Here is a 461,373-nt window from a genome sequence, read left to right as displayed (position 1 = left end):
GAAGCATCCGGACGATGGAGTTTCCACTGAAACTCTCCCGGAAATCCGAGCTGATGCGGAAAGGGCGCTCGCACTCCAAGTGCCATAAAGTTTTGATCGCTGATGGCTGGGAACCATCTTTCGAGATCCGCTTCGGATCGATGATGATCGTGAACGTAAGCAATCAGCGGGTAAGCATATCCCTCGGTGTAGTTCTCGGGGAAATATGTCGAGAATTTGAGATCGACCGCCAGGCTGGCGATTCTGGCAGCATTGAATCGGCGATGAACGGAAAGCTGGCCACCGGACTGGCCGCTAGGGCTTTGAAGTCCGTTCCCGAGCGACTCCATTTCTCTGGGTTGTTCGAAGGACCGATACCACATTTTTGATAACCTCCGTGGATCCCGAAATCGTTCGGGAATGATGTGCGTCGTTGGGAACCGGCCGTCTGGCAATCGGTCGCGACACAATTTCCTGAAACGGAAAATGCCGTCCCGGGCATGCGGTGGCCTTCAAGTCACCATGTTTCAAGATCTGATCGTTTTGAATTCCAAACTGCGTTCTGAGTTCTGAAATCAGTCGGCTGACTGCATCGACTTGTGCAGATGTGGGGCCAGCCTCTTCAAAATTTCCGACGAGGCACACTCCAATTCCAAAGTCGTTGTACTGCCGGATTCCAGCGTGTGCTCCGCTGATCTGTTCTTTCCAGCGAAAGGTCGGCTGAACCTCCCCGTCGCCCATTCCCTGCCCGTTTCCAATCACAAAATGGTAACCGATTCCCTTCCACGGATTCCCTGAGGAATCGACTCGTCGCTGATGCGCTTCGTGGATCGATTGGACACTTCCCGACTGTGTCGCTGTGTGATGCAGGATCACAAACTTCCAGGCTTTCAATTCCGTCGCTTGGTTCACTTCAAGGTTGAGAATCGTCTCTTCTGCAACAGGTTCTGGCTGACGATCTTCGACTTCATGTTTCGTCTGATCGATTGCCTTTTCCAGCTGAATGTCAGTGCTTGGACGGGGCGGATCTGCGCAACCCAACACCGCAACAAAGTGCAGAAGCACGGTCACCGCAAGGATCGGGAACAAACGTTGAACTCTCGAAAAGTGAATCATGCCTGGGATGTTTGTACGTAGCCTTCGGGAGCGATGTCAACTTGGATCCCTCAGCCATCGCGATCGATTCTTAACAATCGGCAGCGATTGCCCTACGTGTCACGATCTGACACGCCCGGGGTGCAAGACTTACAAACCTAAATCGAGAATGCGACAATGAATGGAGAAACTTTCACTTCACAGCATCAAAAAACACAATGAACCAGTCTTACTGAACGCACCAATGATTCGTTCGCCCAGAATGAAAGAACGAGAACTATTGCTGCTCGCAGGCAATCACATTTTTGACGATTCGATCGATCACGCAGAAGATCACAGCTATGATCTTCATTGCTCCGAAATGCGAATTGCCACAGACTGACCTGCGACCTGAATGCTCAGCCTGTCCGACCGATTCGTTTGTGCGAATCGATGCCTGCCTGACACAAAAGTGCTCCAACTGCCTGACCATTCATGACCGAAGACGCTGCCCTTGTCGTTGTCCACTGGACCGCCCGACTGATGGTCGTCTGCTACCTGCTTCGCGTCATGATTGATTTGCGGTCCGGGTCACTTGCGCCCGATCACAACAGCCAGTCACGCGCCCGAGTTTTGTGGACAATCGGGTGCGTGCTCTTCCTGACTCACCTCAGCTTCGCTTTCGCGTTCATTCATCACTTCGATCATGCTCATGCTTATCAGCACACAGCAGAGCGGACCGCGAAAGTCATTGGAGTTGAGTGGGGCGGCGGCATTTACGTGAACCACGCGTTCGCGATCTTCTGGATCTACGATGTCCTCCGCTGGTGGACTCGCGGGGTCGAATCAGCCCGCATTCCTCGATCCTATTTCTGGACCGTGCACGGAGTCTTTGCGTTCATGATCCTGAACGCCACCGTCGTCTTCGGACCACATTATTGGATCTGGATCAGCCTGCCCGTCGCAGCTCTTCTGACAGCTGCTTACGTATTCAGAAAACGATAGTGCCCATCGCATCGCACGCTGGCGCACACTTTGAATTGCAGCACGTCAGGCAAGTTAGCCTTTCTGATCAGCAGACCAGAAGCGGCTAAGCTTATGGCAATTCCCGGATGCGGAAGTTGCGAAACTCAATCGGAGCCCCCTCCGATTCGAGGCACAAGTAGCCTTCGCTGGGAATGCAGTTGTTACCGCCGGAGACTTCTTCTCCGTTCACCCACAAACGGACTTCTCCATTGATTGCCCGAACGTAGTAGTGATTCCACTCATCCACGCCTTTGCTCAGATTCTTGCTGGGGAAGCTGCGAGCCCCATTTGGGCTGAGAGGTGGAAACGGATTCATCTTCGACGTGCCGACTGGGAACACGTCTCCATTGGAAGAAAACCAGTCCGGTTCTTTTCCGGTCCGTTCTTGATACTTGACCGCGTATCCGTGGTCGAGAATTTGAACTTCGATCCCGCCCGGCGGAAGCTTGTTCTTCGGCAAGTCAGTGACAGCTGCTTCCGGGACCCAGACAAAGGTTCCTGAGTTTCCGCCAAATTCTCGATGGCACCATTCGAGGACGTACTCGAAGTTCTTGTACTGCTTCTTCGTTCGCAGAACTCCAATTGGAGTGCCCGTGCAGAAAATCTTGCCGTCTCGAAAACTCCATGTCTCCGGATCGCAATTCACGGGAGCGAAATCATCTTCGCCCAGTTCCACCCATCCGTCGCCGGTTCCGTCGATGAAAGCCTTGGGATGCTGAACGTCACTCTCCTGAGCCAATGCGCTCGTCGCGACAAAAATGATCCCAAAAATCATGGCTAATCGCATCGCGGTTCCCGTCGTTGAACTTGAAAGACTGATCGTGAATACCCGGGGATTGCAAACTTCGACTATCGACTGATGGGAACACCAATCATGGTCCCGTTGTAGACCATTTTGTCGTCGACAAACCCCTGGAATTCAAACTCGGCGAGCCGCTTCGGGCGAACTTTGAGAATCCTCGCGCAGATGATCAAACGACAATCGGGATAAACGGGACGCCGAAATCGCACGTCGTTCATTCCACCGAAACCAAGATAGTCCCCCGCTCCGAGAAGATCGTATTTTCGGGCATAAAACCCAGCGAGCTGGGCAGCTGCCTCGCACAGCATAACGCCGGGCATCAACGGGAAACCGGGCATGTGCCCTTTGATCCAGAATTCGTCGTTTGAGACTTCTTTGAAACCGACCAGGCCGTGCTGTTCGCGATCGATGTGAACAATTCCGGTCAACTGCTCCATCTCATGACGTTGAGGATTGACCTTACGGACTTCATTGAGGTCCAGAAGTGGCTTGTCGTAGTTAAATTGCGTGTAATCGAATAATGGCTGTGCCGGCATCTCTGTCTAATCCGTGATGAAACTGTGTTCGACTGTTGAATCCTTGAAGTGTCCCAAAAACTAGTGAATCGTCGCTTTTCTGTTCAAAACATTCATCGATTCAAACAACGTTTTTCGGCAACTACTGACTTACCTCCCGACGATCTGTCGGATTTGACGTACCTCCGTGAGGAGCCGATCCGGTTTCATATCGGGATGACGCACCTCCTCGGCGGTCACTTGACACGTCTGATCGGCCACCAGCAACGCGGTGCGAAAACCAGACTTCTTCGCAATCGCCAGATCGTCCTTCAAACGATGGCTGACATGCAAGACCTGTTCCGGAAGGATTCCATGCTTCTTGAAGACTTCTTTGGGGCGTTTGTAGAGAGTCAGTGAGGGTTTCCGCAACTTTTCCTGATAGGACAGAAAGAAAAATTCCGGAGAGAACATCTCCGCGACCGACGAAAACCGCCCCTGCAGCGACAGCTCATGCTTGAGTTGCGCCAGCGAAAACGCTTGTGCATCGGCCAGCAGACCCTGAAAAACGCCCTCTTTCGTCAACTCGGCCAGAATGGGCTGCGCGTCTGGAGCTGCTTGAACTCCTTGCAAACTTGCATGAAAAAAATACGCAATCTTCAGCGCGAACTCTTCCTGGTCGCCATATTTTCCAGCATCCCAGGTGTAATCTTTCTGCTTGAGCCGATCGAGGATCTTGGACCAGATCTTCACCGAGTCCGTTTCCGTAAAATCTCCCTTGTGTTTGGAAGAGACCATCTCGAGGTCTTCCCGGAATCGATCATAGAGAATCAGCATCCCTTCCCACGGCTGCCCCTGCCGCCGGGTCATGCTGTTCCACATATTGAATTCTTTGATGACCTTCTCCAGAGCAATCTGCATCCGGATTTCCTGCGGATGATGATGCAGCAGCTTGCCGTGGTCGATCTCCAGCAGCGTGCCGTAGAGTGACCAAGTGACGAGTTTCACCTCGGGAAGTGGTTTCAAATACGGAGTTGCCTTCATCGGCTTGGCATCAGCCGGCTTCGGCCAGATCAAATCCGAACGACCGTGCAACTCATCGATATAAGCACTGAGCGAAATTCCCATTGGTGTCGATCGTCTTCCACATGTGTCAGCTGAAGATGTCGTGAAGTCCGGTGCTGAGAACAGTTATTCGATTGCGAGAACTGCGAAGTGATCCGCAGCGACACTCTGCCTGAAGGGAACTTGCCGGACCTCGGTGAACAGGCCCGAATTGCTCGCAGGATTCAACTGTTCTTTTTCAGTTTGCAGCTGCTAAACTACCGAAATTGTCGAGTCTTGTCACCTATTTCAGGCTTGAGCGACCATCTGACTGCGGTCCGAGGAAGCCAACCCTGTGCGATTGAAAAGAGTCGACACACTTCAGCTCCGGACGGGAGGAATCGCGTGAGTCAAAAGTCCTCAGGACAACCGTCGAACCCAGTCAGCCGTCGAAATTTTCTCGCCGTCGGAGGTGTCAGTCTCGCCACAGCTTCGTTACGAGACTCCTTCGCCGGAAAGCGATCGCAGCCACATGCTGTCATCCAGATCGTTCAGAACGGCGGAGCCAGCCATCTCGACACGCTCGACCCCAAACCTGATGCTCCGCGAGAAATTCGCGGCCCCAGTCGAGCCATTGCCACAGAAATCCCCGGAGTTCACTTTGCAGAGTCGTTCCCGGAGCTGGCCCGTCGAGCGAAAGACCTGGTCGTGCTGCGATCGTTGTATCACGACCTAGCCCCGATTCATGAGACGGGTCTCCAACTGCTTCTAACGGGAGATCACACTCGTCAGGGACAATACCCTCTCGAACTTGGAATCGCACTCAGTCAAGTATTGCGTCCCAATGGAACGGTCCCTCTGGCCGTTCGCGTTTCTCAGTCAGATCTCGCTTCGAAGACAACATCAACATCGGATAGCAACACAGATCAAACCGAAGAGACCTCTCCCAATGATGCTCCTACCAAGTTGCGATTGCCAACTCTGAAGGACATCCGACAGCGAGGGTTTGTTCTCGAGGAAAGTTCATCTCAAGACTCTGCCCGAACAAAACGTGCTTACGGAGAGACGCACTTCGGGGAGTTGTTATGGACGGCTGCCCGGCTTGTCGAAGCAGGCGTGAGATTCGTCGAAGTTCACACGTTCGAAGACCTGAAGGGGCAACTCACCTGGGATGCTCATGGATGCCGAAAGACATCGCCAGCAACAGTCTTCACCTATCGTGATGAACTCGGCCCCCGATTTGATCGAGCGGTTGGCGGTCTGATCGATGACCTTAAAAACACCGGTTTGTGGAATCAGACACTCGTTGTCAGTGCGGGCGAGATGGGGCGGACACCGCAGATCAACGAGACATCTGGCAGAGACCATTGGCCTCATGTCTTTTCCGGATTCCTCGCTGGAGGTGGATTGAAGGGAGGACAAGTGATCGGAGCGAGTGACTCAACTGGAGAATCCATCAGCAACGATCCCATCCCTCTCGATCATCTTCCGGGTTTGATCTGCAATTACTTCGGAGTCGATGAAAATGAATCGATCGAACTCCCCGGATATCGCGTCTGGTCTCCACCACGCATGGAAAGTTCTCTGACAGCTTCGTGCTGAAGCTTCTTCATAAACCCTCCGATCTCGTCGTGAGGAAATCTGCGCCCCGTTCTCCCCAAACCGCCACTGTGAAAAGCTCCAAATAAAAAAGGGGCAGGAATCCAAGTGGACCCCTGCCCCTCAACGGAGGGTGATCGCGTTAATTCACCTTATTCAACGACAGGCAGCAAGTTTGGATTGCTGGCTGATCGCTCAAGCTCATTCGACCCAGACGCTGCTGGTGGAGTCGGAGCAATTTCGTTGGCATCGTTCACTTCCACGCTATCGATGACAGTCCCATTTTGAGGACAGTACTCGCCTGCGTATCCGTACTGATTTCCGTGGGCGTAGCCACGTGGATTTCCGTACTGATGCCACTCAGCTGGTTGCATCGCAGGAGGAATCATCCCTGGACGTGGAGTCCAGAACGGAACTCGCTGGTAGTAGTACCCCAACTGAGTCGTGTCTGTCGGCATGTAAACCGCAGGACGGTGTCCGTGGTAGCCGCTTGCGACTCCACCATTCCAGCAAGCTGGGTAGTTGTGCTGGTATGACACTGGCATCGCCGAGTAAGGCTGCTTCGTTGGTGGACGGAAGCCATGGCTTGGCGAGTGAGTGCAGGCGTTGCTGCATGGATCGAGCCAGCAAAGGATGTTTCGCACAGTCTGGCTGCAACGTCCTTGGCAAGGTCCGCATCCATAACCACAAAGTCCGCCTCCGCAGAGGCCACCAAATGGGCACAGTCCACAGACGCCATATCCACAAGCGTTTCCGCACATTCCGTTCGGGCACGCGCCGTTGCCACACATCCCGCCGCATTTTCCATTGCAGCCAGCTCCGTTGCCGCACTGGCCATAACAACCAGCGCTGTTGCAACCAGCTCCATTGCCGAGCATCCCTGCTCCGCAAGCGCCGGTGCCGGACAGATCGCAACCTGCACCGGGGCAACAGGCGTTGCCGTTCATGTCACACCCAAGGACATCGCAGCTGCTCTGCATGATCTGTCCGTGAGCCATATCCGTAATCCGGACAACTCCGGTATCGTCAAAGTCCTGTGCGGAGACTCCTCCAAAGGACATCGACAGCACTCCTGCGACGGCGAGGAGGCAGTGTCGCCATATTTGTTTTTGAGTCATCGTCATGATCCTGTTCGAAGATTCAGAGTTCAGTGATCGCTCTTATTCAGCGAACTGAAACTCCTGGAGAGAGAGGTTGTGCAACCCGTGTCAGACGGCTCGATGGAACTCCCCAACCGTAGTTGTAGGTGTTTTCCACGACAGGCGCGAGTGGAACGGAAACCGGTCCACCGTATCCAGGAGCGGCGTAGACATTTCCATCTCGTGGGTCGAAATGGTACGGGTTGACGGGATAGACCATCTTGTAGCAACCGATCGGAGCAACTCCCGATCCGTCACCACCGCTTGGGCAGAAGTAGCCGAACTTGCATCGCAAGAACGCGCACTTCTCTCTCAAATCTTCACGACAAGACTCTTTCAACACAGCACAGGCCTGGTGGTGTCGCATGCAGCACAACTGCATATTCCACGACAACCAGCTGCAAGGACTTTCCGGGCTGCATGTCGGGCAGTTGTAGGCTCCCATGGGAACACCGTGCTGGCACCGACGAGCGTGTCCGACGAGTTCGATTTCCTGCGCGGAATCGTACTCGGCAGACTGACCTCGAAGCACCTGCTCAGATTGTGCTGCGTCGGTAATCCGAACAACACCTGGCGTGTTTGTCTGTGAAATGCGAACCACACCCTCAGCGTCATCGGCAGAAACGGGCAAGGTCGCAAGGACGAGGCTGGCGGCGAATAACCGCAGACTCCAATTGCGAACGTGAGTCAACATGATTCGTTTTCCTGGGTCAAGGGTTAGTCCAATTCACCAGCTGGAGGCATTCCCAATGGAGCCCTGTTGCCGGAATTTGGCACTTTTCATTAAGTGAGAACGACTCGGAACTGCGGATCGCGTGCAGTGGAAAGCTCAGCACGGTGCGGGCCGTGCGAGCAGTCCGGCTGCTGCGGTTACCAGCGTGGTCCGCAGTTGATCAAGCTCAGATCGTTACGTGGGACTTTGAATCCAGAGAACAGCGGGAAGTGTGATCGATACTTCACAGTCACTTCTGTTCCCTGAAGTTTGACTTCTTCGTGCTGTCGCATTCCGAATGGAGTCCAGATCCATCCCCCTTTGACCTTGTAGTAGTAAGGTGGATAGACCGCACGATAGGTGTGTGGATAGAGCATCTCGTGAGGCGCCAGTGCCTGGTTCGTCACGATTGTTCCGCCATTCCAGTACGGTGTGTGCTGGACAGGACTTGGATACAACGGTGCATTCAGCTGTGGATAGGTCTGTCCCGGTGCCGGGCCGCCTGACTGAACATCTTGTGCCAGCGCGCTGTTAAACGCAGCTGCTGCGAGCAGAATCGCAGTCGTCTTGAACGTCATTGAGAACATTTCACCCTCCATGTGTTCTCACCGAAACGAACTGAGCACTCCGTGTGCTGAGATTTCGGTTTGTTGAAAAATTCCGGCCGCTCTGACTGGCCAACCGCGAGGATTGAATAGAGAGTGGCTCAATCTCAACTTCGGCAAGCAACGATCGTGTCAATGAGTCATTTCGTGTACGTTCCACCGAAACGTCCGTGTTTTCCGAATATGAGGCTCTCAAACGACTTAAAGACGACGCACAACCCTCACGAACCACTCAACTCGCAGTCTCTGCGCAACCGTTAAAGTCACCCCAGTTGCCGCAAAGGGTTCTCCAATGGACGCTCAAAACCGCCTCAAGCTCGGCATCCTCGGATGCGGTCGCATTGTTACTCGGCGAATTCTGCCGGCCCTCTCAGAGTGTCGACAACACTGGTCGGTGGTCGTCGCAAGTCAACGCCCCGGAGTGGCTGACGAAGTTGCTTCAAAAGTCGAAGGTGTCACTTCAAGTGACTCCTACGAAGCGATTCTCGCTGACGACTCCATCGATGCGGTCTACATCCCGGCAACAGGAGATGAGCACCGGCAGCTCACAGTTGCTGCCGCACAAGCTGGGAAGCATGTCCTGTGCGAGAAACCACTCGCTCCCAGCATCGAAGAGGCGAAAGAAATGGCACAGGCCTGTAGAGATCACAAAGTGATCTTGCAGGAAGCATTCATGTGGCGACTTCATCCGCGAGCGCTGCGAATACGCAAACTCATTGAAAGCAAAGAGATCGGCAATCTGAGACTGATTACCGTCAACTTCTCCTTCAACATCGATCGGAGTGACTGGAGACTAAATCCCGACCGTGGCGGAGGAGCGATGTGGGATCTGGGTTGTTACGGAGTCAACGCCAGCCGCTTCTTCACCGGCTCCGAGCCAACCGACATCAATGCAGCTGCTCACTGGTGGCCGACTGGTGTCGACATGACCATGCGAATCGGATTGACTTTTCCTGGAGAAGTCCAGGCGCAGATCGATTGCAGCTTCGAAGCCCCGTTCCGGTGCCGCCTCGAACTCGTCGGAGACGACGGACGAATTCTCGTCGAGCCCGCTTTTCAGCCCGGTGAACAACCAACGTTTGAGTTGTGGAGATCAGCAGAGCGAGACAGCCCGGTTGAAGTCGTTTCCTGCCCAAATGACGACCAATACGCCTGCCAGCTCAAACACTTTCACCGCTCGATCGAGAACGGAGAACTTCTCGCCCCGGCCGAAGATGGACTGAAGAACATGCGCGTTATGGACTCGATTCTAAAAGTCGCACGTGAGTCCCGGTAAATAGACCGCTCAGCGAGAATGGTTCATTGCCACAAAGAAACAGCCCGCGTGCAGATGCCTGCACACGGGCTGATCGATTTCGTCGAGCAGTTCTACAGAACCGCCTAAGCAGCACGTCGCTGCTGTTGAGCTTCTTCAACTGTTTGTGGCTGTCGAGTGCGGCTCAACTGGTATTTGTCTTCGCCGCGGAGGACGGAGACTCCCCAGTTCTTCAACGAGTATTTTCCACCGTTGTAGACTGAGCGGTACTTTTCTTTATCTGTGTAAACCGGGACATTGGACGGGATCACCCGCATGTTGAACGCCAGGCGATGGCGATCGGTGGTGTTCGGACCGGAACCGTGAATACAGCGTTCGGTGAAGATGATGAACTGTCCCGACTTCACTGGAAGCTTCACGATGCGATCTGAAGGGTAATCGTGTTCCAACGTGAAATTGGCTTCGTAAAAGCCGTCCTGTCCGCCGAATTTGATCGTTCGGACTTTCTCATGTGAGCCCTTCAAGAACTCAATGCATCCGTTTTCATAAGTGGAGTCATCGACGGCCACCCAAACGGTCAATTGAAACATTTCATTGAGGTTTGGTGGGAAAATGGCTGGGTCGAGATAGTCTTCAACCATGAACGTGCTGGCCTGATGCCACTGAATTGCAGGCGCTTTCGGTCCCTTGTAGAAGAACTGCGATCGCCACACGAGCAAGTCTTCACCGAGAATCTGAGCCACTCGCTCTGTAATCGCTGGTGACTTCATGTAGCTCCAGACGCGAGGCATATGGAAATGCGGATCGCGTGGAGTCACGAAGTTGTATGTTGGAGAGACGGCTTTTTCTTCTCGAAGCATTTCTTCACGGAAATCTGCCATTTCTTCGCGGGTAAACGCGTCGAATGGACCAATGAATCCGTTCTCGTAGAAGGATTTCAGTTGATCTTCGCTCAGCTGAAATTCGGGAGCGACTTTCGCCTTCGGGGTCACCTTCTCCGGCACTTTGAACTCGCATGGTTCATCAATGTAAGCGCGAGTCAAACCGGACTTCAGCAACATTGAGAATTGCGAATAGTGCCAGTTGTTAATAATGGAACGAAGCGCACGTGGGAGAAAGAACGTTGGGAGTCCGGCCGCTTTGTATCCCATGACACCAGCTAAGCTTGGGATTGCCAGTGCTCGTTGCCAAAGAGGTCGAATTTTGGGCTTCAGATTCATCCTTGAATTCCTGCCGAAGAGGCTGCGGCAAAATGTGCCGCCTTCAATCACCGTCGAACATGAATTCCCCGAAAATTGGGAAATTGAGCAGGTGACTCCGTGATACTATCGGAAAAACCGGAATTCTTCCGAGACCAGTTTCCCGAATTTCTTCCGGCTGGAATCAAAATCTGGGGAAATCCGTTCGCCGCCTGAACGTCTCAACACTTTGGACTTCAACGGCAATTGAAACGCCACAACGGATGAGCGCCGCTTCAGAAAACTTTTGTTACGCTCAATAACGGAATCGCTCAAGAAACCTTTTGGAGGAGCACTACGGTGCAGAGCAATTATTCGTTGGCGACGTACGCATCCATTTTATGCTTGGCAATTCTCTGTTGCATCGGCGAGGTCCAGGCACAAACACCTGTGCCAGAGAAGTCTGCTTCTGCGAGTAAACTTGCCATTGTCTGGACGAGTTCCGATCCGGAAGTCGCTCATAGAATGGTCTTGATGTATGCACAAGCTGCTAAGAAAGCGAAATGGTTTGACGAAGTTCGACTGATCGTCTGGGGCCCAAGCTCCAGACTGCTCGCAGCTGACAAAGACCTGCAAAGCAAAATACAAGAACTGCAGAAAGATGGGGTGATCCTTCAAGCGTGTGTCGTTTGCGCCGACTCATACGGAGTCGCAGACCGACTGCGGGAATTGGGCCTCGAAGTCAAAGGGATGGGAAAACCACTGACCGACTTCATCAAAGATCCCGAGACGCACGTGCTCACGTTTTAATCGCTGACATTCATTACGAAACGAAAACGTCTCCGACATCATCATTGTTGTATTCCACAAGATGGATGTCGGAGACTGCTCGCAATGAATCGTCGTGCTTCCAGAATCTACTACTTCAGTTGCAGAACCGCTGTGACTGGGAAGTGATCTGAGGGAGTTACTCCGTCTCGATTGGTGCGATCGATTTCCGCTGACAGAACCGAGAACTGTTTCGAGCATCCGATCCAGTCAATTCTTCTTGTTCCACGATCCTTAAGTGTGAAACCTCCGGAAGTGCCGGCGTTCTCATCTGAGTCCGAGTGGAAACTCCGATACGTATCGGTCAACGGAATCGGAGTCTCTCCTTCGAAGAGGTTGTTGTAGACATCGCTGCCTTCAGGAGCATTGAAGTCGCCGGTAATGATCGCTGGATCTTTGCCAGCGAGTTGCGAGACCATTCTGCGCAACAGCGATGCGGATTCGCGACGGGCTTCGCTTCCTCGATGATCGAAGTGAGTGTTGAAGAACCAGATGGTTCGTCCGTCTTGTGCTCGATCACTCAATTTCACCCACGTTGCCATGCGGGGCAAACTGGTGTCCCACGCTTTCGAACCCGGTTCGTTCGGTGTCTCGCTGTACCAGAAGTGACCGCTGTCGAGAATTTCAAATCGTGATTTGCGAATGTAGACAGCCATCATTTCACCTGCCTCCTGACCATCATCACGCCCAACTCCGATGACATGATATTCGGAAAGGTGTTCGTGCAGGTAGTCTTTCTGGAACTTAAGCGTCTCTTGCGTTCCAAGCAGATCTGGAGCGAAAGCCTCGATCGTCTCGACGACGAACTCTTTTCGGTTGTCCCAAACGTGATCCCCGTCATTGGCGGTCCCGTACCGAATGTTGAAACTCATCACTCTCACAGCAGTCGAATCTTCGGCCTGAAGTGAGAAGGTGGTCAGGATGAGAAAACACATTGCGCCAATGGTTATTCGGGTCATATTTTGGTCGAGCTCATGGAGTTGAGTGAGAAGTCGGAACACTCTCCGGGAACATCATTCTTACGAATGAAGCTTGTCTGATGATATTAACAGTTTCAGAAGAACATGCAAAAACCCATCAATGGACGTTTGAGTCTCTGATCTTGACATGGGTATCATCGAGTCGTCGCGCGGGTTTGTCTTTAATCGCAGTAAGGATGGTACTCATGGTTCGTACACTTCTCTCACTGGCTGTGCTGCTGCATTTCGTTGCAGCCACTTCCTCAGCGGCTGATCTCTACGGCCTGTCGGAAGGAACTCCTGACATTCAGTCCGCCGGACCAATGACCTTTGGGCCGAGCGGAATCCTTTTCATCGGTGATCCCAAAGGGGCAGCTGTCTTCGCCATTCAAACTGGTGACAGCCATGGTGATCCAACCGGAGTCGAACACGACCTCGATGGAGTGAAAGACGCGATCGCATCTGCAGTTGGTGCTTCCGCCGATGCAGTCACAGTGAATGACCTGGCGGTCAATCCTGAAACCGGAAATGCGTTTCTTCTGGCGACCGTCGAAGGCAAAGGACCCGTCCTGATCAGTGTCAGCAACAGCAAAGTGAAAGTTGTCTCTCTCGACAAAGTTCACTTCGCTAAAAAAGAACTGACAGACGCTCCTGAAGATGCAGTTGTGGGCGACGGCCGACGACAACGAAACCTGCGGGACGACAGCATCACAGACATTGCTTTTGTCGATGGAGAAATCATTGTCTCCGGGCTTCGAAAAAGTGACTCGCCTTCTGGCGTCCGCACAATGGTTTTCCCATTCAACAAAGCGGACAAAGGCGCCAGCCTCGAAATCTATCACGCAGCACACGGACGATCAGAGGACACTTCAGCCATCCGAACTTTCGTGCCATTCGTGATTGATGGAGAACCAAACCTGCTGGCTGGTTTCGTTTGCACACCGCTCGTCAAATTCCCAATCTCAGCAGTCGACTCTTCTGATCGCATTCAAGGAACAACCGTCGCTGAGCTCGGAAATCGAAACCGTCCTCTCGACATGATCGTCTACACCAAAGATGGCGAACAGTACCTGCTGCTCACTAACAGCGCTCGCGGAGTGATGAAGATCAGCACCAATGACATTGAACGATCAGAAGGTCTGACCGAACGAGTCGAAGGTGGCGGAACTGCCGGACAAACTTACGAAACTGTTTCCAGCTGGCAGAACGTTGTCGAACTCGACAAACTCAATTCAACACACGCTGTCGTTCTCATCGATGATGGCGGACAACTCAACTTGAAAACTGTCGAGCTTCCTTAATCAGGATTGACATCAATTCTCAACAGTATTTCGTTCGCAGAATCTTCCAACAGCCTGCCTGGATTTCCCGGCAGGCTGTTGGCATTTTCACTTGTGACACAAAAAGTTTGGAATAGTCAGAGTCGAAAAAGCGTTCGGGCGATACAATCACTCTCTTCGGCATTTGGGATGGCGCATTCCCGAGAGGGAAGCATGCGAGATTCTGGATGCTTTCAATTTCTCTTCCAGACAGTCTGGCACTCAACAATGAGATTCCAGTAGGCTGAGAGGAAGCGCTCGATTTTCGGGCGATTTGTATTTTCGGATCATTGAGTCGCGGGAAACTGATCTTCAGACAAGTTCATTTCTCAGCGGAACACCAAGCTAGGCAGGGAGGGGTTTGTGTCGCTGGCACAACTTCTTGAGAATAAGTTTCGCGGAGACATCCGCTTTCGTGGACAGGCTTACGTTCAGGCGGAGCGCGTTTCGATCGTCCGAGTCACTCCCGACGATTTACACGGCGCTGTTCGAGATGGTGTGGAATACCAGACACATCTCAGCCGACAAGGTGATGAACTTCGCATGTTCTGCTCCTGTGTCGGTGACGCTCAGTCCAAAGAACCGGCATGCAAACATCTTTGGGCGACCATTCTCGCCGTCGACGAGGGTGACTACCTGACCGGCGTTCCCCGTGCCGGATCAATCCCGCCATTCGCTGCTGAAGTTCTGTATCAGCCGAGCCATCTGCTCGACGAGTGGGACGAAGATATCGACGTCAACGAAATCTTCCGGCCTACGAAATCGACGACGCAAACCACCACACAGACAGCGACGAAACCTGCTCCGCGCCAAGTTCGCGAGTGGGAGTCGAAGCTGCAGACGTTGCGTTCGGAAATGCCGACTCAGTCGCGCGGCCCGGCCTCTGCGGATTCCAAAGAGAGAGAGATCTTCTTCGAGATCGATGTCGAAGAAAGCCTGAAATCAAAACAGCTCATCATTCAAACTTCGCAGCGACAACGACGCAGCAACGGTCAGTGGGGAAAACTGAAACCACTGAAGTTGCGCCCCGGTCGTCTGGAAGACATCGAACACGCAGACGATCGGAAGATCCTCGCGTTTCTCGCTGGGGGAACGCCAGAACGTACCGGATGGATGGCACAACAGGCGGAATTTCAGACTTCCGTCTTCCGCTACCGCGTTCCGTTCGAACTGTGCGAACTGATTCTTCCATTGATGGCGAAATCAAATCGCCTGCGGTATCTCGACGAGTCGGAAAAAGAACGGCCGCCGCTCAACTGGGAAAGCGTAAATCCCTGGAAGCTTTGCCTGGTTCTCAACCAGAGCGAAGAAGACGACACCTGGAGGCTGGAAGGGGAAGTCCGTCGAGACGACGAACGACTCAAACTCGACGATTGCGAACTCCTGCTGCCGGGAGGTCTGGTCGCCACTCAAGAGATGATCTATCGCCTCGAAGACTTCGGGGCATTCGACTGGGTGCCGATGTTGACCGCCGATCAGAAGATGGTCGCGCAAGACGGTGAACAACAGGATCTGGTCGACTGGATTCTCGATATGCCGACGCTTCCGCAACTCGACTTGCCTGAAGAGTTGCAACTCGAAGAGGTCCGGCCGACTCCAAATCCGCGTCTGATCTTCAAATCTCCAAAACAGCGGAGTTGGAAGCACGAACGCATCCACGGAACGATCGAGTTCGATTACTTGGGAACAAAGGTCTCTGCATCTAACCTGCAATGGGCCATCGTTCAGCGCGACGAAGGTCGCTGCCTGCTTCGCGATCAACAACGCGAATCGAGTTGCTGGTCGAAGTTGAACGAACTCGGATTCCGCCGACTCGTTGAACATCGACAAAGTGCACATGACGTCGATATCCCCGTGAGCGAACTCGGACGCGCTGTGCGCGAACTTGTCGCCGACGGTTGGGAAGTTCAAGCGGACGGGAAAGAAGTCCGACAGCCGGGAGCGGTGAAGTTCAACGTTCGCTCAGGCATCGATTGGTTCGAACTGACAGCAGACGTCGACTTCGAAGGAAAAAAAGCGAACTTCCCAGAGCTTCTGGCAGCCCTGACTCGCGGCGACCAAACGATTCGCCTCGACGACGGTTCGCTCGGAATTCTGCCGGAGGAATGGCTTCAGCAATACGGCATTCTGGCGGGACTCGGCACAACTGACGAGGAAGGTCTGCGTTTCTCGACAACACAAATCGGACTCGTCGACGCACTGCTTTCAGCTCAGGAATTTGTCGACTTCGATGAGCGCTATCTGGAACTTCGATCCAAACTCTCGACATTTGAAGGCGTTCGCGAACGCCGTGAACCGGAGGACTTCCGCGGAGAACTTCGAACGTACCAGCGAGAAGGATTGGGATGGCTTTCCTTCCTTCAGGAGTACGGATTCGGGGGATGTCTTGCGGACGACATGGGTCTCGGAAAGACGGTTCAGATGCTGGCCCTCATGCAGGATCGCATTACCAAACGCGAAGAGAAAATTCCGTCGATCGTCGTCGTTCCAAAGTCACTGATGTTCAACTGGGTTCAGGAGCTGCAAAAATTCGCTCCCGATCTGACCTTCGTTGAATACACCGGTCCCCTGCGGTCGGCACACCTGCCGGACATTCCAAAGACCGACGTTGTCTTGACGACCTATGGAACATTGCGTCGCGACATCATGGAGCTGAAGGACATTCAGTTCGATTACGCGGTTCTCGATGAAGCTCAAACAATCAAGAACGCATCTTCGCAGGCAGCGAAAGCCTCGCGACTGATTCGTGCCCAGAACCGCGTCGCATTGAGTGGTACGCCGATCGAAAACCACCTCGGCGATTTGTGGTCGATCTTCGAGTTCCTCAATCCGGGGATGCTCGGACGAAGTGCCATCTTCAAAACTCACGCAGTCGATTCAGCGAATCCGAAATCGCGCCAGTTGATTTCGCAAGGTGTTCGCCCGTTTGTTCTGCGACGAACCAAAGGCGAAGTGGCGAAGGAACTGCCCAACAAGTTCGAAGAAACGATTTACTGCCGAATGGGGCAACGCCAACGCGAACTGTACTCCGAACTCCGCGACCACTACCGAGACTCATTGCTTGGCCTGGTCAAGAAACAGGGTATGGGCAAATCTCGCATGCATGTCCTTGAGGCATTATTGCGACTGCGTCAGGCTGCCTGTCACCCTGCCCTGCTGGATCGCGGAGCTGAAGAAGACGCTTACGCGAAACTCGACGCGCTTTGCCCTCAACTCGAAGAACTGATCGAGGAAGGTCACAAGTCGCTCGTCTTCTCACAGTTCACGAGCATGTTGTCGATCGTGAAAAAGCACCTCGACAAACGCGGCGTCAAGTACGCGTATCTCGACGGACAGACCCGCAAGCGAAAGGATGTTGTCGATCAGTTTCAGAACGATCCAGACACTTCGGTGTTCCTGATTTCGCTCAAAGCTGGGGGACTCGGTTTGAACCTGACAGCTGCGGAATACGTGTTCCTTCTCGACCCATGGTGGAACCCTGCAGTTGAAGCTCAGGCGATCGACCGTGCACACCGTGTTGGACAGAAGAATCAAGTTTTCGCGTATCGACTGATCTGTCGAGACACCGTCGAAGAGAAGATTCTCGACCTGCAACAGAAGAAACGCGAACTCGCGGATGCCATCCTCGAAGCGGACAATGCTCCGTTGAAAGACCTGACAACCGAAGACCTCGAACTGTTGCTCTCCTAATCGACGAATCGGCCAAGCAGCCGTTGCGAGTCCTGGAGATCATTGCTTCGCGCGGACATAATCGATCCTCGGCTCTGACAAAACGACGGTTGGCCGACGCCGACTTCGTGGTTTTGAACGTGTTGAGAAACACAAAAAGGAATCGTTGTGGCGACAACGATTCCTATTCTCATGACCTCTTCATCTGAATGACGGAACTCGAATCACTTCTGAGTTCCAGCAGTCGCAGCTGCCAGCTTCTCTTTGTAGTAAGCATTGTCAGGCTGCGATTTGACAAGTTGCTGAAAATACTTCTGAGCTTGTTCGTAGTCCCCTTCTTCGAGGTAAGTCTCCGCCAGCCCGACCGTACCGGCATTCACTCCGTCGATGCCTTCGACCATCTCCTTCCAGAGCTCAATTGCTTTCTCGTTGTTCCCTTCAGCTTTGTAGCATCTCGCGAGTCCATTCATCGCGCCGAAAGCATCTTCAGTTGAGTCGACACACTTCTGAAAGTACGGCTTGGCTTCCTCAAAATCTCCGAGATTGAGCAGTGCGAAACCTAATCCGTTCAGTGCACTCAGATCATCCGGTGACTCTTTCAGAACTTCCTTGAACTGGTCTCTCGCTGCGCTCGCATCTCCCGAATTCAAAAGACGCCACGCTCCAGCGACGCTCGCGTTCGTTGCACTAGGTGGTTCGATCAGTTGTCGCAAAGCATCATCCAGTTCCTTCTTCTCCGAAGCTGTCAGCATCTTTTGCACGAGTTCGTTCTTGGGATCTGTATTGGCAATTTTTCGAGACCACTTCTCGGCCTCCTTGAAGTTGCCTGCGAGGAGTTCCAATCTTGCAAGCCCATACCAGGCTGCGGGAGCCTGAGGGGCCGCCTTCAACAGAAACTCTCTCGCTTCATCGTACTTGCGTTGTGCCAACAGAGCTTGCCCCATTCCGTTCAATGCTCCCGGGAGCTTCGGTTCCAGCTTGAGACATCGTTCGAAGGCTTCCACTGCCGAAGCATTCTTCCCCTGATTGACACGCGCCCAGCCGAGCCCATTCCAGGCATTCACAGAAGTCGCATCGTGCTTGATCGCGTCGCCGAACTTTTGCTCAGCCTCTGCGAACTGTTGTTTGTTCCACAACTGCCAACCTTCCTCCGTGAGATTGGAAGCGCCTCGTGCCTCGCCCTGATTTGGCACAAAGACCATCGCCATCAACCCGACGACGCCTAGCACACCGAGAGTCGTGAGAATGAGCGAACGGCGACTGCGACGCTGATCTTCTTCTTTGAGTGAATGCAAGAGGAGGTCGTCACACTCCAGACTTTGATTCAATTGACGATCTTCATTGACGATTGGATTTTTCATTGGACCGCTCAGCTTGAGAAACAGGTTCGTGCCCAGACGACGGCGACTGGATCAGACAGAACTCAAATACTTTTGATCAACTTGCCGGCGTTCAAAGCTTCTCGATTCTCCTGTCGAGTTGCTGTTGAATTCTCATCGGTGTCCACCATGGCATCGAGAAGATCCCCACGCGTCGGAGACGTTTTTCCAATTTCGTCTCTGAGCGTTTCGATGATCTTGTTCAGCCGAGAACGGACAGTCGGGTAGGAAACCCCGGTCAGTTGAGCAATCTCTTTGAGGTTGCCTCCGGCGAGGACAAACATTTCGATGAAACGTTGATGCTCGGTCGGAAGACTGGAGAGCCGGGATTCTGGAAACTCAGCCCGAATAGAAACATCACAACACGAACATGACATTTCAGTCACATTCAATTTTTGTGAACAGTAAGGGCATTCATTCGTAATAAAATTCAATTTTCCACTCCCAAAACTCCACAATGTCAACAATGACACGAACCGAATGCAGAGTCAACTGGAACTCAAACATTTTCTCAAAACAATGCAACAAATTCTTTCACATATTGAAACCTCAGGCCACATCCAATTACATAAAATGTAGTTTCACAGATGGTGCAATTCCAGCAATTTCCCGCTCAATGATCACCGTCGCCGCTAGAAACCGTGAAAAAGCGAACACATGAAGCGTGAGAGCTGGACCAAGTTTGATTCTTTAAGAGCTCCCGATACACCCCATCTCCTCAACCGTCTACACTTCTGTGCGTTGTGAATTATCGCGGTGCTTTCCAATCGCGAGCAGACTGCAGGTCATCAACAACGCCCGAAATCAAAATTCCCCAATTCCGAATCGGAGACTTTCATTCAGTACTTGGTCGTCAATGTGTATGGGCTTCTCGTTCTTGCAATCCTCGTTGCGAGCGGAGCGAGTTGGGCGAACTTGTTTCGTCGCTTCAAACAGCAGAGACCGCTTCTCCCAGCGAGATTTCGATCGCTCGATGCAAGCGTTCCACCGTTTGCCATTGCGGTCGTCTTCGCATATTTGTCATTGAACCTCGCGATCATTTTCAGCTCACCCGAAGCGAGAGAGTTCGATGCAGAAGTCACTCTCAAGCAGGTGCAAGCATCGATCGTGGAAGGGTTGATAGCCACGTTCCTCGTCGGCGGAATTCTGGTGTCACTCTCTCCGCGAAAGACAAATCTCATCCGTCTCGGTTTCCGCCTCGATCACCTTACCAATCAATTGACTGTTGGCCTGCGGGGGTTCATCGTCGCCATTCTGCCTGTGTTCACGCTGCTGATGCTGACGCTTCCACTTCGAAGCACTGAAACTCTACATCCCTTCCTGCGACTTCTCGATGAGCGAGGATTCGGATCGGAGTTTCTGATCGTGGCCTTCGCTGCAGTTGTGATTGCACCGATCAAGGAGGAACTGATCTTCCGAGTTTCTCTGCAATCCTGGCTCGTCAACCGCTTTGGAGCAAAGGTGGGGATCGCTGTGACCGCGTTGGTATTCGCGATGGTGCACGGTCTCCCGGACGCACTTCCGCTTCTTCCGCTGGCGATCATTCTCGGAATTGTTTACCACTATCGCCGCAGCTACGTGGCTGTCGTGATTACTCACGCCCTTTTTAATGCTTTGAATCTGTCAGCTGTCTGGATTCAAAAGTACGCAGAGAATCTTCTCGGGATCGTTGACTGACATGAGCCTGCTGCCTGCCTCCTTTTTGTTCCGCTATTCAATCCCGGTGAAGCGTGTTGACCGACTTCCGCGTGCGAAAGCTCCGATTCTGAAACTCCCCAAGAGCTGCGACATTCCATTTCCATCTGAGATGGACAACGTGCCGCAATTCGCGACGCTTGCATTGGCCTGGAATTCAGAAGGCCTCGCGCTAGCTGTGACGGTTTCGGGAAAAACAGACTGGCCGAATTGCTCGCCCGATGCTCCGCACTCCTCCGATCGAATTCAGATCTGGTTTGACACTCGCGACACTCAGAACATTCACCGAGCCTCTCGCTATTGCCATCGATTTGTCCTTCTTCCGATTGGAGAAGGAGATGATGGAATGGAGCCCGTCCTGAAACAGGTTCCGGTTCCTCGAGCGAGCGAAGATGCTCCGGAAATCGACAACGATTCGGTTCTTATCGAGAGTGAAGCTGACCAGTCCGGCTATCGCGTCGCAGTCTGGTTTCCGACGGAGTCGCTGCAGGGATTTGACCCAGAGACTTATTCACGACTTGGATTCTATCTCACAGTTCACGATGAAGAACTCGGACAGCAAGTCTTCACGCTCGGCGACGACTTCCCTTACGAGAGCGACCCCAGCATGTGGGTCAGCCTTGAACTCGATTCCGGCACAGACTGAACGAAAAATCCCGTCACACGAATGATCGGTGACGGGATTGATTCATTCTCACTGCGTTCGCCATTCAAGCAAATACTTCGTTCTCGTGCGTGATTATGGAGTCGCAATCACTTCAACGGATGTAGTTGTCCCATCGGCAGAGACGTTGACTGGAATCGTCCACTTCTTCTCACCAGCCTTACAGACACCACCAATTCCATCACGGCAATATTGATAGCTGACAGACAACTCGAGCGTTCCCTGCCCCTCCTGTCCGGTCATCGGAACCGAGACGGTTGCGGAGATCTCGTCTGCAGACGCTTGCTGTCGTTTCCCGATGGCCGACGAGTCGATCACGGATGGTGTCGACTTCGCTCCCACTTGATAAATCACCGGAGCAAGCTTGTTGAGCTTGTAACCGATGGGGAGATCAAACTGGACGGTAACGTTGAGCGGCGCACCCGGTTTGACGGTGACTGCGGGCTGTTCTTCACCGGGGCCAGCCACGAGTTCAACCACCTGTTGAGTCTGAGGCGGCTGCGGAGGATTCAATCCTTCGATTTTGAGAGCTTTTGCGCTCCCCGTTTGCCAGTTCACTTTCAAAATGCGGTGATTGTTAGTGTCCGCGACATACAATGCTTCAGAAGTCGCAGCGACTCCTGCCGGTTCGTTCAACTGCAATGGATCGAGACTATTTCCACGCTCGCCGTTTCCGAGCCAGGATTCCGCAGTCCGCGAGGAGATGCCGATTTTCTTGATGCGGTCGTTATAAGTATCCGCCACGTAGAGCATCCCATCATGGTGAACTAGGCCGATCGGATGTTGAAGCCGAACACTGTCCCCGACGCCGTCGATGTCTCCAAACTCAAACAGTGCTCCACGAATATCGTGCGGGCCGACCAACGTTGTCACTTTGCCGTCTCGCACTTCACGAACTGCGGAGCCTTCACTGTCAACAAAGTAGAGAGCTTCACCATCGCTGGTGATGGCAGATGGCTGTGCTAACGCGCTCGCATCGAGAGGACCGTCGATGACATCTTCCCGACCGGTTCCCGCGAAGACCTCGATTGTGTCACTTCCCAGCGTATGCTTCCACAATTGATGAGGTCCCGCCATCGCGATGTACAAGACGCCATCCTGATGTTCCAAAGCCCAAGGGCTGTTCAACGGCAACTCGCTGATTGATCCCGAATTGGCGCGTCGACGTGCCTGAACTCCGGTCCCTGCGAGTGTCGAAACCTGTTTCTTATCCAGATCGACAGTCCGAATGAGATGGTTCTCAGTGTCGGCCACGTAGAGCGTGTTCCCGATCAGAACAGTCCCTTGCGGATGGTCGAACGATGCCGACTTGTAGTCTCCGTCATCAGCCCCGATCTGACCACTGCCGATCACGTCGATCAGATCGCCATCGAGAGTCGTCACGACAATTCGATTGTGATTGCTGTCGGAGATAAACAAACGGTTTCCAGCTTCATCTGCATGAATCTTGCCGGGATAATTCAGCTGTCGAGCAGGCTCCTGCTGACGCTCGAGAAGAAACTTGATGGGAGTTTCGTCGAGTGTCCCTTTGCTTCGATGATAATTGACCATCTGGCCGATGACTTGATCGAAGAGTTCCCGATTGCCTTCGCCTGACTGCCTTCCGACGAAGTTCCCTTCTGGATCGATCAGCATGAGGGTCGGCCAGCTGCTGAAGCCGTATTTCCTGGCAATCGTCATATTTCCATCGTTGACGACCGGGTGTTCGATCTCGTAGCGAATGATCGCTTCGCGGATGTTTTCCGATTCTTTTTCATTGTCAAACTTCGCAGCATGAACACCAATCACGACCAACTCGTTGGGATACTTCTGTTCGAGGTACTTCAGATCCGGAAGCACATGGATGCAGTTGATGCAGCAGTAGGTCCAGAAGTCGAGAAGCACGACTTTGCCTCGCAAGTCGCGAATGGAAATCGGACCGGATGTGTTCAGCCATTCGAGTCCGCCGTCGAGGCTGGGAGCTGGAACTCGTCCGGGATAAGGATTCTCGGTCGGAGCATTCTGCTCGGAATCCTGAGCTGAGCAACGTTCAGGAGCAACCAGTCCTGCTCCGAACAACAGCGCCATCAGCACGCCTGAAATCAATCCAAACCGCATTCCATCCCTCCGTTGCCGCATCGCGGGAACTTTCATCGTCGAATCCTTGTAACACTCCGAGCTGACAGACCGTTGATCGCCAGCTTCGTACGTGGATGAATTGATCAATGATGGTAGGCGAGAAGTCGGCAAGTGGCTACCCTCATTTCAACTCGTTGCCCTTTCCTCGGCACTCGTCTGGGCTGCCTATTGTTGTGAATGCCTCGTTTGCTCATGCGATATGGCGAAGAGCATTCCGAAACTTCCCTCTACGCGACGACATTTGTTCCGACAGATTCCAGTCTGCCATGCAGAAATGAACTTGGCGAACTCCGAAAATCGAACGGGCTTCCATCATTGGGCTCATCGAGTCACGATCATCAGTCTGATGGTTGTGCATACCGGTCTCGTGGCCTGGGCATCCTGGAGATATTCGCCAACACAAGATGAAATCGGGCACCTGGCAGCAGGTTTGGGAGTTTGGAAGTTTCAGGATTTCAGCCTGTACCGAGTCAATCCTCCTCTCGTGCGGACAATCGCAGCAGCTCCGTTGTTGTTCGTCGATCACGAGGAAGACTGGTCCGAGTATCATCCGGGAGCGACCATTCGACAGGAATTCGACCTCGGGCAGCGACTCTTTGTCGCGAACGGAACGAATTCGCTGTGGATGTTGAGCCTCGCCCGGTGGTCTTGTCTTCCGCTCACGCTGATCGGACTCCTCATTTGCTGGCAATGGGGACGAGAGATCGCAGGCGAGCCTGCTGGACTTGTCGCAGCCAGTTTCTGGTGCTTCTCGCCGAACATCATCGGCCATGGAGCATTGATCACATCGGATATCGCGGGTGCTTCTTGTGGGTTGCTGGCCGCATGGCAGTTCAGTCGATGGCTCGAACGTCCCAGTTGGCGGCATGCATTCCTGGCGGGACTTTCACTTGGTCTGGCACTACTCAGCAAACTTAGCTGGGTCGTATTCTTCCCAATCTGGCCCATGCTCTGGGTTTCGAGCAGGGTTCTCACACAGAGCCCCCGTGACCTTAAGAAAGAAGTACTGCAGTTCATTCTCATCATGGGAACAGGCATCAACCTGTTAAACCTCGGATACCTCTTTGATGGGACCGGAACTCCGATCGGTGAGTTGGGATTCTATTCAACACCTCTGGTGGGCCAGAAACTTCTGCCGGGGGAGAACCTTCCCCAGAACCGTTTTCGAGCAACTATTTTCGAAAACATTCCCTCACCCTTTCCGAGAGAATTTCTCCTCGGACTTGATGCGCAGAAGAGCGATTTCGAATGGGGCGCGACGAACTACTTCCTTGGAGAAACGAAAGTCGCGGACGGTTGGCTTCTCTACTACGTCACAGGTCTCTTCCTGAAAGTTCCGCTCGTTTTGTGGGTGCTGTTTGCATGGAATTTACGGTCAGGGCTCAACGACTCTGCACTTCGAAAGAAACAAGCCCGTTTGCTTCCGTTAATCGTCCCTGCCGTGGCGATTCTCACTCTCGCGTCGCTCCAGCCGAATCTCAACAGCCATATTCGATATGTCTATCCCGTGCTGCCGTGTTTGTTCCTCGTGGCAGCACTCGGAACTGCAAAGTGGTTCCGTTTCACTCTGTTCTGTCTGGCACTCTTCTCGATCAGCAGCCTGTCGGTTTATCCGTACAGCCTGAGTTACTTCAACTACTCAATCGGAGGCCCGTCGCACGGACACAAGTACCTCATCGATTCCAACCTCGACTGGGGGCAGGACATGATCGCTGTACGCGAATGGATTGCAGAAAACCCTGATTCACAACCTGTTCGGATCAAATGGCGTGGATTTCTTCCGTTGGAAGTTCTGGGAATCGACGCGGAACTCGCGAAGACAGGTGAGGACCGATCCGGAACTCTCATTCTGAGCTTGCATGAATTGCAGCGACTCGATTCTGGATTTCAGAAATTTCAACGCGAACGCCCTATTGGCCGTGTCGGCTACAGCTTCAATATCTACCATGTGAATTCAAACAACCGCTCCCGGAATTCAACAGCTGAAAGCAAGATCAACGAAAACTGATTTTGTCGAGGATGAACCACTTTGACCGACAGCCAATCCCCCCTCACTCACTTCGATGAAGCTGGTCAGGCCCGCATGGTGGACGTTGGTCAGAAACCGGAAACCGACCGCATGGCACGGGCGGAAGCGTTCGTGGAAATGAACCCTTCCACGCTGCAGTTGATCTGTGATCGCAAGATCGCGAAGGGTGATGTCTTCGAAATCGCTCGGCTGGCTGGGATCATGGCGACGAAACGAACGCCGGAACTCATCCCGCTCTGTCACGCTCTCGGCCTCGACTCCGCTCAGGTTCATTTCGAAGTCCTGGAACCAAATCGCATTCGAATCGAGACTGCCGTTTCCGTTCATGCACGGACCGGAGTCGAAATGGAAGCCCTCACAGCTGCCTCAATCGCAGGGCTCACGATCTACGACATGTGTAAATCCGTCGATCGGGGAATGACCATTACGAATCTTCGTCTTCTCGAAAAACAGGGCGGAAAAAGCGGGCATTTTCTGCGTGAAGAAAAATCGTCAACTGCGGTCACTCAAGAAGACACAACGAAGCAATCCTGAACGAAAGTGGCCTCATGCCGCACCTTGATCGTCCACAACAGCTCCTGCAGAAAACGCAAAACCTGATCGGCGATGCGTTGGAAGCTGTGGAAGCGACATACGCCGCAGAACTGGCATCTCGAAACTCTTACATTCGAGATATCTATCAACACACCAACCGGTTCCGAGGTAAACGTCTCCGACCGGTCTTGTGCCTGCTCGCTGCGAAAGCCTGTGGAAACATTACTCGCGAGCACGAAATCCTCGCAGCTGTGATTGAAATGATTCATACAGCGACACTCGTCCACGACGATGTTCTTGATAGTGCCGATGTCAGACGACACGTCGCGACCGTCAATGTTCGATGGAACAATCAAACGAGTGTGCTCTATGGGGATTTTCTCTTCACCCACGCGTTTCATCTCGCTTCTCAAACTGGCAGCGCCGAAGCGTGTCGCTTGATTGGTCACGCGACGAATCGGGTGTGCGAGGGCGAACTGACACAGATTCGCAATCGAGGCAACCTGTCGCTGACCGAAGAAGAGTATCTCGACATCATCGATGGCAAAACGGCTGAATTGTGTGCCGTCGCTTGCCATTTGGGAGCGAAGTTCGCAGGCGCCGAAGAATCAGAGATCGGCCGGCTCGAGCGATACGGCCGTAAGCTCGGACAAGCTTTTCAAATCGCCGACGACGTCCTCGATCTAACCGGAGCAGAGAATGCCGTTGGGAAAACACTCGGCACCGATCTCATGCAACGGAAGCTGACTCTTCCGATCATTCGCCTGCTCAACCGCGAAGGCGACAGTCATCGAACTCGCATGATCGAACTTCTTGAAGCAGGGAACGAAAAAGCATGTCTCGAGATTGCTCAACTCAGCCGACAGGCTGGCATGATCGACGAGTCCTTGCAGTTCGCACATCAACTCGCTGAAGAAGCTCGCGCTGAAATCTCGGGAATCCCGGATTCGCCAGCACGTGAACTGCTGCTGCAATTACCCGAGTTGTCCATCAATCGCGCCTGCTAGAGCGCTGATTTAAGTTTGCAGCAGATTCAAGTCGCCCATTGGAAGTCATGTCGTTTCAGGGCGTCATCGGTAGGAATTCCCTCTGATGACCATTCTCGAAGTGAGTAGTAAGCCTGAATCTGTTCTGCGAGGGCCTCTCGCTTCAAGATAGCTCCCTCGCTCGGAGTTCCTTGAACAGGCAAATTGAAAAAACGGTCCGGTAGTGTGTCTTCCGCGGCCGTCCATCCTTGACGAATATTGAACAGCTTTTTCGCTGTCACAATTCCCTGTGCACGTTCTTTCAAGTCATCTGCTTTGAGGTTTGCTCCTGTCACCAGTTCGAGCATGGTCGCCATGGAACTCATACGATCTTCAAAGACTCCCCGCAGGAATTTGCAGAGAATCAGCGAGTCCATGATCGAAGCTTCGTCTTCTGTTTCGATAGCCATTTGTGCTGCCCGAATTCCGGGATTGAGTCGATCGACGCCCGGCGAAAAGTCAGCCTGGTAAGCTCCTGACTTATTATGATCGGCTCCGCGTGCTCCTACCGCAAAGCCGAGTGCCATTGTCTGCAGTGACCGGGGATCGTAGCCAGGAAACTCAAGCCCTTTCACGTGGATCGCGAACTCCTCCGAACCCTGACCGATTTTCCGCGAGGCAGACCGGACCCCTTGCGACAACAAGTCGCCAAGTCCTGCATCACGCGAAGCAATCGACTGCAGAAGTTCCAGAAGTTTCTCGCCATCTCCAAAGCTGAGTCCGCCTGCTTCGATCAGCCCACGTTCCGAACACTCCATGGCGAAAGCAATACAAACTCCGGCACTCACAGTGTCGATCCCAGCTTCATCGCAAAATGATGATGCAGCCAGAATGACTTCCGGATCATTGATTCCGCACATCGGCCCGAGCGCGTAGAGGTTTTCGTATTCCATCCGGACAGGAGAACTTCCATCCTTCTGAGGAGCGAAAATGTGTTCGCAGCCGATCGTGCAAGCTGCGCAACTTGAACGCGTCCGAGTCTTCGAGAGTGATTCCGGAGCGATTGCTTGAACACCAGAAAACGAAGACTCCTGAAAATTCCGCGTCGGCAAAGTTCCCAACCGGTTGAAAGTCAGGAGATTGCTGACTGTTCCCAATTCGCGATACTTTGCGGTCGCTTCACCGAATGATCGTTTCGACAGATTCTTGCTGTAGGCAATCAGCTCTTCCGTCGCAGCGAACTCGGTCAGTCGATCCCCTGAAACTGCAATCGCCTTCAGTCGTTTCGATCCCATGACTGCGCCGAGTCCGCCCCGCCCCGCATGACGTCCTTCATTGGAGATCGTTGCGTAGTGAACACCATTCTCCCCAGCTGGACCAATGGCAGCGATTCGGAAAGAAGATCCCATTTGACGACGAAATCGATCACTTGCCTGCTGACTCGACAGTCCCCACAGGTCCTGGGCATCTTGAAGGATGACCTCATCATTGTGAATAACGAGTCCTGTCGGGCTTGAACAGGCACCAACAAGACAGATTGCGTCAAAGCCGGTCCGCTTGCCGGAGATGGCGAAGTGGGAAGACGAAAGTGAATCATTGATCCGCTCAGTCAGCGGACTCTTGGCGACGATAGAGAACTTCGCCGAAGTTGTGAGCGGACTCCCAACCAGAGGACTGAACACGAAGATCAAGGGAGCCTCAGGCCCCAATGCATCATAACAGCCTGAAGTCTCTTCCAGCAGGAGTGCGGTCCCTAGCCCAGCTCCTCCGATGAATCGATTCAGTCGCTCGGGATCGATTTCCACCGCTCGCGATTGTCGCGATGACAGGTCGATCCGCAGGTAGCGACCGTGGTAACCGAACTTCATGGTTGCTCAATCGGCAATGGATTCTTCAATCGAGACCCGTCGACCTCGAACTTTCAACCGACCTTCAGAAAACAACTGAACCGCTTGCGGATAGATTCTTCGCTCCGCCGCGACCACTCGTTCTGCCAGGCTGTCGCCATCATCATCGTCCAGAACGGGAACAGCTTCCTGCAAAATAATCGGGCCGTGATCGTATTCATTATCGCAAAAATGAACCGTACATCCCGAAACTTTGCAGCCTCGCGCGATCACTGCTTCGTGGACATGATGCCCATACATACCTTGCCCGCAAAACGCAGGAATTAAGCTGGGATGAACATTCATGACTCGTCCGGAATAATCATCCGGGATGATCAACCGACTCAGGAAACCAGCCAGGACCACCAGATCGGCCTGATGTGCTCGAACAAGTTCGAAGACGGATTCACTGAACTCTTCCGGTCCTGAAAACTGACGGGGAGAGATGACGCAGGCTTTGAGCCCAAGTTCCTCCGCTCGCTCGACTCCGAGGCATGATCGACTCCCAACGACAGCAGCGATGCGTGCATTGAGAGTTCCATCCTGAATACTCTGTTGGAGATTGACCATCGTTGTCCCTCCACCTGAAAGCAGGACAACCAATTTGATGGGAGGACGTGATTCCGAAGAAGATGACATGAAAACCTTGACGATCAATACGATCGAAGTGAATTGAATTTGAATGTTGATTTGGATGACCGACTACGATCTCCACCGGGACACATCCGAGACGGTGAGATGGTTTCGCCGAAGTTTCATCATATCAGCTTCGAGATTACCGGTAATTGGATCCAGGGCTTTGACATCGATCATTCTCCACCGACCTTCTTCTGTTTGCCAGCGTGCTTCAAGGTAGGTGGGCTTGCGAATAGAGCCCTGTTCAGATGTGATCAGCGCATTCACTCGAAACCTTGAAATCGCCCGTGTCTCTTCACTCTTCAGGTCAATCTGAATGTCGGTAACACGCATGTCTTTGAGCGTCGCGAAATTCATTGCCAAATCAGCAAGCGATTGAAGATCTAACGAACGCTGTGAGATTCGTGAATGCACACCGTCGAAGTCTTTGGCAGCGAACGAATGTGCGATTTCCAGAATCGCGTCATGAACTCTCTCCCGCTCAGTCACGATTGCCTGGTCAGCAAACCAAGCAACCCCCATCATGCCGAGAGAACAGAAACAGAGGACGAGATATCGAGCCTGCAGTCGCCGATACCAACCGAACCCCGCAATCATCGCCAAGATTGCGAACAGGAGCATGGGTTGCCAGGCATTCTCTGTGAACCACATCTCCTCGCCCTCCTCAATGGATGTTATGACATCTAGTGGAACTCAATTCGAACTGTGGGAGTGTCTCAAATGTGGAGACATTCGCCGCATGCAAAGACGCTGCGAAGTCTTACGAAAACATTGACTCATCTCTTGAGAAACTCCCTCACGATTTCTGCGAAACGTTGATCACCGCCAGTTGAGTGGCTGCGTGACTTAACAATTCGATGATGCTTACGACTTCGTCACAAGCTCACGTACGAGACCGCGAGCTGCCTTGTAGGCGTGCCGGACGGCAAATAGCCGTGTCTCGATTTGTTCCTGATTGTAGTATTTTCCCGGTTCACTCGGTGGCAATCCGGCCAGATTGAGCGTCAGTGGCAGCAGATCCATGAACTCTTTGTACCGCCTCTGTTGTTCGTTCTGCTCAGTCATCTATTACTCTCCCGAGTTTTCCGGATTTCTGCGACCCCAGTCTGTGATTCCGGATTCTCTACAAAGACATACGAAACAAAAACTACTTCTGTTGGACAGCATATTCGTTGCACGAAGTCGAGTCTACAAACGAACGACAGCCGCTCCGAAGACCCAATGTCTTTCGAAACGGCTGTCATGTATCGTTCGACTTTAACGAGGTTGTGATGAGCCTGAGTTTGAAGACTCACCATAGGCAGGCCCCTGAGAACGCTTCAGTCGTTCACAGCATGGCCTGTTGAGTGATTGATCAGACCTGCGAAGGCTTAGAATTCGCCGACGATCTCTCCACCGGAACGGGTGGCGAGTGCCTGAAAAACTCCCTCATCGATGTTTTCACTGATGAATTGAACGTGGCCATCCCCCAAAACAAATTGGGCTCCTCCAGCATGAAAGCTTCCGAAATCTTCTGGATGCTCAGCTTCGTTGGGTGGATGCTCTGCATGACCAAGAATGCGGGCTGAGGCTTCTTCAACTTCCGGAGCAGCTCCGGACCAAGTGCCGTAAAAGCTTTCGCCGGTAGCGTCGTCAACGAATGTGGTCCGCTCCCCAACGACCAGCGTTGAACTCGATCCATCCGTAAAGTCTCGAAATCGAATTGCACTGTTGTGGAAGAAGGCTCCGTCGCTGACGCACTGACCTTGAGATGTCACTGGTGCGGTTCCAGGTGTGTTTTCGCATCCGTGGAGTTCTGTTGTTCCAAAGACGCCGACATAGTTCGCTGTCGACATTTCCAAAGAGGTTCCATCACGATCTTCGAGTTGGAAGGTGCTCGGTTTGGGATCACTTGGACATTGGAAGACGGTCAGAATTTGCTTCAGCTGCTCCCGGTTGGGACTACGATCCAGCGCGAGTGCAAAGTCGAATTGATTGTAAAGCGGACCTTGATCCATTTGAGGAAGCAGCATCGCCCCCCAGCCAAACCCGCTTTCCCCTTCCGGATTTGGACGTCGGTCTTCAACGCCGATCCAGCCTGAAGGAAAGGTTCCGAAAGCGTCATGATAGTTGTGAAGAGCCAAACCGATCTGCTTCATGTTGTTTTTGCAAGAAGAGCGGCGGGCAGCCTCTCTTGCTTGTTGAACAGCAGGCAACAAGAGAGCGATGAGAATCGCAATGATGGCAATGACGACGAGCAATTCAATTAATGTAAAACCGCGACGGGCGCGCATGGATCATCTCCCTGAAGAAGCTTGAGCAATAGAAGTACTCAGCCATTTTCCGTTTTCGCTCTCACAAAGAGCGTCTGCTTCACAGGTCGTTTCGATCAATCTGAAAACGTCAAACGATACTCGATGTCGAAGTTGCGCACTCAGCCACCTGATTGGAGACTGTGTGGGCGCAGGAAGCATTACGTGAAATGAAATGGACCTGAGATCCCGAGACCCTCAACATCCGAGAGCCATTGGGAAGAAAGAAAACTTGAGACTCAAGCCAAGCAAGGAGGTCCGCGAGCAAAACGCGAGTGGTGAATTGGGCAATCGTAGTCGCTGTCGAACGCGACTAGACGCTCGGCGACGACGGGAGAACTGACGAGTTCGCCAACCAGTGCAACATGCACCAGCGATTTCGAGAGATCATCACAGAGTTCACACTCTTCAGAATGATCTGATCCGTCTTCAGAACTTTTGCCTTCGCCCGCTGGAGAGTGTCCGAGACAATCATCGATCGCCTGACTTTCAGGCTCCTCACCGTGGGAGTGAGAATGCTTGTGACCAACGTGGACGTGCGTCGAGGAATGGAAGTGGCACAACGCCAAATCCTCAGACGCTGTATGCCCTGAAAATGCGGCAAGATGATGGAATGGGGAGTGACTCCATTGCACAGCAAGCAACATTGCAAATGCTGCAATTGCCGAATATTTCTGAAGTTGTGACGCTACGCGTGTCACGCAATACACTCCAACAAGCCACTTTCGAAGGATTTGAGAGCGAGCGGCTCTCTCTTTACTGACTCAATCTGCATTCCGGAGACTGTTTGCTTCACAATCGATTTGTGATGAACCTACAGCGTCAATACGAGCGATTCGCCGCAAACCGGTCACTTAAATGCTTTGATAACTACGGTCGATCCTTCAAGAAACGCACAATCAATATAACACTCAACTGAGAATTCTCTAGTTCTGCTTCACAATTTTCCGCGTCCGATTTTGGAACGCCACACACCAGTTTCATGGTGTCTTTACAGAGAACGGCCAGATTGACGTCCGTTTGAGCACAAATCGCACTCCCAATCGACCTGCAACAGTGTTGCAGTAACCTTCAACATGTCGTTGTAAACGGCTTGGAAGAGACCAATTCAGACAGGTAGGAAAGACACGCACTTGCCGCAACTGAAGAACTTCGGGAACGAGAGAAGTCCAGAACCGACTCGCTTGAACGCTTCGGAACTGGCCGCTTGCGTGTCAGAGACTACGCCTCGGTCTTTTTGGACGCCGCATTCTTGCGGAAAATCTCATATCGCACGATTCCGAGCTTGGCGAGCCAGTACTGCAACAGCACCCAAAGTGTTGTGCAGCCGTACTTTACGCAGCGAGTAAAGTTGATACTCGATGCCTCATCGAAGTAACGAACGGGAACAGGAATATCACCCAGCTTGAAATCGAAGAAGACGGACTGCGCCAGAAACTGGCTGTCGAACGCAAAGTCGTCCGTGTTCTTTTCCCACGGAATCGTCTCCAGGACTTCGCGGCGATATGCCCGGAATCCACTATGAAAGTCTCCGAGGTTTTGGCCCAACGACACATTCTCGACGAGTGTCAGACATCGGTTAGCGACATATTTCCAGGCTGGCATCCCGCCTTCGAGGGCTTCTCGTCGGGTGCGAATTCGTGATCCGAGGAGCACATCGCAAATCCCGAGTCGCAAGATTTCCGCAGCTGCGGGGATGACGCGGGCATCGTACTGATAGTCCGGATGGATCATCACAACAACGTCAGCCCCGACTTCCAGTGCCCGTTGATAGCACGACTTCTGATTGCCCCCGTAACCGGTGTTGTTCTCGTGAGCGATCACTGTAAGACCGAGCGACTTTGCGAGTTCAACCGTCCCGTCGGAGCTGCAGTCGTCGACAAGAATGATCTCATCGACCCAGTCTTCCGGGATGTCATCGACCGTTCGCTGCAGTGTTTTTTCGGCGTTGTAGGCAGGCATGACGACGACGACTCGTCCCACCAGTTCTCGCTTCGGAGCCTTCTCCGATTGGATCGTCATGTTGCTCACAGCGTTTCGTCGCTCACAGAATTGAAGGGATCTTAGGACTAAAACTGGTGACCGCGCTGAGGCCCGTTTTCGGTCAACGTGAGAATCTCTGGCCCTTCTTCAGTCATCAAGATGTGATGTTCGAATTGTGCCGAAAGCGTGCCGTCTTCGGTCAGAACTGTCCAACCATCCTCCAGAGGAGGACGTGTGGCAGCTTCGCCGAGATTCAACATCGGCTCAATGGTGAACGAGACTCCGGGAGTGAGAACATCAAGGCGACTCTTGCGGAACGGAACGTGAGGAACACCCGGCTCCTGATGAAATTTTCGGCCGATCCCGTGCCCCTGATAATTCTCAACGACTCCGAAACCCTGTTCCTGCCCAAATTTTGAAATCGCGAGCCCAATCTCAATCACTGTGCTGTATGGGTGAATCGCATCAATTCCGATCCACAATGCGTCGAAGGCCCCCTGCATGATTCGTCGGGCGTCATCACTGACCTCACCGATCATGAAAGTTTCGGAGGAATCGCCGTACCAGCCGTTAACGACGGTGGAGCAGTCGACGTTGACAATATCGCCTTCGATTAACTGTCGATCTTCCGGAATACCGTGGCAGACAACTTCGTTAATACTCGTACAGATTGATTTCGAGTAGCCGTTGTAACCGAGGCAAGCTGGAATGTGACCATGATCGCGAGTGTATTCCTCAGCGAGGCGGTCCAACTCGTTCGTGGTGACACCGGGCTGCACATGCGGTCGCAAGAAATCCATCAGTTGAGCGTTAAATCGACCGGCAGCGCGAAGGCCATTCCGCTCTGCCTCTGTATTGTATTGAGGGAGCTTGTTGCGTCTTCGCAATGGAATCATCCGTCTCATTAGTTATTCTCCAAGAATAGCCATTGTGATCGGGTGTCGTTCAACCTTCAAGACCCACTCCACACTTCCCCCGACAAAACAAGACGGAATTTTCGAACACTCACTCTGGAAGCTTGGAACCGTGGTCGGTCGAAAAAAGAAACGCACTCGCTCGAAATCCTCATTAGGCAATTATCAGCGAAACTGGATCTGGGGACGTCATGCGGTGATGGAATCACTGCGTGCAAACCAATGGCTTCCGGAGGAGCTGCACCTCGCGCCGGAAATCCTCGACTCCAGCATTCTCAACGAAGTGATTCGCAGAGCGAAATCTTCCGGCATCGACTTCCAAGAGGCAACTGCTGAGTCGCTCACTCAGCTTTGCCACGCGAGAGACCACCAGGGACTTGTGGCCCGGATGCCGGAGTTCCCGTATTGCTCACTCGATATTCTCGACGCTCCATCCAATGACAAACAGCGCTTTGCACTTGTCCTGGATCGGATTCAGGACCCCTTCAATTTCGGCTCGATTCTCCGATCCGCAGACCTTTTCGGAGTTTCGACAGTTCTGATCGGTGAGCGTGAGCAGGTGGGGGTGACGTCTCACGTCGCGCGCAGCTCAGCCGGAGCAGTGAATTTTCTCAATATCTGCCGTGTCCCGAATCTTTGCGAAGCGAGTCAACGACTGCTCGCAACGGACTACCAGCTCATCGCAGCGACCGAAAAAAGCTCAACTCCACCGTCTCAAATTGACTTTCGAAGCAACACCGCCATCGTCATCGGAAACGAAGGAACGGGAATCGATCCAGATCTTCTGAATCTGGCGACACAGACCTGTGCGATTCCGCAGTCAGGGCACATCGACTCACTAAATGCTGCGGTCGCTGCCGGGATTTTGTGCTATGAAGTGGCCCGTCAGCGGACGCACGCTGATCCTTGAAACCGACGGGAATTGAGGAAACCTCGACAGAGTGACGACGATTTGCCAAAGTCAACGACGTCACAGGTGCGATTCTTAGGAGTAAGGCGAGTTTAGTTTGATGGAACAATCAACCCCGCCCAGCGTAACGCCGACTTCGCAACAGGATCGCCCAATGGCAATCGCCCTGGGAAATACGACAACCGCTCCTCCTTCGCAGCTGTATCTTGGAATCGATCCGGGCCTCAACAAAACCGGCTACGCATTGATTCGTAGAACAGCCTCGCGACCTCGACTCGTCGAAGGAGGCGTGATCCGATCCACACGCACGAAAAACCTCGCTGAGCGTGTCTTTGAAATCGGGCAGGGTCTGCGAGAAGTCCTCGCTGAGTTCAAACCCGAAGCAGTCGCCATCGAACAGGTCTTCTCTTCGCCTCGCAATCCAAAATCGGCACTTCTGATGTCGCACGCTCGCGGCGCCATTCTGTACGCGGTCTGTGAAGCCTCCATCGGGATCATGCATTACACTCCCCGCCAGATTAAGAAGCTTCTGACTGGAACCGGAACCGCCTCGAAGGAGCAGGTTCAGGAAGCGATTCAACGAGAACTTGGCCTCAAGAAAATTCTCGAGCCGAACGACGTCGCTGATGCCAGTGCGGTCGCTTTGTGTCACTACTACAGCGCCCGCGTCGATCTCTCCCGCGATGAACAGTGCTGTCCCGTTCTTTAAGATTCTGAAACGATCTCGGGAACGCTCGCTCTCGATTGATAAGTTTCTTTCGTGAGAGCACACTGCTTCAGGAAATCGTCTGCGAAGCTTCCGGGAGTGAAAGAACTGCCCCGACGAAGAAGCCAATCGCCCCAACCAGCGTGAACAACGTCGCCAGTGTTGCAGCGGTTTCATTCACAGGACCGGGAGTGATGAATGCGCAGAGGGCGGACGCCATGAAAAACAGACATCCTAACAGGTTCACGAAGACGACCCACCAGGACAGGTCATTCGTATTCCACGACCAATAAGCGTGAGACACTTCCGCGAATGCAAGATATCCTGATGCGAGAAAGAACACGGAGCCAACATAATTCGGCACCCAGACAAATAAGTCCTGCTGGAACCAGCTCAGCGAAGGAAGCATCGCGTCGAATGTGTTCGCGTTGAAAAGGACCGTTCCCAGAAATTGAAGCAGGCAACTGAGCCAACCGATGTTCGCTGGCTTCCATCCCAGGAAAATCGTCGGCCGCGCGTTTTTACCGTCACCCACCTGTGAGGGTTGAGCATGATTCGTTTGATAAAGCTGCAAGTACGCCGCCAGCGTGAACGGGATTGAACCGGCGAAGTAAACCGCATTCACTTGCGTTGCTGTCAAACCGAATGTTTGCTTTTCGTTCGGGAGCAAGCTCAGCACACTGGCTGCGATAAACAGGCTGGCCCCGACGGCGAAGATCATTCCGATCCACCAGTTCAAAGTGGCTGGTGCCCAGAATTGTCTGCCACGCAGAATTCTGGCTTCGTCTTCGAGCATCTCCGGCAGGGTGAGATTCTTACGAGCGTGTCTCGAACTCCAGACGTACGCGGTCGAATCTTCGAACCTGTAGACCGTTCGCGTCACGAACGGCCATGGACCGATGGATTCAGTGCTGCGAACTTTCCTGAAGCGTTCTTCCCTCGAATCCATGTTGGAATGTCTTGAAGCTTGTGGTCGTTCGGAAGGCTCTATCTGCTCGTCACGCAGTGCAGAGATGCACAACTCAGTTCTCGCGTCGCGTGAAGGCTTCTGACAGATCTAGTGATGAAATCCCGAGGCATCTTTGGCTGTCATGGAATTCTGCACCGGGTGCTTTTCGAAGTATTCAATACCACGTTTGATGTCAGCCACGAGAAGTGTTCCGAGATCGCGGCTCACTCCGTGTCTCACGAGAATTCGCTGGATCGGCAAATCGTCGAGATGAGCGGGAAGCGAGTAGGCTGGTACTTGCCAGCCGCGCGTTCTCAGCCTGTCGGCCAGATCATAGAGAGAAAAACCGGGATCGGTGCCCTCTTTCATCTTCCAGCACAGGGCTGGGATTCCGGAATCCATCTGCCCGTTGTAGATCACATCGAACAGCCCGATCTCATTGATCTGCTCGGCGATGTATTGAGCCGTTTCGTAACAGGCCACGTGAATCTTTCGGTAGCCTTCTTTTCCGAGACGAAGGAAGTTGTAGTACTGACAGACAACCTGCCCGCCCGGACGAGAGAAGTTGAGGCCGATGTCCCGCATGTTTCCGCCGAGGTAGTTGACCCAGAAAATGAGATCTTCGGGAAGATCTTCGGGATCCCGCCACACAATCCAGCCAACGCCAAGCGGAGAGAGCCCGAACTTGTGCCCCGACGTATTGATCGACTTCACACGGGGAATCCGGAAATCCCACTCGAGATCCGGAGCGCAAAACGGCGCCAGAAAACCTCCACTCGCTCCATCGACATGCATGCGAATGTCGAGTCCTGACTCTGCCTGCAATCGATCGAGAGCAGCGGCCACCTCTTTGACCGGTTCATACTGGCAGGTAAAAGTCACACCTAAAGTCGGAACGACACCAATGGTATTTTCGTCACAGCGTTTCAGAACTTCGTCCGGTGTCATCAACATCCGGTCTTGATCCATCGGGATTTCGCGAAGTTCGATATCCCAGTACCGGGCGAACTTGTGCCAGCAGACTTGAACAGGTCCGGTGACGAGATTCGGCTTATCAATTGGCTTGCCGGCCGCTTTGCGTTGAGCTTCCCAATGACGTTTCATCGCCATTCCGCCGAGCATCGCTGCTTCACTGGAACCGGTTGTCGAACAACCAATCGTGTTGGCTCCAGCGGGTGAGTTCCAAAGATCCGCGAGCATGTGCACACAGCGCGCTTCGATCTCGGCCGTTTGCGGATACTCATCCTTGTCGACCATGTTTTTGTCCATGCACAGATCCATCAGTTCATGAACTTCAGGCTCTGCCCAGGTCTGACAGAATGTCGCCAGGTTCTGTCGGGAGTTTCCGTCGAGCATTAATTCATCGCGGACAACCGAGAATGCGCAGCGAGGGTCCTGTTCCTGTTGCGGAAACTGATACTTGGGCATGCTGACGGTCAGATCAATCGACGCGTACACATCATCGTCGAGATTCTCTCGAACCGTATCCTTCTCGTGGAGCGACATAGTCTTCCTTTCAACTGGGAAAGCGTCATCGACAATGGCGAGCTTTGGGCTCAAACGCGAGGGCGACGTTATTGATTCCGGCCTCGCTGCAGGTTAACGACTCGTGCAAGTATCGAACAGAAGTGGCTGTTTGTGGTCAAAAAGAGTTCAGACGAAATTCACCGAAAGATGATCATCCACGACAGGTATTCAATCCGCTGCCTCCGCATGAATCAGAACGATCCGGATGATCGTGAAGCGGTCTAAGCAACCATTAATGAATTTCCTTCCTATAAACGAAAACAGCCTCGGAGATGCTCCGAGGCTGTGATGCGTTGTCCGGGATAGAAACTTTATGGAAGCTTCTTCACGCGGATGTTCTTGAAGTGAACAGTGCTGCCGGGATCGTGTCCCTGAAGAGCGAAGGTTCCTTTGCCAATCAGTCGATCGAAACCTTGTTGAGCCTTCTGCCCATCCGGTTCGGTGTAGTCAGTGACAACTTTTCCATCGACCAGAATCTTGACGTTCTTGCCATTCACGATGATGTGCTGAGTCCACCATGTGTTGTCCGGAATGTGTTGTTCGTTGACATCATCCACAGCGTAGAGGCTTCCGGTTTTGCGTGGATCTTTGTGATAGGTGTTGTTGACCTGAGTTTCGAACCCGGCTTTTGGCCAGCCTTCATCCTGGTAAGCGGTGTGGAAGTAGATGCCACCGTTGCTGTTCGGTTCCGCCATCACATCGACTTTGAGTTCGAAGTTCTCGAACGGTGCCAGATCGCCTGTGTAGAAAACGTGGCTGCGAGGTCCGTTGCAGATAATTGCTCCGTCGGCGATTTTCCAGGTCTCTGGTGACTCGTTGATCGTCCAGTCGTCGAATGTTTCTCCATCCCAGATCTGCACGAAGCCTTCTTCTTCATCGTCGAGATAAGCGACAGCACGGCGGACTTCTGCAAGGCAGAGTTCGATGTCTGAGAGTGGGTTTTCAGGATTCTCTTCGTACTCGAGTGACAGGTTGCGGTCGAAGTCAATGTTTCGCAGTGCTCTGAGTACACCCACGACATTCAATTCCCCTTCACCGAGAATGGTGAAGATCTTGCCTTCCTGTTCGAGGTGTTTCTTTCGGTTCGGTGGGAGTGACTCAAGAAGCGTTGCTTTTTCTTCATCTGAGTAGATCGTTCGAACATCTTTCAGATGGACGCCGTAGACTCGTTTGCCGAGTTTCTGGATGACCTCAACTGGATCTTCATTACTTCGAAGATAGTGTCCGGTATCAACGCACGCTCCGATCAACGGGCTTCGTCCATCGACCCATTTCAAGACGTCGTCAACCTTGTCGTAGTCGGCTCCCGGACCATGATTGTGAATCGCGATTGGGATCTGGTATTCCTCGACTAGTCGATCGAGCAGTGCGAAGGTCGCTTCGTCTTTCTTTGGATTGGCACTGATCGAGAGCAGTCCCATCGCTTTGGCGTAATCAAAGACTTCGCGAGCTTTGGTTTCGTTGCTGTCGAAGCCAACCACTCCGTATGCGTCAAGAGTAATTCCCGATCCCGCGAGCAGTTTCTTCTGATCTTCAATGTGAGAAGGGAGCGTCGACATCGGAAGATGCTTGGAATAGGCTTCCCAATAGGTCAGTCCGAGTTCTTCGGAATGCTTGAGAGCTTCTTCAACGGGATACCCTCGCAGGGAATAACTCTGGATTCCCATTTTGAATCCCCCATAGGGATCATCAGACGCTGACGTGACAGCGGGGCAGACGAGCAGGCAACAAGCTGCGAAGCTCAGCATCTGCGGCAGAAAAGAACTTGTGAAAGATGGTTGGCGCATGTTGTCGGTTTCTCCGAGGCAGGAATACGTAGTGTGGCTCTCCAGTATGATGAGCAAATTCACAAGTATTCAAGTGTTGAAGCATTGATGTTGCCGCCAAAGCCGACATTATCCGCAAAACCGTCAAGGTTTGCCCCGTTCCTGTCGATGATGAGAGTGGAGCACTCTGCTCTATTCCATCAGATTTCAGCGAAATGGAGCAGTGATGAGCCCACGGATGCAGCAACGACTTTGTTTCTGGTCAGCGGGCAGCCTGTTTGTGGTTGGAATCGCATTGGTCACCAGCCCAACGACTCCGACACAATCGCCAACGTCTGCTTCCAGCATTTCGACTGATCAACAGAAGACTTCGAATCGACAATCTGACGATTCACCGACAATCGTCAAATCTGCCAGTGGGCAGCGAGAAGAAAAACAGACCGAATACGTCGCAGTGCGGACTCGAGCTGCGACATCGATCGATACATCCACCGAATTGACGACGGCAGAAGTCTCGCAAGCACAGCATCGAGAAGTAGCTTCGCTCGCCGAGAACGTTGTTGAGCAGACCTCATTCAAAAAAACAGAAGAACAAGCTTCGAAACTTGTACAGCTTGTCGGTGTCATTGCCCCGGTTGAAGATGAGTCAAAGTAGAGTGTGAGTTCATTCAATGTATGAGACGTACTGGAAGCTCACCTCCCGACCATTCGACGACCTCCCTGATCCGAGGTTTTACTTCCCGGCGCACTCGCACCAAACCGCTCTCTTGAAGCTGCGTTATCTGATCGAGCAGCGAAAAGGAATCGGGCTGATTGTGGGAGAACATGGGACCGGAAAGTCTTTCCTCCCGTACGTTCTCGAGCACGACGAAAAGTCTTCTCAGAATCTCCGTTTCATTCGACTGGTGATTCCACAGCTTGATCCGGAAGATTTGCTTCGATATTTCGCAGTTCGCTTGGGAATCGGTGGCGATCCCGATCAAACGCTCGATGGAATTCTAGTCGACCTCGAATCGAAACTCGTGGAAGTCGCCGACTCCGGTCAACATGTGGTGTTCTTGGTTGACGACGCTCATCTGCTCGGTGACGAACAGCTCAACGTCATTCGACTGCTGCTCAATCTGCGTGAGAATCCGCGAGTTGACTTTACGATTTTGCTACTGGGGAGAACAGAACTTCTCTCTCATGTGTCGCATCATCACGGCCTCGATCAACGCATCGCGGTTCGTTCCGGACTTTCCCCGCTGAAAGCCACTGAAGTACGGGAATACATTCAGCATCGAATTCGTGTCGCAGGCGGAGTTGACGACCAGTTTCACGAGAACGCTCATCAGACAGCCTGGGAACTGAGCGGAGGAATTCCTCGCAAGATCAATCAGATTTGCGACCTCGCCCTTCTCGTCGGTTTCGCCGATCAACTCGACACTCTCGGCCCGCTTGATCTCCAAACGGCCAACGAAGAGATCGAAACAGTCATCGCCTGACTGTATTCTCCTGTCGAAATTCTCCGAACGCACCACGACTGCAAAACGGCTTAGACAAGTTCGCGAATCACGTCGCCGGAAGGAACGAGGTGCGTCGGGCGTCCCGAATGGTCGATGATCGTATCATCTGTGCTGAGTCCGACAGCGTCGTAGACGGTTGCACAGAAATCTTCCACGCTAATCGGCCGATCGGTCGGGAACTCTGCCTTGCTGTTGGTCGCTCCGACAATCTGCCCGTGGCGATACCCTCCACCAGCAAACAGGATACTCTGCGCCTGTGGCCAGTGATCTCGTCCTGCGTCGCCATTGATGCGCGGTGTTCTTCCGAATTCTCCAGCTGAGATCACAGTCACATCGTCGAGCATTCCACGATCGTGCAGATCCTGAATCAACGTACCGACTGCCTGATCATGTCTGGGGAGTTTGAAACGAAGGTTGGCTTCAATTCGACCGTGATCATCCCAGTAACCTGTGTTCAGGGAAACGAAACGGACACCAGCCTCGACAAGTCGTCGCGCCAACAAAGCCTGTTCACCCCAACCCGGGCCGTAAGCATCTCGAAGTGACTGCGGTTCTTGTGACAGATCGAAAGCTGCTCGCGTCTTGCCAGTGAGTAGAATATCGAGAGCTTGCCCATCGATTTCATCGATCCCGGCGAAGACTCCCGAATGATCCATTTGATAGCGGAGTTGATCGAGTTGCCGCTGCAGCGAAACGCGATTCATCAGCCGACTCTCGCTCAGTGAATCGACGAGTTCGAAACTCTTGGCATCTCCAGTCGGCAGTCGGCCAGCTTCATTCCCGTAGCTGAATTCGCCGGTTCGAAACGGATTGTGTTGAACTCCTAACCAGGCTCCGCCATGGAACCCGAATCCTCCATCGTTAATGTTGACCGACGAAAGACTTCCCGGCTGCGTGGGGCCAAGAAGATGAGATGCCACTGCACCCATTGAAGGTTGTCGCGGCACACGGTCTGAACCATTCGCTCCCAGACGTCCGGTCAACATCCAGTGAGCGGCTGCCCAGTGGTCTCCATTGTTGTGTGAGAAGCTGCGAACAACCGTGCACTTATCCATCACCTTGGCATGGCATGGCATCAGTTCGCAGACGGGCAATCCGGGAAGCGTCGATTCGATCGAGCGAAATGGCCCTCGATATTCCGAGGGAGCATGAGGCTTCATGTCGAAGGTATCGAGCTGCGATGGCCCCCCATGCTGCCAGATCAAAATGACCGCTTTGTTCGACTTTGGATGACCGTTCGCTTCCGCCCGAAGCTGTTGACTGAGGCTCAAGCCAAACGGAGCGAGCGCTCCCACTTGGAGGAAACGTCGTCGCGATTGACGACCACACAATCGGCCTTTTTCTGTTCCAACAATTCGCAGCATCTTAGGAAGTCCGTCAATGATGTTATGTCGTGTGTTGTCGTTCAGGTGGCAGTCATCAAACTTCATCAATTCTTCAGATTATAGTTTGCAACGACTCATGGCGAGTCCAAAGTCATCCAACTTGGTTCAGGATTCCGGTCGACGAGTCACGATCATCGAACCTGTGAAACCCACTCCAGATCCGGATGAATCAATCGATCGCGTTCTGTCGCTGGCGAAATGAGTCCGGTTCGTTCTATCCTCTCGTCTCAACGAAACAGGGAGAGACAAGATGCGTTTGGCGTTGTGCATAATTCTCTGGATGGGAATCCAAACTGTGGCTGCGGACGATGTTTCGACTGCGCAGCCGCAAGGGCTCAGGAGTCATTCTCCGTCAACATTCCTTTTGAGAAATGCCCACGTCGTCGTTCGACCTGGAGTGGAACTCGAAAACGCGGACATCCTCGTTGTCGATCGGAAAATCTCGGTCGTCGGTGCAGGCCTAGTCGCTCCAGCAGAAGCTCAGGTTGTCGATTGCTCCGACAAAACAATTTATGCCGGATTTGTCGACGCTTACGTCGAGCAAAGTGTTTCGACCGAACCGATCGAGAGTGGAGCCCCTTATTGGAACGAAGCGATTCGGCCTCAATTGCGAGTCGCGCGACAGCTAGACGTGAATTCGCTGAACCAGTCGACTCGACGAAAACAAGGATTCACCTCGGTCCTGGCTGCACCGGATGGAGGCATTCTGAAAGGGTCCGGCTCCGTCATTCTGCTCACGGGGAAACCTGCGAGTGAAGCAATTCTGCGACCCGATGCGACGCAACACATCAAACTGACTGTCCAGCGTGGGAGAGGACGATCACCCAACTCCCCAATGGGGGCTGTCGCTCTCGCACGTCAGGCATTTTACGACGCCAAGTGGTACGACTCCGCCTGGTCCGTCGCGAAGGAAGATCCCACGCTGGAGCGACCCGAACAGAACGACGCGCTCGACGCACTCAATCTCGATCTTGCCGATGATCGACTCTTCATCGCAGACACGACGAACGAACTGATGTTTTTGCGAGCCGATCGTTTTGCGAGAGAATTTGGATTGGAGTTAGCTGTCCTTGGCAGCGGAAATGAATACCGCCGACTTAATGAAATCGCAGGAACCGGGCGGGCTGTCATTCTTCCCGTTGACTATCCCAAGCCGCCGAACGTCGGAACCATCGAAACAGCGATGAATGCATCTCTCGAAGATTTGATGCACTGGGACCTGGCTCCAGAGAATCCGGCACGCCTCGAAAAATCGGGCGTTACTTTCGCCTTCACAACGAATGGACTCGATTCGCCGTCCAAATTTCTTGAAGGACTTCGAACCGCAGTAAATCGTGGTCTTACCCGAGACAGAGCACTCTCTGCATTGACGGTCATCCCCGCAGAGTTGTTCGGCGTGGACGACCAGGTTGGAACGATCGAACAAGGGAAGTTGGCGAATCTCGTCATCACCGACGGCGACCTTTTCGAAAAGAAATCGAAAGTGGTCGAGACCTGGGTTGCCGGTCAAAGATTCGAATTCGATCGACCGTCAGATCGTGAAGTGACTGGAGAATGGACTCTCAGCATTGTCGATCCATCAGATGCAGAGTCTGTCGAGCAATGGAAACTATCGATTAGCGAACGTAAAGAAAAGCTCAGTGGAGAATTGTCGCGACCTGAAGAGATGGAAGAAGTTCCCGACGATCAAGTGAGCGATTCCAACGCTGACGCCCCTCCCGAAGACGAGACCGAAGAAATCTCTGACGACGATCCGAATGCGGCCTCAGAAGAGAAAGACTCGTCTCAGGAAGAAAGCGACGAAGACAAGAAAATATTCAAACTGACGAAGCTCATTCTGAATGGAACTCGCCTGAGTGGAACGTTCCTGAGCTACGACAAGCCGACGCCGGGAGTTGTCCGCTGGACAATGGTCATCGACAAGGATGGAAACACCGGCTCCGGACATATCCTCTATCCCGATGCCACGAAGAAGACTTTCACAGGAGAAAGATCGCCCTCAGAAGAGAACTCTTCAGACACCTCAGAGAGTGAAGACGACGAGTCAGAAGAATCCGACGATGAGGAAGAAGACCTGTCTTCGTCGTTCGCGGTGAACTATCCGCTCGGAGCCTATGGCGTCGATGAAGTCGTTTCCACTTCGGAGAAGGTTGCCCTCGTCGGTGCGACGATCTGGACATCCGGTCCGGAAGGGATCATTCAAAACGGCACCCTTCTCATTGACGGAGGAAAAATCGTTGCGGTCGGAGCCTATGTTCCCATCGACCGAAACACTCGAACCGTCGATGCAACCGGCATGCACATCACTCCCGGGCTGATTGATTGTCATTCCCACATGGCGACTGACGGCGGAGTGAATGAAAGTGGACAGGCCATTACCGCTGAAGTCCGGATCGGCGACTTCATTGATTGCGATGACATCAACATCTACCGCCAGTTGGCTGGTGGAGTGACCACGTCCAACATTCTTCACGGCTCTGCCAATCCCATCGGCGGACAGAATCAAGTCATCAAACTGCGCTGGGGAATGAACGACGAACAGCTGAAGTTTCGTGAAGCTCCGGCAGGCATTAAGTTCGCCCTCGGAGAGAACGTCAAACAAAGCAACTGGGGCGACGATCACACTTCTCGCTACCCGCAAACACGAATGGGTGTCGAGCAAATTTTCATCGACGAATTTCGCGCAGCCCAGGAATACGCTCAACGACAGGAACAATACCGTCGCGACCGAGAAGGAATTCCTCCGCGTCGTGATCTTGAACTCGATGCCATCGCTGAAATTCTCGCCGGTGATCGATGGATTCACTGTCACAGCTATCGCCAGGATGAGATTCTGGCTTTCATTCGTGTTCTCGATGAATTCGATATCACGATCGGAACGTTTCAGCACATTCTCGAAGGCTATAAAGTCGCAGATGCCATGGCTGAACATGGAGCGATGGGCTCTGCGTTCTCCGACTGGTGGGCTTATAAGTTTGAAGTGTACGACGCGATCCCTTACGCCGGTGCTCTGATGCACGAAGCTGGCGTTGTCGTCTCGTTCAACTCCGACGATCGAGAACTCGCCCGGCACCTGAACACTGAGGCAGCCAAAGCCATTAAATACGGAGGACTCAGTCCGGAAGAAGCTCTGAAGTTCGTCACGCTGAACCCCGCCAAACAGCTTCGGATCGACGAGTATGTGGGATCACTGGAAGCCGGAAAACATGCGGACTTCGTTGTCTGGTTCGGCTCGCCACTCTCGACGACGTCTCGCTGTGAGCAGACATGGATCGATGGCCGTCAGTACTTCGACTACACGCAAAGTCAGGTCGTTGCTGCACGAAACGACTCTATGCGGAACTCATTGATTCAGAAGATCCTGAAGACAGGGCAAGACATGAAAGACCCGGACGCGGAACCGGATGACCCGGAACAACTCTGGCCACGTGACGACATGTTCTGTGGAGTTCACGGTTTTCAGGACTAGTTCGCAATCCATGCCCTGATCGCATTCATCGCTCAAATATGTGTCATGTTATGAAACTAAATTCAGTGATCCGATCCCGAACTTTATTCTGTGCTAGTGTTCTGGCAGCTCTCATTGTTTCCTTAACACTGAAGGCATCGGATGAAATTCCGGGAGGCCCTCAGCGAGGACCGATTGCACTCATCGGAGCCGATGTTTACCCAGTGAGTCAGCCTCCAATTCCCAACGGAGTGGTGCTCTTCGAGAAGGGGAAAATCACAGCCATCGGCCCCGCCCGAGAGATTGCGATTCCCGCCAACACACAGAGAGTTTCTCTCGCAGGTAAGCGAATCTATCCCAGCTTAATCGAATCACATTCGATTCTCGGACTTGTTGAAATTCCAGCGGTCCGGGCCAGTCGAGACCAGCGTGAGACCGGCTCCATCAACCCCAACGTGCGGGCTGTCGCAGCTGTGAATCCCGACAGCGAATTGATTCCAGTCGCGCGAGCAAATGGAGTCCTTCTCGCGTTGTCTGCTCCGGAAGGTGGTCTGGTTTCCGGTCAAGCTTCGATGCTGCAGTTGGATGGCTGGACGAGTGAAGACCTCGCGTTGGAACCATCCATTGGAATGATCGTGAACTGGCCAAGTGTCAAAAACGATCTCAAAGACGGCTCCAACGACAAGGACCGTGTTGACGAACTTCGAGACCTGCTCGATGAAGCTCGAGCCTATCGCGCTGGTCGAGTTGGGGATCAAAGCCAACAGCAGACTGATCTCAAGCTGGAAGCACTTCGCCCGGTGATCGATCGGCAAATTCCGATTCTGGTCTGGGCGGATTCCGTTTCCGTCATCCAATCTGCCGTTGCGTTTGCCGTCGAACAGAATATCAGAATCGTCATCCTTGGCGGCTACGATGCTCCAGCGTGTGCTGATCTCCTGAAGAAGCACGAAGTTCCAGTTGTTGTCTCCGCCGTGTACCGACTCCCTCGTCGAAGGAACGATGCATTCGACTCTGCCTATACGTTACCTGCGAGGCTACACGCAGCGGGGGTTTCGTTTGCTATCTCAGGCAGTGCGTCATCGCGAAGCTCGTCGAATACCAGAAACCTTCCGTATCACGCGGGCGTCGCTGTGGCTTACGGACTTCCCGAAGATGAAGCCTTGAAAGCGATTACGTTGTCCCCTGCAGAGATTTATGGAATCGAAGATCGCGTCGGATCCCTCGACGTCGGAAAAGATGCGACACTCATTGTGACAGACGGCGACCCGCTCGAAACGCCGACGAGTGTCACACATGCGTGGATTCAAGGACGTTCCGTGGAGCTCACAAGCCGTCACACCCGGCTCTACGAAAAGTATCAGCAAAAGTATCGACAGCTGGGAAGCCAGTAGAATCCGGGATTTACGGGTCATCGCTTTACGATGATTCGACTGGCGCGTACTATCCGCCGTCTTTAACAACTCTCTGTGTGTAAGGACGGTGGACGGATGTCTGTCTTGCTGCAACTTGTCAAAGGCGAGAAAAGCTACGGCGACCAGATGCTTCTGGATCAGGCGGATGTCACGCTGTATGAAAACGTCAAAGTTGGTTTCGTCGGCCGAAACGGTGCCGGAAAATCGACGCTTCTCCGAGTTCTTCTCGGTGAAGAAGATCTGGACAGCGGAGAAGTCATTCGCAGCCCGGATCTAAGAATCGGCTACTTACGTCAGCACGATCCGTTTCAGCCCGGCGAATCTGCGATGGATTTCCTTCTGCGCGATTCCGGACAACCCGACTGGAAATGCGGCGCCGTCGCTGGTCAGTTTGAACTCAAGGGAGCCTACCTTGAAGGTCCGATTTCGGCACTTTCCGGAGGATGGCAGACCCGCGTCAAGCTGGCAGCCCTCCTCCTTCACGAACCGAATTTGCTTGTCCTCGATGAACCGACGAACTTCCTCGACCTTCGAACACAAATTCTTCTCGAACACTTCTTGCGTGGGTTCAATCAGGCTTGTTTGATCGTTTCTCACGATCGATCATTCCTCAGCCAAACATGTTCAGAAACCCTCGAACTCTCTCGGGGCAAACTGACGATGTACCCCGGACAAATTGAATCGTTCCTGGAGTACCGACAAGAACGCAAAGAACACGACGAACGAATCAACGCGGCGGTCGAAGCGAAGCAGAAACAGCTCCAGCGATTTATCGACAAGAACCGCGCCCGTGCGAGCACTGCTGCTCAAGCGAAATCGAAAAGTAAGCAACTCGAACGCCTCCAACTCGTTGACATCGCTGCCGAGGAAGCAGTCGCGCACATTCGCGTCCCGACGGTCGAACCTCGAAAAGGTCCAGCAGTTCGTTGCGAAGGTATGGCCATTGGTTATCCGAAAAATACCGTCGCCAAGGACATCACCCTGGAGATTGAACACGGCGATCGCGCTGCAATCGTCGGGGATAACGGACAAGGAAAAACCACGCTTCTGCGAACTCTCGTCGAGTCACTGAAACCGGTCGAGGGGGATGTCCGCTGGGGTTATGGATGTGAGATCGGAACTTACGCGCAGCACGTCTACACATCCCTTCCGCCCGAGCAAACTGTCCTTGAGTACCTCGATTACGTCGCCAAACCCGGCACGACCACGCAAGAACTTCTCGCGGGTGCTGGAGCGATGCTCTTTCGCGGAGGACACACCAAGAAGAAGGTATCAGTCCTGTCGGGGGGAGAGCGAGCACGTCTCTGTCTCGCCGGCCTGCTTCTCGGGACTTACAACATTCTCGTTCTCGACGAACCGGGCAACCACCTGGATGTTGAGACTATTGAATCACTTCTCGACGCACTCGAGGACTACGAAGGAACTGTGATTTTCACCAGCCACGATCGGCACTTCATGAAGCGTCTCGCGACGTCTGTCATCGAAGTCCGCGACGGGCATGTGCGGAATTACGGAGGCGACTACGACTCTTATCTTTACTCGGTCAACAAAGAGATCGACGACGGAGAACGTGAGCGAAATTCAAAAGCAAAGTCGTCGCCGGGAGTTGAACTAGCTCCGGAATCGACACGGACGCAAGCCGACTGGAAAGAAGAGAAGAAGCTTCAACGCGAAATCTCAAAGCTCGAAAAATCAATCGCTCGTCTCGATGACCGAAAACGTGAGCTCAATGACAAACTCGCGAAAACTCCCGACGCGACGGAAGCAATGAAAGTTCACGAAGAACTGACCGAAGTTCAGTCTCAATTGACGGAAGCAGAGGACCGCTGGCTGGAACTTCAAAGCGGAGAATAGAGCAAGTTGCTCTTTCCTGTGCACGCGCTTGTGCTGCTTCACAAGATAAAAGGCTGTGCTTGCTCGTGCGAGTTCGTTCACACCAAAGCAAAAAATGCTCTAATTCGGGAAGTTCAATCTCGGCTATTACGCGCCGGGACCAGCTTTCAAGATCGGGATGAGCTTTTCGAACTCGGAGCGCAGCTGATGATTGAGAGTCTGCGCCCGATTTGAATCTTCATTCTTCGCACACTCTTCAAGTGACAAGAGCGTTTCAGCGGGAGCGAGGGCTCCAATGCTCAAAAGAGTCCCCTTGAGTGTATGAGCGTTCTTGCTGAGTCGGTCGAACTCTTCATTTTCAATGCTGGTTCGAATCCCCTCGAGAAGCGGAGGGTATTCCGCGAGGAATGCGTCCAGCACGGTTTCCAGAAGTTCAAGATCCCCAGCGACATTCTCTAATGCCACCGACCAGTCGTAGTTCTTCCATGGATCTTCGACTGGCGATCCCGCATCAGGGGTCGATGTCGACGACGAACCATTCGACGAGTTCATGATGGAACTCAATTTCTCGCGAAGCTCACCCACTCGGACAGGCTTCGAAAGGTAGTCATCCATTCCGGCGGCCAGACACTTCTCGCGGTCTCCCGACATTGCATGTGCGGTCATGGCAATGATTGGAAGATGTTTATCTTCGGCTTCCAGAGCACGAATCTGTTGCGTCGCTTGTAGACCATCCAGATCCGGCATCTGAATGTCCATCAGAATCACATCGAACTCAGCCTTTTGCCACTTGTCAATGGCCTCGATTCCGGTTTCGGCAACGGTCACTTCGCAGTTCAGCTTGTTGAGAATTCCGACCGCCAATTTCTGATTGACGAGATTGTCCTCTGCCAGCAAAACGCGACAGCCCTTGAATTGATCGACATCTAACGATGCTTCCTCAACCTCATTCATCCCGGCAGATGGCTGTACACCGAGCGCTCGTACAATCTCTTCGAAAACCTCGGACTGCTTGACCGGCTTCATCATCTTGGCGCTGATGTTGAGTTCCCGTCGGCGTTCCGTATCGCCAGGTCTTCCACCCGATGTAAGCATCAACAGCGGCAGAGTCTGAAATTGCACTTCTTTACGGACCCACTCTGCGAAATCAAATCCCGATGCTTCAGGCATGTTGACATCCAGAAGAACCGCCTGGATCGGTCGGGATGTTTCAGCAGCTTGCCGAAGCGCTTCAAATGCGGCTTTCGCGGAGTGGACAGCTTCCGGTTGGACTCCCCAGTTCGAAAGCATCTGAGTCAGGATTCGACGATTCGTCGCGTTGTCGTCGACAATCAGAATGCGAGCCCCTTCAATCTCTGAGACATCTGGCTGTACGTTCGAATCTTCCGCATGATCGATCTCCAGCTGCGCGGAGAACGTGAAGGTACTTCCGCTCCCGGCTTCACTCTGAACCGAAATCTCTCCATTCATCAGCTGTACAAGCCGCGACGAAATCGCCAGCCCGAGACCGGTTCCGCCGTATGTTCGTGTCGTCGATGAATCCGCCTGTTGAAACTCATCGAAGACGAGAGCCTGCTTGTCTTCAGGAATTCCAATCCCCGTATCACGGACAGAAATCTGAAGAGTGATGAGGTCCTGCGTCGACTCCACTGCTTCGATCGTCAGGACAACTTCGCCTTCCGAAGTGAATTTGATCGCATTCCCGACGAGGTTCACGATGACCTGTCTCAATCGACCGACATCCCCAATCAGAGCCATCGGGATCTTGGGGTCAATCGAGTAAGCCAATTCGATGCCCTTCGCGTGTGCCCGCAGAGCGAGTGAGCGCAGCGTGTTTCCAATGCTTTGGTGAAGGTCGAAAGACCTGCGGTCCAGTTCCAGGTGACCCGCTTCGATTTTGGAAAAGTCGAGGATGTCGTTGAGAAGGCTCAGTAAAGACTCCCCGGATTCCTGGACGATCTTCAAATACTCCCGCTGCGATCGATCAAGACTGGTATCGAGCAGCAACTCCGTCATCCCAATGATCGCGTTCATCGGAGTTCGAATCTCATGACTCATGTTGGCAAGAAAGTCACTCTTGGCTTTGCTTGCCAAATCGGCCGAATCGCGAGCTTGTTGTAATTCGTCCTGCGTCTTCTTGAGTTCTGTGATATCTCTGGAAATCCCGAATGTTCCGACGACTTCACCAGCGCTGTCTCGAAGAGGCATTTTGGTCGTTGAGACCCATGTGTCCTCCCGATCCGGCCATGTCTCCTTTTCAATTCGCGCCACCATCGGAACCCCCGTGGCCATGATCTTTGCTTCATCCGCAAGAGCCTGACGGGCATGTTCTTCAGTAAATATGTCTGCGTCGGTGAGACCGATGGCTGCATCCGCCGATTCAATTCCAAACTTGCGTGCTTGGGCAGAACTCATCCGGATAAAGCGACTCGCTTTGTCTTTGAAGTAAATGGCATCGGGAATATTGTCCATCAGGGACGACATGAGCGAGCGTTCATGATCGAGCGCCTCTTCGGTTCGATTGAGCCGGGAGACATCCCAGAAAACAATCTGCACGCCGACGACCTTTTGGTCCGGAGTGCGAAGCGGAGTTTTAATTCGCTCAATCCAATAGCGTTCTCCGTCTGCATTGAGGTGTTTCTCAACTGCCCAAGAGCGTTCCCCCGTCGACATCACCTGTTGGTCATCAGCACTGAACTCGCGAGCGAGATCTTCCGGGAAGAGGTCAAAGTCCGTTTTCCCCTGCATCTCTTCGAGCGTGAAGTTATGCAGCTTGAGATAGGCCGGATTCCCATAAACTCTGCGGCCCGATCGATCTTTGATGAGAATGTGGAACGGCAAGCTGTCGAGCAGAGTCCGGTAAGCGTCCCAGTTTTGAACATTCGATCCTTGAGACGGGACGCTCTCAGGACTCCATATCCATTGCAGTGATGACTTGGGATCTGAAGAGGAACTCTCATCCGACATAATCAGCAGGGCCTGCAAGAGCGTGTTTCAGGTTGTTTCGACGAACTCGCGCGATCTCATCGAGTGATCCCCCGAGCTTATGAGTTCAGGCGTCTGCACGAAATAGAGCATCCAGCTCCAGACTTTCCCAGCACCTGACTACCGTGTCACTTCGCTGCTTAATCTTACCAGACAAGGGATGACTCTGAGTACACGAATTCTCTGGATTCAATGATCTCACTCCAATGTTGATGGCAACCGAACGTTCTCAATAACACGAGTGCTGATGGTCGTGATCGCTTTTCAGAGAGATGAACCCTCGACCCGATTCATCTTCAACGTAGAATGATTGGACTGAATCGAAATCAGAGCACGATTTGCCTTGATGCAATCGTGACAACATTGAAACTTTTCGTGAATTGAGACGTTGAGAAAGGAATCAGCGGATGGCTGGTCGTGGAAGCGGCGGAAATGTGGTCGCAGCTTTGTGTAGTTTCTTCATCCCCGGGTTGGGACAACTCCTCCAGGGACGTCCGTTTGTCGGACTGATCCATCTGGTGATCGACATCTTATTGTGGATCTTCTGGTTGGGATGGCTGATGCACATTTACTCTGCGTATTCAGCAGCAGTCTTCGACCCCGATCGACTGGACTAGAGCAAGTTGCTCTTTCCTGTGCACTCGCTTGCACTGTTTCACAAGTGAAAAGGCTGTGCTTGCTCGTGCGAGGGAGTGCACACAAAATCCGAAAATGCTTACGGACACGTTTCAGCTTCGAATCTCTGAGCGAGAGAAGACTCTCATTCCGAATCAAATTCCGCTCGCGACAACTCGCTTTACGGTTGCGATGGGAGATCTTCCTCGCGTTCGACTGCAAATTCGGTTTGCAGAATAGACACTCTTTTCGGGATCGATCCCGCTGCCCAGACTGGAGCGACGCGGATCGTCCAATGAGTCTCTTGAGGAAGAATCGTTGCTTCGATGACTCGTCCACAATAGATCGGCACAGAGGAAAGCGAAGCGGCAAGGTCGGTGTAAACGAGGTCTCCGACAGCAACCGGCTCCGTTCCTTTCACTTCAAGAATGCGACAGTCTTCCCCGGTTCCTTCGAGAATCCCGGACGTGCCGACCACCAGTCCAAGCTCCGATTCACGAACGAGGCGAACAGCCATTCGAAACTGTGGATCGAAGATCGGTTGGACAATCGTCGTCCAGCGGCCAACCTGATGTGTTCGCCCCAAAAGCGCGCGACCGGTGGTTACCAACCGGTCGAGCCGGATATCGGCATTCTCACCTTGATCGATCAGCAATCCGGTTTGCTCAAGCACGAGCTCCTCACTCGAAATTCCGTGACGGCTGCCAGCTGAAACCAGGAGCGAGACCGTCATCGAAGATTCTTCGCCCGTCACTCCTAAAACGTTGGCGTCGATCGCACGTGTCGTCAAAAGTGAAGATGTCTGTGAGGGCGGAGTTACTTCCGGGACCTGTCGAAGACGTTCGTTCTCGCGTCGAAGTTGTGCGATTTGAGTTTGCAGATCTCGTTTCTCGGCTTTGAATCGCTCAGCTTCGACCGCGTCTTGAGGGCTCTCTTCACTCGGTGAAAGCGGTCTTCGAAACAGCGACGAGACAGATTTCTCGGCTTGTTGAATTCCCTGCAATGTCAAACCAGCAGCGTCGCCGAGCGATGTGCGCAGTTGACCTTTCCAGTGATCTGGTCCGATGTACAGAAGGCAAGCGAAGACGACCCAGCCGGCGAAACATAGTATTGGACGTTTCCACGAAGCGGGCATTGGTACTTCAGGCGCTTAAGTATTGGAGCGGGGAAACAAGTAACGACACGATCAATTCCAGCGAACTGACTTTGCTCAAAACCCTGCTCCTTCGGTTTGGAATTTCTTCCTCCAGTAGTGCAGATGCTCGAGACAGATCGCAGTTCCTCGTGCGACTGTTGTCAGTGGTTCATCATCGACTCGGACAGGAATGCCCAGATGTTCCTGAAAGAATTGCCCGGCATTTCGAAGCAATGCACCGCCGCCGGTCAGCACCAGTCCCGTGTCAGCGAGATCTCCGATCAACTCCGGATCGCATCCTTCAATCGTCAGCTTGATGCTTCCGACGATCTTCCACAAACACTCAACGAGTGCTTCCCGGATCTCTTCACTCGTGATGGTCGCCTTCCGCGGAATTCCGCTGATTCCATCAAGCCCACGAACTTCCGTATTCAATTCCGAAGCAAGCGGCGCTGCGCTGCCGATTTCGATTTTGATTTGCTCAGCGGTTCCAATTCCGATTCTCAACGAGTATCGCTGCCGAATGTAGTCACGAATCGCTTCGTTCATTTCATCGCCCGCCACGCGTGTCGACTGGCTGGCGACGATTTCACCGAGGCTGAGGATAGCGGTTTCAGTCGTTCCGCCTCCGATGTCGCAGATCATGTTGGCAAGCGGTTCAGAGATCGGTAACCCTGCACCGATGCTGGCAGCTTTGGCTTCTTCAATCAGATAGATTCGACCCGCCCCGGCTCGCTCGGCTGAATTGAAGACGGCTCGTTTCTCGACGGGTGAAATTTCCGACGGAACGGCGATGACCACTCGCGGGCGGAGTCCACCCTTCGGAGGAGCTGCCTTGCGAATAAAGTAGTTGAGCATCTGCTCGCAGAGGTGGAAGTCGGTGATGACTCCATGTTTGATCGGTCGCACTGCTTCGATCGATCCGGGAGTCCGACCAACCATCTGTTTCGCGAGTTTCCCGATCGCTGCACCGCGACCCAGAATCTGGCGAGAGTCTTTCGACCGAGCGACAATCGTTGGCTCATTCAATACGACACCCTGCCCCCGTAAGGTGATCAATGTGTTCACCGTACCGAGGTCAATTCCGAGATCGGGGCAAAGCCAGTCGCGCAGCCGATTTAGCATCCCTGCAGAGTGTCCATCCATGGTTTCGAGAGGAAGGACAAGTTGTATCGTGATTCCCGGCACGGCGGCAAGACGGAAACGACAACAAGAGTGACCACTTGTCCACTTCTCGAAACTGAACCATCTCTTAGACGATCGGGCTGTGATTCGCATAAACGATCACAGCATCGATCGGTAGAAATGGATGCAGCAAAACCATCTGAATGGCTTAGAACTCACCGAGCACGTTTCCGTCGGAACGTTGTCCAAGCCAGCGGAAGGTGTTGTAGTCGACATTTTCACTGAGGAAATGGACCGATCCATCCGCCAGCAGAAACTGAATTCCCCCAACGTGATTCGAGGAAAAGTTGACGATGTGATTGGTCGAATTGGGAGTGTGGTGCATCTGCATTCCGCCCATGCCTCCGCCCCCCATCCCACCGCCCATACCGCCTCCCATTCCTCCACCCATGCTCATCATTTGTCCGACATGACCAAGCACCAGCGAAGCAGAACCTTCATCTGCCATCATCATCATTCCAGAGGAACGCATCGCACCGGGGATCGCGGCATACCAGGTTGAATTGGCAGCAACTGAAGGAACAGTCCGGTCGAACTGATGAGTGGAAGCACGTTCGCCGACCAGCATCGTATTGGAGAGTCCGTCGGTCACGTCGCGAAAACGAGTGCTGCTGTTGCGATAGAAAACTCCAGCCGGATCAGGTCGTCCCGGATTCATCGTGACACTTCCGTATCCGTAAACTCCCACGAAATTCGACTTGGCCAGTTGGACACCTCCCGCGGTCCCATCGACCGTAAATTGCAACGGGCCAGGATCGGAAGGACAGGTGAATGTAGAAATGGGAGTGGCTGCACTGACGAGATTGGCTGTGTCATCAGCGTTCAGTTCGAAGTCGATCTGTTCATAGAGCGGAGTCATCTCAAGCTGGGGAAGGATCATCGTTCCCCACGCGAAGTTCGGGCCGTTCTCGGCCGAGGCAGGATCGCCAGCTTGAACATCTCGAGTGATGTAACCCGGCGGCAGAACACCCGCGATGTCATGGTAATTGTGCAGAGCCAGTCCGAGCTGTCTCAGATTGTTTTTGCACTGAGTTCGACGGGCAGCCTCACGCGCCTGTTGAACAGCTGGAAGTAGCAGAGCGATCAGGATTGCGATGATGGCAATCACGACGAGAAGTTCGATGAGTGTAAAAGCGCATCGGCGCTGTCTGCGAGAAAACATCTTTCCCTCCGAAAGTAGAGCACCTGACCAGCAACACTGGATCAGGGAAGTGAAATTGAGTTCGAAATAGAGCGTTCGCACTCAACACTTCGGAGGAGGGGGATCGATCGGATCGACGCGATGCACGAGTTGTTCGTCGATCATGTCAACGAAACTTTGGACCGGTCGATTCAGCCAGCCTGATGGCGAATCGGATAGGAGGCGAGGTTCACAATTGAGAATGAAGAGAACCGAGACCGGACTTCCGCATCGGCAACTACGTACCGAAACGGGATAACTCGATTCGGTAGCCTTCTCACTCTTTCCCGAACAGCACTTGGGTGCGGAATCAGTCTTGGAGCAGCAACACTGTGCATTCGACTGCCCGCCTGAGCAACACTGCCGCGCACCCTGACGACTCTTCGGACCGCAAGTGCACGTCTTCTGCTGAGTGGAGAAACCGACGCTCGTTAAGCCGATCCACACCGTCAGCGCAAATAACGCCAATCGATCAAATGATGTCCTTCGCCGTGGGCAGTACATTTCCAAATTCTAAAGCATCACAATCGAGCATGCACCCGCTCAGGGAATGCCTAACAGATCTTCCTTCGTTTTCTCTCACGCAGTGTTGCATGGAATGAAGCGTTTTAAAGCTGCGCACTCGGTTCCGATTTCGTTTCGCGAATCCGCGTCCTCAGAAGCGTTTGGAGGCCAAAGATCGACTCGAAGAACTGGCGATTCCTGCGCAGAGAAATTTGCTCAACGGACAAATCATCGATCACCGGAACAGAAATCACAAGTCGGTTTCGGTTTCGAGTACAGGTGATTTCTTTAACCCGTTGAGTTCTAGACGCATCGAGCGCAATGGCAATTCGCAAGATGGCTGCCAGTTTCGAGACAGCCACTCGACGATAGCGATCAAGCGCCGCGTAAGTCTGGTGGCTGGGCTTGGGGAGTGCCCGGCGATGGTATCGAGCGACCAAAGCCACCAGATTCAAATCATCGGAAGTTAAACCGAAGAGGCTGCTGTTCATGATCAAATACATCGAGTGTTTGTGAACGCTCGACTCACTGATGAACGTTCCAATCTCGTGAAGCAGGGCTGCGACATAAAGGAATGTCTCAAACCGCTCATCCAGTTCGTGCTCGGCTTGCAACTGACGAAACAGCTGTCGACAGAGGTCCGCAACACACGCAGCATGATCTTTATCAACGTGATATTTCTCAGCCAGCTTCCACGCAGAGCGAATGATCTGCGACTGAAACTCCGGGCTCCAGTTTCCGCCGTCGGCGAGATCTCGAATGAGGCCATCTCGCAGATTCACGTTCGAAATCAAAACGGTCTCGACGCCCAGCAACTCAGCGAGAGTCTGATTGATCAGCAACGCTGGTGCGATTGTTTCCGCTTCTGGAAACGAAAGCTGGTATCGGGAGACGAGTGTCTCTTCCCTTTTCGTGAAGAGGAAATCCGTAAACTCAGATAAGTCCGATCGAGAGATCTTCGTGAGTTGGTCATCGCTGACCGGCTCTTTCGAAACCTGACTCGCGGCAAATCGGATATCTCCACCCATCGCCACCATAATGGCCGGGACATCGGGTTGGATCAGTTCGGTGAGGGGTTCGAGGTGGCTGCGGATTTCTGTGAGCATCACGCGCCGCATGCGTTCTCTTGGAACATTGTAAGCTGCGAGTGTCTGTTGCATTCGCAGCGACCCGAGACGGAACGCCTGCGAGTGGGAGACGTTGCCCTGATTCAGGAGCAGCAGTTCCGTGCTTCCTCCTCCTACTTCCACAACAAAGGCTTGCGACTCGAAGAGGTCTGGTGTCGCTCGCAGCAGTGGTTGAACTCCGCGATAGGTGACGCGATGAAGCTCGGCAGCATCGAGCGTCTCGACGAACAATCCCGTCGCGACGAAAATTCTATCGACGAACGTCATTCGATTCAGAGCTTCGCGGACGGCGCTGGTCGCAATCACTCGAATATCTTCAGGGCGGACAATCGAGTACTCATCGAGTTTGCGTCGATAGTCCTTGAGAGTTGCAACGCACTCCTCCATTGTCGAGCGGGCAATTTCCCCGGTCGTGAAGGTATCTTTCCCGAGCGCAACTCCTTGCGAGAGCGATTCCAGCAGACGGACTTCGCCTTCTCCGCTGATCTCTGCAATCGCCATGCGAATCGACGTTGTTCCGACATCAATCACAGCGACCGTTCGGATCCGCCCAGTTGTCGTCCGGTGAATTGTGCTCACGTGCTGCCTCCTGACAATTTCGCTCCCGAGCAGTTCGAAGCATGCTCGAATTCTGCAACTTCAGGCACATCATAGAAAATGGGAGGCCAGATCGCCCCTGAATTTCTGACAAGATTTTGCAGTCCCCACAATTGGAGTGCAAAGAGTCTTGGAAGCTGGCAGCTCGCGGACGCACGCAAACGTTAAGAGTATGTTCACGTCAACGAAATGAACCGATCACGACGACCTAAAACCGGTTAAGCCGGTAGGGGGCAGTGTCAACGTGAGTCGGTGCTCGAGTGACCAGCTCGGCCATCAGTTTTCCTGTTGCTGGAGCCATTGAAACTCCCAGCATGCTGTGGCCTGATGCGACCCAGGTGTTGTCGAACTTCGGAACCTGACCGATCATCGGAACACCATCGGCACTCATCGGTCGCCAACCGTACCACTGCTCCTGAACAGGTTCTGCGGTCGGCGTGTGCAAATACTCTTTCGCCCCCTCGAGCAGTAGATTGAGCCGAGACGGAGGAAGAGAAGTATCGTAGCCGGCGAACTGCATCGTTGAACCAATCCGATAAGCATTCGTCAATGGAGTAATCGCGACTCGATGCTCCTCAAAAATCATCGGATAACGCGGGCAATTTTCCGGGCGAGGCATCGTCAGCGAATACCCCTTGCCCGGTTGTATTGGGAGCGACAGCCCCAGCTGCTTCATGAGTTGGGGAGTCCATGCTCCCAGCGCAACGATGAGTTGATCGACTTTAATTTTTCCGGACGTTGTTTCAATTTCTGTAATCGCTGAACGTGTTCGATTCAGATTCAGGACTTCGGTCTGTTCTCGAATCTCGACGCCCTGTCGGTCCAGACAGGCACGCCAGGCAGCCATCAATTGACTCGGATGAATGTGTGCGTCGCATTCATAAAGCCATCCTCCTCCGAGCCCCGGCTTCAAAGCCGGTTCCAACTCGTTGAGATCTTCTCCAGGAAACGCTTTCGCACTAAGTCCGAATTCTTCCGTAAGCAGTTTGTCCACTTCTCGGTAGTGCTCAAAACTCTTCGCAGAGTGATGAACGAAAAGAAGCCCATCGGAATGCCAATCGCAATTGTTGAGGACTCCGGTCTCAATCAGGCTCGCATAGAGTTCGCGTGATGAATCGAGCAGTGCTTGCCGCGCCCGTCCTGCGGAAAGCATGTGTTGTCGATTGCAATTTGATGCGAACTTCAAGAGCCATCGCCAAAGGGCTGGGTCCCATCGTGGTGAAATCGAAAATGCTGAATTTCGTTGGAAGAATGTCTTCAGCGTGGATTGAATCGCTCCGGGCTGACACAGGGGAAGAATGTGGCTGGGCGAAATGAATCCGCAATTACCGTGGGAACAGGCTCCCCCGAAAGTCCCCTTTTCGAGAATCGTGACCTTCGCTCCGGTTTGACTCAGGTAATAAGCACAAGCTGCTCCAACAACGCCACCGCCGAGAATTGTGATGGATGGTGCCTGAGAGTTCATAGAGTTGTTCGCTGTCGAGAGAGTCGTGTCAGTCACGGCCGGATTCCAAAACGAAACGGATCATTGGCATTCAGGATGAGGGTCGATTCCGCATTCACAAACGCCGTACCTGTGATCGTTGGAATCACGCCCCCTTCCACCGGCTGAACGCTGCCAGCGAAGACGCTTCCGATGATGCTTTCCTGCCGAAACAAATCCCCAGGCTTCAACTTTCCATCCTCATACAGACAGGCGAGTTTGGCACTCGTTCCGGTCCCACATGGGGAACGGTCATAAGCTTTGCCGGGACACAACACGAAATTCCGAGAGTCGTTCGACGGGTCCAGCGGGGGACCGAACAGTTCGATATGATCGATTTCTGCCCCGTTCGCTCCACAAATCCCCTGGGCAGCGAGGGCTTTGCGAATCTTCCAGGTGACGGACGTCAGTTCCTCAACGTTGGCGAGTTTCAAATCGAAACTGTGATCGTTGATCAGAAAGAACCAGTTTCCGCCCCAGGCGATATCTCCCGTGAATGAACCGAGACTCGGAACATCGACCGAAACATCTTTCGCAAATCTGTACGAAAGCACGTTTGAAAATCGAACTTCATGGTCATTCAGAAGTTCAAATTCAACGACTCCTACCGGTGTCTCCAGAAGATGCTTCCCGGGCTCAATTCGCTTGAGGGCTCGCAGCGTGACTGCAACGCCAATCGTCCCGTGTCCACACATTCCGAGCGGGCCGACATTGTTAAAGAAGATGACTCCGGCAACTGCTTCAGGCGACTGCGGAGGCAAGAGCAACGCCCCGACCATCACGTCTGAGCCGCGGGGTTCATTGACCACTGCGGAACGAAATTCGTCGAATTGAGTTCGCAAGCGTTCTCGCTGATCGATCAGTGAACCGCTGCCGAGATTTGGTCCGCCGGAAATGACGACTCTTGTCGGTTCCCCTCCAGTATTCGAATCAATGACCCCGATTCTCTGGACCACATCAGAATGTTCAGAAAGCGACATGAAGAATGTTTATCCGCTGATGTCTTACAAAACGTCAGAACGTCCTCGAATTGGGCGACGTCAACCGCAGCCAATCACAAGCGACGATGCTCTCGAACACATGGAATCGTGTGCTGTGAAATTGTGACAAACTCAATCGAAGTTGTCTTCTGACGGAGACACGTCCAAATCAGATTGTCGCTCAATCTCTGTTTTGAAAATCCCTCGATGTGAGCGAACTCACCGCTCACGAGAAGAAACAACACAAAGAGCCAGCTATGTCAGCATGAAATGGGCTGGCAGGTCTTCATCAATTCTTCCTCCATCGCTGCATTTCAAACGCCTCAAATCGAAGATCGCATCACTGCTCCTTCAGAATGGGCAAATTGGGTCAAGAATCCGGCTGTTAACAAATTGAGGGATTGTGACTCTTGTAGGAATCAGTCAACTCGATCCGGTGAGATCGCCGATAGTCGAAAAGCAGGTTTCCTCACCGGGACCTTCCTCTTCGCGATTTTGAGTCTCGACGATGGCGAGTTCATTGACCTCGCTCGATCAAAATTCTCGGGAGCCAATCCGGTGAACCGACTTGAGGGAGTAATGTGCGATGCTGATGATGCATCAAAAATCCAGCCGAAAATGGGGACTCGCCACCGCAGTTCTGGCCAGCCTCGCCATTGGTTGCGTTCAATCTCGAACCGACGTTTCGTATCTCGGTGATCCCAACGTCAGTTACTACCGCGATCACGCCACCGAAATTGACTATCCCGCTGTGGATTCGCCCATTTCTCCGGAAGTTGTCGACACACAGGTCCCAGTCACGGTGCGTTCGAAAGAGCACCTTGATATTCGTGAAATTTCGCTCGGAGAAGCGGTTCAAACTGCTTTGATGAACAGCGAAATCATTCGCCCGGCAGGAACATTTCTATCGACAGCGAACGGGATTTATACCAATCCCGATCGAATTCCTTCGGTTTACGATCCTGCCATTCAGGAGAGTGGAGTTCTCTTCGGTGGACGTGGTGTCGAAGCTGCTCTTTCCGCTTTTGATGCGCAGTTCCAAACCTCGATGATCTGGGGTCGAAACGAACAAGCCACAAACAATGCCTTCTCCGGAGGTGGAATTGCCGGTGGGGGGATTCAGGTTGCTGAAACCGGAACCTTCGCATCATCGCTCTCGAAAACCTTCGGTAACGGGGGCAGTTTGAGCGTGAACCACAACGTTAACTACCTCGGAACCAACGCGCCGTCAGTCTTTCAGTCGGTCTACTCCGGGAACGTGCAGTTGCAGTATCAGTTGCCGTTGTTAGCTGGTGCAGGAACTGAGTTTACACGCATCGCTGGTCCCATTGGCCAGTCATTCGGCGGAATTTCCGGGGTTTCCCAGGGGGTCTTGATTGCCCGAATCAACAACGACGTCACGATCGCCGACTTCCAGTTGGCGGTGAGAAACCTCGTCAAAGATGTTGAAGACGCCTACTGGGACTTGTACCTCGCGTACCAGCAGTTCCATGTCGCAACTCAGACACGTGAATCGACTTACAAGCTGCGTCAGTTGTTCGCCACGCAGTACGAGATCGGACAAGAAGGTGTCTATCTGTCAGACGTCTATCAAGCTTCGGATCAGTTCTACGGAACCGAAGTTTCTGCAACGAATGCACAAGCGGCGATTTACTCACAAGAAATTCGACTTCGTCGTTTGCTCGGATTGCCGGTCAGCGATGGAACCGTCCTGCGTCCAAGCGATGCCCCTGTGACTGCTGAAATCATTCCAGACTGGTATCAGGCATTGACCGAAGCACTGACGCACCGAACAGAATTGCGTCGTCAGAAGTGGAACATCAAGAGCCTGCAATTGCAGCTCACCGCTGCGGAAAGCCTCGTTCGACCACGTCTCGATTTCGTAAGCGGTTATCAGATTAACGGGTTCGGAGATGAACTCCTCGGCTACAACCAGCCGGAGTTTGGAAACTTTTACGATACCATCGGAAATGGGAATCTCACGGGATGGAATCTCGGCTTCCAGATGCGATGGGATATCGGTTTGAGGTCTCAGCGTGCCCAGGTCCAGAACTATGAACTGCGACTCGCCAAAGCTGAAAAAGTCCTGATGGAACAAGAGGAAGAAATCAGCCTCGAGCTGGGAATTTCTTTCCAGGAATTGAGCCGGACCTACCAGGCTGCCAGTGCCAACTACAACCGAGTTGATGCCGTGCAGCGGGAAATTCTGAACCGTCGCGAGCGACTGAATTTGATCGAAGATCCCGACGTTGTCCTGCGATCTGTCATTCGTGGGGCCGAAGCGGAGATTGCCTACCATCAGAGCGTGGTGGACTACAACAAAGCCATCACCGACTTCGAGTTGCGAAAAGGTACGCTTCTCATCAACAGCGGAGTCATGTTGGCTGAAGGGGGATGGCAACCAGAGGCGTACGAAGATGCCCGGTATCACAGCAATGCCCGGCTGCACGCCAAGCCCGCGAAACTGCCGGTCGAAGCACCACCATCGTTCTCTGTCGATGCACCATTCGGGGGAGTTTATCTCTCGCGACCCGCATCTGAATCGGGTCATCAGCTAATGCCGACGGAATCGGATCTCGAATCACTTCCACCGATCGACGACGACGCGTTTCCAATGGACAATGGAGCAGCAGGATCACCTCCTGAACTCGCCCCACCAGCACCTGCAGGAGACGCTCCCGTCCCATCTGCTCCTCCAGCCGCTGCACCGCAACCGCCGGCTGCACAACAGCAACCAGCAGTGCCCATGGATCGCCCACAAGAGGCTCCAGAACCATTAAAAAAGCCTGACTACGACCCGCCTGCCAAGCCAGACGGACAGGGAAGCACGACGTCGACAACAGAGGTCTTTGGTGAGTCCTTTGTGTGGAAGACAAACGAATAGAGATTGCTCACGGGAACTCAACATTCGCCGTCTCGTTCACTGACGGTTCGTCACCGCACGGATCTCTCAGCGATGTGAGCAGCGACTGCTGTCCCCCTTGAGTAAACACGTTCATCAAACGACAGAACGGCCCACTTTTGGTGGGCCGTTCTTGTTTCGTTTTGAAGCCGCTTGATCAGGAAATCGGCTGGGCGAAGAGCACTCAATGCTCACCATACATCGCCGTTTCAAGGTCCTGAGAAAGCGACGAATTACGGTGCTTCGTTGTTCTCGGAAGCTGCTTCTTCTGAGCCTCCAGCAGCGAGTTTGATGGTCTCGATGAAGACCGCCGTTTCATCTCGCTCTTCCATACCGGGAGGAGCTAGGTAGCTGAACGCTCTGGTCGGAATCGGCTTGTCGAGCTGAATGTTGCTGAAATCGAGAGTCAAAATCGGCCGAAATGCCTTTCGGTCTTGGGCGAGTTGCTTCAGATACTGAATTCGAACAGGAAAGCTGTCTTCGGTTCGAAAGGTGACGAGGACCCGATCGGGCAGGAACTGAACCACCTGGGTCATCATTGCCCCCAAATTGGCTTGCAGGGTGTCCTGTTCTGCGGTGTTCCAATGGCCCTGAATGATGGCCACCGGGGTCCCTTTTTCATCTTCGTAACGAATTTCATCGAAGATGAAAGTCCTCTCCAGCGACGCCAGCATCGCAGGGAGTCCCCCAATGCCAATTTCCGCCGCACGCATCGCTGCGGTTGCCTGTGGCTCGCTCAGATCGAGATATTGCTGCGTCTCTTTGAGAATCTTCTGGATGTCGCGCCGACTGAGTTCAATCTGGGGCGTCTCTCCCCCGGCAGCTGGCTGCTTCTTGCTGATTTCCCGTCGTGTATGCAGGATTTGGCCATCGCAAACTTCGAGGAATTGCCCCTGCATATCCCCCAGTTCCACAAAATACTCAACTCGAGTTCGGAACCCCGTTCCGGCCAGATACTTCCCGGACGAGACGAACCGGTAATTCCCTAAAGTCGCACGCTGAGACAGGTCTGCCTGAATCGATTCGCGTTTGAACAGCTCAGATCGAGCCTGACGCAAGAGCCCGAGAGCCTCATCATTCTGGACTGTAACAGATTCCTCTTCAACGGGTTGCGCCGTTTCCTGCGACTCGTCTGCAGGGGGAGTTTCTGCCTGTGGCCAGGCCAGGGCGATGGAAATCGGACCCGTCAACGCAACGAGGACGAGGAGTGTCAAACTGAATCGATTTTGCATGTTGGCACGAAAATGACGAATTTTCCAAAGGTTCAGGTCTCAACGATCCGAAGAAAGAAGTGAGTATGAGCCTGTTCTGTCGCAACGTGATCGCGACACACGGCCGGACAATACACGCAGTCGACACACGGTGTCACTGTCACAAACCAGTTTAACTGTCATTGACACTGTTGGTCGACCGCAATCTGGAGCGATTCAACGAGACCAGAACGGAAGAGGTCAAACGATGCGACTCTATTTTCTGGCTTTGGGAACACTGCTAATCGTGTGCGTAGGATGTGCACATGATGGACAACAGCTTCTCGAAACTAACAAAAATCGGTACTACGCACCTCCTGCAGCGGCGCTGCAGCATCCTGGTCCTATGGTCGGAGGCCCCGGCCCTGGTGTGATGCAGGTTGGACACCAAGTTCCTGGCCCAGCGATGGGTGCAATGGGAGCAGCTCCGGGTGGAGCACCTTTCGTTTGTCCTCCAGGGGCAGGCGGAGCAATCCTGACAACCTCACAAGTGCGATTCCTCGGTCCAGAGGGAATGCACGTTGGCTGGCAGATCGGTGGCGGATTCGCCGAAAACCAGCTGATGGCTCCAGGACGCTACAACTTCCGACAGGCTGCAACCTATCGTCTGAAGTTCAGCAACATCCCTGGTCGTGAAGGTCTGGTTGTCTATCCTTCGCTTCACATCTACCCAACTCATCCCACAACAGCAGCCTACCTCGAGCACAACGCTCTGCCGCTGCGAGTCAACGATGAGGACCTCGATCAGGTCGAAACCAACAACTTCGTGACTAAGGTCATCTACCTCCCAGATGCGAAGTATCAGGAACTTGCCATCGCTGGTGTTGAGGAACTCGTTTCCACACGACTGGCACCAGGACTTGATCCTGTGACGGAAGCTGATCGTCGCGGAACAATCATGGCTGTCCTCCGAATGGGTAACATGGACCTCGAAATGCCTGGTCAGTCAGGACAGCTCGGCGAAGTTCGTGGAGCCAACGGAGAAATCGTTCAGACTCAGTATGCTGACGGCGAAAAAGGCCAGCACATCGCTCCTGTTCCTGTCGGAAGCCACGAAGGTATCGGACGCGGTGGAGTTCCTTCAGACATGATGGTTGGAACCTCAGGTGGTCCTGGACAACCTGCTTACGATCCAATCTCTGGTGTCAACGGAGTTCCTCAGTACGGAATGCCATACGTTGGTACTCCAATCGGACTTCCTGGTCCTCCACACATCCCACTCGGTCGTCCAGCTGGTCTGCAGTCCATCACACTGCGTAACACCACCGACTACCAAGTTTCGGGTCCTGTTGAAGACATGTTGATCGACGTTCGACATGAGCCAGGAATTCGTATGCCAGAACCTGTGAAGTACATTCAGTACACAGAAAAGCATCCTGGATACGAAGCAAGCGATCTTTCGGTCCCAGCCTGGGCTCAGCAGTAATCTTGACGATACGACCGGGAGTTTCGACTCCCGGTCCTTTTGTTTCTCAACCGCATACTGAATTTGGTGTGCGGTCACTGTCTATCTGAGTTCGGTCGAGCGAGTTCTGATTGCCGACCGCAATGTTGCAAGTCGAAAGCGAATGATCATGCTTCCGAAACAAACACTCTCAGCCATGATTGCCATCATCGGCGTGCTGTTTTGCTCGTGGGCAGGTGCTGAAGACCGGCATTTTCTCTTGAACACTCAGACGATGCCGACTGGTGAGGCTGCTCGCTGGAGCCTGATGACCAACCCTCAGAAGTACGGCTACTTTCAACCGGTTGAGATCTCGCTTCCATCTGCCGGTCACGTCAGCTTCTATCAGGGTTCTCCACAGAGTCCTGTCTTAACTCAAGCTCCTTCGCAAGCTGGGATGATGGTCGGACACACCTACCGTGTTCGAATCAGCGGCATGCCCGAGTACCCAGGCGTTGAGTTGTTCCCAACCATCGAATTGCTGGATCGACTGCACCCGCCCGAAGGCGAAGCGGAGAACTTCCCGATTCCGGTCGAACTGACTCGCGAAGAAATCGAGATCGTCCTGCAAGAGAGAATGGTCACGAAAGTGGTATATCTCGAACAGCCCGAGTTTGCCGTCCCATTCGATCAAGGGGCGCAGATTCACGTTGAAGATCTTCCAGTCAAAACGAATCTCCTTCAGGCAGCCGATGAACGCGGTCGCCCAATGGCCATCGTTCGCATCGGGGGACGAATTCCGGATCCAATGTCACGGAACGACGAGTTTTACAGTCGCTCACCCATCAAAATTTCTCCCGCCCGATAGAGCACGTTTCGAACTGGCCCCAGAAATCAAGACAGCCTGACGAAAAATTCGCTCGCCCACCTATCCGGTTGAGTCACTTCACTTTCAACTGAAAAGCAGGAATCGCCGACGATGACTATTTTCCGTCGACTCCATCAGCAATCCCATCACGATCTGTTTCGTGCTGCAGCTCCTGTCCTTCTGGGCGGAGCGTTGTTGTTCGCATCTTCCTGCGGGTCTGCTCGCCCTTTTGGTCGATCGGCTTTTAATCAGCAACCAGCATCACAAATGCAAGCTGGCCAAGGCGTTCAACACGCTTACACCGATAGCGTGGACCCGTCCGGAAAAATGATTACGCAACTCGATCATCAGGCTCGCGAGTCGGCAGCACCGACCGTTCAGGAACAACTTGCGAGAGGCGAAGATCCATTCCTGTCGAGCCCGACTGCTTCAACGAATCATGTCGACCCGGCCTTTCAACCTGCCAGTGCAGCGATGCCAGCCGGAACTGCTTCTGCGATGAACGCTGGTCCTTACGGATCAGACAAAATCCTGCAGACATCAGCGGAAGTGATTGAGCGCGCACAACGAGCTCAACTTCAGGCAGCTGCTCGATATGCTCCAGAGCCACGCGTGCCCATTCATTCTCCTCCGATCCAACAGGTTTCCGGAGTCGAGTGTCCCACCGGAACGTGTCCCCCAACAAGTGTTGCTGGCGGACTCTGTGCTTGTGGCCCGATCGGACCGGAAATCATCGGTGACGAATACGTCTGCGATGGTGGAGACCGAGACACCAAAGTTTATCACTATCGATCCGATCGCTACGGGCTGAACACTGAAGACACCGTCGGGGAATGGGTCGACGAAATGGGCGAACTGCAAGTTAAGCCCTCAACCCGAACCTGCGTCTATGCACCACGTTTCGGATCGGTCCGCTCAGCCACGCTTCCACAAGTTGGAATCGACGTCGACGGTGTTGCCGGTCACCACGATCGAGTCAGCCTCGCTGGCATGGACACCAAGCAGATTCTCGACGAGAAATCTCATACGGACGAAGCCTTGGCCATGCTGGTGCGATCACGTGCAAGCGGACTGGAACACAAAGCGGCCGACGATTCGCTGCATCAGAACATCGCTCCACAGCATCACGTCAAACTTCTCAATGTCTATCAGGACATCGTCTTCTTGAAGGAAGGCTTGTTCGACAAGATCGACCGTGCAGCCTTGGGTGAAAGCATCGCAGCTGCTCAAGACTGGACCGGCGATCAGGGAGTCGTCATTTACGCTCACGATCAAGCCGGTCAGGAAGTTCAATCTCGCGTCTTTGCTCAGGACTACACAGGAGTCGAAGACAAGAGCCAGCCAGGCGATCTGGCGATCGTGAAAGCGGTCGACAAAACCACTGCCAAACCGGGTGAGGAATTGACCTTCACCATTCGATTCGACAACACAGGCGACCGACCTTTGAGCCTGGTTCGAATCGTCGACAACCTTTCACCTCGTCTTGAGTTCATTGAGGACTCGGTCGACTCGAACCTCGATGGAAGCGTCGATACTGAAGACAACGGTCAGGGCAGCCAAATCCTGACATTCAAATTCGACAATCCTCTTGAAGGTCACACCGGAGGCTGGGTCTCCTTCAAATGTCGAGTTCGATAGAACAAGTTACTCTTCCCAGTGCGAACCAAATTTGAAAACGTCCTCGTTCGCCACTGATTGATTTGACCACGGTTCTGCGAAGTTGAATCGCTTTCAACTTTGCAGAACCGTTTCCGTTTCGTTGGTCAACTCTCTGGCATGTTCATCACCGCTGGATGAACGATTCTCCTGCGATCACCGATGCTCTCCACGCTGATTCCCGAGGAATCGACGCGCATGCTTGTCGCCAACATCATGAAGCGTCAGAATGAAGAGAACCCGATCAGACTGAGCCGGGTCATAGAGAGAAACGAGATATTCTAGGGGAAGACTTGGTGGTTCGCGTTGGCGTCATTGGAGGGACAGGTTACACAGCACTCGAAGTAATGAGATTGCTTCAACGGCATCCGCATGTAGAAGTGACCGTTGTCACGAGCCGCTCTGAGACAGGTCCAGTCAGTTCCTCGCATCCATCGCTGACAGGTCAGGTCAACGTTGACTTTACCAATCCTGATCCGGAAGAGATCGCCGAAAAAACAGACATCTGCTTCTGCTGTCTTCCCCACAAAGCGAGCATGGATTGCATCCCTTCCCTGCTGGCTGCTGATGTGCGTGTGGTCGATCTTTCGGCCGACTATCGCCTGAGTGATCCGAGTGTGTACGAGAAGTGGTATGGACACGTTCACACCGATCCGACTCGCCTTGGAACCACTGTTTACGGTTTGCCAGAACTCTACAGAGATCAGATCCGCGGCCAGAAACTTGTCGCCAATCCCGGTTGCTATACAAGCACCTCCATTCTGGCACTCGCTCCGTTCTTGAAGGCTGATCTGATTGACCCGCGATCGATCATCATCGATGCCAAGAGCGGAGTTTCCGGTGCGGGTCGCTCTCCCAAAGTCGCGACGTTATACGCGGAATGCAATGAAAGCTTCTCCGCCTATTCCGTGGGAAATCATCGACACACTCCAGAGATCGAACAGGTCTTGTCGAATACGTCCGGGAAGTCGGTCGAAGTCCTCTTCACTCCGCATCTCGTCCCGATGGACCGCGGAATCTTCGCCACGATCTATGCGACTCCAGCACGAGACACGACTGAGAGTGAACTCAAAGAAGTTCTCCGTGAATTTTATTCCAATGAGAGGTTTGTGCGCGTGGTCGATCACCTGCCGCGAACGAAAGAAGTGGCTTACACGAATTTTTGCGATGTCACCGTGCGTTTGGTCCGTGGTCGAGTGATGATCCTAGCAGTGCTCGATAACATGATCAAAGGTGCTGCTGGCGTTGCGGTGCAGAATTTCAACTTGATTTCCGGCTTCGAAGAAGAGACTGCGTTGTTATAACCAGCGATTCATGAGTGCATGGGAAACTTGATGCCCTTCGGTGGTTGTCTCAACAGAGTTCTCGAATCGATGAAAGACTCCGTAACAAACTGACCCGCGAGATTTCCGGATCAGTTCCAAGTTCACTTCAAGAAGGCTTAAGGGGTGAGAGAGTATGAATGATTCATCTGAGAGCGCCTTCGAGCAAGAACGGGAAGCTGTTGAAAAGCTGCGGGCAAGCCGTCAGCAGATTCGCGATGAACTGGCGAAGGTGATCGTGGGCCAGGATGAAGTCATCGAACAAGTTTTGTTGACGCTCTTCGCTGGCGGGCACTGCTTGATCACAGGGGCTCCGGGCCTCGCCAAAACGCTGCTCGTCAAATCGATCGCTCAAATCTTCCATCTCGATTTTCGCCGCATCCAGTTCACCCCCGACCTCATGCCGGCCGACATCACCGGCACGGATATCCTGGAAGAGACTTCACACGGACGTCGAGAAATGACCTTCGTGAAAGGGCCTGTTTTCGCAAACGTGATCCTCGCGGACGAAATCAATCGAACACCTCCCAAAACACAAGCTGCGTTGCTTGAGGCGATGCAGGAGCATCAGGTGACGGCAGCGGGCCAAGTCTATCCGCTGGAGCAACCCTTCTTTGTGCTCGCGACGCAAAACCCGATCGAGATGGAAGGGACTTATCCCCTGCCGGAAGCTCAGCTCGATCGGTTCATGCTCAACGTCGTGATCAATTACCTTCCCGCGGAAGATGAAGTCACGGTCGTCGAACGAACAACGGCGGGCCGACCAGCGAAGATTGAACCACTCTTCACAGGCGAAGATGTGCTGGCGTTTCACAACGTCGTTCGCACAGTTCCAGTCGCGCGAGAACTGATTGATTACGCTGTACGAATTACGGCAGCATCCCGTCCCGGTCAGCCGGGGACACCGGAGTTCTCAAACAAATACGTGAGTTGGGGCGCTGGAACCCGGGCATCCCAGTATTTGATTCTCGCTGCCAAAGCACGCGCTCTCCTCAACGGAAAAGCACACGTCGGGGTGGAAGACATCAAAGCGATTGCGAAACCAGTACTTCGGCACCGCATTCTCTTGAACTACAAAGCAGAGGCCGAAAACCATTCGGTCGAGAACGTCATCGAAAAAATCCTCGACTCGATTTCGCCACCTGTCTCGTAAAGCAAGTTGAGATGGTCTCCGCAGACCGACTCACGAAGAGACGACGGAGACACTTCAACTGATGCAGGTTTGATCACCCTGCCCTATTGAGCGATGTGGAACTGATAGGCTGTCAGTTTACCTTCGAGCATTTCGGGAATGATGATCACGTTCTGCTCTGCGATCACAGCTAGATCCGCAACTCCCTGCGGATACTCCTTCACGAGAGTGACTGCTCCATCCGCTTTCACGTGAAACAGCTTTCCAATTCGCCAGTCCGTCACGAAATATCCACCGTGACCGTCAGACTCAATCCCGTCGAGATGCCCTGTTGGGTCTGTCGTAATGACGGTGATTTCTTTGGAGTTGCGGTCGATCCTCTTCAATCGACCGAGGATTTCGGTCGAGAAATCCTCCGTATTAAATCCTGATCCCCAGCCTCCGATCATCAGATGATCGCCTTCGACGAGAACGCCGTTGGGGTGTTCCAGTTCTGGGCCTTCCAGAAAGACAGACGCTTTGTTGTCTTTGATTTGATAGATGCGGCTGGCGACCATGTCTGACACGTAAATTGTACCATCATCGCTGGTGCAGAGATCATTGAGAAACTTCGCTTCGGGAATCAGATACTCTTTGACGATTTCCCCAGCTTCAATATCGATAGCCACCACACGATCAATGTCACTCACATACAGCGTGTTCCCGTGGCTTCGAATCCCTTTCGGGGCGTTCAATCCGGTCACCCATTTGTGCGAGACAATCTTTCCATCTGTTGTCAGCTTGGTGATCCAGCCATCGCCATCTTTCGCCATTCCACCTCCGCCACCAATTTGCGACAGAAAGAGGAACCCTGAATCCCGGTGGAGGTAGATGCTTTCTGGGTGATCGAGTTGATCGCCATCGATGCTCCAGGTCTCTTTCAGCTGGATTTCTCCTGACATGCCCATGGCTGGTGCCAGCAGTATTCCGAGAACGATTCCACAAAGGGGGTGGAGATTTCGCAGCATTATCAAACCTGGTCTTTTAGGAAAGCATGTAATCAAGGCGGGAACGCGAGGATGTTTCACCAGTAAACGCAATTCTCTTCACGAATGCAATTCAGTCGCGTGAAAATCGCGTGCGACGCTTCCACAGCGAGTCTTCCGCAATGCAGACCGGGTAGTTGGCGAATTTTGACCTTAACTGGGCGAGTTGGGACGCTTTGCGTGATCGCCAGACCTGTCAGATCAACTCCTTGAAAAAACATTGATTGCACGACCATCCCATGCAACAATCTTGATGCATCCTCTGCACCCTCAACATGCTGTTGGCATCTCAGCGACTCGAATGCGCACCCCCGATTTCGCATTCAAGGTCGCCTGACTCGCTGCCAGCATAATCTTCATCGAGGCCTTCGATCGTGAAACGCTATCCCCTTCAGATTGTCATTCCACTGGGACTGTTGGCCATCGCTGCTTTTCTTTGGAGCGGTATAGACACTCGAGCAGCTGTTGAGGGCCCTGAGCTGACGCCGTTCGAGTTTGAACGCGAAGGAGCAGACAGCCCTGAGCGGGCAGCGAAGAGCCACTTTTACGGATGTGCCAACGAATCTCCCAAACACTTCGTTCAGCACCTGCTACTGGGAGTTTGCGACGGTCCGATCGACACACTTCAGAAATTCGCTGAGTGTCTCCACGAGACGCAATTTCATCACGAAGATCAATCGTATTCCGTCTACGACCTGCCCAAAAGAATGAACGGAAAACATCCGGTGAGAGTCATCGCGAGCGAAGCGTTCGATCCCGAAGACAAACGAGTACTCGGCCTGAAGTCACAAATGATGAGCACCTACTACGCAGAGAAATTCATGTGCTTCGACGTCGCAGGCACCTCTTATGACGGAGTGGAATACCAGTCGCGCGTGGTTGTCGCCTTCGTCAATGGTCGCTGGTATTCGATGCCAAGATGCCGCAGCTCAAAGAGCTTCTACGAAATCGCAGACTCCATGGAACTGACTCCGCTAGACGCTGACCCGGCGATCTGAATCGACCTTATTCTTCGATGTACTCAAACACGAATTTCGCAATCCTTCTTCGGGCCTGGTGAAACTGTGGTGATTTCTGAGCCTCCACAACGGCCGCCATATTGGCTCTGGCAAACGAAACGAATCTTTCCACATCTGCTCTTCGCTGGATGTATTAGCCTTGCATGCATCTGGGTTGGGTTGCTCTTGGGCGCTCTTGCGATTTTCTTGAACGGTTGTTGGCCGATGGCATTTCCGAGTGCGGTGTTCTTTGCAGGCAGCTATGCAACTGCCTGTGCTGCTCTTCAGCCAAAACATCGAGAAGCCCGTTTCGCTCCATACTACTATCAACGAAATAAACCGACGTTCGCCATCTTTGTCTTGATGATTAGCATTATCACCTGTCAGCTGACTCTGGCGATGAACGTTTTCGCAACGTTCTTCAAAAACGGCCCCGGATCATTTAAGTACAACGTGACGCTCGGGATAGCGATTCTGTCAACAGCCTTCATGCAGTTCTACGGGAAGCACGTCATCCGAAATCATTTTGGCCCAACAGGTGGGCGAAGGTTGGAACTCAGCGGTTGGCAAGTTTTTTTACGTTGTCATTTTTGTTCTCTGCTTTTCGAGTTACTTGACGTGGCTCACCGTCTGACGACAGAAATCTCGAATGTCCCTCCGGGCTGAGGGATGTTTGCAACTCCCGTTCACTTAGACCAAAGAACGATTCTGTCGTCCCACCTCGAGACGTTCATCAACTCAAGGATTTGATGAACGAGTTACTCGATCAATCCATACGACGAATTCAATTCGTGAGAGTCTTCCCCCCCTTGAGTTTGACGATCGTCCTACCCCCAGAGTAACCTCAAAGTTGATTGATGCGAAGCGATGAAGTTGGGCCCACGTTTGGGGAGATAGGATGAACTTGAGTGACGAAGAAAAGGTCGCGTACCTCGCCAATTTAGTCGCAGTCTCGCGCGTGGATGGCAGTGTTTCTCCGAATGAAACTCATGCAATAGAACTTGCGCAGAAACACATCGGAGCAAAGAAAACGGCTTTGCGCAAAGCCGATACTTTGGCACAAAGCGAGGGGTTTGCACCAACACTCGTTGGTTCGTTTTCCGTACGTATTGCGAACTTAGAGGACATGATTTCCGTGTCTCTAGCAGACGGAGTGTTTGAGCAAACCGAGAAGTCTGTTGTACTGGAGTTCGCGAAGAAGATTGGCATTACGAACGAACAACTTCAGCTCATTTTGGCTGAAGTTCGATCCTCTTTAAAATCCGAGAGTGCCTCACGCGCCTGCCCGAATTGCTCCGCTTCCGTTTCGCGGGACGCCAAATTCTGCCCAGAGTGTGGGAGTTCCCTTGAATTGACGGACAGTGCGGCAGCTGTCGCGGTTGAATACAGCATTCCGAGGACTGGCATTGCTGTTGAATTCTCCGAATCCACCGCTGCAGGATTTGCGGACGCCGTCAAGAAAGCCAAACTTGCTCCTGAGAATGCAGAATGTGTCAAAGGAAAGAAGACTTGGTACATGGCAGCATGGCCCAAAGAACAGATCTCCGAAGCTGCCAAACTAGCCAAAGACCTGAAAGGTATGAGGAATCGCAAGGTTTGGGTTGACTCTCTGGAATCACGTTGGGACGACGTCTTCGGGTTCATATGGTGCAGTGAGAATCGCGATACCGCTTACCGCCCCTTCGAGTACTGCTTTGGTGTCGACGAGAAACGGTTAAACACTTGGGGTTGCAAGAATGCTCGCATGGACTGGACGAAATGGAGCGAATGGTTTTCGTACGGCAGCTTCAAGAAAGGAGGCCTCCTCAAGACCGAGCATGAATTCGTTTTCGACAAAAAGCGGATTCGCCACGAACTTGAAACCAATCTCTTCAGGTACCGGTTCTGCCCACACTTGAACTTCAAGTTGATTGAAGCAGTGCTGGAAATTCTCCCGGACCAAGTAAAAGTAAACCCCAATGGCGATTGGACGTTCAAGCGAGAATACGAAGAATTGCCCGGATCGATAAAAATCAAGGAAAAGGTCGTCGAAAATGGCTTTTCGTACACTGATGAATACTACTCTTCGGGTGTTGAACCCAGAACTCCCGACATCGGCTTGGCGATTCTGAAGAAAGCCTTTGCAGTTGTCGGTGGAGACCCTTCAGGCCTGAAAGGTCTATTGACATACCGCAGCGATTGAAGAGCCGGCCAATTTGGTTGACCAGTTGCGCTGTCTCTCGGCATCGTACGGAATGGAGGAACAAGTGAAAGCAGCAGGTTCGGGGTGCGGATTTCGACAGTTTCTCTCAATCTGTCGGCAAAAAATGCCGATAAGAAAAATAGCGAAATACTAGATTGTGGGTCGGATTCCAGATGCCAGCCACACATCTTGGGGATCGCTCAAAAGGGGTTCGAAAACAGCCCCAAGCAACCGTTGTTTCAACGGCTGACTCCGGGTAGACTCCGACCGCCGTTGCGATGGATGCGACGCTTTAATTCGAGATGTCTTTCAGGAAAGGGACTCAAGGATGAGTCAGTTTGCCATCTTCTCTGGTCCAGCTCTGTGTGATCAGCCTGAGATTTACTCGTTCTCCGAATTCGCTGGCCGACTCAAGTCGTCGACGCAACAGCGAGCTGAAGATCGTGCTCGCCTCGAATTCCGAAATCGAACATGCCCGCATTGCGATCGGACGACCGTCGATCCGATCGAGCTTCGTGATGGTCAATTCGGCCGAAATGGAGCGATGATTCCCGGAACCGGAACGCTTGTCGGCTTTGGATGCCACGCTTGCGGACACGAGTGGCCGGTATAATTCAAACTGTCTGTCAGTCGCACCCAATCAGCCTGCGCACGCACTCTTGAAAGTCATTCAGAGTGTGAGCTGAGGGTCCGTTCTTTTCGAAGACTGTCTGCCTGTCGCACAAGTGACTTCACAATTTGCAGTCTACGTGCCGACCGCTTCAAAGTCCGAGAGGCTTAGCTTCGCAAACGCACGGAAAAGATGCGTCACGAAGGGTTCTCAGATTCCGTCTCGGGCTCGGATGCTGTTTCGGATTTCGTACAGATGTGAATCGTCATACCTGATCGTGTCAGTGACCAGTCGATTTCCCATTCTGAGGGCATCTCGAAGTCAGCACGTCGCGGAACACGAAAGACGAGCGTCGCGTCAGGCGTCGTCACATTTTCGCGTGCAAGACGCCGCATTGAATTGAACAGCGGCGACCCTGCCTTGATGTAAGGAACCATCGCATAGGGAGGGTCAAAGAAGACCGTTTCCCAAGGCGTGAACTCTTCAGCTTGCGTTCCTTTGGGAATAAAAGAGCATCGCAGCACATCTGCCGGCCAGACGAGAACTTCGTCTTCACACTCGAGCAGCTCGATATTCGCCCGCAGCAATTCAATGGCTTTGCGGTCTTTCTCGATAAACGTCACGCGCTCCGCGCCACGTGAAAGAACTTCGAGGCCAATCGTTCCGGTTCCTGCGAAGATATCTGCAACACGCTTCCCTTGAATGCGCTTTTGAATTTGCTCGAGCAGTGATTCTTTGACGCGATCGGTAATCGGACGAGTTGTCAGGCCTGGGTTTGTGAAGAGTTTTCTTCTCCGGAACTTTCCGGCAATGATCCGCATGTGGGTCAGGTCTCTTGAGGAGGTTGGTCGAGCAAGCTCTCGTTGTGCCGACGAATAATATCCTGCGCTTCTTCAGCGACGGTTTTGAACTCTCGCCGCTTGGCCTTCAGTTGCGAGATGGGCGCAGCTTCTTCAGGAGGCGACTCTGGCTCTTTGATTGCCGAGGGAGGGGGAGAATCAAAGACAGCAGTATCCGATTCGGTTGCCCCGTCGAGCTGGTTTTCGGTGAGCCAAGAGGCAATATCGTCATCTGAAAGAGAGTCTGCAAGCTGGGCAGGTGATTGAATCGTAATTTTCACTTCCGGGCTCGGAGTCTCAGCAGTTGGATCTCCGATGAACTGAAACATCATCGGGCCTACGGAGAGCGTTCCTCCGGCGAGCAAAACCATTTCCCCGTCGACCGGTCGCCCGTTGACGAATGTTCCGTTTCGGCTTTTCAGGTCGCGAACAAGTAGGCTGTTTTCCTGAGCGACCAAGATGCAGTGGTGACGGCTCACGTCAGACGAACCAATCCGAATCTTGGAGTCTTCGCCTCGCCCGATGATCGTTTCCCGATCCGTCAGTCGGATTTTTCGACCTTTGTGTTTGCCGGACTGAATTTCGAGCAGAAGGTTCTGAGGCATTCTTTCGACTCTCTCAAAGCTTGCCACTCATTGCATCGCAGTTGAGTGAATGGACGGCTCTCGAAACTGATCTGACGCCTTATCAAAGTCTAATCACTGTAACGCCCTGCTTACGACTCCGATCGGACTGGCTGACATGGTTTAACTTCTGTTGCATCGTGCGAATTCGACGTGCCCGCTTGAAGTACGATCTCAATAGAAACACGCTTCAGTCATGAATCGGTACGACGACGGGTTGACCGCAGCGCGGACAGTTCAAGGTTCGTCCTCGATGTGCTGTTTTCACCTTCAGATGCTTGCCGCATTCCCCGCATTCGAACCGCACTTTGTCAGAGTCTGAATTGGCCGTTCCGAAGTGGCGTCTCCGCCAATGCTCTTCTGCAGCAGCGGCGATATTCTGGATCAATACTTCGGGTTCAAATGGCTTGGTAATGTACGCATCGACGCCGATTCGGGACGCCAGCGATCGGGCATCATCCATGTCGATCGCAGTGAGCATAATCAGCGGGATGTGTGGGTTCTGTTGCCGTAAGCGTTCACAGACTTCAAACCCTGAGACTTCGTTTGGCAAGATCGCGTCGGTGATCACCAGATCAGGGATATGCATGGAAAATGCGGCGTGCGCCTGGCCAGCATCCTTGGCAATTTCGACGGTGTATTTGTGCTTATTCAGAAGTGTCTTCAAAAAGTCAGCTTCATCTCGATCGTCTTCAACGACGAGAATACGATTGACGATCACTTCTGCTGGAGTCATTCCTCGGCTCATGAGACCTTCCGAACCTGAACGTGGACGAGTGCCACATGGCATGCTCCATGATGGAGACTTTCGAACGATTCCGGGGGGAAGATGCTTGAGCAATCCTGCTCAAGCCTGCTTTCATAATAGTTCGTTGATCGGTTCAATGGCAATGTCGGAAATGAAACGACTAGCAAGCTTTACAGCAAGTTGCCACACCGAAGCAATCACGTGGCCGGCGAAACGCAACTCTTGCAACACCCGCGCACACAATTCACAAGGCACATTGACGCCGCCGCTGGCAATTCAAGCAGGCTGTCGCCTACTCGCGGGCTTTGTCTGAAATGTCCTTGCGACACCAGGCTCCCTGCCAACGAATACACTTCACAGCTTCATAAGCTTTTCGTTTTGCTTCCGAGAGCGATTCGCCAAGCGAAGTGATTCCCAGCACTCGCCCACCGGAATTGACAACTTGCCCGTCGGTGATTGTTGTTCCGGCGTGAAAGACCTTTGTGTCCGGAAGTTCGGCAGCTTCCCCCAGTCCTCTGATCGGATGCCCTGACTGATAAGATTCCGGATACCCTTCGGATGCCATCACAACGCAAACCGCCGACCGGGAATCCCATTCGAGCTCGGGAAGATCCCGCAGCTTCCCCTGCGAGGCAGCGAGAAGAATTTCGTAGAGGTCAGACTTGAGACGCATCAGAACGGGCTGTGCTTCTGGATCTCCGAGACGCACGTTGTACTCGAGAACTTTCGGGCCTTGAGCAGTCAGCATGAGACCAGCGTACAAAACGCCCTGAAAATCGGTTCCATTCTTCCGCATTGCATGGACGGTCGGAATCAGAATTCGCTCGATCACTTCATCGATGAGTTCCGGAGTCGCGAACGGAGCTGGGGTGTAAGCTCCCATCCCGCCGGTATTCGGTCCCGTGTCTCCATCGTGAGCGGCTTTGTGATCCTGAGCTGGCTCGAGCGTCACAATCGTCTTTCCGTCGACGAGTGCCAGGATGCTCACTTCCTGACCAACCAACCGTTCTTCGATGACGATCTTCCGACCAGCATCCCCGTACGCCTTTTGCGTCATGATGTGATGGATGGCTTCGATCGCTTCCGCTTTGGTCGAGCAGACTGAAACACCCTTCCCAGCTGCGAGGCCATCTGCTTTCACCACGAGAGGTGTTTCTTCTCGTTCCTGTACGAACTGAACAGCGTCTGTGGGGTCGGTGAAAACCCAGTGGTCAGCTGTCGGCACATTCGCCCGACGCATAATTTCCTTGCAGAAGGACTTACTGCCTTCCAAAGCTGCGGCAGCTTTTGTGGGCCCGAAGACTGTCAGACCTCGACTTTGGAACGTGTCGACAATCCCAGCCACCAATGGAGCTTCCGGGCCGACGACCGTCAGAGTGACGTCATTTTCTTCAGCGAATGCGGCCAATCTTTCGCTGTCGGTAGCACTGATATCGACATTGATCGCGTCTTCTGCCGTCCCTGCGTTTCCGGGAGCACAGAAGACTTTGTCAACGTGTGGAGATTGCTTGAGCTTCCACGCGATGACGTGTTCTCTTCCACCCTGTCCAATCACAAGTACGTTTGCCATGTTACAACCTTAGCGCAGCGACGCAGGCACTTTGAAATTTTGAAACATCGATCAAAGGCGTCGCGACAAGAGGACGAATGATGAATCCAGAATACCGGTCTGCAACCTTCACCGATCGTGACCTCGGCCGATCGTTCCAGTTCTGAAGACAGCCGCAAGACCGAAGCAGATTTCCGTTGCGGCACGGAACAATTATAGTGCGGCTTCCATTCATTCGCGAGTCGTCCACCCCCGAAGAAATCACATTCAGATGATCAACCGTCAGCGTGAGTTTGCGTCACTGGCAGGAAAAACTGCTTTGGTGACAGGAGCCTCTTCCGGTATCGGAAGAGCAATTGCGGAAGAGTTCGCCGCAGCTGGGGCACGAGTCGTCGTCCATTACTCCTCTTCTCGCGAGAGCGCACAGAAAGTTGTCGAGCAAATTAAAGACACCGGAGGCGAGGCTGACTGCGTACAGGCCAACTTCCTGACGGATTCTTTCCCGCAGTTCTGCGAGGAAGTTTGGGAGACATCGGGCCCAATTGATATCTGGGTCAACAACGCGGGAGTTGACCTTCTCACTGGAGAAGGAGCGACTTTGAATTATCAAGAAAAGCTTGATCGACTGCTTCGCGTCGACGTCGCTGGGAGTGTGCAGCTGAGCAAGTTGGTCGGCCAGAAAATGAAAGAACGCGGCAGCGGGACAATTCTGAATATCGGTTGGGACCAAGCTGACCGCGGGATGGAAGGCGACAGCGCAGAGCTTTTTTCGACCGCCAAAAATGCAATTATGGGATTCACCCGTTCACTGGCGGTCTCATTGGCACCGCAGGTTCGCGTAAATTGTATTGCTCCGGGTTGGATTCGGACTGCCTGGGGCGATCAGGCCAGCGATGACTGGCAAGAACGTGTTATGCGAGAAACCCCGCTGAAACGCTGGGGTTTGCCTGAAGATCTTGCGAATCTGGCGAGATTTTTGGTCAGCGAGGAAGCAAATTATCTCACCGGACAGGTCATCAATGCGAATGGTGGTGCAATTCGATGACGGATGCCTTGACGATCTGAGCCAGCAGTGCCTAAACTGCTTGGCCACATCGGTTTTCTCTGGAATTTCCAGAGGGACGAACGCGGGTGTAGCTCAGTGGTAGAGCACCACGTTGCCAACGTGGTTGTCGAGGGTTCAAATCCCTTCACCCGCTCTTTTGCCTTCTCAGGTTGTCTGTTCATGTGATGGGAAGTGTCTCGTCAAACGCTCTGTGAGGCGTTCGGCCAAGTCTGGCTTTCAGGGAATTACGTTGGCCATGGCAGGTGAGAAGTTGATTATCATTCCCCTGGTTCGGTCGTGCCCTTGCTGAAAAGCCTCGCAGAATTGAATCGCGAGTGCTGATCTTCAGGCAAGAGAGTGGCACAGGTTGCTTTTCGAAAGAGCCTTACGAGAAACACGTTAGAGGAAATGGTTGTGTCTGAAGAAGTCGAACAAAACGTGGATGAAACCGAGACCGCCGGGGATGTGGGTCTTGCTGAATCGCCGAAAATGGACCTGACCGTCTCGATTGATGATGTCGGACCTTGCAAAAAGCACGTTCGCGTCTCAGTCCCCCGAGCTTCGATTGACGAAGCGTTCAATGATGTTGTGGACGAATACTCTGAAAAAGCCGAAGTTCCAGGTTTTCGCGTTGGCAATGTTCCTTCAAGCCTCGTGGCCCGCCGCTTCAAGACCGAAATTGCTGATCAGGTCAAACAGCGCGTGCTGATGGCAAGCCTCGAGCAGTTGGGCGAAGAGTCCGACCTCGACCCAATCAACGAGCCAAACCTCGATCTCGAAAGCATCGTCATCCCTGAAGAAGGTGACTTCGAGTACGAATTCGACGTCGAAGTGCGTCCAGAATTTGAACTTCCGACCTACAAAGGTCTGAAGATTGATCGTCCGACTCGGGAAACGACCGACGAAGAAGTCAACGCGTATCTCGACCAGTTCCTCGACCAATACGGAAAATTGGTTCCTGTTGACGCACCGGCTGAAGATGGCGATTTCGTCACTGTCGACATCTCTGTTGAACACGACGGAAAACCTCTGGCACACATTGAAGACGTCTCCATCCGAGTTCGCCCAAAACTGCGATTCCAGGACGCAGAACTCGATGGCTTCAACGAAATCATTACCGGAGTTTCTGCCGGGGAGAGTCGCGAGGCTGATCTGACCGTCTCCATGGAGGCTGATTCCATTGGAATGCGGGGCGAGACAGTCCACGCGAAGTTTGACGTCCTCGACGTTAAGCGAATGGAAACACCAACTCTCGACGAAGAATTCCTCGAGCGAATCGGCGTTGAGTCAGAAGAAGACCTGCGAAACCAGATTCACGGAATGCTGGACCGACAGGTCAAATACGAACAACGCCAGGCGATTCGACGTCAGGTTCTTGAGAAAATCACTGAGTCTGCCGACTGGGAACTCCCCGAAGATCTCGTCACCAAACAGGTCGACAACGCCCTGAAGCGAGAGATTCTCGAAATGCAGCAAGCAGGATTCACCTCACGTGAAATCCTCGCTCGCGAGAACGATCTTCGTCAACGCTCGTTGAGCATGACACGCCAGAACCTCAAAGAACACTTCGTTCTGGACCGTATTGCTGAGATCGAAAACATCGACGTGACCGAAGAAGATCTCGAAGTCGAAATTCTTTCAATGGCGATGCAACGGGGCGAAAACCCTCGTCGAATTCGCGCGAAAATGATCAAGAACGGTTCAATCGAGAACCTTCAAGCTCAGATCCGCGAGCGAAAAGCTGTCGATATCGTCTTCGACAGTGCCGAGTTCAACGACGTTCCTCTTCCACCGACTGTATCGAACGAAGTGGAAGCATTGAACCGTTCAATCTGCCGCACAGCGAGCCAGGCGGACGCAACTCAGGAAGACGACGATTCGGAAGACGAATAGTTCTTCTGGCTTTCACGCCAAAAACTGACATCACACAAAAGGCACGGAAACAAACTTCCGTGCCTTTTTGCTTTCCGGGGAGTTGTCCGCTATTGTCTGAGTGCATTGCGTCCTCAGCCAATCTTAAAGCTGTGACACTTGCACTTGCCCACTCGGAATTCTCGCTGCCTAAATCGCAGTTTTCGGGAGCGAGTCGACGAAAACCCATCCAAAATCTGCTCGTAATTGTGACAGCGCTGTGTCAAATATTCTCGATCGCATCGTTGAACAGAAACTTCAGGACATTGCAGCTGCTAAGCGAGCGATTCCCCATTCTCAACTGCAAGCATTAATTCCGAGCGCTCCACCTGTTTGCGGGTTTGTCGAGTCGCTCCGCAGCCATCATCCGATGGGACTGATCGCCGAAGTGAAACGGGCTTCTCCTTCAGCGGGGCTGATTCGAGAGGACTTTGATCCGGTCCAAATCGCAACTGAATATGCTGCCAACGGGGCTGCCTGCCTGAGCGTCCTCACCGATGAAAATTTCTTTCAAGGCTCGCTGGAATATCTGATCGCGGTCCGCAAAAGCGTCGACATTCCGGTCCTTCGAAAGGACTTCATTCTCGATGTCTATCAGATTGATGAAGCGCGCGTTGCTGGGGCGGATGCAATTTTGCTGATTGCAGAATGCCTCGACGACGAAACACTCAGAAAGCTTTATCAGCACACACATTCGCTTGGAATGCAAGCTCTGGTCGAGATCTACGAACCGGACAACGTCGAGCGTGTGCTCGCACTTTCTCCTCCGCTGATCGGCGTGAATAACCGGAACCTGCAAACGTTCGAAACGCGGCTGGAGCACTGCACAGACCTTAGGAAAGTCATTCCGGAGGAGATTTTGCTTGTCGGTGAGAGCGGAATTCACTCGCATGACGATGTTCTCATGCTTCAAGACTCTGGAGTTCACGCGATTCTTGTCGGAGAGTCGCTGATGCGGCAGCAGGACGTCGGGCAAGCAGTTCGAAATCTACTCGGAACAGAAAACTAACCAACCTATTCAGGAGGGGCTCTATGTCACTGGACCAGACGACTGTCGAACATGTTTTAGTCGTCCCGACGTTGTTGTTTCATGAAATTGGACACTTCCAGGGATACACGACGAACATTGAGCCCTACCTGGAAACATTGCTTGACCCAAGCTACGTGAGCTATCGCCCTCGACACGAAGTTGAGGAAGACCCAAGCTACAAGCAACTCATTCCCTATTGTGTTTTTCGACACGAAGGCAAGGTCTTCTATTATCGCCGAGGGAAGGAATCGGGGGAGGGTCGCCTGCACTCAAAACGCTCGATCGGGATCGGCGGTCACATTTCTTCCGATGACGCAACATCGGGGTCGAATGTGTATCAGGTCGCGATGAAGCGGGAAATTGAGGAGGAAGTCTTTCTCGAGTCAGGGTTTAGCGAATCCTGCGTGGCACTCATCAACGATGATCAAACCGATGTCGGTCGTGTGCATCTTGGGATTGTTCACGTTTTTGACCTGGAAGCGGCCAAAGTTCGCCCTCGCGAAACGTCGATCATAGAAACAGGGTTTGAAGATCCGATGCAACTCGTCCAGAGTCGCGACGATTTTGAGACTTGGTCACAAATTTGCCTGGAGTTCCTCAACACTGGTCAAAAGTGAACAGCCCGTTCACAGTCCCGGTTGAATTTCAGGAAACTATTGTTGATGCATCAGACATAACAAAGGAGTGTGTGTCGATGAAACTTATGCGGAGTTTGATCGTCGCTGGAGCGTTAACTGGCGTCGGAGTGTCGATTCTGCCCCCTCAGTCTTGTGTCGCACAAGACCAGGCCGCGATGCAGCTGAGCGAAGAACAGCTCGGCGAGTCGCTCGCAGCTTTGGGAATTGAGGCAGAGAAAAAACAACAACGCTACGATTTTGCTTTTCGGGCGGTCATGTCGGAGGAAGAGTGGGAACTCTCCATGTCCGCTGTACTGAGCCAGAACGGTGAAGACCTGTGGGTCATGGCTTGGTTGGATGAGCTGCCAAAGACTTCAGCCGAAGTCCCCAAAACTGCGCTGTTGCGCCTACTTGCCCAAAACGACCAGCTTGGAAACGGAAAGTTCTTCGCGTACGTTCCAACGGCTCGACGGTTCGTCCTGCAGCGAACAGTACCCAACGAGGACCTGACATCCGCGAAACTTCGCGTCATTCTTCAGGATCTCGGCTCGACCGTTGTCGAAAACTATCCGATCTGGGCAGTTGCCAACTGGAATCCGACGGGAACTCCCGCAGCTCCCACTGGAGCCCCAGCTCAATCGGCCTCACAATCAGGTGGACAACAATTTCAGCAGCCAGTTCAACGTTGATGTTTGATTCCGGGGGGAGTCAAGCTGAGCCTAAAAGACTCAGTTGAAGAACCCAACGTTGAATGACCGGGGGCGATACCCTGGCTGTAGCCGTAAGCTCATCGATCGAAATTTCGAAGGAACTTGTCCTCAAACGGACTGTGAATCAACGGGGATCTCATTCCTCTTCCTGGTTCCCCGTTTCGGACTGGTTCTCGAGATTTCACGGTCGATGGGATTACGGCTTGAGTCGTTCATGGAAATCAATTCCAGACTGGTTCTGGTCCGGTGAAATGTTTATGCTGACAACCCGTGTATGGGAGACCGTCTGCGTAGATCGCTGTCGGTCTTGCCCGAAACAGAGTGATTTATCGCACTGCCCGTATCAAAAGCGGTTCGCAGTGAGAACGTCTCCCTCCAGATATCTGGCCAAAAACCGCACGGATAATGGAGTGGACTGTTTGAATTGAGCCAGCAAATTGTTCTCGGAGTGAGAACTCAATCCTGAGGTGACCTGCGTGGCGACCATAGCAGAAAAGGATTATGCGAAACCCACGCCGGGGAATGACAAGACATTGTTTACTCGACGTACGAGTTCGCTTCTCGGTGTTCAAATTGTCGCCTGTGGCTCCTACTTGCCCGATCAAGTTGTGACAAACGAACAGCTTGATGAACGCTATGGGTGTGACCCGAACTGGATTGTCCAGCGAACGGGCATTCGTGAACGCCGCCATTGTCCCGATGGAATGGCGACCAGCGACATGTGCATTGAAGCCTCACGACAGGCGATTCGCACTTCTGGAATCGACCCTCAACAAATTGACCTGCTGGTCTGTGGAACATTCACACCAGACTATCATTGCCCGTCGACGGCTTGCCTGGTTCAGGATCAGTTGGGCTTGGACTGCCCTGCTTTCGACACAGCTGCTGCCTGTGCTGGCTTTATGTATGCACTTGTCACGGCAGCACAATTCGTCGCGACCGGAAACGCTCGATACGCACTCGCTGTCGGTGGCGACCTGAACAGCCGAATCGTGAACCCCAAAGACCAGCGGACGTTCCCACTCTTTGGTGATGGGGCAGGCGCTGTCCTGATCACGAGAGGAACTCCACATCAGGGATTGGTCTGCTATCAGCTCGGATCCGATGGAAGCGGCGGTCCGCTACTGGATCGACCAGCTGGTGGAACAAAGGTTCCGATGACTCCTGAAGGACTCGTCGCTGGCGAACACTTCCTTCGAATGGACGGTCGCAGCGTCTTCAAATGGGCAGTTCGCATGCTGGTCGATACGATTGAACTCGTGCTCAGCAAGAGCGGCATGACGGTCCACGACATCTCTCAATTCGTCTTACATCAGGCGAACATCCGAATCATCAACGCAGCAGCTGAACAGCTCGGCATTCCGCAGGAAAAGTTGTTCGTCAACTTGGATCGATACGGCAACACCTCTGGTGGATCGATTCCAATTGCTCTTGATGAAGCTGTCCGCTCTGGACGAATTCAGTCAGGCGATGCAGTCTTGATGTGCGGCTTCGGTGGTGGACTGACCTGGGGAACCGGAGTCTTTCGCTGGTAATGGCCCTGAACGCCATTCAACTCCGCGCAACAGTTTTGCGTGACAGGACTCTCTTCGAGAAAACTCTTTGAAAAGAATGCCGAGCAACGATCTTGCCCAGACAAGAATCGTCGGCATCAACTGTAATACGACTCGACTGCCAGACCTGTCCGCGTTCTCACACGCTCGGCAATTGTATCGACTTCTTCATCAAGCAGCGGTGCAACAAAGCTTTCTGCAGGCTGGCGGGCGACCGTGTAGACCTGAATGAGGCTGAGCTGTCCACCGGATTCGAGAACGTTCTCGAGTCGATCGATGTAAGCCTCGATTTCTTCTGATGTCGGTGGCTCACCATGCACTCGCATGAAGAGACTTTGGATCACAAGCGGACGGACTCGAGAAGCTTCCAGGATGTTGTCAAGCACCTGCTGAAAACGGATCTTCGTGCGATCGACAAGCTGAAAGTACTCGCTTGTTCCAGCGTCGAGCTTCGCCCAGATTTCACCCTGGTTCTCATCCAGCAGCTTCAGACCACGCTGAACGACCGGGCGATGAAACATGCTGGCGTTAGTGATCAGCACCATTTTGACAGCATCGAGCCCAAGAGACGCTTTCAGCTGAGCAGCTCGTTCGATGATTTCATCGAAGTTGCGATAGGTTGTTGGCTCTCCGTCGCCAGAGAAAGCGATATCGTTGAGTCGTTGGAACTCAGCTGGAACATCTGCGAATCGCGGGTCGGTGAAGATTTCGCCCGACGAAACAAACTCCAGCATCCCTGCGAGTTCATCGAAGAGTTGTTCGAACTCAACGAACTGAGTAACCGACTCTGATCGTCGATCGACCTGACAGTAGATGCAATCGAAGTTGCATACTTTGTCAGGGTTCAGATTCACTCCGATTGAGATCCCCTTGCTGCGTCGAGACAGGACCGGATAGACGAACCGGTTCTGTTCGTATTGTCGCGGATGCGATCGGTGCTGTCGAACAGATCGGGGATTCGCCATGGTAATCAAGCTGACTCGCAGAAGGAAAAAATGGACCGGACACTGCTGCATCCGGCCATTCGATTATAGGTTCAGCGGTCACCAAGACGAGGTCTATTATTCGCTCGCTAGGAGATTCCCTACAGACCCAGCCATGGCAACGGAGCTTTGGCCGGTGGGAGATTGACCAGTTGAACTCCGGTCACGTCGGGGTGCGACTGGACTTCCTGAAGCGCTTCTTCAGAGGGAGCATTGTCAAGATTCAGAACAGCGACCGCTTCTCCACCGGGTTCATTCTTCTCACGGCCAAGTGCCATGTGAGAGATATTCACCTGATGCTTGCCGAAGGTTGTGCCAATCGCTCCGATCAAACCTGGAACGTCTTTATGGCGATAAATCAGCATCAACCCGTCGAGATATGCGTCGAGCTGATAGTCGTTCAACTTCACCAGACGCAGGAAATCGTTTCCGAATGTTGTGCCGCCTGCGGTGATTTCTCGTTGGTCCGTACGAACGGTCGCGGCGATCATCGTGGCGAATGCGCCTGTTTCCGAAGTCGAGGTTTGCGAAATGGCGATTCCGCGGTCCTTGGCTGTCACATCGGAGTTCACAATGCTGACAGTATCATCCAGTGCAGCTGAGAGCAGTCCGGATGTGAATGCACTCGTGATCAGTTTGACGGGCTGCGAGGTGACTTCGCCGCGATACTGAAGTTCAGCCCCTTTGATTCCTTCCGATCCTGCCAGCTGAGCCAGCATTAAGCCCAATCGATAAGCGAGATCGAGATAAGCTTTGGCAGCTTCGAGTTCTTTCCCGGAGATTGGGACCATGTTCACGGCGGAGCGGATTTCGTTTCGCGTCAGGAAGTTGCAGACAATTTCGGCTGCTTCAACCGCGACCTGTTCCTGTGCTTCTTCTGTCGACGCTCCGAGGTGCGGAGTACACAGCACGTTGGGATAGCTCGCGAGCTTGTCGTTCGCGCCTGCTTTCTCAGTCACGTAGACATCGAGGGCAGCTCCGCCCACTTGACCAGATTCGAGGCCTTCGAGAAGGGCTTCTTCGTCGATAATTCCGCCACGAGCACAGTTGACCAACCGCACTCCTTTTTTCATTTTCTTCAGACGTTCGGAGTTGATCAGCCCACGAGTCTCGTCCGTGAGAGGCGTGTGCACTGTGACCAGATCACATTTCACGAGCAATTCGTCGATGTCTCGGTAGAGTTCGATTTTCTGCTCGGCAGCGCGATCTTCACTCAGGAATGGATCGTAGCCGAGCACGTTCATTTCCAGCCCGTTGCAACGTCTGGCGACGGCCAGCCCAATTCGGCCGAGTCCGATCACGCCGACAGTCTTGCCAGCCAGCTGAGTCCCAGTGAAGAGTTTTCGGTCCCAGCGACCTTCCCTCATCGATTGCGAGGCAGGACCGATATTGCGGCACAGCCCCATCATCATCGCAATCGTCTGTTCCGCTGTGCTGAGCGTGTTCCCATCGGGAGTATTTGAAACGACAATCCCCTGGCGTGTGGCAGCGACCAGATCGACATTATCGACCCCAACACCTGCACGGGCAACGACTTTCAGCCGTTTCTGGCCACTGAGAACGTCTTCGGTCAGTTTCGTTCCACTTCGGATCACGACTCCATCAGCTGTCGCGAGTGCCTCTTTCAGTGCGCTGGGGTCCTTGTGAATCTCTGGCTCATAAACCAGATCGATCTCCGGATGATCTTCAAGGAGTTTCAGACCAATTGGGGATAGGTTGTCGCTGACAAGGACGCGATACATGGGAATTCCTCGAATCCATTCCGGACCGGGTTTGAAAAGAACGAGCTGTGAGACCTGCTGTTTCAGGCGTCATAGTTGGGACGACTGCGCAGAGGGTGTAGCATAGAGGACAAGGGACACGCGCCAAGGGTTCAACGATCAGATGGCTGTTGTTCCAAACCTTTGGAAACTCATTCAAAGAATTCTGCCGCCTTAGCGAACTGCGTGTTCACGAGTCTGTACACTGTGAAATTCGAATCACTCATCCGGACTGATCGGTTTTCGAGTGAGTTTTCGCCCAACCATCCGCCTGTATGAGAGGAATGAACATTGAGTCCCGACGAACTTCGACAGCTTCAAGCTCCATGGAAGGAGAAATTTCGATTGAGTTCCGACGCAGCCCAAGCGACACTTTCAGCGAAGGGTGTTGTCGATGTTGAACACGTCGCTTGTCGAATTCATGAGAGCGAACCTCATACGCGAACGGCAGGTCTTCACCCGATGGCAGGCGGAGACGGAACCGCTGCCTGTGCGGCTGAGATGCTGTTGGAAGCCCTCGTCGGTTGTGCAGGTGTGACCTTCGCAGCTGTCAGTACCGCGATGGGTCTGACAATTGAAGACGCGCAACTGTTCGTCGAAGGAGATGTCGACTTTCGCGGCACGCTGGGAATCGATCGGTCCGTGCCGGTTGGATTCACTGACGTCAGAATTCAATTCGTTATCAAATCCGACGCTCCCGATGAGACGCTTGCGAAAGCGGTCGAGTTGGCCGAGCGGTATTGCGTTGTGGCACAAACGCTGAAGTCGGTTCAGTCGAGCTGGAAAAGAAGCTGACGGATGATTCGGGCGGGGACGTTTTATTTCAAAGTCTTGGCGGGGAGTGGAGTGCGTGTCGGAATCTCAAGAAGAGCCGTTGTCGATCTACTGTCCCGCCTGCAACGAATCGTTTGTTCGTGTGCAGGCAGACACGCTGTGCCCGCAATGTGGAATGCCGATTTCCGCAGGCGACAATTCTTATCTTAAGACGATGCTCTGGAAGTCCGCCGAAGAATGGATGAGCCGATCGGAGGCGCTGCAAGACGCCAAGGATCGACGGATCGAAGCGCTCATCGGAAAGACTCTTGAAAAGTACTTCTTGCAGTCGCTGCTTGGCCGAGGCGGAATGGGATGGGTCTTTCTCGGAAGACATTTGCAACTCAATCGATCGTGCGCTGTCAAAGTCCTCTCACCGGATCTTGTCTCCCGAGATCCCGATTACCTCGATCGATTCTGCACCGAGGGTCAGGCGGCCGCTTCGATCGTGCACCCGAATGTCGTCACTGTGCATGCGATCGGTCAGACAGACGATCTCAACTTTCTTGAAATGGAATACGTCCCGGGGAAATCGCTGCAGACAGAAATCCGAAACGGTCCACTTCTCATTCCTCGTGCGACGTTTCTGGCACTCGGAATTGCGAACGGATTGGCGGCAGCTCACCGTTTGGGAATTGTTCATCGCGATTTGAAACCGGACAACGTTCTCCTGACGCATCACGGAATTCCGAAGATCAGCGACTTCGGGCTGGCGAAGCGTCTGCACGGGAACTCCTATTTCGAGATGCCGGGAACGTTGGCAGGGACGCCGCACTTCATGGCTCCCGAACTCTTCAGTGGAGTCGAAGCTTCGCCTGCGAGTGATGTCTACGCGTTGGGTGTCTGCTTCTATTACATGCTCGCTGGAAAGTTGCCGTTCCCTCGACGGAAAATGCAGGATCTCGTCTCCGCAGCGACGACCGAGACAGCCCCCAACATTCGTGAACACCGCCCGGAACTTCCACTCGAGCTGTGCGAGTGCCTCGGACTAATGATGGAGAAAAGCCCGCAGAATCGTCCTCGAGACGGGATTGAAGCTTCGCAGCTTCTTCAAGCGGTCCTTGGTCAAACTCGAGATCTTGAATCATTGATGCACGAAGCATTCGATCATACGCGTCATGTCAGCTGGGTGCGTCGCGGTGAACAGTATCAGATTGATGTCTCGCTCCCTGACGAGCGAAAGCAAACCGTCTTCGTCACTCACAGCAACCATCGGTATCACGAGCGACTCTTGCAGATTTACAGCGTCTGCTGCCCGGCGGAACCTCACTACTTCTCAGCTGCTCTGAGATTGAATTCTCGAATCTCACACGGAGCACTGGCCCTGCGAGATGTTGATGATCAAGAGTACTTCGTGATCACCTGCTCCTATCCGCGATCGACCGTCGACGGAGAAGAGATCCAAAAGAGCGTTCTCGAAATCGCCTCGCATGCTGACGCTGTCGAACTTCTGCTGACAGGCAAAGACGTCAACTGACAGGTGACGAGCTGACCGCAATTCAGCGAAGAATCGATGATTTCGAAAACAGTCGTTTTCCAGTATGAAGTGCAGCTGTTTCGAGTCGATCTCTTTTCTTACGGCAAAGCTTCACGACTCTTTTCAACGTGCTTCGACGGACTCCTGATTTTCGAAACGCAGACTTCGTGGGCTGCGTCGTCATCATCTCGATGAAGAGTGCCAAATCATGGTCGTCACCCAGCTTGGAAGCAATGTTCTTTGCAGGGCGAAGCCGTGCAGCGATGACATCTTCGCCGAACTTCGACAGCAGCTGACACTGGTGCCAATGGTATTTGACGAGCTTTCTCCACTCGTGGAAATCTTGGATGGCCCGCGACTTCGATGCCTTCCGCATCGCCTTTCGACTTTGACGGTATGTCTTCTCAAAACCGTCGATCAAATTCTTACCAGTGTTTTCAGGTTTCCAATTGGAAGTGCGGTCGATGGCTGTTTGAATCTGATCGAGAAGCGAAGTTTGAAGTTCGGTTGTATCGACGTCGGAGTGCTGCTGACTGCAAACCGAACGAATCGCGGCAACCTCCTTGTCCGAAACTTTGGTAGCGAGTTTTTTCTCGACCCAGGTGAGCGTTTCCGTAAGCGAATCTGCATCACGAATTGCAGAGATTCTTCGGGCTTGATCGCGAAAGATTCTGTTCTCGATTTGACAGGTATTCGGCATCATCGGACGAGCAAGGCGGAGAAGCGCCCGAAGTCTTTTGAAGCATCGTCGAAGCAAGTGAATTGATCGTGCTTGATCGGAATCAAGCTCTGCAACCAGACGTTTCGCTTCGGTCAGTTGTTCCACAGCTACGCGACGCACTTCATCACACTCTGGCCGGTCGGGTTCAATCTGGAATGCCACGTTCATTCCCCAAACTCGAAAGCCTACCCCCGACGGATTCTCAGCATCCAGTTGTTTCGTGACGAAGAATCGTCACTCAAACGAAATTGCCGAACAACCCATTGTAGACTCATGAACAAGCGACTGACAATTCGCAGGGCAGTCACTCGGAATAGGTCTTTCTTTCAACGTCGCTTGATGCACACATCCAAGAAGTATCGAGCCGCTCAGTTCGCAGGAGTTTCTTCGTCGGCAGGACGGATTCCCAGCTGCCGTTCGATTTCTTCAAGGGGAACTCCTTTGGTTTCGGGAACCATGGTGAGGACCCAAATCAGTTGAAGAACCATCATGAACATGAAGAAGAGGAAGACGGAACCCGGAGCGAAATGTGTCACCATTCGCGGGAAGAACATCGTCAGCATGGCTGCGCAGATCCAGTGAGTGAAGCTTCCCAGTGACTGCCCTGCTCCGCGAAACTGGTTCGGGAAGATTTCGGAAATGAAGACCCAGATCACGGCACCTTGCCCGACAGCATGGGCTGCGATGAAGGCAAAGATGCAAGCTGGGACGATCGAAACGTTGCCTGAATAGAAGGCCCAGGAACACAGCCCGAGAGAAAGGATGTACCCGATCGAACCGATCAGCAGGAGTGTTCTGCGGCCCAGTCGATCGATCAGCCACAGCCCCACAAACGTGAAGATCAGATTGGTGATTCCGATCCCGATCGACTGCAGCAGTGCAGCTTGTTCACCGAGTCCGGTCAGCTCGAAAATTCGTGGAGCGAAGTAAAGGATCGCATTGATCCCTGAAAGCTGATTGAAGAAGGCAATCAGAATCGCCAGCGTGATCGGCTTTTTGAGTCGTGCTGTCCAGAAGGGTTCTTTTGCTGACGTCTTGTGTGATGCATTTTGAATGGTGTGAATCTGCCGCGACAGCTCGTCGTCGGTGACTTCTGGTTCAATGAGTTGAAGAGTGCGCCGGCCTGCTTCGAGATCGTCCTTGTGTCCGATCAACCAACGAGGACTTTCCGGAATCGTTAGACACATCAGCGTGTAGATCAGAGCGGGAAAAGCTTCGATCCCCAGCATCCATCGCCACGCATTTTCTCCTACGCCAGCGAGAAGATGATTCGACAGGAAGGCGATCAGAATTCCGAAGACAATGTTGAACTGAAACATGCCTGCCAGACGCCCGCGTAAATTCGGCGGACTGATTTCTGAGATGTATAATGGAGCCGCAACAGTTGAGATGCCGACTCCTAAGCCTCCCAGAAAACGTGCGATCATGAAGGAGTTGACGTTCTCCGCCAGTCCAGACCAGACAGCGGAGATGAAATAGAGAACTCCAATCCACAACAGAGTCGGTTTGCGTCCGAGAGTATCGGTCGGCCAGGCACCCACGAGTGAACCGACGACGGTGCCCCACAGGGCCATACTCATCGCCAGACCGTGCATTTGGTCACTGAGTCCCCATAACTCCTGAATGGTTTTCTCGGCTCCTGAGATGACGACTGTGTCAAATCCAAACAGAAAGCCTGCAAGTGCAGAGGTGAGTGACCAGATGAAAATACGTTGATTCATGAGAAGCATTCAGTTGCGGGAGTCATCGAGCGAGTGACTTCGAGAAGTGAGTTTCGCGAATTCCGATGTGCGAAACGAGTGAACGTTTTCAGGATTCACTGATTCAGGATTCACTGAGACCTTTGAGGAACGCGGACTCAGGCAAGTCTTTTCCTGAGATCGCTTTGAACTGCGCTTCGAGAAGTTGTGTGTAAATCCCGGCAGTGTTGATTGTGTGAGCGCCGCGCTCTCTGGCTTCGGCCATGAACTCAGTTTCAAAGGGAAGATCACTGACGTCGAGCATGGTCATGTCCGCTTTGATGACCGATGGATTGATCTGCCCGTGCTGAGACCCCATCGAGATGTTCGGGTCAGCGATGATGATCACGTCGGCCAACGTCTCGTAGAGATTCTGATAGGGGACGAAGCGACAGGAATTCTTCTGAGCTGTCTGCTGGGCGAGTTTGTCCTTCGGACCGCACACGCTCACCATCCCTTCCCGACGCGTGAGCGCGTAGACAATCGAGTCAGCAATTCCTCCGTTGCCGATGACGAGCAGATTCATTTTCGACAGCGACTTGCCGGTCTCTGAAATCACTGATTCGAGTGCTTTCAGCCCGCTTCTCCAAAGTGTGTTGTAACCGTGCCAACCGTTATCGCGTTTGAGGAGCAGGTTGAGGTAACCGCTCTCGGAGTCGTGTGCGTCCACATGATCGGCGAGATCGAGAATGGCCGAGCCGTGTTGATTCCCGACGATGATGGCTCGAATTTTCAGAATGTCGAGCATCCGCTTCAGATCACTAACGTCTTCAAGCTCGATCGGCAAACACCGCACATTCATGTCAAGTTCTTTGAAAGCTGCATTGAGAACGCGAGTGGTCAAAGTCTGGGACTCGCCAAATCCTGACACAGCGATGAAGCGAGTTTTCGAATCGATGTCGGAAGCATGGTAGGTGTCGTTCAACTCAAATACGGTGGCCTGACCATCGTGTGCTTCCATTCCCTTTTCGAGCGCTGCGTAGATCCACGGAGAACCGTAGCGGAGTCCGAGAAGCGAGAACGTTAATTCCGGTCGCCCCAATCCCATCCCCACGACTGGCAATCTTCTCTTTTGACTGACAGCAACAAGCAACGGCCACGCAGCTCCGAGCGTTGGCGTTGGCCATGTGAATTTGACGATGTCGGCACGAGCGTTGGCTGCGTCGTCGAAGATTCTGTCGATATCCGTCTCCGGTCGATCAAGACGTGTGAAGCTGATCACCCGTTGAGTCGATCCAAAGCGGGGCACATCGTTCGCGATATCGAGATCCAACTCAATGTAAGCAGGACCTGCTGCAATCGCACGACGCAGCAGCAGCAGCCGGTCTTCTTCCGTCCCTTCCCATTGACCTCCATCCTGTTTCCGTCGGCAGGAGACAACAATGGGCTTGTCGACAGCACTGATGAGATCTTCAATGTCGGGGTCTTTGCTGAAGTGATCGAGGCACAACTCGATAATGTCACCGTGCCGCGCGGCGTTCAGAAGATCAGCTTTGGCCAACGTTCGTGATGAAGGGGTGACGGTGATACAGATCACTTCAATGTCCTCAATAAATGGCACTCACGGAGCGAGCAGGGATGCGGTCAGCCTGAACCATTTTCATCGCTTTTCCGCACTCGAATGAACGTGAACCTGCCAATGAATGCAGAGCTTGCTTGTGCGAGTCGCTGCGTTTCTGGAAGGATGATGCTCTCGAGTGTCAGAAGTCATTGAACAGATTAGCGTAACGATTCACCGTTGTCCCATCTGAACATTTCAGGAATCGCTCGATCAGTAAAAACGATCGATGTTCTCAAGCAGTGGCGACTTCTTCAACGACTGTCTCAGATTCCATGAGCTTCCGAGACTTCCAAATTCTGAAAGCGAGCAGAAGTCCACCCACGGTCCCGGAGAGATAACTCGCTGAGTGAGCCCAAAGGTCGGCGATGAACCGGTTGTGGCTCTCAGCTGGCACTCTTCGGGCAATCGATCCGACGAGATAGACCGAACCGGATTTTGCAAAGAAATAGCCCATCAAACCTGCACATGCTGCAGTCAAACCACACACAACCATCAGGACGGCAATCAGGCGAACCAGTTCGCGGGCTGTCCGCTTCGGCCGTTGACCAACTCTTGAAGCGATTACCAAGACCACTCCCAGCCCGGCACCGACCCACCATGTCGCGATGACTCCCCAGCCCAATCCAAGCAGCGTCGGATCGTCTGTTCCGAAAATATCGGGATGGCCGATCGTAAAATACTCAACACAAATGCGGGCTGTGATTTGATCGTGAACGATGCCGTAGATCACACTCGCGAGAATGGCAAGTAGTACGATCTTCAGTGACTCCATGGCCGCACACCTCAGTTCAAGAGTGATGAGAGTCGCTATCCGTTTACTCCGAGAGGCCTCCCTCGCGAAGCGTTTCGATCACAAGCGTTTCGTCGACATCATCGATCAGTTCGACGTGTCCAATTCGGGTCGGAAGAATGAATCGCAAGCGCCCGCCGACGGTCTTTTTGTCGAGACGCATTCTGTCGATGACGTCCGTTAAACTGATCGACTCGGGAGAAGAGAGATTCGTCGGCAAGTGAAGTGATTCGAGGAGATGGACCTGCTTTTCGGTCTCTGGTTGTTCGATGCGTCCGCATTTCTCAGCGAGACGACTTGCGTAGACCATCCCGATCGAAACCGCTTCGCCGTGAAGCAGTTCCCCATAGCCAGCGAGAGCTTCGAAAGCGTGGGCGAAGGTGTGACCGTAGTTGAGAATCGCCCGTAAGCCGGTTGTCTCGAATTCGTCTTCTTCCACAACTTTGGCTTTCAGCTCACAGCTTCGAGCGATGGCCATTCTAAGAACATTCGAAGCACGTTCATTCAGCGAGTGAATATTCTGTTCAAGGAAAGAAAAGAACTCTTCATCGAGAATGACGCCATACTTGACCACTTCCGCCAATCCGGATCGATACTCGCGATCCGGAAGAGTGCTGAGTGTTTCCGTATCGATCACCACTCCGCACGGCTGATGGAAAGCTCCGATAAGATTCTTCGCTTTCGGATGATTGATCCCGACCTTCCCACCAACGGCACTGTCGACCGTGGCCAAGAGCGTGGTCGGAACCTGAATGAACGGAATTCCGCGAGCGTAAGTCGCTGCGATGAATCCGCCAGCATCTCCAACAACTCCCCCACCGACGGAGATCACAACAGTCCGGCGGTCTGCCTGAAAATCGACGAGTGCGTCCCAAGCTTCGACGATCGTCGAAATCTTCTTGGAACTCTCACCAGCGGCGAACTCAAAGACTCGAGACTTCCAACCGGAAGCATCGAATGAACTCTGAACACGTTTGGCCCAGTCAACCACGTTCGAGTCTGTCACAATTAGAACGGTTCGCGTTCCCTTGGTTGAGGAATCGAGGTGAAGCCAGCTTGAAACCAGTTCCTCAACCTGCGGCAGAATTCCATTTCCGATGACAATATCGTAGCTGCGGTCTCCCAAGCGAACGTGGACATTTTGGGACTCATTCTGTTCACTGCCTGCGGACACCGTGTATTCCTCTTCAGCCTGGGGGGTATTTGATTTGCGAAAGACCACGCAACACGCTGATTGTGTAGCGTTGAGCGCAAGAAAAAAAGGCTGCAATGTTTGGGAGCGCTCCACAACATCACAGCCTTTGGATCAACCAGTTCTGATGGTAGCCGCTGGCAAATCGAATTTCCAGTGAGAAACTACCAGCCGCAGCAGCCGCCTGAATATCCGAAGCTGCCGCACGTCCCACAATCGGAATAACTCGCTCGTTTGAACGGGCAGAATGGACCGAGAAGTCCACATCCGTGACCGTATCCGCAGCCGTTACGATAGCCACATCCCTTGTGGTGCTTGCCAAATGTTCCGGGACAGTAAGAGGTGCAGTGCGATGAGCATGTTGGAGCAGGAGTGCAGGTATCGCAAGGTCCGCTGGAAATCGGAGCGGTATTGCATCCACCAGCGTATGGAGCGAATGCGTAATTGACAGGATTGTAGTTGTAGGAATAAGGAGCGTAGTCGACGGAAGAGTACGACTGATAAGTCGAGTAGCAGCCGCCTCCGTTGAATCCGTATGCGGAGAAAAACCCGCCGCCTGCATAAGCCTCGCTGGCAGACATCGACATTGCTGACATGCAGAGGGCCGTGCATGCCAGTCCGAACAAGAATCGTGACATTAGGATTTCCTTAGGAAGTTTGTGATCATGACGTCAAAAGCCGCTCCATGGTAAAATGGGCTTTCTGGGCGAGCAACAAAAAGTATAAAAATTTGCGAGGATCAATCATAATTTTCGATCCAAAGCGACTCAGAACTCGTTTGAACAGAATCTTCGGAGCGTCTCATAAGCTCCAGTTGACTTATTGGACTGTTCAGGCGACAACGGTAAAAAACATCGTTCCTGTCAGACATTTCATGGGTGGAATTGAGAAGCCAATGAATATCGGAACCGGATGCTGGTACTGAATGCTGACACTGGGACTTACGAACGATGTTTCCTCAGGTTGACGATGCCATTTTCGTACCCAACTCTGGCTGTGAGTTCTCTCAGTCAGTTCTCACTCTCTTGCGAAGAATTGATCACATGTTGCGAACACTGAGATGCATTCCCGTCTTCGTCCTCAGCCTCTCATTAACTGCGGCTGCTCAGGACGCTCCACTCACTTCCACTTCGAAAGATGTGGACATCGTCGTCCGACTGAATGAACCGGACAAAACGGTTGAAAGCGTGGTCGCGCTCGTCGACGCTGTTCAGCCAGGATTGGGAGAGATGGCGCGGGCTGCTGTTGTTGAGAATCTCGGCCGAGCGATTTCGAACCGGACCCTCACCGGTGTCGACATGACCAGAAGCTGGTACATGACAGTTCACTCCCAAGGACGAGCTGAGCCGCTGGTCGTCTTCGCGATTCCGGCAATTGAAACAGGCGATCTGGTTGGAGCACTGGGTGACAATGTGCAATCCAGAGTTGAAGGCGATTGGGTCTTCTACACCGACAAAGGCGATTTGCCCGAAGCAGCGACTGGAGACGACTCGGTCCACGCAGCGATGGCTGAACCGATTGCAAAAGTTCTCGCTCAAGGTGAGCTGGGAATCTTCGTCAACGCCGACCATCTGACTCAGGTCTACTCTGAGGAAATTGAAACTGGCTACGAAGAAGTTCTCGAACAACTCAACAACTTGCGTTTTGCGATTCCACAGAACTCTGGAGTCAATATTGGTCCAGTCATTGAGATGTACGGAACGATGGTGGAAACCTTCTTCCAGGCTGTGAGAGATGCAGATGCATTTTCTGTTGCAGTGTCGTTGGATCAAAAAGGAATCCGAATCGAAGAACTCGCCGAGTTCAAAAGCGGAACAGACTCAGCCAAGTTCCTCGAAAACCTCCCGACTTCTCCGATCGCTGAACTTTCAAAGCTTCCCAAAGGTGCAGCTGCTTATTACGGGCTGAACAATGGGGTCAAAGAATTGACTCGCTGGGGAGTTGGCCTGAGTGCTGGAATGTCCGACGACGAAGAATCACGCGAGAAAATCGAAGCAGTCATCGATCAGCTCGATAGCGTGGAAATGGGTTCGATGGCAGCCAGCGTGACGATCGGCGACTCCGCCAACGGAATGATTCAGGCAGCCGGTATTGCTCACGCTGATCCAATGGACAAATTCAAGACGTACATGCGAGAGAGCATTGTCGCCATGAACGACATTGAATTTCCAGGAGTGACACAAACATCGACGATCGATGAAGATGGCGAGACATTCGGCGACCACAAAGCGGACGTCATCTCGATCGAACAGGAATACGATCCATCCCAACCGGGTGTCGAAATGCAGGAACAACTTCAGAAGGTCATGTTTGGACCGGATGGAATTCAGTCTCGCGTCGTTTATCTCGATGATGCTTACCTGACCATCATGGGAGGCGGCAAAGATGGAGCGGAACAGTTCTTAAAGAACTATCAGGCTGGCCGGGAAAACGGTCTTGCTGAGAGCCGCGAGAACTTGATGGAAGAGGTCAACGCGATTCTCTTCGTCGATGTCGCGAGCGGAGTCGCGGGGATCATGAAGGCAGTTTCTACAGTCGAAGGTTTGCCACCGATGCCCTTCGATGCCCAAATGATCGACAACCTCTACCTGACTCAGTCCTACATCGGAACTGCCCTGGCAGCGGAAGGACGTTCTGCTCGATGTCGAACAGATTTGCCAGTCGCTCAGATGCAGAACATTGCCAAGCTCGTCATGTTGTTCGCACCATTGGCAGCTGGCCAGCAGTTCTAAAAGTCTTAACGACTTCACGAGTCATCTCGCTCAGGCGACAAAAGGTTCAAACCTGACTGACTCGTGAACTGAGTATCAATCGACCGGGGCAGCTATCACTCGATGGCTGTCCCGGTTTTGCATTTAGTGAGACACTTACACCGACGGAACATTCACTTTGAATTTCATCGCTGACGTTGCCGAAATAGTCTCAGGGTGTGAGTTCACTCATCGGTCTGTTATGGTTCGAGTTCGTCGAACCCCAGCCGTGAAAGTTTTCCTGTCTCCGTGAGCATCCTGATGAGTGGATCTCAGAACTGAATTCGCATGGCGTGTGAGCAGGAGAATCGCGGCGCGTCTCCATGAAGGAAAAGACCAATGGCGAAGAAAGCTGCTTCTGCAAAGAAGGCTCCGACTCTGACCGACATTTATGATCAGGTCTCACGTAAGGCAGACACTGCCAAGCTGCAGATCAATGCCGCAGAGACCAAACGTGTCCTCGCATGCTTTTTCGATGTCCTCGAAGACTATCCCGCAGCTGAAGCAATGGACCTCGTCGCCAAAGGACTCAAAGCAGCACAAAAACGTCGCCGCTAAAGCGAGTAGTCATTTCCTGTGCAAATCAAATCTCAAACTGCTCTAAGTGCAACCATGCAACGAGAATCGACGTAGCCTCTCGCGTTTCAGACGAGACGTCGCTGCGAGATTCACTCCAAGGTTTGTTCACGACGAAAAGTGTTTGTGAAACAAGCTCAGCAACAAATTAAAGAGCGGACAAAGAATCCCCTTTGTCCGCTCTTTTCAAGTTCGCTCTGAGGCTCTTCGCTTCGATGAAGATATCAGGCTTGCGGCGATGGTTTTCCGCGTCGAGCCACACCTGATTCGACGGCCACTTTCGAAACCTGTTCAGCGACAGCGGTCGAGACCCGGCGATCGAAGACACTCGGGATGATGTAGTCTGGGTGAAGATCCGATTCGGAAATGACGCTCGCAATGGCGTCAGCAGCTGCGATCTTGATCTCTTCGTTGATGTTGCGAGCACGGACATCCAGCAGCCCGCGGAAGAGCCCCGGAAAACAGAGCACGTTGTTAATCTGGTTCGGATAATCCGAGCGGCCTGTCGCCATGACTTTGACGTTTGCGGAAGTATGCTCTGGCAAGATCTCGGGATCAGGGTTGGCGAGCGCAAAGACAATCGCATCGTCGGCCATCGCTTCAACATCTGATTTCTGAAGTGCCCCTGCAACAGAAACTCCGACAAAGAGATCCGCTCCACGAATGACTTCGGAAAGCGACCCCGATCGATTCTGCGGATTCGTATGTTCCGCGAGCCAGACTTTGAGCGGATTCACATATTCGGTCCGCCCGCGTGAGATCGCGCCCTGGCTGTCACAGACAACCATGTTGGCGACTCCGACTGAAGTCAGCAGCTTGGCAATCGCGACACCAGCCGCTCCAGCTCCATTGATGACGACTTCAATCTCATCCATCGACTTGTTGACGACTTTCAGAGCGTTCTTCAGTGCAGCGAGGACAACGACAGCGGTCCCGTGCTGATCATCATGAAAGACAGGGATATCGATTTCTTCCTGGAGGCGTTCTTCAATTTCCACACATCGCGGGGATGAGATGTCTTCGAGATTCACCCCGCCGAATGACGGAGCCAGATACTTTACGGTGCGGATGATTTCCTCAACATCCTGTGTTTGCAGGCAGATGGGAAATGCGTCGACTCCTCCAAACTCCTTGAACAGAAGCGCCTTCCCCTCCATAACAGGCATTGCAGCGAGCGGGCCAATGTTTCCTAATCCGAGCACTGCTGACCCATCACTGACGACAGCGACGGTATTCCGACGAATCGTCAGGTTGAAGGACGCTTCCGGGTCCGACTCAATCGCTTTACAAACACGAGCGACGCCGGGAGTGTAGGCCATCGACAAGTCGTCACGAGTTTTGACAGGAACCTTGGAAACAACCTCGATCTTTCCGCCGAGGTGCATCAGAAAAGTCCGGTCCGAAACGTTCGAGACTTCGACCCCATCCAGCGAGTCCACTTTTTCAACGATGCTTTCCCCGTGCTCGACATCGGTTGCCTGCACGGTGATGTCGCGAGTCAGTGTGCCGTCGAGGCTGTTCACAATATCGACAGCACCGATCGAACCTCCAGCGTCTCCAATCGCAGATGTAATTTTCCCCAGTGCACCTGGAACATCAAAGTAACGAAGACGGATGGTGATGCTGTAAGCGGGGCTGTAGTGACTCATGACGTTCCTCGACCGAGCGGAATCTTAAGTGCCGGTCTGATCTGATTCGAAAGTGACCGGCGGGTTGTCGCGAATGACGGAAATGGCGAGCGGCGAGACAGTCTACGAATTCGCCGGGTCCATCGCGACCGAATTCCACAACAATCGAAAGTTTTGAGCCTACGGACTCTTGGAAGACTTAGCGTCTCGCAGAACACGAGACGGCGCTCCATGAACGCGTCGATTGAAGATCTCCGGGTCGAAAGGATCGATCGACGTTGATCTTTTCTTTGCTGAAGTCTGCTCGACCTCAGATTGCTGGCTCATTTCGGACGACTGAAGAGGTTGCGGCAGCAGACGCGGCTCTTTGTCGGAAACGACAGCTTCGTGGCTGGCTTGTTGAGCTTGCGGACCAAAATGCAGATATCGCGGTTGATTCGCTACCGGGTCAGCCTTGGCAGCGAGTCTCTTCCTGTCGATCTCTCCTGACAGGGCAACTTCGAGCACCCACTGCTGAATGCTCACAAACTGACTGTTCGAGGTGCTGGAATAAACTGGCGGATGTCCTGTGCCAACGTGAGTTGGAGCAATCAGCAACGGACTCGCCTGAGGATTGTCGAAGTTGATCTGATCGATGACAGCGAGCAAGTTCGCGTGATTCTGGAGTCGGTTTCCGGCTGTTCCTCGCGAACGAATGGCCGTCAGCTTAAACCCGGTCGGAGAAACCTCTCCGTGACAGTGAGCGTTTCCGCACTTGTTGAGCAGGAGCGGCTGAATTTTGCGGATGAATTCCTGATGAGACTCTTTGAGCAGGCCAGCTGTCGAACGTTCATCGAGTTCGATGAAACCATCGCCGGTTTGAATAATTTTCGGTTTCGCTGCCTTCCTCGATCTGTCAGCCAGTTGCTGATCAACGTTGGAGAGCATCTCTCGCGAGTCTTCTCGCAACGGGTCCAGAATTCTCGCACGGGCTACTTCGGACTGAGCTTCCTCGAGGAGTCCGTGCAGCAGGCACCAACGAGCGAGAATCATGTGGTCCTCGACCGTCGGATTCGGCACGCGCTCCCGCTTCACTCGATAGGCATCTTCCATCGAAGCTGCCACGACATCAATTTGAGGTGTCGTGATCACGTGAAAGGCACCGTTCATCTGAACGCCATAGCCCCCCGGAACTTCTCCGATCACACCGGAGAGAACCTGCCCGTTGTTCAGGACAATCACGCCTGTAGGGAATTGTTGAGCGGACGATGTGGAAGCAATTGCGAGGATCACGACCGCAAAAGCGATACTTTTCACAATACTTGTTACAAGGGCTTTCGGAATGTGAGCAGCCATCACGGAATCCTTCTCGAGATGCTGGTGCGCGAAAACCGAGAGTCTCGATGAGTGTCTGATTCGGGTCAAGATCTCTTGTCGCTGGCTCAATTCCTGCCGACATCCGTAGTGAGAGTCCGAACGGGCTCACTCGTAGGGTTCCCTGACTTTGCCGAACAATCGTTCTAACTGGTCACGAACTTTCAGCCCCGGGTGCAATTTCTCAGGAAGTTGCTAGAGTGATTGGACTTGCGTTACACAGTGTGATGCAGTGGACTCCTCGTTGCCTTCCCAGATCTCGTCCGGAATTCCTAGATTTCATCGATCGAGAAGCGAAACAACTCCGAATTCGGACCTTTGTTTTGCCTCGGACTCACGGGAACGGTGCCGAATGAGTTCAGTAAGAATTCAACGTCAGTCATTCCAATTTGACTCCTCCCGTGCAGGAATTGCCGGAGCCCATCGATGCCGAAGATCCGTTGCCGTAGTTGCGAAAAAGTTCTCAACATCCCGGAAAAGGCACTAGGCAAGACAATCGCCTGTCCAAAGTGTCAGACAAAAATCAAAGTCCCTGCCGGAAAGCCGGGAGGCGCATCTCGCCCCAAACGGGCTCCCAAGAAAGCAGCCTCGAAGCCCTCTGCGGATGACCCATTCGGCTTCGGCGACATCGACGACTACGCTCTCGAAGACCAAGAGAATCAGATTTGTCCTTACTGCGCCGCGGAAATGGATGAAGACGATCCGGTCTGTCGTGCCTGCGGAATGAACGTCGAAACCGGTCAAATGGACCGGAAAGAACAGAAGAAACGAGCTCGAAAAGGGCCCGACCCGAACTTGTTCTTCAAAGCCGTCTGGTCCGAGTCGGGAAGCTTTCTCAAGAAGGAATGGGGACTGGCGATTCGCACCGGGGGAGCCTGGACGCTGTTTGGCGTACTGACCATGCTCTGCGGATACATGGGCTTCATCTACATCCAGGAACAAATGCCTCCCAAGGTCTTCTGGATTTCGATGACGATCCTGTCTGTCCTCGGTTTGCCCGGGTGGTTCTGGATTCTGGGATTGCGAATCATCGGGGACACTCGACTCCGAAGCAAATTTCAGGCAGATCGAATTCACTTCGACCTGTTTGCGTCAATCGCATCCGGAATTCGTGCGCTCGTGTGGCCGGGAATCGTCATGGGGCCGGTGACTCCTCTTCTGATCCTCTCTGGAATCGCCTTGTTCGCCACAAATCCAGGCAATCCGGTGTTTGCGGGAATCGCGATCCTGTTGATTGGAGTCATTCCGCTTGTGCTTTTGCCGCTGGCGATGATCCACATGACAGCCAAGTACAAGTACAAAGGTTGGATTCTGTGGGAACTGCTGAAAGACTTCGGCAAGGCATTCCCCGGCGTGATTTACTTTCACATTGTGGCGTTCATTGCTGCGATCCCAGCCATTCTCGTCGCTGCGGGAATCTTCTTTCTGATCAAGGACGTGAACCCGTTTAACAGTACGGTCGTCAACAACATCACCGGGAATATCACTGAGTGGATTATCAACACCATCGGAATGAACGCTGATTCCGATTCGATGATCTACACGCTGATTCGTGTCATCCTCAACATCTGTGCTGCGTTCCTGCTGATCGCTCCCATTGGCTACATCGCCGCGTTTCCTGCGGTCTTTATTATGCGAGCCATCGGATGCCTGGGATACTACTATTCCTCGCTCATCGACACGGTAGAGCGAATGAAGACTGGCACTCCTGCGACGTTCTGGGTGCGATACCTGTCTCACACCATCGACAATATGCTTTACCCGTTGGCATCGTTTATCGTGACCGCAGACAAGCGAGCGATGCTGATCGGTCAGGTTCTCAACGGTGCGACAATTCTGATCATGCTCTTCAACAAAGCGATGCTGCCGATCATGGGTATCGTCTGGTTCTTGTATATGAACTGGATGTACTGGACGATTCAGGAAGGTTCGGAGCTGAAGAGTACGATGGGCAAAGACGCCTTCGGTTTGATGGTTGTCACAGAAGACAACAAGAAGATGGACTTTAAGCAAGCGACCAAGAAATGGGCGCTGCGACTCTGCTTCCAGATTCTGGGAGGAATCCCGTTCCTGCTAACTGCCTTCCAGTCCCAAAAGCGTGCTCCACACGATTTGATGACCAAGTCCAAAGTTGTCTGGAAAGGTGACCGTTAATCCGACGTCACTTTCGATACAAACTCGACAGCAGTTTTTGAGACTCTTCGTCCAGCTTCGCAACCAGCTCGTCAAATTGAGCGAAGTGTTGTTCCGACTTGTCGGGTTCGCCGTTCATTCGTGACGAGACAGCACAAACTGCGTGTGTACACGCGCGATCAAATTCAGGAACGTCTTCAATTTCGCCCAACAATTGCAAGCAGTTTGCTGCTGACTTTTGAGCTTGGACTGAATCGTCAGCAACGATCGCAGCAGTTGATAATAGAACCTGCGCACGCAGATTGTTTAGCGGCTTTCCGATCTGCTTCCAATGCCATGCGGCAGTCGATGCAGCCATCAGCATTTCCTGCAATTCGTCCTCGGTTCGGGACTCCGCTTCAACGAGATCCCATGCCCGATTGTTACATTCGATGGCGAACCAGCGGTGCGCCTCGGCCACATCAAAATCCGGTCTCTCCATTAATCGCTCCTATCAACACATTCGCCGAATCGGTCCTCGCCATCACGCTGTGCGTTGCCTACTCAAAAAATAAGCTGCTCGACGTTTTCACGTCGAGCAGCTGACATCGTACGAAAAGAGTGACGGTGAGTGCAGAGATTCAAACAGCACCCGGAAACTCGTCTTAATATTCCGAGGACTTGATGATCCCTGGCAGTGGAACTGGGTATTTGCCATTCGCACCAGCGACAAGTGGAGCAGGTCCATCGACTGTAAGGCTGTCGATGTTCGGTGCAAACTCGTGCTCGCAGTTCAACATGTCGTCGAACGTGACAATCTGGCCGGTGTGTGCGGCCATACGTCCCATCGAAGTGACAACACTCGCTTCGACTCCGCGCTGAACTTCGTTGTACGGCTCATCGTTTCGAATCGCTGAAATCAGGTGATCCCACTCGAGCTGGTAAGGAGTAATCTCGTCGCGACCGAATGCCCAGACCTGATTGTCCTTGTCCATCTTCTGACCTTTGAAGATGCGTGAACGGGCTGGGAAGTGTGAGGAGGTCGAGATAATGGCCGAGCCCTTGCTGCCCTGGGCATAGCTGGCGAATTCCTGATGGCAACCGACCATGTTGCGGCCTTCCATGAAGAATTTGCTGCCGTCAGCGAAGGTGTACTCGACGGAATAGGTGTCGAAGTTCTGGTCGACAAATTTCCCTCGATAGTTGCGGCCACCGGACGCTTGAGCTTCGACAGGCCAGGCGTTCTTCATCCAGCATGTTTCATCGATGTTGTGAATCAGGAAGTCGCTGAAAGCTCCTCCGCTGGCCCACAGGAACCCGTGGAAGTTCTTGATCTGGTACATGACTTCGCTGAGTGCACCATCGTTCGGTGCAGCAAACGCTGAACCGGTTGGACCGACCATTCGATAGGCACGCATCAGAATCAAGTCGCCGATCTCACCGTTCTGAATTCGATCGAACAACTCACCCCGAGCTTCACAGTGGCGGCACATCAATCCGACGCCAACTTTGAGGTTCTTCTCTTTGGCTTTCTCGTTCAGAGCGAGCATCTTCCGGGAGCTCGGTCCGTCGACGGTGACCGGCTTCTCCATGAAGACGTTCAGGCCCTTTTCAATTGCATATGTGTAGTGGACCCAGCGGAAGCCTGGCGGAGTCGTCAGGATGACAATGTCTCCCGGACGCAACTGGTCCATAGCTGCTTTGTAAGCTTCGAATCCGATGTGGCGACGCTCTTCCGGCACATCGACTTTGTCGCCGTGCTTTCCGGACAGTGCGTTGTAGCTTGTCGATTGACGACCTTCGAAAACGTCTGCCATTGCGACGAGTTTGACGTTTCCATTTTGAACAGAGAGTGCATTGTCTGCAGCACCTGTTCCTCGTCCGCCGCACCCCACCAGAGCAACCTGGATGGTGTCATCTTCGGCAGCGTAAGCTTTGGGCAGGACCATACTTGCGACTGCAGTGGCAGCAGCGGCTTTGGTCGATGTCTTCAACAGTTCGCGGCGGGAAAGTGGAGACGCAGAGCGATCGGTCATTTTCATAAAACTCCGAAAAGGAATCGGTGAAAGTTGATTGGTGGGAGAGGCACTTTCGCATATTCTGCGACGATGTGCAAAGCAATCTCCTTGGGGGACAGCGAATCCTCAGGGGTTCGTGTTCGTCCTGACCGGGAGCCTTGAGTGAGTCAGGAGGGAAGTCGTTGAGCGGTTGGCAGTTCTGGATTGATGTCGGAGGAACGTTCACCGATTGCGTCGCCCGATCTCCTAAGGGTGTGCTGCGAACTCACAAGACTCTCAGCTCGGGAGTCGTCAAAGGCCAAATCGAGACGATTGATGGCAATCGTTTCAGCGATCGGTCTCGATGTTCCGAACCACCCAATTTCTGGTCGGGATGGCAGTTCTCTCTGCTCAATGCGCGCGGCGAGCAAGTCTTTCAATCGACAATCGAATCGTTCTCTACCGACGACGGGACGTTCACTCTGGCGGACCAAATCCCGGAAGCAACGTCTTCAAGGGCTCGCTACGAGTTGAGCTGCGGGCTCGAAGCTCCTGTGATCTGCATTCGCCAGATTCTCGAATTACCCCTCAACAGAAATCTTCCGCCCATCACCCTTCGCATGGGAACGACACGCGGGACGAACGCACTTCTCGAACGCAAGGGCGCGAAAACCTCGCTGCTGGTCACCAAGGGATTCGGAGACCTGTTGTTGATCGGGAATCAGGATCGTCCCGATTTGTTCGCTTTGAACATTGAGAAGCCGTCTCCTCTCTTTCGCGATGTCATCGAAATTAATGAACGGATGAATGCGGAAGGAGAAGTTCTCAAACCACTCGATCTTGATGCAACTCGAAAGCAGCTGGAACAGCTCCAGCAAACCGGCAGCGAGTCCATCGCGATCGCTCTACTGCACTCGTATCGAAATCCAATCCACGAACAGCAACTCGGCACGCTGGCTAGGGAATTGGGTTTTACAGAGGTCAGCCTCTCTCACGCTGTCTCACCGACAATCAAAATTGTGCCGCGAGCGGAAACGACCGTCCTCGATGCTTACCTGAATCCGGTTCTTCGATCGTACGTCGAACGCATTCGAAGTTCGCTCGCTCCCGGTACGGATATGAAGTTGATGACCTCGCAAGGAGGACTTGTCGACGGTCTCAAATTCACAGGAAAAGACAGCTTGCTCTCCGGACCTGCGGGCGGAGTGGTTGCCTTCTCTCGGATCAGTTCCGATGCAGGTTTTGTGCGATCCATCGGATTTGACATGGGAGGGACCAGCACCGATGTGAGTCGGTTTGGGGGAACCTTCGAAATGGAGACTGAGACAGTCAAAGCTGGCGTGCGAATCGCTTCTCCAACGCTCGCCATCGAAACTGTGGCTGCCGGGGGAGGAAGCATTTGTCACTTCGATGGTCTTCAATTACGAGTGGGACCAGACAGCGCCGGTGCGGACCCTGGACCAGCGTGCTATGGTCGTGGCGGCCCATTGACGATCACTGACATGAACGTGATTCTCGGTCGTGTGAGACCGGAAGAATTCCCGTTTCCTCTCGATCGCAACTCTGTTGAATCACAGCTTGAAACACTCTGCGATCAGATCGAGAGTTCCCTTGGAACGAAATATACGCCGAACGAGTTGGCTCAGGGATTCGTTGACATCGCGAACGAAACAATGGCCCGCGCGATTCGCAAAGTTTCAGTGCAACGCGGCTTTCATCCGAGCGCACACTTGATGGTCAGCTTCGGCGGTGCCGGTGGTTTGCACGCGTGTGCGATTTCGAAATCACTTGGAATTCAGTCGATTTTGATTCACCCATACTGCGGAATCTTGAGCGCTTACGGCATGGGTCTGGCGGATATTCGAAAACGTGGAAGACGTTCGATATTAGCACGTCTCACACCTGAATTACTGCCTTCGCTCACCGTTCAGTTCGACGATCTTGTTACGGAGTTAAGAAACGAAATTCAGGACGAAGGTATCGCAGAGAACGCAATTCTCACCCCGGAAAAGTGGTTCCATGTTCGGTACGCAGGCGGAGAGTCAACACTCGCTGTCCGCGATTCGGAGAAGCAATCAATTCGAGACGCATATCAGGAACTACATCAACGCACCTATGGTTATGTCCATGAAGATCGAGACCTCGAAGTCGTCGCGATCGAGGTCGAAGTTGTCGGAGAAACAAGCCATATTCCAACTTCGCAGAGAAGCGAACAAGCGTCCGCTTCTGGAGAGAAGACAGAGATAACACAAGTCTGGCACCAGGGAGAAACCCTCGATGTTCCGGTCTATCATCGTGAACATTTCTCAACTGCTGACGAGTTTGACGGGCCGGCAATTCTTTGTGATCTCGGCGCAACGACCTGGGTTGAACCCGGGTTTCGTGGACGAATGCTCAAAGATGGATCGTGCCTCATCTCAGCAAACGAGCAAGTCGAGTCGAGCGCACAGACAGCGACGACTACAGAATCTGCTCCGGACCCAATTCGCCTTGAAGTTTTCAATCATCAGTTTGCCTCGATCGCTGAGCAGATGGGAGCGACGCTTCAAAAGACATCTATCTCGACAAACGTAAAAGAACGGCTCGACTTTAGCTGCGCGATCTTCGACGCCAACGGACAGCTAGTCGTCAACGCTCCCCACATTCCGGTTCACCTGGGAGCGATGGGAGAAACAGTTCGTGCGGTCATGAAGAAATTCCCCGACCTTGCGCGGGGCGATGTCATCGTCACGAACGATCCTTATTCCGGCGGGTCACATCTTCCTGACGTGACGGTGATTACTCCCGTCCATGATCAAACGTCGGGTCAATTATTGTTCTTCACTGCCAGCCGAGCACATCATGCGGAAATTGGCGGAATGACTCCCGGCAGTATGCCACCTTTCTCGAAATCGTTGAGCGAAGAAGGAGTCTTAATCCGACCGTTCAAGCTGGTTGAAGGTGGTGTCTCACATGAAGCAGAGTTGCGTACGAAGCTCACGTCTGGGGAATTTCCCTCGAGAAACCCGGAAGACAACCTCGCTGATCTTCAGGCACAGGTCGCTGCCAATCGCACTGGTGAAAAACTGCTGCTGGAGATGATTCACGAAGCTGGGCAGGATGTTGTGCTGACGTACATGCAACACATTCAGGATCTCGCAGCAAAGAAAATGCGACGCGCTCTGCACCAGTTGGCAGACGGAGATTACGACTTTGCCGATCACCTCGATAACGGAGCGAAGATTGCCGTTAAGATCACGATTGCTGGAGAGACAGCCACGATCGACTTTACGGGGACCGATCCAGTTCTCGATTCGAACTTAAATGCAAATCGTGCGATCGTCACCGCCGCGTGCATGTATGTCTTTCGTTGTCTGATCGATGAATCGATCCCGCTCAACGAAGGCGTTTTGATGCCACTGTCGATCATCCTGCCGGAGTCTCTTCTGAATCCGCCCAGCTATTCTGATCCGAGACAATGCGCGGCGATTGTGGGCGGAAACGTGGAAACGTCTCAGCGGGTTGTTGATGTCTTGCTGGGAGCATTGAAAAAAGCTGCAGCCAGTCAGGGGACGATGAACAACCTGACATTCGGCGATGAAACATTCGGATACTACGAAACGATCTGCGGCGGCGTTGGAGCCACATCGACTGGAAACGGCGCCGATGCTGTTCATTCTCACATGACGAACACTCGATTGACAGATGTGGAAGTCATCGAACATCGATACCCCGTGAGAGTGGAACAGTTTTCGATTCGAAGAGGGTCAGGGGGTTCCGGAGAGTTCTCCGGCGGCGCCGGAATCTCGAGAACACTCGTCTTCGAAAAACCTCTGAAGGTCTCGCTTCTGACTCAGCGACGCGGGGATTATCTCCCCTTCGGTTTGAGCGGAGGTTCTGATGGTCAAGCAGGAGAGAACCTGTTGACGCGTGCGTCTGGTGAGACGGTCAAGCTCGATGGGTGTGTTCATCTTCAAGTTGAAGCGGGCGACAAATTGACGATCCTGACACCCGGAGGTGGCGGTTGGGGCAAAAGAAAACACACTCACTCAAAGGGAAGTCCATCGCCTGATGAGTGAGTGTGTGGAAGAGTCGTCGTCGCGGTGAATGACTCGAACATGTTCATCTTTGATCAGATGCGATTCGCGAAGACCATCGCGAACGATGCTCAATCGATCACCTGTTGCCACTCGAACATTTTCTGTTTGGGTCGGCACTCGCTCGCACGAGCAGACTCAGCCTTCTACCTGATAGAAAAGTTCAAGCGAGTGCACCAGAAAGACCAACTTGCTCTAGCGAATGTAGAGGCCGAAGCTCGGAGTTCGGACACCAAAACTCGGACCGTATCCGTAGCCGCGATTCGAACGTCCGCGGTAGTAGTCGTGGTGATGATGGTGGTGGTGTCGATCGCGGTCGAAGCCACCGTATCCGTAGTAGCGATCGTTGTTGCGGTAGCCGGGATTGCGATAATAGCCGCCTCCGCCGTAATACCCTCCGTAGCCGTAGCTCGGGCCGTAACAGATCCCGCCTGCTTCGGCGGTTTCGGAGAGGAAGAGGCAAGACAAGCCAGCCACAGCAGCAATTGCGAGAAGTTTCGTTTTCATTTTAACGCTCCATTGTCGAAGTTGCGGACGGGAAGCCAAATTGATTGCAGATGCTCAAAGCACCGTGCCTCTGCCGAAGCGTTCGCCTGATCTTCGTCCTTCTCAATTGATGCTGCATTTGCACTTGAGCATCACTGGATTCGAGAAGGAAAAGTGTTGAGGAAAACGCTGCTCGGCAGTTTTGGCCGGTTCAGGAGAATTCAAAACGCAACTCGCGAACCGAGACCGGAATTCCAGCGCACATTTTCGACAAGCTGTTACCAGCAATAGACTTTTGGCCCGAGAGCGCGAACATAGAGCGCGTCGCAACGTGTGTCATTATCGCGACTTGCGTCGTCATACCGACAACGAAGTGGGGAGGTTGTGGGCTCACTCAGACGCTGGAGTTGGAAAAGCCCTGTCGAATTCTCAAGCCGAGCGATCGCCGAGAAAGGCGTCGATGAGCACAGCATCGGTCGTGAGTTCGATGTGTGTTGTGGAACGTTCTGCAGGGAGCAGAATTGTGTCAGCTTTGATCATCGAATGAACGTCTTCACTCAAGATGCGAGCTGTCCCCGAGAGAAGCGTGAGAACGTGGGCTCGATCATCACATGGGACTTCGGTCGTTGAAGGACCGGACAAGCGGTGAACAGCAAAGTACTCGTTGTCGATCAGAACTTCCTGAAACGGTCCCGACTCACGTGGAGTCGTGACAAGCGGACGCACAGGACCGAGAGAATAGTCGATCGAATCCAGTGCTTGCGGGATATGCAGCTCACGAGGTTTTCCGTCCGACCCCATGCGGTTCCAGTCATGAAGACGATAGGTGACGTCGCACGACTGCTGCACCTCAGCGATCAGAACTCCCTCACCCAGGCTGTGAACTGTTCCCGGCGGGAGGAACAGATAATCCCCCGGGTGAACATCAAACGTATGTAGGCAATCCGGAATCGTCTGGTTCGCGACCGCCTCTTCCAGCTGCCGTCGGTCGACTCCATCTTTCAGCCCTGCACAGACCTGACTTCCAGCGACGGCGTCGAGCACGATCCAGAGTTCCGCTTTGCTCTCACCGCTGGCGTGTTTCGCGGTCGCCTGTTGATGCCCCGGATGTACTTGAACTGAGAGTGGATGATTCGCGTCGAGAAACTTGACCAGAATGGGAAAACGGTCTCGATTGGCGTGTTTCCCGAGAACCTGCTGGCGGTGAGTGACCATCATCTGATGGAATGATTCCCCGTCGAACTCGCCACCCTTGATCCGGCTTTCGAATTCCGGAAGGTCGGAAATTTCCCAACTCTCGGCGTAGTCGTCGCCCGGGCCGATTGGTTTTCCGAACTCAGACCCCAGTCGACGCCCACCCCAGACCGCGCGTTTGAAAATCGGATGAAATCGGAGAGGCTGCATTCGGTCAAGCAGTTGGTGGATAGGGAAGGTGGATTCGAAGAGTCACTGACTCTTCAAAAAGAGTTGCTTAGCATCAGCGTGACAATTCTTCTGTAAGGCGAGACATTCCACAACCCGGAGTGCAGTGCAAATGCACGAATCCTCAAGAGACTTGAGTCAACCTTGAGGACGTTGATGCGAAACTCGTTTTGAGTGCGGAGGAGGGTAGCGATTGTCAGGGGGGTGAGTCTATCGAGTGACGCAAATATCGGGCACCGTCCTGACTCAAACGAGAACCAAAATGCTGTTCGGCAGAGCGATTTTCATGTGGTTTGAAGGACGTTACAATCCGAGCAAGAGGCTGTTCCGTTTGTCTCCATCTCTCGGGCAAATGCCCTGCCTTATCTACTCGAACGGACAGCTTGCCCCAGATTTGCACAGTTTGCTCGTGTGATTTCGCGAGAATTATTACCAGAAGCCTCCAACGGAACATTGATCCATGCTGACTCAAGAAGGATGCCTGACCCGCCGGAACCGACTGTGGGAAAGAATCCCCTCCGAAATTGACTGGCTGCTGGTCGCTGATCCCCGACATGTTCAGTACCTCGCCAATTTCTGGGTGCAGCCTCTCAGCTTTTCCGGAGGAGAACGGGGCCTCCTGCTCCTCGAACGCAGCGGCAAAACGACTGTGATCGGCGACAACTTCGCCATTCGGTCGGCCGTTCACGAACCGTATGTCGACCGGGAAGTCGTGTTTCCCTGGTACGACCACAAACATTCCGTCATCAATCGAGACCACGCGTTGCTGCAAGCCCTCAAGGAAGCATCAGCCGATCTCGGTTCTCGAACCGGACTCGTCGAAGCAGAGTGGCTTCCATTGGGAGCCACACAAGCCCTCAAATCCGAGACGTTCCTCTCATCTGCCGATCAGGAAGCTGGGGATTCCGACCTGATTGACCTCGGCACCATCTTGCGTGATCTTCGACGCACAAAGGAGCCCGATGAAATTGCTCTGATGGAAGAGTGCATGCGAGCTGGCGAAGCTGGTCAGGCTAGGCTCTTCGAGGTCGTTCGCGAAGGAGTAACGGAACTCGAAATTTATCGCGAAGTTCAATACGCAGCGATTGGAGCCGCCAATCGGCCCGGTCTGGTATACGGTGACTTCCGCGCGAACTTTGCATCCGAGCCGAAAACCGGAGGTCTTCCGAAAGGTCCCGGACGAACACTGGAGCAAGGGGATTTGTTCGTCCTCGATTACTCAGTGGTCCTCGACGGATATCGAAGCGACTTCACGAATACCGTTTCTGTCGGTGAGCCGAGTGCTGAAGTTGTCGAACTGCATAACATCTGTCTCGCGGGAATGGCTGGCGGTGAAAAAGCTCTGAAAGCAGGAGCAAAAGCGAGCGACGTCCATGCTGCCGTGTTCGCTCCGTATGTTGAAGCTGGTCGGCAAGACTGCTTCACTCACCATGCAGGTCATGGCCTCGGACTCGCACATCCCGAAGCGCCTATTCTTGTTCCCGACTCGACTGACACGTTGCGGGCGGGAGATGTCGTTACGCTCGAACCTGGAGCTTACGTCAAGGGGATCGGTGGAATGCGTATCGAGCACAATTACCTGATCACCGAAGATGGTTATCGTCGGCTGAGCAATCACGACATCCGACTGACCTAACGATGATTCCCGGACCGTATGACTGGATCGACGAGGAACTGACGCGACTCGACCAGAAAACGTTGCGCCGACGTGCTCGCGAAGTGGTCCCGATCTCAGGCGGACAATGCGAAATCGACGGGAAGCGGCTATGGAACTTTTCGGGAAACGATTATCTCGGACTCGCCTCGCATCCGACTGTCATCGCAGCAGCCCGGTCAGCTCTCGAGAGCGGAGTTGGCGCAAGGGCGAGCGCGCTCGTTTCCGGACGAACAAACTGGCATGCTGCGCTGGAGCGAAAACTCGCTGCCTTCAAGAAGACAGAAGCAGCGATCCTGTTTCCGACCGGATTCGCCGCCAATTTCGGAACGATCGCGTCGTGCGTGGGGAGTGCCGATGTTGTGTTCTGTGATCGGCTGAATCATGCCAGCCTGATCGATGGAGCACGGCACTCAAAAGCCAAGCTGCGAATCTATCCGCACCGGGATTTCGATTTTCTTCACGACGAGTTGAAGAAGTCAGCGAGCTATCGGCGGAAGATGATTGTCACCGACTCGTACTTCAGCATGGATGGTGATGTTGCTCCGCTCAAAGAGTTGGGAGAGCTCGCGGAATCGTTCAATGCGATGCTGCTTGTCGATGAAGCACATGCCACCGGTGTCTTCGGACCAACGGGTGGAGGACTTCTCGAGGAGGCTCAACACAACCCCGATCGAGTCATCTGTGTGGGAACGCTCAGCAAAGCACTCGGAAGCCAGGGGGGATTTGTGGTCGGAAGCAAGTCGTTGTGTGATTGGCTTTGGAACAGTGCCCGTACTGGCATGTTCTCCACGGGACTTTCCATTCCCAATTGCGCCGGGGCCTTTGCTGCGATTGACGTGATCGTTTCAGAACCTGAACGCAGAGAGTGGTTACTTAGAACGTCAACGCATGTTCGCGAACAGCTACGAAACATGAACTGGGATGTCCCGAAAGATGTCGTCGGCCCCATCATCCCGGTCATGATCGGGTCAGCGGACCAGACCCTCAAGCTGTCTCGTTCGCTTCAGGACGAGGGTATTCTCGTCGCAGGAATTCGACCTCCGACTGTTCCCAGACAGAGCGCTCGCTTACGAATTTCGATCAGCTTCGATCATGGCGAAGAGGGAATCGAAGCTCTCTTGGCTGCGTTCCAGCGAGTTCGAGAAACGCAGAAAGCAATTTAGTGGTGAACTGCTTCTTCAGGTGATGAATCTTGCTCGTCGTTGAAGCAGCAAATCGAATTACAGCAGCCGGATAACTGAACGGAACCGCAGAGAAACGCGATGACGGTCAAGCTGGTGACGTAGACCATCTTTCCGACCATGTTACTCACTTCCAACCCGTACAGTCGATGTACGCCGCCATCGGGAATAGAGACCATGGACCAGACGAGCATGGCGATCAAACCAATCAGAACGACGCCAATCATCCCGCCTTTCATCAGCACGGGATACAGCCGTCGCCAGTTCACAGCACACAGCCAGAATGCGATCCATGCCAGCAAAGGCACCCAGGGGGCGACAAAAATGACGAGCGCCACCAGAAGATTGGCGACAGCGACGACAACAGCCCAAAGTGAATAAAGGAGTTCCATGGATCGAATTCTCTACCGGATGAAATCACGCGATTTGCCCAAGAGTTACGAATTTCGATGCCGATTTCAAGGCTTCGGTCTTCAGTCCCAGCCGAATTCCAAGACTCCCAAATTCAGGAGAGAACTGCTTCTCATCTGACAGAATTGATGAATTGATCGAATTTTCTCCAATTACCGTTTCGAACACCAACAGAAGTTCGATTTCCGAAGCGTTTCGATCCCGATGAGAACTGCCTACCCAGCATGAAAAAGTGAATCGAAAGTGGCCGATCAGTTGTTTCGATATTCAGGGGCTTGGTTGTGATCTGTACGGTGTCTAGGATAAAACCTAATCTGAAGAGAGGCTCGATGCCCGGGTCACAAGACAAGGATTGAAAATGTCGGAAGACAATACTGTCGCCATCGAAAAACTGAGTTCAGCGTATCGATCGATTCGGGAACAGATGGCGAAGGTCATCGTCGGTCAGGATGAAGTCATCGACCAATTGTTGATTGCATTGTTCAGCCGAGGGCATTGTCTGCTGGAAGGTGTTCCCGGTCTGGCCAAAACGTTGATGATCAACACTCTCGCTCAGTGCTTGTCTCTAAGCTTCAGTCGTATTCAGTTCACTCCCGACCTGATGCCTGCCGACATCACGGGAACCGACGTCCTCTCAACGAACAAGGAAACGGGCGAGCGACAGTTTCAGTTCATTCAGGGTCCGATCTTTCACAACGTCGTGTTGGCGGACGAAATCAACCGAACCCCACCGAAGACACAAGCGGCGCTGCTGGAAGCGATGCAGGAACGACAGGTGACCGTCGGCCAGATTCGGCATCAACTCGTCGCTCCGTTCTTTGTACTCGCGACGCAGAATCCCATCGAGCAGGAAGGGACTTATCAACTCCCGGAAGCTCAACAGGACCGCTTCATGTTCAAGGTGTTCGTCGACTATCCCAGTTTCGACGAAGAAAAACTGATCGCCAAAGCGACGACCGGAAACAAAAAGAGCTCGCTCGATCAGGTTCTCAGCCAGGAAGAAATCCTAGAGCTGCAGGAAGTTGTCCGGGAAGTTCCGATCACAGATCACCTTGTCGACTATGCTCTGGCACTTGTCCGACAGACTCGAATTGGGCAGGAGGGCGTGCCTGACTTCGTGAACGAATGGATCAGCTGGGGAGCCGGTCCGCGTGCGGTTCAGTATCTCATCCTCGGAGCCAAAGCGAGAGCACTCCTGAACGGAAGAAGTCACGTTTCAGCCGAAGATATCCAAGCCCTGGCAGCCCCTGTGCTGCGTCATCGCATCGTGACCAACTTCTCCGCCGAGAGTGAAGGGATCACGACCGATACCGTGATCAAACGACTTGTCGAGGAAACTCCTTCACGCGAAGGAGAACTCACCAGCGATCCGCGACTGAGCAAAATCTTCGCTTCACCCGCGTCCGCGTGAGGAAACAAACTCTCCCGAAAAACAATTTCGAGGATGATGCGGTCTGTCCCCAAAGATTGATGAGTGAACGAGAGGTTCGGTCTTGGCAAAAAGTTTTGATGATCAACTGCCCCCGGAAGCCATCTCTCGAATTTCGCGACTCGAAATTCAAGCTCGCCAAGTCGTTGAAGGTTTTTTGAGTGGCCAGCATCGAAGCCCCTATTTCGGTCAGTCGATCGAGTTTGTCCAGCATCGCGAATACGTCCCCGGTGATGACATTCGCCGCGTCGACTGGAAAGTCTGGTCCAAAACAGACAAGTACTACATCAAGCAGTACGAAGAAGAGACGAACTTGCGGACGTCCATCCTTGTCGACGCCAGCGAGTCAATGCAGTTTGGCTCTGGCGACACTACCAAGTTCGACTATGCGTCCACCGTCGCTGCGGCACTGACTTATCTGTTGCTGCGACAACAGGACGCTGTCAGCCTCTCAGTCTTCGACGAAGACATCCGAACGCGTACTCCGTCTCGCAGTCAGCAAACTCACTTGGGGGCGATCCTCTCCGTCTTGGCTGTGCAAAATCCATCGCAGAAGACGGATATGTCTCGGATTTTACGTTCGGTCGCTGACGAGAAATCGCAACGCGGAATGGTTGTTGTGATTTCAGATTTGTTTGTTCCTCCCGATGATCTGTTCAAGGGGCTGCGCATGCTCCGAAAACGTGGGCATGATGTCTTGCTGTTTCACATTCTGGACGACCAGGAACTCGATTTCGACTTTGCTGGAACTACACGCTTTGAAGGTCTCGAAGAGACCGGATCTCTGACATGCGATCCAAAATCTCTTCGCGAAGGCTACCAGAGTGCATTGCAGGCGTTTCTTGAGGAGTTGAGGACTCGCTGCGCCCGGAACGTGATCGACTATCAAACGATTCGAACGAGCGAGCCGATCGATGCTGTGCTTCGGCACTACATGAACCATCGTGTCGGTCTACGCGGATCGTTGAGGCAGTAGAGGACTTTCTCAAACTCCAAGTCGCGAAGAGCCCGTAAAAGATCGCATAAATCTTTTCGTCTGGGTCCACATGTAGAGGCCTCGTGCGTTAAAGTGGGCTCGTCATTCTTTCCACGCTTGCCCATCTCTTTTCGTTCTCTCCAGTTCGCTGGAGAAACAAATCAATGGTCGAGCGATCGCTGATTGTCTGAGGAGGCGGTATGTCTCGCTGTTCTGTGTTGCTAAGTGTTTTCATGTTTTTCGTCCTCACCTCTGTGCTGCCAGCGGCAAGTGTTCTGGTTGAAGCAGAAAGCTTCGACGAACCGGGTGGATGGAAACTCGATACACAGTTCATTCGGGAAATGGGATCTCCCTACCTGCTCGCTCACGGCTTGGGAAGACCGGTCAGCGACGCGAAAACCACGATCACTGTTCCTGAATCGGGAACGTACTACGTTCATGTCAGAACGAAAGATTGGGTCGCTCGATGGAACGCGGAGGGCTCTCCCGGACGGTTTCAGGTTCTAATCAACGGAGAAACACTCGACGAGGACTTCGGATCAGCCGGCGCAGAGTGGCACTGGCAATCGGGCGGAGCAGTGGAACTGGAGAAGGGCGAAGTGACTCTCGCTCTTCGTGACCTGACCGGTTTTGACGGTCGCTGTGACGCGATCTATCTGTCGACCAAAGACAACGACACACCTCCGAATTCGGGGACAATTCTGTCCGAATGGCGACGCAAACAACTCAATCTGCCGAACGAACCAATTGTCGAATCGGGCTATGATCTCGTTGTGATCGGCGGCGGCTATTCAGGAATGGGAGCAGCCATCGCCGCAGCCCGTTCCGGGTGTCGTGTCGCTTTGATTCAAGATCGTCCGGTGTTGGGTGGAAATGGATCGAGCGAAGTCCGCGTCTGGGCCATGGGGAACATTCGTCGCGGCAAGTATCCTCGAATCGGCGAGATCGTCGAAGAGTTCGCCGACAAAGCGACCAAGTCTCCGGGCACCTTCGAAGAATTCGAAGATGCTAAGAAAGAAGCCATTGTTCGAGCAGAGTCGAACATCGACTTGTTCCTGAATCATCATGCTTATCAGGTCGAAACCAACGGTGATCATCTGACCGCTGTCTATGCCTTCGACACTCGAACGAGTGCTGATCGTCGATTCGAAGGGACTCTGTTCTGCGACGCCACAGGCCACGGCACAATCGGATTTTTGGCAGGTGCTGACTGGGATATGGAAAATGCTGGCCGGATGGGCATGAGTAACATGTGGGCCTGGGCGGAAGCTGATGAGAAGGTCAACTTTCCGGAAACACCGTGGGCACTCGACCTGACGATGAAGGACTTCCCCTACCCTCGAGATCACCACGGTCAATGGTTCTGGGAAAGTGGTTTTGACAAAGATGCACTGGGCGATGCCGAAGCAATTCGCGACTGGAACTTGCGGGCTGTCTACGGTGCCTTCAATGCGATGAAGAATCGCGACGGAGCCAGCAAGCACGAAACTGCTTACCTGACATGGATGGCGTACATCGGTGGTCCTCGTGAGTCGCGGCGACTCATGGGCGATGTCGTTCTCACAGCGGACGATATCACCGCCAAGAAAGACTTCCCCGACGGATGTGTTCCGAGTACCTGGTCGATTGACTTGCACTACCCCAAGCAGCAATACGCTCAGAAGTATCCCGAGAACCCATTCATCTCCGTTGCGGAACACGATCGTTCTGTCGACCGGAATTACGGTTACCCCGTCCCGTATCGCTGTTTCTACTCACGGAATATCGACAATCTATTTATGGCGGGACGGTGTATCAGCGTCACTCATGAGGCACTTGGGACAGTCCGTGTGATGAAGACTTGCGGCATGATGGGCGAAGTGGTCGGCAAAGCGGCTTCGATCTGTGTTCTCAGAGACTGCTTTCCTCGCGACGTTTACGAGCGTTACTGGTCAGATCTTGACGTGCTGTTGAAACTCCCCGGAAAAGCCTACCGGCAGGATGTTAAAAGTGAATTCACCATTCCCGATGATGCCCTTCCCCTGGCCGGACCATTGGGACCTCCGTCAGGAATCGATCCAGCCGAGCTGGAAGGCATCGTCATTGATGATCGAGACGCACTCAAGACTGGCAAGTGGACAGAAGGAACCGGCCTGAAGCCGTACATTGCTTACGGGTATGTCTACTCGACTGATCCCAAAGCCTCGCTGACGTATCGAGCGACCGCGCCGAAATCGGGCGAGTATGAAGTTCGGATTGCCTACCAGCCTCACGAAAATCGAGGCGATGAAGTCCCTGTGACCATTCACTCAACGCAATCGACGCAGTCCGTCAACGTCAACATGCAGAAGCCAGCACCACTCGACAAGGGTTTCATTTCGATTGGAAAAGTTCGGCTGAAAATGGGCGAAGAAGTCTCAATCGTTTTTCGTACCACCGGAGCGGGAGGGAATGTCCACGGGGATGCGGTTCAATTGATCCCTGCCGAATGATGCTTTTCCGCGCTCGTTGAAGTTCCCGAAGTCGTTACTATTCCGAGTATTCGAACAATCGAAACCGCTCCCGCATCCTCACCGGATCTCTTGGAAGGTTTTTCTTAGAACTTCCTTACAATTTGCGAAATTCGCTCAAGAAACGGCTTTCGGCTGATCTTGCCATGATCGGACGAATTGCTTTATAAGCTTGAGGCCTCACAGTCATACACTTCATCAAGACGAGCTGACACAGCTCCGTCCGCGGTGTTCTACCGCAAGATTTTGACTCCCAACTCTCGCCTCTCCGTTTGCCCCTCGACACGAGCGACAACCATGTTGCGTTTCCTGATCATGTGCTCCGTTCTTTCTCTGGCACACTCCCAGAGCACCCTCGCAGCACAAAAATTCCCATACGACGCGACCGTCGTGAGCGATAAGGTCGAAGTTCGGTGCGGGCCCGGAACAAACTTCTATCCAACTGGTCATGTCAATCAACAAGATCCGGTGACCGTCTACAGACACGATCACGGAGGCTGGTTCATGATTGCTCCTCCCAAAGGGAGTTTCAGCTGGATTGATGCTTCGCTTGTCGAGCAGGATCGTCCGGATCATGGAGTTGTCCGCGTGGAGCCAGTCGATGGGCGTGTCGCCCGGGCGATGGTCCGAATCGGAAGCTCTCTCGGCGATGATCATTCGTACTACGGACGAGAATTGTCGAACGGTGACGAAGTGACCATTCTCGGTGAAAAAACTCTGGCAACCCAGAGAGGCTCGGTCCGGATGTACAAAATCCTGCCGCCTCATCAGGAGTTCCGCTGGATCAAGGGAGAATATGTCGTCCCCGCTGATCAGCGAGCACAAAAAGAACTCGCGCACGATCCCTATCAGATTCCCGTTGAACATCGAGTTGCAGTCATCGAGAAACGAGTCGAAGAAGAAGAAATCGCTCAGAAAATAGCTGAACGAGAGCGTGAGTATCGGAAAGCCTTGTACGACAAACTCGACGAAATCGATCGACGTTATGCGGAGATGATGGAACTTGATCCGGGACGGTGGAATCTCGACGTGATCGAACGCGACTACCGTCAACTGGCTGAAAGAACAGACGAAACCGTTGCTGCTCTGGTCGACAAACGTCTGGCTGTCATCCAAAGGCGTCGCGGAATTCTGGCTCAGTACCAGAACTTTGTCCGTGTTTCGGCAGAGACTTCACGACGAGACGAACAACTCGCTGCTGTTCAACTTGGATACGAACAACCTGGTCAGGGAATGACGTCGAACCTGTCACACCAGCGCGGCGTTCAGGCTGCCGCTCGCGAACCCGACAGTGTTCATCCAAGACTGAATGGTGCAGGTATTGTGCAGCCCTTGAACGGCACGGTTGGCGGACCATCTTATGCGTTGGTTGCTCCGAACGGAAAACTACTCGCCTACCTCGAACTTGGCCCGACCGTACAAATTCAGCAGTGGGTTGGAAAGCCTTCCGGGATTGTAGGTCAAAGACAATTCGACCCTCAGTACGGCACCGATGTGATCAAAGTGCAGCGAGTTGTACCCGTCCGATTGACGCAGTAAAGAACTTCGCAACACCTCAGCACATCAAGCCTTGCAAACTTCACCCTTCCGAAGCAAGAAGGCTTTCGAGTCCGCGGTTGATCTCACCTCGACTGAGAACGAAGTCGCAACCCACTGAGCTTGCAGCAGCAAGACGGTCCGTCTGAACATGCGGACCGAAGGCCACAATCTTTGCTGATGTCGCATTCCGCAGGGCTGTCAAATCGATACCTGCGAGTTCAAGATCGACAACGACCCAGCGCATCTGGTCCGACTCCAGTTCTTTCATCGCGCTGACTTGTCCCAGACACGTTCGCGGAACACATCCCGCCCGCTGCGCAGCCCCATTCAGCTGACTGGAGAACATCAGATCATTGCACAGAATCAGTGTGTCGGGAGCGGGTTTCTCAGACATAACAACTCTTGGAATTTGTAACTCAACATATCCGCGATCCTCACCGGACCGCATTATTCTGCGTGCGGACAACTCCGCGATCGAACGGTTATCGCTCTTGACGAGTCAATCCGACCGGCAAGCGACGCGCCGGTTATGGACGCGTCGCTTCTGCTTCACAACCACATCAACAGTTCGCGAAACATTATTCGCGGTCGATGGAAACCGACTCTGCGTAGTCGAGTTCTCCTGTCCGACCGTCGTAGTATTGGAAGATGACTTGCGGATGCGGATAGGCCACCCATCTTTCATCCCCCAACTTTTGAGGCATGTTGAAGACGTTGTTGATCTGAACAACACAGAATTTCGGATAGAGGCGTTCCAAGCGATCGAGATCTGGAAGAACGTAGCTGCTCCACCGGATATCGCATTCACGCGGACCAAACTTGAATTTTCCGGTCGCGGGACGGTCACTCTCATCGAGTTCCGGAACGTGATTCACGCTGTTGTGCGGGCCGCAGCAGAATTCCCAAATGTCGTCCGTGATCTTAATCGCGAAGCTGTTGTGTAGGTCACCTGTCATGACGAACACTTTCTTCCCGAGCTTCTCCCATTCGCTGATCAGCAGTTCTCGCTCTTCGAAGAATCCGGTCCAGGCTTCCTCTTTATTCTCAGCATCAACTTCAAAGCCCCCTGCCCCGGAGTGAGGGATCATAAATGGGACTGTGGACACGACGAAGAAAAAGTCTGCATCGCTCTCTTTCATCGACTTCAGCAGCCACTCGCGTTGCGGCTTGCCCAGCATCGAAACACCCGGTTTGTCTCGTTCTCGAACGTCGTGCATATCTCGATCGCCTCGCGTATCGAGAATAAAAAATTCGCAGTTCGAGACTTTGAGTTTTCCAAAGCTTCGACGTCCAATTGAATAGCTGATGTCATCGTCATCAACCTTAGCGGGCATGTGCAGCTTGAGTGTGTGTTCATCGACAACTTCAATGATGTCGTAGACATACGAGTTCTGATGCCCCTCGTCATTGTCGTACTGCAGATCATTCACCCCCGCTTCCGGTGTTCCCCAGTGAACGTGCAACGTCAACATCTCATCGACAGGGATCTTTGTGAAGTCTGCTTCTGGATCGACGAGCAGGTCGCTGCCGGCTTTCATGCTGGCTTTTCCGTAGTGGATGGGATGTTTGAATTCCATAGGGTTCGCCCAGCCTAGATAGTCGAACCAAGCTTGCGTCCCGATATCTCGAAACACGGTCCGACGATGCCGTTTGCCCGCTTCAGCAGAACCCCAGATATCATTCACTAGTTCGTGGTCATCGAAGGTGAACATGCTCGGCACGTGACGATGCCACTTCGCGAGATCGACTCCGCGATCAAGATAAAGCTTGTAGTTTTCCCAGACGCCAACAATGGTCGGCATAATGTCAACGTTGAGTGGATATTCATCAACGCCTTGAGTGAGACGCCATGCTTCCGGCGGATACTCGCGAAGTTCTTCGTAAAGCCAATCCCCATTCATGATGTGGAAGTGAACCTTCTCCGCCCAGTCTGCGTTTAAGTGTTCATAAGTTGTTGCCCGATGTCCTGAACCGTGAAGTGGATTCTGGTTGGCACACGAACCGATTTGAAACCGAAAGTTAAAGAGACCTTCAGGATTATATTTCTCGTTGTAAGTGTCCTCAGCTTGAGGCAGCGTCAAAAACGAGCCGGGCCATCCATGCGGACGACCGTTCACCCAGATCTGATAGTAGTAGCGCGTGTTCGACTTCAAGTCTTCCAACTGAGCAACACCGGTATTGTCGTGGCCGATCAATGTCTCAGCTGGGGCGCTGATTTGATCGAGCTGATCGGGTTCAACACCGTAGTGGACTTCGAACTGCCCCGGGTCGGATGTCCGCCCCCAGACTGTCATCGTCGTTGCTCCAGGCTGGCCAAGCATGGGGCCATGGGTCAATCGAATCGGATCACGTTCGGCAATCGCCAATGAACTCATCAAACCGACACCGATGACAACAACTGCAAAGAAAGCAGTCGAACGCATTGTGTTGTGGCAAGAGTTGGTCAAACGCATACTCATTCCTCGTCCAAGGGTATCTATCATGTCTTCGTTTGTAGTTGTCATGAGCTGACTTGTAAATTCACTGAAGCGATGCAGCCGCTTCATCAAAGAACTGGACCCAACATCGCGATGGTATTGTTCCAGAGCCGACGCTTCACTGACCAGTTCGCAACGGCTTCACGCGTCACTTCGTGGGAATGGGCGAGATAACTCGATTGACGTTCACGCATCACAGCAGTCATTTCCGAGTCATGGATCAGGATATTGTTCTCGTAGTTCAGCTCGAAGCTCCGACGATCCATATTCGCAGAACCGATCAGCGTCACGATCCCATCCAGTGTCAACGACTTGGTGTGCAGCAACCCGCCTTCATACTCAAAGATCTTGACACCTGCTTCGAGAAGTTCTGCGTAGTAGCTGTGACTCGCTGCTTCCACGATCCAGGAATCATTTCGGGCTGGGAAAATGATCGTCGTATCGACGCCCCGTCGCGCGGTCGAACACAACGCCGTTTGCATTGCTTCATCGGGAACATAATACGGCGTGGTCATCACGAGTTCCCGCTCCGCGGCATACATCAGAGCTTCGAAGACCTCTGGCATCGCTGAATGCCGGACTGTCGGCCCGGTTCCGATCACTTGTGCTTCAAACCCTGGCTGCGTTTCCGGAAGTGGAGCACCGAGGATTTCGGAAAGATCTTCGTCAACCTGTTCCATCCAATCGCAGGCAAAAAGGTACTGATTCTGCCGAACAATCGGCCCCTCGAACCTCATGACTGAATCAACCCAGGGTGCGAATTTGGCCTTAACTCGAAACTCTGGATCAGCGCAGTTTTGGCTGCCGCAGTAGGTAATCGCATTATCAATGACGACGATCTTCCGGTGATTTCTCAGATCGATCCGGCCTCGAAGCGGACGAAGCAGAGGATTGCCAATGGGAAGTGCAGTCGCCAGTTGAACACCTGCGTCGCGCATTTCTTTCCAGTAACGGGAGTCGATCAAAGACCGCGAACCGAGTCCGTCAGCCATCGCGCGGCAAACCACTCCTCGACCGGCAGCCTGCTTTAGGGCGTTGATGACCTTCACTCCGTTTCCGTCTGTCAACCAGATATAGAAAGCGATGTGCACATGTTCCTTGGCAGCATGAATATCTTCGACGAGGGAATCGATCGTCGCGTTGGAATCTGCCAGCAATCGGGCCCGGTTTCCGGTGACAGGTTCGAACCCGTTCACCGAATTTCCAACTCTGAAGAGTTGATTGACGCGCGGTGGGACTTCATCGTCGGGCTTAGGCGACGTGGCTCCCGGGATGTCACTGAGCGGAGGAAGCTCCGTCAGAATTTTTCGAGCTCGCTTCACACGCTCATGTCCGATGTTGGTTTCTCCGAACAGTAAGTAAGCGAGAATTCCAACAAACGGAAGAACCATAATCACCACAATCCATGCCACTCGAGAAGCGGGCTCTCGATGCGGCCGCAGCAGTGCTCTTCCCACGAAAAAGATATGGAGCAAAAAGACGAGAAGCGTCCAGAGAGCTGTGAGAAGAGCTGAAAATGTCATTGCGGTATATCAAACGTTGTGACAACACGAACGGAAAAACGAACTCGCAGGACTGAAAGCCTCTGCGAGTGAGGCGAGATGATAGGTCATGAACGAAGGTCCTGACGAGCCTGAGGCAGAAACCTGCACATGAATCATTCGCACTTTGTTGTTCGGCTCAACGAATGAACGGAAAGTTCCACCGCTCCCAAGAGTCAGACTTTCTGATCACCAACTCGTCGACCGTAGATTCCCGCCATTGGATTTGCCGACAAGCCATGCAGCACAATGCTCAGCACGACCGTCCAAGCTGCCGTTGAAACAACGACTTCCCCGCCAGGAATCGCCGCATCAGCAACCATGACTGCAAAGACGATGCTGGCTAAACCTCGAGGCCCAAACCATCCGAGAAACAAACGAGTGTCGAATCTGAGATGCAGGCCGAGCACGCTTAGAAAGACCGGGAGAATTCGAACAACGGTGAGGCTCCCCAAGGCGTAGGCTAAGACCTGCCAGGTCAGCCCGTCGAACGGATACTCGAACAACAACGTTCCGAACAGAAACCATGTAATCAACGCCAGTGCATTTCCGGTCCCTTCGGCAGCTTCAAGCAGTGCCTGTTTGTGCGATTGCGTCAGCGCTCCGAATGTCATTCCCCCGATGAAGCTCGCGATGAATCCACTTCCTCCCAGCCACTGCGCGGATGCGAAACAGAGCAGCGCCAGTGCGACGACGGGAATCTCCATCCACGATCCTCCCGTCCAGCCTCGTTTCTGACTGAGTTGAACAGCACGACTCCCAATGAAACCGAGTCCCAGGCCGACCGCTCCGCCGATTCCGATGGCTTTCAACGAAAAGAGAACTCCGTCGCCCAAAACGCCCCAGCGACCGGTTTCCCCTTCCGCCATCGACAGGAACAACAACATCACCGGAACGCAAATTCCATCGTTCAGACCACTCTCGACGTTCAGGCTCTCGCGGACAGCTTCCGGAACCTTCGGGTTGGAGACCACCGCCTGGCCAAGAGCTGCATCGGTCGGAGCGAGCATCGTGGCGAGCAGTGCCAATGAGAAGAATCCGGAATTCGGAAAGAGAAGCACTGCCAACCCGAATCCAAACAAGATCGTTAACGGAAGTCCGATGAGCAACAGACGCGCAGGAATGAATTCATACCTCCGCAGAACACTCAAATTCGAAGTAGCAGAATCCGTGAACAAGACGACCGCCAACGTGACTTCCGCCAGCCATCGCATCCCCTGACTACCAAAGTTGAATTTGACGAATCCCAAACCAGCTGGTCCGAGAAACAGCCCCAATGCGACATACACCAGAGCCCCGTTCACGGGTGTTCGCTCTAATCGAGTCGCGACCAGGCTGTAAGCAAACGCAAACGCCGCCGATACCATCAACACCTGGTATTCGTTCATGATTAAGACTGTCTCTTCGAGGCGACCAGCCTACCGCATCGACGATCAAACATCTAAGACGGCAGTCGACGACAACTGACTGGATAATTTCCACCTCAGCAAGATATCGCGACAGCGACACGATACCAAACGACGCGAGTTGCTTTCCGCATCGGATTCGTTGTTCGACTCGCTGAAAGTCATCTCATGTGGGCAGGCGACAAAAAAGTCCCCGCAGAAAGCAACTTCCTGCGGGGACTCGATCATCGAACTTGATCGGTGATTGATTTTCCAACTTCTAGACTTCCCAGTAGTGGGGAGCCTCGAAGTGTGCGTGGGTCGAGGTTTCCCACTGGGAATCGGCCATGTTTGGCCAATTGTCCTTGTCGAAACCTCGTGATTCTTCAAACGCTTCTTTCGAAGCATTGAGTCGCATGCACTCATCTTGCGTGTCGAGTTCCATCGCTGTCATCGGAATCGCGAACAACTTGTTCCCGAAGCCCAGGAATCCGCCTGACGACATCACAACGTATGCCACCCGCCCCGTCGAGCAGTCAATCATGATTTCGTGCACAGTACCAAGAGTTTCATCTTGTCGATTCTTGATACTGTCCCCAATCAACGATGATGCAGACATCGGTTGGCGTGCGAGAGTGGTAGCCATTGCTTTCTCCTTCATACGTAGAAGAGTTTCTTGACCGGAAGAAGGTCCATTTCTTCCACTCTCAGACTAAGCTGCACATCCTGTGCCAGCCTACTTCGATCACAGCAGGAAGATAAAAGCCGTCACTTCAAACTTGATTCGCCCTTGCTAATCTCCAATGACTTCTCAGCACTCAAGATGCGCTTAGAGAAACCAAACGGCACCGATCACCGCCCGCATCGAAGGGATAATTAGAGTGTTTAGCGATGTTCGATGATTTGAGATTACAATGAAGCGATATCGCTGTTCTGCATTCCGGAGCCATAATACTTACGATATTTGGCTTTGCGTTCCAGATCCCGAATAATGACATCTGTGAAGTCCACCCCAGTCAATTCCTGGCTGCTTCCGAGCCCGCCTGGGCTAAACACGTTAATCTCCATCAGTTTATCGTCGACGATATCCAGCCCGCATAAGAACATTCCATCTCGCACCAGCTTTGGGCGTACCATCTCCACGAGTTCCAGCATCTTGTCGGTGACCTCACACTCGACGCCCTTCCCGCCTGAGTGCATATTGCTTCTTGCGTCGCCGGTGTCGTTGCATCTGCGAAAAGCGGCATATTTTCCGTCCTTCTTGAGCGGTCGCCCATTCAGTACGAATAATCGAACATCACCATCGACAGCACCAGGAAGGTATTCTTGAGCGATACAATATCCATCTCGGATCACTGCTTCGATCATCTGGTTCAGATTTGCTTTCTCATCTTCTCCGATAAGAAAGACGCTTTGCCCGCCGGAGCCCTGGAGTGGCTTGATCACAACCTTATCATTTTGATTCGATATAAACTCTTTGATGTCGTGTATATCGCGGCTAATACATGTTTTAGGACGTACTTGTTCCGGGAAATGCTGAAAATATGTCTTATTCAGTGCATTCGCTAAACCGTAGGGATCGTTTAGAACAATCACTCCTCGCATCGCTGCGAGTTGACCGAAGAGAATTCCGCTCGTCTGAGCCCACGAGCGATCGATCGCATCATCGGATGGGTCATTTCTCAACAAGAGCACATCAATTTGATCGAGGCTGATTCGCCTCGACTCCGTCGCGTCGCTTTGAACCTCCGCCAGATACTGGTGAAGAGATTCATACGATCCTCCGTTCGCAGATCGAACGTGGGCGTGAATTGACCCATCCGGCGAGTAAATGAAATCGCCAACGCCGAGGTAAAAGCTCTGGTGTCCCATATTGACGGCGCGCATCGCGAGACGAGTTGTCGTATAAACTGGCTCTTCCGTCATTACGTCGTTGACCACGAAACCGATCTTCATGACTTCATCTCCACAAGTTGGATCACATTCTTCTTCCGACAGGCTTCGAGCCGCGATCTGATGTGATCGCTATCCAAGAACCGCGGAAGTATACGAGGAGCAACGATCACTTTGCGGCGCCGCATTTCCTGAACGAAGGGAACATGCTGTAACCCGATTTTTCCGACATACAGTGGTTCGATATCGTGACCTGCCGCCAGATACTCCATGAGTCGAGACAGCCCACGCAGGTAGATTAAATCCTTGGTGAATCCGCCTCCGCGATAGACACGAAGCGTGAGTGAGAAGGCACGCGATGACGAGAACCCAAACTCCTCACACAACAAGTGATATGTCTCGACAAAGGTCAAACCTTCGACGAGCGAATGAACGGCGATCACCCGACCCGCGAGAGTCCGCCAACGGTTACGAGTCATCCCGCCCACCAGAGACTCTGCAAGAACCGCCAGCCCCTCCTGCAACTCTTCATATCCTGCGAGACCTGCGTAAAGCTGCCTGAATGGCTGACCACGCCCATTGAAATATGTCAGCAAATGAGTCCCGATCTCGTGATGCATGAGAGCTTCAATTCGATCTTCGTTAAGGGAACATGTTGGAGAGACCAGTAGGCGGTCGCGGGACACCATCACGCCCGACGCGATCGATTCGGATGGCTCGACTGTTCCGTTGAAGTCGCACAGTCGCCGGTGGTAATAGTCGATTTCTTCTCGCGCTCGTTCCATGAGTTTGAGCGCCCCGACTGACTGAGTGTCGTTGGGATTAGGCGGTGTTTCTGGGACTCGATTAAGTATCTCGATCGCAAGCTCCAGCAGGTTCTCGTCCACTGACCCATATAGCTGCAAGCTGTTATAGATAAAACTGGGTGTCTCGATATCTCTGAGTGCCGTTAATTTACGGTCGAGTTCTTCTTGTTTCTCCCAACACAAATGTGCGAGCGTGGGATCTTCAATTCTTTCGATTTCGATTCCGAAGAGTTGCCGCTTCAGCAGATTCGGGTGATACGGAAGCGGGCGGTAGTTGAATATTGGAGAAGTTTCATAACCTGACTTCTGAAACGCCTGTTCAGCTTCGGAAGCATTGGTAGGAGTCACCTGAAGCAGAAAATCAAACGACTCAGAAATGTCTGACAATTGCTGATCGACGAGTCGTGCTGCTCTGACGAGAGTCGACGGTCCAAATTCGTGGAAAGCTGCGGAGTCAACGGCATCTCCGCCGTTGCTTCGACTTCCCGTGAATTCCGCAATCGTTCGCCTGAATGCAATCGTCAGTTGCCGCCTCAAAGCTTGCAACACCATTGGAAACAAAACCTGACTGCTGGAATCACGATAAATGGGATTCACTGAGAGCCCGATCGCACAACATCCAGATGGGTGCGAGTCAATAGTATCTAATTCGAGCGGTCGACTCCCCAGAGGTTGAATCGATGTGTCACGACGCACAGAGACTTCGGCCGATTGACGCCTGATCGAAATCTTCTCCAGTGCAGAGCGCATCGTTTCGATTGTGGACGGAATTGATGCCTCATCAGTCGAATGAATTTCAAACAAGATTCGATCATCGATCGACTGTGAACCTCGCTGTTTCTCCCAGACTTCAATGAGCAGGAAGGTCCCGAAGTGCTCTCGCATCGCTGCCACGATCCGTTTGATTAACAACATCAAACCGGTGTGATGCTCTGGTTTCCCGGAAGCAAAGAGATAGGAAGCCTCAGTCGTGATGAGTTCGCGTGCGCCATCACTCGGCTGTTCGGGTGGATGACGGTAGAGGCAGAGAAACGGAAGCTGCCGATCGATTCTCAGTCGTCCCCCTTCCGGCAGGTTCCTACGGACTCGCTGATTAAGAGCCAGCCGTTCACAGACGACGTCGGCGATCTTAACGTAAAGATCAGTGATATCTTCTGCGGAGTTCTCCACAATCGGTTGATCACTTTGTGATGGTTGGTCAATCACATCTCCTCCAATGCTCTGCGCACTCCGGGGAGGGTCGATCTCAATGCTCGATAGATGCTTTCAACTTCACGCGGATTTTCTTCACCCGTCCATTCATCCATGAAGACTTTCTTAAACTCAATGGCGATCGAACAGACCTGTTTCGGAAATTGGGTGTGAATCCACTCTCCGAAATATCCTCCTTGGAATTTGACGTTCTCTCGAACATCTAAATGTCGACCGTGGAAATCGAATTTTTTTAAATCGCCCACAAAGCGATCGACGACCGGAGACCAATACCTCCGGTCCATTGTTCCCGTGCCAACATTGACTTCTGGATTCGATCGTAAATCTGCTGGTGGGGAGAAAGGTCCACCTCGACGATGGTTGTATGTATGCAGGTCGTACACAACGACTTTGCCGAATTCATGCACTAGCTCATTAAGAAGCTGATGGACGTCGGTGTAAAACTGATCGTATTCACGAAGAGATTCCTGAATCATGTGCTCGTCGGGAGGTGTCCGCCAGATGTTCATCCCCCAAGCCTCCGCTGGAGTCACATAAACTGCTTTTGTACGCGGTCGATTCAGGTCGACTTCAAAACGCGACCGGAGCCCGACAATCTGCGTTTTCGCAACTTGAGACCACTCTCCGGTCATTGGATCTTCTTCACGCAACTGGGCTTGCTCATCGATTGCAAGATGGTGTGCGACGTCTTCGCGGGTGTCGTGCCCGTTATGAATCGCAGCTGCGACAATCGGACTTGTCCCACGATGAAACATGCAATGTGTGGAAATCGCCATTTTGATCACCTCGACATGTCAACTTGCCGAACCATCTCAAAAGCTCAATACGGCGATTGGGATTTGGCAATTTCCGTGCCCACACAAATTCGTGATAATTATCGCGGTCTCCGGAGGGGAAGAAGCTGGCCACGCTCTCAAAACGATCAACCTGAAAGTTGCCGAACCAGTTTGTTGACCGCTGTGATGAGATGTGAAGATTGGTGCCCGAAAATTAGATGTAAAGATCCTTGCCGTCAGAGTTTCCGATCGAAACAATTCTCTTCAGATCGATTTTGAATTAAACCGTGATACAGGTCATATGCTGCGAGCATGCTTCGCATTGCTCCGCGGCATACGGAGAAAGTTAGCCTGGGATCGCAATACGTTCCGCGCATCACTTTTAGTAAGGCAGTGGATTGGCCAACGAACACAAACGAAAGATCGTCTTATTCCCTCCCATCGACGAGGAACGTCTGCGTGTGCTTCAAGCTGCGGCTGGGGACGTGCCTGTCATCAATTGCGAATCAGTTGAAGAGACCCACTCAGAGATTGCAGATGCAACTGGTTTCTATGGAAAGATCACTCCTTCGCTCTTAGAAGCTTCGAAACAGCTTGATTGGGTTCAGGCACCGACAGCGAGTCTTGAGCACTACGTCTTCCCTGAACTCATTGAGCATCCGTGCCAACTGAGCAACATGCGGGGAATCTTCGGAGACGTCATCGCCGACCACGTGATGGGACTGGTCCTGATGGCTGCCCGCAATCTGCACACTTACGTGAGGCAGCAGGCAAACGGAGAATGGTTGCCAGTGGGAGGTCAATCGACCCATACCACACTCTTTGATGGTCCAGGACAGGAAACTGAGATCGACCACGCTCACACGCATCTTTCCGATTGCACGCTGGGAGTGGTGGGCGTTGGTGGGATTGGATCGGAGATTTGCAGACGAGCCAAAGCCTTCGGACTCAATGTTCTTGGCGTTGATCCGATCTGTCGATCTGTCGATGAGATTGGCCTTGAGGTCTGGCCGACGGAACGCCTCGGCGAGCTTCTCGCTGAGAGTGATTTCGTCGTCATCGCTGCTCCTCACACCCCTGCGACCGAAGGCCTGTTCGGCCCGGAACAATTCAAACGGATGAAATCGAGCGCGTGGCTCATCAATGTGGGTCGTGGAGTCATTGTCCAATTAGAGGCCCTGACGAATGCTCTTGAAGAGGGGCAAATCGCAGGAGCAGCCCTCGACGTGCTGGAACAGGAACCGCTTCCGAAGAATCATCCATTGTGGAGTATGCCGAATGTGATCATCACTCCGCACATCGCAGCTGCATCTCCCAGAGTCCCGGAACGCCATCTCGAACAGCTCACTGAGAACGTTCGAAGACACTGCGCCGGAGAACCGCCGCTGACTCTCGTTGACAAATCCTCCTGGTTCTAGAGCAAGTTGCTCTTTCCTGCGCACTCGCTTGCGCTGTTCCACAAGTCAGAAGGCTGTGCTTGCTCGTGCGAGATCGTGCATTCCAAATCAAAAACTGCTCTGACCGAAGTTTTTTGCGGTAACGGGCCGTTTTTCATTTTTCGTTCGGAATGCTTTCGACCACTGGCTCAGGGTCAATCAATGAACTATGATATGTTTGAAGAAGCTTGGTAGTTTGGGACACCAAACACCAACAATACCCGCCAGTCAATGACTGCTACCCACCTGATTCATACCACACCACCCCGATGAGGTTCGCTCGGCAACGGTCCATTTCAAGCCACTGCGTCCTCACTCAAACAATCTGACCACACCGGAAACGACGGCTCACCGCCGATCAGATCCGAATTCAACAATGAGGTTGGAGAATGAAACCCTGTTCTTCGATGACTTTGGCTTTCAGCGCAGTTTTTTTCTTTGCCAACGCTGTCATTGCATTCGATGGGACGTCCGCAGCTCTGCCTGTCGAGGAGATCACTCGACTTGAGGTCGGACCGCAGACGGGACAGGAATTACGGATCACCGGTCAGGACGCGCGTGTTCAACTTCTAATCACAGGACACATTAAAGACGGTTCGACGAAAGACTTCACACGCGCTGTCGAGTTCACAGTTGCTCCCGAGGGAGTTCTGTCGATTGACGAAACTGGACTGATGACCCCTCAGGGCGATGGCAGTGCAACCGTCACCGCCTCGCTGGGAAGTCAGACAACTTCAGCCACAGTTCATGTCTCGGACTTTGCCGGAACAAAGCCGATTAACTTCAAGAATCAGATCGTCCCCATCTTTACCAAACTCGGTTGCAATGGTGGCGGATGTCACGGAAAAGCTAGCGGGCAAAACGGCTTCAAGCTGTCGCTTCTCGGCTTCTATCCCCGAGACGATTACGAGTTCCTCGTGAAAGAGAGTCGCGGTCGACGCGTCTTTCCTCCCGCTCCAGAACGAAGCCTTCTTCTGACCAAACCGATCGGAGAATCTCCTCACGGTGGCGGAAAACGAATGGAGAAGGATTCGTATGAGTACCGCGTTTTGCGACGCTGGATCGAACAGGGAATGCCCTACGGTGAAGAAACAGATCCGGTCGTCGCTGGCATTGAGTGTTTTCCTCCCGGTCGTGTCCTCAAAAACAACGATCAACAGCAGGTCACCGTCTACGCGACGTACAGCGACGGAACTCAAGAAGATGTCACGCGGATGGCGTTGTTCGAACCGAATGATGCTGAACTCGCTGAGTCATCTGAAACTGGGCTCGTCTCCACTCTCGACCTCTCTGGAGAAGTCGCCATCATGGCCCGCTATCAGGGCCAAGTGGCAACCTTTCGTGCAACGATTCCATTAGGTGCCACGGTTTCCGAAACGCCACCGGTCCGAAATTTCATTGACGAAGCAGTCTTCAACAAGCTGCAAGTTCTCGGCGTTCCACCATCACCACTGGCCGATGACTCCACCTTCCTGAGACGGGTTTACCTGGACATCACCGGCACTCTTCCGACCGAAGAAGAGGTCGTCAGCTTCCTTGCAGACAGTTCGCCAAATAAGCGATCCGACGTGATCGATCGTCTGATTGACAGTCCAGAGTATGCCGACTTCTTCGCGAACAAGTGGAACATGATCCTGCGAAACAAGAAGCGACAGGATGAGGACCAGACGGGAACCTACACATTCCACCAATGGATCTGGAATCAACTCTACGACAACACTCCGTACGACGTCATGGTGTCCCGCATCATCACAGCCTCAGGAGATCCTCAGTGGAACCCAGCGGTCACATGGTATCGCGAGGTTTCCGATTCGAGCCAGCAAGTTGAGGACGTCGCTCAACTCTTCCTCGGAATTCGAATTCAATGTGCGAAGTGTCACCATCATCCATTCGAGAAGTGGAGCGAGAACGACTATTACGGTATGGCCGCGTTCTTCAGCCGCGTCGGAAAAAAAGGTCTCGGTGCTGAACGGCTGACGCGCTCTCGTGACCGTCGTGTCTTCCACAACGAAGGAGTCGCTCAGGCACAAAACCCGCGCAGCAAAGAAGTTCTCAAACCGACTCCGCTCGGAAGCACTCCATTGGAGATCTCACCCGATCGTGACCCGCGAATTCAACTGGCCGACTGGATGGCTGAAGTTAACAATCCGTTCTTCGCCAAGTCGCTTGTCAACCGGTATTGGAAGCACTTCTTCAGTCGCGGGATCGTCGAACCGGAAGACGACATGCGAGAAACGAATCCTCCATCCAACCCGGAACTACTCGATGCACTCGCGCGACACTTCATCGCCAGCGGATTCGATCTCAAAGAACTCGTCCGGACGATCTGCAACTCGTCTGCCTACCAGCTCTCCGCGTTTCCGAACGAGTACAACCTGAAAGACAAGCAGAACTTCTCTCGCTATTACCCGAAACGTCTCACTGCCGAATCGCTCTACGATGCGTTTCATCAGGTGACAAATACGAACGAGAACTTCTCCGGCATGCCAGCAGGAACCCGTTCGGTTCAGCTGCCAGATTCTTCGGTGGGTCCATACTTCCTGAAGGTCTTCGGTCAACCGCAAGGCGACACAGCTTGCGAGTGTGAACGATCGCAGGAAGCGAATCTCGCTCAGAGCTTACACCTGCTCAACAGCAGCGAAGTCCAAAACAAAATCGGCAGCGACGCTGGCCGGGCTGTCCAACTTGCATCCCAAACCGATCGCCCGCACGAAGAACGGATTCGGGAACTGTATCGCTGGGTCTATGCTCGCGAACCAGATGCATCCGAAAAAGACATTGCACTCAATCACATTGCTCAACATCCAGACAACGAACGAGTTGCCTACGAAGATATTCTCTGGGCATTGATTAACACCAAAGAATTTCTATTCAACCACTAGTGTTGCGACATGAGGCAATGAGCCGACGACAGACTCCGGACCGACAGATTCATCTCGAAGTCCGGACCAGTTTGCTCGTGCGAAGTCATGATGAATCCTCGACCTGCCCTGCACAGTTGATCCCACCGCCGAACTGAGTTGATACGTCCCACCGAGACTGCACCATGAGTTTGTTATTCGCCGACCGGTTTCTCGTTCGAAGAGTTGTGTTTCGTTTTCTCGGCCTACTCATCGTTTTCAGTTCACAGCTGCAAATCGCGTCCGCCCAACTTCCTCAAACGCGATTGGATTCGCTCTCCCCGAGTGGTGGAACAATCGGACAAGAGTTTGAAGTCCGCATTGCTTCTGGAACTGATCTCGAAGAGATTGCGGCGCTGACATTCTCTGACAGTCGAATTCAAGCTCGTCAGAAAATGACCGGCGAAGCGGGCAACGAGTCGCCTGTTCTGAACACGTTCATCGTCACGATTCCGGGTGATGTTCCTGCAGAGACTGTTGAAGCAAGGGTTGGCGGGCTGTGGGGATTTAGCAATCCAAGACGATTTGCCATCGACGTCGACCCGACTGTCATGGAAGCAGAAGGGAACAACGAACCGGAAACTGCCGTAACGATCCCGATGAACAGTGTTGTCGACGGACGACTCGACGCTGCGAGCGATGTCGATTGGATTCGCTTTCGAGGATCTGCCCTGCAGCGAGTGATTTTATCTTGCGCAGCTGCCAGCATCGATTCGCTAATGGAACCGGTCTTGTCTGTCTACGACGCGACCGGACGACATCGTCTAAAATGGAAACAGGCAGCAGGCACAGGAGACTGCACGCTAGTCTTCGATGTCCCTGCCGATGGGGAATATCTGGTCCGCCTCCACGACATCACGTTCCGCAACGGCCCGAATTACTACTACCGGCTTCACATCCATGACGGACCTCAAATCGAGTTCGTACTCCCTCCGTATCTGACAGCTGGATCAACATCTCCGGTTCAACTCTTTGGATACAACCTGACAGGGAGCCAGTCGACCGAACAGATGGTCGACGGTGCACGCCTGGAGTCAGTAGCAGTTGATGTCTCTGCTCCAAAGCAGGCCCATCACCTGAGTGTTGACAATCGAATCTCCCCGCTTGCATCCGGGACCGATGGATTCACTTATCGATTCACGAGCAACGATCGAGTTTCCAATCCAGTCTCGATCGGACTCACACCACTTCCGGCGACTTTAGAAACGGAACCCAATCCGGAAGGCACCGCAGCCCAACACGTCAACGCTCCCGTCGTCATTGGTGGTCAATTCAGTGCCCCGGGAGACAGCGACGCCTTCCGATTCTCCGCCAAAGCTGGAGATGTTTGGTACATCGAAGCCATTTCGGAACGTCTCCAGACACTGGGAGATCCGCTGCTCATCGTCAATCGAATCACTTCCAATCCGGACGGTACGGAATCGGTTCAACGCATCACAGCACAAGATGACACCGGAACGAATCTGTTAGCGAACACCTTCGAGACCCAATCAGATGATCCTGTCTTTCGACTCGAAGTTAGTGAAGACGGTCTCTACGAAGCTGTGGTGAGAGATCGATATTGGGAAACGCGAGGCAACCCGAGGCTGCGGTACGCTCTCTCGATTCGAAAGCAATACCCGGATTTGAGAGTGATCGCCGTCCCAGATGCCCCCACTGCGGGACAAACTTGGCCTGTCAGCCTCCGCAAGGGTGACCAATTCCCCGTGTCACTTCTGTTGTTTCGAAGCGATGGTTTCAATGACCCTGTCGAGGTGTTCGCAACCAACCTTCCCGAAGGACTGAGCTGTCGTGATGTGACGATCGGCCAAGGTCAAACGTCGGGAACGATTGTGATCGAAGCCAATGAAAATGCAGCTTCCGGATTGCATCCGCTGACGCTCTCTTATCGCACGACGATCAATGACCCGAATCAGTGGAAGGTCCTCGAAGCGGCCCGAAATATCCATCAAGAGTCAGCCAAACTTGTCGCTGAAGCACAATCCAAGTTCGACGGATTGAATTCTCAGTTGAACACAATTAACCAACAACTCACTGAAGCAGAAGCTGCCAACGCTGGACAAGCGTCGGCAGAGAGTCCATCTGAGCAAATCGCCAAACTCCGCTCAGAAGTAGCAAGCCTGACCCAGCAGCAGACCACAGCTGCTCAAGAGCTGGAAGCAGCCAAGACGACTCTGGCATCTCATGCACAAAAAGTCACGGAAGCAGAAGCGGCGTTTCATACTGCCCGACGAGACATCGAAGCACCAGTGCGAGTGGGGACAATCGTCTGGAGCAGTGCAGCCAACGTCCCCGCGATCAGTCGACTGACAAGTGCACTGAATGTCTCCGTAATGGAAGAGCCAGCACCGTTCCAATTAACGACGGACGTGCATCGAGTCACTGTCAATCAAAGCCGACAAGTGCTCCTTCCGATCCATCTCGCAAAGCGAATGTCGTTTGATGAAAAAGTGACTCTTGAAGCGCAAGGGATACCAAAGAGTGCAAACATCGACTTTCCAAACGCGGAGATCCCCAAAGGTGGAGATGCGGCGACGATACGTCTCTTCGTCAAAGAGAACACTCCGCCGGGACACTACGTCGCGTGGCTGAAGTCACAAGGCCAGGTCTCCTATCGACGCAATCCTCAGAAAGCAGATCGACTGAAACAAGCGTTCGAACAAGCGACTGCCGCGGCACAAGCTGCGAAACAACGCGAGACTGAAGCGACCACTGCAAAAAATCAGGCAGTCGCAGCTCTCGAAGCTGCAAAAAAGTCCGTCGCGGACTTAACGAGTTCGCAGCAGTCGATCGCTGCCGCACTTCAAGAGCAAACAGCGACACATCATCAGAAGGCAGTTTCAACGAATCAAGCTCAACTGGCAGCTGCCGAAGATGAAGTGGAACTTCGAAAAGCTCAAGGGGAACTCTTGAAGCTTGAAGCTGAGATTCAGGAACAGGCACCGGAATCGCAACAGAGAATGAATGAGTTGAAAGAGAAAGTTGCCGCTGCCGATGCCAAGTTCCGAGCGTCTCTGGCAGCCTCCGAAAAAGCCACTGAAGAGTTCCGTCAACTCACCGAACAATTGAATCAAACACGTGCACAATCGAAGGCCAATGACGATTCGCTTCAGAAAGCGACAGCAGAACTCCAAGCTGCTGAAACAACACTTCAAACTGCTGATAAAAATCTGAGCGAAGCAACTGCTGTTGCGGCATCGAGCGAGAAGATTCGACAGGACGCCGAAAAACAATCTGCTGAAGCGGACAAGGCGTCTCAGCCAGCCAACATCAACTTTACGCCGCCTTCGACACCGATCGTGATCGAAGTTCTCACTGGCCCGGTGAAGCTCAGTGCGACAGCGAACAACGGAGGCAAGTTGAAGCCGGGAGAATCGATTGAGATCCCAGTCACAGTGACTCGCAGGAACAACTTCGCTGGACCGTTAACACTGTCACTCTTCCCGACAGCGGATCAGTCCCCGCTCGCATGTGAGCCTGTTGAGGTTCCTGCTGATCAGACAGCAGCGACTTTGACTGTCCGTGCCACTGAAGCGGCAAGTGCAGGTAAAGTCAGCAACGTCGTTGTGCGAGCGACAATGGAGTATTCAGGAAAAGCTGAAGTCGACGAACCTGTTGAGATCGAAATTGTGAACTAACTCATTTGCTCCTCCCCAGATTGCCCAACCTTTTGAAGTCCTTCCGAACTGAGATTCTGACAATGCGTGCGATGCTCATCGTTTGGCTGTTACTTGCTCCTGCATTTTCGATTGTTGCAGAAGAGGGAATCACTCCGGTCGAGCCTGATCTGAATCGTGAAATCGATTTCTACCGCGACATTTATCCGATTCTCGAAAACAAATGCCTGGCGTGTCATAGTTCTGCGGTGGCAGAAAACGATCTCATTCTCGAAAATGCTGAAGCAATCCTGAAAGGAGGCATCAGTGGTGAAGCTGTCATTGCTGGAGAACCTGACGAGAGTTATCTCTATCGCGTGGCTGCTCGTGTTGACGAACCTGTCATGCCACCATTGCCGAATAAGGCTCAAGCGAAAGCGCTGACGCCGCAGGAACTGGGTCTGCTCCGCAAGTGGATCGAAGAAGGAGCCCGAGCGGGGGAACGGCACGTTGAGACCACACTTGCGTGGCAACCGATCCCCGAGACTTTCAAAGCGGTTTACAGCCTCGCTCTCGATCCGAACCGTCAGTTCATTTTCGCAGGGCGTGGTAATCGAATTTTTGTCTACGACATCCTCACCGGTCAGCAAGTCGGCCGATTTAGCGATCCTGCACTTCAGTCCATTCAATCGGTAGATGGCCCACTCTATGGGCCCGGTGTTGCGCATCGTGACTTCGTTCATTCGTTGGCGATCAACGCCGATGGTAGCCGTCTGGCTTCGGGTGGATTTCGCGTCGTAAAAATCTGGGACCGGGAAGCCCCGCAGGAACTTTGGAGCCACAAGTTCGACCCCGGCGTTTCTCAGGCCGCCAATGACTGCAATGGGTCTCGTTCCGCTTTCCTCTTAGCAGACGGAGCGATTTCGATCTGGGATCTGGCCAATAACGCGACTATCGGAACCATCCCTCAGCAAGGAGAGCGACTGACATCCATCGCATTCGGAGCAGACTCTCAAACGTTAATCGGGGGAGGTGAATCCGGAACGATCGTCTTCATCAATCTCTCTGATCTGACAATCGCCCCAGGTCTCAAGACGGAATCAGCGATTCTGAGAGTCGGGTATTCTCCGGCGAAGCAGCAAGTGATCACTGCTCATGCCGACAACGTGATCCGAGTCTGGACATCGGAAGTCGCCGGTCAGGGACTGCCTGAAGGAGAACTAATTCCTGCGCCGGTTCATGCACTTCAGGGACACACTTCCCCAGTTCATCATCTGGAACTCGACTCCGACGGCAAGACGCTGTTGACCGGAGCCGAAGACGGAAATGTACGGCTTTGGGATTTGGAAACCGGTCAGCAAATCTCCTCGCAAAGCGTGGACGCTCCACTCACTGATATCGCCATCGCCTCGAACGGACAACTCTTCGCAGCCAGCGGAACCAATGGAATCACGCGAGTCTGGAATCGCGGTGGCGAAAAACTCTCCGACATCAGCGGCAACCAGGAGCTGACAACGAAGCAGACGAAAACAACAGAAGATCAAGCAGTTGCCAAAGCTCAGCTCGACATTGCAGAAAAAGCATTGGCAGATACACAGAAGGATCTTGCGGACCGGGAACAATCACTCAAGCAGGCACAAGAAGAGAAAGAGAAGGCCGACAAAGACCTCGCCGAAAAGCAGGCAGCTCTTGACGCCGCTCAGAAGACAGCCGATGAAGCCAATCAAAAACTCGCCGAGAAACCAGAAGATGAAGCTTTGAAGAAACAGGTCGAGGAGACCGGCAAAGCATTGAAGACTGCACAGGACAATCAACAAGCTTCGAAAGATGCTGTCGACTCTGCGGTGCGAGCAATTGAGCTTTCAGAACAGTCTGTGCAACTTGGAAAGAATCAGGTCGCCGGGCGCCAAGAACAAAAAGAGCAAGCTGCCTCCAAGCTTCAACAAGCAGATACTTCACTTTCAGAAGCTCAGGCAGCTGTCGCCGCCTTTCAGTCTTCGCCGCAATCGATTGTGTTCGATGAGGATGGGCACCGCATCATCACTGGCGGCGTCGCTCAGCCAACTCAAATCTGGAATGCTTCAACGGGCCAGGGATTGGGATTCGTTCCGATTCCGTTGAATGACCTCGTCTCGACTCAATGGACTGCTTCAAGATCGTTGCAGACAGTCTCATCCGACGGATCTGTCCGAACGTGGGACGTCACTCCCCGGTGGAAGTTGAGTCGGGTCTTGGGAGTCGAAGGCGACTCCCCCTTAAATGTGTCGCAGTCAGCGTTTCAGGATCGTGTGATGGCTTTAGCCTTTCATCCTGATGGAGAAACCTTAGCGACTGGGGGCGGAGAGCCGTCTCGCAGCGGAGAGCTGCAATTCTGGAACACGACAACGGGAGAGAAGATCCGCACGCTCGAAGATGCTCACAGCGATGCTGTTACCGATCTGGAATTCTCTCGGTCGGGGGAGAAACTCGTTTCCGGCGCAACGGACAAATTTGTCAAAGTGTTCCGTGTGGGTGATGGATCGCTCGTCCGTTCTTACGAAGGACACACCGACCATGTGCTGGGCGTGGCATTCAAAGCAGATGAAAGCCGTCTGGCCAGCAGCGGGGCTGATCTCGCGATCAAGATCTGGAATGCTGAAACTGGTGAGCAAGTGCGAACAATTTCAAACTATGCGAAACAGGTGACGTCGATCCAATTCGTCGGGATCTCCGATAACCTGATCAGCTGTAGCGGCGACCAAAGTGCCAAATTCCACACTGCTGAGAATGGACGCAATTTTCGCACGTTCGGCGGTGCTCAAGACTACCTGTATACCGTCCTCTCGACTGACGATGAATCATTGGTCATCGCTGCCGGAGAAGATGGAATCGTTCGAGTTTGGAACGGAAAAGACGGGGCCTTGCTGCAATCGTTTTCTCCCCCTGCTCCATCGTCTGAAACTGTTCAGAAGTAAAAGCCCCAGTCATTTCCCCAGACCAGTTCAATGAGAATTCATTCGGTCGAAGCTTGTCAGCCGATTACAGAGAATTCGCCACCCGACTGGCGAACATCGTTCGGCCAGATTCTCGTAGCTGTGACTGCCGAAGATGGAACGAAAGGATATGGAGTCGGCGGAGGAGGACTTTCGGGACTCCATATTGTCAACGCGCTCTTTCGAGAGCAGTTGATCGGCCGGGAAGTGGAACCGATCGAATCAACGTGGAAGCTGTTGCACAAGTCTCTATTGACGGTGGGGCAGTCTGGCATCGGCATGATGGCTTTAAGCGCAGTCGACCTGGCGTTGTGGGACTTGCGAGGGCATTTGAATCGTCAGCCGGTTGCTCGATTGCTCTCTCCACAATGCGATCTCGATGCACCGCTCCCAACTTACCAGACAGTTTGGGGAGAAGCCCCCGAAGAGGTTCGTCGAGCTTCAGCTGGTGTCAAATTGCATCTCGGAACGAATGGCAAGAGAGATGAGCCTCTTCGCGACTGGCTCCCCAGATGGATCGAATCAACGCGCACAGCGAGAGAGATCATCGGCCCGGATCGGGACTTAATGGTTGATGCGTGGATGAGTTGGGATGTCGAGACCGCACTCGCTTTCGCGAATGAAGTGTCCGACTTGAATCTTGCGTGGCTTGAAGAACCTCTCCCGCTGGATGATCACGAAGGTTACGCCAGGCTTCGCGATGAGTGCCCCATCACAATTAGCGGTGGAGAACATCTCTATTCCCTCGCAGAATTTGAAGCTTCTTTGCAGAGGGGTGACTATCAGCTTCTTCAACCGGATGTCTGCTGGATGGGTGGTCTCACTCCACTTCTGCAATTGGTTGAAATCGCTGATGATCGACGGGTTCAAATCGTTCCGCATCGGGGATGCGAAGTCTGGGCGCTGCACGCGATCGCCGCTCTTCCTATCAATCGGCTTGCAGAATCGGGCCGTCCGTGGATGCAATGGGTGGTCGGCCAACCTGAAATCGAGCAGGGAACAATCCGAATCACCGAATCGCCCGGCTTCGGAGTTCATTGTGATCCCAACGCTCTAAACGTTCGCGAGGTCGTGAGAAGCGATCAATCAGGATGTCTTGGCAAGTGAACAGGCAAACTCCAGGCGGACGGTCACCTTTCCGTCGACGGAAACTTTGCCTTGCAGGAAGTAGGCATTCGAGAGTTGCTCGGTCAGCGTCACTTCAATATCCAACGTCTGACCGGGGTGGACCATCTTCCGAAACTGAACATTGTTGAGGCGGGTCACAACGGGCACGTCTTCTGTCTCTCCGTCCATGAATTGGGCGATCAACACAGCCCCAGCCTGAAAAGCTGCTTCGCACTGAAGCACTCCCGGGAGAACCGGAAACGAAGGATAGTGTCCCCGAAAAACGTCGAGATCCTCATCGACGACTTTCTGAGCATGAATCCTGGACTCATCCATCTCGACGACTTTGTCGAGCCATAAGAACGGATCACGATGAGGAATCAGCTTCTGAATTCCATCGCGGTCAAGGCTTCGGGAGTCTGAATCGGTCATTGCCGAAGTACTTTCTGTCACACAGCCAAAATGCGTTCTAAGATCTGCCGGCATCGAGTGGCGAAGCCTTTCCTCGCAGGCAGCAGAGTCGTCGCGAACACGTCGACTCCGTCTCTCGATATCGTTTCGGATCGTAGACGAGGCGTCACGAATGAACAACTCGCGATCGACACCAACATGCTGCGGACGAGCTTGTTCCAGTTGGTCCCACGAGTGCGACGGTTGGTTTTCGCAGTCTGCTTCTCAGTCGTTCAATCAGTCGTTCAATCAGTCGTTGATTCGAAGAGGCCAATCGATCAAACCGTCGCGGATGCCGTCTTTGTGGGAGCAAACGCACTGAAGACACGAATTGCACCACTTGGGAATGACTGATACTATCGCGAGCAATTGACGCTATGGAATTGGTGACCATCGACGTTACGTGTCAGCACGGCGTTGTTACGGTAGATCAACAATTTTATGTTCGTTGAAATGACCATATAAGAATTGACAGCTTGACTTGTTCAGGGTGTCTGTCACAGATCCGCACTGAACTTTCTCAATTCAGGAGAACTGAGAAACACCTCGACGGATCGGAACAGGACCCCGGACGATCGTTACTGAGAATCCGAGCGAGGCTGGGAATGAACTGTACAGCGTACGATTGGCTTGGAGCCCACATCATTGATGATGGTCAGACATCCGGCACCCGCTTCGCGGTCTGGGCACCGAACGCTCAGGAAGTCTGCGTCCTCAGTGATCGAAACGGATGGAAACACGGCGCTTTCTATTTGAATTCGAGCGACTCGGGCATCTGGAGCGGATTCGTTCCGGGCATGGAATCGGGAGAAGCCTACAAGTACAGCCTGCGCCTGCAATCCGGGCAGATTATTGAGAAGTCCGATCCATACGCGTTCTATGCAGAAATCCCTCCCAAGACAGCTTCCATCATCTACGACCTCGATACATATCAGTGGAGCGATGAGTCATGGATGAACGAACGCCGCCAGAAGAACTGGTTCTCCGCCCCAATCAATGTCTATGAAGTCCACTTGGGCTCATGGAAGCGACCCGGCGATGATCGAAAGTACTTCAGCTACCGAGAACTCGCTGACCGATTGATTGAATATGCGTCCGACATGGGCTTCACGCATCTGCAGTTGATGCCCATCACAGAGTTCCCGTTTGATGGATCATGGGGCTATCAGTCAACCGGCTATTTCGCACCAACAAGTCGGTATGGAACGCCGATTGACTTCATGTCATTCGTGAACCGTTGCCATCAAGCTGGCATCGGAGTGTTGATCGACTGGGTTCCGGGCCACTTCCCGACCGATGGTCACGGATTAGGCCAGTTTGATGGAACTTCGCTGTACGAACACCAGGACTCCCGACTCGGATTCCATCCGGACTGGAACACCTACATTTTCAACTATGGGCGCACTGAAGTCCGTGACTTCCTGCTCTCGAGTGCTCGTTTCTGGTGTGAGAAATACCACGTCGACGGACTTCGAGTCGACGCAGTCGCATCGATGTTGTATCTCGACTATTCCCGAGAAGACGGGGAGTGGATTCCGAACAAATACGGCGGACGCGAAAACCTGGAAGCCATCCAGTTCCTCAAAGACTTTAACACCTCGCTCCACGGAGAATTCCCCGGTATTCTTACAATCGCCGAAGAATCAACCGCATGGCCAGCAGTGAGTCGCCCGGTGTACGACGGAGGGCTGGGATTCAGCCTGAAGTGGGACATGGGCTGGATGAACGACACGCTCAAGTACATGCAGCTCGACCCCATTCACCGGCGGCATCATCAGAACCAACTTTCATTCCGGTCCCTGTATGGGTTTACCGAGAACTTCATGCTGCCGCTGTCGCATGATGAAGTTGTGCATGGAAAGCGGTCTCTCATTTCTCAAATGCCGGGCGATCAATGGCAGCAGTTCGCGAACTTGCGGCTTCTTCTTGGCTATCAGGGAACGACTCCGGGCAAGAAATTGCTGTTCATGGGCGGCGAGTTTGGTCAGTGGACTGAGTGGAACCACGACACTCAACTCGACTGGGCACTTCTGGAATTCGACACGCACGGCGGCGTCAAGCGGTTCGTTCACGACTTAAATCATCTCGTGATCAAGCATCCCGCATTGCATGAACTGGATCATCAACCTGAAGGATTCTCCTGGATTCAGGCAGATGACGCAGCGAATAGCGTTTTCGTGTTCGCCCGATATTCGTCAGAAGGTCAAGAAGCTCTGATCGTCGTCATGAATATGACCCCTGTTCCGCGCGAGGGTTATCGCGTGGGAGTACCACGTTCCGGGTTCTACAAGGAACTGCTCAACAGCGACGCCAAACTTTATGGCGGGACGGATGTCGGCAACGGAGGAGGCGTTGAGTCTGAGGCAGTCTCGATGCACGGAATGGCAGACAGTATTCAACTCACCCTGCCACCTCTCGGAATGCTGATTATGCGTGCTGAACCGACTCGAAAAGAGGCTGCGAAGCCGAAAAAGGCATAACCTCAGACAGGACCTCGGCCCCTGACTGAAGATCCGATTTCCAAAATCGCTGGCGACTGGTCCGTCGACAGCGATCGAACCGGCTTACGATCTTCGCCTCTGACGATCGCTGACCTCAAGTAGCGAACACATCGGACTTGACCTCTGCGGCGGGATCGCATTATCCCATAAACTGTCTGGGAAGAAGTCACCGTTTTCTCGATGAGACTGAATTGGAGAGAGAAGATGAGAACACGTATCGACATTCTTTTCATCCTGGTTTGCATGGCGTTCACAACGACCTCGATGTCCTCCCTCTTCGGTCAGGATGCGCTCACTGTTCCGCAGCAAAAACCGGGGACAACGCAGAACGCTCAGCCTCCAGCGAATTTGTCTTCGCCGGAAGTTCTTGTTCGAGACCGTCAAAAGAACGCAATCGGCGTCGCACCTGACTTCTACGGAACTGACGGGCTGACACCGGACGAAGCCATCAACGTCGCAGTTTATGAGAACTGCAATCGCAGCGTCGTCAACATCTCAACACTCGGTCTCCGCTCGGATCGCTTCTTCATGAGATCGACGGAAGAAGGAAATGGTTCCGGGGCTGTGATCGACGCAAAGGGACATATTCTGACTAACTTTCACGTCATCGAGCGTGCCCAGCATGTCAACGTCACCCTGTACAACGAGGAAACTTACCCCGCCACACTCGTCGGCGCTGACCCCGTCAACGACATCGCCGTCATCAAAATCGAAGCTCCTGCTGAGGAACTGTTTCCAGTTTCGATGGGAGACTCAAGCACTTTGAGAGTGGGAATGCGAGTCTTTGCTCTCGGAAACCCCTTCGGTCTTGAACGGACAATGAGCCAGGGCATGATTTCCAGCTTGAATCGAACACTCGAAGTGCAGCGCAACTGGATTATCAAGTCGATCATTCAGATTGATGCTGCCATCAACCCAGGCAACTCAGGCGGTCCGCTCATCGACACTCACGGTCGACTCGTCGGAATGAACACCGCCATCGCAAGTCGTGTCGAACAAAGCGCAGGAATTGGATTCGCCATTCCGGTCAATTTGATTCGCCGGGTGGTCCCTGAATTGATCAAGCACGGCCGCGTGATTCGAGGTGAGATTGGAATCACTCACGTGACCGTCACCGATCAAGGTTTACGTGTCTCACGCCTCACAGAAGGTGGCCCCGCAGAGAAAGCAGGAGTCCGAGGTCCAGCGGTTTCTCGCAGAGGACCTGTGATTCTGGTCGATCGATCCGCAGCTGATGTCATTATCGCAGTGAATCAGCAACCAGTCGCCACCGCTGCCGAGTTTCTCGGATTGATCGAGAGCAAGAAGCCGGGTGATGTCGTGACGCTAACGATCCTCCGCAACAAATCGATTCACGAAATCGCAGTGACACTCGGAGGAGATGTCCGCAACACAGACGGCTTTGGGATCTAACCCATGATCTGGATGCCTACACAACGTCGAAATCGAGCTCTTCCTGATTCTCCGGGTCGCCGTTGTAGTTGACGGTGATTTCTTCGCCCTGCTTGATGTTTTTGATCGCCGAAAAGACTTTCGTCTGCCGTCCTTCGTCGTCATACCGAGCGTTCGGCTTGTAGCTGTGGTTGTACATCGAACCGTACCCGAGCGCGATGCCGACTTTCTTCTCAGTCAGGGTGAATGCGTAATCCGCAAGCTCGGAGTCTGCGATTTCGTCCCATGTGACGATCAGAACGGGAACTCGCTCGATGATCTCGCCCTTTTTGATCGATTTCTTGGCGAAAACTCCGCGTCCCCGCTTCGGCGATTTCTTGATCTCGATCAGTTCAGAATGTTCAAAACGTGCCGCCATGGTGGTGTTCTTCTCCTCGAACGGTTCAACTCGCGACGTATCATCATGAAAAACGTCCCTAAATCAAGGAAGTGGGTAGTCGGCAGTCCAACTCCCCGGCAAAATGCCAGAACATCTGTTCTCATTTCCAAACTGAGTTCGAAACCTCTGAATCGTCGATGACCGCAATTTCAGGCGATTCGAAGTCTGTTTCCGGACAGCGCTCAACACGTGCGAACAGTACAAACTCCTTTTGATACCAGTCGAATTTGATATGTCGCCAGGGACACCTCCTACCTTTCAGCAGATTGACGCTCTCAAGAAGCGGGTCATTGAAATCCGGGACAAGGCTCAATCGCTTTTTGATTCAGGAGCACAAGGTCTGCAGATTGCGGGCTTCCTCAGCGAGTCGTTCGATGACTTTCTCGTGAATCTCGCGGATAACAAACTCAAAGAATTCCCTGAAGAGATTCAGCGAAAGCTTCTCCAGGATGGAGCCATCGTCGCGATTGGGGGAACGGGCCGCGGAGACATGGCCCCGTACTCCGACATCGATTTGCTCTTCCTGCACGAGCGAGGAACAGATCCCGCGTTCTTCGAATTCGTCGCTCAGTACGTGCAGAGTTGCTGGGACGCCAAGATTCAAATCGGGAATTCCACACGCGACATAACGACCTGTCTCGCATTTGCCCGACAAGATCCCCAGATCGCTACCCCACTTGTCGAAGCCCGTTGGTTGTGGGGAAACGAACGGCTCATCGAAAAGCTGCAAACTCAGTTCAAACAGCGAGTCTTGTTCTCGCGTCGCAAGAAGTTCATCGACGATTGCATCGCTGCCCGGGAAGTCGGTTGGTCGGAATACGGACCGCCCGCCCAGGAACTGGAGCCGGACATCAAGACGTCTTCCGGTGGCTTACGTGATCTTCATCTGATTCGATGGATCGGGTTCGCCCGTTATGGCGTCAAAGACATCGACTCTCTTCGACTCAAAGGGGCCATCACCAAGTCCGATGCCAGACGATTGAAAGCCGCCTGGGAATTTCTCACCCGACTGCGAATCGACCTTCATCTCTCCGCTGGCAAGGAACACGATCGACTCACCAGAGATGAACAACTTCGCATCGCTGACGAGCGGAACTACGACTCTCAGAACGGTCAACGACCGGTCGAGATTTTCATGCAGGAATACTTCCACCACAGCTCAGAGCTAGCAGCGATCACTCGACGGTTTGTGGCAATGGAACGTCCTCGTTCAATTGCCGAGAGAACGCGAGATATCGTCGTCGGCCATCGTGCAGAAGGGATGTTTTTCGTCAGCTCCGATCGAATCGAAGTCGCCGACCGGCACATGAAATCCGTCTGTGGAAGCCTGGAGTCGATGCTCCACCTCTACAAAGCGGCCGCACTTTATAATGTGCTCCCCTCTCCCAAAGTTGCAGAAGCAATTAAAAAGAATCTTCCAGAGTCGCCCGCAGAACTCTCACCTCGGGCTGCGAAAACGATGGTCGAGATCTTTCAATGTACGTCCGCACTGGGGCCCATCCTGCGGAGCATGTTTCAAACGCGACTGCTCGATGTCGTCATCCCGCAAGTCACACATATCCGCAATCTCCTGCAGTTCAATCAGTATCATCACTTCACCGTTGATGAACACACACTACGCGCCATCGAAAACGCAACTCGCTTCGAGCGCAACGACGGCCCTGCCGGAATTGCTTATCAGGAAATCCGTCATAAAGAAGTGCTGCATCTCGCAGTTCTTCTTCACGACATCGGAAAAGGGATGAACACCGATCACAGCGTGATCGGTGCAGAAATTGCGATCGACGTCGGCAAGCGGCTTCACATGCCCGACTATCAAATCGAACAGATGTCTTTGCTCGTGCGGCAACATCTCGTGATGGCTGACCTCGCATTCCGCCGCGACATTACAGACCAACAGTTAATCTTAAATTTCAGCCGGGAGATTGGATCTCCCGATGTCCTAAAGATGCTCTATACATTAACAATCGCTGACGTCTCAGCAGTCGGTCCGGGGACGTGGAACACGTGGAAAGAGAATCTCCTCACAGAACTTTATGATCGTTGCCTCGTGATCTTAAGTGGCAAACGGTACTCGTACCACGAGCAACAGCGAATCGCAGCAGTTAAAGAATCAGTGCGAACCATTCTTCAGGACCGCAAAGTCAGCTCCGATGCAGCTGGTCGCATCAGCCAACTGCTCACCGGATTCTCGGCTTATTACCTTACCTGCACCCCCGCTCAGCAAATCGCGGATGACCTTCAGGTGATTGTCAGTCTGGATGACGAACGAGTCGAGGTGATCGCCAGTTGGGACGCGGCCACGGGCTCGATGGAATATCGAGTGATGACCGCGAACGACACGATTCAAGCGGACTGCTTCCACAAGATGACGGGAGTCCTCACTGCGAAACGTCTCGCAATCATCTCCGCAGACATTAACACAACAACAAACGGTGTCGTGGTCGACAGCTTCCGCGTGATCGATTCCGACTTCGACGGAGAACCACCTCGAAGCCGGGTCGCTGAGGTTGCTCAACTATTGCGTAAAGTCCTCTGGAAAGAGATTACCGTGGAAGAACTCTTCCGCATGAACCGTCGATTCGGAGCCTCTCCCCCATCGGAACCTGCCTCCGGACTGACCGACCGAGTCAACATCGACAACGACTCTTCCGACTCCCGAACGATTATTGACGTCTTCGCAGCAGACCGCCCTGGGCTGTTATACACCTTAACTCGGGCGCTCTATCAAATGGATGTTTCTATTAACATGGCGAAGATCTCGACCCACTTCGATCAGATTGTGGATGTCTTCTACGTTCAGGAACAAAACCGGACGCGCCTGCGAGGAGAAGAGAGGCTTCGCCAAGTGCGGGAAGGCCTCATGGAAGCAGTCCACAACTTTCGGCAGCAGGACTATCGACAGTTCGAAAAACCTTCGAAGTAGTTGAATGCATCCCCACTCCATGCGCATCGCACTTCTTTTCGAATACTCCACGATCAACGGCGGCGAAAACTCTATCCTGGCTGTCGTTGATGAAGTTCAGCGAGCAGATACAGAGTTCGTCGCGATTCTCATTCAGCCCGGTCCGCTGGAGCAGCAGCTTCGAGACCGGGACATCCCCGTCCATCGAATTGACGAGGCAGCTGATTCACGAACGAAACTCACCAATGATGGGCTACTGAGTCACATTCGTGATGTCATTCGTCATGAGAAAGTTGACCTGATCCATGCCAACAGCATGATGATGAGTCGCCGCCTCGGTCAGATTGCGAGCGAACTCCCGGTCCCGACAGCTGGTCACATTCGCGACATCATGAATGTCTCTCAAGCAACGATTCGCGATCTCTCACTCAACCAGTCTCTCATTGCGGTTTCAAGTGCTGTTCGTGAGCACTGGCGAACAAAAGGGATTCCAGAACAGCAAATTCGAACAATCTATAACGGAATCAACTTCGACCAGTTTGAGCACGAAGAATCTTCGAATAGATTTCGACAACGATACCATCTCCCGGAAGATGTCTTTCTCGTCGCTGTGATCGGTCAGATCTGCCTTCGAAAAGGACAGGACGAAGCAGTCGAAGCCTTTTCACGAATTGGCCGTCGATACCCGAACGTACACTTCCTGCTCGTCGGTAAACGTCACTCGCAGAAACGTGAAACGATCGACTTCGATGAGCGTCTCGATCAGATCGTCAAAGAAGCTGGCTTGTCCGATCGATTCCACCGACTCGGATTCTGTGACGAGATCCCGCAACTACTCAATGAAATTGACCTGCTGGTTCACCCTGCCCGGCAAGAACCACTCGGACGTGTCCTGCTTGAGGCAGCAGCGAGTGGAGTTCCCATCGTTGCAACTCGTGTGGGAGGGACAGAAGAAATCCTGACACACAATCAGTCAGCGCTTCTCGTCGATCCTGGAAACGTCGATCAACTCACAGAAGCGTTGGCTCAACTTTACGAAGACTCCGAACTTCGAATCCAACTCCAGTCAGCCGCTCAGCAGTCAGTCCGAGAACGGTTCGATATCACGCTTCGTGCTGCTGAAACTGTTCAATTCTGGAAGGACGTCCTCCACCATTCGCGAGAGTTCAATTGACCAAGGGAAAGCAGCTAAAGATCCTGGCACTGAACCCATTTCATGGTGGGAGTCATCGTGCTTTTCTTGACGGTTGGAGAGAGCGAAGCCGCCATCAATTTACAGTTCTGACGCTTCCTCCGACTCATTGGAAATGGAGAATGCGGCACGCTGCTGCTTCGTTTGCATTCGAAGTCAATGCTCTCCAAGACCGAGACTGGGACATCGTCTTTGCCACAGACATGTGCAACTTGTCCGAATTTAAAGGTTTGGTTCGCAAAGACGTCGCTGAGCTTCCTTCAGTCATTTATTTCCATGAAAACCAGTTCTCGTACCCATCGCGAGGGGATGCGGATTCCATTCAGCGCGACTTGCATTTCGCGATGACGAATCTCGTCTCTGTTCTCTCTGCAGATGCCGTCTGGTTCAACTCAGACTTCCACCGGCAAACTTTGTTCTCCGAGATCGATTCATTTCTCAAGAGTGCTCCGCGACTGGCACCTGCTGACGATGCAAGATGGCAGCAGTCACTGAACTCTTGCCAAGTCGCTTCGGAAGTTCACTCGCCGGGAATTGATCCAATCGCATTGCAAACAGCCAACGAGGGGCCGATTCGGATTCTCTGGGCTGCGCGCTGGGAACATGACAAGAACCCGCAGCAGTTTTTCGAAGCGATCGATCTGCTGAAAGCCGTCGGTGTCGAATTTCGCTTGAGCGTTGTCGGAGAGTCTTTTCGCGAAGTTCCGCAGTGCTTTGAAGAGGCAGCGAAGCGGTTTTCAGATCACATCGATCACTGGGGATATGCCAAATCCGCCGAAGAGTATCGAGGAATTCTGGCGTCTGCTGATCTTATCGTCTCCACAGCGATTCATGAGTTCTTTGGAATCGCAGTCGTCGAAGCGATGTCGGCGGGTTGCTTGCCGGTCTTTCCCGATCGATTGTCGTACCCGGAACTGGTCAATCGAGACACAACGTATTTGTACGACGGAACCACCCAGGCGCTGGCTGATACAATCAAAGCTTGGTCTGAATTGCAAACATCAGACCCAGGCCAGTTTCGTTCACGACAGGCTGAAGCGAGTGAACTTGCCTCCCGGTTCGCTTGGCATATTCGAGCAGAGGAAATGGACGATCGCCTTGAGCAAATTGTCGACGGTTAGACCTCAGGGACGAACGACGACTTTCGATCCGACAGTCAAAAGGTTGAACAGGTCTTGGATGTGTTGATCATGCACGCGAATCGATCCGTTCGATTCTGCTTTCCCGATCGACTCGTGATTGATCGTTCCGTGAAAGCCGATACCGTTGAGTGAGTCTTGTTCATCGTTGAAAGCAATCCAGAATTTTCCATCAGAGCTTGAGGAAACGTTGCTGGAAGCACTTCTGTTCTGTCCTTGGTAGACCGGCTCGACCACTTTGTCAGTGACACGATAGCTGCCAGTTGGAGTCAATCCATCGCGTCCGATTCCGACGGGCATTCGGACAACGAAGTAGCCTTGTGCGTGGACTGTCAGTTCGTAGTCACTCAAATCTACGACAACTTCAAATGGTCCCTGATTGACTTTGAGCTTTTGTCCGGCGCGGATTCGGTCCGGAGAGATCTGATTGATCCGGGACAGATACTCAGGCGGAACTTGATACTGCCTCGCGATTGCTTCGAGGCTGTCTCCAAAGGTAACTTCATACGGTTCGATGTAATGCGGCTGCTTATGAAAATAAACTCGTCGCGAAAGGACCGTCAATCGGTCAGAAATCTGCGGGCGAGAACTCGGCTCTTTCCAGTACCAAATGGAAAGCTGTCGAAGTGCCTCAACTTCTCGTCCCTCAGCGACCATGATATCGATCGATTCGAGATCGAGCGGAACTGCTTTCAGCTGAGGTTGAGCGGGCTGCAATTCGTGGACTTCTTCGACTTCACTCGCTTCTTCAATTCCGTTTTCACGAATGCGATCGGGCGATTCCGCGACTTGGTGTTGTTGAAGAAAAGTCGCTCTGTGCCCTTCTGTAAGAGAAGCAGTGACGACTGCTGCCACCTGCTGAATTCCAGATTCGTTGGAATCATCCTCAACAACTTGATCGAACGAGAGCGTAACAACTTCAGGAGCTTCTGATCGCAGATCGGTCGTCGATTGATTTTCGTCCAACTGATGACGCGTCGGCGCGGAAGAACCCTGCTCCTCAGTTTGTGCAGGAGCTTCCGGAACGGAGAGATCGACCGCTTGTGTTTCTCTCTCCGCTTGCTCAGGTGCTGCAGCAACGCGAATGTTTGAGTTCGACGCAGGTGCGCGGTCAATCTTGCTGCCGGGGATCGGAGGCATCGGCTCGTCAGGAATATTGATGACTTGACGAGCGACTGCGGCTTCTTCAGTTCGGTCGGTCAGCATCCCGGATTGCCAGGCGGCAACTCCGCAGACACAGATGAGAATCAGGAACCAGAACTGAAAGGTCTGAAGCGGATGTTTTTGTTGTTGATACTCATACATTTCGCAGTCGTCCTTGACGAAGTGCCGTCATCCCGAAAACAACCTCCCAGAACACCAGTTTGCCATCGGGTTTTGATTGAGCCCCGGAAACGTGCAAACCAACTCAATGCAGCTTCAGGACAAGTTCTCGAGCATCGTTCGCTATTGTTTGAACCAGCAGAAGCGGTCCACGGTCTTCCGAGTTTGGGTGTCCTGAAAGCAGATTAAAACGGAGAGGTGGCCACAGCTTCACGTTCCGTGACAGTATTCACTGAATCCACTGGTTCGGCCGGAATACTGAAGTAAGCATCATCCCGACTGATCGCCGGCTGCCGGTTGAGTTTCCACAATTGATGCGGTGCCAACCACTTCATCATCGTGCAACCGTTGACCATCAAAGATGTTGCTGCCAGTAGTAAAAATAAGCGTCGCATGGGAGTCCTTCCCAAGAGATTGACGGTTAACGACTCCTGTTCAGTCGGTGAGAGAATCAGTTCGAGAATCTAATTGAGCAGTGAATCTCTGCCAACATGGAATCAAATGGGGATGACCGGTCCGCGAATCAACCGGCAGAAAACGACACTTTGAAAGAGGAGAATTGTGAAGTTGGGCAAAGCAAGCTGCGAGAATGTCCCGATTCGAACTCGTCGCCATCGCTTTAGTCACCCTTCGGTTGCTCGTAGTTCGCAGACATATTTCGAATGTGCGACTGAATCAATTCGACCAACTCTGGCGGGTCGAGAACTTTCGCTTTGTCGCCGTACCCCAGAATCCACCATGAGATTTCGTGAATTCCATCCACGGTGACATGAAAGTCAATTGTGCCGTCGTCGTTCCAGATGACGGTTTGAGTCGAGTGCCAGGCCACTTCAGCCACGTTTCTCGCGACGAGGGGAGCAAACCGGACGGTTACCTGTTTTCGGTTGCCCCGTTCGCGAACCATATTCCAGGCTTTGCCGAAATACTGTTCGAGGTTGAACCGCTTTGGAACGACGAATTTATCGTCGGTCAATGTCGACTCGCGAACTCGTCCCAAGTGAAAAGTTCTCACCGCCCGGTGAATCGAAGAGCGCCCAATGAGGTACCACGATCGACGTTTGAAGAAGATGCGATACGGACTGATGAGCGTGCTGATTTCCTTCTGGTCGTAGAGGCTGTCGTATCGAATACGGAGCTTCCGCTTGTCGGCAATCGCTTCCAATGCACGATCGTAGTGGCTGCGAGAATCATCGAGCGTCGACTTCGGCTCAGTCCCCATTTTCACCCCGGTAGAGAGCTCTCCGACGTAACTACTGAGATGGTTCGGCAAGTTGCTTCGCAGCTTCAACGATGCCTCACCGGCCTTGTCGAAGAACGGGATTCCTCGCTTTGAGTTTCCTAATTCTTGAGACAACAAGACCAACGACAATGTCTCTTCAAGCGTGAGATCGGTCGGCGGAAGATAGGGACTCTCTGAGATCCAGTAGCCCCTCTGACTCGCTTCGTAGTGAATCGAAATCCCCGAATCCTGCAGAGTCTTGATGTCGCGAAAAATCGTTCGCCGACTCACCTTCAGAAAATCAGCCAACTCTTTCGTATTATGAATGCGCCCTGACTGCAAACGTTCGAGAAGTTGCAGCAACCGTCGAATCTTACTGATGACTGACATGTGGAGTTTTCATTCTTCAGCCAAGTCCCGCAGCGGTCCTCTCTTTGGCGAAGTCGTTTATCGCACATGCGATCAGTGAATTCAACGTCCCCTTCTCTTCGTTGATCAACGAATCGAGATCTACCAGACAATGTCGACGGTGCGACTGGCTGGCCCTGCTGGAAACCACGGACGTCGGTAGCTGTAGTAGGGATATCGATAGTGATAACCGCCTGAGACTGATGGACCGACAATCGGATGCAGATGTTGTGTCGACCACAGAGGATTCCACGCTTCTGCTTTGGAATCTCCAAATTCGCTAGCTGGGGGATTCTCAATCGGTTCAGGATTCGGGTCGAAAACGGGAGGTTCCGGAACTCGTGGCTCCACAGCAGGGACCACCTGTTCCTGAGCCTCAGCGATACAGCGAGTGCTTTCGTCCGCGCAGAATCCAGCCAGAATGATGAAAGCCAATGTCAAACGATGTCGCACAGATCCGACCTCTTACGGGATAAACAAAGCACTCCTTGAGCCTACAAACTGCCGCGAAACCATGTTGAACGATTCCGCGGAATTGGGTCCAAACTCTGACAGTCTCAAGTCGAACAAATGAGTCGAAACGGTTGTAACGGCCACGTCAATTTTCTGGCTTTTAACTTCCTCTTTTGACTCAGTTCCTCCAATCGCAAGCCGATGAGTAGGAAAGTGGATTGTCATTCACACTTCCAAGACGCCAACGCGGCCCACACTTCGCGTCGAATTCTGACAGGATTCTGTCGATGAAATCCTTCAATCCTCCCTCTCTTTTCCTCTTCCTGGTGATCGTTCTGCCATCAACGGCACGAGCGCAAGTCAGTCAGACTGCGCATGCTGATGCCGTCATTCAGCAAGCTGAAGCGACGATGCACGGTTCCTACTCTGTCGTCAACAACGAGCCGCTGTATTTCTATGACGATCAAGAACCCTGGAAGCACGGCTACATCAAGGTGATGCCGTACTACGGAGGATTTCATTCCTTCCGACCGTACAACTATCACCACATCTTCAGCCAATCGAGCACTGCTCAGCGATTCCAAATGTCGCCGGTAATGCCGTATTCACAGCAGTTCTGGCACTACTACGAGGCGATGACGGACCTCTCGCAAGGGAATCACGAGCCGGTCTTCCCGAGCATCCCTCCGAATGAGTCGACTCAGCTTCCACCACCGCGGGAAGAGATCACGCCCCCGGAACCTGAGCTCGAGTTCGAACTCGAGCAGTCTTATTCACCTGATCCTGTTCAGACAATTGAAGCGATTCAGCACGTTGAACCCTATCCGTTCAGCCACTCCAATCAGCAGGCACACCAGATACAGTTTCGGACGTTGCCGGAACACCGAACACAACCGAAGGCCATCTCACGGAACATCTCTGATCCGGATTCGCTGGCGAGTTGGCCCGAAGATATCGGCAGAACATTCAGGAAGCTGAATCGCAGCGACATCCGTCAAAAGTGATCCTGAACGCTCTTCGTAAACGAACGGGATCACTTCGAAGATGTGACAGAACTTTCTGCCAGTTCGATTAGCAGAACTCTTGAGTGGTCGGCTTGATCACGAGATCCGGAACGTGAGCACGAGGAGGAAGTGCTGCCACTGCCACGATCAATGAGGCGATGTCGCTTGGCTGCAGGATGCGTGCTCGATGCTCCGCACTGACCGGATTCGGTCGGGCGTCAAGAATTGGTGTTTCAACTTCGCCCGGATAGACGTTCGTCACGCGAATCCCGTTCTCTCGCTCTTCGAGGCCAACGCAAGTCCCGAGTGCTGTCATCGCAAACTTGGAAGCACTGTAGGCGACGCCACCGAGAAGGCTGGCACGCAGACCGGCGATTGACGAGACGTTGATAATCAAGCCATCCTTTCGTTCACGCATCTGCGGAAGAACGGCTCGCATGATGTTGTATGCCCCTGTGGCGTTGACCTTCATCAACTTGTCCCAGTCATCGGGACTGAGCACTTCCATCTTGCGGTTCGCAATGTTGATTCCAGCACAGTTGAGAAGGATATCGACCTGTCCCAGCTGTTCATTCGCCCAATTCAACAAGCTGTCGACGTCTTCGCGACTGGAGACATCCGCAGCATGACACAGAATTTCCACACCGTCCGGGGCCGAGTCAGCAACCTCTTTCAGCTTTTCGACACGGCGACCAGAAATCGCGACGCGATACCCCGCTTGGGCAAACTGATGAGCGCAGCCCGCTCCAATGCCTGTTCCACCACCAGTAATCAATACAGTTTTTCCAGACATCGTCTTTGGGACTCCTTGTTGATTCTTGTCTCTGCGTCCAAACTGTATCGAGTCACGTTCTCAGATTCAAAGTTCCAAAGCATTGACCACTCCTGTGCCCCCACGTGATTTTTCAATCGATGTCATCCGTCGCCTCAAATCCGAAGGGTTTACTGCCTATTGGGCGGGAGGATGCGTTCGTGATCTGCTCCGAAATATCGAACCGAACGACTTTGACGTTGCGACAGATGCCCCACCGGAAGCGGTAAGAAACCTCTTTGGTCCGAAGAGAACTCTCGCTGTCGGAGAGTCTTTCGGAGTCATGATCGTTCGGGGTCCAAAATCGGCCGGTCAAATTGAAGTCGCAACGTTTCGACGAGAAGGCGAATACCTTGATGGCCGCCGACCAGAATCAGTTGAGTTCTGCACAGCTGAGGAAGACGCCCATCGCCGCGACTTCACCATCAATGGCATGTTCTACGATCCGATTGAAAAGCAGGTGCTGGACTACGTCGGCGGACAGGCTGACTTGAAACAGAAAGTCGTCCGGGCAATCGGTGATCCGCACGATCGGATGTCCGAAGACAAGCTCCGCATGCTGAGAGGTGTTCGATTCGCGGCCACTTTAGGATTTCTGCTCGATCCGGTGACTGCGGACGCCATCACACAAATGGCTTCACAAATCATCGTGGTCAGCCCGGAACGAATCGCTCAGGAGCTTCGAAAGATGCTCATCGATCGGCATCGGGCTACAGCGATGAAATTGTGCGAGTCTTTGAATCTCCTGCAAGTCATTCTTCCCGAGGTGGTCCACTTCTCCATCGAAAGCCAGCTTGAGAATTGGACCGAACTCCTCGACATTCTCAGCCAATTGGACGAACCACTTTTCGAAACCGCTTTCTCAGTCGTGTTGCGTGACGTCGCCGATGACACCGTTCCGAACTCACATCATCGTGCTGTCGAAGAGGTCACTGAGATCTGCAAACGTCTTAAGCTCTCGAATCGCGAGACCACTCGAACATGTTGGCTCATCGAACATCGCCACACACTCGCGAGCGTCACTCAGATGGATCTCGCGAAACTCAAACGGCTTGCGCAATCCCCGTTCTTTGCGGACTGGCTCAAAATTGCTCAGGCGGAGGTCAGCGTCACCCGTAAGCACCTAGACGAATGGAATCAGCTGGAGGGATTTCTCGATCAGACGTCGGCGGAAGAAATTAATCCTCCGGAACTCATCGATGGGCAAGACCTGATTCAAGTGGGACTTTCACCCGGTCCGAAATTTCGAGAACTTCTGACCGCAGTGCGAGATGCGCAACTCAACAATCAGATTTCCACGACCGAAGAAGCGATCGATCTTGTGAAGAGACTGCGTTCGACGGACTCATAGCAGGGAGAAGCTGTCAGAGTTCAGGCGTTTTGGGAAGCTCGTTCTCCAGGCGCTTGCTCGATCGAAGTTAGTTCACCTTCATCGAGCCAGACGATCAGGCATTCGCTACAGCTGTCGATGGCCACGTTTCCCGGTCCATAGTAGACATGACACTCCATGAAGCGATCGCAGACCGGACAGGGACGTTGACGCGTCAGTTCCTCCGGGTCGACCGGCTGGGCTGGTGCATCAGGCGAAGAGTAGTGACAGCGACGGCTCCACACGGTTGAGGCAAAGTGGTCCTGATCGAACAAGATCCCATTGCATTGCCGACAGTATTCGACAATCTCTTCGTCGAGGAAACCACACTGCAGCGGAATTTGACAGCTCGGGCAAAGACACTCGCTGACCTCGCTCGCTGGCGAAACTCCATCCGCTGTAATCGAAGCCACTGTCGCGGAGCAGGTCTGTTCGCACTCGAAGCACTGAGATGAAACACTTTCTTCATCTCTGGTCATCGTTGCCCCGCAGGAGTCGCAAATCATCGGATCCGCCTTCATTCTCGAATGAAATTCAGTGAGCAACTCTAGACCCGATTCGCTGAAACCAAGGATTCAAACCGCGAAAACCCATAAGTTTTCGCAACTTCTTAGGCCATTCTCATGGTTTCACCGAGCTCACATTTTGGTCGTGAATTGCGCTCGCTCACTGAGTGACGGACCTGAAGATTCCGAGGACACATCCAGCACTGCGTCTGAAACAAACATCACAGCCGGTCAGCCTAGATACGCCCGACGGGCGATTCGTCGAAGATCTGAACGCAATTCGTTCACACTCATTCAGGAATCTTGACAAAAATGACACAGCCAGAAGATGGCATAAGCCCGGACCCGGAACGGCCCTCGGACGTATCTCACTGATTCAAAGCAAGTTACAGCACGAACCGAACTTTCCAAATGTGCCGCCTGCGACACTGGCACCGATTGTGCTGATTATGACGATCGTGGGACAACGAGACCCATTTCCAGGATAGAAGAAAGAGGGTGTGTTCCCGAGCCTGCTGATCCCAGGTCAACACCCTCTTTCTTTCTTTCTATCCCCTGGAAGCTCCATTCAGGGCGAGTGCATCCAATCGCTTCCGCACTCTCTGCTTCTCAAAACCCAATCATCTCGCCGCGAGAGAATCGCGATTGCCCTGTTTCCATATCTCGGGGTACTCTCCGACCTTAGATGTTCTTTCAGGTCGAAATCGCTTCGAGACGACTTGAATTGCCATTCGCGATCAACCACGCATTCGAGAAGGGAATCTCGTGCCTGCCGACTCAAGGACTTTACGGACCTGGCCAATGTTTGCGCTGATCCTGATCGGGCTCGGTGTCTTGATTGAGTGCGTCGTCACAATTTCTCAGATGACTGGCCCTTCTGGACTGATCGCAACAATTCCTTTACTCATCGTCAGTGTTGGTCTGATTGGCGTCGCTCGAAATCGCGGATCGCTCTCCCCGTTTCACTTAATGGCTGGCACACTCTGCATCCTGTCTTGCCTCTTGTGGTTGCCCTCCAACCTTGAAGCTGCTGAATTGGGCTTGCTCGGTGGCGGACTCTGCCTGACACTCTTCCTCGTCGCCACAATTCTCTACTTCACTGAAGTTTCGATTCCTGTCCCTTCCTACCTCCGAACAGCTCCGCCAGCTGTGAGTCCCAAACTGGTAGAACTTAAAACGATTCCATCTGAGATTCTGGCCATCGAAGATCATCGAGAAGAACAGAACGACACAGCCAACGTGACCCAAAGCTGGACGAGATCGCAGGTTGAAGACCAGTACGATCAGCTTGATGGCCTGTTCACCGTTGAATTCGGTGCGGGAGACCGTATCGTTCACTTTCACATTCCCGTCTTCCCTCCCTTTCATGCCATTCCAGAGGGATGGGCCGAAGCTGACAGCGACAGCTACAAAGTGAGCCTGACTCAACTCTTCTCTTACGGAACACGGGTCACAGTCCGCCGATCTGGAGACGCCACCGAAGCTGACACCGTCGAGGTGAATGTCGTTCTATCGTGCCCTCTCCCAAATCGCTCCGCTGCCTGACAGGCACTATTTCGACAGGGGTCGAGTCCTTGCTGATCCCCGAAAACCGCTCTAAGATCAATTGAAGGCTCCGATGTCAGGAACCTTCCCGAACAGGTTTCACAACACCGAAACATCCAGCACTTTTTGTCTGTGATTCGCGTGCACTGTTCGAAATGGTTTTCGTCCGATTTCTATCCATCGAATCGCGAAGACCTGAGCCAGAATTGATTTACAGAATGAGTTTTCTGCCGCTATGCGCGATGTCATCGAAGCACTTCTTTCCGCGCACCGCTCACAGCGTCCCGTTGTCTTCACCGCGTTGATCGAAACTCGCGGGTCGACTCCGCAGAAGGCTGGTGCGACGATGCTGATCTATGAAGATGGCCAGCAAGTCGGAACTCTTGGCGGCGGTTGTGTGGAAGCGGAGGTCAAGAGGCGGGCATTGGAGTGTCTCGCGACATCTCAGCGACAGCTCGAAACATTCCAGTTGGATCACGACTACGGCTGGGATGATGGCCTCATCTGCGGCGGGAGAATGATTACGCTGATCGACCCTGTCAGCAGCCACTCTTATGTTTCGTACTACGAAGCTCTCCTCAAGCAAATTGAGAGCGGCGAAGGGCTGACGCAAGTCGTTCGAATTGAAGAAAACGGTGCGAACATTCCCCCGGGATCACGCTATTTGTTCAACCACAACAACAACCTGATCGCTCAAACCGACGATCACGACTTCCCCGATTTCAACAGCGGATTGATTCCCGAGCTTCATTCGCTCCCGCGACCAAAGATGTCTCAGGGGTGGGCGTATCTGCCGACACTTCCAAAGTTTGAGTTGTTTATCTTCGGAGCAGGCCACGTCGGGAAAAAGGTCTGTGAATTCGCCAGCCAGACGGGATTTGAAGTCACCGTCGTCGATGACCGCGAAGTTCACTGCAATCGCGAGAATCTCCCGTACGCCAAACAGTGCCTGGTTGGCGACTTCGATGAAGTCATTGACTCCATGAATTTGGGCCCGCGGTCGTTCTGCATCATTGTGACTCGCGGACACAATCATGACGAAGAAGCTCTATTCCATCTCATTCAAAAGCGCCCCTGCTATCTGGGCATGATCGGCTCAAAGAGGAAAATTCGCCTGATCTTCGATGATCTCATCGCGCAGGGAATCGAACCTGGCGAGTTGGAACGCGTACACGCTCCCATCGGACTGAAGATCGGTTCGCAAACCGTTCCGGAAATTGCAATCAGCATTGTCGCTGAACTGATTTCCTTCCGCAGCGAGATGGCATTAAAGGTCGAATCTGGCAAGTAGAGCGATGTCGATTTGCACTTCCATCGTCTGACATATTGCCTTCAGACAATCCACTCTCTTACCCGGCGAGTTGACCGAGGCGCATAAAAAAGGCGGTTCATCAAATGAACCGCCTTCAGCGTTCTCGTTAATCTTGGTTCAGTGTTGTTATGGTCGCACTGTTCCGTTCACGATGATCGATCCATTGGTTGATCCCTGCGGAACCTGGAAATCAACATAGAACGGGAAGAGCGTTCCGATTGGAATGTCGTTGTTCTGGTTTCCGAAGAGGTTGATCACACCTCGCACGTCCCGGAAGAGAATTCCGTATTCCGTCACGTTGTCGAAGTCGGATGTCAGGAAGATCGAGTTCGAGTTGATCGTCACGTTCGACGGAGCGAAGATTCTCTCGACAACAACACCTGATGAGTCGAAGCCGGTCATGTTGATCAGGTTTCGGGAGAGAACAAAGTTGTTGTTCGTTCCCTGGAAGGTCAGGTTGATTGCTTCCGAGTTGTTGCCAGTCATCTGGAATCCGGAACCACCCACAATGTTGTTGTTCTCATCAAGCACCACGTTGTCGGTCACGACCAGGCTCGCCTGATCAGTGAAGGTCATTTGCAGACCACGGTCGCCGACTCCGGAGGATGAAACCGAGCTACGTGTGAAGGTAACATCGGCCAGACCGTCGATGTCGAACTGAACAGCTCGCTGTGGTCCAGCATTGGTTGCCATCACGATCGTGTTTCGATCCATGGTCGCGAAGACGTCTCCATCCCAGTCAAGTCGAATACCTGCCGCAAGGGTTCGGTTCGGAGCAAGCATGTCTGTTGGAGGTGTCAGTCCAGGAATTCCGTTATCAAGCAAGTTGAAGATCAATGGAGCACCGTTACCAGCACCAAGTGTCTGGATTCGAACCATGTCTGCTCCGATGATTGGAGCTCCTGAAGCATCCATGATCGTGTTACCGTTGATGTTGACGTTGTAGGTGATCAGGTCATCGTCATCATCGACAACGGCATCTCCATCCACATCAACTTCTCGAACAGCTGCATTGAAGAGGATCTGCTCTGTTCCGTTTCCGTTTCCGTTGCTTGACAGGAACGAGTTGAGCAGGCTGAAGTTGGTCACGTTCTGCAGCAGTGCTGCTTGAGAAGCTGAGTTGGTGATCGTGACGTTGTTCAAGATCATCGATGGGTCAAAGCCCACGCGTTCGAGATTGATTTCTTCTGCCTCGACACCAACCGCGTTGGCATCCAGGTCAATGTTCTGCAGGAAGACATTGTTCGTGTTGTCGAAGTGAGCACCTGCGATCGACATTCCCTGAATCAGTCCACCTGATCCGGCAGCTGTTCCAATCCCCGTGACAACGAAGCTACCCGGGCTGTTGGAGACAAAGATACCGTAGTCGGAGTTCGTTGCACTGACTTCCTGGAATGTCAGGTCATGGCGAGTGTTGTCGAAGACTTCAATCGCTGTGGCGTCGGTCGCATCCAGTGTTCCGGTCGCGACGGCCACGTTCTCGTTGCGTTGAATGCTGACAGCGGTCGCATCAAAGCTCTCAACATTCAACGAGTTGAAAGTAATGTTTGTCGTCAGGTCTTCGTCGAGATTGACGTTGTCTGCCACGAGGACACCGAACGATCCGGCTCCCTGCTGGTTCACAACTGTCAGGTTTCCGAAGGCAACGACACCCAGGTTGTCTGTAATGTTGACAGCATTGTCGGTCACGTTCAGACCGTTTCCAACTTGTGTCAGACCGAAGAAGCGAGCCAAACCAGCGTAGTCTGAGATGTTGACACCCGTTCCGCCACGGTTTGCAATCTGCGTATCCTGGAAGCTGACGCTGAACAAAGTCTTCTGAACATTGTCGATGTCGATCGACGTTCCCTGGATGTTGTTGATCGTCGCAAATCCGTTCACGAAGAACTGACCAACAGTCGTTCCTTCGTCGAGGAGGTCGGTGATCGAAATACCATCACCAGCTCCGCCGTTGATTGTCAGGTTTCCGAAGACAACGTTTCCGAGACTCGAGTTCATGTCGATCGCTGCAGCAGTCGCCACATTGGTGCCCTGACCGATCGAAACAGGACCCTGGAAGATCACAGATCCAGCGGTCGTTGTATTTGGGTCGAGCGGATCGACTCCTTCCTGAATATCGTTGATCAAGATACCTTCTTGAGTACGGTTGGTGATCGTTGTGCTTCCCTGGAACGAAACTGTTCCTGTTGCTTGAAGCTCATCGACGACAATCGCTGCCCCGTTCGGGTTATCAATCGTGAGAGCACCCAGAGTTGAGACTGCTCCACCATGATTGAAGATTCGGAACGCACCATCAGGTGAGTTGGTATTTGAGAGCGAGACTGTGTTAAAGGTCACGTTCGCTGTCGAAGGTGTGGCACCTGTCGAAGAGACCTCCACTCCGAGACCACCATTCGAAGAGATGGTCGTATTGCGGAGGTTCACGCTTCCAGCTGCATCCTGAACCAGGACTGAGTAGCCGAGCGAGTTAGTGATTGAGTTCGTCCCGTTGAAGAGAATTGCTGCATTCCCTCCGGTGACAGCCAATCCATCTCCAGCTGTGTTGCTGATGGAAATATTCTGGAAGGTGAAGGTTCCTGTCGAATCGTTGATTTCGATTCCGCCTGCCATCGCTCCGGTTGAAGTATCGATGATCACTTCGTTAACCGTCGAGCCATTCACACCGTCCGCGAGGATTGCAGGTCCATCGCTGAAGTTCTGAATTGTGAAACCAGCGAAGCGACTGTTGTCAGCCAGTGTGACGACAGGACCGGAAACGTTCTGAATGATTGGTCGTGCAATTGGTCCTTCTGTCACTGTCGGAAGTGGAATCATTCCGACTGGTCCCTGCACTGGGATGTTGAGTGGAACACCTTCTCCGAGAACGAGGAGTCCCTCTCTCATGACAACTGTTGCATTCGAGTTTCCGTCGACGTCGCCATCGAACACACTGTTCCCCTGGACGAAGACAATGTCTGCCATTCGTGGATCGTCGATTGCGTCCTGAATGTACTGGTAAGGCATGTCCAGCGACCCGTTTCCGGTCGGTGGTGGGAAGTTGTCCGGCGGTGGGTTCGGATTGTTCCGGACCTGAAGCACGACGTAGGGGTCACCCGTTTCGGGGTTGATCGCGACTTGTGGTGCATTCAAGACACTGGTGCTCAAAGCAGAGACCGTTCGTTCGCGTCGGACCCAGCTTGCAAGCCGATTGAACTGGCTCTTGCCAATGTGACGGCGAGAATCGAGACCGTTCCAGTAGTTCAGGTCGATTCCCCACACAACGTTCGTGTTGAACTTGTTGTCGTGAGTCACTTTCAGAAACGTGTGTGAAAGATTCTCAACGATGTCGGCATCGAGACGAATCTTCCAACCGTTGATGGAGATGTCGCCATCGTTTTCTGACGGCTTGTAGTGGTACCAGCCGGCCGATGCTTCCATGTTGAACTGTTCGAAGAACTCACCTTGAATCGGTGTTGTGAAGGTCAAGTCGAGACCTTCCAGAGCTGTTGCTGCGAACGTGCGAGTTTGAAACTCAATTCGATCTTCAACGAATTGAGCAGACCCGTTTGCGTATCGCTCGGCGGTAACCTGTTCGGTATTGCCGAAGGGGATGTAGTAGTTCGCTCGAACGTCAAAGAACTCGCCCAGGATTTCCCCGGCGATTGTGAACTGTTCGAAGGTCACACCACGTGAGTCGTCACGGTCGTAGTAGAATGTCGCTCCACCGATGGTGTTGATCTGTGGGAAGAAGTGACGTGCACCCAAACCGGCGCTTCCACCCATCTTCCCGTTGTTCATCACGAACAGTCGACCGTCCCCGAAGACAACGCCGCTGTCGGTGAAGATGTAAGGTGACAAGTCGAAGTAAGTCAGAGATCCGTTTCGACCAACTGTGTCGCCAGCTTCGTGGCCGACGCGACCCTTAGTCCCGAAGCCACCCGCTCCCTGCCCACCGGAAGAAGAAGACTGAGAATGAAGTGAGCCAGAATAGTCGGGGATCGAATATCCATCCGAAGGCATCGTGTAATTGACATCACCTGGTGGAATCTGATGTTCCGCCAAAGCAGTCAGAGGCGCCACCGTCGCGGCCAGTGCTCCGAATGCAAGTGTCGCGGTCTTCAACGCTGGTCTCATGACCCTGGTTGACGTTTGACGAAGACCGGTGAGTTTGTCGCTGAGTCTGCGAAGCAATGACATCGCTTTTCCCCGAGTTCCATCTTGAGGTGCGAAAGTGACTGAGTGTTGATCGGTCTGCCCCTTTTCTGAGGCAGGGAGATCGACATCTTCGACAATCCGGTCGGGACCGAGATGCGATTGAGGTTCGATATGCGAAGACGTCGTCCTGACGTCATCCTTAAGATCGATTCGAGGCATGGATTGTGGAAGGTCTTGAGGAAGGGAGCCCGCAGAAAGTGCGGACGATTGGCGGACCGAGAGGAGGACGGAGGCGCCAACGAAAATATGAAGTGAGAGTTGAGCGCGGGAAATTACTGCATGTCACACGGGCAGGAAAGATCATCTTTCCGTTGTGGAGCTGCCGGATTCACTCAACTTTCGGATCTGGAAGAAATCTTCAACTCGGACAGAAAAACCCTAAACCACTGATTTCATGTCACTTATGTGCTGCGGAGTAGTCCCGCAGCAACCTCCAATCAAGCGAAAGTTGTACATTCTCCATTCCGCAACAAACCCGGCGTAAACTGCCGGATCAACTCCCGGAGTCGATTCCCAAACCCCTGGACCGATCATTCGTCCCGTGTTGGCGTAAGCCCCGACGATTCCCTTCTGCAGATCGGATGGAAGCGACGCCACAATCTGCCCCACTTCATCAACCGGAACACAATTCAGCAGGCAACCAAGCGGATTCCACTGAAGGACTCGCGGCAACGCTTCGCTGAGAGGTTCTCCTGAAAGCAGTTCTCCTGAACCATTGCAGACAAAACTGACGAAGAACGGACATCCCGATTGCTCTGCACGGCGAGCAATGATCTCCGCTTCCCGAATCGTCAGCTGAGTTTCAACTAGAAGCACATCGACGCCCGCTTCGCAGAGGTGTTCAATCATCTCAGCATGATGACGATCGAGTTCATCCAGCACCGGAGTCTCTTCCGGCGAATAGCAGTCTCCCAGCGGAGCAATCGAACCCGCCACGTAAACCCGCCCCTGACTTGCTCCTCGCGCGAGATCGACAGCTTCACAAGTCAATTCTCGACCCATTCCGTTCCATGGAGTCGCTTCCAGGTTTTGTGAATGTGTGCGGAAGGTGTTGGCAGTCAGAATCTCTGCCCCAGCCTTAACGTAATCGCGATGAATCTCAGCGAGTAAATCCGGAGCATTTCGAATCGCAGCTGCGGACCAGCCAGGAGCGACCAACTCAAACCCTCTCCGTTCCAACTCTGTTCCCGTGGCCCCATCGAGCAGAATTGGTGCTCCATTCTTGTATCGTTCGAGGAACGGCTGCATTTTCTGACCTGCTCTTCTGAGCCACTTCATCTCCGAAACGATGAGGCACGCCTCACGTTTCGAATTCTCCACAACGATGACGATGGGCAACGCGATACACAAACAACTGCTGTATCAACACTTACGGCTCTGAACGAAAACGCTGCACCGGGACTCCGCAGTGAACGTTGCATCTACGAAACACTCGCTGCCTCGTCGCATTGTTTCAACACTGAAGTGTTTCAGTTTCTTTTCAAACACGTAACTCACTTCACAATAGAGAGTTGCAGCCACATCACAACACTCTTTACGAGGCCATGACAAGATCCGTTGACCTCTTTCGGCACGGGCTCTGCTTTTGACAAGTTTCATCAAACAACAAACGCGACTCCTGTTTCCTCCACCGAAGGGTCTTCACCATGAACACAATTTTCACCGCACTCCTCAATGACGAAGCTGGTTTTATTGTCTCCGCTGAACTCGTCCTCGTAGCGACGATTTGCGTGCTGGGCATGATCGTTGGGCTCAACGAAGTCTCGCTCAACATCAACAATGAACTGGAAGATGTTGGCTCCGCATTCGGATGCATTCAGCAAAGCTACTGCACTTCAGGACTTCGCGGCCACAACGCACACGTCAGCCCCAGTTCTTTCATCGATCGACCAGACTTCTGCATCGGTGAAAACGACATCAAGTAAAGCGGGACGGCTGATCTGAATGACTCCCCGATCAAGAATGCCTCAAGAGCTTTGCACCACTCTCAGTTGCATTGATCGGATTCAAGGAGTCGCGGTGAGGAAATGGATTGCTGACTTGCCGTAGATGCCTCGATTGGAACATCGAGGCATCTTTTTTTGTGTTCCCACTTCCTTCATTTTTTACCGAGACCTCAGGTCTCGTCTCAAGATACTTGTCTCAACCCAGCTTAGAGATTCTTCTCCGACTCGCTTTCTTGAACGAGTTCAATCAGCTCATTGAGGTAATTCCGCTCATCCTGAGCTGCCTGTTCCGGATCGCGGATCGTTTCCCAGTAGTCTGCGGACATTCCCTTGAATGGATTGACGTACTCAAACGTCAATGTCCCGTCGAAGCCACCTTCGATCGCCGAACGAAGAACGCTCTCCCAACAGACATCTCCATCCGCAAGAGCAGTCCACTCGTAGCTGAAGTCACCCCGGGGCATATAGGCAAATTGCGGATCGTGATGCCGCTTGACGTTCTTCAGATGTAGAAAATCGACCGAACCGGAAAGCTCCGCCAATTCATCGAGTTCGTTCAGCCCCTGGAAGTAAGCATTCACCGGGTCGTAAGCAATTCCTACTCGACAGACATCCCTGACACCGTTTTGAATTTCGAGAAGTTCGTCAGAGCAAGACGTCGTTGAGTTTTCATTATTCTCGATGAGAATTCCGACATCGAGGTCGCCTGCCAGCTTCCCGACATCGCGCAGCCCGGTCATCGTTCGCTCGAACGCTTCTTCTTCAGAAAACAGTTCGCCGTCGTAGCTTTCGCGAGTGTTATTGATCGCCCGTACAAACGAGATGTTCAGATCGGACGCGAGTTGGATGTAATCCCGAAACGTTTTCCGATTCGCATCGCCCAACTCTCCGCGAAGATTCACAGGATTGGCGACATACAAGCAAAGGATCGGAATGTCGAACTCTTCACACGCAGATCGTATGTCAGCCCGAGCAGATTGATGCACGTGACACGGGCCAAGCATGTCGTACCCAAAGGCCGCGGAATTTCGAATCGGGTCTCCGGGGATTCCGAGAGTCATTCCCCGAGCATCGACGGCGTGCCAGCCAAATCGACGAGCCCAATCCAGAACCTGGAAAATCCCACGAGGATGCTTCCAACCAATCGCACCGTACAGAGCTGTCTGCATCAGCCGCTCCCTTCTGAGATCGAACATTCTCAACGGAATCTGCTGTACAGATTACCATCCCGAATGTTCCATCGCCACGAAGGAAGTCACCGGCAATTTGCAGACAACTCGACGTCAAACATCAAACCGTGCAGACAGCACTGGTATACGGATTGTCCCAGTTGCAGGCGTTCGTCACTTTTTCGATTTGAGCACGGTTCAGATAAGACTTGTACCGCTGCCGTCCTCCGTAAGTGTTCGCAACACCTGTCTGGTTCATGAGATTGTTATTCTGGACAGTCCCCGTTGGATGCGGCAGTCCGAGAAAATGGCCAATCTCATGAGCGTAGACCAACTCGTAGATCCGCTGATCGATTGTGTTGTCCATCACAATCGCCTTCCCATTCTGGGCTGCCCACCCACTTCCCCCATATTTGTTGATGAAGAATGTGGTGACATGCGCATCGCCATCGGCAAGAGTCTTAAACTGACTCGCCATTTGGCCTCCCCCTGTGAACGTTGTGGCAATCTCGGACATCGCAGATGTCGAACGCAACGGAGGTCCCGTCATCGTGAAGTCAAGATTGCCCTGCCAAGAATAAATCGCACGCAAGACCGTCAACATCTTTTCTGCCTTCGAAACAGTAAATACCGTTTTGTAGTCGTCAGTGACTCCGGGTGCGTCGTTGTTGACGTTATAGAATGCCAGTCGAAGCGTTGATTTGGCCGTGACGTGAAACCGAATTGTCGTCGACCCAACTGTGACGTCTGTCGTTCCCGTTCCCGTCGGTTCGACCACCACCGGGTAACGCCCCCCAACGCTACGAGACGAAGGAGTGATCTTCAGAATATTGCGGGTCATGCTGAAATCCGACTTCTCCGCCCGGCGATTCAAGAACAAGCTCGTGGAGCGTTTCTGCGGATACGGAATGTAGACCCAGGTGACCTGACCGGAAGCATTCAGTTCCAACCCCCGTCGACCAGTGCCATTTCGTCGTGGATACCAGAGAAATTCGTTCGCCATGACTCCCGCTCCTGCTCATGAGATTGTCAAAGAAGTTGATTCCGTCGAAAAACGGATCAACCTGTCCGAGAAACGCTTCGCGTCTCTTCAGTCAAAGTGCCCATGGCTATTCTCGTGAGCCAATCCGGAAAGTTGCTTGCTATCTCTGTTTTTTCAGAAACTGGTCGAGTGACCATCACGAAACATTTGGCGTAGGCAATCACGCTGCCCGATCGAAATCGCTTACGTGCAAAGAGAATGCATTGAAGTCAGAGCGGAAGTCAGCAGCTCTAATACAGCTATCAGATGACCCGCGTCAGCCCATAAAAAAAGCGAAGCGACCAAAACCTTGGCCGCTTCGTGATCATCTCAGAATTGAGTCGTCGAACTTATGGAGCTCGTCGTCGTTCCGGAGTGTTCGGAACTTCTTCAATCATTTCGTTGATCATTCCCTCCCGCTTGACGAGAGTGAATGCATCGTACAAATCGCCAATCGCGGTGCGTGCTTCAAAGCGAAGCTTGTCCCCATCAATATGGATGATCTGATAGAGCTGTGTATCTTCAGCAACACGTTCCATGAACGGGTGCGGCTGAATGTTGTACATCTTTGGTCCACTGACTGAAACAACATAGACGGTTCCAGTTGTCGGATCGACGTTGTTCACTCCCGTCGGCACGTTAACAGTTCCCACCGTCGGAACTTCTTCGTTCTCCGGCTCAGGCTCAGCTTCCGCACCTGCGAGAGGTGTGTGAAGTCCTGTTCGGCCGTAAGTGTGATCGTGTCCCTGCAGGACGAGATCAACTTTGAATTCATCGAAGATCGGTTTCCAGATGTTTCGCAGCTCAGTGTTGTCGCGTCCTTTTCCGGTCGAGTACATCGGATGGTGAAAAGTACACACAACCCATGGACACTCGTTCTGTTCGAGGACTTTACGCAACCAGACAGCCTGATCTTCCTGCTGTAGATTGCTGTTCATCCCGATAATTCGAACTCCCTGGTACACGAGCGTGTAACAGGATTCTTCCAATCCGACAGGACCATTCGTTGGGAATGCAAAGGTCGGTCGCCAATGGTGTGACAATCGACGAGTTCCGTCAGCCTGTTTGACCTGCTCATGATTCCCCGGGACAGCCACGCTGGGAACCATTGCATTGAGAAATGCCCCAGCTCCGAACCACTCTCCCCATTCTCCATCCGACTCGGCAGAGTTAATGAGATCGCCAGCATGCAGGAAGAAGGCTGCATCCGGAGCATCGCCGTATGCTTCCCGAATCACACGTGACCACATCGATCGCACGTTATTCTGTGCGTCACCGAAATAGATGAACGAAAACGGTTCCGCTGCGTCGCTGGCAGTTGTGAAGTGAAACCATTCACTCCAGTTTCCTCCATCGCCTACGCGATACGCGTACTTGGTGGAGGATTCAAGATCTGCAAATTCAACGGTGTGATAGTGAGCAGTGCTCAAATCGGTCAGCAACGCCTGAGCTGTTGCCTCGACCTGAACGGCCTTCTCAGGAAATCCAGGGCCGCTGTCAGCGACCGCAATTTCCGCCAATCCTTGACGAACTTCAGTCGAAGTCCGCCATGTCACAGCTTGTGTCGTCGCTGGATCACCCGTCCAGGTCAGAACAATTCGATCAGGCACGACGGTCGGCTCGTAAACGCGTTCAGGACGCGCAACGGGTGGACCATGCACATGACCATCTTCCGGACCATGACCCCAGGCACTCATCGGCGCCAGACAAACAGCCACGGCCAGAGAACTTTGAAAGAACGCTTGAAACTTCAACATATACTTATTCATCCGTATTACTAATACACGACAATACGTGAACAGCAAAATCATCAACAGTAACAATCAACTCGCAGACGTATTAAGATTTAGGACAGCCACGACTCTAGTTAGTTCTAACTCTCTGATTACTAACCAGCTACACATCCGTCCGATTACTCGTCTTCTTCGTCATCTCGCTCTTCCGCAGCTTGTTCGTCTTGCATCATCTTCTGGCGGCGGTTTGCTTCTGGGAGCTCGAAGGTGAATTCGTTGTCCTCTCCACCTTTCACTTCCACTTTCCGCACTTCAACTGAATCGCCAACGACGCAATCACATGACTCGCCCATGAGCCAAACGCGGACGCTATGCTCGCCGATCACTCCACCGTCGGTCTGATCGTAAGTCCCGAGAACGAACTCGCCATTTTCGTTTGTGATCGCGAATCCCTGCTTTCCAACGACTGCCGACTCCCCTTTTCGGAGCGGGTTGAATGCGACGTATGCTCTCGCCAGGGGTTCCCCTTTGCACATCACCTTTCCGGTGACAGGAGCGGTCGTAAACTCTTCCAGCCCACCACCACAACCGACCAGACAGCATGCGGCAATCATCGCAACAAAACACTCTCGCATCTTCTTCGTTCCTGTTTTCGCAGTGTTCGACCCGACCGATGAAGTCTCAAGAAAAACCTGATGCCGGATACTCAACTGGCGATCAGTTGATTCCGGAAGACATCAAAGACTCGATCAGTTCGTTCGTGATCTAAGTTTAAAGTTTAAAACCCAAAACTTGCATACCGGCGAACTCCCATATCCGATGACGTTGAATAGTTCTGGAAGAACACCGACATGCAAGGCAATTTGACCAAAATTAGAATTCGCCGATTGGCTGTCCATCGCTTCGGTCATGCAAGTTTCCGTAAGTTTCTTGATCGATGTTCTCACTCAGGAAGTGAACCGATCCGTCTCCGAATGTAAACATTGCTCCGCCAACGTGCCAGCTGAAGGCACAGTCGTCGTTGATCGCATAGAACATACGGTTGATGTTGACGCGGCAGTTAATTGGTGAGTTGGTTCGTCCGTTGATTCGAGCACTTTCGTCCGATGCGGAAGTTCCGATCCAGATTGGCCAGTCTTGGAGATGGTCTGCGGTCCCTGTGTTGACTCGGTCTCCATCGCGAGTGTAAGCCGATTCACCAATCATCACGGTGTTGCTGAGGCCGTCAGTACAGTCGCGGAATCGACGTCCCCCACCCTCTGCCATCTTGTGAAGCATGCCGAAATCACCGCGGTAAGATCCACCGCAGGCTTTGTAGGAAATTGTTCCGTAGCCAATAAGTTTATTGTTTGGCAATGCCGCAACAGTGGCTCCTGGAATCGCCCATGAATCTGGGTATTGAGTTGGCATCGCAGAACTTGGGCAGAGGTAACCTGGAATCACTGTTTCGCCGCCTGGAACGCGAGCATCGTCACCCAGTCCAACTTGTGTTGGATACATTTGCTCGATTCGGTTTGGATGATCTTTTCGGATGATTCCCGGCTGTCCTTGTGGATTGACCAGTTGGTAAAGAGGCCCCTGATCGATGTACGGGAGAATGTAAACGGACCATGCGAATCCGTCGTCGTCCAGGCCAGCATCATCATCAACATCGCCATAGAGAGCAGCTGGAAGAACGCCAGCCACATCGTAGTAGTTGTGCAGCGCCAGTCCGATTTGCTTCAGGTTGTTTCGACATTGTGTTCGACGTGCAGCCTCTCTGGCCTGCTGAACGGCTGGAAGCAGCAGTGCGATGAGGATCGCAATGATAGCGATCACGACCAACAGCTCGATGAGGGTAAACCCTGCACGTTTTACAAACCTATTCATTCCCAAAATCCTCCACGTGATTACTGTAAGACAGTCCGGCCGACCCGAGAGCAGTCGACTTCGGTTACGACGGCCGAAGTACAACAATTGCGGCTGCTCAGTGAAAGGTTCTGGAAGTGAGATTCAGAGGAGAATTTCGCGCGGAAGCCCGAACGTGAACAACGGAAGACGAGTTGCGTGAAGATCGACAGCAAATCTCTTCACACAATTAAAGTGGCAAATATATCGATTCGCTTACATGAATTTAATAACCACAAACGGTTAAGAACTACAGTGGAAACGCTCGCTGCAATCTCACCAATTCTTAACACAAACCAATGCTTTTCTCCGTAAGATTCAACTGTTGAATTTTGTGGTCGGAGCTGCGCATGCGACAACCCGTTCTGAGCCATAGCTTCCCTTCTTTCACTGCAAGAGCGTCTTTCGTCCTGTCGGCAGAAGACCTGAGTCAACTGACTGAGACGAACACGCGATTGCGAACAAACACGTTGATTCCTTTTCCATGACCGAGGCATTTCACAACCCGCCAAATCTGCCGTCTGAGGAAAAACAGACGAGTAAGATCCCCTTCAGCGAATATTTGTTTGAAGGCGTTTCCATCGACTGGCTGATCGTCTACCGCATCAGTTTCGGGCTTGTGATGGCCTGGTTCTCCTCAAAAAGCATTGAGGAGATCAACTACTACTACGTCGACCCATTGTTTCACTTCACATATGACGGGTTCGAATGGATTGCTCCGTGGGATTTCCAGACAACCATCGGAGAAACAACCGTCCACGGGATGCATTTAGTCTTCGCAGCCATGGTCGTCTGCGGAGTTCTGATCGCGATCGGATTCTGGTATCGCATCGCTGCAACAGCTTTTGCGGTCCTGTTCACGTACATCTTCCTGTGCGACAAGTGTTACTACCAGAATCACTATTACCTGGTCACCATTCTGAGCTGGATGATGCCGTTTCTGCCGGCCAATCGTGCGTTCTCAATCGACGCTTTGCTTCATCCAGAGATTCGCTCGTTCGCTGTGCCCCGCTGGACTCTGTGGATGTTGCGTTTTGAGATTGGTGTCCCCTATTTCTTCGGAGGGATCGCGAAAATCAACGCGGATTGGTTGCGTGGTCAGCCGATGCGATTGAATTTCGACTCCGCTCTGGAAACCGGTATGCTCAGTCAGTTCCTCGACAGCGAAACCGTCGTGCAAATGTTCGTCTGGGGTGGACTGCTGTTCGATCTGTTGATTGTCCCAGCCTTGCTCTGGAAACCGACTCGCCTTCTGGCGTTTCTCCTGTGCCTGGGTTTTCACCTGACTAATGCATTCACGTGGACTATTGGAATCTTCCCTTGGCTGATGATCCTCGCAACGACAGTCTACTTTGAACCCGACTGGCCAACGCGCGTGGTCTCCCGTCTGACGGGGATTCGACATCGCCCCTCGACCGATCTGGTGACTTTTTCGATGTCTAGGTTTTCAAAGCAGTTGACGACAGCTTGTCTCATCGCCTTCGTCGCATTTCAGTCGCTGATGCCGTTTCGACACTTTCTCTTTCAGCGAGATCCGAACTGGGATGAATACGGTCATCACTTCTCGTGGCATATGTTGCTGCGTGCCAAACAGCAGGCGCTCGCAGTCTACGCCACCGATCCAGCGACCGGCCGAACCGGGATGATTGACTTGAAGGACTTCGTCACCATTCGCCAGCTGGCTGTCGTTTCACGTGACCCGCGCTTGATCCACCAATTGTGTCATCACATTCAGGACGAACTCGCAGCCATCGGTTACCGCGATCTGGAAATTCGAACGATCGCACTCGTCTCGCTCAACGGTCGAAAACCACAGCTGATGATTGATCCCAACGTCGATCTGGCCGCTGTTCCGTTGAGTTGGAAGTATCCCAGCTGGGTCGTCCCGCTCAAAGAGCCCTTTCGACATGATGCCTGGGAAGTCCCGGTCAATCGCTGGCTGAATGTCGTGGAGTTTTCTCCCCCACTTCCGGACGCAGTCGCTGAAGTCGCGCTGAAACAAAATTCACCGCCGAAGAATCCGGTCGACGGTCAACCTCAAGCTTCGGACGATACTTAGGCCGCTTTCCCGGTCACTCAGACTTTTCGCTCTCAGCCTTTTGGATAGCTCGATCAATTCGGGCGAGTGAAGATTCGCGACCGAGTAGTTCCAACGCTTCGAACATTCCCAAGCCAGATGCCTTTCCGGTAGTCGCGACGCGAAGGGAATGAATAATGTCGCCAAACCCGAGGTTGTTCGCTTCCATCCATGATTTGAATTCACTCTCCAGCGCTACTGCGGTGAAGTCTTTGGAGTCCGCGAGAACAGATCGATAGTCACGGAGAATCTCAACGGCCCTCTCAGGTTTGACGAGTCTCTTCGCGAATGCCTTTTCGTCGTACGTCAGATCTTCATCAGCAACGAGGAATTCATCGAAGGCGAGAATGTCGCTGGCAAGTTTCAATCGGTCCCCAGAAGCTTCAATCAAACGGCAAATCTGGGCGCGCTGCTCTGAGGAGATTTCTTCTCCAACGAATCCTGCACGCTGCAGGAACGGAAGGCACATGTCGTACTTCTCGTCTGTCGAGAGTTGCTCCATCCAGTATTCCTGGTACGACAACAACTTATCTGGATCGAGACCGGCCGAAGCTTTGACAATTCTGTCCAGCGAGAAGTTTTCGATCACAAACTCGCGAGACATATTCTCCGTCTTGTCATCGAGTGACCATCCGAGTCGTGACAACCCGTTGATAATCGCTTCCGGGAGAAAACCAGCTTCCCGATAGTAAGCGACCATGACGGGATTGAGTGTCACCGAGCTTCCCAGGTTTAACTTCGGAAAGACGGCATCCGCGATATCGAAAAGCTTCTTAAACTGAGGATTCTTTTTATACTTTTCGAGTTTCTTATCTCGCTTGCTAAGCTTCTCTTTTGTTCCCGGCGCAGCCACAAATGGAATGTGTGCGAACTCCGGAACGTCGTAGCCCAGAGCCTGATAGATGAGCACTTGAACGGCCGTATTCGTAAGGTGTTCTTCGGCTCGAATCACATGTGTGATCTCCATCGCAGCATCGTCGACAACTGTTGCGAAGTTATAGAGCGGAGTTTGATCTCCTCTCATAATAACCGGATCGGGAATCAGTCCGCAGTCCCACTCGACGTGTCCGCGAATGTGATCATCGACTGAGACCTTTTGACTTCGGTCAACAAGCAAGCGAATGACCGATGGTCGTCCCTCTTCCAGGTACTGCTGCTTTTCACCGTCGCTCAACTCCAACGACCGACGAACGTTGAGGAACTGACGCTTTTCTTGTTCGGCCGTTTCACGATCCTGCTGGACGAGTTCGGGCGGATCGAAGTCATGATACGCGTGACCGGATGCCAGGAGTTTCTCAACTGCTGCGATGTAGAATTCGGATCTCTCAGACTGAAAGTAAGGTCCATATTCTCCACCGATTTCAGGACCTTCATCCCAATCAAGACCGAGCCACTTGAATGCTTCGAGGATGGGGCTCAGTGCATCGTCGACATTGCGAGCCTGATCGGTATCGTCAATTCGGAGGATGAACTTGCCGCCGGTGTGCCGAGCCCACAGCCAGTTGAAGAGTGCAGTCCGCATTCCGCCAATGTGCATATACCCCGTCGGCGAGGGAGCAAATCGAGTTCGAACTGTCGACATGAATCAATACCAATCAATCTAAACGGTTGTCTTAGAGCAAGTTGCTCTTTCTTGTGCACTCGCTTGCGATGTTTCACAAGTTAAATGGCCGTGCGAGTTCGTGCACACCAAATCAAAAAATGCTTTAACAATACCCAGGAGTTAAAAAGTGCATTAGTTGCGATGGCTTTGTTTCATCGCGGGCTATGGCACTCAACTCAGGAGTTCGCCGGTCTTTCTTGCGCGACTTCCTCGATACTCATTCAACGTAACTGTCTACTCTCTTGATGAGTGCGTCGCGCTAATGATTGTCGATAAAACTCACAAGAAGCTGAAACGTCTCTTTGTCGGCGTCGTTCGCAGTTTTATCGACGATTACCTGAAGTCGTTCGATCTGCTTGCGAACCTCTTCGGCTTTGAGCAGTTGCAGGCGAGTCGCCAGGATCGAGGCTTCGAGAATCGCATGACGCGCCCGGTTGTAGCCCCAGAATTCTCGAAGAGTTCCGGTGTGTTTCAGCTGCGTTCGAATTTCGCTGCGTGCTTGAGAGTCATCAATTGAGACGACTTCGAACTCGTACCAGCGACAGGCGGAAGCCACAACCTGCCCATCAACGGACTGTGCTGGAATCAGATGGGGCATTTCGGACAACGTTCCAATGGCAGCACGGGCGATGATCCCAACATCATCAGTGACATGAAAAACGCCACATCGAGTGGACTGCAGATTTTGGAATGTCGCGGAAGACTGAAAAGGGCGAAACAGAAAAGACGTCAACTCATCATTCACGATGGGACCCATCGGGGCGATGTTCGTACTCCCGTCTGGATTTGTCGTGGTACACAGACCTTCAATGATCATTTGACTTCAACCTGATTCGGCCCAATCCCGCCATGTTCTCTGGATGCCGAGACATCCTACTTTGCAATGCTCCACCGCTGGTATGCTTCGATCAACTCATCCAGATCTCCATCGAGAATCTCGAACGGATTGCTCAACTTCAGATCCATTCGATCATCTTTCACGAATTGCTGAGGCTGCAACACGTAGTGACGGATCGTCTGGCCACCGAAGCCGATCTTCGACTTCTCTCCACGCCGCGCAGCTGTCGCTGCGCTCTGTTTGTCCTGTTCAATCTGGAACAGCTTCGCCTGAAGCATTTTTCGAGCAGCAGCACGGTTTTTGTGTTGGCTCCGTTCACTTTGACACTGGACGACAACGTTCGTGGACAGGTGAGTCAATCGCACCGCTGAATCGGTCTTATTGACGTGCTGTCCCCCCGCTCCGCCTGAACGATAGGTATCTTCGCGAACATCTTTGTCCCAGTCGACTTCAATCACTTCGGTCTCACCGAGATCGGGGATCACGTCGACAGCCGCGAACGAAGTATGCCGGCGACCTGCTGAGTCGAACGGGCTGATCCGCACCAACCGATGGTTTCCGGTCTCTCCCTTGAGATACCCGAACGCATAATCCCCTTTGACGTGCATCGTGACATTTCGAAGTCCAGCTTCTTCGCCCTCGGACTGGTCGACGATTTCAACGTCGTAGTCGTTGACTTCAAACCAGCGAAGATACATGCGCATCAGCATCTCGCAGAAGTCCGCTGCGTCTGTTCCCCCTTCGCCAGCCTGAATGGTCATGTATGCGTTCCCGGCGTCTTCCGGGTTCTTCATACTGGCCTGCAGCTCCATCGACTCAAGATCTTTCGAGAGCTTGTCGACCGTCTGCCGTAACTCGTCGAGCGAGCTATCCCCCTCTTCCATCTCGGCAAACTCCATGAGAACCTCAATGTCACCAGCTCCGGTGACGAGTTTCTGCATGGGCTTAATGACAGCATTGAGGCGCTGGAGTTCTTTGATCAACTCCTGGGCTTTCTCCTGATCATCCCAGAAAGTTGGCCCCGCCATAAGCTGGTCGATTTCTTCGACTCGTTCGACTTTCTGATCGTAGTCAAAGAGAGTCCTTAAGTTGAACGATGCGCTCCATCAGGGTCGTTGCGGAGTCTCGAAGTTCGCTGTCCATGGCCATTATGTCTTGCAGGATTGTGCGGAAAGTCGTCTGAAAACGGAATCCACGATTCTAGGCGGGCCTGTGAATGGAATCCAGCTAAGCCCAGACGAAGTTTGCGAATCAGCACTTCGGTGATCTCTAAATCGCTGTACTGGATCATTCGAACGGACGAATGTTGTCGATCGTGTCAATCATGTGCGAACTGAGTATCTCAACCGTCTTCTCAGCCATTCCTGCGTCGCTGTAATAGCTTCGTACGTTTTCCCAGCCGGGTTCGGCGTGTTTGAGTCGCTCGTCGTTGTCAGCGAGTTGAAGAAGCCCAGCTGCGAGCGCCTGCGGATCTCGCGGGGCGACGAGTATTCCCCCTTGTGTACGTTTTACGATTTCAGGAAACGACCCGTGTTCCGGCTGAACGACAGGTGTGCCGTTGGCGAGTGCTTCCAACACGTACAGCCCTTTCGGTTCCAGAAAGTCCGTCGGAACAGAAAGCACATCAACCGACTTCAGAAACGCAATCTTCTCTGCCGCAGTTTGAGGACTTCCGATGTATTGAATTCCATTGATATGCTCATTTGCGAGGGCCATCGACTCGGAGAAATAGGCTCGTTCGCCGGGGCCGAGATATCCTCCGACTTTCAATTCTGCGTCCGGAACGTTCTTTCGCAACTCAACGAAGGCGCTCACAGCATTGTGAAGCCCCTTCTCTCGACAAATCCTCGCAAAGTAGCCAACGGTATAACGAGGATTGTTCCGCTGTTCCGGTCGACCATCGTGTCCGGTCAGATTGATCCCCAACGGCAAGACGCTGAACTTCTCGGATGGCAGATTGAGATACTTCGAAATGTAGTCGCGGTAGAATTCGCTGTGAACGAGAAATCCGGTGAAGTCTTTCGCTCGTTCAGAGATGAGGTCAATCACTGGTTGACGATAGTCATCTGTGAGACCATCCAGAAAAACATCATCCCCTTGCAGAACGCAAAAAATCGGGCCTACGAAACGCTCTTTCAGAACACGAACTGCCCCCACGAGAAGTGCGTTGCTGAAGATGACGACATCCGGTTTGAGCTGGTCGCAGATAAAACTGTCCAACTCTTCGATCGCAGCCCGATGAGGACCTTCCTCGCCGCGAAGCATGGATATCGTCAGCTCACCAAGTTCGCTGGCTTGATTACTGACGGACCATTTCGTCGCCATTTTGATGAGGCCGGGATGATCGAGCCACCGGGTCAGGAATCGCGGCATCCTCCTCCAGAACGAATATTTGTCGTTCAGGTAGACGTTAACACCCCCAAAAAAGACACGACCGAGACTTTCGTTATCTTCGTCAAGGCGCAGCGGGGTGTAAGTGGGGATCAGTGAGACCTCGTGACCCTGCTGGATCAGCGCATGCGCCCAAGTGTTGTCATGCATGCATGATCCGCAAAACATTCCCGCCCCACCAGCTGTCACAATTGCGATATGCATTACGATTTCACACGTTTCTCAAACAATCCTGTGACAAACAGGGGCGACCATGGAGTACAGTACGGAAACATCCTTCGCCGGTTTGGCACCGGCAGAACACTCCCAACGGTCAGCTGGAAGCCTTGAAATGAAACGTATTGTGGTCACCGGAGGTTGCGGTTTTATTGGTTCGAATTTTATTCGACTCATGCTCGAATCGTACCCAAATCTGTCCATCATCAACATCGACAAATTGACCTATGCCGGGAATCCCGCCAATCTCTCCGACCTCGAAGGTCTCGATCGGTACGAGTTTCGCCACGGCGATATCTGTGACCGCGAGTTCGTCGACTCTGTCCTGTCTTCCGGCGACATCGATGCTGTTCTGAACTTCGCCGCCGAAAGCCATGTCGATCGATCCATTCTGGATTCCACACCTTTCGTCACCACAAACGTTAACGGAACACTGACGCTGCTGGACAGTTGCCGACAACATGAAATCGGTCGCTACCTTCAGGTGTCCACTGACGAAGTCTATGGATCTCTCGGAGCGGAAGGCTTCTTCACCGAAGAGACACCACTCGCACCGAACAGCCCTTACTCCGCGTCGAAAACATCCGCCGACCTGCTCGTTCGAGCTTACTTCCATACATTCGGATTTCCCGCGATCACGACACGCTGTTCGAACAACTACGGCCCCTACCAGTTTCCCGAGAAACTGATTCCGCTGTTCATTTCGAACGCTCGCAAAGATCAACAGCTTCCAGTTTACGGAACAGGTGAGAACGTCCGTGACTGGATTCATGTTCTCGATCACTGTCGCGGAATCGATGCAGCACTGCAGAAAGGTCGAGTCGGCGAGGTTTACAACTTCGGCGGGCGGACCGAAATGACCAACATCGCCCTCACCAAGTTGTTGCTTGAACTGCTGGGCAAATCGGAATCGCTAATCAAATACGTCACCGATCGTCCAGGACACGATCAGCGCTACGCGATTGACTGTAAGAAGGCAGAAGAGGAACTCGGCTGGGCTCCCGAAGTGAGCTTCGAGCAAGGGCTGCAAGAGACAATCGACTGGTACCTCGCCAATGAAGACTGGGTCGACAACATCCGCTCCGGTGAATATCTGAAATATTACACCGAGCAATACGGCGGACGACTCGCCTGATCGCCTCCACGACCTCCCATTGTTGACCGCCTGTGAGACACTTGCAGTATTGATCTCTCGCGAGCAGAATATCGCTACAGAGTTTTCGATGGCAGGTCTTTCTGTCCAGGTTTCAACTGGTCATGCCGATCGTTTCCTTCACCCCACATCTCAAACGACATCTCAAGTGTCCCCCGGAAAATGTCACGGGAGAGACTTTAGGGGAAGCGTTTCATCAGATTTTCGAGCACAACCCGCAGCTGCGCGGATATGTGCTCGATGATCAGGGTGCACTTCGCCAACACGTTGTCGTCTTCATTGATGACGCGGCTGTGCGCGATCGGCAACGTCTTTCTGATCCAGTCAAATCAGACAGCGAGATCTTTGTGATGCAAGCACTCTCCGGCGGATAGTTCGTTTACGGATATCAAGCGGAGTTGCAGCTGTTTTCCCGGAACGCACCACGAGGGCAGGTCATGAGCGACCGTTTATTTGCTGGAACTCGCAAGGGTTTGTTTCATATTGAACGTGGTGATCGGGAATGGTCCATCAAGAAAGTCGACTTTCTTGGCGACCCTGTCACGATGCTTCTCGACGATCCGCGTGATGGAACGCTGTACGCATCGCTGACGCTCGGTCACTTCGGTGTGAAGCTGCACCGCTCGCAGGACAACGGAGCGACATGGACCGAAGTCGCTGTTCCCGTCTATCCCGAAGGGGCGGTTTACGCAGCGAGCCAGGATGAAGAGACCGGGGAAACGAAAACGAAGCCAGCATCGCTCGACGAAATCTGGGCCCTCGAGCCGGGTGGACCCAATCAACCTGGATGGCTCTGGGCAGGCACCATTCCTGGAGGGCTGTTTCTGTCGAAAGATCATGGAGACACGTGGGAACTCGTCGAGTCACTTTGGAATCGTGAAGAGCGAATGGGCTGGTTTGGTGGAGGCAAGGATCGTCCTGGAATCCATTCCATTTGCGTCGATCCGCGTGACAGCCAGCACGTCACGATTGGAATTTCCTGCGGAGGAGTTTGGGAAACTTACGACGCTGGCGAAACCTGGGATCTCATTGGAGAAGGGCTTCGAGCGGAGTACATGCCTCCGAATCTGCAGAACAGCTTGAACATTCAGGATGCCCATCGACTCAGCCAGTGTTTGTCTGATCCCGACAAAATGTGGATTCAGCATCACAACGGAATCTTCCGGTCAGACAATGGAGCAAAAAACTGGTCCGAGATGGAGAATGTCCCGCCCTCCTCATTCGGTTTCGCCGTCTGTGTGCATCCACAAGATGGAAACACAGCCTGGTTTGTTCCGGGAGTGAAAGACGAGTGTCGAGTTCCTGTCGACAGCCAACTGGTGGTCACCCGGACTCGAGACTTTGGAGAAACATTCGAAGTCCTTCGTGAAGGACTTCCACAGAATCACTGTTACGACATCGTTTTCAGGCACGGTCTCGATATCGATTCCTCCGGCAATCGACTCGTCATGGGATCGTCAACCGGTGGGCTGTGGGTGACCGAAGATGGTGGCGATTCGTGGTCAACGGTCTCGAACACACTTCCGCAGATCTATTGCGTTCAGTTCGCACGACAACAATCAGAATCATGACCAGTCATCGCGAATATTGAGGTACCCCAGGTACGCACCACTGATCGTCATGACGATGCCCCCGATCACAGCGAGTCCAAAGATGACCGCCGTGGAGATCGAAATCTCGCCCTCTTGAGAAACGGTGACGACCCCGCTGATCGCTCCAACGATGACGACGGTTGCGCAAATCACCATGATGGCTGGCACAAGATTCGGATTTTTCTTTTGCCCAGCGACAACTTCCGATTCGGTATCGGAATTTTCTTCAGACATCATTCTTCCTCGCTGACTTGCAGCTTTGTTCGACGCTTGGTTTCTCGGTTCACATCAACGAACTGGGTACTTAATTCTTGTCGTCAGTTGCGCAACCCGTCAATCCCGCCGATTTGATAACCCTTAATGAGCGTAGCATCAGGGTTCGTTGACATCCGAAGGTGCCGCTTCTTCCGGAAGCTTTAAGACTTCTGCGAGCACAACACCTTGCCGTCGAATAGAAGCCAGAACTTCCGTTCCTTCCGGCGGGGGGAGTAGCGAAGCCCAAGGATCAGCTCGGCGATGAATCGTGAGCACGTATGGCGAAAGGGACTCGCGAGCATCATCATAGGCTGATAATTGAATGTCCGGCCTGTGCTTCATCCAGGAACCGCATCGCATGAATTCGAGTTGAAGCGGGTGCAGCACAGGTGCCATTTCAAGAGTCGCATTCTCCGGAATCTTCTCCGAAGCTTCCGCGAGCAGTCCCGGAGTCACGCTGTCGCCCCAATACGTCGCTTCGAATCCCCATACTTCCGCCTTCCAAAGCCCTGCAGTCAAGACGTTGTAATAACTGAGCTGGCAAGGATGCAGAGTCACCATTCCGACAATCGGTCCCGCCAAACCGACGAAAAGGACTGGCAGTACGACACGCTTCCCGTAGCGTCGGTAAATCGACGTCAGCGAACGATTCGCTCCCAAACCGATGAAGAGTGCAAAGGTCGGGAACGAGACCAGAAACAGTCGAACTCCGTCGTAGACAGTCACCCCTGGCAGACTCAATGCCAGCAGGGGCAGAAGCCAGGCCCCGAAGAAGAGCATTCCTCGCGGGTCGAAAATTGCATGCGATGAGTTTTCATCACCGGTGCGATTCGTCATCCCGATCCAACCGGCTGCAAGAAATGCAACTGGCATCGTGACCAGAAACATCACTGCTGGATAATGCCACGGGACTTCACGATCAGCAAACTTTTCGCCCCAGTAGAAGCAGTTCAAGCTCGCGCGTTCCGTCGCGCTCGCGAAGTACTCCTTCAAGTTTTCCGCAGGATCGATCCATAACCATGGCCAGCCAGCGTAGAAAACAAACGCGGCTGTCAGAAACAGAACGAGCATCGGCAGGATCGACCGGAGCTTCCAATTCCAGAGTGCCCACACGATCACGACGGGAGGCAGAAAGATTGCCTGGATTTTCGTCAGAAAGACCAAGCCCAGAAAGAAACCGGGAATGACTCCTGATCTCGCCCGAGGAGTCGTCTGACGTCCCCATCGATCTGCAAGCACCAGAAGAAACAACACCCAGGTCAGATTCGTACAAGATTCGAGAGAAGCCAAATGTGCATGACCAAAAACGCGAGGCATGCACAGCACAGAAATTCCGACGAAAGCACCAACGTCGCGACCAAACCAGCTCGCCGAGTATCGAATCAGGAAAAAGACCAGCAGCCCAAATTCAATCGCTGATGCAATCCGCGTGTAGCTGACGACATATCCGCACGGACCGGCAATTGGCCAAATCTTCTGACACAGCTCGTGCGAGAATCCGAGGGCAATCCGCCCCAACGGAGGATGATCGGGATTGTACGACGGGTCCGCGTAAATCTCTCTCAGCTTGTCGAGGCTGAAGTTGGACCAGTCAATGTTCTGATATCCCCGAGCGAGAGTGACTCCGACTTCGATGTTGAAGCCTTCATCGAATGTCAAACCGGGGCCACTGGCAGGGAACGGAAGTTCCTGAGCCGGGTCGATCGTTCCAATCACAAACAGTGTGGCAAACAGCCCAGCCCACCACGAAAACCATTGAGAACGAAAAAACGAAGCGACCTTTCCAAGAAAAGTCGCTTCGTCAATGTTGGTCGAGCCGCTCATAACGAGTCCGGGATTCCCTTCACTTCATGTGCGCGTATCTCACAACTTTAGAAGTAACAACGTTGAGCGAAAGACTGAATCAGATCTTCGCCTGACACGAACGTGAACTCTCAACACGCTAGCAGAACTCCCCAATGCTCTGCGATGGTGGACCCACGAATTCAGAGAACTCGTCTCTTGAACAGGGCCTGATCGTCCGCAGTTCTTCGCGTCTCAAAGCTGTTACGTCGTCTGGTCGTTGTCAACGGAACATGTGTCATCCATGACTACGGGTCAGCGATATGCTCGACACATCGCAAGAACCGCCTCGTTTACAAGGCAGTTAGCTTAAGCAAGCGTCTTGCGACGGCTGACCAAAGTACGGATGCGTTCAGCGAGCAGAGCTGCGTCGAACGGCTTGCGGAAGGTCTCGTTGAAGATCGTCCGATCGAATCCGCTGGCGGTGTCGTCATCACTGAGCAGTGCAATCAGCACAGTATCAGTGTAGTCACCGTTCTTTCGCAGATTCTGAGCGATCATCAAGGCTTCATTCCGCCCCATCGCAAAGTCAATCACGACGCAGTCGGGATGCAACGATTCGGCTTGAATGCCGGCTTCGAATCCACTTGCTGCGAGTTCAACTTTAAAGTCTTCGATCGGAAGGACTCCTTCCAATCCGCCACGCATTGTGCTGTCGACGCCAACGAGCAAAAGCTTGCCCATTGCTTCGTCTTCCAGTTCACCGAGTGGCATTCCGTGTTCTTTCAGGAACCGAATCAAGTGCTCGCGGGGAATCCGGCGATCCTGGGAACCGGGAATCCGGTATCCTCGGAGTCGGCCTGAGTCGAACCACTTACTTACTGTACGTGGTGCGACCTTGCAGATTTTGGCGACTTGACCGGTAGTGAAGATCGTCCTCATTGCGGGCTCTCCAATCACAATCTGTCTGGGTCCGAACAGCGGATGCTGTTCCAGATCTTCACCCCTCGTTCGACACGCGGCCGGCTCTCCTAGCCCGTGGGTCCATGGCATAAACCAGCGTCGTTTTCGGGGTCGTCTCAGGTTATTGTCATGCAAATCACTTCAAAGCTGTGCCCGTAGCAGACGATGCCACGAACCCCTTGCAGCTCTGGTGATCTACCAGTGGAGAGGAAGTCCAAAAGGTGAAAGCGCAATGCTTCCGCCTAACGACTCACAAGTGAAGAAATCCCCCATTGAGCCCCAGTCGCGTGATGATCAGAAAAGAGCGTTGTGAACATCTTGTTCACGCAACTCTCGAGATCACACTGAACTGTGAACTCCCCCCTATAAGTGATCAGTTGATTTCGGCTGATATGCGTCGTGCAATCGTTCGGAAAGGCGCTCCCGAACCGAAACTACTTAACCACCTGATGTACATTGTCGGCGTGGACGGGTCATCAACTTCAGTCGGATTCAACACTACGGTTCAGACGGACGGTGGAATTGCATTCTGCGTTACAAACCGTCCTTCCGATTGCTCCAGTTGGGGGAAATATGACACCGAAACAATTCGCACGACCGGCTCAATTTCTACAAAGCGGTCAATTCAATGTTTTTCAGTGACAACACGCCCGCATAACCCCACCTCACCGACTACTGAACACATGCTCCGGGCCTCGCTGTCAGGACTCAGTTTTTCTGGTCCCCCTTCAGATTTACCAGTGTCACACGTTTGACAATCTCGCCCACCTAAACTACCTAATCGAGAAAATTCGCGTGACCGGCAATGTTTGCCACTCGAAAGGATTCGATTTCATCACGCTTCACTGCCGGGAGTGAGTGTTCGGGACCGGGCAGTGAGTCATGTGATTTCCCCCGAGACTACCTTTTGAGACGGAGCAATTTCTGATGACACGAAACATTCTAAGCTTGATGGCTGTTGCAGCGTTCGTCGTCGCTGCTTCAGCGGATTCCGCATCCGCTCAGTGCGCCACCGGTGCCTGTGGAACCGCAACTGCATCTTACAGCAGCGCTTCATGCGGTCGTGTTCGTACTCGCACCTGCCGCGTTTCACGTCGTGCAGCTCGCACTCAGTGCGCACCACAGCGAGTTCGTCGCACCAAAAGCTGTGAAACTCCTTGCAGCACTCCATGCGCAACTTCCTACAGCAGCCCATGTGGAACAGCTCCTTGCGGAACAAGCCCATGCGGTACTGCTCCTTGTGGAACTTCCTACGGAAGCCCATGTGGATCAAGCCCATGCACAGTTCCAGCAGCACCAGCGACTCCTGCCGGTGGATCAGACGTCCCAGTTGCACCAGCTGATGGCGACGCTCCTGCACCACCCCCAGAATCTGTCTAATTTCTGACAGTTCGGTTACGAGCGAAATCCTCGCCTGTCGTTGACAGGCGGGGATTTCTGCTTTTCGGGATCGGCAATTTTGGAAGATTCCGACCGGCGACGATTGAACTCGTCTTGACCAGTTTGCGTCAGTCAAGACAATGCATGCTGAATTGACAGATCATCGCCGGAATGATGGATGTCAATTTCCCAGAGGTCTGAAGATCTCTGGATGAACTGGACTGGCATTGCAAAGGAGTGCATTCGCCATGCTGAGGCTCCGTCTGTGGAATTCGTTGACACGCCCCCTGTCATGCTTGCTGACAGGCTGCTTTCTCTTCCTATTCGCTGGTCCCCTTCATGCAGATGATGGCTACCAGATCGGGCTGATCGATATGGCCCACGTCTTCAAAGAATACAAAAAGTTCGTCTATCTGACCGAACGCCTGCAGGAAGAAGTTCGCCGCAGCGATGAACTTCTGGCTCCCAAGATCGAAAACATCCAGGCGATCCAGGCCAAGATGAAAGAACTTGCTCCGACAAGTGCGGAGTACGAAACGCTTGAGAGTGAATTCTTGACCGCTCAGGCGGATCTCAAGAAAGCTCAACTGCAAAAACAGCGTGAGCTGATGAAGAAGGAAACGGAAGTCTACAAGGGCATCTACCTTGAAGTCGCCGACGCTGTTGAACGCTACTCAAAGTACTACAAGTACACACTCATCATCCGATTTAACCGTTCTGTGGTCGACGCCGCAGAAAATCCTCAAGAAGTGATCGAGGGCATGAACCGCCAGGTCCTCTATCATCAGAATCGAGATGACCTGACCGATCCGGTCCTCAACTATCTGAATGATCGTTGGGAAAAGCAGCAGAACGCCAGCGCACCAGCGAGTCAGACCACTCGCTAAGTGCTGCTCCGAAACTGTCGTTGAATCGATGGATGTTTGAAAACTCTCCGGTTGACAGTTGCCGGGATCACAAAATGAGTTCTGACATCGGGTGCCTCTGACTCTCAGTCGCCGATCAGCGATTTCGGAAGAAAGCCCAAATCATGTCAGAAACAGTTTGAGATCCGCTTTTGCATGCTCCTGTCCGGTCCAAGGATCAATTCGTGCTTGCCACTCCCCCTCGACGACAACGAACGATCGCACGCACTGCGAAGGTTTCCGGATATGGTTTATTCGGAGGGATCGACGTTTCGCTGGAATTTTGTCCAGCTGACCCGGATGTTGGAATCGTTTTCGAACGAACAGACCTCACCTCAGCAGCGACGATTCCCGCTCTGATTGAGTTTGTCGTTCCTCAATCCCGATGCACAATGATTCAGTCCCCCGGCGGATCTGTGCAAGTGATTGAGCACGTCATGGCAGCCCTGGCGGGGCTGCAAATCGACAATTGCCTCGTTCGCATCGACGCACCCGAACCCCCTGCGTGTGACGGATCGAGTCAGGCATTTGTCGAAGCACTTCTGTCTGCGGACATCGTCGAACAGGACGTCTCGCGTGCCTGCGTCGAGCTGACCGAGACGCTCGTGGTTGTCGAAGACGACTTTGTCGGAATCGGCGCTCAACCGCCTCGCCAGCGTGAATACGAAATCGGTTTCCTGCTGGACTACGGTGACGGTCCGATTTCACAGCAGTCAGACAGTTTTGTGCTGACTCCGGAGGTCTTCATTCAGGAGATCGCCAGTTGCCGCACGTTTGTTCTGGAATCGGAAGTTCGCGAACTCCAGAAACAAGGCATCGGCAAACGATCAACTCCGCAAAATGTGCTCGTTTTCGGAGAGGACGGCATCGTTGAGAATTCGCTGCGATTCGAGAACGAGTGCGCCCGCCACAAAATTCTCGACTGCATTGGCGATTTTGCTCTGTTGGGATGCGATCTCGCCGGTCGGTTTGTGGCAACCCGCTCAGGTCATCGACTGAACCACGCGATGATTCGAGCCATTCGAAAACAGGCTCTCGCGCTCAACCCTCAACAATCGACTTTCCCACACCCCCAGAATCGACCCGCTCCTTTCACCCCAATGAACGCTGCCGGATGACGATCGCTCACCCACAAACAGGACGTTGACAATGTCTACACAGATCTCTCATCTCGCTCATGTCGACCCGAAAGCACAAATCGGGCAGGACGTTCAGATCGGTCCATTCTGCTTCGTGGGACCGGATGTTTCGATTGGTGATCGAACCGTTCTCGAGAGTCACGTCACGTTGACCGGAAAAACCACGGTCGGGAGTGACAACCGCTTCTGGCAAAACTGCGTCATCGGCGCTGAACCGCAAGATTACAGCTATCGCGGGAATGCCCCGACTGAAGTCGTCATCGGAAATCACAATCAGCTGCGCGAAGGCGTTACTGTGAATCGCGGTGCAGAGAAAGAAGATGGCGTTACCCGCATCGGCAACCACAACCTGTTGATGTCGAACTCTCACGTTGCGCACAACTGTCGAATTTATGATCACGCGATGCTCGTGAATGGAGTGCTCCTCGGCGGACACGTTCATGTTCACGACCGGGCAATTGTCTCAGGCAATTCGGTTGTTCATCACTTCGCGACGATTGGAACACTCGCCTTCGTCAGCGGAGGCTGTCGAGTTCCGACCGATGTTCCTCCGTTCATGCTGGCAGCAGGAAGTGACAACCCAGAGATTAAGACTGTCAATCTGATCGGCATGAAACGAGCCGGAATCCCGGATGAGTCCATCCGCGTCATTCGACATGCTCAGCGAATGCTCTACCGGGAGCACAAATCACTCAAAGTTGTCCGCGAACACTTCGAAACGGAATTACAGGGCATCTTCCCGATTGAATTGATCACGCTGCTGTCAGCGATTGAACAACAACGTGCTGGCCGCATGGGTCGTGCCCGCGAAGCTGCCCGAACAACACCTCTCGTTGAATCCAAGGAAACTGCGGCGAAGAAATCCGCTTGAGCCGTGTGCCGGGCCACTTTCGAGTCATCGCTCAATAAGACAGCGGCCTCACACTGCCCGTCCGACCCGCCGGAACGAACAGAACAAGCCAACGTACTGAGAAGAGCAAGTTGCTCTCGATTGACAAACACACAACACTCACGAAGTTAGCGAAGACATGAATGGGACACTGAAACTTGCCGTGATTGGAGTCGGCGCACTCGGTCGACATCACGCACGAATCCTTTCCGAAATGGAAGGGGTCGAGCTAATCGCCGTTGCCGACCCGAATGAGAAACAAGGACGGTCTGTCGCAGAATCGTGTGGTTGCAATTGGACCAACGACTACCGCACTCTCATTAAATCCGTCGATGCAGTTTCGGTCGTCGTTCCAACCTTTCTTCACAAACAGGTCGGCGGAGATTTTCTCTCCAAGGATGTTCCCGTCCTCATGGAGAAGCCGCTGGCTGGCAATGTTGAAGATGGAGAAGCACTCGTCCGCCTTGCTGATGAGCACTCGATTCCTCTTCAAGTGGGCCACATCGAACGCTTCAATCCCGCCTTCCAGGAAATCGCAGACTGGACCGGGGAACCAAAATACATTCGAACAGAACGCGTCAGCCCATACGCATTTCGCTCGATGGATATCGGAGTCGTGCACGACCTGATGATTCACGACATCGAACTTTGCCTGTCACTGACACAGGAAATGCCAACCCGCGTCGAAGCCTTCGGAGCTTCACTCGTGGGAGGTCGGGAAGATGCTGTACAGGCGCGGCTTTACTTCCCGAATGGATGTATCGCCGACCTGACGGTCAACCGCGTTTCGCCGACTCCATCACGAAACATTCAGTGCTGGTCCGAGACCGGATGCGCCACCGCAGATTTGACAACCCGCATCGTCAAGAAGTTCTCACCAACGCCGATGATGCAATCGGGTCAGTTCCCATTCGACCTCGCCCAATCTGGCGAACGAACGATCGACGAATTGAAAACACAGGTCTTCGGAACGTTCATCGAGCCTCAAGAAGTCCAAGCTTCAAACGATGATGCGCTGACGGCGGAACTGACTTCGTTCATCGACGCTGTTCGCCATCGTCATCGTCCGATTGTGAATGGCCGCGATGCCTTGGCAGCCTTGCGTGTCGCAGAAACTGTTCTGGAATGCGTCGAATCGCACTGCTGGGACGGAACGAAAGAAGGCAGAGTCGGTCCTTCAGCACTTCTCAAGTTCTACTCCGCCGATTCAGCCGACGGATCTGACAGCGCTGCAGCCTAAGTCTTGAGAACGAGAGTGAAGGTTACTGAGTGCTTACCGAATTAATTCCCTCCTTCGGGAAGCGCGAAGACGACAAAGGCATCCCCTGCCCTCGTTCCCAGTTTGCCTGCTCCGCCAGCTGCGATGACGACGTATTGTCGACCATTGACTTCGTAAGTTGATGGAGTCGCATACCCCCCAGCTGGGAGTTGATGTTCCCAGAGCACTTTGCCTGTCGACTTGTCGAAAGCTCGAAACTTCTCGTCCTTTGTTCCCCCAATGAAGACGAGACCGCCATCTGTGACAATCGTTCCGCCGAAGGTTTCCGTTCCAGTTTGAGGGATGCCTCTTTCTGTCAGTTCTGCGTATTCCCCGAGCGGAACCTGCCAGACGAACTCGCCTTGATTCAGATCGATCGCCGTCAACACCCCCCAAGGCGGCTTGATCGCGGGATAGCCTTCCTGGTCGCGAATCTGAATGTAGCCGCGATGACCATACTTGTATTTCGCTCCCGGTGGAGATTCGACGAGCGTCATCACGTTGGGAACGTTGTTTGAGTTGACATAGAGAACGCCCGTTTCCGGATCGAAGCTGGCTCCCGACCAGTTCGCTCCTCCGTGAAATCCGGGAATGACAACGGTCCCCTGTAAACTCGGCGGACTGAAAGCAGGTCCGGTTTTGATCTTCTTAAGTTCCTTCAGCACATATTCTCGATTCGCTTCGCCGATGTCGGTCACGTTGGACTCATCAAAGTGCTGAACCGAAAACGGCGGCGGCTTCACCGGAATCGGTTGTGTCGGCCAAGCCTGCTCACCGGGAACATCAGACTGCGGAACCGGTCGATCTTCGATTTCAAACAACGGTTCTCCGGACTCCCGATTGAAGAGGTAAACAAATCCCGTCTTCGTTACCTGTGCGACTGCCGGAATTTGTTTTCCATCGTGAGTGACTGTGACGAGATTTGGATAGACGGGGAGATCATGATCCCACAGATCGTGACGCAACGTTTGAAAGTGCCACTTCAGTTCTCCACTGAAAGCATCGAGCGCGATCGTTGAGTTCGCGTACAAGTTTTCTCCGTGGCGATCTCCTCCGTAGAAGTCGAAAGCAGCTGAGCCCAAGCCTGCGAAGACGAGATTCCTCTCGGTGTCCACGCTCAATCCGCCCCAGGCGTTCGCCCCTCCTCGGTACTTCCACGAATCCCCTTCCCAAGTCTCGTGTCCTTTTTCTCCGGGACGCGGAACGGTATGAAATCTCCACAGCTGACGACCGGTTCGAACGTCGAATGCTCGAATGTCCCCCGGCGCAGCGATGCTCGGCCCTTCTCCATTCGAGACACCGAGAAAAACGATGTCTCCACAAACAGCCGGTGCCGAAGTCGGACCGTAGGCCATTTTAGAAAGGTCCTCTTCAAAGTCTTCTCGAAGATCTTTGATTCCGTTCTCTCCAAACCCGGGATCGAGTTTTCCCGTTTTGGAATCGATTGAGAATAACCTTCCGTCAGACGTGCCATGTAGGATTCGTCGCTCTCCACCAGGCTTCTGGTCACTCCACCAGGCCAAACCTCGATTCACTCCACCCGACGCAAGCGGGCCAGCAGGAGCATGACTTTCGAATGGATCGAACTCCCAAAGTTGCTCGCCTGTTTCTGCATTCAATGCAACGACTCTCAGGTAACCCGTCGAGAGATACATCACTCCATCGATGATGAGTGGAGTGCATTCGATCGTCTTCTTTCGCTCGCGATCAAGTTCTCCCGTGTGGTAGACCCATGCCACTTCAAGCTGGTCAACGTTCTCGCGATTGATCTGCGAAAGAGTCGAGTACCTCTGACAACCGCGGTCACCACCGACCGTTTCCCAGTTCGCGCCCGATGGTAGATCTCCGAAAAGATCCACTGGCCTCGCTGCAAGCATCGCCACGACTGACATCACTATCAAGATAGAGCGCATGTCTGATTCACCCGATCGGTATTGAAATGATTCCTGCATCCACTGACAGAAAGGGGCCTCTCCGAGTTTCTGACCAGTTCTGTCAGTCTGAACATCATCGAGTGTCACAGCCTGTCACATCAATTCAGCCAGCAGCACGTTCGCTGAAAAACCGGAAATCGATAAGCTCTCACATCAACCGAAACGCGAAGTCTCAATTTGAAATCAGAGACTTCCTCTTACCACTCAACGATCTCTCTGCAGCCCGTTGATCGAAAGATCTCACCGAGCGATCACGCTGAGTCGATGGCGTCAGTTTGCATGGTCGGAATAGTTGTGTGATGATAAGGCGCACGATGCTTCATTGACGTCTGACACCTTTGACAGAAAGCGCCTCATGAGAATTCTTCTAAAGAGCCTGTTCGTGGCTGTCCTGCTCTGTGCAGCCTCTCGAACTTCAGAGTCAGCCGATCAATGGAATGTGCTCTTCATCGCAGCGGATGATCTCAATTGCAGCCTCGGGTGTTACGGAAACCAGGACGTCTCATCGCCACATCTCGACCGTCTCGCTTCGAGCGGAACACTCTTCGAGAACGCTTATTGCCAGCAAGCAGTGTGCAATCCTTCGCGAGCCTCGTTGATGTCCGGACTTCGACCTGACACCATTTCCGTCTACGATCTTCGCACGGACTTCCGCACCGCCCAGCCTGATGCTGTGACCATCCCACAACGATTCAAAAACAATGGGTACTTCACGCGCTGCATCGGGAAAATGTTTCACAACATGGGAGACCTTGACGATGAACCATCCTGGTCGGTCCCTTCGATGCTGAATGCAGGACGACATTCTGACACTTACGCAATCATCCCCGAAGGGAAGAAACCGGGATCAAAGCTGGGAGCTCACGAAAGCGAAGACCTTCCGGATGAAACTTATCGCGACGGAAAAATCGCTGACCTAGCCTGTCAACAACTGAGAGAGTTTTCCGATGAGCCATTCTTTCTGGCTGTCGGTTTCTGGCGTCCGCATCTTCCGTTTCTTGCACCGAAGAAATATTGGGATCGGTACCAGCGAGACAGCCTCACTCTCCCCGATCGTTTCGCTCCACCCAGTAATGTTCCCGAGATTGCGCTTCACGATTCACGAGAACTCAAAGGCTACGGTCCTGATCCTCAGAACATGTCCGCCGAAGAACGCCGTTTACTTTGGCACGGTTATTACGCAAGCATCAGCTATCTTGATGATCAAGTCGGCAAGCTGTTGAAGACACTCGAAGAAACTGGGCTGCGAGATAAGACGATCGTCGTCTTCTGGTCCGATCACGGATTCCATTTGGGGCAACACAGCTTGTGGTGTAAGACGTCGTGCTTTGAGTTGGACGCTCGAGTTCCGCTGTTGATCTCCGCCCCGGGTTTTCCTGAAGACAATCGCACGAGCTCTGTAGTCGAACTGATTGACCTCAGCCCGACTCTCGCTGAGCTGTGTGGGCTTCCGGATGTTGACATCGAAGGCGAAAGCCTTGTTCCTATGATGAAAGATCCTTCAACATCGGTGAAGAAGGTCGCGATCACGCAACATCCTCGTCCGGCTTACTTTAAAGCAGTTCCCGAACAGATGGGTTACTCTGTCACCGATGGAAGATTCCGCTACACCGAATGGCGTGACTGGAGAACCGGAAACGTCACAGCGACTGAACTCTATGACCACGAAAAAGACCCGAATGAGATGGAGAATCTCATCGGGTCCAATCAATATTCAGAAGCCGTTGAACAGCTCAGAAATGAACTTGTTCAGGTCGCCCCGAACGAACCTCACGAGTGACGCTCTTCCGGCTTAAATTTTTGAAACGAACAGGTCGAGATAGATCACGAATATCATCAGACCCAGGACGAATGCCATTCCAAAGTAAGTGGCGGTTGCAACAACCATCTCGCTGGGCTTTTTCCGTGTGACAGCTTCCCAAATGAGAAAGACCATGTGACCGCCATCGAGCACTGGAATCGGCAGGAAGTTGATCACAGCCAGGTTCACACTGATCAGTCCGAGAAAACGCAGGAAGTCCCCAATCCCCAAATCCGCGAACCCATAGGCCAGCTTGGCGATATTGATCGGACCGCTTAACCCCTTAGGAGAGATATCCCCGGTCAACAACCCGCGGAGGGTCAGGTAAATGTCTTCGATAGAGGTAATGGTGTAACGTCCTGCCATTGCGAATGCGTTTTGAACGCTGTCTGCCTTGAGAGTAATCAAATTCTGGTTCAAACGAAGTCCGCGTGTCGTCGGAAGATACCAGTCTTCGACGACCTTCGGAGTCACTTCAACAACCCGGTGTTCGTTCGAATCTTCGGGCGAACTGACCGTGAGTTCCACGATTCGCGAGCGAGTGTATTCTTGAATCGTCCAGAACGCGTAAGCCCAGTTCTTGTCTTGGATCGGAATCTCGAACCGCGTGTCCGTTCGGGCATCCTGCTCCGTTCCGGGAGCTCTAATGAGAGTCACTTTGTGAATGGTATCGCGTGGTTTGATTCCCTGACCAGCTGCGGGACCATCTTCATCGACTGAGAAAACATTCGGAACGAGATGAAAAGCGACACCAATGCTCGGAACAGAAAGGGGAGCCCCTTCTGATAATGGTGGTTCTGCCCACGGAGCCCGGTCGCTTGGAGTCAGAGTCAACACGAGTTCCTGAGGCGCCCCTCCGGAAACTTCGCGGGAAATGGTCACTTCCACCTCTTCGCCGGCATGCTCGGAGAAGTATTCTGTGAGTCGAACAGGATCGATATCGTGGCCGACGTCCAGACCGTCGACTTTGGCGATGAGATCGCCCTTCTTCAGACCGGCTTCAGCAGCAGCGGAGCCAAGCTGAATGGCTTCGATTTTTCCCATCCCCATGCGAAGTCCCAAACCGAGAAACTGTTCAGCTGGCAAGTTGACCTGGACTTCTTTAGTGTCGCCACCTTCACTCTTGCGTTTGACTGTCAGCCCCAACGCCTCGTCTGCTTTCTCATTGAGAATCTTGTCGAGCTCGCTGAACTCTTTGATCACGACTCCGTCAACGGCTGAGATAATGTCCCCCGGCTCAAACTCTGCTCGAGAAGCAGCGGTTCCCGGGAAGACATAGGGAATCGCTTTCGGATCAGGAACGGGAAGAACCTCGAGGCTGCGAGCCTGACCAATTCCGATTTGACGGACGATTCCGTTCGCTGATGGTTCAAGCTCGATGTCGAACGTTTCTCCATCCGAGTGAAAACCTTCCAAGCGAATCGGTCCACGAGAAAGAGCAGTTCCGCGCAACAGGTCTTCAAAGTTAGACACCTGTCGTCCGTTGATCGCAGTAATTGTGTCCCCGGAACGAATTCCGTGTTGCCATCCCGGCATTCCAACTTGCACGTGCCCAATCACACGATCAGTTGTTTCAACGCCGCTGTTAAATGCGATTGCGAAGAACAGAAACCCGGTGATGATGTTCATGATCACCCCGGCGGAAATAATTGCCATCCGCTGCGGGACTGTCTTTGACGTATAGGATCGGGGATCAGCACTGATCTGATCGTCAGTCATTTGCCCCGGGTCCATGTCATCCTGTCCGAGCATTTTGACGTAGCCCCCGAAAGGAGCCCAGCCCAGCCAGTATTCGGTCTCACCCCACTTTTTGGCGAGGATTGGCTGACCGAATCCGATACTGAAGCGTTCCACGTAAACTCCGCACCACTTCGCAACGAGGAAGTGGCCGAGCTCGTGGAAGAAGATCACCAGACCAAGTCCGGCGGCAGCGATAAAGATGTTTAGCAGTGCCGAGACGCTAAAGAGTGCGAGTGTGGCGGCGACGACGGTATCCAATTCAAAGCCTCCTGGCGCGCCCAATGATCGAGTTCGAGCAACTCATCCAACTCCGGCTGGCTGTCGAAATCGTGGGCATTCAGAATCTCGCGACAGAGTCGCGGGATGTCGGTAAAAGTCAGTGTTTCAGAAAGAAAACGTTCGACAGCCACTTCGTTGGCAGCATTCAAAACTGCTCCGGAAGTTCCGCCGCGCTCAGCAACCTCAAATCCTAACGATAACGCCGGGAATCGTTCGAGATCAGGGGGTTGAAAATCAAGTGAAAATGTTTCCGATAAATCCAGTTTCGGACTGGCACCAGCCACTCGTGCGGGCCAGGTAATGGCATATTGTATCGGCAATTTCATATCTGGGGGAGATAATTGTGCGATGACCGAGCCATCCACAAACTCTACCATCGAGTGGACGACCGACTGAGGATGTACGACAACGTCAATCTGTTCAGAAGGCAGGCCGAATAACCACCGTGCTTCAATCACTTCCAGAGCTTTGTTCATCATCGTCGCAGAATCGACAGTGATTTTCCGACCCATTTCCCAGGTTGGATGACTCAGAGCATCGGCACAAGTGACCTGCGCCAGTTGCTCTCGAGACCACGTGCGGAATGGTCCTCCACTGGCCGTGAGAATGATTCGCGACACCTCTTCCGCCCGGCCGGACTGAAGTGACTGAAAGATCGCAGAGTGTTCGCTGTCGACGGGAATCAGCGTCGCGCCGGTTTCGGCAGCTTTGTCGGTCACCAGTTTCCCAGCGACAACCAGTGTTTCTTTATTGGCCAGCCCGATCGTTTTTCCCGCCTCGATCGCAGCCCAAGTTCCACGCAGCCCCGCTGCTCCCACAATGCCGGTGATGACGACCTCAGCATCCGAGTGAGCAATGGCGTTTGCGAGGCAATCTTCCCCGAATTCGACGTTCACTTGAGGGGGAAAAGCGTTGCCGGGGATCGAATTTCGGTCAATTCCGGTCAGCACGACCGTGCGCGGCAGGAATTCTGCAGCTTGCTCTGCCACCAGTTGCCACTGAGTGTGAGCGGACAGTAATTCCACCGACATTTCATCCCGATGGGCGCGCACTACATCGAGACAACTGGTTCCAATCGAACCGGTTGCCCCCAATACGGCGATCCGCTTGATATGATCTGACACTGGATAATTCTCTTAAGTTTTAGCGATTGTAGAGGTTCCGGCTTCATGACCGCAAGACCGGAGTCGCTGGGGTTTCCGCGACCTCACAGCCTGAGCGAACGGAATTCGCAGCACTATCGTTTCTCAACAGAAGGGATTGATCGCGAACAATTTGCAGAGGCCACTTGTCCCGGTCTATGATGTTCGCTCTCGTCGCGAAAATGCGACCACTCTAATATTCCATCCTTCAAAAGCTAAGTAGCTGCAAGTCGAGGTTGATCCGTGTTTCAAAATGTTGCCATTGTGGGCGCCACCGGTGCCGTCGGTCAGATCATGAGGCAATTGCTGGAAGAACGGAAATTTCCTGCAGCGACGTTTCGCTTCATCGCTTCGGCGCGTTCGGCGGGTCAGCAGATCACATTTCGTGGCCAAAAGTACACCATCGAAGAACTGACCAAAGACTGCTTTGCCGGATCAGATCTGGTGATCGCTTCGACTCCGGACGACATTGCCGCTGAGTATTTGCCTGCCGCCGTCGAAGCAGGCTGCCGCGTCATCGACGAATCCGGATACTGGCGCATGAAAGACGGAGTCGCGCTCGTCATTCCGGAAGTGAACCCGCAAGCTGCTCTCGACGCCACCGGCATCATCGCCAGCCCGAACTGCTCAACGACCCAGATGGTCGTGGCTTTGAAACCACTTCACGATGCTGCAGTCGTCAAACGGGTGATCGTCAGCACTTATCAGGCAACCAGTGGAGCAGGAGTTCAGGGAACAAGCGATCTGTTCGACGGGTCCAAGTCGTACCTCTCCGGGGATGACTACTCGTATAAAGCCTTCGCACATCCCATCGCCTTCAACTGCATCCCTCAAATCGGAAGCGAGAAGGCAGACGGGTATACCAGTGAAGAGCTGAAGATGGTCTATGAGACCCGCAAAATCCTCGGGGATGAATCAATCCAAGTGAACCCCACATGCGTCCGCGTGCCAGTTGCCAACTGTCACAGCGAGTCGATCACAGTCGAAACAGAAGAGCCGCTCACTCCCGGTGAAGCACGCGAACTGTTCGAATCGTTTCCAGGAATTCAGGTCGTCGACAACCTGCAGAGCGGACAATACCCACTGCCCAGCACTTGCGATGGCTCAGACGACGTCTTCATCGGACGAATCCGTAAGGACATCTCGCATCCGAATGGAATCAGTTTCTGGTGCGTCAGCGACAACTTGCGAAAAGGGGCCGCGACGAATGCTGTTCAGATCGCGGAACTGTTGGCAAAGCATCTGTAAACGCGATCACTCAGCCCCGGACGGCTCACCGATGGTGACATGCCTCTCCCAAGAGGAATCGGTCTCCGGAAAATCGCTCCGAAAGTGCACACCACGGCTTTCGGTGCGAGCCCGGGCTGACTCGATCATCAGTCGGCCGACCAACAGCATGTTCTGCAGTTCCCAACCTTCGACGGTTTGAAACTCTCGCAGCGAGACGTAGCGGTCCCAAAACTCGACCTGCTCCGCAGCTGCTTTCAGTCCTTCTTCATCGCGGCGAATTCCAACATTTCGCCACATGATCGAGCCGAGAGAGTTGCGTAAGTCGGTGAGGTTGAGCAAATCCTGTTCTTCGATCACCTTTGGCCCCGGTGACGAAACTGGAGGAGCCGAAAAGCTGTCCGGGATTTTCAGGGCTGCTTCCGAGGCCCCTCGACCAGCGTGAATTCCGTAGTACAGACCTTCCAGCAAGCTGTTGGAGGCAAGTCGATTGGCCCCATGAAGTCCGCTGGATGTTGCTTCACCGGCAGCCCACAATCCGGGCAGCGTGGTGGCCCCGGTTAAGTCGACCGTCAATCCGCCGATCATGTAATGGGCTCCCGGTCGGACGGGGATTCGGTCGTGTGTCAGATCGAGACCGAACTCGCGGCACATCTCCAGAATGTTCGGGAAACGTTCGTTGATCTTTTCTTTCGGAAGGTGTGTCAAATCGAGGTAAACGCACGGATGCCGAGTCAGTTCCATCTGATCTGTAATTGCCCGGCTGACGACATCACGCGGAGCGAGTTCCATACGCTCGTCGTAATTCCCCATAAACCGATCACCATTCACATCGACCAGATATCCCCCTTCCCCTCGAGCCGCTTCGGTGATCAAGTGACGTGAACTTCCGGCGATGTAAAGCACCGTGGGATGAAATTGCATCATCTCCATATCTCGCAGCTCCGCCCCCGCCCGGTAGGCGATTGCGTGTCCGTCAGCCGTCGCGATATCCGGGTTGGTCGTTTCCCGATACAAACGCCCTGCTCCACCCGTCGCAAGAATCGTTTGCTTCGCCCAGACGAAGGTCTTTCCGTGATGAGGATTCCAGACCAGCGCCCCGCGACAACTCCCCTCGTGAGTCAATAGGTCGATCGAGAAGGTCTTCTCCCAGATCTCCGTCCATCCCGCACCGCGAACGGTATCAATGAGAGCCCGCATCACCTCTTTGCCAGTGGCGTCACCCAGAGCATGAGCGACTCGCGGATGACTGTGGCCCCCTTCAGTCGTGAGCGCGATTGAACCATCTTTCCGATCGAATTGCGCTCCGAACGAGACAAGCTCTCGAATGCGCTCAGGAGCTTCTTCGACAATTTCCCGCACGACTTCGGGATCGCATAAACCCGCCCCTGCTTTAATCGTGTCCTCGACGTGATTGCTCAATTCGTCTGAAGGGTCCAGAACTCCAGCAATCCCTCCCTGAGCCCAAGAACTGTTCGATGCAGACACCACATCTTTGGTCACCATCACCACGCGCAAACGCGGATCAATTTCCAGCGCAGCACGAACTCCGGCAATGCCTGTTCCGATGACCAGGACGTCGACGAACATATGCGGGATCCGTTTCGGGTCGAACCGCACGAGATACCGTTGACGCGGAGTATAGCTCAAGTCAGGCATGTCTATTTCTATGAATCAATTGAGAGATTGATCATGCAACGTTAACGACTCCGCAACCTCCTCACCAATCAATGTTGTCGGAGTCAGCTCACAATCCCGTTCGTTCCGATCCCCACATCTCGCGAACTCCTCGCTTGGGAACACCACGACCATCGGCATCGCGACGCAATTATGTCTATGTTTTTCCCAACTCCTGTGAGCGTTTGGTCGCTGCCTCGACGGCATTCATCAGTGTCCCTCGCAAACATCCTTGTTCGAGTTGATGCAGCCCCGAAATTGTCGTTCCACCGGGACTGGTCACCGCATCTTTCAACTGACCCGGATGCTGACCACTTTCCAGGACCATTTTCGCAGCCCCCAGCAATGTTTGTGCTGCCAGTTGCGTCGCGGTCGCACGCGGTAAACCAGCGAGAACTCCTCCGTCGCTGAGTGCCTCGATGATTTCAAAAACATAGGCAGGCCCGCTGCCTGACAATCCGGTCACCGCATCGAGCAAGTGCTCAGCGACCGGCAGTGCAATTCCAACCGTAGAAAGCAGTTCTTCCACAAGCTTTAAGTCTTCTTTGGTGGCCGTAGAACCGGCGGCATATCCCGAAGCACCTTCCCCAACGAGACAGGGCGTGTTCGGCATCACTCGAATGTGTCGACTCTTTGGCAGCGTCGCTTCAAAACGCTCCAGCCGCGCTCCGGCAATGATGGAAACGAAGAGATGTTCCGACGTGGACGAATCGGCAAGCTCTTCCAAAAGCCCTGACAGAACCTGAGGTTTCACCGCCAACAGAACGACCTCCGAGGACTCAAGCACCTCACGATTACTGTCGGTCGTCGGGATTTCCGTCTGTTCCGTGAACGACTTCCGGGCAGCTTCGTAAGGGTCACTGGCGAGCATCGTCTCAGGCTGAGCCAACCCGGAACGAATCCATCCGGCCGCAAGCGCCGTCGCCATCTTCCCCGCACCAATTAATCCGATTCGCTTCTGATTCATCAACTTTTCCGTCCAGGAATCTCGATCGTCGCTTCAACTTCTACTTTGCAAACGTCGCAACCTCTCAGAATAGCAAGAGTGACAGACTCGCGCCCAGATGCTGAGGAAGCGGAACACATCTGAACAAGTTGATGTAACGAGCCTAAGAATGTTATACTCTTGGTAGCTGTGGGCAGTTCTTAGAAAGCAGTGAAGGAGTTTCCCCATGGGGCACTGTTGGTTTCTTATCTTCACTTTGGTCGCATCGCCTTCATCTCCCGGTTCTCCTCTTGAGGTGGAACATTTTCATTTTGACGGAGACATCAAACTCTCAGCTGTTTCTACCGACACATTCGAGATGAGAGTGTTTCGCGTGGACAAAGATTCCTCGATCCCTCACTCAGTCGGGATCTACTCCTACCAACCCGGCGGAACAGACAAGTGGGCGAGCACGGATTACGTCAGGTGGGAATGTGCCGCGAGACTTATACCGCTTCCCCACGGAACAACAGAAGTTTTCGGCGACATCTATCTCGTGAACGATGGCCTGATGATCTTCATCCGCCGCATCGATTGGAAACAGATGGACTAAGAACTCTTGTTCCCCACGATCAACTTTTGCTGGCAACTCGGTTGATGAAACGACTTTTCCACGGAAGGAGCCGCAGATGAACCGAACCATCCCTCGTCGACCGATTCCGATCCTCACTCACAACCGGTTCGGAATTTCGATGGTTGAAGTTCTCGTTTCGATCGCGATTGTCGGAATTCTATTCGCCATTTCGGTTCAGGCGGTTCAATCCGCTCGGGCTGTGGCCCGGAAGTCGCAGTGCGCAAACAATCTTCGCCAGATCGGAATCGCACTGACGGGTGCTGCTGAACAGGATGGATTGTTTCCGACAGATCGTTACTGTTTTGTGAAGCTGATGCCCTTCCTCGACATGCAGGAGGCCTATGACGCTCATCGCAACATGACACTCAGGCCTCCGCTTAATGTGCCCTGGATGGAGTGCCCAGAAGAAGGAAATCACGCTCCAGGAATTGCACAGCCCAGCTACATGGTCAATGACGGAAGTCGATTTCGGCGAAAGCCACCGGGACATTCCTCGGACAATCAACAAAACGGGTTTCGCTCTGCAAATCGAGAAGGGACCCGTCCGAGTGAATTCAGCGACGGACTTTCGAACACCGCTGCATTCTCCGAACGTATCCACACCCCCCAGGTCCTTTACGTCGCCGATTCTCCGGTCGCTCCGCAGCATTACCTGTGGTACACCGAGCAGCGATTCCTCGAACCCGGAACAGAATCCCAGGCCATTGAGCAGTGTCGATCACATCGGACATCTCCGGATCCGGTCTCGGATTCTTTGCACAAAGTGGGCCTTGAACTGAATGACCCGGGCTATGACCATTTCCTCCCCCCGAATCAAATCGGCTGCTACAACGGCCCGAACGATTTCGAATTCCAGGCCTGGCACTCTCTGATTCCCCCGACAAGCCATCATGCAGGCGGAGTCAATGTGCTGTTCGCTGACGGGGCGGTCCACTTTATTCACTCGGGAATCTCCACTGACCCGTGGCACGCAATGGGAAGCAGGGATGCCAATGACCTCGTCACGTTCTAAATCGCTCTTTTTGATTGCCCCTCTGTTGTGTGCGGCTGGCTTCTTTTTTCACGGCTGCGAGCAACCGGAAGTTGAAGACCCGACCGAAAATCCGGTTGTGGACGTTCGGACAATATGGCGACGGGACACCGGAGAGACCATTTCTGACCATATCACGATCGCGAATGATGAAGAGTTCGTACTCATCATCGAACTGCATCCTAAACCGGATCGTCCGCACGAGTACGAGGGACAGACAATTACGAACCCCCGATCATGGCCGGTCAGCATTATCGCTCATCAAATAGAAGGTCCGAAGAAACGTGGCGATTTGATTCTCGGCACCATTCCGCTCGACTACCCGGATGAGGAAGGGATCGTCGTTCACTCAATCGGACGATATGCCCCGCGCTCGGAATCGATGAAATTGCATGTTGAGGATGTCGACAAGGATTTTGACGAGGACGTTATCCCACACTGGTTAGTGTTTCATTCCGCTCACGGAATCCCCGGAGAATACGAATACCAAATTCTGGCTTTCCCTGCTTACCAGCAAGTCACAGCGACAGCGTGGGATCCTAAACAGCCCGTTCTCGTGAAACGACTGTTTGTCACGATCACTCCGTCCGAAAACGAGGATTCGGAGGATTCAGATCCACCAAAAAACCAACACCTCCCATCACACTTAAAACCGATTCGGAATAACTGACGTCGGTGCCGCAGATCGGGCGAGAACGCTGGAAAACCGAGACTTCTTGGGAAATCCAGCGCCTCGGTCGACTTGACCATCGCCCGCGCGGGAGTTACAGTTCGCGATTCCTCGGTGGGTCAGGGGTGTTTTGCGCGTCAGTCGATTGAGATTCTGATGCCGACAAGCTCACTGAAAACGACATCATTATTCCCCAAACGACTGCACGATTTCAGATTGTGAATTGATCTATGCCTACGATTAACCAGCTCGTTCGAAAACCTCGCAGAAAGCAGACGTCCAAGTCGAAGACTCCACTGCTTGAGGGATGCCCGCAAAAGCGTGGTGTCTGTCTGCAAGTGCGAACCATGACTCCTAAGAAGCCGAACTCGGCTCTGCGGAAGATTGCCCGTGTTCGCCTGTCGAACGGAAAAGAGCTGACCGCCTACATTCCCGGCGAAGGTCACAATCTGCAGGAACACTCCATCGTGCTCGTCCGTGGCGGTCGTGTTCGCGACTTGCCGGGGGTTCGATACAAAGTCATTCGCGGTGTGCTCGATACCCTGGGTGTCGACGGACGTCGCCAGGCACGCAGCCGCTACGGGGCAAAGCGTCCTAAATAGTGCTCATAAGCTGTTCACAGCTTGAAAACATGATGATTCATCACGCGTGCCGGCAGGCTGAAGTGCGTGATTCCAAAGATATTCCAATATTGTTTTTGATTCAGTTAACAGGTCGAAACGTCCATGGCCAAACGGTTTACAGCCAGTAAAACACAGCTGATCGGAGATCCGAGATACGGTTCGAAGCTCGTCTCCAAGTTCGTCAACTGCCTGATGCATGACGGGAAAAAGAGCATTGCCCTCGGTGTGTTCTACGATGCCATGGACGAAATCAGCAAACGTCTGCCGGAAGAAGAGCCTGTCGAGGTCTTCAATCAGGCAGTTGAAAACGTCAAGCCACACATCGAAGTCCGGTCCAAGCGCGTCGGGGGAGCCACCTATCAGGTTCCAACTCCCGTGAGTGCGAAGCGCCAGCAGACTCTGTCGATCCGGTGGATTCTTGAAGCTGCTCGTGGACGCAAGGGCCGCCCAATCGCTCAATCGCTGGCAGACGAATTCGTCTCTGCATTCAAGCGAGAAGGCGTTTCGATCACCAAGCGTGAAAACGTTCACCGTATGGCAGAAGCGAACAAAGCGTTCTCTCACTTCGCCTGGTAAACGCTGTAGAATCACTTCGCCTGCCATTCATGTCATTTGAATGAGCAGGCTTTTTTTATGCTTGGGGAAACTTCTCACTTCATTCAAACCAGATACTTGATCAGCTATGCCAGGCCCCATTGAAAAACTTCGAAACATCGGGATCGTGGCGCACATTGATGCCGGAAAGACGACCACGACAGAGCGCATTCTGTATTACGCAGGTGCCACTCACCGTATGGGGAACGTCGACGACGGAAACACCGAGACCGACTTCGATCCGGAAGAAGCCAAACGCGGAATTACGATCTATTCCGCAGCTGTGACCTGTCGCTGGAAAGATTGCACGATCAATCTGATCGACACTCCCGGTCACGTCGACTTTACAGCCGAGGTGCAGCGAAGCCTTCGCGTCCTCGATGGAGCTGTCGTTGTTTTCAGTGCAGTCGAAGGTGTCGAAGCACAGAGTGAAACGGTCTGGCGACAAGCTGACGAGTACAAAGTCCCGCGTCTTTGCTTCATCAATAAGATGGATCGCATCGGGGCAAACTTCGAGAACGTTCTGGGCCAAATTCGGAAACGCCTCGGCGGCAATCCGCTTCCGCTCTATCTCCCGATCGGTTCTGAGCACGACTTCCTCGGCATCGTCGATCTGATCGGCCGCAAAGCTCTTTACTTCGACTCGGAGTCTCAAGGAAAGAATATCACCGAAGGTGAGATTCCCGACGATCTTAAGGACCAGGCAGCAGAGTTTCGACAGAAGCTGGTCGAAACCATCGCCGAACGCGACGAATCTGCGATGGAAACCTACTTCGAAGAAGGGGACCTCCCGGAAGAAACGATTCACAAACTGTTGCGAGAAGCGACTCTTGCTGGTGAAATTCAGCCAACGTTTACCGGGTCTGCTCTCGATTTCGTCGGCGTTCAGCCAATTCTGGACGGAGTCAATCGCTATCTCCCCAGTCCGCTCGACGTTCCCCCTGTTCGCGGGATCAATCCAAAGCCCAAGAAAAACGAGTCGACGGAAATCACCCGTGGACCTTCAAACGATGAGCCGCTGGCCGCGTTGATCTTTAAGATCGTCGCTGACAAGCACGCGGACTTGTGCTTCGTCCGGGTATATTCGGGTGTCTTGAAATCCGGAACACGTTTGCTGAATCCTCGCACCGGAAAGAAGGAATTCTGCAGCCAGATCTGGCACATTCAGGCGGATCAGCGAGAGAAAATCGAGATCGATCTCGTCGAAGCGGGGGACATCTGCGGAGTCATCGGCCCCAAAGACATCGTGACCGGCGACACATTGTGTCCGACGACCGACCCGATTCTGTTGGAGTCGATCCACTTTCCGGAAACGGTCATCTCGATGGCGGTCGAGCCAGACACGAGTGCTGACAAGAAGAAGCTGGAAGACGCACTGGTTCGGCTGGGTCGTCAAGATCCAACGTTCAAAGCCCAAATCAGCGAAGACACCGGGCAGACGATCATCAGCGGGATGGGCGAGCTTCACCTTGAAGTCCTGAAGGAGCGAATGCATCGAGATTTCAATCTCAATGTCCGCGTTCACAAGCCGCGCGTCTCCTATCGGGAAACGGTCAAACATCCAGCTGAAGCGCATGAAGAATTCAACCGCAGCAATCAGGGTGAATCGCACTTTGCGAGCGTAACGGTCAGCGTGGAGCCATTTGAAGGCGAGAGCCCGATCCTTGTCACGTCACGTGTTCCGGTCGGATCGATTCCAGCAGAGTACGAAAAGATCGCTCGGGAAGCGGTGTTCGAATCGGCTCAATCGGGTGGAGTGCTCGGCTATCCATTGATGAAAGTTCGTTTCGTCATTCTCTCCGTCGGTTACCGCGAAGGTGAAACGAACGAAGAGGCACTTCGATCCGCAGCAGCCCATGCTGTCCAGTCGGCTCTCAGTAAAGCGGAAATCGCATTGCTCGAGCCGATCATGAAACTTGAGGTTGTGACTCCTTCGGACTTTGTCGGCAACATTCAGGCAGACCTGAATCAACGTCATGCGAAGATCTTCGGCAGCGAAATTCGCGGTCATCTCACTGCCCTGCAAGCTGAAGTTCCGCTGGCGAACATGTTCGGCTACTCGTCTCATGTGCGAAGCCTTTCGCAGGGCCGCGCTTCATTCTCGATGGAGCCGATGAAATATGATCTGGCCCCGCAGTCTGTCTTGAACGAAATGCTTGGCTGATCAAGTCGCGAGCGTTCACGATCGGGTTAATCAGAACCCGTCGGAGCTACAGGAAAGAGTGATGTTCCAGTTTCACCTCGATCACACCGACACAAGCTCTGCCGCACGGTGTGGTCGCTGGGAAACTCCTCACGGAGTGGTCGAAACCCCGGCTTTTATGCCCGTGGGAACGCGTGGAAGCGTCAAAGGCGTCTGGCCGCACCAGTTGGCTGAAACTGGTGCGCAGATGATTCTAGCGAACACCTATCATCTCACTCTTCGACCCGGCGAGAAAGTTGTGCAGGAACTTGGAGGCCTTCACGAGTTCATGGGCTGGAAAGGCCCCATCCTGACCGACAGCGGCGGCTTTCAGGTTTTCAGCCTCGGTGCTCTGCGGCAACTCGACGATGATCGTGTCGTGTTCAAGTCTCACATCGATGGCAGTATTCTGGACCTTACGCCAGCCCGAGCGATGCAGATTCAGGAGGATCTCGGGGCGGATTGCATCATGTGCCTCGACGAATGTCCGCCCCACGATGCCCCGGTTTCGAAACTCGAAGAAGCGGTGGCCAGAACGACGCGATGGGCCCAAATTTGTCGCGAAACCCACAAACGAGCCGATCAGGCTTTGTTCGGAATTGTTCAGGGCGGAATTCACCCTCAACTTCGGGAACGGTCCGCCGAAGGCCTACTGAAACTCGATTTTCCCGGCTACGCCGTGGGTGGGTTGTCCGTGGGGGAGTCGCCTGACGAGATGTATCAGACTCTCGATTTCACGACGCCCATGCTTCCGGAAGAGAAGCCACGCTACCTGATGGGAGTCGGCCGCCCCATCGATGTTATCGAAGGCGTTTTACGCGGCATTGATCTGTTTGACTGCGTCATGCCCACGCGAAATGCCCGCAATGCGACTGCGTTCACGAGTCGCGGAACGGTCAAAATGCGAAACTTGAAGCATCAAACCGATCGCGAGCCGCTCGACAGTGAATGCGACTGTGCGACGTGCCAGCAGTTCAGCCGCGGATTCCTTCGCCATTTGTTCACCGTCGGCGAAATGCTCGGCCCGATGCTCCTCTCAGTCCACAATCTGAGGTTCTACCAGAAGGTTGTCACGGAGTTACGGTCCGCAATTAAGTCAAACTCAGCCCAAGAGTTTCGACGTGAACATCTTGCTCGGATGGGGGACGGTCCCTAAACTACCCGCTTCTCCCGACCGGATTGGCGTGTGCGCTGACCAGTCGGAGAGCAAAAAACGGGGACGACAACGGGAGGATTTCCTCCTCTTTCAACTTTAGCGTATTGCAACCATGTCGACACTGACCATTCCATTTTTGATCCTGGCAGCAGATGCAGCTGACCAACCAGAAGTCAGTCCGATGTGGCAAATGTTGTTGTTGTTCGGACCTCCTCTGCTGCTTCTTTTTTTCATGCAAACCATTTTTGGGAAAAGTGAAGCAAAAGAAAAAGCTCGTCGCGACGAAATGGTTACTGCACTGAAGAAGAATGACCAGATCGTCACGATTGGCGGCATCCTGGGAACTGTTGTTTCGGTTGCCGAAGACAAACAGAGTGTCACGATCAAAGTCGATGACAATACACGTTTGAAATTCCAGGCCAGTGCGATCCGAGAAGTGGTTTCTCGAGACAGCAAGGATTCGGAGAAGTCGTGATCGAACTGGGATCACCTCAAATCGTTCAACTGGCATGACAGCCAGCTAAATACCGGGACGGAGCAAAACGGGATGAGTCCGTTGAATCTAGACTTGTTGCTATTCGCTCAGACGAGCATCACCACCGCTGAGGGCACTGCTGAGGCCGCTGAAGCTGCTGAGGTTAGTTCGGCAATGGGTTGGGGTGTTTTTCTCATCGTTGTCGCTGCCTTGGTGATCCCGTTCGTGGTTGGAAGCCTGTTGGCAACCGCCTTGAACCTCAAATCACTCTCGACACGCATCAGCCTTGTATTGCTGGCCATCACGTTGGCGGTGAGCCCGTTCATCATCACAAAAGCTGAAGGCAAGCCCTTCAAAGATGCGATTGATCTCGGGATCGACCTGGCCGGTGGAACCAACATGGTTTTCATGGTCGATAGAAAAGCTGCCGAAGCTGAGGGCAAGGTCATCGACGATGAGTTGATGAACAAGATGGTCGAAAAGGTCAAACAGCGTGTGAATCCGACCGGAACCGAAGAAGTGACCGTGCGGCGAGTCGGTTCTGACCGCATTGAAGTCATCGTTCCAGGTGCCGATCAAGAAAAAGTCGAGCAAGTTAAACGCGACATTATTACTCTCGGAGATCTTGAGTTTGCGTTGCTCGCGAATTCGGTGAATCACCAGGACATCATCGCCCTCGGGGACAACGTTGGCGAAGGCGAAAGGGTGTTTCGTGATGGCAAACTCATTGCCATGTGGCGCCGCCCTGCACTGGACGCCGACGGCGTTCAGAAAGTCACAGGCGGAGATCGTGTTCGAAGCCGGATCTTGACCGCCGAAGATGGGACTCCGCTCACCGATTCCGCTGGCCAACCGCTTCGCGAGTTTCTCGTTGTGGTTGATCCCGATCCTGCGAAACGAATCACTGGTCGTTATCTGGTGAGCGTTCGTGAGGAAATTACCGAAAAAGGTCTGGCGGTCGGATTTACGTTCAATCCACAAGGTGGTTATCTGTTTGGACAAGTGACTGCTCGAAATCGTCCTCAGGAAGGCGAAGGCTTCTACAGTCATCTTGCCGTTTTGCTGGACGGTCAAATCCACTCCGCTCCGACGATCAATGCTGTGATCACAACAACTGGTGTGATCGAAGGTCGCTTCACCGAGGAAGAAGTGGAAAATCTTCTCGGCGTGCTAAATGCTGGTGCTCTGGAAGTTCCACTGGTTTCCGAACCTGTGACGGAATTTACGATCAGTGCTCTGCTCGGTGAAGAAGTCCAGAAGAAGGGCTTCCTGGCGATTGGAATTGCTCTCGCTGCCGTCTTCATCTTTACGTTGGTGTACTACCTGAAATCGGGATTTGTGGCTGATGTCTGTTTGGCCATCAACATCCTGCTCGTTCTCGGAGCGATGTCGCTGATCGATGCAACCTTCACACTTCCCGGACTGGCTGGGCTTGTGTTGACGATCGGTATGGCGGTCGATGCCAACGTTCTGATCTTCGAGAGAATGCGGGAAGAACAAGCGCGTGGCTCAAGCATTCGCATGTCGATCAAGAACGGCTTCGAAAAAGCCTTCTCGACGATTTTCGATGCCAACATTACTACCTTGCTGACAGCGGTTGTGCTGTATTACATCGGAACCGATCAGATCAAAGGTTTCGCGGTGACTCTGTTCATCGGAATTCTGACCAGTATGTTCAGTGCGCTCTATATCGGCCGCCTGATCTTCGAAATTGCGGAACAGAAACGATGGCTCACTGATCTGAAAATGATGAGCCTGATCAACGCGGAAGGCATCAACTTCCTCGGCAAGAAACAGATTGCAGCAGCCGCTTCGGTACTGGTCATTCTCGTTGGTTTGACCGCCGTCGGAATGCGTGGTTCGGACAATCTGGATATTGATTTCCGCGGGGGATCGATGGTCACCTTCGGTTTCGAAGGCGAAGCTCCGGAGACTGAAGAAGTCCGTGAACTTCTGGCTCCACAATTCGAAGATGGGATCACGCTGGAGCAACTCTCCGTCACTGAAGGTGGAGAATCACGCAAGCTGTTCCGACTTCGAACTGTTGTTGATGAAACCGCCGTCGTGAGTCAGAAAATCAAAGAAGCTTTCGCAGATTCTGCGTTCCGTCTGGTTCAGCAATCGGTTCGCTATGAAGATCCAGTCGAAATTGTGGTCGAGGAAGGCTCAGAAGATGAACTGATGGCTGGCGGTTACGAAACGACTGTCGTCCTCTCAGAGAGTATGACACCGGCCGCACTCGCAGAAGAAGCCTTCGATTCACTGTCAAGCATCAAAGAACTGGCTGGAGTGGACGTCGAAGAGACTGTCGTCGCACGGTCATTGAACCCGGATGAGCCGAAGTCGAATGAAATCCGGCTGATGTTCGGTCCGTCTGTACCAGTTGAAGACGTCAATTCAGCGTTGAGCAACATGAAAGAAGACCTTGAGAAAGATCCGCACTTCGAGGAAGTGAACTCATTTGCTCAGTCTGTGACAGGCGACGCCAAATGGGCTGCCATCACAGCGATGGTCATCAGCCTGTTGATGATTGTGGCTTACCTGTGGATTCGCTTCCAACGTGTCACGTTCGGAGTGGCTGCCTGTGCCGCACTGATTCACGACGTCCTTGTGGTGCTGGGACTCGTAGCAATTGGGGCTTACCTGAGCGGAACGCCTCTGCGGTCGATCCTGATGCTTGAAGACTTCAAGATCAACCTTCCGATCATCGCAGCATTCCTGACCATCGTTGGTTACTCGCTGAACGACACAATCGTCGTGTTTGACCGAATTCGTGAGGTTCGAGGACGAAATCCTGCACTGACCGAATCGATGGTCAATGCGAGCCTCAATCAAACACTTTCGCGAACGATTCTGACCTCGCTGACGACGCTGATCGTCGTTCTCATCCTGTATGTGATGGGTGGGGAAGGAATTCATGGGTTCGCGTACTGTTTGATCCTTGGAATTCTTGTCGGTACTTACAGCTCCATCTACGTGGCGAGCCCGGTTCTCGTCTGGTTGATGAACCGACAGCAGAAGAAAGTTGCTTCCACCTAATCGCAGGAAGTAATGACTCAAGTTGAACTTTTGAAGCGGAGTTGCGTGGTGACACGCCTCTCCGCTTTCTGTTGCTGGGGCCTCAATTGACTGCCGGTCGACTGAGAAAACCAACGACAACCCTGGAAATCGATCCGGTGTGTGCATAGAAATGTGCTCATTGCAGCGGGCTTGATGTCTGCAGTCACCAGCGCTCGAACATTTGGAAATGGTTTTCTCAATCACCTGCACCCGCAGCGATCTCGGACGAACCGAGTGAGAGAGACTTCGAAAATGTTTGAGTCAGGCGTGCTTCGTCTCAAGAACAAGAAATCGTGTCTTCTGACTCTCCACAACATCCCAACCCGGAACTAATTGCACTGGCGATTCAGCAACCGTGGGCCGAGTTGATTCTTCGCGGAATCAAGACTGTCGAAATTCGATCGGTCTCGCCGGGGAGTCAGTCGCTGGTATACCTGTACAGTTCCCGGAAACTATCACGAATCGCGTCAGCACGGACCGCGATTGAAAAATACGACCTGGACCGGAAGACGCTCCCGACGGGAGTGATTGTCGGAACAGCCACAATCAACGGATGCACATCGAGCACTGCAGGTGATGCAGATGCCGCGTGCGTTTCCCCACTTGAACTTGAAGGTCAATACAGCTGGCACCTGGAAGATCCACAGCGGATCGTTCCCTGCCTGACTCCGAAGTACTTCCCTTACGGGATGTGGTTTTATCCATTTCGGAGACGTTCATCGGGCCCCAGCAGAAAGAAAACCACTGATGACTCAACAGCTTGATCTCGTCGCAATCACCGCTTTCGGACTCGAGGCCGTTGTCGCACGTGAACTGCGAGACCTCGGATACGACGAAACGACTGTTGAAGACGGTCGAGTTCGATTCAAAGGCGACGCAGCTGCGATCTGTCGCACCAATCTCTGGCTGCGGTGTGCGGAGCGAGTGCAGGTCGTCGTTGGCGAGTTTGACGCTGTCGACTTTGATCAGCTGTTCGATCGAACAAAAGAACTTCCGTGGGAAGAGTGGTTGCCGGTCGACGCGATCTTTCCAGTCGGTGCTCGAAGTGTGCGATCGGTCATCAATAGCCCGCGCAACGTTCAGCGCATGGTCAAACGTTCGATCGTCGAACGACTCAAAACGGTCTACAACCGACATCGGTTCGCGGAAGATGGAGTCGAATATCCCGTCGAAGTTTCCATTCTTCGCGACAAGGTGCTGATGACGATCGACGCAACCGGAGACGGGTTGCACAAACGCGGATACCGGCAGCTTGTCGGTCCTGCCCCCTTGCGGGAAACTGTCGCTGCGGCGCTGTTGAAACTCAGCTATTGGAATCGGAACCGATTGCTCGTCGACCCATTTTGTGGCTCCGGAACCATCGCCATTGAAGCTGCCTTGCTCGGGAGAAATATGGCCCCGGGACGTGACCGAAGTTTCGTCTCTGAAAACTGGAATCAAATCGACCTGAAGCACTGGAAGGATGCCCGTCAGGAAACCCGAGACCTCATCGAACCGCCGCTTCCCATCCGAATCGTCGCACGTGATCGTGATCGCAAGATGATTTCCATTGCCAAGCGGAACGCGAATGAAGCGGGGATCTTTTCGGAGATCTTCTTCGAAGCCAAAGACTTTATCTCCTTCCCGACCGATCGCGATTACGGCTGCACCGTGGCGAATCCTCCCTATGGAGAACGCCTCGGAGAAAAGAGCGAGGTCCGTCAGCTTCATCATGACATGGGAGAACTTTTGATCCCGCTTGATGACTGGTCGCACTACATCTTCACGAGTGCTGATAACTTCGAACGTGAGTTTGGCAAACGGGCAGATCGTCGGCGCAAGATTTTCAGTGGTCGAATCCCCTGCACTTACTATCAGTATCCTGGACCTCGTCCACCGCAAGAGGCGAATGAGACCGAGTCGGAAAACGCCGAGACAAATGTCGACACCGAGGACGACTACTCTGCACCGGGTGAGTTTTAGCTCGCAAGTGATCAGCCGGTTGCATCAAATCAATACTTGCTCGCATTCGGCAGTCCGTTGATTCTCTTCCGCTGGCAAACTTAGGTGCCGACGCAAGACGAACAGAGCGGTTCTGTACGCACTTTCTCGCCGTTTGCTGCGATCAGCCGTCTTACGAGGTCGACATCTTCTCATTAAGAAGCGGAATCTCTACGGAAACCATCCTTGCCATTTCTGATGGGATGCTCACAATTTAGTGAGCGGCGAATCGATGCCGCCTCACTCTGGATCGAGCATGCCCCCGAAACATCCTCTTCGTCGAATATCCATCCCAGGAATCCTGCTCATGGTTCTGGGACTCACGCTTGTCGTCTTCGAGATGTGGTCGGGCCGGGTTTACAACCAACTCGGATCAGCAGGACGTGTCGCTGCTATTTTGAGTGGAACAGCCTTTTCGGTCTGGGGACTGAAAGAGGTAATCGCCGGTATGTTTCCCAGCTGGACGAAATCGAGTGACAGTTTTCTGCTGCCTGTCGAAGGCTGGGCCTATCTGATCATCATGTGCGTGCTGTTTGTCGGTGCTCTGATCGGACGCAGCAATTTGCTGCTGATGGTTTTCGCTTCCATGGCGGGACCATTCATCATGAATGGATGGTTTACCTTCACCATGCTGCGACGCCTGAATGGCGGGCGAGTTCTGCCTGAACGCGTCATGGCTGGGGAGACCTACACAACGACAATCATTCTCGAAAACCGAAAGTCATGGCTGGCTGTCTGGCTAATGCGAGTTCTGGACTCGGTCACCAAGGGGAACAGCTATATCAAACCGGAAGTGATGTTCGTGCGAATTCCTCCCCGGGAATCGCGGCAAGGGCATTATCAACTTCGACTGCATGAGCGGGGCCGGTATCGATTTGGGCCAATGACGGTGACAACGCGATTTCCTCTCGGGTTGGTCCAACGGGGAACCGGGCTCGATGTGAACGACGAGTTGCTGGTGTACCCACGCGTCGGCACATTGACGCCGAAATGGAGAAAACTCCTTCAATACTCTTTCGAGCTGGTCACGGATGTCCAAACTCAGTCGGGATTGTTCCATGACGAGATGAGCCGTATTCGCGAATACCGTGCAGGCGATGACCCTCGCATGATTCACTGGAAGACTTCCGCACGCACCAACGAGCTGATGGTTCGTGAATACGAAGAGAGCCGCGATCGGGATTTGTTGTTGATTGTCGACTGTTGGCAACCCGCAACACCGACTCTGACCTCGCCTGATGAATTTGAACGTGGCCTCTGTTTTGCGACCACTGTCTGCATGGAGCATCTTCGAGGCAGCCGTGAATCTTCGTTGAGTGTCCGGCTGGTTGGAAAGAATTCCGTGAATTGGCAAGGCGACAAAGGCGAGTCACACCTGGATCAACTGCTCGATGCATTTGCCGAGGTGACGAGTTCGAGTCAGATCACTCTGGATTCCGTTCTCGAAGGTCTCGACGATCAGCAATCTCGACAATTTCGAGTTGTTTTGTTGTCTGCTCGGGCCGAAGAATTTCGCGACAAGCTGACTCACTCGACAGACTCTCGTTACCCCGAAATGCAAGTGCTCGGAATGTCGGCTGACGAGTTAAGTCCTTTGTTTTACCAGGCGAAGTGAAGCAAGCATGCGACAAATCCTTTACATCAGCCTGACTGTGATGATCTCCTTATCGGGGATTGTTTTCGCTGTTGCTGAAGGGTCGCCTCTGGCAGGTGTGACCCTGTTGATTGCGCTGGCCACACTCTTGTTCGTGGACATCGAAGATAAGTTTTCCGTCCCGGTTTCAATCGCCAATACATTGGGATTGATCGCATTCTTCGTGGCAGGTATCGAGTTTTTCGGCGGACAGATCGAGTCGAGGCTTCTCGCTGGAGGCCACCTGATCGTGTACCTCACCTGGGTCAATCTGATTCAGAAGAAGAGCAATCGGCAAATTTGGTGGCTCTGCGCGCTGAGCATCCTGCAGATTGCCACAGCTTCGGTCCTAACGACATCAATGTGGTTCGGAGGAGCGCTCGTTCTGTACTCCTTCGTCGCGACCTGGACGTTGTCAGTCTTCCTGCTTTACCGATCGACAAAAGAAACCGATGACACTCAAAAGAGCGGGCCGCTTGAACAAGGATCGAATTTTGTTGTGGGAGACGCCTGGAAGGGGGTTTCGCGCGATGTCGACCACCGACTGGTCAATTTCCGATTTGTGATGGTCACAGGAGTCGTGACCTGTCTGTCTCTGGGAATCGGTCTGATGTTCTTTCTGTTCACACCTCGAGTGTGGATCGGAAATTACACTCTGTTCGGGGATGAAGCTGTCGCAGGACGTTCACTGACCGGTTTCACTGATGAAGTTCGCTTGGGAGACATGAGCGAAATCATGGAGAACAGTGCTCCGGTCATGCAGGTCACACTTCACCATCGACAGCAAGAACGTCCATTCACGCTGAAAGAAGCAGAAGCATATTTCGGCCCCGATCCATTGTTTCGAGGGACCGTAATGGAAGAGTACGATAATGGGCGCTGGAAGCAGGTCCGCTACCCCGGCCCTGAAACTCCGCGGTCACAGATTAGAAATACGACGATCGAACAGAAGTATCGAATGTCGCCATTGAATTCAACGACCTTGTTTAGCTTCGGCGATGCTGTGGGCGTTGCTGGAAGAGGGACATTCGTTGAAGCTTACTCAGACGAGTTGAAACGAAATCCGGACATCCGCTCAAGTCAGCGGAATTTTGAATACAGCGTGTACGCAAACCTTGGTCCGCCAGACGCAACGAAATCACAGCTGCGCGAGAGCTGGCCTCCGTACTACAAAATGTTCTTTGCTCCCAGCGTCTACTTCTCCGGTTCGTCATTCGGGCAACAACAAGGTGGTTATGTCGGTCGGCAGTTGCGGGTCCCTGACGACCTGCAGAGAGTGACTGACCTGGCACAATCAGTCGTGGGTGATGAAGAGGACGACTACTTGAAGGTCCAGCGTCTTCTGCGCTACTTTGATAGCCCGGAGTTCGAGTACTCTCTCGACCTCAGTGTGACAGATGCTTCGATCGATCCGCTTGAAGATTTCGTGTTCAATAGAAAGTCCGGACACTGCGAATACTATGCTTCTGCGATGGCCATCATGCTCCGAGGAGTCGGAGTTCCTTCTCGCTTGATCAGTGGCTTCAAAGGGGGGAGTTTTGACGCCGATGGTCTAACTTTTCGAGTTCAACAGCTGCACGCTCACTCCTGGGTGGAGGCCTTCATCGATGGGTCCTGGTTGACCGTCGATCCCACGCCGGCAGCGAGAGAAGTTGCCGTCCAGAAATTGGAGGGCTCGTTCCTTGGACTCTCTGAATTGTGGTCCAACATTCGTCAGATGTGGAGCACCGGTGTGAGAATGTCCAAATCACAGCAGCAAGAACTCATCTATTCTCCGCTGAAATCGATCGCGATCGAAAGCTGGAATAACGTGAAAGAATTCGCGGAGAGCGACAAGACCGCAACGCTTCGGAGTTTCGTGGCATTTCTGCGTTCACCGCGACAGTGGTTCAGCGTGACCGGCGGTATCGTGGCATTTGTCCTCATGGTTCTGTTGAGCGCGATCGTCTGGTGCATCAAGAAATTGATCCAGCTAGTTCGCTCCATCAACGATGCGCGCTCGATGAAGCGCCGACACCGTTCCCAGGTCCAGTTCTTCGACCGGTTTGTTCAAATCCTTTCAAAGATGGGTATTCATCAGTCGGCGAGCCAGACCGCACGTGAATTCGTTAAGAGTTCGATGGTTGAACTGAAACAACCTCTCAGTGATGCTGGCCTCTCGGAATGGCCCGACGAACTCGTCGAGCTTTTCTATCAGGTTCGTTTCGGCGGAAGCACGATGTCACCGCAACAGTCGCAGCAAATCGATCGTGAACTGAAAAAGCTTCAGGACTGTGTTGATCAGCGAGAGAATGCCAAATCGTGAATTTGAACGACCGCTTTGACTTTCTACGTTTCACTGGCATATTCATGCTCTCGCTGCTGGTGATCACGCTCGGGATCGCACACTTCGCGGAAATTCCGCTGATGAGTCGCATCCACTGGTCGGTCAGTGACTTTCTCATCGGAGTCATCGCAGCGATTTCGATGTTCGCCGTGTTTGGCCAACTTGGCTCTTTGAGAGAAGAGGCCGGCAATCGACTCGGGCAGTCGCTCGCGAGTTGCCGCTGGTTCGATCTGGCGATTCTGGCTGTCGTAGTCGGCATCGTTGAAGAACTGTTATTCCGTGGATTGATCGAACAGTCTCTGCAATCGCTGGGACCTTGGACGGCATTGTTGATCACGAATGTTGTCTTTGGAGTATTGCACGCTGTCTCTCCGTTGTACGCAGTTGTGGCAGGCGTGTTGGGTGCGATCCTCAGCGGCCTCGCCTGGGGGATCGGTGACTTCAATCTGTTGCGGCCGATCGTTGCTCATTCTCTTTATGACTTCATTGGATTTATGATTATCGCGGGCGACTACAAACGTTCCGCGGAATCGACTTAAGACTCATTCTGCGCAAGCTTCCCACTTCAATAGTTTTCCCATGACAACTCACGTCCAGCCAGAACCACTTGTGACTCGCCCTCCATTGAAGATCGGTGAGATTGAACTTGCGCATCCGTTTGTTCAGGCAGCTCTCAGTGGTTACAGCGACTGGGCGATGCGGCGCGTGGCGAAAGATTTCGGAGCTTCCTACACACTTGCTGAAGTGATGATCGACCGGTTCGCGAACGACGCTCGTCTGAACGCGCGGACCCGGCATCACTTCTACATTTCTGACGATGACCATCCTGTCGGCGCGCAGCTGATGGGCGCTGATCCGATCGACTTCGCGCAGGCGGCGAGAAAGCTCTCTGCACTCGGTTACGATGTCATTGACATCAATTTCGGATGCCCGGTAAAGTCCGCCATCGGTGGATGTCGCGGTGGCTTTCATCTTGGTCAGCCGGATCAGGCGATTGAAATTCTTCAACGTGTCCGGGAAAATGTTCCTCCGTCGATCCCTGTCACCCTCAAGATGCGAAGAGGAATTGATGACTCGCCGGAGAGTCGCGAGCGATTCTTTGCCATCCTTGCAGCGGCCTATGACAACGGGTTGGCTTCCGTCACCGTTCATGGCCGGACAGTCGAGCAAAAATATCGTGGGCCCAGTTCCTGGGAATTCTTGAAGCAGGTCAAAGAGTTCGCCGGGGACCGAGCGGTCCTCGGAAGCGGGGACTTATTCTCAGCGGAAGACTGCGTCGCCATGATTCGTGAAACAGGCGTCGATGGAGTCACAATCGCTCGGGGTGCGATCGGAAACCCTTGGATCTTCCAGCAATCGATCGAACTCTGGAAGCATGGAACTCCGCCTGAACCTCCCAGCGTCTTTGAACAACGTGAGGTCCTGCAGCAGCATTTGAGCTATGCGATGGAGCTGATTCCCGGTTCTGCATTCGGAATCATTAAGAAGTTCGGATTCAAATACGCGCGCCTGCATCCTTTAGAGATCGAGATTCGCAAAGCGTTTCAGAAGATGCGAACGGAAACGGACTGGAACCACATTCTCGATCGGTTTTATCGCTCGGACGGGGCGGGCAAGTTTCCGAGCGTTGACGAAACACAGGGATGAAACTCAGGTCCTCGCGAATTGTTCCCCTCCTCTGACCTGAGACGCTATTTGTCCAGTGGTTGGAGCTGAGAATAGGCATTCGCACATCCAAGAATAGAGCACTTTCACAGCGTTTCAGCTCGAAGTTGATCGTACTTTTGCAGGCTTCTGTGTGAATTTTCTGTGCAACTGGCCCGGCGTTTCTTGGTGTGTAGCGACAAACTGATGTGAAAATCGCGGTGTTCTTGATTCAACACCGCGAAGCTCTAGACTTCTGTTTGAACAGCGACCGAATGCAGAGCTTTGATGCGGAGAAAATTCCGCGATTGCGCCTGCCCGTCGATCACTCTTCGACTTCTAAACAGCTCCAACGCCTCAGGACTTCTCCGTTCATGACAGACCCATCCCAGAATCCCATGGACAATGATGAGAAATCATCCGGGCCGATGAACAATGAAGAGATTTCCTCGGAGCCAACGAACAGCGACGAAAGTTCTTCCGGAGCGACTGCAGACTCACAGGTTCAGCTCCCGAACGAGTTGCCACCTGTTGAGCCCCCCTCGGCCGGGATGATCATTCAGCTGTTTCTCATTCCAGCTGTGATCGTTGCCGTGATCGTCGGGGTGTACACCATTTTCGGAACGCTCGCTTCGCAAGAACTCGACTGGCGTCAGCTCGTGATGGACGTCAAGAGCGAGAATCCGCATGTTCGCTGGCGGGGTGCATTGGGCCTCGCTCAAATGCTCGATGCGGATAAGCAGCGTGGCGAAGAGAGCCAAAACCTGGACGCAAATCCGGAGATCGCCGAAGCACTCGCTGAACTCTATTCCAAACTCTCCAGCCCCAGCTCTCCAACCGACGAAGAGGAGAAACAGATTGAGTTTCTGTCCAAAGCTCTCGGTCGGATGAATGTTCAGGACGTCATCCTCCCCGTTTTCCGAGAAGGGGTTTCCAGTGACCGCGACGTCATCGTTCGAAAGCACTCGCTGATCGGGATCGCGATGCTGGCAGGTTCCGTTCAGGAATCCGGAGCAAAGATGAATGACCCGGAACTAGTTGCGGAGCTTGTCGAGATCTCTCGTGAACCGGAGCGGCTCCTCCGCCATCAGGCTGCCTACGCTCTCGGCCTGTTGGACTCACCCGCTGCCGAAGAACGCTTGCACGAACTGCTTCAAGATCCTGACCAGATGACTCGCGTCAATTCGGCCATCGCGCTGGCGAGAACTCGCTCAACCGACGGACTCTTCATCTTTTCCGAACTAATTGATGAAGGAGCGAACTGGAAAATGGACCCCGGTTCGGTCAAGACTCTCGATCAGGAATCGGAATACTTCGAGCGGATGCTAATGCTTCTCAACGGTGTCAAAGCTGTCGGACTGCTGGCTCCAGAGCTGAGTGCAGACGAACGCACCCAGTTACTGGAGTCACTCGACCAACTCTCGAAGAGCTCGCAAGATGCCGTTTTGAATTCAGCGATTCTCGAAGTTCGTGCTCAGCTGAAGAACAACTGAGCACGACAGCTTCACACTTTCCAAGCGATGAATCACATCAAGCGGCAGCTGAGTTGCCTGTCGATCGGTTCATGACAGCTTCGCGGGCAAAGCGATGCCATTGGAGACGCGAAAGAGGTTTACGGCCGATGGTGAACTCCAGCACGGAGAGCGAGTGGATTCCGCTGAACAGGAATGCGAACGACAGATAGTCGAGCATTCCTGTTTTGATTTGACGCTGTTTGAGCGTTCCAGGAAACCCTTCCAATCGCCGCGTCCAGAGGCATTGGCATCGATCAACATCCTTGATCGGAATGACCAACTTTCCGCCGGGTTTCAGGCAAGACAGAAGATTCGCGAGTGCGATCGTTGATTCCGGTGTAACATCGGGAGTGAGAAACGCAGAGTTGTTGCGAATCAACACGCGATGCATCGACAGCGTTGAGTATCGGATGGAAGCTGCTGGAGATCCGACTGCCACGATCTCAGAATCAGTTTCGTCGGCTCGATCAGCGATCCCGTTGATCGTTCCTCCTCGACGGCTAAGCTGGACGACCCAGTCATCACTGCCGTCGCTGACGTCGAGGATCGGCTTGCGCGAGAAGCCACCGAGCTTGCGAACCAGCATATTGAACTGTTTGGCGTTCAGATCACCGCACCCGTCCAAATCGAGCTTGGACATGGATCATCCTCCGTGATGACTCGACAAAACGTATCACGTGTTCACTTGAACACAGTTGTTCCGGCAATTCTCGACGAAACGAGCCATGCCTCTCAGCGTGGTTGCACACTGCAGCGAGGCACGTTGGCGATTCGTGAATTTGTCTTGACCGTGAACTCTTGCTAAACGAATCGAATGCGAGTCCCTCTTTCCTCGCGTTATTCCTCGGAAATCCGGGCAATTCGTCCTGTACAGCAAGCATGTCCGAACGATCAAACAACTCTGAACAACTAGGCAACTTAGAGCGTCTTGTGCGATTCCGAACCATTTTCAGGATCTCTCCGCAGTCGCATGAACTCTCTCTTGCCAAGAAAAGAGCGTCTGCCAGTGCAGATTCATGGAATCTCGTTCGAACTTTGCTGATGCTTGCCCATCGTGCTGGCTGGATTCCGTATTCTGGATGGTTCAGGCCATCTGAATCGATCCCGCCCAGCGATCGATTCTGCAAACAGACAGCCTAGAAATCTTTGGTTCGACTCTCCGTACGCCATTGACGGGAGTGAGTCGCCGGGAAAAAATAAGAATTCACTCCTATATGAATCTCACCGCGATGGTCGACAGGACCTCAAGATGCGTTTGGAAAATGTGACGGTCTTCTGCTTCTTTGCGAGCTACTTGTGCGCACTTGTGCTCGAATTGACGCAGTTCCTGCGACAGAGCGTCACGATGAAGTGGTCCTCGCTCGGGTTGACGTTCGCAGGATTGATCGCACAGACGATTTACCTCGTCGAGCGCAGTCGCCAGACCGATCTTCCTCCGTTGCTCGGTTCTTCCCATGACTGGCTGCTTGTTTCCGCCTGGCTGGCGGTCGTCTGGTTTCTCGGAATGAAGGTCTGGGACAGCCGATTGTCGATCGGAATCTTCGTCCTTCCGCTAGTTCTGGTACTCGTGGGAACCTCTCAATTTGCCAGCAGCGAGCCCAATCCGCGGGTTGGGATTTCTTACTGGGGCAGCCTGCTGCATGCGGCATTGTGGGTTTTCGGAATCCTCGGTGTGATCCTCGCGATGATTGTCAGCGTGATGTATCTTCTCCAGCATCGTCGACTTAAGCACAAACGAGCAGAATTGCCAGCGTTGCATTTGCTCAGCCTGGAACGACTCAACCGAATCAACTGGTGGTTGATCGTCTGTTCCGTACCACTGCTCACTCTGGGAATGATCACAGGGTTGTGGATGTCTTATCTGGCGCAATCCTCGAGTGATCCGGTGAGTCTGGCCAACTCGACGTTTGTTGCCTTTTCGTTGATCTGGCTAGGGATGGCTGTTCTGTTTGGATGGCTGGTCGTTTCGAGAAAAGCGACCGGTCGACTGGTCGCATGGCGGACGATGCTGGCTTGCACGTTTTTGCTGGTCACGCTGCTGGCGATCAAATTCCTCAGTGTCGATGGAATTCACGCTCGAGAATTGATCTGAGGAACTACATCGAAGAGATATGAACGTCCAGGTCGTTTACTGTAATCATCAGAATGCCAACCTCGCGTTGCGAGAACGCCTTGCGTTTTCGTCAGACGAACTGCTTGTTCGCGCATATGATGAGCTGCGAGCCCGGTTCCCAAAGTCGGAGCACGTTGTCATTTCCACCTGCAATCGAGTGGAACTGTACACAGCCCAGGAAGATCCGGCCGATACTCCGACTCACGATGACCTCGCTCGTTTCTTTTCGGATTTTCATCAAGTCCCGGTCATCGAGTTCTTCGACGATCTCCTCGAATGTCAGGGACCGGAGGCGGTCAGACATCTGTTTGAAGTCGCTTCCAGCATCGACAGCATGGTTCTCGGCGAAAGCCAAATCGTCAATCAGATCAAAGCTGCCTATCAGCTGGCGATGGACAGTTCTGCTAATGGACCGCTGACGAACTCTTTATTCCAGCGGGCGATGGCGGTCTCAGCGCGTGTCCGAACAGATACAAGGCTCTCTGAAGGCCGGGTCTCAATTGCCAGTGTTGCTGTCGGTGATTTCGGGAAAAGCATCTTCGATCGCTTCGACGACAAGACTGTTCTGATCCTCGGGGCAGGTGAGATGGCCTCCGAAACGTTGATGTACCTTCGTGATGAAGGGGTTCGGCAGATCAACGTTTGCAATCGACGACTCGAACGTGCCGAAGCCCTCGCCAGAGAGTTTTCCGGGCAGGCACATCCTTGGGAATCACGATTGGAACTTCTCGGGCAGGCAGATGTTGTCGTCAGTACAACTGGAGCCGAACGCCCCATCTTGACGGCGGAAGACTTCAAACCGATTCGCAAGAAAACCGGACCGAAGCCGGTCTTCATTCTCGATCTCGGAGCGCCGCGAGACGTCGATTCGAACGTCAGTCATATCGATGACGGAATTTTCCTCTACAACATCGACGACCTCGAAGCGACCTGCACTGCGAATCGCAAAATGCGGGCTGCCGAGATCGCCAAAGCTCGCGAAATCATTGAGGAAGAGACCGCAAGCTTTATGCATGATATCTATCATAAAGCGACCGGTCCCATCGTGAAGCGGCTCCGCGAGCACTGGCATGAAATCAGTCGCCAGGAGCTCGAACTACTGTTCCGTAAGCTCCCCGAACTCGACGATCGACAACGCGAAGCATTCGAAAAAACGATTCATCGCGTCGTCAACAAACTTCTGCATCCGCCTTTGGAAACCCTTCGCGATGAAGCCCGCAACGGTCCGCCGGTGGGAATGCTGAACACGTTGAAACGGCTCTTCCATCTCCGTGACTGAAGAGCAGAATCGTTCAGAGTCGCCACCTCTTTCGAACCTCTACGTTGACGGCTGAGTGACATGCGGCTCGCGAGGGAGACTTCTGGCAATTCCGGAATATGTGGATTAATAGCCCCCAGTTCGTCAGGAAAATCTACCGCAGCGGAGAATTCCTTGACTCCGGCATCCCCCTCCGTAAACTTAAATCTGGTGGGGATTTCCTATCCTCACAGAAGATTTGAGAAGACTTCGATTCCGGAAGTCTCCGAGCAATCGAAGCATTTTCGAAACAACAATTCGCAGCAGTTCAACGTTCTCAACACCCACGTTCCTGAGAATGCTTGCAATTCAGCCGACTGTGCCGGTCAGACATCAATTCGCCAATGTATCGATTATCTGACGACAACAATATCTGCTGAAGTCTGCGGGCAATTGATTCGAGTAAACTGAGAAGAGTCCTCGTTGTCAGTTCAGTGACCAGAAGACAAGTCTCGTCGTAGATTTGCAGATCACCTCGATTGAGGCGATTGGTTTGGTCAAAGTCCTTCGAATACGTCCCTGTGCGGCAACAACTATGGCACTTCATAACGATCGTGATGAAGTTGCAACTGATGGCGTTGAGTAAACCAAGAACAACCGATCAGATTGGTGACCGAGCGCAAAGTCACACACTCATGACTGTGTCCATTTGCCGGGATTGTCATCGTCACTCGATTCCTGAGGTCACTCATTCCGATTTGAACTCAAGAATTCGCAGATTGCAGGACTAACGAAGCCAAGACGTTTAAGCGAGTGCACACGGAAGAGCAACTTGCTCTAGTATTTCGATACGATTTCAGATCCAAACGGTCCAGAGGGGACTTTGATGGCAAGTACAAAACCGACGGCAGTGCACTTCTCGCTTGTCTTCTTTGTGATGACAACGCTTATTCTGTTTCTGGTCTGGTATCTGACCTTCAAAGAACAGAAGACGCTCGCACAAAAACTCGAAGAGACTCAAAGTCGAGCCCAGAGCGTTGAACAGGCCAACTCCGGACTTCTCTCGGATATCGACACGCTCCGAAATCTGCTGGGTGTCAACCTCGAGCAAGTTGGCAGCGCCGGTGCTGGAGACGCCAACACGCTTTACGGGTCGATGGCCAAGTCGTTGAATGATCTCGGAATGGAACAGGTTCAGCCGAACCCGCAGACTCCGAATGTTCTCGCGACGCTGCAGTCCATGCGGTCTGCTTTGAACGCAGCTCAGACCACCAACAACGAATATCAAACGGGACTGGCTGACACGGAAAGCCGACTCCGACAGGAACAAGAAGCAGCCCGTAACCGAGCTGCGGAACTGCAAAACTCTCAGGAAACTTCAGAGCAGAAGCTCCAGAAGAACATCACCGACCAGAACGAATTGCTCGCTGAAAAGAACCGCGAAATTCAGCAGACTCGTAATGACCTCAATGCTGAGCGGGTGGCCAAAGAACAAGTCAGTGATGAACTGGACCGTGTTCGACGGGAACTGGGCGAAGAAATCAGCCTCCTGGAGAAAGCCAACGACTTCCTTCGCGATCGCCTGAACGATCTCGAGAACCTCAGCTTCGATAAGCCAGACGGAAAAATCGTTCGAATCGAAAACTCGACCCGACGTGTCTGGATCAATCTGGGAAGCCGCGACAACCTTCGCACTCAGGTCACTTTCAGTGTTTACATTCGCGACAATCGTGGAGTGGGCCGAGGACGACAGGACATCAAGGCAAAAATCGAAGTCAGCGAAGTTCAGGGACCGCACCTGGCTGAATGTCGCATCATCGACGAAGACTTCGACCGACCAATTCAGGAAGGCGACCCGATCTACTCTCCGCTCTTCTCACCAGGCGTGAAAGAATACTTCTCCTTCGTCGGCATCGTCGACATGAACGGAGATGGCGAGAGCGATCGCGACTTGCTGCATGACATCATCGAAAACGCCGGTGGCGGAATCGAAATCGAAGTCGACGACCTTGGAAACCGAAATCCTCCAGGTCGCAAGATGACCGTGAAATCGAAGTTCCTCGTGGTTGGCGAAATCCCTGATCCGGCCGAACTCGCCGGATTCGACGAACGACGCGATGACATTCAGAAGATCATGGACGAACTGACCGCCCTTGAGAAGGAAGCTCGTCAGCAGGGAATTCGAAAGATCACCTTCGGAGACTTCCTGAACTTCATCGGCTACGAGAATCAGCAACGACTCTTCGTCCGTGGAGAGAACCGACCGTTCCAACTCAAATACGGTGCACGAAGCTCTTCGACCAACGAAGAGTTGGGTTCAGACCGAGCATCTGACGGATCGACTTCCGGTCGGTTCCGCCAGCAAGACAGTGGATCAACTGGTTCATCTCGCTTCCGTAACTGATTCGATTCGACGGAAGACGACTCACGACACTACAATTCAGAGCCTTCCTGATTTTCAGGGAGGCTCTGTTTGTTTCTGATGGGATGCACGCGTTATGACGAATGCGGAGATCGCTCGTGTCTTCGATGAAATCGGAGACCTCCTCGAAATTCAGGGCGCTAACTCCTTCCGTGTTCGCGCTTACAGAAACGCATCGCGAACGCTTGAAGGGCTTTCCGATCCCATTTCCGATCTGGCCAGCGAAGGCGCCTCTGCCTTGACGGAACTTCCGGGGATCGGAAAAGACATCGCTGCCAAGATCGTCGTTCTGCTGGAAACCGGTTCGATCCCACAGCTTGAGGAGCTTCGCAATGAGGTCCCTCCGGGAGTGGTCCAGATGCTCAGGATCCCCGGCATCGGCCCTAAGAAGGTCGGTGCGATCTTCTCTGAACTGAATGTGACGACACTCGCAGATCTGAAAGCCGCTGCCGAGTCAGGCCAGATTGCGGAGATGAAAGGCTTTGGGAAGAAGACCGCCCAAACGATTCTGGAAGGTCTCGAACAGATCGCTGCAGCGGGAAATCGTTTCTATCTGGCTGAAGTGAAACCGGCTGCCGAAGAAATTGTCGCCGATCTGAAGAGTTTGAAGTCGGTCTCTCAAGCTGAGCTTGCAGGAAGTGCGAGACGTCGCAAAGAGACGTGCGGTGATCTCGACCTGCTCGTCACTTCGACCGATTCGAAAGCTGTCATGGACCGGCTCGCGAGTCATGATCAGGTCGAGAAGGTCCTCGCACGCGGTGATACAAAACAACGAGTGCGTTTGAAAATTGGAATCGAGCTCGATCTTCGCGTCGTCCCTGAAGATTCATACGGGGCTGCGATGCAGTACTTCACCGGTTCCAAAGAACACAACATCGTGATTCGTCAGCGTGCTCAAAAGCGAGGGCTGAAACTCAATGAGTACGGGCTGTACCGCGATGAAGAACTGGTCGCGAGCCGGACAGAACCCGACATCTATGAAGCTGTCGATCTCCCATGGATTCCTCCCGAGCTGCGAGAGAATCGAGGAGAAATCGAAGCGGCTGAGGAGGGAACGGTTCCGGATTTGATCGAAGTCAAACAGATCAAATCAGATCTGCACATGCACACAACAGCGACTGACGGAACTGCCAGCATCCGAGAGATGGCCGAGGCAGCGAAAGCACGTGGTCTGAAATACATCGCGATCACGGACCATTCCAAACGAGTGACAATGGCCAACGGCCTCGACAGTGATCGATTGCGAAAGCACTGGGAAGAAATTCGGTCGGTCGCGGAGAGCATCAGCGGGATTGAAGTGCTTTGTGGAATTGAGTGCGACATCCTTGAAGATGCTGAGCTCGACCTACCCGACGATGTGCTCAGCGAGGCAGATTGGGTGATTGCCGTTCTGCACTACGGTCTGAAGCAACCACGCGAACAGATCATGAAACGATTGCTGAATGCTGTTCGCAACCCGAATGTGTGCGCGATCGGGCACCCCAGTGGCAGAATTATCGGTCGCCGTCAGGGAGCTGATATCAATTACACCGACCTCTTCAAAGCTGCCGCTGATGAAGGTGTGATGATGGAAATCAATGCTCACCCATCGCGCCTCGACCTCAATGAAATTCAAGCAGCCTCCGCGAAAGATTTTGGAATCCCGATTGTCATCAACACCGATGCACACTCAACATCGGGATTCGATGTGCTCGAGTACGGAATTTATCAGGCACGTCGAGCAGGCCTTGAGAAGAAAGATGTCGCCAACACACTTCCGCTTTCGAAATTTCGACGACTTCTGCGAACGTCGTCTTAGTGCAGCAAGTCAATTGTCGGAAGGCACGAGTTCAAGCACGTCCAGAGTACATGTTCATTTGATGAAGTGGCTGGAGTTGATCCCATGAAACTGACTTTTCTCGGCGCTGCTGGAGAAGTGACTGGTAGCCAACACCTGATCGAGACGACTCACCGCCGAATACTTCTCGATTGCGGTTTCTTTCAAGGTCCGCGAGCAGAGTCTCGACGGAAGAACGAGACTTTTCATTGTCAGCCGAAAGATCTCGACGCTGTCATTCTGTCTCACGCTCACATCGACCACTGCGGAAATCTTCCGCAGCTGTATCGCAAAGGATTCCGAGGTCCAGTCTTCTGCACAGATGCCACTGCCGATATCGCTGAAATCATGCTGATGGATTCGGCCAAGATTCAGCGTGAAGACGCAAAGTATCTGACGCGCAAGCTCAAGAAGAATCATCCTCCCGTTGAACCTCTCTATACTGAGGAAGATGTCAGAGAACTGATCCGTAACTTCGAACCCTGTCTCTTTTCGAAGTGGTATGACCTGACAGATGACGGCGAAGTCCAGCTTCGCTTTCATCCAGCTGGACACGTGCTCGGATCTGCGATTACCGAACTGCTCGTCAAAGACGGAACGGAGCATCGAAAGGTTGTTTTCACAGGCGATCTCGGAAGACGAGACATGCCACTGCTCAAAGACCCTGTCCCTGTGGAAGGGGCAGACGTGCTGATCTGTGAGTCGACATACGGGAACCGCATTCACCCCCCTGCTCAGGATATTAAATCGGAACTGAAACGCATTATTGGGGAAGCTCACCTTCAAGGTGGGCGAGTGATCATTCCAGCTTTCAGCTTCGGTCGAACTCAGCAGATCGTTTACTACCTCAACGAGCTGACCAACAGTAAAGAGTTGGACTGCCTGCCGATGTTTCTGGACAGCCCACTGGCATCGCGCCTCACCCAAGTCTTTCGCCGCTACGATCACACCCTCGACGCAGATGTGCAGGAAACTCTGCGCTTCGACGATGACCCATTCGGTTTCGAATGTCTGACAGAGATTGAGAGCCAGAAACAGAGTATCGAACTCAATGATCGTCGCGGCTGTTTTGTCGTCATCTCCGCGAGTGGAATGTGCGAGAATGGTCGCGTTGTCCATCACTTGAAGCAGGCGCTTCCCCATCCTCAGAATCACGTCATCCTGATGGGCTACCAAGCCCCGCACACGACCGGTCGCCACATCGCTGAACGCCGAAAGTTCGTCCGCATTTTCGATCGCGATGTGGCCCTGAACGCCAAAGTCGAACAACTGGAAGGCCTGTCCGCCCACGCGGATGTTGTCGACTTCAAATGGTGGTTCGAAGAGTCAACGAAGCGCGGTCACTTTGGCAAAGTCTTTCTCGTTCATGGAGAAGCTGACTCTGCCAAAGCACTCGCGCAGACAATACGAGATTACTGCGACGAAGACCCCATCATTCCCCAATTTGGGGAGTCGTTCGACATTCCGTAATCGGGACTGAAACGGATCTTCTTCGTGAACAGTCGAAGTTGATTAAGTGCTCGCCCGTGGAAGATCGACAATTTCAAGTCCTTCGGACGAGTCGCCCACTTCTTGCTGCAACTCGAACAATCGAGTCTTGAGTTCTTGCAGCACGTCGCTGTAGATGGGTTCAGCGACAACGTTTCGCATCTCATGCGGATCTTCGCGGAGGTTATAGAGTTCCCAATGAGGTTCCGTCACCGACTTCGAAGCTCCGGGAGCATCGAGCGGTTGACCGTAGAAGTAAATCAACTTGTAATTCGCTGTTCGAATCCCGAAGTGTGCGGGGTTGTCATGGTGAGCCATATGCATCCAGTAGCGGTAATACGTTGCATCCGGCCAGTCGGCGGGGGCAGCTTGCCCTTCGAGTTGTGACTTAAAACTTCTTCCCTGCATAAACTCAGGTTTTTGCACCCCAGCGAAATCAAGAATGGTTGGAGCAAAATCGACATTGTTGATGATCGATTCCACTCGCGTTCCAGCAGGAACAGACTCCGGATACCGCACGAGAAAAGGCATTCGCAATGACTCTTCATACATCCATCGCTTATCGATGTAATCATGCTCGCCGAGCATAAACCCCTGATCTGCCGAATAGATCACAACTGTATTCTCAAGCTCGCCAGTTTCTTCCAGGTGCGATAACAATCGGGCAACATTGTCATCGACTCCGCGAACACATCGCAGGAATTTCTTGAGGTATCGTTGATACGCTTCTCGCTTGTAATCGTCTCCGGTGAGATTTGAATCGACGAACATATGATGACCCATATTGCGTCGGGTGTTCCTCAATCCGACCGAAGTCCCGTATTGTTCGAGCCCTAACGGACCATGCTTTTCACGCTCCCAAAGACTCTCAGGCTCGGGGATCTCAACATCTGAATAGAGCCAGTCGTAACGCTCTGCGTTCTCGAAATTGTCGTGAGGAGCTTTGAAGTGATGCATGAGAAAGAAGGGACGATCCTTCTGCTTGCGTGTCTTGAGCCACTTCAAGGAGATATCAGTAATCGCATCAGACGAGTGCTTGCTGTCGTATCCCGAAACCTGATACGTATTGTTCGGCCAAGGTTTGGGACCATCCACTCGAAACACCGGATTAAAATAAGACCCCTGACCCGGTAAGACTGTGTAGAAATCGAAAGCTGCCGGTTCTGCCTTTAAGTGCCATTTTCCGACCATCGCTGTTTCGTAGCCAGCTTCTCCCATGAGCCGAGCCAGATGCTGTTGGGGTTCGGCGATTGTTCCACTCAACGTCGTCACTCCATTCACGTGGGAATATTGCCCCGTCATGATTGTGGCGCGACTTGGAGTGCAGATCGAATTCGTGCAGAAGACGTTGGTCGCAATCGCCCCTTCTTTCGCCAGTCGATCGATCGTCGGAGTCGGATCGAGTTCTGCTAAACGACCTCCGTAAGCTCCAATTGCGTGAGCTGCGTGGTCGTCAGACATGATATACAGAATGTTGGGCTGATCGGCCGATCGAGCCTCGCTTCCCATTCCGCTGAAACTGAAAAGAGTAAGAACGATCGTCAGAGACAATCCCAACCAACGACGCAATCTGTTCGACAACACAGCGTTCACAAGTCGTCCTTCCTGAGTCACAATCACTGTTTCAAAAAATACAGTTTCAGCTACGTTTGAATTGCTGCTACGAAACTTCAGCAGCTACGCGATCAGCTCGGGAATGACCTCAGCCCCGAACTGGCTCAACTGTTTGAATCTTCCTGCGTGGAAGTATGTCAACTTATTGTCGTCGAGGCCAAGCAAGTGGAGAAGTGTGACGTGCAGGTCGCGAATCGGATGCACGCATTCGACAGCTTCGGCTCCGATTTCATCGGTCGCTCCCACGATCGCCCCTTTCTTCACACCCCCACCAGCGAGCATCATGGTCATGGCGTCAATGTTATGACCTCGTCCCAGAGAATAGACTCCCCCGCGACGATTGTTGTCCGGCGTACGGCCGAATTCTCCCGTCCAGATCACGAGAGTCTCATCGAGCATTCCGCGTCGTTTGAGGTCTTTGATGAGGGCAGCAACCGGTTTATCAACACTGCGGATTCTGGAAGAGTGTCCGCGTTCCAGATAGTCGTGGCTGTCCCAGCCTCCGGAGAAGATTTGGACAAAGCGCACACCGTTTTCAACCAGACGACGCGCCATCAGACATTGTCGACCGAATTTTTCCGTTTCTGGGTCGTCCAGCCCGTACATCTGCTGAATGTGTTCCGGCTCTTTCTCCAGTTGAATCACATCCGGAACCGCAGTCTGCATTCGAAATGCGAGTTCATAGCTTTCCATGCGTGCTGAAAGGGCATCATGCTGAGGATGTCTCGCAGCGTGTCTCTCATTGAGTCGAGCGAGTTCATCCAATGCTCGACGTTGATGGTCTCGACTCTTGAACGACGGGGACTGCAAGTCGAGGATCGGAGAACCTTCTGGACGCAGCCGTGTCCCCTGAAAATGTGCCGGGAGGAAGCCATTGCTCCAGTTGCCTGGACCTCCCTGAGGAAGAGCCAACTCCGTCATGACAACGTAGCCGGGAAGATTTTGATTCTCAGTTCCCAAGCCGTATGTCGCCCAGGCTCCGAGCGCTGGATCTGCCCCCAGGCGGCTCCCTGTGTTCATGTGGTAAAGAGCTTCAGGATGATTAAGCGACTCCGCCTGACATCCTCGATAGTTGCACAACTCATCAGCTACTTCGGGATCAGCCAGATGAACCCATTGGTCACACATGTCCAATCCGGACTCTCCGACCTTGCGAGTTCCGAACGGACTGCGAACGTAGAATCGAAATCCGTTCTCAAGACCGGCCGTCATTTTGGACTCTGTCTTGTGAAGCTCATTCAGCTTGGGTTTGGGGTCGAAAGTGTCGGCCTGACTTGGTCCACCTTCCATGAAAAGCATGATGCATGCTTTGGCCTTCGCTGGGTGCATCGGCGGCTTATTCGCCAGCGGGCCAGGGGCAGCGTCAGCTTGGACGCCTTCCTTCGCAAGAAGGTCGCTCAAAGCCACGGAACCTAAACTTGCGCCCAGTCCGTACAGAAATTCGCGGCGTGATGACAACGTTGACACTGGTCGAGAGCAGAGAGGTTTTCGCATTCTGACAGCTCCGTGATAAGAGTTCGAATTCAGTCGGAACCGAAGTCGATTTGTGATGAACTTTTCTATCTCTAAGATTCCCGATTGATCCGGGACGATTAATAGACGAAGAGAAACTCGTTGCTGTTCAACAGCAACAGGCACATATCGGCAAGAGCTCGAACGTTGACGTCAACATCCGCTGCCTTCGGATCGGATTGATACCTTTCGAAAACCGGCAGGACTTCCTGATATTCGAATGGCTGGCCTGAGAACTCTTCGACAAGCGAACGAGTGATTTCGGTCGGATATTCGGCAGGTTGAGGCTCTACCTGCTGGTGGTAATCCTGCATCGCGGAAACGTAGCCGACCATCTGTTCAACGTCTTCCGAAGTCGCTTTGCGGCCATAGCACAGCTCAAATGCTTGGCGAACTTGACCTTCGATGGAATCATTTTCGCGATGCAGCCGGAGAGCTAACGCAATGGAACGATCAATCATCATGTCGCTATTGAGCAAGGTGAACGCTTGCGGGGTCACCGCTGCGGAGTCCCGGGCTTCGCACGAATCGTTTGGATTCGGTTGATTGAACAACTCGAGGAATGGATCGGCCTGCCCGCGAACGCGATACGCATAAATCGTTCGACGGTTTCGCATCGCTGGAGTGCGTGATGGTTGATAAGCAGGGGCCAGCGAGAACTGAATCATTCGCGGTTGAAGCGCGACTTCCATATTCATTTCCGGCATGACCGGCAGTCCACCGACTTCCGGATTCAGCTCACCTGTGATCGCCAGCATGCTGTCTCGAATTTCTTCTGCGGTTAGCCGTCGCGAATTCGCGTAAGCGTACAGATCATTGTTCGGATCATTCGTTTCGAGCTCTTCGACCTGCGGATGAAAACTGGCCTGTCGATAAGTTTCCGAACTCATGAGCAACCGGTGCATTTCCTTGAAGCTCCAACCTCGCAGGACGAACTCACTGGCCAGCCAGTCGAGCAATTCAGGATGGGTCGGTCGCCCCCCTTTCGCACCGAAGTTGTTTGGATTGGCAGCAATCGGCTTCGCGAAATGATGCTGCCAGATTCGGTTTACGATCGATCGCACAGCGAGCGCGTTGTCCGGGTGAACAATCCATTTCGCCAATCCCAGTCGTCGACCTTCCAATTGACTGTCGAGAAGAAACGGGTCCATCGACGAAGCTGTGTTCGCTTCAAGTCCAACAGCACTCAAAACACCGGGTGCGACTTCATCACCAGGAGCACTCAGCCCCCCACCCAGAAGGATTGTTGAAGTGGGAACTAATCCCGGGTCGACTTTGTTTTTCAAACGCAGCTTTCGAGCGAACCGGTTTCCCACATCTTCATCTGATGCGTTGAATACGCTTTGAACCATTGGCTCGTAGCGTTCGAGCCTTCGTGTCCAAATCCATTCATCCTGTTCGCGAACTTTCAGTTGACCTTCATCGACGTGATCGAGCCCAACATGGCGCGGTGGTTTCTCTTCGTCTGGAAGTTCTTTTCGTTCTTCCGGTGTCAGGTACTTCAATCCGCGTTCGTCGAACCAGGCTTTGGCGGCGGCTTCCTGCTTCGCGAGGATTCGATCCTTTTCCGCAGTCGCAAACTTGAGCATCTTCTCGACGTGCAGTTTTCCTTCCTCAAAACCGTTGCGGGTTTCGGTGTCGAGGAAAGGAACCGGCCGTTCTGCCATCTGAGTCCCGGCGAACGCAGCGTACATTCGGTAATAGTCACGCGTCGGCAGCGGGTCAAACTTGTGATCGTGACACTTAAAGCACCGCATGGTTGTGGACAGAAACGACTGCCCAACCGAATTCACGAGATCATCGAGATAGATCTGACGCGCTTCCGGTTGCAGAACCATCGCATTGTCCCAAGGCCCCATTCGCAAGAACCCGGTTGCGACAAGCCATTCGCTCTCTTCCTGCGTGTAGTCCCCGTTCAAACGGACTTGATGGAGTCCTTTTTCGTCCACTCCCGTTCTTTCGCGAACTGAAGCATCAGCGAGTTCGTCTCCAGCTAGCTGCTCGACGACAAACTGATTGTAAGGCTTATCGTTGTTGAAAGAGCGAATGACGTAATCTCGATAACGCCATGCGTTCGAGCGTTCGTAGTCGTTTGCGTACCCACCGGTGTCCGCATATCGAACGACGTCCAACCAGTGTTGTCCCCAACGTTCTCCATAGTGAGGACTCTCCAGCAACCGGTCGATCAAATTGCTCCAAGCCTGTTCAGAGTCTTCTCTCCACTCTTGCTTGAATTGTGCGGTTTCCTGAGGCGTCGGCGCCAATCCGATCAAGTCGAGTGTTGCGCGGCGAATGAGGGTTTCTGGATCTGCTTGATCTGCGGAAGCAAATCCGGCGTCCTTCAGCTTACGTTGAATGAAGTAGTCGACAGGATGCTGGTCTTCCGGAACAGTGACTTCAGCCAGCGGTCGGAAGGCCCACAAATCGTCTGGAGCGTAGCGGCGAGTCGTCCATTCATCGGAGAGTCCGCCACTGGTGCTGACGATCACACCATCTTCGTTCTCGATGACCTTTGCTTCTTCATCACGAATGCGTCGCTGCTCTTCAAGTGATGGCCACGGTGCCCCAAAGCGAATCCATTCTTCGACCTGTTCAATTTGCTTGTCGGTGAGACGATCGTTCTCTTTGGGAGGCATTTCGAGCAGTTCCCATTTGATCGCACTCACGAGGGAACTTTCTTCGGGATGGCCGACGACAATCGACGGTTCTCCGGATTCGCCGCCGCGCAACAGCCCCTCGAGAGTCCGTACATCCAGTTCGCCTTTGATGTTTTCTGGATCATCGCCGTGACAACCAAAGCACTTGGCTTTCAGCGTCGGCAGGACTTTCAGCGTGAACAGCCGCGCTGCCTCTTCATGCTTTTCAGCGGGAACATCTGCGGACAGAATTCCCGTGAGAAGAAGGAGACTTGCGACGGCCAGTGTCATTCGATTCCAAAAGTTACGGACGACCATTTTCGTAAAGGTCCTTTACTTCCAAAGCAGACAAGGCTGCTGAGAACATGACAAATTCGTCCATGCTTCCGTTGAGATTTCGGACAGCAAAATGCGGATCTTCGCGAGTGGGCAGTCCCCAGTTGCAAAGTGAAGCGTTTCCGATTTGGACCGCCTCGACGACGTATTCTTCGGGAATGCGTTCCTGGCTGAGCACTTCGCCGTTGAGATAATGTGTGACCTGCATCGCATCGACGTCATAGACGGTGGTCAACATCAGCCACTGCCCGCTCATAGAGGTATTCCAGAACGGGGGCGAATAGTAGATGTGCTTGTCCCGCTCCCCGCGCGAGCGATCGAATTCGTCTCGCTTCTTGACGGAAAAGAACAACCGACCGTCATCCATGATCTGCCAGTGCGGCTCGTTCAATTCATGACCGTCCGTCAAAAACAGAGAGTTGTACCAGCGATCAAGGCTGTTAATACGAATCCATGTCGACAGCGTCATCGACCGCAGTTCGCCTGAAATATTCAAACGCACACGGCTTCCCGTTGGACTGAAATCAAGTGCAGCCCCTTCGGTTCCCCAACGATCCTGAGCGGGCGAAGCAGCCACGACGGCGCCTTCCCCAGCTTGCATCGAACCTCCGTTGGCTTGGTTGGCGATCCGACGACGAGCACTCCGCGGAGTATCCATCGCATACCAGGCAACGACCCGTTCGTCCTCTTGCAGGTTCTGACGGTACGATGCCCACCGGGCACGCTTCGAGACCTTCTCTGCGTTCAATGACTCATAGAATTCAGCGGCTCCGATGAATTGTGATCGGTTCGCCGGGATGGCTTGTTCGTCGCCATCGTCAACCAGTCGCAGTGCTTCACCCTCCTGCAATTTCCGAACGACGTTCGTCTTCGGTCTCCATTCAATCTCCCCGTCCAGCACATGGACTTCGGATGAATCTGCGCCAGCATGGATTGCGAATTCCGTCCCTAAATCGACGACTTCGCCTCCCGATGTCCGAACTCGAAAGCCCTGTGCCGGTTCTGGAACCTGTGCTCGCACTTGACCTTCAGCAACAGTCATCTCCATGGGAGACTCAATTGAGAACCGAGCTTTCCCCTCAACGATGACCATGACGCCGCTGAACAACTCCAATTGAACAACGCCCTGCTCTAGCTGGATTTCACCCAGCGGAACGAGGCTGCCGTCGTGGAGCGATTGCCCTGCCCCCCACACGGCATCCGATTGTGCCATCACAACCGCGAAGCCAGTTGCCTGGTCTTCTTTGTCTGCGACTCGAGGCGACGTTCCGTTCTCGTTCTCAACAAGCTTGCCGCCTGCATCATCGAACAACGAACTGCCGATCAGCCAGACGGTTAAACCGAAGAGCAAAGCACACACGATGGCCATCGCTGCAAATGCTTTACGCCAGGCGGAATCCGGTCGTCTTGCAGAACTTCGTTTCGTGATCGCTGCGTCATCACCCTGCACTTCAGCTGCAGTTTCCTCGAGAAGCATCGTCAGTGCGGTGCGGTCGTAATATTCCTTTCGGGCTTGGGGATCGACACTCAACTCTGCCTCGAGGCGCAGAAAGTCAGCTTCTGAGATGTCACCATCCAGTAAAGCATCGATCAGCTTCATCAGTTCCTGTTCGGTCATGATGAGATTCCCCGCGTCTCAAGTCTCTGTTGAATACACTTCGACAGACTGTTTCTCAGCCGATGTAACGCGACTTTCAGACCGCTCAAACTTCGTCCCATTCGTTCCGCGTAAATCGCGAGTGACTCCCCACTCGCGTAACGATGAAGGATCAACTCTCGATCTCTTTCTCGAAGTGATTGCATACATTCACGAAGCGCTTCGCTTTGCAGTTCCAGTTCACCTGTTCCCACTGAGATTTCATCGCTGATGAGCTCTTCCAACTCAGAGCTGAAGACAAATCGCGCGTCGCGAGCTTGCTGCTTGCGATAACTCAGAACTTCAAATCGCGCAATCGAAAATGCCCAAGCTTTGAAGTTTGTGCCAGACTCAAACTCGTCTCGCAGTTGCCAGATTTTTGCGTTGGCTTGCTGTGCAACATCCCGAGCAGAGGGATCACCCGGCAAAAGAGACCTCACGTACAATAAAAGCGGGAGTTGAATCTCGGTCAGTAGCGAGACAATTTCGGCTTCATTGCTGTCGTGATGCGGTGCTTCCATATCTACAAATGTCGCACCGACGAAGTTGGTTAGCAACGATTCATCAAAATTTGTGCAAATGATCGCAGGTCGCGATCGGAGCGTTGCTCGCACATCCCGAAGCTGGTGAGAGAACTCGACGCATCCATGTATCGCGGCAACAAGAAAACCGCTTCAACATCCTTCTGGAAAACACTTCACAGATCAGTGTTCGAACTTCATGCCCGACAATGCCCGTTTCACATCTTTGGCTGCTGGCCGTGAATCGGGATCGGTTGCGAGCATCTCCGCGAGGAGTGTCGAAGCGGGTCCTTCAACATTACTCAGAACCTGTTCCCGAACGCGGCCCGACCGGATGGAATCGAGGATCTCGAGCAAAGGCAGCTTCGGAATCGCAGGGCGAGTTGAGATCAATTCGAAAAGAATCAAACCGAACGAGTAGATGTCTGATGCTGTCGTTCCGCGTTCGCCGAGAGTTTGTTCGGGAGACATATACCTCGGCGTCCCGCTCAATGCACCGACCGGCCGTTTTTCCTTTTCATCGACGGCCACACCAATCACCGTCGCATCGACATCATCGCCGACGCTCGACTCGTTTCGCGGGTCCGTCTGGGGAAGTCCGTCTCGTGAATGTCGTGCGAGACCGAAATCGAGAAGCGTCGCCCGTCCCCCGCTTGCAACGATCACGTTGGCTGGCTTTAGGTCACCATGAACAATTCCGTGAGCATGTGCCTCTGCCAACCCAGAAGCAATGTCGACGGCGATCCGTGAACGCTCTTTGCTTGCCAGCGATGACAAGTCAATCTCTGAAAGACTGACTCCTTCCACATATTCCATGACGATCATCGGCAGCCCGCCAATCGTTTCCACTGCAAAAACAGTGCAGACATTCGGGTGATTCAAACTCGCAGCTGCTCTTGCTTCAGCGATAACCTGCTCTCGTGCCGATGAAGCTGTCGCTCGGATGACTTTGAGTGCCACCCTGCGTTTGAGAGTCAGATCGTCCGCGAGAAAAACGTTCCCGAATCCGCCTGCTCCAAGTTGAGAAACCAGACGATACTGCCCGAGAACTCTTCCCGGTTTCAATTCATTGACGATGTCAATCGTCCCATCCGCAGCTGCCCAGCTCTCCGGACAAAGGCCTCCCGACTGGACCGCATCGAGCACTCGCAACACTTCATCGCTGTTGCGACCCACACTCGTATTATGCGCCACAAAGTATTGGACGACACCATCTGGATCGATGATTAACAAACCCCGCGCAGCACACTGCTTATCTTCCAGCCAGACACCGCACGCCCGAGCAAATTCTCCGGACTGATCGGAGGCGAGCGGAAACCGGAGCGGGCCAATTCCACCTTCGGCAATTGGAGTTTGAAACCAGCGACGATGATCGTCCAGCGTGTCGACACTGATCCCGAGAATCTGACAGTTCCTCAGCCGGAACTCTTCGAAGTGAGCACTGAACGCGGTCAACTCTGTTGGGCACACGAACGAAAAGTCACGCGGGTAGAACAATAAGATCAGCCACTCACCTGCGTATGAATCCGGCGTTCTCCATTCAGCTTCCTCAGCGCCAAATTGCACTGCCTGGAGTCGGAACGTCGGCGCAGGTTGACCAATCAAAGTGGGTGGCATTGAGGCTCATTTCGAAAGGAGTTTCTCGTACTTCTTCACGCGACAGGCTACCCCGACTTGCATGACAATCCAACCCTGTCAACCCTTGAGTTGCATTTCCTCAACACTCCGATCTAAAATGCACAATCAGAAGATGCGTTACAAACCCTCCAGTTTGAACTCACCACCTGTTGGGCTTGTAGGTGTCTCAGTGCCAGGGAAGAGAACTTTCCAGGGAAGAGTTAGCGGGTAACAATGGAGAAGCATCATGAGAACTTGCTTGAGGATATTATGCGCGGCCGCAATAGCCGCAAGTTTAGGAACGGGCCGAGCGGAAGCTGACCTGACGATCACACCTTTGACACCGGCTTTTGCAACCGGACCAGAAACGTCACAGGCTCAAATCAATGTGATCTTGGATGGCTTGATCGGGAATTCGACAGAGCTCTACAAGTCCGATGAAGAAACAGGAACCGTTTCTGGACCGTTCGCTTCCAGCTACACCACCACCTACAGCAATCCAGTCGGAGACCCTGGAAACGCGCTCATCGAGTATGTTTCCGGTCCGAAATTGACGACAGCAAACTACTTGCTCGTCAAAGATGGCAACCAAGATCCAGCGTGGTATCTGTTTGCGATCAACTGGGATGGAATGATGGACATCAGCATTGAAGATTTCTGGCCGGGCAATGGAGCAATTTCCCATGTCGCCCTGTATCAGGGAGACCCTTTCAATACTGTTCCAGAGCCAACAACTTTCGCCCTGTGGGGAGTTGCTGGGATTGCGGGACTGGTTGCTCGACGACGTCGAAAGACCAACGCGTAGAAGAGATTGACCGTCGAACAGGAGTTTCTCTGTCGCTCATTCAAACTGCGGTGAGTCAGTCTGCGAGACGCTGAAAATTCCTTCGAAAAGCTCAACTCTGTGGCCACCGAACGTGTGGTCGCAGAGTTTTTTATTTGATCACCGCTCCTGACAGCAGTTGCTGGAAGTATCCAAGTATTATTACCCCAACAACGAGCTTCCCTTCGGTCACGCTGATCGTAGCGTCAATCTTGGAAAACCTAGCGAGTACTTCTCAACCCCCTCGAGAATCGTTCATCACTCAGTCGAAAACCAATGATCTCTACTTTCGATTTGGAATCGAAATAACGATTCTCACTCAGATTCAACGAAAAAACCCCGACAGATTACTGCCGGGGTTCGTCTCTATCTCGGGTTCAATTATGTTCGACTCAAGTAGGTTGCACTCTCTTTTTCCGAACGCTCATGGAAGAGACTTGAACCGCATTAAATAGCCCGATTTGAGTTCTAGCTTGACCGTCGACGACGGGCCAAACGAGCCATTCCAATCGATCCGAGTCCCAACAACGCGAACGATGATGGCTCAGGAACCGTTGTCAGGAATGGATCTCCAGGGCCTTTCAACTTGCTTGATCCGCCGCGATCGCCGTCGAGTGGACCAACGCTGGACAAACGAACGCCGAAGTAGCTCGGAGTAGTCACAAAGCTGAGGTCCAGGCTTTGGCTTGAGTGAGACAGAACGAACGATGTTGAACGAATGTCGTCACCGCCCATTCCGGACGAACCAATTTTGACTCCAGCGTCAAAATTGTAGTTTATGCCGCCGTTCAGATTCACTCCGTTTCCGAGATCACGAGTACTTCCTGAGAAGTCGAATCCCGTGACGTCCGATCCGGTCACTGACAAACCGCTGAGCAAGCTGCTGTCATTCACGTCGAAGAAGAAACCCTGCAAGTCTCCGATGTTCCCTGTTCCAGGGGCAGGAATCGAAGTAATCGTGAACTTCAGAGATCCTCCGATGTCCTCGACTTTGATTGTTACTTCAGCTGGATCGCTTCCAAAATTAGCTGGTCCCCCGAGGAGGAAATCCGCTTTAGCGTTGCTGGCCCCGAGCCCTGCAACCACCAAGGCGGCGCAAAACGCTCCCAAAAACCGTCCCATTTAACTCTCCCGATGTCAATTGATTGCTGATCCGAATGATCCGCAGGATCGGCGCAACCCGCACCGCCCATCGAATCGATTTTGATCGTACCGGCCGTTAAAGACCGGAAGCAAGAACAATCAAGTCGATTTCCAAAATATTCTTCAGAACACGGAAAACCCGCATTTTAACGCATCAGCCATGATGCATTCGTACCACAGTCTCCACTCATTGCGTCTTGCCCCGAACGCCCGGACGTAGCAGTCCATCAACTGCGGTGGATTGTCAACACCACACTTTTCTCAGCTTCACAGAACGGTCACCGAGGGCACATCAACCGTCTGAAATCGGTGTTCACGATGTTTCACCGGGAAAACACTGGCGCCGAAATCTCTTATCAAATTGTCAAGAGATTTTGTTTGACAAATATCTAGCTGGATCTTTAACGTTGAAAACGTGGAGTAATCACGACGAACCCACCCAACCGGCCAGATTTCAGAAACTCACGGAGGAGGACTGCCTATTGTCAGAAACAACCTGATTTTTTAAGACCAAAGTCCGACATCTATGAATAAGCAGCGCACCCTGGCCCTTCTCACTGCGTGCCTCCTGACTCTCTCCGCAGACTCTGCCATCGCAGATTTCATCCTTCCGATCCCGCCCACACCCACTTATGTGCTGGATGCCACAACCACGACGAATGTCGTCGGCTTCGTGAATCAGTTTGTTGACTTCAGCGACACAAATCCGTCAACGCGGGATGCTCGACGATTTAAGAAATCAGCTCGACGCTCCGTCTTGCAGCTGATGCGTTCTTTCCGACGTAGCGATTGGTACGGCCCTCTCGTCGACGAGTTGCTGGCACTTTTGGACAGCAACAATCTGGATCAAGACGCACAATCGCTCCTCGCGAAGCTTATTCCTCCGAGCTTGCCGAGCAACATTGGTACGCCCATTGGCAGCAGTGGTCAAAATGGCCCCGTCGGCGGACTTGTGCTAGGCAGTGGCCAGTCTGACTCATCGATCGTTGTTGGAGGTTCGACTGCGAACGCAACAAGCGCTCCGGAACCGGGATCGATGGTCCTCTGGGCGACAGCCACTCTGACCGGGCTGACAGTTCTGCGGCGTCGATCGAATCCGAAATCCATCTGAGATTCCTCATTTCCTCACCATCAGGCTGAGCTGCGTTCGAAAATTCGACGGAATTTCGGAATTCGTTGTCTCAAATCGAACTCGTCTGTAGATATGTACGAGTAGAGGGGGCAATGTGTGATCTCTGTCGAGCTGCACCAAGAAATGTCATGCTCACACATTGCTCCTTCAGTTGTTTCTATGGCTATCTGCGGCGCGCTCAGCAGTCGCCCTCTTTGCCAATCATGCCAAGACTCTCTTCGAATAGGTCGACTGACGTTGTAGGTGAAGTCAGACATTTCATGGTGACGACAACCCCCGCGCGCGACCTCGAATCTCAACCAACCTCTTGTATCAACAAACGTTGAAGCGTAAATTAGAGAAAGCGAGTTCATAGAGAATTGACCCGAGGAGCGCCCCAGACGTTAAGGCAGGCGGGTATCGAAATGTTCTGGTGCAACGAACGGAATGCGAAACGCAGGACGACGCCATGAGTGGCAATCGCAATCCTCACACTCCTTCAGAGACTGAAGTAGTGAATGGGCCGTCCTCTTCCGAAAATTCAGTAACGGAACCTCGAAGCACTGACGCTGAGACGGACCAACGTGTGCAGACGTTGCTGTCGTACTCGCCGGAAGCCATCGTCATTCTCGACGCCGAAACGGGCCGCTTCATCGAAGTCAATCCGATGGCGGTCGAACTCTTTGGTTACGAACGCAATGCCTTGCTCGAATTCGGCCCCTTCGACCTGAGCCCTCCGTTTCAACCCACCGGACGCTCCGAAGTCATTGGAGCGAGGCAGATTCAACTGGCTGTCCAAGGCGAGACCCCCATCTTCGAATGGTGGCACTGCAACGCCAACGGCGAACGCATTCCGTGCGAGGTTCGACTCGTCAGAATGCCCTGGGACGGTCGCGACGTTTTACGAGCTTCCATCCTCGACATGCGTGAGCGGAAGATCCTTCAGGTCTCTGAATACGCTCGTCGAAAATTGCTGGACAACATCACGCAAGGCACTCCTCTGCCGGACGCTTTGAGTTCCCTGATTCGTTCAGTTGAAAACCTACTTCCGGGAATGAAGTGCGCGATCTTTGAGAAAGCCGTCGGAACAAATCGCCTCGAACTCCTCGCTGCTCCGAACTTATCAGAACTGAATGTGAAAGAATTTGAAGAGACAGACTACGGTCAACAGCTGCTGCAACCTGTCGACTCCAACCCGCATACATTCCGTGTCGTCGCTGAAGACATTGGGGCTCATCCAGCTTGGAACGCTTTGGCCGGCTGGGCCAATCGAACGGGAATGAAGTCGTGTTGGTCACAACCTGTGATGTCGTTCTCCGGTGATGTCGTCGGCGTTTTCTCAATGTTTTACGATCAACAAAGCCACCCGGCTCCAGTCGAGCTTGAAGTCCTTGAGATCGCCGCGCAACTCGCTGCGATTGCGATCGATCACGACCGATCACAGAAGCTGCAGAAGGAAGTCTATCGAACTCTTCGTCAGCGCGTCGCAGAAGAAACCGAGCATCTCAGTCAGGCCAACGACAAGCTTCGAAAAACCCGGGAAGACCTTCGACTCGCCGCCGTCGCGTTCGACACGCATGACAGCATCGTCATCACTGATCGCTCAGGGATTATTCTCCGTGTCAACGACAGCTTCACCGCTCTCACCGGATATTCACATGAAGAAGTCGTCGGCCAGACGCCTCGCATGTTGCGATCAGGACGCCACGAAGACGAGTTCTATCAGGAGATGTGGAAAGCCATTTCCGAAGTCGGCTACTGGGAAGGCAGAATCTGGAATCGACGCAAAGATGGAACCGAATATCTACAGCGACTCACAATCACAAGCTTGAAAGATGACACAGGCAAAGTCACACACTACGTCGGTGATGGTCAGGATATTACCGACGAGGTCAAAGCAAGTGCCGATCGCGCAGAAATCGATGCTGCCCGAACGGTTCAACAGTCACTCTTTCCGGCAGAGTCGCCAGCTGTGCAATCGTTCGATATTGCTGGGCGTGTTTTTCCAGCAGAGAGAGTGAGCGGAGACTTCTTCGACTTTATTCCCATCGACGAAGAAACCCTGGGCGTCGTCGTTGCCGATGTCAGCGGACACGGTCTCGGTCCCAGTCTGGTGATGGCTCAAACACAAGCTTATCTGCGAGCACTCGTCGAACCCAACTTCACTCCCGGATCTGTTCTCACGCACGCCAATCAACTTTATATCGCCAACAATTCCGGGCACTTCGTCACCATCCTTCTCGGCAGACTCCATTATCGAAAACATACGTTTCGTCACGCAGGAGCGGGTCACCGAGGATTTTTGCTGCGCGCCAATGGCGAAATCGAAACGCTAGCTTCAACCGGTCTTCCGCTTGGAATCGCTCCTGACTCGAAAATTGACAGTGCCGAAGAGAAACAGCTCTTCCCAGGAGATCTCATTCTCCTCCCCACTGATGGAATCGAAGAATCCTACACCCCGGCGAATGGCGAGTTATTCGGACACGAACGATTGATCGAACTCGCACAGAAACATCGCCATCGCCCCGCTGAGGAAATTGTCACGGAGATTCACCGCGCAGTGAGAGAGTTCGTCTCACACTCTCCGCAATGCGATGACATTACTCTCGTCGTGATCAAGGCCAGGAACTTCTCTCACTGATCAGAGTTTGATGAGGCCGGCTCGGCAACCGTGGAATCACGCCTCAGATCAATCACGACATGATCGTCGCATAGAGGGCCATTCCCATGGTGACCACAAAGAAAATCAACATGATCATCAAGAGTGTATAAAACAGGCCGTACATCGAGTTGAGTGACGAGAGACCGTCCATCAAGTGCGGGATATCGCGATCTTCCGTTGTCGCGATCTGCGAGAACGACGCCGCCGCTGATCGAGTCCAGCTACCAATACAGAGGTAGATCACTCCCCCCAATGCAGCATTCGCGACAAAACCCCACAGGCGATTTTGTGGCGGAATCTCAGCTTTGTCGAGTTCGGCTTTGACTTCGGCAGGAATGTTCTCGAGGTATGACTCCGGAATTTCATTCCGGTAAATCGCCATCATCAACAGAACAGCTCCGATCAGGTTGAAGACTCCGATGACAACGAAGAACCAACCGACCCATCCCATCTTGTGAGCAAGGCTTGAGAAAGTCGCATTCTGTTCCTGAGTGAATTCGTAACCAGCCATAAGATCTCGCGCCCTTCATGATTCCGACACACACGTGTCCTGAATGAGTCACCGAACTACCCCGCAGTCCATTGAGTCTACCAACGCCATTGCACGATCGCGAAAAATTTCTGTGAATTCCGCCTGAAATGAAACGTCGATTCTATGCCTGTCGATTCCACCCCCGTCAGCCAAACTGGTTGAAGTCTCCAGGTGAACCTTTCATGATTCTCGAACCCAAATCGACGTATTCTTCTTTGAGATTTCCACTTCGCAAATCTGACAGCGATTTCGAGTTTTGTTCTTAACCCATCGAAATGTTAATTCTTGGCCACAAGTTAAACATCAAATAGAGGCTATACAAACTCGAGTATTTAAGGACCGTTACAATGGCGATCTTCATCTGCAAAACCTGCGGCACCTCATTCGAAGAGAGTCCCAGCCCACCGAAGTCGTGTCCCATCTGCAGCGATGACCGTCAATTCGTTCCACGAACTGGACAGGAATGGACGACTCGTGAATCGCTTCAAAGTCGACACGCGAATCTCTGGAAGCAGCATGAGCCTCAACTTTTCGAAATCCGCACGACACCAAAGTTCGGAATTGGTCAAAGAGCTTTTCTGCTGGCTTTGCCTGATGGAAATTACTTGTGGGATTGCATTGCTCTTCTCGACGATGCGACACGCCACTTGATTCATGCGATGGGTGGCTTGAAAGGAATCGCAATCTCTCACCCGCACTACTACACCACGATGCAGGACTGGGCAGAGGAGTTTGACGCACCGGTTTATCTTCACGCCGATGATCGCGAATGGGTAATGCGTCCTCATCAGAAACTTCAGTTTTGGGATGGCGAAACTCTTCAGATCTGCGACGACATACAACTCATCCGGCTGGGAGGTCACTTTCCCGGCGGCACAGTTCTACACTGGAGTTCAACACACGACGGACAGCCCGTCTTAATGAGTGGCGACATCGTACAGGTTGCCTCTGACACGACACGCGTTTCGTTCCTCTACAGCTATCCCAACATGATTCCACTCTCAGCTCACACGGTTCAACGCATCGGTCAGAAACTCGCTACGCATTCGTTCGATCGAATCTACGGAGCTTTTGAAGACCGAGAGGTTCTCGCGAATGCTGGAGAAGTCGTCGCAAGATCCGTCAGAACTTATTTGGATCACCTACGTGACGAAGATGTCGACCGCTGAAATTCTTTCAAATCGTCCGGGACGTCGAACAGAAACCACATTGACACCTCGCGACATTCCGATATATTGACGAGTGTCCTATGAAAAAGAAATCCAAACAAACCCAGACATCCCCAAATGGAAGCGTGCAAGCCTTTCAGGAAGCGGCTGAGTGCTTAAAAACACTTGCGCATCCGGTTCGCTTGCGAATGGTGCAGCTATTGCTTCACGGACGGTACACCGTTGGTGAACTGGCTGCCGATTGTGAAGTTCCTGACAACGTTGCTTCAGAACACTTGAGGCTGATGCAGCGCTGCGGATTTTTCACCAGCGAACGGGAAGGTCGAAAAGTGTTCTATCAGATCGCAGAGCCGCATCTGGAAGACCTGATGAACTGTGTTGAAAGCCGCTTTCTGCATTCGTAGTCCCCAGACTCTTTTTTGGACAATTACATCGTCACGTCACGACATAACGAGGTACACAATGGCTAGCCTGCAAGAAATCTCTCCTTCCCAACTGGAACAGCAACGCAGCAACGGGTCAGTCGATTTGATCGATGTTCGAACTCCGGTCGAATTCCGTGAAGTTCACGCGTCCGGTGCTCGGAACATTCCACTCGACTCCCTGAACCCGCAGGCGTTTCTCGAATCGCGGAGCAATCCCGAGGATCCAGTTTACGTGATCTGCAAATCGGGAAATCGCGGGAAGAAAGCTTGCCAGAAGTTCAACGACATGGGGTTTGCGAACGCGGTCAACGTGGCCGGAGGGACCGACGCTTGGGCATCAGCCGGGCTGCCCACGGTACGTGGAAAGAAAAGCATCTCCCTGGAGCGACAAGTGCGAATCACAGCTGGCTCGATTGCTCTGATCGGCGCGTTGCTGGCTCTGTTTGTTCACCCCTGGTTTGCCGCGATCCCAGCTTTTATCGGTGCCGGCTTGACCTTCTCCGGTCTGACAGACACCTGCGGGATGGGCATGGTGCTCGCACGAATGCCGTGGAATCAAACATCATCCGAGTCCAACTCCTGCTCGATCTGACCGCCACGAGCGAATTCGCCGCGCTGACATTTCTATCACAACAGGTTCTCTAACTTCGATCAGAATCGAAGAACGCGGAGCGATTGCAAGGTTGAGTGCCTGTCACCTACTTTGTCAGTGCAACGTGAACCGCGTCGATCGAAACCCTGTTGATGAGTGAATTCTCATAGTGGCGTCCATGAACTACCAAGAACTGATTGTCCTGATCCCCTGTCACAGCCTCGAAGACTTTCCGACAGAACTGGGAGAAGAAGCCGCTGCGAGCCTCTTGAATGGCTTTTCGATTCTGTGGCACCCTCAACTTCTGGCTGTCTCAGGAACGATTCCGAAATGGCAACGCTCTGACGATACACTTCCGATTGGCCCCGATCGACTGATCGTTGTTCCGACGCCGTGCGACGAATGGGTTCCGTCAACCTGGGTCGAGCGAGCGCGACGTGAAGGAGCTGTGGTCATCAGCGGTGAGTCTGATCGTGAAACGATGCTGCATCAGGCACTTTCTCCGCTTGAACTCGAACAAGCCGTCGACAGCGATCTCGTGGCGGACTTTCTGGCTCTGGGAACAATCCATCTGCAGATCGAACTATTGACCCGCCACATGCGGAACTTCAGCCATATCGAGGAAGTCCACCTGAAGAAGGAAGCGCTTGCTGCCGCACAAGCTGCGGTCGCTCACGACATGGAAGCAACTCGAAAACATCTCAAGCACTGCTTCGAGATGCTGCTGGAATGTCGGGAACGGTTCTATCCCGTTGATTGTTTTCTGATCGACCTCTGCCTGGTCAACCCGGACTTCGCTGGCACAGAACTTCAAGAGCTGACAGAGCAATCCGTTCCGGTCAACCTGCTGGCTTCCGGCTCCGAATGGAGAACGATCGCCGAAAAGAACAGCGATCTGATCGAAAGTCTGAAAGAAGGTGCGAGAAAAGATCGCATTGAGCTCCTCGGCGGTGAACTGGACGAACTCCCCGCACCGTTGATGTCTTTGGACGCGACGCTTTGGCAATTCGAATCAGGGCGAGCTGTCTTTCAAGAACTCTTCGGAACGATGCCCAAAACCTGGGCACGGAAGCGATTCGGCATCGGCAGCCACCTGCCGCAAATTCTGGACAGATACGGATATACCGGAGCGTTGCATGTCGTCATCGACGACGGAATCTATCCGGACGAAGAGCAAACCAAACTTCGCTGGGAAGGCTGTGATGGAACCGCCATTGACGCGTTCAGCCGAATTCCGCTGGCTGCCGACAGTGCGAGCAGCTTTCTTCGCTTCGCGGTTCGCATGTCCGAATCGATGGACTACGACCACACAGCAGCTGTGGCATTGGCTCGCTGGCCCAAGCTCCGCAGTCCCTGGATGAATGATCTGCGGCGAGCACAATCCTACGCACCGGTTCTCGGAAAATTCACCACGTTTGCAGATTTCTTCTCTACTTCCGATTCTCCCGGTCGACTCTCCGATTTCCGAGCCAGCGGATATTTCACACTCGATCTCATCCAATCTGTCGCCCGCGAACAGGCGGACCCGATCAGTCGCTGGACACAATATTGGACGCGTTGGCGAAAGTTCGAAAACCTCGACTGGTGCCAACAAATCGCGCAGCTGTTCACCAAGGGGCTCAACAGTCTGCCTTCCGAGAGCGCACTCGAAGCACCGATTGAGGCCGCTCATCCGGAGGCAACACCTGAAGCAATTCAAACTGCCAATGATGCGTTAGTCGCAGCGAAGCTAAAAGTTTCCGAAGAGATGAAACGTCTCTTCACTTCTCAAGGCCAAACAGGCGCCGGGCTGCTGATCGTCAATCCGACATCGTTCGCGAGAAAGTCACTCATTCGCTGGGTGAACGGTGTGCCTGGCGAGAGCGAATCCATCCTCGAGAAGCAGATTCAAAACGAATCTGCTTCAGCCACGGTCAAGCTGCCTCCTTGCGGATTCGTATGGCTCTCCTCAAGCGAAGCCCGGACTCTCACGCAGCCCGGAAAAACTCCCATGGCTGAAGGCCTCATTCTGAGGAATGAGCAGTTCGAAGTTCATCTGAGTGATGTCACCGGGGGAGTAGCGGCGGTTCGCACGTACCGGCGAAGCCCCAACCGGTTGAGTCAGCAGATTGCCTATCGATTTCCTCACGAGCGATCGGTCGTCACCGGAGAGGGAGAGGATCGCGAGATCACCAAGACCTACTATTCGAACATGGTCCTCAGAGATTCGAAGGTCATCTCCGCTGGCCCATTGATCGGTGAGATCGAAACGAGCGGAGAACTGCTCGACCCACAGACACAGGAAGCCATTGCTTCGTTCACACAACGAACACGCGTTGTCCGCGGTCGCCCGAACGTGGACATTCGATTCAAGCTCAACCTCCACAAAGTCCCTGACGGAGACCCGTGGACCAACTACCTTGCCTGCCGGTTTGCGTGGATGCACTCTTCTGCATCTTTGACTTCGTCGATGCAGCAAGGGGCGCATGCTGCGGATAAGCTTCGCATTGAAGCTCCTCACTATCTCGAAATCGCTGACGATGACTACCGCACTACAATTCTGACTCCGGGACTTCCGTTTCATCGAATGACCGGCGATCGCATGCTCGACACGCTGCTTGTCACTCAAGGAGAAACGTGTCGAGATTTTGAGTTCAGCATTGCCATCGACCAAAAATTTCCGATGCGCTCACACCTCGATGCGTTTCAGGAGCCCATCGTCATCCCCGTCGATTCCGCACCTCCGCAAGGTGAACAGCAAGGGTGGCTCTTCCATATCGGTGCTCCGAATGTGTTGCTGACAAGAATTTTGCCCCATCGCAATGACGAGGCGACCAACAGCTTCATCATCCGACTTCTCGAAACGGAAGGCCGACCGAAATCGTTTCCGCTCCGATGTTTTCAAACGCCTGCCTCAGCTAAACAGGTCGACTTCCTTGGCAAGAGCATTCATACACTCAAAGTGCATGACGACGAAGTTCACGTCGAAATCGCTCCCTACGAGATTTGCGATATCGAACTGACTTTCGCATAGAACTCTTTAGAGCAAGTTGCTCTTTCCTGTGCACTCGCTTGCGCTGTTTCATACAGTTAAAAGGCTGTGATTGCTCGTGCGAGATCGTGCGCACTAAATCCGAAAATTCTCTAAGAAAAAGTTCGAACAAGACCGTTCGAAAAAGCATCGCGACAGATTATCGAAGCGGAGCCACTGAAGAGGTCTGCCTCTACGCCTCACTCCGGAATCGATCGATGTAGTTCCGATACGCTTCGACCAGTTGACGCGAAACCGGTCCAATTTGGCCATCACCGATCAAATGATCATCGACCTGTGTGACTGGCAAAATTTCCATCGTGGTTGCCGTCAGGAACAATTCATCAATCTCATTCAGTTGCGAATGAGGAATCGTTTCCTCGTGCATCTCAAGCTTGCACTCCTCGCATAGTTGTTGAATCAATCGTCTTGTGATTCCGGGAAGAATGTTCTCTCCGAGCGGAGCGGTCAGCACGACCGAGTCTTTCACGCCGAACAGACTTGAGCGGGAACCTTCGACCAGTTTCCCGGAAGCGTCAACCAAGAGTGATTCAGCACATCCGCGTTGGTACGCAAAATCCGATGCGATGCAATTCGCAAGCAGGTTGACGGACTTGATGTCGCATCGCTTCCATCGTTGATCCGGGAAGACAACAACTGACGCTCCGGAGTTTCGAAACTTCGCATATGAATCGTGATGGGCTGCAACGTAGATCAGTACGTTGGGAGACGCTGGTGGATCCGGAAACCGGTGCGTTCTTGGAGCGACTCCACGCGTCACTTGAATGTAAACCGAAGCTTCGACGTATCCGCTCGCTGCGATCGTTTCCAGAATCCAACGTTCGATGGAATCGAGATCGGCCGTCAGAGACATCTTTTCCAGGTTGCGCTGGATGCGATTAAGATGATCGTGAAAGAGAAACGGCTTCCCGGCATAGACTCGAATGACTTCATAAATCGCATCCCCGAACAGGAATCCGCGATCGAGTACGGAGACCCGGACTTCAGACAATGGGAGCCTCTCCCCGTTCCAGCAGGCGAGAGGCTCCTGTTCAAACATCTTTGCAATCTCAGAGGGGTGAATCATTCTGGAGTGGTCTTTGGAGTGTAGTCGTGATTCCGCTTGCGAATCACTTCGGCGGAAATGATCTCGTCTTCCTGCTGCAAAGCTCTCGCCACATCAAGACCTTCGACAACTCGTCCAAACACCGTGTGAACGCTCGTTGGAGCAATTTCCTGGTCGAGATGAGGAGTCGGAAGGTGCGTGATGAAGAACTGCGACCCGCCGGTGTCTCTGCCAGCATGCGCCATGCTGAGAGTTCCAGCGAAGTGACGTCGGGCGTCCGGACGATAGGCTTCACACTTAATCGTGTAGCCAGGACCTCCTGTGCCGGGTTGACCGGGATCTCCGTCCTTGCTGTGAGGACATCCCCCTTGAGCCATAAATCCGGCCAGCACGCGGTGGAATTTCAAGCCGTTGTAGAATCCCGATTCGACGAGATTGACGAAGTTGGCCACGGTGTTTGGAGCTTCATTTTCAAACAGTTCAAGAACGATATCTCCCTTGGGAGTGGTGAACTTCACCCGTGGCAAAGCTTCTTCTCCTTGGGCAGCAGCTTCTGCTTCACGAATCTTCTGTTCAGCCTTCCAGTAGTCGATATAAGACTGCGTGTTGTCGAGATACCGTCCGCCCAAATCCGGGATCAGGTCGCCTCGTTCTTCAGCCAACGTCAGAACACGATTTGCATCTTCAAACTGATGTTCTGCAAACTGCGAAATCCCGAGAATGTTGATGGCGAGTTTGTTCGAAGGTTCCCCTTTCAGAAGTGCATTGGCCATGACGATCGCGCTGGGATAATCATTGCGAGCGAAGGCATAACGCATCATCTCGGCAGCGATCTCGCGAGCTTCAGCATCATCGGGATGGCTTTCGATGTACGCGGGAACGAGTTTCATCAACGGCGGAATCACTTCGTTCTGCATACGCTGAACGATCGTTGCGTATTCAATCGTCAAGGCTTGTCGGTCTTCGGGAGATGCTTCCCGAACCGTGTTTTGAATCTCCTTCAATCGGTCGAAGGATTCATTTCGAACTTTCACCAGATCCTCCCAACTCTTTTGAGGGGCGGCTTCCTGGGCAACTAGAGGCTGTGTCAGACACAACATCGAAAGGAGAGTCAAATTGATTGTCATTGACTGCAGCATGCGGATCATCGCTTTCACATCTTGGTGAGAAATTGAGTTCGGTCAGGGTAAAAGTCTACGCGAACTGTCCAACGACCTAAAGGGGCGCTTTGCGACAATTCCTGGCGTGTGAAGCGGAATTCCCGAAGAACTTTGAACCCTCAATAATCCCTGCACGTTGAGTTTTATGGAAGGAACCTGAAAACCTGCGAATTGAGTCGCCTCTCGACGCGCCCATTGAGAGAAATCCAATCCAGAACAACACTTAGAACATTGATCGGAAAGGTCATCACGCACGAGTATTACGCTCAGAGGGCTGCAACATCTTGCACAGGAGTCCGCTATGAAATCGCCATCCTTGAAGAAATATGCCCAAAGCTGGAAAGCTAGTTCCGCTGCTGGTATCGGACTGGCGGCTGTAGGACTCATTGCGGCCGTGATCGTCCTTTACCAAATCGTTCCGATGATTTCCGTTGGAGAAGTCCCGAACGCCTCATTCCTGACGCTCGCCATCGAATCGACGATTTCGATCGTTTTGATTGGAGCAGGATTCGCGCTGATGGTTGCATCCGCCGATCCTTTTGAGGAGTTCGATTTCCCTTCTCCCTCATCGCAGCCGCATCCGTCTTCAACGTTTGCCTACAAAGATTCGCACGATCGAACATGAAGCACGACGAATCAAGTAAGTTCAAGCACGTGCCTGAACATGAGCAAGATCTTCAACACCTACACAAAAGAAAAAAGCCTGACTGATTACTCAGTCAGGCTTTTGCTTTGGGCCATCACACACTCGACGAAACGTCGTCGAAGATAATGTTACTCGCTAGCGTTCACTTCCGGTTCGGTTGAGTAGAGTTGAACGTCATACTTGTTCCACAGCATCGCGCTGACGTCTTCTGCGTACTCACTCAGCAACTGCCGTCCAAGTGCCATGTAGCTGAATTGAAATCCCTGATCGAGGAACTCTTTTCGCATGGCGTCCATTTTCTGAGCAGTTGATTCGTTGCTGCCTTCGACCTGGACGATGTAAATCGCGCTGTCGTCGTCATTAGGAACAACTCCTACCTCTGAAGGACTGAGCTCATCGAAGACCAATTCAAAGAATCGTTCGCCTGCATCGGGAGCAGTCGCAACGACTGAACGTCGAGGCTGCGCCTGTTGCTGCATTCCGGTCGAAGGAGCAAAACCCTGAGTCATCCAGGTAAATTCGCCAGTGTTTTTGACTGTCAGGAAGAGGTTGTCTCCGTCCTTGGTTACTCGCTCATCGCTCAAAGCTTCAACCATCGGTTTGTCCGATTTTCGAACGATCTCTGCGAGTTCCTCTGCACGTTCTTTGGCCAGTGGCAACGCCTTGGTCTTTTTCCAGGCGTCGACAACTTGGGCTTTCAGGTTTGGCTCGTCGTTCAACGATTCTGGCGGATAGGCTGCTTTCTCATTGAGCTTCCAGAAAACGTACTCGCTGCCGGTGAACAGATTTCTCGCTTGCTGAGGTCGCAGTCGATCGGAAGGAGATGTACTGAACAGCACAACTGGGACTTCCTGAAATCTAAAGGCTGGCACGAACCCGGAACCAATTGGATAGTCTTCTGACTCCCGCAATTCCTGAGCAGACATCAGAGGTGTCTCGATGTATTCAAGATCATTCTTGGCTGCGTACTCTTTGATTTGCTTCGTTGCATCTTCAAGAGAAATGAAACCCTCTTCGATCACCTCTCCGAAAGCGACATTTCGTCCCAAGTCTGCGACAAACTGTTGGGCAGCTGTCATGCGTTTTTGGATTTCAGCAAGCGTTCGCTCACGAAGAATGGTGTCGCGAATTTCGAGTTTCAGCTGTTCGGTCAACTCGCGAGTGTCTGATTCAGGAGCTGGTGGAACAGGATCTCCTTCAGCGGGTGTCTCATCAGTAGCAGCTTCTTCGGACTTCATCTCAGCTTTGTCGTCAGCAGGGCTTTCGTCCGACTTCGCTGGTTCTTCCGATGGAACTGTCAGTGGTGCTGGATCACCAGACGTCTCAACCGGTTGATCGTCTGTTTTTTCGGGAGCTGGATTTGATTCAGCCGCTGGGCTCTCTTCAGCTGGGCTGGGCTCTGTTGTTTCTGCAGCAGATGGCTCATCGCTATTGGGAGCAGCTTCACCGTCCGGAGCCTGCTCAGTCGAACCCTCTTCCTGAAACGCAACGAACTGCAGGTCATCGAGAGTGTTCAACAACGCTTCTGGTTGACCGTCTGCCTCTTCTGAACTTTCAGAATCAGAAGCTTCTCCTTCGGGAGTCTCTGATTCTGAAGTTTCTGTTTCCTGAGGAGTTTCCGCTTCCGGAGATGCTTCCGGTGCTGGTTTTTCCTCGGGGGATTCTGTTTCAGCCGGAGCTTCGGTTTCTGTTGCTGATTCTGAAGTTTCTTCCGGTTGAGCAGCTTCTTCTTCGGATTCCATTGCTGGAGATTCGTTTCCGTTTTCCTGAGGAATCAGAATAGGAGCTTCGTTCAACAATGGATCTCGAAGGAGTCCTTCGTTGCCGATTCCGATCGGTGACTCTTCTTCATCCTCGGGAACTGCCCGCATGTACTCTTCTTCGTAGCGGGCTTGAATCTCTTCGTCCGTCACTTCGCCAACTGTCGCTTCGATTTGGTCGTGAATCGCTTCGAGGTAAGCGACTCGAACTCGTCGAGGCTGGAAGAAACCGGGTCGACCTTCGCTGAGTCGACCATCTGGAGTCATGCCGGGGAAGTTGTTGTGATACTCAAGAAAGAAGCTTTCGATTTCCGATTCAGTCGGGTCAGCGATTTGCTTTTGAAACTCACTGACAGGAATCGATGCAACCTGAGCAGACTTCTCAAGGTTGAGCTTCTGATAGAACTCCCAGAAGTTCTGAGGTGTCAGTTGATTCTGCTGATACAGCAGGACAAGAGCCTGGCGGCCACGAATTTCTTTCTTCAAGACGTCGAGAAGTTCCTGCTCGGTCACTCCGAGATCCTGACGAATCTCCGTGAAGATGGCTGCAGTCATTTTGTTGTCGGTCATTTGATTGATGTACTCGGTCACCACTTGATCGGTGACATCAATGTGCATCGAATCGGCTTCCATCCGAAGAGCTTCGCCGAGAACAACCTCTCGCTCGGTGGTGTTTGCTCCGCCAAAGGAGAACTGCATCATGCGTTGCTGAAACTCGAATTCCTCCATGTCCGGATTCGTTCGAACCAAAGCCATCTGCACGAACTGGTTCGCCAGATTGCGTTCACGCATCAAGTCCAGCAGTTCACGACGAGTGAGATCGCTGCCGTTCATGACGACCGCGTTCGATTCTCTTCCGGACCAGATCATGAACACTGCGATCAGTGCTCCGAGAATCACTCCGGTCACTCCCCAGTCCGAAGACTTTCCGCGGCTGAGTCCCAGAAGCCATCCGATACCGCCGGCAATGGCGGCAAGAAAGACAACAATCAGCGGCGTTGGAATTTCTCGCGGGTCACTGATGGCACCCAGCAAGACAAAAGAAATCATCGCCAAACCTGTGGTCACGACCATCAGGATTCGTTGATTTCGACGAAAAATGGAAAAGGGAGAACTCATCCGTGTACCTTCTCAAAAGGTCTCAGTTCGTAGCAAATGTCTGAGATTTTCAAACACTCATTTGGGCCTGGATTCACTATGAATTCCGTCTTCCCGACCCCGTACTCTCTTGACAATCCCTCAAATGATTCCCTAATGACTTGACGCGGAGAACCATTGAGAGGAATCCCGTGGAAGATCTCAAATGCCAAGATTCAACACGGTCACTCCATCTCTGGACATCCGTGCCTGTGAGTTGAAAGGACTGTTACAAACCGCACATTTTAGCTGGGAGCTTGGCTGTGACAAGCCCAGTCCATCCTTCCGATTTTTACCAAAGTCAATCGTATACTTACACTTTCGTCAGTCATACCGTGACGGGTGAGAACAGTCACCTGGGCTCCGGGATGGAACTTTCAACGGGTCATATTCGAACAGCAAACTCAACTCAAAGTGGCATTTGAAAATCCGGAGCGTGAGTTCACTCACAGCGACCGCGATCATGCAACTGGGCCCACACCAAACTGAACACACTTCACAAACCGGAACGCGAATGGTCGCTTCAAAAAAGAAGAAAAAAGGACTCGTTATTGTCGAATCCCCGGCAAAGGCTCGAAAGATTGCCGGATTTCTGGGATCCGATTACGAAGTCAGAGCCAGCATGGGGCATGTCCGCGATCTGCCAGAAAAAGCAGCTGACATCCCGGAAGCTTTCAAAAAGGAAGCCTGGACCCGACTCGGAGTGAATGTCGAAGACAAATTCGCTCCGCTTTATGTCGTCTCTCCTGCCAAGAAAAAGGTGGTCAAAGAGCTCAAGTCGCTGTTGAAAGACTCTGAAGAGTTAATCATCGCGACGGACGAAGACCGCGAAGGGGAAAGTATCGGCTGGCATCTGGTCGATATTCTGCAACCGAAGGTCCCGGTCAAACGAATGACCTTCTCTGAGATCACCAAAAAGGCGATTCTCGAAGCTCTCCAGTCAACCCGCGAGATCGACATGAATCTCGTCGAAGCCCAGGAAACACGCCGGGTACTCGACAGACTCTATGGGTACACGCTCTCACCACTCCTCTGGACGAAAGTCCGTCGCGGCCTTTCCGCCGGCCGTGTCCAAAGCGTCGCGGTTCGAATCCTCGTTCAACGCGAACTCGAACGTCGTGCGTTCCGCAGCGGAACTTACTGGGACCTCAAAGCCTTTCTCGATACCGATCAGAAAGAGCCGATCGAAGCGATGCTCTGGTCGGTCGGCGGACAGAGAATCGCCACTGGAAAAGACTTCGACGAGCATACTGGACGCATCAAAGATGGGTCCAAAGTCCTGTTGATGGAAGAGCAAGCAACTCGCGATCTCCACTCGCGACTGCTCAACGAAAAGTGGTCCGTCAGCAACGTCGAACATCGAACGCAGACACGCAAGCCCCCTGCTCCGTTCACCACGAGTACTCTCCAACAGGAAGCGAACCGAAAGCTCGGACTCTCTGCCCGAGAAACAATGCAGGTCGCCCAACGTCTTTACGAAGACGGAAACATCACTTACATGCGTACCGATAGCGTGACACTCTCGCAAGAGGCAGTCACCGCGACTCGAAATCGCATTGGAGACAATTACGGGCAGAATTACCTCAGCCCGGATGTTCGCCAGTACTCCAACAAAACAAAGAATGCCCAGGAGGCACACGAAGCCATTCGTCCTGCCGGAACGGAAATGAAGACGGCCGACGAACTCAATCTGTCAGGAAGAGAATCAAAACTCTACGACATGATCTGGAAACGAACGATCGCCACACAGATGGCCGAAGCTCAATTGAGATTCGATACCGTTACGATTCAGGCAGGCGACGCAGAGTTTCGGGCAACAGGTCGAAAGGTCCTCTTTCCTGGTTACTTCCGAGCATATGTTGAAGGCTCTGATGACCCGGAAGCAGCACTCGAAGATCAGGATGCGACACTTCCGGATCTAAAGGAAGGCGCTGGCCTGACATGCTCTGAGATTGAACCTCTCTCGCACGAAACCAAACCGCCAGCGAGATTCACTGAAGCTTCGATTGTTCGAAAGCTCGAAGAAGAAGGAGTTGGTCGACCGAGTACCTATGCAAGTATCATCGGAACGATTCAGGACCGTGGTTATGTCCGCAAGGTCGGCAATCAGCTTGTCCCGACATTCACAGCTCTGGCAGTGAATCAACTGCTCGAAAACTACTTCCCGAAGATTGTCGATCTTCAGTTCACAGCTCAGATGGAGCAGGATCTCGACGACATTTCGAATGGGGAAGCGGACAAAATTCCGTATCTCGAACGGTTCTACTCCGGCGATGACGGGTTGAATCAGCAAGTCGAATCGAAGAAGGAACAGATTGATCCCCGCGAAGTCTGCACTCTGAAACTCGATTCGCTTTCTTCCGCAGTTCGAGTCGGAAGATACGGTCCGTTTCTGGAAGGTGACGACGACGGAGGCGAACCGGTCAATGCATCGCTTCCCGACGATATCGCTCCCGCCGACCTCGATGACGAAACCGCTCGCAAGCTGATCGAGTTGAAAAAACAGGGTCCACAATCGATCGGAATGCACCCCGAAGAGGGGCTCCCGATGTTCGTGCTCTCCGGCCCATTCGGTCCTTACCTGCAACTTGGTGAAGTCGTTGAAGACGGACCGAAACCGAAGCGTGTCTCGATTCCTAAGAACATCGATCCGACTTCCATCGAAATCGACAAAGCGATCGACTTACTGTCACTCCCGCGACGGCTCGGACACCATCCAGAAGACAATCGTGTGGTGAACGCGGGAATCGGTCGTTTCGGACCGTATGTCCAGCACGCTGGGAAATATAAATCGCTTGGTAAAGAAGACGACGTTCTGACGATCGAACTCGATCGCGCTGTCGAACTCTTGAAACTCGCAAAAACTCGCTCTGCTCCAACTCCGATCCGGGAGCTTGGAACACACCCCGAAAGCGAAGAGGCGGTAGCGATCTTCGAAGGCCGCTACGGCCCGTACGTAAAACTCGGAAAGATCAACGCGACAATCCCGAAAGACAAAGACCCGCAATCGATCACGCTGGCTGAAGCTGTCGATCTCATTAACGACAAAGCAGCCAAGACGGGCAAGAAAGTCGGAAAGAAAAAGGCCACCAAAAAGAAGGCTGCTAAGAAAAAGAAAGCCACCAAGAAGAAAGCCGCTAAAAAGAAGACTGCCAAGAAGAAGGGAACTAAGAAGAAAGCTGCCGAGGATCAATCAGCAAACGACGAATGATCACTGCGACAAACGTCGCAGCGTCGGAGTACGTGCCACTTCAAAAGTCTCGATCTGCGAAACGGGTCTATTCGCCTTTCCGGACTCCGGGTATAATCCGACCGATCTCACGCTGAGTGCACTTCAATCGAATTTTGACGAATGACAGAATCACTGCGAGGAAAATTCCTGGTCTCCGGGCCTCGACTGCGCGACGAGAATTTTTTCAAATCCGTCGTGTTGATCGTGGAGCATGGGGAAGAAGGAGCGATGGGCCTCGTGATCAATCACCCGTCTTCGGTCACAGTCGCTCACGCTCTGCAGGAACATCTTGATCTTCCCGAAACGCAGGACCTCGTTTACGTCGGGGGACCTGTTGAACCGGCTGCTTTATTCGTCGTTCATAACTCGCCCTCGCTGGATCCCGCTGAATCTCCAGTGATTCCTGACGTTTTCATGGGCAGCAGTGCAGAGGTCTTCGAACGAATTCTGACTGCCAGTCTGGAACCCGACCATGAGCTCGTCTACCGAGTTTACGGAGGTTGCTCCGGATGGGGACCGGGCCAACTCGAGGGCGAACTCGAACGTGGCGACTGGCTGACAATCGATGCTGACTCAAATTTTGTCTACACTGAAGATCCCTATTCCGTTTGGGATCAGTTGATTGCCAAGACATTCCACTTCAACCGGCTTCATTCCACGCAGTGTGATCACCCGGATTGGAATTAGAGCAGCTCTCGAACAGGTTTTCGTGAGTTTGCTGAAGTGTCTGGCAAGTTGCTCTTCCCAATGCTTGGGACTTTCGCGCGATCACCTGTGTCAACACTGACACTCCCCAGTTGATTCCCACCTACTTAAAGTATTTTCTGTTTTGTATGCACGATCTCGCACGAGCAAGCACAGCCTTTTAACTTATGAAACAGTGCAAGCGAGTGCACAGGAAAGAGCAACTTGCTCTAGACAGCCTCTTATGTTCGAATTCAACAAGCTGCCTGCGATGATTCGATCGATCGGATCTAGTCAGTTCTATCTCACTCTTCTCTGCGTCTCGACGCTCTCAGCAGTTCCGTCCAGTTCTTCTGCAGCTGTGCGGAATCTGGCTTTGGGGCAGCCAGCGAAAGCCAAGTCGACACAAACTTCGCACGATCCAGGACACGCCGTTGATGGGAATCTTAAGTCGCGCTGGTGTGCCAACGGATCACAAGAGAGTGAGTGGTGGGAAGTTCAACTCGCTGAAACTGCCAGCATCAATGCCGTCCGCATCCTTTGGGAGCAGGAGGGCACAGCGTATCGATATCTCATCGAGTCATCTTTGAATGGGAACGACTGGAAGACCGTTGTTGATCGGTCGGAGAACACGACCGAGACCGGAATCACAACGCATCAGTTCGACCCGGTCAAAGCGAATCGCATTCGAGTCACCTTTCTTGGTTCAAACTCCGGCGGATGGGGAAGCATCAGCGAATTCGCAGCTTACTCCGGAGATCCTCCTCCCGAGTTCGAACTTGTCGAGTCATCGACCAATGTCACGGTTGCTGATGTCAATGCCCCTGACGGATTCAACGTGCGTCTGTTCGGTGTTCCACCAGAGATCAATTATCCCGTCTGCCTGACAGCGGACTATTCCGGAGATGTTTTCATCGGAGTCGATGAGCAAGGGTCACTCGGCAAAGAAGCGGGACGCGGAAAAGTCCTTCGCGGTCGAGACACCAACGGCGACGGAACAGCCGACGAAGTCCAGTTGTTTGCCAAGATGGATCACCCTCGCGGCCTCTTCTACGACGACAATTCTCTGTGGGTCTTACATCCTCCATTCTTGACCGTGTTTCACGATCGCGATGGAGATGGAACAGCCGACGAGCAGCAAACACTGATCGAAGGAATCAGCACAGACTTCGTCAACAAGCGCGGAGCGGATCACACGACCAACGGCATCCGCATGGGGATTGATGGCTGGCTCTACATCGCCGTTGGTGATTTCGGATTCACACATGCAGTCGGTGCGGACGGAACGGAGTTGTCTCGTCGAGGCGGAGGTATCGTTCGCGTCCGCCCGGATGGTTCCGAGATGGAAATCTACTGCTGGGGATTGAGAAACATTCTCGATGTCTCCATCGACCCATTCATGAATATCTTCACTCGCGACAACACTAACGACGGCGGAGAATGGAACGTTCGGCTTTCACACATTCTGCAGTCTGCGGAGTTCGGTTATCCCTCGCTGTTCATGAACTACACCGATGAAATCATGCCGCCTCTCGCGGATTACGGCGGAGGCTCTGGCTGTGGAACGTTCTTTCTGCACGATGCTCAATGGCCTGAAAACTACAACAACACTCTTTACACATGCGACTGGGGACGCAGCGAAGTCTTCCTGCATAATCTTCCTGAAAGCGGCCCGACATACCTCCCGCATCAGCAATCGTTCTTGCGGATTCCCCGCCCTACGGACATCGACATTGATGCCGCTGGCAGGATGTATGTGAGCAGTTGGAAGAACGGAAACTTCGCCTACGACGGCCCCGATGTCGGTTTCGTCGCTCAGATCGTTCCGGATGGACTCACACCTGCCGCGCTTCCCGACCTGAAAAAACTCGACGATACGGTGCTTGTCTCACAGCTTCGAGCTGGGAACATGAAGCAGCGGCTCTACGCTCAACGTGAAATCCTCCGGCGTGATGAGCATGCGAATCTCGATTCGCTTCTGACGACACTCATGAATGATCCAGATGGACAGGACTTCGCACGCGTCGCGGCACTTTACACACTCAAACAGCTTCGCGGAGTGGAGAGTCACCCTGAACTGCTCGAAGCGTTGACCGATCCTCTGCTTCGCGAACATGCTCTGCGTGCTCTCACGGATCGCCGCACTGAGTTCGATGGCGTGACGAGCGCAGCCATCATTCCGTATCTGAGCGATCCTTCTCCTCGCGTCGTTGCGCAGGCGATCATCAGCCTTGGACGTCTCGGTGATTCTTCGATCGCAGAGAATCTGATTCCCTTGACTGTTCGACAGTCTGACACGCCTCGTGCCACAGCTCACAACGTCGCCGATGCCGATGCTGTCATTCCGCATCTCGCCATCCGCGCGTTGGTGAACCTGCAAGCTGGCGAAGCGTGTCTGCAAGCGCTCGACACTCCCTACCGCGACGGAGCGATTCAGGCTTTGCGATGGATGCACGATCCAGTCGTCGTGACTAATCTTATCGAAAGACTTCAACAAGCTTCTGACGCACAGTCAGCAAGCGATCTCCTCTCGGTTCTTGTTCGGCTCTATCATCGCGAAGGAGACTACAAAGAAGGTTGGTGGGGAACTCGTCCCGATCGAACCGGACCGTATTACGATCGGCAACCCTGGGAAGAAACTGCACGAATCGAAGAGGCCATCGTCTCGCACTATCAGTCTGCGGATGAAATCGGAAAAGAACGTCTGCTCGGAGAGATGATCCGGCATCGAGTTCACCCTAGCCAACTTCCGAAATCACTCTTCGAAGATCACAAGCAGACCGAATCGAACCAGCCAATCGCCATCCCGACAGTTGATCCCGACAATCCCAACCAAATCGCCAACATGACCTTTGAGGAGGTGCTTGAACGAACCCTCAATGCGGAAGGGAACGTCAAACGGGGACGACGCGTTTTCCTTCAGCAATCCTGCATCGCCTGTCACACGTATACTGAAGGGCAAGACCCGAAAGGGCCGCACTTGGCGGACATTGGAAAGCGGTATACCCGCGAGCAACTGATCGAATCGATCCTGAAACCGAGTGCAAAAATCGCTCAGGGATTCGACACCTATTCATTCATCACGACAGAAGGCAAGATTTACTCGGGCTTCATCGTGGGACGCAGCGCTGAAGAAGTGAAGCTGCGACAGGCGAATGGTCTTTCTCAAACGATTCTTCAAAACGAAATCGAAGAACAGGTTCAGCGAACCGAATCGATGATGCCGCAAGGGATCGTCAACAATCTCACCCCGGAAGAACTCGCTCACCTGCTCGCGTTCTTAGAGCAACTCAAGTAGGCACTCGGCAGACGTTCCAACTCTCGCTGAGCGACTACTGGTTGCTCGGCGGGAGGATGTGTCCCATTTTGTCTCTCTTGGCCTGCATGTATCGCTCACGATGGACATGCGGCGGAGCCACCAACGGGACCTGTTCAACAACGCGCAGATCGACCCAGTTCTCGAACGCTTCGGTCTTCTTGGGATTGTTCGTCAGGATTCGAACCTGCTTCAGCCCGAGGTCTTTGAGAATTTGAAGCCCGACCATGTAGTCTCGCAGGTCCGCTTTGAATCCCAATCGATGATTGGCTTCAACCGTATCAAAACCCTCATCCTGCAGCTGATAAGCTTTCAGTTTCGCGGTCAGACCGATGCCGCGACCTTCTTGAGGGAGGTAGACAACAGCTCCGCAACCTTCTGCGACAATCATCTGCATCGCAATGTGCAATTGATCTCCGCAATCGCAGCGCAGCGACCCCAGAATGTCACCTGTGAAACAGGACGAATGCATGCGTACGAGAGGAGCTTCAACGGAATTCAAATCCCCCCAGACGATGGCAATCGGTTCCTGATCTTCGTGATCGACTTTGTATGCGATGAACTTCGGAGTTCCGTAATCTTCTGTTGGAATCTCAACTTCTGCTTCGCGGTGAATCAGGTTCTCGCGGATTCTTCGGTGCTGGATGATTTCGGCGATCGAAATAATTGGAATGTCATGTTCCTTCGAAAACTCCTCGAGTTCTTCGATTCCAGCCATCCCAAAACCGCGCTGGCTACAAATCTCGATGATGCAGCCGACGGGATGCAAACCCGCCATTTTTAGAAGATCGATGGATGCTTCCGTGTGACCAGCCCTTCTGAGAACGCCCCCCTCGCGAGCGAGAAGTGGATTCACATGCCCCGGTTTGACGAAGTCGTTCTTTTGCGAATTCGGATCTGCGAGTGCATTCAACGTTAGTGATCGACTTTCAGCACTGACACCTGTGCCAGAGTCCTTATGGTCGACAAGCATCAGGAATGGGGTCTGATGCGAAGACGTATTCGATTCAGCATCAACGATCGGATTGAGCTGAAGCCTCTCAGCAACATCGTGGGTCAGCGGAGCACAAAGCACACCCGCAGCCCGTCGCATCATGAAGTCGACCTTTTCAGGCGTCATGAACTGGGCTGCACACAGCAAGTCTCCTTCGTTCTCGCGATCTTTTGCATCGAGAACAATGACCATTTTCCCTTCTTGCAAACGTTGCAGGATGAGATCCAGGTTGCGTCGACTGGTGCTCTCGGGAGTTGTCATTGGAATGCTTTGCCTTAAGTTTGCATACGTCGCGAATGAGTCGACGGTGCCAGAGATGACCTGTTGATCAAACACTCACGATCACCGTCTCGGAATGTGCTCTAGTTTTGTGGAGGTCTTGTCAGTCGATCTCGCAGGTAAGCTGCGCGAACTACGTTCCGCTGCGTCGATTCGAGTTCTTCGCCCCGAATCTTCTGCAGGTGTGCTGGCTGAATGTGCATGAACAGCTCGTTGACGGTCGAGATTTCGACGTCATCAACTAAACCGAGATTGATTCCCATACGAACACTGGAAAGTTTTTCCATGGTCTCTTCGGAGGAAATCTGCCGAGCGCTGCTCAAGACACCCAAAGCTCGGGACACCTGATCGTGCAGCCGTTGACGATCTTCCTTGATAAGTGCCTGACGTGCTCGTCGTTCGTAATCCAGAATGTCCGGAATCACACGTTTGACGTTCTGGATAATTTGCTCTTCGGTGCGTCCAAGCGTGACTTGATTCGAGATTTGATAGAAATCTCCCATCGCCTGACTCCCTTCGCCGTAGAGTCCGCGCACTGCGAGATTCATTTTGTGCATGGCCTGAAAGACCTTCTGAATCTCCTTGGTCAACACCAAGGCGGGAAGGTGCAACATGACGCTGACGCGCATGCCTGTGCCCGCATTTGTGGGGCAGGACGTGAGGTACCCGAATTCATCGCTGAACGCGAAAGAGACTCTTTCTTCTAACTCGTCATCGATTTTGTTGATCTGCGTCCACGCCGATTCCAATGCGTAGCCACTTCGAAAGACCTGCATTCTCAGATGATCTTCTTCATTGATCATCAAACTCACCGTTTCGAGTGCTCCGATGCAGGCGCTCCGAGCCCCTGAGCTCTCAGCGTGTTCGCGGCTGATGAGTTGTCGTTCAACCAAGAATTTTCGATCGAGGTCATCGATTTGATCGACATCGATCACCTTCAAATCGGAAGCCGTTGAGAGTTCGCGGATGTTCTCTTTCAGCAGAGCTTCGGTCTCGCGACGAGTTGATTCGTCGGCCCGCGGGGGAAAAGTGAAATCCGCGACGTTCCGGGCCAAACGGATTCGGCTGGAAATCACAATATCCGATTCCGGACCGGTTCCGCGCAACCACTCACCGCTGGTCGCCTTGAGATCATCGAATTCCACCTGAGAAACTCCCTCCACTCTCGATTGTGCCTGGTACCGTCGACGAATTCGTGAGAAGTGATCCGAAAACCCGAACATCGGATTAACATCCGAGACCCAAACCGAGTCAAAAACGGGTTTGGGACACGTTCTATTCTCCCGTGTCGCTCGGTTTCTGGCAACGGTCGGAACTCAGAGTTTCTTGATTTACCCGAGCAGTTCGCAGCACTTTTGCGTTTTTGAGGCAGTCTTTTCGAACTCGCAGCTGTCGAAACCGCTGTCCAATCATGTACGACGAGCCCACATCCCGGAAGGCTGATGAAATGCTTTACTGCTGCATCCCTTTGGTCAATTCCATGAAGGCGGTCTCGAGATTGACTTCCTCTTCCCGGAACTGACGGAGCTTGAAACCTGCCTGAATCAGCTCCGACGGCAGATCACTGTAATCATCGCTGCCTGCGTTGAGTGTCACGAAGATCGTCTCACCGGTAATTGAGACCCCTTTCACAAGGTCGTGCTGTTCCAGCAACTTCGCTGCCGGTTCCGGGTCACCGATCACTCGAATTTCGAGCAGAGTCGCTTCACGCGCCTTTTTCATGACGTCAGCGACATAGTCATCGACGAGCATGTTTCCCTTTTCGATGATCCCAACTCGAGTACAGACATCGGCCAGCTCAGGAAGGATGTGGCTGGAAACGATAACGGTTTTCTTCATCTCCCCGAGTCGACGCAGGAGCTTTCGAATCTCGATACGAGCACGCGGGTCCAATCCACTCGCAGGCTCATCCAGCAAGAGAACCTGAGGATCGTGCAGCAGTGTCCGCGCCAGCCCGATTCGCTGGGTCTGCCCTCGCGACAATTGGGAGACCATTGCATCTCGCTTGAACGACATGTCGACCAGTTCGAGTTTTTCCTCGCAGACCTTTCGTCGCCCCGGACCATTGATGCGATAAGTCGAAGCGAAGAATTCCAGATACTCGATGACTGTCATGTCGTCATAGACACCGAAGAAGTCGGGCATGTAGCCGACGAGCCGGCGGATTTCATCCGGGTTGGTGTAGATCGACTTTCCGCAGACGTAACACTCACCATAGTCGGGATTGAGCAGCGTCGCGATCATTCGCATCGTGGTGGTCTTCCCCGATCCGTTGGGACCGATGAACCCGAAGACATCGCCTTCCTTGAGTGAAATCGTGATCTCGTTCGCAGCGACAAGATCTCCATACCGCTTCGTGAGTTTGATGGTTTCAATCACAACACTGATTCCAGAACATATTGAAAAATGAGGCCAAGGAGATGGCGGTCGATTTGTATTCAGTAATCGCTGATCACTAAGGAACTTTCAGCAAGTTTGGATCAGGCGGAGCGTTCAGAGCAGCAGCATCGACTTGAACGGGAAGGATGATCCGGACGATCGTGGCTCGGTCTTCGTATTCGGGGGCTTCGCCATTAATGTTGTAGTTCGTGGCCCCTCGCTCCATGCGGCCAAACAGGACCGCCTTGCCCAATTCGATTTGTTGAGACAGATCCAGTTCTTCCAGCGACTGGTTGGAGAGCGTCGAGTACTCACGCCCTCCAGTGACGGTGTAGAATGTCAGGATTCTCATGATGTCGTAAGCGTCTCTGGAAAACGGATCGTACCGTTCTCGATCAACCTGTCCGTCCACTTTCGTCGAGACTTTTCCCTGACGGGTTGAGGTCCGAATTCTGAGCAAGACACCACGCAAAATATTGGTTCGTGCCAGATCCAACTGAAATGTTTCCCCCGGTTTCAGGGGCTGAAGTCCTTCCCCAGAAGTCGTGCGAGGAGAGTATGCGAAATTGTCGTAAGCCAGAAACCAGTCCTGAATCTCCCCCGGCAGCTCATGCGAGATGCTTCCCTGGAGTCGTCCGTTCCCTCGATCGTACAGGTCTGAGGAAACGAGCGTTTTCATGTCGACGCCTGCTTCCCATTCACTTGCGACGGAACCAGTCGACCAGACTCGAATCGGTAAATCGAAGACTTCGTCTCCCAAGTCCGAAACACTGTAAGCTGGCTTTTGACTATCCAGACCACCGGAGCGATACATGCCGCGATAGCCCGATTCTGGTCGTTCGACCCAGCTTGTCAGAGTGAAATCGACATTGTCATCAGAGAGTGCCTCGCCGAAGTCCACGATCGCATGTGTGTCGTATCGACTCGACGTCGGGCTGTAGAGATTGAACCAGCTTCTCCCGCGAACAGTTCCAATCGTTGCGTCGACATCCACCACTTCCATCTGGCGGGCGGACATTGGATGTGAATTCGTCGCATTGGCTGAACTTAATGTCGTGTAGACAATCAGTCCCAGCCACAGAGGAAATGTGATCCATGTTAGATTCGGACGTCGAATGACGTGATGGACGAGGTAATAGTCAATGGGTCCGACGAGGATCGCCAACAGTGCCATCCAGCCCATTGAGACCCAATATGAGTGTCTTGGAATCTCGTCGGTCGAGTCGATTGCCTGGATGATCTGTGTTTGAAAATCTGCAACTCCCGTTGGACTCAAACCGCTGTCGTCTCGCTGCTGCAGAAATTCTGGATCGTTCCAGAGAGGATCACGCCCTGCAAGAATCATCGCCAGCTCTGCTCGTGAACCCCATTCAGAAAGAGGCTCCTGATCGAGGCGTAAAGCGAAGATCGTCACTAAACCGAGTCCAACTCCCGATCGAATGATCATTGGCTGATTCAATCCTGAAGCGACGACAAGCCCATTCTCAGCATGCAGGTCTGCACCGGTCAAACTTCCGATCATTCGCAACCGACCGCTTCCCGGAATGATCGCGTTCAACGGACCCAGGTTCCGAATCTCCGCAGTCCCGTGCGGCTGATTGGGAAGCCAGCTGGCGAGCGAACTGTTGTTCAGCAACTCAGCATCTGCTCCGACTGCCAAAACGAGGCGACCACCCCGCTCAACCCACTTCTGCATCGCTGCGGAAGCTTCTTCGGAAACGGGTGTGTCTGCATTAATAACGATGACATCGACCGAGTCGAGCGACCGTCCGGTCCCCCGCCAGTCGCCGAAGTCTTCCAACGAGACGAGTTGAATCGCTTTCGCGTTCACAGCTGAAGCACGGCGAAATGCAGCTTCGAATGCTGGCTGTTCACCAGCGATCATCCACAGTTGTGCATTCTGCTCGAGTGAATACAAACTCCCTGCTCCGTCTGCACGCAGAAGCTTTGAGGCGACCACTCGTCCTTCAGACAGAATTTCAATCAACACAGAGGCATCATTTCGCCCATTGCGAAACAGTGCTTCCACGTGCTGGAGAGAATCCGAACTCCCCGAGAGTGGCGGTAACGATGTGTAGACAGCATGACCATCGGGATCGACTGTGCGAATTCGCGGCGTTAGTTCTCCGCTTGAAGATACGCCTTCTTCACTGGAGTTTGACACATTGGAAACCTGAACGTCGAATCGCAGAGGTGCCCATCGACCGATCTTGAACCAGCCGTCGACTCCGCCTGAAGCATTGAGAATCTCGACTTCGGCACTCGCACTGTTTGCGAAGAGAAGGACAAACAGGCTCAAACAACCCCAAAACGCACTCGACCGAAATCGCGCGTAGTCGACGGATTTTCGGTGGACGAATTGTTGATTGTTTTGAAAGAACTGAGAGATTGTCATGTAAATTGATTGATCGAAAGAAGCCATCACAGCGTTTACCAACGAACTGCGGCAAATTTGCGTAGTATAGGGCATCAACGCCTCCGGAATAGGGCGTCGTGACCGGTCAAGTGTACAGATTCGGTGAGTCTCCGTATCGTATTACGGTAACGAGAATGAAAAATTAAGAACGTTCGGAGCCTTCCGGATTCAGTTTTCGAGAATTTCAACGATTTCCCATCCGTCACAGTTGATCAGGGTCACTGAATCACATGTGGAAATACTTCACAGCACGCGCCTTCTGGATTTTGCTCTTTGCAACATTTGTACAGGTGGCAGCCACACCGCTTCATGCTGAGTTGCAAGTCGAGGGAAAACCGAAGTGGGGCCTGGACGGGCGAGTCACGCCGCAGCACTTCAACCTCTTGACGGTCCGCGTTTTCAACAACTCTGAAGAACCCTGGCAGGGTGCCGTCTCGCTGACTCCGATTCTGGGCTTTCAGCCTGTCGATGTTCCGGTCCTGCAACCCGACCTCTACATCGAGCCTTATGGGAACCGCGATCTGCAGTTCGTGATTTACCTGCAATCTGCCTCTGACACCCGATTGGAATGGGGACCGCTCATCAGAGGACGGGTTCTGGCTGAGGACTCTTATAAGATCGACGAGCCGGATGATTCTCCCGGTTCTGTGGCTGTCGAATTGATCCGTCCTGAAGGTCGTTCGAAGTTTCAATCTGTGCCTGCGTTCGCGGAAGACCTCTTTCCGACCAATCCGATTGTCCTGAACAAGCTGACGCGTGTTTATCTCGACCACACACCGAGATGGCAGGAGCCGCAGATTCAGGCGTTTCGAGACTGGCTATTCGCTGGGGGAACGGTCTCTTTGATCGCGGACAATGTCGGTGAATATCCCGAGTTCCCCGCTTCCCTGAGTGAACTCAACGAGCCGTCCGATCAATTTGGCGTGGGGTCCGGTGTCGTCGAACGGCACAGTTCGACTTATCAGCCGGCTCCAATCACGCGTCCTGAGGAGCAGCAGTTTGAGAACTATCTCAACCTCGACCCGAATCGGACCATCTTTTCGCGACTTCGCGCGATCACCACTCCTGAACACAACTGGCCATTGATCTACACCATGGCGACGGTTTATCTCCTGCTGTTATTCCCAGGATGCTGGCTGATTGGCCGCAAGCAGGGAGACTATCGAATGACGTATGGAGTCATTCTGGCAACGGTGACTCTCTTCAGCTTTGGCTTTCACTCCGTAGGAAAACGGGGCTACGGAGAAGAAACATCAATCCACTCGGTCGTCCTGGCGCAAGCAGGGCCACCAGGCCGATGGATCGTGAAACAATGGAGCAACCTTTTCGTCACCAGCGGTTCCCAGTATCTGATCGTGCATCCGAAGCTGAATGTCGCTTACTCGTCCGGTCAATCAGATGAACGAATCCCTGGTCAGGTGCTCAACCCACCGAACGGATTGATGATGACGGAAGTTCCGGCGTTCTCGAACCGAACGATCATCGACGGAGGAGTAGCCCAGACTGTCGGACTGCCGATTCAGGTCGACCAATTGCAGGTCGAAAATGAAGACCTGAAAGTGATCCGTTTGCTCCCGGCAAGCGGGCAACAATGGCCAGAGGATCTCGTCGGCTATGCGATCTATCGGAATGACCTCATCCAACTCTCAGTCTCGGAGGGGGTTCTTGCTCCAACTGGATCGACTGGCGACGTTTTACAGCTTCGCCCTCTGCAATCCTTTATCAACGAAGCTTCGGTCAACGCTTACAACGCCTATCAATACCGCAACCAAGAGGAAAATCCTCCGTCAAAATTACTCGACATGAACGAGTGGACGCTGATCGCTGAGGACCTCGGAGTCGAGAACCTCGATGAGTTGGTCAATGGGACGATCTTCGCCCCAGACAAAGTCCACGTTTATTTGAGAACTTCACTCTCAGACGACTTCTTTGCGGGGGAGCAGATTTCTCCGCAGCAAAACGGATTCGTGATTTACAGCCATCTGCTTCACATTCCTCCACGATCTCAGTAGAGCAAGGAACACTGCGAGTCCACTGCACGCCAACTCCAACAACGTCTTCCGACAGAAGAATTCGCGTTCGCCGAGGCGACTTCAGACTTATCAGACAAACTCGTGGAAAGATCCACCCCTCAACTGAGACCAAGAAAAGAGAGTCAAATGGATCCTGTTATTGAAATCGAAAACGTCAGCCATCTTTTCAAACAACATCGAGCCCTCGATGGCATCTCTTTTCAGGTTTCTCCTGAGTCTCTTCATGGTTTCGTGGGCCCGAACGGCGCAGGAAAAACGACCACTCTCAAGCTGATTTGCACTCTGCTCAAGCCGCAAGTCGGAAAGATTCGCGTCTTCGGACACGACGTCAGGAATAACGTCAAAGCCATTCGCCGGCGAATCGGTTACATGCCCGATCACTTCAGCATGTATCGCCAGATGACCGTTTTTGAGTACCTCGATTTCTTCGCTGCTGCTTATGGATTCACGCTGAAAGAACGAAACCGAATCGTCGCAGATGTCCTCGCTTTGACAGACATGGATGTCCGCAAGGATGACTTTATTCAAGGACTTTCGCGCGGGATGCAACAGCGAGTCAGCCTGGCCCGTGTGCTCGTCAACGACCCCGACCTTCTCTTGCTCGACGAGCCCGCTTCCGGACTCGACCCACGAGCGAGAATTGAGTTGATGGAAATCCTCCGCGAATTGCGACGCATGGGGAAGACGATTTTCATCTCAAGCCACATTCTGAGCGAATTGGCTGAGCTATGTGACAGCGTCACGATCATCGATCGCGGCAAAACCAAATACAGTGGCCCGATGGAAGCACTGCTGGATCAGCAAACCGAGACTCCCACTTACCGCATCCGTGTCGATCTCTCAGCGGAGGAAACAGAAACACAACTCTCCGCCCTGCCGGGAGTTCTCTCAGTCGAAGGGATTGAAGGCCGCAGCGATGTCCGTGTCAAAATTGATCCGACAATCACCGATGGAAATCAGTTGCTAAGTGCGATTATTGCGAACGGAATGATCGTCATGCAGTTCGGTCGAGACCAGAGACACTTGAACGAAGCCTTCATGGATTTGACCGAACGAGGCGTCCGCAGCTAAATCGTGTTCATGATTTCTCCGCCAGCTAGAGCATCTTCTAGTTTTGTTGCACTCACTCGCACGAGCAAACGCGGCCTTTCCCCTGAGGAAACAGTTCAAGCGAGTGCACAGGAAAGAGCAACTTGCTCTAGCGATGAAGAGACTTTCCGACGAACGGTCACCTTTCACTTCCCGAGTCAGCGAAGAACTCTATGAACCGCATTCTCGCCCTGGTGAAACGTGCATTGCAAACTGATGCACGTCAGCTGCGCGGCCACGTGATTCGTTTTCTCTTGGGAGCCTTCATCCTGTGGATGCTCTTCGTCTTCCAGGCCACGGCGGGCCTTTCAACAGCTCCTGGACTGGACCTCTTTCGGTCGGTGATGATCTGTAATTATCTGGCGATCACGGTCGCCGGAACCGCTTTCTTCGCATCTGCCATCACCGAAGAGAAGGAAGAACGCACCCTAAGCCTGCTGCGGATGGCAGGAGTCGGCAGCACTTCGCTCATTCTGGGGAAATGGATTCCACGGCTGATCTGTGCTGCCCTGCTGCTGAGTGTTCAGATACCCTTTAACTTCTTGTCAGTCACGCTGGGCGGAGTGCTGTGGCAACAGGTGGTTGCCTGCTATCTGACCTTGTTCGCCCATTTGTATCTCGTCGGGAATCTTGGATTGCTGACTTCGGTGCTGATGTCATCCACCGCGAGTGCCTGCGGGCTGGCATTTGGAATTCTGGTGGCTCTATTCATCCTGCCGCTCATTCTCAGCTCGCTCGCTTTTGCAATTCCGAACCTTCCTCTGTCTGGAGTGGCGACATTCGTCTCCGATGCTATTCGGTCAGGGTCAGCCCAAACTCAGATTTCCGAAATTCTGGCGACCGGTGCTAATCCTGTCATGTGGAACTTTCAAGTCATCAGCAATTTGGTCGTCGGGACGGTTCTCCTCATCACGTCTTGGCTGTTTTTCGATGTTTTGACCCAGAACGAAAAGGAACCCGGTTCGATCGGGTTGTTCGATCGACTTCGACGTCGACAGGGCATGACTCGACGCCGTCGTATCGGAAGCTTCCCCATCATCTGGAAAGACTTCCAATTCATCGGTGGGGGAACCACTTTCATCATCTTGAAGTTTGGAATTTATATGGGTCTGGCCGTCGCTGCCACTTTTCTCTTTATGAGACGGAGCAGTGATTTCGCCGAGATGCTGGGTGGAATGCTGTTTGGCTATTCGATCTTCTTTTTGTTCGTCGAACTGGCCATCGTCTCAGCACGTGTATTCCGCTACGAGCTTCAAGAGAAGACCTGGTCGACGCTCGTCATGCTTCCCCGATCGATCCGAGAAATCGCTTATGAGAAAGTGCTGGGAGGACTGACCACAACCCTTCCGCTGTTGGCTTGCATGCTGCTGGGAATCATTTTGCTTGGCGAAGAATTTTGGGAGGGCCTCGGCAGCCTTCTTCAAGAATTTGAAGCCCTCCTGATCATCAGCTACTTTCTCCTTCAGTACCTGCTGGGACTCCACTTATCGATCTATTGCTCGATCGTCGCCAAATGGGGGGTGTGGCCTGTCGCAATTTCGATGGCTGCCTTCATCATGATCGCATCGAATATGGTCGTCATCAGCTTCTTTGCCTTGGGCGGAGTATCTAATGGATGGGAGGCACTTGTCATGGTTGGATGTATGATCACCGGTGGAATCACTCTGATCATGCACCATATGATTGGCGATCGACTTCAAGCCAAAGCTGCTGAGTCCTGAGAATCTTGATGTGATCTGAACAGTTCACTGGCACCATTTGCTCTTGTTGTGTCCATGCGACACAATAGCCGTGGACGCGATGCTCTCATTTCCAACTTCGATACACTGGTCCCCTACACGTGGCTGTTGAATCTCCTTACACAGATAACGACCTGAACGCACTCGGACTGAGCCGCGAGAAAATTCCCCGTCATATCGCCATGATTATGGACGGAAATGGTCGTTGGGCACAGCAACGCGGACTTCCTCGAATTGAAGGTCACCGTAGGGGTGTGCAAAGTGTGCGGACCGTCGTCGAGGAGTGCGCTCGCCTGAATGTTGAGCAGTTGACTCTCTATTGCTTCAGCAGCGAGAACTGGAAGAGACCACGGCTGGAACTCGAACTTCTCATGAGTCTTCTCCAACGTTACGTCGTTGCTGAGCGAGAGGAGATCATGCGGCAGGACATCCGGTTCTCAACGATCGGAAGAACGGATCGCATCAGTTCCCGAATTCTTTCGGAAGTCAATCAGACGATCGAAATGAGCGCACACAATCCGGGAATGAGGCTGTGCCTGGCCCTCGATTATGGGGCTCGAGATGAACTGGTGATGGCTGTCCGAAGTATTTGCGAACGTGCTCTCAAAGGGGAACTTCTCCCGGAGGAGATCACCGAAGAAACGGTCGCCAAACACCTTTACACCGCGGATATGGGAGATCCCGACCTGTTGATTCGAACAGCCGGCGAAATGCGTGTCAGCAACTTTCTCCTCTGGCAAATCAGTTACGCCGAATTGTGGGTTACCGAAACTCTCTGGCCGGACTTCCGCTCAGAAGAACTCTTCTCAGCATTAAAAGGTTTTGCATCGCGCGACCGTCGGTTTGGGGGACTCAATAAACCCTCTTCCCCCGCTGGGACATAACATCGCTCAAATCCGCACCGCACTTCGGCGAGCAACACGAGTCTGAAGAACATCCGTTAAGCACGATGGAACAAAAAAGAAGCGACCTCCCAGATGAGAGGTCGCTTCTCAGCGTTTTATAGATCTCGAATACTAGCTGAACTCACCCAACGGTGAATTCCAAGCTCCTAGTATCGATAGTGATCTGGCTTGAATGGACCTTCGACAGGAACGCCGAGGTAGTCTGCCTGATCTTCGGTGAGTTTGGTCAACTTGACACCGATTTGCTCGAGGTGCAAACGAGCGACCTCTTCGTCGAGTTCTTTTGGCAGCACGTACAATTTCTTTTCGTACTGATCTGCTTTGGTCCAAAGTTCGATCTGTCCCAGCACCTGGTTCGTGAAGCTGTTGGACATCACGAATGATGGGTGACCGGTGGCACAACCGAGGTTCACAAGTCGTCCTTCAGCCAGAACGAGCAATGCTTTGCCATCTGGGTAAACGTACTTGTGGACAGGTCCGCCGACATCCGAATCTTCTTTGATCGTGATCTTTTCGATCTTTGAACTGTTGTTCAAGTAGGCGATCTGAATTTCGGAATCGAAGTGGCCGATGTTGCAAACGATGGCGTTGTGCTTCATCGCATCAAGGTGCTCACTGCGGATGACATCTTTACATCCGGTCGTGGTCACGAAGATATCGCCGAACTTGGCTGCCTCTTCCATTGTGGTGACTTGATACCCTTCCATGGCTGCCTGAAGAGCACAGATCGGATCGATTTCTGTGACAATGACGCGAGCACCCAGCCCGTCCATTGCATCGGCACAACCTTTTCCGACGTCACCGTAACCACAGACGACGACAGCCTTTCCGGCCACCATCACGTCAGTCGCTCGTTTGATTCCGTCGGCAAGAGATTCGCGACATCCGTAGAGGTTGTCGAATTTGCTTTTGGTCACGGAGTCATTCACGTTGATCGCAGGTACGCCGAGGCGACCTTCTTTGATCAGCTTGCGAAGTTCCTTGATACCAGTTGTTGTTTCTTCGGTCAGGCCGTTGATGCCTTCAAGAAGTTCTGGATATTTGTTGTGAACCAGAGCGGTGAGATCTCCACCGTCGTCCAGAATCATGTTCAGTGGCTGACCATCTGGCCAGTACAGTGTTTGCTCAATGCACCACCAGAATTCTTCTTCGGTTTCGCCTTTCCAGGCGAACGTTGGAATTCCCGCAGCGGCCATGGCAGCAGCAGCGTGATCTTGCGTTGAGAAGATGTTGCAGCTGGACCAGCGAACTTCTGCTCCCAACTCAACCAGTGTTTCCATGAGAACAGCTGTCTGGATGGTCATGTGGAGACATCCAGCGATGCGAGCTCCCTTGAGCGGCTTGCTGTCGCCATACTTCTCGCGGAGAGCCATCAAGCCCGGCATTTCAACTTCGGCGATTTCGATTTCTTTTCGCCCAAGGGCCGCAAGGTCCATACTTTTGACTTTGTACGGAAGGGTCTGGGTCGTCGACATTCAGTAATCTCCTCAAGATTTCCGTCATGATGAGCGCGCACGGCGCCCCTGTTTTCGAAAAAGGAATAGAAAGACACTACTCCAGTTGAGTGCCTCAGTATAGGCAAAACCGCAATTCGGACCGAAATTATCACTGATGGCATCAAAAACTTGGGGAATCTTCTGAAAATACCTTGCGAACGCATTTGGGCTGATTGAAGTGTCTCGCGGATCGGCCACTTGAGACCCAAGTTCGTTGACGATGCTTCCAATGTGGACAACTCGCGCGGCCGGTGAAAGCGATGAGTGACCGGCACAGAAGCACTGCTGTGGAAATGAGAAAACCCCCGACCACGAAGTGTGGATCGGGGGTTTTGGCGTCTCGCGTCATTCAGCACAATTGCTGGACGCACCACAGGATGAGCAATCTATCGATCTGAACGACCGACGATGAGACTACAGGTTCGTTGCATGGCTGCTCGGAGCAGCGACAAAGGTTTCCATCGTCTCCACACTCGTGAAGAGATAAAGACGTCCTTTGTACCAGACTGCATGGTTGAGGCTGCCTTCTTCTTCTTCTCCGGTCAGAGCGTAGTGAATCACATCCGATCCCCGCAAAGCTGGAGCGTACTTGGCTGGGCTCGCCAGGAAGCTTTCCAGTGCATGTGGAGATGAGAACGAGTACTCACGGTTATTGAAGATGGCAGAATACCGGTCGTCCGTATCGAGCAGTTCTCGAGTATCGCGAAGTGCGACGGGACAGAACCCTTTCAGCCCGGCGAGATGTTCACGTTCCTTGATCAGGTCCGCTTTCTCTTTCTTCGGATCTTGTGTCTCCGGTCCGGGAGTCGGCTGCAGCTTGGGAGTGATCGTCGGTTTGACGGAAGGGGTCAAAGTCGGAGCTGGGACTTCCGATTGGGCGACCACTTCTGCCTCGCGGTCCATCTGCTCTGGCTTCGCATCGGCTGTAAAGAGAGGTGGCAATTCGAGCTGTGGTGGAACTTCCGCCTCGGGTTCTGCACTATCATCCAACCGGACAAATCCCGGCTCTTCCTTCAACTTCGTGGAGTCATCTTCATCAGCTGGTGCGGGAAGCGGAAGGTCGACAAACAGCCCTTCTTCCAAAGACAAACCTGTGTACGGTTCTTCCATTGCCTCTTCAGCTTCTTCTGATTCCGCGACCTGCGGATCTGTTTCGGCCCAATCGAATTCGTTCGATTCAGCGGCGTCTGATGAAGGCTCTTGTGACGATTGAGGAGCAGGTGCAGGAACTTCATCTTCAAAGAAGAAGCCCGAGGAATTGCCAGCGACTTCTGCTGTGTCCAGATTCATCTCTGGCTCAGGGAAAGCATCCTGTTCCGGTTCGGGAACGAGAACTTCTTGCTCCTGTTCGACTGCTGTCACTTCCGCGTCTCCGGGGAAGAAGAGATCGGCATTCAGTTCAGGCATTGGAACGTCTGCGACAGCTTCATTTTGGGACGGCGATGCAGCTTCGGAAAGTTCTTCCGCTGGGAATGCTGCGGGCGAATCCTGCTCTGGAGCAGGCAGGTCAATTTCCGGTGCCGCAGGCTGAACCTGAACGGTCATCTCAGCTTCAACTTTTTGTTCATCAGCGAGCAAAGCTTCCAAGTCCAGGACCGGGAGTGAAGAATCGTCACGCACAATCGGCTGTTCAAACTCAGAAGCTTTCGGAGCTTGCTCGATCACCTCTTCGAAGGCGCGGCTTCGAGAATCAACCGGCGTCTGGGCCACTTTCTCTTCAGTAGTCTTCTTCTCATTCGTCTGTGAAGAGCGAGCTGTGATCGTCAGCTCATCGGAGAACTCCTCACCTGGCAACGGAGGAATAAATCCTGATGGACGCGAAACACTCGCTGTGGTCGACGGCGATGGCTTGACTGGAGTCATTGGCGCCGATTGTCGCGGAAAACTTAACGGTTGTCCTGTCGTGCCAGGATTGGATTCAGCAAGCGGGGCCATGCTCGGCGGAGCACTCGTCGCAGGCTGAGCCAATGGGCGCGGTGGAGTCGAACGATATTGAGCTGGCGAGTCCGAAGCTTTCGGATATCGCATGCCCGGGTCCTTTGGCGGACCTGAAGAGACTGGACCGCTCCCTTTGAAGCGACTCACAAGTCGATCGAAGAAGCTGCGTTTCTTCGGAGTTTCGCGAGTTCCAGCAGTTTGCGCGATTGGCTGCGCGTTGTTGGTCACCAACGGTCGAGGCGCCTGAACGGGAATCGGCTGAACGCGATTCTCTCCCGATGTCTGTTGAACTTGCTGCGGCGAACCATACAAAGATTGCAAACGCTGGTTCACAGCTGTGGAGTTCGAAGCGGAAGATTCAGCGCTGGACTGGTAAGCGCTGGGTCGTCCCGGAGTTGCTGAATCGACTGCAAAGGTCCTCAACGTTGGGGCCAGCAGTGCCGCTCCTGTCGCAGAAGCTAGAAGAAGTGCTCGGGTCTCGAGAGCAAGTTTGCGATAGCGACTCATAACGTCCTCGAATTCAGACTCGTGCTGTCGATGCAAGAATGACGGCGATCTGAAGATTGCCGTTCGCTGGCTCGTTCCCGATAATCGCTACGAGAACGAGCAAGGTCATTTGACGACCGACATGTAGAATGATCACATTCGCTACAACCGGTCGTTGAAAAAACTATCGACTTCTCGTTGAGAGGGATTTCATCGACGTTACGACAATTCCAAGCGTTTCGACGCGAACAATGACGTGAAGTCCTACACGCCTCACGACACATAAACTTTCCCAAAACCCCGCAGAGTGACATGGCCGAACGAATTCTCACCAAGGGCGATCCCAATATGCCCACGATTATCATTCAGCAGCGAGGACGAAGATGGCTGGTGATCATTCTTCTTCTCGCACTCGGTTTTTCCGTGTTGATGAATCTGGGTTTCATGGCATCTTTTGCCGAATTCGCTGTCGATGCGGATCAGCCCACGGAGAAATTTCACTCAGGGACTCGCTTGGCTGACAGCAAAATCGCTCGGATTCAGGTTGGCTTCACGATCATGCCTCCCTACACCGAACGCATTAAAAAGACGATCGACCACGTGCGTGAAGACGACAGCGTCAAAGGCGTACTGCTCGTCATCGACAGCCCCGGTGGACTCGTCTCCGACAGCCACGAGATTTACCACAAGCTCAAGCTGCTCGCAGAGAAGAAGCCGATCTACGTTCAAATGAAAGGCATCGCAGCTTCCGGAGGCTATTACATCGCGATGGGCGGCGGCCCGGAAGCTCCGATCTATGCCGAACCGACAACCTGGACTGGTTCGATTGGGGTCATCATTCCTCGATACAACGCGACGGAGCTTGCGGAGAAGGTCGGCGTGAAATCGGAATCGCTGGTGACCGGCCCGTTCAAAGACTCACTCAACCCATTCAAAGATTTGGATGATCAGGAACGCGCGGTCTGGGATGCCATCATCGAAGATTCATTCAATCGCTTCCTGACGGTCATCGACGAGAACCGCAGCAATCTCGATATGGAAGCGATCCGCGAACTCGCCACCGGACAGGTTTACACAGCGGATCAGGCTGTCGAAAACGGTCTCGTGGACGAGATCTCGTTCGAGAGCGACACAATCGATCTGCTCGCCGAGAAACTTGGATTGAGCTCTTATCAAGTGGTCAACTACAGCCACCCCATGTCTCTCTCAGAAACGCTGCTCGGAGCGACAACCTCTCTGCCGAAAGTTGAATTCGATCCGGTTTCGTCACTCATCGATCTGGCAACGCCTCGAGCTTTCTATCTCTTCGGGCTTCCTCACGAAATGAATGTTTCAAGACCTCAACTGAAGCCTTAGGCAATCCAGGCTGTCTCATTCGATTCGAGGAAAAGATTAGTCTTTCAGGGAAGTTATGTTTGGTGTTTTGAACCTCAACAAGCCGAGCGACTGGACGTCGCGGGATGTTGTGAACCGAGTCAGCCGCTTGGCAGGGCGACGTGTAAAGTGCGGTCATGCTGGCACTTTAGATCCTTTGGCAACTGGCGTTCTAGTCGTTTGCCTGGGACCAGCTACAAGGTTGATGCCGCTCATTCACCAACATCACAAGACGTATCGAGGACGGTTCCTCTTGGGTGTTCGGAGTAACACCGACGACATTGAAGGAGAACTCGAATACCTCGACGGAAAGCCGGTTCCGAACAGGAAAGAAATCGAAGCCATTCTTCCCGAATTCACTGGAACGATCGAACAAATTCCGCCGGTGTACTCCGCCATCAAAGTGAATGGAGAGCGAGCTTACAAAGCCGCCCGGCGCGGTGAGGATGTCGAAATCCCGGCCCGAACAGTCACGATTGAAAAACTTGAATTGACCGACTTGGACGAGAAGTCCTTTGAACTGACGCTCGAATGCGGAACGGGGACATACGTTCGATCACTCGGTCGTGACATCGCTCAACGGTTGGGAACCGAAGCAGCAATGAGCAGCCTCGAACGAACCAGCGTGGGTCCCTTTCACGTCGATCAGGCCATCGACGTGGAACACCTGAATCGTGAAGTTTTCGAGTCGGCCGTTATTCCTCCTCTGACTGCACTCCCCCACTTGCCGCGACTCGTCGTCGACCAGCAAACACTTCAAAGATTAGTCTTCGGTCAAAAGATCCGTGTCACGGATTTGGAGATCGAAGAATCCCTTCTTCAGGGAATCTCTGAATCTGATCCGATTGCGGTGGTCGACGAAGAACAGCAGCTCGCTGGAATTGCTGAAATTCGTGAGGAGTTACTCCGCCCCAAGATGATGTTTTCCGCGAATTGATCTGACTCTGACAACTCTTCCTTTGACTGGATTGGCTATGGCCCCAGAAGACGACCGAGAGACTCTCGCTGCTGTTCAGTTAAATCTCATTTCCGGGTTGGGCCCGCGATTACAGTCGCTTCTGTTTCAACGATTCGGTTCAGCCGAATCCATTTTCGATGCTCCTGGATCAGAGCTGTTGAACGTGGCAGGCATTGGGCCGAAAGTCTCCGCCGAGATCACAAAACACTGCAATCTCGATCAGGCACGTGACGAAGTGGCGAAAGCCCAGAAGCACGGAATCCGCATCGTTCCGCGTTCCTCAGCGGAGTACCCACCATCACTAAAGGAAACGAGTGATCCTCCGCCGGTGCTTTCGATCCGTCAGAATTTGCTTCCCGAAGACCGGCTGGCTGTCGCGATCGTTGGCTCTCGAAGTTGCACCCATTACGGACGAACACAAGCACACCGCTTCGCCGGAGCTCTGGCGCGAGCTGGGATCGTGGTGGTGAGTGGATTGGCGCGGGGGATCGACGCTGCTGCGCATGCTGGTGCATTGGAAGCTGGCGGACGCACAATTGCCGTCTGTGCAACTGGCCTTCTGAAAACCTATCCTCCTGAGCATGTCGATCTTGCCAACCGAATTGTTGATCAGGGCGCACTTGTTTCTGAGTCTCCGCTCGAACGTGGTCCACAGCGGGGGTTGTTTCCGCAGCGGAATCGCATCATCGCGGGGATGTCGCTGGGCGTAATTATCATCGAAGCCAGCGAGAAAAGCGGGTCACTTCATACAGCCCGACATGCGATGGAACAGAACCGCGAGGTGTTCGCGGTTCCGGGACGAATCGATACGCCTGCGAGCCTGGGATGTCATAACTTGATCCGTGACGGAGCAACGCTGGTCCGTCACTTCGATGACGTTCTGGAATCGCTCGCTCCACTGAGCTCGCCCCTGAAAACCGACGACGACAAGACGATTCACACGCCTCGCGAATTAAATCTGAATGAACAGGAACGGGCGATCTTGAATCTTGTCGACACTGTCGCCACGCCCATTGATCAGGTTCTCTCGGAATCACAGATGCCGACCTCGCGTGTTTTGTCGACGATCACAGTCCTCGAAATGAAACGCCTCGTTCGCCGGTTGCCGGGAAGTTTTCTGGAGAGGACGACGGGTTGAACGACTTTGCTGCTTGACGAACAGAGAGTCCCGCGCGATGCTTCCCTCATTGACGCTACAGTTACTGAAACAAGGATTTCTGCGATCTCGTCTCGATCGTCAACTTGTTCTTCATTCGATCTTAATCCGATGCTTTGCTGTCGAAACTTCGCAAAGATTTTGATCGATTTCTGACATCAGCATCGTTTCTTTATTTAGCAGATTCCATCACTTTCAACCCTAAATTGAGCTGACTCATGAATGAGCAGACTGACATTCCCGAAGTTCCTAACACTGACAATGCGACAGCTCCTGCACGCTCCGGACTGGCTCGCTGGGCTGACCGTTTACTGATCGGCATGCTGGTCGTTTTTGGACTCATGCAGATTGCGATGTGGACGCTTTGGGAACCTGCTTTCGGAGACGCGATCAAGAATCTGATCACATTCGCGCAAGCGGTGCTGTCGACGATCTGCATCGTGGGTTGGTGGTTTCTCTTCGCACCTGTCTCGCGAACATCGATGTTGCTGATCGGAGTGCCAGTTGTGGCTCTCATTGCAGGTTGGATCGCCTCGATTCGTTCCATCGATTTTGACGGGGACATGAAACCTCGCTTCAATCATGTCTGGGACGAATCAGCTGAAGAGCGACTGACGAGTCACCTCACGAATGCCGAATCTGCCGATACTTCAGGACTTGTGATTCCTGAACTCAGTGAAACAGATATGGCCGAATACCGCGGAGTCAACCGGGATGGTGTGGTCATCGGTCCGGAGCTGAGAACCGACTGGACGGAAAATCCTCCTGAAGAACTCTGGAGACACCCCTGTGGTGGCGGCTATTCCTCGTTCTCAATCCTCGGTCAACAACTCATCACAATGGAACAGCGTGGACTGGATGAAGCTGTTGTCTGCTACGACACAGAAACCGGCCGCGAGTTCTGGGTCCATCAATATCCCGCAAACTTTGTCGAAGCCATGGGTGGACCGGGCCCGCGTTCCACTCCGACAATTCATGACGGCGCTGTCTACGCGTTCGGCGGATTCGGAGATCTGTACAAGCTCGATCTGAAGACCGGAGCCCCCATTTGGCATGTTCATACGCTTCAACAGTTTCAAGTCCCTAACACAGTCTGGGCGATGACGTCATCTCCACTCATTTTTGAAAACAACGTGATCGTCAACATTGGTGGAGTTTCCAATGCAGACGGTGTGATGCCTGAAGGAGGAGGCCTCGTCGCTTACGACATCGAGACAGGCAAACTCGCATGGTACGGGAAAGCACTCCCAACCCCGAATACTGAAATCGAGGAATTCGGAACCGGAGCAGCGCCGATCGAAGGTGTTGAGGGAATCTCAAAACCAGGTTATTCCTCGCCGATGCTTGCGGAACTGGCCGGTGAAACAGTGCTGCTGAACTTCGACGGAACCGCCTTCCGCGGCCACAATCCTCACAACGGCGAACAGTACTGGTCATTCCCATTTGTCGCGGGCGATCACATCAACGTCGCACAACCACTTGTCCTCGAAGACGATCACGTCATGATTTCGGCCGGATATGGAATGGGCTCGGTCATGCTGCACATCGAGAAGTCTGGAGATGCCTGGAAAGCAACTGAAGTCTGGGACAAGCCCTCCTTGCGAATGCGATGCAAATTCAGCAGTCCAATTTTTACCGATGGTTACATCTACGGGTTGGACGAGGGAATCATGGCCTGCATCGACCCGGAAAAGGGAGACCGACAATGGAAGGGAGGCCGAACTGGTTTACGAGGAAAGTACGGCCACGGACAAATTCTGCTCTCGAACGGTTTGCTCGTGATCCTGACGGAAAAAGGACAGCTCGTTTTAGTCGATCCCAATCCTGAAGAGCTGACTGTCCTTGGCGAACTGCAAGTTCTTTCCGAAAACATCAAGACCTGGAATCCGCTCGCGATGGCCCGGGGAAAAGTCTTCGTCCGTAATGCAACCGAAGTCGCCTGTTACGACATCAGCTTAGCGAACTCCACCCCACCGGAGACCGACCCATCTGAGATCGCAACAGCAACTGACGCGGATGCAACTGATGACGCATCGTCAGCCCCGGACGAAGTTACTGAGCAAGAATAGCTCGCTCTCACTTCGAAGAACGCGATCGCATCACACTTCTGATAGAGGGTGCACTTGCGCAGTGGATTATCTTCTCAATTGTGCGTGAAGAGACTGGAATCGGTCTTCCCATTGGTGAAAAACGACTACGAACCAGTGAGCGAATTTCTCCTGTGATGGGATCGCATCTCGATTCTTGGTACAAATGATGGTGAGGCGTGTTGCGATTTTGACAGCTTGATGGAAGACAAGCCGATGCAGAATGTTCTCACACTGGTTCTGGCAGGAGGAAAAGGATCCCGACTCGAACCGTTGACTCTGGATCGCTCCAAACCATCGGTCCCATTCGGTGGGATGTACCGTATCATCGACTTCGTCTTGTCGAACTGTATCAACAGCGGGCTTCGTCGCATCCTCGTACTGACGCAATACAAGGGGGCTAGTCTCGACCGGCACATCAATATGGGCTGGCATTTCCTGTGTCGAGAACTGAATGAGTTCATCGACGTCCTGCCGCCGCAACAGCGTGTCGGCGAGCACTGGTATCGCGGTACTGCCGACGCTGTTTATCAGAACATTTATACGATCGAGCAGGCCGCTCCCAATTACATTCTGATCCTTTCCGGAGACCATATCTACCGGATGGATTACTCCAGCTTTCTATACGATCTGATTGAAGCTGACGCCGATTGTTCGATCGCATGTCTTCCGGTCGGTCTTGAAGAGGGTCGTTCTTTTGGCGTCATGGGAATTGACGAGAATCGCTGGGTTCGCCGATTCGAGGAGAAACCAGATAATCCGTTTCCAATGCCTGGGCATCCTGAGAGCTGTTTGGCTTCGATGGGAATCTATGCGTTCAAAGCATCATTTCTCTTCGACGAACTTTGTCGCGATGCTGCCATTCCGAAGAGTTCTCATGACTTCGGAAAAGACCTGATTCCACACATGATTCAAAGCAGTCAGGTGCGGGCTTACCCAGTTCAGAATGAAGACGGAGACGGTCCGATCTACTGGAGAGATGTGGGGACGCTGGAGTCATACTATCAAGCCAGCATGGATCTCGTTTCGGTCGAACCACAGCTCAATCTCTATGATCCGATGTGGCCGATCCGCGGATATCACCCGCCTGTGCCGCCGCCCAAGTTTGTCTTTGCCGATCATGACGCATCGCCGAAACGAGTCGGTCACGCTATGGACAGTCTGGTCGGTCCCGGCAGCATTATCTCTGGAGGGGAAGTCACACACTCAGTGATTTCTCAGTCGGTGCGAATCAACAGCTACGCCACCGTCGTCAACTCCATCCTCTTCGAGGGAGTTCAAGTGGGACGGTCTGCTCGAATCTCGAATGCCATCATCGATAAGAATGTCAGCATCCCGAACGACATGACGATCGGAATTGATCCGGAACAGGACCGCAGGAATGGTCTGACAACGACCGAATGCGGAATCACTGTCGTACCGAAGGGGCATCAGTTTCGATAGCGACCAAACACTTTGACCATCAATTGACATCTATGGTCTCTTCGGTCCGCGCGATCCTCGGCCTTTTCCCCGTGATGGGCCTCCGGACCGTGGTCTCTTCTTCGCCGGAGCTTTATTCGTCCGCGAGTTTTCGCTCGTCCCAAACTCGCTCGATGCGCTCGCACGTCCGCGAGACTTTGCCTTTCCGCTCGCTCCCGATCGCCCCGGAGCAGCTTTCTTGCCGGGACGTTTCTTCGTTTGTCGCGGGCTTTGAGTCTGTGCTCGCGTGACGATTTCAATCAACTTCCCGAGTTCGTCTTTCCGCAGTTCACGAAACTGACCGAGGGGAACGCGACCGATACGAATCGGACCGAATCCGATCCGTTCCAGCTTCATTACCTTGTGCCCAGTGCGGGCCAGCAACCGCCGAACCTCGCGGTTCTGCCCTTCGGTCATCGTGATTTCGACCCAGGAGCTGCGACCCTGCTTCTTGATCGGTTTGATGTTGTGGACTTTGAACTTTCCTTCGGTGAAGAACAGCCCTTCCTTGAGTTGCTCAAAAACTTCTCGTTTGGGATGACCCGCCACCTGAGCCCGGTAGATTCGGTGAATGTGATAGCGCGGATGTGCCAGTTTTTGAGCGAGGTCTCCGTCATTCGTCACGATCAACAAACCGGTGGTGTTCTCGTCCAAACGCCCGACACTGAACAGCCGTGGACCATCGGGTGGAAAGAGTTCGAAGACCGTTGGACGTCCCTGCGGATCACTCGCTGTACACAAGAACCCCGGAGGCTTGTTGAGGAGATAGTACTTCTTGCGCTCGAGCTTCAGCTTTTCGCCGTCCAGTGTGACTGTCTGCATCGACGGACGGACGTTCGCTCCGAGCTTCGTGACCGTCTTGCCATCGACCTCCACTCGTCCAGCGGAGATCAGCTCTTCACATTCGCGACGAGATCCCAAGCCGCATTGGGCAAGGTATCGTTGAAGTCGCATTCCGGGCACAACTGGATTGTCATCTGCGGGTTGAGACATGGTGGATAGACCGAGGTCATCGGAAGAAGGTGATTGCGCGAGCTGGGAGATTGTTCGAGAAACACCTCTCGATACGATCTGGCAATTCAATCACAAAACGAACGCGAATCTCTGATTATAACGTCCGTTTGCTCTTTTCGTGAGGGACACAGCAGACAGATTGTCTCGATTCTCGCAGCAGAACGTGCTTAAACGTCTGCTCGACAACGGAAGCAGATTAGAAAATCGTCGAACGATCGACCTCACGGACATCGCTGTATTAGCCACCTGACAGCTCATCAAGTGCGATGAGAATTCGGAATGAGTTACCCAACGTATCGCGAATCGTGAACATGCTGCGGTGACAGCGGAAGATGATGCGAAGGAATCGCATCGGTCTCGTGTTCTTCGTGAGAGTCGAAATCGGTAGATGTGGGAACTTTGCGAAGGCGACGCTCTAAGAGGATTCCCAACGGCCCGACGAGCATACACGGCAGCAGGACCATATCTCCGATGAAAGCTGCCCCGATCAGAGTCGCCATCAGCCATCCGAATCGACTGATCAACAGCAATTCCGCTGGGAACAGTACCAACAAGCCGATGCCGACAGCTGCGCTTGTTTGCCACATCGCTGGTCCGCAATGCGACAGCGCGTTGATGACTGATTCCTGACGCGTTTTGCCGCGCTCAAGACCATCCTTGAACCATGTCAACAGGTGCAGCGTCCCATCCACAGCGATCCCCATTGCGACGGAAGCGGTCACCATCGTTCCAATATCGATGCGTTGCCCGAACCAGGAGACGAGGCCGAACACAGCGACCACTGGGAGAAGGTTGGGGATCATCGAGATCATGCCAGCCAGCGGATCTTTGAGAACCCAGACCATCACTGCCGCGATCATGCCGAAGGCCAGAAGTGAGCTCCAGATCAGGCTTTCGAGAACTGCGTTTTGAGTACGGAGGAACAACGGAACCGTTCCAGTCACGACGTGATCGATGTTCGGTTCGGATTGGATCACTTTCTCGACGCGGTCGCTCAGCTCCTGCGTCAATGCGGTGTAGTCCACATCAGTCAGAACGGCAGCTTGGGCGTTGATCCGCCAGAGCTCGTCGCCGTTCTCCTGCGGAATTCGATTCATCGTTATGAAATTGGAAGCTTGATCCATCTCGCCCGACTTCACTCGTCGTTCTGTTTCATTGGAACGGCGATTGAAGAAGATCTTTTCTCGCACACTCGCATCGTCGGCTGGTTTTTGTCGAACAGGCTGAAAACTCGCCAGCGACAAAGTTCCGCTGACTTCAGGATGTTCGTTCAGAGAAGATTCAACCTTGCGAACCAGTTCCAAACGTTCCAGAAAACCAAAGTCGTCCTGACCTTCAGCATTGAATCGAACAAGCACCTCGATCGGACTGATCCCAGCCAGTGTGTCTTCCAGCAACTGATAATCCTGGACGACTTGCGAGCTTTCCGGGAAGTACTTGATGACTTTGGTTTCGACATCAAAGTGTCGGAGACCAACCGTGCAGACTGCTGCGACGAGAAGCGTCACCGTTCCAATTGGAAGCCACTGACGACAAACCAGATTTCCGAACCAGATCCACCGGGCAGGATTCACTTCGCACGGCTCGACCCGCTTAAGTGGAACCATTTGCAACAGCGCAGGCAGCCCATAGAGCACCATACAGACTGAGATCATGCAACCGATGGAGGCGTACAAGCCAAAGTTCCGGACCGGAACAAGATCGCTGTTCATTAACGAAATGAGGCCTAGCGATGTCGTGAACGCTGCCATGAGGCAGGGTTGCGATGCCATACGGGTCGCTTCGGCGACGGCCGTCTTCGGGTTCTCCCAGACAGCGTGCTTCCAGTAATTGGCAACATGAATGGCCCCCGAAAGTGCGAGCACCATTAGAAGCGTGGGCATCACAATCAGGACCATGTTCATGGAACCACCAGTCAGCGGAACCATCGACATTCCCAACAGTGCGGCGTAGTAGGCAACGAAGATGACCAGAGCACCAAGTCGCAGACTCTTCAATGAAATCAACGCGAAAACAATTCCGACGAATCCGGAAAGGAGAATCACCGATTTTTTGAGTGGGTTCGTCGCTGCCGGATTCCAGGCGGCCTGAATCACTCCATTATTCAACTCGGTCCCGGCCACGACACGTCCGCTGACAATCAAATCCGTCTCAGGAACGAATGATTCAAGAGCAGCTTGTCGAATGGCTGAGATTGCCGAGTTCTTTTCGGCCTTACCTGCATCGGACAAAGCAACGACCACAGCGACTGGGGAACCGACCGCTCGATAACAGTCCTCGACCAGCGGAACTCCGGTGGAAGATGTGGCTGTCTTCACCCAGTCCGAAATGGCGCTACGCAACTCGTGTTGGCTGGCCATCCCGTCCCAGGTGACCTGGAAGTCATGGCTGCCAAGATCGGTGAGTTCCAGATCAGTTTGGGTGTGCATCGCGTATACATCGGAGAGGCGATGGAATTCCGCTTCTTCAGTTTCACTCGGTTCCCAGGTCGCGATCAGGTCGTGAATTTGAAGATCAACGTTGAAGATCGACTTCGCACCGCCGACGATAACGTCCTGAGTGCGACTCAGATCTTCTCGACCTGCTTCGGTCAGACGAACCTTCAGCCGTCCGAGTCCAACAAGCGTTCCCTGGAGGCGGTCGACTGCGGTCTTCTGGTCGATTCCGAATTCGACCATGCGTTCTACAAGGTCACCAGCGTGGACCACGGACTTCACGTATGGAAGTCCACCACGCATTTGGCCGTCAGCGTCTTGTTTGCCGGTCAGTTTCCCAACGAGAATCGGAAGTCGCGGATCGTTAACAACGCTTCCTTCCCACGTCAGAATGACGGTTTCATCCTCGGGGAAATGTTCACGACACCAGAGATAATCAGCGGCACTCGGATCTTTCTCCGGGAGCCAGCTTTCGACATCATTATCGAGACGGACGTGTCGAAGCGATGACACAGCCAATGGTGCGACGAATAAAATGAGCGCCAGAATCCACAGTGCCAGCCCGTGCCCCCATGGGTCACGCTTCTGAAAGAAACCTTTTGGTTCTTTTGCGGAGTCGATTCGGACGTGACGCACCACAGTCCTCCAAGATCACCCCGAGACGAATCACAAACGATGAGCGCATTCGACCGGGCGGTTGAGGGAATACACTTTCAGTTGATCGTCCGATAACCACTCCAAACTTGCTGAAGGTCGGTCGAGGAACGGCAAACTGCAAGACGGCTGTCGCGAATGATCCGGACCTGACGGTCCGAGAAGATGGGAGACCTTTTCCAATTGCGGGCTTGTGGCAAACAATCCGGGAGAGACTCAAACCGTAACTATCGCTACGATTACAGCCTTGAGGGAAAAGGATCAATTTGAAGAATTTCCCCGCCCGTCGATCAACAGATTCGATCGTGCTTCTGGAGAGCGGTCTCAGAATCCGCTGTGGTTAGAAATACGTCAGATTCGGGTTGAGAGCATTTTCTGATTCTGAGTGCACAGGATAGAGCAACTTGCTCTAAAAGTATTCGACGGCGTTCTTGAAGATCTGAAGCCCTGCTCCATCTCCTCGCAGATTCTTGCGCGTCCATTGCGGATGTTGCGTCGCGAACAAGAACCGTTCGGGATGCGGCATCAAGCCCAAGACTCTCCCCGATGGATCTCCCAGCCCGGCGATATTCGAAAACGAACCGTTCGGATTTTCCGGGTAAGGAAGCACGTTGTTCGCTGAACTCTCTGAGGAATCTGCTCCAGAGGCAGTGGTATAACGCAACGCGACCTGTCCGTTTTCTTCCCAAGTCTGGAGGACGGACTCGTCAGAAACTCTCAATCTTCCCTCAGCGTGTGCGATCGGTGACTCAAGTTGATCGATCCCTTTGAGAAATACATTTCGGCTTGAGCAGCTTTTTAGATTCACCCACAAGTCCGTATATCGACCGCTCTCGTTCCAGGTGAGAGTCGCTTCCGGTTCGGAATTCGAATCCTTCGATTGCTGATCGGCGCCGCCGGGAAGAATTCCTGACTTCATCAAGACCTGAAACCCGTTGCAGATTCCCAGCGTCAGAGTATCTGACTGAAGAAATTCCTGAATGGTATCTGCCAACCGTGTTTTGAGTTGCGTCCCAAAGACAACGCCGGCTCCGACATCGTCACCGTAGCTGAATCCTCCCGGAATACAGAGAATCTGGTACTGCTTGAGGACTTCCGGATTTTCGAGGACACGAAACAGGTGCACACGTTCGGCTTCCCCTCCCGCCAATTCGAAAGCGTGGGCTGTTTCGTGATCGCAATTCGTACCTGGGGCACGGAGCACACAAACTCGTGGACTGGCCATGAATCTCAAGTTCCTGTCGGTGGGTCTCTTTCGCAGAATTCGTTCTCGAACGCCAAGTTTAGAATTGCGAGGGTTCTCGTGCGAGAATGAGAGCAGTAATTCCCTGAATCTTCGGAGAGTGCAAGTTTCGAGAAGGTCATCTCCCCCGCGGACGACCGGTTCAGAAGCAACTCATCACAAGTCACTGTTGTGTCTGCAGAAGCAAGTGCGAGATGCTCTTAAGATCTCGTCTTGTTGGCTTCTGAATTCTCTGATAGTTTCCAATTAATGCTTTCGATCGAGTCCATGAGGAGACGGATCGATGGCGGAAATACTCGAACCCCAGCGACAATGCTTGGGGATTCATGATCCCGCAGAGACGGGAAACAAAGCGTGACGCTGCAGGGAGGCGAAATGGTGGGGGAAGTGCGACGCATTCTTCAAGCGAGCCACTTTCGACTGGACGAGAGTCTTCACGGCGATTTTTCCAGAGTTTCAGACCAACACAAATCGGCAATTGCTGATGCCCGATTTGCCGCCGCTGAGAAAGTCTTTCGCACCGCGATCGATCGCCATGTCGACCTGTTGATCCTGAGTGGCGAACTCGGGTCGATGAACGTCAATCCGAGAATCGGTTGGTTCCTGATTGAACAGATCTCTCAGCTCCGCGAGCACGACATTCAACTCGCGCTCCTCAATCCCGTTTCGCTCGATGAATGCTGGACGACAATCTTCGCGCAAACGGGAATCGACCTCGCCGCAACGATGAGTTGTCTGGCTGCCAACAATCCCACGCTTCGAGTTAAACTCATCGAATCCGGTCACGGAGCCGCTTCGATCAAGTATCGCCGACGAGGACATGACCAATCGCTGGTCGTTCCGACTCGCGAGATTCAAGCAAGTTCCGCAGCAGACAAAGGTCCCTTCGAAGCGAAGCTGATCGATCTCGATCACTTCAGTTCGGAGCATGTGCGTCCCACTTCCGTCGAATCGGTTCGATTTCAATCAATTCAACTTTCGGTTCCTGATTCGCTTTCGCAACTCGGAAGTGTGGACTGGATTGCTTCTGAAGTGATTCGGCAAACGACCGTTGATTCGATCGAGACGATTCCGACCGTCGTCGATATCGAACTCGCCTCACTGCCGAGCTCACTGACAACCGTCTCCAGAACTCGGCTGATGAATGACATTCAACAGCAACTGAAGACGCGTGTTCCTGCAATTGCTCTCTCCAGTCTTGTTGTGGACTGGCATTCGACGTGCCTTTCAGAAACAGCAGCTGACGCACTCGAATTCGCGAAGCGTGAACTCTCAAGAATTGAACTGGCAGACGTGAACGGCTCGTTTGAAACCGGCCCTCAAGCAGTCTGTGAAAACCAGTTCCAACGAATCAAGCAGCGAGTCGCACACTGTCTGCCTGCTGTGCTTGAGTCTTCCACTGTTCCGTCGCTCGACAATTTTTTGGTCTGAACGCTTTTCACTCTTCAGATTTCAAACAGCTTTCCTGGAGTAGACTGATGAATTTTCGACGGATTTCGATCGACCATTTTGGTGCTTTCGACAATTTCCAAATCGAACACCTCTCAGACGGTTTGAACGTCCTGCACGGCTCCAACGGGTCCGGAAAGTCGACCGTTCTGGAATTCCTGCGCGGCGTCTTGTGCGGCTTCGATCGCTCTCGCCGACAACACTTCCTGCCAGCCAGCGGGGGGCATTCTGCAGGGGGAGGAATTCTGTGTGCGCTTCCTGAATTTAATTTTGCGATCACGCGCCGATCCCGCCCTGGACATCGAGACACTTTGGCGATCACCACCAAATCAACAGACGAGTCGATCCCGAGTCACGTCCGATCACAGATCGCAAAGCTCGACGAAGATCTGATTCGGACAATCTTCTTCGTCAGTGGACACGAAGCTCACTCTATCCCTGAAATGGTCCGAGTCGCAAAAAGAGACGGCATTTCTCTCGTGCATCGATCGACCAATCCGGCGTGGCTTGCTGAACGCATCGAAACCGTTGATCTCTTCCGAAACGCGGCAGCTGATCCGGTCCCGGGTCAGGCAGAACTCGAACGATTGACGCGACGCAAAAAGGCATTGCGGGACCAGATTGATTCGCTCGCTCAATCTCAACGCGGCCGCGATCTCGACTGGTCTCAGAAACTCGATCAACTGCAGACGCGAATTCGCACGTTGAGTGACCGTTCACAGTGGACACTTACTGAACTGGAAGCTTGTCAGGCTGATCTCTCAGAACTGCAACTGCGACTCTGGAATACAAAGAAGCAGCTCGCCAAGCCGCGACAACCACAGGCGACTCCTCAGTCACCAAAAGTGCAGCAGATGCAGGCTTTTGATTCGAAGGCAATTGACTCTCTTGATCGAGAGATCACGAATGCGCAACGTGTTCTGAAAGACTTGGCACGTTCCCGTTACGAGCTCAGCGTTCTCGTTGCAGATTTGACAGGTTCGCATTCTGATCAAGCGGCGATCGCTGCCAACTTTGAACAACAACGCAGCGGAATCGCCCGCATCGAAGAAGAAGTTCACCAACTCATCGATCAGCTGGGATCAATCAATCAGCCCACCGAAATTCCAGCAAGTCAGAGACACTCTTCCACACAGGAATTTCAACGGTCTCTGACGACAATTCAGGATCAACTGGCCCTCATCTGCAGAAGCCTCGGCCAACAACAGAACATCACTCAGCGCTCGACGATTCTCACACAGCGGAAGGGTGTCGATCGCTGCGAGCGGCAACTCGTCCGTCAGATTCAACGCTTGCAGAAAGAACGCGAACTTCTCGTCAGTCAATTGTCGAATGATTTCGGCGAACGCAAACAGCTGTTAACCGAAAACGAAGCCCAACGATGCGAATGCGTTCACCACGGAATTGAGAAACCGAAAGCTGTCCGTGCTGAAAGCACTCCTCTCCCACAGCCAGCATCACGCGAAGACGTTCTGGAACAGCGTCAGCAGACTCTCAAGCTGGAAGCAAAACTGATTGCTCGAAAACGCAAACTCCAAACCAGCTGGTGGCGTCTCGTCGAAGAGCTTTGCAGCTGCCGTCAAGAACTCGCCGAACATCGGGCGTTGGTTCACGATCATGCGAATGACCGCCGGATTCAAATTCTCAAGCAAGAGTACAACGAGCTTGAGCAGCAGCATTCTGACGCACTCGAACAGAGTCAATCGCTGATCGTCCTTCAGTCAGTCCTGCAACGGACTCAAGAATATCTTGATCAGGAAGTCAGCTGCCCGGTGATTACGGAAGCCTCCGAACTTCTCAATAAGATGACCGATGGCCGACATACCGGGTTTCAGTACTGTGAAAAGACCGATCAGCTCAACGTCTTGAACGAGTCGGGAACACTGCTGCCGCTGACAGCCCTGAGTCGCGGGACGAACGAGCAAGCATCGCTCAGCTTCCGACTTGCTCTCTGGAATGAATACTCTCGAAGAGGCGTCGAGTTGCCGCTTGTATTCGACGAGTGCCTTTCGGACAGCGATGACGATCGCGTTCTCGCTTGCGTCGATGCGTTGATCGAATCATGCGGTGAGAATCGGCAGATCCTCTTCTTCACCTGTCAGGATCGATTGTCGGAGCTCTTCGAACAACGTGGAACTTCCGTCCGAACTCTTCCCGGTTCGAATCGGATTCCTCAAGTCACCCGAATTCGTCAACAACCGCTCGCTCCTCTTCCATCAGAAAACCGGATTCCAGTCGCTTCCCACCAGGAAGACTCTCAGATCATTCATTCCCTTCACGCACGCGAACCATTCTGGTTGGCCCCTGATCAATCGATTGGTGTGCTACCATCATTGAGTGAGCAGATGGTGCGACGACTGGGGGCACTTGGCGTCCGCACAATTGGTGATCTGATCGGGCTCGACCCCGAGATCACAGAAATGCCGCTGGACAGCCTCCAGATTTCGGCAGCAACTCTTCGCAACTGGCAAGCGGAGGCTCGACTTCTGTGCTGTGTTCCGAACTTGACGGGAAGAGATGCTCAAACGCTCGTCGCGATTGGAGTCCTCAGCCCCAGCGAACTTTCTCAAGCTGACGCGGGAGATCTAGTTCGCCGCATGGAACGAGCTCATTCCGGTTCGGGAGAATATGGTCCTCTGGAATGGTTGAGTTCCGAGCTGGTTCGGCCGAATCAAAAGCTGTGTCATTCGTGGATTCAGTTCGCTCGAAGTTCCCGCACTATGCGACAGGCTCGCGGAGAGTCAAATCAAGAACTTCGCACGGATCGTTCGCACCCGCTACCCTCATCTCACTTTTCGCATCGAACAGTCGAATCCGAAACGGAATTCCCTGCACCGCTCAAGGGCAGTATCAGCTGGGAGCCGGATCGCTTCGCTCTCGATTCGCTGGCCACTGCAGAAACGAGCCGTTCCCGCTCGAACTATCGATTCCTGTTGAGCCCTGACAGCTTGGTCAGCGAAACTCCCGGAATCGGTCAACGGGCTGCGGAGCGCCTCAACCGCATCGGTCTGACCACCGTCTTCGATTTACTCCATCGTGATCCCCGAGAAATCAGCCGACGGCTCAGCCGACCGCGATACACTGTGAGTGTCGTTGAGCGATGGCAGCATCTCGCGACTCTGCTGTGCAGAATCCCGGAACTCCGGGCGGCTCATGCAGAAATCCTCGTGGCCTGTGGCGTCACGCAGGTTGAAGCACTCCTGCGACTCACGCCTCAGCAACTCCTCGAAACGATTCGACAACATGCGAATTCGCCTTCGTGGCAGCGTTCCCCGAAAGTCGGACCTCTGCCCAGCCTCGAAGATGTCACGCAATGGATCGCCCTGGCCCGTCACTCTCGCGAACTCCGAGCAGCTTAACGAATTGCAACTCGGTCAGCCCGATTCCTCGTGACGCAGGTGATTCAAGAACGCTTGTTCAAGAATCCTCAAATGCGCCCTATTCGTACGGCTTCAGATTGGTGACAATGAGAAGGTGATTCGATTCCTTCTCAATTTCAGTCTGTGGTTAATATCAGCAATGGTGATGAAGAGGACGATGGTTGTCGGGTTGCTCGCAACCTGCCTGACGATTTTGCTTCCCTCAACAGGCAACAGTCAGGACGCAACAGAAGAAAAGAATCCGATTGGGGAGTGGTTCCGGAATCTTGATCGCGAAGTCCGTGAGGGGGCGGAAGCAATCGAGCAAGACAAGCTCGGTCGCGACCAACTTGATTCACGGACACCGCAGAATCAAGATCTTGCCAGACGTCTCGATCAAGCTCGTATCGCAATCGAAAAGCAGAACTGGCACGATGCCATCGAGATCCTCCAGTTCCTGATTGACTCGCCGGACGACTCCTTCTTTTTCGATTCCCGTCGCGAGCTGCGGTCCCTCAAAGGAGAAGTCCAACGGATTCTGGAGAGTGTTCCACCTGAAGCACTGCGGAACTACGAGAATCGATTTCAACCGGCTGCTCGCAGACAACTCGACTCAGCACTTCGCCAACAAGACGTCGACATCCTGCACTCCACCGGGTTGAAATACTCTGCAACGGACACTGGACAAGAATCGCTGAGGCAACTTGCGTACCGATGGAGAGACGAGGGCCAACTCGATTCAGCAGCTGATCTGCTCGCTCGTGTCGCGCGTCAGGAATCAAACCCCCAAGCTTCCGCACGCCTGGCGAAACAGGCAGCCTTGATTGCATCCGAGGCGGACAATCCTTCGCTGGTCGAAGCACTCACGAAAGAGTTCGGCATCCCGCAAGATCAAACGGACTTGCGATCCAGCTTCCCCTCTCACGATCGTGCTCAACGCACAGCAACATCCGAGACACCTCTTCTCACGGACCGTGATTTCTCTCCCAAGAACCTCGTTCCCGCGTGGAGCCAACCGGCAATCGAACGATTCGCGATTCGTGACGCGGTCAGCCACATCTTTTCAGATCTTCAACAGAATGGCCGCACACTGATTCCGGTCTCGTCCACTGCGTTCGCAGCTGGAAAGATTGTGCTTCGAACCTTGCGCAGCCTGGAAGTTCGAGAAGCATCGACCGGTCAGCTTGTGTGGGAAGATCGCAATGTCGACGACCTCGAATCGATCGTCGTCAACGACATGAGCGACTCACTGAGAACGCTTCAGATGAGTGGAAGAGCTTCAGAAGTCAGTCCGCTCACGAGTCTGCTTCTTCGCGATCAGGTCTCTCGCAGCGTGAGCACCGATGGCGAGTTCGTCTATGTCATCGAGAACAATTCAGTGCTCACCGAGTCCGGTAGAAGCAATTCCTATCTCTGGCAGCGTCGAGTTGCTTCCGAAGGAAAACAGGATTCGGGCTGGGGCTCAAACCGTCTCATGGTCTACGACATCGACACCGGCCGACCGGCCTGGAAAGTGGGCGGAGCAGTCGTGGAAGCTCCTTTCTCACCTCCACTCGCGGGGACGTTCTTCTTCGGCGCTCCAACCGTCGATGGATCAGAATTGTACATCATTGGAGAACGCGAGGATCAGGTCACGTTGTTCGTGCTCGATCGATTCAATGGCGAGATGCTGTGGTCTCAGGCAATCGCAATCCCATCCAGCCCGATTACCAGCGACATCATTCGCCGCTACTGGAGTTGTACGCCGACAGTTTCCGGTCCTCTTGTCTTCTGTCCGACGACGTGCGGATGGCTCGTGGCTGTCGATCGCACGACGCGCAGACTCGCTTGGGCGACTCGTTACAGCGACCGAAAACAAGGCGGCAGGCGTTTTCGTGGAGGAAATGCCTTCCAGGCGATTCAAGATCTGAACCGTCGTTGGGATCGTTCGCAGGTCATTCCCTACGAGAACTATGTCATCAGCACGCCGATCGAGTTGCCTGATGAGTTCGGAAATTCGACCAACTTCTCGTTCTGTTTGGATCGAGAAACCGGAGCGCTGATCTGGCAACAGGAGAAAGATGATTGCTTATATCTGGCCGGAATTCATAACGATCTGGCAATTTACGTTGGAAACAATTTTGTCGTTGCACGAAACGTGAACGAACGCGGGCGGATCGCGTGGAAGAAACCGCTCTCGTCCGATGAGCTCTCAGTCTGTGGTCGCGGAGTCATTCTTAACGACCAACTCCTCCTGCCACTTGAGAACAACCAAATCGCGGTTGTCGATCTTGAGACTGGCGAGCACTGGAAAACGTTTCAACTGGCCGTCGAAGGAGCCAGCTTCGGAAACATGCAGGTCTCCCGAAATTATTTAGTCTCCGTATCCAGCTTCGACAGCATGGCAATCGCCCTCGATGGAAGCATCGGATCGCAACAGGAGCAGTCCGAAGAGTTCGTGAAAACACTTCGGAATATCAATCAGCTCATCTCAGAAGGAATGGACCAGGAAGCCTTTGAGCTTTGTCGGTCCGTCCGGGAAACGCTCAAGAACGATCCCAATATCGAGTTTTCAATTGACCCCGTCGACGAACTCTATTGGAACCTGATCGACAAGAGCATTCTCAATCACGAAGGCGACCTGCAATCGTTGAGCGATCTCGCTCCCGAAGGTGTGGATCGTGTCAAAATCCGACAACGCCTGGTGAATGCAGCTATTGATTCTGGAGAAGCTGTCACTGCGGTCGGGATTTGCATGGAGCTTCTCAAGACTTCGTCACTGAAGGAATATCTTGAAGAAAACAATCGCACCGTTCGAATCGATTCCTGGATCGCTGGCAAGCTGGACCAGATCCTCAAGGAATGCACTTCAAACGAACGACTGCAAATTGAACGAACGATTTCTCTGAAAGCCGTTGAGCTCAGGAATCATCTCAATATCGATCGCCTCGCGCGAGCCCTGTCAGCCACGCCGACAGGAACGCAGCTTCAATTTGAACTCGCGATTCAGGATCGTTCCGAAGATCGGTTCTCTAATGCCCTGCTCCGGTTCGAAAGAGTTCTCGACTCGAACGATGATGACTTAAAAGTCCCAGCTTTAGTCGAGATGGCCAGCATCTTTCGACAGAAGAAACTTCTGGCTGACGAACGCAACATCTGGAACGAGATCTTAAAGGCACCTCCAACGGTGATTCGCGGAGGAATTGACAGCCACGAAGCTGCGAAGACCGCTCTCAATGAACTCGAGAAACTGGCATCGGAATCGCCAGCGATTGACGATCACTGGGGTGACTCTTGGGCCGCTTTGAGAGCTGGCACGCTCGGACGCGATGACCACGTTCTCGCCATTCCGCAGCAAGGGGAGTCTTCTCCCGTCGTGACGACAAAGAACTACTTGTACCATCCTCAACACCAGCGGATCCGCATCGAAGATGGCAAGAGCGGCCAGCTGTATTGGACATTCCCAGTACGCAGCATTCCGTATCTGTCTCGCAGCTCTGGTGTCGGAATACTACATGCTGGCTCGATGTCTTACTTCGTGCATCGTGGGGTTCTCCACGCTGTTCAAGTTCTCGACCGTGAAGTTCCTTGGTCTTACTCTCCGGATATCTCCGGTGCAGCAGCTGCGAGGTTGCGACGACCTTCCCGTCACGACTCCTACTCGATGGTCAATCCGATAGCGTTTCGGAACCATCTGAACCTGACATCGCAAAGCTCGTTGACCGGATTTCTGCTCGCTGCCAACAGCTCGGCAGTTCTAGTCCTCGACGAAGAAATGCATGCTCTCGATCCGCTCACCGGAGAACTTCTGTGGACCGAACGAGATGTCGACACTCGAAGAACCGGAAGGCCACATGGTCCTGATTTTCTGCTGACCAGTCACCGTCGCGACACCCAGCACATTCGCGGAATTGACGGAGCTCAAGTCGAAGAAATCACCGATCGGAACTTCGCCCTGAACTGCCTGAAGGTGAACGCAAACTCCATTGTGACACTCACACAACCTTCGGATGAAAAGAAGGGAGCCTGGGTTCTCGCAGCAACTCGAACAGACGATGACGAGACCCTCTGGAGCATCGACATCGAAGACTCAGCAACGATGACGGATGTCGACTTTCAGACGGTCGCTGTTTTGACGTCAGTCGGTGAACTCTCTTCGATCGATCTGAAAACTGGCGAACGACGTCAGCTGGGAAGTCTTCCTGGGGAGTTGATGAGGGTGAACAAACGGATCTACTGCTTCGCTGATGCCCTGCGAATTTTTGTGAAAGTTGCGCACGGCGACGCGAGTTCCGGATACGTCAATCTGCCTTCATTCCGCACGCCAGGAACCTTGTTCGCATTTGATCGAGGCGGAGAGTTACTCTGGTCCAGAACAACTGAGAGCTTGAATCCGCCGGAGCCAGAGGTTGAGCCAGAACCGGAAGACGCACCTGCTGAGAAGAAGAATCGCAAGAACAGAAAAGAACGCAACTGGACGATGAACCTCGTGACTCGCGAGGTGGAGAACTCGCCCCTGATTCTGTTCGTGAGTGATCAACCGGAGCCGAAGCTCGACAGTTCGTTCCGCAAACTTCGTCTCGTTGGCCTCGATAAACGTACTGGAGAAACGGTCGTTGAATGGGAACGCCTCTCTAATTCCGGGGGTTTCTCTTACATACACTTCGACCGTTATAAACGACTGATCGATTTGTGGACTTACAATGAACGATTAAAAATTAAACCGACGAAACAAGTCGCAACATCTCAAGAACGTGCTCAATGAAACGCTATCGATGTCGATGGTTTTATCCAGGAGACAGCCCCCCACTCTCGGATATTTCATTTTCGGTCTCCGGCCAGCGAATTGAAGATATCGCGGCTGGGGACGCCGAAGCGAGCGATCTGGGAAACGTCGCTGTGATCCCCGGATTGATTAACGCTCACACACATCTCGAATTCTCGTCTCGATCCACCCCCTTAGAGCCTCTCCGTTCTTTTTGCGATTGGATTCGCGGAGTCATCCGCTGGAAGATCAGCCAGCCTGATCAAAATCATCCAGTTATTTCTCAGGGTCTTGCCGAATCAGTGAGATCGGGATCGACCGTCGTGGGAGAAATTGCGACCCGCGACTGGAGAACCGAACGTGATTGGTCGGAGATTGACTCTCCGCAGCATGTTGTGATGTTCCGTGAATTTCTCGGTCTCGATCTTTCATCAATCTCTGCCAGCCTCGACATCGCTGAGAAGTTTCTGTCCGCTGAGTCCCCTCCGCATATTCGGGCAGCGATCAGTCCGCACGCTCCTTACTCGACTCATCCGGAGTTGATCGCCCGCCTCGCGCAACTGGCTGAGTCTCACAACGTTCCACTGGCATTTCATCTGGCCGAAAGCCCCGAGGAAATTGAATTACTCCGAAATGGGACTGGTCCGTTTAAGAAGATGCTCAGCGACTTAAACATCGATTCCGGAAACATCTTCGCGTCGCGAAAGACTCCAATCGACTACCTAAAACTGGTTGATGTCTCATCACCCGTGCTGGTGATTCACGGAAACTATTTATCCGACGAAGAGTTCGAATTTCTTTCAAAGCGAGAGAATTTCTCGGTCGTCTATTGCCCGCGAACACATGCTTCAATGCAAACTGGCCAGCACCCCTGGCAGCAGATGATTGAACGTGGAATCAAAGTAGCAATTGGAACGGACAGTCGAGCATCTAATCCTGACCTCTCCGTTTTCAAAGAATTGGCGTTCATACATTCTAAGAATCCGAATACCGCTTCCTCGAGCCTTTTACGACTCGCAACAGTGAACGCAGCTCAGGCGCTCGGACAGCACGATTCTGGAAGACTCACAGCTGGGGGGATTGCGTCCCTGTGTGTCGTCCCGCTGTCAGAAGCATCGGGATCAGACCCGGAGCGGCACTTGTTCGATGATCCAAATTCAGAACTCGGCGTCATGCAGCACGGCGAATGGATTGTTCCAGTCAATCGTTAAATCGAGTCATGGCGATCGAACGAGTTCGCCACGGACATAAACATCGCCGTCGAGGGCCTGAACTTCCGGATTTCGAAGTCGACGGGCTTGTTCCATTGTGTCGAATCCGTTCCCCAGAACCGGTGAAATGGCTCCTTCGCCGCCGATGATTCTTGGAGCAATGAAGCAGTGCACTTCGTCAACGCAATCTTGATCAATCAGCGAACCAAGCAGCGTTCCTCCCGATTCGATGAGAACGTTAGTCATCTGCCGTCGTCCAAGCTCGCGCAAGACCGCAAAGACATCAATTCGATCGGTGTTTGAATCAATCGCGACGATTTCGACTTCGACACCGAGCTGTCGAACTTGCTCAATTCGCTCTGTCTCAGCTTGATCGGTACAGAAGACGAGAACCGGAGCCTGGTCGACGGTGCGAATCAACTGCGATTCCAGCGGAAGGCGAAGCTGTCTATCGAGAATGATGCGAGTCGGGACTCTCGGTCCTTGAGGACGTGCTGTCAGCAGCGGATCATCCACCAGAACTGTTCCGATGCCGGTGAGGACTCCGTCCATCCGACCACGCAGTTGATGGACAATACTGCGGGACTGCTCATTGGAAATCCATTTCGAAGCTTTCGTCCGGGAGGCGATGCGACCATCGAGAGTCATGGCCCATTTGGCATGAATGTAGGGAAGCTTCTCACACTGAAGTTTCTTAAACGGTCCAATGAGTTGGCGTGCTTCAGGTTCGCATACGCCGACGTCGACAGTGATTCCGGCATCCCGAAGCCGTTCGATGCCCTGTCCGCAAACATGTTCGGCCGGATCCATTGTGCCGATAACAACTCTCGACAGTCCCGCTGCAATCAAGGCATCAGCACAAGGCGGAGTTTTCCCGTAATGTGAACAGGGTTCGAGTGTCACATAAATCGTGGCTCCACGAACTTTCGAAGTGGCACTTGTCAGTGCAACTACTTCTGCATGCGGTCCGCCAAATCGCTGATGATGCCCCTCGCCGATCAGATTCCCGTGCGAGTCGACGATCACAGCTCCGACCGGAGGATTCGGCTCAACGTAGCCCAGACCGCGCCGAGCGAGAGACAAGGCATGCGTCATCGCTTCGGAATCTGTTCGAAACCGTTGAGGAGATTGCGATGGACCGTCATCTTCAGTGCCGTGCATCTTCCCGACTCATACGCGTGGGCCATTCGACCACTCCCTCGGGACTAAAGAGGGAGTGATAGGATCATCTCGATATCATCACACCATCACTATCAACGCACCATTCGCGCAACTTCGACGAGGTCACCCGAACTGTTCATCGAGACGACAAAAACATTGAACGATCGAAGACTCTTCGCAGAATCCCTAATCAGGAAGCCAGAGTTTTTTCTCGCCGCTGACGGTTTCTTCTGTTTGGGCTGTCCATTTGGTTCCGCCTTCGGCAGAAGCACCGGGCATCACGATTGCGTTTTCCCAAGGAGCGTCGATCTCGAGTGCTCGGACGAATTCTTCCAGACGTTCGCGAACGATCGGAAGTTTTGCTCCGTAGTGGTTCCACAATTCCAGAAGGAGTTCTTTCAGCTTTGGATCGTCGAGATCTTTCGCGCGGAATTGAAGCTCCTGCATCTTCCACATCAGCAGCGATTCAAACGGAGCGTTCGTACTCTTGGAATACTCAAAGCCGCGCTGAATCCATTCCAGTGCCTCACCTTCTCGCAGTGACCGGCTGCAGACTTCAGCGAGAGTTCTGAAGGCTTGTTGTGCTTCAGTATCTTTCTCAGCAACGAGCTGCGGACGATTGTTCAAGAACTCAGTCAGAATTCGATAACCGTGACCGCAGTGCTTGATGACAAGTGCTCGCTGCATGACGAGATCAAAGAGTTCGTCTGACATTCCGTCGAGAGCAACTCTTTGGAGCTGTGAAACCGTGAGCGTGTTCAGGTCGAGATTGTCCTGCGGAGGAATGGATGCTGCGCGCTGAACGTTGAGTTTTTCCGCGAGCTGTTCCTGATCGAGAATGATATCCCGGCGATCGAGGAAGGCGTCGAAGACGCAGATGGCTGCAGCCAGTGGAACCTTCAGCGATTCATCATTCGCAGCTTCGGCAGGACTTTTGCCTTGCAGTGCGGTCTGAGAGGAATTCATCCAGGTTTCATGGATGCTTCGATCCGTAAACTCTTTCCGCAACTGCTGCCGAATTCGTGAAGGAGTTTTTGGCGGGAAGAAAGCGGACTCGGTTAGAGCAAGTTCGTCCTTTGCGTACCAGGCGACGACATCAGAGTCTTCGCCCTCTTCTGGTTCTGGTTCAACGGGCTTGATCAACTCTCCGGCCGCTTTCTCCAAAGTCTCCTGAGCCTTCTCAAGTCGCTCCCCTTCAACAGCTGTGAGGTGAACGACGGCAGGTGAGGAAGCATCGACCTTGTCGACCAATACGAGTCGAGAGATCGATCGAGGAACTGTCTCCACGGTCATCGATTCGAGTGCGTCGTTTGTGGGAAGTTCTCGATCCAGAATATCGTATGAAGCTGCGATCCCGTTATTTTGATCGACCATTGGCACACGGCAGAGTCGATCTTCGTTGTCGAGTCGCGTCAACAACTGCGAAAGTGATTCTGTCTCGTAGCTTCGCATTCGAGAGACGACTGCGTTCTCTTTCTGGCGACGATCCAGAAGCTGCGCAACTGTTTCGAGGTCGACTGCTCGGTCATAGTTGTCGTACAAACTTGCAGCGCGATGCAGAGCAGTTGCGCCTGCTGCTTCGTCCCCGTCCCAGGCACGCATCAATCCGATGGTGTGCCAAAGTTCGGCGGATTCCGGATCCTGCTCCGTCAATGTCTGCAACAGATCAGCCGCTTCGGAAAAGCATCCGTGAACATACAGACGCTGGGCTTTTTTGAATTGCGGTTTGAGTTCTTCCGGAGGATTATAGGTCGGAAGCGGATGCCCTCCTCGAAGCGGATACGGAACACTGGTATCGGCATCGAGTTCCAGCATTGCCATCAGCGTTCGCTGACGTTCTTCGTCATTGCCAAGTCGCAGAACGATCGCCATGTGCTGGCGGGCAGCCATATCCTGTCCGGACTCGAGGAAAAACGAAACCAGCTTTCCGGCCAGAATCGCGACGAGTTGCGGCTCCGCGTTCATGCTCTTCAGGAAGGCTCGATGAATCACCTTCTTGCTGCGCTCCACCGGCTCAATCTGAGAGACAGCGATGGCGAGCAAAGCATTCGCGAGAGGATGTTCGGGGTTTTTGCGCAAGAATGGCAACAAGCTGTCGCGCGCAACCTCGAATTCATCATCATTGAAAAGTGCCATGGCGCGCTGAGTGACGAGCCAGCCATTTTCTGGATGATCTTTCAGCAATTTGTCGATCAACTGCAGCGCCATGTGTGGCTGGTTGTTTTCTTGCAACCGCTCGATCTTGCTCATTTCTGGCAAAATGGCCTGACAGCAGAACTTCACCTTTTTGCCACTACCGCAAGGACACGGTGCATATGGATCCATGATGAACGCTACTCCTGAAACAGTATGCAGCCCGACCCACTTTTCAGTGAGATGGGTTTATTGAATTTATGATCCGGTTCCGCATCAATCGAAGGTCGCTGTTTGGATTCCCGGTAGAAACCCGTTTGTGAAAGGCGACCTCGGTGGCGGTATTCACTATTCTTCGCAATGTGAAACTTTAGTCGAACCGAGTGATGTTTCACAGGGTGATTGCCTGTTTGACGTCTCAAACCCCTCCCCATTCCCCGCTCCCGAATGGGACACACGGAGTATTTTCCATGCCACTGAACTGGAATTGTCGCTTTTCCGCCGGCCGCTCATTTGGTCTGGCTGTTCTCGTCCTCCTGACGATCGGAGCAACTCCACTTTTCGCACAAAGAAACGGAAAACCGACCGGTCCGAGCATCACATGGGTTAATGCAATTCCAGAGAGTGGACTTCCGGAGGGTGTCACGCACCACACTTTTCACTTCGAAAAAAATGGCAAGGACGTCGGATACTGCATTTATCTCCCGTCCGAATACCACAAGGATTCTTCGAAACGATTCCCTGTCATTTACAATCTGCACGGGAACGGAGGCAACGAGTTTCACAGCTTCGAAGATGTCACCGTGCTCAACGAGGGAATTGAGTCAGGAAAGTGGCCGCCGATGATTATGGTGTTTCCGAATGGAGGCCGAAGCACGTTCTACAAAGACTCATTCGATGGTGAATTCCCGATCGAATCGATGTTCATCGAAGGTCTGATTCCGCACATCGACGAGAATTATCGCACGATTCCGTCTCGAGAGGGACGCTGTATCGAGGGCTTCTCGATGGGCGGTCGGGGGTCAACCCGCCTCGCGATGAAGTACCCGGAGATGTTTTGCTCGTTGTTTTGCCAAGCTGGTAACGTTCCTCGAACGGCTGAGAACTTTGATCCGGACACTCCCGACACCTACCCAAACAACTATCTCGGCCCAGACATCCAAAACTACCGAGACAACGATGCATTTCTGCTCGCCGAGAAGAACCTCAAACAGATCCGGGGAAAGCTTCGCATTCAAATCGCCTGCGGAACCAAAGATGGCGGGCACCTTCCCACTATTCGAGACTTTCACCAGCATCTGGTGGACTTGGGGGTCGATCACACCTACATCGAATTGGAAGACCTCGCCCACAATCGCAAGAAGATGATCGAAACGATGAGCGACATCTGGTTTGACTACCACGTCGAGTCGTTGCGCATCGCTCAGGAAAAGAACTCCCGTCGTTAAGGCGAGATGCAGTTCGTTGAATCAGTCCACAAACCTGAGACTGGGTCGTGTTAGAGCACGATCCCTTCGTCAGCAATCGTTGTGTCAGGAACGGCAATTCCAAGATTGCGGGCTCGCCAGGTCCTCCACTGTTCGATCGCTGAGAGACGGTCTTCTGTACTCCCGAAACGTACGGAACTCCCGATATACAAAAATCCGGTGCGCGGACGCAGATCGTGGAGTCCGTAACTCTCGGGGTTCTGATTCGTCAGATGCAGAAGCGCAGCGAGTGCGATGTCACGCACCTGAACTTCAGGACCTCCCCGATATCGCCCCCGAAGCTTCATTTCGTCATCGAGAAGTTGTTCCAATTCCTCGATGACGACCGGCCCTCCGTAACGCCCGAGGTAAGAAATGGCGTCTTCGAGGTGAGTGGGTGAGAAGCTGACTTTGTGTCGCTGGCTGATCAACTCTCGCGCAGCGTCCAGACCTTCGGCCATTTCAAATGACGCTGCCAAACTCAGTCGTTGGCTGCTCGATGAACTGACAGAACAGAGAATCCACTGCCCCACCAGCGATCGCAGCACGGTGCCGGTCTTCTGGTCGCGTGTTGCCCTGCGAAATTGCGAGTCGTTCAGAAAACTGTTGATCACCGTTGTCGCGGGTCCACTGGGGGTGTTTTCCGGATGACAGGCGAGAAAGAGTAAAGCCGTCATCGTGGCCAGCGAAGTCTTTGCCTGAAAAGGTCCTTGCGGAAATGATAGAATCTCCCCGCATCGTTGTTCGAATCTGGATTGCCATCCCGGTCGGTTCAGCGAGAGCATGATGGCTGTTTCACTCTGTAGAAGCTGAACGTACAGAGCCCTTGCTTCCGGTGATTCGCCAACCAGTTCGAAGAACGTCTCCCAACCGGGAGTGAGTTGCTGTGGGAAAAGCCACGGGTTGTCACGGATTTTGTCGCGGTAACGAACGAAAATCGATCGCTCCAGTAGCTGCATGACTCGCAGAGATCTTGTGCGAACTTCAGGGTCGTCGGAATTGATCCCCTGATTGATGGCCCCTAAAGAGTCGAATCCGCTTTCGAGAAGTTTTCTTTCAGCATCAGAGCGAACTTGAAACGAACGGCTTCCAAGTTGTCGAACCAGAGACGCTGTGCTCTCTGAAGCCGACTCTTTGACGGGTTGCTGGGCGCAAAATGATTTATCGCAAGCGAACAGCGCTATCAGCAGACCAGCAATACACGTCCTCGCAACAGACACTCTCGCGGTTCCTGAGTTGAATTGCTCCGCTCATCAATGGGAGCCTCCAACATGATATCATTGGCATCAACCCCATGACTGACAAGACCAATTCGTCGAACCGCTTACTCAGCCGCGAAGGAACCATTCAGATTGGAATTCGAATCCAAATGAGTTGATGGTTTTCCAGAATTCAAGAGCCAATACAGAAGACCGCCCGAGACGACAGCACAAACCACGAGAAAGACCGGTTGAAAACTGACCGACTCAATCGTCCCGGACTCGCCGACTCGGAACACAAACTGTGCGGGCCCCTCTGTGAGGGCCTCAGGAGTCAACCGAGCTGCCAATACCTGGACGCCATTGAACACAAAGTGGAAGACAACTCCCGGCCACAAGCTTTGACTGCGGACCGCCAACAGTCCCAACACCAGACCGAGCAGAGCTGCATTGAATTGCTGCTTCGGGATCATATGGATCACGCCGAACAACATCGCTGAAATAATGATCGGCAGCCATTCGCGTTTCGATCGCTGAAGTCCACTCAGAATAAAACCACGAAATGCGAGCTCTTCGCAAACTGCGGGAGCCAATGCAAACGTCGCCAGCGTTAACCACAGCGGAACAGTATCTGTTGCCATCGCTTGCATCATCTGCTCTGCCCCGGGGGGAAGCGGTGGGAAGAAGGGATCGAGAGCGGACATCAACTCCAGCGTGAGCGGTTGAAGACTGAGTGGCAGCAGACAGGCCGCCAACAGGTACTTCCAGTTCGGAAGATGCAGCTTCAATGTTTTCCAAAGATTAGTCGTCAGCAATAAGCCCATCAAAACTGGCGGTACACCGACCGTGGCGATCAGGTAAATCAACTGCACCTGCACCATTCGAACCGGTCCGCTTAACGCAGAGGGTGAGCTTTGCATCGACGTCAGGAACAGGAACTGAAGCATCGCGATCAAGACAAAACAAACCGTCGCTTCCGAGAAGCTGGGAGTCTCTTCCTTGTCTCGAAGCAAGTGCCGAAACCACAGCCCGAGATCGAATCGCTCCGCCTCTCGGAACAGAATTCCTTCACTTTGAAACTGATCGATCGCCCACCACAACGCAATTCCACTGTAAGTAATACTGGTGATCAGCACCGGCAGAACATAGGTCACCACCGAAGATGACGTGGCGCCCTCAAGCAAGAGCGACTTCAGTAACAGTGCGGGACCAACAACGGGCAACACGCTGTAATACGGGGTCAATTCGATCGACGGGTTGAGACAGAACATTGTCAGCCCCATCGTCACCATCAACAGGGGCGTCAGATAGTACTGGCCTTCCTTGCTGCTCTTCGCGAACATCGCAAGCGAAAGACTGAGTGCACTGAACAGAGCTGACAGGGGAATCGCCAGAAGCACGACCCACAGCAACGAAAGCAGCGGCGGAAACGACAGATCACCCAACGGAGACGCTGCCCCTTGGCTGACCGCTGTCAGCATATGTTTTCCCGTGAATCCCATGCTCGCCAGATTGAGCAATGCTGTCGAGATGCTGAAGAGCATCACAGTCAGAAATTTCCCGAAGACAATCTCAGCGCGAGTCGCTGGGGAAATCAGCAGCGTTTCCATGGTGCCGCGTTCTTTTTCGCCAGCCCCTAGATCGATCGCTGGATAGAACGCACCCGTCACTGACATAATGACCAGCAGCGCGGGGAAAATCTTACTCCAGACATTCGCAGCGATTTCGTCTGCTTCGGCCAAATCGATATCTGTGATCGGAATCGCATCGGTGAACGCAACCGGGAGCTTCGCTTGACTCAATCGGTCTGTAAGAACTTCATCTTCCCATGCGGCCAGAGCTTTATTCGCTCGATTAAACGCGATCTCGGAGCGTTCGTTAGCGCTGTTATGAATGACAAAAGGGCGCGGCAAATCATTCAGCATCTCTTCCGACACCGCGCCGTCAGCAATGGAGCTCGTCAGGTCTGCATAAGCCTGCTTGAACCCGGCAGGAAACAGGATCACGACTTCGGCGGGTGAATCCGCCAGAAGGGCGATCGCTTCTTTGCGAAGAGCTTGTTGCTCTTTGATCAACTCGGCAAGTTCCGGGTCCGAACGTTCGTACGTTTCGTCGAGTGCGAAATCGCGTTCGAGGACCGCCAGTCGCTGAAGTTTTCGCTCGTTTTCTGAAAGTGAATCCAGGAACTGCGTGAACTCCTGTCTGAGTTCTTCATCGATCTCATGCTCTTCGAGATTTCCGGTGGCATCGGAGATCACGCGGAGCTTGTTCGCACTCGCTGGTTCTTTGAATAAGTCCGATCGAAACTTCGTTCCGTCGATCAGTTTGGGTGATGGAATTTCATCAACGCCGAGCACGACCACGCTGCGAGTCTGTTCCTCGAAGGTGACAGTCATCTGCACCATGCCGATTCCGAGAGCGGGGTACAGCAACAACGGAAGAACCGCCACCATGAATAAGGTTCGGCGATCACGCAACTGGTCGCGCACCTCACGGAGGAAGATCAGCTTGATATTTTTCCAACTCATAGTGCTCTCAGTGAGTCTCTTTCGCAGTCAGACGTCCGTGACAATCAAATCGCGTTCATCAGGGGGTCCCGGGAACCGATCAGATGGAAGAACACTTCTTCGATGTCGGGTTGAACGTACTTCTGAATCAGTTCATCAACTGTTCCAACATCGAGGATTTCCCCTTTGTGGATAATCGCAACTCGGTCGCACAGCTTCTCGACTTCTCGCATGATGTGCGTCGAGAAAATGATGCACTTCCCAGCATCGCGCAAAGAATCGACCGCTTCCAGCACCGCTCGAGCCACAAGCACATCCAGCCCGGATGTTGGCTCATCGAAGATGAGAACCGGCGGGTCGTGCACAATCGTCCGGGCGATCGAAACTTTCTGTTTCATTCCCGTCGACATCTTCGAGCCCAGCAGATCGCGAATCTCGTTCATCTGCAATTGATCAAAGATCTCATGCAGACGGTTTTGCAGCTGTTCTTCTTCAATCCCATACAAGCGACCGTAATACTCGACCATTTCCCAGGCGGTCATTCGGTCGTAAATGCCAGTGTTCCCGGACATGAAGCCAATGTTGGCCCGAACCGATTCAGGCGACCGCGCGACATCAAATCCTGCAACGAGCGCCAGCCCGGATGTCGGCTTCAGAACCGTGCTCAGAATTCTCAAACACGTCGTTTTGCCTGCCCCGTTCGGGCCCAAAAGCCCAAAGATTTCACCCGGTTTCACCTCGAAAGAGACTTTGTTCAGTGCTGCGACTGGTCCCCTCTTGAGATCAAAAAACTCTTTCGTGAGATCCTGGACTCGAATCATAAGACGGGAACATCTTTAGCAAATGAATGTGATGAAACGTCGACGACGCGCCGGAACCGACTGACGGATACTATCTCATACACTTCGAAAAGAACATTCGCGAAATTCGATTCCTCACCCGTGTTGGTTTACAACAATCGCCCAGCAACACCGACGCGATTCCCACAAATACGTCACAGGCCAGCACATACAATCATTCGTCGCAACCAGCAAAACCCGAAGAATCGCCCGACCCCCTCAATCCCTCCCGACAGAAGAATTCACAAGGAAAGCAGACATGGGCAGGCACTTGCCGTTTGACACTTCTGAAAAACACGATTCATCAGCGTGCCTGAATCGTGACTTTTGAAAAACCACGACGCTGCTTGTCGACCCACTCTGAGGGTCACTCTTAGTCTTCGAGCAGAACCTTGGCCCAGGCCTTTTTCCCTGCGCGAACGATCATTCCATTCGTCACGGTGATCCAGTCGCTGCGGTCGGCGACGGCAGTCTTTTCTCCATCGACGAGTGTATAGACAGCCCCACCCTGAATTCGCTGGTTTGCCTGACTTGTCGACGGAACGAGCCCCAATTCTTTCAGCAACTGGGCAGCTTGAAGGCAACCCTCTTCATTCAACTGTTGGCGAGAAATTGCCTTCTCCGGAATGTCTGTTGGCAGACCTCCTTCACCAATTTCTTTTTGCCATCGATTCGCTGCTTGAACTCCAGAATCTTCGTCCCAGTACTGAGCGATAACTGATTGGGCCAGTCGAACCTTCGCGTCCTTCGGATGCCCCGCGAGAATTTTTTTCACTTCGGCGAGGTCGATGTCTGTGAGCAATTCGAAGTACATCTCCATGACATCATCAGGCACCTGCATGAACTTCTTCATCATCTCGTAAGGCTCTTCGGAAATCCCGATGTAATTCCCGAGGCTCTTGCCCATCCGGCGCGTTCCGTCAGTCCCGACGAGAATTGGGGACATGACTCCAATCTGTTGTTGAAGTTCCTGATCCTTCTGCAAATCACGAGCAAGCATGAAGCTGTAAAGTTGTTCGGTTCCACCAAGTTCGATATCCGCGCGAATCATGACCGAGTCCCAGGCTTGCATGATTGGATACAGACACTCGTGCAGGAAAATCGGAACCTCTGCTTTCATTCTCTTCGCGAAATCATCTCGGCTGAGCAGCTGGGCGACGGTAACCTTGCCACACAGATTGAGAATGTCGACGAGTCCCATTTTCCCGAACCAGTCGCCGTTCCGGTGAACCTCCGCCTTCTCGAGATCGATCACCTTTCCGACCTGCTCCAGATAGTATTGAGCATTGGCTTCCACGTCGGATTCAGAAAGTCGCTTCGAGCGGGCTTCGTCTCGGCCGCTCGGATCACCCACCATCGCTGTTGCATTTCCGATGATGATCACTGCTTGATGGCCGAGTTCCTGAAACTGGCGCATCTTTCGGAGCGGAACCGTATGTCCGAGGTGAACATCCGCTGCTGTGGGATCAATTCCGTACTTCACGCGTAGTGGAGTTTGCGTTTCAAGGCTTTTCTTCAACTTCGATTCCAGTTCCTCTTCGGGAACGATTTTCTCGACTCCACGTCGAATCACTTTGAGTTGTTCGGAAACGGATGGGAAGGACATGAATGGACTCGGACTCGATCAAAAAGTGCAATGGGAAGCAATCCCGGTAGTCGAATTGCCACGCGACACCAGCGTCGGTCCGTAAATTAGCGAAGCTGCCACAAACAATCAGCAGCAATCTCAGCCCCATTTGAAGAAAATGCGACGCGAACTCAACGGTTCGTGTCGCACGGATTTCGGTCGATCTTACCAGCACTGAGCGTTCGGAAAGGTGCCCGGCACGTCCCAGTGAGCGACTGCATCGTCATTTGAAACCAATTCAGACCAGCGAATATCCCAGTCGACGAAGTGACTTCGCTCGGCAAAAAAACAGAGCAAGCCGTGAAAAATCGCTTATTCCTTGTCGGCAATGCGTTTTGCGTCGCCACTCATGAACGTAATCCATTCCCCGTTGTCCCCCTTCATGGACGAAGTGACGACAACATGATCGGGAGAGAGAAACTCATAGGAGTCTCGAAACGTCGAAGTCTCTCCGGGAATCATCATGTTGGGGCCATCTGCTTCGAGAGTGATCTTATTCCCAGCTTCATTGACCGTGCCTTCATACACCCAGAAAGTGCTGGTGACCGAATCAACCCACGTCCCGACATATTTCTTCTTGGCCGGATCGTATCCGATGGTCTGAACACCTTTCATCGTTGAACCCAGCATTTCATTGTTCATCTTGTTGATGAGCCAGAATCCGCCGAGCATCTGACACTCCATTTTTCCGCTGCACTCCAAATCGGGTTGGTCGGGCCCCATTTTGGCTTTCGAAGTGAGTGCCCAGTTCCCTACGAACTTCTCGAGCCATTCGTGTTCCGGCCCAGGAGTCGGAAAGTCGGGAGTCTCTTGCCCGACAGCCACGACACACATCAGCATCGAAAAAATCAGGGAAAACGATTTCGTAAACATGAGTTCTCTCGCTATTGAGGATCAAGCTGTTCGGGGCAACGAAGAGGGGCGTACATAAACTTGCTTTAGAAATATCTCTGAAATGTGATCGCAATTCTACTCAGACGACTCCTGCCGACGGGCCAGTTCTTCGACCAACTTCTCTTCTTGCTCACGAAGTTCAGGTGTGAATTCCTCGCCGAAGTCATCAGCTTCAAAGACGCGTCGAAGTTCCAACTCCCCTTCTTGAAACGGACTCTTTCGCGCCCACTCAATCGCTGCTTCCATGGAGTCGACTTCCCACATCCAGAATCCCGCGATGAGTTCTTTCGTCTCAGCGAAAGGACCATCGGTGATCACTCGGTTCTCTCCATTGAATGAGATGCGAACTCCCTTGGACGTTGGATGTAAACCTTCTCCGGCCAACATCACGCCGGCATCCACCAGTTCCTGATTGAATTGTCCCATCTCCGTGAGTTCCTGCGTAGTCGGCATCACGCCAGCTTCCGACTTCTGTGTGGCTTTCACGATCACCATGACTTTCATTCTACAAACTCCTTAATCCGTTCCCAAAAACAGAATGACGATTTTCGATTCTCACTCCGGACCGACGACAACAGCACGACTGGCTATGTCACTCAGCATCGCTTTCGTACGCACTCTTCAAAGCCGCAAAGTCCAACTTAATCATTGTCATCATTACATTCATGACTCGTGTGGCCCGCTCCGTATCGGGATCTCCGAGGTATTCACCCATGGGAGCGGGGACGACTTGCCAGGCCACGCCATAACGATCCGTGAGCCACCCGCAAGCCATTTCTTTCCCACCGTCCAGGAACTTTTCCCAGTAGTGATCAATCTCATCCTGCGAATCACAGCGAATCGCCAATGAGATCGAATTCGTGTACTCCCACTTCTGCCCGACATTCAAAGCAACGAAAGTGAGGTCCGCCAATCGAAACTCAACCGTCATTACGGAACCGTTCATCGGATTCTTGAGCACTCGGAGGATCTCCGAATCCGGAAAGACCGAAACGTAGAAGTTCGCTGCTTCTTCAGCTTCGCTTTCGAAGGAGAGAAATGGAGTAATCTTTTGTTCAAACTGCATCGTAAACGATCCTTATGAATGACAGATGACTTAAAACACAACTCGCTGCTAATTCTGGTTCTACTCTTCATTCACGAAGCAGATTCCAGAGCTGAAAGAGCGATGTTTCACCGTACCACTCTTTCCAATTTCGTTTATACACCTGTGCGTTCCGGGAGAGGAAACAGCGGTCGAATCTCAACCGTTCCTTTCGCCGCAGGTGGCAGTCGACTGGCGATCGCGATCGCTTCGTCGAGATGCTCAACATCGATGAGATAGTATCCCCCCAATTGCTCCGTAGTCTCCGCAAATGGCCCATCAGTAATTTGCCGTTGGCCACTTCGGAGCCGGACACTGGTTGCTGCTTTGACTGAATACAACGGAGAGGAGTCAATCAACTTCCCCTCCGCCGCCAATTCGTCGCAGATCTCCATCGACTTCAACATGCAGTCGGTCCGTTCGTCTTCGGTCCAGCATGCTTCGTCACCGTAAATGAGCAACATATACTTCATGTTGAATCTCCGCTGTTAAGTTCTGCGCTGTTGAATCACTCACTTCGATTGGCCAATCAAAACCCTCACCGAATGCGGTTTTCTACACATTTTTTTCGCTCGATGAGATCGGATTTCGAATGCCGATCTTCCAGTCACATTCCCTGTTGCGATCTACTCTTCGCCTGGAACCATGACCATCCAGCCCAACCCGAATTTGTCGGTGACTTGCCCATAGCAGGGTGACCAGAATGTCGGTGTCAGCGGCATATCTTCAACGCCTCCGTCTGCCAGTGCAGCATAGAGTTTCTCGGCTTCTTCTTGAGTCGGGACGGTCAACGTCAATCGGAAGCCTTGAAATTTCTCGGCCGTGTCGCATCCATCCGACATCATGATTGAAACGTCACCGACCTGCATCTCTGCATGCATGATCTTGTTTTCGAACCCCGGAGGAATCATCCCTTCAGGAGCGGGATCTGGACTCTCACTGAAACGGAGAACCATACCCGGCTTTGCCCCAATCGCAGCCTGATAGAAATTCAAAGCCTCTTCGCATCGTCCGCCGAAGAACAGATATGAACGCACGTCTACAGTCTTCATAATCAATCTCACTAGTTATTAGTTAACTAAATGTAAAACCAAGATAGCTAGATCATGCAAACGGTTTTCGCCCTAAAGAACGACGAACGTCTGCCAACTGACCAAAATGAGCCATGTCGTGCATGGCGATAAAGACAAACAGTCGACCATTCGACTGAAAGTCCGGCTGATCGCGAAGCGATTCCCAAACCGCTTTCGGAGCATCATCCAGCCCGGAAACGCCGATCGTTTCCAACAGCTGAAGAGTTTCAACATGGACTGTTCGATAGGCCGTCAGAACTTCGGTATATGTGGGATATCCATCCCCCTCAGGATGAGGCCGTGTTCCACCAGCAAACAGACTCTTCCACGTCTCCCAGGTGTTTGGTCGCCCACTGATCATTGACGTCAGACCAGCTTGCGAGAAAACAAGATGCCCCATCGTCCAGTGCGCGTGATTCCCACCTCGACTGGTCGGGACGGCAAGCGGAGCATCTGCCAGATCTTCTGCGAGTTGAATGATCCATTCGAAACTCATGTTCAATGACAGTCTTAACGATTCCAAACCATCCATCGTGTGACGTTTCCTTCTACTGATGAGTCTTTCCAATCGCCGAGTTAGCGTTCCGCCGGCTTAAGAAGTTCAATCTGAACCGGTGATTGCTAGAACTTTGGATTCAATGATCGCATTGAACTCTTCATCGATTGGGCGAATTTCGAAGGGCCCATGCTTCACACCCGGATGTTTCGACATGAGAGCAATCGCATGGTTCAAGTCACGCGCCTCGAGAAACAGGAGTCCCCCGATCATCTCTTTCGATTCAGCAAACGGTCCGTCAACTACGTCGACCGTTCCATTTTTCGGTCGCAGAGTCACAGCTTCTTTCGGCGACTTCAGTGCTTCTCCTGCGAGGTAATGACCACCGCGACGCAGCTCCGCATCGTAGGAAACGCAGTCGTCGATCATCTTCTGCATTTCACTCTCAGAAAATGCCTCGAGCTTCGATTCATCAATGCACCCGAAACAGACAAATTTCATCGGTCACCTCCAGCGTTGGGACTTCTCTTTCCAATGGTTCTTCACAAACTTCAGACGAGCAAACCGGCTCAGAAAAGTGCTCAGACCGGAGTTCTGCTCGCTTCTGGAAAATCAGTCGATTGAATCAGCCGCAAATCGACAGAGCTGTCGAAGTTTTTCGAGAATCTGTCAGCCAAGAAAGAATTCGCAGAGCGTAAATCACTCGTGCAACAAGAGTTATAACCGAAGAGTATTCACGAGCGAATTGTTGCTTCGATTAGGTCGAGTCCAGAAAAAGCCGTGTGTTGAACTAATATTCTGCAGCGAGGTCTTCCAATTTCTTCATTAGAAGACGCCGCTCAGGTTCCTGACGCGCCATCGCCAGAGCAGTCTCAAGAGAACTTCGTGCTGCTGTGAGATCTCCTTTCCGCCGGAGAAATTCTCCTTTCGCAGCATGGATCAAATGGTACTCATGCAGCAAACCTTGACGAAGCAGATCGTCTATGATGAGTAACCCTTCATCCGGGCCGTCTCTCATCGAGATCGCGACAGCTCGATTCAGTTTCACAATCGCCGATGACGTCGCTTGGGTCAGCAAATCGTAAAGGGCAACGATCTCTGCCCAATCCGTTTCTTCGGGCGTCCCAGCATTCGCGTGAACAGCGGAAATTGCAGCTTGGATTGTATAGATCCCGAAATTTCCAGACGACAAGCTGCGACTGACCCGTTCCGTCCCTTCGACGATCAACTCTCGATCCCACTGAGTTCGATCCTGGTCTTCCAGTAAAACAATATCGCCAGCCTCAGTGACTCGTGTCGACCGACGTGATTCGTGCAAAAGCATGAGAGCCAACAGCCCTTCGACTTCAGGATCCGGCAACAGTTCCAGAACGAGCCTCGCCAGTCGAATGGCCTCACTCGAAAGATCCGGACGAAGAACGGAATCGCCGGCAGAAGCTGAGTATCCTTCATTGAAGACGAGATAGATCACAGACTGGACGGCTTCCAATCGCTCCGGCAGGTCATCCACCGACGGGATGGCATAAGGGATTCCAGCGTCCCGAACTTTGGCTTTTCCTCTTACGATACGCTGCGCCATCGTTGATGGAGAGATCAAGAACGCCGCCGCGATTTCTTCGGTTGTGAGTCCGCAGACTTCTCGCAATGTCAGAGGGACTTGAATCAATGGATCAATCGCCGGGTGACAACATGTAAAAATCAGGCGAAGGCGATCGTCTTCGATCTCGTGACTCTCTCGATCGGAGTTTTCACCGACGATTCGATTCATCCGATCAACGAGAACGTCACTCGATTGACGTAGCCGGGATTCTCGTCTGATTCGATCAACAGCTTTAAATCGTCCGACTGTCACTAACCAGGCTCGTGGATTTTCCGGAACTCCTTCATTCGCCCATTGCTCAACGGCAGCTGCGAAAGCTTCGTGCATGGCCTCTTCGGCGATGTCAAAGTCGCGGACGACTCGCATTAACGTCGCAAAAACCCGGCGAGACTCTCGCTGATAGATTTGCTCGACCAGGTTTTTGACTTCATCCGATTGCAATGCAGCACCTGAAGCAAGTCGACTTGTGATTTGCGGAGACTCCTACGCGCAAACTCAGTCTTCCTCGACATGAGAGAATCCCTCGAAGTCTCAATGTTTCATCGCATTGAGATACGGAGCGTTAAATGTCGCATCATCTTCTGATGAGAGCAACTCGTCAAACCTTCTTGAGCGAGGAAGCGTGGCGGATTGCCTCACAAAAAAAAGACGGATGAGAGTTGATCTCATCCGTCTTTCTGGTTTCAAATCCGTCAACCTGTGCATTCCATGCTCAATCCATTGCTAGAGCTCTTACTCTTCTTTACAGGAATCCCGGAGGTCACGAATTCGATCGTGGCCTGCTTTGACTCCGCGATACTGCTGATGTAGCACATCACTCATTGCGCTTCCGGAGGTTTCTTTTAGAACGTCTTCATAGGCGTCCTTGATGTAGTCTTCGCCGCGTTCAGCTTCAGCGAGGACTGCGTAGGCGTTGTCGCTGTTCACATTCGAGCGGATGTTGATCCAGGCCCGGTGAACCGCAGCAGCCATTCCACCTTCTTCACGAGCGTCTTCGCCATTCCATTCCACATGGGTCTGCAGCACCTCTGCATTCTGCATGCGTTCTTCTGCCAGCTCACGAAACAGCTGCGCCAGGCGACGATCGTTGACCTCTTCCGCGCATTCTCGGAATCCATCGTAAGAGTCCAGATTGTATCGGATCAGGGTCTGTAGTTTTTCGACAGTCTTGTCGTTGAGATCCCATTTAGTTTCAACAGCCATGATTAAATCTCCTTCTTAAAAAGTTAGAAATCTGGTTCCGGTCTAACGCAACCGAAGAATTAGTTCCGCAAATCAAATGCCAAACAGCGATCACCCTACGACTTGAAATTTCCTCTCGAATCACCAGAGCGATTTGCAGGCGACACAAAAAAAAGGCCACCGTCTTTGAGACGATGGCCAATTTCATGATGCTAGATCATTCGAGTCGAATCAGAAGTTATTTCGCTGAATTGAAAGATTCGTTCAGACGATCGCGAACTGAAGCCAATTCGAGTTCTGGATAGTTCGAAGGAGTCACAACTGGAGCTTCTTCGATTTCCTGTGGAGTCGCGTTGATCGAAACGTGAGTTTCTTCATTCTTCTGATGGAAGTTCAACGCTTTGAATGGAACTGCAGTGTACTTCTCATTCAGTCCAACTGTTCCACCGTCACCAATCACTCCGTATGCAGCTTTCCCTGATTTCATATCGAAGATGATCGCATCAAGATGACCAACGGATTCCTGAGTTGACCCCTGGATGTCAGCGTCTGTGACTGTCGCAACACAGATGAGATCTTGTGGCTTCGAAACTGCCTGAGGAGCTTCAGTCGAGTAAAACTCGGCGTTGGTCTTCAACCATTCCTGGTCGCTCAACTCAGTGTACTTTTCAGTTTTCAACTGAGGGGCTTTCGCCAGTCGCTCTTGAGTCATCGAGATCGTAGCACGACATTGCCGTTCGCCGTCTTCCATGGTGCACTCACAATTAAGTGCTTTCCAAGGGATGGCAGCGTGAGTACCGCCGATGCCTGCGACACCGCCGACGTCAGCGACCACGAACTGTGGTTCACCCTTTTTGTTCAGAACAACTGTATCGATGCTGGCAACCGCCTCATCGTTGGCGTTGTAAATGCTGGCTCCGACAATTTTGTTTGATGTGACGAGCAGATTCTGGCTGTCTTCAGCGCCCGCAAACGAAACCATTCCGCACAGAGCAACTGCTGTCGCCATTAAGTGAGTCTTCATCTTAAACTCCTTGGTTGAATTTCTCTTCACCCTTGGACTTCCGTTAAGTCCAGTCTGCTGGGTCGGAAAAACTTAGTGGCAAAGCCCGTGCCGAAACACATTTCATTAAAGATCAGCTCGTTCTCTTAAGGAAATCACGCTTCAACTGAAAACTGGAGGGTCTAAGTCGTCAGCGAGCTGTCATCTTCTCGACCAAACTGGACGAACATCAGTCACTAATGCACAGATCGACGGGAAACCACCCGCGAGAACTTGTTTGGCATTTCGATTGCATTACCCTAAGGGAATTCATAACGAGGCGATTGAAGCCTCTGACTCAAATCGAAAGGGAAGCAAGATGAAAAGCCTGATGACACTACTGACGATCGTTTGCACCGGATTGATGCTGGCAGGATGCGAAACAAGTGATGTTGAAAGTCACAGCGACGCCATTCAGGATTCTGCAGAAGAAACCGCGGACGACATCAAAGATGCTGCCGAGGATCTCGGAGAAGATGTTCAGGACAGCGCAGAAGATGTTGCTGATAAAGCAGAAGACGCCGTCGACTAAAACTCAAAAACAGTTTCTCGCGAAACTGACTTCCACAAGCCCAGCTGCCCGAGCAGCTGGGCTTTTTTGTTGACTACCTGGGTTGCTTGTCCGTCTCCGCATAGGCCGATTTTATCAAGAAGATGTCCGACTATTTAATTCCAGCTTAGCGTGAATCAAAGTCGGCAATCGACCGGAGCTTGGGACGCGGGCTTTGAGTTCTCAAATTAGTCTCGAGCCGTTTGCGGAAAGACATTCGCGGTGTTTCACGACGTTGAGGCAGAGTTCTCAGTTGGTCAGGTGACGTTGACTGGAGATCGCTAGAAATATTGAAGTAGCTGAATCGAGCCGACTGCGATTTTTGAATCGGTTTCTTGGACTGACAGAATGAGGCCGCCAAATGTGAACATCTACTTGTCGGTTGGGCTCATCTTTGTTCTGTCTCGCTGACTGCCGGAAGAGTGTCATGAACTTGGCAACAAGTTGGTGGGGAAACAAAAAAAATGCTCACTGGTCGAAACCAGCGAGCATTTCTCTATATAAACAGCATGCCTCGTTCATCAATGAGATGTTGGGGCTTCTGATAGCTCTGGGATGGGTCGGCTAAGCGAACCCGTTTACTGCATCCGGCGAATCAACTCGGCCATGGAATTCGGCTGAGGGATCGCGACGGCGATGATCTCTAAATCGTCCTGACCGGAACTTGAAATCGCCAAATCGCCAATACCAAGGAACCGTTCAAGGATGTTTTGATCAACCTGGAGGTTTCGCACATCATCATGTTGCACCTCAGAAGTCTTCTTCGCGATAATGCCGTGTCGCAGTCGGGTCCGTTTGTTCGTAACTGTTAAACTTGTTGCGAGAATCTGGACCCACATGTATCCGGCGTAACCTGCAATGAGTAACAGGACGACTCCCGCACCCATCGCAAAACTCCAGCTTCCGTCGGCGATGCTGGTCACAATGGCGACCAGCGCAGCTCCTCCAACGGCAATCATCGTGAGCAACTGCAGAGGATGCTTACGGAACAACGCGGGATGGGCTGTCTCGAGAACCGTCTCATCATCCGTCGGAGTTTCGATGGTGTAGTCGGCTTCGGAATTCGTGATGTCCGTCTTCAAAATTGGTTGAGCGACCGGAGCTTTAGCTTCAAATGGAACGGAGCATCGAGGACAATCGACGGTCTGACCAACGAATTCATCTGCGACATTGATCAGCGCTTCGCAGTTCGGACAGCGATAGGAAACTTCAGTCACTTCTTCAGTTGGCACAGGCATCGATGGCTCTCCTCAATTTTCTCGAGTGATTCGACATGCGAGGCGGCCATTCGGAAATAACTTTTGATCCGAGTTTCGCCGAGTCTGCTCAATAGGTGTCGATCAACTCTTTCTTGTTTCGTTTTTCAATTTTTTCAGGTGTAATCTCCGGTCAGTCTCTTATGCGTTCCATCAGGCAACTGGACGACGGCCAAGAACGAGGCTCACGACGAGCAGAATGAGAAAGACGAAGAACAGAATTTTCGCAGCTGAGATCGAGAAACCAGCGACTGATGTAAAGCCAAGTAGACCTGCAATCAACGCGAGAATCAGAAAGGAAATTGCCCAAGATAACATGTGTCTTCTCCTCAGTTTTCTTAGTGATAAAGAACGTCCGCTCGACAGTGAGTGACGTTCTGATCGAGATGGAAAGCAGCGTTCGTGCCAACTCGCAAAAAATTGCTGAACGGCGATTTCTGAGGAAAAACCGTGCATTTCGAGCGAGAAATGCGATCTTTGAGTCTGTGATCTGGATTCGAAGCGATCAGTTCGATAGCTGAGCATTCACACCGCAGCCACACATTTCTTTCTCTCGAGTCCCGGTACGGCATCGTGAATCGTCCAGCTGATTCAACGATGTTTTTGCAGGTACGATCTCAGGTGGCCCAAATTTCGCATCATATGGTCACTGGAACCCGTTTGATTGACTCCTACAAACCTAGAGCAACGACCTCGCTATTCCTCACACGGACCATTCAATGACCACCTCTGCCGAAAAGTCAAAAGAGTCAGATACGAAAAAGTCGGACGCATTGATCGACGTGGTGGACGATGCTTACGAGAATGTCGAGGGAGACACGACGAAGGTGGGCGATCTGATGGATGCGATTAGCAGCCGCGGATTTGGTCCGTTGCTTCTCGCTCCTTCACTCATTTCGATTTCTCCGCTGGGCGGAATCCCCGGAGTTTCGATCGTGACTGGATCGCTGATCGTGCTGATTGCGGTCCAAATGCTGTTCCGCTCCGACCATCCATGGATTCCGAAACGGTTGGAAGAGTTCTCAATCCCCACGGATCGAGTCAAGAAGTCGATTGAGAAATACCGCCCCTGGCTGACCTGGGGTAACCGCTGGGTGCATCAACGCCTGAAGATTCTGTCGGTGGGAGCGATGCATTATGTGCTCGCAACGCTAATGATTCTCCTGGGACTCTCCTACTTTCCGCTTGCTCTCGTCCCCTTCGGAGTTTTTCTGCCAGCGCTCGCGAACACTCTTCTTTCGTTGGGAATCACAGCTAGAGATGGGGCTTTGATCATCGCTGGCATGTCTGTCTCAATCGCCAGCTTTACGGTGTTAATCTGGACAGCTTAGTTGACTCGCAGTTTGCTGACGATCGACCTTTCTACCTCTACCACCGGCGTTCTGCCCTGTTTGCTTGTGAGAAAAGATCGGAAGCTATTACACATCCTCTCTGTGATGAATCTGAGTGATTCGGGAATTGAGAGCCGCTGAGTAAAAGACCAGCAACAAGAAAGAAACTATCAACGAAAAAACGTCGCGCCCACAGAATCGAATGGATTCCGCGAGCGCGACGTCGGGCGATTGTCAGCTTCTTTTGTTCTCGACGATCAACGACGAGAACGAATCTCCTCGAACATCGCTTAGCGTGTGGCGATCACCCAGGCAGCGTGCAAGACGCCTGGAAAGTATCCGAGGATCGTGAGCAGGATGTTCAGCCAGAACTGAAGTCCAATTCCGACTTGCAGAAACACTCCGACTGGAGGCAGCAAGAGTGAAAAGAACAGCCTCACGAGATCAAAAGGGGTCAGTGTGGGTGATGTTGAAACTGTCATGTCAGATATCTCCTTGTCCTTGACTACTCTCAGATTCGACGATCCGGCTTCTAGGCGGTTTCGTCAGTCTGTTCTGAAACAGTCGCGATCTGAGGATAAGCCTGTTGTACTTGTCGGGCTGCTTCATCAGCAGACAGACCGTATTTCTCTTGAAGGCCGCCTCGGAGCTGGACAATGCTTTCGCAGACTTGCTCGAGTTCCAGTGGAGTGAAATCGGGCCAGCGACGGGCGACTTCTGCTTGACTGATGGTTGGAATTTCTTGTTGCTTTAACATTGCTCTTGGGCTCCGATGACGGTGACGGACTCCCGATTCCTCCGTGAAGGCGAACGCTATGGACAGCTTGGAAAAGCTGTCTGCTCACCCTCGGAATTCTGATTTAGGAGGAGTCCGCTATGAAATCACCATTCTTCCGTCAATGTCTGACGTCAGATGTGATGGGTGCCATCGCTAACATGCACTCCGCGTGCCGAATCACAATCAGTTGGCTGGCAAGTGGTGAGTTTTTCGAGATTCCGTGATCGGAACCTGAGATTTCATGGACAGTTCCACCGATTTGTGGGGGATCAAAGATCACACTGGTTGGTAACACGCCAGCATGGCGACTTCGGGAATGTGTGATGTGAGGATTTTGCAGAGAAATTGGTGCAGCAAGCGCCCAGAGACCGTGATCTAAGCGATCTTCGTAGTTTGGCATAGGGCTTGCTTTCAGTTCTAAGTGGTCAGTTGATGACCGTCAGGAAATGCAAATCCCCTGTATTTTTACGCTTATTTCATCTGTAAAGGACGCACTTCACTGAAGATGGCAGACCAATGATTCAAGATTCACAGATCGACTTCAATCGGGAGCAGATTGACAGGCTGCGGGATCTCATGATCCTCAACGCTCAAGCTGCTCTCATCCTCCGAGAATTGACATCGATGGAACTTCGCGCCGAGCTGAGAACAAATCTTGAAGAGATCGCAGACACACACGAACAGCACTGTCGGTTTCTGTCAAAGTACGTTTTGTTCCAAGACTTGGAGACAGCTGCGCTGAGCGCTCTTCAAAGAGTGTCGCAGCTTCGGCGAAGAAATCGACGACACATCCCCGAGCAGACTCGTCTGCAGCAGAGTCTCGCGGATTGGAACGCTATCGAGGCCGAGCTCGAAGCAGCTGTGCGAAAAGCCTCCGTTTCGATCGGCGGAAGATTTCAGTCGTTCTTGACGACTCATCAGAAGTTCGCCAGGCGACGGACTCAACTGATTGAGGAAATCCTGAACGAGACTTCCGAAAGAGTCGAGTCAGAATAGGTGACGGCTTCTCTGGAAGCCCGCGTTTACGTGGCTAATCATGAGTTGGCCAAAAACAGCTTAGATTGCGAAGCTGACTGGATGAAGCTTCTCAGACGCGGATGATGTTCTCCCAAAATCACGCGTCTTTTGCTTGCTCTTCTTTCAGAGCAGCGATCAGTTCTTCGAGATCTCGAGTGAGTGCTCGAATCTGCTGATCAAGGTTTGAGCTGTCATTGTCTTTCGCTGATTGTTCAACGACTTGTGCAGACTCCACGACTGGGAGTGCCTCAAAGTTGGCAGCTAGTCCTTTCAGGCTGTGGGCTCCCCGTCGCAGGTTGGTCCAGTTTTCTTCTGAGTGGGCAGCATAGACCTCTTCTAGAAGGATTGGAGCATCTTCAAGGAAGGCTTTGATCATCTCATCCAGGATTTCGCGATCTCCCCCCATGCGTTCCAAAGCGATCGACAGGTTGAACATCGGAACATCATTCATCTTGCTACTTTCAGTTGACTCCTCATCCGACTTCTCCGCTGGCGATGAGGCCGTAGCAGAAGTAGAACCCGGGTATGACCTTTCCTGGTCATTGACCAGTCGTTCAACGAGTCGAATGAGCTTAAACGCTTGAATTGGCTTTGAAACATATCCTGACATCCCAGCTGCGAGACATCTTCGGCGATCTTCCCGCCGCGCATGTGCTGTCATTGCAATGATGGGAATCTTCCCGAGTGGGGCATCCAGCTCGCGGATCAGTCCAGTTGCTTGAAGACCGTCCATCTCTGGCATCTGTACATCCATCAGAACAGCGTCGAACTTTTCCTGTTTGACGGCCTCAAGGGCTTCTCGCCCATTTTCGACGACCGAAATCTTGTGGCCGCGACGTTCAAAAATTGCTCGGACAACTTTCTGGTTCGCCGGCGTGTCTTCAGCCACGAGCAGGTTGAGCGACCGGGCTGCTTTGAGAGGTGCCTTTGGATCAGCAACTTTTCTTTCGACGCTTTCGCCGTTCAGAACTCCCATGATGGCATCGAACAGGTCTGATCCCGTCACCGGTTTTTCAATGAGGCTGCAAATGTCGAATCGTCTCGTCAACCGCTCGAGAAAGAGGCGATTCCTCGGTGAGACCATCAGAATGAACGGGCAGGTTACGCCGTAGTCTCGGGCTTGAGTGATCAAATCCAGGCTGGAAGTCCCGTTATCTGCTGAGTCGACAATGGCGACCGAGGGAGTCGTTGACTCCGAAATCGATTTCCAGATGTCCTCCGCTTCTTCCTGACTTCCCGTCGCGCTGACTTCCATTCCCCAGTCGGACAGACGTTTTGAAACGACTCGGAGATTTGTTTGATTGTCGTCGATGACAATCGCTCGGTGTCCGCTCAGATGGGTCGTGTCGAATGACTCTTCGACGACTGAGATCACTCGGAATTGTGACGTGAAGCGGAACAAAGTTCCTTTGCCCACCTCGCTGGTCACACCAATCTCGCCGCCCATTTTTTGAATCAGTTCCCGGCAGATTGAGAGTCCGAGTCCCGACCCCGTGCGGCTGCGCGTGATCGAAGAATCGACCTGTGTGAACGGCTCGAAAATTCGCTCGAGGTCTTCTTCTGGAATTCCGACTCCAGTGTCAGCGACCGTGAATTCAATCTGAACGGTTTCGTCGTCGATCATATTGGATGAGACCGTGACAACGACTTCCCCGTGGTCTGTGAATTTGATCGCGTTTCCGGTCAGGTTGACGAGAACTTGTCGCAAGCGGAAGCCGTCTCCTTCGAGGCGGTCCGGGACAGAGCCCTCGACATCAAATGTCAGCTCCAGGCCTTTCTGATGTGCCCGGTTGGCCAATGTCTTGACGGTATTTTCAACGGTCTCTCGAAGGCGAAACGGCTCTGGATCGAGTTCGAATCTCCCCGCTTCCATGCGGGAGAAGTCGAGCAAGTCATCGAGAATCAAAAGCAATGTTTCCGCAGAATCTTTAGCTGTCCCGAGATAGTCACGCAGCGCCTGCGGCAACGGTTCTTCGAGAACAATGCGCAGCATTCCCAGCACGGCATTCATGGGAGTTCGCAGTTCATGACTGATGTTGGCCACGAACTCCGACTTAGTTTTATTGGCGACCTCAGCAGCGTGGCGCGCTTCTTCCAGTTCCGTTTCTCGTCGCTTTCGAGAAGAGATGTCTCGCTCGATCGAAGCTGTTCCAATGAGTCGACCTTCCGAACTCAGAATTCCCGATTCTGTAATCCCGACTTCGATTTGATTTCCATCGCGATCAATGCGGGTCACTTCGAAAGTGCTGACATTCCAATCCCGCTCGCTCACGTCGACTGGTTTCGGCATCTGCTCGTCTTCCGCACAGAGCAGAGCAGTATAGTTTTGCCCGATCACTTCATCGGCTTCATAGCCGTAAAGCTGAGACGCTCCCTGATTCCAACTCTTGATCGTCCCGTCGAGAGCTTTGCCGATAATCGCATCAGCCGATGATTCGACAATGGCAGCCAGTTCAGCACGCGTTCGCTCTGCCTGAATACGATCGGTGGCGTCTTCAAACACCACGACCGCCCCCACGACGTTTGTCCCGCGCCGCACCGGAGAAGCCCAATACTCAACGGGGAAAGATGTTTTGTCTTTCCGCCAGAAGACTTCGTTGCTGACGTGAACACTCTTGCCGTACATCAACGTTTGATTGATAGGGCAGAGTTCCTGCGGATAGTGGCGCCCATCGTCGTAGGAGTGATGGACCAGTTGATGTACTTTTTCTCCCAGCAACTCTTCCGCGGATTCGAATCCAAAGACACGCGCGCAGGCTCGATTCGCAAACGTACATCGGCCGTCTGGATCGATCCCATAGATTGCCTCGCCGGAAGCTTCCATGAGCAGGCGCAGCTTCTCTTCGCGATCGTAGAGTTCCCGAATCGTGCGCTTGAGTGGTGTGATATCGCGCTCGATCGTGGCTGACCCAATCAATCGACCGTGCGAATCACGGACGGGAGAAATCGAAAGAGAGATGTCGAGCAGACTTCCGTTCTTATGTTTTCGAACCGTCTCAAAAGATGCCAGTCTTCGCCCAGACTGAACGACATCTTGAATTTCCTCTTCTTCCTCAAGTGTTCCTTCAGGCAAGATGAGCTGAACCGTTTTTCCGATCGCTTCTCGCTCTGTATATCCGTAAACCCGCTCCGCACCTTGATTCCAACTGACGATCGTCCCGAAGCGATCCTTTCCGATAATGGCATCGTTCGACGATTCCACAATCGCAGCGAGGTAGGACTTCAATTCCTGCCAGCGCCTTCGCTCCAAGAGTTCCTGAAGCGGTTTCAGCTCGTTCCGGACGTTCGAAATCAGACGAGCATCTTCGGGAATTTCGTCCCAGTGATAACACTGAACGTAGGCAGCCAGGTGACCATCTGCGATGACAGGCAAAGTCAGCACTGTCTGCATCGGAGGGCAATGGACTTTGGAGAACGGAAATTGCTTGCTGGCAGCTTCCTGATTGCTCCAGACAGGCTTTCGACCGTTAGGATTCTCTGACGGAACTCGTTCCGCAGAATCGATTCCGTTTGAATCGAATTGAGTCTGGAGATCGGATTGCGGGCTGTACCAGACAGACGACTCTGGAAGCAGTCGGCCGAGGGTATCGAGAGTCAAACCAACTGCGACTGGCCAGTTAATCGAGTCGAGGATCGACTTCAAACAATCTTGAAAGACTCCCTCGATGGCCCGCGAGTCTTCTTCGGATTTCGCTGTAAAGATCACATCGCCGGAAGACATCAAATCGGCAGCCTTCTTCGGCTCACCAGCCGGTTCGCTACTCGATCCGTCAGGTGAATGAGTCCGATCGCGCACCGTGCCGATGAAGAGTTCCTTGTCCCCGACTCGAACAGGAACCACGGTCAACTCGACCTCGATGATCCGTTGATCCTTCGTGAGCGCTTTCAGATGAGTACGTCGATTGATGACCGGACCGAAACCCGATTCATTGTAGGTCTTGAGCCCCACCCAATGAGCCTGGCGATCCGCCTTGGGGATAATCAACTCAGCCATCTTGCGGCCGACGGCTTCCTCGCTGCTCCAGCCAAACATTGCTTTGGCTTGTCCGGACCATTCCAGAACGGATCCGTTGCGGTCCACCACGATAATGGCATCAAGAGTTTGCTCTAAAAATGGCTGGAGCCAATCCTGCCGCATTACTCATTTCCAACTGATGCGTTCATCAACGATAAGGCTTGAACATGTGGTCGATCTCCAAACACGCTCATTCAGCTACGGGCGACGCGTTTTGATGAATCCTTGTGAGTGACTGCAAAAACTCGGCGAAACAACACTCGCAGAATGATTGCAAGACCTGCGAAGCGATTGGACTCTCAACGCGCTCAATCAGAGAATAATGTTTCCGAATGAAGTCAACCATCGAACGCGGAAGAGGTTACGACTGACTCTCTTCATCTGTTTCCATGGTGACATTTTTTGAGACATTGATTCCGAAGTTGGCAATTCGATCTCGAATCTTTCCGCGTGTGATTCCCAGAATTTCGGCAGCGCGGGACTGATTTCCTCCGGTTTCTTGTAACACGCGAGTCATGAGATATCGTTCCATCATCTCCAGCGACTCAGCATAGAGATTCGTCGAATCACCTTTGAGCCGTCGACTGACGAACCCTTCCAGATCGACGCCTGGATCTCCCTTCTCGTTGGTCTTCGCCACGGGTTCACCCCCGCGAACGAACGAAGGAAGAAACGCCGGTGCAATCACGGTGCCGGTTGAATTCAGAACTGCCTGACGGATCACCGAACGCAATTCCCGGATGTTCCCGGGCCAGGAGTAATCGAGCAGATGTTGCAAGGCGTCCGCAGAAATTCCCTCGATTGTTGAGAAACCGAGTTCCTGGATCGCTTCTGTCAGAAAATGCCTCAACAGCAGTTTGACGTCATCTCCGCGATCTCGCAGAGGCGGGAGGTGAATCGTGACTCCGTTTAGTCGATAGAGCAGATCGGATCGAAATTCCCCTTCCTCGACCATTTTTTCCAGATCACGATTCGTCGCAGCGACGATCCTGACGTTGGTTTGGAGAATCTCATTTCCTCCGACACGCTCGAATCGCTGTTCCTGCAACAGTCTCAAAACCTTGGCTTGAACGACGGGCGCCATGTCGCCAATTTCATCGAGAAAAATCGTCCCGCCGTCACACTGTTCGAACTTTCCGATTCGCCGTTTGTCCGCACCGGTGAAGGCTCCCTTTTCGTGGCCGAAGAGTTCGCTTTCCAGAAGTGCATCCGGAAGAGCAGCACAGTTGACCTCGACGAACGGACGGTTCGATCGGTCGCTGTGCTGAAAGATGGCGCGTGCGACCAGTTCTTTGCCGGTTCCGCTTTCGCCTGTCACCAGAATCGGAACATTCTGGCTAGAAACGCGCCCGATTGCTTTGAATACGTCCAGCATTTGAGGGCTGCGGCCGACCATGAGATCGCGGCTTTGAGAAGTCTCTTCTGCAACTCCCAAAGCGACGGGAACACTCATCAACTGCCGAGTGCGGGATGCCTGATCAACAAGCTCCTCAAGTTCTGGAAGATTCAGAGGTTTGGCAATGTAATCGTAAGCCCCCATCTGCATCGCTTCGATGGCTGTCTCGCTGTCAGCCTCGCCGGTCATAAAGATGACCGGAACATGGGGGTCGACTCCCTGTAGATCACGGAAGACGTTGAGACCTGATCCTTCCCGCAGAACCAGGTCGAGAAGTACGACATCCGGTTCATACTCTTTGACAAGAGAGATTCCTTCCTCACCTGTATTGGCAAAAATCAGACTGTGACCAGCTTTTTCCAATCCGCGTTGAATCAGAATCAAAACCGATCGGTCGTCGTCAATCGCAGCAATCCGGGCCATTTAACTCAGCCTTCAGTACGTAAAATTTTCCGAGATGATCTTACCAAGACAGTTCTCAGGACACAGTCCATACGACTGAAATCCTCGCGATGTTTTGCACGTCTCATAGATTTCGCTGAGGGATCAACTTCAACAAATTTGTATTGATCGCCTTGCAAGCCTCTTTTTTGATGATCGCGAATCGCTCATCGCGGCGGACTGTCCGCCATTCGCCCCCATTCACGCAAGCATCTTTCGGACAACACAAAATATCGCGGCCGTATCCCGCCTTCTTGCGCTTCCACCTAACTGTTGAAAGAGTAACAGTTTTCGCAAGGGAGCCACATCATTCAAGAGGTACTTTTGAGAATCGGAGTGCTTGAATGGCACACCGAATGCAATAAGCCTCTATCAAGCGTATTCGAAATAAACTCTGGGGATGCGACCTTGAGTCCGAAAACAGGGACTCGAATTCGTTCCGCTCACCTTTGATTCCCGAGCGAACGACTTAATCGCCCCCGTCACCACTTCAGTTGAAAGGGACACCGATGTTGAGCTGGGCAATTACATTTCTGATTATCGCATTGGTCGCTGGTTTGCTTGGATTTGGAGTAGTCGGTGGAGTCGCCTACACCGCTGCGAAGATCTGCTTCTTCGTATTCCTCATTCTGTTCGTTGTCGCATTGGTGAGTGGTCGCCGCACGACCGTATAAAGCGACGAACGATTCCACTGTGATCGGTGTTCCCATCTCGTTGATGCCGAGATTGGGAACTCCCGCCCGATGACGGTGCAGTGAGAAATGCAAGAAGTGGGATCTGTCCAGACTGGATCAGCTTCCACGCGAACAGGACCGCCCGGTGAATGCCGAGCGGTCCTTGTTTCGTTTAGCCGATCGAATTTTGACTGACGCGACCGTTTCAACTGGTCCAAGACGTCGACGTTCTCACTCGCTCAATAAGCTTTTACGTGCATTGGCTGAAACAAATTGGTAAACTTGGATAGAAGCTTCCCGCCCTGCATCCTCCCCACTGAACTCCTCAGCTTCAATGCCCACCTACACACGCCATCCATTGAAAATGGTTTTCGTAGCCTGCTGCCTGTTGCTGTTCTCTGAGCAGCTCTGCAGTGCTCAAACAGCCTCTGTTGATTTCCAGAATGATATTCAACCGATTCTGACGCGGTTCGGCTGCACATCCGGTCCCTGCCACGGGAAGGCCCGCGGTCAGGGAGGGTTTCAACTTTCTCTGCTCGGATTCGATTCCAATTTTGACTACGACGCCATCACCAAAGATGGTCGAGGTCGAAGAGTTTTCCCAGCTGCTCCCGACGAAAGCCTTCTTCTCCTGAAGCCGACAGGTCAGGTTCCGCACGGAGGAGGCAAGCGACTCGCAGTCGATCAACCTGAGTACGTCACTCTTAAAACCTGGATTCAACAAGGAATGCCGCGCAGTGTTCCTGAAGCTCCCTCGCTGACGAACATCACGACGACACCGAACGCGTTGGTGATGGCCAATGAAGAGACTCATTCGTTGACCGTGACAGCCCACTTCGATGACGGGTCCACCCGCGATGTCACTCGACTCTCAGCGTTTCAGTCGAACGAAGCTCCGATTGCATCGGTTGATGAGGAAGGTCTCATCGAAGCTGGTTCAATCACCGGCGGTGCCACAATCATGGCACGTTATCAGGGACAGATCGCCGTTTGCGAAATCACGATCCCTCGTCCAGACCCCGTCGCCAGCGAAGTCTTCGACGCCCTTCCCCGATTTAACTTCATCGATGACCACATCTGGAACAAGTTGCAAAAGCTGAACGTCACTCCATCCGATCTCTGTTCCGATCACGTCTACCTGAGACGAGTCACAACTGATCTTTGTGGCCGTATTCCAACGCCGGAAGAAGTTCAGGAGTTTCTCAACGATTCATCGCCCGACAAACGACAAGCTGTCGTCGATCGGTTGCTGCAGGAACCTGAATTCGCGGATCACTGGGCGAACAAATGGATGGACCTTCTGCGTCCCAATCCCTATCGCGTTGGGATCAAAGCAGTCTTCAACTACGACCGCTGGATTCGCGAACGATTTCACGAGCGCATGCCTTGGGATCAGCTTACTCGCGAGTTGATCGCAGCCCGGGGAAGCACGTTCCGAAATGGGGCAGTCACTCTCTATCGAGATCGAAGAAGTCCCGATGAAGTCGCGACACTTGTGAGCCAACTCTTCCTTGGAGTGCGACTCGAATGTGCGAAATGTCATCATCACCCCTTCGAAAAGTGGGGACAGGATGACTTCTACAGCTTCGCAGCTTTCTTCGCCAAAGTTGGAAGAAAAGGGCGCGGAGTCTCACCTCCCATTTCGGGAAGTGAAGAGTTCATTTTCGCAGACAAATCCGGTTCCGTCAGGCACCCGATCTCCGGGGAAGTTCTTCCACCACGATCGCTTTGGGACAACGTCACGGTTCCCGAAGACTGCAACGACCCCAGAGAAATTCTGGCTGATTGGATCACTTCGCCTGAAAACGAACTCTTCGCTCAAGTCTTCGCCAATCGAGTCTGGGCAGACCTCATGGGCCGCGGTCTCGTCGAACCGGTCGATGATTTTCGAGCCACGAACCCAGCTTCAAACCAAGCTTTGCTGACCGCATTGGGAGAACACTTTCGCGACAACGATTACTCACTGGCAGAGCTCGTCCGGGCCATCACTTCGTCAGCCGCGTACCAACTCAGCTCGATCCCGAATGAACAGAACGTTGAGGATACTCGAAACTATTCAAGGCACTACCGTCACCGCTTAAGAGCCGAAGTCCTGCACGACGCCTACACAACAATCACAGGAATTCCGTCAGACTTTGAGTGCATGCCGCCCGACTCATCGGCCAAGCAGCTCTGGACACATCGGATTGACTCCCTCTTTCTCGATACGTTTGGTCGTCCGGATCCCAACCAGGATCCACCCTGCGAACGTACGACGGACTCTACAGTGGTCCAGGCACTGCATTTGATGAACTCCGAACAGCTGCATACACGACTGGTCCACAAGCATGGGACAGCCGCTCAACTTGCGGAATCAGAAGCTTCACCGCAGGAAATCTGCAACTCGATTTATCAAACGATCTATAGCAGAGAACCAACCGAGGCCGAATCACAACTCGTCGTCGAACTCATTAATCAAGCACCTGAAGAACGCCGAACAGTCATCGAAGACATCATGTGGACCATGTTGAACACCCCGGAATTTGTCATTCAAAATTAATACGGCATCTTGAACGTTTTAGAAATGATGAGTGATCTGATGAGACTGCTGAACTCATAAGTTTCAAGATCACTTACGAGACGATATCGAAGAATGAAGATCCCACCAGTACGAATTCACCTGGGTGATTGACCAGCAAATTGGACATGAACTAATGAGCACAAAACGCAACTGTGAGGGAACCACCCGGCGCGACTGCCTCAAATTCGGTCTGGGCGGCATGCTCGGAACAGGACTCGTCGATGGCCTTCGACGTCGAGCAAAAGCATCTGAATCATCGACCGCCCCGCGTCCGCAGGCGGACCGTTGTATCCTGATTTGGATGGACGGAGGTCCGACGCATTTCGAAACGTTCGACCCCAAACCGACCGCACCAGCGGAGTATCGCGGCGAATTCACTCACACCAAGACGGCCGTTCCCGGAACGGTATTCTCCGAGCACATGACGCAGCTAGCCGCGACACTCGGCGACTACGCCATGATTCGCTCCATTCGTCATGATCAGGGAAACCACGGAGCGGGCAACCATTACATGATGACCGGTGCGCCGCCACGAATTCCGGTCGGATGCGGAGCCTATGTCAGTTTCCATCCCAGCATGGGCTCGGTCGTTGCCAAGAAACTCGGGAAAGATAACGGACTGCCTGCCTACTTCAGTATGCCGAGGATGTCCCGATCCGGCGGACCGAATTTTCTGGGAGCCCGCTTCGCTCCGTTCGTTGTCGCTGACGACCCAAACCGAGACAACTTTCGCGTTCGCGACGTCGCAATTCCAAAATCACTCGCAGAGGAACGATTCCAGGGTCGCTCTGATCTCCGCTCGAAAATTGATCAAATGCTGCGTCTCAATAATGAGGCCTCCGGAGATCCTGTCGCTGCTTTTGACGAATACTATCGTCAGGGATTCGATCTTGTGACATCACCCGATGCACAACGGGCATTTGATATCGAACGTGAAGACTCAGAAACACGCGACCGTTATGGACGTGACAGCTTCGGGCAAAGATGTCTCCTCGCACGTCGACTCGTCGAAGCTGGTGTTCCCTTCATCACAATTTACGACGGAGGCTGGGACCACCACAGCAACATTTTCGATGCTTTACGCACGCGGCTCCCGAAATGGGATAATAGCGTGGCAACGCTCATTCAAGACCTGAAAGAACGCGGACTTCTCGACTCAACTCTTGTTGTCGCTCTCGGCGAGTTTGGTCGAACACCGAAGATCTCCACTCTTTCCGGACAGACTACTCCCGGTCGTGATCACTGGGCGAATGCCATGTCAGTCCTTATGGCTGGAGGGGGAACTCCGGGAGGAGCGGTCATCGGAGCAACCGATCGCAAAGGCTTTTCCGCAGTTGATCGTGTCCTCTCACCCGAGAATTTCGTGTCGACGATTTACACGAAACTCGGCATTGATCCGGACGAAATGTTGTACACGCCGCAGGGCCGACCGACTCACCTCGTCAGTGACCCCACTCCGATCTCGGAACTGATTGCATGACCTCACGTGGACTGACCTTCGCACTCATCCTCAATCTTCTCGCCGTTCGAAACATCGCTGCCGATGAACCACCGAAAATTGATCGCCTGATTCCCTCCGGAATTCAGTGCGGAACAGAAGCCAGCATTCAGATCGTTGGCAAACCGGGATCAGACCCGCTGCAGGTCTGGTCCGAATCAAATGGCTTTGAGTGGTCATTCGACGAGAAGAACGAAACCGCACAGCTCATCTGCCGTGAAAATACAACGCCTGGATTGCACTGGATTCGTTTTTACAACTCATCCGGTGCGACAGAACTGATGCCGTTCTTCGTCGGGACGATCGCGGAACTCGCCGAACAGGAACCGAACAACTCCATTTCCGATGCACAGGTCATTGAATCCAATTCTGTTCTCGTGAACGGCATTCTCGAGAAGTCCGGCGACGTTGATACTTACTCAGTCAACCTTCCGTCCGGATGCACCTTCGTCGCTTCGATGCAAGCCAACAGTGCTCTCGGTTCACCGATGGATGGCATTCTTCAGCTTCTGGATGCGAAGGGAACCATCGTCGCCCAAAACGATGACGATCAGGGATTCGATCCGCTCATTGCGTTCCCAGTCACGAAACCCGGACAATACTTTGTCCGAACGTTTGCATTCCCAGCCGAACCGAACAGCTCCATCCGCTTCGCTGGGGGCACGGATTATCTGTATCGACTGACACTCACCACCGAACCGTATGTGGACTACTGTCTGCCGATGACAATCTCAACAGACGAAGTCACTCCAGTCAAGTTGTTCGGATGGAACCTCAACCAAGATCTTCGCCTCATCACGGTCAATCCATCTCAAGAAGACAGCACTACGATTTTCGAAGGACTGACGAACTCAATCGAGCTCCAGAACGTTTCCGGTCAGAGCCTCTCCGAGCGATCAGTCAGCGAAGCAGAGCTTGGAATCCCGTTTCATGTCGCCGGAGTTCTCGACAGCCCGGAGGAAACAGACTCCTATACCCTCAGCTTCGATGAGAAACGAAAAGTAGCAATCCGCGTGCGTGCCCGCGAATTGCATTCTCCCCTCGATCCGATTCTCACTATCGTTTCCAGCGATGGAAAAGTTGTTCACGAAAGTGATGACCAGTCACGAGAAGAGCTCGATGTCGACACGACGTTCGACTTCCAACCCGGGGAGTACAAGCTCTCCATCTCTGACCGATACGTCGCCGGAGGAGACCGCTACTTCTACGTCCTCTCCGCAGAAAACAAGATCCCCGATTTCGCAGCGACTGTCGCATCCGAACACTATGTCCTGACCGACGAAGAGGAACTCACGATCGCTGTCGAAATCGGACGCGAAGAAAAGTTCGCGGAGTCGATTCAAGTCTCTATTGAGGGACTCCCTTCAGAAGTTCATCCCGTTCAAGAAGCACCCGACGAGACCGACGACAAAAAAGAGCCAGCGAAGTCCATTACAATTCGCATCAAAAAACCTGCCGATCTCAATAGCTGGAGTGGACCGATTCAGATCATCTGCACATCTGAATCTGGGATCGTACACTCCGCGAAGACATCGATCGGCAAGGGGGGGTTTCAGTCTCAACACCTCTGGTTGACAATTCGATAAACTCGCCCGCTGATACCTCAATCTATCTCGGGAGTTGCTGAATGAGTTTCATTGAATGGTCGGACTTCGAACGCGTGGAATTACGAGTTGGCAAGATCGTCGCTGTCCATGACTTTCCCGAAGCCCGCAAGCCTGCCTACCGCCTCGAAGTCGACTTCGGGGAAGAGATCGGAATCAAGAAGTCGAGCGCGCAAATCACGGGGCTCTACACGAAGGAAGAGCTGCACGGACGCCTCGTCATCGGCGTCACCAACTTCCCTCCCAAACAAATCGGTCCCGTCCGCTCAGAGTGCTTAGTCACTGGGTTCGTCCGCGAGGATGGACAAGTCGTGTTGGCCGTCCCGGATCAGGATGTCCCGCTCGGATCGAAACTCGCCTGACCGCGATGCTCGTTCGGTTCGGTTTCGATCGTCAAAAACTTACAATCATCCGCGACTCATTCATGCGAGCAAGCAGTCAAGCAAGAGCATTTCACTTCTGTTCTCGGCAAGCGTGAACTGTTCTCGGAAGGGGAATCAATGATCGGAATTAGCAGAAGAAACTTTCTGAGAGCCGGAGCGGGAGTGGCACTCGGGGGAATGCTCGATCTGAATCTCTTCGCTCAAACTCCGATCGGGGATCGTCCGGAACAAGACCCAGCAGTGACTGTTCTGTATCCAAGAGACCGCGTTCCCCTCACGTTCATCATCGACGACTCCACCTGTCTCGTGAACATGGGACACTTCTGTATCCCGCAGTTCCAAAGCTGTTACCCCGATCGCCCGGTGTATCAAAAGCCCTGGTGGACTTTTCCTCGCGAGATTCCGGACAGCTTCGTCAGAGAGTTCGGCGAATGGTGTGCTGAGAATGGAGTCAAAGGCAAATACAGCATCGTCCCCTACCCCTCTTGCGTCGGATGGCTGGATCGTGAACTTCCCGGGTGGTCGCGCAAAGACTTGCTCGCCAGCTTGAAACTCGTCCGAGATCTTATGGTTCCCAACTGGGACATCCATCCCGAAATGATCACGCACACTCGAGTGATCGATCTCAAGACGGGACGACCCTTCGACGAAATCAGTCCAGCAACGATGGAGAACTCATATCCCCGCGAGAAGAAAAGCGTTGACGAGCTGGCCGCGTATTTGGCTTATGCACTGCAAATCATCAAGAACTGCGACCTCCCCTGCGAGGGAGTCACGACACCGGGCGGGTTTGGAAATCTCGTCAAATCAGAGCTCTCACTCGCAGCCCAGGAAGCAGTCAGAGACGTTTACAATGTTGAGATCCCGCACTACTTCAAATATGTCATCACAGGTGACGAAAGCACAGAGCCCATCGTCGAAAACGTTTCCGGGTTGGGAACGTCTCAAGTCAATCTGACGGTGAACATCCCCGCGGGAACCGGAGACTGGTACGGAAGCTGGGAAGGAGATGTCACTCCCGAACCGGATCGATATGCCACCGAAGATGCATCGTCTGGTCGCATGGTCGAACTCATTGAGAAAGGCCAACCCGCGTTCATGCTTTGCCATTGGCCCGGCATGTACTGCAATGGAAGCAAAATCGGATTCCAGGGATTTCAGCGAAACGTTCTCTCACTCAACAGCAAATACGGTGATCGGACTCACTGGATGAAACTCAGTGAGATTGCACGCTACTGGGCTGCGAAAGAACTGACGACCGTACAAGTCACGGACTCAGCCATTCATCTCAATGCGCCGTTCGCTTGCCCTGATTTCACCTTGCGAACAACTGCCTCACACAGCCAACCGCCTCAACTGATTCACAAACAAGATCGACGAGCACTGACTGAGGTGAAAAATCGATCGGAGTTAACTCCCGGGACCTGGCATCATCAGGACAACGAAACAACCGTCTGTTTTGCTCTTCCGAAAGGGAAGTCGCAATTGAAAATCGACGGCTGAGCACGCATTCGCACGAGCAAACTCAGAGTTCTTCCTGATAAAGAAGTTCAAGCGAACGCACAGGAAAGAGCAACCACTTTATTCATCGACGATCTGAACCCCTTTCCAAAACGCAACTCGACCTTTGATGTCATCAGCCGCAGCTTTCGGATCAGGATAATACCAGGCAGCGTCTTCGTTCGTTTGATCCCCGACTTGAATGGAGTAGTAGCTGGCCGTCCCTTTCCATCCACAGACAGTTTGAGTCGAACTCTCTTTCAGCAAATCCATGTTCACCGACTCAGCAGGAAAATAGTGATTGCCTTCGACAACAACAGTTTCGTCCGAATCTGCAATCACCATCTCTTTCCAAATCGCCTTCATGAGTCTCTCCCGGATTTAACGAATACTCTCAGCTGCTCAGTCTATACCAAGTCGCAGTTGCTTGCGCGCTAAGTTTGACTGAAAGAATTCGGTCTGAGAATCTGACTCAGGTAGAGAAAAACTACTGCTCCGCAATCTGAAACGCAGCCTCATAAACTTTGACGGGAGGACCGATCGTTGTTGTCTCCCCGGGAGCTGCGCGGAAACATGGATAAACATGCAACTCGAACTGATAGTTCCCCGGCGTTTCATGCGTCGGGCCGAAGAATGTCCAGAAGGAAAGAACGTCCGGGTCCAGGTTGAGTTTCACCTTCGGAACGCGTGAAGGATCTTCCCCTTTGACGTAGTAAGCTGCGGCTGGTTTTCCGGAAGGATCTCCACGGTCGACTTGCACAGCTCCAGCGTATTGTGGAGTTTTCATCAATTCCGTCAGTACACCCATTATAGGAACCAGACACCCCGAAGCTGATGGTTCATTCATCCAATTCATTGGGACCTGTACCGCTTCAGGGCTGTTGGCGGTTGATCCTTCCGGATAAACGATTCCCACAAACGGCCAACAACCGGGATCAGTTAATGGCAATTCCCCGAGTTGATCGGGACGATTTGCTTGTGGCCGAATCTCAAGGAGGGCATAGAACCCCTCAGTCGGGCTGACAGTGATGGAATCATCAATCGCCTCACCTGATTCGATCTGGGCGAACTTCTCGATTTCAACGAGATCGCTTCGCTTCTCTCCGAGTGGACCGCTCGGTGCTTGCCAACAGCCAGACAAAAGTTGAAGACAAAAGACAACAACAATGATCGCCACAATGTGTGCTCGATCAGAATGAGAATGAGTCGCTTCCATTGCGGGCCCCCAAGGCATTCCAAGTTTGCAGACAAATTTGATCAGCGACGAATCGTAAGCTGCCGTCGCAGAATCTCACAAGAGCATTTCGAGTTCTGATGAGTCAGCCCGTCTTAACTCGATCAATAGGAAGTACAAGTTAACGCCCGCAAGCGATAACACCCACACGCAGTAGTGCTAAAACTTCCTCTCACCGGGACGACGTCGATTCGCCCAGTTAATCGCAAGCCCACATAAGATTTTGAGGAACAACCAGTGCTGCGTTAGTGCGCTCAAAGTCTATTGTCGTCCACCTTCGCAACAGCCTTCGACGATTCCGCAACGGGGGCAGACGAACTTCTGTTTGATCTCGTGAAGCGTTCCTCCGCAGCGAGGGCAGACACATTGTTGAGATGATGAGGTATCTGGGACGGATGTGGATTCATGATCCATGCTCAAAGTTCTCCGTTAGAGCAGAAGAGAGATTTTCGAGTTCACTCAGGCAGATTGCAGCGACTGCTTCATCCAGTGCAATGCCAGCAGCAGATTTCCTTGCGTCCAAAGCAGCGGGCAAATGTCATTGGGAATCCACTCGCCTGCTTCGAGGAAGTACGATTCCGGGCATCGATACGCACCGAACCGCGACTCGGCTGAGGTGAGTTGGCCCAGCGATCGCTGAAGGTGATAAAGCTGGCGTTCGCGGTCCTGTTCATCTCGGGATTCGAGATACAAGCGGCCATAGATGACCGACAGGATCGGATCGAAGATGCACCACTGAGCTTCTTGACCTTCTTTCAACAGAGCATCGCGAGAGGAAGTGTCTTCGCTGTAGTCAGTTGTTCGCTTATCCGCTGCGAGCAATGTTCGATAGTCGGCACACCAGTAAGAGTCCCCAATATAGCGTCGGACTCCAATTGGACCGGAGAGATGGCTTCGCACGTCTTCGGCGATTTGTCGCGTCATCTCCTCGTCGAGAATGTCGAGCGGGTACGCGAGAAACAACAGAGCAGCATCGTAGCGCCGATTCTGCGAGGGATCGGTTTGAATGCACTCGGCTGGGAGGATTTCCGCGAGAGCGACGATCCCCTTTTCCTGGATCTCTTTAATCTCTGGCTTTGTCAGCCCGGGAAGTTCGGAGTCTGTTTCATCGAGCCAATACAACAATTGCTCGATCCCGGCGATGACCGGTCCCAAGCTGCTGGCTTCGATTTTCTTGGTCTCCTCCCAATGCCCGCTGTCTTCGTCCTGCCAGTACTCAATCGCATCGAGATACTTCACGATCAATGCGAGAAGCTGAGGCAGTTCGGGAGATGGTTTCAGATCGCCACTTCGGAGAAACTTACATATCAGCCAGAGCAGATAGCCAATGGCGTCGTTCTGAGCGTGAGCCCATTCTTCTTCGTTTTCTTGAAGGGCTGTTCCGTCAAAGCGAATGTGCGGTCGAGCTTGAGCATCGGACGGGTCAGCACGGCCTTCGATGATATCGACAAACTTATGTTGATACTTGTCATAGAAGGAAACAAACGCTTCGACAGCTTGAACCGCAACGTCTTTCTGTCCTGCGACCCACAGCGCATGAGCGACATGAATGTTGTCGCGCACCCAAACGTTCTGATAGCCAGTCAGACCGAATTCCGCGTGGTCACCAGCAGCTGCTGAGAACAAGCCCGAAGAAAGTGTGGGAAAGCGAAAGGTTCCCTGATCGTTGAGAAACTGCTCGACGCGGTCGATGTCAGCAGCTGTCGACTTCTCACTGAGCCATTGTGCGGGTGGTGATTGCGTTCCGATTCCGTCCATCTCCCTCTCCTCCGTGGTTGAGATTGGTGACTAAGCCCGAATTGGTTGATCACCAAAACACTCTGGTCGATGACGAGCACACACCGCCTGATTGAACATCTCGCTGGCCCCTTCGAACGGAGCCAGCGAGTGTTGCCTGAACTTTTACTTCCGTGCATCTCCAACGGCCGGGGCACTTGGCTGCGCTCCAGGACCGAAGTAGCGAAGGCCAACAAGCGGTTCCTTGCCGGTATTCTTGATGGTCACTCCGCTTGATGCTTTCTTCGCAGTCACAAAGACTTCGTCTTCGGTCATTTCGCCAAACCGAATCATGACCGGCGACTGGAGGACCAAATCATCGATCAGGCCGCTACCCTGCACTGTGATGAGACTAAAGGCTGCTCCGTCATTGATCGTGCAACTGGCACCGGGTTGAACCGTCAATTCTTTCGCGGTGAAAAGTTGTTCCCCGTCGACGGTTCCGTAGACAATCCACTTGTCGACCCAGCCATCTCCTTCTTCGGAGACGATCGGCTCTAGGTAGTTGGAATCCTTGAAGTTTGGATCGACGTTCTTTTCCCAGTCGAGGGCGTCGACCATGTAGGCGTTGTCGTTGTGGAATTCTTCCGGGAAGTCCTTGGTCAGCAGAGCACGTGGCACTTCGCGACCTTCTACGAGGTTTTGATACATCCCGAAGACATCACTTCCCCACTGCGGTTCATAAGTGACAAGTGAACCGGGAGCGTGCAGCACGCAAGGGGGAATCAGCCAACCTGTTCCGGGCTTCAGTCGATAAGCTTTCGACAGATCGAGGATTCCGTTATCCCCCTCATTCCAGCGATCCAGGCAATCGATGACGTCTTGCTTGGTGGTTCCCGGTTCAAAGCCCATGAACGTGTACGGAAAGTTGTTTCCGATGGCGTTCATCTGAGGCGGGAAGTAGTAGGATTCTGGCTTTCCTTCCTGACCTACTTTGGCTGCCTGCTCGGCGTTCTGATGCATATGGTGAGGAATGGGGCCCATGTTGTCGAAAAACTTCGAGTAGACAGGCCACTTGCCGTACTTGTCCCAAATGGCATCGCCAATGATCTCGCCTTTGAGTTCTTCAACAGCATCCCGGAGAAGAAATCGTTCGCCACCGTGAACACAGTACGAGAGACCTTCGTCCCAGTTTCTGTTGTCGTTGGCAGCTTCCGTCGTCGAACCGAACCATCGCTCGTCGATTCCACCGCGATTCATTCCGTACGCGTAGTAATCGTTCGGATGCAGCTTCAGTCGTCGTCCCGGTTGCAGAAACGATCTGGGAACCCAGTTCGGTGCAAGGCGGAGAATCCCGTCTGTGGCTGTCAGAGCAGCAGATGCCAGTTGTGCGACGTTCGCCATGAATCATCCTCAAATATGCAGATCAATATCGGTCTAAGAAAAGTGTCCGTCTTACTCGCCATCGCTCTCAGGATGGGGAGCCATCAGAATTCTGCTGAAGATCCGTCAATCCTTGTTCGATCGACGACCTCTGCCACGTCTCTGATTGCTGCGGCCTCCGGAAGACGTTTTTCCCGACGAAGAATGTTGCTTCTTCGTATCGAGATGGGAAATCGCTTCTTCCCAGCTGGGGATTCCAGAGTATCGGTCCTTCTTCTTCGGCTTCTCCCGCTTCTCTTCGGCTGCGGGTTTCTCAGAAGTTGATTTCGTCTTCGAACGAGTCGGTTTTTCCTGAGCGGGCTCAGTCGGACGTCGCTTACGAGCGGGACGTGCAGACTCCCGTTGTACGTTCTTCTGCTTTGGTGGCCGCCGCTGTGGGGATCGCTGCGAAGAACGCTTTGCAGGCTCATCATCGAAATCGAGACCTGCTCCAAAGTCGTCCCCGGAGTCGCTCGTGTCGTCTTCGTAAGATTCACTCACTTCAGGCTCTTCGAAGTCGTCTTCTTCGTAAGACTCTTCGTCACTCGCGGAGCTTGCTACGACTTCGTCCTCGACCGCTTCCGGTCCGAGGATTCCGGAACCAAAGCCGTCATCGTCGACTTCTTCGAATTCCACTTCCTTCTTGCGAGTCGGAGGCTTGCGTCTTCTCTTCGGCTTTTCGGACTGCTCTTCGGCTTTCTCTTCCTGAACAGGTTTTCGACGTCGCTTCTTCTTCGGTCGAGACTTGGAAGCTTCCTCAGCTGGAGCTTTCTTCTTCCGCGATCCACTACGACGTGAGGGTTCGCTCGATTCGTCGAGAGCATCCCAGTAAGCGTCTCGCTCGCTCATCTCGGAAGTGTCACTAACATCTTCCGAAGCGTCGTCTTCCAGACCGGATTCGAAATCGTCCTCGTCATCGGACGCACTGCCTTCGACCAGACCGATTCCAAAGTCATCATCTTCGGAGTCGTCGAAGGGGCTGACGACATTCGGTCGAGGCGGTTGTTTCGATGCAGAAACAATCCAAGCGAGCGGATCTTCCTCGGAATCAGACGTTGCGATTGGCTCCGCAGCCGTCGTCGGTTCAGCTTCCGGAACTTCCGGTTCAGGGATCGCAAATCCCAGATCATCCAGTCCCAGCCCATCGACTTCGAGAGGCTCATCGTCCTGGTCAGACGCATTCAGGTCGACACCAAGCAGATCATGGGCCAGGGCTTCGACATCATCATCAGAATTTCGCGAGGGTTTCTTGTTCATAAAGAAAAATTACCGTGGTCCCAGTGCCGCTGCAAGACTCAAAGACAAACGTGTTCTGAAGTGTTCAGAATCCCCAAAATGAGACAGAGAATTCGGAGAAACTTGTGTTGCCAGATTGATCAGATTCAACATGCTTGACGGTCGATCCGATCAATTCAGTGCTCGACGGGAAAAAGCGGTTGACAACACCATTTCAATCGATTACTGACACGCGAGAAAAGCGACGTCCCTAAGCGACCGAAAGGCCGGCAGATGGTAGCCGGACAGGACGAAACATTTGAGATCGAGAAGGCTCTAGAATATGACCATCACATTCGGAATGCGGTCGCCTCAAGCCGGCTCCCCCGAAGCGGACCAGTTGGATCAGGATTACCACTGGAACGCCATCGTTGCATCTGATGATGAAGACGTCGAAGAATTCGATGATTTCGACGACGATGACGATGATGACGACGACGATTTTGATGATGACGACTTCGACGACGAAGACTTCGATGAAGACGACTTCGACGATGATGATTTTGATGACGACGACTTCGACGATGATGACTTCGATGACGACGACGAATTCGACGATGATGATGAAGACGAGGACGACGATGATGACGACGACGATGACTTCGATAGCTTCGTCGACGATGACGACGACTTTTAAGAAATCGTGAACCGAACCTTCATCCAATCGGGATCGCCAGCTCCAGAAGGTGGACTGACTCTCGCGACCTGATTTCAAATCAAAATGAAGCCGCGAGCCCTTCCCGTCAGCTACGCAAGCGTCAGTCGTCAGCGTCCTGGCTGATCCCTGCTTTCAAACAGCTGCAAAATCACCGAGGCGATATTCGCCTCTCATAGTACAAAAATCAGCGAACGCCGATGTCAGTCTTAGGCTCACATCGGCGTTCCCGCGTTTTACATCCCGCGTGATGCGAGTATCATTCCGTTTTCAACGGAGAGGCCGCTGCGACGCGAACGCTTTTGCAGATTGTCGCACATCTGCTTCCGTGGCAATTCGCCCTCACTGGAAACCGCACCTCCTGCGTTCTCCCAAGTGGTTATTGAGAAACATGTTACAAAAAGTCGATCAAGCTCAGTTTCTTGCCGGTGAGCACGAAATGCTCCGCTTCTGGCGCGATCAGAACGTCTTTCGACTCTTACAAGAGAAGAATCAGGGGAAGAAGCCCTGGTCGTTCCTCGATGGGCCGATCACTGCTAACAATCCGATGGGTGTCCACCACGCGTGGGGTCGAACCTACAAAGACGCCTATCAGCGATACTTCGCAATGACCGGGCACGAACTCCGCTATCAGAACGGATTCGATTGCCAGGGTCTCTGGGTGGAAGTCGAAGTTGAAAAGCAATTGAACCTCGGAACCAAGTCCGCCATCGCCGAATACGGTATCGACAAGTTCGTTCACGAATGTAAGCGTAGAGTCCTGAACTTCGCTGCCCGCCAAACCGAACAATCCATCCGCCTGGGCTATTGGATGGAATGGGACAACCCCGACGAACTGCGGAAGCTCGCCGCGAAAATCGACACCGATGAGACAGTCGAACTCGCGACTCCCAAAGGTGTCGTCGAGAAAGGACCCGCCGAACAGCTCGTCGCCCGACTCGGAAATCCGGAATGGGGTGGCAGCTATTTCACATTCGCCACCGAAAACAACGAGACGATCTGGAAGTTCCTGAAGAAGTGCTTCGAACGCAAGAAGGTCTACCTCGGGCACGATGTCATGCCCTGGGGTGGAAAGTCCGGCAGCGCGTACTCACAGATGGAAGTCGCGGATGGCCGTAAGCTGACCACTCACAAGTCGGTTTTCGCGCGCTTCCCACTGGTTGACAAGAACAATTCAGCCCCGGGTGAGTCACCCGGGGCCAACGATGAGCAACTCAAGGCATATCTTCTCATCTGGACGACAACGCCGTGGACGCTCACGTCGAACGTCGCCACGATGATCAATCCCGATCTCGATTACGTTTGCCTAAAAGCACAGATTCGAGGCGATGAACAACCGGCGGTTTATTACTTCGCTAAAGACAATCTAAACTTCAAACGCCTGGAACGAGAGTTTAAAGAAGGCTTCGGTCGCCCCGAATGGCAATGGCCTGAAGGGCTTCAAAAGCTAAAAACGATCGCACAGATCTTTAAAGAACAAGGTGGGTTCGAAGAACTCGGCACAGTTAAAGGTGCGGAGATGGTCGGATGGAAATATCAAGGTCCATTCGATGAACTCGATGCACAAAAACTGCCGGGTGGTTTTCCGTCACAGCCATCAACGGGAGGCCAGTCTGACAAACCGAATTCTGTCGAATCTCATCGAGTCATCGACGGCGGACGGGACTTCAAAGGGAATCCGATCGTTGTCGCTGGCGAGGGAACGGGAATCGTTCACTCCGCTCCGGGCTGCGGAGATGTCGACCATAAAATCGGAATGGAAGTTGGCCTGCCTGCCATCGCGCCGCTCCGTGAAGATGGAACATTCAGCGAGGGCTTCGGCCCGTTCACCGGGAAGAAAGCTGTCGATCCCGCCACTGCGGACATGGTCTTCGATTCGTTAAAAGAGAAAGGGCTTCTCGTTTACGTAGAGACTTATCCTCACGTCTATCCGCACTGCTGGCGGACCGGCGAAGAACTCGTCTTTCGTCTCGTGGATGAATGGTTCATTAACATGGACTGGCGAGATGAAATTAAAGCCGTCACCGAACAAATTAACTGGATTCCGGAAAGCATTCAGGGGAAAGATCGAGAGCTGGAATGGCTGTCGACGATGCGTGACTGGATGATCTCCAAGAAACGATTCTGGGGACTCGCACTGCCAATCTGGGTCAATCCCGAAGACCCGACTGACTTCGAAGTGATCGGCTCTCTCGAAGAGCTGGAACGACGCGCCCGCGACGGCGGAGAAGGCTGGGACGAGTTCGAAGGTCACACTCCGCATCGACCCTGGATCGACAAAATCAAGCTGCGCAGCCAGAAAACCGGTGCACTCCTTGAGCGCGTCGAAGATGTCGGCAACCCGTGGCTGGATGCCGGAATCGTCCCGTTCTCAACGATGATGTACAACCACGATCAAACCGAATGGCAAAAGTGGTTCCCGGCCGATCTCGTCACAGAGTGCTTCCCCGGTCAGTTCCGCAACTGGTTCTATTCGTTGTTGTCGCTCGCCACGATGATGCGTTACGACGAGACCGATGACCCGAAGGAAAAGATGCCGTTCAGAAATCTGCTCGGACATCGTCTGGTCATGGATGAGCATGGCAATCCGATGCACAAGTCGGACGGCACAGCGATCTGGTTTGAAGAAGCAGCTGAACAACTTGGAGTCGACACGCTTCGCTGGATGTACCTCGCCCAGAATCCCGCTAGCGATTTGCGATTCGGTCTGCGAATCCCGCAGGAACCGGTCACACTCGAAACGGTCGACGGCCCGATTTCCGAGACGAAAGAAGGCTTGCCGACCTGCAAAGTCACCAGCACGCCCGCGGACAATGTCCGTCGACAAGTCCTCATCCCGCTGTGGAACAGCTACGCATTCTTCGTGAATTACGCTGTCCTCGACGGATTCGATCCGAAGCAAGACCCGGTTCCATTGCAAGAACGTCCAGAAATCGATCGCTGGGTGCTTTCCAGGCTTCAGGAACTCACTCAAACTGCCCATGATTCGTTTCAGGCGTTTGATGTCGCTCGATTCATGTCTTCAGCGACCGAGTTCATCGATGAACTTTCCAACTGGTACATCCGCCGCAATAGACGCCGATTCTGGAAAGCCGTCGAACAAGGTGAATCTGGCGACAGCAATAGAGGTCCGAAATGGGACACCGACAAACTGGCTGCCTATCAGACACTGTATGAAGTCCTCGTGACTCTTTCGAAACTGCTGGCACCAGCGATTCCCTTCTTAAGTGAAAGAATCTATCAAAACCTCGTGTCCACCGACGACGGGGGGAACCCTGTTTCTGTGCATCTGTGCGACTATCCGGAAGTCGACTCAGCGAAGCTCGATCCCGAATTAAGTGCCCGCGTTCAGGCCATTCAAACACTTGTTCGAATGGGACATCGATTGCGAGAAACAGCAGAGTTGCGAGTTCGACAGCCTCTTGCCGAGCTTCGCTTCGCCTGTCAGGATCAAGCTGTCGCGGAAGCATTGGAGCATTCACTCGATGTCATTGGCGACGAGTTAAATGTGAAATCCGTCCAGCGAGTAAGCGATCTCGACGATCTTGTGAATTACATCTTTAAACCGAATCTAAAGACTCTCGGTCCGAAGTACGGAAAACTTCTCGGTGCCATTCGCAAACAGCTACCGGAGATGGAAGGCTCTGAATTGGCTCCACTGCGGAACGGTCAGTCCGTCACCATCTCCATCAACGGCGAAGATGTCGTTCTGGGTCCGGATGATGTTCTGGTAAGCGTCGAACAAGCAACGGACTGGGCCAGCGCAGATGCTGATGGAATTCAGATTGCGTTGTCGACGAAGCTGACCGAGGAACTGGTTCACGAAGGAATGGCTCGCGACTTAATTCGTCACATTCAGCAACTTCGCAAAGATGCAGACCTCGAAGAAAACGATCGCATTCGTGTCTCGTGGTCGTCGTCTGATGATTCCAACCTGATCAATCAGGTCCTGAAAACCTGGATGCCCACAATTCTAACTGAGACGCGAGCCTCGGAGATGAACGAGTCCACCACCGATGGAATACCCGTCTCGGCCGGAGAAGCTTCGGTTGTTTTGTCGATTTTCACCGACGTCCGAGAACGCCTGCTTTTCGATTGACGAAAGAAAGCTGCAACTCACCAGTTGCGGAGCCCGTTTGGTTTTGCTGTCGTTCGCCTATTCACGAAGGTGCAGAGGCGACTCAGCGAAACGAACGACTTCAAACGTCGATAGTTTCTCGCGTCCGACCGCGATCATCAACTCATTTCGCAAGACAACGGACTCGATATCCTTGTCGGTCAGCAACTGCATGAAGTCGCGCTGAAGAATCTGTCCCGAGTAAGCATCAATTGTCCAGACTTCATCGCCAGTCGGGACGATGACAGAACCTCCGTCGAGAACGACTTTCCTCGACATCGGTGAAGCTGCAAGCTCGTATTCCCATCGAACGTTTCCGGTATCGACATCCAAACTCGCAAGCCCGGAACCGCTGACCAGTAGCCCACCTTCGTGAACTCCGATGAATTGCTCGGAACCCAACGGCCTCCAGGCATGCCAGATGAAATCTCCGGTGTACGGGTCAAGTCGCGTGATTCCCTCTTTCGCACGTGCGAACAGAGATTGATCGCTTCCCCAGACTGCTCCGTCGATCGGCGGAGACTCAAAGAGTTCTGCGTCGACCTGAGTCCAGCTTTGAGATGGGAGAGCAGTGATCCACAATAACTGCCCCGTCGACAGGTCGAGACAGGCAACTGCGTCCTGATCGATGTTCCAGAAGATCAGTCGATCTTGAATGTGAATCTCGTCAAAGAAGACTCGGTCCGGCGTTGACGTCTCTCCGAGTGTCGATCCAATCCGCTCATCCCACACAAGTTCACCGGAGGAATGATCGAACGCCACAACTCGCAAACCATAATCTGGCTCGGCACTTCGCATCGGAATGACAACGAGCCCTTTCTCCACACGCGGCGGACCGGAAAAGATCCATTGGGCTTCGTCGTTCGGATGGGAGCGTAGATCATTCGCAGCTACAGTCCATCGGATTTGACCTTCTCGCTGCAGATCGGTGGCAAACAGTCGCGAACGTTGAAATTCATCTCGCACTCGGTTCACCACAAACCGAGCCACACCCGTCCGACCAATCCAAAGGTCGTTGACCAGGCTTCCCGATTCCTGAGCGAACGGAATCACTTCTCTGTTCTCCATCAACGGAGGAGTGTCGATTAGAAACCCCGCATCTTCGCGATCGACCGGCCAGGCAGCCTCACCGGAAGCGAGAGCCAGCCCGCGTAACCCACCCTGATCAGAAACCAGCAAAACATCGTTCCAGATCACCGGTCGAGGGATGCGTGATAATTCAGCTAAAAACTCCACCGAAATCGACCACTTCTCTTCGGCAAAGTCGAATCGACCTCTTTGAAAGGGAAGTGAGTCATGTTCTGCAACAAAGCCTTGAGGTCCGAGAGACGACTGATGGTCCAACCATCGCCCCAGAAGTTCCCCCACGTTTCCAGTGTCGCCAGCCACGGCTCCTTTGACATCTAAGAGCGTTCCACGCCAGCGATTGAGTCGCTCACGGGCTGTGAGCAATCGACCGGTCACTCCATCGGCGATGATCAATCGTTTGAGAAGTTCGGCTTTCTCAATCTCGCCAATTGAGCGACTTGCAGCAGCCGGTCCCGAGGAATTCTGAAAGTAAAGCAGCGTCAACCAGACCTGTCTTGCTTCTTCGAATTCGCCTTCCTTCCAGGAACGGTCCGCTGATTCAAAAACTTCAGCGGGCGTTATTGACTTCGTCAGCAAGTCTCTCCAAAGCGAGGAGAACACTTCCCCGGATGAATTGGATCGAGAGTCCTTCCGCGTGCTTGTTTCCATTTCGGGGAAGAGCAGATCGACCATCAACTGGAATTCCACTCGCCGCCGGTTGTCGAGCGATACCAGGCGACCTGCGGAATCGTCTTCGAGTAGTTGTAATTGCTGTTGGGCTGTGTCGAGTTGATCGTTCTGCAACAGCGATTTGATCGACTCGAACGCTCGTTCCAGCTGAGAATCGGTCTCCGTCACAATCGGAAAACGAACCGGAGCACCCAGAACTTCTGAACCCGGCAACCGAGCTTCGGCAGGTCGTTGAGGCGTCTGCAATGGGACAATCGGGACCGGTTGACTGAACGTTTCCTGAACGAGGATCAGAACCAGAAGTGTCGATCCGATTAGCTGTGAAACCAGAGTTCCGCGTCGCCGTCCCGGTGCCCAGCTCATTCGTCGTTCTCGCGCAGCCTGTGACCGATATAAAAGACGACCACTCCCACCGTGGTCAGTGCAGGCATCCAAATCAATTGAAAACCGAAGTTCAGTTGCCACAGAATCAACAGCGGAAGAAACGTGAGTGCAGCAAATTGCATCAGAAATCCGAGAGTGTTCAGAAACGGTTTTTGCGGCACGGCGAGTTCTTTCGACAAGCTTTGGAGTGGATCATCTACCATTTTGACCCCTTTTGACTAAGATAGAAGCGTATACGGGTCATAGAGTGCTTGATTTTTTGTCATCCAGCATGCTGATTTCTTGTTCTTCAAACGTTTTCCCCAATGTCGCGCGTCGTTTTGGCAATGAGTGGTGGAGTTGACAGCTCAGCCTCAGCCTGGCTTCTTCAAGAGCAAGGTTACGAGGTTGTGGGACTCTTCATGCGCTCCGGTGTCTCTGAAGATGCCTGCGAGACCGGAATCGGTGGGCTTCCGATTGTCGACGCGAAATCACACAAACAAGGCTGTTGCAGTGCTTCCGATGCAGCGGATGCAAGACGAGTGGCTGACGCCCTCGACATTCCGTTTCACGCATTGAACTTCAGCGATGCATTCGGACAAATCAAGGACTATTTCGCTGACGAGTATCTCGCTGGGAGAACTCCGAATCCCTGCGTGATGTGCAACGTCTGGCTGAAATTCGGCAAGCTCTGGGACTTCGCAATACATGTCGGTGCGGACCACATTGCGACGGGCCACTATGCTCAACTCGCACCTGCAGAAGGAGAAGACCGACCCGGATTGTATCGCGGCCTCGATGCGAGTAAGGACCAGTCGTACGTTCTGTTCGGTATCGAACGTGACCTTCTCGATCGAATCCTGTTTCCCGTCGGGGGATATCAGAAAACAGAGCTTCGTCGGCTCGCTGAGCATGCCGGAATTCGAACCGCGAACAAACCTGACAGCCAGGAAATCTGCTTTATCCCGGACAACGACTACGCGCGATTTCTCTACGACTACCGTGGTCCACAAGAGACTGCTGGAGAACTCGTCGATACGTCCGGAGCTGTGCTCGGAGAGCATGGCGGATACGAAAAGTTCACGATTGGTCAGCGGCGAGGTCTCGGAATCGCATTCGGCGAGCCACGTTTTGTCGTTCGCATTGAACCGGAAACGCGTCGAGTCGTCATCGGAACAAAAGACGAACTCGGCAGGACTTCGGTTGAAGCTGATCGACTGAACTGGCTGAAAGAGGACCTGGAGTTTCCACTTCATGCCACAGCACAGATCAGATATCAGCACACTCCCGGTGAGTGCGTGGTCTATCGTGAAGAAGACGACCTGATTCGAGTCGAATTTGAACAGCCGCAATTCGGAGTCGCGCCCGGACAGGCACTTGTCATTTACCAGGATGATCGAGTTCTCGGTGGCGGCTGGATTCGATAGAGCGCCGCAACAGTTCTTATCGGCTCTTCGCTCGCGAGTTGAAAGACTCTCTATTCCGGTCGATCGACCGGAGCGAATTTGATCTTCTCGATATAGGTGACCTGCTGGTCTCCCTGAATGCGGCCGCGGCATGCGGAGATGGCTTTCACAATGTAGCGATAGTGAAGACCGTAGTCTGGATCGAGTTCAACTTCGAGGTCATCGCTGTAGCCTTGCTGACCTCCAGCGATCGCAGCGATGTCTTGATTCAACCGTTCGAAACAGAATGGGAAGTCATTTCCTAGAGCACGACTTCCGAAGTAAAGCTGTTTCAGGGTGCCATCTGGATTCGCTTCAAGTTTCACCTTGAGATCCATCGGTGGAATGTCGTCATTCGCATTGGCGACAGCACCGATCGGCATGTTGATGTTGAAATCCCCTTCTGGCGGAATGATCTTCAGTGTGAGCAGGAAGAAAATCAGCAGCTGAAAGACGATGTCGATCATGGCCGACATTTGAATGTCGACTTTGGTATCGGTTTCTCGTTTGCGAAATTTCATCGATTAATCTCTGCTCTTTGCAGCATCACCTGAGTCAGGGATGTGAACCTTCCGAGAAAGCTGAGTTGCTGTGGATTAATTGAAATCGAATGGCGGCGTGTTCTGATCAACTCACGACTTCAACAATATTCCGAAGCTATCCTGCTTCGTCGTCAGACTTGGCTTTCAAGGCGAACTTCTCGAAGCCTGCCTCCTGTCCCAGCTTGATCAGTTCCTGTATCAAGCCTGTGGGGACATCTCCATCGGCACGAATGACGATGGTCCGGTCCCGGGCTTCAGCCTCGCCGAATTGCTTGGCAGCGAGGGTGTATTCATCTTTCAGTCGCGGGAAGTAGTCGCGAATCGGAATCGGCTGATCTCCATAAAAGATTCCCGGTTCCTCGCTGATCTTCTGGCCAAGCTCGTTTCGATCGAATCCGACATTCAAAACGATATCGTTTTCGCGGGCAACTTTCGGAGGACGTGCGAGCTTGTCGGCAGGCAACTTGACTCGCTCGTCTGCTTGAGTCTGCTCGAAATTCGTCACGATCATGAAGAACGCGATCAGTTGAAACGTCATGTCGATCATCGGAGTCATATCCGCTTCGACGATCGTGGGCTTGGCGTGTTTGATCTTCATTGTTTCACTCAGAAGTGGCGACTGAAATCAACCTTACTGCTGGATCGATCCGGTTTGACCTGTGATCAGGCCTTTTCAGTGCCAGCTTTTCCAACTGCTGAAAAGCGAGCCATGAGTCCTTCGCTCACTCGACCAACTTCCAAGAGAAGTCGGCTGACGCGGTTGCGAAGCAGACCGTAAGCGATGATCGCAGGAATCGCGACAACGAGTCCTTCGAGAGTCGTAAACAACGCGGTGGAGATTCCGTCTGCGAGGTCTTTTGGTTTCGGTGCTGTGGCAGCGGTCGAGATTTCACGGAACGACTGGATCATACCCCAAACCGTTCCCATCAATCCGATCATCGGAGCGATCGAACCGATCAGTGCCAGATAGCTGAGGCGATGTTCCATCATCATGCTCTCTTCTTCGCCAACTTCCTGCATTCCTTCGATAGCTTCTTCGTAGCCTCGATTCAATCGTCCGAGACCTGCTGCGAGAACTCGAGCGATCAGTGATTCGTCGCTGCGGGCGATTTCATAGGCCCCCTGATAGTCTTTCGCGGTCAGCTTCTCTTCGAAAGCAATCACGAATTCTTCCGGCAGAAGATTATCTCTTCGCACCTGAAGAAGATTCATCATGATGACAGCCACCATGATGAATGAAATGAGAAGCAACACAGCTCCGAAATACCCGGATGAGCGAATCATCCAACTGAGCATGGTCTCTCGTGCAGCCGTTGCTGGTGCTTCGGCTTCGGTCGCTGAATCATCGGCAGCGTTCTCGGTTGCCGCTGGAGCAGATTCGGTGGCTCCATCGTCCTGGAATGCCCAACCTGCATTCGGAACCGAAGCGATCAGCATGGCCATGATGACCATCATCAGAGAGGTTGCCTGCCAGATACGGCGTTGTCCACTGAGACGAGAAAGCATCATATTCTCCGCTAACAACAGCGGCCGCGCAGTGGGGGGAAACTGTCGACCGTGAGAGTGTTCTTGAGATGTTTAAGACTTGAAATTCAAAGAATCATAAGACGCTGTGGAGAGGGTCGCCATTGACTCCCATCGATTTTGTCTGTTTGATGAAGACATCTTTCTCGCAAAATCGGAACAGGAGTATTCATCTGAATGACCGGGCGACTCTTCGCCATTCAGCCACCGCTTCCCAGCTTCTCAACCCATGGGCTGTTGGGATAATCGGCTTCGAGTTTTGCAGAAGCATCCGCTCCCCGCGCGGGCTGACTGACTACAGGCCAGAGCTGAGCGAGACGATAGAGGGCTTCCGCGTGCAAGTCTGCATGAGAAGCCAGAGATGGGACGACATCCACATGCAGGTAAGCAAGAATTGCTTCCTTCACTTTCTGACCTTGGGCAGCGTATCCGTCGCCGAGCCTCAGATATGCTTCGGCGAGAACGCGGCTTTCCTCTGCTGAAGTTTGATCGATGACCGTTTGAAGAATGTCGGCAGCTTGATCGTAAGCAGACTGGCGCTGAAGACATTCCGCCTGACCTAACATCGCTTCCAGTTGTTTCGCCTTTTCAGCCGGAGAAGATGGATTGCTCGAAGCGACTTCGTCATACACCTGCTTGGCAGCTGCAATGTCGTTTCGGGCCAGCAATGTCTTCGCCCGTCCAATCTTTGCTGCCATCTGGTAATCGAGCCAGGGAGACTGTTCGAGAACCGTGTAAGCTGCCTCAGCTGAGGAAACATCATTCGCGAGAAGTGCAGTCTCCGCGAGGAGAATTTGAGTGTCGTAGTAGCGATAGAAGTTTCGATTCTGCTCGGCAAACTGTCGCAGTTGTTGAATCGCTGCCTGGAGTTGTTCCGGATCTGCCTGTGCGAGTTTGGAAGTCGTCCGAGCCAGGAAGAACTCCACGTCTCTCTTAATATCGGGGTTATCAGAACCAATCGCCGACAATGCTTCCTGATAACCTGCCACAGCTTCTGAGAGGTTTCCAGCACGTTCATTACTGCGAGCCAAATTGAGCGTCGGCGGCTCGCCACTCCAGGCAATGTACGAAATTGTATTCGCCGGGACCGGCACATCTTTCCTCGCGACTTTTTGATTGACGGTCACAGACGTCTTGTCGACAGCCGTGATTTCTCCTGCAACAGGCTTCGCTTCGCCCTTCAGGTAGACAGTGTCAATTTCCTGCCCGAGCACGGGACTGAAGAGCAACAACACAAGAGACTGTGCTGCTACGAAAAGACGACGAGTCGGAGTGATCTGCATTGCTTTGCGCTTTTGGAAAACTGTGGGGTGACTTCGAATGAATCGCTGAATAGCTACTCGGAACTCGGCGGTTTGGGGCGACGCTTCTTCGTCGGCGTTTCCCCTGTTGCGGACTTTCCGTCTGAGGCACTTTTTTGCTTCGCTGCCTTGGCCGCTCTGGCCGCTTTGATCTTCTTCACTTCTTCTTCGGTGAGCTTGCGTTTCTTTTTCACCGGAGCATCAGCCGTTGACTTTGTCGCGGAAGCTGACTTCTTGGTCACAATCGGTGGAGCTTTGACGGCGGTGACTTGATCAGGCACGTTGATCACTGGAGCGACATCAGCCGGTGCTTCGAAGACATTGTCGAACTGAATTGATTCCGCCGGAGCAGGACTCTTCGTCGCTGGCGTCCCTGACGAGTTTTGATACTTGGAGTACTTCCGCTTGTTCTGACCGACTGCAAGGAAGTAGAGCCCGGCAACCGCCGCTCCACCCACGACCAGAAGTAGGATCATCAAAAGTGGACTACTCGAGCTTTCGGGAGTAGCGGCTGCTGAGTCTTCGGTCGCAGTGGTCGGATCGGTTTGTTGAGCCACTTGTTCGACAGGATTATCTGGAGAAGTTTGCGGACGATCGACGTCGCGCGGGAGATCAACGACCGGACTTCCGAGTGCTTCGAGGACCTGACGATAGAGCTTGTTGAAACGCTGATACTCCGCATCCGGCCAGCGATTTGAAACTCGTTGAAATCCGGAGATGGCAGCCTGGGCTCGACGCAGGTGCTCGACGGAAGTTTCGTTGTCGAGGGCTGTCATTCCATACTGAAACTCTGTTTCCGCGAGGTTGTATCTCGCGTCAAAGTGCAGTTGTTCCATTCGAGGATCGTCTTTTCCGAAGATCGCTCGCTGCAAAGCTTGAGCGGTGTATGCCCAACCCCACACTCGAATCGGTTCCTTCTGACCGGCAATCGCCATCTGAAAGTGTTCGAGTGCGTCAGGTCCGCCCTGCTGTCCCCAATCCTGATAAAGCGATGCTGCCTCAAACTGTGCATCAGGAGCGTTGGGACTCTCTTGCAGAATTTCGAGGATGACAGTCTCCGCGGCGGGGAACTCTGGCTTTCGTCTGAGCGTATTGACGAGTCGAAGTTTGGTCGAAGTGATCTGACGTGGATCGGAAACGAAGTCGGGCTCGCTACCGGCTCGTTCGACGATCTGACGGTAGATGTCGGAAGACTTGGTGAAATACTCTTCGGACTTCTGCTGGTCGTCGCGGCTGGCATCTCCAAGACTCGCGAATGTTTCCGCGATCCACAGCATGGAGTAGAAGGTCTGTCCTTCTTTTCGGTTCGAGAGGTCATTCAAGAAGCCTTCGAAACCTTCTCGAACTTCCTGAACACGTTCGTTCTCACCGGAAGCTTTCAAGCGTTCCAGTTCTTGTTCGAGTTCTCTTCCGAATGAGACAAAGATCTGCGTCAGCGCCGCTGCGTCGTCGCTCCCAGCGACTTGTTCCAGCTGCATCCTTGCATTCCGAGCTTCGTCGAGATTCTTGATCCCGATATATGCTCGCAGAAGCTGTTGATAGGCGAAGCTGGCCATTTCTCGGCTCTTCGCACTCGAAGGTTCAGTCGGACGAGATTCTCCATCAGCAACGGAAACACTGGCGATGACCGAGTGAGGACCGACGGTCAACAGCTCGATCGCACCGGTCGGCCCATCTTTGGGAGTTTCGTAAATCCCATCCATGTTGCGGATACTGACAAGCGAGAGTTTCGCGCTGACGACTTCGTCAGGCAGCGGTTTTTCCGCGGGAATGTTCTTCTCTGCTTCCGCGATTCCCGTCTGAAGACGTTGAATCGCAGCGGCTTTCCATTCGTTCAACTGCTCGGGAGTGGGACGTTCGAGAGCGGGTTTGGATGCTTCAAGATCGTACTGACGCCAGTATGCCTTTCCGGATCGGATCTGTGCGTTCGCGTAATCGGAGGAACCTTGTGGTACCTGATCCCACCATTCGGCCGCCCCGAGGAGGTCTCCATCCTGAAACGCGATCTTCGCCACAGCATTTCGAGCGTCATTCGCTCGGCCGGAATCCGGCCATCGGCTGGCGAGCTTCTCCGCCATCGCTTTGACCATGGCTGCTTCGAACTCTCGGTTCCCCGGAGAAGCATCGGAGTATGCGTAGTCAAAGGCCGTCATCGCGATGAAACCAGCTTCCCGTCCAACTTCGGGAAACGCATCACCGTACTTGTCCATCTGATACTGGGCCACAACGCCAGCGTCGAGATATTTCTGCTGGAGCAAGTAACCGTAAGCCAGTCTCAATCGGGCGATGTTGACCATGATCGGATCGGTGTCCGCCTGAACAAACCGAATCGCCAAATCATAAAGCCTCGCCATCTCCCCAGCGGTCGCAATCAGTGTTTCCTGAATCTCTTTGGCTTGTGCGAGGTTGCCGTCGAGTTTGGCTTGATTGATCGCTTGATTGAAGGAATTGACTTCCTCATAAATCTGACCAGCATTGCCGTAAGCGGTATCGAAGTCTTTCGGATCGCCGGGATCACGATTGAGCGCGACCATCAAACGCTGAATCATCGCGGAAGCAGGAGTTTTCAGTTCTCCCGGAAAACGTGCAATCGTGCGGGCTCGGTTCAGTGCTTCGGTGAGATTGTTTCGTCGCTCGGTTTCCGAGAGAGTTCGATCGACTCCCAGGACTTCGAGAGCGCGACACAGCTCCCATTGAATTCCCAACCCGACATCAGTTCTTGATCGAGTTCGAGCATCTCGCAGCCATTCCTCCGCTTCGAGAACAACCAACTTATAGTCTTCACGTTGTTCATGATTGAGACAGATCAATCGAAACCGAAGTGCAGAATCCTTCAAGCTTCGCATCGCATCCGAACGACCTTCGTGCCCTAGAATCTCTTCATAAATTCCAAGTGCAATTCCGATTTCGTCCTGCTCTTCAAAACACTTCCCTTGCCACATTCGGGCATAAAGACCACCCAGCTGACTACGATAGCGCTCGTGAATTTTCTCAAACTCGAAGGCAGCTTCGGTGAGGATTTTTTTGTGCTGTTCGCTGCCCCGGTCGTAGGTTTGAGCTTCCCAGTATTTGCATTGAGTGAGATCGAGCTCAGCTTCCATGAACTGAGACTCCGCCTCGGCTCGCTCCGCCCTCATCTCCTTGTTTTCAGGAGGAATAAACGTCGGAAACGCTTTCACAGCTTTTTCATGCTGTCCGACTGCCTGCTGAAAGATGCCTCGAGCCTGTTGAATGAGGTCGCGAGCGTTCTGTCGGTAAAGATCGCGGCTACCCGCGTTAGAAGGTTTATCTCCATCCCATATTTCGACACGAGCTTTCTCGAGAAGAATTCGTCCGCGTGCGGTATTCGCTCGACCAGCGAGCGGGTGATTTGGAGAGGCTTTCACAAATTGTTCGAATGATGCTTGCGCAGCATCCAGCTGTTTGCGTTGATCGTCGAGGTTCTTCAATCGACGAGCATTTTGCAGAAGCGTTTCAGCTCGTTCGTAGGCCAGAACGTCAACGATGTTCTGGGGAAGGTTCTGACGGTTTTCGATTTCGGTCAGGTATTCCAGAGCTGTGTCATAATATCCACGCTGGCGGAGACCTTCGACAAACTCCAGCACCGGTTCTGCAGCCAGAAGTCTGGTGTTCGTGCAGAGACACAGGGTCAGCGACACAATGATGAGAAGAATACAACACCGACGAGGGAGCATCATAAAGCGCAACCGTCCTTTTGGGCACATTCAGTCGGATCGTTACCATCCGTGAAAACGTTGAAACAGACTCCACGTCTTCAAGAGATTCTCTGAAAAGAGTCGGATGCTGACAGGAACCGGAGGCGTTATTTCGCCTCAGTAATCTCAGGTGAACTCGCATTCGAATCCACCAATGACATACTCTATATCGAGAATCACGAAAAATCCAAGTCCGTCCATTTAACACAAAACCCAAAACGAGGGTGTGTCAGGGTTACCTCATTACATAGCTGCGTCTTCTGGTGAATTGATGATCATTTGCGAATTTTCTTCGAAATCGTTTCGCGCCCTCGACAAGATATGCCTCATTTTCGTGTTGAGTCTCACCGGAGTTGTCGCGACAGCTTCGGAACCCCCTGCGACGGAAGAGATTGCGGTTCAGACGGAAATCAATCCCGAGACGCTGGCATTCTTCGAATCGCGCGTTCGACCATTGCTGGTCAAACACTGCTATGAGTGTCACAGTGGAGAAGTGAGTAAAGGCGGGCTAAAACTGGACTCAATCTCGAATATTCTCTCCGGCGGAGAAAGCGGTCCAGCTGTTACGCCTCACAAGGCGGACGAGAGTCTGCTGGTCGAAGCGATTCGATACGAATCTTACGAGATGCCCCCAGCAGGTCAGCTTTCCGAGAAGGAAGTCGACATCCTGGTGAAGTGGGTTGATTTGGGTGCTCCCTGGCCGGGTGGAGATCGCACAGTTCGTTCGGTCGATTCCGCAGACAAAATCACGGACGAAGACCGCCAGTTCTGGTCATTTCAACCGCTTCGCGATCCCGCCGTTCCGCAAGTCGAACCAACAGACTGGCCTCGAAATGACATCGACCGATTTCTTCTCCGCAAGATGAGTGAGAACGGTCTTGCTCCCAGCGACGAAGCCGGTTCGCTCACTCTCTTGAGACGACTCTATTTCGATTTGACCGGCTTACCACCAACTCCTGAGCAAGTCGATGCGTTTCTCGCCGACACCTCGCCCGACGCCTACGAACATCTTGTCGATGATCTGCTCGACAGCCCGCGATACGGCGAGCACTGGGCGCAGTTCTGGCTGGATCTTGTGCGATACGCAGAGTCAGACGGATATCGAAAGGACGACTACCGCCCGAATGCCTGGCGGTACCGAGACTATGTCATTCAAGCTTTCAATTCCGACAAACCGTTCGATCAGTTCGTGCGAGAACAGATCGCCGGCGACGAAATCGCTCCCAATGACCCCGAAGCCATCGCTGCCACGGGATTTCTGCGATGCGGAATCTATGAGTACAACCAGCGAGATGTTCGTACTCAGTGGCAGGACATGCTCAACGACATCACTGATACCGTTGGTGATACATTCCTCGGGGTCGGAATGGGATGCGCCCGGTGTCACGACCACAAGTTTGATCCCATCCTTCAGAAAGACTATTTCCGCCTTCAAGCGTTCTTCGCGAACATTGCACTCGACGACGAGAAGATCCTCGCTTCTCCGGAAGAAATGGCTCGCTACGAAGACCAACTGAGCGAATGGGAAGCTTCAACGGAAAGCATTCGTCAACAGCTTGATGAACTTAAGACACCCAAACTCAAAGAGCTCGAACGTAAAATGGTGATGATGTTCCCTGAAGAGATTCAGGAGATCTACAATCAACCCGCTGAAACGCGCAGCTCACTCGACAATCAACTGAGCCACCTTGTCTACCTGCAAGTTCTTGATCGCTACAGAACACTTCCCACAACTTTCAAAGGGGAAGAAAAGAAGAAATGGGACGCTCTCCAGAAAGAGCTCGCTGAGTTCGATCACCTCAAACCGGAACCTCTTCCCAAAGGACGATCTATCTCCGAGTTCGGGGACCAAGCGCCCGAGGTTTTTATTCCCAGCAAAGAGCGACTGGGAGAAATCGAACCCGGGTTTCTGACGATCTTTGACCCAAAGTCAGCCAACATCGCAGAACTGAATCTCCCCGAACCGACAACTGGACGCAGAACAACTCTCGCGAACTGGCTCACGAAGGAAAATCATCCGCTCACAACTCGAGTCATCGTCAACCGGATTTGGAAGCAGCACTTCGGTGCTGGCATCGTCAACAGCCCCAGCGACTTCGGTCACCTTGGAGAAACTCCGACTCATCCGGAACTGCTCGACTGGCTGGCCACTCGATTCGTTGAAAACGGCTGGAGCCTCAAATGGTTGCACCGAGAAATTGTCTGCTCCGCAGCCTATCGCCAGTCATCACTCACTTCGAACGAAGGCGCCGAACAAATTGACCCGGAAAACCGCTTCCTGTGGAAGTTCAACGTTCGCCGGCTGAACGCAGAACAAATCCGCGATGCACAACTCTCTGTCGCGGGTACTCTCGATCTTGAATCCGGAGGCCCGCCTGCGGAGCCGGACTCTCATCGCCGCACGATCTTCAACAAGGTAATCCGCAACACCAGAGACCCCCTGCTCGATCTGTTCGACTTCCCTGATCGGATCACCAGCAGCCCCTCCAGAAACATCACAACGTCCCCCTCTCAGTCGTTATTACTGATCAATGGGGAGCAGACCTTGGGACATGCAGAGGACTTCGCCAAACGACTTGTGAAATCGAACGATCGCGGCCTCGAATCACAAATCCGCGATGCATATCTCACCGCTTTGCAACGTCCACCCACAGAACAGGAATTAAATCGAACGCTTCGTTTCCTCGAAGAATCTCAGGAGACCAGCACCGTCGTTGAGGAAGTCGTTCGAGCGAAAACCAATACGCAGGTGCTCGAAGTCAAAGAAACTCCCTTGGCGTCTCCGGTCCAGACCGTCGATACTGAAGGACTTCCCCGGGATCAATTCACAGTCTCGGCCACTCTCCTACTGCGGTCGATCTATCCGGATGCTTCAGTCAGAACAATCGCCTCCAGCTGGAACTCTGATTCTGAAACATCTGGCTGGTCGCTGGGAGTGACTTCGACCAAGTCTTCTCATCAACCAAGGCATCTCATTCTGCAACTGGTCGGGAAGAACTCTTCCGGAGAGCGAACCTACGAAGTTGTCCGGTCCGGAATTCACCTGGACTTGAATCGACCTTACTTCGTCGCTGTCTCAGTCGACCTCGAGGACCAGACCGCCAACGGCATCACGTTTGTCGTTCGGAACCTCATCACCAATGAGCAAACGGTGACACATGCTGACCATCGAGTCGTCAAATCAGAAACGAACCGCCTCCCGTTTGTTGTGGGAGGACGTGTTCGACAGAATCGCCATCGCTGGGATGGCTGGATCGACGATCTGCATCTGTTCCAGTCAGCTCTCACCGAAGACGAGATTTCTAACCCCGAAGCCAACACCGATGCGGAACAGATCGTCGGTAAATGGAACTTCAACGGAGGTAGCAAAGCACTCTTCGACAGCGTTCACAACCGCGAACTGTGTGTGGAAAGTTTCTCGAGTGCTCCGCCGTCTCAACTCGTTGACTTCTGTCACGTCCTCTTGAATTCGAACGAATTCATCTACATCGACTAGAACATCTTCAGGTTTGGCTCGTTCTCGCTCGCACGAGCAAACACAGCCTATTTACCTACTGAAACAGCGCAAGCGAGTGCACAGGAAAGAGCAACTTGCTCTAGAATTGCTCGTCTAACCGAGTTCCTGGTAGTTCCAACTAGGCTTGTGTGTTCTGACGAAACAGCTTTGCCAGGCGAGAATTTCGGATGGTCGAGTCTGTGTTGGGAAGATTTGAATCGTCGTGTTCTCTGGAAGAACTTCGACCGGATGTGACGAATTGAAATGCAAAGCCAGTCGCTGTTGAAGATTCAACGTTTCCCCGGCGTAGAGATTGTTCTTCTGCTTGGAACGGAGCAAATAGACTCCCGGTCCCGATGGAATCTGTGAAACGTCCAGCTCTGAAAAGACAATCGCTTTCCCGATTCGCTTAGGAGCAGTCAGAATCGCTCCGCGTTGCCGAGCAGTTTTGGATTGCTTACGAATCTTCAAGGCTGCCCACCGCATTTCAAACGAGCTTCGTCCGGGTGCAAACTGGCGAGCGAGGTCATCAAATTTCTTAGCAAGCAGAGGATCAACGAGGATTTCATCCAAGCTTGTGGCGAGCTCGTCGTTAAGCAGAGATTGCAGCGCGATCTCGCTGGCATGCAGAAACGGATCGACATCCAGCCAGTTCATGGAAGTCGCTCGAACCGTTTCGATGTGAGCAAGCTTTCCGGACTTCCTCAATCGAAACAACAGCGAATTCCAGGTGCGAGGCTCGCCAGCGAGACCAAGTCGACGGCAGGTCTCAACGAATTCATCGTTGAGCGCCGGATCAGCCACGACTCGATCGACAGAGAACCCATCGTGTGTCATCTGAAAGGCTTCGATGATTCCGGTCAGGACGATCTGCAATTGAGCTTCGGCCAACCGCTCTTCGGAGGGGTCACGTTCGGGCGACCCAATCTCCTCTTTCGATCTTGATGATTTGCCCGATATCGCTTTTGTGGCGGGAGCACTTTTGGTCGGCTCCGCAGAGCCATCGAGAGGATCACCCACTCGAATCTGTTCGAGTCGACCGCGACCGTAGTTGACGTAATCTTCCGAGAGCTCAAAGCCCACGAACTTGCGGTTCAGCTTCTTTGCGGCAGCCAACGTCGTCGCACTTCCCGAAAACGGATCGATGACAACGTCCCCTGAATTCGAACAGCTGCGAATAATGCGACCGAGCAATTGCTCCGGCATCTGACAACCATGAAACCCCTGTCGCTCCTTGAATGTTCCCGCGACCCGGGGGAAATACCAAGTGTCTTCCTCCCCTTTGAAGCACCCCTGCAAATCCTGAGGACGAAGGGTCCAGGTTCGTTCGCTGTCATGCTTGGGTGTGAGGTCGTCAGAACTCCATGTCCCATCTTCGGCCATCATTTCTCCGACAACATCTTCCGGACGGATAATCCAGGTATCGTCGGGAAGTCGGCCTTTTGGATTGGCTCGTTTGTCGTTGTAAACCAGCTCTCGCGCAGACGGAATACGGTTTTCCAGCTCATCCGCTCGGAACGTAAACCGCTGCGGGTCCTTCACGAAATAGAAGAGATGAGCGTGTGAGCGGGTGAACTTTTGCTTGCAGTTCACTCCAAAGGTGTAGTACCAGATGATCCAGCTTCGAGAATGAAAACCGATCTCCTGGCTCAGCAGTTTCAGCTCTGCTGCGTATTCATCTCCAATGGCCAGCCAGAACGTTCCGTTGGGCTTCAGAACCCGGTGCGTGGCTGCGATCCAGTCCCGCGACCACTGCAAATATTTCTCCCGGCCCAGCTTGTCCTGATAGATGTCGTAGTCATATCCAATATTGAAGGGCGGGTCAGCAAAGGCCAGATCGATTGACTCAGCCGGAAGTCCGTTCAGACCTTCAACGCAGTCACCATGCACAATTGAGTTCAGAAATTCATCCATGACGTCAAATCTCGTGAAAGATTCAGAATTGCGTATCCTACCCGATTCATCGTTGCCGCCAAGCAATCAGTGGCAACAACGTCTGTGAATTCGTTACTCTGTCAGTCACGACGAAAAGCTTGAAACGAAATTTTATCTGGTTGTCCCATACACATCGTTCCCCTCTGATCTCAGGCAACTTCCCGCTTGTGCTTCACACAGACTGAACGATCCCCCTGCCTTTGTTCTAGCTCCGGAACCGAAAGCCATGCACAAACTTTTGTGTCTCACCTTCCTGACGATCTTCGGGTTTGCACACAGCTCGATCGCGGCCGAAAAGAATATCATCTTCTTCATCACAGATGATGAGAGCCCGACTCTCGGTTGCTATGGTGATCCTGTTGCGAAAACTCCCGCCATCGACGCCATCGCTGAAGATGGAACGCTATTCTTGAACGCTTTCGCGACGACAGCAAGTTGCAGCGCCAGTCGGTCAGTCGTGATGTCTGGGCTCCACAACCATAAGAACGGCCAATACGGGCATCAACATCACTACCACAAGTTCTCATCTTTCGACAACGTGGTCAGCTTGGCCCTGCCTCGTGTTCTGGCGAATGCAGGATATCGAACCGGACACATCGGGAAATATCACGTCGCTCCCGAAACGGTTTACCACTACGAAACCTACATGAAAGGCAACGGCCGCAACGCTGTTGCCATGGCAGATAACTGCCGAGAGTTCATCACCGATCAGTCTGATGACCGACCATTCTTCCTCTACTTCGGAACTTCCGATCCTCATCGAGGCGGCGGAACAGATAAGACATCCACCAGCGAACTGAAACCGGATCTATTCGGAAATCGCCCCAACAAAGGCTCACATGAAGGTGTCGAAGAAGTCTTCTACGATCCAGCTGATGTTCCGATTCCGCACTTCATGACCGACACACAGGAAACCCGCGAAGAACTCGCTCACTACTACCAGTCATGTGCTCGTATTGATCAAGGAGTCGCTCGACTTGTCGAGATCCTCAAAGAGGCTGACTTGTACGACAAAACCATGATCGTCTTCACCTCCGATCACGGAATGGCCTTCTCCGGCGGAAAAACAACGGTCTTCGAAGCTGGGTTGAAAGTTCCGTTCGTTGTTCGAAATCCATACGAAGAAAATCGTGGAGTCCGTTCGACAGCGATGATCAGCCACATCGACATCACTCCTTCACTTCTCGACTTCGCAGGAGGTCTCGATCCCAAAACCAACGGACCGAAAGACTGGGTTGATCCCGACAAATTCTGGAAAGAGCGTGGAGAAAACCTGCTGGAAAACAGAAACGGTGGTCACAAGTTTCGAAGCTACCACGGAAAGTCCTGGGTTCCGATTCTGGGTGATGCTGACGCAGAACACTGGGACACAATCTTTGCTTCCCACACATTCCATGAAATTCAGATGTACTACCCCATGCGAGTCGTGCGGGATAAAGAGTACAAGCTGATCTGGAATATCGCTCACGGACTGCCTTATCCGTTCGCCTCAGATTTGTGGGCTGCCTCGTCGTGGCAGGCCCAGTTCCAGAAGGGGATGACCGCACCGTATGGGCAGAAAACTGTTGGTGACTATATTCACCGACCGAAGTTCGAGCTTTATCACATTGCTGAAGATCCGTACGAATCCGAAAACCTCGCAGTGAAAAGCGAATACGCTGAGATCCTGAAGACCTACCAGGAGAAGCTCAAGCAGTTCCAGCAAGAGATGGACGATCCATGGATCATGAAGTGGGAGTATGAGTGAACCCGTCTCGTGGGGATCGTGTCCGCTCTGGCTGTTTCTTTTGAAATTCCAAGCGTCGCTGACGAGGACTCGATCCATTCTCTTATGCTCTAACGACTTTATTGATTGAAGATATCCGCAACATCATGTCACTGAAGATTCCGACGATTGATTGTTCGCTGGGGAACGCTGAAGAACTATTCGCGGAACTCAGAGACAAACTCAGCCCGCGAGGAGATGTCGTTTCCGAGGCAGGTCGACAACGGACCGTCGAACTGTTTGGGGAACCACTCTCTCCGCAGCAAGTTGTGGAAAGAATTTGTCACGACGTGCAGTCTCAAGGACTTGAGTCACTACTCAACTACTCGCGACTGCTCGATCGTCCCGACTTCGATGTCTCGGACCTCAAAGTCTCGACAGACGAACTCGCTGCCGCACATGCGAAAGCTGACGCGGAATTTCTCGAAACTGTTCGGCAAGTCCGTGACAACGTCATGGAGTTTCAGAAGGCGATTCTCACCGAAGATGTCTCAATCGTTCGGGAATCTGACGACGCACGCGTCGAATTGACACAGCGATACCGGCCTCTCAAACGGGTCGGAATTTGCGTTCCCGGAGGAGCTGCTGCTTACCCGTCGACTGTGCTCATGACTGCAGTCCCTGCTCAGGCAGCAGGCGTCCCGGAAATCGCCATCGTTGTTCCTCCGACAGAATTCGGTGGGTACAACACCGATCTTTTGGCGACATGTCATGAGCTTGGCATCACGGAGGTCTATCGCGTCGGTGGGGCTCAAGCAGTCGCTGCCCTGGCATATGGAGTTGAAGGTATTCCGCGAGTCGACAAAATCGTTGGCCCCGGAAATCTGTTCGTCGCACTCGCCAAACGCTATGTCTTCGGCGAAGTCGATATCGACAGCATCGCTGGTCCGAGCGAAGTCATTGTCCTCGCGGATGAGACAGCCCGAGCCGACTACATCGCCAGCGATTTGATTTCTCAAGCAGAGCACAGCCCTGGGTCCGGTGTTCTCATCACCTGGCACGCTCCACTGATTGAACAAGTCCAGCAAGCACTCGAAACTCAGCTGGGTCAACTCAGTCGCGGAGACCTGGCTCGGAAATGCCTGGAAGACTACGGAGCTTTGATTCTTGCTCGCGATGAAGACGAAGCAGCTAAGCTGACCGACTTGTTAGCGACCGAACATTTGCATCTTTCGATGGACCATCCAGAAGCCATGTTGGATCGCGTTCAGAATGCCGGAGCGATTTTCGTGGGACACTTCACTCCGGTCGCTTTTGGAGACTACGTCGCTGGCCCGTCACACGTTCTGCCCACTGGCGGAACCGCGCGTTTTGCCAATGGGTTGTGTGCCAACGACTTCCTGAAACGCTCTTCGATTATTTCGTACAACGAGGAAGCGTGTCGTCGAGATGCTCCGAACGTGCGCGTCCTCGCGGACAAGGAAGGGCTGACAGCTCACCGAGCAAGCGTTGATATTCGTGTGAATGAGTAGTCCAGTCGGAGCAGGAATCAACACCGTGCCATCACAGCCAGTCGCTCAAGATGATGGTCACAGATTAGACACTCCGAACTGGATTGCCGGGATCTATCGATCTCTTGATGTCGAAGAGTGTTCCGCCGCAACCACCAACGAAACGCGATTGTGGTCCGGCTGGGATCGAGTCAGTCTGCTGCTGAGAGCCGGAGATAAGCTTCGCCTCAAGTCGGTCAGTGGTGTTCAATCGATCGACCCTCGCTCGTCCACGACTCAATTGCTGGAAGAGATCGCAAAGGTCAGTTGGGACTCGGGTGACGTCCTTGATTCCAAAGCAGATGACCCATCAGACGAATGTCGCAGCTATCACGAACGCTGCCGCACGCAACGGGTGGTCGTTCTCCCAATCTACAACCAAGTGAATGATCCTTCCCCGGCGTTGATCGGTGTTCTGGTCTTCGATCAATTTGAAGAGAACGCCGCACTTGCTCGATCTGTGTCCGATTTGAAGGAAGGCCTGCCGCTCATTCGAACAGCGCTCACGCATGCTTTGAATCATTCCAGATTGCAGCAAGGCTTCCTGAGTCGTTTGCGTTCTTCATGGACTCAAGGAAGAGCAACGCGAGCTCTCATTGTGCTTTGCACAATCGCCCTGGCTTTTCTCCTGCTGGCGACTGTGCCGACTGAGCTGGTGATCTACGGAAACGGAGTCCTTCTTCCCGACCATCAGCGCGATGTCTTTGCCGGAACGAACGGGTTCATCGACGGCGTGTTTGTAACGACCGGAGCTAACGTCGAAGTCGATGCCAAACTCATTGAGCTCAAAAGTCCCGAGTTGCAGATGAGTCTCTCCGAACTGCGCGGAGAACTCGCAACCACTTCCCAGAAAATTCAGGATCTCGAGACTCTTCGAACCGATCCGCAAGCGTCGTCCCGAGAACGGAATCGCATTCACGATCTCGCAGCTCGGCGTGAAGAACTGAAAGCACTCGAACAAAATATTCGAACGCAAATCAAAAGCCTCGAAGATCAACAGACTGCACTGACTCTACGAAGCCCAATCCGGGGAACGGTTCTCACTCCAGATCTGAACTCAACCTTACCCGTCGGTCGACCTGTTCAACGCACAGATCGATTGTTGAGAGTCGCCGATCTTGAAGGGCCATGGATTGTCGATCTCTACGTCGATCAACGTGACGCCGGTCCCGTACTCGATGCAGTCAACAACGATCAAATCTCCATCGCGATTGTGACCGCAGATGCTCCGAATGAATCGTTTGCAGCCACTTTGAAATCCATTGCGCCAGCGATGACTGTCAAAACCGGACGCGGAGTCTCGCTCGAAATGCAGGCTTCGATTGATGCAGATCTCGATCCGGGGATTCGCCCTGGATCGAGTGTTCAATGCAGAATTTCCTGCGGTCACCGGTCCATCGGTCGAGTCTGGTTTCGAAGAATGATCGACAAACTGTCCACGTGGTGGAACCTCAGAAAGTCGTGATCACCTCTCTGCACTTACCGAGACTTTCGGCTCTCGAAGACCGCTGCTTCTAGAGCATTTTTTGATTTGGTGGGCACGATCTCGCACGAGCAAGAACAGCCTTTTATCTTGTGAAGCAGCGCAAGCGAGTGCACAGGGCAGAGCAACTTGCTCTATTTCGAGGCGTGCTCGAGCAACCAGACGATCAAGCCCTTCGCTAAGTGCATTCGATTCTCAGCTTGTTCGAAAACGATGCTTCGCGAATCGTTCATGACTTCTTCAGTCACTTCCAACCCGCGTCTCGCTGGCAAGCAGTGCATGAAAAGAGCCTGTCCCGGAGCGGCATCGAGGAGTTCAAGGTTCACCTGAAAGTTCGCGAACGCAGCAGAGCGTTGATCTTTCTCTTCTTCCTGTCCCATGCTCGCCCAGACGTCTGTGTAGATGACATCCGCACGATTCACGACAGCGAATGGGTCCGTGGTCTGATCGAACTTCAAGTCGGGGAACTGAGACTGAAGTCGCTGAATAAACTCATCCGCTAGCAAATAACCTTCCGGTGCTGCCAGAGTGAACTTGGCTCCCACGTGACCGCAAGCCAGAGCGAGCGACTTAGCGACGTTATTCCCATCCCCGACGAACAGGATTTCTTTACCTTCAATCGAGCCAGCATGCTCGAGAATCGTCATCACGTCGGTCAGAGCCTGACAAGGGTGATAATCATCCGACAGTGCGTTCACGACGGGACAGCCAGCATGTTTCGCGACGGTTTCGATCAACTGTTGAGAGAATGTTCGCAACACGATCAGATCGGAATACCCTCCCAGAACGCGTGCGATATCGAGGATCTCTTCTCGTCCTTGTAACCCCGCTTCTTTCCCATGCAGAAAAATACTGGTCCCGCCAAGTTGGGAGATCCCAGCCTCAAAGCTGACGCGCGTTCTCAACGACGGTTTCTCGAAAACCTGAGTCAAAACCTTCCCGGCACAAAGTGGCTGGCGTTTTCCAGACTGCGTTTCTGCTTTCAGATCGGCAGCGATTTTCAGGATTTCGAGGACTTCGCTGGAAGTTACATCAAAGAGAGAAGTGAGGTGTTTCATGGGGGTCTCCCGTCATCAATTCCGTCATCGTCAATGCAAATGAAAAATGCCCAGACACCGTTAGCGAGCGTCTGGTTCGCCTCAAGAACGAGCGAATTACTCAGCACTACCTTTGTAGAGTTTTCGCTGCATGTTGGGCTGATACGGAGTCCAGTGCGAAGCTGCATTGGGATCTGATTCAATGAGCGACTGAAACTCGTTCGTTTTGGCGTCGAGATTGTCGAGGTGATGAAGCGCAATCGCCTCGGGAGTCATCGGAAGCTTCGGGCTTCCAAATTCGTAAGCCCCGTGATGGCTGACAATCATGTGCTTCAAGCGAAGCGCCTTTTCCTTTGGGAAGTCCTGATTTGTCCGGTCTTCCGTCTCACGAATTTTGTCATCGAGCATCTCGATCCCGATGATCAGATGGCCAATCAACTGACCTTCATCAGTGTATTGAAACGACGTGTCGTAGCTGAGTTCCCGAATTTTTCCGAGATCGTGGAGGAAGATTCCGGCCAGCAGAAGATTGAAATCGACATTCGGATACAGATCCGTGAGGCGACTGGCTGTCTCGCAAAGATTGACAATATGATCGAGCAGCCCGCCGTGATAGGCATGATGCAGACGAATTCCGGCCGGCGCAGTTTTCAAACCCTCAATAATTTCATCGTCAGACAGGAAAGACTGCATCAACTCGGAAAGATCTGAGTCACTCAGGTCTAAGAGAATCTCGCGAAGACGCTCAAGCTGGGCAAGCACATCGGAATTCGATTGCGGAATAAAGTCCTCAGAGTTCACCGATTCATCGGTTGCCAGATCAATACGTGTGAGAATCATCTGAAGATTGCCCTGGAAGAGCTGAATCTTCCCTTTCACACGAACGTAATCCCCTGTGTTGATATGACTTACGATCGATTCGTTGACATTCCACAGCAACCCGGAAATCTGCCCCGTGCGATCGCGCAACTGGCCAAGGAAGTACGTGTCTCCGTTGCGATTCGCCCGCAGCTGACGATCTGCAAGAAGATAGACCTCATCAACTGTTTCACCGTCTTGCAGACTATTCACGAACATTCGCGACATGACGTCACCTGAGTTGACCCGACAACTGTCAGATGCTGCTCACATCGGGATGTGATATTGAGAACCCACTTCACCAGACAGCAGTTCAAACGGTTGCCAGAGTTGGCAATTAAAAACAAAAGTGCCGATCGAATTGATCGGCACGATGTGAAACGTCAAATGCTAGCCAGATTTCCTCGAACTCTCAATCCCAACTGGCATTCACAAGGCTTCGGGCAGCATGGACTCCCGCAAAGCACGCAGCTCCTATGCAGGCACATGTCTGAACCCATCGGGAACAAATTCGTCCTGCTTACGCGACTGAAAGCCCGATGGTATCTCGAAAGAGGCTTCTAGTCGTCGACGACATCAGTAAGCGGGAGACGAACAAAATCAATCCGCTGGTACGCTGACTTCCCGCTGTCTCCACACTCGAAAATGACGCCAACATCATCTTTATCAGCAGCGATCAGAACCATATCGCTGTAGGCAGCTGGCCCTTCGTGAAGCAATGGACCATCGTTCCAGGAAACCGTTTCATCAGTCGTGTAGCGAATTCTCAGATCACTTCTCCCCTTGCCTGATGGACCATCTTCATCGGGGCCAGCGAAGAGAATCACGTTCTGAGGATCTTCATCACGAATGGAAGCAGCCCGGAGGAGTGAACACTGCACGACGGGAGGATCGAGAATCGGAGGTGAAGGCAAAATGTACAAATACTTCGGTGATTGAGCTCGCAGGAATGTCTCTCCACCGTCGTCGCTGTAACCGTCGCCGCGAGTGCCGGGTGCATCTCCGTTTTGATCACGAGTATTGAAGTAGACCCGACCATTCGAGAGTTCCACCGCCGCTGTTTCGTTCGAATTCAATCCGTCTTCATAGGTGTCGTCGATCGCTCCCAGCTTCCAAGTCTTTCCATGGTCATCACTGTAGACAACATGAATTCCGTTGGGGCCTCGATCTTCTCCATCATCTCCAAGTCGATGGTCACACGGAATCACAAGACGCCCCTTGTGAGCTCCCCACTTTAGTTGAATCGAGTGAACCGGCCCTGTCGCGTACCAGCCCCATGTCGACAGCTTCGCACTCTCTGTAATGTCGCGCGGATCAGACCAGGTCTTACCGTGATCGTCGCTGTGAGTGACGAATACACGATCGTTTTCGACTGTGAATGGCAACCAGACTCGCCCGGGGTGTTCGGGGTCCAGCAGGTCAACCACAGGTGCGGGATTCCCCACTGTGACCGGGACGTCAGGATACAGCGACTCGAATTGTTCGCGTGCTTGAACGACTTGCAGTTTCCCCCAGGTCGCACCTCCGTCGGAAGATCGTTTCATCACCAGATCAATCTCGCTGGCATCCCCACCAGCCCGAGCTTCACAAAAAGCGAGCAAGTCGCCATTGGCAGCCCGCTCGATCGCAGGAATTCTGTAGATCTTGTAACCCTCCGTCCCCGCTTCGAAAACGGTTGCCCGTTGCTCTGCTGCATCAACGCTTTGAAGTTGAAGAGGAGTTACTGCTATCGCGAATAGAATCACTGCTGTCAATCGAAGCATTCGTTTCTCCTGCTGTCTCTCAGAGGAGTGACATCTCTCTCTGATGTGCGGCAATGGTGAAGTCTTCATGGTGTCTCATCGTAAAAGTGACCATGTAGAATAGGGACTGACTTCGTGGCTGTCTAAAGACCTGAGCGCGAAGAGAACTCGTCATCGGTCGTCATCTAACGGGACTCTTTGGTAACGTGGTGACCTGTTGTCATGATGTTCAATCGATTCGACAACGAACAAACACTCCCGTCAGAAGAGGCAATCGTGTTTTGGAGCTCCTCGATGTCCTGCCGATCGTTTCAAGTACAGCTACTCATGGCTTTCTCAGTGCTGATTACTCCGGTCTGGGGAGTCGACCGCGATGAAGTCTCCGCATCGTTGCAACATCGAGAGATTGATGTCGAACTCCCATTGAAAGAAGTTCGCATCTTTACCGAGTCGCTCGTGAGAAGATTCTCTCCTGGCGATTCTCTTGAGGAATGGAATCAACAAAACGAAACCACAAGACAACAAGTTTTGGAGAACGTTGTCTTCCGTGGTGAAGCGAAGTCGTGGCGAGATGCAGAAACCCAAGTCGAATGGCTGGAGCGAATCCCGGGTGGACCGGGCTACTCAATTCGGAAGCTCCGCTACGAAGCAATTCCCAACGTTTGGATTCCGGCCCTGCTCTACGAACCGGACGATTTGAGTGACAAAGCTCCCGTCGTTCTTAATGTGAACGGGCATGATTCCAAAGGCAAGGCAGCCGACTACAAACAAATTCGGTGCATCAATCAGGCGAAGCGGGGAATGCTCGCTTTGAATGTCGAGTGGATCGGGATGGGCCAACTGAAGTCCGATGGCTTCAGTCATTATCGAAGCAACCAGATCGATCTCTGTGGCACAAGCGGCCTTGCCATTCACTATCTCGCACTCTCTCGTGCGATCGACTTGCTCTTGGAGCATCCTCACGCTGACCCAGACCGAGTCGCTGTCACCGGTCTTTCAGGAGGAGGATGGCAAACGATCTTCTTCAGTGCTCTGGACCCCCGCATCACACTCAGTAATCCCGTCGCTGGCTATTCGAGTTATCGAACGCGAGCTGTTCACGTTTCCGATCTTGGAGACTCAGAACAAACACCGGTCGATCTGGCCATGATTGCGGACTACACCCATCTGACAGCCATGCGAGCACCCCGTCCAACACTGCTCACGTTCAATGCGCTCGATCAATGTTGCTTCAAAGCTGATCATGCTCTTGAACCTCTCAAGGAAGCAGCCCTCCCAGTTTATGAGTTGTACGGACAAAAACAGAATCTCCGCACTCACGTGAACCACGACCCGGGCACACACAATTTCGAACGTGAGAATCGAGAACAACTTTATTCGATGTTGAACACTCACTTCCTCAACGACGATCGCCCTGAGAGCGCTCAAGAAATTGAGTCTGAAGACGAGTTGAAGACAAGCGATGAACTCTTTGTTCCGCTGCCTGAACAGACTGACGATTTCCATTCGATCGCAATGAAACTTCAGTCACAGCTGCCTCGTGAAGCAGGCCGTGCAGAGTTATCGTCAGATGAACTCAGATCGAAGCTGCGAGAGCTTCTCAAGCTGGAAGCAGTCGATGCAAAGCTGGTGCAATCGTCTCCGCTTCCAACAGCATCGATCTCATCGAGCGGACAACGAATTCGAGTCGATCACCATTGGACCCTGCCAGCTACGGAGTTCACTCCCCACAAAGAACCCGAAGCGTTGATCATCGTCATCGCCGATGAAGGACGGGCTCAGGCATCTGAGGAAGTCGCTCAACAGCTTGAAGCTGGCCGACGTGTGCTTGCAGTCGACCTGTTCAGCCACGGCGAATCGACCATCTCTCAGAGAGATTTCCTCTACGGCTTGCTCGTTTCTTCGGTCGGACAAAGACCGCTAGGAATTCAAGTCGCCCAGCTGCTCTCCATAGTCGAAATGCACCGTACAGAAACTGAGGCTCCGATCGAACTCCTGGCTCTCGGTCCCAAGTCGGGGCTCACTGTCCTTCTGGCTGCAGCACTGCATCCGGAGTACTTTGATCGCGTTAAAATCGTCGACGGATTCTCTTCATTGAAAGACATCATCACACGCGATTTACAGATCCCGGACGGACCCGAATTGTTCTGCTTCGGCCTCCTCGAAACCTTCGACATTCCCCTCTTTCGAGACATGGCAGCACCGGTCAAGATCATCGAACGGAAGGCATCTGCGGAGTAAACATCTCGAAATACGTATACGTCAAGCACCGCCCTTGATGAGCTACGATTCGCCCGATTGGGCCATGAAAACCGACTAAAACAGTCAGCATCGGCGACCAATCCATCAGGAATCACGCATATTTTCGCGTTTTCCTATCGCCAAACAGCCGAAAGAAGAATATAGTGATGACGTTGTGGTACAGAGTGCTTCTGTTCCAAACTGGGCGATCTTCTCTGAAAAGCTTGTTGAAGAGTGTTTTCTGAAGCGACTTTCGTATCGTCGCGCAATTCGACAGAAAACGATTTCCGCCAAGACTTTCTTGCTTGGAATGTTTGACTGACCAGCTTGTGCCCAAGCATTGGGAGATATGTTTCTCTCAATCAATTTACCGAATGAAGAATCCTTCGGCGCATCTGTGGTCAAATCACTTTCCGACATACTGTGTGAAGAAGCTCTTCAAAGCCGTGTCTAGATCAACTTGATTGACTCACGGCAGATCACACTTCGCCACTGAAGAAGACGCAATTTTCCAGCTGTTAGATCTCTACCCAGGTTTCTCCTGTGTATCGTTCTCGAGTCATTCAATTTTGTGATCTCGAAGTAGAGCGATCTCGAACTCAACCCGTTCGTTGGAATCGACTCGTTTCATCGGTTGAAACAAGTTCTGGTGAGTGCAGAGGAACCAACAGAGTGGTCGAACCGCTCCGGTTTGGTCGCCACATTTTCTTGAAATCCTTGCCACTGTGGGCTCTCCACCGCGCAAGGCCCGTCCTGCTTACGGGACAACAATTTTGCAACAGAGGAAACAATGCAAAGTATTTATGTCGGGAACCTTCCCTATGACGCGACTGATTTCGACCTGAAGTCGCGATTCGAACGCTATGGTCGTGTGTCTCGAGTTGACTTGATGACCGATCCTTTGACCGGCCGCTCACGCGGTTTCGGATTCGTCCGCATGCCGAGCTGGGAAGATGCTGAGGAGGCAATCGCCCGCCTGAACGGAACCGACTTTCATGGTCGGAAACTTCGGGTCGATTCCGCCAACAGCCAGAAACCTTCCGAGCCGCAGCCTGTCGGTCTGGAGAGGTCAAATCTGCTCGATCGGGTCTTGGGAGAAGAAAAAATTCCCGCGAACCGACGTTGGAATTGACGTTTCAGGGACTTTAGGAAATGATTGATAGTTCAGGATTTCTGAACTGGCTCGCTGAAATTGCATCTGCGAACACTCTGGCAGACCGGATTCGTTCGACTCACTTTCAGTGAATGAATTCGAGTCTGAGAATCCAAACAGAAGCTGAAAGTGGTTGAGGGAACGCTTCAACTGCCCGAATGAAAGAGTTTCTGCAGCAGTTTTCACAAGATTTTGCAATTTACGAGCCGATTTTGAATCGTATATTGGTTAATCTCAAGTTTCAGGTGAATTCGGTGTGTCAGTAACACATCAGCCTGAGCTGAACCAATCACCCATCAATAGTTTAGAAGAAGGAGACTTCCGATCAGAAAACCTCAACCTGCTTCTCGGGCACCTGAAACTGGTCCGAGAATGAATGAAAACATCCGGATTTCACCCATCCGGCTTGTTGATGCAGAAGGCGAAATGCTCGGTGAAATGGAAACCGCCAAGGCTTTGGAGTTGGCGGAAGAGGCAGGTATGGATCTTGTCGAGGTGAGCCCAAACGCAAAACCTCCCGTCTGCCGAATCATGGATTACAGCAAGGCTCAGTATGAGAAGCGGAAAAAATCCGCCGGACCAAAACAGCACCGAACGCAATTGAAGCAAATCCGATTGCGGGCAAAGATCGGCGATCACGACATTCAGGTCAAAGTCCAGAAAGCCCGGTCGTTTCTTGAACGTCGCGACAAAGTCAAAGTCAACGTGATGTTTCGTGGACGTGAAAACGCACACCACGATCTTGGGCGCGAACTTCTCGAAGGGTTCATTGAAAAGCTCTCCGACGTGGCCACCGTTGAACAGTACCCACGCATGGAGAGTGGAAAAGTGATGTCTGCGACATTGTCACCGCTCGCAAAACAGGCCACCTCCAGCTGATCGGAAGTGACTGAAATCACCTCCAAAGCACAAAAAGGTTTCCCCTCTCTACGAAGGGAAACCTTTATTCATGTCTGGAGATCACATTCTTCTAGAGAAGAAAAACGCGCGCTCTACACGTCCAAATCACGGACGTCGAGGGCGTGCTTCTCGATGAATTCACGTCGCGGCTCAACGTGATCTCCCATCAGAACGCGGAAGATTTCTTCGGCCGCAGCTGCATCTTCGAGGGTCACCTGCATTAGGAGTCGCGTTTCAGGGTCCATCGCTGTTTCAAAGAGTTCGTCGGGATTCATTTCACCCAGCCCTTTGAAGCGGGTGTAATTCAAACCTCGGGAACCCATCTCTCGAAGCGTCGGAACGAGATCTCTTAGCGACTGCAGCTTTCGCGGGTTGTCCGAGTTCTCAATGTGGTACGGAAAGACCTGCTCCGCGTTGACCGGCGGAGGAGTCAAGAAGTCATTGAGCGTCAGTTGGAATTCATCCTGAAGGACTTTAAGCACGCTGTTGATGGTTCGAACTTCAAACAGATCAACAACAGTCAAAGTCGTTTGCTCTTCAATCGATGCTTCTTCCGCTTGTTCGCCGGTGGTTTCTTCTTTCGCTTCACTCGTAGCATCTGCAGGTTTCAGTTTTTCATCCGCAACTTTGTGGTGTCTTCCCTGCTCTTCTTCTTTCTGCAGGAACTCTTCCACATCTTCTTTGGATGCAAACCAGTGATCGATGTTGGCCTGAGTAATTCGGAATCGAGGAAGCAGCCCCTGATCGGTCGAGTGATCGACCGCCAGTCGACGCAATGAGACGCCGCGACGTTCGAGTGCTTCGAGCGGTTCAATGAGATCGCTCAATGTCTCGGCGAGTCGACTCAGCTCAGCACCGGACAATGTCCGTGATTCTCCGGAGACGTCGGTCGCGACCTGTTGATCGGTTTCCGGATTGATCAAATCGGCACGAGGAAGCAGAACGAGTTCGGAGTCCTGGAGCCCAATCTCCAGAAGTTCTCGCATCATCTCTTCATGGGTTTGGACGTAGCGAGGCTTCTGATTCCGCTTCCCTTTTTGAAGCACTCGATACAGCGGCGGTTGCGCGATGTAGACACAGCCTTGTTTCACAAGTTCCCGCATGTGACGGAAGATGAAGGTCAGCAGCAACGTTCGAATGTGCGAACCGTCGACATCGGCATCGGTCATCAGAATGATTTTGCCATACCGACGTTTTGCAATGTCCTGCTCTTCCGCCATCGGGGTGATTCCAACAGCTTTGAAGATCGCAGTCACTTCGGTGTTGGCAAGAACCTTGAGAAGCTGAGCTTTCTCGACGTTCAAGATCTTTCCGCGAAGAGGCAGAATTGCCTGATGGCCGGAATCTCGCCCGGTATCAGCGGAACCACCGGCTGAGTCTCCTTCCACCAGGTACAGCTCAGAAACCGCCAGATCATGGTTTCGGCAATCCCGCAGCTTCTCAGGCAGCCCGCCTGAGCCGGTCTTCGTTTGACTGCGAGCCATGTCGCGAGCCTTCTTGGCAGCTTCGCGAGCTTCGGCTGCTCTCAACGACTTCTGACAGATCGCTTTGCCGATCGATGGATTCTCTTCCAGATACTTCGCGAGGACTTCTCCAACGACAGAGTTCACAGCCCCGTCGACTTCCGGATTCGTCAGCTTAATCTTCGTCTGCGATTCAAACTGCGGGTTCGGAATTCGAACGGTAATGACGGCAGCGAGTCCTTCGCGGAAATCGTCTCCGCTGGGAGTCATATCCTTGAACAGATTGTTCTTCTTGCCGTAGTTGTTGAGTGTTCTCGTCAATGCTGTCTTAAACCCGGAGAAATGAGTTCCCCCTTCCGAGTTCGAAATTCCGTTGGCGAAACATCGAATGCTTTCGGAATAACCTTCGTTCCACTGCAGAGCGATATCGACATCGACCGTTTCGACTGTTCCGGTGATTCGAATCACATCAGCATGTGTGACGTTTTCGGTTCGGTTGATCCACTTCACAAACTCAGCCAGCCCGTCTTCGTAGTGAAACTGATCTGACTGACCGGTACGTTCGTCGGTGATCAGAATACGAACGCCAGCATTGAGGAAAGCACAATCCTGCAGCCGCTTGTGAATGACGTCGTAGCTGAACGTTGTGTTCGGGAAGATCTGTCCGTCGGGCTTGAAAGTAATCTTCGTACCGGTTTGATCCGTTTGCCCGCCCTTGGTCAGATCTTTCACCATTCGCCCGCGTGCGAACTCCATACGGTACTTGAATCCCCCGCGACTGACTTCGACTTCCAGCCATTCGGAACAGGCATTCACAGCTGTGATCCCCACACCGTGCAGACCACCGGTTCCGACTGCGTATGCTTTGCGGTCGAATTTTCCGCCTGCGTGAATCTCGGTGAAGACGACCTCCAGGGCGGACTTCCCTTTATCCTTCATCACGTCGACTGGAATTCCTCGGCCGTCATCGCTGACAGTGATGGAACCATCCCCGTGAATCGTGACGTTCGCCGTTGTTGCGAAGCCGTTGGAGTATTCATCCAGAACGTTGTCTGAAACTTCGTACACCAGGTGATGCAATCCTGCGGAATCCGTGCCGCCGATGTACATCGCAGGTCGATGGCGAATCCCCTCGATTCCTTCCAGGTGCTGAATCGTGTCTGAAGTGTAGTCTTCTGACTGATTTGGCTTGGCTTGATCGCTCATGAATCAATTTCTTGGGTACAAAGTGTGTGTCGAGACTGTCGCTGGGAGAACCAGTTCGAAAAACAGTCTCGAAGAATTACAATGTCGGTTTGCCGCGCAGCTTGAATTTGATGTCTCGCACTTTCAGATCAGCGTGTTCCGTGCGAAATTGTTCGAGGAGTTCATGCTTGCGGAACGAAGCGAGTTCGGACAACAACGCCGAATTAGAAACGACCACCTGCAAAACTCCATTTTTTAGACCAGTCGCTTTTGCCAACTCTGCAAAATCAGCACCGATCAACTTTCTCCAGACTTCCTCAAACTGTCGTCGAGACTGAGTTCGGGCAATACCGCGAAGAGCGATCAACTCGCTCATGAGATCACCGACGGACTTCGGTTCAGTCCGATCATAAGGTCGGCTCCGCTCCTTCGGAATTCGACTCATTTCCGGCTCCTGGTTGAGAACACGTGGCTCTTGCCTGTCGACTCGTTTGCACAGATGAACGTCGTCGCCGTTCGCGTACTCTAGTCATCTCGAGAAAGTGGCATCACCACATAGGTGTAGCTTTCGTCTGTCTTGAAGACCGCAGCACTGTTGCCGTCGACAAGGTTCAGCGACAGCGGGCTGGCAGCGTCCAGAACTCGCAAGAACTCCTGCACGAACCGTGGATCGAAGGTGATGACAATCTGATCCCCTTCGTAGCTGATGGGCAGTTGAATTTTGGATGAGCCAACATCCTGACCAACGCTTGTGAGAGTCAGCGTGCCGCTTTCAAAATTGAAGTCGACGCCTCGACTCTCGTCGTTCGTCACGATCATTGCTTGCCGAACCGCAGACAGAAACGGGCTTGTCACCATTTCGATCTTTTGATGGAACTCGTTCGGAATGACGTCCTGATACCGTGGGAATCGGCCTTCGACGAGTCGTGCGTAAATCGTCGACAAACCAGTTTGAACGAGAATGTCGTTCTGGTGAATGGCGATTTTGATTTCCTGCTCATCGTCGTGGATTGACTTATCAATCAGCGACATCGCTTTCGCAGGCACCACCGGTTGGCTGACTTCCTCGGAGACAGTCCCCTCTGTCGAGCAGTGGGTTTGATAGACCGCCAGGCGTCGACTGTCTGTGGCAGCGAGTGTGAGCTTGTCTCCATCGATTTCGAGGAGAACCCCTCCGAGGGCGTAGCGTGTGCTTTCCACATCCGTCGCGAAGATCGTTCGCTGAATCCCGGTCTTGAGCGCTCTTCCGGGAACGACGAAGTAGCTCTCGTCTTCGAAGGTCGCGACATCAGGGAACTCGACGGGATCTTCGACGCTTAGCCGGAACTCACTTTGGCCTGCCCGTACCCACAATGCTTCCTCATTGACTTCAAGGGTCACTTCGTCGTCTTGAACTTCTCGCAGGATCGCAGTGATTCGCTGATACGGAAGCAGCACATCGCCGACCGAATCTGTTTGGACTTCGAGCAACTCGTAGCGAATCCCGACCTCCTGGTCAGTTCCGAGCAGAGTCGCTTTTCCATCTCCAAGACTCAACTTGATATTCTTGAGGATCTCTTTCGGAGATCGCGTCGGAACAGCTCCACTCACGATTTGGAGTGCAGAGGCCAACAGACTTCGAGAACAGGTCAACTTCATTGTGCTGATTCAGTTTGGAGATGGTTCTGTTATTGACAGCCAGAAAGAGCAAACCTGTCTCTTTCAAGACTCTTAAATAAAATAAGCAGCAGTAGTATCTGTGGACCACTTTTTGTGTTCACGGCGCTGCTTCAGAATTTGCAAGTGTATGCAATTTCTCGATTTAATGCAATTCTCGAGCAGCTGAGCAGCGTCGAAAACCCGTTCGCCAAGCGTGTGTACTTTGTGTCCGAAGTGACGATCAGTGCGGGGGTTAGAAACACCCTTCCTCGCGACCGGAGTAACGCACCACGTTTTGCCGGAGTTTTGCAGTGGCGATCGACAAGTTTTCGACACCACACTCTCTCCGATCGAACGGGGAACACCGATTTGAATCGGGATTTCGCGGTCTCCAGCACTCCTTTGCGAGACTCAGCGAGTGTGCGGTTCGTGACCGTTCCACGTCCGATTTTACGCTTCCAATCCGAAAACTTCGACTCGCTTCGCCAGCTTCGCTGATGTTTCTGTCAGATCCCACGGGACGCGACTGCCCAAGCGTTCTATTCGAAACAATCCCTGTGTTATACACTCTCGGCAAATCGGGTCTGCGGTTGATGAATCTGGCGAGAATTCTGCGAGAAAGATGAGATGAAGACACTCACCAAAGAACTCTGGATGGACATCCCCAAACGACGGCAAATCGTCTCCATTCATCAGCAGGTTGAGGAACTCGTCGCTGAGAGTGGAATCCAGGATGGCCTCGTGCTCGTCAACGCGATGCATATCACCGCGAGTGTTTTCATCAACGACAACGAGTCCGGCTTGCACGCTGACTACGAGCGATGGCTCGAAGAAATGGTCCCCTTCAACGCTGGCAGCGACCCTTCACAAGGAGGCTATCTCCACAACCGAACCGGCGAAGACAACGCAGACGCTCACCACAAGCGTCAAATCATGGGCCGTGAAGTCGTCGTCGCCATCACCGACGGGAAACTCCACCTCGGCCCGTGGGAACACATCTTCTACTACGAATTCGACGGCCGCAGACGGAAGCGAATTCTCGTCAAGATGATGGGGGAATAGGCATCATAACCGTGAGTGAGAAATTCCCCGAGAAGTGGTTTCGTCCTCTTTATGGTCACCCATGTTGGGGAATTGAGTATGGTCGCCAGACAAACTTGTCCATTAACTTTGGGAAGCCATCTCTTGAGATTCGAGAGCCTTTCGTCACAGAGTCACAATCTCAGGTCGTTAGAGACTTTGCATCTCGCAGATTGGTAACTGTGCGCGGGTAATGGTGGCTGTGGCTCTGGTGTTGTTATTGGAAATTGACGCTGAACGACAAGACTCTTGCGACCGGATCATCTTCGACTCGACGCATCGAGAAAGCTATGTCTCGATTGTCGGGGCAGAAGATTGTTTCGTTGTCGGTGAATGAGAAGACTGGTTTCTCAGGTTTTGATTTTGATCTTGGTTGTCAGCTCAGCTGTCGGAGATTTGAACGAGACAGCGCAGAGAGACTCTGGTCACTTTACAGACCGAATGGATACGTCTTGTCGGTACACGGCAATGGGACTCATTGCCATCAACGCAGTACGGATTCTAAGCAGCCGCGAAAATCAATCGAAGATGTCGGACGGTAAGACTATTAAGTCCAAGAGAGTGACCGCAGCAGTTCCACAATCTGCTTTGGAGTAATGCATCCTTCACCGTGGTTAGGCATAAACATCTCGAATTTCTGCGGGTATGATGAACTTCGGCCCTTTGGAACAAGGCTTCTACGGTGAGTTCGATGGTCGCAGGCCCAAGCGTGTTTTGGTAATGGTGATGGGGGAGTAAGCACGCAAAAAGAGGAACAAAATAATCCCAAAGTCGTCATGTGTTTCTGGGAGATACGCAACGATGAAGAATACGGACTTCCGATTTGAACTACGGGTCGCTGATGATGAACCAACAACGACACTGGTTAGCCTCGAAGCAAAGCTTCAAACAATCAAGGGCATAAACTCTTTGACTTTCACCCGAAGTAAGTCAGCCATCGAATTTACCCTAAATGCAAGCTTTGAGGACGGCGAGCAGGCAAAGAATTTGCACCGCAAAGTAATCAACTCGATAATGGCACACGAAGGGGTGACTATCTCTCAAGTTGAAACGACGCTTACAGACATATTTTAAGTTTTGCCATGCAGTATCACTTAGAACTCGAAGGTGAGGTCGTCGCCACTATCGTATCGGAAAGCTACGAATTCCCGTGGACTTTGGGGCGACTCTTGAACTCTCCTGAGTTCGAACAGTTTCAGACATACTTCACCGACGACAACAACTAGCCGGCAGCGACCCTTCACAAGGGGGCTATCTCCACAATCGAACCGGCGAAGACAACGCCGACGCTCAACACAAGCGTCAAATCATGGGCCAAAAGGTCGTCGTGGTGATCACAGATGGCCGTTGAACTGAGTTAAGGCATCCAGGACAAAAATACTCTTAGCCAGGCGGGTCGGCTTGTGAGTTGGCTCAGCTGGAGAGAGTGGCCTTTAACGCGGCCGTCTTGTGAGTAAACGACAGCTGTGGCTGTGCCGCGTTTCCAGACGGAGATTTCGTACTCTTCTACATCGCCGTGTTGCTGGGCGCGTTCGTTCTGCTCATCAAGGAACGTGACGCCATTGAGAAGGACGCCTCTGGCGAGGAAATGATGATCCGGCGGAGTTCCGATGCGCTGCGTCACATCGTCGAGCGGTGTTTCCGTCGGAATTCGCGAGGCTGCGAGCGCAAGCTCGTTCCCAGCACGTTCACGCGAACTGAGAAATTGCGAGATCGCAATCAAGGCGATCACGATCACGCACGTGATGACTGCCAGTGGACGACGGAGTCTTTTGAGCAACATGATGCGGAGAACTCGTTCCCGGGTCTCGCAATGAAGCAGGACACAGCGGGTAGCTGTGTCTGTTCGTGCGAGGTGACGAAGAGTGATTCAACGAAGGATTTCCGCTCTCACTACGAGTTTTCCGCAACATGTGTTGGAAGTCAATCATGCTTTGCAGCAGCATTCGCGACTTGGCATGACAGACAATCTCTATCCCATCAAGGTTTTGATGCGATTGACGGCTTCTTCGACATTCGCTCGGCTGTTGAAAGCACTCAGTCGGAAATACCCTTCTCCACTGGCGCCGAAACCGCTGCCTGGCGTTCCGACAAGGTGAGCCTGATCAAGCAGGTGGTCGAAGAATTCCCAGCTCTTCATGTTGTCTGGAGTCTTCAACCAGATGTATGGAGCATTTTCGCCGCCGAAGACGGAGATCCCGATCGAAGAGAGTCCTTCGCTCAGAATCTTCGCATTGGTCAGATAGAACTGGACCAGTTCTTTAATCTGCTGTTGGCCGGCGTCGCTGTAAGCAGCTTCCGCTCCACGCTGAATAATGTACGGGACACCATTAAATTTGGTGCAGTGACGTCGATTCCACAAAGCGTGCAGCGAGTGTGAACTGCCGTCCGATTTCTTTCCGGTCAGCGTCTTCGGAACAACGGTGAAAGCACAACGTGTTCCGGTGAATCCGGCGTTCTTGCTGAAGCTGCGGAATTCAATCGCACACTCGCGGGCTCCATCGATCTCATAAATCGAACGCGGCAGCGACTCGTCCTGAATGAACGCTTCGTAGGCAGCGTCGAACAGAATGATCGAACCGTTTGAGCGGGCGTAATCAACCCACTTCTTCAGCGTCTCTTTCGTTGCGACCGCGCCTGTGGGGTTGTTGGGATAGCAGAGATAGATCAGGTCGACGGAACGTTCAGGAACTTCCGGCGTGAAGTTGTTCTCAGCTGTGCATGGCAGGTACGTGAGACCAGCATAGCGACCCTGATCGTCGGCCTGTCCGGTTCGTCCGCACATGACGTTGGTGTCAACATAAACTGGATAGACGGGATCTTGGACCGCGACGGTGTTATCGGTCCCGAAGATATCGAGGATGTTCCCGGTGTCGCACTTCGAACCGTCGGAGACAAAGATCTCGTCAGCGGAGATATCACATCCGCGTGAGTTGTAATCGTTCTTCGCAATTGCATCACGCAGGAACGCATACCCCTGCTCCGGTCCATAACCACGGAAGGAATCGCGGTCGCCCATCTCATCGACAGCACGATGCAGAGCTTCGCGAATCGCTTCGGGGAGTGGCTCGGTGACGTCGCCGATACCAAGCTTGATCACTTTTGCGTCAGGGTGTGACTCGGTGAACGCATTGACTCGCCGACCGATTTCGGGAAAGAGATAGCCAGCTTTGAGCTTAAGGTAGTGATCGTTAATGGTCGTCATGTGAAGTACTCAGTAAACGGATTTCAAAAGCGTTTGAGAAGATAAGAAGACAATACGGTGCAATGAAAATGCTCTAATGAACGCGCATTCCCGGGACGGCTCCGTCATCGGGATTGAGAAGGAAAATATCCTTTCCACCCGGTCCACATGCGAGCACCATGCCTTCGCTCAGCCCGAATCGCATCTTGCGTGGCTTGAGGTTCGCACAGCACACGACGAGACGCCCCACGAGGTCTTCGGGGTTGTAACAACTCTTGATTCCGGCAAAAACGTTGCGAGTTTCGTCTCCGCCGAGTGAGAGTTTGAGTTGCAGAAGCTTATCGGCTCCCTCGACATGATTGGCTTCAATCACGCGAGCGACACGCATATCGACTTTTACAAAGTCATCAATCGTGCAGTGCTCTTCGGTCATGGGCTCTTTTTCAAGAGCTTCGGGTCCATCGTTGAAGTTGGAAACGGGTGCCGATTCGACGGACCCGGCATCTTTGGATTCTTCAATCATCTGTTCAACTTTCTTGGGATCAACGCGTGTCATCATGTGCTGGAACTTCCCGACTGTTGTCCCGACCAGCGGAGATGCGGACTCGTCCCAGTTCTTGATTTCAAAATTCAACAGCTTCTCAGTTTCGCTCGCCAGCTTTGGAAGCACGGGTGCGAGGTAAATGACAATTTGTCGAAACAAATTCAGGCCGACAGTACAGATCTGCTGCAGCTCTGTCTGTCGATTTGGGTCTTTTCGAACGACCCAGGGCTCTTTATTTTCGATGAACTGATTGGCTCGATCTGCGAGAACCATGATCTCGCGAATGGCCGAGCTGTACTCGCACTTCTCGTAGTGCTCCGCAATCCGCGATCCGGCATCACTCGCCAGCTGAAAGAGTCCCTCATCATCGGGATACTCTTCGCTGAGCGTCGATCCAGAGACGAATTTGGCACATCGACTGGCGATGTTGACGACCTTGCCGACGAGATCGCTGTCGACCTTCGTTTTGAATTCATCGAAGTTCAGGTCAATGTCATCAACACGTGAGCTGAGCTTGGACGCGACGAAGTAGCGGAAGTAATTCGGATCGAGATGTTCAGCATACGTCGATGCCTGAATGAACGTTCCTTTCGACTTCGACATCTTCTCGCCATCCACAGTCAGGAAACCATGGATGTGAATTTTGTCCGGAAGTGAGAGCCCGGCCGTCTTCAACATGGCTGGCCAGAAGAGCGTATGGAAATATGTGATATCCTTGCCGATGAAGTGATGAATTTCTGTCTCATCGTTTCGCCACCAGTCGTCGAGCTCGACCTGGTTTTTCTTGCACCATTCCCAGGTGCTGGCGATATATCCAATCGGGGCATCATACCAGACGTACCAGTAGTTTCCGGGTGCATCTGGAATCTCGAATCCGAAGTACGGAGCGGGTCGGGAGATGTCCCAGTCACGGAGTTTTTCGCCGAGAAAATGTCCCTTCAGGTAATTCGCAATCTCCGGCTGAAGATGCTTCCCTGACTGGGTCCACTCGTTCAGAAATTCGTGATGTTGTTCGAGTTCGATGAACAAGTGCCGGGCTGTCCGCAGTTCAGGAGTCGCTCCACTGAGAGTACTTTTTGGGTTGATCAAATCCGCTGGCGAGTAGGTGGAACCGCACTTGTCGCAGTTGTCTCCGTATTGGTTCTCTGCTCCACACTTCGGACAGGTCCCTTTCACAAACCGATCGGCGAGAAAAGTCCCAGCTTCGGGATCGAAGAGCTGTTCGATATCTTGTTCTTTAACAAGGTTCGCGTCGCGGATCGACTTCCAGATTTCCTCGCACAGCTGGCGATTTTCGTCGCTGTTGGTCGATCCGTAGTTGTCGAACTCGACGTCAAACTTGGCGAAATCCCGAACATGGGCTTCCCGCATATCGGCGATCAGTTCGACTTCCGACCGGCCTTCCTGTCGGGCCCGAATCATGATCGCAGTGCCATGTGTATCATCGGCGCAGAAGTACCGACATTCATGGCCTCTCAGCTTCTGAAAGCGGACCCAAATATCTGTCTGGAGATATTCCACCAGATGCCCAATGTGGATATTTCCATTGGCATAGGGAAGGGCTGCGGTGACTAGAATTCGCCGTGAAGACATCAGATTTTCGCTTTGCGGATTGGAGCGGAACGTTCGAACCTGTGTGCAGTTTAGAGCGATCACAGGATCCTCGCGAGTGGCCACGGCGAGAAACTGGAGCAAGTTGCTGATCTCTGCACTTGCTTCAATCCAGAAATGAAGTTGCTCTCGATTTCAAAACCGGCCCAGCTGTGAAGATGCTGTAAACCCAGTTCTGAGACAACTTCGATGTGGAAGAGGTTCGCATCAGCGAATGTAAATTCGACTGCGTGAGACGCTTCAACTCAATGGGTTTTTGAGGAACGATACAGGATCGAATGATCCGCCGAGAACGGCTTTGGACTCCAGATTGAGCCAGTTCTCCAGAATTCCAGCGTAGACTTCACGGAAGTCGGTGTGGAACACGAGGTCACCCTGATCGAGATTGGTCAGATCCGGATGTTCACCAATCAGGCCCGCTTGAACCGCATTCCCTGCCAGGAACATCGGCGCAGCTGTTCCGTGATCGGTTCCCTTGCTCGCATTCTCCGCGACGCGTCTGCCGAACTCACTGAAGCAGGTCACAAGAACACGATCACCATGCCCGTGCTGATTGATGTCATTCAAGAACGCAGTCACCGATTCGGACACACTTTTCATGAGTGATGCGTGAGCGAGGGCTTGCTCTGAGTGGGTGTCGAAGCCGTCAATTTCGACGTAATAGATGCGAGTGGCGAATTCAGAATCGATCAGCTGGGCGATCGTCTTGAGGTCCTTTGCGAGTGGAGATTCCGGATAGGTCACACTCGGTTGATAACCGGCTGTTGTTTCCAGCATTCGCTGTGCGACATCCAAAGCATTCTCTGTGCTCGATTGCACAAATCCGAGCAGCGACGCTGGTTCCATCCGCTCAGAGCGAACGCCTTGCTGCAGTTCCGGGACAGTCATCTGTGAGAGTGGTTCCAAGCGGAACTGATCGAGCGACTTCACTGTGGGAACTCGATGAACCAGCGACGTCAGAGCGAAGGGCTGTTTCTGATGTCCCAAGTGCAGCGCTGGAATGTCCAGACTCGCTTCTTCCTGCACTTGATCAATCGCACGGCCAAGCCAACCGTCCTGCCGACTCATATTCTTGCGGAAACAGGTGTGCCAGATATCCATCGACTCAAAGTGCGATCGATTCGGATTCGGGTAACCAACTCCCTGAATAATTCCGAGTCGTCCCTCTTCCAGAAGATCCGCGAATCCCTTCAACTCTGGATGCAGCCCGTAGTCATCATCGATTGAGAAGACATCGTCCTTCGCAATGGCCAGTGTCGGGCGAGCTTTTTTGTACTCGTCGTGGCTGTGTGGGACGACCGTGTTCAGGCCATCGTTGCCTCCGGACATCTGCACGACAACGAGGATGTTGTCCGAATCTTTTTCCGAAGACTGGTTGGCTGCCTGAGCGAACAGTTGAGGAGCTGACCTCCCGAACGCCATCATTGCAGGCGCGGACAATGCAAGAAATCGTCGACGTGAGAGAGACATTTTTCGTTCCAATTCGTCAGCGAAGACAGGAAGTTCAGGAAAGTTGGTACTCAGGAAGTCCACAAATCAAGTGAACAACCTCTTTGAGACGCTCTTCACGTTTGCCAGCTCCGGAATCAATTTTCGCCTGCAATTGCGATCGGACGGGGGCTGGCAGACTCACCGCCAGAAGCATGGACTCCAGCCAATTGACGATCTCTTCGGACGAATTGAGCCGATGTTTGTCGAACAGGTCGCCAAGAGTTCCGTGTGAAAAGCGTGTGTTTTTGTTCTTCAAGATACTTTGAATGAGATTCGATCGAGCCAGCAGCGTCGACGAGTTGATCCACGTTCGACCGCCATCCCAGCCCTTCACATTCGGAGGAAAGAACGGAACCTGACCGAGTTCCAGCATCCCGGATGTGAGCGCGTACTGATCGGTCGAACCTTCGAGAGCCCTCAGAAATCCGACGGAGAACTCGATTGGTGAACGAACTTTTCGGGCGACTGATTGAGACGAGAAAAAGAGCTGGCTGGAAAGGATTCGCTTCACGATCGGGGCGATGTTCAGTCCATTCTCTCGAAACTCAATTGTCAGCGGTTCCAGAAGTGCCTTTGGCGGAGCTGGTTCATCAGCAACGAAGAACTGATACAGCTTGCCAATGATGAAGTCCGGGAGTGCGGGTTGGTCGAGCACGATGGCCACACCTTCGTCTCCGTCGAAAGCTCCGTCCTGGCCGAGAATCGACTTTCGACCCGAGTCGTGCTGATACCGATTGAAACGATATCGCCCGTTCCGAATTTCCCAGCCTGTGAAGCATCGAGACAGTTCCCGGATATCGTCTTCGGTGTATTGACCTTCCCCGAGTGCGAACAGCTCCATGACTTCCCGGGCAAAGTTCTCGTTGGGATGGGCTTTGCGATTCGTGACGGAATCGAGGTAGATCAACATCGCCGGGTTGCGCGAGATTTCAGAAACAAGCGTTCCAAAGTTGCCAAGCGAGTTGCTTCGCAGAAGCTCGTTCTGATCGTACATCAATTCCGGGTCAGTCACTTTGTCACCGCTCGTTGCGAAATGACCGTGCCAGAAAAGCGTCATCTTTTCTTGAAGCATGTCGGATGTTGTCAGGAACCGATACATCCACCAGGCAGGCAAATTCTCCACATTGCCCGTTGCAACGACCGTTCTGGCCAATTGCTTCATTTGGGAGAGGTAATCATTCGACTCGGTCCGCTCGTCAACGAGCTCAGCGACGACTTCGGTCGCTGTTTTATTCATTGCTGCGTCGAGAGTTTCAGACGTGGCGGAGAAACCAGCACGGCGATACAGATGGGCAGCCAGTTGACGAGTCCATTGCTGATGGCTCTCTTCGAAGGGCGACCAGGCCCAACCGGGGTCGATGTCGTGCATGAGACCGAATCCATACCTGAGAGCAAGTTGCTCGTTCTTGTGCACTCACTTGTGCTGTTTCATTCGAGAACAGGGGGAGTTTGCTCGTGCGAGTGAGTGCCAACCAAAACAAAAAACCTCTCGACAACGTTCTGATCGCTCATCGACCGACGGCGAGTTGCGAAGCTATTCAGACGGTTGCAGTACAACGTCCAGTTCCAGGTCAACGTGATGCTCGTCTGTGAGCAACTGCAAAGAGGCTCTCTCGAAGAGATTGAGAATCTCGAAGAGCGTGTTGATTTGTCGTTCTGCCTCTTCTTGAGAATGTCCTTCCTTCAACATGTTCTGAGCGATCAAATGGGATTTGTTGTCGGAAAGTGCTTCTTGCAGCTGTGGTGCTGAGATCTCGGCGAGTGTATTGACGATGGAATCAGAGTCGCTGGTCGCTTCTGATTCGCTTCGGTTCCCAGAAGTGATCAGAGTTTGAGCGAGATCAGTCGTAGAGGAGAGAATTAATTGATTCCCTGAGAATGCGAGAGTTGGCGAAAAGTTGAAATGAATCTTGGCATCCTGTGCGGTTTCCTCGCCCACTTCCGGGATAAAGGTCGCTGAGACGAGTTCGCCACCGTCAAGTTGCAGCTGTCCGAGTTCATATTGTGGTTGGCCTTCCATGGCACCGACGATGTTCAGGAAGCCGATAAAGCTCTGGAAGATCCGTCGAAATTCTCGGGTCGTCGTCTCCGGCTCTTTCATCTCAGCGAGGAGCGCGAAGGACGGGATTTTGATCGCTGGAGTCGGTTGATCTTCGGAAAAGCTCTGACGCATTCCAACGATCTGAAACGTCGGCTCGAGTGCCCCCAAGATGTCTTCAGCGAAGTCTTTTCCCGAGAAGAGAGTGGTCAGAGTGCTGTCCGCCTGGGCGAGATTGTCGTTGACTTTGGCGTCAAACAAGTCGCCAGCCCGAAGCCACATCTCAGATACGTTTCGATACGCAGAGATACTGAACAACAGCCCGGAGATTTCAGGAGTCGAAGCAGCCTGTCCGGTTCCACGCGGTCCGAAGAAGTGCTCGCGAGTCTCTGAGAGAGATGTTTGCTCGAAGGGGATTTTCAATCTCAGTGCAAGTCTGTCTTGTTCTGCACTCAGAGAAGTTGTGATGTAAGGGGCGTCCTTCAGAGCTTCCAGAATTCCTCCGAGGATCAGTTCTCCGCCCGGGTCGTCAGCGACCCCAGAGAAGAGTTTTCGCAGATCCTTGTTGTCGCCTGTTCGAATCGGTTCCGTCTGGACGAATGCCCAGGCGATGTCTTTGGATGACTTGTGCTGAAGTGCTTGCCGGAAAGTGTCTGAGTGGGCGAGACTTGTTTCCCGCCCATCGAGAAGAGCGTCTGCAATGTCGCGAGCAGTCTCAGCTTTGTTGACCAGCACCAGCCAGTCGTCATGGACGAAGAACCCGCCTCCATCGGTTCCATATGCTTTCAGTCCACGGTATTCCTTCTCTTCGAAGGGATCGTCATTCCCCTTGCTCTTCGCATCTTCCCGAGCGAGTTTGATCACTTTGTCCAGAGTGCGGGAGAGTTTCTCCGGATCGTTCGACTTCAACAGCGCGACGAAACCTTCGGTGCGACTGTCGACGGCAATCGTCACTCCGCCAGCTGCGAGTGTTTCAATCGCTTTTTGCCAGGGCATCCCGATCTGAGCTTCAATGAATCGGACTACGAACAGAAATCCGATCGCTTTCGGGTCTTTCAAAGCATCGCGGTAAGCGTTCGAATCCTGAACTTTGCGAGAAACTGGATGTGCGAGAACCGACTCCACAAGTTGATGGGGATGCTGAATCTCAGCAAAGATGATGGTCGATTCCGGGAGAATTTCTGTGGCAGTTTGTGCCTGAACGGAACTGGCCATGAAAGCCAGACCGCTCATAATGAGAAGCGAGAATCGGAGGTTTGCGGATGCATTCATACGAGCACAGGCTTTCGACAGAGGTTCCTGAATGCAGAGAACTACTCGTCGGGGAGAATTGAGGTGTCAAAAACTTTGCACACCTCCACTGGAAATCCTCGATTCAACGAAAACCGTCCGCCCGATTGACTGAAAGGCAATCGAACGGACAGCAATAAATGACTCACGAAGATCTCACAGCTTCACTGTTAGGCCTGTTTGGGAAGCTTCCTCAGTCGTATTCAATGACCTCACCACCATTCCGGGTCAGGTATGCACGCAGCGTTTCGACAGGGAGGTTGGCATCGAACCTTCTCGCTGATCCGTCCCCGAACAGAACATGGGCAGAATCACGATCGCCAAAAATCTGGGCTTGCAGATCTTCCAGGTCAACCATGAGATCAGTCGGTTGAGTCCAGACAACAGCTTCCGAGTTGGGAACGTTGACAACCATGACCGTGTTGGAAGTTCCGTCTCTGACTTCCTGAAACGTTGTTCCAGTTTTTCCGCTGAACATCATGGACTCACCGACAGGCACGCAAAGTGTCGTCCGACCAGAGAGGTTGAGAACAAGGCTCTCGGAGTGAAAGACATCAGGAATTTGAGAAACCAGTTGCGAGTTGTGTTCGCTGTCCCAGGGTTCGTCCAGATGAAACTGTTCATACAACTCTTGTTGATCAAGAAACGGCAGCAGATGAACACGCCAACTGAGCAGCGGCTGGCCCGCCTCGTTGTAGCTCGCTGAAGGAGGAAGACTCCCGTACTGCCCATAGAAAGTATGCATCGCGAGCCCGATTTGTTTCAATCGGTTCATCACGTTTAGCTGCTTGGAGACTTTGGTGAGGTTGCCGAAAATCTGAGCCAGAATCGGAGGCTGACCAGCGATCTGATTCAAGCGAAATTGAATCTCCTGTTCGCTGACTTGCGGGTCACCCGAGACCTTTGAAGAAACGTTGAGCACGGAACCGAGAGTCGATTGAATGTCTCTAATAATCAGGCCAGCTTGCTCTTGATTCAGATGGGCTTTCGCATCGAATCGACAGCTGACGGAAACTTCGGTCGTTGCTTCTTCGACTGTCACGCGAACCGATTCCAGTTGGGCGAAGAGGTCGATGGTCTCTTTCGGAAGAATTCCCAGTTCTTTGATCACGCGCACTTGTTCACTCGAAGGGACGACGAACAAACTGATCGGGGATGAGTCTCCAGCCATCGCGCGACCGAGTTTCGAACTACGATCTCCCGTCGTCGCGGAGTTCGATGGAGTTTCTCGTGATGGATTTTCCAGGATCACGAGGTTTTCGACGACGCTCGGCTTCGAGCGGGAATCGATAAGGAACGGAAGTTGATTTCCGGATTCTAATCTCTCTTTTAAGTTCTGAGCACTCGTGGAATCGGGCATGGGAATGACGAGAGTCGCCATTTGATTCATCCCTGAAATCCGCGGAACAACAGGCAACAGTGCAAATTGCAGCTGAGTGATGTTCAGCTCTTTGAGTCGGTCCAGATTCTGCTGAATATGTTCTGTCAGCAGATTGCGGTCTTCATCAGTGATTCCCGACTCGCTGGCCAGAATCATCTTCGATAACCAGTTCGCACTGAGTGATTCCAGATCAACGTCAACGACGGCGATCGCTTCGCTGTCCAGATCAAGAATTCGATCGGCAGCATTTCGATCCTGTGAAGACGCTGACGAAGTCATGCACAGAACCAGCAGCAGTGAGAACCCAATCGTGGAGCGAAATTTCGAGTTCATTTTATGAAGGGAAAGCATATCTGTTTCCTTTTGATTTCCGATGCGGGAGTGTTTGCAGAGTTCGCGAGGAAGCACGTTCGTCAACGCGTTTCGGAGGCATCATCGACGCGAATTTCATAGCGGTTGTGCCAACCGGGAAGCCGAACATCAATCACAGCGGCGCCGTCCTGAAGCGTGTACTCGAAAGGTTTTCCGGTGAATGGGTCACTCGGGATTGGAACGACAGTGATCTGATCAAGCGAAGTCGGAAGCTCACCGGAGTTGGTGCTGAGATGCATGCGAATCGCTTCGATCAGCATGTACACGCTTCGGTAGGTCTCAAGCCGTTGCTGTGCGATGTAAACTTGCTGCACAGCTGGCAAGAGCATTCCGACAATGGACTCTCTGCCAATGTCTCTCAATGACTCATACAAATCATCCGCCCGGCTTTGGCTTTCTGGAAATGGCAGCAACGCATTTGCAGCGAGTGTCTGAGTGTAGATCTGGTAGACCATGAATTCGCGAAGTGCGAGGACCTGGCCGACCGGCATCTGTTCGATTTCAGGCTCTGCCCATCCAAATTGAATCAGCTGGCTCTTCGCTTTCGCATAGTTCCGTACGGCAAACTGCTGGAACGCGAGTTCGACCTCTTCTCGAGTCGGCTGTGGCCCTAAGCCGGGAAACTGAATCCCGATTCCGACGCCCTCCTGAATGGTGGTCAACATTAATTCATTCCACTCTTCGGGAGTCCGTTCTTCAGCGAGCGGGTCAGCCAGCCATGGAAAAAACCGCTGCGGAAGTGTCATTTCCATTTCGAGTGCTGAACGAATCTCGATCATCGGTCGGGGCAATTGTGCAAGTGCCCAATAGAGATTTGGAGAGTTAGGGTGCCCGATCCAACGTTCCACCTGATTCAATGTCATTCGGTGGAGAGCAATGCCGATCAGATCGTTGATAAACGTTTCCGGCTTGGCGACATCCGTTCCGAGTCGCATTGCAGTTTGCATCGATTCCATCGCTTGATCAAATTCTCCATGCTGAACGTGAACAGCAGCCTTCACGCAGAGGATTCGTCCAAGCCCACGAAGCTCTTGAAACTCTCCGAGCCGCAGCCAGACGGTTTCCGGGCCACGCAATTCTCCGATCTGCAGTTCCCAATCGCAGTCGTTTCGAAGAGCAGCGCTGCGTGCGGTCTCCAGTGAGAGCGAGTGCGTCTCGACAAGTTTGGAGACTTGATTCCAGTCTTCTTCCGGTCTCTTTGTGGCAGGGGAAACAATGTCGATGCGACTAAACCACACACCAATTTCGGGATCGCTTTCAAGTTGAAGTAGAGAACGATACCAGAGCGGAACAGAGTTTCCCGGCGTCGCTTGATCGACTGTCGGGTAAAGCCGCCACTTGAGAACGGGAACAGGTTCTGCCGCTGCGGTCACTGTGAGTTGGTGCAGTACGACGTCGCTCTTCACCTTTTCAGGATCCGAGACGACAGGGCCATTTGGGCCGATTTCTACCTGCCCAGAAGCTTGTTGAACGCTCGCAAGTGACCACGTGAATACCAAGCAGGCAATCAAGGGTATTTGTATGATTCGATTCATAATGTCTCTCCATTTCGAGGAACATGAATGCTGAATGGTCTGAGATGCTGGGAAAGCTCGGCGTAAGTCGCGTTTGAAGAGTTCTTCCTGTCGGGGAGTGAACTCTCCGGAATCCGAATCTCGCCAGATCGTTGATTCGTATCGAAGTACCGGATGAGTGAGAGTTCATCGCGAGCATATTGACCGTCCGATTGAGCCATTACTCGTATCTGCTGCTCAGTCGGTTGACGAGGAGTCTGTTCAGACGAGACTGGTTTCTCTGTAAGCTCGGGCTGTTGATCTGTCGTTGGTTCGAGAGTCGGAACCTCGACGATCTGTACAACTCCTGGAGATATCTGAACCGAGTAGATGAGTAGACCGGCTGTCACAATCCAGGAAGCAGCTGTGGCGAATTTCCAAAGTCCACTAGATCGACGATCAGCTTTTGAGTGTTCCGAATCGCGAAGACGTAACTCTGCAGCACGCTCACCGGCTGCGTAGAGAATTTGATCACGCAGTCGCTGATTGGCTTGCGGTTGGAGAGCACTGAGATTCTTCTCGAACTCACTCGGCTGATTCGAATTTATTCTGTCACTGGACATGAAAGCCCCATCTGTTTTCGCAGTTGTTGGATGCCGTTTTGATAGCGCCGGTGCACTGTGCTGGAAGAGGTCTGCGTCAGGTCCGCAATTTCTTCGAAGGTCAGCGTTCCCCAGAGATGGGCGACGATGACTTCACGTGTTTTGCGGTCGAGGTCCAGAAGTGCTGAAGTCGCTTTTTCGCCGTCCAGTTCCGAGTCCGATCCATCCTCGAACCAGTTTTCCGATCGACGGAAGTGCCTCGTTTCCCGGTCGCGTCTTCGGATGGTGGATCGCAGCGACGAAACTGCCAGATTTCGCACGACTCTATACAGCCATGGTTTCACGTTGCTCGGGAGAACTGGTTCTTCAAGCAGCTTCAGAAACGCTGTTTGGACGAGATCGGCAGCATCATCGCTCCACTGCCGGGCATAAAGCTCGAGCGGTTGAGCGTACTTGTCGATCAGCTCTCCGAGGGTCTGTGAATCCACAGGTCGTTCATTTGTGAGGGAAGAATGGTCGGGCTTCGGATTCAAGCTGTCCGAAAGGGAACAACTCGTCACCGTCTCACGGCACCATTAAGACGCCACGCGGTCGTCTCGATCCCAATAGAACTCGAGAAGTTTTCGTGATTCCCACAGAGAAACTCGATAAGCAGCGGCTCCTACGCAAGAAAGAACTCGCGAACGACTCGTTAGATGGATGCGTAAGTCCTTTTGCAGAATACGCTTGTGAAAATTCATTGCAGAGGGGAAGAGAAGCCGCTCTGTGCAATCTTCAATTCAACATGGAAGAGAGTTTTCTCGACGATCGATTGGTCGACGCTTGCGAATTTGAATGGAACTCGCCAACTCCATTACACAGCTTTGGAAGCAACCTGACTGCTGGATGGTTTCCAGTCGATGAGCTGCAGTTCGACGTTTTCGTAGCCGCGAAACCGATTGATACTCGCCGAGAAGCAAATCGAAAATGGACCGTTGATTTCTTCGACCATCTCTTCTGCCCAGTCACCTTTTCCGAAAGCAACAGCACGGATGATCTTGCTGCCTTCACGGACTTTCAGAGCAAGGTGCCGCCCGCCTCCACCCATCGTTCCGGGGGCTTCGACAAGCTCAACCCGACTGCTCGAAAAGATCGGTCGTCGGTGCATTTGGCCGAATGGACCGAGCCAATCAAGCTCCTTAACTGCTTTGTTGGTCAGATCATGCAGCGAAATCTCAGCATCGACAGCCAGTTCAGGTTCTTCCGATTCTGAAGATTGATTTTCCGATACGTATCTGCCAAAAACCTCGCGAAATTCATCGATTCGATCGGCGGAGATGCGTAGGCCGGCAGCGGCACGGTGGCCTCCGAAGGCCTCAAGGTACTCCGAACAATGTGACAGTCCGGAGTGAAGATCGAACCCGTTGAATGATCGTCCCGAACCTTGCCCGATCCGTGTTTCGGAATTCATCGCGATCATGACCGCTGGACGTTCGAACTTTTCAGCGATTCGCGAAGCGACGATTCCGATGACCCCGGGGTGCCAGTCTTCGCTCGCCAGAACCAGACTTCCGGTTTCGAGCCAATCCGGATTCTCTTCGACCATCTCTTTGGCTTCGCGATACATCTTTCGCTCGACGGTTTGCCGATTCTTGTTCAGCTGATCGACGTAGTCTGCGAGTTGAGCCGCTCGCTGTCGGTTTTCGGTGGTCAATAATTCGACAGCCAGTCGAGCCTGTCCAAGTCGACCGGCCGCATTGATGCGAGGAGCCAGTCCGAAGCCGATATCTTCCGCGCTGAGTTCGTTTTGGCTGTCGAGACCCGCGACTTTGAGAAGCATGGCGAGCCCGGTCATCGACTTCTCAACAATTGTCGACAACCCGTAGCGGACGAGGATTCGGTTCTCCCCGACAAGAGGAACTACGTCGGCCACCGTTCCCATCGCAGCGAGGCCAACCGCAGCTTTCAGGTACTCACGCATTCTTGGCGAAGCTTTTGTTCCATCGCCCAGCTTCTGACAGATCGCCCAGGCCAGCTTGAAAGCCACACCTGCCCCGCAAAGATCGGGGAATGGGTATTCGCTTCCGGGGAGTCGCGGGTGAACGTTCGTCGCTGCCGCTGGGAGTTGATCCGCAAGCGTATGGTGATCGGTGATGATCAGTTCCAGCCCCAGACTCTTCGCAAGAGCCGCTTCCTCGAGGCTGCTGATTCCGCAATCGACCGTGATCACGAGCCGCTCGGGATCTTCGTCGTAGAGGGTTTGAATCGCTTCCAGGTTGAGTCCGTAACCTTCTTCGAGTCGACATGGAATGTAGTAGTCGACTTGAGCGCCTGCGAGTTTGAGACAGTGCCAGAGGATACTTGTCGCTGTCACTCCATCGACGTCGTAATCTCCGTAGATCGTGATTCGACGTTTCGCGTTGATCGCGCTGACGACCCGGTCGGCTGCTTCAGAAACTCCCGGCAGCAAACCCGGATCATGCAGGTCCGTCATCTTTGTTGAATACAGGGAGTCTGCCTGATTCTTCGTTGTGACTCCCCGCGCAGCCAGCACCTGTGCAAGGAGGGGAGAACAGGACATCTCTTCAGCGAGACGGCCAACAATTGCCTGGTCGTGCGACGCAAACCTCCACTGTTTCGGCATCGAACTTTGAACTCTCTAGAGCAAGTTGCTCTTCCCTGTGCACTCGCTTGCTCGTTCTCGCTCAATTGAAGAGTTGAGCTTGTTCGTGCGAGTCAGTGCAAACCAAATTTGAAAATGTTCTAAAGGTTGTCTCAGATCGGCTCGAGTGCTTGAACCTTTGTTGTGTGCACTCGATTGAATGAATTCGCTCGGACCACTTTCTTGGGGCTCGCGGCACACTGATGAAGGAAATAACTCCCTGAGCGAGCAGAAGCAAAGTTTACCCGATTCGGCTTTCGAGTCGAGAGTTGAATCGATGACCGCATCGAAACTCTCGAGAATCGAAGTGGGGACAATCTGCGTCGATCGATGACAAATCAATTCGCGAAAGGTCTTGAGCTGCCTTTTCTGCGTCTCCGAGGGGCTCCCTCGCGAGTTCCGCAGCGATCGAGCTTGCATCGAATTCTTCGACCAGAACTCTCTCCGCTGGCGGGTTGGGCTTCTTCGTAAGCAATCACAGGCGTGCCACGCAACAGGGACGAAATCCTTCGCAAGAGTGCTCGATTTCTCCCGACTCGACACGAATACAACTCCAGAGTGGCAATACCCGGTAGCATAAGCAGGCCGAGTTGCCCGAACGATTCAGAGTGATTTTGAATCGTCTCCATTGAGACATAATCCTGCCCTACCCAGAACCCGTCGGTGCTTCCATGAGTGACGATTGCGACTCGGCGAGGAAGATGATCGCTGGCAATCGAGAACTCGAAGACGAAGTTCGAAATCTCGGCGAGATCTTTCACGAAACGCGGGTAAGCATCTTTGCTGCTGTAGATTCGACCTGCCGGGTCGTTGACGTTCGTACCGATGAATTCGAAGTCGTAGTACTTCACCGGATTTTGGCTCGCTCGTTTCTTAGCCATGGGCCCGCTTTCAATTTCTCTTTCTTGGTACAACTCTCTGAAGTGAATCTCCAATATCAAAGCAGCTTCGTAGTGAACTCAACTCTTTGCCCGAGCCGCTACGAATGTTTTCAATGTCCTCAGGTTGTGGACTTCCGTCAAGAACTTTTTGTGGTCTGGCAGGAGGTTGATTGTCGCGTCGCAGCATCCTGGACGGCATCGATGATCTTGTCGTACCCGGTGCAGCGACAGAGATTGCCTGCCAGATAGAAGCGAATTTCTTCTTCAGTTGGATTCGGATTGTCTCGCAGTAGTGCTTTCGAAGACATGATGAAACCGGGGGTGCAGATCCCACACTGCAGGGCAGCGTTTTCAAGGAATGCAGACTGGATCGGTGACAATCCGTCCTGATCAGCGATCCCTTCGATCGTTTCGATTTCAGAGCCTTCGCATTCAACGGCGAGCACGAGGCAACTGGTCACAGGCTTCCCATCGAGCAACACTGTGCAGGCCCCACAGTTTCCGTTGCTGCAGCCTTCTTTGGTCCCTGTCATATCGAGAGAATCGCGAAGGACTTCCAGCAGGGTCTGTCTCGGTTCGCACAAGAACGATTTGGATTCGCCGTTGATCGTGGTGGAGACGACTCGTTGTTTGGCCATTGTCGAGAGCTTTCCGGGAAGTAAGTTCAAAATCGAATGGGAGTCAACTTCTCTACGATTGCTGGATTCGCTGTGATGTTTCGGCGAGAACCCGCTGGACAAGAACACCGGTCACGTGAGTCCGAAATTCGATTGTTCCGCGATGGTCATCAATCGGCGAGACCAACGTTCGAGCGATGTTGCCAGCTTCAGCGAAGGTCTCTTCGTTGACTGGTTGATCGATCAGGAATTCGGAGACTTTGTTCGCGAGAAATGGCTTTGGAGCAACGGCGCCCAGTCCGACGCGAGCAGCTTTGATGACCGATTGTGATTCATCCAGTGTCAGAGCAGTTCCAACACCCACGACAGCGATGTCCATTTCATAACGGGGAATGAAGCGTCGATAATGGCTGGATGAGTTCTGAGCAGCTGGAGGAAATCTCAACTCGACGAGTAATTCGCCCTGCTTGAGAACATTCGCTGCAGGACCTGTGCAGAAGTCTTCGACGGGAACCTGTCTCTCTCCATTTGGTCCGGCGATGACGCAAGTGGCTCTCAGTGCAATGAGTGCTGGCGTTGAGTCTGCAGCTGCACCGGAAGTACACAAATTCCCGCCGACGCTGGCTCGCGACTGAATTTGAATTCCCCCGATGATTGAGCAGACATCGTGGATCGCCGGGTACAGTTTCTTCACTTCGGCAGTTTGCGTGATCCGACGACAAGAAACCGCCGCACCGAGTCGCATTCCGTCTGCGTTCACTTCGAGAACATTGAGTTCTGGAATCTTCTTGATGTCGACAACTAGATCGGTTTCGATCCGTCCGATTCGAATGTGATCGATCAAGTCCGTTCCGCCCGCCAGCGGTTTCACTCGTTCCTGATTGAGAAGCTGGATGGCTCCATCAAGTGATTGCGGGGCTTCGTACTCAAAATCGCGCATGTCCAAGTACCCGTGATCGATCGTCCTAAAAGATTTCCGTTTAGAGACGATAACTCTTCCACTTCCAAATGCCAATTCAGCTGCACAGAACTGTTTATTCCGGTTGTGCTGGCTGCGCTGATTGCCCGGTTTCGAATGTGCCGGTTCTTCCCGAATGGCCCATACTGACGGGTGGGGCTCTGACGATGAATCTAAGGAAATCGTCTGTTTTGCCCCTCGCGAAGTAGACGGTCGAGCTAGCTTTTGAGAACCGGATTCAACTGAGAGTTTGAAATGTTTCGATTGCTCTGGACCTGGAGGCAGGAGAGTCGCCGACGGACTCGTTCACAGTTGCAAGTCGAGTCTCTCGAAGATCGCGTTCTTCTCTCTTCCACACGTGGTATCCCAAAGCCGATGATGGCGGTCGTGCGAGCGCCGTCACATTCTCAGTCGGACGCGGATCACGACGATCATCACACTGACCACCATGACGAAACGCACTCCGGAATTTTCGATGAGCACGGTGGGGAACGGATCAACGAACCGCCAGAACCGATCGAGTTGCTGGAGTCGTCCGTCGAGACTCCTGTTGAACAGCTCAGCTATGTACTGCTCAATCAAACCTTTTCACTTCACAGCTTGCCGGAAGCTGATCACACGATCTATCTCGACTTCGACGGGCATGTGACTCAGGGGACAACCTGGAATTCTTCCAGCGGAATTTCGTCGATCGTTTCATCTGCGTATGACCCTGATGGAAACGGGGCAACGTTTACGCCGAATGAGCTGCGGAGGATTCAGCGAATCTGGGAACGCGTGGCTGAAGACTTCGCTCCCTTCGCCGTCAACGTCACGACTGAAGATCCCGGTGAGGAAGCACTCCGAAAGAACGGTTCGGGCGATACTCAATGGGGAATTCGAGTCGTCATCACTCCTGACAAATGGGATGATTGCGGCTGCGGTGGTTTTGCGTACATCAACAGCTTCAATGATTCAGCTGACGAGCCGGTGTTCGTTTTCAACACGACTGAAATTGGAGTCTCAGCAGCAGCTTCACACGAAGTCGGTCACGCGCTCGGGCTGTCTCATGATGGAACATCTTCGGAGGAGTATTACGACGGCCACGGATCAGGGACCACAGGTTGGGGCCCGATCATGGGGAGCGGGTACTACAGCAACGTGACGACTTGGGATACTGGACACTATCACGATACGAGTAACGGATCGGCGAACGCCAACTATGGGTCAGGACCGGACGACTTTGCGGTCATTACGTCGCAGAACGGTTTTGGATTTCGACCTGACGATCACGAGAGTGGAATTCAGGGAGCGACATCGCTGACCGTGATTGACACGGCGGATGAGCAGTCAGAGCTTCAGGGTTTCGGCCGTATCGAGATGGCCGATGACAACGACTGGTTTTCCTTCTCCACTTCGGGAGGAGCGATCGACCTGACAATCGATACATATTTTACTGAGGCATTTATCCGGTCTCAGGGCGGATCGTACACTCAGGCATATATGTCCTCCTCTTTCTCGCAAGGCAGCAATCTCGATGTCCTGGCGAAGCTGTATGACTCGACGGGGACACTGATTTTGTCTTCGAATCCAGCACATGATCTCAGCGCGCAGCTTCGGACTACGCTCGCGGCGGGAACGTACTTCGTCTCCATTGAGGGCGTTGGATACGGTGACTGGGCGCAAAACCCTCCGCAAGGTTATGCAGCTGGAGTCAGTCTCGGTCAGTATCTGATTCGCGGGACCGTTGCTGCTCAGTCGGCAGAGTTCAACAACTCGCCCACGCTGCACAGCATTCCACAGATCCAGCTCTACTCAGACTCCCTACCGGTAACCCGCACGTTGACTGGTATTTCGGCCGGCTTCGGGGAAACGCAACCGATCCGGATCACAGCGGTCAGTCAAAGACCTGAGCTGATCGCACATCCGCAAATCGACTATCAACCCGGTTCCTCAGAAGCCTTGATGACATTGACGCCGGTGGGAGGACAAACCGGAACCACGATTGTCACAGTGACGGTGGAAGATGGAGGACTCGACGGAAATCTTGAGACTGTTGATGACAATCTCACGATGACGCGGGAATTTGAAGTTCTTGTCCGTGAAGCGAATCAGGCGCCGATTGTCTCGGACCAGTCGATCGGCATGGTTCGCAATCAGGTGAACGGAACAGTCGTCGGAACTGTTGCTGCGACGGATTCGAATCCCGATCAAACGTTGACCTATTCGATTGCCTCTGCGACAGATTCACGAGCCTTCGCAATCAATAGCGAAACGGGCGAACTGACAGTCGCACGGCGAAAGTCTGTGCGATCCATTCGCACCCACGAAGTCATCGTACGAGTGACAGACAATGGAGACCCTTCGCTCTCTTCCGAAGCGACGATCACAATTCAGATCGTGAAAACTAACACCATCGGGTTTGTCGAGTTGAATCCACTGATCACTTCGATTGACGAAAATGCCTCACGTCCGGGAAGAATTGCGATCGCAGAGATTTCGGTCGTCGACGATGGAGTCGGCACGAATGAGCTCGCCATCGACGGACCTCACGCATCTCTGTTTGAAATCGAAGGAAACCGACTCTACCTCAAAGCTGGCTCTCCGTTTGATTTCGAAACGACCCCTTTGCTCAGTGGGTCAATCACCGTGACCGATCCTTCTCTCTCAAATGAAGCAGGCAGTTCCACACCGTTTAATCTCGCAGTTGGAAATGTCGACGAACTATTGACCGGGCTGGAACTTGATCGACCCGTCCAAACAATCGCGGAGACTCTCGACACCGCGCAGCCATACAGAGTTGCCGATCTGCGTGTCCTTGGCGATGCGCTCGGTTCGTATCAATTCACTTTGGATGGAGTTGATGCAGAGTTGTTCGAAATCTCGAATGGCCAGCTGTTTCTAAAAGCTGGTGTGACATTGAATCGTCTGACGAATCCGCGGCTCGACGTGTCTGTCGTCGTTGATGAAGTTGGGATGGGGTGGTCCGACGATGCTTGGGCCAGCCTCTCTATCATGGTGACGGAAGTTCCGATCAATTCTCCGCCGGTGCTCTTCGATCAATCCTTCAGCGTTGAGAAGAAGAGCCCGACCGGAACGCTCATCGGAATCATTGACGCCGAAGATGCGCAACCCAATCAGCAATTGACTTACGAGCTCATCTCCGGGAACTCGAAGAAATTTCAATTGAATACAGAGACCGGTGAACTCACTGTGCGAAGTAAACGTTCGATTCGCAGCAGCGGAGTCTACGAGTTGGTGATTCGAGTGACGGACAGCGGCGAACCTGCTTACAGTCGAGAAGCAGTGATGACGGTCACTGTCGAATAAGCCTCTGGCGTCGCTGATCTCCGGTTCTTGTTGTGCCTGCTGAACAAAAATATCGCCCTCAGGAGGGAAAAGTTTTTCGAATGCTGTAAAACTGGGAAGAGCTTCTGCGGTTCGTGATCGTATTCAGCAGGGATCTTCAAACTATGGCCAGCCAATCGCTCATCGGCTCGATTTCTTCTCAGTTACCGAACTCGTCGTCCAGGTGTTCGCTCCGTCGCAATGAGACAGCGAGACGTCAGTTTGTCAGAGTGTTCCTCGCGATTCTCAGCCTCGCTGTGATTCCGCAATCTGTCAGCCAGGCCCAGGACGAGTTATCAACGGAACGAGTGGAGCATTCACTCTACCGAGCAGTGCGATTCTTTCGCGAAAAAGTCGGAGTGAGTGGCGGCTACGTTTATCAGGTCAGTGATGACCTGAGTCAGCGAGAAGGCGAGAATGCCGTCGGCCCACGTGAAGCTTGGGTGGAAGTTCCCGGCACGCCAGCTGTCGGGATGGCTTATTTACAAGGATACCAAAAGACTCGCAATCCGATTCTGCGGGATGCGATGCTGGAGGTCGCGGATGCGCTCGTCCGTACTCAACTCGAGACCGGTGGATGGGCGAACAACATGGAGTTCGATCCCCTTCTGCGACCAAACTACGCCTACCGGGTCGATCATCGAAGCAATCCCGAGAGACGTTTCAATCGAACGACACTCGACGACGGAAAGTCCCAGGCTTGCCTGACCTTTCTCATGCTTGTCGATAAGGAGCTGGAGTTTTCGAACGAGAGAATCCACGAGGCGGCCCAATATGCTTTGGATTCTTTCAGAAAAGCTCAGTACCCCAACGGAGCCTGGCCACAGCAGTACGACGAGTTTCCCGATCCGTCGGAGTTTCCAGTTGTAAGAGCAAAGTTTCCGAAGTCATGGGAGCGTGAATACAAGCCTGCCACATATCGATACTTCTACACGCTTAACGACAACACGATTTGCGATGTCATTCAGATGATGCTTCTCGCGCATGCGATTTATGAAGATGATCAATGGCGACAGTCAGCAATCGATGGGGGTGACTTTCTGTTACTCGCTCAACTCCCCGAACCACAACCGGGTTGGGCGCAGCAATACAATCACGAAATGGAACCTGTTTGGGCCAGGAAGTTCGAACCCCCCGCTTTGACCGGAGGTGAGTCTCAGGGAGTTCTGGATACTCTCCTCACTTTGTATGAACAGACAGGCGAAGAGAAGTTTATTCAACCAGTTTCGCGAGCGATTGAGTTTTATCGGTCGCTGGAACTCTCTGACGGTCAGCTAGCGCGCTTTTATGAGATCGGTTCTAACAAACCGCTCTACTTCACGCGTGATTATGAGCTCGTCTATACAGATGATGATTTACCAACTCACTATGGATTCAAAGTAAGCTCCAAGCTCGACCGAATCGAATCACGAGCGGAAAGGCTTTCGAGGCAAACACCTCAGAGTCGAAATTTGGTGGCAAGTCCGAGAGCCGTTGAACTGACCGACAAGTTGATTGCAGAGGTTCAGAAAGTCGTTGATGCGCAAGACAATCGAGGTGCTTGGGTCGAAGACGGAGCGATGAGAAACGCGGACAAATTCACATCTACCGGAGTGCCAGTTGAAGACAAGGATGGATCTCCGTCAAAGTCGTTTGTTGCCAAGCGGGCAACGAGAGTGATTTCCACTAAGACATTTATGAAGAACTTGAATACGCTGGTCGACTACCTCGCAGCAGTTCAGCAGCAGTGAGTCAGTCGTCTGAATCGCATTTCGCAGAAGGAAAATCCCTGTGCTTAAAAATAAAACCGGGAGGCTCAATCATCAGATCGAGTCTCCCGGTTGTTGTTAAGTACAATTGAAATTTCATGCGTCACTTAGAGAAAGTGAATTCTCCGTTCTGCGTGTCGACATGAATCGTTGATCCTTCCGGAAACTCACCTGTGAGAATCGCGTTCGCGAGCGAATTCTGGAGTCGGTTCTGAATCACGCGTTTCAATGGACGTGCTCCATAGGTCGGATCATACCCTTCATTCGCCAGAAGTGTTTTCGCATCATCTGACACTTCCAGTGCAAATCCATGTTCAGCCATCTGTTTGGCCAGACGATCAATCTGCAGCTCGACAATCTTTCGGATCTCCGTCCGTTGGAGAGGATGAAAGACGATCACATCGTCCACACGGTTCAGGAACTCCGGTCGGAAGTGATGCTTCAATGCGTCGAGACACGTTTCTCGGATCTTTGCTTCATCACCTTCATTGGCGAGTTCCAGAATCGCCTGAGAGCCGATGTTTGAGGTCATCACGACGATCGTGTTCGTGAAGTCCACGGTTCGTCCCTGCCCGTCGGTCAGACGGCCATCGTCGAGCAGCTGCAACAAGACGTTGAAAACGTCTCGATGTGCCTTCTCGATTTCATCCAAAAGGATGACCGAATACGGTTGCCGACGGACTGCTTCCGTCAGTCGACCACCTTCTTCATAGCCGACGTATCCGGGAGGAGCTCCGATAAGGCGAGCGACCGAGTGTTGTTCCATGAACTCACTCATGTCGATTCGCACCATGTTTCGCTCGTCGTCGAACAGGAATTCAGCCAGGGCTTTGCAGAGTTCTGTCTTTCCGACACCAGTCGGTCCCAGAAAGATGAATGATCCGATTGGCCGGTTTTTGTCCTGCATTCCTGAACGAGAACGACGCACCGCATTCGAAACTGCAGACACTGCTTCGGACTGGTTGATCATCCGCTGATGGATGAGGTCTTCCATGTGCAGCAGTTTTTCGCGTTCTGTTTTGAGCATTCGGCTCACAGGAACTCCGGTCCAGGCCGAAACGACTTGAGCAATTTCCTCCGGTCCTACTTCGGTTCGGAGGAGTCGACTCTTCGTTTCGCTCACCGGTTCTTCAGGCTCGACCGATTGCTCGTCCACCTGTTTGCGCAATTGGGATCGTCGTTGATCGAGTTCGAACAACCTTTGATAGTCCTTTTCGTCGACCATTTGTCCTGAAGATTGCTGTTCTCGAATCAGTGCTTCGAGCTGTCCGTATTCGAGGTCGGCTTTCTCAAGTTCTTCTCGAACTTCAGTAATGTCACCGAGGCCGAGTTTTTCGGATTCCCACTGCTCCTTCAGGCTCGCGAGCTTCTGATTGAGCTGTTCCATTTCCGCCTGAATCTCACGGCGTTCCTTCTCCGCATGCTCTTCGTTCTCTTCTGAAAGCTGGCGGTTGGCGATTTCCAGACGAGTCAAACGTCGCTGAACTTCGTCAATTTCGGTTGGAACAGAATGCAGTTCCATCGAAACACGTGAGGCAGCTTCGTCGATCAAATCGATTGCTTTGTCCGGCAAGAAACGGTCGTTGATGTAGCGATCGGAGAGCGTTGCAGCTGCGTCCAATGCCGCATCACGAATCTTGATTCCGTGGTGCTTTTCGTACCGCTCTTTCAAACCTCGCAGAATGGCGATGGTGTCTTCGACTGAGGGTTCTTTGACCGTCACCGGTTGGAACCGTCGTTCGAGTGCCGCATCTTTTTCGATGTACTTCCGGTACTCATCGATGGTGGTTGCACCAATACAGTGAACGTCTCCGCGTGCTAATGCAGGTTTCAGGAGGTTGGAAGCATCCATCGCTCCATCTGTTTTGCCGGCACCAACAAGTGTGTGGAGTTCATCGATGAAGAGAATGACCTGACCGTTCGCTTCTTCGACTTCTTTGAGGACGGCTTTCAAGCGGTCTTCGAACTCGCCTCGATATTTAGCTCCAGCGATCAGTGCACCCATGTCGAGCGCGACCACTTTCTTGTCTTTCAGAACCTGAGGCACATCGCCCAAAACGATTCGGTGAGCCAGACCTTCGACGATCGCGGTTTTTCCGACGCCGGGGTCTCCGATCAGAACCGGATTGTTTTTTCGTCGACGCGACAAGACCTGGACCACTCGACGAATTTCTCCATCGCGGCCGATCACTGGATCGACTTTTCCCTTGCGGGCGAGTTCGACAAGGTCCTTGCCGTACTTTTCGAGTGCCTGATACTTGTCTTCCGGGTGTTGGTCAGTGACTTGATGACCTCCCCGAACAGCCTTCATGGCCTGCATCAAGTCGTCTGTTTCGATTCCATTGAGATGCAACAGCCGTTTGGCTGCGTCATCGACTTTCGTCAACGCGAGGAAGAGGTGTTCGGTCGAGACAAACTGGTCCTGCATCGAAGAAGCTGTCTTCTGAGCTTCTTCGAAAACCTGAATCGATTCTCGCGACGGGCTGATTTCGAGGTTTGATCCTGAGGAAGCTGGGAGACGGTCGATTTCCCCGTCGACCATGGTGGAGAGTCGAGTCGCTTCGACTCCAATTTTCTTCAGAATCGCCCGCGGAATTCCTTCCGGGTCTTGAATCAGCGCCGCAAGAAGATGAAGCGGCAGCAGCTGTCGATTGTGTTTGCCCTCAGCGATGGAATGAGCGTCCTGGACAGCCTTCTGTGCTTTCGTTGTGAATTTATCAAATTGAATTGCCATAAGTTGATCCTCCTTTCGAATCAGTCATTGGCTATGCAACGACTGTGCCAAGCGGGTTCATCAGTCCATAAGGCTCTATTTTGCAGTGTTTTACGAGTTTGTGGTGAACGAGATGCTGCCAAGTCGGCACTTTCTCTCGAGCGACAGAGTGACGCCAATTGTGCCAAAATGACATGTTGAGGTTGTTGGACCGAAGGCATTCCTCCTCGTTCGGGATAAAGATCCTGAAGAGAAAACATTGTTGGCCCGATCAGACAGAGTGCTGCTGATCGAGTGTTCTTGACGGTGCTTGTTTCGTTTCGGGACAAGCGTTACTCTCACCAGACTGTTGATTGGGATCGAAAACTCGGACCATTCTCCCAATGATCTCCCTTTCGGGGGAGTCTCAAAATCTATGACGCGGCGAGTGTCCATCATCCGACGAAAGCCGCCTCCACAATGAGTATGCTGGTAGTATGCTGGACGAATTGCAGGACGAAAACCGAATTGTGTTGACCGGCGTCGGGGTAGCTGCGCCGAACGGGGATTCGCTAGAGGAATACCGATCCGCACTCCTCGCTGGAAAGTCGGGCGTTCAGCCGTTTGAGACTCGCTACATCAAGCAACCAGTGCTCGCAGGAATTTGCCACTTCGACGAGTTTCGATATCAAAAGAAGAAGGAACGTCGACGCGGTACGCGTGCCGGATCGGTCTCGATCTATTGTGCGAACGAAGCCATTCGCGATTCCGGAATCGACTGGGAAAACACTCGTCGGGACCGGGTTGGTGTCTATCTCGGTATCACCGAACATGGAAATGTTGAGACTGAGAACGAGATCTTCGAAATCGCTCAGTTCGACTATGACACAAAAGTCTGGTCACATCATCACAATCCGCGGACGGTGGCCAATAATCCCGCGGGTGAGGTAACGCTCAATCTGAAGATCACCGGGCCGCATCTGACTGTCGGGGCTGCGTGTGCTGCCGGAAACGCCGGTTTCATTCACGCTGTTCAAATGTTGCGGCTGAAAGAAGTCGACCTGGCGATCGCTGGCGGAGTGTCTGAAAGCATCCATACCTTCGGAATTTTTGCGAGTTTCGCGAGTCAGGGAGCCCTCGCCTGGCATGAAGATCCCGCCAAAGCCTGTCGACCGTTTGACGTTAATCGAAACGGAATCATCGTCGCTGAAGGGGGCGGAATCTGCACGCTCGAACGACTTCCCGATGCCATCAAACGCGGAGCGAAGATCTACGGAGAGATTGTCGGCTACGCCATGAATTCCGATGCAACGGACTTCGTCCTTCCGTCAGCGAGTCGACAGTCGGAGTGTATCGCTCTCGCACTCGATAAAGCTCAACTTTCCGCCGACGACATCGATATCGTTTCCAGCCACGCAACAGCGACCGAGCAGGGCGATATTGAGGAGTCACGGGCGTTGAAAGCTGCTTTCGGTGACCGAACCACTTTGGCAATCAATAACACGAAGAGCTTTATCGGCCACGCCATGGGGGCTGCCGGAGCGTTGGAACTGCTTGGGAATTTGCCTGCCTTTCAGGACCGAATTGCCCACGCTACAATCAACCTCGACGAGCAGGACCCAAGGTGCGATCTGCATCAGATTGTGGCGAACCGTCCCCGACACATGGAGAAAGTCGAGTATATTCTGAACAATTCGTTCGGAATGCTCGGGATTAACTCAGTGTTGATCGTAAAAAAATTCCCGGCTGAGCATGGGGGCGTCTTCGAATAGTGTCGACCGTTGAGACGACTTCGAATGTTCGTTTCCGGCTCGGCAAATTCGCCAACGAAGAAGTGATTGAGGAGACAGAACGGAATGACCCCACCGGAAATCCGACAGGTGATCATTGAAATTTTGGAACGGATTGCCCCAGATGAAGACTTGTCCAACCTGGACGATTCCGTCCCGTTCCGCGAGCAGATGGAACTCGACAGCATGGACTTTCTGGACATTGTGATGGAGCTGCGCAAGCTGTATCGAGTTCAGATTCCTGAATCGGATTACGAGCATCTCGCAACAATGGACAGCACCGTCACCTATTTGACACCGTTGCTGAAAGACGCTTAAGGTCGCCGATCGAGATCTTCTGATTGCTTCGACCGATGTCTTGATTGCTGATCGATTTGATACAAACGGGCGACCTTTTGAGGGACGCCCGTTTTTTATCGTCGCGAGGGGCCCGATGTTTCGATGCGCAGTAATGCATGCTTCGATCGTTGCCGAGCGGCTTTGTTCAGCGGGTCGAAATCACGATTTGATTGAGATTCTCAGCGGAAATTGAGATGAACGTCTATCTTCGACTGTGTCGCTTCCCCACGGTGTTTACAGCCATCTCAAACACGCTGGCTGGTTTTCTGATCGCCAATGGGGGATTGGTTCCGCTCACAGACCTCCTGCTGATTCTCGGGAGCACAATCGGAATCTATCTGGCCGGGATGGTCTTTAACGACATCTTCGACATTGAACAGGATCGTGAAGAACGACCGTCACGGCCGATTCCGTCCGGCGCCATCTCACCGCAGGCAGCTTTGAGGTTCGGCGCGATTTTGATGGGAATCGGACTTCTCTGTGCCGCGATTGCAGGTCTTCCAACACTTGTTCTGGCGATTGCGCTGGCTGCTTCTGTTCTCGCTTATGATCGCTACATGAAACGAACGGCGCTGGGACCGGTTTTCATGGGGCTGTGCCGAACGATCAATCTGCTGATGGCAGGCAGTTCAGCGGTCGACTCGGTTCAGGGGGTGTTTCAACAACCGCTGCTCTGGTATGCCGGTGCGATTGGTGTCTATATCGTGGGGGTGACGCTCTTCGCCAAACGTGAAGCAGCCGAAAACTCTCGTGGTCCACTCGCTTTGTCGCTGGCAGTGATTGATGCGGGATTGTGTGCGATTGCGTTCTGGATCGGACGGTTTGCAAGTTCTTTCGGTATCGATCTTCCCGTCGCTGGCGATACCGATCGCGTCTCGATTCTGTTCGTCTGGGGAGTGATTTTTCTCACGATCAACCGGCGAGTGATGAGAGCGATTTCGTTTCCATCTCCGAAGACGATTCAGCCTGCTGTGGGGGTGTTGTTACTGTCGCTCATCGTCATTGATGGCATGGTCATCTTTGGTTTTCTGGGGTCAGCTGCCCTGCCCTATTCTCTGACGATTCTGGCGTTACTCATTCCGGCAGTCGTTGTCAGACGATGGATTCCGATGACGTAATGCGAGGTGCTGAGACGATTCACTGCAAGGTCAGAACGAAGAGGCTTTCGTAGAGCTTAAGTGGCCCGCGGCAGCCTGTCAGTTGGCCGGGCCTGTCTTTGATGCTTCCGCCTGAATCGCCACTTCACGGGCCTGGTTCAGAGACTCTTCGAGCATCGTGACCGAACCTCGCAGCGAAATGACGGACTGAGCGAAGTTGGTGTGCGACGAGATGTCAGGCACCTGCTTGGCAAACTCTTCGACAGCTGCTCGAAATTTTCCGACTTTCTTTCTGAGCATTTTGAAGTAGCCTATCGGATCGTTGACTCGAGTCTCCAGCGCTCGTGACACATCGAAGATTGAGCGGCTGATGTAGGTCAATTCCGGGAAGTCCTCTGCTTCGTCCGAATGGCGAAGAAATGCGCGGACGACCCAAGCGTGCGCCATAGCTTGCTGACACCGGTTGACGAGCTTCGTCAACTCATCGGAACTGTCTGAGATTTCGGCCATCACTCTTCCTCGTCATCGTCGCCATCGGGACGCGAGATTTCATATTTCTTGAGGCGCCGGTCGAGTGTCGTGCGCTCGATCTGCAGGATTCGCGAAGCCTTGGACTTGTTCCAGTCGGTCGCGTTCAAGACCGCCTGAATGTAATAGCGATCGATTTCGTCGAGACTCGTTTCCTGTTGGACAAAGCTTCCGAACAGGTCGACGAGTGGATCAACACTTGTCTCGAGTGCTTCGTTCACGGGTTCGTTGGCTTGCGTTTTCGCTTCGGTTGCTTGTTGGTTCTCGCTGAGGCGAAGGTTTGTCAGGACAACATCATCCGGTTCGAGCACTTCGTTTTCGGACAGAATCACCGCGCGTTCGACGACGTTCCGCAGCTCACGAACATTGCCCGGCCATGAATGGCTTTGGAGCTTGCGAATGGCGGCTGAACCGAATCGTCGGCCTTTGTAGTTGGATTCCGCGGAGAACCGGTCGACGAAGTGCTGCGCGATGGCAGGCAAATCTTCAATGTGTTCTCGCAAAGACGGGACGTGAATTTCAATCACCTGCAAGCGGAAGAATAGGTCGGTTCGAAATGTCCCTTCGCGGACAGCTTCTTCGAGATCCCTGTTGGTGGCGGTTACGACTCGCACATCGACATGAATGGATTCCCCTCCTCCGACGCGTTCGAAGGCTTGTCCTTCCAGAATCCGAAGAAACTTCGCCTGGATTTCCGGGCTCATTTCACCGATCTCGTCGAGAAAGAGTGTCCCCTTGTCAGCCTGTTCAAATTTCCCTGCCCGACGTGTCGACGCTCCGGTGAATGCCCCTTTCTCGTGTCCGAACAGTTCGCTTTCGAGGAGGCTTTCCGTCAGGGCAGCACAGTTCACACAGACAAATGGTTCTTCCCGACGGCGGCTGTTGAAGTGGACAGCACGGGCGACCAGTTCTTTCCCGACGCCGCTCTCTCCGCGAATAAGTACCAGAGCGTCTGTCGGAGCGACACGGCTGATTGAGCGTCTGAGTTCTTCGAGTTTGGGGCCATGGCCTACAAGTTCCGTTTCAGCGCGAAGCTGGTGATGCAGCTCGCTGACTTGCTGTCGGGCTTTCTCAATCCCGGTGGCGAGTTCCTGCTTTTCGAGCAGAGAATTGAGTTGATCGCCCATCTGGTCCGCGACGGCAAGGACGAACTCGAGATCGGTTTGAGTCAGGGCGTGTTCGGTGGTGACACAGTAGAGGTGGAGCAGGCCGAGCAGGTGTCCATCGTGGCGAATCGGAGCACAGATCGCGCTCTCTGCATGAAGCTGTTGAAGGCTCTCCTGGACACCGAGCACGGAATGCGTAGAGATGTTATGGGCCAGCACGGCATCTCCGTCGCTGAGCACGATCTGGCTCAGGTAGCTGGAGAAGGTTGGTTTGGTAGAGTTGCCTGCGACGAACTTCGGGACGAAGTTGGAAGCGTCGGATGTTTGTATTCCATCTTCAGGAAGCAGCACGCCGCCGATTCCCGACTTCGTGAATCGCATGAGCCCGTCGACGACCACCTGGCAGAGTTGCCCAACACTCGAAGCGGATGCGATTTCCCTCGCAATCCGGAACATGGCTGTCGTTCCGTCACCGCGTGCATTGATGCGCTCGACGAAGGGACGGTCGAGCTGGGCTCCGGAAGTGCGCTCGATGATTTCGTATGAGGAATCTGTATCTGAGGGAGACTTGCTGCGTTTGGCTTCTTCTTCGTCGGGGTGGTTGCGGCTGAATCGCAATTCGCATCCACCAATTTGGATGGATTGTCCGAATGAAATTGGGGAGTCGGACACGACCCGTTCCCCGTCGACCGTTACACCGTTGCGGCTTTCGAGATCACGCAGAAACCATGTTCCGCCCCGCAGATAGAGTTCGCAGTGTTCGCGACTGCACTTGGAATCAGGGATGACGATGCGATTTGATTGTGCCCGACCTATCGTCAGTCGCCCGGTCTGAGGAAGCTCGACTGCTTCGAGAAGTGCGTCCCCTCGATAGACTGCGAGATATCCGGGTTGAGCAGGGATGTGATCAACGCGCGTGACTTCAACGTCATCCATTCAGATCTCACTTACAGCGAATCAGTAGTTCTCATCTTTTCGAAGAATTCATTGGATCAATTGTACACGATGAGGAACTGGATCGTAACATGTGGCGGAATAGTTGTTGCGTTTTGCTGCAACGAGAGTTGATCCGCAGCGTCGGTCCATAAAAAACGAAAGCGTCCTTGAAAACGATCCAAGGACGCCTGTCGCCGCACGTCGGAGCAGTAGCGGGCCAAGTTCTGCTGACGCACTGATGCTACTCAAGAGTCATGTAAATGCAGACGGCGTGCCACTCTTGAAAAAGGGCTCAGAATCCCTCTGTTTTGGTCCAAAGTGGCAAGAAAATGCCGTTGGGAGCTTCGTCAGTTGGGGCGGTGTCTCAGAGCGAATCAACGACCGTTTCATTTCGCAAGATCGGATTGAGTCAACCGATGTGCAAGACCTTCGCCAAGCATTGGTCAAAGCAGCTGAGTCTCAGGGCTTTTGATGATTCGTCAAAATAATTGACTTGTGGCGCCGTCTTTGCTACATTTTGCCATCATTATTCCCGTTTATGCCGTGTCACCGGATCGGGACCCTTTTGATAATTCGCTAGCATGCTTTATAGACCCCGCGACACGGATGGCCCACTGACAATCATGTCAGTGGGCTTTTTCATTTGATGGCTCAACTGGCGGGCCTTAGTGCGATGACTTTTTCTCTTCTTGGTCGTCCGGAAGTCGCGCACGCGAGCTCATCTCTCGTCACATGGGTTGAGTCCAAGGGAATGTTGATAGGCCGTCAGAAAGGTCTACTGTTTGAGGCGGACCAGGCCCGGGACGACGTCGGCATCGAGAGCTGCGACTTTACCTTCTTCCAGCAGTTTCCACGCGATGGCAGCCATGGCTGCGTTGTCGGTGCACAAGGAAGGCGGAGCGATGACGATTCTGTAACCGGTTTGAGATGCCAGTTCAGCGAGTCGTTCTCGAAATCGAAGGTTGGCTGCTACTCCTCCGCCGATGCACAAAGTGGTGCGACCGTATCGTTCTGCAGCTTGTCGACACTTGGAGATGAGCACATCGACCACCGCTTCCTGAAAGCTGGCAGCCAGATCAGCGATACGCTGTTCATTAAGATCAGGAACGGGTTCTTTCGAACCGGGTTGGCCTAGCGCGGTGTATCGGATGGCGGTTTTGATTCCGCTGAAGCTGAAGGCCAAGCGTTCGTCTTTGATAAACGTTCTGGGAAATCGAAAGGCCTTGGGATCTCCCTTTTCAGCGACTCGCGAAATGAACGGTCCACCGGGGTACGGGAGACCAAGAATGGCGGCAGCTTTGTCGAAAGCTTCTCCAGCTGCATCGTCGATCGTCGACCCGACCAGTTCAAACTCTGTTGCGGATCGGCAGTCGTAGAGATTGGTGTGACCGCCGCTGACGACCAGTCCCATCGCTGGAAAGATGTCTTCGTCTGCTTCCATCTGACAAGCGAACAGATGAGCGTGAATGTGGTTGACCGTCACAAGAGGGCGATCGGTGACGAGTGCCAACGTCTTTGCCGCAGTGAGTCCGACCAGCAATGAGCCGACAAGTCCGGGCTCGGTCATGACTGCGATTGCGGAGAGATCCTCCAGACTCTTTCCGGATCGAGTCAGTGCTTCGTCGATCACGGGAAGCAGATTTTCAAGATGAGCCCGCGAAGCGATTTCGGGAACAACACCGCCGAAGCGTTGATGCAATTCATCCTGTGTTGCGACCACGCTGCTAAGAACCCGTAATTGGTCGTCGATAATCGCGGCTGCGGTTTCGTCGCAGGAAGATTCCAGTGCGAGTAGAACCTTGGCGTCTGAAGTGGAATTGACCATGTCAGATTCTTGAAGCAATCTCAAAGCGTGAGCGTCAGATAATAGCGGCGTCTCTTCGAACGAAACGGCGGGAACTTGTCCGAAGATTTCTGTCGAGCGACTTCATGCTCCCACGCACGAAAATTCGGGATGGGAGCGAACGCATGAAATCGACTTAACCAGCAAGTTGTTTCGGATGCTGGTAGAACAAGTTGCGGAGAGAAACTTCAGCCTCGTCGGCAGCTTCTTCAGACTCTTCTTCGGAGCCGCTCGCTGCTTTTTCTTCGGCGTTTTCTTGTGTTTCCTCTGGTTCGACGCCCAGTTCGGCCTTCAGATATTCGATGGCTTTTTCGAGTTGAGTGTCCTCGAAAGTGCTTTCGACAGGGTCTTGAGGATCGACGATGTCACGGTCACGGCGATCTTCTTGATACTTGGTCATCTCTTCCATGGAGAATTTGACGAGATACCCGTCATTCGGCATCACACCCCATTCATCGCTTTCTTTGGCGTTGGGGAAGCGGTGAATGTTTTTGCCGCTGGGACGATGGTAGCTGGCTGTGGTCAACTTGAGCTGGCTGTTGCCTTCCTCGAGCTCGATGACATTTTGCACGCTCCCTTTTCCCCAGCTGCGCTCTCCGATCACGACAGCACGGTCGTGATCTTGAAGGCAGGCACTGACGATTTCGCTGGCTGAGGCACTGTAGCGATTGATTAAGATCGCCATGGGGAAACCGGTGAAGGTGCCGAAGCGTTTCGCTGACCAGGAACGCGGACGGCTGTTGCGTCCTTCGGTACTGACGATTCGACCTTCTTCGATGAACAGATCGGAGATGTCGATCGCGGACTGCAACTGTCCTCCGGGATTGAAGCGAAGGTCCAGAATGAAGCCTTTCATATCTTCCTTGCGGAGCGTCTTCAGGGCTTCCCGCAGTTCGCCGGCACTTCGCGAGGTGAAGTGAGTGAGCCGGGCGTATCCGATTTTCAGCTCGTCATCGAACATGAAGTTCCATGAGCCGTCATCGTTGTAGGTGTTTCCCATGACGGTATCGAGTTGAATGAGTTCACGAGTGAGCGTCATCTTCTCGACTTCTCCGGACGAAGCACGACGAACAGCGACCTCGACGCTTTCACCCGGCAATCCACGGAGCAATTCGACAGCTCGGTCCATTTCGCGATTCTTGGGGAAGTCGCGGACAGCTTCTCCGTCGATTTCGACAATGCGATCGCCAGATTTGATTCCGGCACGATACGCAGGGCTTCCGGGAATTGGAGTGGTGATTTCGATGGCTCGCATTTCGTCATCGAAACCGACTCGAATTCCGACTCCACCAAACTCCTGAGTGATCGCTTCGGTGAAGCGTTCGACATCGTCGGGAGAAATGTAGTTCGAATACGGATCGAGTTCGGAAAGCATCCCTCGGACAGCGGCGTCGACGAGTTCGCGTCGATCGACTTCTTTCACGTAGTTGCGATCGATCTGCTGAAACGTGTCGACAAAGACTCTCATCAATTCGTAGTAGTCTTCGTCGGATTCAGCTTGTGCGGAATCGTTGTCTTCGGACTGGGCGTGAGCCATGCCTTGACTGGAAACGGTCGTCAGAAAGATGGCCGCCGTGAGCAGGGCAGAAGTGGCTGCCCAAGTGAAGGATTCCAATCGATGATTCATACTCGTCTCACCTCAACGCCGGATATCAACACAGAAATTCGAACCGAAGTTGATTGCTGATTCTGTGAACTCACTGAAGCCGCTTAGACCAGCGATTGACTGGACACGCTTCCGAGAGTGTGTGAACGCTTATTTCAAATGAACTCATCGATTGTAGAACCGACAAGGGACTCCAACAAGACGATTCCCCGAATCGACGGGCTTGTTTCTATTGTAGTCGATCCGAGGGACTGAATTCTTGAGGCTGATCAGCTTCCGATTTGGAGTCAGCTTTGTTGATCTCGGAGTCTGAAAAACCAGGCTAACGAGCTGAGTCGATGCGATTCTGGAGCGTCTCCAAAGTCTCCTGCAACGCGTACTCCAGGTAAACATCCTGTTCGTAAATTAGCGATTCGACAGCAATTTCGAGTGCTCGTTCATCGTGGAAGAAGCTGAGTGCACGCAGCACTTCGAGGCGGACGCGAGGGTGCTCGTCGTGGATCGCGAGTTGGAGTTTCGATAAGGGATCGTCAATTCGATCCCGCCAATAGCACAGGACTCGCACGGCAGCAGCCCGGACGCGACCATCTGAAGTAGCCAGAACGCGATCGAGTAATGTCTCGTCGATGGCGTCATGATGCTGTTTGACCCACAGGCACTCCAGTAACAGTTTTTGTCCGGAGATTGTTTCCTCCGAAGTATGAGCGACGAGGGTGTCGATTGCGGAAATGACCTCTTGTTTGTCGCGTTGGCCCAATTCGCGTCGAGTCCGGAAGCGGGTGCGGTCTTCGGGTTGCTGGAGTTGATCGAGCAGCTCGGGAGTGGTCATCGCTGCGAGATCTTGTACCTCGAGCAGAGGACGGCCCGCGTAAGTGATCCTCCAGATTCGTCCATGTTGAGTGTCTCGATTGGGATCTCTCAAGCTGTGCTGCATATGACCGACGAGGGGATTGAACCAGTCGAGGACATACAACGCCCCATCGGGTCCAAATTGAAGATCGACAGGTCGAAAGCTGGGATCTGCAGATCGGAAGAGTGGTTCGGCTGGCCGAGCGGAAAACCCTGAGCCTTCTTCTTCGAAGCGGTAGCGAAGCACACCTTGAAAGCCGATGCAGTTGTTCAGGAGGTAATCTCCCTGCATCTCTTCGGGAAACTGCCGACTTGAAACGATTTCGCACCCACAGGTTGGTCTCCATTGCTTGACGAGGAACTCTTTCATCACCGGATGTTTTCGCGGATGAATGAGATCGCCGGAGAAGGCGGCCCCGACGTAGTTGGCTCCACCGGAAGCATCGGCGACGAAGTTCTGCCCCCACTGATCGAAGCAGTGCCCCCAGGGATTGGCGAAGTCGTACGAAACAAAGACGTCCAATTTTTCTCGGATCGGTTCGTACCGAAAGACGGCTGAGTTGGCGACCTGTTGGGGGCCATATGACGTCTCAACCTGGCTGTGATGGAATGTTCCCTCCTGAAAATAGAGTGCTCCGCCCGGTCCGAGTTCGAAAGCACTGATTGCGTGATGAGAGTCGGCGGAATCAAATCCGTGCAGCCTCAATTGATATTCATCAGCAATGTCGTCTTGGTCCATGTCTTTGAGGAACATGAGGTTGGGTTGCTGTGCGACATACGCACCCCCGTGCGCGAGTTCGATGCCGGTCGGGAGGTACAAGCCTTTCGCGAATACGATTTCAGTGTCGGCTTTTCCATCGCGATCTTCATCAGACAGGATGAGGACTTTGTCGTTGGCACGTTCTCCCGGAAGGACCATCGGATATGACGGCATTGTGGTGACGTACATTCTTCCCTGGCTGTCGAACGTGAATTGCACGGGGTTCTGAAGATTCGGAAACTCGACTTCGGATGCCCACAACTCGATCTTCAATCCCTCGGAGAGGAACAAGGATTGAGCTGCCTCTTCGGGAGAAGAGATTGAAATCTCGTTCGTATAATTCGTTTGGATTTCGGCGAGAACGCCTGCTTCCGAGTCATCGATGTCACGGGAGATCGAAGCCCCTTGAGCAACTGCCCAGATCCGTTTGTCTCGACGTTGAGTCATCTCACGCAGTTTGGCGAACTCCGCCGGGAAATTGATCACACCGAACGGATTCTTCCTGCCTCCGTAGATGTAGTATCCATTCACAGCTCGATAGTCGTAGAAGAACTGCTGATTCTTCTCAGCGACTTCTTTTCGCAATGCCTCAAATTCTGAATCCCACGGCGAAGCTGTTCCAAAGAGTTGCTCTTCGAGGATTTCAGAAAGGCGTTGATAGCCTGTTTCATTCAGATGGATTCCGTTGATCGTCCAGGGAGTGGCGGCTTCTTCCATCGCTTGAAGTGTTGGAGTGAAGATGTCGACACATTGCACTCCTTCGGCGGCTGCAATCTTCTGCATCGATTCTGAGTACAGACGAAGGCGTGAGTTGTTCTGAGTCCCGGCATGAATTCCACGTTCAGGCAGATCTTCATTTGCGATCGGTGTCAGCAGAACGACTTCAACTTCGTGAGCTGGCTCGCCCGATTTGTCTTGCAGCTTCGGTTCATACGACCCGCGAGAATAAGTGGTCGAGGGGTATTTCAATTTCTTGAGATCCCGAATGAACTCAGCGAGTTGCATCTCAAAATCTGCGAGCCCAGCTTCACCAGCGAAAGATTCGTTGAATCCAACCATCGCGATAATCACGTTGGGTTGGTGGTCGATGAGGGTGTGCCCGTGATCTTGAAAATCCTGCGATCGCAGTCGCTCGCCGATGGAATCTGCGGACCAGCCCAAGTTACGGACAGTCAGTTCGTGGTTAGGAAAGCGATGGTGCAGCCGGGTTTCGAAGAAGTTGAAATACTGCATGCGTTCAGCAAGCGTATTTCCGAGGATGACCACCTTGTCTCCTTTTTCAAATTCGAGCGGTTCACTCGCCAGGGCTGGGAGGTGAGAGATCGCAACGACAATCAGAAAGAGTGATTTGAGGAAGGCAGACATCGGAGGGGAAGTCTTTCGTATTGTGGTGATCAGAGATTGTGATCAGCAAAACCGCTCTCGTTTGAACAGCGAAGACCAGAATGAAGCGTTTGCGAAGAGACTGGCGAAAGCAGCAGCTTCTCCTCGATCTTGAAAATTCGGATAGCTGATTTTGGCGGGTCGAGTTAGGATTGTAAATTGTGAAGCAATGCGACCGAAGAGTGAGGCAGCCAGTTCGCGAGGGCAATTTTCAAGATGACAAACGATTCTCACTTAGATTCTAGCGAACAAGTGTCGACAGCTTCGGATGAGCTGGTGGAAAAGAATCTGTCTCGACCAGCGATTCCCAGATGGTTGTCGTCTTTGGTCGTGACACTTGCGGTCGCGGGGATGATCTATGTGGTTCAGGAGATGAAAGAAAACTCCCCTGCGACGGATCCGGATGTAGCTGTCATGACTCCTGTCGGCGATGAATTGTCATCAGGACAGACAGGCATTGTCGCACCGGATGTTGAGAAGCCGATCAGAATGGGTGACCTCGTCGGCACATGGATTCTTGATGATGGAATTCGTCGAGTGATTACGATGCAGTCCGACGGAACTGCGCGAATGAAAGTCAACTTCGATTTCCTGACCGCTTTGCGATACGGAAGCGAGTTAATTCTGGAGCTGAACTGGTCGCTGGAAGAGAACATCCTCAAGCAGACCATCGTCGACGGAAAACCTGAAGCGGGGCGAAAGACTCTTGTTTCTGATTTTGGAAGTTCCGCAGCTTATCGAGTTCTGAAAATGGAACAGGGTAAGCTCTATCTGGAAGAGCTCGGAAAGCAGCCCGATTCTTACACGTGGTCACGATCTGAAGATGAATCGCTTTGATTCGGACGTTTCAGGAATCGCATGATCACCGGCCATCCGATCCAGTAGCTGGCGACAATTGTTAGGACACCGACGAGAATCATGTGGTCAGCGAAGTTTGTCAGCCCATGCTGAATGTGGAACAGTAACAATGAGATGGCGACGCAGACGATTGAATAGATCACATTGCCCTGCCCGCTGTATCCGAACAGTCCCAGGACGCCAGCATCGAGTCGACCGAAGACAAAATGCGGGATCGCATTTGCAGCAAACAGGCCGATTAGAAAGTCCATCCACATTCTCAATCTGCTCTTTCGTTGTTGAGTGACCCCGCACGCGAACGTCGGTCCTCTTCCCAGCTTGGAAGTGGTTTCTCAGTATTCAGCGGAACGATCTCAGCGGTGCGGGTTGAGGTGTCGAGGAGAGCGACGGTGGGGTTGTTGAATGTCCATCCAGAAGTTTCGCCCGGATTGATGACGAGTCTTCCGTTGGCATCGTGCTCGATCGATGGCCGATGTGTATGACCGTGCACGGCGATGTCGTAATCTTCCTCGCAATTCCGTAGCTGACTTGGCATATGCGCCAGCAGCACCCGGGTTCCATCTTCTAAATTGTAGAGCGCTGGAGGTTCCCGCAGTTCCCCGATGACTTTGAAACCGCCCATCAATCCGGTCCGGTTTCCTTCGTTGTCTCCGAAGCAGGCATAAACCTTCGCATTTAACTGTCTGAGTGGAGGAACTGCGAAGGTTGATACGAGATCACCAGCGAAGAGGATGCAATCAACTTCCAATTCGTTGAACAACGCGACCACACGTCTGATGTTGTCGAGATGGTCATGTGTGTCGGCAAAGATTCCAACTCTCATCGATTGAGTTCCTTCTCTATCATTTCGAAACTTCGAGTGCGCGCGTCAAACAGAATGGGAACTCGTTCGGGAAAGAGCGACGTCAGTGACTCAGCCTCTGCGGCATCTCTAATTCTCGCAACGAGTACCGGTCCGTCGAGAGAAGGAGGGTTGGTCACATAATCCATGCTGCGGTCACTCTCATCCGGAATGATGAAGACGATCGCAGGCGATTCGTCGCGAAAGACTTCGATCTGTTGCCGAAACTCTGCATAGAGCTCACGAGGATATCGGACTTCTGCCACTCCGCGATCCAGCGTCGCTGGCCAGACAGGTTTGATAGTCACCAGATTCACCAGAATAGAAGTTCCCAGAAACATCATCCAGCAGATGCATACGAGACGGTGAGAACTCAGCGAACGATTGCTCCAAAGTCGGCGAGTTGTTTCTGCGACAATCAGTATCCACAGCGCAGCCGTTTCGAAGACGTAGTGCCAACCGAAAATTCCGGAAAACCAGTAGGGGATGTGAGCGACATGCAAGCTGACGACTGCGAGAAAGATCAGCCACCATCGTCGGTCACCTGAACGCATCGTCAACAAAAAAATGATCAGCGATGCGAGAATCGGAATGATTCCAAGAGTCCATCGCCAGCTGTTTTGTATGCGCGTGAATACGTTTTTCAGTGCCAATTGGGGAGTCAGATTCTCGGCCCATTGATCATAGTTTTCGAGGACCTTTGGCCCAAGGGCCTGTTCACCCCGCACAACATTATTAAAACCGTACACATGTCGCGGTGTATAAATGTCCGTGTAGAGTTGATACGGGCTGGTCCAGAGACTTCCGGTGATTTGCTGATTCTGAGTCAGCACAACAGCAAACCCGATCAGCAACGGGATACCGAGACCGATCGTTCGGAAGCTGCGCTGTCGGAATGTTAGATGGTTTTCCTCTGAGTTTCTGATCCCCCAGTTTCCGCGAATCCACCACCAGAAAAAGAGGATTCCGAAAGGCAGTCCAAACCCAGCTGCGGTCATCGGTCGGCAAATCATTGCAAACGACAGCCCCGTTCCAGCAACCCACGACATCGTCAGGCAGTCTGTTCGGATCATTCTCACAAACGCCCATAAGAATATTGTGAGCCCGACAAGCGTGGGATGATGAGCCAAGAGGAGGTTGCTGAAGAGAATCATGCCTGGAGAAAGTGCAAACAGGAGCCCTGCCAGTAGACCGGTTCCTGAGTTTGCCAACTCGCGACCGGTCCAGAAGATCATGACTGCGGCGAAGGTCTGAGCGAGGAGATGGGCAAACCACTCATCGCTCACCAGCATTCCCAGACTGATCCAGGCACCTGTTCCGGGAAAATATCGGCTCGCGAATTGACCCTCGTTCAAGACATGCATCTGATTGAAAATCTTTGCATGCTCCGGAAAACTCGGAAAGCTCCATCGTCCATTCAGGAAGGTCTCTGCCTGCAGAACGTAGCTGTATTCGTCGTGATAGGCAGGTGGTAGTCCCTCGAATTCGTGGCTTGTCCGAATTGCCATGAGGAACGCCACCGATCCGACGACGAGAGAGAGTCCCCAAGCCATGATGAGGTGAGGTTTTTCGTCCCGAGGCGACTCACTCCAACTGGCTAGTTCGCGAGTTGAAGAAGCCCTGTTCAGAAAGTTGCCGCCGCCGAAATAGCAGAGTGGAAACAGGACAAGGAATGGAAGAAACGGGAGCCAGTCCGGTTCGCGACCGCTCAACCAGCCGCCGAATCTCGCTTGTCGCTCGACGGCGTTCCCCCAGACGGGAAGCTCATTCCAGAGCAGCACAACTGCGCATGTCACGTATGCCATGCAGAGGGCCATTTTGAATGAGAGGCGAGATCGTGTTGGTGATGCCGGATTGAGATTCTGGTTCGGATTCACAGCGAAACAGTAAGTTCGAGAGTGGTTTGTTTTTGTTGTCGTCAGAATCGTCTATCCTCAGAGACCAGACAACAACGGTCCGCTACGTTTTTCCTGTAAATCTTCAGAGTCCATCGAAAGTCGCCATCATGCTTCCAGGAATCAAACTCTTTAACATGTCAGGTCGAACAGCTATCGTAACCGGTGGATCCAAAGGACTTGGAAAGGCGATGGCTGCGGGACTGGCTTCCGCAGGTGCGAATGTCGTTCTCGTCAGCAGACACATTGACGAGGCCAATGAAGCTGCTGAAGAAATCTCGAAAGAGTTCAGTGTGCAAGCGAAGGGCGTTTCTGCTGACGTGACCAAAATGTCGGAAATCGACGCTCTCGTCAAAGAGACCGTCTCGGAATTCGGAAGCGTCGATGTTCTGATCAACAGCGCTGGAATCAATATTCGCGGATCGATTGAAGACCTGACGCTGGAACAGTTTCAGGAAGTTCAAAACATCAACGTGAACGGAATCTGGATCTGCTGCAAGTCGGTCATCCCTCATATGAAGAAAGCGGGATACGGGCGGATCATCAACATGGCCAGTACTCTCGGGCTGGTCGGGCTCGCGAATCGAACTCCTTACACGTCGAGCAAAGGGGCGGTTGTGCAAATGACGCGAGCTCTCGGCCTGGAGCTGGCACCGACCGGAATCACGTGCAACGCCATCTGTCCGGGTCCATTTCTGACGCCGATGAACGAACCGATTGCTGACAGCGAAGAGGCCAAGAAGTTTATTGTGGGCGCTGTGGCAATGAATCGCTGGGGAAACCTGGAAGAGATTCAGGGGGCGGCCATTTTCCTCGCGAGCGATGCTTCCAGCTACGTTACCGGCAGCCTCGTGACTGTTGATGGTGGTTGGACAGCTCGATAACTCACGGTGTGTTGTCATCGGCGTCGTGAAATAATCTCATTGAAGGCTTCTTGAAGAAACAGCATTATGAACATCAATCTTGCGGGTCGGACCGCAGTCGTGACCGGTGCGAGCAGCGGAATTGGACGAGCGACAGCCATTGCTTTGTCCCGTGCGGGTGCAAGGGTTTTTGCAGGCGACGTGCAGCTTCGTGCCGAGACTTCCAGCGAGTTTGAGAGCCTCGGGATTCATGAACGAATCTGTGATGTCCAAAAGCTCGACCAGCTTTCGCAGCTCATTGACGAAGCAGCTGAGTCGACCCGTCGACTTGATATCCTCGTGAACAATGCGGGGATCATCATGGTCAAACAGGTTCCGGAGGTGTCGGAGGAGGACTGGGATCGGTGCCTCGACACCAACTTGAAGGCTGCGTTTTTCGGGACGAAGTTTGCGATTCCGCACTTTCGCAAAACGGGTGGCGGATCGGTGATCAACACCGCCAGTAACGCCGGGCTTCTGCCACGTGCACATGACCCGGTTTATTCCATCAGTAAGATGGCACTGGTGGGGCTGACAAAGAGCCTCGCATTGTGTCATTCAGTCGACAGGATTCGTGTGAATTGCGTCTGCCCGGGCCCGGTCGGAGAGACTGAGATCATGGAAGAGGGTCTTCGCGATCATCAGGATCGTTCCAAGGCAGAGAAGATGTTCATCGATGCCAGTCCGTTGGCTCGAGCGCATGAGCGGATGATTTCTCCGGCAGAGATCGCAGAATCGATTCTGTATCTCGCGAGTGATGCCGCTGCGATGGTGACGGGAACATCGATCGCGATCGACGGAGGAAAGTCGCTGGGTGTTCCTCCTCAGTCATAATGCGAAGCTGTGATTATCTGAGCGGTGTCAGTTCGAGTTCATCGAGATAGAGAACGCCGGTGGCACCGTTCAGGCCAGCTTGCAGAATGGCTTCTCGTGCATCTCTCGGAACGTCGATCGCTCGAGAGAATTCTTTCCAGTCAGCTTGATCAGCGAGCCACGGTCCCATAGTCACGCGGTCGATGGGAATGCGTTTCGAGTCGAAGAAGTAAATCGTGATTCCCGGCAACTCACGCGTCGACTGACCGGGACGAATGTTCTGGGATTTCATCGCCCATGAGAGGTTAACTCTGGGAACTTGCGATCCATCGATGGGGAGTCCTTGAAGGATATGCGCCATTCGGCCCGGTTCATTGTTCTCGAACCGCAGAGCTTTTTCCCCGCGAAAGGCATCTTCGCTGAGTGAGGAGCGGCGCTGATAGTGCCAGCTGTCTGCCAGGCCGTCGTCGTTGCTGTCGATTTCGAATCCGGTATTCGCCAGCGTTGGATTCAGCGGATCGGGTTTGACCTTCCGTAGTTCTTCCATCTGACCAGTCATCGGGACGAAGAGCGTGGGGATCAGTTCTGTCTGTTTGAGTTCCCCATCGACTTTTTCGAACAGATGAAAGACTTGTTGGTAGCGTTCACCGAGTGGGACGATCATGCGTCCCCCTTCTTTCAGTTGTTCGATCAGCGGTTGTGGAACGTTTTCGGGTGAGCAAGTGACGATAATCTTGTCGAATGGGGCGTGTTCCGGCCAACCTTGGTATCCATCACCGATCAAGCAGTGGACGTTTTCGTATTCGAGCCGCTTGAGCAGCCGTTGCGTTCGTTCGCCCAACGGCTCGACAATCTCAATCGTGTAGACTTCGTCGACAAGTCCAGACAGAACGGCTGCCTGATATCCGCTGCCGGTTCCGATTTCGAGCACTTTATCTTCGGGCTGAGGATCGAGCGTTTCCGTCATGTAAGCGACAATGAACGGGGGCGAGATCGTCTGCTTGAAACCGATATCGAGTGCCTGATCGAAGTAGGCTAATCGGCGATGTTCGGGCTTCACGAAGAGATGTCGGGGAACGTTTCTCATGACTTCGACAACGCGAGGGTTTTCCACACCCTCAGCCACGATGAATTCTTCGACCATGCGTTCCCGGTCTGCCGAATATCGATCGCGACCCTGAGCATGCAGAGCTTCAGGAGCGGTGATGAGAGTTGTCAAAGTGATCAGACAGATCAGAGCATCCGTGCGGTACATAGCGTCCCTCTGCCGAGCGTGGCTGCGAACTCGCGAAACGAAAACGGAATGAGTCAAGACAAGCGATCAATGTAACACGATTGTCGTATTGAGTGCAGACGAATGTGCCGCGATTGCAGGTGATTCGTGCTCAGTCGCGAGTTTGAATGAGCTGCAGTGCGACGCGGAGTGCCTCTTTCATCCCGCCTGAGTCGACCTGATTCGTCCAAGCGATGTCGTAAGCGGTTCCGTGGCTGGGGCTCGTGCGGACGATGGGTAAACCGAGTGTGACGTTAACCGCCTTCTGAAAGCCGACCAGCTTTAAAGCGATATGTCCCTGATCGTGATACATGGCCACGACCCCATCGAAACGGCCAGCGACTGCGCGTTGAAGAAGAGTATCCGCCGGGAATGGACCGTTCGCATTAATTCCCTTCCCTTGGCTGGCTTCAACGGCGGGAGCGATGATTTCGATTTCTTCTCTTCCGAACAGTCCCGATTCTCCTCCATGTGGATTGAGTGCACAGACTCCAATTCGAGGTTCGGAAGCACCAACTCGCTTCAGGAATCCGTGGATCAGTTCAATTTTCTCGGAGATTGCCGATTGGGAGATCAGCCCCGGGACGCTGGCGACTGAGGTATGAAGCGTGACGTGAGCGACGCCCAATCCGAATTCGGAGCGGACGATTTCCCCCTGCGGTAAGTAAAGCATCATCGCGAAATCTGTCACGCCACAGCGTTCGGCGAGGATTTCTGTATGACCTGGATAGTGATGGCCAGCAAGGTGGAGCGCTGCTTTGCTGAGTGGAGCGGTGACGATTCCGTCGATGATCCTGGACTTGGCCGCTTCCGTCGCTGCGACGAGCCAATCATATGCCGCTGCCCCGGATTGGGCGTTGATGGTTCCATCCTGAACTTGCGACAGATCAGCCTGTGAAGGATTCCAGCACGCAGCGACACGTGTTCCGTCCGCGGAGACGCTGCGTTGTTTTGCTTCCTCAATCGATTTGCACTCGATGATCGGAGTCGTCGATCCAACGAGATTGGATGCACGTTCGAGACGCTGCGAGTCACCGACGACAATCAGATGTGCGGGAAGAGCAGCTGTCTCTGGGCTGGCCAACACTCCCGCGATGACCTCCGGTCCCACTCCTGCAGGATCGCCCATCGTGAGGGCGACATATGGCAACTTCGCGGCATCCATGATCGGTCGAGCACTTTCAGAGGGTCAGTCGAAGCATTCGACCTCTGTCAGAGGCAGACCTTTTTGATCTTTGGCGGACAGGATCGGCTCCAAATCGTTCGGCCACTCGATTCCAACTGTGGAGTCGTTCCAGATTAGTGACCGTTCGTGCTCTGGATGATACAGGTCCGTACACTTGTAGAGAACCTCTGCAGTTTCGGAGAGAACCAGGAATCCGTGAGCAAATCCGGGAGGAACGTACAGCGCGTGTCGATTCTCGGATGAAAGCGTGGCTCCGACCCATTTCCCGAAGTGGGGTGAGCTCTTTCGAACGTCGACAGCTACGTCAAAAATCTCTCCCTGCAGGGCCATGACCAGCTTCCCCTGCGGATGCTGAATCTGATAGTGCAGCCCTCTCAGGACTCCTTTTTGAGATCGGGACATATTGTCCTGAACGAATGCGTCCGGGATTCCCCCTTCGCTGAACTTCCCCTGATGGTACAATTCCAGAAAGAAACCGCGTTCATCGCCGAAGACTTTCGGTTTCACAAGCTTAACGCCTGGCAGATCCGTTTCGACAAATTCCATGGTCTGTCATTTCTCTCAATAAGGATGAATTCGAAGGGCCGCATTTTGACTGACCCTTCCGAACCGATACAACGGCAGATTCGGCATTGTTTGCAGTGAAATCACAGAATCGGGAGAAGAATCGTGGCAACCGTTTTTATCCCGACGTCCCTTCGCTCGCTGTCCGGAGGAGTTCGATCCATCGACACGGACGCTGGAAATGTCCGGGAAGTCATCGATCAACTGGAAGCTCAATTTCCGGGAATGCGAGACCGACTTTGTGAGAATGGCGGTCTCAAGAAAGGGATCGCGGTTGCGATCGATTCGCGAGTTTGCAGCCACGGATTGCTCGAACAGGTTCCCCCCGATAGCGAAGTGCACTTTGTTCCCGGTGTGTCAGGCGGGTGATCACTTGTGGTGGAGATTTCCCGTATTGCGAATGCGGAAGTCGTTCTTCAGTCAATGTTTAGGAATTCAGGTCGTGCGGGGAGCGGACGTTTCGTCCGCGGTTTTCGGGAACGCACTGACGAAAAGCATTAGACACTCGAGCGCTCTTTGTCGTATAGTTCGGTAATCCCTCCTTTGTTTTGACTTGAATCGCTCCCTGAGCCCCGCCCAGTTCAAGTCCCTATTGATTCTCAGGTGCATTCTTGAAGATCCAAGATCTCTACAGTGATCGAGATTCTTGCAACGCTTTGATTGTAAGCCCGCCATGTTTTCGTTCAGAAGCGTGTTCGCGGACATTCTCTACCTTGTCAGTTCACTTTGCCCTGCTCTTTGCGTTTGCATTCGGAATTGGGGCTGGGAGCTTCCAGAGTTCAACTTGCTTGGCTGCCGATTCGCCGCTTCAGCCGATTGCTGAACGAGACTTCAAGGCCGAGATTCTTCCATTCTTCCAGACATACTGCTCGGACTGTCACAGTTCCGGTTATCAAGAGGGCGACTTCGGTCTTCACCGCTATGCAGAGGAAGAAGCGCTCAAGCAAGACCGCGGAATCTGGACCAAAGTTCTGCACTTAGTGAAGCTGGGTGCGATGCCTCCTTCCGAGGTTGATCAGCCAAACGAAGAAGATCGAAAGAAAGTCGTCGAGTGGCTGGAACATCAGCTGTTTTACGTGGATTGCAGTCAACAGCATGAGCCGGGCCGCGTGACTGTTCGTCGGCTGAACCGGTTAGAATACGACAATACGGTTCGCGACCTCTTGGGTGTCGACTTTCATCCGTCTGACGACTTTCCTTCCGATGACGTTGGATATGGATTCGACAATATTGGTGATGTTCTCTCGGTTCCGCCGCTGTTGATCGAGAAGTATCTGAACGCTGCCGAACAGGTCGTCGAACAAGCTATCCCAACGCATCATCCCGACTACGTTTTCGTCGAGATGACCGGAGACCGTCTCAAGAAAGAAGGGTCGGTGAATGGATCGGATGGTGGCTGGAAAGTCATGCCATCTCGCGGGACGGTTATCGCTGAATTCGACTTGAAAGCACCCGGTCGATATCAAATTCTGATCGAAGCCAAAGCCGATCAAGCTGGTTCTGACCAAGCCAAAATGGAAATTCATGTTGATGAGAAATCGCTGCGGACTGTCGAGATCGAAGGACATCGAAAGTCGAACGACTTCTCATTCGAAATTCGATCACGGGCTGGGAAGAAAGTCGTCTCGGCAACGTTCTTGAACGATTTTTACGATGCTGAAGCAGACGGCCGAAAGGATCGAAATCTGTACGTTCGCAATATCACGATCGAGGGGCCACTCGATATGAACGCTGATATTCGAAAGGACTATCCGCTGATTGGAACTATGCCCTCTCGGTCACGATCGGTTCGACAGGCAGCGACGGAAAATTTGCGAGACTTTCTTCCGCGAGCGTTTCGGCGACCTGTGACGACGGCAGAAATTCAGCGGTACGCTGAATTCGCTCAGCTGGCGACTGACAGAAATGAAGGCTTTGAACGAGCGATGCAGATCGCCGTTCAGGCGGTGCTGGTCTCTCCTGAGTTTTTATTCCGAGTCGAGTCTTCCGAGCAGATTGGAAATGGAGTCGAACAGCTCGACGACTACGCGCTCGCTTCGCGATTGTCGTATTTCTTGTGGAGCAGCCTCCCCGATGACGAACTCTTCGAACTCGCGAAACAAAAGCGACTCCGCGATCCGAATGTTCTGAAGAAACAAACGGAACGAATGCTTAAAGATCCGAAGTCGAAAGCTCTCATTGAGAGTTTCTCGGGACAATGGCTCGGCCTGCGTCGGTTGGCCACTGATGAAGTCGCCCCGGATCCGAAGCTGTTTCCGGAATTCGATGAACAACTCCGATCCGACATGTGGAAAGAGACGGAATTGTTCTTCGGCGCGGTCGTGAATGAGAACCGAAGCATCTACGACTTGTTGAACGGACGGTACACGTTCCTCAACGAACGACTGGCAAAGCTCTACGGCATCGAAGGGATTCAGGGAGAAGACTTCCGAAAGGTCCAGTTCAAGAATGAGCCGCGGCTCGGAGTGCTGACCAATCCCAGCATCCTGACTTTGACGAGCTATCCGAATCGAACGTCACCAGTGAAGCGGGGACAATGGGTGCTTGAGAATCTGCTCAACGATCCTCCGCCTGATCCACCTCCCAGCGTACCGACTCTCGAAGAAGCAGCACCCGAGAATTTGAAACTTTCTTTTCGTGAGCAACTCGAACTGCATCGACAAGATCCCGGTTGTGCATCGTGTCATGTGTTGATGGATGGAATCGGATTCGGTCTGGAAAATTTCGATCCGATCGGTCGTTGGCGAACTAAAGACGGAGAGTTTCCGGTCGATGCTTCGGGTGAGCTCCCCAGTGGGGAATCGTTCCGCGGACCGGAAGAACTGGTCGGAATTTTGAATCGTAGAAAAGAACAGTTCGGTCGCTGTTTGACTGAAAAGCTGTTGACGTATGCCATTGGTCGAGGAGTCGAGTATTATGACCGATGTGCCGTCGACGAAATCTTAAATCAACTGGAAGAAGACGATCGCTTCTCAGCCCTGGTGCTGCAGATTGTGAAGTCAACACCTTTCCAGATGAGAAGAAGTACCACTACCCAGACGATCACTCGTAAATGAACACCGAGGTACTGAGATGAACACTCTTTCACGACGAACGATGATCCAAGGTCTTGGCGTCACGCTTGGCTTGCCAATTCTCGATGCAATGGTTCCGTCTCAAGCCTGGGCAGCTCCAGAGATGCTCGCTGGCAATCGCATGGGGTTTGTCTTCTTCCCCAACGGGGCCATCATGAAGGACTGGACTCCAGGTCAGGTCGGGGCTCAGTTTGACTTGCCACGCACACTCAAACCACTCGCCGCACATCAGAAAGATTTGCTCGTCTTGACCGGATTGGCTCAGGATAAAGCTCGAGCAAATGGTGATGGAGGCGGAGACCACGCCAGAAATTCGGCCGCGTTCTTGACCGGTTCACAGCCGCGAAAAACCGATGGAGCAGACATTCACGTGGGAGTTTCGGTCGACCAGATCGCTGCAAGTCAGATTGGTCATCAGACGAAACTTCCATCACTCGAAGTCGGAATTGACGCCGGTCGCCAAGCAGGCCGCTGCGATTCCGGCTACAGCTGTGCTTACCAGTCGAACATCTCTTGGAAGACTCCAACGACTCCGGTCGCCAAAGAAGTGCAGCCCAAACTGGCCTTCGAGCGACTCTTTGGTCGGGGAGAAGATCACAAAGCAGTCCAGGAGCGAAACTTCTATCGCAAGAGTATTCTTGACTTTGTGAGTGCTGACTCGAAGAAACTGAAGAATCGACTCGGTGCGAACGATCAGCGGAAGCTCGACGAGTACTTCACAAGTGTTCGCGAGATCGAACAGCGGATCGAACGTTCAGAAGATCAGGCGAGTCGAGCGCGTCCTGATTTGGACATCCCTGACGGCGTGCCTTCCGATTGGGCAGAGCACGTGCGACTGATGTACGACTTGATTGTTCTCTCTTTCCAGACAGATACAACCCGAGTCTTTACGTTCATGTTGGCCAACTCCGGAAGCAATCGAACGTTCAAAGAGTTGGGAGTCAACGGTGGCCATCACCAGTTGTCGCATCACCGCAACGAAGAGGAAAAAGTTGCTCAGCTGCAGAAGATCGACGAGTACTCAGTGAAGCAGTTTTCCTACTTCCTCGACAAACTGAAGAGCGTGAAAGAAGGCGACGGAACGTTGTTGGATCACTCGATGGTGCTCTACGGTTCCGCTCTGAGTGATGCCAACCGACATCGCCATGAAGATCTGCCGATTTTGGTCGCTGGTCGAGGCAATGGAACGATTCAGACCGGTCGACATGTGCGGTATGAAGAAGAGACTCCGATGAACAATTTGTTCCTGTCCATGCTTGATCGAATGAACGTGAAAGTCGATCAACTCGGCGACAGCACTGGCCGCGTGACCCAATTGGACGGCTAGAGCAAGTTGCTCTTTCCTGTGCACTCGCTCGTGCTGTTTCAGCAAGTAAAATGGCCCTGTGTACGCGTGCGAGAGAGTGCAAACCAAATCTGAAGAAGCTCTCATCGCGAAGACTATTTAAGGGCGATCCTTGCCAACAGGGATCGCCCTTTTTTCATTGACCGCGTTGAGAATTCTGTCAGCGAAGTTGAGTCTTTTGAGGACGTCGCTGATTCGACCTGTGGCTGCGGAAGCAGCGAGTGCTCGGGTCTACCAGCGCTGTGATGAGAAAACTGCTTCAAACGGAAGTCGTTGTCTCTTCAGCCATCGGCGCAGAGTATTCGCGAGCGAGTTGACCGACGACTGCGAGAAAGATCATTCAGATTTCGAGGTGACCGTAGAGTCCTAAGAGTGACTTCCCGCCAAGTGTGGCAGGTTTTCTTCGAGCCATTCCAGATAGCGTTCGGTGATTCCGGACCAATCGAGGTTCTGCGACTGATCTTCTCGAATCATTTCCATAGTGATGGCCCAGTCACGCATCGCGAGCGGACGTCGCCGAGTCTCCAGCACGAACGAGTAAAGAAAGTGATGGTCGACCAATGACATGTTGGTGACTCGTGTCATCACCAGCGACTCAATCTTTCCACTCAATTCGGACGATTTCGTCGAACTTGAGGATCGATGGTCTGCAGTAACGTTCGACTTTGCGTTCACGACCCGGCCCCTGGTGGTGATAGTGTCGATGGAGATCAAGTTTTCAGACAACGCAAGATCCATCGTCGTTGCATTCGTGACTTCAATGGGAGCGCACAATTCCCGTTCTCCAATTCAAGTAGTCGTTCGTATTCCGGCTCAGGGTGAACGGACGAGTGATGATGAATCACAAACGATTCACCCCTGTGGAAGAGAGCAGCCTCGGCGAATCGTGCTCACTTTCCATTGCGTGAAACGATTCATCAGATATTCAAAACGCGAGGAGAAAGTACTCCTCAACGGCAAGTTATCGATTGCTCATCTTAAAACCAGAACGTGCCCGTTCTTTCGAGTATAGCTCGCAAATTTCCGGGGAGGCAAACGGAATTTTCACGGTTGTGAAAATTCTGAGGGAGCCAATGCAGGCGAAATCTCGAGAACTGTGAGCGAACCGAATTGATGCCGATTCACATCACTCCCGCGTTCCTCAAAATATTCAAGCACCTCCTCATGACCGATGAAAGCGATGCACACGATTCTTCCGGTCGGAGCTGTGAATGAGTCCGCAACTTCTCGTGCATACGGGTACTTGAGCGGCAGCAGTTTCGGTGGATCTCCGGCGAGTCCATAGTAGGCCAGCCCGACAAGTTCTGGATGTCGGAATTCCTCACAATAGGACCAGTCAGTGACGTAAATCTCCGTTGAATCGTCAGGTTGACTCTCGACCCACGCAACAACTTCGGGAAAGCCTTCGCTTCTCTCAAATTCGACGAGAATCCCCGGGACCATCGCAGCTGCGATCAGCATCAGTGCCACCAGTTGCCAACCGCGATTCAGAAGAGTCACGCTGCGCATCGTCAACACGATGATCGGAACCATAGCCGGCAATCCGTAGCGGAACTCGTAGACTGGTCGCCAGATCAATGAAATTCCCCATGCCGGAATCAGCATCGCGAACAAAATCCAGATCAGGCACAATCCCGTCGCGAGTTGTTCGGAACGATTGGATGTATTCCGGTCTTTGTCGTGAACGAACATCGCCCAAATCGCGATTCCGATTGCCAACGCAATCACCCAGCCCGCAGACGGCAAATAGAAGAACTCGCCGAGACAGCTGCAGGTGATGATCTCCCACGCTCCCGGAGGTTGCAGCCATCCTCCAAGCGTAGCTGGGGCATTCGTTTCGAGAAAACGACAGAACAGCCATTGAAGTGGAACGAGCAATACCAGCACGAAGCACTGAAGGTTCAGAACGCGTTGAAGCTTCGGACTGATCCCGCGATCGAAGACCAGCAGAGACAGAACGAACGCCCCCTGCCCTGCGAACGCCAAGAATCCGTAATAGTGGCTGCAGATCATTAACCAGGTTGAGATCACATAACCGGCGCGGCCTCTTCCTGTTTCGCGAAGGAGCTGAAACAACATCCCCATCGACAAGATTGAGAAGAGCATGAAGAGAGTGTACGGCCGCGCTTCTCGAACATATCTCAAGAAGGCGGGACTTAACCCCAGAAACAAAGCGCTCAATAGACCGACACGAATGCCAAAGAATTTTCGTCCCAGCCAATAGATCGCAGGCAGGCATACGATGCCAGCTACAAAAGCAGGAAATCGCAAGACCCACTCCGGGGGACCATCTTGAGTAACAAAGCTTCGGACAAGCAGTGAGTAAAGTGGTGCGGAGTAGTCTTCGCGTTGAACCAGTCCGTCGACGAATTCACGACGAGCGGTAATGAGCAAGATGACTTCATCGGTCCAGAGCGGAGATTGTTCGATCGTTCCCAACGTCACAGCCGCGATGATCACCATCCAGAGAAAGACCAGCGTCGTCGCATGTCGTTTCAGAAGAGAGTCCGTCATTGAGTTCATCCAGCGACTTCATTCACTTATTGAAAACAAGAATGCCAGGATGGTATTCAACTTCCAATCCATTGTACGAGTGGATGTTGATTCCACGCTCTCCAATAGGGAATCGCTCCGAGACCATTAATGAGGATGGAAAGCATCGCCAATCCCCATCCAAATCGACTGGAGAGTGATCGAAAGCTCCAGTCAAAGTCGATCAGTGGGATCAGGAAGAGGGGCACCACAGGCAGGATCAGTCGCGGGCCGTAGCAATAACCTCCATCCCAAATTTCCCAGGATGCCATCACACCAAAGTAGCTCAGAAAACCGATCAGGAGCAATCGCCCGTGTCCGCCTGTTCGTTCAAGAAACTCGGGCCATGTTGAAGCGGCGAGGAACGAGATCGGAGCGAACAATAACAATCCATGGCTCGGTGAGAACATCAACTCGCTGGCTCCGACCCAGAAATTCCCCCACCGCCATGACTGCGGGCTGCGGAGGATTGATCCGAACATGTAATAGTTCAGACCAAGCATCAAGGCCATACCCACTAACATTGGGATACTTGTACTTAAGAACAGCTTCCAATTTCTCTGAAGGATCGCTGCGAACAAGAGAACAACTCCAAGCAATGCAAATGGAGGCTTCATCAGCGTGCCGAGCCCTATCAGTGCTCCGATCCAGAAGCCGTTCTGGCTGTTCAACATTGCAGAGAAGGCAGCCACTGCAAATGCGAGCAACCAGATCTCGCAAAACATCGCCCGACTGTAATGCCAGATCGGTGTCCCGAGGCAGATCAGCATCACGACTCCGGCACATTTGAGATTCGAAAGTTGAAACGTCTTGAGGAGCGCCATCATACTGCTCATTGCCCAAATCGATGCAATCCATGAAAGAGACACAGCAGCAGGTTCGAGCATGTCGGAGCCTGCAAGTCCGAAAGTTAATGCTGCCAGAACGAACGGATAGCCTGCGGGGTGAGTTGAGTATTCTGGAGAATGGCCTCGCGAATGATGTGAATTCGACTTTTGGGTTGGAACCGGGCGACTTTGTTCGTCGACGTTCCATTGCTCGCCCCATCCTAAATAGACGTCAGCCCATGGGATCATCGTGCCTTCTTGAACCCAGATCGTATGGTGATCGAGTGCCTGCCCGCTCATGCGAACGCCTGCATCTATGCCACCTTGATGAACACTCTGATAGTTGTTCCTAAGGTCGAGGTCACCATCGTTCAGAAGGCTGTAAAGTGTGATGAAGTAGTGTGGTTCATCACCTGAGTGGATCTTCGGCAGGCCGATAGTGATGCGATCGTCAGGACCGTTTGATTCACTGCAAAGCTGCGGAATCAATAACAATACCGCAGTCGCACCGAGCAATAGTCGACTGAACAATTTCTGATTCATTTAACCGACTCGGACAAATGTGCAGGCGACGGAATATCAATTCGGGCGTCGTTATAGAATTGACACCTGAGCCCAACAACGAGGAGTCCGGTCGTCATGAAACCACTCAGGACCGTTATTGCTACTCCCCAATAGAGACTCTGAGGGTTGTAGAAAAATGTGAGACGGTGCTTACCTGCTGGGAGGGGACACAATCGGAAGACTTCGTGCAGTGCTTCGATCTCAATCAGCTGTCCGTTGACAAAGCATTGCCATCCAGGAAATCGCGTGTCAGCAACTCCAACGATTCCTGCTTCAGGGAGATCGACTTCAACAGTGAGCCCTCTGGAATGATCGGAGACAATTTCGTAGCTGAAGTCTGATCGCTGTTGCCAGTCGAGTGGGTTGGATTCACAAAGTGAATCTTCGGCAAGGTGGCGGTGTCGTTCTGGAAGAAATCGAATGCGTGGAACTGCGGATTCTCGTTCCATCCATTGACCATCGTGAGTGCAAATGTAGCGACAACTGACTAGATCGAGCGCTTTTTCCGGACATTGTTGAATCGCTTCGTGGACTCGTTGAACATGTCTTGGGAATATTCCACCTTCATTAGTGCCGACCATCGGAAACCGGTTTAGAACAGCGACCGGCAGCAAGCGGGAATACCTCAATTGAAGCAGTGTGTCGTCTGTGTCTAATGAACGATCGAGGAATCGAAATGAACGGGCTGCTGTGGTCTGTTGTTCGCTTGTGTCGACCCGTTTCTCACGCGGAACGAGACACAGCTGACTGGCGTTAAACAGCCAAAGGTCAATTGTCACGAAAACAAGAAACAGTACCTGCCAGCGAAGTCGGATCGTCGTCGAAGCATTTTTCTGGACGGAACGCAATTGCATCAGAACCCAGACAGAGGCAACTGCCAGTCCACTTGACTTGATGACTGCATCCCGACAGACATCCGAGCGATTCCACCACGCAAGTATTTCATCGCCGAAGCCTGACTCAACGTCATTGAGAATAAGCCATGCGAGAAGGTTTACAGCGAAGAATAGCATTGTCCATCCCGACAGCTTCCAGGGGGTAAGTTGTGCTCGTTTTGATGCGATCCTTTTCTCAGTACGATCAACCTCCCTGTTGGAAGTCCGTTCGCGTTGTATCCAATCATCGAGACCTCGAGCAGCTAGAATCGGAACGAGAATACTTGCGAGGCAAAGGATACGTCCTGGACAGCGAAAGAGCGTCAGCGGAGGAAACAGTTGGTTTGAGATCGTAAAGAGATGAGAGTTTCTCCCAAGAGAATAGAGCAGCAGCAATAAAACTGCCGTACCGGTAACAGCCTCCCAGGCGAGTACTGACTTACGGGTAAGAGCGATTCCACCTAGGAGGAGAGTGAGAATACCAAGATACTGGTACTCCTCGTGGTAGAGTTCAAAGAAATCAAACGAGCTTGCATCGTCAAATGGATTACCTTTGAAGTTTGGGATCAACAAGCGGACTAAGTCACTCGGTTGAAGAGAGAAGTGATCGGCATAGGAGCTGTTTCCTCGATCGGAAGCGGTCATTCCGTCACGAATTAACTCCATGGCTGGAACGTACTGCACCGCTGATAGTGTTGTTGACAAGATCACCGCCAGGATCGCCCACCATAGAAATTTCGTCCGATGTGCGGATGCTGATCCCCAGAACATAGAACCAGCGCCCCACGCTGCTCCGAGAAGGCCGGCATAACAAGCGATTTGGGGATGTCCCGAAAGAAGGACGAGCCCTCCCGCCACAGCTGTCAAACCGGCGAACAAAGGCCCAGGTTGACGCGTCAAGAAGACGACACTGAGTAACAGCCAGGGTATTCTTGTCCATGCAACAAACATTGTGATGTGGCCGACCATTAAGTGGGCGATCGGGAATCCACTGAGCGTCATGACGAGAGCAGAAAAGCTACTTGCAAATCGACTCGTTCCCAATGATCGCGTCAGTAGATATTGTCCAAAGAAGCCGAAAGCGGCATGCACGACGATTGAAAGGCGCAGCCCATAGCTTACATTGAAGAGCAATATCGAAGGTGTGACGAGGGGGTCACTCAAACCTGCTTGCATGTTTGCATGCAAGGGTGTGCCGCATGCGAGTTCAGGAATCCAGAGTGGAAACCTGCCAGCGAGCATCTCATCACGAGCATACTCACGCAGGGGCAGTTGGGCAGTCGTGTAATCGCTGTAGTAAGTTGGTGGGATGACGCGATCATCGGGAAGAAGGAACAGACTGAAAGGCATCAGCGCAGCAACGAAACTAAGCCAAAGGAGACTTCGGCCACTGCGAGGCGTCGTATCGATCGGAGAGTCTAAGTTCAAAGCCGTTCTGTGTTGTTGAACAATTTGGATATTAATTCATCAAAAGCTAAATCGAGAATTTGATTTCGAGTGGTGAAGAAAGTTTCGCTTTCGGAACAATTTTATGCGTTTGATAAGCTTTCTTATTGACTTGAAGTCGACAACTTTGTGCTCCCCTCCGTTTTGGAATCGTCGATCGGAATTCGCTTGTAGAGAGTCAGGACCACAGAACCTTGAAAGTAGTAGGGTTCCAGAAATCGGCTTTCGAGGATCTTTATCCAGCTGTCTTGGAACAGCTTCTCTTGGGGGCCAGAATATGGACGCGAATATCCGGATGAATCGATCGTCCACATTCTTTGGGAACCTCGACTCAATAACTCCCCACGTGTGACCTTGATGTCGTCGGAGAGAATTGAGCTGCCCATGAAGTGGTCGATTTCACCGAGATCGAGGAGTTCCGGACGATCAAACTCGTGTTGAGTGCAATGCCAGAAGCTGTAAAACATCGCTGGGTGCACAACAACGATCTGATCGCCAGGTTCGATCTGTTCATGAAGAGTGTCGACGGCAGCATTCAAGCCAGTTCTCGAATCGAGTTGAAGTGATTCCCGTGACATCGAGAGAACGGCAGCTGCATTGATCAGAATCATCACGAAGACGAGAGGGCGTAATTTGAGAATTGTGCCTGTTGAGACGACAATGGAAAACGCTACATAGAAGAATGGAAGGCATAAAATCAGGTGTCGAGAAGTCAGGATTGAAACGGTTGTCAGCGAAACTGCTGTTGCACAGACGAGCGGAGCGATTCCGAGCGCGAACGTGAGAACTCGGCCAATCTTTCGTCCAGGAATCAGGAATTGAATCCAAACGATGGCCGTCAGGTTTGTGACGAGGAGAGCGAGAAAGTGGCTCTTGAGTTCAGGCGGTGAATTTGCTGAGAATAACGCGCTGAACCATGCATCAGGAACTGACCAGACGGTCACCTTGGGAATCCAGAAGCTTTCTTGAACTCGCGAGATTTGCGATCGCAACACAGGAATCCAAGGAAGATAACCTGCAATAATCAATGCAAAGCTGACTCCGACGTAATGAAGTTTTGGCCGAGAAGTGGTTGTTAGATTATCGTCCAATGATGGAGGAATCGCGAGGCTAGCCCAAGCTGCGACTAGTCCCTGGGCAAACACGGTAAACATTGCATAGTGGTGTGTGTAAAGGAGTGCGAGTGTGCTCAGTACGTACAGCGACCACCAGCGAGTCGGTTTCGCTGGGTGCGTGAGTGCTTGCAAAAGAAACCAACTGCCCCAAATCGCAAGCATAGTCGCCAGGGAATACATTCGGGCTTCCTGAGACCACTGACAATGTGTTGGGTTCAGTGCGAACAGAAGACATGCGAGAACCACAACCGCCCATTGTTGATTCGAGCTCACTTCTTGTGCTTCACTTTCGACATTGATGACGTCGCGGCAGAGAAGTGCTAATCCAGTTGTTGATAAGCCGGCACAGAATATCGAGAGAGATCGGAGGGCAATGACCGATTCACCAAACACTGAGATCCAAAGTTTTAGGACGTAGTAGTAAAACGGAGGATGAGTGTCTCTGGCAGTGAGACTGAGGATCTCGCTCCACGTGGATCGTGCAGAAATTCCCCAAGAGAATGCTTCATCGAGCCAGATCGAACGCGTTGCAATTCCATCCATTCGAAGTAAGACCGTGATCGCAACCAACGCAGCGACTAAGAATACAAAGTGCGATCGTTTCTCCATGGAATTTATGAACACTCTTCTCTTCTTCTACCAGAATGTCTCTTGATTTCCGCTCTCCGAATCTCGATCTAAAAATCATCCGATGAGATGATCCCCTGAGCCAGTGGGGTTCCGTTTAGAAACGAACCCTGCGGACTTGCCAACGCCGCATAAACTCGGCCATCAATCTGTTCAGTCAGAAATCGCACATGACCGTCAGCGTAGGTCATGTTCACGCCACCCGGATGGTCAGAGTTGGGGATCGCGTGGTCCTGTTCGGGTTGAGAGCGTCCACTATTAATCTTGCTTGCGCCCGAATTTGATCGCGAGTAATCGACCCCTTCTCGTATGCATTTCCCGTCGAGGCAAGCATTTCCCACGAAGAACATTGTTCTCAATGGATGAGGATTCGCGAAGCGGCCGAGTGGATCGTCATCGCGAAACCCATTGCAGAGGTTGTCTGTTATTAAGAACGTCTGCGATGTGCCATCGTGAATATCAGCAAGACCATAAAAGCGTTCTGTATAATCCGGCTTGCGAAGATTCTTGCCGACCCACCAGTTCTCAACAAAGAAAAGCCCGAGTTGTTTGAAGTGTTTTCGATCTCGGTCGTCCAGCGATGCGTTACCAGAACATGCGTGCCCATCTCCATTCAGGTCGAGTTTGACCAGTTCCCAGTCTCCGTTTTCCGATCGATGCGAGGTCGCCACGGGGCAATCTCCAACTCCGTCGGTGGTGCGAGTTGTAAATCCCCATCCCCCGTTGAGGGCATAGCTTAAGTCACCTTGCCCGGAAAGAGTCGAGTCGGACGGACAACGCAGAACGGCGATCGTCTGATCCAAGAGTGGGCCATTCTGGGCTGAATCAATCGGTTCGTCGAGATTCCATTGTTGGAACAGCGTACTCTGGTCGACGTACGGCAGCAGTAAGACGGCCCAGTTGTGATGGAGTTGAACGGGCTGCGATGTGTCACCACCGCGGTTGCTGCTGGGATCGAGAAAGTATCCGGCACCTGGCAGACGGTGATGATCCTGCTCGAACTGCATCATCGCAATCGAAAGATTTCGCAGGTTGTTCGAACATTGATTAAGACGCGACATCTCACGAACTCGCAGAGCTGCGGGCAGGATGAGGGCGACGAGGACAGAGAGAACAGACAGGACGACCAGTACTTCAATGAGGGTCAGTCCGCTGCGATGAGATGCATATTCGGGGGAGCCAATCATGTGGATGATTGTTTCACTCAAGCTGAAGAATCACAAGACATCGGCCAGTGTGAAACCAATTGATTTCCAGTCACATCTATTCTGAAGAGACAGGCTCAAGCGAGGGGGTGGTGGGTGGAGGTGTGACCGGCCAACCGAGAGCCCATTGCAGCTGGAATTGCGCGGAGTTGTATTCGATAACAGAATTGAGATAAGACCGTTCCGCGTTTTCGAGTGCTCGAATCGACTGCAGGACTTCAATCGGTAAGCCCTGGCCGTCTCGAATTCTTCCGAGGTCGCGTTCGAAGGCATCCATAGCCGTTGGAATTGCCTTGCGGGTAATCTCAATTCGTTCACTGCGGTGAGTGACCTGCGAGTACGCTTCCACAACTTGCTGAGCTACTTGATCGAGCAGTCGAATTTTCTCGTATCTCGCTTGTTCAATCTGCGCACAGGCAGCACGGCGCTGTGCACTCTCGCCGAAGCCGAGGTTGCGAATTTCCCATGTGACGATTGCGTCGAAATCGACACGATTGTTGACATTGTCGATATCCGTACCGAGTCCGCCACCGAATCCACTGTCGCTCAAGCCCAGCAGCACGCTGGGAACAAATGGGCTATAACGTTGACGTTGATATTGATCACACGCAGCAGCAACGAGTGCCTGAGCCTCTTTTAATTCCGGACGGTGAGCGAGGCCGGAACTAATTAGTGATCCCTTACTATGGTCGACTGGGACAAGAGTGATTGGTATCACCGAAGGCTCCACCGGGATGATTCGCCGTGAAGCGTCGATGCTCAACTCCTGAGCGAGACGGCTGGCAGCGACGTCGGAAAGTTCGCGAACTTCAGAAATTCGGCTTTCAACCAGAGTTAATTCCGTCGCCATGCGGTCGGCGTCGGCTTGCAAGCCTTGTCCCGTCGCTGCAAAGTCAGCAGTGAGCTTTGCCAATTCCTGAGTACGTGCTTTACTTTGGTTTAAAACCGCGAGGTCTTGTTCAGCTTCAAGTAAATTGAGATAAGCTAATGCGACTTCGAGGAGCTGCTGGTTTTGAACAGCATTCGCCGCATGTCCTTGAGCCCATGCGGTCTTCTGGGCAATCTGTGGCTGGAAAATGGCATCCGCCATGTGGAAACGGGCGACGAGACCGGGAATAGGAGTTGTTCCAGCACCTGTTGCTCCAGCTCCGAATCCATATTGCAGCGATGAGCGATTCACATCGACGATGTCGCCGTCGCTGGCTTGATAGTTTCCATCATGTCGATGATAGCTGAATCCTGCCTGGATCGATGGAAGCCAGAGAACCTCTGCTTGTTCCAGATTCGCATAAGCTTCCTGGACTCGCCAGCGAGCCAAACCAATCTCCGGGTTCTGTCCACCAACCATGGCGAGTGCTGTACCCAGATGCATTGGCCAAGCATTGGTGTATTGAGTTTCAGCATTCGGTTCAGTTTGGTCCGCAGCTGCTGGCAGTGGAACAAGTTGTTCGGGTCCTGCTCCAGTCTGGAGAATTTGCGGAGTGTCTGGATTGATATCTCTGGAAGCGTACGAGTTCTTTCGTCGGGACGACGAGTGACGACCTGCGTCGGCTCCCAATTTTGGTTGGCCAGCCGAATTGGAAAGAGAGTGGGCTGTCTCTTCGAAATGAGAGTTGCTCTCTACCGATTGATGTGAAACGGCTTGAACACCGGTCGGTGGCTGAGCTTGTTGTTCACGAACCTGGGGGCGACTTGTGTCGACTGATGGTTGCGATTGCTTCTTCGCGATCGCAGGGGCACTTGGAATTGGCTGTGTCGACGGCGTCTTCGGTGGAGGGCTTTGTATCCGCTGCTGGTCAGAAACGGCCCTTCCAACAGCTTGTGAGAGGTTTTGTGATCGAGGATTTTGAGAAGCGGTATTCTGAGCGACAGTCGGGTAGGCTGCTGTTTTGTGAGCGCCTGGATAGCCGGTCGCAGTGCATCCTGCGAGAATTGCTGTCCCGCCGAGCATCCACAGTTTCTTCAGTGAGCGACGCATCGAGTCACCTTTTCAGACTACAAACAGTTTTCGATCTTGCTGGTCGTATCGACCATCCTGTTATGACGAATATGCGTAACTGGATGATCTCTCCGTGCTTGCAGATTGTGGCGCCCTGTGGTGACGATTAGGCAAGTTGTAGGGGTGGGCACTTTTCGAGGGTGGTTTCAGGATTCGATAGAGTTTGCTCCGCGACGTTCGCTAGCTGATTTCCTAGAGTTCTCAGTTCGGAAGATGTTCAGTTCATGTGAGACCGGCAATTGATGCCGAAGCTGGGGTGGCAAGCTCTGCGGGTTGGTTTGATTTTACTGGCGAGCGTGCCGGTTTTGCCGAGAGTGTTGCTTGTGGCGGGAGATCTTGATGTGCTGATTGATTGAATTGCGTCGATGGTGGGGGTGATGTGGCGTCGGGCTTTTGTTTCCTCCGCACGTTCTCAGCCAATCATTCCATTGAGATGCGACATGAGAATCCAAAACTTAGTACGGTCTTTCTGCATCGGAACCCTGCTGCTGGTCGCCAGAACAGGGTTTGCCCAGTCATATGGAATTGAACTCCACAACACCGTTATGCCCGCTTCCTCGGGCATGGGCGGAGCGAGTCTTTCCCGTCCGCAGGACTCTGTCTCTGCGACGAACGGGAACCCAGCCACACTGACTCAATATCATGGAACAACCTTCACTTTCGGTGGAGCGTTGATGGACGCTAACTACCGTTTGCGGCAGGAGACTGCGTTTCCGAATCCTCCTCTCGATCCGATCGTGACTCCTTTCTCGGCAAAGTCAGATTTCCCGGCGGCCGTCCTTCCCAATATCGGGCTGACACAGCAGTTGGAGCTTATGGGGAGACCCATGACCGCGGGGATTGCGTTCGTCGGAGACGCTGGAGCAGGAGTGGATTTCACAGATACTCCAGAGTCAGGAGGTGCGGCAGCTTCGTTAATGTTCCTCTCGATAGTCTTAAGTGGCGGAACCGAAGTGACGGACAACCTTTCCCTGGGTGGTTCATTTCGATTTACCACGGGAATGCTCGATTCCCCATTCACAGGTGTTTCCAGAAATAGCTTGGACTATGGAGTCCGGGGAACATTCGGTGCGAATTATAATCTTGGCTACAACACAACTGTCGGTGTGACTTATCAGACCAAACAGGACTTCAATTTTGACAATGCCGTCTTGTTGAACCTTGGCAATGGCAACTTCGGTGGCCCCCAGGATGTCGCGCTCGATCTTCCACGCAATGTCGGATTTGGTGTTGCGAATTCAAGCCTGATGAATGGAAACCTGTTGGTGGCAGTCGATTTCATTTGGAAGAACTGGGACGATGCGGATCTCTTCGCTCCGATTTATGACGATCAGTGGGTTGTGCAATTGGGAACACAGCTCACACATGGCCGGATGAGATACCGACTGGGCTATGCCTACGCCCAAAACCCCGTTCAGTCTCCACCCACAGTTGGATCGATCGGAGGAGTCACTCCTCCTGGACTTTTAGCGGGAGTAGAATACGTACAGGCTCAGCTGGCGGTGATCAACGAACATCGTTTGTCGGGAGGTGTTGGAATCAAAGACATTGTTCCGGGATTCGATGTTGATTGTTCGATCGGGAAAATGTTCGGTGCCTCCCAAGATCTCGGAAGCACGACCGTCGATCTGAGTTCCTACTGGCTGACGTTCGGATTGACCTGGAATTTCGACGGACCCGGACGAAATAGTAATTGCCTCTGAGGTTAATCCATTTATGGTCTCATAATGGATTTCGAGAGATCTACTTATTCACAAAAAGACCTCGACAATCGCATAAAGCGATTGTCGAGGTTTCGTGCTTTGTAGATCGAGTCTTATTTCGCGAGATAGGCTCTACTTGTTGAACAGGAAGTGGCAGATATCACCATCACGCATGATGTATTCTTTGCCTTCGATTCTCATCTTGCCCGCCTGTTTAATTGCCGACTCTTTCTGATACTCGACGAGATCGTTCAGCCCGTAGACTTCTACGCGGATGAAACCCTTCTCGAAGTCGGTGTGAATAACGCCAGCTGCTTGAGGAGCGGTTGCGCCGACTGGAATGGTCCAGGCGCGAACTTCCTTTTCGCCAGCTGTGAAGTAGCTTTGAAGCCCAAGCGTTTGATAGGCAGCTCGCGCTAGCAGCGCGAGTGAAGGTTCCGCCAGCCCGACCGATTCCAACATTTCCTTCCGGTCGTTTTCGTCGAGTTCTGCAATTTCAGACTCGATCTTGGCACACACAGGAACAACCTGAGCACCGGTTTTCTCGGCGAACTCTCGCAAGCTCATGACGAGCGGACCTTCACCGAGCAAATCATCTTCGTCAACATTCGCAACGTACAACACTGGCTTGGCTGTCAATAGCCCGAACCCGTTGACGATCTTCGACTCTTCTTTGTTCAGCTCCATTTTGCGAAGTGGTTGCTCATCATTGAGGTGAGCCTGGCATTTCTCAATGACAGCGACGCGTTTCTTGGCATCGGCATCTCCGCTCCGGGCTGTTCGTTGGGCTTTGGCGAGCGAGTTATCCAGAGTCTGCATGTCCGCCAGCATTAACTCGGTCTCGATGATATCAATGTCGGAGACCGGATCGACTTTGCCTGAGACGTGTGTAACGTCTTCATCTTCAAAGCATCGGACAACCTGAATGATCGCATCGACTTCACGGATGTGGCTGAGGAATTTGTTCCCCAGTCCTTCACCAACGCTTGCCCCTTTGACGATGCCGGCAATGTCGACGAGTTTCAGTGCGGCGGGAATGATCTTTTGAGGTTGGAAGTAGCCAGCGATCGTTTCCAACCGGCTGTCAGGAACGTTGACGATTCCCTCGTTCGGTTCGATGGTGCAGAAAGGGTAGTTCGCGCTCTGCGCCGACTGAGAGCACGTTAACGCATTAAACAGTGTGCTCTTGCCAACGTTTGGCAATCCAACAATTCCGGCTTCCATGATCTCTACTCGTTCAATTCAGTGACAGCTTCTTCGATGCTGTCACTCAAATGGTTTCAGGAAAAAAAGCCTTACATGCGATGAACGATGCAAGGCTTTTTGAAAGTCTATGTAGGCTGTCACCGACGACTGATTTCGCCGGTGTTTTTGGTCTTCAAGCGTGATAGATAAAAGTGCGACTCGTTTATACGAGTTCGCCGCTGATCAAATCACGCAGTCCGCGGATCAATTTTGTCCGGGTCGATTCCCAGATCTCCGAGAACGCCAGCGAGCGCTCCCTTGTCGAATTCGCCATCGTCAGCGAGTGCTGAGAGTGTGGCGAATGTCACACATTCTGCATCGATTTCGAAGTGGCGACGGAGGACCTGACGAGTATCGCTGCGTCCAAAGCCATCCGTTCCGAGAACGACGTATCGTCCGGGAATCCACTCGCGAATCTGGTCGGCGACCATTCGAATGTTGTCACTGGATGAAATGAATGGTCCGTTCTGGCCTGCGAGAGTGTCGGTCAGAATCGAGGTCTTCGGCGTTTCGTTCGGATGAAGTGTGTTCCATCGATTGACAGACATCGCGTCGCGACACAGTTCGCTGTAGCTGGTGACGCTCCAGACATCCGTTCCGATGTCGTACTTCTCTTTAAGAAGCGTTTGAGCTGCGAGAACTTCTTTGAGGATCGTTCCCGATCCGAACAGTTGCGGCCGTTTTGACTGCTTTGCTCCGCTCTCTGTTGAGCTGAGATGGTACATCCCGTTCAGGATTCCCTGCTCAATGCCTTCGACTTCCGGCATTGCGGGCATCTCGTAACCTTCATTGTAAACGGAGAGGTAATAGAAGATCTCTTCTCCCTCAGCGTACATTCGACGAAGACCATCTTGAATGATGACACACAGCTCATAAGCATACGCAGGGTCGTAGGCCAGCAGGTTCGGAACCGTTGCTGCCATGACGTGCGAATGTCCATCTTCGTGCTGGAGTCCTTCGCCGTTCAGCGTTGTTCGTCCCGAGGTTCCTCCGACGAGGAATCCTTTGGTGCGACTGTCCGCTGCACACCAGATGAGATCGCCCACTCGCTGGAACCCGAACATCGAGTAATAGATGTAAAACGGGATCATGTTCATTCCAAGATTGCTATATGCAGTCCCGGCTGCGATGAACGAACTCATCGCCCCAGCTTCGTTAATACCCTCTTCGAGAACCTGACCATCTTTGGCTTCTTTGTAGTACATCAGGTTACCGCCGATGCGGTCGACAGGTTCGTAGAGTTGTCCTTTGCTGGAATAGATTCCGAATGTGCTGAAGAACGATTCCATCCCGAAGGTTCGGGCTTCATCTGGAATGATCGGGACGATGCGTTCACCGATGCTTTTGTGTCGCATCAGACCTTGGAGGATCGCACCGTATGCCTGAGTCGTCGAAACGCCTCCTTTGCCACCAGTGCCAGCCAGTTGACGCTTGAATGACTTGTCATCCAGGCTGGGAACTTCGAGTCGTTCTTCGGTTGGCTTTCGGGCTGGGACGTGTCCACCAAGCTGTTCGCGTCTCGCCTTCAGATACGTCATCTCGGGGCTGTCATCAGCCGGACGATAGAATGGCATCTGATCGACATCGTCAGTCGCGATCGGAATGTTGAACCGCTCTCGGAATGAGTGCAATTCTTCATTGTTCATCTTCTTGGAGTTGTGGGCGATCATGCGACCTTCACCCGCTTCACCAAGTCCATATCCCTTAATGGTCTTCGCCAGAATGACCGTCGGAGCCCCTTTGTGGCTGACCGCAGCTTCGTATGCAGCGAAGACTTTCTCTGGGTCGTGACCGCCGCGTTTCAACTTTTCGAGCTGATCGTCAGTGAGGTGATCGACGAGGTCGAACAACTCCTGATCAGCCCCAAAGAAGTGTTCGCGAATGTATTCCCCACCCGCGACCACATACTTTTGATACTGACCGTCGACGATTTCGCCAACGCGTTTGACGAGCTTCCCATTGAAGTCGCGAGAGAAGAGGCTGTCCCAGTCGCCTCCCCAAACAACTTTGATGCAGTTCCAACCTGCACCACGGAATGCTCCTTCCAGCTCTTGAATGATCTTGCCGTTTCCGCGAACGGGACCATCGAGGCGTTGTAGATTGCAGTTCACAACCCAAACGAGATTGTCGAGATGTTCGCGCGACGCCAATGTGATCGCACCGAGTGATTCTGGCTCGTCGATTTCTCCATCACCAAGGAAAGCCCAAACCTTGGACTTCGATGTGTCCATCAAGCCACGATGTTCCATGTATCTCAAGAATCTTGCGTGATAAATGGAACAGATCGGCCCCAGTCCCATCGAGACTGTTGGGAACTGCCAAAACTCAGGCATCAGCCACGGGTGTGGATAAGATGACAATCCTGATCCGCGCGGCACTTCCTGTCGGAAGTTTTCGAGATCGCTTTCATTCAAACGACCTTCCATAAACGCCCGAGCATACATCCCTGGCGAAGCATGTCCCTGAAAATAGACCATGTCGCCGGTATGGTCTTCGGATCGGGCATGGAAGAAATGGTTGTAAGCAACTTCGTACAGCGTGGCTGAAGATGCATAAGTCGAGATGTGACCACCGACGCCACCCGTGGGATCATCAACAGATGTTTTCTTGTTCGCACGAACGACCATCGCCATCGCATTCCAGCGAATCAGCGACTTGATTCGTCGTTCCATGTCGAGGTTGCCTGGATAGCGAGGCTGCTCTTCAACAGGGATGGTGTTGATGTAAGGAGTCGTCAGCTCGAAGGGCATCATCACACCGCGGTGATAGGCTCGCTCGCGAAGCTGAACCAGCAGATGCTCCGTACGCTCTGGACCGTAGCGATGCAGAACATCTTCCAGCGATTGATACCATTCTTCCAGCTCGACAGGGTCAATTCCCTCGATCAAGCCTTCCGCTGATTGCACGAGATCATCGGTTGCCATACATCACTCTCTTCGTTTGACCGCACTTAACAATTCTGATCACGACTGCGATCGGAATGGATTTGTCTACTCCGATGGGTTGCGGAGATCTGCATTGGACGTAATGCGCAGAGTCTAACAGGCAAGTCGAGACGCATCATCCTCCAGATTCACAAGAATTCGCATCCGGACGATTCTTGACTCTAAGAAAAGGGGCGATTACCCTCTCCCACATCGAAGTTTCACGAAAATCCACCCCAATCAGTATTTTCGTGCCCAGATTTCGTCAACACAATCGAGTCCAGTTGCCGAAATCAAAAGAGCCTCAAAGATCATGGGTTGAGACAACTCTTCACCGATGCAGGCAAAATAAAACTTCAACGACGAAAAAGTTGCAATCATCAACTTCTGATTCGTCGCAAAATAGAAAATTCGGGGGATTAGCTCAGTTGGGAGAGCGCTTGCATGGCATGCAAGAGGTCAGGGGTTCAAGTCCCCTATCCTCCATCACGAACGGTCGCATGTTTTCG

The 461,373-nt window shown here is 52.8% G+C and carries 341 protein-coding genes, 2 tRNA genes and 2 pseudogenes (1 of these 345 only partly in view); 161 read left to right on the top strand and 184 right to left on the bottom strand.

Going from position 1 to position 461,373, the window contains the following annotated elements:
• Positions 1 to 329: the 5' end (the start) of a hypothetical protein gene (locus tag AB1L42_RS06255; RefSeq protein WP_367052516.1), read on the bottom strand. Its footprint begins 397 nt before the window's first position; only the first 329 of its 726 coding nucleotides appear in the window; its start codon is at positions 327 to 329; the stop codon falls past the left edge of the window.
• Positions 295 to 1,095: a peptidoglycan recognition family protein gene (locus AB1L42_RS06250; protein WP_367052514.1), complete on the bottom strand. Its 801-nt coding sequence runs from the start codon at positions 1,093 to 1,095 to the stop codon at positions 295 to 297. Before AB1L42_RS06250 ends, AB1L42_RS06255 begins: the two co-directional genes overlap by 35 nt.
• Before the next feature lie 453 nt (positions 1,096 to 1,548).
• Between AB1L42_RS06250 and AB1L42_RS06245 the strand changes: the two genes are divergently transcribed.
• Positions 1,549 to 2,058 (top strand): hypothetical protein, encoded by a 510-nt coding sequence (locus AB1L42_RS06245; RefSeq protein ID WP_367052512.1) that lies wholly within the window; start codon positions 1,549 to 1,551, stop codon positions 2,056 to 2,058.
• 91 nt (positions 2,059 to 2,149) lie between these two features.
• On the opposite strand, the gene AB1L42_RS06240 is transcribed toward AB1L42_RS06245, so the two are convergent.
• From AB1L42_RS06240 to AB1L42_RS06230, 3 genes are all read right to left on the bottom strand, one after another.
• Positions 2,150 to 2,866, bottom strand: a complete 717-nt coding sequence (locus tag AB1L42_RS06240) for a DUF1080 domain-containing protein (RefSeq protein WP_367052510.1) — start codon at positions 2,864 to 2,866, stop codon at positions 2,150 to 2,152.
• Positions 2,867 to 2,928: 62 nt separating this feature from the next.
• Positions 2,929 to 3,417, bottom strand: coding sequence for a 3-hydroxyacyl-ACP dehydratase FabZ family protein (locus AB1L42_RS06235; RefSeq protein ID WP_367052508.1), 489 nt, complete (start codon positions 3,415 to 3,417; stop codon positions 2,929 to 2,931).
• A gap of 129 nt (positions 3,418 to 3,546) precedes the next feature.
• Entirely contained in the window at positions 3,547 to 4,503 is a 957-nt protein-coding gene (locus AB1L42_RS06230) for an HAD family hydrolase (protein ID WP_367052506.1), read from the bottom strand.
• Positions 4,504 to 4,824: 321 nt separating this feature from the next.
• On the opposite strand from AB1L42_RS06230, the gene AB1L42_RS06225 reads away from it, so the two are divergent.
• Positions 4,825 to 6,021 carry a DUF1501 domain-containing protein gene (locus tag AB1L42_RS06225; protein ID WP_367052504.1) on the top strand — a complete coding sequence of 399 codons (1,197 nt, stop codon included), beginning with the start codon at positions 4,825 to 4,827 and terminating at the stop codon, positions 6,019 to 6,021.
• Positions 6,022 to 6,170: 149 nt separating this feature from the next.
• Here AB1L42_RS06225 and AB1L42_RS06220 read toward each other — a convergent pair whose 3' ends face one another.
• The 3 genes from AB1L42_RS06220 to AB1L42_RS06210 form a co-directional block, all read right to left on the bottom strand.
• Positions 6,171 to 7,136, bottom strand: a complete 966-nt coding sequence (locus AB1L42_RS06220; protein WP_367052502.1) for a hypothetical protein — start codon at positions 7,134 to 7,136, stop codon at positions 6,171 to 6,173.
• Between the two features lie 46 nt (positions 7,137 to 7,182).
• Complete coding sequence (locus tag AB1L42_RS06215) at positions 7,183 to 7,851, bottom strand: hypothetical protein (RefSeq protein WP_367052500.1); 669 nt, start codon at positions 7,849 to 7,851, stop codon at positions 7,183 to 7,185.
• A 176-nt stretch (positions 7,852 to 8,027) separates the two neighbouring features.
• Positions 8,028 to 8,456 (bottom strand): hypothetical protein, encoded by a 429-nt coding sequence (locus AB1L42_RS06210; RefSeq protein WP_367052498.1) that lies wholly within the window; start codon positions 8,454 to 8,456, stop codon positions 8,028 to 8,030.
• A gap of 310 nt (positions 8,457 to 8,766) precedes the next feature.
• On the opposite strand from AB1L42_RS06210, the gene AB1L42_RS06205 reads away from it, so the two are divergent.
• Positions 8,767 to 9,750, top strand: coding sequence for a Gfo/Idh/MocA family oxidoreductase (locus tag AB1L42_RS06205; RefSeq protein ID WP_367052496.1), 984 nt, complete (start codon positions 8,767 to 8,769; stop codon positions 9,748 to 9,750).
• 104 nt (positions 9,751 to 9,854) lie between these two features.
• Here AB1L42_RS06205 and AB1L42_RS06200 read toward each other — a convergent pair whose 3' ends face one another.
• Positions 9,855 to 10,949 (bottom strand): phytanoyl-CoA dioxygenase family protein, encoded by a 1,095-nt coding sequence (locus AB1L42_RS06200; protein WP_367052494.1) that lies wholly within the window; start codon positions 10,947 to 10,949, stop codon positions 9,855 to 9,857.
• A 318-nt stretch (positions 10,950 to 11,267) separates the two neighbouring features.
• Between AB1L42_RS06200 and AB1L42_RS06195 the strand changes: the two genes are divergently transcribed.
• A complete protein-coding gene (locus AB1L42_RS06195; protein WP_367052492.1) occupies positions 11,268 to 11,717 on the top strand; it encodes a DsrE family protein in 450 nt (149 codons plus the stop codon).
• A gap of 110 nt (positions 11,718 to 11,827) precedes the next feature.
• Here AB1L42_RS06195 and AB1L42_RS06190 read toward each other — a convergent pair whose 3' ends face one another.
• On the bottom strand, positions 11,828 to 12,607 hold the full coding sequence (locus AB1L42_RS06190; RefSeq protein WP_367052490.1) for an endonuclease/exonuclease/phosphatase family protein: 780 nt from the start codon (positions 12,605 to 12,607) through the stop codon (positions 11,828 to 11,830).
• A gap of 293 nt (positions 12,608 to 12,900) precedes the next feature.
• On the opposite strand from AB1L42_RS06190, the gene AB1L42_RS06185 reads away from it, so the two are divergent.
• Together AB1L42_RS06185 and AB1L42_RS06180 are read left to right on the top strand one after the other, a co-directional pair.
• Positions 12,901 to 13,995, top strand: coding sequence for a hypothetical protein (locus tag AB1L42_RS06185; RefSeq protein ID WP_367052488.1), 1,095 nt, complete (start codon positions 12,901 to 12,903; stop codon positions 13,993 to 13,995).
• Positions 13,996 to 14,376: 381 nt separating this feature from the next.
• Positions 14,377 to 17,703, top strand: a complete 3,327-nt coding sequence (locus tag AB1L42_RS06180; protein WP_367052486.1) for an SNF2-related protein — start codon at positions 14,377 to 14,379, stop codon at positions 17,701 to 17,703.
• Positions 17,704 to 17,906: 203 nt separating this feature from the next.
• Here the strand turns inward: AB1L42_RS06180 and AB1L42_RS06175 are convergent, their stop codons facing one another.
• Both AB1L42_RS06175 and AB1L42_RS06170 read right to left on the bottom strand, forming a co-directional pair.
• The gene (locus AB1L42_RS06175) at positions 17,907 to 19,043 is read right to left on the bottom strand and encodes a tetratricopeptide repeat protein (protein WP_367052484.1); all 1,137 of its coding nucleotides are present in this window, start codon (positions 19,041 to 19,043) and stop codon (positions 17,907 to 17,909) included.
• A 62-nt stretch (positions 19,044 to 19,105) separates the two neighbouring features.
• Complete coding sequence (locus AB1L42_RS06170; protein ID WP_367052482.1) at positions 19,106 to 19,534, bottom strand: DUF2089 family protein; 429 nt, start codon at positions 19,532 to 19,534, stop codon at positions 19,106 to 19,108.
• A 283-nt stretch (positions 19,535 to 19,817) separates the two neighbouring features.
• Here AB1L42_RS06170 and AB1L42_RS06165 point away from each other — a divergent pair, with 283 nt between their 5' ends.
• Together AB1L42_RS06165 and AB1L42_RS06160 are read left to right on the top strand one after the other, a co-directional pair.
• Positions 19,818 to 20,738 (top strand): type II CAAX endopeptidase family protein, encoded by a 921-nt coding sequence (locus AB1L42_RS06165; RefSeq protein WP_367052480.1) that lies wholly within the window; start codon positions 19,818 to 19,820, stop codon positions 20,736 to 20,738.
• 1 nt (position 20,739) lies between these two features.
• Positions 20,740 to 21,402 carry a hypothetical protein gene (locus tag AB1L42_RS06160; protein WP_367052477.1) on the top strand — a complete coding sequence of 221 codons (663 nt, stop codon included), beginning with the start codon at positions 20,740 to 20,742 and terminating at the stop codon, positions 21,400 to 21,402.
• Positions 21,403 to 21,495: 93 nt separating this feature from the next.
• On the opposite strand, the gene AB1L42_RS06155 is transcribed toward AB1L42_RS06160, so the two are convergent.
• Positions 21,496 to 23,553, bottom strand: coding sequence for a thioredoxin-like domain-containing protein (locus AB1L42_RS06155; protein WP_367052475.1), 2,058 nt, complete (start codon positions 23,551 to 23,553; stop codon positions 21,496 to 21,498).
• Between the two features lie 265 nt (positions 23,554 to 23,818).
• Between AB1L42_RS06155 and AB1L42_RS06150 the strand changes: the two genes are divergently transcribed.
• Genes AB1L42_RS06150 through AB1L42_RS06140 form a run of 3 tightly spaced genes read left to right on the top strand, consistent with a single transcriptional unit; the run spans position 23,819 to position 27,108 of the window.
• Positions 23,819 to 25,546 carry a glycosyltransferase family 39 protein gene (locus AB1L42_RS06150; protein ID WP_367052473.1) on the top strand — a complete coding sequence of 576 codons (1,728 nt, stop codon included), beginning with the start codon at positions 23,819 to 23,821 and terminating at the stop codon, positions 25,544 to 25,546.
• 21 nt (positions 25,547 to 25,567) lie between these two features.
• Positions 25,568 to 26,101, top strand: coding sequence for a cyclic pyranopterin monophosphate synthase MoaC (gene moaC, locus AB1L42_RS06145; protein ID WP_367052470.1), 534 nt, complete (start codon positions 25,568 to 25,570; stop codon positions 26,099 to 26,101).
• Between the two features lie 14 nt (positions 26,102 to 26,115).
• Positions 26,116 to 27,108 (top strand): polyprenyl synthetase family protein, encoded by a 993-nt coding sequence (locus AB1L42_RS06140; protein WP_367052468.1) that lies wholly within the window; start codon positions 26,116 to 26,118, stop codon positions 27,106 to 27,108.
• A 26-nt stretch (positions 27,109 to 27,134) separates the two neighbouring features.
• On the opposite strand, the gene AB1L42_RS06135 is transcribed toward AB1L42_RS06140, so the two are convergent.
• The 7 genes from AB1L42_RS06135 to map form a co-directional block, all read right to left on the bottom strand.
• Positions 27,135 to 28,934, bottom strand: coding sequence for an aldehyde ferredoxin oxidoreductase family protein (locus tag AB1L42_RS06135; protein ID WP_367052466.1), 1,800 nt, complete (start codon positions 28,932 to 28,934; stop codon positions 27,135 to 27,137).
• A gap of 6 nt (positions 28,935 to 28,940) precedes the next feature.
• On the bottom strand, positions 28,941 to 29,591 hold the full coding sequence (gene purN / locus AB1L42_RS06130) for a phosphoribosylglycinamide formyltransferase (RefSeq protein ID WP_367052463.1): 651 nt from the start codon (positions 29,589 to 29,591) through the stop codon (positions 28,941 to 28,943).
• Positions 29,592 to 29,654: 63 nt separating this feature from the next.
• The gene (locus AB1L42_RS06125) at positions 29,655 to 30,239 is read right to left on the bottom strand and encodes a hypothetical protein (RefSeq protein WP_367052461.1); all 585 of its coding nucleotides are present in this window, start codon (positions 30,237 to 30,239) and stop codon (positions 29,655 to 29,657) included.
• Positions 30,240 to 30,452: 213 nt separating this feature from the next.
• Complete coding sequence (locus tag AB1L42_RS06120) at positions 30,453 to 30,653, bottom strand: hypothetical protein (protein WP_367052459.1); 201 nt, start codon at positions 30,651 to 30,653, stop codon at positions 30,453 to 30,455.
• A gap of 305 nt (positions 30,654 to 30,958) precedes the next feature.
• The gene (locus AB1L42_RS06115; protein ID WP_367052457.1) at positions 30,959 to 31,861 is read right to left on the bottom strand and encodes a DUF1559 domain-containing protein; all 903 of its coding nucleotides are present in this window, start codon (positions 31,859 to 31,861) and stop codon (positions 30,959 to 30,961) included.
• Between the two features lie 1,239 nt (positions 31,862 to 33,100).
• A complete protein-coding gene (locus tag AB1L42_RS06110; RefSeq protein WP_367052456.1) occupies positions 33,101 to 33,901 on the bottom strand; it encodes a glycosyltransferase family 2 protein in 801 nt (266 codons plus the stop codon).
• 47 nt (positions 33,902 to 33,948) lie between these two features.
• Entirely contained in the window at positions 33,949 to 34,758 is an 810-nt protein-coding gene (gene map, locus AB1L42_RS06105; protein WP_367053175.1) for a type I methionyl aminopeptidase, read from the bottom strand.
• 130 nt (positions 34,759 to 34,888) lie between these two features.
• On the opposite strand from map, the gene AB1L42_RS06100 reads away from it, so the two are divergent.
• Both AB1L42_RS06100 and ruvC read left to right on the top strand, forming a co-directional pair.
• Positions 34,889 to 35,686: an RNA methyltransferase gene (locus AB1L42_RS06100; RefSeq protein ID WP_367052453.1), complete on the top strand. Its 798-nt coding sequence runs from the start codon at positions 34,889 to 34,891 to the stop codon at positions 35,684 to 35,686.
• Between the two features lie 100 nt (positions 35,687 to 35,786).
• Positions 35,787 to 36,395, top strand: a complete 609-nt coding sequence (gene ruvC / locus AB1L42_RS06095; RefSeq protein ID WP_367052451.1) for a crossover junction endodeoxyribonuclease RuvC — start codon at positions 35,787 to 35,789, stop codon at positions 36,393 to 36,395.
• A 67-nt stretch (positions 36,396 to 36,462) separates the two neighbouring features.
• Here the strand turns inward: ruvC and AB1L42_RS06090 are convergent, their stop codons facing one another.
• From AB1L42_RS06090 to AB1L42_RS06080, 3 genes are all read right to left on the bottom strand, one after another.
• Positions 36,463 to 37,341, bottom strand: coding sequence for a hypothetical protein (locus AB1L42_RS06090; RefSeq protein ID WP_367052449.1), 879 nt, complete (start codon positions 37,339 to 37,341; stop codon positions 36,463 to 36,465).
• Positions 37,342 to 37,449: 108 nt separating this feature from the next.
• Positions 37,450 to 38,847 (bottom strand): glutamate decarboxylase, encoded by a 1,398-nt coding sequence (locus AB1L42_RS06085; protein WP_367052447.1) that lies wholly within the window; start codon positions 38,845 to 38,847, stop codon positions 37,450 to 37,452.
• 332 nt (positions 38,848 to 39,179) lie between these two features.
• Positions 39,180 to 40,655, bottom strand: coding sequence for a family 16 glycoside hydrolase (locus AB1L42_RS06080; RefSeq protein ID WP_367052445.1), 1,476 nt, complete (start codon positions 40,653 to 40,655; stop codon positions 39,180 to 39,182).
• Between the two features lie 205 nt (positions 40,656 to 40,860).
• On the opposite strand from AB1L42_RS06080, the gene AB1L42_RS06075 reads away from it, so the two are divergent.
• Together AB1L42_RS06075 and AB1L42_RS06070 are read left to right on the top strand one after the other, a co-directional pair.
• Positions 40,861 to 41,289 (top strand): hypothetical protein, encoded by a 429-nt coding sequence (locus AB1L42_RS06075; protein ID WP_367052443.1) that lies wholly within the window; start codon positions 40,861 to 40,863, stop codon positions 41,287 to 41,289.
• A gap of 16 nt (positions 41,290 to 41,305) precedes the next feature.
• Complete coding sequence (locus AB1L42_RS06070) at positions 41,306 to 42,118, top strand: AAA family ATPase (protein ID WP_367052441.1); 813 nt, start codon at positions 41,306 to 41,308, stop codon at positions 42,116 to 42,118.
• A 50-nt stretch (positions 42,119 to 42,168) separates the two neighbouring features.
• On the opposite strand, the gene AB1L42_RS06065 is transcribed toward AB1L42_RS06070, so the two are convergent.
• Positions 42,169 to 43,503, bottom strand: a complete 1,335-nt coding sequence (locus AB1L42_RS06065) for a DUF1501 domain-containing protein (protein WP_367052439.1) — start codon at positions 43,501 to 43,503, stop codon at positions 42,169 to 42,171.
• 97 nt (positions 43,504 to 43,600) lie between these two features.
• Between AB1L42_RS06065 and AB1L42_RS06060 the strand changes: the two genes are divergently transcribed.
• From AB1L42_RS06060 to AB1L42_RS06045, 4 genes are all read left to right on the top strand, one after another.
• The gene (locus AB1L42_RS06060; protein WP_367052437.1) at positions 43,601 to 43,726 is read left to right on the top strand and encodes a hypothetical protein; all 126 of its coding nucleotides are present in this window, start codon (positions 43,601 to 43,603) and stop codon (positions 43,724 to 43,726) included.
• Between the two features lie 48 nt (positions 43,727 to 43,774).
• Positions 43,775 to 46,993, top strand: coding sequence for an amidohydrolase family protein (locus AB1L42_RS06055; protein ID WP_367052435.1), 3,219 nt, complete (start codon positions 43,775 to 43,777; stop codon positions 46,991 to 46,993).
• 50 nt (positions 46,994 to 47,043) lie between these two features.
• Entirely contained in the window at positions 47,044 to 48,366 is a 1,323-nt protein-coding gene (locus tag AB1L42_RS06050; protein WP_367052433.1) for an amidohydrolase family protein, read from the top strand.
• A 96-nt stretch (positions 48,367 to 48,462) separates the two neighbouring features.
• Positions 48,463 to 50,241, top strand: coding sequence for an ABC-F family ATP-binding cassette domain-containing protein (locus AB1L42_RS06045; RefSeq protein WP_367052431.1), 1,779 nt, complete (start codon positions 48,463 to 48,465; stop codon positions 50,239 to 50,241).
• Positions 50,242 to 50,367: 126 nt separating this feature from the next.
• Here AB1L42_RS06045 and AB1L42_RS06040 read toward each other — a convergent pair whose 3' ends face one another.
• A complete protein-coding gene (locus tag AB1L42_RS06040) occupies positions 50,368 to 53,187 on the bottom strand; it encodes a response regulator (RefSeq protein ID WP_367052429.1) in 2,820 nt (939 codons plus the stop codon).
• Positions 53,188 to 53,612: 425 nt separating this feature from the next.
• Here AB1L42_RS06040 and AB1L42_RS06035 point away from each other — a divergent pair, with 425 nt between their 5' ends.
• Positions 53,613 to 53,822 carry a hypothetical protein gene (locus AB1L42_RS06035; RefSeq protein ID WP_367052427.1) on the top strand — a complete coding sequence of 70 codons (210 nt, stop codon included), beginning with the start codon at positions 53,613 to 53,615 and terminating at the stop codon, positions 53,820 to 53,822.
• A gap of 179 nt (positions 53,823 to 54,001) precedes the next feature.
• Here AB1L42_RS06035 and AB1L42_RS06030 read toward each other — a convergent pair whose 3' ends face one another.
• From AB1L42_RS06030 to AB1L42_RS06005, 6 genes are all read right to left on the bottom strand, one after another.
• Positions 54,002 to 54,955 (bottom strand): rod shape-determining protein MreC, encoded by a 954-nt coding sequence (locus tag AB1L42_RS06030; protein WP_367052424.1) that lies wholly within the window; start codon positions 54,953 to 54,955, stop codon positions 54,002 to 54,004.
• A gap of 75 nt (positions 54,956 to 55,030) precedes the next feature.
• On the bottom strand, positions 55,031 to 56,101 hold the full coding sequence (locus AB1L42_RS06025) for a rod shape-determining protein (RefSeq protein WP_367052422.1): 1,071 nt from the start codon (positions 56,099 to 56,101) through the stop codon (positions 55,031 to 55,033).
• Positions 56,102 to 56,288: 187 nt separating this feature from the next.
• Entirely contained in the window at positions 56,289 to 57,302 is a 1,014-nt protein-coding gene (locus tag AB1L42_RS06020) for a DUF1559 domain-containing protein (protein WP_367052420.1), read from the bottom strand.
• A gap of 626 nt (positions 57,303 to 57,928) precedes the next feature.
• Positions 57,929 to 59,530 (bottom strand): Ppx/GppA phosphatase family protein, encoded by a 1,602-nt coding sequence (locus tag AB1L42_RS06015; RefSeq protein WP_367052418.1) that lies wholly within the window; start codon positions 59,528 to 59,530, stop codon positions 57,929 to 57,931.
• Positions 59,531 to 59,756: 226 nt separating this feature from the next.
• Positions 59,757 to 61,049: an FAD-dependent oxidoreductase gene (locus AB1L42_RS06010; RefSeq protein ID WP_367052416.1), complete on the bottom strand. Its 1,293-nt coding sequence runs from the start codon at positions 61,047 to 61,049 to the stop codon at positions 59,757 to 59,759.
• A complete protein-coding gene (locus AB1L42_RS06005; protein WP_367053174.1) occupies positions 61,046 to 61,987 on the bottom strand; it encodes a proline racemase family protein in 942 nt (313 codons plus the stop codon). The genes AB1L42_RS06010 and AB1L42_RS06005 overlap by 4 nt, the downstream gene beginning before the upstream one ends.
• 616 nt (positions 61,988 to 62,603) lie before the next feature.
• Between AB1L42_RS06005 and AB1L42_RS06000 the strand changes: the two genes are divergently transcribed.
• The gene (locus AB1L42_RS06000; RefSeq protein ID WP_367052413.1) at positions 62,604 to 64,895 is read left to right on the top strand and encodes a TolC family protein; all 2,292 of its coding nucleotides are present in this window, start codon (positions 62,604 to 62,606) and stop codon (positions 64,893 to 64,895) included.
• A 251-nt stretch (positions 64,896 to 65,146) separates the two neighbouring features.
• Here AB1L42_RS06000 and AB1L42_RS05995 read toward each other — a convergent pair whose 3' ends face one another.
• Positions 65,147 to 66,145, bottom strand: coding sequence for a hypothetical protein (locus tag AB1L42_RS05995; RefSeq protein WP_367052411.1), 999 nt, complete (start codon positions 66,143 to 66,145; stop codon positions 65,147 to 65,149).
• Positions 66,146 to 66,371: 226 nt separating this feature from the next.
• Here AB1L42_RS05995 and AB1L42_RS05990 point away from each other — a divergent pair, with 226 nt between their 5' ends.
• The 5 genes from AB1L42_RS05990 (at position 66,372) to AB1L42_RS05970 (ending at position 72,546) form a co-directional block, all read left to right on the top strand.
• Positions 66,372 to 67,589, top strand: a complete 1,218-nt coding sequence (locus AB1L42_RS05990; RefSeq protein WP_367052409.1) for a hypothetical protein — start codon at positions 66,372 to 66,374, stop codon at positions 67,587 to 67,589.
• Between the two features lie 148 nt (positions 67,590 to 67,737).
• Positions 67,738 to 68,415, top strand: coding sequence for a hypothetical protein (locus tag AB1L42_RS05985; protein ID WP_367052407.1), 678 nt, complete (start codon positions 67,738 to 67,740; stop codon positions 68,413 to 68,415).
• Between the two features lie 111 nt (positions 68,416 to 68,526).
• Positions 68,527 to 70,053, top strand: coding sequence for a DUF11 domain-containing protein (locus tag AB1L42_RS05980; RefSeq protein WP_367052405.1), 1,527 nt, complete (start codon positions 68,527 to 68,529; stop codon positions 70,051 to 70,053).
• Positions 70,054 to 70,367: 314 nt separating this feature from the next.
• The gene (gene argC / locus AB1L42_RS05975) at positions 70,368 to 71,375 is read left to right on the top strand and encodes an N-acetyl-gamma-glutamyl-phosphate reductase (RefSeq protein WP_367052403.1); all 1,008 of its coding nucleotides are present in this window, start codon (positions 70,368 to 70,370) and stop codon (positions 71,373 to 71,375) included.
• A 154-nt stretch (positions 71,376 to 71,529) separates the two neighbouring features.
• Positions 71,530 to 72,546 carry a MoxR family ATPase gene (locus tag AB1L42_RS05970; RefSeq protein WP_367052401.1) on the top strand — a complete coding sequence of 339 codons (1,017 nt, stop codon included), beginning with the start codon at positions 71,530 to 71,532 and terminating at the stop codon, positions 72,544 to 72,546.
• An 83-nt stretch (positions 72,547 to 72,629) separates the two neighbouring features.
• On the opposite strand, the gene AB1L42_RS05965 is transcribed toward AB1L42_RS05970, so the two are convergent.
• Complete coding sequence (locus tag AB1L42_RS05965; protein WP_367052399.1) at positions 72,630 to 73,532, bottom strand: hypothetical protein; 903 nt, start codon at positions 73,530 to 73,532, stop codon at positions 72,630 to 72,632.
• A gap of 392 nt (positions 73,533 to 73,924) precedes the next feature.
• Here AB1L42_RS05965 and AB1L42_RS05960 point away from each other — a divergent pair, with 392 nt between their 5' ends.
• The 4 genes from AB1L42_RS05960 to AB1L42_RS05945 all read left to right on the top strand — a co-directional run bounded on the left by AB1L42_RS05960 (position 73,925) and on the right by AB1L42_RS05945 (position 77,343).
• Complete coding sequence (locus AB1L42_RS05960; protein ID WP_367052397.1) at positions 73,925 to 74,548, top strand: hypothetical protein; 624 nt, start codon at positions 73,925 to 73,927, stop codon at positions 74,546 to 74,548.
• 225 nt (positions 74,549 to 74,773) lie between these two features.
• Entirely contained in the window at positions 74,774 to 75,214 is a 441-nt protein-coding gene (locus tag AB1L42_RS05955) for a hypothetical protein (RefSeq protein ID WP_367052395.1), read from the top strand.
• Between the two features lie 238 nt (positions 75,215 to 75,452).
• Positions 75,453 to 76,730, top strand: coding sequence for a zinc-ribbon domain-containing protein (locus AB1L42_RS05950; protein ID WP_367052393.1), 1,278 nt, complete (start codon positions 75,453 to 75,455; stop codon positions 76,728 to 76,730).
• 328 nt (positions 76,731 to 77,058) lie between these two features.
• A complete protein-coding gene (locus AB1L42_RS05945; RefSeq protein ID WP_367052391.1) occupies positions 77,059 to 77,343 on the top strand; it encodes a hypothetical protein in 285 nt (94 codons plus the stop codon).
• A 194-nt stretch (positions 77,344 to 77,537) separates the two neighbouring features.
• Here AB1L42_RS05945 and rsmD read toward each other — a convergent pair whose 3' ends face one another.
• From rsmD to purD, 4 genes are all read right to left on the bottom strand, one after another.
• Positions 77,538 to 78,161, bottom strand: coding sequence for a 16S rRNA (guanine(966)-N(2))-methyltransferase RsmD (gene rsmD, locus AB1L42_RS05940; protein ID WP_367052389.1), 624 nt, complete (start codon positions 78,159 to 78,161; stop codon positions 77,538 to 77,540).
• 5 nt (positions 78,162 to 78,166) lie between these two features.
• Positions 78,167 to 78,784 carry an FHA domain-containing protein gene (locus AB1L42_RS05935; RefSeq protein WP_367052387.1) on the bottom strand — a complete coding sequence of 206 codons (618 nt, stop codon included), beginning with the start codon at positions 78,782 to 78,784 and terminating at the stop codon, positions 78,167 to 78,169.
• 208 nt (positions 78,785 to 78,992) lie between these two features.
• Positions 78,993 to 79,538, bottom strand: coding sequence for a response regulator (locus AB1L42_RS05930; protein WP_367052384.1), 546 nt, complete (start codon positions 79,536 to 79,538; stop codon positions 78,993 to 78,995).
• A 304-nt stretch (positions 79,539 to 79,842) separates the two neighbouring features.
• Positions 79,843 to 81,120, bottom strand: coding sequence for a phosphoribosylamine--glycine ligase (gene purD / locus AB1L42_RS05925; protein ID WP_367052382.1), 1,278 nt, complete (start codon positions 81,118 to 81,120; stop codon positions 79,843 to 79,845).
• Positions 81,121 to 81,370: 250 nt separating this feature from the next.
• Between purD and AB1L42_RS05920 the strand changes: the two genes are divergently transcribed.
• The 7 genes from AB1L42_RS05920 to AB1L42_RS05890 all read left to right on the top strand — a co-directional run bounded on the left by AB1L42_RS05920 (position 81,371) and on the right by AB1L42_RS05890 (position 87,947).
• Complete coding sequence (locus tag AB1L42_RS05920; protein WP_367052380.1) at positions 81,371 to 82,144, top strand: SDR family oxidoreductase; 774 nt, start codon at positions 81,371 to 81,373, stop codon at positions 82,142 to 82,144.
• Between the two features lie 82 nt (positions 82,145 to 82,226).
• Positions 82,227 to 82,298, top strand: a tRNA-Gly gene (locus AB1L42_RS05915).
• A gap of 260 nt (positions 82,299 to 82,558) precedes the next feature.
• Positions 82,559 to 84,037 carry a trigger factor gene (tig, locus tag AB1L42_RS05910; protein ID WP_367052377.1) on the top strand — a complete coding sequence of 493 codons (1,479 nt, stop codon included), beginning with the start codon at positions 82,559 to 82,561 and terminating at the stop codon, positions 84,035 to 84,037.
• Between the two features lie 238 nt (positions 84,038 to 84,275).
• Complete coding sequence (gene trpC / locus AB1L42_RS05905) at positions 84,276 to 85,064, top strand: indole-3-glycerol phosphate synthase TrpC (RefSeq protein WP_367052375.1); 789 nt, start codon at positions 84,276 to 84,278, stop codon at positions 85,062 to 85,064.
• A gap of 23 nt (positions 85,065 to 85,087) precedes the next feature.
• On the top strand, positions 85,088 to 85,702 hold the full coding sequence (locus AB1L42_RS05900) for a phosphoesterase (RefSeq protein ID WP_367052373.1): 615 nt from the start codon (positions 85,088 to 85,090) through the stop codon (positions 85,700 to 85,702).
• A 77-nt stretch (positions 85,703 to 85,779) separates the two neighbouring features.
• Entirely contained in the window at positions 85,780 to 86,391 is a 612-nt protein-coding gene (locus AB1L42_RS05895) for a type III secretion system chaperone (RefSeq protein ID WP_367052371.1), read from the top strand.
• A 497-nt stretch (positions 86,392 to 86,888) separates the two neighbouring features.
• On the top strand, positions 86,889 to 87,947 hold the full coding sequence (locus tag AB1L42_RS05890; protein ID WP_367052369.1) for a beta-ketoacyl-ACP synthase III: 1,059 nt from the start codon (positions 86,889 to 86,891) through the stop codon (positions 87,945 to 87,947).
• Between the two features lie 116 nt (positions 87,948 to 88,063).
• Here AB1L42_RS05890 and AB1L42_RS05885 read toward each other — a convergent pair whose 3' ends face one another.
• Both AB1L42_RS05885 and serA read right to left on the bottom strand, forming a co-directional pair.
• Positions 88,064 to 88,930, bottom strand: coding sequence for a radical SAM protein (locus tag AB1L42_RS05885; RefSeq protein ID WP_367052366.1), 867 nt, complete (start codon positions 88,928 to 88,930; stop codon positions 88,064 to 88,066).
• Between the two features lie 119 nt (positions 88,931 to 89,049).
• Complete coding sequence (serA, locus tag AB1L42_RS05880; RefSeq protein ID WP_367052364.1) at positions 89,050 to 90,690, bottom strand: phosphoglycerate dehydrogenase; 1,641 nt, start codon at positions 90,688 to 90,690, stop codon at positions 89,050 to 89,052.
• 309 nt (positions 90,691 to 90,999) lie between these two features.
• Here serA and AB1L42_RS05875 point away from each other — a divergent pair, with 309 nt between their 5' ends.
• Both AB1L42_RS05875 and AB1L42_RS05870 read left to right on the top strand, forming a co-directional pair.
• The gene (locus tag AB1L42_RS05875; protein WP_367052363.1) at positions 91,000 to 91,503 is read left to right on the top strand and encodes an OsmC family protein; all 504 of its coding nucleotides are present in this window, start codon (positions 91,000 to 91,002) and stop codon (positions 91,501 to 91,503) included.
• 55 nt (positions 91,504 to 91,558) lie between these two features.
• Entirely contained in the window at positions 91,559 to 92,998 is a 1,440-nt protein-coding gene (locus AB1L42_RS05870) for a protein kinase (protein WP_367052362.1), read from the top strand.
• A 22-nt stretch (positions 92,999 to 93,020) separates the two neighbouring features.
• Here the strand turns inward: AB1L42_RS05870 and AB1L42_RS05865 are convergent, their stop codons facing one another.
• From AB1L42_RS05865 to AB1L42_RS05840, 6 genes are all read right to left on the bottom strand, one after another.
• Positions 93,021 to 93,887, bottom strand: a complete 867-nt coding sequence (locus AB1L42_RS05865; RefSeq protein ID WP_367052359.1) for a CHAD domain-containing protein — start codon at positions 93,885 to 93,887, stop codon at positions 93,021 to 93,023.
• Positions 93,888 to 94,087: 200 nt separating this feature from the next.
• Positions 94,088 to 95,440 carry a sugar porter family MFS transporter gene (locus AB1L42_RS05860; protein ID WP_367052357.1) on the bottom strand — a complete coding sequence of 451 codons (1,353 nt, stop codon included), beginning with the start codon at positions 95,438 to 95,440 and terminating at the stop codon, positions 94,088 to 94,090.
• 103 nt (positions 95,441 to 95,543) lie between these two features.
• Complete coding sequence (locus AB1L42_RS05855; RefSeq protein ID WP_367052355.1) at positions 95,544 to 96,995, bottom strand: type I 3-dehydroquinate dehydratase; 1,452 nt, start codon at positions 96,993 to 96,995, stop codon at positions 95,544 to 95,546.
• Positions 96,996 to 97,251: 256 nt separating this feature from the next.
• Positions 97,252 to 97,791: a hypothetical protein gene (locus AB1L42_RS05850; RefSeq protein WP_367052353.1), complete on the bottom strand. Its 540-nt coding sequence runs from the start codon at positions 97,789 to 97,791 to the stop codon at positions 97,252 to 97,254.
• A gap of 43 nt (positions 97,792 to 97,834) precedes the next feature.
• Positions 97,835 to 98,983 carry a 3-dehydroquinate synthase gene (aroB, locus tag AB1L42_RS05845; RefSeq protein ID WP_367052351.1) on the bottom strand — a complete coding sequence of 383 codons (1,149 nt, stop codon included), beginning with the start codon at positions 98,981 to 98,983 and terminating at the stop codon, positions 97,835 to 97,837.
• 182 nt (positions 98,984 to 99,165) lie between these two features.
• Positions 99,166 to 99,639 (bottom strand): hypothetical protein, encoded by a 474-nt coding sequence (locus AB1L42_RS05840; protein WP_367052349.1) that lies wholly within the window; start codon positions 99,637 to 99,639, stop codon positions 99,166 to 99,168.
• A gap of 405 nt (positions 99,640 to 100,044) precedes the next feature.
• Here AB1L42_RS05840 and AB1L42_RS05835 point away from each other — a divergent pair, with 405 nt between their 5' ends.
• Both AB1L42_RS05835 and AB1L42_RS05830 read left to right on the top strand, forming a co-directional pair.
• A complete protein-coding gene (locus AB1L42_RS05835) occupies positions 100,045 to 101,733 on the top strand; it encodes a hypothetical protein (protein WP_367052347.1) in 1,689 nt (562 codons plus the stop codon).
• 357 nt (positions 101,734 to 102,090) lie between these two features.
• Entirely contained in the window at positions 102,091 to 102,309 is a 219-nt protein-coding gene (locus tag AB1L42_RS05830; RefSeq protein ID WP_367052345.1) for a hypothetical protein, read from the top strand.
• Between the two features lie 242 nt (positions 102,310 to 102,551).
• Here AB1L42_RS05830 and AB1L42_RS05825 read toward each other — a convergent pair whose 3' ends face one another.
• Together AB1L42_RS05825 and AB1L42_RS05820 are read right to left on the bottom strand one after the other, a co-directional pair.
• Positions 102,552 to 103,976, bottom strand: a complete 1,425-nt coding sequence (locus tag AB1L42_RS05825) for an NAD-dependent malic enzyme (protein ID WP_367052343.1) — start codon at positions 103,974 to 103,976, stop codon at positions 102,552 to 102,554.
• A gap of 159 nt (positions 103,977 to 104,135) precedes the next feature.
• Complete coding sequence (locus tag AB1L42_RS05820) at positions 104,136 to 105,290, bottom strand: hypothetical protein (RefSeq protein ID WP_367052341.1); 1,155 nt, start codon at positions 105,288 to 105,290, stop codon at positions 104,136 to 104,138.
• A 444-nt stretch (positions 105,291 to 105,734) separates the two neighbouring features.
• On the opposite strand from AB1L42_RS05820, the gene AB1L42_RS05815 reads away from it, so the two are divergent.
• A complete protein-coding gene (locus tag AB1L42_RS05815; RefSeq protein WP_367052339.1) occupies positions 105,735 to 107,462 on the top strand; it encodes an RDD family protein in 1,728 nt (575 codons plus the stop codon).
• Positions 107,463 to 107,469: 7 nt separating this feature from the next.
• On the opposite strand, the gene AB1L42_RS05810 is transcribed toward AB1L42_RS05815, so the two are convergent.
• A complete protein-coding gene (locus AB1L42_RS05810; RefSeq protein ID WP_367052337.1) occupies positions 107,470 to 107,922 on the bottom strand; it encodes a hypothetical protein in 453 nt (150 codons plus the stop codon).
• 163 nt (positions 107,923 to 108,085) lie between these two features.
• Positions 108,086 to 109,456, bottom strand: a complete 1,371-nt coding sequence (locus AB1L42_RS05805; protein WP_367052335.1) for a Gfo/Idh/MocA family oxidoreductase — start codon at positions 109,454 to 109,456, stop codon at positions 108,086 to 108,088.
• A 164-nt stretch (positions 109,457 to 109,620) separates the two neighbouring features.
• Between AB1L42_RS05805 and AB1L42_RS05800 the strand changes: the two genes are divergently transcribed.
• Positions 109,621 to 113,475 (top strand): hydantoinase B/oxoprolinase family protein, encoded by a 3,855-nt coding sequence (locus tag AB1L42_RS05800; protein WP_367052333.1) that lies wholly within the window; start codon positions 109,621 to 109,623, stop codon positions 113,473 to 113,475.
• A 213-nt stretch (positions 113,476 to 113,688) separates the two neighbouring features.
• Here AB1L42_RS05800 and AB1L42_RS05795 read toward each other — a convergent pair whose 3' ends face one another.
• Together AB1L42_RS05795 and AB1L42_RS05790 are read right to left on the bottom strand one after the other, a co-directional pair.
• Entirely contained in the window at positions 113,689 to 114,000 is a 312-nt protein-coding gene (locus AB1L42_RS05795) for a hypothetical protein (protein WP_367052330.1), read from the bottom strand.
• A 408-nt stretch (positions 114,001 to 114,408) separates the two neighbouring features.
• Positions 114,409 to 115,383 (bottom strand): type I phosphomannose isomerase catalytic subunit, encoded by a 975-nt coding sequence (locus AB1L42_RS05790; RefSeq protein WP_367052328.1) that lies wholly within the window; start codon positions 115,381 to 115,383, stop codon positions 114,409 to 114,411.
• Between the two features lie 478 nt (positions 115,384 to 115,861).
• Between AB1L42_RS05790 and AB1L42_RS05785 the strand changes: the two genes are divergently transcribed.
• Complete coding sequence (locus tag AB1L42_RS05785) at positions 115,862 to 117,037, top strand: Xaa-Pro peptidase family protein (protein WP_367052326.1); 1,176 nt, start codon at positions 115,862 to 115,864, stop codon at positions 117,035 to 117,037.
• Positions 117,038 to 117,039: 2 nt separating this feature from the next.
• Positions 117,040 to 118,221 carry an 8-amino-7-oxononanoate synthase gene (locus AB1L42_RS05780; protein WP_367052324.1) on the top strand — a complete coding sequence of 394 codons (1,182 nt, stop codon included), beginning with the start codon at positions 117,040 to 117,042 and terminating at the stop codon, positions 118,219 to 118,221.
• Here the strand turns inward: AB1L42_RS05780 and AB1L42_RS05775 are convergent.
• Positions 118,218 to 118,631: a hypothetical protein gene (locus AB1L42_RS05775; protein WP_367052322.1), complete on the bottom strand. Its 414-nt coding sequence runs from the start codon at positions 118,629 to 118,631 to the stop codon at positions 118,218 to 118,220. The two genes, AB1L42_RS05780 and AB1L42_RS05775, sit on opposite strands and share 4 nt — an antisense overlap.
• Before the next feature lie 377 nt (positions 118,632 to 119,008).
• Between AB1L42_RS05775 and AB1L42_RS05770 the strand changes: the two genes are divergently transcribed.
• The 4 genes from AB1L42_RS05770 to AB1L42_RS05755 all read left to right on the top strand — a co-directional run bounded on the left by AB1L42_RS05770 (position 119,009) and on the right by AB1L42_RS05755 (position 125,083).
• Positions 119,009 to 120,061, top strand: a complete 1,053-nt coding sequence (locus AB1L42_RS05770) for a MoxR family ATPase (RefSeq protein ID WP_367052320.1) — start codon at positions 119,009 to 119,011, stop codon at positions 120,059 to 120,061.
• 106 nt (positions 120,062 to 120,167) lie between these two features.
• Positions 120,168 to 121,055 (top strand): DUF58 domain-containing protein, encoded by an 888-nt coding sequence (locus AB1L42_RS05765; protein ID WP_367053173.1) that lies wholly within the window; start codon positions 120,168 to 120,170, stop codon positions 121,053 to 121,055.
• A gap of 233 nt (positions 121,056 to 121,288) precedes the next feature.
• Positions 121,289 to 123,526, top strand: coding sequence for an FAD-dependent oxidoreductase (locus tag AB1L42_RS05760; RefSeq protein WP_367053172.1), 2,238 nt, complete (start codon positions 121,289 to 121,291; stop codon positions 123,524 to 123,526).
• A 315-nt stretch (positions 123,527 to 123,841) separates the two neighbouring features.
• Positions 123,842 to 125,083 (top strand): SH3 domain-containing protein, encoded by a 1,242-nt coding sequence (locus AB1L42_RS05755; RefSeq protein ID WP_367052318.1) that lies wholly within the window; start codon positions 123,842 to 123,844, stop codon positions 125,081 to 125,083.
• Positions 125,084 to 125,123: 40 nt separating this feature from the next.
• Here the strand turns inward: AB1L42_RS05755 and AB1L42_RS05750 are convergent, their stop codons facing one another.
• The 8 genes from AB1L42_RS05750 to AB1L42_RS05715 form a co-directional block, all read right to left on the bottom strand.
• Positions 125,124 to 125,477 (bottom strand): hypothetical protein, encoded by a 354-nt coding sequence (locus AB1L42_RS05750; RefSeq protein WP_367052316.1) that lies wholly within the window; start codon positions 125,475 to 125,477, stop codon positions 125,124 to 125,126.
• Positions 125,478 to 125,661: 184 nt separating this feature from the next.
• A complete protein-coding gene (locus tag AB1L42_RS05745; RefSeq protein WP_367052314.1) occupies positions 125,662 to 127,506 on the bottom strand; it encodes a metallophosphoesterase family protein in 1,845 nt (614 codons plus the stop codon).
• A gap of 122 nt (positions 127,507 to 127,628) precedes the next feature.
• A complete protein-coding gene (cls, locus tag AB1L42_RS05740; protein WP_367052312.1) occupies positions 127,629 to 129,083 on the bottom strand; it encodes a cardiolipin synthase in 1,455 nt (484 codons plus the stop codon).
• Positions 129,084 to 129,277: 194 nt separating this feature from the next.
• A complete protein-coding gene (locus tag AB1L42_RS05735; protein ID WP_367052310.1) occupies positions 129,278 to 130,489 on the bottom strand; it encodes a cation:proton antiporter in 1,212 nt (403 codons plus the stop codon).
• Between the two features lie 277 nt (positions 130,490 to 130,766).
• The gene (locus tag AB1L42_RS05730) at positions 130,767 to 131,132 is read right to left on the bottom strand and encodes a PRC-barrel domain-containing protein (RefSeq protein ID WP_367052308.1); all 366 of its coding nucleotides are present in this window, start codon (positions 131,130 to 131,132) and stop codon (positions 130,767 to 130,769) included.
• Between the two features lie 263 nt (positions 131,133 to 131,395).
• The gene (locus tag AB1L42_RS05725; protein WP_367052306.1) at positions 131,396 to 132,442 is read right to left on the bottom strand and encodes a glutathione synthetase; all 1,047 of its coding nucleotides are present in this window, start codon (positions 132,440 to 132,442) and stop codon (positions 131,396 to 131,398) included.
• Positions 132,439 to 134,391: a flavohemoglobin expression-modulating QEGLA motif protein gene (locus AB1L42_RS05720; RefSeq protein WP_367052304.1), complete on the bottom strand. Its 1,953-nt coding sequence runs from the start codon at positions 134,389 to 134,391 to the stop codon at positions 132,439 to 132,441. The genes AB1L42_RS05725 and AB1L42_RS05720 overlap by 4 nt, the downstream gene beginning before the upstream one ends.
• Positions 134,388 to 135,173, bottom strand: a complete 786-nt coding sequence (locus tag AB1L42_RS05715; protein WP_367052303.1) for an N-formylglutamate amidohydrolase — start codon at positions 135,171 to 135,173, stop codon at positions 134,388 to 134,390. The genes AB1L42_RS05720 and AB1L42_RS05715 overlap by 4 nt, the downstream gene beginning before the upstream one ends.
• A gap of 398 nt (positions 135,174 to 135,571) precedes the next feature.
• Between AB1L42_RS05715 and AB1L42_RS05710 the strand changes: the two genes are divergently transcribed.
• From AB1L42_RS05710 to AB1L42_RS05690, 5 genes are all read left to right on the top strand, one after another.
• On the top strand, positions 135,572 to 136,591 hold the full coding sequence (locus AB1L42_RS05710) for a D-2-hydroxyacid dehydrogenase (protein WP_367052302.1): 1,020 nt from the start codon (positions 135,572 to 135,574) through the stop codon (positions 136,589 to 136,591).
• Between the two features lie 407 nt (positions 136,592 to 136,998).
• Positions 136,999 to 139,491 carry a DUF1549 domain-containing protein gene (locus AB1L42_RS05705; RefSeq protein WP_367052300.1) on the top strand — a complete coding sequence of 831 codons (2,493 nt, stop codon included), beginning with the start codon at positions 136,999 to 137,001 and terminating at the stop codon, positions 139,489 to 139,491.
• 164 nt (positions 139,492 to 139,655) lie between these two features.
• Complete coding sequence (locus AB1L42_RS05700) at positions 139,656 to 143,147, top strand: hypothetical protein (protein WP_367052298.1); 3,492 nt, start codon at positions 139,656 to 139,658, stop codon at positions 143,145 to 143,147.
• Between the two features lie 62 nt (positions 143,148 to 143,209).
• Complete coding sequence (locus tag AB1L42_RS05695; protein WP_367052296.1) at positions 143,210 to 146,059, top strand: c-type cytochrome domain-containing protein; 2,850 nt, start codon at positions 143,210 to 143,212, stop codon at positions 146,057 to 146,059.
• Between the two features lie 30 nt (positions 146,060 to 146,089).
• A complete protein-coding gene (locus tag AB1L42_RS05690) occupies positions 146,090 to 147,184 on the top strand; it encodes a mandelate racemase/muconate lactonizing enzyme family protein (RefSeq protein WP_367052294.1) in 1,095 nt (364 codons plus the stop codon).
• On the opposite strand, the gene AB1L42_RS05685 is transcribed toward AB1L42_RS05690, so the two are convergent.
• Positions 147,164 to 147,616, bottom strand: coding sequence for a 3-hydroxyacyl-ACP dehydratase FabZ family protein (locus AB1L42_RS05685; RefSeq protein WP_367052292.1), 453 nt, complete (start codon positions 147,614 to 147,616; stop codon positions 147,164 to 147,166). The two genes, AB1L42_RS05690 and AB1L42_RS05685, sit on opposite strands and share 21 nt — an antisense overlap.
• Positions 147,617 to 147,673: 57 nt before the next feature.
• Between AB1L42_RS05685 and AB1L42_RS05680 the strand changes: the two genes are divergently transcribed.
• From AB1L42_RS05680 to AB1L42_RS05670, 3 genes are all read left to right on the top strand, one after another.
• Complete coding sequence (locus tag AB1L42_RS05680) at positions 147,674 to 147,988, top strand: hypothetical protein (RefSeq protein ID WP_367052290.1); 315 nt, start codon at positions 147,674 to 147,676, stop codon at positions 147,986 to 147,988.
• Positions 147,989 to 148,239: 251 nt separating this feature from the next.
• The gene (gene glgB, locus AB1L42_RS05675; RefSeq protein ID WP_367052288.1) at positions 148,240 to 150,114 is read left to right on the top strand and encodes a 1,4-alpha-glucan branching protein GlgB; all 1,875 of its coding nucleotides are present in this window, start codon (positions 148,240 to 148,242) and stop codon (positions 150,112 to 150,114) included.
• Positions 150,115 to 150,339: 225 nt separating this feature from the next.
• The gene (locus AB1L42_RS05670) at positions 150,340 to 151,548 is read left to right on the top strand and encodes a trypsin-like peptidase domain-containing protein (RefSeq protein ID WP_367052286.1); all 1,209 of its coding nucleotides are present in this window, start codon (positions 150,340 to 150,342) and stop codon (positions 151,546 to 151,548) included.
• A 16-nt stretch (positions 151,549 to 151,564) separates the two neighbouring features.
• Here the strand turns inward: AB1L42_RS05670 and AB1L42_RS05665 are convergent, their stop codons facing one another.
• Positions 151,565 to 151,945 carry an SET domain-containing protein gene (locus AB1L42_RS05665; RefSeq protein ID WP_367052284.1) on the bottom strand — a complete coding sequence of 127 codons (381 nt, stop codon included), beginning with the start codon at positions 151,943 to 151,945 and terminating at the stop codon, positions 151,565 to 151,567.
• A 253-nt stretch (positions 151,946 to 152,198) separates the two neighbouring features.
• Here AB1L42_RS05665 and glnD point away from each other — a divergent pair, with 253 nt between their 5' ends.
• The 3 genes from glnD to AB1L42_RS05650 are packed head-to-tail and all read left to right on the top strand — an operon-like array spanning position 152,199 to position 157,184.
• A complete protein-coding gene (glnD, locus tag AB1L42_RS05660; RefSeq protein ID WP_367052282.1) occupies positions 152,199 to 154,892 on the top strand; it encodes a [protein-PII] uridylyltransferase in 2,694 nt (897 codons plus the stop codon).
• A gap of 4 nt (positions 154,893 to 154,896) precedes the next feature.
• Positions 154,897 to 156,045, top strand: a complete 1,149-nt coding sequence (locus AB1L42_RS05655) for a glycosyltransferase family 4 protein (protein ID WP_367052280.1) — start codon at positions 154,897 to 154,899, stop codon at positions 156,043 to 156,045.
• On the top strand, positions 156,042 to 157,184 hold the full coding sequence (locus AB1L42_RS05650) for a DUF3524 domain-containing protein (protein WP_367052278.1): 1,143 nt from the start codon (positions 156,042 to 156,044) through the stop codon (positions 157,182 to 157,184). Before AB1L42_RS05655 ends, AB1L42_RS05650 begins: the two co-directional genes overlap by 4 nt.
• A gap of 3 nt (positions 157,185 to 157,187) precedes the next feature.
• On the opposite strand, the gene AB1L42_RS05645 is transcribed toward AB1L42_RS05650, so the two are convergent.
• From AB1L42_RS05645 to AB1L42_RS05630, 4 genes are all read right to left on the bottom strand, one after another.
• Positions 157,188 to 158,507: a L,D-transpeptidase family protein gene (locus tag AB1L42_RS05645; protein WP_367052276.1), complete on the bottom strand. Its 1,320-nt coding sequence runs from the start codon at positions 158,505 to 158,507 to the stop codon at positions 157,188 to 157,190.
• Positions 158,508 to 158,710: 203 nt separating this feature from the next.
• The gene (locus AB1L42_RS05640) at positions 158,711 to 158,920 is read right to left on the bottom strand and encodes a hypothetical protein (RefSeq protein WP_367052274.1); all 210 of its coding nucleotides are present in this window, start codon (positions 158,918 to 158,920) and stop codon (positions 158,711 to 158,713) included.
• 224 nt (positions 158,921 to 159,144) lie between these two features.
• Positions 159,145 to 160,134: a transcriptional regulator gene (locus AB1L42_RS05635; RefSeq protein ID WP_367052272.1), complete on the bottom strand. Its 990-nt coding sequence runs from the start codon at positions 160,132 to 160,134 to the stop codon at positions 159,145 to 159,147.
• A 120-nt stretch (positions 160,135 to 160,254) separates the two neighbouring features.
• The gene (locus AB1L42_RS05630) at positions 160,255 to 160,605 is read right to left on the bottom strand and encodes a hypothetical protein (RefSeq protein WP_367052270.1); all 351 of its coding nucleotides are present in this window, start codon (positions 160,603 to 160,605) and stop codon (positions 160,255 to 160,257) included.
• 287 nt (positions 160,606 to 160,892) lie between these two features.
• Between AB1L42_RS05630 and AB1L42_RS05625 the strand changes: the two genes are divergently transcribed.
• Positions 160,893 to 161,609: a hypothetical protein gene (locus AB1L42_RS05625; RefSeq protein ID WP_367052268.1), complete on the top strand. Its 717-nt coding sequence runs from the start codon at positions 160,893 to 160,895 to the stop codon at positions 161,607 to 161,609.
• A 67-nt stretch (positions 161,610 to 161,676) separates the two neighbouring features.
• Here AB1L42_RS05625 and AB1L42_RS05620 read toward each other — a convergent pair whose 3' ends face one another.
• Entirely contained in the window at positions 161,677 to 162,402 is a 726-nt protein-coding gene (locus AB1L42_RS05620; protein ID WP_367052266.1) for an SDR family oxidoreductase, read from the bottom strand.
• Between the two features lie 94 nt (positions 162,403 to 162,496).
• On the opposite strand from AB1L42_RS05620, the gene AB1L42_RS05615 reads away from it, so the two are divergent.
• Positions 162,497 to 163,771 carry a CCA tRNA nucleotidyltransferase gene (locus tag AB1L42_RS05615; RefSeq protein WP_367052263.1) on the top strand — a complete coding sequence of 425 codons (1,275 nt, stop codon included), beginning with the start codon at positions 162,497 to 162,499 and terminating at the stop codon, positions 163,769 to 163,771.
• A gap of 20 nt (positions 163,772 to 163,791) precedes the next feature.
• Here AB1L42_RS05615 and AB1L42_RS05610 read toward each other — a convergent pair whose 3' ends face one another.
• Positions 163,792 to 164,202 carry a zf-TFIIB domain-containing protein gene (locus AB1L42_RS05610; RefSeq protein WP_367052261.1) on the bottom strand — a complete coding sequence of 137 codons (411 nt, stop codon included), beginning with the start codon at positions 164,200 to 164,202 and terminating at the stop codon, positions 163,792 to 163,794.
• An 894-nt stretch (positions 164,203 to 165,096) separates the two neighbouring features.
• Between AB1L42_RS05610 and AB1L42_RS05605 the strand changes: the two genes are divergently transcribed.
• Entirely contained in the window at positions 165,097 to 165,840 is a 744-nt protein-coding gene (locus AB1L42_RS05605) for a hypothetical protein (RefSeq protein ID WP_367052259.1), read from the top strand.
• Between the two features lie 235 nt (positions 165,841 to 166,075).
• Positions 166,076 to 167,131 carry an XdhC family protein gene (locus AB1L42_RS05600; RefSeq protein WP_367052257.1) on the top strand — a complete coding sequence of 352 codons (1,056 nt, stop codon included), beginning with the start codon at positions 166,076 to 166,078 and terminating at the stop codon, positions 167,129 to 167,131.
• Positions 167,132 to 167,278: 147 nt separating this feature from the next.
• Here the strand turns inward: AB1L42_RS05600 and AB1L42_RS05595 are convergent, their stop codons facing one another.
• A complete protein-coding gene (locus tag AB1L42_RS05595) occupies positions 167,279 to 171,505 on the bottom strand; it encodes a hypothetical protein (RefSeq protein WP_367052255.1) in 4,227 nt (1,408 codons plus the stop codon).
• A gap of 219 nt (positions 171,506 to 171,724) precedes the next feature.
• Positions 171,725 to 172,594, bottom strand: coding sequence for a homocysteine S-methyltransferase family protein (locus tag AB1L42_RS05590; RefSeq protein ID WP_367052253.1), 870 nt, complete (start codon positions 172,592 to 172,594; stop codon positions 171,725 to 171,727).
• Between the two features lie 398 nt (positions 172,595 to 172,992).
• Between AB1L42_RS05590 and AB1L42_RS05585 the strand changes: the two genes are divergently transcribed.
• Positions 172,993 to 173,271, top strand: coding sequence for a branched-chain amino acid aminotransferase (locus AB1L42_RS05585; protein WP_367052251.1), 279 nt, complete (start codon positions 172,993 to 172,995; stop codon positions 173,269 to 173,271).
• Between the two features lie 227 nt (positions 173,272 to 173,498).
• Here the strand turns inward: AB1L42_RS05585 and AB1L42_RS05580 are convergent, their stop codons facing one another.
• From AB1L42_RS05580 to AB1L42_RS05560, 5 genes are all read right to left on the bottom strand, one after another.
• Positions 173,499 to 174,461: a TIM barrel protein gene (locus AB1L42_RS05580; RefSeq protein ID WP_367052249.1), complete on the bottom strand. Its 963-nt coding sequence runs from the start codon at positions 174,459 to 174,461 to the stop codon at positions 173,499 to 173,501.
• A gap of 121 nt (positions 174,462 to 174,582) precedes the next feature.
• Positions 174,583 to 175,464: a hypothetical protein gene (locus AB1L42_RS05575; RefSeq protein WP_367052247.1), complete on the bottom strand. Its 882-nt coding sequence runs from the start codon at positions 175,462 to 175,464 to the stop codon at positions 174,583 to 174,585.
• 368 nt (positions 175,465 to 175,832) lie between these two features.
• On the bottom strand, positions 175,833 to 177,239 hold the full coding sequence (locus AB1L42_RS05570; RefSeq protein ID WP_367052245.1) for a metallophosphoesterase family protein: 1,407 nt from the start codon (positions 177,237 to 177,239) through the stop codon (positions 175,833 to 175,835).
• Positions 177,240 to 177,394: 155 nt separating this feature from the next.
• Positions 177,395 to 177,850, bottom strand: a complete 456-nt coding sequence (locus AB1L42_RS05565; RefSeq protein ID WP_367052243.1) for a hypothetical protein — start codon at positions 177,848 to 177,850, stop codon at positions 177,395 to 177,397.
• A 238-nt stretch (positions 177,851 to 178,088) separates the two neighbouring features.
• Complete coding sequence (locus AB1L42_RS05560) at positions 178,089 to 179,084, bottom strand: DUF1559 domain-containing protein (RefSeq protein ID WP_367052241.1); 996 nt, start codon at positions 179,082 to 179,084, stop codon at positions 178,089 to 178,091.
• A gap of 502 nt (positions 179,085 to 179,586) precedes the next feature.
• Between AB1L42_RS05560 and AB1L42_RS05555 the strand changes: the two genes are divergently transcribed.
• A complete protein-coding gene (locus AB1L42_RS05555) occupies positions 179,587 to 181,161 on the top strand; it encodes an HTTM domain-containing protein (protein WP_367052239.1) in 1,575 nt (524 codons plus the stop codon).
• A gap of 13 nt (positions 181,162 to 181,174) precedes the next feature.
• Here the strand turns inward: AB1L42_RS05555 and gltX are convergent, their stop codons facing one another.
• The 4 genes from gltX to AB1L42_RS05535 form a co-directional block, all read right to left on the bottom strand.
• Positions 181,175 to 182,761, bottom strand: coding sequence for a glutamate--tRNA ligase (gene gltX / locus AB1L42_RS05550; RefSeq protein WP_367052237.1), 1,587 nt, complete (start codon positions 182,759 to 182,761; stop codon positions 181,175 to 181,177).
• A gap of 280 nt (positions 182,762 to 183,041) precedes the next feature.
• Positions 183,042 to 183,599, bottom strand: coding sequence for a DUF447 domain-containing protein (locus tag AB1L42_RS05545; protein WP_367052235.1), 558 nt, complete (start codon positions 183,597 to 183,599; stop codon positions 183,042 to 183,044).
• 56 nt (positions 183,600 to 183,655) lie between these two features.
• A protein-coding gene (prfB, locus tag AB1L42_RS05540; RefSeq protein ID WP_367052233.1) for a peptide chain release factor 2 occupies positions 183,656 to 184,763 on the bottom strand; the annotation gives its coding sequence in 2 pieces (ribosomal slippage) (positions 183,656 to 184,693 and positions 184,695 to 184,763; 1,107 coding nt in all).
• Positions 184,764 to 184,907: 144 nt separating this feature from the next.
• Positions 184,908 to 186,215 carry a glycosyltransferase family 4 protein gene (locus AB1L42_RS05535; RefSeq protein WP_367052231.1) on the bottom strand — a complete coding sequence of 436 codons (1,308 nt, stop codon included), beginning with the start codon at positions 186,213 to 186,215 and terminating at the stop codon, positions 184,908 to 184,910.
• A 127-nt stretch (positions 186,216 to 186,342) separates the two neighbouring features.
• On the opposite strand from AB1L42_RS05535, the gene rfbB reads away from it, so the two are divergent.
• The 3 genes from rfbB to AB1L42_RS05520 all read left to right on the top strand — a co-directional run bounded on the left by rfbB (position 186,343) and on the right by AB1L42_RS05520 (position 188,951).
• On the top strand, positions 186,343 to 187,362 hold the full coding sequence (gene rfbB, locus AB1L42_RS05530; protein ID WP_367052228.1) for a dTDP-glucose 4,6-dehydratase: 1,020 nt from the start codon (positions 186,343 to 186,345) through the stop codon (positions 187,360 to 187,362).
• Between the two features lie 122 nt (positions 187,363 to 187,484).
• Positions 187,485 to 187,754 carry a MoaD/ThiS family protein gene (locus tag AB1L42_RS05525; protein ID WP_367052225.1) on the top strand — a complete coding sequence of 90 codons (270 nt, stop codon included), beginning with the start codon at positions 187,485 to 187,487 and terminating at the stop codon, positions 187,752 to 187,754.
• A gap of 63 nt (positions 187,755 to 187,817) precedes the next feature.
• Positions 187,818 to 188,951 carry an exo-alpha-sialidase gene (locus AB1L42_RS05520; protein WP_367052222.1) on the top strand — a complete coding sequence of 378 codons (1,134 nt, stop codon included), beginning with the start codon at positions 187,818 to 187,820 and terminating at the stop codon, positions 188,949 to 188,951.
• On the opposite strand, the gene AB1L42_RS05515 is transcribed toward AB1L42_RS05520, so the two are convergent.
• From AB1L42_RS05515 to AB1L42_RS05505, 3 genes are all read right to left on the bottom strand, one after another.
• Entirely contained in the window at positions 188,946 to 189,209 is a 264-nt protein-coding gene (locus tag AB1L42_RS05515) for a hypothetical protein (protein WP_367052219.1), read from the bottom strand. The two genes, AB1L42_RS05520 and AB1L42_RS05515, sit on opposite strands and share 6 nt — an antisense overlap.
• A gap of 135 nt (positions 189,210 to 189,344) precedes the next feature.
• On the bottom strand, positions 189,345 to 191,051 hold the full coding sequence (locus AB1L42_RS05510; RefSeq protein ID WP_367052215.1) for a hypothetical protein: 1,707 nt from the start codon (positions 191,049 to 191,051) through the stop codon (positions 189,345 to 189,347).
• Positions 191,052 to 191,378: 327 nt separating this feature from the next.
• Complete coding sequence (locus tag AB1L42_RS05505; protein WP_146507039.1) at positions 191,379 to 191,951, bottom strand: helix-turn-helix domain-containing protein; 573 nt, start codon at positions 191,949 to 191,951, stop codon at positions 191,379 to 191,381.
• Between the two features lie 979 nt (positions 191,952 to 192,930).
• Here AB1L42_RS05505 and AB1L42_RS05500 point away from each other — a divergent pair.
• From AB1L42_RS05500 to AB1L42_RS05480, 5 genes are all read left to right on the top strand, one after another.
• The gene (locus tag AB1L42_RS05500) at positions 192,931 to 193,359 is read left to right on the top strand and encodes a hypothetical protein (RefSeq protein WP_367052211.1); all 429 of its coding nucleotides are present in this window, start codon (positions 192,931 to 192,933) and stop codon (positions 193,357 to 193,359) included.
• A gap of 241 nt (positions 193,360 to 193,600) precedes the next feature.
• On the top strand, positions 193,601 to 194,239 hold the full coding sequence (locus tag AB1L42_RS05495; protein ID WP_367052208.1) for an OmpH family outer membrane protein: 639 nt from the start codon (positions 193,601 to 193,603) through the stop codon (positions 194,237 to 194,239).
• A 203-nt stretch (positions 194,240 to 194,442) separates the two neighbouring features.
• Complete coding sequence (gene lpxC, locus AB1L42_RS05490; RefSeq protein ID WP_367052205.1) at positions 194,443 to 195,375, top strand: UDP-3-O-acyl-N-acetylglucosamine deacetylase; 933 nt, start codon at positions 194,443 to 194,445, stop codon at positions 195,373 to 195,375.
• A 31-nt stretch (positions 195,376 to 195,406) separates the two neighbouring features.
• Complete coding sequence (gene lpxA / locus AB1L42_RS05485; RefSeq protein WP_367052203.1) at positions 195,407 to 196,267, top strand: acyl-ACP--UDP-N-acetylglucosamine O-acyltransferase; 861 nt, start codon at positions 195,407 to 195,409, stop codon at positions 196,265 to 196,267.
• A 157-nt stretch (positions 196,268 to 196,424) separates the two neighbouring features.
• Positions 196,425 to 197,525, top strand: a complete 1,101-nt coding sequence (locus AB1L42_RS05480; protein ID WP_367052201.1) for a Gfo/Idh/MocA family oxidoreductase — start codon at positions 196,425 to 196,427, stop codon at positions 197,523 to 197,525.
• 41 nt (positions 197,526 to 197,566) lie between these two features.
• Here AB1L42_RS05480 and AB1L42_RS05475 read toward each other — a convergent pair whose 3' ends face one another.
• On the bottom strand, positions 197,567 to 199,456 hold the full coding sequence (locus tag AB1L42_RS05475) for a pyrroloquinoline quinone-dependent dehydrogenase (RefSeq protein ID WP_367052198.1): 1,890 nt from the start codon (positions 199,454 to 199,456) through the stop codon (positions 197,567 to 197,569).
• Positions 199,457 to 199,832: 376 nt separating this feature from the next.
• Here AB1L42_RS05475 and AB1L42_RS05470 point away from each other — a divergent pair, with 376 nt between their 5' ends.
• Positions 199,833 to 201,257 carry a sulfatase gene (locus tag AB1L42_RS05470; protein ID WP_367052195.1) on the top strand — a complete coding sequence of 475 codons (1,425 nt, stop codon included), beginning with the start codon at positions 199,833 to 199,835 and terminating at the stop codon, positions 201,255 to 201,257.
• Positions 201,258 to 201,269: 12 nt separating this feature from the next.
• On the opposite strand, the gene AB1L42_RS05465 is transcribed toward AB1L42_RS05470, so the two are convergent.
• Together AB1L42_RS05465 and AB1L42_RS05460 are read right to left on the bottom strand one after the other, a co-directional pair.
• Entirely contained in the window at positions 201,270 to 203,276 is a 2,007-nt protein-coding gene (locus AB1L42_RS05465) for a site-2 protease family protein (RefSeq protein WP_367052192.1), read from the bottom strand.
• On the bottom strand, positions 203,222 to 204,421 hold the full coding sequence (locus AB1L42_RS05460; RefSeq protein ID WP_367052190.1) for a 1-deoxy-D-xylulose-5-phosphate reductoisomerase: 1,200 nt from the start codon (positions 204,419 to 204,421) through the stop codon (positions 203,222 to 203,224). The genes AB1L42_RS05465 and AB1L42_RS05460 overlap by 55 nt, the downstream gene beginning before the upstream one ends.
• A gap of 261 nt (positions 204,422 to 204,682) precedes the next feature.
• Here AB1L42_RS05460 and AB1L42_RS05455 point away from each other — a divergent pair, with 261 nt between their 5' ends.
• The gene (locus AB1L42_RS05455) at positions 204,683 to 205,687 is read left to right on the top strand and encodes an aspartate-semialdehyde dehydrogenase (protein WP_367052188.1); all 1,005 of its coding nucleotides are present in this window, start codon (positions 204,683 to 204,685) and stop codon (positions 205,685 to 205,687) included.
• 6 nt (positions 205,688 to 205,693) lie between these two features.
• Here AB1L42_RS05455 and nadB read toward each other — a convergent pair whose 3' ends face one another.
• Together nadB and proC are read right to left on the bottom strand one after the other, a co-directional pair.
• Positions 205,694 to 207,325 (bottom strand): L-aspartate oxidase, encoded by a 1,632-nt coding sequence (gene nadB / locus AB1L42_RS05450; protein WP_367052186.1) that lies wholly within the window; start codon positions 207,323 to 207,325, stop codon positions 205,694 to 205,696.
• A gap of 175 nt (positions 207,326 to 207,500) precedes the next feature.
• The gene (gene proC / locus AB1L42_RS05445) at positions 207,501 to 208,310 is read right to left on the bottom strand and encodes a pyrroline-5-carboxylate reductase (RefSeq protein ID WP_367052183.1); all 810 of its coding nucleotides are present in this window, start codon (positions 208,308 to 208,310) and stop codon (positions 207,501 to 207,503) included.
• A 205-nt stretch (positions 208,311 to 208,515) separates the two neighbouring features.
• On the opposite strand from proC, the gene AB1L42_RS05440 reads away from it, so the two are divergent.
• The 16 genes from AB1L42_RS05440 (at position 208,516) to AB1L42_RS05365 (ending at position 227,768) form a co-directional block, all read left to right on the top strand.
• The gene (locus AB1L42_RS05440) at positions 208,516 to 208,881 is read left to right on the top strand and encodes a hypothetical protein (RefSeq protein ID WP_367052181.1); all 366 of its coding nucleotides are present in this window, start codon (positions 208,516 to 208,518) and stop codon (positions 208,879 to 208,881) included.
• A gap of 76 nt (positions 208,882 to 208,957) precedes the next feature.
• Entirely contained in the window at positions 208,958 to 209,914 is a 957-nt protein-coding gene (locus tag AB1L42_RS05435) for a DUF1559 domain-containing protein (protein WP_367052179.1), read from the top strand.
• Positions 209,895 to 210,602 (top strand): hypothetical protein, encoded by a 708-nt coding sequence (locus AB1L42_RS05430; RefSeq protein ID WP_367052177.1) that lies wholly within the window; start codon positions 209,895 to 209,897, stop codon positions 210,600 to 210,602. Before AB1L42_RS05435 ends, AB1L42_RS05430 begins: the two co-directional genes overlap by 20 nt.
• A gap of 230 nt (positions 210,603 to 210,832) precedes the next feature.
• Positions 210,833 to 211,204 carry a 30S ribosomal protein S12 gene (gene rpsL / locus AB1L42_RS05425; protein WP_367052175.1) on the top strand — a complete coding sequence of 124 codons (372 nt, stop codon included), beginning with the start codon at positions 210,833 to 210,835 and terminating at the stop codon, positions 211,202 to 211,204.
• 123 nt (positions 211,205 to 211,327) lie between these two features.
• Positions 211,328 to 211,801, top strand: a complete 474-nt coding sequence (gene rpsG, locus AB1L42_RS05420; RefSeq protein ID WP_367052173.1) for a 30S ribosomal protein S7 — start codon at positions 211,328 to 211,330, stop codon at positions 211,799 to 211,801.
• 106 nt (positions 211,802 to 211,907) lie between these two features.
• Positions 211,908 to 213,983: an elongation factor G gene (gene fusA, locus AB1L42_RS05415; protein WP_367052171.1), complete on the top strand. Its 2,076-nt coding sequence runs from the start codon at positions 211,908 to 211,910 to the stop codon at positions 213,981 to 213,983.
• 61 nt (positions 213,984 to 214,044) lie between these two features.
• Positions 214,045 to 215,157 carry a tRNA guanosine(34) transglycosylase Tgt gene (gene tgt / locus AB1L42_RS05410; protein ID WP_367052169.1) on the top strand — a complete coding sequence of 371 codons (1,113 nt, stop codon included), beginning with the start codon at positions 214,045 to 214,047 and terminating at the stop codon, positions 215,155 to 215,157.
• A gap of 112 nt (positions 215,158 to 215,269) precedes the next feature.
• Entirely contained in the window at positions 215,270 to 215,632 is a 363-nt protein-coding gene (yajC, locus tag AB1L42_RS05405; protein ID WP_367052167.1) for a preprotein translocase subunit YajC, read from the top strand.
• 72 nt (positions 215,633 to 215,704) lie between these two features.
• Positions 215,705 to 218,671: a protein translocase subunit SecD gene (gene secD / locus AB1L42_RS05400; RefSeq protein WP_367052165.1), complete on the top strand. Its 2,967-nt coding sequence runs from the start codon at positions 215,705 to 215,707 to the stop codon at positions 218,669 to 218,671.
• A gap of 314 nt (positions 218,672 to 218,985) precedes the next feature.
• Positions 218,986 to 219,456, top strand: a complete 471-nt coding sequence (locus AB1L42_RS05395) for an ASCH domain-containing protein (protein ID WP_367052163.1) — start codon at positions 218,986 to 218,988, stop codon at positions 219,454 to 219,456.
• A complete protein-coding gene (locus tag AB1L42_RS05390; protein WP_367052161.1) occupies positions 219,440 to 220,654 on the top strand; it encodes a class I SAM-dependent RNA methyltransferase in 1,215 nt (404 codons plus the stop codon). Before AB1L42_RS05395 ends, AB1L42_RS05390 begins: the two co-directional genes overlap by 17 nt.
• A gap of 325 nt (positions 220,655 to 220,979) precedes the next feature.
• On the top strand, positions 220,980 to 222,287 hold the full coding sequence (locus tag AB1L42_RS05385) for a DUF58 domain-containing protein (protein ID WP_367052159.1): 1,308 nt from the start codon (positions 220,980 to 220,982) through the stop codon (positions 222,285 to 222,287).
• Positions 222,288 to 222,294: 7 nt separating this feature from the next.
• Complete coding sequence (locus AB1L42_RS05380; RefSeq protein ID WP_367052157.1) at positions 222,295 to 224,610, top strand: DUF3488 and transglutaminase-like domain-containing protein; 2,316 nt, start codon at positions 222,295 to 222,297, stop codon at positions 224,608 to 224,610.
• A 44-nt stretch (positions 224,611 to 224,654) separates the two neighbouring features.
• A complete protein-coding gene (locus AB1L42_RS05375) occupies positions 224,655 to 225,170 on the top strand; it encodes a CPBP family intramembrane glutamic endopeptidase (protein ID WP_367052155.1) in 516 nt (171 codons plus the stop codon).
• A gap of 40 nt (positions 225,171 to 225,210) precedes the next feature.
• Positions 225,211 to 226,278, top strand: a complete 1,068-nt coding sequence (locus AB1L42_RS05370) for a tRNA-dihydrouridine synthase family protein (RefSeq protein WP_367052153.1) — start codon at positions 225,211 to 225,213, stop codon at positions 226,276 to 226,278.
• 371 nt (positions 226,279 to 226,649) lie between these two features.
• On the top strand, positions 226,650 to 227,768 hold the full coding sequence (locus AB1L42_RS05365) for a HEAT repeat domain-containing protein (protein WP_367052151.1): 1,119 nt from the start codon (positions 226,650 to 226,652) through the stop codon (positions 227,766 to 227,768).
• A gap of 37 nt (positions 227,769 to 227,805) precedes the next feature.
• Here the strand turns inward: AB1L42_RS05365 and AB1L42_RS05360 are convergent, their stop codons facing one another.
• Complete coding sequence (locus AB1L42_RS05360; protein WP_367052149.1) at positions 227,806 to 228,429, bottom strand: hypothetical protein; 624 nt, start codon at positions 228,427 to 228,429, stop codon at positions 227,806 to 227,808.
• A 609-nt stretch (positions 228,430 to 229,038) separates the two neighbouring features.
• On the opposite strand from AB1L42_RS05360, the gene AB1L42_RS05355 reads away from it, so the two are divergent.
• The 5 genes from AB1L42_RS05355 (at position 229,039) to AB1L42_RS05335 (ending at position 236,847) form a co-directional block, all read left to right on the top strand.
• Positions 229,039 to 229,881 (top strand): hypothetical protein, encoded by an 843-nt coding sequence (locus AB1L42_RS05355; protein ID WP_367052147.1) that lies wholly within the window; start codon positions 229,039 to 229,041, stop codon positions 229,879 to 229,881.
• Between the two features lie 19 nt (positions 229,882 to 229,900).
• The gene (hemA, locus tag AB1L42_RS05350) at positions 229,901 to 231,181 is read left to right on the top strand and encodes a glutamyl-tRNA reductase (RefSeq protein ID WP_367052146.1); all 1,281 of its coding nucleotides are present in this window, start codon (positions 229,901 to 229,903) and stop codon (positions 231,179 to 231,181) included.
• Positions 231,182 to 232,025: 844 nt separating this feature from the next.
• Positions 232,026 to 233,543 carry a hypothetical protein gene (locus AB1L42_RS05345; RefSeq protein WP_367052145.1) on the top strand — a complete coding sequence of 506 codons (1,518 nt, stop codon included), beginning with the start codon at positions 232,026 to 232,028 and terminating at the stop codon, positions 233,541 to 233,543.
• Positions 233,544 to 233,637: 94 nt separating this feature from the next.
• Entirely contained in the window at positions 233,638 to 235,359 is a 1,722-nt protein-coding gene (gene polX, locus AB1L42_RS05340; protein WP_367052142.1) for a DNA polymerase/3'-5' exonuclease PolX, read from the top strand.
• An 84-nt stretch (positions 235,360 to 235,443) separates the two neighbouring features.
• Entirely contained in the window at positions 235,444 to 236,847 is a 1,404-nt protein-coding gene (locus AB1L42_RS05335; protein WP_367052140.1) for an MBL fold metallo-hydrolase, read from the top strand.
• A 42-nt stretch (positions 236,848 to 236,889) separates the two neighbouring features.
• Here the strand turns inward: AB1L42_RS05335 and AB1L42_RS05330 are convergent, their stop codons facing one another.
• The 6 genes from AB1L42_RS05330 to AB1L42_RS05305 all read right to left on the bottom strand — a co-directional run bounded on the left by AB1L42_RS05330 (position 236,890) and on the right by AB1L42_RS05305 (position 246,737).
• Positions 236,890 to 238,374: a sulfatase gene (locus tag AB1L42_RS05330; RefSeq protein ID WP_367053171.1), complete on the bottom strand. Its 1,485-nt coding sequence runs from the start codon at positions 238,372 to 238,374 to the stop codon at positions 236,890 to 236,892.
• A 168-nt stretch (positions 238,375 to 238,542) separates the two neighbouring features.
• A complete protein-coding gene (locus AB1L42_RS05325) occupies positions 238,543 to 239,973 on the bottom strand; it encodes a DUF1501 domain-containing protein (protein ID WP_367052138.1) in 1,431 nt (476 codons plus the stop codon).
• 98 nt (positions 239,974 to 240,071) lie between these two features.
• Complete coding sequence (locus AB1L42_RS05320; protein WP_367052136.1) at positions 240,072 to 242,945, bottom strand: PSD1 and planctomycete cytochrome C domain-containing protein; 2,874 nt, start codon at positions 242,943 to 242,945, stop codon at positions 240,072 to 240,074.
• Positions 242,932 to 244,581 carry a LamG-like jellyroll fold domain-containing protein gene (locus AB1L42_RS05315; protein ID WP_367052134.1) on the bottom strand — a complete coding sequence of 550 codons (1,650 nt, stop codon included), beginning with the start codon at positions 244,579 to 244,581 and terminating at the stop codon, positions 242,932 to 242,934. The genes AB1L42_RS05320 and AB1L42_RS05315 overlap by 14 nt, the downstream gene beginning before the upstream one ends.
• Positions 244,578 to 245,156, bottom strand: a complete 579-nt coding sequence (locus AB1L42_RS05310) for a sigma-70 family RNA polymerase sigma factor (RefSeq protein WP_367052132.1) — start codon at positions 245,154 to 245,156, stop codon at positions 244,578 to 244,580. The genes AB1L42_RS05315 and AB1L42_RS05310 overlap by 4 nt, the downstream gene beginning before the upstream one ends.
• Positions 245,157 to 245,303: 147 nt before the next feature.
• Positions 245,304 to 246,737, bottom strand: a complete 1,434-nt coding sequence (locus AB1L42_RS05305) for a protein kinase (RefSeq protein ID WP_367052130.1) — start codon at positions 246,735 to 246,737, stop codon at positions 245,304 to 245,306.
• 247 nt (positions 246,738 to 246,984) lie between these two features.
• Between AB1L42_RS05305 and AB1L42_RS05300 the strand changes: the two genes are divergently transcribed.
• Complete coding sequence (locus tag AB1L42_RS05300) at positions 246,985 to 247,542, top strand: PEP-CTERM sorting domain-containing protein (RefSeq protein WP_367052127.1); 558 nt, start codon at positions 246,985 to 246,987, stop codon at positions 247,540 to 247,542.
• Between the two features lie 486 nt (positions 247,543 to 248,028).
• Here AB1L42_RS05300 and AB1L42_RS05295 read toward each other — a convergent pair whose 3' ends face one another.
• Positions 248,029 to 248,682: a PEP-CTERM sorting domain-containing protein gene (locus tag AB1L42_RS05295; RefSeq protein ID WP_367052125.1), complete on the bottom strand. Its 654-nt coding sequence runs from the start codon at positions 248,680 to 248,682 to the stop codon at positions 248,029 to 248,031.
• A 547-nt stretch (positions 248,683 to 249,229) separates the two neighbouring features.
• Here AB1L42_RS05295 and AB1L42_RS05290 point away from each other — a divergent pair.
• Together AB1L42_RS05290 and AB1L42_RS05285 are read left to right on the top strand one after the other, a co-directional pair.
• Positions 249,230 to 249,814, top strand: coding sequence for a hypothetical protein (locus AB1L42_RS05290; RefSeq protein WP_367052123.1), 585 nt, complete (start codon positions 249,230 to 249,232; stop codon positions 249,812 to 249,814).
• A 469-nt stretch (positions 249,815 to 250,283) separates the two neighbouring features.
• Entirely contained in the window at positions 250,284 to 252,455 is a 2,172-nt protein-coding gene (locus tag AB1L42_RS05285) for a SpoIIE family protein phosphatase (RefSeq protein WP_367052120.1), read from the top strand.
• 52 nt (positions 252,456 to 252,507) lie between these two features.
• Here the strand turns inward: AB1L42_RS05285 and AB1L42_RS05280 are convergent, their stop codons facing one another.
• Positions 252,508 to 252,987 carry a hypothetical protein gene (locus tag AB1L42_RS05280; RefSeq protein ID WP_367052118.1) on the bottom strand — a complete coding sequence of 160 codons (480 nt, stop codon included), beginning with the start codon at positions 252,985 to 252,987 and terminating at the stop codon, positions 252,508 to 252,510.
• Positions 252,988 to 253,355: 368 nt separating this feature from the next.
• On the opposite strand from AB1L42_RS05280, the gene AB1L42_RS05275 reads away from it, so the two are divergent.
• The 4 genes from AB1L42_RS05275 to AB1L42_RS05260 all read left to right on the top strand — a co-directional run bounded on the left by AB1L42_RS05275 (position 253,356) and on the right by AB1L42_RS05260 (position 258,207).
• A complete protein-coding gene (locus tag AB1L42_RS05275; RefSeq protein ID WP_367052116.1) occupies positions 253,356 to 254,177 on the top strand; it encodes an MBL fold metallo-hydrolase in 822 nt (273 codons plus the stop codon).
• A gap of 80 nt (positions 254,178 to 254,257) precedes the next feature.
• The gene (locus AB1L42_RS05270; RefSeq protein ID WP_367052114.1) at positions 254,258 to 254,581 is read left to right on the top strand and encodes a metalloregulator ArsR/SmtB family transcription factor; all 324 of its coding nucleotides are present in this window, start codon (positions 254,258 to 254,260) and stop codon (positions 254,579 to 254,581) included.
• A gap of 67 nt (positions 254,582 to 254,648) precedes the next feature.
• Positions 254,649 to 255,194 carry a rhodanese-like domain-containing protein gene (locus tag AB1L42_RS05265; RefSeq protein ID WP_367053170.1) on the top strand — a complete coding sequence of 182 codons (546 nt, stop codon included), beginning with the start codon at positions 254,649 to 254,651 and terminating at the stop codon, positions 255,192 to 255,194.
• A 178-nt stretch (positions 255,195 to 255,372) separates the two neighbouring features.
• Positions 255,373 to 258,207, top strand: a complete 2,835-nt coding sequence (locus AB1L42_RS05260; RefSeq protein ID WP_367052112.1) for a hypothetical protein — start codon at positions 255,373 to 255,375, stop codon at positions 258,205 to 258,207.
• 190 nt (positions 258,208 to 258,397) lie between these two features.
• On the opposite strand, the gene AB1L42_RS05255 is transcribed toward AB1L42_RS05260, so the two are convergent.
• On the bottom strand, positions 258,398 to 259,264 hold the full coding sequence (locus tag AB1L42_RS05255; protein ID WP_367052110.1) for an aminotransferase class IV: 867 nt from the start codon (positions 259,262 to 259,264) through the stop codon (positions 258,398 to 258,400).
• A gap of 23 nt (positions 259,265 to 259,287) precedes the next feature.
• Positions 259,288 to 259,797 (bottom strand): peptidylprolyl isomerase, encoded by a 510-nt coding sequence (locus AB1L42_RS05250; protein WP_367053169.1) that lies wholly within the window; start codon positions 259,795 to 259,797, stop codon positions 259,288 to 259,290.
• 934 nt (positions 259,798 to 260,731) lie between these two features.
• Between AB1L42_RS05250 and AB1L42_RS05245 the strand changes: the two genes are divergently transcribed.
• Positions 260,732 to 261,055: a hypothetical protein gene (locus AB1L42_RS05245; protein ID WP_367052108.1), complete on the top strand. Its 324-nt coding sequence runs from the start codon at positions 260,732 to 260,734 to the stop codon at positions 261,053 to 261,055.
• Between the two features lie 149 nt (positions 261,056 to 261,204).
• Here the strand turns inward: AB1L42_RS05245 and AB1L42_RS05240 are convergent, their stop codons facing one another.
• Positions 261,205 to 263,955 (bottom strand): hypothetical protein, encoded by a 2,751-nt coding sequence (locus tag AB1L42_RS05240; protein WP_367052106.1) that lies wholly within the window; start codon positions 263,953 to 263,955, stop codon positions 261,205 to 261,207.
• A gap of 532 nt (positions 263,956 to 264,487) precedes the next feature.
• Here AB1L42_RS05240 and topA point away from each other — a divergent pair.
• The 3 genes from topA (at position 264,488) to AB1L42_RS05225 (ending at position 271,187) form a co-directional block, all read left to right on the top strand.
• Positions 264,488 to 267,184 (top strand): type I DNA topoisomerase, encoded by a 2,697-nt coding sequence (gene topA, locus AB1L42_RS05235; RefSeq protein WP_367052103.1) that lies wholly within the window; start codon positions 264,488 to 264,490, stop codon positions 267,182 to 267,184.
• 141 nt (positions 267,185 to 267,325) lie between these two features.
• A complete protein-coding gene (locus AB1L42_RS05230; protein ID WP_367052101.1) occupies positions 267,326 to 267,892 on the top strand; it encodes a YqgE/AlgH family protein in 567 nt (188 codons plus the stop codon).
• A 241-nt stretch (positions 267,893 to 268,133) separates the two neighbouring features.
• Positions 268,134 to 271,187, top strand: coding sequence for a discoidin domain-containing protein (locus AB1L42_RS05225; RefSeq protein ID WP_367052099.1), 3,054 nt, complete (start codon positions 268,134 to 268,136; stop codon positions 271,185 to 271,187).
• Between the two features lie 34 nt (positions 271,188 to 271,221).
• Here AB1L42_RS05225 and ribA read toward each other — a convergent pair whose 3' ends face one another.
• The 4 genes from ribA to AB1L42_RS05205 all read right to left on the bottom strand — a co-directional run bounded on the left by ribA (position 271,222) and on the right by AB1L42_RS05205 (position 277,279).
• On the bottom strand, positions 271,222 to 272,460 hold the full coding sequence (ribA, locus tag AB1L42_RS05220; protein ID WP_367053168.1) for a GTP cyclohydrolase II: 1,239 nt from the start codon (positions 272,458 to 272,460) through the stop codon (positions 271,222 to 271,224).
• A gap of 101 nt (positions 272,461 to 272,561) precedes the next feature.
• Positions 272,562 to 273,623, bottom strand: coding sequence for a protein arginine kinase (locus tag AB1L42_RS05215; protein ID WP_367053167.1), 1,062 nt, complete (start codon positions 273,621 to 273,623; stop codon positions 272,562 to 272,564).
• A gap of 307 nt (positions 273,624 to 273,930) precedes the next feature.
• Positions 273,931 to 274,857 (bottom strand): ABC transporter ATP-binding protein, encoded by a 927-nt coding sequence (locus tag AB1L42_RS05210; protein ID WP_367052097.1) that lies wholly within the window; start codon positions 274,855 to 274,857, stop codon positions 273,931 to 273,933.
• A gap of 76 nt (positions 274,858 to 274,933) precedes the next feature.
• Entirely contained in the window at positions 274,934 to 277,279 is a 2,346-nt protein-coding gene (locus AB1L42_RS05205; protein ID WP_367052095.1) for a hypothetical protein, read from the bottom strand.
• Positions 277,280 to 277,503: 224 nt separating this feature from the next.
• Here AB1L42_RS05205 and AB1L42_RS05200 point away from each other — a divergent pair, with 224 nt between their 5' ends.
• The 4 genes from AB1L42_RS05200 to AB1L42_RS05185 all read left to right on the top strand — a co-directional run bounded on the left by AB1L42_RS05200 (position 277,504) and on the right by AB1L42_RS05185 (position 283,018).
• Positions 277,504 to 279,285, top strand: a complete 1,782-nt coding sequence (locus AB1L42_RS05200) for a hypothetical protein (protein ID WP_367052093.1) — start codon at positions 277,504 to 277,506, stop codon at positions 279,283 to 279,285.
• Between the two features lie 147 nt (positions 279,286 to 279,432).
• Positions 279,433 to 280,377 carry an ABC transporter ATP-binding protein gene (locus AB1L42_RS05195; protein ID WP_367052091.1) on the top strand — a complete coding sequence of 315 codons (945 nt, stop codon included), beginning with the start codon at positions 279,433 to 279,435 and terminating at the stop codon, positions 280,375 to 280,377.
• A 191-nt stretch (positions 280,378 to 280,568) separates the two neighbouring features.
• A complete protein-coding gene (locus AB1L42_RS05190; protein ID WP_367052089.1) occupies positions 280,569 to 282,116 on the top strand; it encodes a hypothetical protein in 1,548 nt (515 codons plus the stop codon).
• 119 nt (positions 282,117 to 282,235) lie between these two features.
• Positions 282,236 to 283,018 (top strand): isoprenyl transferase, encoded by a 783-nt coding sequence (locus tag AB1L42_RS05185; protein WP_367052087.1) that lies wholly within the window; start codon positions 282,236 to 282,238, stop codon positions 283,016 to 283,018.
• Between the two features lie 167 nt (positions 283,019 to 283,185).
• Here the strand turns inward: AB1L42_RS05185 and ahcY are convergent, their stop codons facing one another.
• Both ahcY and AB1L42_RS05175 read right to left on the bottom strand, forming a co-directional pair.
• Positions 283,186 to 284,514: an adenosylhomocysteinase gene (gene ahcY, locus AB1L42_RS05180; RefSeq protein WP_367052085.1), complete on the bottom strand. Its 1,329-nt coding sequence runs from the start codon at positions 284,512 to 284,514 to the stop codon at positions 283,186 to 283,188.
• 435 nt (positions 284,515 to 284,949) lie between these two features.
• Positions 284,950 to 286,980, bottom strand: coding sequence for a hypothetical protein (locus AB1L42_RS05175; protein WP_367052083.1), 2,031 nt, complete (start codon positions 286,978 to 286,980; stop codon positions 284,950 to 284,952).
• A 291-nt stretch (positions 286,981 to 287,271) separates the two neighbouring features.
• Between AB1L42_RS05175 and sppA the strand changes: the two genes are divergently transcribed.
• From sppA to glgC, 5 genes are all read left to right on the top strand, one after another.
• Entirely contained in the window at positions 287,272 to 288,315 is a 1,044-nt protein-coding gene (gene sppA / locus AB1L42_RS05170; protein ID WP_367052081.1) for a signal peptide peptidase SppA, read from the top strand.
• A 55-nt stretch (positions 288,316 to 288,370) separates the two neighbouring features.
• Positions 288,371 to 289,270 carry a tRNA pseudouridine(55) synthase TruB gene (gene truB / locus AB1L42_RS05165; RefSeq protein ID WP_367052079.1) on the top strand — a complete coding sequence of 300 codons (900 nt, stop codon included), beginning with the start codon at positions 288,371 to 288,373 and terminating at the stop codon, positions 289,268 to 289,270.
• Between the two features lie 37 nt (positions 289,271 to 289,307).
• The gene (gene dprA / locus AB1L42_RS05160; RefSeq protein ID WP_367052077.1) at positions 289,308 to 290,429 is read left to right on the top strand and encodes a DNA-processing protein DprA; all 1,122 of its coding nucleotides are present in this window, start codon (positions 289,308 to 289,310) and stop codon (positions 290,427 to 290,429) included.
• A 236-nt stretch (positions 290,430 to 290,665) separates the two neighbouring features.
• Positions 290,666 to 292,516 (top strand): PQQ-binding-like beta-propeller repeat protein, encoded by a 1,851-nt coding sequence (locus AB1L42_RS05155; RefSeq protein WP_367052075.1) that lies wholly within the window; start codon positions 290,666 to 290,668, stop codon positions 292,514 to 292,516.
• A 234-nt stretch (positions 292,517 to 292,750) separates the two neighbouring features.
• The gene (gene glgC, locus AB1L42_RS05150) at positions 292,751 to 293,977 is read left to right on the top strand and encodes a glucose-1-phosphate adenylyltransferase (RefSeq protein WP_367052073.1); all 1,227 of its coding nucleotides are present in this window, start codon (positions 292,751 to 292,753) and stop codon (positions 293,975 to 293,977) included.
• Between the two features lie 30 nt (positions 293,978 to 294,007).
• Here the strand turns inward: glgC and AB1L42_RS05145 are convergent, their stop codons facing one another.
• The 3 genes from AB1L42_RS05145 to purQ form a co-directional block, all read right to left on the bottom strand.
• A complete protein-coding gene (locus AB1L42_RS05145; protein ID WP_367052071.1) occupies positions 294,008 to 294,988 on the bottom strand; it encodes a pseudouridine synthase in 981 nt (326 codons plus the stop codon).
• Positions 294,989 to 295,293: 305 nt separating this feature from the next.
• Positions 295,294 to 298,080 (bottom strand): MMPL family transporter, encoded by a 2,787-nt coding sequence (locus tag AB1L42_RS05140; RefSeq protein WP_367052069.1) that lies wholly within the window; start codon positions 298,078 to 298,080, stop codon positions 295,294 to 295,296.
• 427 nt (positions 298,081 to 298,507) lie between these two features.
• Positions 298,508 to 299,323, bottom strand: a complete 816-nt coding sequence (gene purQ, locus AB1L42_RS05135) for a phosphoribosylformylglycinamidine synthase I (protein WP_367052067.1) — start codon at positions 299,321 to 299,323, stop codon at positions 298,508 to 298,510.
• 372 nt (positions 299,324 to 299,695) lie between these two features.
• Between purQ and AB1L42_RS05130 the strand changes: the two genes are divergently transcribed.
• The 4 genes from AB1L42_RS05130 (at position 299,696) to AB1L42_RS05115 (ending at position 310,104) form a co-directional block, all read left to right on the top strand.
• A complete protein-coding gene (locus AB1L42_RS05130; RefSeq protein WP_367052065.1) occupies positions 299,696 to 300,772 on the top strand; it encodes a hypothetical protein in 1,077 nt (358 codons plus the stop codon).
• A gap of 47 nt (positions 300,773 to 300,819) precedes the next feature.
• Entirely contained in the window at positions 300,820 to 304,149 is a 3,330-nt protein-coding gene (locus AB1L42_RS05125) for a DUF4332 domain-containing protein (protein WP_367052063.1), read from the top strand.
• A gap of 166 nt (positions 304,150 to 304,315) precedes the next feature.
• Entirely contained in the window at positions 304,316 to 308,893 is a 4,578-nt protein-coding gene (locus tag AB1L42_RS05120; RefSeq protein ID WP_367052061.1) for a PQQ-binding-like beta-propeller repeat protein, read from the top strand.
• Positions 308,890 to 310,104 carry an amidohydrolase family protein gene (locus tag AB1L42_RS05115; protein WP_367052059.1) on the top strand — a complete coding sequence of 405 codons (1,215 nt, stop codon included), beginning with the start codon at positions 308,890 to 308,892 and terminating at the stop codon, positions 310,102 to 310,104. Before AB1L42_RS05120 ends, AB1L42_RS05115 begins: the two co-directional genes overlap by 4 nt.
• A 6-nt stretch (positions 310,105 to 310,110) precedes the next feature.
• On the opposite strand, the gene ribD is transcribed toward AB1L42_RS05115, so the two are convergent.
• Together ribD and AB1L42_RS05105 are read right to left on the bottom strand one after the other, a co-directional pair.
• Complete coding sequence (gene ribD / locus AB1L42_RS05110) at positions 310,111 to 311,265, bottom strand: bifunctional diaminohydroxyphosphoribosylaminopyrimidine deaminase/5-amino-6-(5-phosphoribosylamino)uracil reductase RibD (RefSeq protein ID WP_367052057.1); 1,155 nt, start codon at positions 311,263 to 311,265, stop codon at positions 310,111 to 310,113.
• 186 nt (positions 311,266 to 311,451) lie between these two features.
• Complete coding sequence (locus AB1L42_RS05105) at positions 311,452 to 313,257, bottom strand: hypothetical protein (RefSeq protein ID WP_367052055.1); 1,806 nt, start codon at positions 313,255 to 313,257, stop codon at positions 311,452 to 311,454.
• Between AB1L42_RS05105 and AB1L42_RS05100 the strand changes: the two genes are divergently transcribed.
• Positions 313,249 to 313,608, top strand: a complete 360-nt coding sequence (locus tag AB1L42_RS05100) for a hypothetical protein (RefSeq protein WP_367052053.1) — start codon at positions 313,249 to 313,251, stop codon at positions 313,606 to 313,608. The genes AB1L42_RS05105 and AB1L42_RS05100 overlap by 9 nt on opposite strands.
• Positions 313,609 to 313,868: 260 nt before the next feature.
• On the top strand, positions 313,869 to 314,846 hold the full coding sequence (locus tag AB1L42_RS05095) for an alpha/beta hydrolase-fold protein (protein ID WP_367052051.1): 978 nt from the start codon (positions 313,869 to 313,871) through the stop codon (positions 314,844 to 314,846).
• A 50-nt stretch (positions 314,847 to 314,896) separates the two neighbouring features.
• Here AB1L42_RS05095 and AB1L42_RS05090 read toward each other — a convergent pair whose 3' ends face one another.
• The 14 genes from AB1L42_RS05090 to AB1L42_RS05025 form a co-directional block, all read right to left on the bottom strand.
• Positions 314,897 to 316,084, bottom strand: coding sequence for a hypothetical protein (locus AB1L42_RS05090; protein WP_367052049.1), 1,188 nt, complete (start codon positions 316,082 to 316,084; stop codon positions 314,897 to 314,899).
• A 104-nt stretch (positions 316,085 to 316,188) separates the two neighbouring features.
• Positions 316,189 to 318,591, bottom strand: coding sequence for an ABC transporter permease subunit/CPBP intramembrane protease (locus AB1L42_RS05085; RefSeq protein WP_367052047.1), 2,403 nt, complete (start codon positions 318,589 to 318,591; stop codon positions 316,189 to 316,191).
• Positions 318,592 to 318,635: 44 nt separating this feature from the next.
• Positions 318,636 to 319,391 (bottom strand): ATP-binding cassette domain-containing protein, encoded by a 756-nt coding sequence (locus tag AB1L42_RS05080; RefSeq protein WP_367052045.1) that lies wholly within the window; start codon positions 319,389 to 319,391, stop codon positions 318,636 to 318,638.
• 391 nt (positions 319,392 to 319,782) lie between these two features.
• The gene (gene tyrS, locus AB1L42_RS05075) at positions 319,783 to 321,015 is read right to left on the bottom strand and encodes a tyrosine--tRNA ligase (protein ID WP_367052043.1); all 1,233 of its coding nucleotides are present in this window, start codon (positions 321,013 to 321,015) and stop codon (positions 319,783 to 319,785) included.
• A gap of 333 nt (positions 321,016 to 321,348) precedes the next feature.
• A complete protein-coding gene (locus AB1L42_RS05070) occupies positions 321,349 to 321,909 on the bottom strand; it encodes a DUF1579 domain-containing protein (protein WP_367052041.1) in 561 nt (186 codons plus the stop codon).
• Positions 321,910 to 322,005: 96 nt separating this feature from the next.
• On the bottom strand, positions 322,006 to 322,434 hold the full coding sequence (locus AB1L42_RS05065) for a YciI family protein (protein WP_367052039.1): 429 nt from the start codon (positions 322,432 to 322,434) through the stop codon (positions 322,006 to 322,008).
• Positions 322,435 to 322,522: 88 nt separating this feature from the next.
• Positions 322,523 to 322,996 (bottom strand): VOC family protein, encoded by a 474-nt coding sequence (locus tag AB1L42_RS05060; RefSeq protein ID WP_367052037.1) that lies wholly within the window; start codon positions 322,994 to 322,996, stop codon positions 322,523 to 322,525.
• 134 nt (positions 322,997 to 323,130) lie between these two features.
• A complete protein-coding gene (locus AB1L42_RS05055; RefSeq protein WP_367052035.1) occupies positions 323,131 to 323,487 on the bottom strand; it encodes a YciI family protein in 357 nt (118 codons plus the stop codon).
• Positions 323,488 to 323,640: 153 nt separating this feature from the next.
• On the bottom strand, positions 323,641 to 324,066 hold the full coding sequence (locus AB1L42_RS05050) for a VOC family protein (RefSeq protein WP_367052033.1): 426 nt from the start codon (positions 324,064 to 324,066) through the stop codon (positions 323,641 to 323,643).
• Positions 324,067 to 324,118: 52 nt separating this feature from the next.
• Positions 324,119 to 324,619, bottom strand: coding sequence for a DinB family protein (locus AB1L42_RS05045; protein ID WP_367052031.1), 501 nt, complete (start codon positions 324,617 to 324,619; stop codon positions 324,119 to 324,121).
• Between the two features lie 69 nt (positions 324,620 to 324,688).
• Positions 324,689 to 325,084, bottom strand: a complete 396-nt coding sequence (locus tag AB1L42_RS05040; RefSeq protein ID WP_367052029.1) for a YciI family protein — start codon at positions 325,082 to 325,084, stop codon at positions 324,689 to 324,691.
• A 289-nt stretch (positions 325,085 to 325,373) separates the two neighbouring features.
• Complete coding sequence (locus AB1L42_RS05035; protein WP_367052027.1) at positions 325,374 to 326,624, bottom strand: RNA polymerase sigma factor; 1,251 nt, start codon at positions 326,622 to 326,624, stop codon at positions 325,374 to 325,376.
• A gap of 291 nt (positions 326,625 to 326,915) precedes the next feature.
• Entirely contained in the window at positions 326,916 to 327,386 is a 471-nt protein-coding gene (locus AB1L42_RS05030) for a PA2169 family four-helix-bundle protein (protein WP_367052025.1), read from the bottom strand.
• Positions 327,387 to 327,603: 217 nt separating this feature from the next.
• Positions 327,604 to 328,389 carry a PRC-barrel domain-containing protein gene (locus tag AB1L42_RS05025; protein WP_367052023.1) on the bottom strand — a complete coding sequence of 262 codons (786 nt, stop codon included), beginning with the start codon at positions 328,387 to 328,389 and terminating at the stop codon, positions 327,604 to 327,606.
• A 337-nt stretch (positions 328,390 to 328,726) separates the two neighbouring features.
• On the opposite strand from AB1L42_RS05025, the gene AB1L42_RS05020 reads away from it, so the two are divergent.
• The gene (locus AB1L42_RS05020) at positions 328,727 to 328,939 is read left to right on the top strand and encodes a YtxH domain-containing protein (protein WP_367052021.1); all 213 of its coding nucleotides are present in this window, start codon (positions 328,727 to 328,729) and stop codon (positions 328,937 to 328,939) included.
• Between the two features lie 596 nt (positions 328,940 to 329,535).
• Here AB1L42_RS05020 and AB1L42_RS05015 read toward each other — a convergent pair.
• Both AB1L42_RS05015 and AB1L42_RS05010 read right to left on the bottom strand, forming a co-directional pair.
• Entirely contained in the window at positions 329,536 to 330,195 is a 660-nt protein-coding gene (locus tag AB1L42_RS05015) for a PH domain-containing protein (protein WP_367052019.1), read from the bottom strand.
• A gap of 171 nt (positions 330,196 to 330,366) precedes the next feature.
• Positions 330,367 to 330,531 carry a DUF1328 family protein gene (locus AB1L42_RS05010; RefSeq protein WP_367052017.1) on the bottom strand — a complete coding sequence of 55 codons (165 nt, stop codon included), beginning with the start codon at positions 330,529 to 330,531 and terminating at the stop codon, positions 330,367 to 330,369.
• Positions 330,532 to 330,932: 401 nt separating this feature from the next.
• On the opposite strand from AB1L42_RS05010, the gene AB1L42_RS05005 reads away from it, so the two are divergent.
• Positions 330,933 to 331,544, top strand: coding sequence for an exopolysaccharide biosynthesis protein (locus AB1L42_RS05005; protein ID WP_367052015.1), 612 nt, complete (start codon positions 330,933 to 330,935; stop codon positions 331,542 to 331,544).
• Between the two features lie 290 nt (positions 331,545 to 331,834).
• On the opposite strand, the gene AB1L42_RS05000 is transcribed toward AB1L42_RS05005, so the two are convergent.
• Together AB1L42_RS05000 and AB1L42_RS04995 are read right to left on the bottom strand one after the other, a co-directional pair.
• On the bottom strand, positions 331,835 to 332,026 hold the full coding sequence (locus tag AB1L42_RS05000; protein ID WP_367052013.1) for a YqaE/Pmp3 family membrane protein: 192 nt from the start codon (positions 332,024 to 332,026) through the stop codon (positions 331,835 to 331,837).
• A gap of 50 nt (positions 332,027 to 332,076) precedes the next feature.
• Positions 332,077 to 332,301, bottom strand: coding sequence for a hypothetical protein (locus tag AB1L42_RS04995; RefSeq protein ID WP_367052011.1), 225 nt, complete (start codon positions 332,299 to 332,301; stop codon positions 332,077 to 332,079).
• A gap of 119 nt (positions 332,302 to 332,420) precedes the next feature.
• Here AB1L42_RS04995 and AB1L42_RS04990 point away from each other — a divergent pair, with 119 nt between their 5' ends.
• A complete protein-coding gene (locus AB1L42_RS04990) occupies positions 332,421 to 332,546 on the top strand; it encodes a hypothetical protein (RefSeq protein WP_367052009.1) in 126 nt (41 codons plus the stop codon).
• 292 nt (positions 332,547 to 332,838) lie between these two features.
• The gene (locus AB1L42_RS04985; protein ID WP_367052007.1) at positions 332,839 to 333,318 is read left to right on the top strand and encodes a hypothetical protein; all 480 of its coding nucleotides are present in this window, start codon (positions 332,839 to 332,841) and stop codon (positions 333,316 to 333,318) included.
• Positions 333,319 to 333,436: 118 nt separating this feature from the next.
• Here AB1L42_RS04985 and AB1L42_RS04980 read toward each other — a convergent pair whose 3' ends face one another.
• Together AB1L42_RS04980 and AB1L42_RS04975 are read right to left on the bottom strand one after the other, a co-directional pair.
• On the bottom strand, positions 333,437 to 337,477 hold the full coding sequence (locus AB1L42_RS04980) for a PAS domain S-box protein (RefSeq protein ID WP_367052003.1): 4,041 nt from the start codon (positions 337,475 to 337,477) through the stop codon (positions 333,437 to 333,439).
• A gap of 238 nt (positions 337,478 to 337,715) precedes the next feature.
• A complete protein-coding gene (locus tag AB1L42_RS04975) occupies positions 337,716 to 339,173 on the bottom strand; it encodes a sigma-54 dependent transcriptional regulator (protein ID WP_367051999.1) in 1,458 nt (485 codons plus the stop codon).
• A 527-nt stretch (positions 339,174 to 339,700) separates the two neighbouring features.
• Between AB1L42_RS04975 and AB1L42_RS04970 the strand changes: the two genes are divergently transcribed.
• The 6 genes from AB1L42_RS04970 to AB1L42_RS04945 all read left to right on the top strand — a co-directional run bounded on the left by AB1L42_RS04970 (position 339,701) and on the right by AB1L42_RS04945 (position 347,413).
• Complete coding sequence (locus AB1L42_RS04970; protein WP_367051995.1) at positions 339,701 to 339,865, top strand: DUF1328 domain-containing protein; 165 nt, start codon at positions 339,701 to 339,703, stop codon at positions 339,863 to 339,865.
• A gap of 334 nt (positions 339,866 to 340,199) precedes the next feature.
• Entirely contained in the window at positions 340,200 to 342,404 is a 2,205-nt protein-coding gene (locus AB1L42_RS04965; RefSeq protein WP_367051977.1) for a DUF1549 and DUF1553 domain-containing protein, read from the top strand.
• A 154-nt stretch (positions 342,405 to 342,558) separates the two neighbouring features.
• On the top strand, positions 342,559 to 343,905 hold the full coding sequence (locus tag AB1L42_RS04960; protein ID WP_367051969.1) for a DUF1501 domain-containing protein: 1,347 nt from the start codon (positions 342,559 to 342,561) through the stop codon (positions 343,903 to 343,905).
• Positions 343,902 to 345,509, top strand: a complete 1,608-nt coding sequence (locus AB1L42_RS04955; RefSeq protein WP_367051965.1) for a PPC domain-containing protein — start codon at positions 343,902 to 343,904, stop codon at positions 345,507 to 345,509. The genes AB1L42_RS04960 and AB1L42_RS04955 overlap by 4 nt, the downstream gene beginning before the upstream one ends.
• A 41-nt stretch (positions 345,510 to 345,550) precedes the next feature.
• Positions 345,551 to 345,889, top strand: a complete 339-nt coding sequence (locus tag AB1L42_RS04950; protein WP_367051961.1) for a tRNA-binding protein — start codon at positions 345,551 to 345,553, stop codon at positions 345,887 to 345,889.
• A gap of 138 nt (positions 345,890 to 346,027) precedes the next feature.
• A complete protein-coding gene (locus AB1L42_RS04945; RefSeq protein ID WP_367051960.1) occupies positions 346,028 to 347,413 on the top strand; it encodes a twin-arginine translocation signal domain-containing protein in 1,386 nt (461 codons plus the stop codon).
• 78 nt (positions 347,414 to 347,491) lie between these two features.
• Here AB1L42_RS04945 and AB1L42_RS04940 read toward each other — a convergent pair whose 3' ends face one another.
• The 5 genes from AB1L42_RS04940 to AB1L42_RS04920 all read right to left on the bottom strand — a co-directional run bounded on the left by AB1L42_RS04940 (position 347,492) and on the right by AB1L42_RS04920 (position 353,039).
• Positions 347,492 to 347,776 carry a DUF427 domain-containing protein gene (locus tag AB1L42_RS04940; protein WP_367051959.1) on the bottom strand — a complete coding sequence of 95 codons (285 nt, stop codon included), beginning with the start codon at positions 347,774 to 347,776 and terminating at the stop codon, positions 347,492 to 347,494.
• A gap of 121 nt (positions 347,777 to 347,897) precedes the next feature.
• Positions 347,898 to 348,587, bottom strand: a complete 690-nt coding sequence (locus tag AB1L42_RS04935) for a hypothetical protein (protein ID WP_367051957.1) — start codon at positions 348,585 to 348,587, stop codon at positions 347,898 to 347,900.
• A gap of 516 nt (positions 348,588 to 349,103) precedes the next feature.
• The gene (locus AB1L42_RS04930; protein ID WP_367051955.1) at positions 349,104 to 350,402 is read right to left on the bottom strand and encodes a glycoside hydrolase family 15 protein; all 1,299 of its coding nucleotides are present in this window, start codon (positions 350,400 to 350,402) and stop codon (positions 349,104 to 349,106) included.
• A gap of 144 nt (positions 350,403 to 350,546) precedes the next feature.
• Complete coding sequence (locus tag AB1L42_RS04925) at positions 350,547 to 351,764, bottom strand: hypothetical protein (RefSeq protein WP_367051953.1); 1,218 nt, start codon at positions 351,762 to 351,764, stop codon at positions 350,547 to 350,549.
• Positions 351,765 to 351,869: 105 nt separating this feature from the next.
• Positions 351,870 to 353,039 (bottom strand): hypothetical protein, encoded by a 1,170-nt coding sequence (locus AB1L42_RS04920; RefSeq protein WP_367051951.1) that lies wholly within the window; start codon positions 353,037 to 353,039, stop codon positions 351,870 to 351,872.
• Between the two features lie 301 nt (positions 353,040 to 353,340).
• On the opposite strand from AB1L42_RS04920, the gene AB1L42_RS04915 reads away from it, so the two are divergent.
• Positions 353,341 to 353,694, top strand: coding sequence for a hypothetical protein (locus AB1L42_RS04915; RefSeq protein WP_367051949.1), 354 nt, complete (start codon positions 353,341 to 353,343; stop codon positions 353,692 to 353,694).
• Positions 353,695 to 354,103: 409 nt separating this feature from the next.
• Positions 354,104 to 357,811 carry a class I tRNA ligase family protein gene (locus AB1L42_RS04910; RefSeq protein WP_367051947.1) on the top strand — a complete coding sequence of 1,236 codons (3,708 nt, stop codon included), beginning with the start codon at positions 354,104 to 354,106 and terminating at the stop codon, positions 357,809 to 357,811.
• A gap of 57 nt (positions 357,812 to 357,868) precedes the next feature.
• Here AB1L42_RS04910 and AB1L42_RS04905 read toward each other — a convergent pair whose 3' ends face one another.
• Together AB1L42_RS04905 and AB1L42_RS04900 are read right to left on the bottom strand one after the other, a co-directional pair.
• Positions 357,869 to 359,950, bottom strand: coding sequence for a PQQ-binding-like beta-propeller repeat protein (locus AB1L42_RS04905; protein WP_367051945.1), 2,082 nt, complete (start codon positions 359,948 to 359,950; stop codon positions 357,869 to 357,871).
• Positions 359,947 to 360,174, bottom strand: a complete 228-nt coding sequence (locus AB1L42_RS04900) for a hypothetical protein (RefSeq protein ID WP_367051943.1) — start codon at positions 360,172 to 360,174, stop codon at positions 359,947 to 359,949. Before AB1L42_RS04900 ends, AB1L42_RS04905 begins: the two co-directional genes overlap by 4 nt.
• A gap of 102 nt (positions 360,175 to 360,276) precedes the next feature.
• On the opposite strand from AB1L42_RS04900, the gene mnmA reads away from it, so the two are divergent.
• Positions 360,277 to 361,377 carry a tRNA 2-thiouridine(34) synthase MnmA gene (mnmA, locus tag AB1L42_RS04895; RefSeq protein WP_367051941.1) on the top strand — a complete coding sequence of 367 codons (1,101 nt, stop codon included), beginning with the start codon at positions 360,277 to 360,279 and terminating at the stop codon, positions 361,375 to 361,377.
• Between the two features lie 50 nt (positions 361,378 to 361,427).
• Here the strand turns inward: mnmA and AB1L42_RS04890 are convergent, their stop codons facing one another.
• The 5 genes from AB1L42_RS04890 to AB1L42_RS04870 all read right to left on the bottom strand — a co-directional run bounded on the left by AB1L42_RS04890 (position 361,428) and on the right by AB1L42_RS04870 (position 368,460).
• Positions 361,428 to 361,916: a biopolymer transporter ExbD gene (locus AB1L42_RS04890; protein WP_146509906.1), complete on the bottom strand. Its 489-nt coding sequence runs from the start codon at positions 361,914 to 361,916 to the stop codon at positions 361,428 to 361,430.
• 136 nt (positions 361,917 to 362,052) lie between these two features.
• Positions 362,053 to 362,535 carry a biopolymer transporter ExbD gene (locus AB1L42_RS04885; RefSeq protein WP_367051938.1) on the bottom strand — a complete coding sequence of 161 codons (483 nt, stop codon included), beginning with the start codon at positions 362,533 to 362,535 and terminating at the stop codon, positions 362,053 to 362,055.
• 65 nt (positions 362,536 to 362,600) lie between these two features.
• Positions 362,601 to 363,443: a MotA/TolQ/ExbB proton channel family protein gene (locus tag AB1L42_RS04880; RefSeq protein ID WP_367051936.1), complete on the bottom strand. Its 843-nt coding sequence runs from the start codon at positions 363,441 to 363,443 to the stop codon at positions 362,601 to 362,603.
• A 218-nt stretch (positions 363,444 to 363,661) separates the two neighbouring features.
• A complete protein-coding gene (locus tag AB1L42_RS04875) occupies positions 363,662 to 364,744 on the bottom strand; it encodes a tetratricopeptide repeat protein (protein WP_367051934.1) in 1,083 nt (360 codons plus the stop codon).
• Positions 364,745 to 364,797: 53 nt separating this feature from the next.
• Positions 364,798 to 368,460 carry a hypothetical protein gene (locus AB1L42_RS04870; protein ID WP_367051932.1) on the bottom strand — a complete coding sequence of 1,221 codons (3,663 nt, stop codon included), beginning with the start codon at positions 368,458 to 368,460 and terminating at the stop codon, positions 364,798 to 364,800.
• Between the two features lie 352 nt (positions 368,461 to 368,812).
• On the opposite strand from AB1L42_RS04870, the gene AB1L42_RS04865 reads away from it, so the two are divergent.
• Positions 368,813 to 371,974, top strand: a complete 3,162-nt coding sequence (locus AB1L42_RS04865; RefSeq protein WP_367051930.1) for a DUF1549 domain-containing protein — start codon at positions 368,813 to 368,815, stop codon at positions 371,972 to 371,974.
• Positions 371,975 to 372,088: 114 nt separating this feature from the next.
• On the opposite strand, the gene AB1L42_RS04860 is transcribed toward AB1L42_RS04865, so the two are convergent.
• A complete protein-coding gene (locus AB1L42_RS04860) occupies positions 372,089 to 373,888 on the bottom strand; it encodes a DNA methyltransferase (RefSeq protein WP_367051928.1) in 1,800 nt (599 codons plus the stop codon).
• Between the two features lie 247 nt (positions 373,889 to 374,135).
• Here AB1L42_RS04860 and AB1L42_RS04855 point away from each other — a divergent pair, with 247 nt between their 5' ends.
• The 3 genes from AB1L42_RS04855 to AB1L42_RS04845 all read left to right on the top strand — a co-directional run bounded on the left by AB1L42_RS04855 (position 374,136) and on the right by AB1L42_RS04845 (position 378,629).
• Positions 374,136 to 375,656 carry a sulfatase gene (locus tag AB1L42_RS04855; RefSeq protein WP_367051926.1) on the top strand — a complete coding sequence of 507 codons (1,521 nt, stop codon included), beginning with the start codon at positions 374,136 to 374,138 and terminating at the stop codon, positions 375,654 to 375,656.
• Between the two features lie 125 nt (positions 375,657 to 375,781).
• Entirely contained in the window at positions 375,782 to 377,146 is a 1,365-nt protein-coding gene (gene hisD / locus AB1L42_RS04850; protein ID WP_367051924.1) for a histidinol dehydrogenase, read from the top strand.
• A 25-nt stretch (positions 377,147 to 377,171) separates the two neighbouring features.
• Positions 377,172 to 378,629, top strand: a complete 1,458-nt coding sequence (locus tag AB1L42_RS04845; protein WP_367051922.1) for an efflux RND transporter periplasmic adaptor subunit — start codon at positions 377,172 to 377,174, stop codon at positions 378,627 to 378,629.
• Between the two features lie 152 nt (positions 378,630 to 378,781).
• On the opposite strand, the gene argF is transcribed toward AB1L42_RS04845, so the two are convergent.
• The 3 genes from argF to AB1L42_RS04830 form a co-directional block, all read right to left on the bottom strand.
• Positions 378,782 to 379,705: an ornithine carbamoyltransferase gene (argF, locus tag AB1L42_RS04840; protein ID WP_367051920.1), complete on the bottom strand. Its 924-nt coding sequence runs from the start codon at positions 379,703 to 379,705 to the stop codon at positions 378,782 to 378,784.
• A 96-nt stretch (positions 379,706 to 379,801) separates the two neighbouring features.
• Positions 379,802 to 380,770 (bottom strand): OB-fold nucleic acid binding domain-containing protein, encoded by a 969-nt coding sequence (locus tag AB1L42_RS04835; protein WP_367051917.1) that lies wholly within the window; start codon positions 380,768 to 380,770, stop codon positions 379,802 to 379,804.
• A gap of 332 nt (positions 380,771 to 381,102) precedes the next feature.
• A complete protein-coding gene (locus AB1L42_RS04830) occupies positions 381,103 to 382,305 on the bottom strand; it encodes a sialidase family protein (protein ID WP_367051914.1) in 1,203 nt (400 codons plus the stop codon).
• Between the two features lie 273 nt (positions 382,306 to 382,578).
• On the opposite strand from AB1L42_RS04830, the gene AB1L42_RS04825 reads away from it, so the two are divergent.
• The 3 genes from AB1L42_RS04825 (at position 382,579) to infC (ending at position 386,557) form a co-directional block, all read left to right on the top strand.
• Complete coding sequence (locus tag AB1L42_RS04825; RefSeq protein ID WP_367051911.1) at positions 382,579 to 384,525, top strand: acetylxylan esterase; 1,947 nt, start codon at positions 382,579 to 382,581, stop codon at positions 384,523 to 384,525.
• 790 nt (positions 384,526 to 385,315) lie between these two features.
• Positions 385,316 to 385,657: an RNA-binding protein gene (locus tag AB1L42_RS04820; protein ID WP_367051908.1), complete on the top strand. Its 342-nt coding sequence runs from the start codon at positions 385,316 to 385,318 to the stop codon at positions 385,655 to 385,657.
• A gap of 393 nt (positions 385,658 to 386,050) precedes the next feature.
• On the top strand, positions 386,051 to 386,557 hold the full coding sequence (gene infC, locus AB1L42_RS04815) for a translation initiation factor IF-3 (protein ID WP_367051904.1): 507 nt from the start codon (positions 386,051 to 386,053) through the stop codon (positions 386,555 to 386,557).
• A gap of 113 nt (positions 386,558 to 386,670) precedes the next feature.
• Here infC and AB1L42_RS04810 read toward each other — a convergent pair whose 3' ends face one another.
• The 3 genes from AB1L42_RS04810 to dnaN form a co-directional block, all read right to left on the bottom strand.
• Complete coding sequence (locus AB1L42_RS04810) at positions 386,671 to 389,247, bottom strand: DNA gyrase subunit B (protein ID WP_367051901.1); 2,577 nt, start codon at positions 389,245 to 389,247, stop codon at positions 386,671 to 386,673.
• A gap of 76 nt (positions 389,248 to 389,323) precedes the next feature.
• Positions 389,324 to 389,671 carry a DUF721 domain-containing protein gene (locus AB1L42_RS04805; protein WP_367051898.1) on the bottom strand — a complete coding sequence of 116 codons (348 nt, stop codon included), beginning with the start codon at positions 389,669 to 389,671 and terminating at the stop codon, positions 389,324 to 389,326.
• 80 nt (positions 389,672 to 389,751) lie between these two features.
• Positions 389,752 to 390,864, bottom strand: a complete 1,113-nt coding sequence (gene dnaN / locus AB1L42_RS04800) for a DNA polymerase III subunit beta (RefSeq protein WP_367051895.1) — start codon at positions 390,862 to 390,864, stop codon at positions 389,752 to 389,754.
• A gap of 627 nt (positions 390,865 to 391,491) precedes the next feature.
• Here dnaN and AB1L42_RS04795 point away from each other — a divergent pair.
• The 5 genes and pseudogenes from AB1L42_RS04795 to AB1L42_RS04775 all read left to right on the top strand — a co-directional run.
• Entirely contained in the window at positions 391,492 to 391,926 is a 435-nt protein-coding gene (locus AB1L42_RS04795) for a secondary thiamine-phosphate synthase enzyme YjbQ (protein ID WP_367051891.1), read from the top strand.
• 651 nt (positions 391,927 to 392,577) lie between these two features.
• Positions 392,578 to 392,682, top strand: a pseudogene (locus AB1L42_RS04790) (YjbQ family protein); the annotation flags it as partial.
• A gap of 63 nt (positions 392,683 to 392,745) precedes the next feature.
• Entirely contained in the window at positions 392,746 to 393,018 is a 273-nt protein-coding gene (locus AB1L42_RS04785; RefSeq protein WP_367051888.1) for a hypothetical protein, read from the top strand.
• 8 nt (positions 393,019 to 393,026) lie between these two features.
• Positions 393,027 to 393,170, top strand: a complete 144-nt coding sequence (locus AB1L42_RS04780) for a hypothetical protein (RefSeq protein WP_367051886.1) — start codon at positions 393,027 to 393,029, stop codon at positions 393,168 to 393,170.
• 2 nt (positions 393,171 to 393,172) lie between these two features.
• Positions 393,173 to 393,292 (top strand): annotated as a pseudogene (locus AB1L42_RS04775) (YjbQ family protein); the annotation flags it as partial.
• Positions 393,293 to 393,301: 9 nt separating this feature from the next.
• Here the strand turns inward: AB1L42_RS04775 and AB1L42_RS04770 are convergent.
• The 14 genes from AB1L42_RS04770 to AB1L42_RS04705 form a co-directional block, all read right to left on the bottom strand.
• Positions 393,302 to 393,727, bottom strand: a complete 426-nt coding sequence (locus tag AB1L42_RS04770) for a hypothetical protein (RefSeq protein ID WP_367051883.1) — start codon at positions 393,725 to 393,727, stop codon at positions 393,302 to 393,304.
• Between the two features lie 189 nt (positions 393,728 to 393,916).
• On the bottom strand, positions 393,917 to 395,149 hold the full coding sequence (locus AB1L42_RS04765; protein WP_367051880.1) for an LL-diaminopimelate aminotransferase: 1,233 nt from the start codon (positions 395,147 to 395,149) through the stop codon (positions 393,917 to 393,919).
• A gap of 73 nt (positions 395,150 to 395,222) precedes the next feature.
• Positions 395,223 to 397,265: a methionine--tRNA ligase gene (gene metG, locus AB1L42_RS04760; RefSeq protein WP_367051877.1), complete on the bottom strand. Its 2,043-nt coding sequence runs from the start codon at positions 397,263 to 397,265 to the stop codon at positions 395,223 to 395,225.
• A 258-nt stretch (positions 397,266 to 397,523) separates the two neighbouring features.
• Positions 397,524 to 398,753, bottom strand: a complete 1,230-nt coding sequence (locus tag AB1L42_RS04755; protein WP_367051874.1) for a DUF1501 domain-containing protein — start codon at positions 398,751 to 398,753, stop codon at positions 397,524 to 397,526.
• 34 nt (positions 398,754 to 398,787) lie between these two features.
• Positions 398,788 to 400,143: a DUF1800 domain-containing protein gene (locus tag AB1L42_RS04750; protein ID WP_367051871.1), complete on the bottom strand. Its 1,356-nt coding sequence runs from the start codon at positions 400,141 to 400,143 to the stop codon at positions 398,788 to 398,790.
• Between the two features lie 165 nt (positions 400,144 to 400,308).
• The gene (locus AB1L42_RS04745; protein ID WP_367051868.1) at positions 400,309 to 402,027 is read right to left on the bottom strand and encodes a hypothetical protein; all 1,719 of its coding nucleotides are present in this window, start codon (positions 402,025 to 402,027) and stop codon (positions 400,309 to 400,311) included.
• 268 nt (positions 402,028 to 402,295) lie between these two features.
• Entirely contained in the window at positions 402,296 to 403,762 is a 1,467-nt protein-coding gene (locus AB1L42_RS04740) for a DUF1559 domain-containing protein (protein WP_367051865.1), read from the bottom strand.
• A gap of 134 nt (positions 403,763 to 403,896) precedes the next feature.
• On the bottom strand, positions 403,897 to 405,390 hold the full coding sequence (locus AB1L42_RS04735) for a hypothetical protein (RefSeq protein ID WP_367051862.1): 1,494 nt from the start codon (positions 405,388 to 405,390) through the stop codon (positions 403,897 to 403,899).
• Positions 405,387 to 405,971 (bottom strand): hypothetical protein, encoded by a 585-nt coding sequence (locus AB1L42_RS04730; protein WP_367051859.1) that lies wholly within the window; start codon positions 405,969 to 405,971, stop codon positions 405,387 to 405,389. The genes AB1L42_RS04735 and AB1L42_RS04730 overlap by 4 nt, the downstream gene beginning before the upstream one ends.
• Entirely contained in the window at positions 405,953 to 406,438 is a 486-nt protein-coding gene (locus tag AB1L42_RS04725; protein ID WP_367051856.1) for an RNA polymerase sigma factor, read from the bottom strand. The genes AB1L42_RS04730 and AB1L42_RS04725 overlap by 19 nt, the downstream gene beginning before the upstream one ends.
• 365 nt (positions 406,439 to 406,803) lie before the next feature.
• Positions 406,804 to 408,573, bottom strand: a complete 1,770-nt coding sequence (gene recJ, locus AB1L42_RS04720; RefSeq protein ID WP_367051853.1) for a single-stranded-DNA-specific exonuclease RecJ — start codon at positions 408,571 to 408,573, stop codon at positions 406,804 to 406,806.
• Positions 408,574 to 408,929: 356 nt separating this feature from the next.
• Complete coding sequence (locus AB1L42_RS04715; protein WP_367051850.1) at positions 408,930 to 409,472, bottom strand: DUF4347 domain-containing protein; 543 nt, start codon at positions 409,470 to 409,472, stop codon at positions 408,930 to 408,932.
• Positions 409,473 to 409,609: 137 nt separating this feature from the next.
• Positions 409,610 to 410,110, bottom strand: a complete 501-nt coding sequence (locus tag AB1L42_RS04710; RefSeq protein ID WP_367051847.1) for a (2Fe-2S)-binding protein — start codon at positions 410,108 to 410,110, stop codon at positions 409,610 to 409,612.
• A 52-nt stretch (positions 410,111 to 410,162) separates the two neighbouring features.
• Positions 410,163 to 411,029, bottom strand: a complete 867-nt coding sequence (locus tag AB1L42_RS04705) for a xanthine dehydrogenase family protein subunit M (protein WP_367051844.1) — start codon at positions 411,027 to 411,029, stop codon at positions 410,163 to 410,165.
• 273 nt (positions 411,030 to 411,302) lie between these two features.
• Between AB1L42_RS04705 and AB1L42_RS04700 the strand changes: the two genes are divergently transcribed.
• The gene (locus AB1L42_RS04700) at positions 411,303 to 414,356 is read left to right on the top strand and encodes a cadherin domain-containing protein (protein ID WP_367051841.1); all 3,054 of its coding nucleotides are present in this window, start codon (positions 411,303 to 411,305) and stop codon (positions 414,354 to 414,356) included.
• 143 nt (positions 414,357 to 414,499) lie between these two features.
• Positions 414,500 to 416,104, top strand: a complete 1,605-nt coding sequence (locus tag AB1L42_RS04695) for a pectate lyase (RefSeq protein ID WP_367051837.1) — start codon at positions 414,500 to 414,502, stop codon at positions 416,102 to 416,104.
• Positions 416,105 to 416,225: 121 nt separating this feature from the next.
• Here the strand turns inward: AB1L42_RS04695 and clpB are convergent, their stop codons facing one another.
• Complete coding sequence (clpB, locus tag AB1L42_RS04690; RefSeq protein WP_367051834.1) at positions 416,226 to 418,856, bottom strand: ATP-dependent chaperone ClpB; 2,631 nt, start codon at positions 418,854 to 418,856, stop codon at positions 416,226 to 416,228.
• A 455-nt stretch (positions 418,857 to 419,311) separates the two neighbouring features.
• Here clpB and AB1L42_RS04685 point away from each other — a divergent pair, with 455 nt between their 5' ends.
• From AB1L42_RS04685 to AB1L42_RS04675, 3 genes are all read left to right on the top strand, one after another.
• The gene (locus tag AB1L42_RS04685) at positions 419,312 to 420,586 is read left to right on the top strand and encodes a beta-ketoacyl-[acyl-carrier-protein] synthase family protein (protein WP_367051831.1); all 1,275 of its coding nucleotides are present in this window, start codon (positions 419,312 to 419,314) and stop codon (positions 420,584 to 420,586) included.
• An 84-nt stretch (positions 420,587 to 420,670) separates the two neighbouring features.
• Positions 420,671 to 420,922, top strand: a complete 252-nt coding sequence (locus AB1L42_RS04680) for an acyl carrier protein (protein ID WP_367051828.1) — start codon at positions 420,671 to 420,673, stop codon at positions 420,920 to 420,922.
• Between the two features lie 215 nt (positions 420,923 to 421,137).
• On the top strand, positions 421,138 to 422,061 hold the full coding sequence (locus AB1L42_RS04675) for a UbiA family prenyltransferase (RefSeq protein WP_367051825.1): 924 nt from the start codon (positions 421,138 to 421,140) through the stop codon (positions 422,059 to 422,061).
• A gap of 78 nt (positions 422,062 to 422,139) precedes the next feature.
• Here the strand turns inward: AB1L42_RS04675 and AB1L42_RS04670 are convergent, their stop codons facing one another.
• The 5 genes from AB1L42_RS04670 to AB1L42_RS04650 form a co-directional block, all read right to left on the bottom strand.
• Entirely contained in the window at positions 422,140 to 422,550 is a 411-nt protein-coding gene (locus tag AB1L42_RS04670) for an amidohydrolase (RefSeq protein WP_367051822.1), read from the bottom strand.
• A complete protein-coding gene (locus AB1L42_RS04665; protein ID WP_367051818.1) occupies positions 422,550 to 424,610 on the bottom strand; it encodes a sigma 54-interacting transcriptional regulator in 2,061 nt (686 codons plus the stop codon). The genes AB1L42_RS04670 and AB1L42_RS04665 overlap by 1 nt, the downstream gene beginning before the upstream one ends.
• Positions 424,611 to 425,385: 775 nt before the next feature.
• Positions 425,386 to 426,435: a tRNA (adenosine(37)-N6)-threonylcarbamoyltransferase complex transferase subunit TsaD gene (gene tsaD / locus AB1L42_RS04660; protein WP_367051814.1), complete on the bottom strand. Its 1,050-nt coding sequence runs from the start codon at positions 426,433 to 426,435 to the stop codon at positions 425,386 to 425,388.
• Positions 426,436 to 426,589: 154 nt separating this feature from the next.
• The gene (locus AB1L42_RS04655; RefSeq protein WP_367051811.1) at positions 426,590 to 428,080 is read right to left on the bottom strand and encodes a S41 family peptidase; all 1,491 of its coding nucleotides are present in this window, start codon (positions 428,078 to 428,080) and stop codon (positions 426,590 to 426,592) included.
• A gap of 301 nt (positions 428,081 to 428,381) precedes the next feature.
• A complete protein-coding gene (locus AB1L42_RS04650; protein ID WP_367051808.1) occupies positions 428,382 to 431,033 on the bottom strand; it encodes a PVC-type heme-binding CxxCH protein in 2,652 nt (883 codons plus the stop codon).
• Between the two features lie 234 nt (positions 431,034 to 431,267).
• Between AB1L42_RS04650 and AB1L42_RS04645 the strand changes: the two genes are divergently transcribed.
• Positions 431,268 to 431,888: a hypothetical protein gene (locus tag AB1L42_RS04645; RefSeq protein ID WP_367051805.1), complete on the top strand. Its 621-nt coding sequence runs from the start codon at positions 431,268 to 431,270 to the stop codon at positions 431,886 to 431,888.
• On the opposite strand, the gene AB1L42_RS04640 is transcribed toward AB1L42_RS04645, so the two are convergent.
• The 3 genes from AB1L42_RS04640 to AB1L42_RS04630 are packed head-to-tail and all read right to left on the bottom strand — an operon-like array spanning position 431,852 to position 434,555.
• Positions 431,852 to 432,160 (bottom strand): hypothetical protein, encoded by a 309-nt coding sequence (locus AB1L42_RS04640; RefSeq protein ID WP_367051802.1) that lies wholly within the window; start codon positions 432,158 to 432,160, stop codon positions 431,852 to 431,854. The genes AB1L42_RS04645 and AB1L42_RS04640 overlap by 37 nt on opposite strands.
• An 8-nt stretch (positions 432,161 to 432,168) precedes the next feature.
• Entirely contained in the window at positions 432,169 to 432,732 is a 564-nt protein-coding gene (locus tag AB1L42_RS04635) for a metallophosphoesterase (RefSeq protein WP_367051798.1), read from the bottom strand.
• Positions 432,729 to 434,555 carry a hypothetical protein gene (locus tag AB1L42_RS04630; RefSeq protein ID WP_367051795.1) on the bottom strand — a complete coding sequence of 609 codons (1,827 nt, stop codon included), beginning with the start codon at positions 434,553 to 434,555 and terminating at the stop codon, positions 432,729 to 432,731. The genes AB1L42_RS04635 and AB1L42_RS04630 overlap by 4 nt, the downstream gene beginning before the upstream one ends.
• A 200-nt stretch (positions 434,556 to 434,755) precedes the next feature.
• Here AB1L42_RS04630 and AB1L42_RS04625 point away from each other — a divergent pair, with 200 nt between their 5' ends.
• The gene (locus AB1L42_RS04625) at positions 434,756 to 435,529 is read left to right on the top strand and encodes an SDR family NAD(P)-dependent oxidoreductase (protein WP_367051792.1); all 774 of its coding nucleotides are present in this window, start codon (positions 434,756 to 434,758) and stop codon (positions 435,527 to 435,529) included.
• 66 nt (positions 435,530 to 435,595) lie between these two features.
• Positions 435,596 to 436,381, top strand: a complete 786-nt coding sequence (locus AB1L42_RS04620) for an SDR family oxidoreductase (protein WP_367051789.1) — start codon at positions 435,596 to 435,598, stop codon at positions 436,379 to 436,381.
• 13 nt (positions 436,382 to 436,394) lie between these two features.
• On the opposite strand, the gene AB1L42_RS04615 is transcribed toward AB1L42_RS04620, so the two are convergent.
• From AB1L42_RS04615 to rfbC, 3 genes are all read right to left on the bottom strand, one after another.
• A complete protein-coding gene (locus tag AB1L42_RS04615) occupies positions 436,395 to 437,615 on the bottom strand; it encodes a protein-L-isoaspartate(D-aspartate) O-methyltransferase (RefSeq protein WP_367051786.1) in 1,221 nt (406 codons plus the stop codon).
• Between the two features lie 130 nt (positions 437,616 to 437,745).
• Positions 437,746 to 438,798, bottom strand: coding sequence for a 4-hydroxythreonine-4-phosphate dehydrogenase PdxA (pdxA, locus tag AB1L42_RS04610; protein ID WP_367051783.1), 1,053 nt, complete (start codon positions 438,796 to 438,798; stop codon positions 437,746 to 437,748).
• 24 nt (positions 438,799 to 438,822) lie between these two features.
• The gene (gene rfbC, locus AB1L42_RS04605) at positions 438,823 to 439,365 is read right to left on the bottom strand and encodes a dTDP-4-dehydrorhamnose 3,5-epimerase (protein ID WP_367051780.1); all 543 of its coding nucleotides are present in this window, start codon (positions 439,363 to 439,365) and stop codon (positions 438,823 to 438,825) included.
• A 123-nt stretch (positions 439,366 to 439,488) separates the two neighbouring features.
• On the opposite strand from rfbC, the gene AB1L42_RS04600 reads away from it, so the two are divergent.
• The 3 genes from AB1L42_RS04600 to AB1L42_RS04590 all read left to right on the top strand — a co-directional run bounded on the left by AB1L42_RS04600 (position 439,489) and on the right by AB1L42_RS04590 (position 443,784).
• Complete coding sequence (locus AB1L42_RS04600) at positions 439,489 to 439,752, top strand: MoaD/ThiS family protein (RefSeq protein ID WP_367051777.1); 264 nt, start codon at positions 439,489 to 439,491, stop codon at positions 439,750 to 439,752.
• Positions 439,753 to 440,096: 344 nt separating this feature from the next.
• Entirely contained in the window at positions 440,097 to 442,439 is a 2,343-nt protein-coding gene (locus tag AB1L42_RS04595; protein WP_367051774.1) for a DUF1592 domain-containing protein, read from the top strand.
• 16 nt (positions 442,440 to 442,455) lie between these two features.
• A complete protein-coding gene (locus AB1L42_RS04590; RefSeq protein WP_367051771.1) occupies positions 442,456 to 443,784 on the top strand; it encodes a DUF1552 domain-containing protein in 1,329 nt (442 codons plus the stop codon).
• A 384-nt stretch (positions 443,785 to 444,168) separates the two neighbouring features.
• Here AB1L42_RS04590 and AB1L42_RS04585 read toward each other — a convergent pair whose 3' ends face one another.
• The 7 genes from AB1L42_RS04585 to AB1L42_RS04555 all read right to left on the bottom strand — a co-directional run bounded on the left by AB1L42_RS04585 (position 444,169) and on the right by AB1L42_RS04555 (position 454,971).
• Positions 444,169 to 444,387: a hypothetical protein gene (locus tag AB1L42_RS04585; RefSeq protein WP_367051768.1), complete on the bottom strand. Its 219-nt coding sequence runs from the start codon at positions 444,385 to 444,387 to the stop codon at positions 444,169 to 444,171.
• A gap of 459 nt (positions 444,388 to 444,846) precedes the next feature.
• Entirely contained in the window at positions 444,847 to 446,316 is a 1,470-nt protein-coding gene (locus AB1L42_RS04580; RefSeq protein ID WP_367051765.1) for a glycosyltransferase family 39 protein, read from the bottom strand.
• Positions 446,317 to 446,372: 56 nt separating this feature from the next.
• Positions 446,373 to 447,704, bottom strand: a complete 1,332-nt coding sequence (locus AB1L42_RS04575; protein ID WP_367051762.1) for a hypothetical protein — start codon at positions 447,702 to 447,704, stop codon at positions 446,373 to 446,375.
• Positions 447,701 to 449,950: a hypothetical protein gene (locus AB1L42_RS04570; RefSeq protein ID WP_367051759.1), complete on the bottom strand. Its 2,250-nt coding sequence runs from the start codon at positions 449,948 to 449,950 to the stop codon at positions 447,701 to 447,703. The genes AB1L42_RS04575 and AB1L42_RS04570 overlap by 4 nt, the downstream gene beginning before the upstream one ends.
• A 200-nt stretch (positions 449,951 to 450,150) precedes the next feature.
• A complete protein-coding gene (locus AB1L42_RS04565; RefSeq protein ID WP_367051756.1) occupies positions 450,151 to 451,770 on the bottom strand; it encodes a glycosyltransferase family 39 protein in 1,620 nt (539 codons plus the stop codon).
• 68 nt (positions 451,771 to 451,838) lie between these two features.
• Positions 451,839 to 452,975, bottom strand: a complete 1,137-nt coding sequence (locus AB1L42_RS04560) for a DUF1559 domain-containing protein (RefSeq protein WP_367051754.1) — start codon at positions 452,973 to 452,975, stop codon at positions 451,839 to 451,841.
• A gap of 76 nt (positions 452,976 to 453,051) precedes the next feature.
• A complete protein-coding gene (locus tag AB1L42_RS04555; RefSeq protein ID WP_367051751.1) occupies positions 453,052 to 454,971 on the bottom strand; it encodes a TolC family protein in 1,920 nt (639 codons plus the stop codon).
• 461 nt (positions 454,972 to 455,432) lie between these two features.
• Between AB1L42_RS04555 and AB1L42_RS04550 the strand changes: the two genes are divergently transcribed.
• A complete protein-coding gene (locus AB1L42_RS04550; RefSeq protein WP_367051749.1) occupies positions 455,433 to 456,695 on the top strand; it encodes a hypothetical protein in 1,263 nt (420 codons plus the stop codon).
• 132 nt (positions 456,696 to 456,827) lie between these two features.
• Here the strand turns inward: AB1L42_RS04550 and ychF are convergent, their stop codons facing one another.
• Both ychF and aceE read right to left on the bottom strand, forming a co-directional pair.
• Entirely contained in the window at positions 456,828 to 457,919 is a 1,092-nt protein-coding gene (gene ychF / locus AB1L42_RS04545) for a redox-regulated ATPase YchF (RefSeq protein ID WP_367051746.1), read from the bottom strand.
• Between the two features lie 209 nt (positions 457,920 to 458,128).
• The gene (aceE, locus tag AB1L42_RS04540; protein WP_367051744.1) at positions 458,129 to 460,864 is read right to left on the bottom strand and encodes a pyruvate dehydrogenase (acetyl-transferring), homodimeric type; all 2,736 of its coding nucleotides are present in this window, start codon (positions 460,862 to 460,864) and stop codon (positions 458,129 to 458,131) included.
• Positions 460,865 to 461,277: 413 nt separating this feature from the next.
• On the opposite strand from aceE, the gene AB1L42_RS04535 reads away from it, so the two are divergent.
• Positions 461,278 to 461,350, top strand: a tRNA-Ala gene (locus AB1L42_RS04535).
• Positions 461,351 to 461,373 lie beyond the last annotated feature (23 nt).

This window comes from Thalassoglobus sp. JC818, from assembly GCF_040717535.1.
Lineage (GTDB): Bacteria > Planctomycetota > Planctomycetia > Planctomycetales > Planctomycetaceae > Thalassoglobus.
The sequence above is the reverse complement of the archived record's forward strand: the minus strand, read 5'-3'. Positions and strand labels throughout refer to the sequence as shown.

Bases quoted from the DNA above. Each gene is read 5' to 3' on its own strand.
- AB1L42_RS06250 (WP_367052514.1), bottom strand. From the start codon at position 1,095: ATGATTCACTTTTCGAGAGTTCAACGTTTGTTCCCGATCCTTGCGGTG.
- AB1L42_RS06245 (WP_367052512.1), top strand. From the start codon at position 1,549: ATGACCGAAGACGCTGCCCTTGTCGTTGTCCACTGGACCGCCCGACTG.
- AB1L42_RS06240 (WP_367052510.1), bottom strand. From the start codon at position 2,866: ATGCGATTAGCCATGATTTTTGGGATCATTTTTGTCGCGACGAGCGCA.
- AB1L42_RS06235 (WP_367052508.1), bottom strand. From the start codon at position 3,417: ATGCCGGCACAGCCATTATTCGATTACACGCAATTTAACTACGACAAG.
- AB1L42_RS06230 (WP_367052506.1), bottom strand. From the start codon at position 4,503: ATGGGAATTTCGCTCAGTGCTTATATCGATGAGTTGCACGGTCGTTCG.
- AB1L42_RS06220 (WP_367052502.1), bottom strand. From the start codon at position 7,136: ATGACTCAAAAACAAATATGGCGACACTGCCTCCTCGCCGTCGCAGGA.
- AB1L42_RS06215 (WP_367052500.1), bottom strand. From the start codon at position 7,851: ATGTTGACTCACGTTCGCAATTGGAGTCTGCGGTTATTCGCCGCCAGC.
- AB1L42_RS06210 (WP_367052498.1), bottom strand. From the start codon at position 8,456: ATGTTCTCAATGACGTTCAAGACGACTGCGATTCTGCTCGCAGCAGCT.
- AB1L42_RS06205 (WP_367052496.1), top strand. From the start codon at position 8,767: ATGGACGCTCAAAACCGCCTCAAGCTCGGCATCCTCGGATGCGGTCGC.
- AB1L42_RS06200 (WP_367052494.1), bottom strand. From the start codon at position 10,949: ATGAATCTGAAGCCCAAAATTCGACCTCTTTGGCAACGAGCACTGGCA.
- AB1L42_RS06190 (WP_367052490.1), bottom strand. From the start codon at position 12,607: ATGAGTTTCAACATTCGGTACGGGACCGCCAATGACGGGGATCACGTT.
- AB1L42_RS06185 (WP_367052488.1), top strand. From the start codon at position 12,901: ATGGTTCGTACACTTCTCTCACTGGCTGTGCTGCTGCATTTCGTTGCA.
- AB1L42_RS06175 (WP_367052484.1), bottom strand. From the start codon at position 19,043: ATGAAAAATCCAATCGTCAATGAAGATCGTCAATTGAATCAAAGTCTG.
- AB1L42_RS06160 (WP_367052477.1), top strand. From the start codon at position 20,740: ATGAGCCTGCTGCCTGCCTCCTTTTTGTTCCGCTATTCAATCCCGGTG.
- AB1L42_RS06155 (WP_367052475.1), bottom strand. From the start codon at position 23,553: ATGAAAGTTCCCGCGATGCGGCAACGGAGGGATGGAATGCGGTTTGGA.
- AB1L42_RS06140 (WP_367052468.1), top strand. From the start codon at position 26,116: ATGCCGCACCTTGATCGTCCACAACAGCTCCTGCAGAAAACGCAAAAC.
- AB1L42_RS06135 (WP_367052466.1), bottom strand. From the start codon at position 28,934: ATGAAGTTCGGTTACCACGGTCGCTACCTGCGGATCGACCTGTCATCG.
- purN (WP_367052463.1), bottom strand. From the start codon at position 29,591: ATGTCATCTTCTTCGGAATCACGTCCTCCCATCAAATTGGTTGTCCTG.
- AB1L42_RS06125 (WP_367052461.1), bottom strand. From the start codon at position 30,239: ATGTGGTTCACAGAGAATGCCTGGCAACCCATGCTCCTGTTCGCAATC.
- AB1L42_RS06120 (WP_367052459.1), bottom strand. From the start codon at position 30,653: ATGACTGAGCAGAACGAACAACAGAGGCGGTACAAAGAGTTCATGGAT.
- AB1L42_RS06115 (WP_367052457.1), bottom strand. From the start codon at position 31,861: ATGCGCGCCCGTCGCGGTTTTACATTAATTGAATTGCTCGTCGTCATT.
- AB1L42_RS06110 (WP_367052456.1), bottom strand. From the start codon at position 33,901: ATGACGATCCAATCGGAGAAGGCTCCGAAGCGAGAACTGGTGGGACGA.
- map (WP_367053175.1), bottom strand. From the start codon at position 34,758: ATGATTCCATTGCGAAGACGCAACAAGCTCCCTCAATACAATACAGAG.
- ruvC (WP_367052451.1), top strand. From the start codon at position 35,787: ATGGAACAATCAACCCCGCCCAGCGTAACGCCGACTTCGCAACAGGAT.
- AB1L42_RS06090 (WP_367052449.1), bottom strand. From the start codon at position 37,341: ATGGATTCGAGGGAAGAACGCTTCAGGAAAGTTCGCAGCACTGAATCC.
- AB1L42_RS06085 (WP_367052447.1), bottom strand. From the start codon at position 38,847: ATGTCGCTCCACGAGAAGGATACGGTTCGAGAGAATCTCGACGATGAT.
- AB1L42_RS06080 (WP_367052445.1), bottom strand. From the start codon at position 40,655: ATGCGCCAACCATCTTTCACAAGTTCTTTTCTGCCGCAGATGCTGAGC.
- AB1L42_RS06075 (WP_367052443.1), top strand. From the start codon at position 40,861: ATGAGCCCACGGATGCAGCAACGACTTTGTTTCTGGTCAGCGGGCAGC.
- AB1L42_RS06070 (WP_367052441.1), top strand. From the start codon at position 41,306: ATGTATGAGACGTACTGGAAGCTCACCTCCCGACCATTCGACGACCTC.
- AB1L42_RS06065 (WP_367052439.1), bottom strand. From the start codon at position 43,503: ATGCTGCGAATTGTTGGAACAGAAAAAGGCCGATTGTGTGGTCGTCAA.
- AB1L42_RS06060 (WP_367052437.1), top strand. From the start codon at position 43,601: ATGGCGAGTCCAAAGTCATCCAACTTGGTTCAGGATTCCGGTCGACGA.
- AB1L42_RS06055 (WP_367052435.1), top strand. From the start codon at position 43,775: ATGCGTTTGGCGTTGTGCATAATTCTCTGGATGGGAATCCAAACTGTG.
- AB1L42_RS06050 (WP_367052433.1), top strand. From the start codon at position 47,044: ATGAAACTAAATTCAGTGATCCGATCCCGAACTTTATTCTGTGCTAGT.
- AB1L42_RS06045 (WP_367052431.1), top strand. From the start codon at position 48,463: ATGTCTGTCTTGCTGCAACTTGTCAAAGGCGAGAAAAGCTACGGCGAC.
- AB1L42_RS06040 (WP_367052429.1), bottom strand. From the start codon at position 53,187: ATGTCGGATGAGAGTTCCTCTTCAGATCCCAAGTCATCACTGCAATGG.
- AB1L42_RS06035 (WP_367052427.1), top strand. From the start codon at position 53,613: ATGGCTGGTCGTGGAAGCGGCGGAAATGTGGTCGCAGCTTTGTGTAGT.
- AB1L42_RS06030 (WP_367052424.1), bottom strand. From the start codon at position 54,955: ATGCCCGCTTCGTGGAAACGTCCAATACTATGTTTCGCCGGCTGGGTC.
- AB1L42_RS06025 (WP_367052422.1), bottom strand. From the start codon at position 56,101: ATGGATGGACACTCTGCAGGGATGCTAAATCGGCTGCGCGACTGGCTT.
- AB1L42_RS06020 (WP_367052420.1), bottom strand. From the start codon at position 57,302: ATGTTTTCTCGCAGACAGCGCCGATGCGCTTTTACACTCATCGAACTT.
- AB1L42_RS06000 (WP_367052413.1), top strand. From the start codon at position 62,604: ATGATGCATCAAAAATCCAGCCGAAAATGGGGACTCGCCACCGCAGTT.
- AB1L42_RS05995 (WP_367052411.1), bottom strand. From the start codon at position 66,145: ATGCAAAATCGATTCAGTTTGACACTCCTCGTCCTCGTTGCGTTGACG.
- AB1L42_RS05990 (WP_367052409.1), top strand. From the start codon at position 66,372: ATGCGACTCTATTTTCTGGCTTTGGGAACACTGCTAATCGTGTGCGTA.
- AB1L42_RS05985 (WP_367052407.1), top strand. From the start codon at position 67,738: ATGCTTCCGAAACAAACACTCTCAGCCATGATTGCCATCATCGGCGTG.
- AB1L42_RS05980 (WP_367052405.1), top strand. From the start codon at position 68,527: ATGACTATTTTCCGTCGACTCCATCAGCAATCCCATCACGATCTGTTT.
- AB1L42_RS05970 (WP_367052401.1), top strand. From the start codon at position 71,530: ATGAATGATTCATCTGAGAGCGCCTTCGAGCAAGAACGGGAAGCTGTT.
- AB1L42_RS05965 (WP_367052399.1), bottom strand. From the start codon at position 73,532: ATGCTGCGAAATCTCCACCCCCTTTGTGGAATCGTTCTCGGAATACTG.
- AB1L42_RS05955 (WP_367052395.1), top strand. From the start codon at position 74,774: ATGGCATTTCCGAGTGCGGTGTTCTTTGCAGGCAGCTATGCAACTGCC.
- AB1L42_RS05945 (WP_367052391.1), top strand. From the start codon at position 77,059: ATGAGTCAGTTTGCCATCTTCTCTGGTCCAGCTCTGTGTGATCAGCCT.
- rsmD (WP_367052389.1), bottom strand. From the start codon at position 78,161: ATGCGGATCATTGCCGGAAAGTTCCGGAGAAGAAAACTCTTCACAAAC.
- AB1L42_RS05935 (WP_367052387.1), bottom strand. From the start codon at position 78,784: ATGCCTCAGAACCTTCTGCTCGAAATTCAGTCCGGCAAACACAAAGGT.
- AB1L42_RS05930 (WP_367052384.1), bottom strand. From the start codon at position 79,538: ATGACTCCAGCAGAAGTGATCGTCAATCGTATTCTCGTCGTTGAAGAC.
- purD (WP_367052382.1), bottom strand. From the start codon at position 81,120: ATGGCAAACGTACTTGTGATTGGACAGGGTGGAAGAGAACACGTCATC.
- AB1L42_RS05920 (WP_367052380.1), top strand. From the start codon at position 81,371: ATGATCAACCGTCAGCGTGAGTTTGCGTCACTGGCAGGAAAAACTGCT.
- AB1L42_RS05900 (WP_367052373.1), top strand. From the start codon at position 85,088: ATGTCACTGGACCAGACGACTGTCGAACATGTTTTAGTCGTCCCGACG.
- AB1L42_RS05895 (WP_367052371.1), top strand. From the start codon at position 85,780: ATGAAACTTATGCGGAGTTTGATCGTCGCTGGAGCGTTAACTGGCGTC.
- AB1L42_RS05885 (WP_367052366.1), bottom strand. From the start codon at position 88,930: ATGGCGAATCCCCGATCTGTTCGACAGCACCGATCGCATCCGCGACAA.
- serA (WP_367052364.1), bottom strand. From the start codon at position 90,690: ATGTATCGCGTCCTTGTCAGCGACAACCTATCCCCAATTGGTCTGAAA.
- AB1L42_RS05865 (WP_367052359.1), bottom strand. From the start codon at position 93,887: ATGAACGTGGCATTCCAGATTGAACCCGACCGGCCAGAGTGTGATGAA.
- AB1L42_RS05860 (WP_367052357.1), bottom strand. From the start codon at position 95,440: ATGAATCAACGTATTTTCATCTGGTCACTCACCTCTGCACTTGCAGGC.
- AB1L42_RS05850 (WP_367052353.1), bottom strand. From the start codon at position 97,791: ATGGAGTCACTGAAGATCGTACTACTTGCCATTCTCGCGAGTGTGATC.
- AB1L42_RS05840 (WP_367052349.1), bottom strand. From the start codon at position 99,639: ATGTCACGATTCTTGTTCGGACTGGCATGCACGGCCCTCTGCATGTCA.
- AB1L42_RS05835 (WP_367052347.1), top strand. From the start codon at position 100,045: ATGTTGCGAACACTGAGATGCATTCCCGTCTTCGTCCTCAGCCTCTCA.
- AB1L42_RS05830 (WP_367052345.1), top strand. From the start codon at position 102,091: ATGGCGAAGAAAGCTGCTTCTGCAAAGAAGGCTCCGACTCTGACCGAC.
- AB1L42_RS05825 (WP_367052343.1), bottom strand. From the start codon at position 103,976: ATGAGTCACTACAGCCCCGCTTACAGCATCACCATCCGTCTTCGTTAC.
- AB1L42_RS05820 (WP_367052341.1), bottom strand. From the start codon at position 105,290: ATGGCTGCTCACATTCCGAAAGCCCTTGTAACAAGTATTGTGAAAAGT.
- AB1L42_RS05815 (WP_367052339.1), top strand. From the start codon at position 105,735: ATGCCGAAGATCCGTTGCCGTAGTTGCGAAAAAGTTCTCAACATCCCG.
- AB1L42_RS05810 (WP_367052337.1), bottom strand. From the start codon at position 107,922: ATGGAGAGACCGGATTTTGATGTGGCCGAGGCGCACCGCTGGTTCGCC.
- AB1L42_RS05805 (WP_367052335.1), bottom strand. From the start codon at position 109,456: ATGACCGATCGCTCTGCGTCTCCACTTTCCCGCCGCGAACTGTTGAAG.
- AB1L42_RS05795 (WP_367052330.1), bottom strand. From the start codon at position 114,000: ATGAAAACGAAACTTCTCGCAATTGCTGCTGTGGCTGGCTTGTCTTGC.
- AB1L42_RS05790 (WP_367052328.1), bottom strand. From the start codon at position 115,383: ATGCAGCCTCTCCGATTTCATCCGATTTTCAAACGCGCGGTCTGGGGT.
- AB1L42_RS05785 (WP_367052326.1), top strand. From the start codon at position 115,862: ATGCTGACTCAAGAAGGATGCCTGACCCGCCGGAACCGACTGTGGGAA.
- AB1L42_RS05780 (WP_367052324.1), top strand. From the start codon at position 117,040: ATGATTCCCGGACCGTATGACTGGATCGACGAGGAACTGACGCGACTC.
- AB1L42_RS05775 (WP_367052322.1), bottom strand. From the start codon at position 118,631: ATGGAACTCCTTTATTCACTTTGGGCTGTTGTCGTCGCTGTCGCCAAT.
- AB1L42_RS05770 (WP_367052320.1), top strand. From the start codon at position 119,009: ATGTCGGAAGACAATACTGTCGCCATCGAAAAACTGAGTTCAGCGTAT.
- AB1L42_RS05760 (WP_367053172.1), top strand. From the start codon at position 121,289: ATGTTTTTCGTCCTCACCTCTGTGCTGCCAGCGGCAAGTGTTCTGGTT.
- AB1L42_RS05755 (WP_367052318.1), top strand. From the start codon at position 123,842: ATGTTGCGTTTCCTGATCATGTGCTCCGTTCTTTCTCTGGCACACTCC.
- AB1L42_RS05750 (WP_367052316.1), bottom strand. From the start codon at position 125,477: ATGTCTGAGAAACCCGCTCCCGACACACTGATTCTGTGCAATGATCTG.
- AB1L42_RS05745 (WP_367052314.1), bottom strand. From the start codon at position 127,506: ATGCGTTCGACTGCTTTCTTTGCAGTTGTTGTCATCGGTGTCGGTTTG.
- cls (WP_367052312.1), bottom strand. From the start codon at position 129,083: ATGACATTTTCAGCTCTTCTCACAGCTCTCTGGACGCTTCTCGTCTTT.
- AB1L42_RS05735 (WP_367052310.1), bottom strand. From the start codon at position 130,489: ATGAACGAATACCAGGTGTTGATGGTATCGGCGGCGTTTGCGTTTGCT.
- AB1L42_RS05730 (WP_367052308.1), bottom strand. From the start codon at position 131,132: ATGGCTACCACTCTCGCACGCCAACCGATGTCTGCATCATCGTTGATT.
- AB1L42_RS05725 (WP_367052306.1), bottom strand. From the start codon at position 132,442: ATGAAGATCGGTTTCGTGGTCAACGACGTAATGACGGAAGAGCCAGTT.
- AB1L42_RS05715 (WP_367052303.1), bottom strand. From the start codon at position 135,173: ATGGCGATTTCCACACATTGCATGTTTCATCGTGGGACAAGTCCGATT.
- AB1L42_RS05705 (WP_367052300.1), top strand. From the start codon at position 136,999: ATGAAACCCTGTTCTTCGATGACTTTGGCTTTCAGCGCAGTTTTTTTC.
- AB1L42_RS05700 (WP_367052298.1), top strand. From the start codon at position 139,656: ATGAGTTTGTTATTCGCCGACCGGTTTCTCGTTCGAAGAGTTGTGTTT.
- AB1L42_RS05695 (WP_367052296.1), top strand. From the start codon at position 143,210: ATGCGTGCGATGCTCATCGTTTGGCTGTTACTTGCTCCTGCATTTTCG.
- AB1L42_RS05690 (WP_367052294.1), top strand. From the start codon at position 146,090: ATGAGAATTCATTCGGTCGAAGCTTGTCAGCCGATTACAGAGAATTCG.
- AB1L42_RS05685 (WP_367052292.1), bottom strand. From the start codon at position 147,616: ATGACCGATTCAGACTCCCGAAGCCTTGACCGCGATGGAATTCAGAAG.
- glgB (WP_367052288.1), top strand. From the start codon at position 148,240: ATGAACTGTACAGCGTACGATTGGCTTGGAGCCCACATCATTGATGAT.
- AB1L42_RS05670 (WP_367052286.1), top strand. From the start codon at position 150,340: ATGAGAACACGTATCGACATTCTTTTCATCCTGGTTTGCATGGCGTTC.
- AB1L42_RS05665 (WP_367052284.1), bottom strand. From the start codon at position 151,945: ATGGCGGCACGTTTTGAACATTCTGAACTGATCGAGATCAAGAAATCG.
- glnD (WP_367052282.1), top strand. From the start codon at position 152,199: ATGTCGCCAGGGACACCTCCTACCTTTCAGCAGATTGACGCTCTCAAG.
- AB1L42_RS05655 (WP_367052280.1), top strand. From the start codon at position 154,897: ATGCATCCCCACTCCATGCGCATCGCACTTCTTTTCGAATACTCCACG.
- AB1L42_RS05645 (WP_367052276.1), bottom strand. From the start codon at position 158,507: ATGTATGAGTATCAACAACAAAAACATCCGCTTCAGACCTTTCAGTTC.
- AB1L42_RS05640 (WP_367052274.1), bottom strand. From the start codon at position 158,920: ATGCGACGCTTATTTTTACTACTGGCAGCAACATCTTTGATGGTCAAC.
- AB1L42_RS05635 (WP_367052272.1), bottom strand. From the start codon at position 160,134: ATGTCAGTCATCAGTAAGATTCGACGGTTGCTGCAACTTCTCGAACGT.
- AB1L42_RS05625 (WP_367052268.1), top strand. From the start codon at position 160,893: ATGAAATCCTTCAATCCTCCCTCTCTTTTCCTCTTCCTGGTGATCGTT.
- AB1L42_RS05620 (WP_367052266.1), bottom strand. From the start codon at position 162,402: ATGTCTGGAAAAACTGTATTGATTACTGGTGGTGGAACAGGCATTGGA.
- AB1L42_RS05605 (WP_367052259.1), top strand. From the start codon at position 165,097: ATGTTTGCGCTGATCCTGATCGGGCTCGGTGTCTTGATTGAGTGCGTC.
- AB1L42_RS05600 (WP_367052257.1), top strand. From the start codon at position 166,076: ATGCGCGATGTCATCGAAGCACTTCTTTCCGCGCACCGCTCACAGCGT.
- AB1L42_RS05595 (WP_367052255.1), bottom strand. From the start codon at position 171,505: ATGCCTCGAATCGATCTTAAGGATGACGTCAGGACGACGTCTTCGCAT.
- AB1L42_RS05590 (WP_367052253.1), bottom strand. From the start codon at position 172,594: ATGCAGCCGTTCCTCGAACGATACAAGAATGGAGCACCAATTCTGCTC.
- AB1L42_RS05585 (WP_367052251.1), top strand. From the start codon at position 172,993: ATGAACACAATTTTCACCGCACTCCTCAATGACGAAGCTGGTTTTATT.
- AB1L42_RS05580 (WP_367052249.1), bottom strand. From the start codon at position 174,461: ATGCAGACAGCTCTGTACGGTGCGATTGGTTGGAAGCATCCTCGTGGG.
- AB1L42_RS05575 (WP_367052247.1), bottom strand. From the start codon at position 175,464: ATGGCGAACGAATTTCTCTGGTATCCACGACGAAATGGCACTGGTCGA.
- AB1L42_RS05570 (WP_367052245.1), bottom strand. From the start codon at position 177,239: ATGTTGAAGTTTCAAGCGTTCTTTCAAAGTTCTCTGGCCGTGGCTGTT.
- AB1L42_RS05565 (WP_367052243.1), bottom strand. From the start codon at position 177,850: ATGCGAGAGTGTTTTGTTGCGATGATTGCCGCATGCTGTCTGGTCGGT.
- AB1L42_RS05560 (WP_367052241.1), bottom strand. From the start codon at position 179,084: ATGAATAGGTTTGTAAAACGTGCAGGGTTTACCCTCATCGAGCTGTTG.
- AB1L42_RS05555 (WP_367052239.1), top strand. From the start codon at position 179,587: ATGACCGAGGCATTTCACAACCCGCCAAATCTGCCGTCTGAGGAAAAA.
- gltX (WP_367052237.1), bottom strand. From the start codon at position 182,761: ATGTCGACAGTTCGAACTCGATTTGCTCCCTCGCCGACGGGGTATATG.
- AB1L42_RS05545 (WP_367052235.1), bottom strand. From the start codon at position 183,599: ATGATCATTGAAGGTCTGTGTACCACGACAAATCCAGACGGGAGTACG.
- AB1L42_RS05535 (WP_367052231.1), bottom strand. From the start codon at position 186,215: ATGCATATCGCAATTGTGACAGCTGGTGGGGCGGGAATGTTTTGCGGA.
- rfbB (WP_367052228.1), top strand. From the start codon at position 186,343: ATGAAACGTATTGTGGTCACCGGAGGTTGCGGTTTTATTGGTTCGAAT.
- AB1L42_RS05525 (WP_367052225.1), top strand. From the start codon at position 187,485: ATGCCGATCGTTTCCTTCACCCCACATCTCAAACGACATCTCAAGTGT.
- AB1L42_RS05520 (WP_367052222.1), top strand. From the start codon at position 187,818: ATGAGCGACCGTTTATTTGCTGGAACTCGCAAGGGTTTGTTTCATATT.
- AB1L42_RS05515 (WP_367052219.1), bottom strand. From the start codon at position 189,209: ATGATGTCTGAAGAAAATTCCGATACCGAATCGGAAGTTGTCGCTGGG.
- AB1L42_RS05510 (WP_367052215.1), bottom strand. From the start codon at position 191,051: ATGAGCGGCTCGACCAACATTGACGAAGCGACTTTTCTTGGAAAGGTC.
- AB1L42_RS05505 (WP_146507039.1), bottom strand. From the start codon at position 191,951: ATGAGGACGATCTTCACTACCGGTCAAGTCGCCAAAATCTGCAAGGTC.
- AB1L42_RS05495 (WP_367052208.1), top strand. From the start codon at position 193,601: ATGCTGAGGCTCCGTCTGTGGAATTCGTTGACACGCCCCCTGTCATGC.
- lpxA (WP_367052203.1), top strand. From the start codon at position 195,407: ATGTCTACACAGATCTCTCATCTCGCTCATGTCGACCCGAAAGCACAA.
- AB1L42_RS05480 (WP_367052201.1), top strand. From the start codon at position 196,425: ATGAATGGGACACTGAAACTTGCCGTGATTGGAGTCGGCGCACTCGGT.
- AB1L42_RS05475 (WP_367052198.1), bottom strand. From the start codon at position 199,456: ATGCGCTCTATCTTGATAGTGATGTCAGTCGTGGCGATGCTTGCAGCG.
- AB1L42_RS05470 (WP_367052195.1), top strand. From the start codon at position 199,833: ATGAGAATTCTTCTAAAGAGCCTGTTCGTGGCTGTCCTGCTCTGTGCA.
- nadB (WP_367052186.1), bottom strand. From the start codon at position 207,325: ATGCCTGACTTGAGCTATACTCCGCGTCAACGGTATCTCGTGCGGTTC.
- proC (WP_367052183.1), bottom strand. From the start codon at position 208,310: ATGAATCAGAAGCGAATCGGATTAATTGGTGCGGGGAAGATGGCGACG.
- AB1L42_RS05440 (WP_367052181.1), top strand. From the start codon at position 208,516: ATGGGGCACTGTTGGTTTCTTATCTTCACTTTGGTCGCATCGCCTTCA.
- AB1L42_RS05435 (WP_367052179.1), top strand. From the start codon at position 208,958: ATGAACCGAACCATCCCTCGTCGACCGATTCCGATCCTCACTCACAAC.
- AB1L42_RS05430 (WP_367052177.1), top strand. From the start codon at position 209,895: ATGACCTCGTCACGTTCTAAATCGCTCTTTTTGATTGCCCCTCTGTTG.
- rpsL (WP_367052175.1), top strand. From the start codon at position 210,833: ATGCCTACGATTAACCAGCTCGTTCGAAAACCTCGCAGAAAGCAGACG.
- rpsG (WP_367052173.1), top strand. From the start codon at position 211,328: ATGGCCAAACGGTTTACAGCCAGTAAAACACAGCTGATCGGAGATCCG.
- fusA (WP_367052171.1), top strand. From the start codon at position 211,908: ATGCCAGGCCCCATTGAAAAACTTCGAAACATCGGGATCGTGGCGCAC.
- tgt (WP_367052169.1), top strand. From the start codon at position 214,045: ATGTTCCAGTTTCACCTCGATCACACCGACACAAGCTCTGCCGCACGG.
- yajC (WP_367052167.1), top strand. From the start codon at position 215,270: ATGTCGACACTGACCATTCCATTTTTGATCCTGGCAGCAGATGCAGCT.
- secD (WP_367052165.1), top strand. From the start codon at position 215,705: ATGAGTCCGTTGAATCTAGACTTGTTGCTATTCGCTCAGACGAGCATC.
- AB1L42_RS05390 (WP_367052161.1), top strand. From the start codon at position 219,440: ATGACTCAACAGCTTGATCTCGTCGCAATCACCGCTTTCGGACTCGAG.
- AB1L42_RS05385 (WP_367052159.1), top strand. From the start codon at position 220,980: ATGGTTCTGGGACTCACGCTTGTCGTCTTCGAGATGTGGTCGGGCCGG.
- AB1L42_RS05380 (WP_367052157.1), top strand. From the start codon at position 222,295: ATGCGACAAATCCTTTACATCAGCCTGACTGTGATGATCTCCTTATCG.
- AB1L42_RS05375 (WP_367052155.1), top strand. From the start codon at position 224,655: ATGCTCTCGCTGCTGGTGATCACGCTCGGGATCGCACACTTCGCGGAA.
- AB1L42_RS05370 (WP_367052153.1), top strand. From the start codon at position 225,211: ATGACAACTCACGTCCAGCCAGAACCACTTGTGACTCGCCCTCCATTG.
- AB1L42_RS05365 (WP_367052151.1), top strand. From the start codon at position 226,650: ATGACAGACCCATCCCAGAATCCCATGGACAATGATGAGAAATCATCC.
- AB1L42_RS05360 (WP_367052149.1), bottom strand. From the start codon at position 228,429: ATGTCCAAGCTCGATTTGGACGGGTGCGGTGATCTGAACGCCAAACAG.
- AB1L42_RS05355 (WP_367052147.1), top strand. From the start codon at position 229,039: ATGCGTTTGGAAAATGTGACGGTCTTCTGCTTCTTTGCGAGCTACTTG.
- hemA (WP_367052146.1), top strand. From the start codon at position 229,901: ATGAACGTCCAGGTCGTTTACTGTAATCATCAGAATGCCAACCTCGCG.
- AB1L42_RS05345 (WP_367052145.1), top strand. From the start codon at position 232,026: ATGGCAAGTACAAAACCGACGGCAGTGCACTTCTCGCTTGTCTTCTTT.
- polX (WP_367052142.1), top strand. From the start codon at position 233,638: ATGACGAATGCGGAGATCGCTCGTGTCTTCGATGAAATCGGAGACCTC.
- AB1L42_RS05335 (WP_367052140.1), top strand. From the start codon at position 235,444: ATGAAACTGACTTTTCTCGGCGCTGCTGGAGAAGTGACTGGTAGCCAA.
- AB1L42_RS05330 (WP_367053171.1), bottom strand. From the start codon at position 238,374: ATGGGAAGCGAGGCTCGATCGGCCGATCAGCCCAACATTCTGTATATC.
- AB1L42_RS05325 (WP_367052138.1), bottom strand. From the start codon at position 239,973: ATGCGAAAACCTCTCTGCTCTCGACCAGTGTCAACGTTGTCATCACGC.
- AB1L42_RS05320 (WP_367052136.1), bottom strand. From the start codon at position 242,945: ATGGTCGTCCGTAACTTTTGGAATCGAATGACACTGGCCGTCGCAAGT.
- AB1L42_RS05315 (WP_367052134.1), bottom strand. From the start codon at position 244,581: ATGACCGAACAGGAACTGATGAAGCTGATCGATGCTTTACTGGATGGT.
- AB1L42_RS05305 (WP_367052130.1), bottom strand. From the start codon at position 246,737: ATGCCACCCACTTTGATTGGTCAACCTGCGCCGACGTTCCGACTCCAG.
- AB1L42_RS05300 (WP_367052127.1), top strand. From the start codon at position 246,985: ATGAGAACTTGCTTGAGGATATTATGCGCGGCCGCAATAGCCGCAAGT.
- AB1L42_RS05295 (WP_367052125.1), bottom strand. From the start codon at position 248,682: ATGGGACGGTTTTTGGGAGCGTTTTGCGCCGCCTTGGTGGTTGCAGGG.
- AB1L42_RS05290 (WP_367052123.1), top strand. From the start codon at position 249,230: ATGAATAAGCAGCGCACCCTGGCCCTTCTCACTGCGTGCCTCCTGACT.
- AB1L42_RS05285 (WP_367052120.1), top strand. From the start codon at position 250,284: ATGAGTGGCAATCGCAATCCTCACACTCCTTCAGAGACTGAAGTAGTG.
- AB1L42_RS05280 (WP_367052118.1), bottom strand. From the start codon at position 252,987: ATGGCTGGTTACGAATTCACTCAGGAACAGAATGCGACTTTCTCAAGC.
- AB1L42_RS05275 (WP_367052116.1), top strand. From the start codon at position 253,356: ATGGCGATCTTCATCTGCAAAACCTGCGGCACCTCATTCGAAGAGAGT.
- AB1L42_RS05270 (WP_367052114.1), top strand. From the start codon at position 254,258: ATGAAAAAGAAATCCAAACAAACCCAGACATCCCCAAATGGAAGCGTG.
- AB1L42_RS05260 (WP_367052112.1), top strand. From the start codon at position 255,373: ATGAACTACCAAGAACTGATTGTCCTGATCCCCTGTCACAGCCTCGAA.
- AB1L42_RS05255 (WP_367052110.1), bottom strand. From the start codon at position 259,264: ATGTTTGAACAGGAGCCTCTCGCCTGCTGGAACGGGGAGAGGCTCCCA.
- AB1L42_RS05245 (WP_367052108.1), top strand. From the start codon at position 260,732: ATGAAATCGCCATCCTTGAAGAAATATGCCCAAAGCTGGAAAGCTAGT.
- AB1L42_RS05240 (WP_367052106.1), bottom strand. From the start codon at position 263,955: ATGAGTTCTCCCTTTTCCATTTTTCGTCGAAATCAACGAATCCTGATG.
- topA (WP_367052103.1), top strand. From the start codon at position 264,488: ATGGTCGCTTCAAAAAAGAAGAAAAAAGGACTCGTTATTGTCGAATCC.
- AB1L42_RS05230 (WP_367052101.1), top strand. From the start codon at position 267,326: ATGACAGAATCACTGCGAGGAAAATTCCTGGTCTCCGGGCCTCGACTG.
- AB1L42_RS05225 (WP_367052099.1), top strand. From the start codon at position 268,134: ATGTTCGAATTCAACAAGCTGCCTGCGATGATTCGATCGATCGGATCT.
- ribA (WP_367053168.1), bottom strand. From the start codon at position 272,460: ATGACAACTCCCGAGAGCACCAGTCGACGCAACCTGGATCTCATCCTG.
- AB1L42_RS05205 (WP_367052095.1), bottom strand. From the start codon at position 277,279: ATGGCTTCTTTCGATCAATCAATTTACATGACAATCTCTCAGTTCTTT.
- AB1L42_RS05200 (WP_367052093.1), top strand. From the start codon at position 277,504: ATGTGGAAATACTTCACAGCACGCGCCTTCTGGATTTTGCTCTTTGCA.
- AB1L42_RS05195 (WP_367052091.1), top strand. From the start codon at position 279,433: ATGGATCCTGTTATTGAAATCGAAAACGTCAGCCATCTTTTCAAACAA.
- AB1L42_RS05190 (WP_367052089.1), top strand. From the start codon at position 280,569: ATGAACCGCATTCTCGCCCTGGTGAAACGTGCATTGCAAACTGATGCA.
- ahcY (WP_367052085.1), bottom strand. From the start codon at position 284,514: ATGTCGACGACCCAGACCCTTCCGTACAAAGTCAAAAGTATGGACCTT.
- AB1L42_RS05175 (WP_367052083.1), bottom strand. From the start codon at position 286,980: ATGAGTCGCTATCGCAAACTTGCTCTCGAGACCCGAGCACTTCTTCTA.
- sppA (WP_367052081.1), top strand. From the start codon at position 287,272: ATGGCCGAACGAATTCTCACCAAGGGCGATCCCAATATGCCCACGATT.
- truB (WP_367052079.1), top strand. From the start codon at position 288,371: ATGTTTGGTGTTTTGAACCTCAACAAGCCGAGCGACTGGACGTCGCGG.
- dprA (WP_367052077.1), top strand. From the start codon at position 289,308: ATGGCCCCAGAAGACGACCGAGAGACTCTCGCTGCTGTTCAGTTAAAT.
- AB1L42_RS05155 (WP_367052075.1), top strand. From the start codon at position 290,666: ATGAATGAGCAGACTGACATTCCCGAAGTTCCTAACACTGACAATGCG.
- glgC (WP_367052073.1), top strand. From the start codon at position 292,751: ATGCAGAATGTTCTCACACTGGTTCTGGCAGGAGGAAAAGGATCCCGA.
- AB1L42_RS05145 (WP_367052071.1), bottom strand. From the start codon at position 294,988: ATGTCTCAACCCGCAGATGACAATCCAGTTGTGCCCGGAATGCGACTT.
- purQ (WP_367052067.1), bottom strand. From the start codon at position 299,323: ATGGCCAGTCCACGAGTTTGTGTGCTCCGTGCCCCAGGTACGAATTGC.
- AB1L42_RS05125 (WP_367052063.1), top strand. From the start codon at position 300,820: ATGAATTTTCGACGGATTTCGATCGACCATTTTGGTGCTTTCGACAAT.
- AB1L42_RS05120 (WP_367052061.1), top strand. From the start codon at position 304,316: ATGAAGAGGACGATGGTTGTCGGGTTGCTCGCAACCTGCCTGACGATT.
- AB1L42_RS05115 (WP_367052059.1), top strand. From the start codon at position 308,890: ATGAAACGCTATCGATGTCGATGGTTTTATCCAGGAGACAGCCCCCCA.
- ribD (WP_367052057.1), bottom strand. From the start codon at position 311,265: ATGCACGGCACTGAAGATGACGGTCCATCGCAATCTCCTCAACGGTTT.
- AB1L42_RS05100 (WP_367052053.1), top strand. From the start codon at position 313,249: ATGAATCACCTTCTTGCTGCGCTCCACCGGCTCAATCTGAGAGACAGC.
- AB1L42_RS05095 (WP_367052051.1), top strand. From the start codon at position 313,869: ATGCCACTGAACTGGAATTGTCGCTTTTCCGCCGGCCGCTCATTTGGT.
- AB1L42_RS05085 (WP_367052047.1), bottom strand. From the start codon at position 318,591: ATGAGTTGGAAAAATATCAAGCTGATCTTCCTCCGTGAGGTGCGCGAC.
- AB1L42_RS05080 (WP_367052045.1), bottom strand. From the start codon at position 319,391: ATGATTCGAGTCCAGGATCTCACGAAAGAGTTTTTTGATCTCAAGAGG.
- tyrS (WP_367052043.1), bottom strand. From the start codon at position 321,015: ATGTCCTTCCCATCCGTTTCCGAACAACTCAAAGTGATTCGACGTGGA.
- AB1L42_RS05070 (WP_367052041.1), bottom strand. From the start codon at position 321,909: ATGTTTACGAAATCGTTTTCCCTGATTTTTTCGATGCTGATGTGTGTC.
- AB1L42_RS05065 (WP_367052039.1), bottom strand. From the start codon at position 322,434: ATGAAAGTCATGGTGATCGTGAAAGCCACACAGAAGTCGGAAGCTGGC.
- AB1L42_RS05060 (WP_367052037.1), bottom strand. From the start codon at position 322,996: ATGCAGTTTGAACAAAAGATTACTCCATTTCTCTCCTTCGAAAGCGAA.
- AB1L42_RS05055 (WP_367052035.1), bottom strand. From the start codon at position 323,487: ATGAAGTATATGTTGCTCATTTACGGTGACGAAGCATGCTGGACCGAA.
- AB1L42_RS05050 (WP_367052033.1), bottom strand. From the start codon at position 324,066: ATGAAGACTGTAGACGTGCGTTCATATCTGTTCTTCGGCGGACGATGC.
- AB1L42_RS05045 (WP_367052031.1), bottom strand. From the start codon at position 324,619: ATGGATGGTTTGGAATCGTTAAGACTGTCATTGAACATGAGTTTCGAA.
- AB1L42_RS05040 (WP_367052029.1), bottom strand. From the start codon at position 325,084: ATGAAATTTGTCTGTTTCGGGTGCATTGATGAATCGAAGCTCGAGGCA.
- AB1L42_RS05030 (WP_367052025.1), bottom strand. From the start codon at position 327,386: ATGGCTGTTGAAACTAAATGGGATCTCAACGACAAGACTGTCGAAAAA.
- AB1L42_RS05025 (WP_367052023.1), bottom strand. From the start codon at position 328,389: ATGAAGACTCACTTAATGGCGACAGCAGTTGCTCTGTGCGGAATGGTT.
- AB1L42_RS05020 (WP_367052021.1), top strand. From the start codon at position 328,727: ATGAAAAGCCTGATGACACTACTGACGATCGTTTGCACCGGATTGATG.
- AB1L42_RS05015 (WP_367052019.1), bottom strand. From the start codon at position 330,195: ATGCCTGTGCCAACTGAAGAAGTGACTGAAGTTTCCTATCGCTGTCCG.
- AB1L42_RS05010 (WP_367052017.1), bottom strand. From the start codon at position 330,531: ATGTTATCTTGGGCAATTTCCTTTCTGATTCTCGCGTTGATTGCAGGT.
- AB1L42_RS05005 (WP_367052015.1), top strand. From the start codon at position 330,933: ATGACCACCTCTGCCGAAAAGTCAAAAGAGTCAGATACGAAAAAGTCG.
- AB1L42_RS05000 (WP_367052013.1), bottom strand. From the start codon at position 332,026: ATGACAGTTTCAACATCACCCACACTGACCCCTTTTGATCTCGTGAGG.
- AB1L42_RS04995 (WP_367052011.1), bottom strand. From the start codon at position 332,301: ATGTTAAAGCAACAAGAAATTCCAACCATCAGTCAAGCAGAAGTCGCC.
- AB1L42_RS04990 (WP_367052009.1), top strand. From the start codon at position 332,421: ATGAAATCACCATTCTTCCGTCAATGTCTGACGTCAGATGTGATGGGT.
- AB1L42_RS04985 (WP_367052007.1), top strand. From the start codon at position 332,839: ATGATTCAAGATTCACAGATCGACTTCAATCGGGAGCAGATTGACAGG.
- AB1L42_RS04980 (WP_367052003.1), bottom strand. From the start codon at position 337,477: ATGCGGCAGGATTGGCTCCAGCCATTTTTAGAGCAAACTCTTGATGCC.
- AB1L42_RS04975 (WP_367051999.1), bottom strand. From the start codon at position 339,173: ATGGCCCGGATTGCTGCGATTGACGACGACCGATCGGTTTTGATTCTG.
- AB1L42_RS04970 (WP_367051995.1), top strand. From the start codon at position 339,701: ATGTTGAGCTGGGCAATTACATTTCTGATTATCGCATTGGTCGCTGGT.
- AB1L42_RS04965 (WP_367051977.1), top strand. From the start codon at position 340,200: ATGCCCACCTACACACGCCATCCATTGAAAATGGTTTTCGTAGCCTGC.
- AB1L42_RS04960 (WP_367051969.1), top strand. From the start codon at position 342,559: ATGAGCACAAAACGCAACTGTGAGGGAACCACCCGGCGCGACTGCCTC.
- AB1L42_RS04955 (WP_367051965.1), top strand. From the start codon at position 343,902: ATGACCTCACGTGGACTGACCTTCGCACTCATCCTCAATCTTCTCGCC.
- AB1L42_RS04950 (WP_367051961.1), top strand. From the start codon at position 345,551: ATGAGTTTCATTGAATGGTCGGACTTCGAACGCGTGGAATTACGAGTT.
- AB1L42_RS04945 (WP_367051960.1), top strand. From the start codon at position 346,028: ATGATCGGAATTAGCAGAAGAAACTTTCTGAGAGCCGGAGCGGGAGTG.
- AB1L42_RS04940 (WP_367051959.1), bottom strand. From the start codon at position 347,776: ATGAAGGCGATTTGGAAAGAGATGGTGATTGCAGATTCGGACGAAACT.
- AB1L42_RS04930 (WP_367051955.1), bottom strand. From the start codon at position 350,402: ATGGACGGAATCGGAACGCAATCACCACCCGCACAATGGCTCAGTGAG.
- AB1L42_RS04925 (WP_367051953.1), bottom strand. From the start codon at position 351,764: ATGGCGAACGTCGCACAACTGGCATCTGCTGCTCTGACAGCCACAGAC.
- AB1L42_RS04920 (WP_367051951.1), bottom strand. From the start codon at position 353,039: ATGAACAAGAAACCCTCGCGAAATTCTGATGATGATGTCGAAGCCCTG.
- AB1L42_RS04915 (WP_367051949.1), top strand. From the start codon at position 353,341: ATGACCATCACATTCGGAATGCGGTCGCCTCAAGCCGGCTCCCCCGAA.
- AB1L42_RS04910 (WP_367051947.1), top strand. From the start codon at position 354,104: ATGTTACAAAAAGTCGATCAAGCTCAGTTTCTTGCCGGTGAGCACGAA.
- AB1L42_RS04905 (WP_367051945.1), bottom strand. From the start codon at position 359,950: ATGAGCTGGGCACCGGGACGGCGACGCGGAACTCTGGTTTCACAGCTA.
- AB1L42_RS04900 (WP_367051943.1), bottom strand. From the start codon at position 360,174: ATGGTAGATGATCCACTCCAAAGCTTGTCGAAAGAACTCGCCGTGCCG.
- mnmA (WP_367051941.1), top strand. From the start codon at position 360,277: ATGTCGCGCGTCGTTTTGGCAATGAGTGGTGGAGTTGACAGCTCAGCC.
- AB1L42_RS04890 (WP_146509906.1), bottom strand. From the start codon at position 361,916: ATGAAATTTCGCAAACGAGAAACCGATACCAAAGTCGACATTCAAATG.
- AB1L42_RS04885 (WP_367051938.1), bottom strand. From the start codon at position 362,535: ATGAAGATCAAACACGCCAAGCCCACGATCGTCGAAGCGGATATGACT.
- AB1L42_RS04880 (WP_367051936.1), bottom strand. From the start codon at position 363,443: ATGCTTTCTCGTCTCAGTGGACAACGCCGTATCTGGCAGGCAACCTCT.
- AB1L42_RS04875 (WP_367051934.1), bottom strand. From the start codon at position 364,744: ATGCAGATCACTCCGACTCGTCGTCTTTTCGTAGCAGCACAGTCTCTT.
- AB1L42_RS04870 (WP_367051932.1), bottom strand. From the start codon at position 368,460: ATGATGCTCCCTCGTCGGTGTTGTATTCTTCTCATCATTGTGTCGCTG.
- AB1L42_RS04860 (WP_367051928.1), bottom strand. From the start codon at position 373,888: ATGGATGAATTTCTGAACTCAATTGTGCATGGTGACTGCGTTGAAGGT.
- AB1L42_RS04855 (WP_367051926.1), top strand. From the start codon at position 374,136: ATGCACAAACTTTTGTGTCTCACCTTCCTGACGATCTTCGGGTTTGCA.
- hisD (WP_367051924.1), top strand. From the start codon at position 375,782: ATGTCACTGAAGATTCCGACGATTGATTGTTCGCTGGGGAACGCTGAA.
- argF (WP_367051920.1), bottom strand. From the start codon at position 379,705: ATGAAACACCTCACTTCTCTCTTTGATGTAACTTCCAGCGAAGTCCTC.
- AB1L42_RS04835 (WP_367051917.1), bottom strand. From the start codon at position 380,770: ATGTCGCGAATGTTCGTGAATAGTCTGCAAGACGGTGAAACAGTTGAT.
- AB1L42_RS04830 (WP_367051914.1), bottom strand. From the start codon at position 382,305: ATGCTTCGATTGACAGCAGTGATTCTATTCGCGATAGCAGTAACTCCT.
- AB1L42_RS04825 (WP_367051911.1), top strand. From the start codon at position 382,579: ATGTCCTGCCGATCGTTTCAAGTACAGCTACTCATGGCTTTCTCAGTG.
- AB1L42_RS04820 (WP_367051908.1), top strand. From the start codon at position 385,316: ATGCAAAGTATTTATGTCGGGAACCTTCCCTATGACGCGACTGATTTC.
- infC (WP_367051904.1), top strand. From the start codon at position 386,051: ATGAATGAAAACATCCGGATTTCACCCATCCGGCTTGTTGATGCAGAA.
- AB1L42_RS04810 (WP_367051901.1), bottom strand. From the start codon at position 389,247: ATGAGCGATCAAGCCAAGCCAAATCAGTCAGAAGACTACACTTCAGAC.
- AB1L42_RS04805 (WP_367051898.1), bottom strand. From the start codon at position 389,671: ATGAGTCGAATTCCGAAGGAGCGGAGCCGACCTTATGATCGGACTGAA.
- dnaN (WP_367051895.1), bottom strand. From the start codon at position 390,864: ATGAAGTTGACCTGTTCTCGAAGTCTGTTGGCCTCTGCACTCCAAATC.
- AB1L42_RS04795 (WP_367051891.1), top strand. From the start codon at position 391,492: ATGAAGACACTCACCAAAGAACTCTGGATGGACATCCCCAAACGACGG.
- AB1L42_RS04785 (WP_367051888.1), top strand. From the start codon at position 392,746: ATGAAGAATACGGACTTCCGATTTGAACTACGGGTCGCTGATGATGAA.
- AB1L42_RS04780 (WP_367051886.1), top strand. From the start codon at position 393,027: ATGCAGTATCACTTAGAACTCGAAGGTGAGGTCGTCGCCACTATCGTA.
- AB1L42_RS04770 (WP_367051883.1), bottom strand. From the start codon at position 393,727: ATGTTGCTCAAAAGACTCCGTCGTCCACTGGCAGTCATCACGTGCGTG.
- AB1L42_RS04765 (WP_367051880.1), bottom strand. From the start codon at position 395,149: ATGACGACCATTAACGATCACTACCTTAAGCTCAAAGCTGGCTATCTC.
- metG (WP_367051877.1), bottom strand. From the start codon at position 397,265: ATGTCTTCACGGCGAATTCTAGTCACCGCAGCCCTTCCCTATGCCAAT.
- AB1L42_RS04755 (WP_367051874.1), bottom strand. From the start codon at position 398,753: ATGTCTCTCTCACGTCGACGATTTCTTGCATTGTCCGCGCCTGCAATG.
- AB1L42_RS04750 (WP_367051871.1), bottom strand. From the start codon at position 400,143: ATGCACGACATCGACCCCGGTTGGGCCTGGTCGCCCTTCGAAGAGAGC.
- AB1L42_RS04745 (WP_367051868.1), bottom strand. From the start codon at position 402,027: ATGGCCAGTTCCGTTCAGGCACAAACTGCCACAGAAATTCTCCCGGAA.
- AB1L42_RS04740 (WP_367051865.1), bottom strand. From the start codon at position 403,762: ATGACTTCGTCAGCGTCTTCACAGGATCGAAATGCTGCCGATCGAATT.
- AB1L42_RS04735 (WP_367051862.1), bottom strand. From the start codon at position 405,390: ATGAATCGAATCATACAAATACCCTTGATTGCCTGCTTGGTATTCACG.
- AB1L42_RS04730 (WP_367051859.1), bottom strand. From the start codon at position 405,971: ATGTCCAGTGACAGAATAAATTCGAATCAGCCGAGTGAGTTCGAGAAG.
- recJ (WP_367051853.1), bottom strand. From the start codon at position 408,573: ATGCCGAAACAGTGGAGGTTTGCGTCGCACGACCAGGCAATTGTTGGC.
- AB1L42_RS04715 (WP_367051850.1), bottom strand. From the start codon at position 409,472: ATGGCTAAGAAACGAGCGAGCCAAAATCCGGTGAAGTACTACGACTTC.
- AB1L42_RS04710 (WP_367051847.1), bottom strand. From the start codon at position 410,110: ATGGCCAAACAACGAGTCGTCTCCACCACGATCAACGGCGAATCCAAA.
- AB1L42_RS04705 (WP_367051844.1), bottom strand. From the start codon at position 411,029: ATGCGCGATTTTGAGTACGAAGCCCCGCAATCACTTGATGGAGCCATC.
- AB1L42_RS04700 (WP_367051841.1), top strand. From the start codon at position 411,303: ATGTTTCGATTGCTCTGGACCTGGAGGCAGGAGAGTCGCCGACGGACT.
- AB1L42_RS04695 (WP_367051837.1), top strand. From the start codon at position 414,500: ATGGCCAGCCAATCGCTCATCGGCTCGATTTCTTCTCAGTTACCGAAC.
- clpB (WP_367051834.1), bottom strand. From the start codon at position 418,856: ATGGCAATTCAATTTGATAAATTCACAACGAAAGCACAGAAGGCTGTC.
- AB1L42_RS04685 (WP_367051831.1), top strand. From the start codon at position 419,312: ATGCTGGACGAATTGCAGGACGAAAACCGAATTGTGTTGACCGGCGTC.
- AB1L42_RS04680 (WP_367051828.1), top strand. From the start codon at position 420,671: ATGACCCCACCGGAAATCCGACAGGTGATCATTGAAATTTTGGAACGG.
- AB1L42_RS04675 (WP_367051825.1), top strand. From the start codon at position 421,138: ATGAACGTCTATCTTCGACTGTGTCGCTTCCCCACGGTGTTTACAGCC.
- AB1L42_RS04670 (WP_367051822.1), bottom strand. From the start codon at position 422,550: ATGGCCGAAATCTCAGACAGTTCCGATGAGTTGACGAAGCTCGTCAAC.
- AB1L42_RS04665 (WP_367051818.1), bottom strand. From the start codon at position 424,610: ATGGATGACGTTGAAGTCACGCGCGTTGATCACATCCCTGCTCAACCC.
- tsaD (WP_367051814.1), bottom strand. From the start codon at position 426,435: ATGGTCAATTCCACTTCAGACGCCAAGGTTCTACTCGCACTGGAATCT.
- AB1L42_RS04655 (WP_367051811.1), bottom strand. From the start codon at position 428,080: ATGAATCATCGATTGGAATCCTTCACTTGGGCAGCCACTTCTGCCCTG.
- AB1L42_RS04650 (WP_367051808.1), bottom strand. From the start codon at position 431,033: ATGTCTGCCTTCCTCAAATCACTCTTTCTGATTGTCGTTGCGATCTCT.
- AB1L42_RS04645 (WP_367051805.1), top strand. From the start codon at position 431,268: ATGACAAACGATTCTCACTTAGATTCTAGCGAACAAGTGTCGACAGCT.
- AB1L42_RS04640 (WP_367051802.1), bottom strand. From the start codon at position 432,160: ATGGACTTTCTAATCGGCCTGTTTGCTGCAAATGCGATCCCGCATTTT.
- AB1L42_RS04635 (WP_367051798.1), bottom strand. From the start codon at position 432,732: ATGAGAGTTGGAATCTTTGCCGACACACATGACCATCTCGACAACATC.
- AB1L42_RS04630 (WP_367051795.1), bottom strand. From the start codon at position 434,555: ATGGCATACGTGACATGCGCAGTTGTGCTGCTCTGGAATGAGCTTCCC.
- AB1L42_RS04625 (WP_367051792.1), top strand. From the start codon at position 434,756: ATGCTTCCAGGAATCAAACTCTTTAACATGTCAGGTCGAACAGCTATC.
- AB1L42_RS04620 (WP_367051789.1), top strand. From the start codon at position 435,596: ATGAACATCAATCTTGCGGGTCGGACCGCAGTCGTGACCGGTGCGAGC.
- AB1L42_RS04615 (WP_367051786.1), bottom strand. From the start codon at position 437,615: ATGTACCGCACGGATGCTCTGATCTGTCTGATCACTTTGACAACTCTC.
- pdxA (WP_367051783.1), bottom strand. From the start codon at position 438,798: ATGGATGCCGCGAAGTTGCCATATGTCGCCCTCACGATGGGCGATCCT.
- rfbC (WP_367051780.1), bottom strand. From the start codon at position 439,365: ATGGAATTTGTCGAAACGGATCTGCCAGGCGTTAAGCTTGTGAAACCG.
- AB1L42_RS04590 (WP_367051771.1), top strand. From the start codon at position 442,456: ATGAACACTCTTTCACGACGAACGATGATCCAAGGTCTTGGCGTCACG.
- AB1L42_RS04585 (WP_367051768.1), bottom strand. From the start codon at position 444,387: ATGACACGAGTCACCAACATGTCATTGGTCGACCATCACTTTCTTTAC.
- AB1L42_RS04580 (WP_367051765.1), bottom strand. From the start codon at position 446,316: ATGACGGACTCTCTTCTGAAACGACATGCGACGACGCTGGTCTTTCTC.
- AB1L42_RS04575 (WP_367051762.1), bottom strand. From the start codon at position 447,704: ATGAATCAGAAATTGTTCAGTCGACTATTGCTCGGTGCGACTGCGGTA.
- AB1L42_RS04570 (WP_367051759.1), bottom strand. From the start codon at position 449,950: ATGCCTTTCAGTCTGTTCCTTCTTCCCGATGATCGCGTCATCCCACCA.
- AB1L42_RS04565 (WP_367051756.1), bottom strand. From the start codon at position 451,770: ATGGAGAAACGATCGCACTTTGTATTCTTAGTCGCTGCGTTGGTTGCG.
- AB1L42_RS04560 (WP_367051754.1), bottom strand. From the start codon at position 452,975: ATGATTGGCTCCCCCGAATATGCATCTCATCGCAGCGGACTGACCCTC.
- AB1L42_RS04555 (WP_367051751.1), bottom strand. From the start codon at position 454,971: ATGCGTCGCTCACTGAAGAAACTGTGGATGCTCGGCGGGACAGCAATT.
- AB1L42_RS04550 (WP_367051749.1), top strand. From the start codon at position 455,433: ATGAGAATCCAAAACTTAGTACGGTCTTTCTGCATCGGAACCCTGCTG.
- ychF (WP_367051746.1), bottom strand. From the start codon at position 457,919: ATGGAAGCCGGAATTGTTGGATTGCCAAACGTTGGCAAGAGCACACTG.
- aceE (WP_367051744.1), bottom strand. From the start codon at position 460,864: ATGGCAACCGATGATCTCGTGCAATCAGCGGAAGGCTTGATCGAGGGA.